The organism is Micromonospora sp. MGP-C2, assembly GCF_057766525.1.
Map to the genome: position 1 here is coordinate 1,588,272 of NZ_JBYMEN010000002.1, position 461,373 is coordinate 2,049,644.

Here is a 461,373-nt window from a genome sequence, read left to right on the forward strand (position 1 = left end):
CGGTGTGCGGCACGATCAACGTGACCGCATCGGGCTCGGGCGACCAGGCGCCGGTCTACTCGCGGGGAACCACGGATGTCGAGGTGCAGAACCTGACGCTGACCGGGTCGCCGTTGTACGGCATCTTCATGCGCAACGTGAACAACCTGACCCTCGGGCAGATCGACATGCGGCTCTCCGCCGGCCTGGGAGTGCGCATCGACAACCACGGCGGAGATCGGTCGGTCAAGGTACGCAACGTCCGCATCGACACCGTGTACGTGTCAGGCACCGGCACGCACGGGGTGGAGACGTACGGCGTGGACGGTCTGACCATCGGAACTGTCACGGCGCGGAACACCCGGGACTCCGGCCTGCTACTCAACGACACGATCAACGCCACTGTCGGCACGGTCGACGCCCAAGGCGCCGGTGCCGGCACCGGGTACGCGGCTTTCCGGATGGCCAACCGCAACGGCCGGGTGGGCAGCTCGTATCCGACCAACATCCGGGTCGGAAACGTGATCGCGTCCGGGGGTGGCCGCGGGATCTTCTGCGTCTCCGAGTCCGGTGGCGCGGTCATCGACCGGGTGACGATCTCGAACACGGGGAACAACTCGATCCTGGTGGAGAACTGCTACAACGTCGTGATCGCCGGGGTGTCCGGGACGGTGACGGGCGGCGGCGAGATCAGGATCGCGTCGCGGACGGAGTTCCCGATCTCCTCCGGCATCCGGTTGCAGAACCTGACCGTCAGCGGCACCAACATCACCCAGAGTCCCTGCGGTGGCGCGAACAACACCATCAGCAACGTCACCCGGATCAACTCGACGCTGACCTGGTGTTGAGAGGCTGGCCGTCGCGTACTCGATGAAGGGCGGTGGGTCCGCGCACGTTGCGGGCCCACCGCGGCGCTGCCTCCCGACTCCCCGCGCGGCGATGAGCAGGTATGGACGCACGACGCAGGATGATGAGCGGATTCCACAACTCGAAGCAGGAGGTCCGCGTGCGCGTCGTCCGCGTCCTGGCCAACCTTCCGGTGCCTGACATCAGCGCCGCCAAGGGCTTCTACAGCGACTACCTCGGGTTGAGCAACGAGGAGTTCAACCTGGGCTGGGTGGCCCGCTACACCTCGCCCGACAGCGGCGCGAGCGTGCAGCTCGTCTCCGGCGACGCGTCCGCACCCGAGGATTCGGTCATCTCGGTGCAGGTGGACGACGTGGACGGCGCCTACGCGGAGGCACAGCGCCTCGGTTACGCGATCGTGCACCCGCTGACCACTGAGCCCTGGGGAGTGCGGCGGTTCTTCGTCCGCGCTCCGGACGGCAACGTCATCAACGTGGCAGCCCACAGTTCCTGACCAGGGACCAGGGCGACGGCCGGGCCAGCCAGGTGCCGGCCGTCGCAGACCTCGTCAGCGGTTGAGGTAGGCGGCCAGGCCGCCGAGTTCCTCGCTGGCGATGAACACCGAGCGCACGTTGAGAAGGGCCTCCTCGACGTGCGCGGTACAGCCCCATGCCGAGTCACCCCACGAATCAGCGATCTTGATCTCGGCGGGTGCGGTGCAGCCGGGAGCATCGCCGAGCTGGCAGTGCTCCGGGTGTGGCAGGGCAGCCTGCGCGGCTGCGGCGGCACGCATCCGCGCGGCGAGTTCTGCGGAGGCAGCAGCACGCTGCTCGGCCTCGGCGCGCAGTTCCCGCTCCACGCGTAGCACCCTGGCCAGCTCGTCGTGAGCCGCCCTGGCGCGTGCTTCGGCGGCCGTCTTCGCCTGTTCGATGTGGTGGCGTTCGATGGCCAGGGCCGCGGTGCCGGCGAAGACCCGGGTGAGAGCGAGGTCCGAGTCCTGTGGGACGCGCGGGGTGCGGTGGTACATGGCGAACGTGCCCAGCAGGCCGCCGTCGCGAGCCAGGATGGGAGTGGACCAGCAGGCCGCCAGACCGGCCCGGTCGGCCAGATCCCGAAAGTCGTTCCAGAACGGGTCGGTGGTGATGTCGGTGACGATCACCGGCTCCCGGCGGTGGGCGGCGGTGCCGCAGGAGCCGACGCCTTCGCCGGTGGCGATGCCGTCGATGGCCTGGTTGTAGAAGGCGGGCAGGCTGGGGGCGGCGCCGTGGCGCAGGTGCCGGCCGTCGGCATCGGCGAGCAGCACCGAGACGAGCACCTCCTGCGGTGCCAGATTCTCGATACAGCGGGCCATCCCGTCAAGCACCTCGGTCAGGGGCGCCTGGCGGGCGATCTGCTCCAGCAGGGCGCGGTGTTCGGTCATCAACCGTTGGGCATGCTTGACCTGGGTGGTCTCCACGCCGAGCACACGGATCCCGGTCACCGCGCCGGCTGCGTCTCGACGCGGCTCGTAGGAGACATCGAAGAAGGCCTCCCGGGCCTGCGGGCCGACGCCCAGCACGACCCGGACGTCACGGCCGACGTACGCCTCGCCCGTGCGGTAGACCTGATCCAGCAGAGCGATGAAGCCCTGATCGGCCAGCTCGGGCATCACGTCCACGAGCGCGACCCCGGTGCGGACCCGTTCCTGACCGATGGTCTCGAAGAAGGCCCGGTTCGCCGTCTCCACCACATGCGCCGGGCCGGTCAACGACGCGAAGACGGCCGTGGACTGCCCGAACAACGCCCGCAGATCCTCCTCAGCCGATCCTCGCCCGGCAACCGCCGGATCCGCGGCAGGCACCGCCGTCATGTCGTGGTCCGCCTCTCCTCGAATGCGTGGATGGTCCATGACCCACTGGCCGGTGACGGAGGCCAACCACCGCCGTCGGTCACGTGTTCGCACCACCAACCTACGGGACACCGCTCAGGTGTCCACAGGACCGTGGCCGCCTACGCTGGCATCGACGTGAAGGCCGGGCTGACAACGGTTCCTGGTGGCCGCCGGGGGCGTGCAGCCGCAGGCAGGGGTGCACGCAGATGAGAGGTGTGTCCTGATGAGCTCGACGACGACGCTGCTGGAACGCCTGCTCCAGGCCGGGATGAGCGAGGTCGTCACAGTGGAGCCGGTGACGGGCGGGGTCGCGGCGCTCGCGGGCATCGCCACCCGTCGGGACGCCCCGTCGGTGTTCGTCAAGGGCTTCGCCGACGCGCCCGCCGAGGGGGTCTTCGTCGCGGAGGCCGAAGGGCTGGCCGCCCTACGCGAACTCGGCGGCATGGCCACACCCGAGGTGCTCCTGGTGGACCCGGAACTGCTCGTGTTGTCGGTGCTGCGCCCGAGGCCGCAGACCGAGAGCTTCTGGGAGCAGCTGGCGCACCTGCTCGCCCGCATGCACACGAGCACGACCCATCCTCGCTTCGGATGGCACCACGACAACTGGCTGGGCCGCCGCCGCCAGGTCAACACGTGGCATGACGACGGGTTTGCGTTCTTCGCAGAGCACCGGCTGCTCCGGTGGCTCGGGGAGCCCCGCGTCGAGGCGGCGCTCGACGCGGCGGACCGGGCGGCACTGGAGCGGCTGTGTCACCGACTGCCCGACCTGCTGCCGGACCGGCCGGCGTGCCTGACACACGGCGACCTGTGGACGCAGAACATCATGGCCACCCCGGACGGGCGGCCCGCGTTGATCGACCCGGCCGTGTCGTACATGTGGGCCGAGGTCGACCTCGCCCATGTGTGGTCCACCTCGCCCCCGCCCGAGGCGCAACGGTTCTTCCAGGTCTATGCGGACCTGACCTCTCTGGACGACGGCTGGCAGGCCCGCATGCCAGTCGTCCAGCTGCGACAACACCTCGCCGTGCTGGCCCAGTTCGACGACGACTGGGGTGCTGGCGAGCAGATCCGCGCCACCCTTGCCCCGTTCCGGACGCGATCCTGACCAGAGGCCCGGCAGTTGACCGCCGCAACCGCGCGAGCGGCCGCGTCGGAGCGGGTCTCACGGACGAGCGTCGTCATCATCGCCGCCCCGCCCGCGACCAGGGCGACGCCCACGGACGTTGACGGCGGCCACCAGGGTGACGACCGCAGCGGTCAACTGCAGCACACCACCGAGCAGATCGACCAGGCTGGAGATGGCGCCAGCGTCGGGAACAAGGTGCATCGCGGCCTCCGGGTTCGTGCCCACCGTCCGCTTCCTGCGGAAGGCCCTCCCCCGGGCCCAGCGGTAACCGCTTGGACGCCGCTGCCATTGTGGCACCCTCCCGCACCGCAGAGGAAGGGGCGAACCCGGTGGTCCTAGCGCAGCTCCGCGATCCTGGCTCGGGTGTTGGCCGGGGCTTCGGGGTGCCCACGCTCGACATCGGCCCTGACGTCAGCCACCGTCTTGCCGGCAAGCTCCCGTCGCCAGGCCAGTTCAGCGCCCCGCATCGTCTGGGCGAACGCGCAGGACTGTCGATAGTCGACGCCCGCGTGCTCGCCCGGCCCCTTGCTGAGAATCTCGTCGCACTGAAACAGCTCCTCCGAGCCCTCGATCGCGACCACGATGTCCAACAGGGAGACCGCCGCCGGGGCCCGGGCCAGCCGGAAGCCCCCGCGCGGCCCTGAGGTCGACGTCAGGATCCCGGCTCGGACCAGGGCTTGGAGCTGCTTGTTCAGGTAGGCCGGAGGCAGCTCATAAAACGCCGCGAGGATGCCGGTTGACACGGGCGCGTCCATCCAGCTCAGGTTGAGACACGTGTGGAGGGCCCACTCGACGCCCTGACTCATCCGCATAATCCTGGATTCTACATGTCCAGAACCTGTGACTCACGCCACGATCACTGGCCTGGAAGATTCTGGACACCTAATGTCTAGGAATCGACGGACGACGAAGGAGCCGACCATGACACTGGTACGCGCAGCCCAGGCCGAGGTTCTCGACAGCGACCCGGCCAGCGTCATCACACTGCTACTCGACCCCGAGCACACCGACGGCGCACTGACCAGCAATCGCACCCTGCTCAAGCACGGCACCGACGGCGCACCGCCACACCTGCACACCCATTCCGGCGAGCTGTTCTTCGTACTCGACGGCGCCCTCGAGATGCTCGTCGGCGAGGAACTGCACACCCTGCACCAGGGAGACATGCTCTTCGTCCCGCCGAGCACACCGCACGCCTTCGCCCCCGCCGACAGCCAGGACGCCGACTTCCTCGTCGTGATCACCCCTGGTAAGCCCCGCTTCGACTACTACCGACTGCTCGACAAGGTGCATCGGGGCGAAGCCACCTGGCAGGAGGTCGGCGAAACCCAGGATCGCTACGACAACCACTACGTGGACAGCCCCGTGTGGGCGGGCCGCGGGGCATCCACCTCAGCACCCTGAGGAGTCGGAGATGATCAAGGGTGTGACATCCAGCGCGACACACCCTTGATCATCTGCCGGGACGTGACGGTGCACCGCTGACGGTGCACCGCTCACGATCTCGACGGGTCAGCAGCCGATTCGGCTGGACCCGACCGCGACGTCGTCGTACCAGAGGGTGTCGGCCCCGCCGCCGTAGCTCTCCCAGCCCAGCTTCAGGTCGGTGAGTTGCGGTCGCCAGGTGCGGTTGTACCACTGGCCGTCGATGTCGTGCGTCGGGACGCCGTCCGCGGTCAGTCCGGTGACAGCGGTGCCGTCCAGCCACGTACGAAGCTGACCGGCCGAGCCGTCCACCATGAACTCCACACAGGCCCACCGGTTGACCGGTAGTGGCAGGCTCTGCGCCACCCCCGCCGGGCTCTGCTCGGGCAGGGTCGCGTCGTCGGAGGCGCGGTTCCACTGCAGGGCGCCGTTCTGTCCGCCCAACCGCAGGTCCTTGTTGCCGTCGGCGGCGTCGGCCATCGTCACCATCGTGGTGTGATCGGTGGGCTGGGCGGTGGTGTGCCGCACCCAGATCCGTCCGTACCGGACACTGCCGACGCTGCTGAGGTTCTTCGTCGACCTGATGAAGACGTGGTTGCAGTACCCGGCTGCGCCGTTGATCCGGACCGCCCGGCTGCCGCTGTGCGTGGTGGTCGTGTCGATGGTGGCCGTGCCGGCTCCGGAGCAGTCCGGGCTCACCACGGCCCAGTCACCGGACGGCGTCGAGCCGGTCTGGTTCTCGAAGCCGTCGCAGAGCACCGCCCCGGCGCATCCGACCGGCGGCTCGGTGGTCGGCGGGGGCGTCGTGGGTGGAGGTGTCGTGGGCGGGGGCGTCGTGGGTGGAGGCGTCGTGGGTGGAGGCGTCGTCGGCGCAGCGCCGTTGCACGGCACTCCGTTCAGGCTGAACCCGGTCGGCGCGCCACCGCTGGCGCCGAACGTGCCCTGCACGCCGAACTCGGTCGCGCCGCCGGCCGGGATGTTGCCGTTGTACGACGCGTTGCGGGCGGTCACCGTCGATCCGGACTGGCTGACCGTGGCGTTCCAGCCGTTCGTGACGCGCTCGTCGCCGGCGTACGTCCAGGTGACGGTCCAACTGGACACAGCGGTGTCGCCCGGGGCGACCTTGATGTTGGCGGTGAATCCGCCGGACCATTGGTTGGGCGTGTAGTCGACCCGGCAGCCCTGGGCGGCTGCGGCCGGGCCCGTGAGCAGGGCTGTGCCGGTCACGGTCACGGCGGCGGCCAGCGCGGCGACGACCACCAGGGTCGGAGCGGGGCGGGCACGGAAGATCGTCATGAAGGGTCCTTCTGCCATCGAGCTGAGCGGAGGCGACGCGGCGGCGCGCGTCCGGGACGGACGCGGCGCGACAACGCGCCCTGGGTGCGGCGCGGCGGTGCGCCACAGCGGCTGGTCGGCGCGTACGACCGAAGTGCCCGGCTCGGGGTGGACCTGTCAGCCGCCGACGGCCCGGTCGCCCGGACCACGGCGGTGCCCATCCTCAATCTATTTACCGCTCTCGATTTAATCAAGCGTCGGCAAGGCGGTGGTGGTGAGCGTCGTCCCGAATGTGCCCGGGAGGCGGCATCATCACGGCCTGCCCGGGTAGTTGGACGGGTAACAACAGGCCGGACGTCCGGCCCCTGGGAAGGAAGAACTTGTGCGTGGTGTCGTGATGCACGCTCCCGGCGACGTCCGGGTCGAGACGCGGGAGGATCCCAGGATCCTGCTCCCGACCGATGCGATCATCCGGGTCTCCGCGACCTGTGTCTGCGGTTCGGACCTGTGGCCGTACCGGGGGGTCGAGCCGGTCAAGGGACCGTCGCCGATGGGCCACGAGTACGTCGGCGTCGTCGAGGAGGTGGGCGGCGAGGTCCGCACCATCAGGCCGGGCCAGTTCGTCGTCGGCTCCTTCTTCGCCTCCGACAACACCTGCCCGATCTGCCGTGCCGGCTACCAGTCCTCATGCGTGCACCGTGAGCCGGTCGGCGGGCTCGGCGCCCAGGCCGAGTACCTGCGCGTACCCCTGGCCGACGGCACCCTGGTCGCGACGCCGGACGTTCCCTCGGACGACCTGATCCCGGGTTTCCTGGCGGCCTCCGACGTGCTCGGCACGGGATGGTTCGGTGCCGTGGCGGCCGAGGTCGGCCCCGGCAAGACCGTCGCGGTGGTCGGCGACGGTGCGGTCGGTCTGCTCGCCGTGCTGGCCGCGAAGCGGCTCGGCGCGGAACGGATCATCGCGATGAGCCGGCACGAGCCGCGCCAGAAGCTCGCCGCGGACTACGGGGCGACCCACATCGTCACCGAGCGCGGCGACGAGGGCGTGGCCCGCATCAAGGACCTCACCGACGGTCTCGGGGCGCACTCCGTCATCGAGGCGGTCGGCACCCAGGAGTCGATGATGCAGGCCATCCGGGCCACCCGGGCCGGTGGTCACGTCGGGTACGTCGGCGTGGCTCACGACGTCGAACTGCCCGGGGAGGAGCTGTTCTTCTCCCACGTACACCTGCACGGCGGGCCCGCCCCGGTGCGCCGGTTCCTGCCCGAGCTGATCGACCTGATCGCGACCCGGCAGATCGACCCCGGCAAGGTCTTCGACCTCACCCTCCCCCTCGACGAGGCCGCCGAAGGGTACCGGGCGATGGACGAGCGCCGCGCCATCAAGGTCCTTCTCAACCCCTGACCATCCCGTCGTCGCCCCGTCGGCGCGGTTGGACCACACCGACGGGGCAACGATCCTCGGAAAGGGGCGCTACTTCTTGGCGATGGTGATCGTCGCCGTGCGGTAGTTGTTGCGCTTGTCCGTCTTCGTCGGGTCGTAGTTCTTCTCGATGTTGCCGGCGCTGTCGACCGAGAACCAGCGGAACGTCGTCGTCTCGGTCACGTGGAACACCTGCCCCGGCTCGCGGAACTCGGTGGCCGCGTAACGGGGCGACTCAAGCGTGGGCCGGCTGCCGTCGGTCGTGTAGTAGATGGTGGCCGGCTCGCTGGTCTCGAAGCGCACGTCGACCGGCTCGGAGTAACGACCCCCGCCGGGGACCAGCTGCGACGTCGGATCCTTCTTGTCCTTGCCCCAGTCCGCCGCGACCCGGAACATCTCCATGATGCCGTTGGCGTACTCCATCGTTTCGGCGTGGCCACTGACCAGCTCCGGGTTTCCCGTCCACTCGGGTTGGAACGAACCGCCCTGCCAGTTGCCGGTGGCGGGGTTGTAGACGGAGCCGCCCACCTCCCAGCCGAACGCGTAGATCCCGTAGGTGTAGTACAGGTCCTCGCGCACGTTGCCAGCTGAGGAGTAGAGGACGTCCGACGAGCCGCCGACGTTCTCCGGCGTGACGACGGTTTCCCGGTGCGCCTTGACCTGCGACAGGATCCGGGCGGCCGACTGCCAGTAGAACGCCTCGTCACCCAGCGGCGGGCGCGGCGTGGTGATCCGTCCGTCCGCGATGTAGGCGCCGGGCTGCCAGAACAGCTGACCACCGTTGGAGTGCACCGACATCATGAACTTGATGTTCGAGTACTTCTCGACCAGCCAGATGATGTTCTTCGACTCGGGCTCGGACAGCTCCTCCGGCCCCTGGTAGGTGCCACTGACGCAGTTGGTCGACCCTCCCGCGTAGCCGTCGTGGCCCGACCCGACCCGGTAGTTCCGGTTCAGGTCGACACCCCAGGAGTTCCGCTGCGCCGGATCGGCGCTGGCGTCCGGGCAGTGGTTCGTCATGTTCTTACGCTGCGAGGCGAAGTTGTAGAAGCTGTAGTTCGCCCCGTCGGGGTTGTTGGACAGGATGAAGAAGATGTCGGTGTTCTCGACGATCTTCTTCGTCTCCCGGTCCGACCGGTAGTTGTGCACCAGGCGCTCGGCCGACTCCAGGCTGGTCGTCGCCGGCACCCACTCGCGGGCGTGGTCCTGCGCCTGGATCAGGACACCAGGCTTCTTGCCGTCACGGTGCTTGCCGATCCGCAGGACCGGGATCGTCGCGGGGCCTCGCGGCACCTCACCCTCCGGTGCTCCGACGCGCTTCTGGTCCAGGAAGTCGGTCAGCGCGACCGGGCCGGTCGTCGGCGCGACGATGCCGGTGCCCTCGTTGGTGCGGTACGGGTGCGCCCGGTCGATGAGGCCCGCGGACCGGCTCCGCAACGCGTCCGCCACCTGGGTGGCCGTACTCGCCGGCGCCCCGGCGGCGTCCGTGGCGAGCAGGACGCGAACCGCCTTGCCCGTGACCTCCACCGCGAGCGGGAGGTTCGCATCGGGCCGGTCCACGAACTCCACTGTGATGTCGTTGCCACCCTCGTGGCCCCACGCCGCGGAGGTGACGACGACCGCCGCCTGCCCGGTGCCGCCGAGCTGAGCCTGCGCCTTGCGCTGGTACCCGTTGGTCTGGTTCGGCAGGTAGACGATCTCGGCGATGTCCGGGTACTGGCGGGCGATCTCCTTGGCGCGGCTGTAGAGCTGCTGCGGGTGCTTGTAGCCGTCCACGAAGTCCGACTTGTAGGACGGGTTCGCCGTCAGCGGCGGCGGGGCGTTCTCCAACCAGTTCGAGACCACACCGGTGGTGACCCCACCAGTGGAGCTCGTCACCTGGATCCTGGTCGGGCGGGTGTCGAGCTTGAACAGGTTCCGGTGGAACATGTACTGCCCGGAGTCGACGAACCGGCTCATCGTCCGCGCGAAGCCGAACGGGGTGCCCTTGCCCGAGTCGTTCTCGACCTGCATCCCGACGATCGGGTCCGCCTGCTGACCCTCGGTGGTCCGCGCCTCGACGTACAGGAAGCCCTGGCCCTTGGTGGTGAACCAGTCGGCGCGGGCAATGCGTACCGTCGCCTGGTGGTTCGACGGCTGGACGGCCCGCGCGCCGGCGACGTCGACGCCGATGCCGCCGTCGGCCTGGTCGCTCCAGGCGAAGCCGGCATCGTCGGCGAGCACCTCGACGCCCATCGCCGTGAGTTCGGTGACCTGCTCGGCGGTCACCACCGCCTCGCCTTCGATGCCGGTCGGCACGCGTCGGAGGCCGTGCTCAAGGTCGAAGCCGGCAGCGGCCACCTTGTCCAGCATGTCGGCGCCGGTCAGCCTGATCTGTACGAGGCGTACCGACTCGCGATCCTCAGATTGGGATCGGCTGGTGGCGGCTGACGGCCCGGTGGGATCCGCGCCCGCAGGCCCGGTCGCCACGAGGATGCTACCCACCAGGGCGGGCAGCGCCAGAAGCGCGATGCGCCGTTGTATGTGCCGCATTCCCCCTCCTTCTACTTACGACGGATGGTTGAGGTGGTGGCAGGACTCCGTGCTCGTCGACGATCGTCGTTGCGAGAAGGACGGGAGGACGGGAGCCGGCTGGGTCCGGTGAGCGTATGTGCGTTTGCGGCCGCAGTGGATCGCCTCGATCGAATTTGAGCATTCCTTGAGGCGATCAACACCGTGGATGGCGCGACCGCGTCCACGGTGGGCGGCGCCTGCCACGAACGCGACTCGCCGTCGCGCGGTCCGCTCGGTGGCGGAGACCCGACACCGGAGCGCGAGGTAGCCGACTGTGACCAGTGCATCACTGCGCGCACACTCCTCACCGACATGTTCCCGTCGACTGGAGGAACACATGCGTCTCCGATCGTTCGTCACCGCAGCGCTGGCCGCCGTCCTGGCGGCCAGCGCGCTCGCGCCAGTGACCCCGGCAGCGGCGGCCACCGCCGACCGCTGGGGTTTCGCGTACGTCAAGGACCCCACAGTGCCGGTCTGGACCGTGCTGGACACCAGCCGGCAGTGGGGTAGCTGGAAGACTGCGTTCCCCGCAGCCTGGGCCGACGGTGTCAAGCTCGCGCCCGGCCGGTTCCAGGTCCGTTTCCCGCAGGTGGGGGCCAGCTCGCGCGGGGTGCCGCACGTGACCCCGGTGAACCGGACCGGGCACTACTGCGAGGTGGTCCGCTGGTTCCAGTCCGGCGCCGACGAGATCGTCGACGTGCAGTGCCACAAGCCCGGCGGCACGCGCGAGGACACCCCGTTCACAGTGCTCTGGACGACCAGCTCCGGCGTGCTGCCTGCCGGCACCTCCCACGCGTACGCGCAGTGGGGCGGCGGCGTGCTGGTGCAGTCGTACAACTCCGCCGGCGTGGTGAACACCGTCGGCCCGCTGGGCGTCGGCCAGTATCTGGTGCGGCTGCCCGGGGTGGGTCTGGCCGGGCTGCTCGCCGGCAACGTGCAGGTCACCGCGGTGCAGCCGAACGCCGGCCCTCGCCGGTGCAAGGTCTACTCCTGGAACGCGGTCGGCACCGACGTGCAGGTGTACGTCTTCTGCTACAACCAGGCCGGTGCGCTCACCAACACCGACTTCGCCCTCTCGTACCACCGCCGCCGGCCGGTGATCGGCTCCCTCGGCCCGCCGTCGTACTTCGGTTACCTGGGTACCGCCGTCGGTGGGCCCACCAACGACAACTCGGTGCTCGGCGTCGGAGCGAACGCGGTGGCACCGCTGGCCCCCGCCGGCCGCTACCTGGCGACCTTCCCGCAGATCGGCATCAAGGAGACCCACGCCCAGGTGGTCGCGCAGGGTGCGGGTAGCAACTACTGCCACCTCACCCAACCCTGGACGTACACCACCAACGCCGACGTCGACGTGATCTGCTTCGACAACGCCGGCGTGGTCACCCCGCACCGGTTCCTGGCCACCTTCACCTCGCGGCTCTGACGCCGCCGGCACCGGCGGTGGCAGCCCTCAGGCCACCGCCGGTGACCGCGTCCATCACCCCCGCGCGGAGGTGTACGCAGCTACAGGGCGGCCGTGGTCTCTTTGAGGATGCCGGCAAGCGCGTCGTAGTCGACGGTCTGCCCGTCCTTGATGTCGACGGCTTTGCGCTCACCCTTGCCCAGGGACCGGAGGAAACCCTTGACCTCCGGAACGTCCGTCGCGTTGAACACCATGAAGGAGATCTTGTCCTTGGCCACCGAGATGACGGCCGCGTAGTGCCCGTTCTTGAGGTAGTGCGGCTTGCCGTACTGCAGTCGCTCCTCGGCATCAGGAATGGTCTGGACGACCATCGCGCGCAGCTTCTCGCACACGTCGATCTGCCACGGCTGCGTCTTGTTGATGTACTGGGTGACGTCGTCACTCATGGCCATCTCCTTATTGTCGTTGCCAAAGGATGGTCGACCCGCGACGCTTCACCCGCAGCCCGACCCGACCTGATCCGGTCGCCGCCGGAGCCGCCCCTGCCCGGGCAGGATCGTACGACGAATCCGCACCTCGGAGGGGCCCCGTGACCCTGGGATGTCGGCCCCGCCGCACCGGTCCGAGTGCAGCGGCTTCGGAGCCCTGGATTACGGTGACCAGGAAAGGTGGGTGGATCATGGTGCCGCAGGTGTCACCGCGAAGGGCCTGGGCCGTGCTCGTCGCACTCTCCCTCGCGGCGTTCGCGTTCATCACGACCGAGCTGCTGCCCGTTGGGCTGCTGACCCACATCGCGCCCGACCTCGACCGGTCCCGCTCGCAGGTGGGTCTGCTCGTCAGCGGGTACGCCATCGTGGTCGTGCTGGCGTCCGTGCCTCTGGCCCGGCTGACCCAGCGGATACCCCGACGCCAACTGCTCGGCGTCACGATGCTCCTGTTCGCCGCCGCGAACGCCCTGGCCGCGCTCGCGTCGACGTACGCGGTGCTGGCCGGCTCCCGCGTCGTGACGGCGCTCGCCCAGGCGCTGTTCTGGTCCATCGCCACGGCAACCGTGACCGGCCCCTTCCCGGCCGCGGTGCGCGGCCGGGTGGTCGCGCTGTTCGCGACCGGAGCGACGCTCGCCCCCGTGCTCGGCGTACCCCTCGGCACCTGGCTCGGGCAACAGGCCGGCTGGCGTACGGCGTTCGGGGCGCTGGCCGGAGTTGGGCTGGCGATCGCCGTCGCGGTGTTCATCCTCCTTCCCTCCTATCCCCCGGCTGCTGGCGGCGCCGCCCGTGGCACCGCACCCGACGGGCGGCGCTTCGTCCTCCTGCTGGTCGCGACCGCCCTCGGCATCGGCGGCTTCATGACCCTGCAGACCTACGTCACACCGTTCCTGCTCGACGTCACCGGCTTCGCCGACTCGGTGCTGGCACCACTGCTGTTCGTCTCCGGCGCGGCCGGCGTCGTCGGCACCCTGGCCGCCGCCCGCACCCTGGACAGCCGGCCGACCGCCTCCCTGCTGGCGCCGCTGAGCATCGGCACGGCCTCCCTGTTCGGCCTGTACGCACTCGGCGCGCTCCGGCCCGGCGTGGTCGCACTCCTCGCCGGCGTCGGCCTCGCCTACGCGGGGTTCGGCTCCGCCGTGCAGAGCCGGATGCTGCAACTGGCCCCGGGCAGCACCGACATCGCGTCGGCCGGCGTCAGCACGGCCTTCAACGCCGGCATCGCCGGCGGTTCGCTGCTCGGCGGCGGCCTCCTGCCCACCCTCGGGCCACGCCCGCTGGCGCTCGCCGGCGGGCTGCTGACGCTGGCCGCCTTCGCGTTGCTCGCCGTGGACGCGTGGCGGAGCCGCACCGTCGGGTCAGCGTCGGCCTCCACCCCTGGCAGCCCAGCGACCGCGCGAGAGATCACGCCGGCCCGGACGGGAACGGCGTTGCACGACTGACAGAGCGCGTCACGGATCGCGCTGTGCTCTCGTCATCCGTTGGCGAGAGGGGTCAACGGCGGACACTGACGAGTCCCATCGACATGACGGAACATAGGTGAATGATCGGTGACCGGTGGGGCGTGACCGACAGCGAGACGCTGCGTACCTATCCCTGTGACGACCTCGTCGTCGCACCCGCCCTACAAGCCTGGCGCGGAGTGTCGATCGCGGCGCCCGCCGCAGCAGTGTGGCCGTGGGTGGCCCAGGTGAGGCTTGCGCCCTATTCGTACGACTGGATCGACAACCGCGGCCGCCGCTCGCCTCGACAGTTGCAGGGCCTACCCGAGCCCCAGGTCGGGGAAGCATTCACCACCGCCGGAGGACGAAAGTTGGGCCGGATCGTCTCGGTCGACCCCGGCAAACAGTTGACGAGCACCATCATGGGCGCCTTCATGTCCTACGTCCTCGTGCCCCAGGAGCACGACAGGACGCGCCTGCTGCTCAAGGTCGTCATGCAGACGACCCGCTGGGCCGCACTCGGCCTGTCCATCGGCGACCTGATCATGGCTCGACGACAGCTGCTGAACCTGAAGCAACTCGCCGAACACAACGGGCACCACGGACCCGCCACGCAATGAGATCAGGCGAACGGCGATCGACAGTCCTGGGCGGCTGCTGCGCGTCGTCCGCCCCGCATTCTGGGACACTCGGATCGCGGCAAATCAGGACGTCTGACCTGGGCGCCTCGACTGACAACTGCGGCGACGTCATGCGAATCCGAGGAGGTCCCACCGGTTGCCGGCGATGTCGAGGAAGACCGCGACCCGGCCATAGGGCTCGGCCCTTGGCTCCCGGACGAAGGTGACACCGGCCTCGGCCATCCGTCGGTAAGTGGCGTCGAAGTCGTCGACTCGGAGGAAGAACCCGACTCGGCCGGCTACCTGGTTACCAGTTGCGGCACGTTGGTGTTCTCCGTCGGCGCGAGCGAGGAGAATCCCGGTCTGGGAACCCGGCGGCCGGACGACGACCCACCGCTTGGGCCGCCCGTCAGTGGTCAGCGATGGGGAATCCTCGACGAGATCGAAGCCGAGTACATCGGTGAAGAACGCAATCGCGGGGTCGTACTCGTCGACGATCAGGGCAACCAAATCGATCTGCACCACGGCAGCGTACGCAGGGTCCATCGTGCTCGCCGCCCGCGTGCCGACAGCGGCAGAAGAGTGTGTCGGCGGCTCCAGGCTCTCGCGGCCGCTTGTGATCAGTGTGCAACGACGACGATGCGTACGACGCCACCAGCAGGTCTCGGATGCTCGGTCGAAAGCCTAACCAGATCACACCCGGTAGTACTGCACGACGCAGAACTCGTTGTCCTCCGGGTCGGTCATGACGAGGACTGCGCCCTCTTGGTAGTCATGCCGTTCACCTGTCCACCGCCCGCCCAACATCCCGATCCGATCGACCGCTTCGTCAACGTCGGTAACGGCGATGTCGAGGTGTAGTCGCGTCTTGCCGGCCTTGGGCTCCGGGACCGGCTGGAATGTCAGCACCGAGCCGCCCCCGGCGACAGTGACGCGCCGCCAGCCGGGAAGAGACTCCGTCACGCGTCCTCCAAGCACCACAGACCAGAAGTCAGCCAGTCGCTGCGGATCCCGGCAGTCGACCGTGACTCCGGCAAGTCGGCCCAGTGTCTCCACGACACCGACCATAGCGACGATGTGCAGCCCATTCCCACTGGGGCGCACTCATCTCGGCACGTCCGGACGGCAGTCAGGCCAGCTCGGCGGGACACTGGGTAGCGCGCGCCTCGCAGCAGAAGCGGATGATCGATCATGCCGCGTTGGCCGGTTACTGCGGGCGCGGGTGTACGTTGCTGATCATGCGAGCTGTGCAGTGCGCCCGTTTCGGCGGTCCCGAGGTTTTGAACCTTGTCGACGTGTCGGAGCCGGTGACGGTCGATGGTCAACTGCTCGTCAACGTGAGCGCGGCAGGGGTCAACTTCGCCGATACCAGCCGCATTGCCGGGTCGTATCGTCCGGTGCCGGAGCTGCCGTTCACCCCGGGCACTGAGGTGGTCGGGCGGGCGACTGACGGTCGCCGGGTGCTCGCACCGATTTTCGACGGTGGTGGCTTCGCTGAGCGGGCGGTCGTGGAAGTCGCGGACGCCGTTGCGGTGCCCGAGGGGGTGGGCGACGCCGAGGCGCTCGCGCTTCTCGTCCAGGGCCTGACCGCCTGGCACGTATTGAGAAGCTGTGCGCGGATGCGCGTCGGTGAGACCGTTGTCGTCAACGCCGCGGCCGGTGGTGTCGGCTCGCTTGCTGTGCAGCTCGCCAAGCACTTCGGTGCCGGGCGTGTGATCGCCACAGCCTCTACGGACGCTCGACGTAACCTGGCCCTCTCCTTGGGTGCGGACGTCGCCGTGTCCAGCGACCCGGACTGTTACGCCGAGCAGGTCCTGGAGGCCAACGATGGCACGCCGGTGGATGTTGTGCTCGAGTCGATCGGCGGCCGCGTGTTCAGCGCCGGCCTCGAAATCCTGGGGAACTTCGGACGTCTGGTCACCTTCGGGAATGCCTCCCGCGAGGGCTGTCCACCTGTCGATCCGAGCGCACTCGCGGACCGCAACACAGCCGTGATGGGCTTCTGGCTACGCCCGGCCCTCACCGTTCCCGGCGCCTACGCGGAGCCGTTAGCCGAGATGTTCGCGCTCACGGCTGCCGGAGTGCTGAAGCCGATGGTCCATGCGGCATATCCCCTTGAGGACGCCCGCCGCGCTTTCGAGGACCTCGTCGCCCGCAGAACCACCGGCAAGGTAACCCTGCGTCCCTGAGACTTGAGCCCGATCACCCGTCGCGATGCGGTGAAGCACCGCGAGCCTCGCCCGCCAACCGATGCACCACTTTCGGCAAAGCCGTGAGCGGTTGATCACGTTCCGGAGGCCATGTAGGCGGCGAGGATGTAGTTGGGGTGCCGGTCGAGGTTCTTGCGGGCCCGGTCATAGCGCATGGTGGTCCGTGGGTCGGCGTGGCGGGCGGCGATCTGCACGTCGCGGAGGCTGACGCCGGCGTCGAGCATGGTCGTCACGAACGTGTGCCGCAACATGTGGGGGTGCATCCTCGGCATCCGGATGCCCGCTGTGTGGGCGAGGTGCTTGAGTCGGCGGGTGGCGGCGTGCCGGTCCATCCTCCGACCATGGGCGTTGCGCAGGATCGGCCCGGCGGTGCGGTCGTCGACGGCCTGATCGATAGCCCGAGCGACCGCGGGTGGTAGCGGGACGAGGACCACCTTGCCGCCCTTGCCACGCACGCGTAGGACCCGGTGACCGTGTTCCTCACCGAGGTCGGCGATGTTCGATCCGCAGGCTTCGAAGGTCCGTAGTCCGAGCAGGCCCAGGAGCGCGACCAGGGCGAAGTCGTTCGGGTTCGAGGACTTCCGCGCGGTGGTGATCATGGCTTCGTACTGCAGGTGCCCCAGTCCGAGGGTCGGTGACTCGGCCGGCACCGTGGGCCGGCGGACGTAGTCGGCCGGCGAGTGCTCCAGGAGGGCGTCGATGACGCAGACCCGATAGAACCCAACCACGACCGACAGCCGGCGGGACACCGTCGAGGGCTGGTACCGGCGGACGTCTTGTAGCCAGCGCACGTACCGCTCGATGTCCACCCGCGCCGCCGCCAGCGGGTCCAGGTCGTGGTCGGCGCACCAGCGGAGGAAGACCCGTAGGTCGGAATCAGTGTGGACGCGAGTCTGGCCACGGTAACGGCCCAGGAAAGCGGACACCGCGGCGCGCACAACGAGTTGATCGGTCAGTACGACAGGGAAAGCGGAAGCAGGCGAGGTAGTCATACATCACCGTGCGTCACCATCGGCGATGAACACCAGCCCGCCTGGAGCGGCAGATGCGGATGCCCGATCTTGAATCACGTCGGCTAAGGCTCACCCTTGCGGCCTTCGGAAGGGTCTGTGCGGCGACCTTCGACGCACAGGACCGGCTTGGTACGGTCTGGCAGTGGAGGGGGCGGTGTTCTGGCGCATCGTCGAAGGCGCCCGGGCTGAGGTGGGCGCCGACACCGAACGCGTCGCCCAGGTGCTCCTCCGCAGCCTTCGCGCGTTGACTCCGGACGAAATCGAACAGTTTGAGGAACTCTGGTTCCAGGCACAGGACGAGCTCTACCGCTGGGCGATCCGGGACGCTGCGACACTCCTGCTGGGCCGCTTGGACGACGATGACTTCCTCTCGGTGCAGGACTGGATCCTGTCGCACGGGCGGCCAACCAGCCAGCGCGTCCAGGACGACCCTGACAGCCTTGTCGAGTTGGCACCCGACCGGCGCAACGCTCGGATCGACTGGTTCTGCGGCCTCCCGCTCGAAGCGCACATCGCGGCAACCGGGGCTCCGTTCGCTATAGACGGGCCTTCCGGATCAGACACACCCGTCGGAACTCCGGCCGACCTGACCGACGAGACCCGCACGAGGCAGCGATTTCCCAGACTCACGGCATACCTCGACAGCAATCCGTGGATCGAGCGCCCGTGGGAACGCGCCACCAGCTGACCACCGCACGCACTCGAGGCTTTCGATCGCCCGCCGGAAGTTACGGGATACTGCCTTAATGATCAGGTTCCGGTTCGAGCTGTATCCACTGGACGAGGTGTCACCGTGGGGCAGTGACCAGCCGAGGCTCCACTGGTTCGGGCTCACCGAGGGCTGGTACTGGCTTGAAGCAAGCGGGCAGGAGCTGCTGTGCCGCACCCGGGAAGTTCACCCGCATCCCTACATCGACTATTACCTGGCCCGGCTCTGGGAAGATGTCATTGTCCTTACACCTGAGGTGCTGGAGCCGGTGCCCGACGATCTGCAGCCATTCATTGCCTCCGACCCCGCGCAGTGGACGTGTGACCCGCTCGAGTTCGTGGCCGAACCGGGTGAGGAACGGACCGACGACGGGAACGCGGGCGTGCCCGACCATCCAGTCGTCACGGCCGCGATCTGGCAAGGCGAGCACCATCTGGACTTCGGTTACCTGCGTAATCCTCCCAAGCTCCGGTTCTGGCGTACCACCCGCGGCGATCGCGACGAGATCACCATGGATTGGCGGCACGAGGACGACGGCGAGATCGGTTTCACCGCCGACCCCGCAGTCCGGCTCAGCGTGCCGACCACCGCATACCTTGAGGCCGTGCACACCCTCAACCGCGAGCTGATGGACGCCATGGGGCAGCGGGTCGAGGAGCTGGAACGCCGCGGCGGGCTACCTGGCGTGGACCTTGACCTCGTCCATCTGCGGCCGGAACACGAAGACCGGCGGCATTGGCTTGCCAAGAACCTCGACCGCTGTCCGAAGACCGACTGGAACGTTGTCCGCCAAGGTGCCCGCCTGCTGCTCGGTGACGTTCAACAGGCCGACGCCCCAACCGGCTAAGCATTCCATCGAGCGCCTGACCGGGACAGCATCCGCTCATCGGCATGAGCGGTACGCGCCGGATCAGCGGCGCGCCCCCAACCGCCGGGCAATGGGGTTGAACCGTCTCTGCCTACGGCGCAGGTTCCAGTACGACGACCGGGATCTGACGGGTGGTCTTCCGCTCATAGTCGGCGAAGCCTGGATACGCGGCCTTCTGCGCGCTCCAGATCCGTTCCCGCTCGTCGCCGGCGGCAACTCTGGCGACCAACTCGACCTTGTCCGTACCGATCTCCGCTTGGGCCTGCGGGTGAGCGAGCAGGTTGTAGTACCAGTCGGGATTGGTGGGCGCACCGCCCTTGGACGCGAACACGGCGTAGCCGCCGTCCACCTTCTGGTACATCATCGGGTTCACGCGAGGCTGGCCGCTCTTGGCGCCGACCGTGTGCAACAGCAGCAGCGGCGCGCCAGCGAACTGACCGCCGACCTGCCCACCGTTGGCGCGAAACTCAACGATGATCTTGTCGTTCCAGTCGCTCATGCCCTCTCCTCGCCTCCAGGAACCGGCTCCTTGACCACGATTCTGACAGTCCCGGCCGGGGTGTGACACTGCGACCACGCACCAACGAACCCGGCGGCGACAATGCGTAGCACTCGGTTCGCGGGGGATGCGGGTGCCGCCGCAGGTTCATTTCGGCCTGGTGCTGGCCTGGGTGCGGGATCTCGGTGGCGCAGTCGAGTCCCGATCGGTGACGATCAAGCCGTGTCCATTCCCGCCCGTCAGATCCGCGCCCGCTACTCAGCCGACACCATCACCGTGTACCAGGCGTATCCCCCGCAAATCGCGCTGGCGGCGGTGGCAGCCGGCCGTTTCGTGGCCCCCTTCAAGCGGGATCGGATGACGTGGATCAAGCCGTCGTTCCTGTGGATGATGTACCGCTGCGGCTGGGCCATCAAGCCAGGGCAAGAGCGCGTGCTGTCCATCGACATCGCGCGGGAGGGATTTGAGTGGGCGCTGGCACGAGCCAGCCTGAGCCACTACGACCGAGACCTGCACGGCGACAAGGCGACCTGGACCCGGCAGCTGAAGGCCAGTCCCGTACGAGCGCAGTGGGATCCGGAACGATCACTGCGTTTGGAGGCGCTGCCGTACCGGTCGCTGCAGGTCGGGTTGTCCGGCGAGGCAGTCGATCGATACGTTGACGACTGGATCGTGGCCGTCACGGACATCACCCCCACCGTTCACCGCGTGAGGGACCTCCTGCGTTGCGGCGACGAACAGGCGGCAACAGCTCACCTGCCCGTCGAACGTGTCTACCCGCTGCCGGCACAGATCGCCGCCGGCCTCAACGCCAGCCCGGACGTCGCCGCCGAAGAGGTGGCCGAGCAACAGCATGCACACTGACGGTCGCTCGGCACGCCAGCGCGCCCCGCTCGGCGGCGTGTGCGGGCGCTCATCGACCAGGGGTGAAGAGGTCCTCGCCGCTGATCACGAAGCACCCGAACATGTCGCCGAGGACCGCTCGTTGGTGTTCCGTAAGCGGGTTTACGAACACGGCAACACCGACCTCTGCGGCCCGGCACGCTTGCGCGACTTCGCGCGCTTTGCCCGGGCTAAGCAGTGTCCGCCGCGACAACGGCAACGCCATCTTGGCCGCACCGCCGTGCGAGACACCCCGCCGCTGAATGTGCCGGCTCACTACCCGCCCGCCATGGACCTCCACCGAAGCCGCCAGCACATCAAGCTTTGCGCCGAAGTCTTTATCCTTCGCCGAGAACAGGCCCACGAGCGCCACGCCGGTGCCCGCCAGCACGGAGGTCAGTGACTCGGTCGGATATTGCCGCACGGGGGCATGGTGTCAGACGCCACACAGGCACCGCTCATCGGCAGATCCGGCGTCGACCCGTACGGTGAGTCGGTCACTGCCGTGAAGGCTTTCGACTCGGTGGCGTGCACGGTCAGCGACGGGATTCGCGGCCTGCACTGGCCGAGGAAACGGCATCCGATCGGTCAGCCTTTGCCTCATCGGTCGACGATCGGAAAGGCCCGCCGCACTTCCGCCAGGAACGCGGACCGCCGAGCGGCGTAGGTTGTGACCGCCGCCCACAGCGCCTCCAGCGCAGCCTGCAGCGGATCCGACTCGCCAGCGGCCAGGAGCGCCGGCAGTGCCATCGCGACCGGGTCCACCGGGGCGTCGAGAAACCCGCGGAGCGGATCAGTCAGGCCCCGACCCGCCGGCCGCAGCGAGACCACGGAGAACGTGACGGCCGGCTCGCCCACGATGCGCGTCCGCAGCGCTGACATGTCGGCAAATTCGGCGGGTAGTGGCACACCCCGATCCAGCGCCGTCCACGCCGGCGTCATCCAGTCGAGGTCCGCGATGCCGGCGACGGTGAACGCCTGCCGCGCCGCCCAGATCGCGATCTGTCGTTGAACGACGGCGTCGGCCTCGGCCACCCCGTCGACCAGGGCCCTGTCCAGCAGGGCGATGCCATAAACGTTGCCGCGCACGCGCCGGAGCCGCTCACTCGGCGGCCGGCCGCCCCAGCGCCGCAACTCGTCCCGCTTGCGGTACTCCTCGTCGCGACGTTCCTGCTCCACCCGCTTGAGCATCTCAGCCTCGACCTGCTCCGACAGGGACGGCGGGGGTGGCAACGCCCGCGCCCAGGCGTGCCAGTAGGCGGCGCCGCCGCTGGTCTGGCGCAGGATCGCGTCGGCGCGCGTCACGCCGTCACCCGGGTCGCCGCCCGTTGCGTCCTCCGGCCAGAAGCACAGCAGGTAGCGGTCCGGCCGCTGATCCATGTAGGTGTAGTCGTCCTCGGCAAGCTCGTCAGGGTCGTGACCGCCGAACGGGTCGTGCCCCTCATCCATGCCCATCGCGCAGTACCGCACGCGGTAGACCGGCAACCGGCTGGTGTCCTGCTCGTCGGAGGTCAGCGGCAGCTTGGCGAGTGAACCGTCACCCCACGGGACCAGGTCGAGCACTGCGGCCCTCGGCTCAAACGACACCTCCACCACCTCCTCCCATTCCTCCGCTGCCACTGGCGGCTCGACGTCGTGCAACTCGACAGTGAACTGGACCTGCCCGGAGTGCGTACCGGTCATCAGGAACAGCGTGCCCGGCTGACCGCCCCCGCAGAGGCCATTCGCCTGCCCGGCGAACGACCCGGCCATGTCGTCTGGCAGCTCACGACTCGTCACGTAGATCTGCCCGTAGGCGACCGGAGCCTTGCCGTCGAAGAGAACGCGCATCGACCGATCCTGTCATCGACCGACGGACGCCCGCTGTCCCCACGAACGGCTAACAGGTCGACGATCGCCTGTGCGGCGGCGTCGCGCTCCCGGATGTGGTGCTATTCGCGGGCGAGCCAGGTGGCGACGCACGCCTCGTTGCCTTCGGCGTCGGCCAGAACCCACCACCTCGGCGCATGTGCGTCGGAGACGAGGTGGCCGCCTGCGGCCAGGGCGGCGGCGATGCGCGCCTCAGCCTGGTCGTGGGGAACGGCGACGTCGAGGTGCATGCGGTTGCGCTCTGAGCGCACCGTGTCCATCTGCTGCAACCCGAGGTTCGGGCCTCGGCGTGACGGGTCAGCCAGGTAGTCGTCTCCGACGCGGTGGTAGCCGAGCAGTGCCTGCCAGAACGGCAGCACGTCCGCGCCGACGAGTGCGTCGAGGGTGACGTTGACGAGCTGGACGGCTGTCGGGTCGGCCGGGAAGTTCAGTGCCTTCGCGGCCGCCGAGATCCGGCGGGCCAGGGCGATGTCGCGCCGGGTCATGGACACCGTGACACCGGAGTGCCGCAGGTCGACGGTGAGATATTGCTGCTCTGGGCCGTCGACGAGCCGACCGATCTCATCCACGAGCGTGATGCCGTTGGCCAGCGAGCCGGTTCGGAAGTGCGCCGAGACCAGGTGATAGAGGCAGCGCCAGTCGTCGACACCATCGGCCGCGTGGAACTGCCCGGCGGTGATGTGCACGGTCATGCCGGCGAACGTTACATCGACACGGAGGCGTTCGTGGGAGCACGTCTGGCGTCGGCTGGAGGTGGTGCTTCGTTCGATGGGTGGTGCGGTTTACCACACCCCGCGGTTGTGGTCGGCCCACTGAGGTCGGCGGTCGACCTCATGGTTCGGGCCGCGGTGAGTTCATAGCGTCTTCGGCATGACTAGGTTGGGTGGGCGGCCCGGCCGCGGTGCCCGCCGCCGAGGCGAGGCGGCGTGGGTCCGAGACGACATGAGCGATGGAGGGACGCCCCGGTGGCGGAACGCGCGGTGCCCGCTGGGCGGTCGTGGATCGACAGCATGACCCGGTGGGGCCGGCCGTTGGCGGGCGTGGTGGTCGGTGTGATCACCGGTGCGTCCGAGGTGCTGTTCCTGCTGCTCGCCGCGCTCTTCGTGGTCGCGGTCTCGCCCGCGCCGGCGGCTCGGCGCCGCATCGGCGCCACCATCATCCGGTACGCCCACCGCGTCACCGAGTGGGAACGGCACCGCCTGGCCGTCATCGCCTCGGAACCACCACCACCCCCGGTTCGGGCGAACGGACCGCGGGTGCTCGGCTACCTCGCCGCCCGCCTCCTCCCGGCGGTGCTCGGTCTGCTCACCACCGGCCTGCTCGTGGTCGGTGCCGTCCTCGCCGTCATCGTGGTACGTGCCTTCGTCGGAGGCACCCTGAATGCGGCCGGTTTTCTGTTGCAGGGGCTCATCGGCGCGGCCCTGCTGCTGGTGAATGTGCAGGCGATAGTCAGCGTGGCCACGCTGGATCGATGGCTGGCCCGCAGCCTGCTCGAATCCCACACCCGTGAGGCCCTTCAGGCGCGGATCAGCGAGCTGGCCGTCAGCCGGACCGGTGTCATCGCCGCTGTCGACGCCGAGCGCCAGCGCATCGAACGCGATCTGCACGACGGGCTCCAGCAACACCTCGTGGCGCTCGGCATGCTGCTCGGCCGGGCGCGCCGCACCCGCGACCCCGACAAGGCCCGCGAGCTGCTCGCGCAGGCACACGAGGGCGTCCAACGCGCCGTCGATGACCTGCGGAACGTGGCCTGGCGGGTGTACCCCGCAGCCCTCGACCACACCACGCTGGACGAGGTGCTGAGCATGGTGGCGCAACGATCGTCGGTCCCGGTGAGGGTCAGCTACCACGTGCCGGTCCGGCCCGCCCGACCGCTCGAGACCGTGCTGTACTTCGTGGCCTGCGAAGCGATCACCAACGCCGCCAAACACGCCCGAGCTAGCCTGATCACCATCGAGATCATGGCGGGGGACGGAAACATCACGATGCGGGTCCGGGACGATGGCCTCGGCGGCGCTGACCCGCATGGCAGTGGCCTGCAGGGACTCGCCCGCCGGGTCAGCGCGCTCGACGGGCACTTCGAGGTGGACAGCCCGGCCGGTGGCCCGACGACCATCCGGGTGGCACTGCCGTGCGCATAGTCCTCGCCGAAGACTCCACCCTGCTGCGGGAAGGGCTGGCCCGCCTCCTCGCGGACGAGGGCCACGCGGTGGTCGCCGCAGTCGCGGACGCCGATCAGCTCGTCACGGCCGTCGAACAGCACCGCCCCGATGTCGTCGTCACCGACGTCCGCATGCCGCCCACCAACACCGACGACGGGCTGCGGGCCGCCCTGGAGATCCGCCGCCGCTGGCCCGACATCGCGGTGCTCGTGCTCTCCCAGTACGTCGAGAAGCGCTACGCCGCGAAGCTTCTCGCCGACCGGTCGGAAGGCATCGGCTACGTGCTGAAGGACCGAGTCGCCCAGGTCGAGGACTTCCTGGACGCGCTCGACCGCGTCGCCGCCGGTGCCACGGCGCTCGACCCCGAGGTCGTCCGGCAGCTCATGTCGGCCACGAGCCACAGTGACCCGCTGAACCGCCTCACCCCACGCGAACGTGAGGTGCTGCACCACATGGCGCAGGGGCACACCAACGCCACCATCGCCGAGCGCCTCCACGTGTCACAGAGCGCGGTCGAGAAGCATGTCAGCACCATCTTCGACAAGCTCGGGCTGTTACACGTGACCGGCTACAGCCGCCGGGTCCTGGCGATCCTGCGCTACCTCGGCTCCTGACCAGCCGTCCAGGAAGCGCTTCACGGGTCCATCGCATGCGGCACGGGCGTCGACAGCGCTGACATGGATGGCCCAGTCCATGAAAGAGTCGGTCGATGTTACGTGGACGACTCCTGACGGAGAGCCTGCGTGTTGGCGTCGATGTGCGCGTACCCTCGCTGCGCGTCGTCCGAGTGGGCCGACACGACGTATCGAGTTCAATATCGGCCGCCCAACCGAGTGTCTGGACGTTCCTGGATTTCGAGGCGCCCGACGACGTGGCCGACGAAGTGGCATCCGCGCTCGCTGGATCCCTGGTCAGCGATCAAGGCTGGTACGCGGACTTCGAAGTCGGCGATGATCACGTCATCGTGTTCCCCGGTCGTGTGTTCCGCTACACCAAAGGTGATCGCGCGGGGCGAGACGCCGCAGTGGAGTACGGCCGGAGTGTCGGCGTGCCCGGCCATCAGCTCGATTGGGGCGATTGAGAGTGCCATTCCGGTGGGGCGTGTGGACGCGGTCGCTCCATCATGCCCACACGCCCCACCGACGGTGAGAAGACGCCTCAGAGGGTGAACACGAGCGTGGAGATGCTGCGTGGACCGACGTTGATGGTGGCCTGACCTCCGTTCACGGTTATCGGCTGGCTGGCCGCGTTGGCGGTCTGCGAGGTGAGGAAGTGCTCGGCCTTGCTGACGTTCTGCGGGGCCTGGACCACGGCGTTGTTGACCGCGTTGTTCGACCGGTTGAGGATGACCAGGCTGATCTTCCCGTCACCCTGGTAGGCGGTCACCTCCAGCGGCGACGCCTTGGAGCTCTTCGCCAGGGCGATCCGCTGGTAGCCGGGACGGACGTACTTGGCGTACTGCGAGAATGCGTAGCCGCGCTTGAGCGGGGCTCCCGCGACGGTGCCGTACGCGGCTTCGCCGTCACCGATGAACGAGTAGTAACGCTTGCCGTACCACCAGATGTAGGCGTTCCAGTTGGCCTCCATCGACTTGTGCACAGTGCGCATGATGTCGTCGAGCGTCTCGTTCCAGACCGCCGCGTTGCCGGGGTTGCCCCAGATGTTGGAGCCGCCGCCGTCGGCGGCGTGCAGGTTCCACTCGGTCATCCACACCGGCTTGTTGTGCTGCTCGGCAAGGGTGTACGGCTTGAGCCGGCCGGCGTCCTCGGTGCCGTACAGGTGGCCACCGATGTAACCGATGTTGTTGCGGGCGGTCGCGTCGTTGAGGGTTGGATCGGTGTAGTTGTAGTTCAGGTTCACCGCCTCGGCGACCATCAGTTTGGTGTTCTGCACCTTCGTGCCCTGGTCGCGGACGAAGGTGCGCAGCTCCGTGCCGCTCCAGTCCATCGAGTCGTAGTCCGGGTGCCAGTCCGGTTCGTTCTGCACCGAGGTGACGTCGATCGACACGCCCTGGCCACGCATGTACTGGACGTAGCTGTTCAGGTGGTTGGCGTAGTCGTCGTAGTAGTCGGTCTTCAGTTTGCCGCCGTTGACCCGGCTGTTGTTGGTCTTCCACGCCGCCGGCGCGGTCCACGGTGAGGCGAGGATCTTCACGTTGGACCCGGCGGTCTTCGCCGTCTTCAGCGAGTTCACGTGTGTCGCCCACTCGCTGGACACCGGTGACAGACCGGTACGCACGATGGACAGACCCAACTGGTTGGCGCCCATCCCGACCAGTGTCTGCGTCTCGGTTGTGGACCATGCGCTGCCCCAGATGGACTGGGCGGCCCCGAACCCGTCGACGGTCTGGTATCTGGTCGCGCTGTTCACCGTGATGTCCGCCGGCCCGTTCGGGGGTGGGGTCGTCGGCGGCGGGGTGGTGGGCGTCGTGCCACCGGTGCAGGCCACCCCGTTCAACGCGAAGTTGGTCGGATCAGGGTTGCTGCCGGTCCACGAGCCGTTGAAGCCGAACGACACCGTCCCGTTGGTCGCGATACCCCCGTTGTAGCTGACGTTCTTGGCGGTGACTGTGGCGCCGCTCTGGGTCATTGTCGTGTTCCACGCCTGCGTGACGGTCTGTCCGGCGTCGTAGGACCAGGTCAGCGACCAACTCGACACCGCGTCACCGACGTTGGTGATCGTGACGTTGGCCCCGAAGCCACCCTGCCACTGCGACGACACGCCGTAGTTTACCGAACAGCCGGCGGCTGCTGCCCCTGCCGGCACCGCCAAGGCGACCGCTGTCGATGCCAGCAGCATGGCGCTGGCCGACATCAACGCGGTTCTGATCACTCTGGGTCTTCTCATCGATCATTCTCCTGGATCGGGGGGACACTGATCCGTCGCCGTCGGGCCACGCCGCCACCGCAGCCAGGTCAGCGGTGCAGAGCATCGTTAGCGTTAACAAGCGCCGCCCGCCGTGCCCACGGCTGAGTCATGTCGATGCACTGCTGGCGCCCGAGCTCCCGACGGCACGCCACCTACGCCCACATCGACTCTGGTAGATGAGCACCGCGCCCGTCAAGCTGCGCCGACGAGCTTTCGCGAAAGTTTCCGAACGTCCCTCGCCCCAAGGCGCTCCCCCGGCACAACCCGCGCGCCAAATGTTGTCGTGAACATTCGGGCCTGACCGAGGGTGACCGAGGTCACCGGCCAACGCCTTGAATCTGACACCAATGACAGGTTCTAGCGTTTCGGTGGCGGCGCATCTGGCGTCGCCCCCACCGAAGGAGTTCATCGTGCAGATCCAGGGTTCCATCGCTCTCGTGACCGGCTCGAACCGCGGCATCGGACAGGAGTACGTCGCGCAGCTCCTCGACAGGGGCGCGGCGAAGGTCTACGCGACGTCCCGCACCGGTCAGCCCGTGGACCTGCCGGGTGCCGTACCGCTGTCTCTTGAACTCACCGACCCCGCCGCCGTCCGCGCGGCGGCCGAGGTCGCGGCTGATGTGACGGTGCTGATCAACAACGCCGGCGTCGACTCCCATGTCGACCTGGTGGCCGGCGACCTCGACGCCGTCCGTCGCGACATGGAGGTCAACTATTTCGGCACCCTCTCCGTGGTGCGAGCGTTTGCCCCGGTCCTGGCCCGCAACGGCGGCGGCGCGATCGTCAACGTCCTCTCGGCGCTGTCCTGGTTCTCCTGGCCCGGGGAGGGGGCGTACGCGGCCGCGAAGGCGGCGGCCTGGTCGCTGACCAACAGCATCCGCCTGGAACTCGCGGCACAGGGCACGCACGTCACCGGCGTCCACGTGGGTGCGGTGGACACCGACTTCAGCGCGAACTACGACGGCGCGAAGATCGACCCAGCGGACGTCGCTCGGGCCACCCTCGACGGTCTGGCGTCAGACGCCCTGGAGGTGCTCGTCGACACGTGGAGCGTCGACATCAAGGCCGCGCTGGCTCGCAACCCACGCGACTTCTACTCCCAGCTCTCCGCAGCCTGACGGTCCGCGGGCGGGCGGGCGGCCCGGGTCAGGTGCGGGCGAGCACCGCGCGGTGGGCGCGGTTGGCAGCGATCAGCTCGTCGAGCATCCCGCGGGTGTGGACCAGGTCCTCGATGTGCCGATCGAGTCGGTCGCGCTCGTGGCGCATGCGCTCCACTGCGGCCTCGGAGGTGTCCTCGCTTGGGGAGTCGACACACGGCAGCAGGTCGACGATCGTCCGGCTGCTCAGCCCGGCGGCGAACAGACGCTGGATGAGGACGACGCGCTCGACCTGACTCTCGCTGTAGCGGCGGTGGCCTCTGGGGCTGCGAAGGCTGGTGAGCAACCCCTGCTCCTCGTAGTAGCGCAGCGATCGCACGCTCACCCCGGCACGGGCGGCGAGTTCGCCGATCCGGATGCTGGCCGTCATCGCTAACCCCCACAGCGCACCTGACATGGATGTCAGATTCAGTGTATCCATCGCCTCGCGGTTACCTGAGGGCCGGCGTGATCAGCGTTCGAAACGGTGTGGGTGCGGCCGTTCGAGTGGGTTTTCCCTGGCGCGCATCGTGTCGGAAATGGCAATGCCACCGAGGACGACTGCGGCGGTGACGGCCGCGGCCAGTGGCGGCAGGAGCACCATGGCCGGCGCGGCGCCGAGGAGCACCAGCGCGCCGATTGTCCGGGAGCGGGACACCCGGTCGAATACGGCGTGTTCGGCCAGGGCTCGCCCGACAAGGAACAGTATCGGTCCGCCGACAATGACGAAGATCCACGCCGTTTCGGTGTGTCCGAACGGGTGATCGATCACGATTTCGTACCCGACGGCGACGGCGACGATGCCAGCCACCATGAGTACGTGGGCGAGGAACGCCTCCCGGACGAGGCGGGCGGGCCCGACGGAGACTCTGATCGCCTCGGGTAACAACTGGCCCGCCTTGAAAAGGTAGACCCGAAACAGCAGCACCGTCGTGATGAATGAGACCGCGAAGGCTACCGCGGCCCCGCCCTGCCGAAAGGACGTGTCGCTGTAGGCCGATCCCGTCGTCAGAATCAACTCACCGAGGGCGATGATGAAGAACTGTCGGTAGCGCTCGGACAGATATTCGGCCAGGACGGGCCACTGTCGTTGGGCGGGGCGGGTCCATGGCGCAGGATAGAACAGCAGCAGTGCCGCGCAGTCGATGGCCAGCGCCAGCGTCCACAACAACCCACGCGCCGAACCCGACACGACGGCGCCAGCGAGCCACGGCACGGCGGAGATCGCGAACCAGAGGAACACCCCAGCCGCTCGACGCTGGGCCTCGTGGCCGCGCAGAGCCGGCACGATGACCAGCCCACGAACCATGTGGACCGCAACGTACGCGCCAGCGAAGGCCAGGCTCCGGTCGCCGAACGCCTGCGGCACCGCGACCGCCATTATCAGCGCGCCGAGCATGCCCGTGTAGACCAACAACTGAAGCTGCGGCCGCTGCGGATCGTAGAGATCGGTGACCCATGCCGTGACCAACCAGAGCACCAGGAAAGCCAGCAGCAACAGCAGCGTCTCCCCGGCTTCGACAAGGACCACTCGCCGCTCGGTGAGGTCCTCGACCAGCCGGTGGGAGACCCGGTTGAGGGCAAAGATGAACACCAGGTCGAAGAAGAGTTCCAGAAGACTCGGTCGCTGCGGTTGCCCCGGCTTACGCAGCAGCTCTGCTGCCCTTGTCGACATGGGCCGCCCGTTTCTGCCGGCTTCGCCTATCTGGGTATTGGTACCACGCCGGGCGGGGCGTCGAGTCGATACCGAACGATTGCCAACGTGACACTCGCCGATTCCCATGGGCGAGGGAGCAGCTACCCCCTCGCAGGGGATCGCTTCCGTTGCCCGATCGCCGACCGTGGAGGTAACACAGAGCCGCGGCACCGCGGCCGGATCGGGAGGACGACCATGCGTAAGACACTCGGATGGGGCATCGCGGCAGCGGCCATGCTGGTTACGGCGGCGGCGACGCCGGCCGGGGCCGCGAGCCACAGGCCGGCCCAGGTGACCGGATCGGCGGAGTTCGTGCTGCCGTACGGTCAGGACAGCGACGTGCGATCGTTCGCCTTCAACGCCCGGTCGGTGCCCTACAGCCGCCCGATCCCACTGCCGGGCGGGGAGAAGGGTTCTCCCGCGGACGCCACGGGCACGGTGCGGGTCGCGCACTGGCTGGCCACGGAGAACATCACCGTCCGCTTCGAGGCGGCGGTCGACTGCATGATCACCAGCCCGGGTCATGCGACAGTGACCGGCGTGGTCATCCGCGCTGACGAGAAGGCCAGCGACTTCCTCGGCCAGCGGGTCGGTTTCAGCGTGCAGGACGGCGGCCGTGGCCGCGACCGGGTCGGCTTCACCTGGTCGGCCAGCGCCGACCAGAACGAGGCAGGGCAGTGGGGTCCGGCCCGGGTCGGCACCTGCCTCGCGCCGGCGGCGTTCGCCACTGTGACTCGCGGAAACTACACGGTGCGGCACGCCGAGCTGACCGCGCCGCCCGAGGGCCACTGACCACCACAGCGCTGTGACAGAACCACGGCGGGGCGGAGATCGCCCCGCCGTGGCGCCGCACGCACCCCGCGACGGACGGGCTTCCGGCGATGCCGGTCAGCGACGAGCCGTGACGATCCAGGCGCGCGAGTCGAAGTACACACCGCCCTCGGTGTGGTGGGCGTCGAGGGTGGTGCGCAGCCGCGTACGGGCCCGCTCGGCGGCCGTGGCGTCCAGGTTGGCGAGCAGATCCTTGAATTCCCACAGACGGAACACCGCATCGAAGGCGGTGGCGCTGTCCGGACCGTAGTAGACGGGTACGTGCACGTCGGTGAAGTCGACGTCCGCGAAGCCGGCCTCCACCAGAAGGTCTTTGGTGACGGTCTGGTCGGCGAGGGAGAACGGGTTCGGACCGCCGGGCGTGGCTGGCTCGTCGGTGAAGGTCCGGCGGATCGCCGTGGCCCATTCGTTGCGGTCGCGGGCCTGCCACACCAGCAGCACCAGGCGCGCGCCGGGGCGCAGCGCGCTGCCGATGTTGGTGAACGCGGCGACCGGGTCGGCAAAGAACATCGTTCCGAACCTGCTGATGCAGAGGTCGAAATGCGTCGGTGGGAAGCGGTGCACCTGGGCGTCCGCCTGTTGGAAGGTGATGTTCGGCAGGCCCTCGTCGTCGCTGAGCTGACGGGCCCGTTCGAGCATCGGCCCGGAGATGTCGACGCCTGTCGCGCTTCCGTTCACCGCCGCGCGGGCGGCGTCGCGGGTGGACTGGCCGGTGCCACAGCCGATGTCGAGCACACGGTCGTGAGAGCCGACACGGGCAGCGGCGCGGAAGAGTTCGTTGTGCAGGCGCAGTTCAGCGTCGTAGTCGAACAGGTCGGACATCACCGTCACCGGGTCCTCTCGATGCCTGTCAGCTGGCCCGGGACGACCTTCGGTGCCCGAGGCGGCGTAAGGCGGCCAGAATGTGCTCTCGTTCGGCGGCGGTGGTGCGGGGATCGACCAGTCGGTCCCGGACGGCCACGAAGAGCGCCTCCGCCGCCGGCACCTCCGGCGCCGGTGTGTCGTACGACAGCGGGGTGAGAGCGCGCAGGGCGGCGCCGAGCGGGAGGTCCAGGGCCGCGCAGAACGCCCGCACCTTGGGAAGCTCCGGATGGTGCTGCCAGTCACCGGACAGCCATCGGAAGACGGTGGACCGACCGACGCCGCTACGAGCCGCCACTTCCGTGATGGACCAGCCACGGTCGTCGCTGGCGGCGTCGACAGCACCGCGCACGAACTGAGCGAACGCGTCCTGCGCGGCCCGTCGGGTGTCACCCATGTCCCGGCCGTCGCCTCCCCCGCAGTCGACACCCGGCGGGGCCGGTGCGTCGTGGTGCGTCCGCTTCCCTCCGCGGACGTGTCGCATCACAGTAATCGATGCCAATCGAGCTGACCGGGACCTCACACCGGTCGTCATCGCGGACCCCCTTTACGCGTTCCAGGCCTCGACCGGGGTGAGCGGCACCGGTTCGGGCCGCTGGGCCGCCGTCGTCAGCTCGATCCGCCGTCCCTCGGCGGCCGACCGGAGCAGGGTGGTCATCGTTTCGAGGACGTGCAGCGCGACGTCGCCGCCCGCCCGCGGCGGACGCTGACCGTCGGCCCTGACCAGGTCGATCAGACCGATGCCTCGGGAGGCCTGGGCGTAACCGGCGCGGGGTTCGAGGACGCGCCACCCGGTGCCGCCGAGCGCGAACAGGCGGACCTCACCATCGAAGTAGTTCGGATCCGGCACGGCGAGCGTGCCGGTCTCCCCGTGCACCTCGATCGGTGCGGCCGTCGTCGCGACGCCGTCGAAGCTCGTCGTGATGGTGGAGAGAGCGCCGTTGGCGTGCTCCAGCACGCCGCTGACGTGGGTGTCCACCTCCACCGGAACCCGCTGGCCGGTGCGCGGGCCCGAACCGATGACGCGCTCGGCGCGCAGGCGGCTGGCGGCTCCGACCACCGCGCGCACCGGGCCGAGCAGGTGGATGAGCGCCGAGATGTAGTACGGCCCCATGTCCAGCAACGGGCCGCCGCCCGGGGCGTAGTAGAAGTCGGGGTTGGGGTGCCAGCGCTCGTGCCCCGCCGTGACCATGACGGCCGACGCGGACAGCGGGCGCCCGATGAGCCCGCCGTCGATCGCCGCCCGCGCTGTCTGCGTACCCGTGCCCAGGACGGTGTCCGGCGCGCAGCCGACGCGGACGCCGGCCGACGCGGCCCGTTCGATGATCGAGCGGCCGTCCGGGAACGTCACGGCGAGCGGCTTCTCGACATACACGTTCTTGCCCGCCTCGATCGCGCCGAGCGAGATGTCGGCGTGTGCCGCGGGGATCGTGAGGTTGAGTACCGTCCGCACGTCCGGGCGGGCGAGCAGGTGCTCGACGCTCAACGCCTCGGCCCCCGGAATCGTGGCGGCGACCGCGGCCGACCGGGAGGCGTCGAGGTCGGCCAGTGCGGCGATGCTCACCGCGGGGTGGTTGGCGAGCGTGTCCAGGTAGGCACGGGAGATGACCCCGAGACCTACGACGCCGACGCGGTGCGGGTCGCCCACACCATCCCCCTCTCGATGACGGTACGGACGCCCGCGTGCTCCAGCACGTCGAGGCTGTGCCCCGGGGTCGTCACGACGATGCGTCCGGCACCCCAGAGCCGGGTCCAGATCGCCGGCGAGGTGACCGGGCGGTGCCACGGGTGCCACGCCTGCGTCGGGTGGGTGGTGACGGCGAGTACGTCGATCAGGTCGTCGTGCAGCACCCAGTACTGCTCGGTGACCAGGTCGAAGTCCTCGATGCCCGCGGTGATGGGATGCTCCCGGCCGAGGTCGGTGATGCGCACCGTGTGCGGCAGGAAGTTGTCCTCCGGGCCACCGTGGCGCTCACACGGTTCCTTGCCCGGATGGGTCGCGAACTGCCCCCCCACCAGTTGGAGATAGTCGGACGACGCGCGGAATGAGTCCACGATGCCGCCGTGCCAGCCGGTGAAGCCCGTGCCGGCGACGACCGCCGCGCTGAGACCCGCCAGCTGGTCCGAGGTTATCTGCGACATCGTCACGCACTGCACGACGAGGTCGGTGTCGGCCATCTCGGCGGCATCGGCGTAGATCTCCGTCGACTCCTCGACCCGTACGGCGTAGCCGCTGCGTTCGAGGAAGGGGAGGAACAACTCCGTCGCCTCGACCGGTTGGTGTCCCTCCCAGCCACCTCGGACCACCAGTGCTCTGCGCTGCGTCACAGTCGCTCCCTCCCCCGGCCCGTCGCCACCGGGCTGGCCGCTCCCGCCCCGGTGACGAGCCGCCGATTCGCGTGCCTTGCGGGCACCGAAACCGTACTCGGAGGACACCACTGAGGACAGTGGCCGGGTTTCGCCTGCCGCAGTGGCTCAGGCCGCTACGGCCGCCCGGACGTCGTCGTCGGCGGCGCGCAGCCGTGCGGCGGCCTCCTCGGCGGTGCAGTGCGCGAGCAGCAGCACGATGGCCGTCTTGGCGTGCCCGTGTGCCGCCGCGAGCGCCTGCGTGGCGGTGTCGAGATCGGTGTGGGCGGCTTCGGCGACGATCCGACGCGCCCGGTCGACGAGCTTCTCGTTGGTGGCGTTCATGTCCACCATCAGGTTGCCGTAGACCTTGCCGAGCCGGGCCATCGTGGCGGTCGAGAGCATGTTGCAGACCAGCTTCTCGGCGGTGCCGGCCTTGAGTCGGGTGGAGCCGGTGAGGACCTCGGGGCCGGTGGGCACCTCGATGGCGACGTCGGCGTGCCGGCTGATCACCGCGTCGGAGTTGCAGGCGACGGAGACGGTCGTCGCTCCGAGCGCGCGGGCGTGGGCCAAGCCGCCGACCACGTACGGGGTACGGCCGCTGGCGGCGAGCCCGACCACCGTGTCGCGGGCGGTCAGGCCGACCGCGTCGAGGTCGGCGACGGCACCGGCCGGGTCGTCCTCGGCGCCCTCGACGGCGACACCGAAGGCCCCGGCCCCGCCGGCGAGCAGGCCGAGAACCCGGTCGGGCGGCGTACCGAAGGTGGGTGGGCACTCGACGGCGTCGAGCATGCCGATCCGGCCGCTGGTGCCGGCACCGAGATAGATAGACGCCCGCCCTGTCGGAGCGACGCCACGACGACGTCGACGGCGGCCGCGATGTCCGGCACGGCCCGGCGGACGACCTCCGCGACCGAGCGGTCCTCGTCGCTCATCGCGAGGAGCAGCTCGGTGGGGGACATCTGGTCGAGGTCGCTGGTGCGGTCGTTGCGAGTCTCGGTGCCGAGGGTGCTGAGGTCCACGGGGTGGTCGTTCCTCTCGCTGGTGAACACATCGCCGTCCGACGGGAGGCGGCTCACCGGCGCGCGTTCCCCATATCAGCAGGCTGGAGGCTCAGCGTAGCCAGCCCGGGCCCGCTCTGGCAAAAAGTTTCGCGTTACTCTCGGCTAGCGTCGCTTATTGACAACCGCTGGTAGGGAGCGAGCCGTGCGTCAACTCGACCTTGTCGTGATCGTGCTGTACCTCGTGGTGATCGCCTTCGTCGGACTTCGCCTGTCCGGCAAACAGAAGTCCGCCAAGGACTACTTCGTGGGCGAAGGCCGACTGCCCTGGTGGACCGTTTCGTTCTCCGTGGTCGCCACCGAGACCAGCGTCCTGACCGTGATCAGCGTGCCCGGTGGTGCCTACAGCGGTCAGGGGTTCGGCAACGTCGAGCTGGCCCTCGGTTACGTCATCGGTCGCGTCGTCGTGGCCGCGGTGCTCATCCCGCTCTACAAGCGGGGTGGCTTCGTCAGTGCCTATCAGTACCTTGGCGAGCGGTTTGGCCTGAAACTCCAGGGTCTGGCGTCGGTCACGTTCGTCTTCACCCGGCTGCTCGCCGAGGGCGTACGACTGTTCGCCTCGGCCATCCCGATCAAGCTTCTCCTCGACGAGCTCGGCCTGAACGTCGGCTACCAGGCCATCATCGTCGTCCTCACCCTCATCACGGTGATCTACACCTACCTCGGTGGCATCAAGGCGGTCATCTGGACCGATGCCATCCAGATGGGGCTCTACCTGGGCGGGGCGATCCTCGCCATCGCGGTGCTCAGCCACGCCGTCGGCGGCGACGGCTACGCGCAGGCGCTCGACGCCGGCAAGTTCCACCTCTTCGACACCAACTTCGACCTCGCGCACGTGCTCACCAGCCCGTTCGCCCTGCCGACCGCGATCATCGGCGGTGCGATCTTCGCGATGGCCAGCCACGGCTCGGACCAGCTGATCGTCCAGCGCATCCTGTCCACCCGCACCCTGCGTGACGGCCAGAAGGCGATGATCTCCTCGGGCATCTTCGTCGTCATCCAGTTCGCGGCGTTCTCCCTGGTCGGTGCGCTGCTGTGGTCGTACAACAGGGGCCAGACCTTCAAGGAACTCGGCCTGGACAGCAGCGACAACCTCTACCCGAACTTCATCCTGCACGCCCTGCCGGTGGGCATCTCGGGTCTGCTGGTGGCGGGCATCCTCGGCGCGGCGATGGGTTCGCTGTCGTCGGCGCTGAACTCGATGTCGAACTCCACCGTCGCCGACTTCATCCACAGCTTCTTCCGCAAGGTCCCGTCGGACGACGCGATGCTCCGGCTCGCCCGGGTGATGACCCTGGTGTGGGCGGTGCTGATGGCGATCTTCGCCTGCGCGTTCAGCTCCAGCACCGGGAACGTCTACCTGACCGGCCTGACCATCGCCGGCTACACCTACGGGGCGCTGCTCGGGGCCTTCCTGCTCGGCCGTCTCGTCAAGCGGGCGAACCAGGTCGACGCGGTGATCGCCTTCCTCGTCACCGTGGTGGTGATGACCTACATCGTCCGCTACGTCAAGATCGACGTCACGACGGCCGGAACCACCACCGCCACCGCCATCGCCGCGCAGTGGCTGGTCCCGATCGGCGTTCTGATCACCCTGGTCGTCGGCGCGGTGTCGAGCCGGTTCCACCCGGCCCCGACGACGTTCTACGACCATGGACGCACCGACGAGGTCGACGACGACTCGGCGGCAGCCCCCGCCGGCCGGGCATGAAGGAGGACGTGATGCGCGTGATCGGCCTGATGTCCGGGACCTCCTACGACGGCATCGAAGCCGCCGCGGCCGAGTTCGACCTGAGCGGCGACACCCTGCGGATGCGAACGCTGGGCCGGCTCAGCCACCCGTACCCCGACCGGCTGCGCGCCCAGATCGCCGCCGCCCTGCCGCCCGCGGCCACCAGCACCGAGGCGATCTGCGTGCTGGACACCGGCGTCGGCCAGGCCTTCGCCGAGGCCGGCGTGCGGGCTCTCGCGGAGCTGTGCGACGGTCAGGCCGACCTGGTCGTCTCGCACGGCCAGACGATGCACCACTGGGTCGAGGCCGGAGTGGTCCGGGGCACGCTCCAACTGGGTCAGCCAGCCTGGATCGCCGAGGCCACCGGCCTTCCGGTCGTGGCCGACCTGCGCAGCCGCGACGTCGCCGCCGGCGGCCAGGGCGCTCCCCTGGTCGCCCTCTTCGACGCGCTGCTGCTGGGTGGCCTGCCCGGCGTCCCCGCCGCGCTGAACCTGGGCGGCATCGCCAACATCACCGTCGTCGCGCCCGACGCGGACCCCCTCGCGTTCGACACCGGGCCGGCGAACGCGCTCCTCGACGCCGCCGCCCGCCACTTCAGCGGGGGCACCGAGGAATACGACCGGGACGGGCGCGGGGCTGCCGCCGGGCAGGTGGACGCGGTCCTGCTGCGGCGGCTGCTCGACGAGCCGTACTACCGGCTGCCCGGCCCGAAGAGCACCGGCAAGGAGCTGTTCCACCTTCCCTACCTGCTCGCCGCCCTCGCCGACGCTCCCACGCCGGATCCGCAGGATGTGCTGGCCACGCTCACCCGGCTGACCGCTGTCACGGTGGCCGAGGCCTGCCGCGACCATCGCGTCACCCGGCTGATCGTCTCCGGCGGCGGCGCACGCAACCCGACGCTGATGCGCGAGATCGCCGAGGAGCTACCGGGCGTCGACCTGTCGTCCAGCGACGACATGGGTGTCGCGTCGGACGCCAAGGAGGCGCTGGCCTTCGCGCTACTGGGTTACCTGACCGTGCATGGGCTGCCCGGCGCCCTACCGTCGGGCACCGGCGCGCGGCACGCCTCCGTGCTCGGCAGCATCACCCCCGGCCGGCAGCCGCTGCGGTTGCCGGCGCCGGTCGACACCGCTCCCCGCCGCCTACTGATCGCCGGCCGTCCCGCCGTGCCACCGGTGGCCGGCTGACCACGTTCCCGGGAGGATCCGCCCATGCACCCCGTCGTAGGACCACCCGCGCCGACCGCCGCCCGCGCCCGCGAGGTCGCCGAACTGTTGCGCTCGCGCCTCGACGACCCGACCCGGGCCAGCGCCGAGCTGCCCCGGCGGCTGGCGGCGGCGCACGACGCCTCGCCGTACCTGTTCGAGCCGCAGGCCGTCGTCCGCGCCGCCTCGGCGGCCGAGGTGGGGGCGCTGATGGCCGGTGCCCGGGAGGCCGGCGTACCACTGACCCTGCGCGGCGGTGGCACCAGCCTCGCCGGGCAGGCCGGCGGCGCGGGGGTGCTGGTCGACGTCCGCACCGACTGGCGGCACGCCGAGGTGCTCGACGACGGCCGTCGCATCAGGCTCCAGCCCGGCCTGACGATCCGGCAGGCCAACGCCCGGCTGGCCCGCCACCGACGTCGGCTCGGCCCGGACCCGGCCAGCGAGGCCGCGTGCACTGTGGGCGGCATGGTGGCCAACAACTCCAGCGGGATGACCTGCGGCACCACCGACAACGCGTACCGCACCATGGAGTCGCTGCGCTTCGTCCTCCCGTCCGGCACCGTCGTCGACTCCGCCGCGCGCGACGCCGACGACCGGCTGCGCGCCGACGAGCCCGAGCTGCACGCCGGGCTGCTGCGCCTGCGCGACCGGGTGCGCTCGGCACCGGGCCCGCGCGCCACCATCGAGCGGCTGTTCGCCATGAAGAACACCATGGGGTACGGGCTGAACTCCCTGCTCGACCACAGCAGCCCGGTCGAGATGCTGGCCCACCTGATGATCGGCAGCGAGGGCACGCTCGGCTTCGTGGCCGAGGCCGTCTTCCGCACCGTCGAGATCCACGAGCACGCCGCCACCGGCCTGCTGATCCTGCCCGGGCTCACCGACGCCACCGACGCGCTGCCCGCCCTGCTCGCCGCCGGTGCCCGTACCGCCGAACTGCTCGACGCCGCCGCCCTGCGGGTCAGCCAGCGCGACCCGGGTGCGAGCCCGACCCTGCGCGGCCTGACGGTCGCCGGGCACGCCGCACTGCTGGTGGAGTTCGCCGAGGACAGCGCGGAGCGGTTGGCCGCGACACTGGCCGACGCCCGGGGAGTGCTCGACCGGCTGCCCGCCGTCACCGGCACCGAGCTGACCCGCGACCCGCGCGAGCGGGCCCGACTCTGGCACCTGCGCAAGGGCCTCTATACGGCGGTCGCCGGTGCCCGCCCGCCCGGCACCACCGCCCTGCTGGAGGACGTCGCGGTGCCGCTGCCGCGCCTGACCGGCACCTGCGACGGCCTGATCGGCCTGTTCGACAGGCACGGCTACTCCGACGCGGTGATCTTCGGGCACGCCCGGGACGGCAACCTGCACTTCATGCTGACGCAGTCCTTCGACACAGCGGCCGAGATCGACCGCTACGCCCGGTTCACCGACGACATGGTCGACCTCGTGCTGGCCGAGGGGGGAACACTCAAGGCGGAACACGGCACCGGTCGGGCCATGGCACCCTTCGTCCGCCGCCAGTACGGCGACGAGCTGTACGACGTGATGCGCGAACTCAAGCGGCTGTGCGACCCGAGTGGTCTGCTCAACCCCGGTGTGCTGCTCAACGACGACCCGACAGTGCACCTGCGCCAGCTCAAGGCCGTCCCGACGGTCGACCCCGAGCTGGACGCCTGCGTCGAGTGTGGCTACTGCGAGCCGGTGTGCCCCACCGCCGACGTGACCACCACGCCCCGGCAGCGCATCGTCCTGCAACGACAGATCGCCCTCGCCACCGCCGCCGGCGACGAGGAGCGCCGCCGGGAGCTGACCACCGACTACGAGTACGCGGCGGTGGACAGTTGCGCGGCGGACAGCCTCTGCGTCACCGCCTGCCCGGTCGGCATCGACACCGGAGCGGCGATGAAGCGACTGCGCGCCGAACGGCACGGCCCGCTCGCCCAGCGCACCGCCCGCGCCGCCGCGCGACACTGGAAGGGTGCCGTGGCCGGCGTCCGGGTGGGCCTGAGCGCCGCCCACGCTGTGCCGACGCCGGTGACCCGCGCCGCCACCGGGGTGATCCGAGGGCTCGGTGCGAGCGAACTCGTGCCGCTGTGGAGCGACGACATGCCACGCGCCGGCGCTCCCCGCCCCGCCCCCCGCAGCGCGCCGGACGCGCAGGCGGTGTTCTTCGCGGCCTGCGTCGGCAGCCTCTTCGCGCCGGAGGACGGCCCGGCCGGCGGCTCGGCGGCAGCGTTCCTGCGCCTGTGCGACCTGGCGGGCGTGCCGCTCGTCGTGCCCGCGACGGCAGGCCTGTGCTGCGGAACGCCCTGGCAGTCCAAGGGTTACCCCGCCGGTCACCGCGAGATGGCCGAACGGACCCTCGCGGCGCTCTGGACGGCCAGCGACAAGGGCCGCCTGCCCATCGTGTGTGACGCCTCGTCCTGCACCCACGGGCTGGCCCAGCTGACCGCCGCGCTGGCCGAGGAGGACCAGGCGCGTTACCCCGACCTGCGCTTCGTCGACAGCGTGACGTTCACCGCCGAGCACCTCCTGCCGGCGCTGCCGGAGCCCCGGCGTCTGGGCTCGCTGGCCCTGCACCCCACCTGCTCCACAGTGCACCTGGGCGGCATCGACGACCTGCGCGCCGTGGCCCGGGCGGTCGCCGACACCGTGACCGTGCCGGACAGTTGGGGGTGCTGCGCCTTTGCCGGCGACCGGGGGCTGCTGCATCCCGAGGTGACCGCCGGCGCCACCGCGGCTCAGGCCGCCGAGATCAACCAGCGCGGCTACGACGCGTACGCCTCCTGCAACCGCACCTGCGAGATGGGCATGAGCCGGGCCACCGGGCAGCCGTACCGGCATGTGCTCCAGGTGCTCGTCGAGGCGGTCGAGCCGCTGGCGTAGCCGGACGGGCTACTCCTCCGGAACGCGCGGGCCCACCTCACCGCGCCTCAGGTGCTCCTCGTTGCGGTCGGCCTCGCTGTCGGCGTTCGCGGCGCCGGCGCCCGGGTCCGTCGTGCGGCGCCCCTCGGCATCCTGATACACCTCACCGGTTTCGAGGGCTCTCTCCTGCTGACTCTGCTCAGGGGTGGTCATGAACGCCCAGATACCCTCCGGCCGCACCAACAAACGGTCAGTGGCGTGAATGCCGCAATTTAATGGCCGATCATCGGCGCAATCCGGTTCGCCATGAAATGGGAACGGGATGGCTGCGAAAGCCCTCCCGTACCGGAGTTCCACCATTCAGTCGAGAACCGGTCACGTGTTCGACCCGAGCGACCGACGGCAATGGACGAACGCGCACCGGCCCCGCACCGAAAGCATCGACGGCCGACACGATCTGTGGATCCCATCAAAGATCACGAGTGTGATGATGTGACAGGGAAGCGCATCGGAACAACGACAGCTGTCGCATGAACGACTGATCACCTTTACCGGCGTGGGTAGCTTCCGAGCCGTGGGGGCGACCGATCGTCGTGTCACAGCATCCCCGCGCCGCAGCCGCTTTACCGGTGCCGCCGACCCAGGTCGACAAACCGTCACAGCAGGCTGGGATGCGAAGTCAGGAGCCATTGCTGGACCGGGCCGCCGCGTGGGCGGATCCGGCCGTTGCTGGCATCACGAAGGAGACGGACGCGATGACCGACGTCATGCGGCCCCGGCAGGCGACGCCGGTCGTGCCGCGCCGCCGCGACAGTGCCGGCGCCCTGGTCGCGGCCACCCACGAGCAACGCCAGATGTGGTCGTTGAGCCGTCTCGACCCCGATCCGGCCAGCTACCTGGTGCCGTTGGCGTACCGGCTGGTCGGGCCACTGGACGTGGCGGCACTGGCCGGGGCGCTCGACGCCCTGGTGGCCCGGCACGCCGCGCTGCGCACCACGCTCGCACCCGGCGGGCCCGGCTCGGGGCCAGCGGAGGTCGACGACGCCGCGCCGCGCCTGGTCCAGGTGGTCGGCGAGCCGCAACCAGGACTGTTGCGGGTGCACGATCTGGGCGGACTGCCCGCGTGGCAACGCGACCAGGAGATGCAGGCCCGGATGCACGCGGAGGCGCGTGACCCGCTCGACCTGGAACGCGGACCGGTGCTGCGGGCCAGCCTGCTGCGCTTCGCTGCCGAGGAGCACGTGCTCCTGCTGACGTTCCACCACGTCGCCGTCGACGAATGGTCGCTCGGCATCCTGCACGACGAGTGGGAGCGGCTCTACGCCGCGCACCGCACCGGACGGCCGGCTGACCTCGGCCCGGTCGTCGTCGACCAACGCGATCATGCGGCGTGGCAACGCGACTGGCTCGCCGGGGCCGAGGCGGCGGTGCAACGCGACCACTGGCACGCGCAACTCGCCGACGCGCCCGCCGTCCTGGAGCTGCCCACCCGCGGACCCCGGCCCGCGGTGCCGTCCGGTGCGGGGGCCACAGTGTCGTTCCCGCTGGACGTGCCCACCGACGGGCTGCTGGCGCTGTGCCGACGACTCGGCGTCTCCCCGTACATGGTCATGCTCGCCACGCTGCACGTCCTGTTGGCACGCTGGACCGGGCAACGCGACATCGTGGTGGGAACGCCGGTGGCGAACCGCCGGCGCTCCGAGGCGCAGCAGCTCGTCGGGCTGCTGCTCAACACCGTCGCGGTCCGGACCCGGCTGGACGACGACCCGTCGTTCGAGACGCTGCTCGCACGGGTGCGCACCGCCGCCGGCGACGCCCTGGACAACGGCGAGCTTCCCTTCGGGACACTGCTGGAGTCGCTGCGCCCGGCCCGCAGGCCCGGCTTCGCCCCGCTGTTCCAGGTGATGTTCGTGTACGGCCGTGAGACGGCACCACCCAGCCTCGACGGCATCGAGGTCACCCCGATCGACGTGCCCGGGACCACCGCGAAGTTCGACCTGACCGTCTCGGTACGGGAGAACGCCGACGGTGTGCGGACCGTGCTGGAATACCGCACCGACCTGTTCGACGACGACGCGATGGCCCGCCTCGCCGGTCACTTCCAGACGTTGCTGCGCTCGCTGGTTGCCGAGCCCGGCGCACCGGTCGGCTCGGCCGCGATGCTCACCGCCGACGAGTACCGGCAGCTCGTCGTGGCTGCCAACGCCACCGCCACCCCCACCGAGCCGGACGACCTGGTCCACGTGCTGATCGAGCGACAGGCGCGCCGAAACCCCGACGGCGTGGCGGTGACCGACGGGGACACCGCGCTGAGCTACCACGAGCTGCACACCGCTGCCGAGGCGCTGGCGGAGACGCTACGCGGGCGGGGCGTGGGCATCGGCAGCCTGGTCGGAGTGCTGCTGCCGCGTGCGGTCCCGTTCGCGGTGGCGGTGCTCGCCGCACTGCGGGCCGGCGCGGCCTACGTACCCATGGATGCGGCGAACCCGCCCGCCCGGCTGCGGTATCTGATCGAGGACACGGCCGCGCCGGTCGTCCTCACCTGCGCGGAGCTGGCGCACCTGGTGCCCGACGGACTGGCGCTGCTGGTGCCCGACCAGCACATGCCGGTCGCTGCGGCGCAGCCCGGTGGCGCGGCGGCCGGTCCGCGGCGACGAGCGCGACGGCGGCCGGAGCCCTCGACGGACGACCTCGCGTACGTCATCCACACCTCCGGGTCCACCGGCCGCCCCAAGGGGGTCATGGTCACCCACCGGGGGGTCTGCAACTACGTGCGCTGGGCCGCCCAGGCCTACCGGCTGCGGCCCGGGGACACCGTTCCGCTGCACTCGTCGGTCGGGTTCGACCTGACCGTCACGAGCCTGCTCGTCCCGCTGGTCAGCGGGGCAACCGTGCTGATGCTCGGAGAACACCTCGGCCCGGAGGCACTCGGCGAGGCGCTGCGCAACCAGCGGCCGGCCTTCGGCCTGGTCAAGATCACCCCGGCTCAGCTCGACCTCGTCAACCATCAGCTCAGCCCCGCCGAGATGGCCGGCCGCACCCGGTGCTTCGTCATCGGCGGCGAGAATCTGCGCGCCGACCAGGTGGCGCCGTGGCGGGCGCACGCCCCCGACACCACGCTGGTCAACGAGTACGGGCCGACGGAGACGGTGGTCGGCTGCGCCGCGTACGAAGTCGACCCGTCCACCCCGATCGACGGGTCGGTCCCCATCGGTCGACCGATCGCCAACACCGAGCTGTACGTGCTGGACGACTGGGGCAACCCGGTCCCGGTGGGCGTTATCGGCGAGCTGTACGTCGGCGGAGCCGGCGTGGCACGCGGCTACCTGCACCAGCCCACGCTGACCGCGGCGCGGTTCGTTCCACACCCGTTCTCGTCTGCCCCCGGAGCCCGGCTGTACCGCACCGGCGATCTCGTGCGGCTGCGTCCCGACGGGAACCTGGAATACCTGGGCCGCACCGACAGTCAGGTCAAGCTGCACGGTTACCGGGTGGAGTGCGGCGAGATCGAGGCCGCCATCCGCCGATGCCGGCCGGACAGCGACGTGACGGTGCAGCTGCGCCGGGACGACCCGGACGACCCGCGCCTCGTCGCGTACGTGACGGGCGGAGCCGGCTTTGCCAGCGGAGCCGGCGGAGCCGGTGGGGCGGAGACCGACGCGGCGGCCCTGCGGGCGGCGCTCGCCGCCGAACTGCCGTCCTACCTGGTGCCCGCCGCCGTCGTCTTCCTCGACGCTTTGCCGCTGACCCGCAACGGCAAGGTGGACGTCGCCGCGCTGCCCGCCGCCGGTCGGGAGGTGCCCCGGCAGCGCGCCGAGGCGGACCCGGGTCGCCTGACGCCCGAACAGCCGGCGAGCGCACCCGGCGCGCCCGGACCGGCCAACTGGGATGCCGCCCGGATCGGGCTCGAACGACTGGTCGTCGACGTGTGGCGGGATGTGCTCGGCGTCGCGCAGGTCGGTACGCGGGACAACTTCTTCGACCTCGGCGGCCACTCGATGCGCCTGCTGGCTGTCCTCAAGCGACTGCGCGAGGGGCTCGGTGACGTCGTCACGGTCACCGACCTGTTCCGCAACCCCACTGTCGAGTCCCTGGCGGCGTTCCTGACCACGGCCACCACCGGCGCGCAGGCCCCGGTCGCCCCGGCCACGACGGCCCGCGCCACCCGGCCGCGGACGGGCACCACGGCCGAGCCCGGCGGCCTGATCGCCGTCGTCGGCATGGCCTGTCGCTTCCCCGGCGCGCGGACCATTGACGAGTACTGGCACAACATCCGCGCCGGCGTGGAGTCGGTGCGGGAGTTCAGCGTCGAGGAGATGCTGGCCGACGGGGCCGACCCGACCCGGCTCGACGATCCCGCGTACGTCCGCTCCGGCACCTGGCTGCCCGGGATCGACGAGTTCGACGCCGCCTTCTTCGGCGTCACGCCCCGGGAGGCCCAGACCCTCGACCCGCAGCACCGGATGCTGCTGGAGTGCGCCTGGCACGCGCTGGAGCACTCCGGCTACGACCCGGCGGGCCACGCCGGCCGGGTCGGCCTGTTCGCCGGGTCGGGCCGCAGCACGTACCTGCTGGACAACCTGAGCAGCCATCCGGAGCTGATGCACACCATCGGCGAACACCAGTTGTCCATCAACAACGACAAGGACTTCCTGCTCAGCCGTGTCGCGTACAAACTCGACCTGACCGGCCCCGCCGTCACCGTGGCAACGGCCTGCTCGACCTCCCTGGTCGCCGTGCACCTCGGCCGGCAGAGCCTGCTGACCGGTGAGTCCGACCTGGTCCTGGCCGGTGGGGTCAGCGTCTTCCCGGCGCAGCGGCGCGGCTACCTCTACCACGACGGCGGGGTCTACTCCCCCGACGGACACTGCCGGCCGTTCAGCGCCGACGCGCGGGGCAGCATCGCGTCCAGCGGGGTCGGCATCGTCGCGCTCAAGCGGCTGGAGGACGCGGTCGCGGACAACGACACCGTCTACGCCGTGATCCGCGGTTCCGCGATCAACAACGACGGCGCCCGCCGCACCGGCTACACCGCGCCCGGCGTCGACGGCCAGGTGGCGGTGATCAGCAGCGCCCTCGCGTCGGCCGGCGTGCAGCCCCGCTCGGTGAGCTATGTAGAGGCGCACGGCACCGGCACCAGCCTCGGTGACCCCATCGAGGTGACGGCCCTAACCGAGGCGTTCCGGCGGGGCACCGACGAACAGGGCTTCTGCGCCCTCGGCTCGGCCAAGGCCAACATCGGCCACACCGACGCCGCCGCCGGTGTGGCCGGGCTGCTCAAGACGATCATGGCGTTGCACAGCCGTACGCTGCCGCCCACCATCAACGTGAGTCGACCCAACCCGGCGATCGACTTCGAGAGCAGCCCGTTCTACCTGAACGACACCGCCCGACCGTGGCCCGGCGAGGACGGCCCGCGCCGGGCGGGCGTCAGCTCGTTCGGCATGGGCGGCACGAACGCCCACGTCGTGCTGGAGGAGCCGCCGGCCACAGCCGCCGCGCCGCCGGCCCCGCCGGCCACCGGGCCACACCTGCTGGTCCTGTCGGCGCGTACGGTCGAGTCGCTGGATCGGCAGACGCGTCAGCTCCGCGACTGGGTCGGCGCGCACCCCGACGTGGACCTCGCCGACGTGGCGGCGAACCTGGGCCGGCGCCAGCCGATGACCCACCGCCGTTTTCTCGTCGCGACGGACCACGCCGACGCGCTGGTCGCCCTCGACGCGCCACAACGGCAGTTCACCGGCGTTCATCCCGGTGGCCGTCGGACCCTGGTGTTCGCCTTCCCGGGGCACGGCGCGCAGCACGTGGCGATGGGCGCCGGCCTGTACCGCGCGGAGGGGACCTACCGGGCGGTGGTGGACGAGTGCGCCGAACTGCTCCGCGACGACCTCGGCCTCGATCTGCGTACGTTGTTGTGCCCAGAGCCCGACGGCCACCCGGAGGCGGAGCGGCTGCTCGCGCGGCCCGGGTTGATCCAACCCGCTCTGTTCGTCACCGGGTACGCCCTCGCCCGGTCGCTGCTCGCCCGCGGGGTGACCCCGGACCTGATGGTGGGACACAGCCTCGGCGAGTACGTCGCGGCGTGCCTCGCCGGCGTCTTCTCCCTGGCCGACGCGCTGCGGCTGGTGAGCGCCCGCGGTGAGTTGGTCGAACGGACCCCGGCCGGGGCGATGCTCGCGGTGAGTCTGCCGGAGACGGCGGCGGCGGGGCTGGCGGTGGGCGGTCTGTCGCTGGCCGCCGTCAACGCACCCGAGCTGTGCGTGCTGTCCGGCGCATCGGAGGCGATCGAGGAGCTGCGCCGGCGGCTGACCGCCGACGGGGTCGGGTGCCGGCCGCTGCGGGTCACCCGGGGCTACCACTCGGCTCTGCTCGACCCGGTGCTCGACGAATTCGCCTACCACGCGCGCCGGGTGACCTACCACGAGCCGCAACGCCCGTACCTGACCAACCTGACCGGCGGTCCGGTCGCCCCCGGGCAGGTCACCGACCCCGCGTACTGGGTGCGGCACATGCGGGAGCCGGTCCGGTTCGCCGAGTCGGCAGCGCTGCTCGCCGAGCAGGACGTCGTCCTCGCGGAGCTGGGCCCCGGGCACGCCCTCGGTGGCCTCACCCGGTTGGCCGGGGTGCGGCCCGGTCAGGTGGTCGCGGCGATGCGGCATCCGCGCAGCGACGCCGACGACCTCACCACGATGCTCGACGCGGTGGGCCGGCTGTGGCTGTCCGGCGGGCGGGTCGACTGGCAGGCGTTCCACGGTGGCCCCCGTCGCCGCCTGGCCCTGCCCGGCTATCCCTTCGAGCGGCGCCGCCACTGGCTGGACCCGATGTCGCGGCCCGACACCGCGCAGCCCGCACCCGTCCAGTCGAGCGCTACCGCTCCGGAGACACCCGGGCAGATCGAGGCCGGCAACCGCCCGCCGGTCAGCACCGCCTACGTCGCGCCGAGCACGCCCGGGCAGGAGATCGTGGCGGAGCTGTGGAGCGAGCTGCTCGGGATCCGGCCGATCGGGGCGCTCGACAACCTCTTCGAGCTGGGTGGGCACTCGCTGCTCGCCACCCAGTTCGTCGTGCGGCTGCGGGCCCGGCTCGGCGTCGCGCTGCCGCTGGAGACCATCTTCGCGACGCCGACCGTCGCCGGGATCGCGGCCACGCTGCCGCAGACCGGCCCCGCACCCACCACCACCGTCGCACCGCGGCCCAACGTCGCGCCGACCATCCCCCGCGCCGAGCCCGACGCCGGGCCGGCGCCGCTCTCCTCCGGGCAGCACCGGCTGTGGTTCCTCGACCAGGCGTACGAGCAGAGCGCCTACACCGTCGGCACGGCACTGCTGCTCGACGGCACCCTCGACGTCGACGCGCTGCGCCGGGCCCTCGCGGAGCTGACCCGGCGGCACGAGTCGCTGCGTACCGTCTTTCCGCTCGGACCCGACGGCGACCCGGTGCAGCAGGTGCTGCCGCCCGGCCCGGTCGACCTGCCGATCGTGTGCGCCCCGACCGGCGAGGACGACACGGCCCCGGCCACCCGCAGCATCGTGGAACCGGCGGTCGCCGACGCGGTGCCGCCATGGGCCCACGCCGCCCTCGCCGCCGACGTCGGACGCCCGTTCGACCTGGCCTGCGGGCCGCTGTTCCGGGCCGTGCTCCTGCGCATCGCCGACGACCGGCACGTGCTGTCGATGACCATGCACCACGCCGTCTCCGACGGCTGGTCACTCGGCATCGTCGCCGGCGAGGTGGCCACCCTGTACGGCGCCGCCCCGGACGGTAGCGCCGCACCGCTGCCCGAACTGGCCGTCCAGTACGGCGACTACGCCCGGTGGCAACGCGGCCGGCTGGCGGACGTCGACAGCGACGACATGCGGTACTGGCGCGAGCAACTCGACGGGGTGGCGAGCGTCCTGGAGGTGCCCACCGACCGGCCCCGACCACCCGTGCAGACCTTCCACGGCGCGGTGCACACCCGGGTCCTGTCCCCGCACGCCGCCGACGAGCTGCGCCGGTTCAGCCAGACCCGGGGCGTCACCCTGGCCATGACGGTGCTGTCCGCCCTGAAGGCGCTGCTGTGGCGCTACACCGGCCAGCGGGACATCTGCATCGGCACGCCGGTCGCCGGGCGGGTACGCGCCGAACTCGAGCCGATGGTCGGCTTCTTCGTCAACATGCTGCCGTTGCGGACCTCGATCGACGGCGAGTGGACGTTCGAGGAGCTGCTCCAGCAGGTCCGGCGCACCGCCCTGGGCGCGTACGACCACCAGGAGGTGCCGTTCGAGCGGCTGGTGGACCTCGTCGACGCGCCCCGCGACCTCAGCCGCAACCCGCTGTTCCAGGTGATGTTCAACCTGCTGAACCTGCCCGAGCGGCGGGACCTGGGAACCGCAGGGCTGCGGATGGTCCAGTTCGCCGTCGAGCCGGGGATCGCCCAGCAGGACCTCGCCCTGTACGCGTACGAGGTGACCGAGGGGCTGCGGTTCCGGTTGGAGTACAACACCGACCTGTTCGACGCGGCCACCGCCGAGCGGATGATGGGGCACCTGGAGAGGCTGCTCGCCGCTGCCGTCGCCGACCCCGACGTCCGGTTGGCGGATCTGGCCGTCCTAACCCCAGCCGAGCTGAGCCGCGTCGACGAGTGGAACGACACCGCCACCCCGCTCGGCTGGGCCACGCCCGGTCGGGACGGGGGAACGCCGACCCTGGTCGAGCTGATCGCACACCAGGTTGCCACGAACCCCGACCGGCCGGCCGTGACGTTCGGGACCACCACGCTCACCTACGCCCAGCTCAACGCCCGGGCCAACCGGCTCGCGCACCGGCTCCGCCGGGCCGGGGTCGGCCCCGACGGCACTGTCGCCGTCTGCCTGCACCGCTCCGAGGACCTGCCGGTCACGCTGCTCGGTGTGCTCAAGGCCGGCGGCGCGTACGTCCCGGTGGACCCCGACTATCCGATCGAGCGGCAGCGGTACGTGCTGACGCACAGCGATGCGAGCGTCCTGATCACCGAACCGGGCCTGGCGGACCGCTTCACCGGGTACGCGGGCGAGGTACTGCGCACCGACGCGAGTGCGGGCACCGGGCCGGAGACCGACCCCGAGCCGCTGGCCGGGCCGGACCATCTCGCCTACGTGATCTACACGTCCGGGTCCACGGGCCACCCCAAGGGCGTCCGGGTGACGCACGGCGCGATCGTCAACACCCTGGCGGCCATGCGGGAGCGGCCCGGTCTGACCAGCGACGGCACGATGCTCGCGATGGCCAGCTTCGCCTTCGACATGTCCGTACCGGAGCTGTTCCTGCCCCTGGTCGTCGGCGCGCGGATGCTGCTGGTGGGCCGCGACGTCGGTTACGACGCGCCGCGGCTGGCCGCGCTGCTCGCCGCGGAGGGGGTCACCCTGGCCCAGGGCACCCCGGCGACCTGGCGGCTGCTGATCGAGTCCGGCTGGGCCAGGCTGCCCGGCCTGACGGCGGTGTGCGGCGGCGAGGCGGTGTCCGCGCCGCTGGCCCGGCAGCTCGCCGAGCGGGTCGGCGCGTTGTGGAACCTCTACGGCCCGACCGAGGCCGCCGTGTGGTCCACCATGGAACGCCTCGAACCCGACGTCACCCACCTCAGCATCGGCCGCCCGATCGGCAACGTGCGCGCCTACGTGCTCGACCCGCGACTGCGTCCCGCTCCGGTGGGCGTGCTGGGTGAGCTGTACCTCGGCGGCGCGGGGCTGGCGCGTGACTACCACGGCGACCCCGACCTCACGGCGCAGCGGTTCGTGTCGGACCCGTTCTCCGCCGGCCGGCTCTACCGCACCGGGGACCTCGGCCGGTGGCTGGCCGACGGCCGGATCGAGTTCGTCGGCCGCAGCGACTCGCAGGTGAAGGTCCGCGGATTCCGCATCGAACTGGGCGAGATCGAGGCGGTGCTGCGCCGCCACCCGGAGGTCCGCGACACCGCAGTGGTGGTCCGCGAGGACGACGGCGAGAAGAGCGTCGTGGCCTACCTGACGCTGACCACCGGAACGGCGGCCGACGGGGACGGATCCGACGGCGTGGCGGCAGGGCAGCCCGTACCCGACTTCGACGCCGACCCCACGCCCTGGCGGGCGTTCGCGCGCACCTACCTGCCCGACTACATGGTCCCGTCCGCGTTCGTGGTGCTCGACCGGATGCCGCTGAGCGCCAACCGCAAGGTCGACCGGGCCGCCCTGCCAGCACCGGTACGCGGCGGGGCCGGCGTCGGCGCGGCACCGCCCGACACCCCGCTGCGGGCGGCGCTGGCGAAGCGGTGGGCGGCGGTGCTCGGCTACGACACCGTCGGCATCGACGACGACTTCTTCGACCTCGGCGGCGACTCCTTCAAGGCCATCAAGGCGTTGGCCGGCAACGACCCGGCGATCAGCGTCCTCGACCTGTTCCGCCACCCGACGATCCGCTCGTTGACCGAGCACCTGGACGCGACCGGGGGGTCCGCCGGGCGGCTGCTGCACGAGCTGACCCCGGCGCTACCGGCGACACCGACACGGCTGACGCTGGTCTGCGTACCCTTCGCCGCCGGTAGCGCGATCACCTTCCAGCCGCTGGCGGACGCCCTCCCGCCCGGCGTGCGGCTGTACGCCCTGGAGCGCCCCGGGCACGACGTGAACCGCCCGGACGAGCCCCTGCTGGGCATGGACGAGCTGGTGGACGGCTGCGTGGCCGAGGTCGTCGCGGGGATCAGCGGTCCGGTGGCGGTGTACGGGCACTGCATGGGCGGCGCCGAGGCGGTGGAGCTGGGCCGTCGGCTGGAGGCGGCCGGTGTGGAGCTGACCGGCGTGGTCATCGGCGCCCACTTCCCCGCCCCTCGGCTGCCCGGCCGGGTGTTCCGCTGGCTACGGCAGTGGTTTCCGGCGGAGCGGTGGACGTCGAAGCGCCGGACCCTGGAGTCGCTGCGGGCGATGGGCTTCTTCACCGAGGTCTTCGACGAGCGGGAGAAGGACTTCGTGATGCGCGTGGTCCTGGCCGACGCCGCCATGGGCGAGGACTACTACACCGACGTCTACGACAACGGTCTGCCCCGGAAACTGTCCGCCCCGATCGTCTGCGTGGTCGGTGGCGGCGACCGGGCCACCGAGCTGTACCAGGAGCGCTACCTGGAGTGGGGGTTCTTCTCCGACCGGGTGTCCCTGGAGGTCATCGAGGGCGCCGGCCACTACTTCGCCAAGCACCAACCCGCCGAGGTGGCGCGCATCATCCAGGCGACCTGCGATCCGTCGAACGCGACGCCCGCCAAGCCGCCGCCCGCCGCGGGTACTCCGCCAGCCGACGCCGCGCCCCCGCCGGCCGCCGTGGTCGTGCCGGCGACGGACGGCACCCCACCCTCCGTACGTCGGGCGATGCCCAGCCTCACCGTGTTCTACCTGATCGCCCTGGGTCAGCTCGTCTCTCTGATCGGCAGCGGACTGACCGGCTTCGGCATGGGCCTGTGGGTGTACCAGCAGACCGGGTCGGTCTCGTTGTTCGCCACGGCCACCGTCCTGGCGCTGCTGCCCGCCGTGGTGCTGTCCCCCATCGCGGGGGCGCTGGCCGACCGGTGGGACCGGCGACTCATCATGATCGTCGCGGACTGCGTGGCTGCCACCGGCACGGTGAGCCTCGCCCTACTGCTGTGGCTTGGCCAACTCCAGCTCTGGCACGTCTTCACCGCCATCACCGTCACCGCCGTGGCGACCGCCTTCCAGCTACCCGCCTACCTGGCGGCCGTCACGCAACTCGTACCGAAGCGGTACTACGGGCGCGCCAACGGCATCGTGTCCCTGGGCACCGCGACGAGCACAGTGCTGGCGCCGCTGCTCGGCGGTGCGCTGGTCATCGCGGTCGGGCTGCGCGGCGTCGTGATCATCGACCTGCTCACCTTCGCCGTCGCGGTCACCGTCACCCTGTCGGTCCGGTTCCCGAACACCCTGTTCGTCCGGCGCGAGGAGACCTTCCGGCGGGCGGTCCTGGGCGGTTGGCGGTTCATCGTGCGCCGGCACGGCCTGGTGGCCCTGGTCGTGCTGACCGCGTCGCTCAACTACTTCTTCGCCCTGGTCGAGGTCCTGGTCACCCCGCTGACCCTGTCGTTCGGTGACCCGGCGGTGCTCGGCCGGGTGCTCGCCGCCAGCGGCGTCGGCATGCTCGTCGGCTCGGTCCTCATGGGAGTGTGGGGCGGCACCGCCCGGCGGACCACCGGCATCCTGGCGAGCGTCGTGCTCCTCGGCGCGTCGCTGCTCACTGTCGGCCTGCGCCCGAGCCCACTGTTCCCGGCCCTCGGCCTGTTCGGCATGGGCCTGGCCACGGCCCTGGTGAACACGCACTGGTTGGCCATCGTGCAGGCCAAGGTCGGGCTGGAGCTGCAGGGCCGGGTGCTCTCGATGGGCCAGATGCTGTCCTGGCTGATGGTGCCGGCCGGTTTCCTCACTGCCGGTCCGCTCGCCGAGCACGTGTTCGCCCCGATGGTGTCGCCCGGCGGCGTGCTGGCCGCTGTCGTCGGCACCGGCCCGGGCCGCGGCATGGCCCTCGCGGCGATCGTCGCCGGTCTCTGCTCGCTCGCCCTGGCCGCCGTCGGCATCGCCTACCGACCGATCCGCCACGTCGAGGACGAACTGCCCGACAACGACCCCGGCACTGTCATCGTCGCCGACAAGGACCGCCTCCAGGCCGAGGCCGACCGACGGCTCGCGGCGCACCGTGCTGGGGGCGCGCCGCGGGCCGAGCCGGTCCCGGTGGGCGGGCGCGGTGGTCGTCGATGAGCGCCCCCGCCCGGCCCGCCGGCCCGACCCGCCGAACCGTCGACCGACGCGCCACCGGCGTACCAGCCGACGTCGACTGTCTGCACCGGATGGTGGCCGCGCAGGCCGCCCGAACCCCGGAGGCCGAGGCGGTACGGCACGCCGACCGCACGTGGTCGTACCGGGATCTCGACGAGGCGGCGAACCGGCTGGCCCGGGTCCTGCTCGCGCGCGGGGTGAGCCGGGAGGACCGCATCGGCGTCTGCCTGCCCCGGACACCCGAACTGGTGGTCGCCCTGCTCGCCGTACTCAAGGCCGGCGCCTGTTACGTCCCGCTGGACCCGGCGTACCCGCCGGCCCGGGTGGCCTTCATGGCCGCCGACTCCGGGGCCCGGCTGGTGCTCACCCGTGCCGACCTCGCCGACCGGTTCCCCGACCTGGCCGTCCCGATCGACCGACTGGACCTGCCCGGGGACGGCACCGACCCTGCGGTGCCGACGAGCCCGACGGACCTGGCGTACGTCATCTACACCTCCGGCTCCACCGGGCGGCCCAAGGGCGTAGCGATCGAGCACCGCTCGGCGTCGGTGCTCATGCACTGGATCCGGCAGACCTTCGACGACGCCGAACTGGGCGGCCTGCTCGCCGCCACCTCCGTCTGCTTCGACCTGTCCGTCTTCGAGATCTTCGGCCCGCTCTGCTGGGGCGGGCGGGTGCTGCTCGTCAACGACGTGCTGGCCCTCGCCGCCCCCGGCGCGGATCGGCTGCCCGTCACACTGGTCAACACCGTGCCCTCCGCGATGGGGGAACTGCTCACCGCCGACGCCCTGCCGGCGAGCGTGCGGACGGTCTGCCTCGCCGGTGAGCCGCTCACCGCCGCGCTGGCCGCCCGGGTGTGGGCGCGTCCGCACGTCCGCCGGCTCTGCAACCTCTACGGCCCGTCGGAGGACACCACCTACTCCACCTGGGCGGAGGTGCCGCCGGACAGCGGGGACCCGCCGATCGGCCGGCCCCTGCCGCAGACCCGGGCCTATGTCCTCGACCCCGAGGGGCGGCCGGTCCCGCCGGGCGATCCGGGCGAACTCCACCTGGCCGGGGCGGGCCTGGCTCGGGGCTACCTCGACCGCCCGGAAGAGACGCGGGCCCGGTTCCTGCCCGACCCGTTCCGCCCCGGCGAGCGGATGTACCGCACCGGCGACCGGGTCCGGCTGCGCCCGGACGGGCAACTGGCCTACCTGGGCCGACTCGACGACCAGGTGAAACTGCGCGGCTACCGGATCGAGCTGGGTGAGGTCTCCGCCCGCCTCGCGGCCCTGCCCGGCGTACGCGAGGCAACCGCCGCCGTCCGGAAAGGGCCGAGCGGGGATCCGCTGCTGGTCGGCTACCTGGTCGGCGAGCGGCGCGACGACGTCCGGGCCCGGCTGGCCGAGGCGCTGCCCGCGCCGCTGGTCCCCGCGACGGTGGTCTGGCTGGACCGGCTGCCCACCCTGCCCAACGGCAAGGTGGACCGCTCGGCACTGGCCTCCCCCGCCCTCGGCGGCGACGCCGGGCCCGACGCCGGACCGTTCGACGGCATGCTCGCCGAGGTGGCGGCCGTGTGGCGCGAGGTGCTCGGCATGCCGGTGACCACCGCCGACGACGACTTCCTCACCCTCGGCGGGGACTCCCTGCTCGCCGTCCGCTGCGCCACCCGGCTGGCCGCCGCGACCGGCCGGCCGGTCCACGCCGGCGACCTCTTCGCGCACCCGACCGTCGGCGCGTTGGCGGCCCACCTCGACGGGCTGGCCGTCGACCCGACGCCGCTCGGGGAACCCGTCCGCCCGGCACCGGCCGGCCCCGCGCCGCTGTCGGCCGCACAGACCCGGCTGTGGTTCCTGCACCGGCTCGACCCGGCGGACACCTCGTACCTGCTGGCCTTCGCGGTGCGGTTCGACACGCCGATGGACCCGGACCGGCTGGCCCGGGCGCTGGGTCGGGTGGTCGAGAAGCATCCGGCCCTGCGCACCGTGTTTCCGGTCGGGCCGGACGGGCCGGTGCAGCACGTCCTCCCCGGCGCCGGGCCGCCGCCGCTCGTCGCGCCGGCCGAACCGGGCGCCCCGCTCGACGAGCGGCTCACCCGGCTCACCGTCGAGGCCACCCGGGCCCCCATGGACCTGGCCACCGGACCGTTGCTCCGCGCCCACCTGGTGCCGGACACCACCGGCCGTGCGGCGGCGCTGCTGCTCGTCGTACACCACATCGTCTGCGACGACTGGTCGTTCGGCCTGATCGTGCGGGAGCTGGCCCACGCGTACGACAACGTCGCGGCAACGGCCCCGGAGCCCCCGGAGGCCGGCCCGGCGGCGTTCGCCCTGGCCCAGCGGGACTGGCTGGCCGGTCCGGCGGGACGGCGGGCGCTGGCCGACCAACTCGACGAGCTGCGCGGCGCACCGGACCTGCTCGACCTGCCCGCGACGGGCCGGCTCGACCGACGCGCGGCGCAGGCCCGACCGGACCGGTCGCCGTCCGGCGCCACCCTGCGGACCACAGTGGACCCCCCAACCGCCGACGCGGTACGCGAACTGGCCCGGGCCGAACGGGTCAGCCTGCACATGGTCGGGCTGACCGCCTTCGCGACAGTGCTCGGCGCCGCCACCGGCCGGCACGACCTGCTGATCGGCGTGGCCTTCGCCGGCCGGAACAGTGTCGCCGCAGAACGAAGCGTCGGCTGCTACGTCAACACAGTGCCGCTGCGGCTGCGCCCCGCGCCGGAACGTGGTTTCGCCGACCTGCTCGCCGAGGCCCGCCGGGTCACCCTGTTCGCCGCGGCCCACCAGGAGGTGCCCTTCGACCTGCTGGTGGAGCGGCTACGGCCCACCCGCCAGCCGCACCGCACCCCGCTGGTGCAGGTCGCCTTCGGCGTGCAGAACGCCCCACCGGCCCGACACCGCACCGCGGCCGGTGTCGAGTTCACCGGCGAGGAACTGACCCCGGACACCGCCCGCCTCGACCTGACCCTCTGGCTCGACGAGCGGCGGGACGGGCTGGCGGCGCTGTGGACGTACCGCACCGACCTGTTCGACCACGACGGGGTGGTCACCTGGCACCGCCGGTTCACGGCGTTGCTGCGGACCGCCGCCGCCGACCCCCGACGCAGTCTGGCCGACTGCGTCGACACCCTGGGAGCGAGAGATGACTGAGCAGACCCGGGTCGCGCGGAGCATTCCCCGTCGCGGCCGTGAACGGAACCTGGTGGACGTCCACCCCGACTGGCCCGGCGGCCCGCTGCCGGCGCTGATCCGGGCCAACACACCCGACGTGGATCTGGCCGGCTGGCTGGCCGGACGCCGCGACGAGGTCGACGAGCTGGCCCGCCGGCACGGGGCCGTGCTGTTCCGTGGCTTCGCCGTGGCCGGCGCCGAGGACTTCCGCACCGTGATGGCCGCGCTCTCCGACGAGGTCCTCAGCTACGGCGAACGGTCCTCGCCGCGCAGCCAGGTCACCGAGGGGGTGTACACCTCCACCGAGCACCCCGCCGACCAGCCGATCGTGCTGCACAACGAGCAGTCGTACACGGTGAACTGGCCCCTGCGGATCGTGTTCCACTGCGAGGTGGCGCCGGGCGCGGGTGGGCGTACCCCCCTTGCGGACAGCCGCCGGGTGCTCGCCCGGCTCCGCCCGGAGACCGTCGCCGAGTTCGAGCGGCGCGGGGTGCTCTACCGGCGCAACTACCTGCCCGGCATCAGCCTGACCTGGCAGACCGCGTTCCAGACCGAACGACGGGAGGACGTCGAGGCGTACTGCGCCCGCGCGCTGATCGACGTGGAGTGGGTCGGCGAGCGGCAGTTGCGCACCCGGCAGGTCCGCCCGGCGGTACGCCGCCACCCGGTCACCGGCGAGCGGACCTGGTTCAACCACGCGCTGTTCTTCCACGTCACCTCCCTGCCCGACGACGTCAGCGCAGGGCTGCGGGCCGCCCTGGGCGAGGAGGACCTGCCCTACCAGACCGCGTACGGCGACGGCACGCCCATCTCCGACGAGGTGCTGGCCGAGCTGCGGGCCGCGTACGCCGCCGAGACCCGCTCCTTCGACTGGCAGCGCGGGGACGTGCTGCTGGTGGAGAACATGTTGGCCGCGCACGCCCGGGATCCGTTCACCCCGCCTCGGCGGATCCTCACTGCCATGTCCGATCCGACCGCCGCGCCCGAACTGACCGAGGCGAGCCACCCGATGCCGGCTCCGACCGGGGACCGGGCATGAGCGGCCCGGCGCCGCGTCGACGCGGTACCGGTACGGTCAGCTCGCCGGTGTCCCGGCGGGTGCTCGTGGACGACCGGTTCGTGCTGCTCGTCGAGGCCGCCGTGCCCGACCTCGACCTTGCCGGTTGGCTCGCCGGCAGGCGCGAGGAGCTGCTCCGGGACCTGGACGAGTACGGGGCGGTGTTCTTCCGCGGCTTCGAGGTGCGCACCCCGGACGACTTCAGCCAGGCCGCCCGGGCGGTCAGCCCGGACCTGCTCGGCTACCTGGAACGGGCCGCGCCCCGGCACGAGGTCGCCGACCGGGTCTTCACCTCCACCGAGTTCAACGCCGAGCAGTGGATCCCGCTGCACCACGAGATGTCGTACTCGCACAACTGGCCCAGCTACCTCTACTTCTGGTGCGCGCAGCCGGCCACCGGCAGCGGCGGGGCCACCCCGCTGGCCAGCGAACGGGTCATCACCCCGCTGATCCCCGCCGACGTGCGGGAACTCTTCCTCCGCTCCGGGGTCAGCTACGTGCGCAACTACGGCCCGCACCTGGACCTGCCCTGGCAGGAGGCGTTCCAGACCACCGACCGGGCCGAGGTGGAGGCGTACTGCCACGCCTCGGCGACCGAGTTCACCTGGCTCGGCTCCGACGGCCTGCGAACCAGGGCCCGGCGGCAGGCGGTCGCCACGCATCCGCGTACCGGGGAGACGGTGTGGTTCAACCACGCCCACCTGTTCCACGTGTCGAACATGCCGGCCGAGGTGTCCGGCGCGCTGCTGCGCGAGTACGGCCCGGACGGGTTGCCCCGCAACGCGTATCTCGGTGACGGGCAGCCGATCCCCGACGAGGTGGTCGCCGGGCTGCGCGAGCTGTATCGGGAACACGCGGTGTCGGTTCCCTGGCAGCGCGGCGACGTGCTGGTGGTGGACAACTTCCTGGCGACCCACGGTCGCGAACCCTTCAGCGGCGACCGGCAGATCCTGGTCGCCATGTCCGACCTCTACGTCAACCGGAGCGTTCTGTGAACGGTTACCGTCTGTCCCCCGTCCAGCGGCTCGCCTGGTCGGCCAAGCAGGATCTGGTCCGGGCGCGGGTGCGGTTGGACCGCCCGCTGGACCGTGCCCGGTTGCAGAGCGCCCTGGACGCGGTGGTGGCCCGACACGAGGCGCTGCGTCTGACCCTGGTGCACCATCCGGGTCTGCGGGTGCCGATGCAGGACGTCGACGACGACCGCAGCGTCACCGTCGGCGCGCAGGGTGAGCTGTCGGTGACCCTCACCGACGATGCGCTGGAGCTGACCGCCACCCCGCTGATCGCCGATCCGGCCAGCCTGCGTCTGGTCCTCGCCGACCTGGCTCGGGCGTACGCCGGCGAGGCGTTGCCGCAGGATCCGGAGGCGTTGCAGTTCCTCGACGTCGCCGAGTGGCAGCTTGAGGAGCGCGAGCAGGCACCGGCCAGCGCCGCGCCGACCGCGCCGACCGCCCGACTGGTCACCCCGCACGGGGACGACCCGACCGCCGTGGTGTCCGCGACCCTTTCCGCCGCCGAGCTGACCGACGTGGCGCGGGCCGCCGGTGTCGAGCCGGAAACCGTGCTGCTGGCCGCATGGGCGCTCGCGGTGTCCCGCCGCGCCGAGGCGCCGGAGGGCGCCGACGAGGTGGACCTGGTGCTGGCCCGGTGGAGCGACGGCCGCCATGCCGCTGGCACCGGCGAGGTGGTGGGTCCGCTGGGTGGCTACTGCCCGCTCCGGTTGGCCCTGCCGCTGCCCACCGCGCCCGCCGACCTGCTGACCCTCGTCCGCGCCGCCGAGAGCACCGCCGACGACACGTTCCACCTGGTCGACCCGGTGGACGAGCAGTCCGGGGCGGTGGCGGGCTTCGCGGTGCCCCCGGCTGCCGCGCCGGCCACTGTGGCCGGGCTCGGTGGCATCACGGTGGAGATCGACACCCCACCGGCGGCGGCCGGCCCGCAGCTGACAGTGCTGGCCGAGGGCGACCGGGTCACCCTGGACGTGGTCGGCGGCCAGTGGCTGCTCGACGCGCTGCTGGCGGTCCTGCGAACCCTGCCCGCCGCGCTCTCCAGCGCCGACGCGCCGTCGGTGCTCGGCGACGCCGAGGGCCGCTGGCTGACCGACGCGGCGGGAACACCGTCGCAGGCGTCGGCGCGTACCCTCGTGGACCTTTTCGACGCGGGCCTGGCGGGGATGGACGAGCAGGCCGTGGCGGTGGTCGACGCGGACGGCGCGTACACGGTCGGTGAGCTGCGGGAACGGGCCGCGCGGGTGGCCGGGGCCCTGGCCGCGCGCGGCCTGTCCGGCGCCCCGGTCGGCGTGCTGGCCGACCGGTCCCGGGACACCGTCGTGGCGTTCCTCGGCGTGCTGCGCGCGGGGGCGGTCTTCGTGCCGTTGGACCCGGACGCCCCGCCCCGGCGGCTCGCCGCGCAGATCCGCGCGGTCGGCGCGGAGGTCGTCGTGGGCGACGGCGGTGCGGCGACCGTGACCGTCGGCGACCTCGTCGCGACCGGCGACCGCCCGCCCGCCGCGGTGCCGACCCCGACCGACCCGGCGTACGTGATCTTCACGTCCGGCTCCACCGGCACACCCCGGCCGGTGCAGGTGTCGCACGGCGCCGCCGCGCACCTTGCCGACGCCTTGGAGCAAGCGGTGTACGCGGACAGCCGCCCCGGTCTGCGGGTGGCGGTGAACGCCCCGCTCACCTTCGACGCCAGCGTTAAGCAGCTCGTGCAGCTCGGCCGCGGCCGCAGCCTCTACCTGGTGCCCGAGCAGGTCCGCCGGGACGGGGCGGCACTGGCCGCCACGCTGGCCGACCACGACGTCGACGTGCTCGACCTGACCCCCTCTCAGCTGCGCATCCTGCTCGCCGGGGCGGGCGACATCCGGCTTCCCGGCCTGCTGCTGCTCGGCGGTGAGGCGATCGCACCCGACCTGTGGGAGACAGTCGCCGCGCTGCCCGACGTCCGGGCGGTCAACCTGTACGGCCCGACCGAGTGCACGGTGGACACCACCGCGGCGCACGTGCGTGCCGGGGAGGCCCCGACGATCGGCCCGCCCCTGCCCGGCGTCGCGGTGTGGGTGCTCGACGAGCAGCTGTGCCCGGTGCCGCCAGGCGTGGCCGGTGAACTCTGCGTCAGCGGCCCGCAGCTCGCCGACGGTTACCGGGGCGACCCGGAGGCCACCGTCCGGCGGTTCGTGACCGTGGCGCTGCCGTCCGGGCGCACCGAGCGGGTGTACCGCACCGGCGACCGGGTCCGCTTCGACGCCGACCGGCGGCTGCGCTACCTGGGTCGGCTCGACGACCAGGTGAAGATCCACGGGTTCCGCGTGGAGCCGGGGGAGATCGCGGCCGCTCTGCGCGAGCACCCGGAGGTGGCCGACGCCGCCGTGGTGGCCCGCGACGACGACGGGCACGGCGAGCGGCTCGTCGCCTACGTCCGCCCGGGTGACGCACCGACCACTGTGGACGTCGACCGGATCGCCGGGGTCAACCCCCACGAGACCCGCTACCTGTACGACGAGATCTTCGTCCAGCAGGTCTACCTGCGCGACGGCATCGTGCTGCGGCCCGGGGCCACCGTCCTGGACGTGGGCGCGAACATCGGCATGTTCTCGCTGTTCGTGAACGCCGTCTGCCCGGACGCCACGATCCACGCGTTCGAACCGGTGCCGTCGGTTGCCGACCTGCTGCGCCGCAACGTCGCCGAGTTCGGCGTACCGGCCACCGTGCACGCGGTCGGGCTGTCCCGGGCGGCCGGGGAGGTGTCCTTCACCTACTACCCGGGCTACTCGATGATGTCCGGCCACGCCGCGTACGCCGACCCGGACGCAGAGGTGGCGGTGATCAAACGGTTCCTCGCCAACGAACGCGACGCCGGCGCCGACCGCGAGGTGCTGCTCGACCGGGTCGACGAACTCCTCGCGGAACGCTTCGCCGGCCGGGAAATCACAGTGCCGGTCCGGCCGCTGTCGGCGTTCCTCGACGAGCTCGCCCCGGAACGGATCGACCTGCTGAAGATCGACGTACAGCGGGCCGAGGCGGATGTGCTCGCCGGGCTGGAGGATCGACACTGGCCGCTGGTCGCGCAGGTCGCCATGGAGGTGCACGACGCGCCCGGCACCGACACCGAGGGCCGACTGGCCGAGCTGGTCGCCACCTTCGAGGCGCGTGGCTTCGACGTGGTGACCCGGCAGGACGACCTGCTGATCGGCACCGACCGGCACACCCTGCACGCCGTACGCCCCGAGTACGCCGCCGATCCACGCCCGGCCGTGGTCGTCCCGGCCGGGCCGACGGCAGAGCCCCTCGACGAGCGGCTCACCGGCTGGCTGGCCGACCGGCTCCCGGCCCACCTCGTCCCGGCGGCGGTGGTGCTCCTCGACGAGCTGCCGCTGACCCGCAACGGCAAACTCGACCGGGCGGCGCTGCCCGCGCCCCGCCTCGACCGGCCGCACGGCGGCACGGTGGTGGCGCCTGCCGACCGGGCCGAACAGATCCTCGTCGAGGCGTGGCGCGAGGTGCTCGGGGTGGCGACCGTCGGCGTGACGGACAGCTTCTTCGCGCTCGGCGGCGACTCCATCCGCAGCATCCAGATGCAGGTCGCCGCGAACAAGCGAGGGCTGTCCTTCCGACTCAGCGACATCTTCACGTACCAGACGATCCGCGAGCTGGTCACGCACGGCGAGATCACCGTCGCCGGGACCGACGCGGTGGCCGGCTCGGCGTCAGTCCCGGCGGCCGGACGCTTCACTCTGGTGGCCGCCGCCGACCGGGAGCTGCTGCCCGCCGGGCTGGCCGACGCGTACCCGATGACGACTCTCCAGCAGGGCATGGTCTACCACTGTGAGCTGACCGGCGACCCGGCGATGTACCACAACGTCACCGCGCACCGGATCGCCGCGCCGTTGGACGCGCCCGCGCTGCGGCGCGCGCTGGCCGGTCTGGTGGCCGCCCATCCGGTGCTGCGGACCGGGTTCGCGCTGGGCGCGTACTCCGAGCCGTTGCAGCTCGTGCACGCCGACGTGCCGGTCGAGGTGCCGGTGACGGATCTGACCGGTGTCGACGCACAGACCCGCCGCGCCCGGGTCGACGAACTCGTGGCGGCCGAGCGGGTACGCCCCTTCGACCTGGCCCGACCGCCGCTGCTGCGGTTGCACGCCGTCCGGGAGGACGCCGACGCGTTCACCCTGATCATCGCCGAGTACCACGCCATCCTCGACGGCTGGAGTCTGCACCTGTTCCGCACCGACCTGCTCGCCGCGTACGACCGGGAGCGGGCCGGCGCCTCTCATCCGGCCCGCCCCGGCCTGCCGTTCCGGGAGTACGTGGCCGCCGAGCGACGGGCCCGGACCGATGAGGCCAGCCGCCGGTTCTGGCTGGACGGTCCCGGTGCGGTGCCGCCGCTGCTGCTCGGCGGGGCAGCCCCACGGACCACCACCACCCAGCAGGTGCCACTGCGAGCCGGCACCACCGACGCGGTCACCGAGGCGGCCCGGGCGGCCGGCGTACCCGTCAAGTCCTGGCTGCTCGCCATCCACCTGCGGATGCTCGGCGAACTCACCGGTCGCGACGGCGTGGTCAGCGGACTGGTGGTCGGTGGGCGGCCGGAGGGCGAGGGCAGCGACGCCACCCTCGGGCTGTTCCTCAACACCCTGCCGGTCGGTGTGGAGCTGGGCACCCGTTCGCTGGCCGAGCTGGCGGCCGAGGTGTGGCGGGCCGAACGCGACATGATGGGGCACCACCGCTTTCCGCTGGCGGAGATCGTCCGGGCCGGAGGGGTCGGGCCCCGCTTCGACCACTTCTTCAACTGGACGCACTTTGCCAACGACCCGGTCGGTGGCGGGCCCCGCATCGTGGACAGTCGGGGCGTCACGGTGGACGTGGCGTTCAGCCTCGCCGTCGACGCCGAACTGGACGCGGACACCGGCCGCCTCGCCCTCACCCTCGAGTACGACCACCGCACCGTCGCCGGGGACCGGGTCGACGCGTTCGCCGACGGCTTCCGTCGCCTGCTGGCGGCCGACCCGCAGGCGCCGCTGCCCGCCGTTGCCAGCGGTGGGCAGGCGGCCGGCGATGCGTGGGCGACCCGGGTGGCGGCGGCCTGGCAGGAGGTGCTCGGGGTCGCGCCGGATGATCCGGCGACCGGCTGGTCGGCCGCCGGCGGTGACTCACTGCGCGCGCTGCGGCTGGTCACCATGCTGCGGCAGCGTCACGGCAGCGACCTCACGCTGCCCGAGTTCGTGACGCTGGGCAGTTACGGCGCACTGGTGGACCGGGTGGCCCGGTCATGACCGGTCTCAGCACCTCCGCCGTGCACGGCGACGACGGACTGGTCCCGGGCGGAGCCGTCGCGCCGCCGATCGTGCAGAGCGTCACCTTCAGCGCCGACTCCGACGAGCAGTTCACCGCGATCGCCACCGAGACGCGGGGCAGCGCCTTCTACACCCGCTACGGCAACCCGAACCACGCCCAGGTGGCCGCCGTCGTCGCCGAGCTGGAAGGCGCCGAGACGGGGCTGGTCACCGCCTCCGGGATGGGGGCGGTCAGCACCATCGCGCTGGCCCTGCTCTCCGCCGGCGACCACATGGTGGTGCAGCGCAGCACGTACGGCGGCACCACCTCGCTCGCCACCGGCCTGCTGTCCCGGTTCGGGGTGTCGTACACCCAGGTGGACCAGACCGACACCGAGGCGTTCGCACGGGCGATCCGGCCGCGGACGCGGCTCGTGCTGGTGGAGACGCCGAGCAATCCACTGCTGGAGCTGACCGACCTCACCGCAGTTGCGGAGCTCGCCCACGCGGCCAGCGCGCTGGTGGTGGTCGACAACACCTTCGCCACACCGGTCAACCAGCGCCCGATGGCTGTGGGGGCGGACCTGGTCTGGCACAGCGGCACCAAGTTCCTCGGCGGCCACTCCGATGTGTCGGCGGGGGTGGTCGTCGGCTCCGCCGAGCTGGTCGAGCGGGTGTGGCAGACGGCCATCGTCACCGGCGCCACCCTCGGCCCGGTGGACGCGTGGCTGCTGCTGCGCGGCATCCGTACGCTGCCGCTGCGGGTGGAGCGGCACAACGCCAACGCCCTGGCCCTGGCCCACGCGTTGGAGGAGCATCCGGCGGTGGCCCGGGTCCGTTACCCCGGGCTGCCCTCGCACCCGCAGCACGCGTTGGCGCGGCGGCAGATGACCGGCTTCGGCGGGGTGCTCAGCGTCGACCTGAGGGCCGGGCGGGCCGGAGCCGCCGCACTGCTGGACGGGCTGCGGCTGGCCAAACGAGCGGCCAGCCTCGGCAGCGTCAGCACGCTGGTGGTGCACCCCCGGTCGATGTGGGCGGGCATCGTGGACCCCGAGCAGTTGGCCGCGACCGGCATCGGGGACGGGCTGGTGCGCGTCTCCACCGGCATCGAGGACACCGCCGACCTGGTGGCCGACTTCCTCGCCGCGGCGGACAAGGCGACCGCGGCGAGGGATTCCGCTGCCGACTGAGCTCGAACCGGCGACCCGGGCCGCCAGCTCACCCACCACCGGGACAGAGACGTGCCGGCCCGACCGCAGGGTGAGCCGGCGGGTCAGGCAGCCAGTGCGGTGGCGAGTCTGCGGGCCTCGGTCACCAACCGGCTCGTGCCGCCGCGCGCCACCACGTCAGCCAGCCCCGGCACCTCGATGAGCACACCGGTCGCACCGGCCGCCTCGGCCGCCAGATTGAGTAGGTCGGGCGTGCCGCGAGGTGGGGTGGGTGCGGCCAGCAACGGTGGCAGCGCGGCGGCGAGCAACCGCCAGACGCTCAGGCGGGCACCGGCCGCCATCGCGTCGCGCAGCGGTGTCGCCACCCGGCTCAGCGTCAGCTGGCCGTCCGCCGCCAACACGCCCAACTGGCCGCCGACACCGGGAGAATCGAGGTCGCCGGCGGCTGCCAGCATCAGTAGGGCGTCGAGGGCGGCCACCCGGTCCACCTCGTGCCGGGCGCACAGCCCGTACGCCAGCGCAAGGTCGAGCGCCGGACCGCCCTCGCCGGTGCACTCGGCGAGCACCGGCAGGACCATGGCGAAATCCCGGGCGTCCTCCTGCGCGGCGCTGGCGATCTCAGGCAGCAGGTGGGCGGCGACCAGGCCCCGGTGCCCCGGCAGCAGCGCTGGCCACAGGTTGCTCCAGCGGCCCGGCCCTCGTCCGATCGGATGCGCCGGCACGGTGAGGAGTCCGAGCGGATCCGCTACGCCCTCGGGCGGGGCGCTCGTGACGACGGTGCGTCTGACCGGCAGCTGGTCGAAGCCGTAGTCCCAGTTGCGTCTGCGCTCACGCCGGCCGACGGTGACCACCTCGTGGACCGGTGCCGGCAGGGCGTCGCCGCGCAGCCAACCGGCCAGTTCGTCGCCGGCCGGGGTGCCGAGCGCGGCGGCCCGGGTCGCCAGCGCCTCGTCCACGCCGACGGGCAGCCGCAGCAGGGCCTGGGTGAGATCCCACCGCCACACCGGACGGTCCCCGAGTGCGGCCAGCCGTTCATAGAGCGCGGTCGCGTCGAGGGCCCCGGTGACGGACGTCGGGGCGGCCAGCAGCCCGGGGTCGTTCCGTCCGTCCAGGCGCTGCCCGATCTCCGCGATCCGGGCGCAGTAGACCAGCGTGAGCGCGGACCCGTGGGGTGGCTCGACCGCCGGCCGGTTCCGGAACGGCCGCATCGTCCGGGTCAGTGACTGGCTGAGAATTCTGGACCACTGGTCGCGTCGGGTGGCCGCCTCGCCGGGTGCGGCGGCGGCCAGCAGAACGCCGTTCAGTTGGACCAGGACGTTGAACTCCGCCCACTGGTGGTCCCAGGCACCCACCTCGGCCCGCCGCAGCACCGGCAGTAGGGCGGTGGCCAGCCGGTCCCGGTCGGTGGTGGTCAATCGGACCAGCCCGTCGAGGACCCGCTCCAGTGTCGACGAGGGCCAGCGCTGGGCGTGCAGCACGGCGACTTCCTCGACCAGTTCGTCCAACTCGGTGATCGGTGACGGAGCGGGTGCGGGCGACACCGGCGGGGGCAGCTCGTCGTCGGCCACTGCCACGGTGACCGTGGCGACCAGCCGATGGCCGTGCCGCTGCGCCAACGCCGCCGCGCGGTCGCGCAGGTCGGCGGCGGGATGTTCGGCACCCGACGCGAGTGCCTCGGCGATGTCGGCTGCCCGCTCGGGGTTCTGCCGGGCCAGTCTGTCCAACCAGGACAGCTGCGCCCGCACCAGCACCTTCTCCGGTCGGCCCAACACGACCCGCGAGGCGTCCAGCAGCGACTCGAACTCCACCTCGCGGCCCGAGTCGCGCAGCGCCCGCTGCGCGAGGCCGGCCACCGGTCCCGGTCCGTCGGCGAGCAGCCGCAGGTACGTGCTCGCCCGCGCCGCCACCTCGTCCGGGCTGGGTCCAAGCTGCTCGTGCAGGGCGAGGAACGGACGCAGCGCTCCCTGTCGGTCCCCGCGCAGGAGGCGGCCGAGAACCCCGTCCAGCAATGCCATCCGGTCGAGTCGACCCTCCATCGCGAGCGCCGCCAACGTCGGGGTCACCGCCTGCCCGGAGCCGGTGAAGGCCAGGTCCGCGCCGATCCCGTCGACCTCGAACAGGCGGGGCACCAGCGCGTCCAGGAATGGGTCGGCGCGCAGCCGGTCGAGCATCGGCACCTGCTGGCGCCCCTCGGCCGACCGCTCCCCCCACATCGAATGCGCCCAGCCGGCGACGAACGCGTCCCCGGTCGGCGGTGGCGCCTTCTCCGCCAGCAGCAGGTCTGCGATGAAGTGCCACCCGTCCCACGCTCGGCTGCGGGGCAGCCGCTCGGCCAGCCGGTACGCGAGGTCGGCCAGCCAGGGCACGCCCCGCTGCCGCGCCGCGGCGACCACCACCTCGGAGTCGACGTCCTCCAACGTGACCGACCGCCGACCGAGCAGAGCGGCGGCCTTGGTCGCGGTGCTCAGCGTGCCCACGGCGGCCACCGCCAGCGCGGTCGCCTCCTTTCCCCACCACCAGTTGTCCCGCCGACGTCGGACGTGGACGACCAGTTCGTCACCGAGCGCCCGCCGGGCCGGTTCGTCCAGCGTGTGCAGCGCTGCCTCGACGGCGCTCACGTCACCACGGTTCACTGCCCGGAGGAAGCCCGTCACGCCGGCACCTCCGCCACCATCGACACCGCGAGGGCATGCTTGCACGGGCCACGTTGCCCCTGGTGCTTCGCCCACCACCGGCAGGTGCACGTGAAGCCCTCGTCGGGCAGTCGGCGTACCCGGTAGTCCTCGTCGCCGCTGCGTACCGTGGCATGATCGCCCTCGCGGCGGACCGCGCCCTGCTCGACCAGCGTGCGCGCGCCGACCAGGCGGGGGTTGTCCCGCTCGGCCCGGCCGGCGTCGTGCGGCATCACCCGGTGGAAGTAGCCGGCGTCTGCGACGTCGTAGCCGACCCGCCCGGCGGTGCCGAGCTGGGCCAGGGCCGCGCGGACCCGGTCGTCGGGCAGGCCGGCCGCCTCGGCCAGCGCGACGACGTCGATCGTCGGATCCCAGGAGAGCAGGGCGCCGACCAGCTCCGCGTCGTCGATCACTTCGTCACCGGCAAGCGCGAGCAGTGCGGCCCCCTCGCCGGAGAACCCTCGGTACGGCTCGGGTGAGAGGGTCAGTGACAGCCGCAGCGACCCGGTGTCCAGCTCCCACGTGCTCGGCACGGCCGGTGAGCCGGTGCGCACCGTCGGCCCGTACACCCGCAGGGTGCGGGCGTGCCGGAGCAGCCCGCGCAGCGCCGCGAGCCGCCCCGCGCCGGCCAGACAGACCGCGCCCGGCGCCGGGCGCGAGGTCAGTCGGAGGGTGCGCCCGGCCGGGACCGCCCAGAGCACCGAACGATCGCTGCCCCCGGGCAGCCGGCGCAGGAACGCCGCTGCCTCGGCGGCGGGGACCTCGGCGCGCGGCTCGAACCCGGCGGTGAGAACGTGCACCTCGGCGAAGCCACGCATCCAACGCCCCGGCAGCGGGACCTTCCGCTCCACCACCGCTTTCTCCATTGTGGAGACAGTGAGGTCGTCCGGGCCCACAGCCAGGTGCAGCGGCTCGATCCCACCCACCCGGGCGAGGGCCTCGCGCAACGGCGGGTTGACGTCGACGTTGGTGGTGCCGTGCCCGACGACCTCGCCGTCGAAGCCGGCCGGCACCACGTCCATCCGGGCGTACACCCCGCAACAGCCGGAGAAGGACTCGAAACGCAGCCGGTTCCGGCTGCCGGTCACCACCGGATCGAGGCTCGCCGGGCTGACCGGCTGGTGGTAGCGGGTGCGGGCCACCTCGGCCACGGCAAGCAGCCCGGCGGCCGCCGCCGCCGGGGTGGTGAGAAACCCGGAGAAGAAGCGCGGGTTGGCCGCCGGGCCGCCGCTGGTCTGGAGGTCGAGGCCAGCGGTACGCAGGGCGGACGGCTGGAGATATCGGTACGTCTGAACGGCGTTCACGGCGCACACCGTAGAGCGACCGACCGACATCCGTTCCGGTGCTTGCCCGTCGCTGCCCTCCCGGCCCGCCCCGCCGCCTCAGGAACGGCGGGGCGGGCCGTTCGCACCTCGTCGGGTCACCTGTCGCCAGCGGCGCGCTCACGGTCGGCCTCGGCATCCGCGGCACCGGTCGGGACCCCGTCGCCGTCGCGGGCCGCGTGGGACAGGTCCACGTCGGCACCGGTCCGGGCGGCGTCGGCCGCCGCATCGTCCGCGCCGACGATCTCCCCGCCGCCGTCGGCGCCCACGCCGTCGTCGTCGATGAGCTGTTCAGAGCCGGCCAGTGCGATCGGTACGTACCTGGGATCGGTCATCTCGTCCTCCTCGGGGGATCCTGATTGCTTCCCCAAGCGCTACCCCGAGATCCGTTCCACACACCCGCCCATGCCACCGACGGGCTCACTGTCGGCTGGGTGACCGCGCCGGCCGGAGCGGGCTTGGCCGGGGTGAGGTTTCGGGCCGGGCACAGTGGGCACAAGGCCGCTCATGACCGACCAGCGCGGACCACACCTGGACGATTCACTCGGGTTCCTGCTCAACGGCTACGCCTGGCTACCCGCCCTGGCGCGACGCGACGGTCGGTCCACCGTGCGAACCCGCGTGATGGGCCAGCCGGCACTCACGCTGCGCGGGCCCGACGCGGTGCGGTTCTTCTACGACGAGCGGCATGTACGTCGGCACGGGGCCATCCCGGAACCGGTACAGGGGACGCTGTTCGGCCACCGGGCCGTGCACACCCTCGACGGCGCTGATCACCGTCACCGCAAGGCGATGTTCCTGTCCCTGCTCACCGACCCGAGAGGCGTCGCCGACCTGGTCGACCACGTCGGCGCGGCCTGGAACGAGGCGTTCGCGACCAGCGGCGACGGGCGACGCGTCGTGCTCTTCGACGAGGCGAGTCGCGTGATCACCAAGGGCGTCTGCGGCTGGGCCGGGATTCCGGTCGACGACGCGGAGATCGCGCCGGTGGCCCGCGACCTGACCGCCCTGGTCGACGGCTTCGCCACAGTGGGTCCGCGACACTGGCGGGCGCGGCGCGCCCGTGGCCGGCGGGAGGACTGGCTGGCCGGGCTCGTCGAGCAGGTCCGCGCACATGTCGTCACCGCACCCGCGGGCTCCGTCCTCGAAGCGGTCGCCGGGCACCACGACCGCGACGGCGAGCCCCTGGATCCCAAGCTCGCCGCAGTCGAGTTGCTCAACATCATCCGTCCCACCGTCGCGGTGTCCTGGTTCGTGGCGTTCACGGCCCACGCGCTGCACCGCTGGCCCGAGCACCGCGACCGGCTGCGCACCGGCGACGCCGCCTACGCGGTCGCGTTCGCCCACGAGGTACGCCGCTTCTACCCGTTCGCCCCGTTCGTGGGTGGCCGGGCCGTCACCGACCTGACCTGGCAGGGCCAGCACGTTCCCGCCGGATCTCTCGTACTGCTCGACATCTACGGTCAGAACCACGATCCGGCGCTGTGGCCGGACCCGTACCGCTTCGACCCCCAGCGGTTCGTCGGGCGTGCTCCCGACCCGTACGAGCTCATTCCCCAGGGCGGGGCTGATCGGAGCACCGGGCACCGCTGCCCCGGCGAGGATGTCACAGTGGCTCTGCTCGCTGCCTTCGCCGGCTGGTTGGCGCGCCTGGACTACACAGTGCCCGAGCAGGATCTGACCATCTCGCTGCGCCGCATCCCCGCGCTGCCCCGCAGCCGATTCGTCCTGGCCGACGTCCGTCGGCCAGGTCGGCCTGCCGAATTCGAACCGGTACGGCAGGCGACGCCGGACGCAGCAAGCTAGTCGGCGTGCGGCACTGCGGTCGCCGAGCACCGTTGGTCGGTCAGGCGGTGCCCAGTCGGACCATGAACTGGCAGCCGTCGGCGATGTTGCGCACCTCGACCCGACCTCCGTGCGCCTCCACGAGGCCACGAACGATGGCGAGACCGAGCCCTCCGGACGCCCCACCGTCGCCGGGCCCGGGGGTGCGGGCCGGTTCACCACGAAACGCGATGTCGAACAGCTGGGGAAGGTCGGCCGGTGGGATGCCGCCACAGGTGTCGGCAACGGACAGCCAGGCGTGCTCCCCCTCGCGGCCGGCCTCGATGCGGACGGTCCCGTCCTCCGGGGTGTAGCGGACGGCGTTCAGCAACAGGTTCGTCACCACCCGGGCCAGTTCCGGTTCGCTCGCGGCGACCATCGGCCACCCGGACTCGCTGGCGACCAGCTTGATCCGGCGAGCGTCGGCCAGCGGGGCGGTGCTTGCCAGCGCGTCCGAGACCACCTCGCCGAGCGGCACCGCAGTCAGCGACAACCGCAGCGCTCCCGCGTTGATCCGGGACAGCTCGAACAGGTCGTCGACGAGCCGGGTCATCCGGTCGGTCTCCAGCCGGATCCGCCGGTGGTACTCGTCGACCGTGTCCGGGTCACGCACCACCCGGTCCTCCAGCGCCTCGGCCATGGCCCGCAGCCCGGCGAGCGGCGTACGCAGGTCGTGCGAGACCCACGCGACCAGGTCACGCCGCCCCTTCTCCAGCTGTCGTTCCCGCTCGCGGGCCTGATCCCGCCAGACGGCGGCGAGTGCCAGTCGGCGGCCGAAGTGCCCGCCGACGGCGAGGCTGACCACGGCTGCGGCCGCGACGGTGATCAGCACCACCTCAAGATCATGTGGGGAGAGGAACATCGCCTCCGCGACCGCCATCACCCCGACGGTGACGGCGACGACCGTGGTGGTGAGCAGCACGCTGAGGTGCACGGTGATCGAGCTGCGCCGAAGCGCACGGAGCAGCACCGCACCGACGAACCCGATGGCAAGTGCCGCGCCGAGAGAGATCGCAAAGATCAGCAGGAGGTCACGCATGGGCGGGCTCGTACCGGTAGCCGACGCCCCAGACGGTCACGATCCGCCGTGGATCGGCCGGGTTGGCCTCGATCTTTTCCCGCAGCCGGCGTACGTGCACTGTCACTGTCGAGTGGTCGCCGAAGTTCCAGCCCCAGACCTGCTCCAGCAGTTCGGCCCGCCCGAACACCTGGGACGGGTGCCGCAGCAGGTGGACGAGCAGGTCGAATTCGCGCAGCGTCAGGGCCAGTTCGGTCCCGCCGAGGCGTGCGGTGCGGGACGCGGGGTGCACCACCAGCTCGCCGTCGGTCAGCGCCTCCGGTCGTTCGGGCGGCGGTTCACTGCCGGCACGACGGAGCACCGAACGGACCCGCAGCACCAACTCCCGGGGGGAGAAGGGCTTGGTAAGGTAGTCGTCGGCGCCGAGTTGCAGCCCGAGGATCCGGTCCGACTCGTCACCGCGCGCGGTCAGCATGATGATCGGTACGCCATCCGGACGGGCTCGCAGCTCCCGGCACACCTGTAGGCCGTTGACCCGGGGCAGCATCAGGTCGAGCACGACCAGGTGAGGTGCCTGCCGCTGCACCGCCGCCAGGGCCGCTTCCCCGTCCGCGGCGAGGCTCACCTGGAAGCCGTCGTTCTCGAGGTAACGACGAATGACGTCGCTCACGGTCTGATCGTCGTCGACCACCAGCACGCGCTGTGTCACGAACCTCCCCCGTTCCGGCCCGTCATTCCCCGCACGTCCATCGGCCCAGCGTAGCCACGCAGCGTGGTCCGCCCGCACCAGCAAAAGCTTGCGGGGTTCTTACGGCTGCGCGAGCAGGCCCGCGCGGGCTTCCGCGAGGTCATACGGTGACCGGAATGCGGATACTTGTCACCGGTGCAGCCGGATTCATCGGCTCACACGTCGCCGATCTGCTCACCGACCGCGGGGACGAGGTGGTGGCCGTGGACGCGCTCCTGCCGGAGGCGCACGGTGCGACATCACCACCCTGGGCCGAGCGGCACGATCTCGTCGTCGGCGACATCCGTGACCTGGGACTACTGACCGGGCTGCTCGCCGGAGTCGACGCGGTGTGCCACCAGGCGGCCATGGTCGGCCACGGCGTCGATCCCGCCGACGCCCCCCGGTACGCCGCGCACAACGACCTCGGCACGGCCACCCTGCTCGCGGCGATGCACGCCACCGGGGTACGCCGCCTCGTGCTGGCCAGTTCGATGGTGGTCTACGGCGAGGGCCGCTACCACTGCCCGACACACGACATCGTCCGGCCCGCCGGCCGCCGCGCCGTCGACCTGGCGGAGGGCCGGTACGAGCCGACCTGCCCCCGCTGTGACCGGGTGCTCTCCCCTGGTCTCGTGCCGGAGGACGCACCGCTGGAACCGCACAGCACGTACGCCGCCACCAAGCTGGCTCAGGAACACCTCGCCGGCGCGTGGGCCCGGCAGACCGGCGGGTCGGTCTGGGCACTGCGCTACCACAACGTCTACGGCCCGCGGATGCCCCGCGACACCCCGTACGCCGGGGTCGCGTCGATCTTCCGGTCGGCGCTGGCCGCCGGGCAACCGCCCCGGGTCCTGGAGGACGGGCGGCAACGGCGCGACTTCGTGCACGTCACCGACGTTGCCGAGGCGAACCTGCTGGCGCTGACGACACCGGCACCGGAGCCGCTGGTCCCGGTCAACGTCTGCTCGGGTGAGCCGCACACCGTCGGTGAGCTGGCCCACGAGTTGGCCAGCGCGATGGGCGGGCCGGCGCCTGTCACGGTCGGGGGCGGACGGGCGGCGGACGTGCGGCACGTGGTGGCCGATCCGGGGCGCGCGACCCGGCTGCTGGGTTTCACGGCCCGCACCGGTTTCGCCGCTGGCGTCGCTGATTTCACCACTGCGGTGATGCGGGCACCGGCGACGGTCAGGACACCGTCGACAGCAGGTGGTTGACGGCGAGCGCGGTCGCGGCCTGGGCCGCCAGCCACCACCGTCGGTGGCTGGCGGGCAGGTGCGCGGTGGCGACCAGCAGCCAGACGGTGAACGGTAACCAGATGCGCTCCACCTCGGCCTTGCTCAGAGCGGACAGGTCCGCCGCGAGCACGGCCACCGCCGCCGCGATGGGCAACCACACAGTGGGTCCGGCGCTGGCGAACCGCTGCCGGAGGGTCGCCGCGAGCGGACGGCCCGGCCCTCGGATCGCTAGGGCGGCCACCGCCCGCCGCACCGCTGGCCCGGCCACCGGGCCCGCCGAGAGCAGCAGAGCGGCCAGGTTCGCCCAGACCCAGTAACCGAAGGGACGTTCCGCCGCCCAGCCCTGGTAGTAACGACGTGCTACCAGGTGGTAGCCGTCCAGCCACCAGAAGCCGGCCAGGGTGAACACGGCGACAACCGCCGCGACGGCCGCCGCCGCGAGCAGGAACACGCCGAGGCGGTCCCGGGCCCGGAGCAGCACCACGGTCACGGCGAGCACCCCGACCAGGACGAACCCGTACGACAGGTAGAGCGCGAGACCGAGCAGCAGCCCGCCGGGTACGGCCCCGGCCCGACCACCCACCGCCAGCAGCGCCAGCCCGGCCGCGACCACCGCGGCGAAGATCCCGTCCGCGGACGCGCCCACCCAGACCGCCCCCGGGAAGAGAATCAGGAACGGCCACACCGCCCGAGCCGCGCCCTCGGCGCCAAGCGCCCGCAACGTCACCGGAACCGACACCGAGACCGTGGCTCCGAGCAGCACACAGGCGAGCCCCGCGGCAGCCCCGCCGCCCAGACCGATCCGCTCCAACCCCACGAAGAACAGCAACGCACCCGGTGGATGACCAGCGGTGTGCGTGGACCACGAATCGGGCTGGAAGTCGAGGATACGGGCGGCGAAGCCGGACAACATCGTGGCGACGTCCGTCACCCGGGGCACCTCATGCAGGTACTCGGCCTGCACGGTGAGCCGCTCGGTCAACCCGGCGGACCAGCCGTCCACCAGGGCCAGCGACAGTGTCCAGAGCACCGAGGCGAGGTATCCGACCGCCAGCAGCCACGGCCACCGCGTGTCGGTCGCCCAGCGCACGCCGTGCCAGACGCCCAGTGCCGCGACGAGAAGCGCGGCGGGGGTGCCCACACCCAGATGGGGCTGCCAACTGGCGTAGAGCGGAGCGGCGTCAGCGTGCAGCCGCACACCCCGATGGTTGAGCAGTGCCCCGACGGTGACGGCGGCGGCGAGCAGTGCCACCTCGGCACCGAGGACGATCAGGTCGGCGCGCCGGGATCGTCCCGGCCGGGTCATCGTGGTCATGGTGACGGCCGACGATACGACCTCCGACCAGCCACCCGACGGCTCGACGGTGAGACGTCAGGGACTCGTAAGACCCGTTGCCGCGTAAGCGATTCGTAAGGCGGCACGGCGGTCGGATCGGCGCGTGGCGGGCCTAGCGTCGCCGGTATGCACACAACGATCGACGTGGTGCTGCCGTGTCTGGACGAGGCGGCCGCACTGCCTGCCGTACTGAGCGGGCTACCGCCGGGCTACCGCGCCCTCGTGGTCGACAACGGCTCCACAGATGGTTCGCCGGTCATCGCCGCCGAGTACGGCGCCCGGGTCGTGCACGAGCCGAGGCGCGGGTACGGCGCGGCAGTGCACACCGGCCTGCTGGCGGCGGACGCGGATCTGGTCTGCGTCCTCGACGCGGACGGCTCGTTCGATCCAGCCGAGCTGCCCAGGCTCGTCGCGGCGGTGCTCGACGGTCGGGCGGATCTCGCCGTCGGGCGGCGGCGACCGGTCTCGGCGGACGCCTGGCCGTGGCATGCCCGTGCCGGCAACGCGCTGGTCGCGGCGCTGCTACGACGCCGTGGCGTGCCGGTGTACGACATCAGCCCGATCCGGGTGGCCCGTCAGGCAGCGTTGCTGCAACTCGGTGTCAACGACCGCGCGTTCGGCTATCCCCTGGAACTGCTGCTCCGCGCGGCCGGGGCGGGCTGGCGGATCGTCGAGCTGGACGTCGCGTACGCGCCCCGCGCCGCCGGCACCAGGTCGAAGGTCTCCGGGTCGGTCCGGGGCACCGTGCGGGCGGCCCGGGACTTCGCCGGAGTGCTGCACGCCGGCGTCGGAGGTGGGAGATGAATGTCCTGCTCCTGGTCGCGAAGGCGCCGGTCCCGGGGCTGGTCAAGACGCGGCTCTGCCCACCCGCTGATCCCACACAGGCCGCCCGGATCGCGGCGGCGGCGCTGCTGGACACCCTGGCGGCGGTGCGCGCCACCGCGTCGACCATTCCCGTGCTGGCCCACACCGGTCGGTTCGCCGACGCCGAGTTCAGCGCGGAGCTGACCGCCGCGTTGACGGGTTGGCACCTGCTCCCGCAGCGCGGCGACACGTTCGCCGACCGCCTCGCCAACGCCCACGCCGACACCGGTACGGCCTTCCCCGACCGGCCGGTGCTGCAGATCGGCATGGACACCCCGCAGGTCACGCCGGTCCTGCTCACCGCCGCGCTGGAGCGACTCGCCGAGCACGACGCGGTGTTCGGGCCAGCACTCGACGGTGGCTGGTGGGCACTCGGGTTACGCGATCCGGCCAACGGGAGCGTGTTGCGCGACGTACCCATGTCGACCGGCGACACCGGCCGACGCACCCTCGCCGCTCTTCGCGGGCGCGGCGTGCACCCGGCGATCCTGTCCGTCCAACGGGATGTCGACGACTGGCCGACAGCGTTGGCGGTCGCGGCCGACCTACCCGGCACCCGGTTCGCTGACGCCGTGGCGTCGGTAGGCGGCCAACTGGTGAGCGGACGCCTCCGGTGAGGTCGACGATCAGTCTCGGCGGTTTCGACGTGGTGCTGGGCAGGCTCGACGCGTGGCCGGCCGGTCCGGACGATTCCGGTACGCCGGCCGCCGCGTTGCCCCCGGCGCAACGCGAACACTGGCTGGTGCACGCCGACGGGCGACGTGACCTGCTGCCGGTACGCCGCTGGCACGGCCCACCCGAACCGGCCATCGAGTCTGTCGCCGCCCGGTGTACCGGCCCCACGATCGACCTCGGCTGCGGCCCCGGCCGGCTGACCATGGCACTCGCCCAACGAGGCCTCGTCGCACTGGGGGTGGACATCTCCGCCGAGGCGGTGCGCCTGACCCAGGACCGGGGTGTGGTCGCCCTGCGACGGGACGTCTTCGAACCACTTCCCGGCGAGGGGCGGTGGGCACACGCGCTGCTCGTCGATGGCAACATCGGCATCGGCGGGGACCCGGTCCGACTGCTGCGCCGGTGCGGCGACCTGATCGCGGCCGACGGGACGCTGGTGGTCGAGGTGGACCCTCCCGGCGCCGGCCTGTGGCAGGGACAGGCGTACGTCCTGTCCTGCTCGCGCCGGGGATCGGCGTTCAGCTGGGCACGTGTCGGGGTGGAGGCGATGGACCGCACCGCGGCCGCCGCCGGCATGCGGGTCGTCGACGGTTTCCGGTCCGGCCCGCGCTGGTTCACCGAGTTGGCGCGCCGATGAAGCACAAGCCACGTGTTCCCACCCCGGAGGACTTTCCGGCGCCGTCACACTCGCCACTGGTCGCCGCCCGTCTCGGCCTCTGGCTCGGGGTGGCGTTCGGGCTGTGCTTCGTCACCGGACTTCTGAGCCACTACATCCAGCACCCGCCGGGCTGGTTCACCTGGCCGACCCGACCGGTCAACCTCTACCGGGTCACCCAGGGCGTCCACGTGCTCTCCGGGATCGCGGCGATCCCGTTGCTGCTCGGCAAACTGTGGAGCGTCTACCCCCGGCTGTTCGTCCGCCCGCCCCTGCGCCAGCCGATCCGGTTGTCCGCGCACGCCCTCGAACGGATCTCCGTCCTGGTCCTGGTCTGCGCAGCGTTCTTCGAACTGGTCACGGGCCTGTTCAACGTGGCTCAGTCGTACCCCTGGGGATTCTTCTTTCCGACCGCGCACTACGCGGTCGCCTGGCTGCTGGTGGGCGCGTTACTGCTGCACATCGCAGTGAAGCTCCCGGTCGCCCGCGCGGCACTGCGAACGCCACTGCGGCGGGAGGAGGTGGGTGAGGCTGCGTCCACCGGGCGCGACGATCGAGACTCGTCCGGGCGGCGCGCGTTCCTGCGTACCTCGGCAGGCGTCGCTGGCGTCGCCGTGCTGGCCACCGCCGGGGTCACAGTGCCGTGGCTGCGCCGGGTGTCGCCGCTGGCCTGGCGGTCCGCGTCGGGACCGCAGGGCGTGCCGATCAACCGTACGGCGGCGGCCGCCCGCATCGTCGTTCCACCGGACTGGCAGCTGGAGATCGTCTGGCCGGGCGGGCGGGGCACCCTGTCCCTGGCCGAACTGACCGCCCTGCCACAACGCACAGCGGCACTGCCGATCGCCTGTGTCGAGGGCTGGAGCGTCTCCGCCAACTGGACCGGCGTGCCCGTCGTCGAGCTGCTCCGACGGGCCGGGGCGCCGACCGGCAGACCGGTTCGGTTCTCCTCGCTGGAGACCGACGGCCTCTACGCGGCAAGCACACTCCCGGCGGCCCATGCCGGCGACCCGCTGACCCTGCTCGCACTGCGGATCAACGGCGAAGAGCTGTCCGCCGACCACGGACACCCCTGCCGTCTCATCGCTCCGAGCCGGCCGGGCGTCCTCCAGACCAAGTGGGTGGTCCGACTGGAGGTGCTGCGGTGAGAGCCGTCCGCCTGTTCCTGGTCGCACTCGGTGCCGCGGCGGCGGCGTACGGCTGTTGGCTGCTCCTCCCCCAGCTCGGCACCACAGTGCCCTGGTTGATCGGCGGCCCGGTGCTGCACGACCTCCTGGTGGCACCGCTGGTCGGGCTGGTCGGGCTGGCGCTGGGCCGGCTGGTGACAGACCGGCTACGCCGGGCCTGGATCAGCGCGGGCCTGCTGGCCAGCGCCACATTGCTGCTGATCGCGGTGCCACTGCTGTGGCGACCGCCCTCGGCACCTCCGAACCCGGGCCTGCCGGACCGCGACTATCCGCTGGGCCTCGCTGCCGGGCTGGCCGCCATCTGGGCCGTCACCGCTGTCGCTCTGGTCGTCGGCACGGTCAGCCGCCGTGTCCGGGACCGACGAGCCGACCGTCAGTGAGTGGGTCCCACACGCGCTTCCTTCCACTCCGCTCCACTCCGCTCCGCTCCGCTCCGAGGAGGATTTCGCATGTCAGAAGGGCCAGTCCCCACTACCGACCGACCACCGATCGGCGTGATCGGCGGATCCGGTTTCTACGAGTTCCTCGACGACGTCACCGACCTCACCGTCGACACCCCGTACGGACCGCCAAGCGACGGCCTGTCCATCGGGAGACTCGCCGGACGTCCGGTGGCGTTCCTGCCCCGCCACGGGCGGCGTCACACCCTTGCGCCGCACCGCATCAACTACCGGGCCAACCTGTGGGCGCTGCGAGCGGTCGGTGTCCGTCAGGTGCTCGCAGCGGGCGCCGTGGGCGGCCTGCGACCGGATCTGGGCCCCGGGGCCCTCGTCGTACCGGACCAACTGGTCGACCGGACCAGCGGCCGCGAGCAGACCTACCACGACGGAACGCCCGGCGCCGACGGGCAGCTGCCTGGGGTGGTCCATGCTCCGTTCGCCGACCCCTACTGTCCGGTCGGACGCGCCACGGTCCTCGACGCCGCCCGCTCCGCCGACTGGCAGCCGGTCGACGGCGGCACCATGGTCGTCATCGAGGGGCCGCGGTTCTCCACCCGCGCCGAGTCACGCTGGTACGGCCGAGAGGGCTGGTCGGTCGTCGGCATGACCGGCCACCCCGAAGCGGTTCTGGCACGCGAACTGGCACTGTGTTACACCGCGCTGTCGCTGGTGACCGACCTCGACTCCGGCGTCGAGGTCGGTCACGGTGTGACCCAGCAGGAGGTGTTCGCGGTCTTCGCACGAAACGTCGATCGCCTGCGCGGGCTGCTCAGCGAGGCGGTGACGACGTTGCCGGAGGGTCAGGACGACTGCCCCTGCGACTGGAGCCCGGCGGGCACGGAGAACGGCACCACCGATGACGCTCGGCATGACTAGTGTTTCGGTATGGCACAACGACTCGTCAGCGTGTGGCAACCGTTCTTCCTCGTCAGCGAAAGTCGGGGTGCGGCCATCGATGCCGCGACGGAGCTGGAGGAGCTCGGCTATGAACGGCTCTGGTTCTCGGGCGGTTTCGGGGAGAACGTCGCCCCCCGCTTCCGGGAGATCCTGGACGGGACCACCCGCATCGGGGTCGCGTCGGGGATCGTGAGCATCTGGCACTCGTCGCCCCCCGAGGTGGCGGCATTCGCCCTGGACGCGGAGCGGGCCCATCCCGGCCGGTTCCTGCTCGGCCTCGGCGCCAGTCACGCTGTGCTGCTGGAAGGCAGTGGCACCGCCTACCGCAAGCCGTATTCGAAGATGGTGGATTACCTCGACGGTCTTGACGCTGCCGGGCTCCCTCCGGAGCGGCGGATCCTGGCCGCACTCGGCCCGCGGATGCTCGAGCTGTCCCGCGACCGTTCAGCCGGGGCGCACCCGTACTTCGTCCCTGCAGAACACACCGCCGAGGCCCGCGCGGCACTCGGGCCAGACCGGCTGCTCGCTCCCGAGGTCGCGGTGGTCCTCGACGCAGACCCCACCACCGCGCGCGCCACGGCCCGGCAGTACACGAGCGGATATCTCGCCCTGCCGAACTACACCAACAACCTGCGGCGGTTCGGCTGGACCGACGAGGACTTCGCCGGCGGCGGCAGCGACCGCCTCGTCGACACCCTGATCCCCTGGGGCACAGCCGAGCAGGTCGCGGCCGGGCTGGAAAAGCACTACCAGGCCGGCGCGGACGAGGTGGCGGTCCAGGTGCTCAACGGCGGTGACGCCACGGCGTTCCCCGCCGACGCGTTCCGCGATCTCGCCGCGATCCTGATCTGACCTTCCACAGAAGGCCCGCGTCCGGTGTGAGGTGATGGGGTGGTGACAGCAGAGGCAGCGGGAGCCTTCCGCCGGACGGCGCTCGAGCGAGCAGATCAGCAGGTCGCCTGGGCCCGGGCTGACCAGGCCTTCTTCGCTGCCGGAGCGTGTCACATCCTCACCTGGGCCTGTCGAGACGCGTACCCCGCCCGGTCGATCGACGTGGCGGCGGTGCGTCTGGCGGGCGACACGCAGATCTTCCACGCCTACGCGAGCTGGAATGGTTGGGCGTTCGACCATTCGGGGTGGAATCCGGAGCCGCAACTGTTGGCCGTCAACGCCGACTTCGAGGGCCATCCGCTGGAGCGCGTCGGGATCACTGTCGATCTCGCTGAATTCTGTGCGGAGCACCACCACCGGATGCCGGACCAGTTCTGGCGCGACCCTGTGCCCCGTGCTCGCCGGTATGTTGGCCGGTTCACCCCGCCCTGGGCGTAGCGCCAATCGGGCCCAGGCCGAACCACTCGGAGTGCTCGGAGAAGGTGAGTTCCTCCAGCGCCTGCCGCATGCGGCCATTCCAGGTAAGGACGGCCGGCCGCAGAGGCAAGATCACCACTTATTCGATAGGCACCCTAGGATCGGGCGGTATGACGTCAGCCCCTGCCGCCAAAGCCTTCGACTCGCTGCGCCTCGACGCCGTACCCGACCAGGAGGCGCTTCGCCGGGTCTACGAACTCCCCAGCGACGCGGCCGTGCGAAAGCAGATGACCGAACTCACCGAGCAGACCCGGCGGCTGATCGCCTGCTCGTCGCTGGTCCTGGTGGCCAGCGTGGACGCCGAGGGCAACTGCGACGTCACCCCGCGCGGCGGCCCCGCCGGGTTCGTCGCCGTCCTGGACGCACGGACGGTGGCGATACCGGACGCCACCGGCAACAAACGTCTGGACACCCTGCAGAACGTCATCGCCACCGGGCGGGCCGGGCTGATGTTCGTCATCCCCGGCCGCACCACGACGCTCAGGGTGAACGGCCGGGCCTGCGTCTCCACCCGCCCGGAGCTGCTGTCGCAGCTGACCGCCGTGGGCAAGCCACCGGCCAGCGCGCTGGTGCTGGGGATCGAGGAGGTCTACCCGCACTGTCCCAAGGCGCTGCTGCGCAGCGGGGCCTGGAAGCCGGAGCAGTGGCTGCCGGCGGACGCCCAGCCGACCTCGGCCGAGGTGACGCTGGCCCAACTGCGGATGCCGGAGCTGACCATCGCCGACATCGAAAGGACGGAGGCGGACTCGCTGAAGTACCGGTACGAGTGACGGGACAAGCGCCTCAGGCCGATTCTGTGTCACCGTTCGCAGACTTCTTCGCGTACCCGCTCATCGGTCAGCGGCGCACCCGGTAGCGCAGGTGGAGCACCCGGTTGCCCTGAATCACCGCGTCAGGTTCCTCCAACAGGTGCTGTGCGTCGACCGACCCGAAGTAGCGCTTGCCGGACCCGAACACGACGGGTACGACGTCCATGCGCACCTCGTCGACCAGGCCCGCGGCAAGCACCTGGCCACCGACGTCGCCGGCGGCGACCTCGACGATGCGGTCACCCGCGAGCTCCTGCGCCCTGGCCACGGCTGCCTCGACGCCGTCGACGAAGTGAAACGGCGCTGCGGGGTCCCAGCCCTCGGGCTGCGGCCGGTGCGTCACGACGACCACGTGGTCGATCCCGCTCGGAGGCTTCCCGTCCCAGCCGTCGGTCATGTCGAAGACGTGACGGCCCGCGATCGTCGCCCCGATCTGGTCCCAGTAGGACCGGGTGTAGTCGTAGGACGTCTGTGACACCTTCAACGCGCCGCTCTCGTCCAACGGCACGTCACCGCTGAGTAACCAGTCGAACAGCGGTCCGGGCTGGTCGTTGTCGTCGGCGATGTAGCCGTCCACCGACACCGAGCTGTACATGACCACTTTGCCCATGGGCGCTCCTCTGACTGGGGATGCCCTCAGGTTAGAGTCCCGTGAGCTGCCGTTCTTGTAAGAAATCAATCGGCCGGTAGCGGCCAGCCGTCCAGCACGTGGCCGGGATGTTCGCTCAGGAACCGTCGCCGGACTTCGACGTACCGTGTCGGTGTGAGCCCGGTGAACGCGCGGAACTCGTGGCCGAAATGGGCCTGGTCGAAGTAGCCCGCGCTACTGGCGAGGTCGGCCCAGTCGATCGGTTCGGTGGGGTTGATCGAGAGCACGGTGGCGGTGAAGCGGTAGGTGCGGGCCAGCCGCTTCGGCGTGACGCCGATGAGTTCCTTGAACCGCTGTGCCAGGTGAGTGCTGCTGACACCGGCTGAAACCCTCAGGTCGTCGATCGCCACCGCCCCGTTGATCGCCGCGATCACGCTGCTCGTGTGGCGGACCAGCCCCAGGCCGGCCGCATCGCCCAGCCGTCGCATCAGCTCCTGCTCCAACAGCGTCAGCATCTCGTGAGGTCCGTCCGCCGTGTTCAGCCGGTCTCGCAGCTCAGCAATGGCGGGCCGGCCCCACACCTGCTCCACCGTCACCGGCCGGTCACACAGCTCGGCCGCTGGCATCGGCAAAAACGGTGCCGGTCCCCACGGCTTGAAGTGCACGCCGACGGACCGGGTCACCGACGGATAGCTGAACTCGAAGGCGCGGGTGGGCATGGTGACCACGCAGCCGTCGGCGTACTCGGCCGTCTCGATGTCGGTGCCGGCACGGATACGGAACGGCGCCCCGAGGTTGACGATGAGGAACGCCGCCGGACTTGCCGGCAGCGTCAGCCGGGCGTACGGCGGCGCACCCTCCAGGTAGTAGAGGTCGTCGATCAGCCCGTCCAGCGGCGATCGCGGCACTCTGGACACATACTCCACGCCCACAGCATCGCCGACGCGGCGCCGGCCGCGACCTTCGACTGGCCGGTCAGCCCGGTCTACGAGTCGTCTCGGCCCTGCCAGGTCGTCACACAAGCCTCGTTACCCTCGATATCGGCGAGAACCCAGAAGGCGAGAGCATCGGACGCGGACACAAGTCGGCCACCGGCCGTCAGCGCGGCTTCGATCCGCCGTGGTGCCTCGTCGTGCGGGACACAGATGTCGAAGTGGATGCGATTCCGGTCCGGGCGTGGCTGATCCATCTGCTGAAACCAGATCGTCGGACTCTGCCCGACCGGGTCGACGATCGGATCCTTGGGACCGTCGGCTCCCGGCTCGTCCGTGTAACCCAGCACGGCCTTCCAGAACGGCCGGACCGCTGCGATGTCGAGCGCGTCGACAGCGATCTCCACGAGCTGAACCGACCGCGGCGCTCCCGTACCAATCTCAGGCTCCGTCCGTAGCCCGACGGTCCGCATGGCGGCGGAAATCCGATGCGCAAGGTCGATATCGCAAGCGGTGAGCGCCGCCTGATCCATCGACTGCAGGGTCAAGACGACCCGGTCTGGCCGGATGTCAGCGCGTAGGTGCCCATCGGCGTCGCTGCCGCACGCCGCCACCACGCGCGCCGCCACGTCGGCTGCCTGGACCATTGAGCCGACGGGGACCGACGTGCGCAACGCGCCCAGCAGATACCGCCATCCCTGGTCGCTGATCGCGTCCGAGGCCGCCCGCCGACTCAGTGTCTGTTCCATTCAGGCATCCTCACATCTGCCCGTCGTGACTTCCGCCCGCTGGCAGACGCGGCCCTGGTCGGCGAGGATCCGCACCATCGCCACGGTCCGCATCACCTCACGCCGAGTCGAACCTCAGACGGCCGTTCGCGACCACTGCTGGTTGGTGCCGGTGTTGCACGAATACTGCTTCAGGACCACGCCGTCAGCGGTCGACAACGCCGGTACGTCCACGCATTTGCCGCTGTGGCGGGCGCGGAGCTGGAAGTAGCCACCGTTGGTCACCATCTGGAACTGCTGGTTGGTGCCGGTGCCGCAGGTGTACTGGACGAGTTCCGCACCGTCGGCGGTGGAAGCGCTCACCACGTCGAGGCACTTTCCGCTGTGCCGGCTGACGATGCGCCAGTAGCCGCTGCCAGCGTCCTGGAACTGCCACTGCTGCCACGCATTGCCGCCGTAGGTGTACTGACCGACGCGCGCACCGTTGTCGGTGTTCGGTGACTGGACGTCCATGGCCTTGCCGCTGTGCCGCGCGGTGATCCGGTAGAACGTGCCCGTCGCCGGCGGAGGCGTCGTGGGGCCGCCCCCGATGGTGTCGCCCCACGCGTACCGGATCTGGTCAGCGCCGGAGGTGTTGCGGACCGTCAGGTTGAGGTCGGTGCCGCTGCCGCTGAGGGAGAACATCGAGTACCAGTCGTAACCGATGCTGCCCGGTTTGCCGCCGAGGGCGGGCCAGTAGGTGCCGCCCATCTGGTTGTCGCGCATGACCTGGGCCATGGCGCGGATGTGTCGCACGAAGTTGTCCGTGCTGCTGGCGTCGGCGTAGTTGCGGCCGTCGTTCATGGGCGCGCCGAACTCGGTCGCGACCGCCCGTGAGGCGCAGTTGCCGAGACGGGTCTGCATGTGGCTTCGGAAGGCGTCGTAGGTCATTGCGCCGTAGAAGAAGGCGTAGTGGTGGAAGGACAGCAGCGTCGCGTTGAAGCGGCTGTCGTTGCAGATGTCCCGCAGGTCCTGGCTGAAGCCGGTGCCGCCGATGAGCACCCGACCAGGCACGGCCGAGTAGTGGTAGCTGAGCCAGTTGGCCGCAACCGTGCGCCACTCCGCCGAACTGTAACCGTGCGGCTCGTTCATCGGCTCGAAGTAGACGTTGGTGTTCGAGCCGTACGTGTTGGTCACCGTCGACCACATCGCGTTCCAGGCCGCGAGGTTGGTGATCCTGCCGCCGGAGGCGGCGCCGTCCTCCCAGTAGGCCAGGATGACCTTGAATCCGCGGGCGGTGGCGGCGTCGATGGCGCCTCGGTAGGCGTCCCACCACGCCGTCCCCACCGTGTGGGTGTTGATGGGCAGCCGGACGGTGTTGACCCCCATGGTGGAGGCCATGTCGTCGTAGAGGGCATTGGCCTTGGCCCGCACTGTCGCGTTGCTGTCGGACGAGCTCAGGCCCTGCACGACGAGCGGACCGGTGCTGAAGTTGTCACCCAGCACGGCCCAGTTCATGCCGCGGAACTGGTTGGTGGCGGCAGTGGCCGGCGACGACGTGACAACGACGACGCCGACCATCGCTGTCATCGCGGCCGCCAGGGCGATCAGTATCCGGCGCATCGACCGGACGCCCCGCGATACGTGCTCCAGGGGCAAGCTGGTGTGTGTCATGACCTGTCCAATCGGTGTGGCCCGCAGTCGGGGTTCAGCTCGTCACGCGGAAGGTGGCGTCGGCGCGACTCTGCGCGTCGGAGACCGGGTCGAGCCGGAGCAGGTAGGCGTAGTGCCGGATGTAGCGGTCCGGGTGGCTGTAGGACTGGAACGACGTCCACGAGGAGTTGGCGAGGCCGGCGACCTGCCGGAAGGTGGAGTCGGCGGCGAAGGTGGCGGTGCCGTCGTTGGCTTCCAGCCGGAAGTCGAACCCGTAGTGGCGCAGGTAGTGGCCCGGGAAGTTGACCGACTGGATGGAGACAGTGCCGGAGCCGACCAGGCCGGGCACCACCCGCCACTGGCCGTCCTGCGCGGGGCTGACGTTCGGGTCGATGCGGACGTCGTAGTCGGCGTGGCGCACATACCGGTCCTGGAAGTTGTACGACTGGACCCGACTGATCGCGGTGGCGGGCCAGCGGGCGAGCACGCGGCTCTGTTCAGCGGCGGTCAGGTTGAGGATCGAACCGTGCCGCTTCTTGGTGCCACCCATGGCGTACGAGCCGGACGCCGGCAGCCGGTAGGCGCCCGGGCTCGACGGGTTGGTGGTCAGGACGGGCAGGTAGCCGCGTCCGGTGGCGTACTGGTCAAGGTAGAGAACCCACTCGTTGCGGGAGTTGACCTTCATCCACATCGGGCCCTCGACCTGTGCGCCGGTCAGCCCGATGCCGGACAGGTTCCCGAGGGCCGTCCAGGTGCCGAGCAGGGAGTTGCTGCCCTCGATGGTGATCTGGTCGTCCCGGGAGGCCCGGACGTAGCGGTAGGCGCCGACGCCGGTCGGCACCTCGACGATCTGGGTGTCGATGATCTCCTGGCTGCCCGGCCGGCTGAGGTAGACCTGCGGCGTGGTGATGCTGCGGAAGTCCGCCGTGCGCGAGTAGTAGATGCGGTGCTTGGCCGCCCCGTTGAGCGGTACGTTCGTCGCCCAGTAGAGGACGTAGTCGCCGGTGGCCGGGTTCCAGATCGCCTCCGGAGCCCAGGCGTTGCGTCCGTCCGGGATCGGGCCGGCGACGTTCAGCAGCCACGGCGCCGACCAGTTGACCAGGTCGGTGGACTCCCACACGACCAGGTTGCGGCTGCCGTTGTTGATCGCGGTCGACCAGTCCTGCCCGCAGCCGATGCACAGGTCCGTGGCGATGATCCAGTAGCGGTCACCGGCGGGCGAGCGGACCAGGGCGGGGTCGCGGACACCACGGGTGCCGACTGTGGAACGCAGTACGAGCCCGCCGTTGTTGAGGTCGGTCCAGCGTAGGCCGTCGGTGCTGTGGGCGAGGTAGATCTGCTGGTTGGTCGACGACTCGCCGGTGAAGTGCGCCATCAGGTAGCCGACGGTCGGATCCAGCGCGGCTGCCTCCTTCGGCGTCGCCGCCGACCAGGTGGTGAACAGCAGGCACGCGGTGACCGCCACCGCGCAGAGCCGGGCAGGGACTCTCGACATGGGTCTCTACTCCTTCGCGGAGGGGCATAAGAGCCAGCTAGAGGATCGGGACGACGGGGCGGATGGTGCCGTCGGCGTTGAACTCCATCCGGTCGATGGTGGTCTCCCGGTTGGTGCCGTTGCCGGCCGGCACGGCGAACCTGTGGTAGGCGATGGACCAGGTGTCGCTGCCGAACGCCCGGACAACGGAGTGATGGCCGGTGCCCCTGATGCCCACCTCGGCCCGCTTCTGCAGCACCACGCCACGCCCTGTCCACGGCCCGAGGGGCGATGGGCCGGTGGCGTACGCGACCCGGTAGTCCTCACTGCGCGTGTCGTTCTCCGACCACATGAAGTAGTACAGCCCGTTGCGCTTGAACACGAACGGCGCCTCGTTGTAGCCGGACGGCGTGATCACCCGCGCCTGCGCCGCGTCGAACGAGACCATGTCGCTGTTCAGCCGCACCGCCCGTGCGACGCCCTGCCCCCAGTACAGGTAGGACCGGCCGTCGTCGTCGGTGAAGACCATCGGGTCGATCGCCTGCCCGCCGGAGAACGCGTCGCTCCGGATGAGCGGCCGGCCCAGCGCGTCGCGGAACGGCCCGGTGGGGCTGTCGGCCACGGCCACGCCCAGTTGCTTCGCGGTGTTACCGCTGGCCGCGCCGCCGCTGAAGTACAGGTAGTAGCGGCCGTTGGCGCTCGCCACCGCCGGCGCCCAGGCCGAGTTGTCCGCCCAGGACACGTCCGGGCCGTGATCGAGGATCACCCCGTGGTCGGTCCAGTTGACCAGGTCGGTGGAGGAGAACGCCTTGTAGTAGGTGCCAGCCCAGCTCGCGTAGCCGTCGGTGGTCGGGTAAAGGTAGTAGCGGCCGTTGAATGCGGCGATGTGCGGGTCGGCAAAGAGGCCTGGGATCACCGGTCCCCTGGTCGTCCTGGGTGACCAGGGTGCGACGAGGCGGAAGGAGCTGTCCGCCCGGAACGCTGCCGTGTCCTGGTAGGTGTCGAGCCAGAGCGCGAAGTCACGGTGCCGGATACGCCGGTTCGGATAGTTGTACGAGGTGAGCGCCACCGATCCGGCGACTGAGCCGTCCGCCGCGCAGAATGTGGCGTCGGCCCGGAACGTCCCGTCGCCGCTGTTGGGGTCGACCCGGAGCCGATAGTCGCGGTGTCGCAGGAACATGCCCGCCCTGGTCTGGAACGAGTAGCAGGCCGGAGATGCGAGGCCGTTGACCACGGTGAAGGTGGCATCCAGCTTGGCCTGCTCGGGGCTGCTGGAGGTCACCGGGTCGAGCTGACCGAGATGGTCCACGTGCCGCACGTACCGTCCGGCCTGGTTGACGGCCTCCAGCGATCGGGCGCCGGTCGGCAGGCTGGCTGCCTGTGCCGGCCCGTCGGCGACCAGAACGAAGGCGGCGGCGGCCACGGCGGAAACCACGAGGAGTGAACGTAGCCGTGTGGGCGTACCGGCGGCCGAGGCCGCTGCTGCTCGCCGTGGGACCACTGTCACGATCCCCTCCGAGAGACGATATGTGTTAGCGCTAACAGCTACGACGTGGGTCGAGGCTCAGGATTTCGCGGTTCTCGGGTAGCCAGTGACCTTGCGGAACGGGCGAATCTGGCACTTCAGGGTGCGCCAGCGCCATGTGTCCACTTCGTTAACGTCGCGTTGCAGACAAGTGTTAGCGATCGCATCTGGGGTGTCAAGGCATCGAGCGTCTTCGTTCGACCGAGGTCCCACACCACAGTCAGCGGCGAAGCCCTCGGCGACTGCCGGCAGAGACGGTGACCTTCCGGACGTCGCTGACCAACTACCCAGAGCCCGCCGGCTCGGCCGGTAGCCGGTGCCGACGGATCAGCCGCTGCCCGATGAAGGTCCGCCAGACCCGGTCCGCGACGGTCGGTTCGACGATCCAGAGCCGACGCTGCGCCTCGGCGAGGGTGAGCGGCGCGCTGAAGAGATCCAGGAACAGCCGGCTGCTGCGGTTGAGCGCGAACACCTGACCGTCGACCCGGCGGAACAGGTGCCGGTCCGCCGGCAGGTCGCCCGGGACGCCCTCCTGCTCGTCGGACCGGATTCGCCGGTACGCCTCCCAGACCTGCTCGTCGTCACGGTCCACGAAGGAGCCGTTGGCGAGGAACTCGGTCTGGTCGTCGGCGTCGTGCCGAACCCGGTCGTGGGCGAGGACGCCACGCACCGCGGTGCCGTACCGATCGTGGTAGAAGAACGTGTGGGGGGTGTCGGTGCTGCCCAGCCACGGACGGTGGTAGTGCCCGGGGTTCAGACCGGCCTTGGCCTGGGCGACCTCGGCCTGCGCCGCCTCGGTCACCGGCTCGTCGTACTTGAGCATCCGGACGATGTCCGAACCCTCCACCGGCCGCACGTTGGTGATGCCGAACCGGTCCGGCTCCTTCGCGACGATGGCGCCCGGGGTCAGCATGAAGTCGCCGAGCCCGCCGAGGGTCCACAGGTCCGGGTTGTCACGCAGGAAGTTGACGCTGTCCAGCGCCTCTTCGCGGGTCTCGGTGGGAAAACCGGTGAAGCCCATCATCTGCACGCCGATGTTGGCCTTGGTCATCGCCGTCATGGTGCGTCGTGCCTGTTCCGGCTTCGTGCCCTTGTCGATCAGGTCGAGGATGCGCTGGTTACCGGACTCGAAGCCGACCGAGATGGCCACGCAGCCGCTGCGCCTCAGCAGCTCGCAGCGCTCGTCCGACCAGTACTTCTCCAGCCGGATCTCGGCACCCCAACGGAAGTCCAGCCCTCGCTCGACGACTCGCTCGGCGAAGCGCAGGATGGTCGCGGGAGCGAGCACGTCGACGGAGAAGTAGATGAACTTGGCGAACTTCGACAGCTCGGTGACGTCCGCGACCATCGTGTCCACCGTGTCCTGCCGCCACGGGCTGGTGGGACCGTCGGTGTTCAGGCCGTAATCGCAGAACGTGCACTTGTTCCAGTAGCAGCCTCGGGTCGGCGAGTAGTAGACGAACCGCTCCGGGCTGAGGTAGAGGTCCCAGGGCAGGCCGGAGAAGTCCGGCACCGGCACCTGCGCCAGGCGCTCGTAGCGCAGGGGCAGTTGACGTTGGCGGCCATACCTGGGGTGCAGTCGGACGTTGGGGTGCCCGGCCGGCAGCGTGCCGGTCTGCACCGCGTCCAGGATCTCCGTGTACGCGCTCTCCCCCTCCCCGACCACGATGGCGTCGAAGTCGGCCAGCACCTGGAAGACGTACTCGGGTTTGCTGGCGCACTTCCAGACGTCGGAGATCTCCGTGCCGCCCGCTATGAGGAAGACGTCCGGGCATGCCTTGCGGACGAGTCGGGCGATCCAGAGCGCGAACGGCAGCTGCCACTGGTAGGTGGCGCTGATGCCGATCACCTGGTGCCCGCCGGCGGCCAGCCGTGGGATCAACACGTCCTCGTAATAGGGCAGGAAGGGCCGGTTCAGCCGCGCGAGCAGCGCCTCGTCGGTCAGGGCGGCCACCGAGCCGATCGAGATCATCGGCGGCGGGTGCAGCCGAAAGCCGGCGTGGAACTGCCCGGGGAACCCGACCGTGCCGAGCGCGTCCATCCAGGAGATCACGCCCTCGACGGCATCCTGGTAGTGCCGGTAGTCGTAGAACAGGGTGGGGTCCTGGAGCACCCCGATCGACCGGCGCAGCCGCTCCGGATCAGGGTCGGGCAGGCCGAGCTGGTTCGCCCGGGCCATCAGCGCGTCCGGGCCGCTGAGGTCGGCGATCGAGAGTCGGGACAGCTCCCGCTGCAGCCACTCGTACGCCGACGGGGTGTACGAGTGGTGGAACGCCTCGATGTTCGCGTCGATGATCTCGGCCGGCCGGTGCCCCTGTGCCCGGGCGTACGAATCGAGGTAGTTCAGGGAGTGGTATCCCGAGGTGGGATCGGTCAGCGGGGGGTAGATCAGTGCCGCCTTCACGGTGCCGCTCATCGACTCCTCCTCAGCCGGCCCGGGCCGGTGAACCGGCCAGGGTGTCCTCGTGCGCGCGCGTGGCCACCGCAGGCAGGTGCGGGGTACCGAACGCCTTGACGTACGCGACCAGCGGTTCGGCGGCGTACCGGAACGACGCCAGGTCGACGAACCCCCGGTCCCACGCCGCCGCCTCCAGCCCGTCGACGGCACAGCCCCACAGCCTCGCGAAGCACGCGTCGACGACCTCGGTGCGGAAGTGCAGCCGACCACCCGGGCGGCGTTGCCCCGTCGTACGCGGAACGAGCGTCTCGTTCAGCGACGCGGCGGTCGCCGCGACCTGCCGCGCCGCGGTGAGCAACGCGGGGGTACGCAGGGGCGCCGCGACCATCCACAGCGAGAGGCTGCGGTGTGGCGTGGTGCCGAACGCCCGCACCAGCACCCGCAGCACCGCCTCGCGCTCGTCGAGTCCCCGTTCCCGGTCGGTCAGCCAGTCCCACCCGGTCGGTGGCGCCGTCGTCAGCCCTCGCCAGCGGGCGACCTCGCGGGCGCGCTCCTCGACCATCGGGTCGGCGATGTCGACCTCGGCCAGCCCGGCCAGCACCCCCCGCCGGTGCCAGGCCGCCGACTCGGGGTGCAGCAGCATCAGCACCGCGGCGGCCTCCCGGTCGCTGACCCAGTGCCCGCCGACCGACTCTCCGGCGAACCGCGACCGCCAGCTGTCGAGGAATCGGGTGTGCAGGTTGTCGATCGGCTGATCCTCGGCGTGCGCCGGACACAGCTCGGGATCGTTGTCCGCCGCCATCGACAGCAGCATCCGTGCGTCGGCGCCCTTGGCGTCGCAGGGGTCCTGCCGGTGCCACGTCAGGAACCGGTCCACCACCCCGGCCGCCTCGGGTGGCGCGCTGCGCTCCAGCGCCCGGTAGGACCGCCGCCGGAAGGGCAGCTCCCGGCCGATGTCCAGCAGCAGCACCGCCTCGGCGTCGCTGAGCACGCCGGCCGCGACGGCACGCCGCAGCGCGACCCGGATGTTCACCAGCGGCACGCTCAAGGCGCGGTGGCCTTCCTCGGCGGGCCCGTGCACGACCGCCACCTCGTCGTCGCCCGTGACGATCCCGTCGCGGTAGAGCTGGAACACCTCGCCCACACCACGCATCCCGAACGGCCACAGCTCGGCGGCGCGCAGCGCGCCCATGCTGGCGGCGCCGGCGACGGCCACGCCACGGTCGAGCAGGTCGAGGATCTCCCGGTGGCGGACCGGCGGGTGTTGCAGGAAGAACCCGTCGATGACGAGGACCCGGTCGCCGGGTGCGACGTCCAGGCGGAACAGGTCGCCGTGCGCGACGGGCGGCAGCACCACCGCGTCGGGCAGCAGCCGGACGACCTCGTCGGCCGGCAGGCTCGGACCGATGAAGACGACGTCAGTCACGGGGCACTCCCGGTCGGGTACTCAGGGCCCGCTCGTCGAACATCCGCAGGCCGGGGGCGAACACCTTGCTCACCGGGATGCCGATGTCGTCGTGCGTCAGGTCGACGCTGAACGGCTCGACGCCGGTGACGTGCTGCACCCGCGACGCCAGCTCGCGCAGCACCTGGGTCACGTTCCCCACCGGTGGGGAATCCCGGCGGACCGGCCGGACGGGCCGATCGACGGTGGGCGGTGGCACCGGCGGCGCGCCGACGTCGTGGTACGCGGTGGCGTCGATGTCGTCCCGGGCTCCGGAGACCATGACCAGCCGCGACTGCGCCGCCTCCGACATGGCCCGGCCGACGGCGATCTCAGGGTCCACGTGGCAGCCGAAGCCGCCGAAGGTGACCGGGAGGTCCTCCGACCAGATCGAGGCGGCGTAGCAGGGCACGCCGACCGCGTTGGTGATGTCGCAGACCTCCACCCAGCAACCGGCTCGCAGCAGCGCCTCGTGCACCGTGCGGGTCATCGCGTTGGTGGCGGTGCCCGGGTCGGCGTAGGTGCGCTCGGCCAACGGTGAGGTGCAGTACGGGGCGATGCAGTCGCGCTCGACGACCTCCAGCAGGGCGTGCAGGCTGGCCTCGGCGAAGGTGTTCCCGGTGGCCAGCCCGTTGCTGCTGGGGGTGAACAGGGCGCGGTCCCAGCCGCGCCGGACGGTGAAGTCGAGCTCGATGGTGGCGCGGGGCACCAGGCAACGCGTACCGGTCACCAGCCCACGGCCGGCCACCCAGTCGAGCTCGACGGCGGGGGTCAGGGGTGATCGTTCCGCCAGGTGCAGCCACCGGACGTCGTACGGCAGGTCGAGCGCCTCCGCCGGGGACCGGACGACGGTCCCCGGCCGGAGGTTCTCGGCATGCCAGGACTCGATGCTCTCCATGACCGCGCTGACCCGGGCCTGCGTCGCGGTGGCGCCGGTGCCGACGCTCACCGCCATGGTGGCTCCGACCGGCCGGTAGGCGACGTGCACCGGCAGCCCGATCTCGTCGAGCCGGGTGATGTCGGCGACCCGGGTGATCCGGAACCGGTCGAGCATGCCACCGACCCGCTCCCAGGTCTGCTCCACGGTGGCCGTCCGGTAGGTGCCGGATCGGAACGCGATGGTCTCGGTCGTGTCAGTCATCGAGGCTCCCGGCGTGGGGTGGGGAACTCAGAGGATGAGGACGGCGATGATGTTGACGTTGTTGTCGGCGATCGGGGCCACGCCACCGGCGACCGTCTCCAGCTCGGCCTCGGTCAGCTCGTTGAGATCGACCAGCGGCACCTCGGGCACGTGCAGCACGTGCAGGCCGGGCGTGCCGGCCCAGTCGGCGACGACCTGGTCCTTGGTGTAGAGCGTGGCGGGCTGGGCGCGGTCGACCTCGACCCGGGCGCCGGGGGCGACCGGCAGGCCGGCAGCCGTCGCGTAACCGGTCGGGTCGGCGAGCAGGCGCTGCAGTTCCTCGTCACTGCGCCACACCGCGGTGACCAGTTCCGAGTACTTGGTCACGAACCTCGCGCCATATTCCTGTTCGTCGTTGCTCATCGTTCGGTCCTTTCCTCGGGGGTCACTGCAAGACGGGGTGATCGCTGTGGCGAGAACGCTACGAAGATCGAGGTTCGACATTCAATGATTTCGTCTGAGTGCCATCAGAATCTGCCGCGCCGACCGGTGGGCGGCAGACTTCGGTGTCAGGTGCAGCAGCAGGGGCAGCAGCAGGCGCAGCTGGGATCCAGGCCGGCGACGACGCTGTCCAGCTCGTCCTCGGCCAGCTCCGCCTGAGCCACCGGCAACAGCGACGGCACGAAGAGCACGAAGGTGCCGGTGGTCCCCGCCTGCTGCCAGGACTCGACCTGCACCTCAAGGTCCGGATCGGTGTCGGCGACGTCCCGCACCACCCGGACCTGCACATCCTCCGACAGGTGAAGCCCGTAGCCGGCGAGGAACCCGCGTGGGTCCCGGTCGAGCGCCTGCTCCTTGACCGGGTCGGCCCAGACGTCGGCGACCAGCCGGCTGTACGCGGCCACGAAGACCGCTCGATCGACAGGTGTCACACCCTGCTCCCTTCGATGGTCGACCGCCGGTGGCGGCGACGGGCAGCGCGGGAGGTTCCGGGCCGCCGGTTTCGCTTCATCGTGGGTCACCGGTGGATCTGGCCCGTCCAGGGAGCGGGAATTTCATCGAATGTGGCCGCGAAAAGGTCGCGCTGCGGCGAAAGCCGGGTAATTGGGAATCAGCGACTTGCGGCGGATGGCGATCCTAATGATTGTCACCACTGTGGACAAGTAGTAATTCCTCGCCTGTCACCCGCCCGGTGCGCACACCTACGCTGCGATCGGCGGACCGCACAGCGCGACAGCGGTTCGACGGGGTTGCCGTGTTCCGTCACCGAGTGCTGCCGGAGGCCACCGTGACCATCGACGAGGCGACGACGACGCCCGGCGGCCCGGGCGGGTACAGCGTGGAGGAACTCGCCCGCAAGGTGGGCATGTCGCCCCGCAACATCCGTGCCCACCAGGCCCGGCGACTGCTTCCCCCGCCGGTGCGGCGTGGTCGGGCGGCGCTCTACGACGACTCCCACGTCCGCCGGCTGGATGCGATCCTCGCCCTGCAACGACAGGGCTTCAACCTGGTGTCCATCGAGGCGATGCTCGGGGTCCGGGCCAGTGACGAGGCGCCCGACGGGTTGACCGCGATGCTGCAACGTCTGACCGCCGACCGTCCCGCGCTGGCCCACGCGCTGACCCGGCACGGCGTGATCGGCCGGACCACCGACGGCACCGTCCGCACCGTCCGGCCACGCCCGCTGCGCGCCGCGCTGGACCTGCATCGCGTACGGGTGGGCACGGTGCCGGCACTGCAGACTCTCAGCGAGGTGCTGGACAGCCTCCGTCCGGTGGCCGACGAGCTGGTCGCCGCCGTCACCGCCCGGCTGCTGGCCCTCGCTCCGGAGCTGGTACGCGGCGGCGCCCGGTCGTCCTGGGCCGATCTCGACCGGGAGACCCTGCTGCTGACCCAGGGTGTGGTCAACGTGCTCACCGAGGCGTTCCGGCTCGCCGTGGAGAACCAGTCGGAGGCGCACGTCGCCGAGCTGTTGGAGAACCACCTCGACGCGGACGTGTGCCTGGAGGACAGCACGGACATCGACAACGGCTGACCGGTCCGTCAGCTCGTTGCGGGCTGCCCGTCCGCCTGCGGGCTCTCCGCCACGGTGTCGGACCGTTCCGGTTCGGTGAGCAGTTGCCGCCGCGCCAACCGGTGGAACAGCCCGTCAGGGAGGTCCATCAACTCGTCGAAGCTGCCCCGCTGGACGATCCGCCCCGCTTCGAGGACCACGATGGTGTCCGCCGCCCGGACCGTGGACAACCGGTGGGCGATGACCACCCGGGTCGCGGCCAGGGCGGCGGTGCTCCGACTGACCACCTCCTGGGTCCGGTTGTCCAGGGCGCTCGTCGCCTCGTCGAGGAAGATGATCCGGGGCAGCGGGGCCAGCGCGCGGGCGATCAGCACCCTCTGCCGCTGCCCGACGGAGAGCGTCCCGCCGCCGAACGGCACCATCGTGCTCATGCCCATCGGCAGGGCCTCCAGGTCGTCGGCGAGGCCGGCCATCCGCGCCGCCTCCCACACCTGGTCGAGCGGGAAGCTGCCGGCGCCGCAGATGTTGTCCCGTACCGAGCCGGCGAAGAGCTGACCATCCTGCAGGACCACGCCGCACTGCCGGCGGACCGCGTGCACGTCGAGTTCGGAGAGATCCTGGCCGTCGTAGAGAACCGCACCCTGCTGTTGGCGCTCGAAGCCGAGCAGCAACCGCAGCAGCGTGGACTTCCCGCAGCCACTCGGCCCGACGATGGCGACGAACTCACCCGGGCGGACGTGCAGGTCGATGTCGACGAGCACCGGCGGCTCGTCCGGCTGGTAGGCGAAGGTGAGCCGGTGCAGCGCGATCTCGCCCCGCAACTCCCCCGGGTCCACCCGGTCCGGGCGCGCCTCCGGGTCGGCGCGCAGGATCTCCCGCAGGCTGCCCAAACGTGGCACTGCTGCGATCACCTCGACCCCGGCCGACACCAGCACCAGCAGCGCGCCGAGCAGCATCGCGAAACCGACGTTGAGAATGAAGAAGTCAGCCGGCGCGACCCGGCCGGCGAGCGGCCCCATCAGCACGGCGAAAAGGACCAACTGACCGGCGACCGGCAGCACGGTGCCGAAGGCGACCAGGCCCGCCTGACTCTGCCGGACCCGTTGCAGCGCCGCCCGGGCCGTCGCGGCGACCTCCGACGAACGTGCGTGGGCACGGGTTTCGGCGGCCGCCAATTTGATTTTGACGATGCCGCCGAGGAGTTGGTTGGTCATCGCCGCCGCCCGGTGCTCGGCCGGCAACGCGGACCGTTGCTGACGGACGATCAGCACGGCGAACGCGCCGAACGTCAGCATCGTGACGGCGACGATCCCCGCTGCCCACAGCCCGAGCACGGGCTCGACCACCAGGAGCATGCCGAGGGTCACCGCGACGATCGCGGCCGCCGAGACGAGCTGCGGCAGCAGCGCGCTCAGCGCCTCACCGACGAACGAGATCCCCAACATCGAGTTGGCGATCTCACCGCTGCTGCGACCAGCGAAGAACCGGGCCGGTAGCCGCATGAGCCGGTCCCAGATCGCCAGCTGCGCGCCGGACTGCATCCGGCCGTCCAACCGCAGCAGACGCAGGTTCTGCACCACCCCCACCAGCCCCGCGACCACTGCGGCACTCAGCATCAGCGCGAGGAAGCCGCCGAGGCCGTTCACCTCGCCCTGCCGGGCCAGCTGGCCGAGCACCTCACCGGTGGCCAGCGGCACGCCCAGGCCCAGCAGTGCCACGCAGGTGGCGGCGAACAGCAGGCCCCGCACGTCCCGGGACGCACCGACCAGCCCGGCGCGCAGCAGGTGGCGCATCCGAGCGGTCGGCGGCAGCGGCGCCTGCACCTCGGTCGCCTCGGCGGCGAACGTAGCGGCCACCGCCGCGTCGATCGGCCCGTACACCCGGGTGTCCGGGTCGACGTGGTGGTAGCGGCCCCGGCGAAACAGCAGCGGCACCGCGACGGCGCGCTCCGGGTCGGCGCCGGCCCGCCACCCCACCAGTGGCCCCAGGTCCCGCCGCCACCACCGGTCCGGCAGCCGCACCTCACGCAGGAACAGGCTGGACGCGCGGGTCACCGCGTGCACCGCCGCCCGGTCGTCCAGTGGCGCGCGACTGCGGTCGGCCGGCTCGTTGATCGGGCTGCCCATCCCCTCGGTGACCACCCGGACCACCGAGGCCGCCCGCCCGTACCTGTCGAAGCCGGCCTCGTCGTCCGGAACCGGAGCCGCACCGCCCGCGCCGATCACCCCGATCGACCGGCGGGCCGCCGCGGCGAGCACCGCCGCGTCGGTCTCCCGGCGCCGCTGCACGGCGCTCAGCAACGCCGCGTCGGCCTCCTCGATCCGGGTCTCCACCATCCGCAGCAGCCGGGCCACGTGCTGGTCGACGGCCGATCGCAGTTGACCATTGACCAGCAGGTCCCAGCTGCCGTGGCTCTCCACAGCGCACGGCGACTCGGCCACCACCCAGTCCCGCTCGGCGACCAGCAGCAGCTCCCGCTCCCCGGACATCTCCGCCGGGCCACCGTCGTTGCGTCGCAGTTGTCCACCGGCGCTGCGCAGCCACCACGCGCCGCCGGTCGAGGTGAGGGCACTCCCCTCCGCCAGCGAGATGATCTCGCGCCCACAGAGCGTGGACGCCTCCCGGGGGGCCTGCCCGCGGCGCAGCGCGTCGGCGATGGTGACCAGCACCAGGTCCACCGCCGCGACCAGCTCCGTCGCGGCGGTCCGCGCGCGCAGCGACGCCCCCTCGTCCGCCACGCGGCCGAGCCGGACGTGTCGCTCCAGCAGGGACAGGTGACGCCGGGACAGCCCCCGCAGTTCCGTGCCGGGCAGCGGCACCAGGATCAACTGCCACGCGCCGATCGCGGTGGACGTCGGCACCAGGCCACCCGCAGGCAGCCGGGCCACATGGTGACGACGCGAAGGGCTCATCCCGGCCCGGCGCACCGCGAACAGGTCGGCCTCACCCCCGGTCACCAGCCAGCCGGCCGCCGGGCCGTCGAGGCGACAGACCTGGCGTACGCCGTCCGAGCAGAAGCCGATCAGGCCGCCGGCCGGGGGATCCTCCACCTCGCCACTCATCAGCGTCTCCTCGGATCGTCGTGGTCAGTGGTCCCGGACCAGGCGTGCGTACGCCCCGTCCTGGGCGACGAGCTGCTCGTGGGTGCCGCGCTCCACCTCCCGACCGCCGTCCAGCACGACGATCAGGTCGCAGTCGCGGACCGTGGACAGGCGGTGGGCCACGATCAGGCAGGTTGCCCCCCGCCGGCGCAGGTGCCTGTCGATCCGGCGTTCGGTCTCGGCGTCCAGCGCGCTGGTGGCTTCGTCCAGCACCAGCACCCGGGGGTTGCGCACGAGCGCTCGGGCGATCTCCAGCCGCTGCCGTTGCCCACCGGAGAAGTTGCGGGCGTTCTCCCGCACCGGACTGCCGAGGCCACCCGGACGGGCCGCGACCTCGTCGTAGAGGCACGCGTCGGTCAGCGCGGTGACGACGTCCTCGTCGGCGACAGTGAGGTCCCACATGGTGACGTTGTCCCGGACCGTCCCCTCGAACAGCCGTTGGTCCTGGTCCACCATGGCGACCGTCGCCGCCCAGAGCCCGTCGTCGGTCGCGGCTCGCTCCAGGCCGTCCACCGTGACCCGTCCGGCCCAGGGACGGTAGAGCCCGGCGACCAGCCGGCCGACAGTCGACTTGCCACTGCCCGACCTTCCGACGAGCGCCACCCGGGCACCCGGCGGCAGGTCCAGGCTGAAGTTCTCCAGCAGTGGACGGCCCAACGGGTTGTAGCCGAAGGTGACCTCCTCGATGCGCAGGTGCCCCTCCATGGGCGTCATCGGGCGGGCGGGTCGGTCCTGGGCCGACGGCAGTGGGTACCGCTCCACGTCACGCAACCGATTCAGGTCGGCGCTCATGTCCTGCAACCGCGAGCCCAGCGCGGTCAGATTGCCCAACGGGCGGTTCATCGCGGCGGCCAGGCTCTGCATACCGACCAGCACGCCCACGCTCATCGCCTCAGCCACGACCTGCCGGCTGCCCAACCCCAGCAGCACCGCTGTGGTCCCCGAGGCGAGGAGCGCCGGCAGGACGGAGAGCACCGCTGTGGGCACCCCGAGCCGCTGCTGACGGGTGGCGACGGTGGCGTGGCGCGCCGCGAACCGGGCCACGGCGCGTTCCTCCTCACCGCCGGCCTTCACCGTCTCGATCATCTGGACCGTGGTGTACACCGTGGTCACCAACTTGCTGCGGTCCGCCTGAAGACCGGCGACAGCGGTGGAACGGGTCGAGGCGACATAGCGGAGCACGCTGACGTTCAGCCCGGCGAGGACCACCGCGCACAGCCCGAGCAGCAGGTCGTAATGGCAGAGCAGAGCCCCGTACGCCAGCACCAGGCCGGTGTCCACCACAGTGGTGGCCGTCCGGCGGGTGAGCACCTCGGCGACCACCTCGTTGCCGCGGACCCGCTGGCTGAGATCAGCGGCCTGCCGCTGGTCGAAGAAGGCCGGCGGCAGCCGCAGCAGATGTCGGAAGAACCGGGCGGCGCTGGCGAGGGCGAGCGCCGTCTCCGCGCGTACGGTCAGGCGTTGCTGAAGCAGGCTGGCCAGGAAGGTCAGCACGGTGGCCACCGCCACCGCCGCCACCAGGCCGGCGAACGCCGCCCGGTCCTCCTGCAACAGCACCCGGTCGACGAAGACCTTGGCCATCACCGGGATGGTCAGACCGACCACGGCGATCAGCAGGCCGAGCAGCAGCATCTGCGCGATCGCCGAGCCCGGGCCGCGCCACCGCTCGGCCAGCGCCCGCACCAGCCGGTAGCGGGTGCCGCCGGGCCGGAACTCCGGGCCGGGCTCCATGGTGAGCACGATGCCGGTGAAGGCACCGTCGAACTCCTCCCAGCTCACCGCACGGGGACCGGTGGCCGGATCGTTGATGAAGACCTTACGGCCGAGCCCTTCCAGCACCACGAAGTGCTCGAACCGCCAGAACAGCACCGCCGGCAGCGCCACGGTGGCCAGGCCGGCCAGGTCCATCTGGAAGCCCTTGGCCACCATGCCGTACCGGCGGGCGCCCTTGAGCACGGTGGCCGCGGTGGAGCCGTCCCGGCTGACGCCGCACACCCGGCGCAACTCCTCCAGGGGCACGTGCCGACCGTGGTGTGCGAGCAGGATCCCCAGCGCGGCGGCACCGCACTCCACCGCCTCCATCTGGATCAGCGTGGGCGTACGGACCCGTCGACGCCGGATCCTGGGCAGCTCCGGCGTGCCGCTGACGGCGGTCGTCGGCGCGCTCATCGCCGCAGCAACCAGTCGATCGGGTGTTCCCGGTCCACGGTGAACCAGGCGGTGACCTCGCTGGCCGAGTTGAGCTGGAACGGCGGCGGGGACCTGGTCCAGCGCAGGCCACCCGGGGCGGCCGGGTCGGGTTCCAGGGCGACCGTCACCCGCACCACGCTGCCGCGGGCGAGCAGCCGCCGGACGTCCGGCCCGGTGCCCAGGAAGGCGCGCAGCGAGGCCTCGGTCTCCGGGAAGGCACCGACAGTGGTCACCTGGCCGGCCAGGGTGCCGAACACGTTGCGTGGCGCGGCCGCGGCGGCCACCTCGACGGACACGCCGGGTTGCAGCAGCGGGGCGGCGACGGCGGGGGCGTAGACGACTGCCTGCAACGCGTCCCCGGCGGTGTCGAGCCGTTCCAGGTCGGCCAGGTGCGTGCCCGGTGTGACGATCTCGCCCTCCGAGACCAGCCAGGCGACGACGTACGCGTCACCCGGCGCGGTCTCCACCCGCACCTTCCCGTCCGCCGTGCGCAGGCTGTAGAGGGGTGTGCCCTTCGGCACCCGCTGGTGCGGCGACGCCCACACCTTGGTGACCTGGCCGCTGTCGAGCGCGTCCAGGGCCGAGATCCCGTTCGAGTGGATCAGCACCCCGGCCGCCTCGACGGTCCGGGGCACCACAGTGCGTACCGACCAGACACCCGCGGCGACCACGACGATGACCAGCGCGGTGGTGGCCAGCCAGTTCGGCACCGTGGTCAGTCGGACCGCCCGGTCCAGTTGCTCGGGTGCCTCCAACTGGCGCAGAGCCTGCCGCCGGAACTTCATGGCCGGCCCTCCGTCGCGGCCGGGCCGGTGGCGCGGCGGGAGCCGAGCAGGAAGTCGGCCACGCTCGGCTCGACCAGCGGGTCGATCCCGGACAACTCGGCGAAGGCCTGGGAGTCTCCGGCCCCGAGGGCGCACGGTGCCAGCCCCATGGCGGTGGCGACGAGATACATCTGCTGGGTCAGCACACCCGCGTCCTTGAGAATCATGGCGTAGCTCATCCCTTCGTACTTCCACATGAGCCGCTGGACCCGGGCGGTGACCACCAGCACCGTCTGCGGCGGCCGAGGCAGGGCGCCGGACGCCCGGGCGTACGCCAGCAGCCGGTCCGCTGCCGGTCCCCAGGCGGCGACCGGCTCCAGCCGGTGCCCGACGGCGTCGTAGTGGTAGAGCCCGCGGTCGAGCCCGGCGCAGCGCGCTACCAGTGGATAGATCTCGAGCTCGTAGACTCCGCCGCCGCCCGGGTAGGGCCGGTGGCCGATCTCCTGCCCGCCGGCCTCACCGACGGCGCTGGTGTGCTGCGACCGGTGCAGGAATTCCGCCAGCCGCTCCAGGGGCAGTGGCGCCGTGTCGTCGTGTTCGCGCACGCTGCGCCGGTCCGTGACGACCTGACTGAACGCGGGATCCGCCTTGGCGATCGTCGCCAGGTCCGGCAGCGGCAGGTCGACCGCCCGGCCCCCGTCGTACGGGCGGCGCAGCGGTTGCGGGGCGAAGCTCCCCCGCAACCGGTAGGTGCCGCCCACCGGCAGCGCGTGTCGGCCAGCCCGGGATCGGTGATGCAGCCGCAACTCCTCCGGCGACCAGTAGGCAAGCGGCGCGTCGTCGCACTCCGCCTCGAACTCGGCGTCGGTGACCAGGATCCGGGCGGTGGCCAACTCGTCGAGCACCCGTCCGGCGACGTCCGGCGGCACGCCGAGCGTGCGGGCCACCGCCTCGGGTCCGACGCCCGGGGCGGCGGCGGCCAGGACCGCGCCGAGGGCGGCGTCGGCACAGCCGACGACGAGGGTGCTCAGCGGTGAAGCGGCCACCAGCACGCCCCGTTCGTGCTGGAGGGCGGCGAAGCGGGAGAGCCGGTAGCGGACCCCGGGGGTGTGCAGGCGACTCTCCGGCAGACTGCCCCGACCCAGGCCGGTGGGCACCAGGTCGAGCAGCGGCCGATCGTCGACCTGGACGCGGCGCTCCAGCCAGGAGTGGGCGAGCAGCCGGCGCAGCAGCAACTGCGCGGGCAACACGCGGTTCCCCCCCTCCAGGCCGCTGATCAGTCGGCCGACCTCGACGTCGTTGACCCAGTCGGCGGCGAGCCGCAGCAGCAGGGCCCGCCGGCCCATGCCCGGTTGCTCCAGGGTGAGCTGGAAGCGGGTCTGCCTCAGGGTCAGCGAGCCGTCCTCACCGAGCCGCAGCTCCGCGTCACGGCGCAGCCGGTACGACTCCTGAATCGGCGGACCGCCCACGGAGCCGCTCACGTCGACCGCCGACCGACCGGGTCCACCACGGTGGCCATCCCCACATCCTTCCCACGCTCCCGGTCGCCCGGGAACGCCGGCTAGAAGAACACGTTCAGCGGATTGGCCGACGTCTCGTCGACGGCCAACGGGCCCCGACCGAGACGGGCCGGCACGTCCCACAGTCGGCCGGGGCCGAGCCGGCGCCAGAAGTGCCGCAGTCCCGGCACGACGACCTTCACCACCGCCAGGTCGACATCCGGACGGGACTGGTCGACGACGATCACCTCCAGGCCGGCCCGCTCCGCCCGGCGTACGCAACGACGCACGTCATCCCCTACGTCGCCGGTGGTCAGCGCCGGGTGGTCCGCAGCGGTGCGCGGCGGTCGGGTGGGATCCGGGGCCAGCCAGGGCTGGTCGGCCACCCGCACGGTGCCGAACCAGCGCGCGGTGTCCGGGTCGTCGACGCCGTACCGGTTGCGGGCGGTGGCGGGTCCGGCGACGGCGGGCAGGAACTGGTTCACCTCGGTGAGCGCCCGGGTCAGCGCGACCCGCGCGTCCAGGTGCGCGCCGAAGCCGACCAGGACGTCCTCCGGCCCCCCGTCGACCCGCCGGGACACCGCGGCGAACGTGGGTACGCCGAGGTCGGCGGTCAGGTCGAGGGCCCACAGTTCGCGGCCGAGGGCGGTGGCGTGGTGGTCGACGCAGGCGGCGGTCCACGGGTCGCCGAACGAGGCGAGGTCCACCCCGGGCATCCGGGACCGGTGGTACCACCACAGGGCCACGCTGTCCCGCTCCACGAGTTCGCAGAAGCCCTGGAGGATCGCCTCGGACAGGTTGCCGCCAGCCGCGCAGCCGTTCGAGTCGGCCGAGCACACCCCCAGCCCGGTCAGCTCCGGATGCCCGTACCAGCAGTGCGCGGCGGGCAGCTCGCGCGGTGTGTGCCGGGTCAGCGACCAACCCGTGGTCCAGTCCAGCTCCACGTCGTCGGGCAGCGGGCGGGGAACGCGGTGCAGGTGGCCCAGGTCGCGGTTGAGCCGGTCCCGGTCGGCGTACTGGCGTTCCGAGAACAGCAGCAGATCCCTCAGGTGCACCGCCCGGTCCGGGCCGAGCTGCCGGTAGGTGGCCCGGTGCACCGGGCGGTCGCCGCGCCACACCCCGCAGTAGCGCTCCACCGCCTCCCCGACCGCGCTCATCCGGGCCTGCAGGTCGGTCCGGCCCTTGCCGCCGCTCTGTCCGCGCAGATTGCGACGCAACGCGGCGAGCTGGCGGGGCTGGGCGAAGTTGTGCCCGGCCGAGTAGGTGTGGGTGACGCCGTTGTCGGCCGCCTCCAGCGGGGTCAGCCGGCTCACCACGCCCAGATACCGGCTGACGTGGTGGACGAGCGAGGCGTACGCCTCGGCCGGTTCCCGGATGCGGGAGTCCCCGGCCCGACTGGGCTGGGTGCCGCTGGGTGGCAGGTCGATCCGTGGCTCGGCCTTGCGGACGAGGTCCGGGTCACCGCAGGCGGGGCACTGCGGCTGGCGTACCAGTTGGTGGCTCTCGGTGCTCAGGTCCCTGGTGTCCAGGGCGACCATCCGTCCGGTGAGGCGGGGAGACGCGCCCCGGACGGCGAGCACGGCGAGTTCGGCGGCGAGCAGCCCGGCGGCCATGGTGGCCAGGCCGGGCAGGACCGCGCGGCCGGGCTGCGGCAGCGGATCGGTCAGGTCCTGCCCGTCGAGGAAGGCGTTCACCTGTTCGTTCTCCTGCCAGCGTTGCCGCAGGCAGACCCAGCAGCCGGTGCGACCCGGCACGAGGTGCGGGCCGAGGAAGACGACGTTGCCGTGTGGCCGGGCCAGCGTCCACGCGCGACCGGCGGCCAGGTGCCGCTCGTTGAGCAACGCCAGCCGGGGGTCGAGCATCGACGACGGCAGCACCAGCACCTGGGCGGTGTCGGCGCCGGGGTCCGGTGCGTCCGGCCCGACCACCGTCGGGGCGAGCCCGAGGGCACGCAGCGCGTCGGCGGTCTCGGCCACCCTGGGCGCGCCGAGGTCCACGATGGTGACCGTTCCCCCGGCCATCCACCGCCGTCCGGCGTCGGGCGGGACACCCCGGGCGTCCCAGCCGGCGGCCTCGGCCGCCGAGGTGTGCGCCGGACCGGAAACCAGAAGGCCGTGGTCGCGCAGTCGGGCGAGGGCTGCGGCGACGGCGGCGACCGGGTGTCGGGTGGCCAACCGGGCCACCACGTCGGCCAGCGGCGCGGCACCGTCGAGCTGGTCGGCCAGGTCCGCGGCGACCGGGTCGTCGATGAGCAGGCTGCGGGTCTCCCCCAGCACCACGAGCGGGCCGTCGGGCAGCCGCACCGGCACGTAGTCCGATCGGAAGCGCGGACGCCACATGGGTTCCTCCCGAGCCTCGTGGCCGGGCCGCGGCACCACCGGCCCCGCCGGCGGTCACGGCTGCTGTCATCGTCGCGGTCCGGTGCGCCCCGATCCGAGTGATGCCACCGGTTTCTGCCGTCGCCGACGTGGTGGACCCTCGGCGGCAGGGTCAGCCGGCGGTGACGGTCAGCGCGGTGTCGTTGAGGCCCAGCACCGATGTGCCGACGGTCTGTGCCGGCACGAGCAGCACGAAGGTCTCCACCCGGGTGACCCGGATCGACTTTCCGCTGACCGCCTTGAGGTGACCGGTGGCGATCAGGTCCGGGCTCTGCGGCTCCAACCGGACGGTGGCCGGGCCGCCGGGCGCCGGGCGCAGCGTGTCGGTGGCGTGGATCGTCAGAAAGGTGAGCGTGCCGGTCGGCACCGCGACCGCGCAGTCGGACCATTCCGCCCGGTCCATCGTCCGCCGCACCGCGCCGCCGACACCGGCGAGCTGCTGCCCGTAGACCTCCCAACCGCCGGCGAACTGACCGTCGAGCAGCGGGCTCGACACGACGAGGGACCGGTTGCCCGTCGTGGACCCGATGCTGCGGGAGAACACCTCGGCGCCGAGGGCCCGACGGCTGGTCTCGTCCAGGGCGGCGCCGCCCGCGGTGGCCGGCCGGCCGTCGATGCTCCGGGCGACCACCAGCGAAGGTTGGGTGACCTGAACGTTGTGGCTGAGCTTCCACTGGCCGTCGGCACCCAGCACGAACTGGCTGACGTCGGTGGGCGCCAACTCCGAGCCGGTCAGTCGGAGAGTGGCCGTGGCGAGGAAACAGGACGGATCGCCGGGTGGCACCGCGAAGACCGGGTTGATGTGCTGGAAGGACGGTTGCGCTCGCTGGTTGTACGCGGCCCGACGGACTGCGGCGATGCTGAGGTCCAGCGAGGGCGAAACCTCCTGGGCCCGCAGCGCCTCGACGTCACCGGCCACCGAGGCGGCCGAGTCGGCCTGGTCGAAGGCGGTGAGCACGAGCGCCGCCCGGTCCCTACCGAAAGTGGCCGAGCCGTGGGGCGCCGGGGTGGCCGCGTCCACCGGTTCGCCGCCACAGCCGGTCAGCACGAGCAGCGCCACCGTGGCGGCGGCGAACGGCATAGCGGGCGCCGGCGCGGCGAGGGTACGCGGGCTCCTGACGGATCTTCTGCCCAGCATCTCGTCCTCCATCCACCACCGGTCCACGGGAATCGCGCCCGATGCAGTCGAGTATGTGAGCGGCTGTCGGGCCACGACGGTGGCGGCGCGGCCTCGTGCTGCCCGGCCTGTCGACGTTGCACCGAACGATGTCATCCGGCCTGGATCGCGGTCACCGATCCGTGTCATCGAGCCGAGCGACCCAGGCAGCCAGAGCCGACCGGGAAGCGACACCGGTCTTGCGGTAGAGGCGGGTCAGGTGCGCCTCCACCGTGCGGGGGCTGATGTTCAGCTGCCGCCCGATCAGTCGGCTGGTGGCCCCGGTCGCTGCCAGCCGGGCGATGTGCCACTCCCGGTCGGTCAGGGCGGCGACCTCACGCGGGCCGATCGGACGGGCCAGTCGCAGACCGACCCGTTCCGTCCCGCACCACAAGGCCAGTTCGAGCGCCCGGCGACGGGCCCGCGCCGCCAGGCCGCTCTGGTCCGCGGCTTCGGCCGCCCGGGCCAGGGAGGCCAGGGCGAGGCTGCGCCTCAGCACCATCCCGCCGGCACGGAACAGGTCGGCCGCGGTCTCCAGGTGCGGCAGCGCCGCCTGGACCTCGCCGCGGGCGAGCAGCACCTCGCCGTACGCCGACTCGGCGAAGCCCCGCTGCCCGGGCAGACCGACCTGATCCGCCTCGGCCAGTGCCAGTCGCGCCTGCCGCTCGGCGGCGGCCACCTCGCCCGCGGCGAGCGCGGCGGCGCAGAGCAGCTCGTACCACCTGGGCCGCAGCGACGTCTGGAGACGGCTCAGCCGGCTGTCGCCGCCGGCGGAGCACACCAGGTCGGCACAGGTCGCCGGATCACCCGACAGCAGCGCCGCGGTCGCCAGCGCCGTCGCGGCCGTACGACCGCACCAGGTGGCGAGGTCGGTGGCGATTCCGGCGGCGCTGCGGGCCAGCGCCAACGCCCGGTCGTCGTCCCGGAGGCCACCACGCCACGCCGTCGCCTCCGCCTCGAACGCCAGGGCGAAGCTCAGCAGGTGGTGACTGCCGATGCGCCGGGCGACGATGCCCGCCTCGGTGGCCAGTCCGATGGCGGTGTTCAGCTGCCCGCCGTGGTAGGCCACCTGACTGCGACCCAGCAGCAGTTGGCACAGGCCGTCGTCGCGGTGTGAGGCGCGGACGAGCGTCAGCCCTCGGTCGAGGTGCCGCACCGCGTCGGCCTGCCGTTCGAGGTAAAGCTCGCTCAGGCCGAGTGCGGTGAGGCAGTCGGGGTGGTCCCGTACGTCCCGGTCCGGCAGCGAGTCGACGATCCGGGCGCCGGCATCGAGCAGACCCCGGGCGTCGTCCAGTGCGCCGTCGTGTGCGGCGGCCAGACTGCGGACGGCCAGCAGGCTGGCCCGGTCCGCACCGGAGCCGCCGAGATCTCCGCCGAGGACGTCGGGCAGCCCGGTCACGGGGCGCCCGGCCAGGATGCCTGCAACGCCGATCTCGGTGGCGAGGCGGTAGCCGTCGCCGGGTCCGGCACCGGTTGGCAGGGCGGCCAGCTCCCGCCGGCTGATGGCCGCCGCCTCCGCGTAGTTGCCGAGCAGACGTTCCACGCGCGCCCAGAGTGCTACTGCTTGCGCCCGTCGTCCTTGCGGGTCGGCGGGGAACAGCGGCACGATCTCCTGGAGCAGGGCCCTGCTCTCGGCCAGGTCGCCCGCCTCCCCGGTGATCTCGGCCAGCGCGAGCAACACGTCCTGGCGACGTTGCGTCAGACCGGCCGTCGGGCGCAGCGCACGCAACGCCAGCCGCAGCCAGCGGATGGCCAGGTCCGGCGTCTCGCGCCGAACATCCTGCGCGGCTCGGCAGAGCACGTTGACGCAGCGGTCGGCCCAGCGGGCGTTCGGCAGGGCGAGCAGGTGCTCCGCGTAGCGGGCCCGATCCGCGGGTGGCGCGCCCAGATCGACCAGCGCGGTGAGCGCCCGCGCACACGCCTCCACCTGCCACTGCGGGTCGGTGTCCTGAGCGACCGCCATCCGCAGCACCGGGTGCCGGAAGGCGAACCGTCCGGTGCCGGGGACGCGGCGGATCAGGTCGAGCCGGGCCAGCCGCCAGCATGCCTCGACCGCCAGTGACGCCGGGACCTGCGCGACCTCGGCGAGCAGGTCCGCGCTGAAGGGCGCATCGACGATCGCCCCGGCCCGCAGACAGGCCAGCTCGACGGGGGGCAGGTCCGTCCACTCGCGGCGCAGCACGGCGACCGCCGCGTCGGACAGCCGGGCACCCTGTGCTTCACGGATCGGGTCCGTGCTGTCGGAGGTTGAGCCGCTCGGCAGCACCGCCAGGTAGCCGGGGTTGCCGCCGGTCAGGTCGTACCGGGCACGCAACTCCACCTCGTCGACCTGGGGATGCAGGAGTGCGACCTCGGCGACGCTGAGAGGGCGGAGCTCGATCCGGTCGTGTGCCGGCGGCTTCGCATCGGCGTGCTCGTCGGGATCTGGTGGACCGAACGGCATCGGGGTCGCCATCTGCCGCGGGCGGTAGACGAGCACGAGCAGCACCGGGGCGGGCACCGGATACCGCAGGAGGTGGGCGATCAGGCCGGTGGAGGATGCATCCGCCCAGTGCAGGTCGTCGAGGACCAGCACCAGACCGTCCCGGGCAGCCAGGCCGATCAGCCGGCGGGCCAACTGGTAGGTCCGGAACCGCCGGGCATCCGACGCGCGTCCCGGCGCCGCTGGCACCGCGATGGTGGACTCCGCCCAGCTCTCCCCAGTGGACCGCCCGGCACGCAGCCCATGTCGAAGTGACTGCCCCTCCGTGAAGGCGTGTCGAAACACGTGGAAAGGAACTCCTCGCTCATCCGGCGAGCAGGTCCCGACGGCCCAGGGGACGGTGGGGGCGCACCGCTCCAGTGCCTCGTGGACGAACCGGGTCTTGCCGATGCCCGGCTCGCCGACGACCTCGCAGACCATTTGCCAGCCACGACTCAGCACGGCGGCCTGGGCTCTCCCGATACGTGCCAACTGCGCTCGTCGCCCGACGAAGCGCGGGCTCGACGCGCTTTCCAGCCCAGGTGTCATCACGCAGACCAGACGCCTTCCGGCACACTCAATGGGAATTGATCGCACTATACCGGAGCATCGCCGAATGTCGAAACATGCCGACCCCTATTCAACAAGTGCGAGACGCAGGTTCTTTTCGACATCGCATCACAACCCGCAGAAAAGGACCGGTCACCAGAAGCGCGGAATGATGTCCCTGAAACCCAATAAATCGCCCGCATCCTCCGGTGCCTGGCAGCCGACAAGTCCCAGGCCACTGTGGGGCTACAGCCAGGACGCCTAACTGTTCATTGGAGGGCCCCACCCAATCTGATATCACCACGATCATGGCCGCCCATACCGAATCACCCGAAGCGGTCATATTTCTACCGTCACCTGCGACCTGGAAGTTCTGCGCCACCTGATGAACCATCGGCGACCGCGCCAATTGACTGGGTCCCACGTCCCCGGAATTCGTCACCTGCCGCCAATCGTCAACATGCGAACAGCAAGATGCATCCGCGACAGTGCCCGAGATGGAAAGACCATAGGCGTCCAGCTTGAACCACTGCTCGCTGTCAGAGTGCTCCGGGGCCATCCACGGAGAGGATTGTCGGCATGTGAAGCCGGGATCTCGACGTACTCGCACCGACGTGGCAGGGCGGACGACCTCCGGGTACGCGAGGGCGCGACCGACGGCTCAGGCATCGCGGCAGACGACAACGGGGGCGTCGTCATCTCCCCTCACCAGAACAACTTCGAGATGCCGTTCCGTCTGGAGGTGTGGGACGACCCGCCTCCTGGTGGTCGATGACGTGCTCCAGTATTTCAGCCCCACGGACACGGTCGCCACGTTCGAGGTGCCCAGCGGCCGGTACGCCGCACGAATATCGGGTCGGGGGTTCGTCAACCGAGGCTGGCCCGGCTCGACGACCCCGGCGACAGGTGGCGGGTGCAGCTCTGGTCGCCTGCCGGCGATATCCCCGCGCGTCGGCTCAAGCAGTGGCGTCAACCTGCCGTCTGAGCACTTCGTACGATCCTGGACATGTCTGATCTGCGGCGCTAGGTTGAAACGTCATTGATGACCATCTTTATGATGCACAGGTACGGGGGCCCGCATGTCCACGTCTGTCACTCGCCGCACCGTCCTGGCCGGTGGTGCCGGTGCCGCCATCGGCCTCGCGCTGCCCGGCGCCGCAGCCCACGCCGGTGGCCACCACCCCACCAGCGTGAGATTCACCCTCGACGCGAGGACCCTTGACGGCGGTGAGCAGGTCACCTCGGTCACCCTGGAGACCGGCCGGCTCGGGCCGATCGACCCCGCCGGGCTCACCCCCGGCACGTTCACCGTCCACGCCAAGGCCACCAGCCCGATCCCGATCGCTCCCGGTGACCTGATCTTCAGCGAGTACGACCTGGACCGCACGGTGACCGCGGCACGGCTCGACCGGCACGGAAACATCGTGCTGGAGCTGAGCCACGCCGAAGGTCAACCCGGCGGTGGCACCCTCGGCTACATCGTGAGCAGGGGCCGCAACGTCCGGCTGAACCTCGTCTACACCATCAGGCAGAACACCCCACTCGTCCGGCGCCACGGCTCGCCGGTCACCATCACGCGCTTCGTGCAGGGGCGGCTGTCGAACCCCGAGGTGGACGCGTTCAGCCACCACGTCTCCGGCTCGGGCCTGAAGTACCGGTTGTACTCCCCGGAGCGTTCGCCCCGCCACGGTCGGCGGCCGTTGATCCTCTGGCTGCACGGCGGCGGCGAGGGTGCCTCACTGCCCGACGACTACTACGACAACGAGACCACTCTGCGCGCCAACCGGGGCGCCCTGGGCTTCGCCACCCCGGAGGCTCAACGGATCTTCTCCGGCGCGTACGTCGTCGCTCCGCAGAGCACCTCCTACTGGCTGGAGGACGGCCCCCGGTTCGCCCCGCTGATCCGGGAAATCGTCCAGGACCTCGTCCGCCGCAAGCGCGTCGACCCGGACCGGATCTACGTGGCCGGTTGCAGCAACGGCGGCTACATGTCCCTGGAGATGACCGTCGCCTATCCCGACCTGTTCGCCGCGTCGGTGCCGATCTGCGGCGTCGTCGAGCCGCTCAGCGGGGAGGGCCCGCCGCTGATCACCGACGCGGAGCTGGCGAAGATCCAGACCCCGACCTGGCTGGTCACCTCGCTCGACGACGATACGGTGCCACCCGAGACCAACACGATCCACGCCCACGACCTCATCCCGGGGTCACTGATCACCCTGTACGACCACGTCGTCTGGAACGGCTATCAGTTCCCCGGTCACTGGAGCTGGATCTACGTGGCCCGCAACGACCCGAGCAGCAACGGCACCCACATCTGGCAGTGGATGGCCCGCCGCCGTCGGTGATCCGCCGTCCGGGGTCAAGCGGGCGGGCGCACCGTCGGCTGGAGCGAGCTTGTCCCATCCCTGTGCTCCAATCCCGTCATGCATGTCGTTGTCACAGGCGCACTCGTTGAGAACGGCGCGGTCCTGCTGGTCCACCGCAGCCCGACCCGCCGGGCATACCCGGATCTCTGGGATCTGCCCGGAGGGCATGTCGACACGGGCGAGTCCGAACTACAAGCGCTCGCGCGCGAGATGCGCGAGGAGCTCGGTGTTCAGATCGTGGCGGAGTCCGCTTCACGGTTGGGCGACTGGCATGCCGGCAGTGGCGAGGACGCCGTTCACGTGGGCGTCTGGAAAATTGGAGACTGGGTCGGTTCTCCCACCAACCGCGCACCCGAGGAGCATGACGACATCGCTTGGGTCGGGATCAACGAGCTGGGTGGCCTTCCCCTGGTGTTCGGCGACCTGGCGGCGCTGCTTCGTCGTCTGCCTGAGCCTGACCGGCTGCCGCGTGGGCTCCTATAGTCCCTTCCGTGGACGCCCGGACCGAAGAGTTGAGAGCCGCGCACGACGTCCTCGCCGAGTTCTACGCCGAACGCCTGGCCGACGCTCTGGATCGCCTGCCGGCGGAGCGAGCCGTCCTCGACCTGTTCTGCGACCTGACGCTTGCCGCAGGTCTGGGGACCAGCGTCGGTGACATCGGTTGCGGGACGGGACGCCTTGAGCCCTATCTGGCAACCAGGGGCCTGACACCCTGGGGAGTCGACCTCTCACCCGAGATGATCCGCGTGGCTCGGCGTGACCATGCGACCTTCCGGTTCGATGTTGCCGACCTGCGTGAGCTGCCCTTCGAGGACGCGTCGCTGGTAGGTGTGGTCTGCTGGTACTCCCTCATTTTCCTGGCCCCGGCCGATCGACCGGCGGCCTACGGCGAGCTGTGTCGCGTCGTCAAGCCGGGTGGGTATCTGGTGACCGCCTTCAAGGCCGGACCCAGTCAGGTCCGACGCGCGGGCGGCAGCACCAACCTTGGCGTCGAGTTCGACCTCTACTGGCAGACCCCGCAGGAGATGGAGCGAAGCGTCACGGACGCTGGCTTCACGACCGTGTTCTGGGGCGGCGTGCCCGCCGATGGGCCGGACAGCCCCGCCCAGGGATATCTGCTCGCCCAGAAAGCCTGATGCCGATCCCCCGCCGTGCCGCCGAACCCCTCAACTCGGCAGACCGCACCAGGCCTTGAAGGCAAGGCCCGAACGAACGCATCCCGTTGACAACATCACCCGCATCCCAATACGCTTAACGCACTGGTTAAGTGAAGGAGCTTACGATGGCTGGCACCGATCAGCTCAGCGCGGTGTTCTCGGCGCTCGCCGACCCGACTCGACGGGCAATCGTCGCCGAGTTGGCCGAACGCGACGCCACGGTCACCGAACTCACCGCTCCTCTGTCCATCTCGATGCCAGCGGTGTCACGGCACCTGAAGGTGCTCGAACGCGCCGCCCTCATCTCGCGGTCACGGTCGGGCAAGTGGCGTGCGAGTCACCTCGAGGCTGCCCCGCTGCGCGAGGCAGCCGACTGGATCGAGCGCTACCGGCGGTTCTGGGACTCGTCCCTCACTCGCCTCGATGCCCACCTCGCCGCGGTGCAGGCCGCCGGACCGGCAACGGACCGGGTGGCCGACGACCCCAGGGAGCCCGAATGACCACCGAAACTCCGCAGCTCGTCGTCTCTCGCGTGTTCGACGCGCCGCGGGAGCTCGTCTACCGAGCCTTCACCGATCCCGACCATCTGGCGGCGTGGTGGGGCCCGACCGGCAACTCACTGCCGCGCGACGAGATCGAGTTCGACGTACGCCCCGGCGGCTTCCAACGGTGGACGGAGGTCAGCGCAGCCCAACCCGAGCTTCGGGTGCACGTCCACGTCGACCTCACGGACGTCACCGACGGCGAACTGCTCCAAGGCGTCATGCACGTCGGTGGCCGGCTGCAGGAGGGCATCGAGCCGTTCGAGACGAGACTCCGGGTCGAGTTCCACGACGAGGCGGGCGGACGGACGCGACTGGAGATCCGCCAGTGGCTCCCCGAACATCTGGCGCGCCCCAGCGAAGAGGGCTGGCGCCAGGCGTTCACCAAGCTGGACGCCGCGCTGATGAATGCGCAGGCCGTTGCAACAAGTCAACGAGAGGCAGAGGCATGGCAAAGCTGATCTACGTGACGAACGTGTCGCTTGACGGGTACATCGAGGACGAACGCGGCGCGTTCGACTGGTTTCCACTCGGCGACGAGGTGTTCGCGTTCCACACCGACCTCCTGCGATCCGTGGGCACGTTTCTCTACGGGCGGAGCCTGTACGAGACGATGGCCGTCTGGGAGACCGACCCCGCTCTGGCGGCGCAGTCCGACCTCGCAGCAACCTTCGCGAACGCCTGGCAGGCGGCGAGCAAGGTCGTCTACTCCACGACCCTCGACGCGGCCTCAACTGCCGACACCCGAATCGAACGCCGTTTCGACCCCGCCGCCGTACGCGAACTGAAGGCCACGGCCAGCAGCGATCTCACCGTTGGAGGTGCCGACCTCGCGGCGCAGGCTTTCAAGGCCGGGCTGGTCGACGAGTGCCAGCTGATGATCCTGCCCGTTGTCGTCGGCGGCGGCAAGCCAGGGCTGCCGACCGGCATGCGCACCGACCTTGAGCTCCTCGACGAGCGCCGATTCCCAAACGGGGTCGTACACCTGCGCTACCGCCCTCGCGGGCAGTGAACGACAGCCCTGCCCGGTTCGAGGCTCGTCAACGATTGGTCGCTAGCCGACCGCGGGTGGCAGTGGGGGCACAACGCCGATCCCGGGCATGGGCATCCTCCGACCGCTGTGGACCTCGGCTGGCGCACGGCCGCGGGCGACCCCGGCCTGCTCGTGGCACGCCCAACCAGGCTCAGCGCAAGGCGATGTGGGCTTCGGTGAGGAAACGGTCACGGTCGTTACCGTGGGCGATTGCCGCGTTGTAGACGGCGTCGATCGCAGCGGCCAGCGGATCGTCATTCGCGAGGGCGATCAGGGCGGGAAACGCGGCGGCCTGCTGGAGCACCTCGGTGACGTCGAGTGTGCGGAAAACTCTTGGGTCCAAGCTGAGCGTCACGGTGGTGTGGGGCACCTCGGGATCGGACAGGAGCCGGTGAAACGCGGCGCTGCCGCCCTGCTCGGTGAAGGATCGCGGCAGCGGGCGGTCGGCCTCGGCGTCGGCGAGCGCTTCGGCGATCCACCCGATCTGCTCCAGTCCTGCCACCCGCATCGCGCGGCGAGCCGCCCAGCAGGCTGCCTCCCGCTGGCGGGCGGCGGGCAACGCGTCGATGCGGTCGAGCAGCCGGCGGTCGATGCGGGCCAGCGACTGCGCCTGGCCTAAGAGTTCGCGGACACGATCCGACGGTCGAGCACCTCCCCACCGCTCGGCGTCGCGCTCGGCCTGCAGGCGGCGGTACTTCTCGGCCAACGCGGTCGCCTCGGCCGCCTGCCCTCGCAACGTCGTCATCCACGGATGCGACCCGGCGGTGTCGAGCAGGTGGTCCCAGATCAGGCCGAGGGCGAAGGCGTGCCGGCCCAGCACTCCCTCGTGCCGCAAAGTGAAGCCGTCGGGGCCGGACGTCAGCCGTACCGTACTCGGCTCGTCGTCCGGCAGCGTTGCCAGCGGGCTAGGGAAGATCGGTTCGTCGGCGGTGGACCACGACCACAGCAGAGTCGCGTCGTCGACCCGCTTGAGCCGGACCTCGAGGTCGCCGGCGGGCAGCACTTCCGCCGGGACCTCGACCGGCGCGGGCCGGTGGCGGACCACCGCCACCCGGGACAGGCCCGCGTCGTCCTCGTACGGGTCAAGTGGCAGCGGCGGCAGGATCGCCGGACGACCAGACGGGCGCGGAACCAATGACAGCATCCCCCACTCGGCGGCCTTCGTCGGCTTCTGCTCCCAGTCGCGGCCCCCCGGGTCGGCCAGCACGGTGCGCCACGGCGTCTCCTCGGTGACCCCCCAGATGTGCAGCTCGTGCCGCTCGGGCGGGTCGTCGTCGGTGCGTACGGTCTCGTGCAGGCGGTTGCGCGCGTGCACCCGCACCCGGATCAGCCCGCGCGGGACAGCGATGTCAGTGAGGGCATCTGCAGTGCCGCCCATCAGCCCGATGACCGACAGCCTGCCGCTGGGGCTCCAAAGGGTTGCCTCACTGATCGCGTCCCAGCCGCTGTCGGCTTCACCCGGCGGCCCGGGCAGGACACGGACGTGTGCTTCGATCCAGCCGGTGTGTGTGCCGCAGAAGCCCGTGAACTGATATGGCCCGACGACGTGTACGAGGTCGTCGCCGAGCGTGTAGATCCCCATACCGGACGCTCCTGGCACGGCGGACACCTCGTACTGACAGTGGCTGACGAACAGCCTCGTCCAACTGGCTCCGGATGCCGGACTTCGATGATCTGAGTCAAACAAATCGGCCACTGCCAGATCCTAGGGCCGACCTCACCGGGCCATCACAGCTCGGGATCGCGTTCGTGTTCTGAACCGAGACCGAGGTTCTATCGTCCCTCAACGCGAGTCTGCCCCCGGTAGCGGCTCAGGAAGGCCGACACTGCGGCGCGCAATGGCCGACATCGGATGGCTTCCCGCTGCGGTGGAGCGACGTGCTTCCGTGCCGTTGGCTGCTCGGCGCGGGCAACCCTTTGAGGCGCTGGAGCTCCTGGAGTACGCCGGGGGCGACCTGGCGGACGGCACCATGGGCCTGCGATTCGCCGACGCCCGGCTGACGATCTACAACGAGCTGCCAACCGTTGCCACGAGACCGTGCGATTAGCGTCAGCGTATGGGGGATGACATCGTTCTGCGGCTCGATCCCGCAACCGCCGAAGGCCTGTATGTCACGCTGCACGAAGCCGGCGAGCACATCGCGGCCGGCGCAGCCATCACTCCGCCCACCGCGGAAGAGGTCAAGCGCCTGGGCACTCTTCTGCGGGACCTGGGTCACGCCCTTGGCCGTCGGTGCTCTCCGTACTGCGACCACCTCTAGGTCGTATGGGTTGCGTCTGCCCAGCGGCAGATCCGGACAATCGCGCTCGGTTGCTGCGGCCGGGACATCCTGTTGGCCGCCGGGCCGGACCCCTGATGCTGTCTGATGCTCGCCAGATCGTTACGCCGGTTCGATGGGCAGCCAGAGTTCACAGGTCGCGGTGCTGAGGTCGTTCGTAAGCTCATGCACCGCAACGATCTCCGGACCTGGCCGCAGACGCCACGGGTTGAACGGGAACCACGCGGCTGCGGCCGTGGCCCAGGCCTTCTGCAGGGTCTGCGGATGTGGGCCCGTGATCCGGATGACCACCCATCTGCCGGCCGGAACTTCGATGATGTCGAGGCCACCGGGGACCGGCGTACCCGGGGACACGGCGACCCCGTGAAGGTAGGTCAGCTCGCTACCCTCGGCGTAGTCGGGGTCAAGGTCGTCGCTGACCGCGAGCAGGCCGCTCGGCTCAGTGTTGCCGAGAGCCTTCAAGCGCAGGTGCTCCTCCGTCGGCAGTGCGGTGATGTGCTGCTGGATGTGCGGGTTGATGCCTTGATGGACCAGCCGGACGCGGGCCGCGTGCCCCACGAGCCGGAATTCGGGATGGTCGACGATGCGGGTGTCCACGTGTTCGCTCCCTTCGGCGTTCAGACGGAGTGCCGAGATCATCAAGCCTCCGTCCGACGTCAACCTTGGTCGCAGCGCACCGGGCAGCACCCGACAGAAGCGGCGCGGAGAATGTCGGGTGATCGAGATCTGCGCCGCCGCACGATGGGGGCATGGATGACACGACCTTGGTATCCCGCTTTCTTCGCGACGGCTTCGTGAAGCTGGAGGGCGCCGTCGCGCCGCGCGTGGCAGCGGACTGCGCGCGGCTGCTGTGGCGGGAGACGGGCTGCGACCCGGACGATCCAACAACGTGGACGCAGCCCGTGCACTGGGTGCCCGGCATGGCGCAGGGGCCGTTCGCCGCCGCCCCCAACTCCCCGTTCCTCCATCACGCGTACGACCTGCTCGTCGGCACGGGACGCTGGGAGCCGCGCTACTCGCTGGGCACGTTCCCGCTGCGCTTCCCGCACGAAGAGGAGACGGACGACGCGGGCTGGCACATCGAGGGCAGCTACCTGCCGGAGGGCGAGAGCTGGTACTTCACCAATGTGCGCTCCCGGGGCCGGGCACTGCTGATGCTGTTCCTGTTCAGTGAGGTCGGTGAGAAGGACGCCCCGACCCGGATCCGGGTCGGCTCCCACCTCGACGTGCCGAAGGTGCTGGAGAGGTACGGGGAGGACGGAGCGAGCGGACTGGCCCTTGCGCCCGATCTGGTGGCGGCGTCCGAGCACCGGCCGCTCGCCCTGGCCACCGGATCTCCGGGCGACGTCTTCCTGTGCCACCCATTCCTGGTGCACGCGGCGCAACCGCACCACGGAGCGCGGCCTCGCTTCATGGCCCAACCGCCACTGATGCCAGCCGCACCGTACGAACTGGAGCGGGCCGACTGCGCGTACTCGCCCGTAGAGATCGCGATCCGTCAGGGTCTCGGACAGGACGCCCTCGGTCCGGACGGAGCCGGCACCGACCGCGGCGCCGGAGCGACAAGCCCCGTCCGTTCCTGAGCGCCTGGCCGAAGGCCTTGGAAACCTCGGGGAGCCAGAGGCTGGCGAAGTGTGGCAGGCAGGGCATGGGCGGGCTACGTGCGACGGAGGCGGGGTTGGCAGTGGTTCTGCGAGTGAGTGGCCGCAATGCGCGGTTCCAGCAGTGGAAAGCTCTCCTCGGCAATCGGACCAAGCGGCAGCGACGCGGCGAGTTCCTCGTGCAAGGCGTGCGCCCGATCACCATGGCCGTCGAACATGGCTGGCAGATCCGGGAGCTGCTCTACGACACCAGCGCTCAGCTGTCCGGCTGGGCACGCGAGGCCCTTGACACAGTCCGGGCCGAGAAGTTCGCCGTCTCGCGTGAACTGATGCACGAACTGGGAGGTAAGGCAGACACGGTTCCAGAGCTGCTGGCCGTGGTCGCGCTGCCGGAGGACAACCTGCACCGTATCCCGGTCGGTCCGACCATGCTCGCCGTCGTATTCGATCGGCCCACCAGCCCCGGCAATATCGGGACCCTCATTCGGTCGGCAGACGCCTTCGGCGCCGGCGGCGTCATCGTCACCGGCCATGCCGCCGACGTGTACGACCCGAAGGCGGTCCGAGCGAGCACCGGCTCGCTGTTCGCCTTGCCCGTGGTCCGGGTGCCCTCCCACCAGGCCGTTCTATCCTGGGTCGCTGACGTCCGCGCCGACGGCATCGGCATGAGCATCATGGGAACCGATGAGCGCGGCATCCTGGACGCCGCCGAGTACGACTTCACACAACCCACCCTGACGTTGATCGGCAACGAGACCACCGGCCTCAGCTCCGGCTGGCGCGAGGCATGCGACCAGCTCGTCCGGATCCCCATGTTCGGGACCGCCAGTTCCCTGAACGCGGCGACCGCCGCGACTGTCGTACTGTACGAATCGGCACGCCAGCGGGCCGCCGTACGCGCAGACCGCCGATAGCAGCCGCTCCGCCAGGACCTCCGGCCGCAACGCAACGACTCCCAACCGACTCCGAGTCGGCTTCCGGCTACGCCGTCCCGCGTCGCCGTACGCACGGCGGTGGCTCAGTGGCCACGGAACGCCTCCTCCAGCCACCATGAGCCGCGCGCCGCGCTGACCTTGGCGTCGACCACCAGTGGCCGGGTGCGGGGACCAGCGAGCCAGTGGCGTACCGGTCCGAGATCGTCGACGGTCCGGACGGTCAACCCGTCGCAGCCGTAGCCACGGGCGATCGCGGCCAGATCGGTTTCGGGGAAGGTGACTGTCTCCAACGGGTGCCCGTCCGGGCCGAAGTGGTGCACCTCGGCGCCGTACGCCGCGTCGTTGTAGATCACCACGACGAGGGGTGCCGCCAGTCGGACGGCGCTGACCAGTTCGGTCGCGGACATGACGAAGCCACCGTCGCCGACCGCCGCAACGGTGAGCCGGTCCGGCCGGGCGACCGCCGCGCCGAGTGCACTGGCCAGGCCGAGCCCGACCGACTGGAAAGCCTGGGTGAAACAGAACCCGGCCACGTCCGGCACGTCGAGCCACATGGACGGGTAGCCCATGAAGTTGCCCGAGTCGACCACCACCGTCCGGTCGGGCGGCAGCAGGTCGTCCAGGGCTGCCGACAGCGTCCTCGGGTCGATCGTCGCCGGGGTGCCGAGCCGCGCCGGCCCACCCTCGTCTGAGTACGGGACGGTCCGCCACCGGCCGTGGTCGCGAATCCGTTGCGCCAGCTCCGGCGTACGCCAGCCGCCGGGCCCGGCGTCCACGGGCCCCGTGGAGCCCAGTCGACCGAGTGCCGCCTCGGCGACCGCCGACACCTCGCCCGCCACCGTCAGGTCGACCGGGCGGTTCACCCCGAACGCGGCCGGGTCGTGGTCCACCTGGACGACGACGGCGGAGGGCGGGATCAGTTCACCGTGCCGGGTGGTCCACATGTTCAGCGTGCTGCCCCACGCGACGACCAGGTCCGCCGCGCCGATCAGCTCGGCGGCGAGTGGGGTGGCGAAGCCGCCGGCCACGTCGATATACCACGGGTTCCCGGCGAACAGGCCCTTCGCCGCGGCGGAGACCGCGAGCAGTGCCCCGCACGCGTCGGCGAGCCGGGTCAGCGGTTCCCGGGCCGCCCGGGCGCCCCGACCCGCGATGAAGACCGGTCGACGTGCGGCCTGGAGCGCGGCCAGCAATGGCTCGACCTGCGGGACGGTGGCCGGGGTGGGCGCGACCGCACGGACCGGGCCGGACCACGGTTCGGTCACGGTGAGCTGCACCTCCAACGGGAGGCCCAGCACCACCGTCGCGCCCCGGGCGGCAGCCCGGTACGCCGCGCCCGCGTCCTCGGCCGCGTGTGTCGCGCGTACCCGATGGAAGTCGGCCCCGACCGCGGCGGCGAGCGCCGGCAGGTCGATGAAGAAGTTCGACCGCGGCGCGGTCGCCTCCGGGGCCAGGACCACCATCGGTGTACGGCTCTTCGCGGCCTCGGTGAGGCCGGTCAGCGCGTTGGTGACGCCCGGTCCCTGGTGTACCGAGAGCAGGCCCACCATCCCTGAGGTGCGGGCGTACCCGTCCGCCATGCTCGCCGCGCCGCCCTCGTGGGCCGCCGCCACGAACCGGGCACCGGCCGCCACCAGCGCGTTCGTGACATGGAAGTTGCCGCTGCCGACCACCCCGAAGACGTGCCGTGCGCCGTGTTCGTACAGAACCCGGCCGACCACCTCGGCGACCCGCATCTGTGGACCGGTCCTACCGTTCGACCAGTGCGAGGACCCGGCACGGGCTGCCGGATCCGGAGACGATCGGCAGCGGTCCGGCGATCACCACCGCGCCGGTGGCCGGCAACTGCGCCAGGTTGCGCAGCTGGGTCAGGCCGTACTTCTCCTGGCCGAGCAGGAACGAGTGGCACGGGAACGGCGGGTCGAACGAGTGTGCGGCGCCCGCGTCGGTGCCGACCGTCTCCACCCCGACGCCCTGGATCGGCGACTCCTCGGCCAGCCAGCGGGCGCACTCGACGGAGATGCCCGGGGTACGCCCGGCGTTGGCGTACCGCTCCGGGTCGTCGCCGTACGCGTCCCAACCGGTGCGGTAGAGCAGCCAGCCGCCGGTGGGCAGGGCACCATGTTCCGCCTCCCACGCCTTGATGTGCTCGACCTCGAGCAGGAAGTCACTGTTGTCGGCGGCGTCGGCCGCGTGGTCGATCACCACTGCCGGGGCGATCAACTGGCTCACCGGGACCTGGGAGACGTCCGCGCCCTGTTGACCGGAGACCCAGTGCACCGGCGCGTCGAAGTGGGTGCCGGTGTGCTCGCCGGTGGAGAAGTTGTTCCAGTACCAGGCCGGACCACGGTCGTCGTACCGGCTGATCTCGCTGAGCCGGAACGGCCAGGTCTGGCCGAACTGCTCGGGCAGACCCAGGATCGGGGTCTGGTCCGAGAGCGGGGCGGTGAGGTCGACAACCTGGATCCGGCCGCTGGAAAGAGCGGCGACAAACTCCTGCAGCACCGTCATGCGGCGACGGTACACCGCACTCACGATCCACGATGGATGCCCGGACGGGTCACGTGATCTGCTCGGCCAGCGCGACGATGATGCCTGCGGGGCCACGGAGGTAACAGAGCCGGTAGCTGTTCTCGTACCGCACCACTTCGCCGACGAGTTCCGCTCCGTGTGGCCGCAGGCGGTCGAGGATGTCGTCCATGTCCTCGACGGCGAACATGACGCGATGCGCGCCCAGCGTGTTCGCCGGCGCCCGCGGGTCACCGTCTGGGCTCGACGGCGTGTGGTACCTGGTCAGCTCGAGCCGTCCGTGGCCGTCCGGGGTGCGCATCACCACGATGTCTGAGCGGACTCCCTCGAGCCCGACGAGGCGGTCCACCGCGCTGCCCTCGACTGTCGCCTCACCTTCGAACTCCAGGCCGAGTGCGACGAAGAATGCCCTGGCAGCCGCGAGGTCGTCGACGACGATGGCGATGTTGTCCATCCGCTGGACCGTCCCCCGCCCAGGTTGGGGGTCCCGCTGGTCGGCGTCTTCCATGAGCCACAGATTACAATTCCGCCATGGAAGACCCCACCCGCGGCGTACGAATCAGACGCGGTGGCCCGGCCGACGCACCCGCAGTGCTGACCATGCTCGACTCCGCGGTGGCCTGGATGAACGATCGCGGCAACACCGAGCAGTGGGGCACGACCCCGTTCTCGGAAAAGCCCGAACGGGTCGAGCTGGTCGACCGGTATCTGACCGAGAGCCTTCCGTTCATCGCGGAAATGGACGGAACGCCGGCCGCGGCATTGGTGTTGGATTCCGGGCCCGATCCGAAAGCACCGATCGCGCCTGCGGCAGAACCGGAGCGCTACGTCCGTCTCCTGGTTTCCGACCGACGATTCGCCGGCCGGAGCCTGGGGTCTGCCCTGTTGGCACACGCCGTGAACGAGACCCGACGAGCGGGCGTGCGGTTGCTACGGGTCGATTGCTGGGCGGGCGGCGGTGGCGAGTTGGTGGCGTTCTACGAGCGCCACGGGTTCACCCCCACCCACACCTTCCTGTCTGGGTCCTGGCCGGGTCAGGTGCTGGCCCAGCGGGTCGACTGAACCGCACTTCTTCACCGGAACCTGGGCGCCGGCCGGTCCGGCCCTTACCGCAGGACGGGGACGGGCCCGGCGCAGAGAGTGCTCCTCCGCGCCGGGCCGCAGCTCCCTGATGGGTCAGCCGACGCAGACGGCGATCCTGCCCGGGCCGGTGCCGTTGCCCTGGAAGCCGAAGGTGGTCGACTGCCGGCCGGCGACGCGTCCGTTGTAGCTCACGTTTGTGAACTGGACGGTGCCGCTGGTGCCGCTGGCCTGCGCGTTCCAGGTGCCGGTGACCGCGGCGCCTGCGGGCAGTTCGACGGTCACCTTCCAGCCGTTGATTTCCGACTTGCCGGCCGTGACCGTCACGGTCGCAGTGAAGCCCTCGGCCCACTGGTTGACCGCCACATCCGCGTAGCAGCCGTCACCGGTCGGCGGCGAGCTGTTCGGCGGGGTGGTCGTCGGCGGGGTGGTCGTCGGCGGAGTGGTGGTCGGCGGAGTGGTCGTCGGAGGCGCGGTGGTGGGCGGGTTGGGCGCGCCGTTGGCCAGGCTGAAGGCCAGTTCGGGCTGGAACGAACCGGCCGTGTAGCGGCACCCGTCCGCCTCCCCCGGCGGCTTCACCCAGAGGTACGCGTCGATGTTGCTGTCGCCGGTGCTGGTCGTCGGGTACTGCCCGATGCGCCGGTCGGTGTTGTCGTCGCCGCACCAGTCCCCGCTGGCGCCTCCGTTACGGCTGGTGTCGATCACCTGGCGCTTGCCCGAGATGCCCATGCCGTTGAGGGCGGAGATGACGTTCCGGCCGAAGTTCGCCTCGCCGGAGGTGGAGTTGTAGTTCGACACGTTGGTGAAGAAGCCGTCGGCGTACTGCACGCCGGCCGCCCGGAGCCGGTTGGCCGTCTCCCCCGCGCTGTTCCAGGTGGAGTGACCGCCGTCGAGATACACCTTGGCGTTGGGGTTGGCCGACTTGATGGTCCGGGTGGCCGTCGAGATCGCCTCGTTGCGAGCGCTGATCTCGCCGCTGCTCAGGCACGTCAGCAGGGCGAGCGAGTCGGTTTCCAGGATGATGATGACGGTCTGGTTGCCCAGTCCCCTGGCGAAGTTGGACACCCACGTCTGGTACTGGTTGAGGTCCGGCGCCCCACCGGCGCTGGCTCCGCCGCAGTCCCGGTTGGTGATCTCGTACACCGCCAGCACCGGGATCTGCTGCGCCGCGTTGGCGGCGCCGATGTGCTCGGAGACCTCGGACTGCACTGTCGACGGGTTGAAGTTGGCGAACCAGCGGGCCTGCGGCTGGCTCGCGATCTTGTCGCGGATGACGGCGGTACGCGAGTCGCCGGGGTTCGCGGCGACCCAACGGACGACGGCCGAACTCGGGTCGCGGTAGAGCGAGCCGGACAGCGTGCCGGCGGAGGCACTGCCGACGGTCAGGCAGACGCCCACGACGGTGGCGGCCGCGACGGCCGCCATGCTGATGGCCGCCGATCTGCGGCGAAGCGAGGAGAGGGTAGGCACGACGTGTTGCCTCCTGATCACATAGATGTTTCCACGTTCATGGGAGCGTTCCCAGGACGGTATCGGAGGTGCGCGCCCCTGCCAAGACGTGGAGGCCCGTCGATGAGCAGGACCTCGTCATCCGTCAAGGCGGAACGAATGCACACTGATGCTTGTCGATTGCCAGAACGGGCTCAGGCGTGCTGGAATGACTCACATCGCCGCAGCGCGGGGGCAACCGCGCTGGGAACGGCCAGCGCGGGAGCATCGCAGTGCCGGCAGCGCGCCGCTTGGCGGACGCTCGCATGCCGCATCGCCGGGCCGTCTCCAGGACGACGGGCATCGTGCCGGGCAGGCATCCTCGCCCGCCGTACGCATTCCTCACTGCCCATCCCCCGACGGCCGACGCGCTCGACGTCTGACACGCCGCGCGTCCGATCCGGTCCGTCAGCGCACCAGAACCGGCGACGAGGTGAGAAGCAATCATGATTTCCCGAGAACGTTTCGCGGGTTGGCACCGAAACCGCTACGTGTGGGTGGCGGTGATACTGCTGGTGGTGTCGGCCGGCGCGGTCGTACTGCTCAACCGGCCCGACCCGGAGGCGGAGCCGGCCGATCTGCAGGGGCAGATCATGGCTCGGATGCGTACCACGCTCGAACAGGCGGACCCGGGGCAGCACAACCACGCCGGACACACTGCCCAGCAGGTGACCACCGAGAAGCCGGCAGTGATCTGCGGGGTCCGCGTCTACGGCTACGAGCCGGCCAAGGTCAGCGCGCTTGCCGACGTGCGGACGGTCTACGGCTTCCACCTCTGCGGGGTCGCCGAGCAGAAGCGCCCCTGGGACGTGGCGGTCAAGCTGGCCGGCCCCGTGATCATGGACATGTCCACCGAACCTCCGGGCATCCAGGTGGTCGAGGCGACTGCCGACGTCATGTTCACCGACCGGCTGCGCGAGATGTTCCCGGAGAAGTACGCGGAGTTGGCGCTCAAGGAGGCGCTGACCGACTCGGAAATGGCCGACCAGCGCCGCCGATACGACGCCGCAGCCGGGCTCTGAAGGCTATGCGAAAGTGCCGCTGGTGCGTGCCGCGATGCTAATGGTGGTCCCTGTGGGTCCGCTGACGACGAGGAGGTAGTCGGCCATCTGCCCGACCACCCACAGGCCCATACCTCCCGTTTCGGACAGGGGTGGTCGCTCGGTGCGCGGAAGGTAATGCGCGGTGTTGAAGCCCGGCCCGTGGTCGGTGACTTCACAGGTGAGCTGGCCATCCAGGAGCAGGCGTAGGCCACCTCTGCCGCCTCCGTGCCGAATCACGTTGATCATCAGTTCGTTGACCGCAGTGACCCAGTTCTCGATCTCGTCGTGGCCAAGGCCGCACCGGCGGCTGGCGGCCTCAACCTCGCGTCGGACGCGGGTCAGGTCGGCGAGGGCGAACGACGTCGAGAGCAGCGGCTTCCTGGCGGAGGGAGCATGGTGGCCGAGCGGTGGGTTCGTCACTGCTTCCCCTCCCCGTCGGACGTGGAGCCGGTGAGCTTGTCGATGGCACGAGGGAGGACAGCTCTCCGGAACGGGTTCGCCGGACGATCAACGCATCGATGTGACATGGGAAGATACCCCACCTCGGCGGCGCAACACTGTTGATCTCGCTGCTGGCATGCTGTCGGCGGCGTGCCGGCGTCTAGGCTGCCTGCGTGGCGGACGCCGAGCTGATGACCAATGACGAGCGGCTGCGTCGTATCGAGGCGATCACCGATGCCGCCCTTTCGGGGCTGCACGTCGCCGAGTTGCTCGACGAGCTGTTGGAACGCGTCCGGGACCTGCTCAAGGTCGACACCGCCACCATCCTGCTGCTGGACGAACACACCGGCGAGCTCGTCGCGACAGCGGCAAAAGGCCTGGAGGAGGAGGTACGTCGCGGTTTCCGCCTCCGGGTCGGACGTGGCTTCGCCGGGCGAGTGGCGGCGACACGTGCGCCGGTCACGATCCATGACGTCACGCCGGACGACGTGGTCAATCCCGTCCTGCTCGCCACGGGCGTACGTGCTCTGCTCGGCGTGCCCATGCTCGTCAACGGCGACCTCGTCGGCGTACTGCACGTCGGCTCCCTGGCCCTGCGGCGGTTCGGTCCCGACGACGTGCGGCTGTTGCAGCTGGTTGCCGATCGCGCCAGCCTCGCGGGTCGGGCCCGAGCGCAGGTCCTCGACCGGCAGGCAGCGCTGGCCCTGCAACGTAGCCTGCTGCCCGGCCGGCTACCCGACATCCCCGGCCTGGATCTGGCCGCCCGGTACGTGCCCGGCCACGACCTGGGCATTGGTGGCGACTGGTACGACGTGTTCACGTTGCCCTCGGGTTGGCTGGGCGCCGTCATCGGCGACGTCTCGGGCCACGGACTGCCGTCCGCCGTCGTCATGGGACGCATCCGCAGCGCGTTGCGCGCCTACGCCCTCGATTCCGACGACCCCGCCCAAGCGCTGACATCCCTCGACCGCAAGATCCACCATTTCGAAGCGGGCACCCTCACCACCGCCGTCTACGCCCTGATCACACCCGATCGCACGAGGGTGCACCTCTCCTCCGCCGGCCACCTGCCACCGCTGCTGGCTGTCCCCGGCCGTCCCACCGCGCTCGTCAACCTGACGGTGGACCGGCCACTCGGTGTGGGCCGACCATCAGCCACTCGCCGCAACACCGTGCTGGACCTACCGCCGGGCGCGGCGCTCATCTTCTACACCGACGGACTGATCGAACGCCGCACCGAACTGATCGACACCGGGATCGAGCGCCTCGCCGACGCCGTGCGGTCCGGGCCAGCCGAGGCGTTGTGCGACCACATCATGGCCACAACCGCGGAGGAGCACCCCAACGACGACATCGCCCTCCTGGTCATCCGCCGCCAACCACCATCGGATTGAGCCGCTCGGGCAACCGTCGGCCACCTCCGCAGGGTCACGATGCCCTGTTCAGGTGCGCTGCTGCGTAAGGGCTGCCGTCGGGCTACCGGGACAACTGGTGGCCGGTCCGATCAGCACGCAGCGAGCGCAGCGCCTCCACCACAGCGTCGGGTGCCCGCAACGGCACGAAATGGTCGGCGCCGGGTATCCGCACAAGGCGGCACCCGGGAATGCGTCGGGCGGCCTCGACGCAGGCCGGGACGAACGACTGGCGCTCGAGATCGCCGAGCAGCAGCACGCAGGGCGTGGCCACACTTTCCAGCCGGGACCACGCGTCGCCGTCATCGGTGAAGGCGTCGCCCCAGTTGAGCCAGAACCGAACCGCCGAGCGCAGCAGATCGACGACGAGCGGATCTCGGCCGGCGCGGGCCCATCGGGCGATGCCCTGTTCGAGGAAGATCTCCGGGTCGGAGCTGTCCGGCTCGTCGTCGGGATCGTGGGCGGGCGGGGCGCCAGAGATGCCGGGGCAGGCCAGCACCATCCCGCGGACCCGATCCGGCTCTGCGAGGGCGAGGTCGAGCGCGGTGCCGCCGCCCATGCTGCAACCGGCGAACAACGCCGGCCCGACCTCGAGCCGATCGAGCACCCGACGCAGGTCGTCCAGCCGGGAGAACCGCCCGGCCGGCGGTGCTGAGCGCGCGAAGCCCCGCACGTCGTACCGGATCAACCGGTGCTGCCCGGCGAGCCGCTCCCACACCGGGTCCCAGATGCGAGAGTCGCCAACGCCCGGATGCAGCAGCACGACGGGCGGAAGGCCACCCCCGGTGTCCTGGGCCCACACGGACCCGTCACCCACGTTGATGAACTGATCCACGGCTCCGAGCCTTCCACAGTCGAGTGACGCACAGGTCAGCAGGCGGTTCGAGCGTGGATGACCAAAATTCTGTGGTCGCGCCGGACTCCTACCGGGACGACCACCAGGTCGAGGCGGCGGTGACGGCGAACCCCAGGGACTCGTACAGCGGCTGGCCCAGCCGGGAGGCGGTCAGCGTGACCGGCAGGTCCGCCATCGGAGCCAGGGATCCCAGCATGACCGCCCGCCCGACACCACGGGACCGGAACGCCGGTGCGGTTCCGACCCAGTAGTGACTGCCGAGCCCACCGTGCACGACGGTGACGCACACCCCGGCGATCTCGCCATCCAGGCTGGCGACGAACACCTCCACGCCTGGTTGGTGGATCAACGCCGTCGGGAACATCTCGCCGGCCCGGTAGGGCACGAACCTGGCCAGCTCGAAAGCGGCGATCACGGTACGCTCCGCGGCTCGCAGGTCCTCCTCGCTTCGCAGCCGGATGACCGTCATCTCCGGCTCGGCCACGACGCCGGGCTGGCGCAGCATGACCGGCATCTGCCAGGAACGCATGTCGAGGTGGCGCAGATCCGTCGAGCTGAACGGGTCCTCGGCGTCCACCGGCCCGGTCGCCCGGGCTGCCAGTTCGGTGATCTCGGCCAGTTCCTCACGACGGAGGTCGGGCTCCTGGATCAGGATGCGCAGGCCAGCGCGCCCGTCGCCGACGACGGCGAGGAAGCCCCGCCGACGGAGCACCTCGTGGCCGCGGACCTGCCCGGTGGTGGCCCAGAAGGCAGCGGAGTTACGGGCTTGGCGCAGCGGCGCGTCGGAGGCGGACAGGGACCGGGCGCGTTCGTTCGCTTCTGTCGTCATGGCGGTAGGTGTCCCTTCGAAGGGGTCCACGTACGCCGTGACCGTCGACGCACGGCCAGAATTGTCTTCCATGGAAGGCAAGTTACCTTCCATGGAAGGAAAGGTGCAACGTGGATGACGACCGCATCACGCAGACCGTTGGTCAATGGCGACGCGAGCGACCAGACCTCGACCCCAGCCCGCTGCTGACCATCGGTCGGTCCAGCGGCTGGCCGTCGTACTCGACGCAGCCCTACGGCCGCCGTTCGCCGCGGCGGACCTCGGCAACGGTGAGTTCGACGTGCTCGCGGCGCTGCCTCACTCGTTCCAGGGTCGGTGGGCGACGGTGAGAATGTGGGTCGTCGGCCAGTCGAGGGGCTGGCCATCGAGGTCGACGAGAGAGGCGACCGGTGCGATCCGGTTGTCGATCACCCACTCGTTGCGGACGGCGGTGCAGGCAGGACCGATCTCGAAGCCCGCTTCGGTCAGCAGGGTCGTCCACTCGGCGAAACTGAGGCCACAGAACTGTTCCTTCGTCTCGGAGAGCCAGTTGTCGGTGTAGTCCTTGCGGGTCAGGTAGTCCATCGCGGAGCCGAGCTCAAGCCGCACCGAGCCGTCGGGCAGCGCCTCGTAGTCGAAGGGGAACGCGAAGTCGACAGCGAACTGATCCAGCCGTGCCCGCGTCGACAGTCCGCCGACATACCGCCTGACCTCGGCGGAGTCGAGGCTGGCGAGGTCCCGGTGCGGCGATGCCGGGTTGTCGCCGTCATCCGCCACGAGCCGCAGGATCACCGGACGATGGGGATCGTCCGGGCCACACACGTCGCTGTTGATCCAGACGCCACCGGGCACGGTGTGGTCGTGGATGCGGCGGGCGAACTGCAACAGTGACTCCCGCTGCCGCCCGTACGACCAGATCTCGTGGGTCAGCGCGAAGGTGAGGGTGGTGTCCACCGACCGGTCCTTGAAGACCGCGCCACCGAGGACGTTCCGATGGAAGAAGTACACGTTGGCGTTGCCGAACACGCCCTGCGCCTTCTTGTGCAGGCACTCCTGAAAGAGGTGTCGGGCGACCTCGACGCCGATGAGGTCACTCTCGTGCAGGCCGGTCTCCCGGTCGGCCAACTCCAGGACCGCCCCGGCGCCACAGCCGATATCCACGATCCGGCCGGGTTGCACGTACTGCCGGACGGCGTCCCACTTGCGCTCGGCGGCGCCAGCGAAGGCCTCCACGTAGGTCCGGTAGTCGCGGGTGACGGTAAGGCCACCCTCGTCGCCGACGAGGGGATCGTTGACCACCATCCGGATCTCGTCGACGAGACGGTAGCGCTCGAAGACGTCGATCGTCGCCGGGTGCGTCAGCTTGCGCCACGTGTCGTCGCCAGCGGCCAGGCGCAGCAGGACGTCCCAGGGCCGTTCGGGCGTGGTACGCAGCTCCGGGTCGGCCTCGACCTGCGCGATGGTGAAACCGAGCCGCTCGTACAGCTTGGCGACCTGCGGCGTCGAGCATGCCACCAGGGTGTCGGCAGGAGTGAGTTCGAGGCCGGTGGCTACCGCGATGTTCTTGAGGGTCACCTCGGCGAAGGCATCGGTGTACGCGGTGTCGAAGATCGGCACGACCACCGACCGCAGCCCGCTCAGCACGCTGAATCGCTCGATCGCGGCCTCCCGCCGGTGGTACGGGACCGGATTGCGCTTGGTGTTCTCGTGGTTGGCGGAGGTCACCGCCCAGACGATCGTGACAGCGCCGTCCTCGGCGAGCCGCCGCAGGTAGTCAGCCTGGAAGCAGGTCAGCAGGTGATGACGCCCCGGAAAGAGCACGAAGCGGGTGGACGGGCCAGCCATGGTCACCCCACGTTGTCCGGGCCGATGTGCGGCCCGCGATCATAACGGGAGGCTTGTTGCGGTCATCCGCCCGGGACGGCAACGATGCCCTTCCGCAGCTGTCACCGACGTGGCGCGGGGCGGCGCCTCAGCACGAGCCGTTGACCTGGCTAGCCGATCCGGTGTACAGGTACGCGTCGGGGACCCAGGTGCCGTCGGTGAGCTTGTTCCACAGGGTGCTGGCACCCCAGCGGCCGGTCAGACTGGTGCCGTTCGACGAGCAGGCGATGCTCGCTGTGGCACCGTCCGCGAGCGAGCCGACGACGCCGTACCCGGTGCCCGGTCCGGACCTCCGGCTGATCGACGTGCCGCCGTTGCTGTCGACGATTCCCTGGGTGAAGCCGAGTGCGCCGTAGTTGTAGAGCGCCCCGCCGACGTAGACGCGTTTCGAGCCGTGCAGCGCGGAGCCCTCGTAGGCCGTGCTGCCCTCTCTCGGCACCCACTTGCCCAGGTTGTGCGTCGCGATCGCCACGTACGCGCTGTTCTGCCGGAGCCCCAGGTGCACGTGCCGGCTGCTGGCACTCCCGCCGCAGGTGATGTCGGTGCCGGTGTCGCCGAGGTAGGTGCCCGCCGAGACGGACGCGCCGTCGACGTTGATGTTGTTCCAGAGGTGGTAGTAGTCCGTGGCGTACCCCCGGTCGTGGATCACCCGGATCCAGCCCTTGCACATCGTGTACGCGGTGCCGGCGCGCACGGCCAGCACCCGCTGGTCACCGCCTTGGAGATCGATCGAGCTGAACGGTCGCGGGGAGCCCGACCAGCCGTGCGGGCCACCTCGCAGGGTCCAGGACTGGCCGACGGTGAACGGCAGGCGCATGCCGGTGCGGAAGTCTCCGTTCGCGGCCAAGGTGCCGGGGGCTGTCAGAGCGGCCATTTCCTGTCGGGGGACGACGGAGGCGGGCGCGGCCGCGGTCAGTTCGGCGAAGGTGGCCTCCCCCTCGAAGGCGACCTGCCAGTCGCCGCGCTGGTGGCGGGCGACGAAGATCCAGCCGGACGGGTAGAGCCCTTCCTCCTGCGGCGCGACGAGCACCGCGGTGCCGAATGCCCAGGCCCGGCCGTCCCGGCGGGTGACGGTCACCCGGGTGTCCGCCAGACCGGCGGCGCGGGCACCCTGGCCCGCCGTGACCGAGGCCTCCTCGAGCAGTCTGTGCTCCACGGCGATCGTGACGTCACTGGCCGGCGCGGCGTGGGCGCCGCTCGGCACGGTGCTGATCATGGTGGCAACGAGCAGCATCGCCGTGGCGGTACCGAGCCAGCGTTGAGTAATGATCATGTCCTCTCCAGAGGGGGTTGAGAGGCTGATGTATACCGCAGGACGCTATACCGCAGATCGATCTTTGTCTATGAGCGGGAGGGCGCGCTAGCCGGCGGTTGCCTCACGTTGGATCTGCGCGAACTGGGCGGCCATCGCGGCGGCCAGGGCCTGCGCTGCGGACAGCGGGCGAACCATGACCGTGAACTCGTCGATCAGGCCGTTCTCGTCCAGGTGCAGGAAGTCGCAACCTTCGACGGCGACGTCGCCGATCCGCGCCTCGAACACCAGCGCGTGATCGCGATCGTCGTCACCGCTCAGCTCACGGACGTACCGGAAGTCCTCGAACACCCGCAGCACGCCGCGCAGGATCGCCGCGGTGATTGCCTTGCCCGGATACGGCTTGAACGCCACCGGGCTGCGAAAAACCACATCGTCGGCCAGGGCCGCCGTGATGGCATCGGGATCGCGTGCCTCAACCGCCGCGCGAAAGTCGATCATCACGCCAGCGTACGGGGTTTCCCTGGCCACCGGTCACCCCAGTTCTCGTCGAGCCGGCACCCGTTGGAGCGGCCACCGGTCCGTGGAGCCAGCAGGCACCTCGTCCAAGCCGGTCATATTTGGTGGACGACCTGGACCGGCTGTGCCAGCCTGACCGGAGGCCGCCACCACGGGGCCCGGTGCCAGGACGGATCGAACCGACCGACGGGAGCACGGCGATGCGAGGACTCGAAACCTTCCCGCCCATCCGGACGCGAGCTTTCGAGGACCCGTCAGCCCATGCAGACCATCAACCTTGGCATCGTCGCCCACGTCGACGCCGGTAAGACCAGTCTGACCGAACGCCTGCTGCACGCCACCGGTGTCACCGACCGGCTCGGCAGTGTCGACGCGGGCACCACGCAGACCGACACCGGCGAGATCGAGCGCCGCCGGGGCATCACCATCCGCAGCGCCGTCGCCGCGTTCGGATTACCCGACCGCCAGGTCAACCTGCTCGACACCCCCGGGCACAGCGACTTCGTGGCCGAGGTCGAACGCGCGCTCGGGGTGCTCGACGCGGCGATCCTGGTGCTGTCGGCCGTCGAGGGGGTGCAACCGCACAGCCGGCGGATCATGCGAATCCTCCGGTCACTCCGGCTACCCGCGCTGATCTTCGTCAACAAGATCGACCGGAGGGGTGCCCGCACCGACGAGCTGGTCGCGGACGTACGACGGCTGCTCACCCCGGCGGTCGCCGCGCTGGGCACGGTCCGCGGGCCCGGCACCCCCGAGGCCGCCTTCCGGATCGACGATCCGCGGTACGACCGCAGCGCCGCCCACCGGCTCGCCGAGGCCCTCGCCGAGCACGACGACGAGCTGCTGGCCACCCTCGTGGACGACCTGCCACCCGACCCCGATCGGATCGACAAGTCGCTTCGGGTCCAGGTAGCGGGCGGGCAGGTCCACCCCCTGCTGTTCGGCTCGGCGCTGTCCGGAGCCGGCGTACCGGAACTGCTGGACGCCATCGCGGCCCTGCTTCCGGCGTCGCCACCGGCTGAGCCCGAGCCGCGGGCCCGGGTCTTCGCCATCGAACGCGACCCCGCCGGCGAGCGGGTGGCGTACCTGCGGTCGTACGGCGGGGAGCTTCAGGCCCGCCAGCGGGTCATCGCGTACCGCCGGGAGCCGGACGGCCAGATAACCGCGACCCGCGCCCGGATCACCCGGCTCGACGTGATCGGCGCGCCCACCGACCAGGCCGAGCCGACCGGCCGGGACGACCTGCCGGCCGCGCTGACCGCCGGGTACATCGCCCGGGTCACCGGCCTGACCGGGGTACGCCTCGGCGACCAGCTCGGCAGCTCGGCCGGCCTGGACGGGCGGTCGTACTTTCCGGCACCGACCCTGGAGGCGGTGGTGCGACCCCGCGACCCCGCCCGGGCGCTGGCGCTGCACGCCGCGTTGCTGGACATCGCGGACACCGACCCGTTCATCCGGACCCGGGTGGCCCCGGATGGCGGCACGAGCGTGCTGCTCTACGGCGAGGTGCAGCGCGAGGTGCTGGCCGCCACGCTGGCCGAGGCGTACGGGATCGAGGCCGAGTTCGGGGCGGGCCGCCTCATGCACGTCGAGCGGCCAACCGGCATCGGCTCGGCGGTGGAGATCATCGGGCACGGTTTCTTCGGCACCGTCGGGTTCCGGGTCGAGCCCGGCTCCGCGGTGGACTACCGGCTGGAGGTCGAGCTCGGCTCGCTGCCGCTGTCGTTCCACAAGGCCATCGAGGAGGCCACCCGGGCCGCCCTCGACCAGGGTTGTCACGGCTGGCCGGTCACCGACATCCGGGTAACCCTCACGCACAGCGGCTACTGGTCGCCGATCACCACGGCCGGGCACTTCCGGGACCTGGCGCCGTACGTCCTCATGCAGGCGCTCGCCGAGGCCGGCACCCGGGTCTACGAGCCGTGCCGCCGGTTCGAGGCGGAGGTACCGGCCGACCGGCTCGGCGCCGTCACGTCGTACCTGGGCCGGCTCGGCGCCCGCATCGACGGCACCGACGAGATTGCCGCCGGCTGGCGGATCGGCGGGGTGCTACCGGCGCGGCTCGAACCGGAGGCGCAGCGGCGGCTGCCGGACCTGTCCAGCGGGGAAGGGCTGTGGTCGTCGGTGCCCGGCGGCGACCGCCTGGTGTCCGGTGACCCGCCGCACCGGCCCCGCACCGACGGCAACCCGTTTGACCGGGTGGAGTACCTGCGCTTCCTCGCCCAGCCGAGGAACCGAAACGGAAGTGGGTGTTGATGACGCGACCAACACTGTTCCTGACGGTCGGGCTTCCGTGCACCGGGAAGACCACTGCCGCTTGGCGTATCGAAATCGAGTGGAAAGCGCTTCGCCTGACGAAGGACGAATGGGTGAAGGCCCTCTACGGGCACGAGAATCCGCCATCGGCTCAGGACGTGATCGAAGGACGACTCATCGAGATCGGGTTGCGCGCCCTCGAACTCGGCAACAACGTTGTGATCGATTTCGGTCTCTGGGGTCGGGACGAACGCTCCGCCCTGCGGCAGGCAGCAGCAGACCTCGGCGCACTGGTGGAGATGCGCTACTTCGCGCTCGCCCCAGCCGAGCAGCGCAGACGACTCGACCGGCGGCAAGCCGAAGCGCCGCACACGACGTGGCCGATGTCCGACGAGGAACTCGCCGAGTGGGCCGCCAGCATCGACATCCCGACGCCAGGCGAACTCGACGGCAGCGAACCCGTCGATGAGCCACCGGCTGGTTTCGCGACATGGAACGAGTGGCGCGCACGCCGCTGGCCGCCTGCGGTCTCCTGACGCCGGGCCGCCAGGACAGGTCGCTGATCGGTTTCCCGGCCGGTCGTTCGGGTACCGCCGCTGGTCAAGACCGAGGAGGAACGCACATGACCGAGCGGGACGAGCGACGCGACGGGGAGCAGATCGGGGTGCCGCAGGACGAGGGGGCCCGCAGCACCCGGGCTGCGCAGGACGCCCACGGCGGCAGCATGGCGCCGGGACTGGTCGACGACACCGGCCACCCGGTGGCGCAGGCCCCGGCCGACCAGTTGGCCGACACCGAAAACGAGGCCTGAGGCACGAGCGGCGGGCTGGTCGGGAGCAGTCCGGGCCAGCCCGTCGGCCGCTTGAGCGCGGTGTGAGAGTTCGGCGATGGTGTCCCGTCTCACCCCGATCTCGTTCGCCAGGTCGCCACAGCCCGCCGGTACTCTTGATCGAGTACGGACTGTACCCATATGTCCACCAGCCGAGGGGTGACCATGCACGATCACGCGTCCGGCCACATCGACCTCGCTCGCCTGCGGGACGTGCTCGACGGACCGTGGGCAAAGGTGCGCAACGCGCACCGGGAGCACCTCGACGAGCGTTTCCTCCCGGTGTACGGCGAGACCGGTGACCAGGCACGTGAGCGGATCTCCCGGCTGCTCACCGAACTCCCCGTCGAACTGGGGATCGCGTCGGCCTTCCCCACCGAGTACGGCGGCAGCGCCGACGTCGGCGGCTCGATCATCGCCACCGAGATGCTGGCGCAGGTCGACCTGTCGCTGATGGTCAAGGCGGGCGTGCAGTGGGGCCTGTTCGGCGGGGCAGTCCAAGCCCTCGGCACCCAGCGCCACCACGACGCCTACCTGCGGGACATCATCTCGGGCACCATTTTCGGCTGTTTCGCGATGACCGAGACCGGCCACGGGTCCGACGTCCAGCAACTGCGCACCACCTGCACGTACGACCCGCAGACGCAGACCTTCGACCTGCACACCCCGCACGACGCGGCCCGTAAGGACTACATCGGCAACGCCGCTCGGGACGGACGCATGGCGGTCGTCTTCGCGCAGCTGATCACGAACGGTCAGCGGCACGGCGTACACGCGTGGTTGGTGCCGATCCGCGACGCACAGGGCAACCCGCTGCCCGGCGTGACCATCGGCGACGCCGGGCCCAAGGCCGGCCTGCTCGGCGTGGACAACGGGCGGCTCAGCTTCGACCACGTGCAGGTGCCCCGCGACATGCTGCTGGACCGTTACGGTCAGATCGCCGAGGACGGCACGTACTCCAGCCCGATCGAGAACGACTCCCGGCGCTTCTTCACCATGCTCGGCACCCTGGTCCGCGGTCGGGTGAGCGTGGGCGGCGCCGCGTCGGCGGCCACCAAGTCCGCGCTGACCATCGCAGTGCGCTACGGCGACATCCGGCGCCAGTTCGACACTCCCGGCGCCGACCGGGAGGTGCTGATCAACGACTACCTGGCCCACCAGCGCAAGCTGCTTCCGGCCCTGGCCACCACGTACGCGCTGCACTTCGCCCAGACCGAGCTGGTCTCCGCGCTGCACGAGGTGCAGGGCGGCGACGGACCCGTCGACGAACACCGGCAGCGGGAGCTGGAGTCCCGGGCCGCCGGTCTCAAGGCCGCGCAGACCTGGCACGCGACCCGCACCATCCAGATGTGCCGCGAGGCGTGCGGCGGCGCCGGCTACCTGGCGGAAAATCGGCTACCCAGTCTCAAGGCCGACACCGACGTCTTCACCACGTTCGAGGGCGACAACACGGTGCTGCTGCAGCTGGTGGCCAAAGGGCTGCTCACCGGCTACCGCGACGAGTTCGGCTCCTTGGACGGCTGGGGGCGCGCCTCCTTCGTCGCCGAGCAGGTCCGCGAGATGGTGCTCGAGCGCACCGCCGCCCGGTCGCTCATCGAACGGCTGATCGGTGCCGTGCCCGGCCGCGACGAGGAGGTCGCCGTCACCGACCGCGGCTGGCAGCTGAAGGCCTTCGAGGACCGTGAGCGGCACCTCCTCGACGGCGCTGTCCGTCGCCTTCGCGGCGGCGCCGCCACCAAGAAGGACCGCCCCTTCGACATCTTCAACGACGTCCAGGACCACGTCCTGGCCGTTGCCGCCGCGCACATCGACCGGGTCACCCTGGAGGCGTTCGTCGCCGGCATCGAGGACACCGCCGACCCGGCGGTCCAGGCGCTTCTCTCCCGCGTCTGTGACCTGTACGCGCTCAGCGTCATCGAGGCGAACAAGGGGTGGTTCCTGGAGCACGGCCGGCTCACGCCGGCCCGCTCGAAGGCGATCACCGGCGTGGTGAACGGATTGCTCAAAGAGCTGCGCCCGCACATGCGAACGCTCGTGGACGGTTTCGCCATCCCGGACACGTGGCTGCACTGCGCCATCCTGCGCGAGGAACCCCGCAGGCAGGAAACAATGTCCGCCCATGACGCCGCCAGCAGTGCGCAGGCAGTCCCGGTGTAGGCAGGCAGACTCGCTGACCGACAGGGCTCATTCAGAGGGAGCGGGTTTCCTCAAGGATGACCCGGCCACCGACCTCGACGGTGCCGTTCGGACCGGGTCGGGTCAGGATCTGAGATCCCTTGCCCTGGGTGATGTCCAGCGCCCGCTGCAGTTCCGCGGTGAGCACGATCGCGGACGCGCCGGTGGCTTCATCCTCGGCGATGGCGTCGCCCCGGCGGGGAAATCCTCTGGTACGCACCCGACCGGCGGCCCGGTCTTGCCACGCCCACGCGTACAGCCACCCGTCACCTGGCGGCGGGCACGGCAAGGCGTCGACCTCCTCGGCTGAGGCGTACTGCTGCATGCGCCTGTCGGGCACCCACTGCGAGCGACCACTGATCCAGGTGAACTCGCCGTCCTGCCAGGTTGGCACCGATCCCGCTGGCGGGTGCAGGAGTTCCGGCCTGGCTCCGAGCCGACTCAGCAACCAGGAGGTGCCCACCAACGGATGACCGGCAAACGGCAGCCGCACGCTCGGCGTGTGGATATCGACGGTTCCTGTGCCGGCATCATCGACGAAGACAGTTTCGCTGAAGCCCAGTCGCGCGGCCACGGCATGGCGGTCCTGTCCAGCGGCCACGGCATGGCCGTCAAGAACAACGCCGAGCTGGTTTCCGTACGTGCCGCCGGGACCGCAGAACACACGAAGTACATGCAGATCTGTCACGAGCGATGCTAACCACAACAAGCCTGCTGAGCGGACACCGTGCGCTCGTCGGCGCGTTCGGCATCCCCCGCCCCTGTTACTCCGCGTGCCACGCCGATCGCGGCTGCCGGTGATCTGAGTCGCCGCAACGCCAGTAGGGTCAGCCGGTGACCGCCTACGACATCGCCGTCAGACTGCCGGCCATCGGACGGCTGCGGCAGCGCTGCAAAGCATTGGCTGTGCTGGAACGCATCATCGATGGTGGAGCACCGTACTACGCCTATACCTCGGCGTGGGGTTCGGACGATGCGGCGCTGATGAGCAACGGAAGCGGTGATGAGTGGGCAGTCGTGTTCGCCGTCGACGGAGCGTTCATCCGGGTCTTTGACCATGAGTCGGCCATGTCGCCCTACGGCGACCCGGACCATGAGTTGTGGCCGGGTCTGCTTGACGGCATCCCCGCCTTGCTACGCCCGCAGGTGGATGAACCGGCCTTCTGCGATGAGAGCGGGCAGTTTATCGCGACCGCGGTGCTGTGGCGGCTATCCGATGACGACCGTTGGCACGCTGGCGACGGCATCACCTTCCCACCACTGCGCGGACCGTACGACGACACCGGGCCGGACGGTTCCGGCATGCTCGAAATCCTGCTCGACGACATCGTCGACCACTACATCGAGTTCGCCAGCGACTACTACGAGACCGAGCTGAACCGCGCCGCAGTCGAGCACATCGTCGCTCACCGGCCGCTCACCGACACCGTGATACGCACCCTGAACCCGCAACTCACCCTCGACGACCTGCGCAAGGACATCGCCGCCATCGGTTACCCGATCGCCGCCACGTAGCGACAGGCTCAGCAAGCGGCTCTCCCCTGCAAGCGGGGGCGTCCGGTTTGCAGTGGACTTCCGGGCGCGGCGCGCCCACCCAGCCGGTTGAGTTGGTCGTACTGGTAGGTGGTGGCGTCGTTGCGGGTGAGTAGGTTTCCGGAGCCGCCGCGCTCGTAGGTGACGATCGTGGTGGTGGCGCAACTGCTCCACAGACGCCCGTCAATCGGACGATCTCGCCGTGAAGACAACCGCAGTAGACTAGAGCCGATTTGCTGACAACGAAGGGACCTTGTCGTGCCCGACATCTTCCTGTCGTACTCGCGCCGCAATCGTCGCTTCATCGACCGGCTCGTTGCGGACCTTGAAGATCACGGCATCGAGGTGTGGCAGGACGTCCTCGAGTTGGGAGTCGGTGACCCGGTACACAAGAGCATTGAATCCGCGATCAGCGAGAGTCGCTTTTTTTGCCTCGCGCTCTCGCCGGCCGCCCTGCGCTCCTACTACGTCCGGGACGTTGAGTTTGAGCAAGCTTTCTCGCGGTCACTGAGGGAGCGTCGCGACCTGATACTGCCAATTGTCGTGCAGAAACTCGACGTCGATGGACCTGCCATTCCGGAGCGCATTCGTCACCTCCACCGCTTGGACTTCTCGCGGCGGAGGAATTATGCCGAGAATGTGCGGAAACTCGTGCAGAAGGTGCGCGGCGTCAACACGCACTTCTCTGGGGAGCGCTGGTACAAGGGTTTGAACATCTCCAACCTCGGAGAGCCGGTGGGCGTGGGGCCGACAGCTCAGATGGCGACCCTGGGCCCGAGCTACCGGATGGTGTGGCACGACGGCACGGTCACCCGGGTCGACGTCTTCATCAACGGCACCCTGGCACACTATAAGGAGTTCGAGTTCGATTCCGGCCGCCGCGTCGTGACCAACACGATGTACACGCCCGATGGATCGGGCGGCTGGGAGCTGCGGGATGACGTCTGGTATTACAGCTATGATCCCGTCACAGGCTCACGCGCCACTAAGGCCATGCGGTATCCAGGGGAAAATACTGCACGTGTCGTGGAGTACGGCAAAGATGGTCGCGCCCTACGCGAGTACATCACCACGGAAGATGGCGAGCGTCCAGACCGCCAATTCCCGTACTCCAGCAAGGTATTTCGATATGACCAGGACGGCAACGTGCTGGGTGAGGATTGGTTCGACGACGGCGGCGCCCCGATACCTTCGTCCGTGTAACGGCTGTGGTCAAATGACTTCAAGACCTATGCGCTTGTGGCTTGGACCTGTGGTGACACAGACCGGGGATCCGTGGCGGTTCCCGGAAAGCGTTCCGCGAACGTGCGATACACCGGTGTTTCCGGCAGGTTGTCGCGGATGGCAAACACCACGTGGTCGAAGCGATCGACCTCCCGCAGCGCATGGGCGAAGGCGTCGGCGACCGTAGCGGGATCGTTGCGGAACACGCCGCATCCCCACGCGCCCAACACCGACGTCCGATGTCCGTGCGCGGCCGCGACCTCCAGCACTCGGCGAGCACGCCGGGCCAGCACCGCCGGTACGTCCGCAACGTGTTCGGGCTGGTTGCGGAGGATCGCGCCCAGGTTCGGCGCCGCAGCGGTCAAGAACGACGTCGTGTGTGGCCGGTCGAGCAGATTGCCCCTGTCGTCCCGGAAGACCGGCACGTCCGGGGAGAAGATGACGCGGTCGCTGTAGCGCAGGTCCCGCTGTTCGCGGTGGAACGCATAGAACTCCCGGGCAGCAAGGAGACATGGGTACAGCGCCGAGGAGCGGGCGATGCTCTCCTCCTGCGCCTTCGCTCCACCCAGGAACCCACCGCCCGGATTCTTCGCAGAGGCGAACACCAGACAGGCCGCTCCGGGCGCCAACCGACGAGCTGCCTGCAACGTCGACTCGTACGTCACCTCCACCCTGCCTGCACCGGGCTCCGCGTTTCCCACCGCGGGCACCTCGTCCGGCAGGTAGAGACGAGTGCCGGCAACTGCAGCACGTACCACCTCGCCGATGCCGACCTCGTCACCGGCACCATTGCGATAGCGACCCGAATCAGCGATTGCAACCGTCTGCCGGGCAGTCTCGCGCAGACGACCGCTCACCCGGCGCACTCGTCTGCGCTACGACCCTTGTTCTCCACGATGAGCAAGCTAGGCAGTCCCGCCTTAACCGGCAACCGGGTTAGTGATGTCCGTCAGCTGAGAAGATTCCCGGACCTCTGTGACCGCGTCGGCGAGGGCTTCAACTCCGTCGGTGATGGCGCATTCGGTGAGGGTGGCGTAGCCGAAGAGAAGCCCGGCGGGTCCGGTGGGGCTCAGGCGGTACCGGGAGACGCCTTGCACCACCAGTCCGCGCCGGGCGGCGGCAGCGACGACCGGGGCCTCGTCGAGGTCGTGCGGGAGCCAGGTGACGACGTGTTGGCCCGCCGCGACGCCGACCGGTTCCAGTTCGGGCAGCCGTGCGCGCAGCGCGGCCAGGAGTGCGTCGCGGCGGCGGCGGTAGACCGGGCGCATGCGCCGTAGGTGCCGGTCGAATTCGCCGCGGGTGAGGAAGTCGGCGAAGGTCAGTTGGTCGATGACGGGAGAGCCGCGGTCGGCCCGTGCCTTGGCCGCCGTGATGTCGTCGACCAGGTGTGACGGCGCAAGCAGCCACCCCAGGCGCAGCCCCGGTGCCAGGGTTTTGCTCGCCGTGCCGCAGTAGACGACGGTGTCGGGTGCCAGCCCCTGCATGGCGCCGACGGGTGAGCGGTCGTAGCGGTACTCCGCGTCGTAGTCGTCCTCGATCACCACGGCGCCGCGACGCTGCGCCCAGCCGATCACCCGGGCCCGCGCTCTGGCCGACAGGACGCCGCCGGTGGGCCACTGGTGCGAGGGTGTCAGCACGACGGCGTCCGCGTCGGTCTGTTCGAGCTTCTCGACGAGAATGCCGTCTGGCCCGACCGGGACGCCGATCACGTCCAGGCCGACGGAGGCCGCGACGAGGCGGGCGCCGTCGTCAGCGGATGGGTCCTCGACGGCCACCCTGCGGGCGCCGCGCGCCGCGAGCACCTGGAGTATCAGCGCGATGCCTTGGCCGTAGCCGCTGCAGATCACGACGTTCTCCGGGCGGGCCGATGTGCCGCGGACACGGTTGAGGTAGTCGCTCAGGGCTGTGTGCAGTTCGGGTACGCCACGCCCGTCGAGGTAGGCGAAGCGTTCGTTCGGCGTGGTGGTGAGGATGGTTCGCACCGAACGCAGCCAGGCAGTCCGAGGAAACGACGACACGTCGGTGCGGCCGTACCCGAAGTCGATCCCGGCCGCCGGCCGATCCCCGCCGCGCCGACTCGCCGACGGTGCAACCGGATCGACGGCGACCTGGGTGTAGCCGCCCGCCCGACTGGTGAGGTAGCCCTCGGCGACGAGTTGCTGGTAGGCCTCGACCACGACGCCGCGTGAGACTCCCAGATCGGCCGCGATGGTGCGGGTGGGCGGCAGGGACGTCCCGAGACGCAACCGGCCAGCCCGGATGCTGCCCCGGATCGAGGCGGCGATCTGCCGGTGCAGCGGTTCGCCCGCAGACCGGTCGACATCGATGAGCAGGTCCTCCGCAGTGCTCGAATTGGTCCTGGTTCGACCCATGAAATCGGACCTTACCGGGTGTACCGATTTCCGTCAGGCTCGGACGTATGACGACAACGACCAGCCCTCGCTTCGACGGCCGCCTCCTCACCCCGGGCAACCCGGGTTACGACGCGGCCCGCACCGTCTGGAACGCCATGATTGACCGCCGCCCGCGGATGATCGTGCAGGCCGCGAGCGTCACCGACGTGGTGACCGCGGTGCGCCTGGCCCGCGAACTCGACCTGGAGATCGGGGTACGCTGCGGCGGGCACAACGTGGCCGGCCTCGCCGTCCCGGCGAACGGCCTGATGATCGATCTGACCCCGTTGAACGGCGTTCGGGTCAACCCGATCCGACGACGCGCCCGGGTCCAGGGCGGCGCGCTGCTCGGCGCACTCGACCGGGCGTCGCAGCCACACGGCCTCGCCACGACCGCCGGTAACGTCTCGCACACCGGGGTCGGCGGCCTGACCCTCGGCGGCGGCATGGGCTGGCTCGCCCGTCAACACGGGTTGGCCTGCGACAACGTCGTCTCCTACACGATGGTCACCGCGGACGGGGAGGTGGTGACCGCTAGCCGAACCGACAACCCCGACCTCTACTGGGGCCTGCGCGGCGGGGGCGGCAACTTCGGCATCGTCACCGACTTCGACTTCCAACTGCACCACATCGGAACGCAGACCCTGGTCGCCGAGTTCGACTTCCGCGCCGAGGACGCCGTACCGGTGCTCGAAGGCTGGCGGGACCTCAACGCCGTCGCGCCGCGGCAGGCGACCTTCACCGCCGATGTCCACAGCACGGCCAGGGGCCCTGTCGCCACCGTCGGCTTCGTGTGGATCGGCGAGCCTGCACAGGGTCACCGGTTGCTGCCGGCGATGCGCGCGCTCGGGCGACCGGTCGCGGAGCGGGTCACCACCCCGTCATACCTGGACCTCCAGCAGCGCGACGACACCGTCGGCGGCCACGCCTACCGCCGGTACTCCAGTGCGCACTACCTGCGGCAGTTTCCCACCGCCGCGATCGAGGCGTTCCTGCTGCGCGGCGCGGCGGACCTGCACACCGGCGCCCACCTGGCCGACGTTGGCCTGCAGGCGCACGGCGGCGCCATCGCCGACGTCGTGGACGTCGACGCCGCGTTCAGCCACCGTGGCACCACGTTCGAGTTCGGTGCCAGCTCCCGCTGGACCGAGCCATCCGAAGACGACATTCGGATGGCAGCGGCTCGCAGTGCCGGAGCCGCGCTCGACCCGTACGCCGACGGCGTCTACGTCAACTCGCTCGCCGCCGACGAGGGGCAACGCGGGGTACGCCGCGCGTACCCGGCCGCCAAGCTCGCCAGGCTCACCGCACTCAAGACGATCTGGGACCCGCACAACGTGTTCCACCTCAACCACAACATCCGGCCCCACAGCCAATAGCGCAGCCGGCTGCTGCCTTGGCGGTCAGTCCTCGTCGCTCTTCTTCTTGTCGCTCTTCTTCTTGTCGCGGTCCATGGCCAGGTCGAGCGCGAGGACGCTGCCGATGATGAGCAGCGGGTCGACGCCGGCAGTGACCTGCACGGCGTACGTGTCCCGGATCGTCAGCCACCTCTTGGAGACCACGGCCACCTCGGTGCCGTCACGTTCGATCACGTACTCGTGGTCGAGCAGGTCACCCTTCATCTCCAGGTCGTCGGGCCCTGGCACGTCGATGGTGAACTTGTCGCGGAACGGCGTGAGCAGATTCTTACGGACCTCCGCGGCCTTCTCGCCGCCGATCCTGATCTCGTACGTGGGACGCAGCGCCACCATGTGCCGGTGCAGCGTGGCGACCTCATGGCCGGAGGCATCCTCGATGATGACCTTGTTGCGGACGCTGAGCACCTTGCCGTCGACGTGGAAGACCTTGGTGCCGTGCTCGTCGAGCACGTCGAAGTCGTCGCCGATCGAGAAGAACCGCTCCCTGATGACAAACATGAAGCGATTCTCCCCCACCCCGCCCGAAAGTGCCGGCCGGCCGGGAGCGGCCGACCCTTCGGCTCCCCGATCGGGATCAGTGTCCCGCTCGCTCTCCACAGTGGATGGCAGTCGAGGCCGTGGCCGGGATCGAACCGGCGTACGCGGTTTTGCGGACCGCTCCCTCACCACTCGGGCACACGACCAGGCAGAAGCGCCCGCGGAGGGAATCGAACCCCCGACACCCAGCTCCGGAAGCTGGTGCTCTGTCCCCTGAGCTACGCGGGCATGCGTGGGAGTGGGGAGATTCGAACTCCCTGAGCGCGAACGCACCGGGGTTACAGCCCGGCCCACCTCGCCATCGGTGGCGCACTCCCTGGGGTGACTGGAGGGTGCTGACCCCTCGTCCTCCGGTGCCACAAACCGGCGCTCCACCGTTGAGCTACAGCCACAACTTCGGCCTGAGGGCCAGTGCCCGCGGAAGGTGTCGAACCTCCGACCCCCTGGGTGTGGACCAGGTGCTCTCCCGTTGAGCTACGCGGGCATGCGCGGAAGGATTGGGATTCGAACCCACGAGGAGACTTCCGCCCCCTGCACCGTTTCCAACGGTGTCCCCGTGACCGCCGGGACCCCTCCATTGCTCCGACGACTGGACTCGAACCAGTACCGGTAGGGATTAACAATCCGCTGCCCTACCAATTGGGCGACGTCGGAATGGTCGCGCGTGCGGGACTCGAACCCGCTTCACCAGCTTGAAAGGCCAGGGGCCTACCCATAACCGAACGCGCGTCTGTGTGCCCCGAGCTGGTGTCGAACCAGCGGCCTTCGGCTTGTCGAGCCGACGCTCTCCCGCTGAGCTACCGGGGCGGGAGCGGGGGCGGGATTCGAACCCGCGATGTCCGGCTTATGAGGCCGGCGAGGACGACCGAACTCCTCTACCCCGCAAGTGCCGCCGAAGGGAATCGAACCCCCGCAGTCCGGATTGGAAGTCCGGAGCCCTGCCATCAGGCGCCGGCGGCATCGTGCTGTGCTCCGCGCTGGACTGGAACCAGCGACACCCGCTTCAGGAGAGCGGTGCTCTGTCCCGCTGAGCTGGCGGGGCAAGTTGGTACGCCGCCGGAGGATCGAACTCCGCTCCCCGGATTAAGAGTCCGGTGCTAAGCCACTCAGCTAGCGGCGCATGGCGGTGAGGGAGGGAGTCGAACCCAGACCGGCGCGCTACCGACTGCGCCACCTCCCGATGCGTGCCCCCGGCGCGATTCGAACGCGCGACCCCCAGATCCGTAATCTGGTGCTCTATCCGCTGAGCCACGGGGGCATGGTGTCGTCGGAGGGAGTTGAACCCACGATCTCTGCGTTATCAGCGCAGTGCCTTAACCAGCTTGGCCACGACGACATGGCGGAGAGGGAGGGATTCGAACCCTCGGCGGTGTCACCCGCTCCGCGTTAGCAACGCGGTGCCATCGGCCGGACTAGGCGACCTCTCCATGGCGCTGACGGCGGGACTCGAACCCGCGACCGTCTCGCTGACAACGAGGTGCTCAAGCCGCTGAGCTACGCCAGCATGGGACCGGCCAGCAGCCGGTGAGTGGAATCGGGCGGAGTCGAACCGGTCCTTCCTGGGTGCCCCAGGGCAGCGGTTCCACTCCGCATTCGGCCTTGCGTGCGCTCGGGGGGAGTCGAACCCCCATGCCTTTCGGCACACGGACCTGAGCCGTGCGTGTCTACCTGAGTTCCACCACGAGCGCGTGGTGCCGACGCCCGGTGTCGATCCGGGGGCCTTCCGGTCATGAGCCGGATGCTCTGCCGTTGAGCTACGTCGGCTTGGTGCCCTCGACACGAGTCGAACGTGCAACTACGGCCGCCTCACGACCGCGCCTCTTCCATTGGGCTACGAGGGCATGTTCGCGACAGGGTCCCCCGGTTCGCCGGCGGGATGGATGCACCCTGCGCCGACCCGCTTACGCGCCCTGCCGTGGCTCCCAGGCCAGGATTCGAACCCAGCTCCCCGCATCCAGAGTGCGGTGTCTTACCGAATAGACGACCCGGGAATGGTGGTCGGCGAGTCGCGGACTCGCCGGCCGGTGATCAGCGCTGCACCAGTTGGGCTACCGGGGCAGGCTTCCGCAGGTTGCGGCATCATCCACTGGGGGCGGTCGAGTTCCGGATCTGCAACTCCGGCGGCGGCTTTCCCCCTGGTCAAGTATGGCTCCGGGAGCAGGAATCGAACCTGCGTTTGTACCGGGATCCAAAGTCCCGTCGCCCTTGCCAGCAGAGCACCCCGGAATGGTGGAGCGGTCGGCGGGCACCGACCCCGCTTCTTCGGTTTGGAAGACCGACGTGTCCGCCAAGTTCACCACGACCGCATGGCATTTCACTTGCGTAGGCCGTACGGGGCTCGAACCCGTAACCTCCTGGCTGAGAACCAGGTGAGCTGCCAGCTTGCTCCAACGGCCCATGGAGCTGGCGGGAATCGCGCTCGCGAGCCCACGATCGCCGTCAACGTGCCCTCCCCCGGAGCCCTCGGGGACTTCACTCCCGTGCGCTACCAGTTACGCCAGGAGGGCACGGATGCGTGGAGAAGAAGGGATTCGAACCCTCGACCTCCGGTCTGCCGAACCGGCGCTCTCCCAGCTGAGCTACAACCCCATGGTCCGGGACCGGGGTGTCGAACCCCGTGTCTCTCGCTCCCAAAGCGAGCGGGTCAGCCGTCTCCCTCGTCCCGGAGGTAATGCCCCCGACCGGCCCCACGCAGGCGCCGGCGGGGGTTTTGCTTATGCCATCCACTGTGAAGTTGAGAATCTGCAACGCCGCCGGCCGCAGCCGGGACGAAAAGCAGGGGCGGCAGGACTCGAACCTGCGACCTTCGGTTTTGGAGACCGGTGCTCTACCAGTTGAGCTACGCCCCTATGAAGTTGTTCAGTAACGAGAAAGCCGCCCTGTCCCTGTCGGGGTGGGCGGCTTCGCAGCTTGCGCTGGCGCTATTCGCGCCGCCACCCCGGCTTCCAGTTCTGCTCACTCGCGCACAGATCGTGGGCTCGCGCAATCGAGGGCAGCACGACACCGCCGCGCGGCATGAGCCGCGTGGTTTCGGTGTAGGCGTGCTGCAACACGGGGAACTCCTTGGGTTGGTCGGGACGGCCTTGCTCATTCAAGGTAAGCGTTGTGCCCATCGGATGGCAATGGATATTCCGACGGACCGGCTTCGAAGCCTGGCGGGCTGAGACGATCCCCGGTTTGATGTTGCCCCGCCGTGGCGGTCGGCACGCTGGAGGCCGGCCGCACCTCAGGATCAGGTTCTGTCGCGGTGACGGCGAGCTTCGATGTCGCGCAGCACATCCGGGTCCCATTGGCCGGCGTTCCAGTCGTCGCTGGTCGGAGTGGGCGACAGCGGCCACGCCGCGTCCTGCCTGGCGACCGGCGAGTAGTGTCCGGCGACAACTCTGTCGACGTGGGCGATCAGCCGCAGGACCCGCGTCCGGCTGTGCAGCACGCCCCCGATCAGTGCGGCGGCTCCAAGGGTGCGCAGGGCCGCCTGGCCGAACAGGACGGCAGGGGCGGTTCGGTCGGTGGCCAGCCAGGCGATGGCCGCGCTGCAGACGACGCAGGCGGGGAAGACGCGCGTGCCCCAGTGGCGGCTGTACGAGCGACCGGATGAGCCGTGCGCCTCGGCGAGCTGGCGCGTGCCGCGTCCCCAGATCAGCCCGCTGACAGCCAGGCCGATGATGGCGACGAACAGGGTCAGGTTGGCCAGGACGAAACCGACCGCTGCGCCGGTGCCGGACGGGGGCAGCGGCCGGGCCCGGGCGCTCGGGATGCTGCCGAGGACGGCCGCGGCAATCGCGGCAATCGCAAAGAGGATGGCGAACCCGACGACGAACCAGGTCGCGACGTCCCAACCTGCTGTCCGAGGCGCGGGTGGCGCTGTCGAGGACCGGCACGTGTGGCCTTGGCCGGGATGTTCGAGACTGGCGCCGCATTTCATGCAGTGCAAAGTGTTCTCCTGAGCGGCCAGGCCGAGCATTCGCCAGGCCAGTTGGGCTGGGTATCGCATATGTCGTCGCACGGGGGTGACGGACCCACCCGGACTCGGTGCGTGGAGAATCATGCCCGGTAGGTGCCGGTCCGGCGACCCCGAAATTCCCGAACTCCCGGCGACGGACAGCGGCCCGCGAATCGCGGTCGCCGCCGGGCGGGGCGAGAAGTGGTCGCTTCGCACCAGACATGCCGCCCAACACCCACTGGTTCAACTGGCTCAGGGGTAAAAGCCCGGCCGTACGGTGCGTGTCTGATGGCGAGGTTGTCGGCATCCGCAACTCGGCCACGTCCGGGCGGCACGGCGAGACGCTGCGGAGCGCGCCTCATGGCCAAGATCTGTGCCCTGCAATCCGACGACGACGGAGTCGAGCTCGGAGTCGTCGATGCGCTGCCAGTTCGCTTGCCGAGCGTCGCAGACTTCGACGTCGGCCCACCGGCGGACAGTGTTGCCGATCAGCGGGCCTGGGCAAGCAGGACCTCGATCATCGTGTGAGGTTCGATGGTGGTTGGTCGATCGCTGACCTGCCCGTCGCCGAGTTCGATGACCCGCCACACGCCGTCCGCGCGCAGAGCGAGGTCCACGGTGACGAAAGACAGGCCGAGCCCGCCGATCAACGGTGCGACCGGGGCCAGGTCGACCTCGACTGGCGCCGAGTCGTTCGGGCTGTCGGGATGCGCTCCGATCAGAACGCACGCGCCGTCGATCCACCACGTGCGCACCTCGGTCGAGGCGAACCGCTCGAAGCGCCGCAGCACGAGCCCGCCCACGAAGTCGTCGTCACGCAGTTCCAGAAACCGCGACGCCACGCCCCACGCGGCCGCGCCGTCCTCAAGGTCGGGGATGAACGCGGCCGCGTCCCAGTAGTGCTTCATCGACTTGCTGTAGTCACGCAGCACCGCTGGTCCCGCGCCAAGCCCGGCACGCGCGCGGTCGAAGTCCGCCCGCTCGGAGCCCGTGGTCCACACCGACGGCGGGGTCACGGGAGCCAGAGCTGCATACCAGCCAGGCAGCTCATGCGCCCGCTGGTACTGCTCAGCACCAGTCCGCAACACCACACCACGCTCAGCAAGAACCTCAGCGAAGACGGCGTACTGCTCGCTACGTAGCATCCAGCCGCGGTACACAGCCGGACCGCTGCGCGAGACCGAGGCGACCGCGCGGCGCACGTCTCCGCCCCGCGCCAACGCGTCGTGGTCGACCACCGCCACATCCATCCCGGCGGCACGTGCGGCCCGCGCCTCCGCGGCGAAGTGCTCGTCCGGGTGGCGCGGCCGAAGAGGGTCCGCGGGAACCAGCAAGATCACACCTGCATCCTGCCCCAAGCGTCCATGTCCCTACGACTCGCGCGTGCGGTTACGGCGGTGGTGGACGAGCAGCGTGACCGCGCAGAGCACCGCCACCAGGCCGAACGCCGAGCTGATCCACGGGTTGTCCGCCGCGGTCGACAGCACCACGTTGGCTGCGGCGCTGATGAAGAGCACCAGCCACAGCAGCGGGCGTAGCGGGCCGCCCGGCTTCTTCGGTGCGGCGATCGGGGCCTCGGTGATGCGGTACGGATCGGTCATGACTGCCTCCTTGAGCGAGCGTTCCTCGATGCCGTCAACGCTAGGCGCGGGGCGTGGCGGGGACGATCCCGCCAGCTCGACGACAGTGGTACAGCAGGCTGTACCTTCCGCGCCGAGCGTTGCCGGGCGCGGCCCGTGGTGGCCTATGTTGGCGGGGGAGGTGGGTCGATGGCGTACGTGCGAGGCCGGGTTCGCGCCTCGGTCGACGCTCTGGAGCACCTGGTCGGAGGGCTGGGCACCGCCACGCTGGCGCTGGGCGCGCTGCTCTGGGCGGCGATCGTGGCGGTGACCTGCGTCGTCGGGGTGGGGCTGCTGGCGGCGCCCGGTGCGTTGCGGGCGGTGCGCTGGGTGGCCGACCGCGAGCGGGCCCGGCTGTCCCGCTGGGGCGAGCCGATCCCCACGCCGGGGCCGGTGCCGGCCGGGTTGCGGACGGCGGCGCGCGATCCCTTCGTACGCCGGGAGCTGGGCTGGGTCGGGCTTTCCTCGCTCATCGGCCTGGCGACCGGGCTTGTCGGCCTCGCGCTGCCCCTCTCTGCCGTGCAGTACGTCACGTTCCCCCTGTGGTACCAGCTGATCCCTGCCGACGCCGGCGCGCCGGGGATCGTCTGGTGGCGCATCGACGGATTGTCCGAGGCACTCGCGGTCGGGTTGCTCGGGGTCGGCTCGCTGGCCGCCGCGATCTGGTTCAGCCCGGTCCTGGCCCGTCTCCAGGCGTGGCCGGGCCGGTTGCTGCTGCCGCCGCCGCCGGGTGTCGACCTGTCGCTGCGGGTGGCCGAGCTGACCGCCACCCGCGCTGCGGCGCTCGACGCCCACGCGGTCGAACTGCGCCGGATCGAGCGGTCGCTGCACGACGGCACCCAGAACCGGTTGGTCGCGGTCAACGTGTTGCTGGGTGCCGCGCGGCGGGCTTTGCGCCGCAATCCGGACCGCGCCGACGAGATCCTCGGGCAGGCGCAGGACGCCGCGGAACAGGCGCTCGGTGAGCTGCGTACGGTGGTGCGCGGGATCCTGCCGCCCGTGCTGGACGACCGGGGTCTCGCCGGCGCGCTGGCGGGCCTGGCCGGCAGCTGCGTGGTGCCCTGCCGACTTGAGGTGGACGTGGCTGTGCGGTGCGCGGCCTCGGTCGAGGCCACCGCGTACTTCGTGGTGGCCGAGGCGCTGACCAACGTCGTCCGGCACAGCGGTGCGAGCCGGGTGGACGTGGCCGTGCGCCGCGAGCGCGGTCGGCTGCTGGTGTGCATTGAGGACGACGGGCACGGCGACGCGGACGAGACGCGTGGCTCAGGGCTCACCGGTATCCGCCGGCGGGTCGAGGCGTACGACGGCCGGATGACGCTGACGAGCCCACCGGGAGGGCCGACGAGAATGGACGTGGAGCTGCCATGCGGATCGTGATCGCCGAGGACGACCCGCTGCTGCGTGAGGGGTTGGCTCTGCTGCTGCGGGCGGAGGATCTGGACGTGGTCGCCACGGCTGGCACTCCGGGCGAGTTCCTGGTCGCCGTCGACGAACATGCGCCGGACGTCGCGATCGTGGACGTACGGATGCCGCCGACCCACACCGACGAGGGCATCGTGGCCGCGGTAGAAGCCCGGCGGCGCCGCCCCGGCCTCGCGGTGCTGGTCCTGTCGGCGTACGTGGAGCAGGCGTTCGCCACCGACCTGTTCTCGGTCGGCGCCGCCGGGCTCGGTTACCTGTTGAAGGAGCGGGTGGGTCGGGTCGAGGAGTTCCTCGCCGCGCTGCACCGCGTCGCGGACGGCGGCAGCGTGATCGACCCGGAGGTGGTGGCGCAGTTGCTCGCCCGCAACCGCCGGACGGACACGGCGCTGAGCGAGCTGTCGCCGCGTGAGCGTGAGGTGCTGGGGCTGATGGCCGAAGGGCTCGGTAACAGCGCGATCGCCGAGCGGTTGTTCGTCACCGACGGCGCGGTGCACAAGCACATCCGCAGCATCTTCTCGAAGCTTCAGCTTCCACCGGACGACCAGGCCGACCGCCGGGTCACCGCGGTGCTGCGCTACCTGGACGGCGGTCGGCGGTAGCGCCTGCTGTACCCGGACCTGGCAGCCCGCGGGATGGTCGCCGTTCTCGCACGTCAATAGCGTTTCTGGTGCGCGCAGTTCTTGCCGATGACACGGAAAGAGGCCACCAGAATGCCGGACTATCCGGGACAGACAATCGAACCGGCGGTACGCGTCGAACAACTCACCCGCGTGTACGGCGCCGGCCGTAACCAGGTGACTGCGCTTGCGGGCATCGATGTCGGCTTCGACAGGGGCACCTTCACCGCGGTGATGGGGCCCTCGGGCTCCGGCAAGAGCACGCTGCTGCAGACGGCGGCCGGGCTCGACCGGCCCACCTCCGGTCGGGTGGTCATCGGCGGCACCGAGCTGTCCGGGCTGTCCGAGACCCGCCTGACCGAGCTGCGTCGTACCCGGATCGGGTTTGTCTTCCAGGCTTTCAACCTGATCGGCGCGCTCACCGTCGAGGAGAACATCGTGCTGCCCCTGCGCCTGGCCGGCGTCCGGCCGGACCGTGCCTGGCTGACCCAGGTGGTCGAGCGGGTCGGCCTCGCCGACCGACTGCACCACCGGCCGGCCGCGCTGTCCGGTGGCCAGCAGCAGCGGGTGGCGATCGCCCGGGCGCTGGCCACCCGCCCCGAGGTGATCTTCTGTGACGAGCCCACCGGCGCCCTCGACTCGCGGACCGCGGCGGAGGTGCTGACGCTGCTTCGCGCGGTCGTGGACGAACACGGGCTGACGGTGGTGATGGTGACCCACGATCCGATCGCCGCGTCGTACGCGGACCGCGTGCTCGTGTTGGCCGACGGTGCGATCGTCGCCGACCTTCCGCAGCTCGGAGCCGCCCGTATCGCCGAGCACCTGGCATCGCTGGATCGGCGGGTCCTCCGATGATCGGGCTCGCCGCCCGCCTGCTGCGGCACCGGGCGGGCCCCGCCGCCGCGACCCTGCTGGCCCTGATCGTCGGCGTGCTGATCCTGGTAGCGATGGGCACCCTCGTCGAGTCCGGGTTGCGTTTCCGCCCGGAGCCACGGCTCTGGGCCGCGGCCGACGTGGTCGTCGCCAACCGCACGGTCAGTCACACGTTCAGGGAGTTCGACGGCGAGACCACCACGAGCACCGTCATGCTGCCCGAGGGCGGCACTGTGGACGCGGCGCTGGTGGACCGGATCCGCCAGGTGCCGGGCGTCGCGGCCGTCACCGGCGACGAAGGGGTGCTGATCGGCTCACCCGCTGCGACGGGACACGGCTGGGACACGTACGCCTTCACCGGTCGTCCCATCGCCGCGGGTGCCGCGCCACGGGCCGACGACGAAGTGCTGGTCGACACCCGTCTCGGCGTGGCGCCGGGCGACCGCATCGACCTGGTCGTCGGCGGGGTCGGCCGGTCGTACCGGGTGAGCGGAACCGCCGAGACCGGTTCGGCGGCGGTGTTCTTCACCGACGCGCAGGCCGCCCGGTTGTCCGCCCACCCGGGCCGGGTGGATGCGATCGGCGTGCGGATGGTGCCCGGCGCCGACGTCGGCGCCGTACGCGAGATCGCATCGGCGGCCGGCGCCACGACGTACGGCGGGAAAGACCGTGGGAACGTCGAGCAGTCGGAGAACCAGGCCGCCCAGACGTTGCTGGTCAGCGCCGGATCGGCTTTCGGGGGGTACGTCGTCCTGCTGATCGTCTTCGTGGTGGCCGGCACCATCGGACTGTCCGTCCGGCACCGTCGACGTGACCTGGCGTTACTGCGCGCGGTCGCGGCCACGCCGGGGCAGGTGCGCCGCATGCTGATCGCCGAGGCCGCGCTGCTCGCCCTGATCGGCTCTGCGATCGGCGGCCCGGCCGGCCTGCTGGCGGCCCGCTGGGTGCACGGCGAGCTGGTCGGGCGGGGGTTCGTGCCGGAAAGCTTCCCGATGGTCGGCGGCCTGTTCGCGGTGCCGGCCGCGATCGGTACGGCGGTGCTCGTGGCGGTGCTCGCCGCTTTGGTCGCCGCACGCCGGGTGACCGGGATCAAGCCGATCGAGGCGCTCGGCGAGATCGCTGTCGAGCCTCGTCGTAGCGGCCGGGTGCGGCTGGTCGCCGGCGTGCTGACGCTGGTGGCGGCCGGCACCTCCGGGGCGTTCACGCTCGGTGCCGCCGGGTCGACAGGGGCACTGGCCGGCGCGGTCGGCATGCTGTACCTGTTCGTCATCGCGGTGGCGCTGCTCGCACCGAGGATCAACGCGTACGCGGCACGCCTGCTCACACCGTTGTTGCCGCGGATGTGGAGGGTCAGCGGCTATCTGGCTGCGGCCAATCTGCGGGCCAACGCGCAGGGCATGGCGACCGTCCTGACCGCCCTCGTGCTGTCCGTGGGGTTCGGCGGCTCGGTCTGGTTCCTGCAGACCAACCTGGAGCGGCAGACCGCCACGCAGAGCAGCGCGGGAACCCTCGCCGAGCGGGTGCTCGTCGCTCCGGGTGGGCTGCCGGCGGACGCGGCGCGGGAGATCCGCGAGTTGGCCGGGGTGCAGGCGGCCACCGGTGTGCACCGTACGCAGGTGGTGGTGCGGGCGCTCGACGGAATCGAGCCGGTCAGCGCGCAGTCGGTCGACCCGGCTGGCATCACGGCGACGATGGACCTCGCCGTGCGCGAGGGCAACCTGGCCGACCTGCGCGCGGGCACTGTCGCCCTGTCCGCGACGCAGGCGTCCTCCTCCGGCTGGGACGTCGGCGATCAGGCGAAACTCTGGCTGGGCGACGGCACCCCCGTCACGTTGGACGTCATCGCGGTCTACGACCGTGGCCTCGGATTCGGCGACGTCACGCTGGCCGCAGAGACGGTCGCCGGGCACACGGCCGGGAACACCAACGACGAGATCCTGGTCAGCGCCGGCCCCGAGGCCGACACCGCATTGGCCACCTGGTCAGCTGGGCGACCAGGCACCGAGGTTCTCGACGCCGCCACCCGTACGCGCCTGATCAGCACCGACCTGGCGCTCGGTGCCTGGCTGAACCGGCTGCTGATCGGCGTGATGGTGGGCTACGCGGCGCTGGCGGCGGCCACCACGATGGTGATGGCCGCGCTGGCCCGCCGTCGCGAGTTGGCGTTGCTGCAACTGGTCGGGGTCACCCGCCGTCAGATCCGACGGATGGTCCAGGCCGAACAGGCCGGGCTCCTCGGCAGCGCGGTGCTGATCGGCGCGACGATCGCGGCGCTGACCCTGAGCGCGATCGTCAACGGACTGACCGGCAGCCCGATCCCGTACGTCCCGCCGCTCGGTTGGGTGGCGGTGCTCGGCGGCACCACACTGCTGGCGTTGGCAACCACTGTGTGGCCCGTCCGCCGGCTGCTCAGCGCTCCTCCGATCGACAACATCGGTGTGAAGGAGTAGACGTATCCTGCACTTCCGCGCGGGCTCCACCTCCGTCGTGTTGACCAAGGCTCGAGACATCAACGACGACAGGAGAAGTCATGCCCACCAAGACGCTGCACATCCCCACTGCGGACGGCCAGGCCGACGCGTTCGCCGCGCTCCCCGACGCTGGCGGGCGACGCCCAGCAGTGCTGATGTACCCGGACGGCTTCGGCATCCGGCCCGTGCTTCGGCGGATGGCCTGTGAACTGGCCGAGCACGGATACTACGTGCTCGTCCCCAACGTCTTCTATCGGCACGGCCCGGCACCCGTGATCGAGCTTCCCGAACACATCGGAGACGAAGTCCGGCCGGCGATTTTCACTCAACTCATGCCCATGATTGAAACGCACACCGTCGAACGGACCCTGAGCGACGCCGACGCCTATCTCAGGTTCCTCACCACCCAACCCGAGGTCAGTGCCGGACCGGTCGCGGTGACCGGCTACTGCATAGGTGGCCTCATGGCGGTACGCACCGCTGCGGCCCACCCCGGCCAGGTGGCTGCTGTTGCCGGATTCCACGCCCCCGTAGGCGCCGACGGCCCGGACGTCCTCTCCGAGCTCACCGCCCAGCTCCACTTCGGTCACGCCGAGGGCGACATAACCCCTGGGGCCCTCAAGGAGCTCAACGAGATTCTGAATGCCTCGGGCGTCAGCTACACCTCCGAGATCTATCCCGGCACCATCCATGGCTTCACCATGTCCGACACCGACGCATTCAACCCGGCCGCGCTGCAACGCCACTGGGACCGCCTGCTGTTCCTGCTCGGCAACACCCTGCCCACCAGCTGATCGTTCGAGTTGTCCTCCGCGCTGCTGGTGCCGGTCGCCTCCACCAGTTGTGAAGTGCGCCCAGTCCGGGGACGTGGGGAATGCGTCGACGCGCAGACGCATCTACGCCGGCTCGCGCACACCGCCGTCGTCGCCGCCGTCATCCGGCATCGGTTCGACAGGGGCCTGCGGCAGTTCGTCGGGTGTGTCCGGCAGCAGCTCGCCGGCGTCGTCCGGTGCAGGTTCACGCGGGTCGATGGGCGGATACTGTTCGGGGTCGAGGTCCGGTGCAGTCATCCAGCGAGTATCCGTCACAGGCGGGGCTGCCGCTCGTCGGACCGAAGGGCCACGCCCCGCCGAACGTCGGACATGCGAGGCCGGACACACTCGTGTCAACCTGTGGGGCCGCGACCGGCGGTGCTGATGACCGCCATCATGATCAGGGTGCGCTGCCGCCGTCGGGTCAGCAGCGCGAAGCAGGCGGTGAGCGCCACCAGATCCAGCTCGGCCCACTCGCCGGTGACGTCGACGCGGATCGGCCCGCCCGCCCGGCCGGGGAGGCGCACCGCGAGCAGATGCCCGTCGCGGACCAGCTCACCGCCGCAGCGACCGGGCGCCCAGCGCGTCACCCCGCCCGGCCCCGGCACGTGCGACCGGCGCGGGTCGAGCCGCACCGCGGCGCCGTGCTCGGCCCGCGCTGTGACCCCGATGCGCCGGCGGTCGGTCGGCTCGACCGTCCAGAGGCCCGCGTCGGTTCGGATCTCGCCGCATCGCCAGGTCCAGCCGGTGGTACGCAACGAGGCGCGCGGCCCGGCACCGGAGTCGAGGACGAAGGCGCCGTGCTGCTTGCGTACGGTCAGCGCGGTCATCGGTTCAGCCCTTCCCGGCGCGGTCGGGGCAGGCCGAGGATGAGGACGACGCCGACGCTCAGGTGCAGCAGCGCGAGCGCCGCCTTCGCTCCCCCGCCGACGCCGCTCGGCGGCCCGACCAGCAGTGACAGCAGCAGGACCGCGACCGCGACCGAGGTCCACCACACGCGCGCCCGGTTGGTGAGGTGTTCCAGCACCGCGAGTATCGCCCAGCCGAGCAGTGCCGCGACGGCGGCGGCCACCACGACCGCGGCCAACGTGATCTGCCGGGTCGCGTCCGGGGTGCCGGCCGCCAGGTCGACGCCGGCCGCCGAGTGCAGGATCGCGAACTCCGCCGTCGCCACCAGGATCGCACCGGCCGCCACCGCGGCTCGGCGCAGGAAGAGGTTGTTCGTCATGCCCCGAGTCTGTGGACCGGCCCGGGTCGGGCACGTCGGTCCCGACGCCGCGGCGCGTACATCCGTCGGCGACGACGCGTACTACCAAAGGAGGTGGCCCCGCCCTCCGCGAGCCCATTAGCCTGCGCTGGTGGATGCGGCGACGTGCGACGTGGACCCGCCGCGGACGTGGCGATCCGTCCCGGTGGGAGCGGCGACCGTGGCGATGGGCGTGCTCATCGCGACCGTGCTGTGGTCCGCCACCCGCTCCGGGCCGACCGCCCTGGTCCGCGCCGATGTCGCGCTGGCGGTGGCCGCCCTGGCCCTCGTCCCGGTGGTCGTCCGCCGCCCGGAGGTCGCTGGCGTGCTGGCGGGCCTGCTGGTGGCACTGTCGCCGGTGGCCACCCCGGTGGCGAGCTTCGCGGTGCTGTTCACCGCCCGCAACCGGCCGTTCCGGCAGGCCGTGGTGGTGGCGGCGGTCGGTGTGGCGGGCGAGGCGGTGCAGGCGGTGTGGCGGCCGATACCCAGCCTGCCGTACGGGTGGCGGCTGGTGCTGATGACGGCCGCGTACGCTGCCCTGCTGGGTTGGGGCACCTGGGCGCGGGCTCGACATGCCCTGCTGGCGGCACTGCGGGACCGGGCCTGGCGGGCGGAGCAGGAGCAGGAACGCCGGGTCGTCGAGGCCCGGGCCGCCGAGCGCGGCCGGATCGCGCGGGAGATGCACGACGTGCTGGCCCACCGGCTGTCGCTGCTGGCAGCGGCCGCTGGCGCGATGGAGTACCGGCCGGACGCGCCACCCGAGCGGCTCAGCGCCGCCGCCGGGGTTATCCGCGCCAGCGCGCACCACGCCCTCGACGAGCTGCGCGAGGTCATCACGCTGCTGCGCAGTGACGACGCCGAGGCGCCGGGGGACACACCGCCCGGGCAGACCCTCGCCGATCTGCCGCGCCTGGTCGAGGAGGCCCGGGCAGCCGGGCAGCACATCGAGGTCGATGACCCCTTCGGCCCGCCGGTCGAGGTTCCCCCGACGGTCGGCCGCACCGCCTACCGGATCGCGCAGGAGGCGCTGACCAACGCCCGCAAGCACGCCGCCGGGCAGCCGGTCCGACTCGCCCTCGGCGGGGCGCCCGACTCCGGCCTGAGCATCACGGTGAGCAACCCGACCACACCCGACAGCGGTGCCACCGGGCACGACGGCGCGGGCCTCATCGGTCTCGCCGAACGGGCCGCCCTCACCGGTGGCCGCGTCACCCACCACATCGACGCCTCGGGTCGGTTCCACCTCACCGCATGGCTACCGTGGTCGAGGTGACGGGCCTGGTCCGGGTCGTCATCGTCGACGACGACCCTCTGGTACGGGGAATGCTGACGATGATGCTGGACGGCGCTGACGGGATCGTCGTCGTGGGCGAGGCCGCCGACGGCGCTGCGGCGATCACCGCGGTGGACCGGCACATGCCCGACGTGGTGCTGATGGACATCCGGATGCCCGGCGTCAACGGCATCACCGCCACCGAACGCCTGCGCCGCCGCGCCCGGCCGCCAGAGATCATCGTGCTCACCACGTTCGACACCGACGAGCATGTGGTGCGGGCGCTACGGGCCGGGGCCAGCGGCTTCCTACTCAAGGACACCCCGCCGGAGCAGATCAGCCAGGCTGTCCGCGCCGTCGCCGCCGGCAGTCCGATGCTGTCGCCGGGCGTCACGCGCCGTCTCATGCAGCGGGTCGCGGCCGGCGCCGAGTCCTACGAGCACGCGCGTGGCCGGCTGGCCCTGCTCACGCCCCGGGAACGTGACGTCGTACGGGCCATCGCGCAGGGACGCTCCAACGCCGAGATCGCCACCGAGCTGCTGATGAACGTGACCACAGTGAAGGCCCACGTCTCGCACATCCTGACCAAGCTGGACCTCGACAACCGCACCCAGATCGCCCTGCTCGCCCATGACGGCCGGCTCGCCTGAGCAGGAGGTCAGGCCATTGCGCGGACGCGGTCGGGCGCGATGGTGAGCAGAATCCGCGTCTGGTCCCGGCCCATTCGCGCGATCGCTGAACCGGACCCCATGATCAGAGTGGCGGTTGACCTGGGGTTGCGCTGACCTGGTCCGGCAGTTCCGGGCCAGACGCCCGGTCGCCGCCGTCTCGCAGCCGGATGGAATGCCATGCCGCGCGTACGTGGCTGCGCATGACCGACTCCGCCCAGTCGGGGTCGGGCGCGGCCAGGGCCGCCACCAGTTCGTGATGGTGAGCGAGGCTACGGCGCAGCGCGTCCGGGCTGTAGCGGGAGAAGGTACGCCAGACGAGCGGCATCTGGATCACCGATGAGACGACGCCGGCGAGTCTGCTGTTGTCGGACGCCTCAAGGATCATCCGGTGGAACCGGTTGTTCAGCTCGGTGAGCTCGTCCACATCGGTCGGTCGCCCGTCTGGCGCCACCTCGTCCATCCGGTGGGCCAGCGCGTCGAGCGCGTCCACGTCGATGGTGCCCGTGGTCGCCGCCAGTCGACAGCCCCACGGCTCAAGCACGGCCCGCAGGCTGAAGATTTCGTCGAGATCGTGGATGCTCCACGCCTGGACCTGCACGCCACGGTTGCGTTCGTGGCGGACCAGTCCCTCCGCGGTCAGCCGTCTGAGCGCCTCCCGGACAGGCGTGCGACTCACCCCGAACGACCCGGCCAACTCGCCCTCGCGGAGCCACGCGCCGGCCGACCGTTGCCCGGACAGGATCTGTTCCCGGATCAGCCGATAGGCGTCGTCGGCGGCGTGGCCGTTGTCGGCCTCCCGCGGTGGCGTGTGGTCACTCATGATGCTCGGCACCGTAGCAACACGGCAGGTTGTATGCAATCTTCGCGCAGGGCATTGACACCGGAGGAGCGCGGGCCTACTTTCCCAGCACAACCTGCTGTAACGACAGTCACAGACCTGTGAATTGCATGCAAAGAGACGTTGATTGAGGGGTTCATGAGCACTCCACTGCCGCTTGACGACATCCGGGTGATCGAGCTCGGGCAGCTGCTGGCGGGGCCGTTCTGCGGTCAACTCCTGGGTGACTTCGGCGCCGAGGTGATCAAGGTCGAGGACCCGGGTCAGGGCGATCCCATGCGGCAGTGGGGGCGCGAGAAGCCGTACGGCAAGTCGCTCTGGTGGCCGGTGGTGGCGCGGAACAAGAAGTCCGTGACCGCGAACCTGCGGGCCGAGGAGGGGCAGGATCTGGTACGCCAGCTCATCGCGCGGGCGGACGTGTTGATCGAGAACTTCCGGCCCGGCACGTTGGAGCGCTGGGGGTTGGCCCCGGAGCTGCTGTGGGAGATCAACCCCGGCCTGATCGTCACCCGCGTGACCGGCTTCGGGCAGACGGGCCCGTACTCGTCACGTGCCGGATACGGATCGATCGGCGAGGCGATGGGCGGAATTCGGTACGTGACCGGCGACCCCGATCGCCCTCCGGCCCGGGCCGGCGTCTCTCTGGGAGATTCGCTGGCGGCAACGTTCGCCTGCCTGGGCACCCTGGTGGCGCTGCACCAGCGCGGACGCACCGGTCGAGGCCAGGTGGTGGACTCGGCCATCTACGAGGCCGTGCTGGCGATGATGGAGTCGCTCATCCCCGAGTACCAGATCGCCGGCTACCAGCGGGAGCGGACCGGAACGACCCTTCCGAACGTGTCCCCGAGCAACGTCTACCCGACGGCCGACGGCGAGATGGTGCTGATCGCGGCGAACCAGGACACGGTCTTCCGCCGGCTCGCCGAGGCGATGGGGCGGGTGGAGCTGGCCACCGACGAGAAGTACGCCACCCACGGCGCCCGAGGCCGGTGGATGGAGCAGCTGGACGGCCTGGTCGCCGAATGGAGCTCGACGCTGGCGGCCGACGATCTGCTCGAACGGCTGCACGCCCAGGGCGTTCCGGCAGGCCGCATCTTCAGGGCCCGGGACATGCTCGAGGACCCGCACTTCGCCTCGCGGGAGGCGATCGTCCGGCTGACCCACCCCGGTCTCGGGGAGTTCGCCATGCACAACGTCGTGCCCAAGCTCTCTGACAGCCCGGGCCGGGTCCGGCACGTCGGCCCCGAGCTCGGTGAACACAACGAGGACATCTATCGCGGCCTGCTGGGGCTCGGCGACGACGCGATGGCGTCGCTGCGTTCTGCCGGCGTCATCTGAGGAGGAACCATGACCTACCGACTCGGTGTGGACGTGGGGGGAACGTTCACCGACATCCTGCTGATCGACGAGGCGACCGGAGAAACCTACCGGGCCAAGACCTCCTCCACGCCCGAGGACCAGTCCATCGGGGTGCTGCGTGGCATCGAGCGGGCCTGCGAGGCCGCCGGCGTGCCCATGTCGGACATCACTGAGGTGTTCCACGGCACCACGGTCGCCACGAACGCGATCCTCGAGGGCAAGGGCGCCCGGGTTGGGCTGGTCACCACCGACGGCTTCCGGCAGGTGCTCCAGATCGCCCGTTCCTTCGTGCCAGGTGGCCTGGCCGGCTGGATCATCTGGCCGAAGCCGGAGCCGCTGGCGGCGCTGGAGGACACCGTGGAGGTCGTCGGCAGGATCGGCGCCGACGGCGCGGTGGTGACCGAACTCGACGAGGCTGACGTCCGTACGAAGCTGCGCAAGCTCCGCGCGCAGGGCATCGAGGCGTTGAGCGTCAGCCTGATCAACTCTTACGCCAACCCGCAGCACGAGCGCCGGGTGGCCGAGCTGTCCGCAGAGGAGCTTCCGGGCGTACCTGTGTCGCTGTCGTCCTCGGTGTTGCCGGAGCTTCGCGAGTACGAGCGGACCATCACCACCGTCGCGAACGCGGCCGTGCAGCCGCAGGTGGCGCGCTACGTGGCCAACCTCGAGGCGCAGCTGCGCGAGTCCGGGGTGGACGGCCGGCTGTGCATCCTGCGCAGCGACGGTGGTCTGGTCTCCGCGGCCGTCGCCGCGGACAACCCGGTGAACCTGCTGCTGTCCGGCCCTGCCGGCGGGGTTACCGGTGCGACCTGGGTGGCGGAGCAGGCCGGCTACCCGGACTTCCTGACCTTCGACATGGGCGGCACCTCCACCGACGTCGCCCTGGTTCAGGGGCTCACGCCGCGGGTGGGTCGGGAGACCACGGTCGGGGACCTCAAGGTCCGCGCCACCTCCGTCGACGTACGAACCGTGGGTGCCGGCGGCGGTTCCATCGCCCACGTACCGCCGTTGACCCAGGCGCTCCGGGTAGGGCCGCAGTCGGCCGGCGCCGCACCCGGTCCTGCCGCGTACGCGGCGGGCGGTGAGCAACCGACGGTGACCGACGCGAACGTGGTGCTCGGCTACCTGCCCACCGAACTGGCCGGTGGCGAGATCACGCTGGACCGTGCGGCGGCACGAGCGGCGGTGAAGTCGATCGCCGACGCCACCGGGCTGGAGTCGGTCGAGGCCGCCGCCGCGGGCATCATCGACATCGTCAACGAGAACATGTTCGGGGCGTTGCGGCTGGTGTCGGTGCAGCAGGGCTTCGACCCGCGCGACTACGCACTGGTGGCCTTCGGTGGCGCCGGCCCGTTGCACGCCAACGCTCTCGGCAGACTGACCGGGGCCTGGCCGGTGATCATTCCGCCGTCGCCGGGAGTGCTGTGCGCCTACGGCGACGCGACGACCAATCTGCGCGACGAGTCAGTACGGACGTTGGTGCGCCGCTTCAACGAGATGACCGACGAGAGCCTTCGCGGGGTGCTCGCCGAGCTCGCGGACAAGGCGTGCTCCACGCTCAGCGATCAGGGCGTTCCCGAGGATGAGCAGCACGTCGTCTACTCCGCCGATCTGCGCTACCACGGACAGGGTTTCGAGATCCCGGTGGCGGTCGACATCGACGCCTTCGACGGGGCCGGCGGTGGGCTGGCCGCCCTGCGGTCGGCGTTCGACGCCGATCACCAACGACTGTTCTCCTTCGTTCTCGATGCCGAACACGAGCTGGTGACCGTCCGGGCCACCGCTCACGGTCCCCGGCCCCAGGTCGCCGCGCCCGAGCTGGAGCATGGTGACGCGGACCCGAGCCCCGCGATGCGGGCCCACCACCGCATCTGGGTCGAGGGCGCGGAAGTGGAAGCCGGCATCTACGACCGGGCCCTGCTGCGAGCGGGCAACGTCGTACCCGGTCCGGCGATCATCACCGAGATGGACTCCACCACCCTCGTGCTGCCCGGGCACACGGCTGCGGTGCACCCGAGCGGCAGCCTCCTCATCCGCCCCGCCGACACCCACCGGGAGAACTGACCATGGCACGCCTCATCGAGACCGCTACCGGACCGCTTCGCTCCGTGGATGTCGACCTGGTCACCATCGACCTGATCGAGAACGGGCTGCGCAACGCCCGCTACGAGATGGACGAGGTGCTCTTCCGGACCGCGCTGTCGCCGGGGATCCGTGAACAGCACGACGAGTTTCCGCTGATCGCCAACCCGGACGGCAAAATGATGGTGGGACAGTTCGGGCTGTCCATCCCCGACTTCCTGGAGAACTTCGACGGCGACATCGAGGAGGGCGACGTCCTGCTGACGTCGGACCCCTACTCCTGCGGTGCGGCGATCAGCCACGCCAACGACTGGCTCGTGGTGCTGCCCATCTTCTTCGAGGGCCGCATCGTGGGTTGGGCGGCGATGTTCGGGCACATGTCCGACGTCGGCGGCAAGACACCGGCGTCGATGCCAACCGATGCCCGCACCATCTTCGAGGAGGGCGTGGTCATCCCGCCCTTCAAGCTGTACCGCAAGGGCGTGCTCGCCGAGGACCCCCTGCGGATCATCCTCAACCAGGTGCGGAAGCCCGACTGGAACCGCGCCGACCTCAACGGCATCGTCGCGGCGTGCCGGACCGCTTCCCGTCGGGTCCAGGAGATGTGCGCCCGGTTCGGGGTGGACACCTACAACTCCGCGCTCGACCAGCTCCTGGACCGCAACTACCGGGCGATGAAGGTCCTGCTCGGAGCGGTCTTCAAGGAGGGCGAGACCCTGTCGTTCACCGACTACATCTGCGACGACGGCCTCGGCTACGGCCCCTACGAGCTCAAGCTCAGCCTGACCCGCACCGGCGACAAGGTGCTGCTGGACTTCACCGGCAGCAGCCCGCAGGCGCAGGGTCCGATCAACTACTACATCAACGAGAACCTCGTCCGGATGTTCTTCGGCATCTACATGATCACCGTCGCCGACCCGCAGATCCTCTGGAACGACGGCTTCTACCCGCTGGTCGACGTCACGATCCCCGACGACTCGTTCTGGAAGCCCAAGTATCCTGCCGCCCTCAACGCGCGTAACCACGGGATCGGTCGCGTCTTCGACCTGTTCGGCGGCCTGCTCGGTCAGACGAACCCCGGGCTGCTGAATGCGGCCGGCTTCTCGTCATCACCGCACTTCATGTATTCGGGCACCTACGGGCCGGGCGAGCGCAAGGGCGAGTGGTTCCAGCTGTACTCGATCGGATTCGGCGGGGTTCCCGGCCGGCCGGTGGGCGACGGCCCGGACGGCCACTCGCTGTGGCCGTCGTTCGTCAACATCCCGTGCGAGTACCTGGAGTCCTACTATCCGCTGCGGATCGAACGCTGGGAGACCATCGCGGACACCGGTGGTGCCGGGCTCCATCGCGGCGGGAACGGCGTCGACGTGGCCTACCGGTTCCTGGAGGCAGGCACGATAGCGATCCACGACGACCGCTGGCTCACCTATCCCTGGGGGGTCAACGGTGGCGAGCCCGGTGCGCGCGGTCGCAAGTGGCTCGAACGCGCCGACGGCGGCACCGAGATCCTGGGCAGCAAGGTGCACGACGTGCCAGTAGCTCCCGGGGATGTGCTGCACTTCGTCACCTGGGGTGGCGGCGGGTGGGGCGACCCGCTCGCCCGCGACCCGGAACTCGTCGGCCTCGAGGTCCGCCGGGGCCTGGTCAGCCCCACGGGGGCGCGCCGCTTCGGCGTGGTCTGCGACGACGCCGGCACCGTCGACGTGGCGGCCACCGAGGAGGTACGGGCCGAGCTGCGCCAGGGACGTCCGGACCCACTGCCCACGTTCGACATGGGACCGCCGATGGAAACCATCCTGGACCGGTGCCTGGAGGAGACCGGTCTTCCTGCTCCTCGGCCACCTGTCGCCCGATGAGCCCCGTGCCGGACAGCAGCGACAACGGATTCGGGGGCGCGCTCCTGCCCGGCGCCCGTCCCGCGGTGCTCGTCATCGACCTGATGCGGGCCTACTTCGATCCGGCCAGCCCACTGTGCCTGCCGTCCGCAGACTGCCTGCAGTCGGCTGGCCGGGTCATCGCCGCAGCCCGCGACCACCGGGTTCCCGTGCTGCACACCCGCGTCGCGTACGGGCCCGGCGGTGTCGACGGAGGCCTGTTCGTCCGGAAGGTCACCGCCCTTCAGCAGCTCTTCTCCGGCGGTGGCGCGATGGGTGAGCTGATGCCGCAGGTCTCCCCCGCCGAGGACGAACTGGTGCTGGTCAAGCAGTACGCCAGCGCCTTCTTCGGCACGTCGCTGGCCTCCACCCTGCGGGCGGAGCGCATCGACACCGTCGTGCTGGTCGGCGTGAGCACGAGCGGTTGTGTCCGTGCCACGGCGGTGGACGCGATTCAGCACGGCCTCGTCCCGCTGGTGGTCTCCGAAGCGGTGGCGGACCGCGCCCCCGGCCCGCACGAGGCGAGCCTGTACGACCTGCAAGCCAAGTACGCCGAGGTGATCAGTGAGGCCAGGGCCGTTGCGTACCTGTCGGAGGAGCGATGACAGTCATGGTCGACATCGTCGAGGTCTCGCCCCGTGACGGCCTGCAGAACGAGGCGACGCTACTCACCACCGCCGACAAGGTGGAGCTCACCGAGCGGGCGGTACGCGCGGGAGCCCGGCGAGTGGAGGTGACCAGCTTCGTCAACCCCGCCCGCGTTCCGCAGATGGCGGACGCGGACGAGCTGATGGCCGCGCTCCCCCGCCACGACGGCGTCCGATACGCGGGCCTGGTGATGAACCGCCGCGGCCTGGACCGAGCTCTGGCTGCGGGGGTCGACGAGATCAACGTCGTCGTCGTGGCCACGGACACCTTCTGCGGCCGCAACCAGGGCATGACCACCGCCCAAGCCTGTGACACGGCCGCGGTGCTGGTGCAGGCGGCTCGCGAGGCAGGGGTGTTCACGACGGTGACGGTGGGTGCCTCGTTCGGATGCCCGTTCGAAGGCGAGGTCCCGCCGAACCGGCTGCGGGAGGTGCTCGCCCGGGTGCGGGACGTGGGTCCGGACGAACTGGCCCTCGCCGACACCATCGGAGTGGCCGTACCCTCCGACGTCACCGAACGGCTGACGCTCGCCCGGGAGATCACGCAGTCCCGCACACCACTGCGGCTGCACCTGCACGACACTCGGCACACCGGCGTGGCCAACGCGGTCGCGGCAGTCCAGGCGGGCGTCACCACCCTCGACGCCAGCATCGGCGGAACAGGCGGTTGCCCGTTCGCACCTGCGGCGACCGGAAACGTCGCCACCGAGGATCTCGTCTACCTCTTCGACCGGATGGGGCGGCCCACCGGCCTGAATCTGGAGGAACTCACCTCGGCCGTCTCGTGGCTGGAACGGAGGCTCGGGAAGCAACTCCCCGGCGCTCTGCTCCGGGCGGGCGGTTTTCCCGCCTGAGCCCGGCCCGGACGCTGGACCAGCTGTCACACGCCCGCCAGTGCGCCCCACCAGGTGGTGGGGCGCACTGCCGGCGACGACCTACCGGTTGCCGCCCTGGTCGTGTGGGACGGTGACGGTGACGGTGCAGCCGACCGGCCGTCCGATCTCGTCATGGCCGGTGTACGTGAGGTTGTACACCCGGTCCCCCGCGTTGCCGGCTCGTTCGGCCCGTAGCTTGCCGCTCGTGTCCGGCGCGCCAATGGCGAATCCGCTGACGTCCGCGGCGTCACCCCCGCTCACGCTGGCCAGGGTGAACGCGTTCGGGCCGAGCACCCCGTCGTGCAGGTCCACGGTGACGTTGACGTCGACCAGCTTGTGGTTGGGCGGCCACAGGACCGGTCGGTCCGGCACACAATCGAGCTGCCGTACGGGTAGTGGGTTCGCCAGGGTTGCGGTGGCGTGTCCGATGGTCGCGGTGAGCCGGCTGCCTGCTTCGTAGTACATGTGCGCGGTACGCCCGTCGAAGTAGAACGTCGGCGCGGCCGAACGGCCGAGGTCGGGCGCGGCGGACATCGAGTCGTGCACGACGCCGAGGTGGATCTCCTGGTCGAAGTCCTGCCCGACGTCCACCGCGTGCATGTTGCCGTCGGCGGCGTGGTAGATCACCAGGTTGCGGCCATCCCAGCGCAGGAAGAACGGTCCAGAGGCGTTCGGGCCTTCGATGCCCTGCGGAGTCACGATCGGTTCCGGCTGCATGGCCCAGGTCCGCGCGTCGTTGGAGACCGCCCAGCGGATCCGCCGCGACACTGGCCCGGTCGGTCCCGGCAGCGCAGCGGTCGGGTTGTCCATGAAGAGCATCAGGTACCGGGTGCCCAGGCGGGGCACGGACTGCTCGAACACCCGGGCGTACGAGGTCTCGCCGCCGGTCGTGTCGTCCCGGCTGACCGCCGTGCCGCCGTAGCTGAAGTGGATGCCGTCGTCGGAGGTCGCGTACCGGGTGATGGAGTTCTCGCCGTGGAAGTAGAGGAAGAGCTTGCCCTCGCCCTCGATCCACACCGCGTGCGGCGAGGAGATGTGGCTGACCGTCGAGTAGTACGGCAGCCAGGTGTTGCCGATCAGGGGGTTGGCGACGTATTCGGTCCACGGACCGTTGATCGAGTCGGAGTACGCGAGGGCGATCCCGCCGGGACGCTCGTGCGGTGCGTAGTACAGGTAGTAGGTGCCGAGCGGGTTGGGAAAGTAGTCGGCAGCCCGGATGACGCTCGGGAAGATGAACTCGTTCGTCGGGTTGTAGGCGAGGGTGCCCTTGTCGAACGCGGTGCCCTGGTAGGTGAACTGGGGGAAGTCGAGCGCGGCGTCGGCGGCTGCTGGCCGGGCGCCGGCCACGGCGGCGACGAGCAGGCCGGCACTGGCGGCCGCCAGGACAGCACGTCGGGACGACGGGGCGGATGGTCTCGTCATGCGGCTTCCTCTTCGGTCGGTCAGCTCGTCGGCACGAGTGGTGCGGCGTGACGCTGAGTAAGAACACAGGGGACACCGCTCGGTGGACACCTCTGGCATCACCGAGCTAATACGTATTAGCATCTATGTTTCTCGAAATGTTGCGCGCTCGACCGCGTTTCTGTCAAGAGCCGGCTCGCCGCCCTCCCGGTCCGCCCGCCCCACCGCCAACCGATCGGGAACCCGATCGCTAATGCGCATTAGTCCAGGGGGTTCATCTCCACGAAATGTTGCGGACACCCCTTGACACGTGCCGTCCCACCCACCAAGCTCCTTCCCAACGCCGAGGCTAATACGCATTAGCCCCACCGGAAGGACCCGACGTGACCGCTCCCCCTCGACGCGTCACCCAGCGTGACATCGCGCGGATGGCCGGTGTCAGTCAGGCGACCGTGTCGCTGGTGCTCAACAATCGGACCGACGCCGAGGTCCGCATCGCACCGGAGACCCGGGACCGGGTGTTGCGGGTCATCGCCGAGACCGGGTATGCCGCCGACCCCGTGGCCCGCCGCCTCGCCTCGCGGTACAACCGGATCATCGGCGTCTTCACGTACGAGCCCGCGTTCCCCAGCGGCAGCCGGGACTTCTTCCACCCGTTCCTGCTCGGCATCGAGGACTACGCCGAACGGTTCGGCTGCGACCTGCTGCTGTTCACCAGCGCGCCGGTGGTGGACGGCCGGCGACGAATCTTCCACCAGGACAACCGGCTACGTCTGGCCGACGGGTGCATCCTGCTCGGACGCGAGATCGACGGCGCGGAACTGCACCGGCTCAACCGCGATGGATATCCGTACGTCGCCGTCGGGCGCCGGGACGACGCCGGCGGCCCGGTCCCCTACGTCGGCGCCGACTACGCCTCGGCGGTGTCCCAACTCGTCGAGATCGCGCTGCGGCACGGTCACCGCCGCCTGATGTACCTGAATATGGGCACCAACGCGGAATCCTCCGAAGACCGGCGCCGTGGGTTCCGCGCCGCCGCGACGACCGCGGAGAGCGCGGGGCAGATGTCGGCGCTGGCCAGCGAGGCCGACGCCACCATCGACACCCTGCTGGCCGACGGGACCACCGTCGTCTTCGTCGAGGACTTCGCCACGGCGGTCGCGCTGCAGTCGGCAGCCCGTCGGCGCGGCTTGACCGTGCCCGGCGACCTGTCGATCGTGACCCTCGGCGACCCGACGGTCGCGGTCCCCACCGACATCACGTTCACCGGATTCCGCATCCCCCGCGAGGAGATGGGCCGGCAGTCGGTCGAGGTGCTGACGGGCGTCATCGACGGCAGCGCGGACGGCGTCCAGCAGCGACTTCTCCCCTGCGAACTCGTCGAGGGCATCACCCTCGGCACCCCTGATCCGGCGGTTGACCGGCGCTGAGCGGTCGATCGCGCAACTGGAAGGAAAAACGTGGTACTCATGCGTACGGACGTCCTCGTCGTCGGGGGCGGACTGGGCGGCGTCGCCGCGGCGCTCGCCGCGGCCCGGGCCGGCCGGTCCGTCATCCTGACCGAGGAGTTCGACTGGCTCGGCGGGCAGCTCACCAGCCAGGCCGTCCCGGACGAGCACTCCTGGATCGAGCAGTTCGGCGCCACCGCCAGCTACCGGGAACTGCGTAACGGCATTCGCGACTACTACCGTCGTCACTACCCGTTGACCGAACGGTCCCGGGCCTGGACCGACCTCAATCCGGGTGCGGGTTGGGTGAGCCGGCTCTGCCACGAGCCGCGGGTGGCCGTCGCCGTCCTCGAACAGATGCTCGCGCCGCACCTCGGTTCGGGCCGTATTCGGGTGCTCCAGCCGTACCGGCCGGTGGCCGCGGAGACCGACGGGGACCGGGTGACCGGCGTTACCCTCGCGCACCGCGACCGGGACGAGCGGATCGACGTGGTCGCGCCGTACGTCCTGGACGCCACCGAGACCGGCGAGTTGCTGCCGCTGACGGGCACCGAGTACGTCACCGGGTTCGAGTCGCAGGCGGAAACCGGCGAGCCGAGCGCCCCGGCCGAGGCTCAGCCGTTGAACATGCAGGCGGTGTCCGTCTGCTTCGCCCTGGACCACGTCGACGGCGACCACACCATCGACCGTCCCGCGGGGTACGACTTCTGGCGCGACTACAAGCCCGACTTCTGGGGTGACCGGCTGCTGTCCTGGAAGTCACCGCACCCGCGCACGCTGGAGATCGTCGAACGCAGCTTCACCCCCAACCCGGACGACGACCCGTTGAGCGTCAACGCCGACCAACGCCTCAACCCCGGCGACGGCAACCTGTGGACGTTCCGCCGGATCGCCGCGCGGCGCAACTTCACCGACGGCGCGTACGGCAGCGACATCACGCTGGTCAACTGGCCGATGATCGATTACTTCGAGGGACCGGTCATCGACGTCCCGAACGCGTCGTGGCACCTGTCCAAGGCCCGCGAACTGTCGTACTCGGTGCTCTACTGGATGCAGACGGAGGCGCCCCGGCCCGACGGCGGCACCGGCTTCCCGGGCCTGCGGCTACGCGGCGACGTGACCGGCAGCGCGGACGGCCTGGCCCAGGCCCCGTACATCCGCGAGTCCCGCCGGATCCGCGCCGAGTACACAGTGGCCGAGCAGGACCTGTCCCTGGCGGTCCGGGGCGACCACGGCGCGGTCAGCTATCCCGACGCGGTGGGCGTGGGCATGTACCGGATCGACCTGCACCCGTCGACCGGCGGAGACAACTACATCGACGTCGGCTCGTGCCCGTTCGAGATCCCGCTCGGTGCGCTGATCCCGCAGCGGATGGAGAACCTGCTGCCGGCCGGCAAGAACATCGGCACCACGCACATCACCAACGGCAGCTATCGGCTGCACCCCGTCGAGTGGAACGTCGGCGAGGTCGCCGGCCTGCTCGCCGACTTCTGTCTGGCGCAGGGCGAGTCCCCGCGTGCGGTCCGCAACACCCCCCGTCTGCTGGCTGACTTCCAGGACCGCCTCACCGCGGCCGGCGTGGAACAGCGCTGGCCACAGATCGCGGGCTACTGAACACACCCCCGGTAAGGAGAACATTGTGAAAGCAGGAAAGGCCCTGCGCGGCGTCGCCGTCGCACTGGCCGGCACGCTCGCCCTGACCGCCTGCGGTGGCGGTGACGACGCCGACGACAGCGGCCCGGCGACACTGCGGATGACCGTCTGGTCGGCCAACGAGGCGCACCTCAAGTTGTTCAACGAGATCGCCGACGAATACCGCAAGAGCCACCCGGACGTGACCGAGATCAAGTTCGATCCGCTGCCGTTCGACACGTACACCACGACCCTGACCACGCAGATCGCGGGCGGGAACGCACCGGACCTCGCGTGGGTGTTCGAGAATTCGGCCCCCGACTTCGTCACCTCGGGCGCGCTGCTGCCCCTGGACGACACCCTCAAGAAGGCCGAGGGCTACGAGTACGAGGACATCTCCCCCGCCACGCTCAAGCTCTGGCAGGACGACGGCAAGCTGTACGCGTACCCCTTCTCCACCTCGCCGTTCGGGGTGTTCGTCAACAACGACATGGTCAAGAAGGCCGGGCAGAAGACCCCGGCCGAGCTGATCGCGGCCGGCCAGTGGAACTGGGACAACGCCCTGGCAACCGCCGCGGCGGCGGCGGCGGACTCCGGCAAGGCCGGCATGGTCATCCGGGACTTCGACTACAAGGGCTGGGACAACCTGTCCACCTTCTGGACCGGATGGGGCGCCCAGGCGTGGAGCGAGGACGGCAAGTCCTGCGGCTTCAACAGCCCGGAGATGGTCGACGCGATGACCACCCTGCACAAGGCCACCTTCACCCAGAAGGCGCTGCCCGGTCCGGGCACGACCGCCGACTTCTTCGCCGGTGACTCGGCCATGACGGTCACCCAGATCTCTCGCGCCTCGCTGCTGAAGGACGGTGGCTTCGGGTGGGACCTGGTGCCGCTGCCGGCCGGCCCGAAGGGGAACTACGCGGTGGTCGGCCAGGCGGGTGTCGGTGTCATGAAGAAGAGCCCGCACGCCAAGCAGGCGGCCGACTTCCTGGCCTTCTTCACCAACCCCACCAACTCGGCGAAGCTCGCCCAGTTCTTCCCAGCGCCCCGGCAGTCGCAGCTGACCGCCGAGACCCTCGCCAAGACGAACCCGAAGCTCAAGCCGGAGCAGCTGCAGAAGGTCGTCATCGACGGCATCACCAACGGCGTGGTCAAGCCCAGTCACTCCGGCCAGGCCGAGCTGAGCCAGCAGGTCCGCGCCGGGCTCGACCCGCTGTGGCAGCCGAACGCGGACGTCAAGGCCGTACTCGACGGCGTCTGCACCAAGATCCAGCCGCTGCTGGCGAAGTAAGGCAAACGATCATGACCCAGACGGACACCAGGGTGGGCTCGGCTGCTGCCGGGCCCGCCCCGGGCCCGGCCCGGCCGTTCTGGACCAGCCGCCGCCGGGACCAGCTCGCCGGTTACGTGTTCATCGCCCCGCAAATGCTCGGCAGCATCGTCTTCGTGATCCTGCCGCTGATCCTCGTGCTCTGGTACAGCCTGCACGAGTGGAACGTGCTCGCCGGAACCTTCGACTTCGTCGGCAGCGACAACTACAAGGCTCTCGCCGATGATCCCAACCTCGGCGAGGTGCTGCGCGCCACCGGGCTGTTCTCCGTCGGGCTGGTGGTGCTCAACCTCGGCCTGGCCCTGCTTCTGGCAGTCCTGCTGAACCAGAAGCTGCGGGGCACGATCGTGTTCCGCACGCTGTTCTTCTCCCCCGTGGTGGTCTCGCTGGTGGCCTGGACCATCGTCTGGGGCTTCCTGCTTCAGGACAACGGCGGGATCAACGGTCTGCTCGACACCATTGGCGTGGACGGGCCGAACTGGCTGCGCGGCGAGGGCACCGCGATGGTGTCCGTGATCGTCGTGCAGGTGTTCAAGAACGTCGGCCTGAACATGGTGCTGTTCCTGGCCGCCCTTCAGGGTGTGCCGGGCGAGCTGTACGAGGCCGCCGAGGTGGACGGGGCGAGCCGGATGCGCCAGTTCTGGCGGATCACCGTGCCGCTGATCAGCCCCACGATCCTGCTGACGTCGATCATCACCGTGGTCGGGTCGTTGCAGGTCTTCGCGCAGATCTCGGTGCTCACCCAGGGCGGCCCGGGCGCATCGACGACGGTCCTCGTCTACTACCTGTACCAGCAGGCCTTCCAATTCCATCACTTCGGCTACGGCGCCACGCTGTCGATCGTCCTGTTCGCCATCGTGCTCGCCCTCACCGTGCTGCAGTGGCAGATGCGCAAGAGGTGGGTCTTCCATGAGTCGTGACCTGTCCCGCCGGACCAAGCTGGTGCTCTACGGGGTGCTGCTGGTCCTGGCGATCCCGTTCGTCTTCCCGACCTGGTGGATGGTCACCTCGTCGCTGAAGCCGGTGGCGGACATCTTCGCCTTCCCGCCGAAGCTCCTGCCGACCAATCCCCGATTCGACGCCTATGAGCGGGTGTTCGAGTTGCAGCCCTTCGGGCAGCAGTACCTGAACAGCCTCTACATCGCGCTGGTCGTCACGGTTGGCACCATGGCCGTGGCGGCACTGGCCGGGTACGCCTTCGCGCGCATCCGGTTCCGGGGCCAGAACGTGTTGTTCCTGGTCGTCCTCGCGGGCCTGCTCATTCCGAGCGAGGTGACGATCGTGCCGCTGTTCCAGATGTTCTTCAAACTCGGCCTGGTCAACACCCACTGGCCGCTGATCCTGGTGCCGATCTTCGGCGCGCCGAGCGTCCTGGCGACGTTCATCATGCGGCAGTTCTTCATCAGCCTGCCTGGTGAGCTGGAGGAGGCGGCCCGGGTCGACGGGCTGGGCCGATTCGCCACCTTCTGGCGGATCGCCCTGCCGCTGTCGCGGCCGGCGCTGGGCGCGGTGGCCATCTTCACCTTCCTGCACAGCTGGAACCTCTATCTGGAACCGATCGTGTTCCTCTCCTCTCCGGAGAAGTTCACCCTGCCCCAGGCGCTCACCCAGTTCGTCGACGCCTACGGCGGCCCCATGTGGGACGTCCAGATGGCCGCGGCGTCGATGACCGCCCTGCCCGTCCTGGTGGTGTTCGTCATCGCGCAGAAGCAGTTCGTCGAGGGCCTCGCGCACACCGGCCTCAAGGGATGACGACACCGGTTGTCGGTATCGACATCGGTGGCACCAAAACGGCAGTCGCGCTCGTCGACCGGGCCGGACGGGTGCTGGAGCGCCGCGAGGCGCCCACGCCCGCCCGGTCCGGGCCCGAGGCGGTGCTGGACGTCGCCGCCCGGCTGGCCACCGAACTGCTCGGCGCGACCGCCGGACCGGTGGGCGTGGGCACCGCCGGCACTGTCGACCCGGCGACCGGCAGCATCCGGTACGCCACCGACAGCCTGCCGGGCTGGACGGGCACCCCGGTCGCCGACGCGCTGGCCACCCGGCTGGGTCGAGGAGTGCGGGTCGTCAACGACGTGCACGCCGCCGCGCTCGGCGAAAGCTGGGCCGGCGCCGGACGGGACCGCGCTCATGTGCTGCTGGTGGCCGTCGGCACCGGGCTGGGCGGGGCGATCGTCCGCAACGGCCGGGTCGAGGCCGGGGCCCGCGGGGCAGCCGGCGAGGTCGGGCACCTGCCCGCCCCGGGCGCCGAACGACTGCGGTGCGGGTGCGGCCGCCACGGGCACCTGGAGGCGATCGCCTCCGGCAGCGGGCTGGCCGCCGCGTACGCCATCGAGACCGGCACCCACGTCACCGGGCGGACAGTGGCCGAGCGCGCCGCGACCGGCGACGGGGCCGCCCAGCGGGTCGTGCAGCGCGCCGGAGCCGTCCTCGGCGCAACCCTCGCGGGGTTGGTGGCGCTGCTCGATCCGGACGCTGTCCTGGTCGCCGGCGGGGCCGCCGGCTCCCTGCTGCCCGCCGCGTCCGCCGCCTACTCGGCCGAGGTGCCCGCCGGCTGGGCCGACGTTCCACTGCTGCCCGCCACGCTGAGCGTCGACGCGGTCCTGGTCGGCGCCGCCCGACTGGCCATCGACTGACCCCACATCGAAAGGACCGAAGGGTGAACGTGCTCGACGACCTGGCCGGCGGGCTGGTGGTGTCCTGCCAACCGCTGCCCGACGACCCGGACGATCCGATGCGGGATCCGTACGTCCAGGCCAGGGTGGCAGCCGCGGTGGTACGCGGCGGCGCCGTGGCGGTCCGGGTCAACGGGCCGGACGACGTCAGAGCGGTACGCGCCGCCGTCGACGTTCCGGTGATCGGGCTGTACAAGCACGGCGCCGCTGACGTCTTCATCACCCCGACCGCTGCCCACGCGCTCGAGGTGGCGCTGGCCGGAGCGGAGATCGTCGCGATCGACGCCACCGACCGCCCGCGACCGGACGGCCGCGCCTTCGCCGACACGGTCCGCGTGCTCCGCGAACGGACCGACGCACTGATCCTGGCAGACGTCTCCACCGCCGCCGAGGGCGTCGCAGCCGTCGAGGCCGGCGCGGACGCCGTCGCCACCACGCTGTCCGGCTACACACCGACCAGCCCACCAACCGACGGGCCCGACCTCGGGCTCGTGGAGCGACTCGTCGCACTGCTGCCCGTGCCGGTGATCGCCGAAGGGCGGTACCGCAACACGGAACAGATCGGCCAGGCCTTCGAGGCAGGTGCCCACGCGGTGGTGATGGGCAACGCCGTCACCTCACCGCTCTGGATCACCCGCCGGCTCGTGCCGGCCACCCCCCGCGCGGCGAGCGCACCGAAATAGAGGAGTGAACATGAGAAGACGCACCCTTCTAGCCACCGGCATGGCCGGGCTGACCACCCTGACCGTGGGCCGGCCCGCATTCGCCGGGCCCGCCAAGCGGCAGCTGACCGTGGCGCTGGTCCCGTTGGACGACCGGCCCGTCAACACGTACGCGGCGCAGATGACCGCGGCCAGCGCCGGCGCCCAGGTGCAGCTGCCGCCACGGGAGTCGCTGGGCCGCTTCTTCACCCCCGGCGACGGCGCCGCCATCGCCCGCTGGCTCGGCACCACCAACGGCGTCGACGGGTACGTGATCTCGGTCAGCATGCTCGCGTACGGCGGCCTGATCGCCTCCCGCACCGCAGCCCCGACGCTGGCCGCCGCCCTGGCGAACCTGGCTGCGATTCGCACACTGCGCTCCACCCGGCCGGAGGCGGTGATCGAGGTGCACGACACCATCCAGCGCCTCGCCATCACCAGCACGGGCACCGAGCTGGATCGGTACCGCGACCTGCTCGTCTCCTGGGCGAAGCTCTACGACCAGGTGACGAACCTCGGGCAGGAGGAGCTGCGAGCGCAACTCGACGCCGTCCGGGCACAGATCCCCGACCAGGTCGTCGAGGACTATCTCGCCGCGCGGGCCCGCAACCACCAGGTCAACCGGCTCATGGTCGAGTGGGTCGCCGACGGCACCATCAACCACCTCGTGCTCTCCGAGGACGACACCGCGCCGGTCGGCCTGGCCCGAGCCGAGCGGGTCGAGCTGCAGTCGCTCGTCGACCAACTCGGCGTCGGCGACCGGGTGGAAATCTTCCCCGGTGCCGACGAGGTCAACGCGCTGCTGGTCGCGCGGGTGATCGCGGCCGGCACCGGCCCCACCTACCGCGTGGAGTACGCCGGCGTCTCCGGTGAGGCCTGGACCGCACAACTGGAGGGCATCCCGTTCGCGGAGAACATCCGGCGGCACGTCACCTCGGTCGGAGGACGGGTCGTCAGCGGCGACGCGGACATCGTGCTCGCCGTGAACACTCCCTCGACGGCACCCGGGCAACGGGCCGCTGACCTGGACGCCTTCGTCGGGCGGATCGGCAAGCTGCTGACCGCCGGCACTTCGGTCATCGTGGTGGACCCGCTCATCGTGAACAAGGCCGACCACGACCTGGTCGCGCGCATGGAGGACCACCTGGATCTCGCGGCGCTGCTGTCGTACTCGGGGTGGAACACCGGCGGCAACGCACTCGGCCTGGCGCTCAGCCACGGCACCGCCCGGTGGGCGTACCTCCGCGCCTCCGGAAGCGGGTTCGGCGTGCCCGACCTGCGCGCGCCGGGCCAGGCCCACGCCGAGTACCTGCTCTACCGGTTCGTCAAGGACGACCCGTGGAAGAACATCGTGCAGGTCGAGGCGTACGCGCACGCACGGGCGCGGGGCTGGGACCCGCTCGCGCTCACTCCCGAGCAGAAGACCTACTTCGACGGTTGGGTCAGGGAGCGGCTGGTACCCGTGACCGAGCGGTACTTCGCCGACCACTTCGCGGGGCACCGCATCGTGCTGGGACACCGAGGCGCGAAGACGTTCACGGCGACGCTGGCTCGCTTCGAGTCAGCGCGTGTCGAGCTGCCGTGGGACCGGCTCTTCGAGGTGGTCCTCGAACCTCGGCTGCGACTGTCCTGACCGGTGACCGTCTGATGCTCCGATAGGACCGTGGAGCATCAGACGGTCAGGTCGGCGCGTACGAGCGCCTTCGCGACAGCGGTTCGCAGGATGTCGTTCGTGCCCTCGCCGACCTGGACGCCGTCGCGGCGAGCCGGGTGGCGACACGATCGGGATCCCTGGTCATGAGGGCTCTCCGAGGATGCGGGCGTGCAGGTCGGCCAGGACCGCGGTGTTGGTGTTCGAGGGCGATTGCCCACCAGGCCGGAGTGCTCGACTGCGCCTTCCCACGACGACGAGTTCTCCGCCAAACCCTCGCCCAGTGGACGCCATCGACTACCGTGCCGGGAGTTGATCGCGCCCGCTCCGACCAGCCCACTAGGGAGTATTCGTGCGTCTGCGCACCACAGTCGCCGCTGGTTCGCTCGCACTGGTGATGGCCCTGGCCGTCGGCGGTTGCGACAGTCTCGGCGGGACCGACGACTCCGGCGGTGCCGCGAAGGGAACCACCGGCTTCGCGCCCGGTCAGCCCGACGAGATGGGCACGGTGATCGCGAGCCGGGACATCCAGATCAGCGAGAGCGGTAGTCTGTTCCGGGTGAAGGTGGAGCTGTACCAGCTGCGACGGGACAAGGGGTTCGTCAACCTCAACGTTCGGATGACCCGTACGGATCCGGCGGGCAGCCCGGGACGCTGGCAGATCGCCAGCGCCTTTCAAGGTGAGACCGTCTCGTTGGCCTTCTCCGGCGTGACGTTGGTCGACCGGAAGAACCGCAAGCGGCACCTGGTAGCCCGGGCCGGCGACTCGGATGCGAAACCCGGTCAGGTGACGTACCTCGCTTCGTCGGGCCTCGCCTCAGTCTTCGTCACTCCCGGTCAGTCAGTGGACCTGTACGCCATGTTCGGCGCCCCGCCGGACGACGTCACCGCCGTGGATGTCGTCATCCCTCGTGTCCCGGTGTTCGAGAATGTTCCGCTCGGTTAGCGGGCGTACGGCCCTGGCCGCGACCGCGTTGACCCTCCTGCTGGTCAGCGAACCGGTCGCCGCCTGGGCGGCGCCGACGCCGACACCCACCTCCGGGACCGCGGTCGTGCCCGGGCCCACGCTGGCGGCCGGCGCGCGGGTCGACGCCCCGATCATCGACATCCTGGCACCGACAGACGACATCTACCTGCGTACGGAAGATCTCGACGGCAACAGTCTGGAAGCCGAGTCCGGCGGACGAATCGAGCTGATCCTGGCGGCGGACGTGCTCTTCGCGTTCGGCAAGGCCGACCTCTCGCCGGCAGCCCGCACCCGGCTGGCCGAGATCGCGAGACGACTACGCACCGAGGCCACCGGCACGGTGCAGATCTTCGGGCACACCGACGCGGTGGGCGACGACGCGCAGAACCTGGCGTTGTCCCTCCGGCGAGCCGAGGCGGTCCGAGCGGTGCTGTCCGCGGAAGGTGGCAGCCAGGTCACCTATGAGATCAAGGGCTTCGGAGAGACCCGGCCCGTCGCGCCGAACACCCTCGGCGGCAAGGACAACCCCAAGGGCCGGGCCAGCAACCGGCGCGTCGAGATCCGGTTCGACAAGTAAGACCGACGGGACTTCTTATACAGATGTTGTCGACCGGTGGCGGCCCGCCGACACTGCGGGGGAGGCCGGCAGGGCCGCCACAGGCTCATTCCCGATTCAGCAGGTACGCCCGGTCCGCGTCGATGGCCACGTCCACGTTGGTTCCCTCGGCCACCGCATCCCGTGGGTCCTTGCCCGACTCCGTCACCGTGACGGTGCCGCCGGTCGTCTCCACCTCGTAGTCGATGCTCGGCCCGTGGAACGTCGACCGCAGCACCACGCCCAGGCCGGTCCCACCATCGGTGACCGGCGACAACGTCACCGTCTCGGGACGGACCATGAGGTACGCGTCCCCCGATCCGGCCACCACCGTCGAGTGGGCGGGCACAGTCAGCCGCCGGCCGAGCACCGTCACCGTCGCCTTACCGTCGGCGATGCTCTCCGGCACCGTCTCGATGAAGTTGGCCCGACCGATGAAGTCCGCCACGAAGACACTGGCCGGGCGGGCGTAGATCTCGCCGGGCGTCGCCACCTGCTCGACCTTGCCCTTGTTCATCACCACGACCCGGTCGGACATGCTCATCGCTTCGTCCTGGTCGTGGGTGACGTAGATGCTGGTGATCCCGAACATCTTCTGGATGCGACGGATCTCGGTCCGCATGGCGTCGCGCAGCTTCGCGTCCAGGTTTGACAGCGGCTCGTCGAACAGGAGCACCTTCGGCTGCACCACCAGTGCCCGGGCCAACGCGACCCGCTGCTGCTGGCCGCCGGAGAGCTCGTGCGGGCTACGGTCCTCCAGGCCGACGAGGTTCATGCTGGTCACCGCCATCCGCATGCCCTCGGCGATGTCGGCCTTGGTGCGCCGCTGCAGCTTCAGCCCGTACGCGATGTTCTGCGCGACGGTCATGTGCGGGAACAGGGCGTAGCTCTGGAACACCATCGCCATCGGTCGGCGCTGCGGTGGCATGTCGTCGATGGCCTTGCCGTCGAGCAGGATGCTGCCGCTCGTGGCGTCCTCGAAACCCGCCACCATGCGCAGCGTGGTGGTCTTGCCGCAGCCCGACGGACCCAGCAGGGTGATGAACTCCCCCGGCAGGACGTCGAGCGAGACGCTGTCGACTGCGGTGACGTCCTCGGGACGGCTCCGGAAACGCTTGGTCAGGGCCTCGAGTTGCAGGCGTCCGGTGCTGGCCTCACCACGTCCGGCGGGTGCGAGCGCAGCGGCCTCGGTGGGCGCGGCGACGGTCATCGTTTCGGCCTTTCAGACTTGGCGGTGCGGTGCAGTGCGGCGCCCCGCCGACGAGCAGTCGGATGATCGCGAAGGCGACCAGGACGAGCACGGTCAGCACCGTGCAGTAGGCGAATGCCACCCCGTACCGGCCGGTGCTCGCGGCGCTGAGCACCTGCGATGTGATGATCTTCGTCTCCGGCGTGACCAGCAGGACGATGGTCGACACGGAGGTCATGCTGCGGGCGAAGCTGTAGCTCAACCCGGTGAGCAGGGCCGGCTTGATCAACGGCAGGGTCACCCAACGGAACGTCTGCAGCGAGTTGGCCCCGAGGTCGGTCGACGCCTGCTCGATCTGCGGATGCAACTGGGTCAGCGCGCCGACCGCCGTCCGTTGCCCCGCCGGCACGCTACGGATCACGAACGCCACGACGATGGCCATCGCGCCGGCGAAGACCGCGCTACCACCCACCAGGCTGGGGAACACCAGGTAGTCGCCGATGTACCGTTCGGGTCGGTAGGCGAGGACGAAGCCGATGCCCAGCACGGTGCCCGGCACGGCGACACCCAGCGTGCCGCCCAGGTCGAGCAGCCAGGCCGTACGTCGCAGGTGGCGAACCACCAGCCAGGCGATGAGCAGGCCGAGGATGGCGGCGATCGGAGTGGCGATGACCGCGAACGTCAACGTGTCGAGGACGGCCTCCACTCCCACCCCGAGCAGTACCTCCTTGAGGTAATCGAGGGTGAAGGTGTTGTCCACGCCGAACACCTTGGTCACCGAGCCGAGGATGACAGTGCTGTAGATGCTCACGATGATCGCGGCGGCGAACAGCGCCAGGGCGTACACCGGCCACCGGCTCCAGCCGGTGATCAGGTGCACGGAGCCGGACGGTCGGCCGGTGATGGTGGTGCGCACCTTGCGGTTGAGCCACCACCGCTGGCCGAAGTACATCGCCAGGGACGGCACCAGCAGGATCACGCAGTAGACGGCGGCGCTGGTGGTGTCGTACTCACCGGTGACCGCCAGGTAGGCGCGGCTGGCCAGCACCGTGTAGTCGCCACCGAGCACCAGCGGGTTGGCCAGGTCGGCGATCGCCTCCACAAAGAGCAGCAGGAACGGGGCGACGAGCCCGGGGGCCAGCAGCGGCAGGATCACGCGGCGCATGATCTGCCAGCGGCTGGCGCCCATGTTCATCGCCGCCTCCTCCAGTGCCGGATCCAGGCCCCGCATCATGCCGAGCAGGCCCAGGTACGCCACCGGGAACAGCGACAGCGACAGCACGAACACCAGGCCGTCGAGGCCGTAGATGTCGTACTCCAGCCCGAACAAGCCGTTGCTGATCACGCCGCGCCGGCCGTAGAGCACCACCGTGGCGGTGGCCACCGCGAACGGCGGGCTGACGATCGGCATGAGGGCGATGAGGTGCAGGATCTTCTTACCCGGCACGTCCAGTCGGGCCTGGACGAACGCGAACAGGAACCCCAGGGCGGTGCCGCACAACCCGACCAGCGCCCCGAGCACCAACGTGTTCCGCAGGATGCCGAGATCGACGGAGGAGCTGAAGAACTCGACGTAGCGGGGCAGCGCGTCCGGAGCGAAGGCAGTGGCCAGCACCGCCACGAGCGGGATCGCCGCACCGATCACCACCACCGCCGCGCAGACCCCGACCAGGACCCGCAGCCCCGCGCCGAGGCGGCGGCGCCGCCGCGGCGCGACCGCCTCGGGTGGGGTTGGGGTGATCACCCCGGGATCGGACAACAACGTGGTCATGACTTCGGCGCCTGCGCGACCTCGGCGTCGAACCGCTTGTTGAGCGCCGACTTCGCCTTACCTGCCGCCACCGCGTCGTACTCCACCATCTTGATGCCGGAGAGCGGGACGACCTTGTCCGACACCTTCGCGTCCGGGTTCGTCGGGAACTGGTACGCCTTGACGCTCGGGCCGACCTCCTGCGCCTCGGTGGTGAGGGCCCAGTCGACGAACTTGCGGGCGCTGGTCGGGTTCTTGGCGTTCTTCACCAGGGCGACACCGCCGGTCTCGTAACCGGTGCCTTCCGCCGGGAAACTCAGCCTCAGGTCGGGGAAGCCGGCCTCCATGGTGGCCACGCAGTCGTGCGCGAAGATGACCCCCACCGCGACCTCGCCACGAGCGGTCATCTGGGCGGGCGCGGAGCCGGACTTGGTGTACTGCAGGACGTTCGGGTGCAGCTTGCGCATGTAGTCCAGCGCCTTGCCCTCGTCGCCGCCGGCCAGCTGCACCTGGGTCCAGAGCGTCGTGTACGCGGTGCCCGAGGTCGACGGGTGCGCGATGCCGATGTCCTTGGCGAGCTTCTGGTTGAGCAGGGCCGTCCACGAGTCGGGAAGCCCGATCCCCCGCTCCGTCAGCAGCTTGCTGTTGCTGCAGAAGCCCAGGGCGCCGACGTAGACGCCGGTCCAGGTGCCCTGCGGGTCCTTGTACTTGGCCGGGATGACACCCGCGTTCGGCGAGGTGTAGGCCTCCAGGAGCCCCTCGTCGCCGGCGGAGGCGTACCCGTCGGCGGGCCCCCCGTACCAGACGTCGAACTCCGCGTTGCCCTTGCCGGCCTTGATACGCGCCAGCGCCTCGCCGCTGGAGAGCCGCACGAAGTCGGCCTTCACCCCCGTGGACTCGGTGAACTTCTTCGTGGTCGCCGCGCACCAGTCCTCGGTGGCGCCGCACACCACGTGCACCACACCGCTGTCCTTGCTGGCCTCGGCGCCACCCTCGCGGGCGCAGCCGGCCGCACCGAGCAGCAGCGAGGCCGCCATCGCTGTCGCCAGCAGTGTGCGGTTGCCCCGTATCTTGTTCGTCGCCATGACGTGGTCTCCCCTACTAAGCCGCCCGAATCAATGCGAGTGGTGTGACGGCCACGTTAAAGGCGTGTGAACGGGGCCCCGGTGACGGCGGCGTAAGTAATGGTGACGCCGCCGTCACCTGGCCGCCGGGGAGGCGTCCCCGTCCTCGGCGGTCTCGGCAGCCATCTCGGGCATCAGGTAGCCGACCCCGCGCAGCGTGCGCACGTACGCCGATCCGTTCGGCGTCCCGGCGAGCCGGGAGCGCAGCCGGTACACCGCGGACTTCACCACGTCTCGTCCGCCGATCAGGTCCGTGGTGCCCCAGACCTCCCGCAGCAGGTCCTGCCACGACTGCGGCACGCCGCGGCGCACCGCCAGGTGGTGCAGCAGCTTGAACTCCGTGAACGGCAGGTCGAGCCGGTGCTGCGCCAACGTCGCGGTTTGCGTTGCCGGCTCGATGACCAGCTCACCGACCTGGACCGTGGTGCCCGACCCCCGGCGGCGACGCACCAGCGCCTGCGCCCGCAGCGCCACCTCCCGCGGGTGGAACGGCTTGGTGACGTAGTCGTCGGCACCGTGCTCCAGCCCAGCGATGATGTCGTCACGCTGGGCCAACGCGGTGAGGAACATGATGGGCGCCTCCGAGCGTGCGCGAATCCGCTGGCACAGGGCCAGCCCGTCCATCGTGGGCATCATGACGTCCAGCACCACGAGGTCCACCGAATGCGTCCGCAGCAGGTGCAGGGCGGTAGCCCCGTCGTGGGCGGTGAGGACGGTGAAGCCCTGGGTCTGCAGAGCGAACTCCACGATGATCGTCATCTGCGGCTCGTCGTCGACCACCAGCGCGGTAGGCCCACTCCCGGGCTGCTCGCCGGCGCGCGTCACGGCCGGTCCGGCAGGGTCAGGAGGATGGTGGTCCCCCGGGTCGACGCAGTGTGCACCATGATTTCGCCTCCGTGCAGCTCCACGATCGTCTTCGTGATCACCAAGCCGAGGCCGGTGCCGTCGGCCAGCGGCCGACCCGTGGCGAAGCGGTGGAACAGGCGTTGCCGCTCCGCCTGACTCATGCCCGCACCGTCGTCGGATACGTAGACCGCCACGCCAGTGTCGATCAGCATGACCCGCACGTCGAGATTCCCGCCGGTCGTGGTGAACCGGCTCGCGTTCGACAGCAGGTTGGTCAGCGCCTGGGTCAGCAGCATCGGGTCGGCCCGGATGCGCGGCATCACCTGGGGCATGTCGAGGCTGATGCGTTGCTGCCGCTGGGCACACAACGGTCGCATCGCGGTCACCACCTCGCGCACCACCACCGACACGTCCACCCTCTCCAGGTGTGGGGTGAACAACCCAGCCTCGATCTTGGCTTGGATCAGGAGGCTCTCGCACAGCCCGATGACCTGCGTACACTGCTGATCCAGGACCTGCAGGAAGCGAGCCTGCGCAGCGGTGAGCGGCCCCGGGGTGCCCTCCCGCAACAGATCGACCGCCCCCTTGATCATGCTCAGCGGGGTCCGCAGCTCATGGCTCAACGCGGTCACCTGCTCCGCCCGCCGCTCCACCAACTGTTCGAGGTGTGCCAGCTCGTTGCTCCTTGCGGCGGCCGTGCGACGCATGCTCAGCGCCATGATCGAAGCGCCGACGACACCGCCGACCACGGAGGCCACCGCCACCACCCAAGCGGTGTCCATGCTCGGCCCTCCTCCCATCGGTGGCCCGCCGAAACGGTCGCGGCCCGGCAGGGACGCGGCAGATGTCGGGACCGTGTTTACAGCCGAGTGAACAGTCGACGTTACCGCCGAGTGAACAGTGGACGTAGGTTAGCTTGCCCCAGGCAACGGCTTGCCGGGCGCGTGCCCCGGCACAGTTCACGCTGGTCAAATGCCGTCTCGGCCGTCTGCCAATCAACCGAACGCCCCGACATGTCGTCACGCTCCGTGAGTGACCGGCGGCTGACGCCGCACCACCGGACACCTCGCCGCGATCGATGAACAGCCCAGACAGCCACCGGCCAGAGTGTCACCGTCAGTGTCACTGAGTAGACAATCCGCAATCCCGGTGCAAGTCTTTGCCGCGTGCGACCCTCCCCAGAAGTCAGCGGTGCCAGCGGCACGGCAGCTGGCGCCCAGTCCCCTGCGGACGGTCCGGGTCAGGGCAGGGACAGCCCCGAAGATGTAGCAGCCCTGCGGCATCTGCAGCAGGTCCACGCGCCCGTGCTGCTGAGCTTCCTGACCCGCCTGACCAGGGGTGACGTTCACCGAGCCGAAGACATCGTGCAGGAGACGGTGCTGCGGGCCTGGCGGAATCCAGAGGCGCGTAACGCCGAGGGAAACTGGAACCGAGCCTGGCTGTTCACCGTGGCCAAACGCATCCTGATCGACCAGATGCGCTCCGCCGACGTCCGTCCGGCGGAGCTGCCGGTCGACTATATCGACGATCATGCGCAGCCGGACGACGCCATCGAGCGCCTCCTCGACGCGCGTGAGGTCCGGGCCGCGCTCGACTCCCTGCCCGAGCGGCTACGCATCACGCTGGTCGAGATCTTCTTCCGGGAACGGTCGGTGTCCGAGGCCGCCGACGCGCTCGACGTCCCGGCCGGCACCGTCAAGTCACGCACCTTCTATGCACTGCGGGCCATGCGGGAGGCCCTCGTCAGCCGGGGCTTCGATTTCGGAACCGCAGGCGAGAGACGGCCGACCGGCAACGGCGATGCGGGCGAGGCACGCCCAAGAAAATCCGATCAGCTGTGAACCGGGGTAGCTGCCCGGCCGTCATGTGCACGACACGTGCCCACACCAACTGAGCGTAAGAGTGAGTCGATGAAAGCAACCGCAAGTGGCCAGCGCCGCCCGTGGCGACGGCTCATCTCGTCGACGCGTAAGCGCGTCGAGATCGTCGCCCTGGTCGGCGTCATCCTGGCGTCCGGGGCCGTCGGTTTCGAACTGGCCGCCGCTGCGGACCCGGACAAGCTGGTCGGCGAGCCGGTTCCGGACGGTGACGTGCCCGCCATCGTGGAGGCGGCCCTGTCCTGCCCCGCCCTCAACCCGCCGAAGCTCGCCGCGCAGATCATGGCGGCGTCCGGCTTCAAGAGCAGCCCCGACATGATCGCCGGTCTCGACCAGGCGGCATGGGAGAAGTGGCGGCCCTCGTCCGATGCCAGTCGCGCAGACCGGCGGGCAAACATCATCGCGCTGGGTCACCGGACCTGCGAGAACGTGGGCCATCTGCGTTCCGCCGACATCGATGGAGACCTCTGGCCGGCCGCCATCGCCGCGGAGCAGACCGGAGTCAAGGCGGTGCTCGACGCCCGCGGCGTCCCGAAAGACGCCAAGCCCTACGTCGACAAGGTGAAGGCGTACGCGGCCTGGTACGCCGAGCAGCCGCAGTTCTCCGAGAAGGCGACCACCCAACCGGTCGTCGCCGCGGCGGACGGTGAACTCAAGGTGCCCGACGCTCTCGTCCAACCGATCCAGGTCGCCGGAAAGTTGTGCCCGCAGGTCACGCCGGCGAAGATCGCGGCACAGTTGCGGACGCTGTCCGGTTTCGACGTGAACAAGCGAACGTCGGACCGCCAGGGCGTCGCCCAGTTCACGCCCGCCCTGTGGGAGAAGTACCAGCCGGGCACGGACACATCCGTCTGGCGACCCGCAGACGCGATCCCGGCGCTCGGCGTCGCCATGTGCGACATGGCCCAGGAGCTGTCCGATCTCAACGGCGAGGACCCGTACCGGCTCGCGCTGAGCGCGTACCAATGGGGAATCGACCCGGTGCGGCGCGCGGCCGGCCTGCCCCGCGTCAACGTCACCCAGCTGGCCGACCAGGTTCCGGCGCACGTCACCGAGTATGAGAAGGACAGCCGGCTTTCCGTCCCCGCGACGAAGCCGAGCCCCGCCGTGAAGCCGAGCCCCACGCCGTCGGCGAGCCGGAGCGTCCAGGCCTCGCCGAGCACCAGCCCGTCCGCGAAGCCCACTGAGAAGCCCCAGGGCCCGAAGCTGTTCGCGTACGAGGCGGGTGCCACGTACCGCCTGGACAGCCCGTGGGCCCAGTCGATCGTGGAGCTCCCTGGCATCAACCAGAACACGCAGCCCGGTAGCCGGGTCCAGCTGTGGAAGGACGAAGGGTACAAGGACCAGCGCTGGAAGCTCTACCCGGCGCCGGACAGGCGGCACGTCATCATCACGAGCGCGTGGAACAACATGGCCCTGTCCGTGCAGGACCGTTCCCTGCAGAAGGGGTCGAAGATGGCGGTGTACGCGCGTGACGACAACGACGAGAATCAGCAGTGGCTGCTGGAGGACGTCGGCGCCGGGAACGTGGTCATGACCAACCGCCGCTCCGGCTTTGTGATGGAGCTGCTGGGCGTGGACATCGGGCCGACGAGGGACAACGGCACCACCTGGAACGGATACTGGATCCAACAGTTTGACCGTCAGGACACCCAGAGAGACCAGAAGTGGCGATTTGTAAAGCAGTGACGCCGGCCGGGCACGGCGGAACGGGAAGCTGAGCGGCGTGCCGGACCTACCCGCCCTGGGCGACCATGTGACGGACCTGCTGGGTCCGCACTACATGGGTGTCCTCGATCGCGCCGACAGCGACGCCGTCGACCGGCACCTGCGCGACTGCGCGCAGTGCCGGGTGACGGCCCACGAGGTGTGCGAAGTCGTCGCCGCCCTCGCGCTGCTCAGCGACGATGTGGCTGTCGAGGAGGCGTCGCCGGTCACCCGACCGGCGACGCCCGCTGCCCGCCGTGGCGGCTCGGGCTCGGTTCGTCCGGCCGGCGGGCGTCCGGTGTCCGCCGGGCCCGGGCGGCAGCCGCGCCCCCGGCGGCAGCGGCTCGCGCTGGTCCGGGCCGGTCTTGCGCTTGCGGTGGTGCTGTTCATCGGCTTCGGCGCCCTCTTCGTTCTGGATCAGGTGAGTGACGAGGCCGGGCCGGAGGTGGTGACGGTCGCGGCGAGCGGGAGTGAGCCCAGCACCGGCGCGACGGCCTCGGTGTTCGCGTCGGAGACCGACAGCGGAGTGCACGTGCGGGTCACGGTCACCGGCCTGCGAGCCGGCACCGGCTACCAGCTGTACGCCGTGACGCTCGACGGCCAGACGCGCGAGATCGCGTCGTGGACCAGCACCGACACGGTGCAGGAGGTCTCCGGTGACCTGCCGGTGGCGCTGGGCGACCTGGTCTTCGTGACGATCAGCGTGGCGAACGGCGCGCCGTCGGTCACTGTGCATCTTCCCCGAGCCACGTCCGCGACACCACGCTGAGGTACGCCGCCTTCGCATCTGTTGAGCGCCGGATGGCAGCGTGGCACGAAGGGATCGCGATGCCGCCGCAGATTGCGTCCGGCCGTGAACCACGATGCCGTCTCGGCCGTCGTGTGTGCAGATCCGCCCTGGGCGACGACAAAGGGAAGTAGAGAATGTTCTGGATCACCCGGTCGGCACGTGGTGCCTGCCTCGCGGTGTTCGTCATGGTGGCTCTGATCGTCGGAGCCGTGAGCCCGGCTTCGGCCGCCGACGAATACGTCAAGTTCTACGCCGTCACGTCGTCGTACCAGGGAGAACCGGAGAACCTCACCAGCATCGCCGCCCGGTTCCTCGGCGACGGGGCGCGGTCCGTCGAGATCCGCAACCTCAACACCGGCCGCCGGCAACCTGACGGCGCCACCCTCAAGGAACCGGGCCAGTTGCGAGCCGGGTGGCTGCTGGTGCTGCCCTGGGACGCCGTGGGCGAGGGCGTCAAGTACGGAGTGCTGCCCGACAAGGCGCCGGCCGCGCCGGTCAAACCGCTGCCCGGCAAGGCCAAGGCCACGCCCACCGCCAAGGCGCGGCCCACCATCCCGCCGGAGCGGGTCTCCGGCGCGGCAGCGGTCCCGAGCAAGGCACCGACGCAGCCCCGCGCGAAGGCGGGGCAGTGTGCGACCACGGCGGCGTCGAGCAGTCGCTCCGACTGGGCGAGCTTGCGCCTGGCCGCCGACCAGGCCTGGCCGCAGAGCCGCGGCAAGGGGCAGCTCGTGGCGATCGTCGACTCCGGTGTGGACGGCAGCCTGCCGACGCTCAGTGGTCACGTGGCCGTCGGCATGGACATCACCAGCGGCAGCGGCCGCGGCGACACGGACTGCCTCGGCTCGGGCACCGCGATGGCCGGTCTGGTGGTTGGGCAGTCCACCAACGGCAGTGACGTCAAGGGCGTCGCCCCCGACGCCACGGTGATGCCGGTCCGGGTCGTGGGCAACGACGCCAAGGCCCAGCCGGCCGACTCTGCTGCGGCCATCGAGGCCACCGTCGAGGCGGGCGCGACAGTCATCGCGCTGGGCAACTTCGTCGACACGAGCAAGCCCGAGGTGGCCAAGGCGATCATGGAGGCGGTGGCCCGGGACGTCGTCGTGGTGATCGGCGCTGCACGTGCTTCGGTACCGGTCAACCCGGGCGCGGAGATCGGCCCCGGTGTGCTGCGCGTGGGTGGTGTGGCAGTCGACGGCCAGCGAGCCGCCGACTATCGCGGTGGCGGCATCGACGTGGTCGCCCCGGGCGTCAACGTGAGCAGTGTCGGGATCACCGGGGTCGGCGCCGTCGCGGGTAGCGGCACCCAGTACGCGGTGGCCTTTGTCGCCGGCGCCGTCGCGCTGGTCCGGGCCGCGTACCCGGACCTGAGCCCGGAGCAGGTCGCCCATCGTCTCCAGGTGACGTCGGACAAGATGGGCGACGGCGCACAGCCCGACGGCCGATACGGCTGGGGCATGATCAATGCCGCCGCCGCGGTCACGAAGGTGCTGCCCGAGGAGGCCGAGGTGGCCTTACCGGGGCGGGAATCGGGCGGACGGCTCACCTCCGGCAGCTCCGGCGGACGGTCGGCGTTGCTGGCCATCGTGGCGCTGGTCGCGCTCGCGGCAGCGGTCCTGCTCGTGTTCCGGATCCGCCGGCTGCTGCGCGACGACACCGAGGACGACGGTGACGACGACGGCCCCGGGCCGGTGACCGCCGCGCCGCCGGTTCGCGGCGGCGCTCTTCCTCCGGCCTCCGCGCCACGGGCGCCGTCGGTCTCCCGGCGAACGGTCGGCGACCCACCGCCCTCGGACGGCGGGAAGCTGAACCCGGACGAAGAACAAGCCGACAGCACGGCGTCCGTGGCCAGCGACGGGCCGGGAACCCGGGCCGAGACCGTGGCACTGCCGAAGGCGTCGATCGGAGCCAGGTCGCCCCGGCAGCGTCCAGACGCGCCGTGACGACACCCGCTCGGGGCCGCCGGCGGGGTGATGCTGCCGCGCGACGCCCGGCGCCCCGTCCGCCAAGCTGACCCAGCGCAACGAGTGGTGCTGCTGGGTTTGTCGCGGCCGACGTGAACCGCGCGTCGGCAGGGCACGTTTCAAGCATTACTGGTGGAAAGTCGGTGAACCGAGGGTCTGATGCAGGTGGAAGAAGTCTCCGGTACGGAAGCCCATGTGGCGGACCTGCTGGCTCTCTACCACCTCGACGCGCTCGACCGGCGTAGTGCGGAGCAGGTCGGCCACCATCTCCAGTCGTGCCAGCAGTGCCGGGCTGCGGCGACCGAGGTGTGCGAGACGCTCGCCGCGCTGGCCCTGCTCAGCGACGACAGGGATCACCTGCTCAACCGCTACGGGGCGCTGGGGGCGGCGGTGCCGGCGGCCTTTCCGGCGCGGTTCGCGCCGCAGGAGCCGGCCGGCCAGCCGGGCAGAGAGGCCCAGGAGACCGACCGACGCCGGTTCCGACTGCGGCGCGGCGGTACGGGTGCCGAGACGGCCACCGGGGAGGCGTCTGCCCCCGCTGGGCCGGACCTCGGGCGCAGGGAGCCACCGCAGCAGCGGGTGGCACCGGCACCGGTCACACCCCCACCCGTCGCACCGCCACGGATCGCACCCCCAGCCGTCGCGCCCCCAGCCGTCGCGCTGCCACGGGTCGCACCCCCGGCCGCACCCCCGCCGGCCACGCTGGTTGAAAAGCCCTCGCCCGTTCAGGAGCAGACCACGCCGACGGCCGTACCCTTGCCGACGCGGACCGCCCGACGGCCCGTCACGCATCCCGCCCAACGCGGCTTCGACCGAGCGCCGGGCATCGCGCATCCGGACGACGGTCAGCGTGTCCGACGGAAGCGCCGCCTGTCCCGGCGTGCCGTTACTTTCGCGGGCCTGGGCGCCCTGCTCATGGCCGCCCTCACGGTGGCCGGAATCTCCGCGAGGGCGCTACTCGCCCCGCCGGCCCCGGGAGTGCAGACGAACATCGTCCGTACCGCCGTCGCCTCGGCGACGGACCGGGACTCTGGCGCTAACCTGTCCGTCTTCCTGACCGAAGAACGCGACCGGGTCACCGTGCGGGCCACCCTGAGCGGCCTGACCGAGGGCACCGGCTACCGGCTCTACGGCTACACCTTCGACGGCCGGCAGCGACCGCTGGTCAACTGGACCGGCCGCGCCGGCGTGCAGGAGCTTGACGGTGAACTACCCGTCGGCATCGCTGATCTCTCCCACTTCGCCGTCACCCGTGGCACCCGGATCGTCGTCACGGCATACCTGCCCCGCGACGCCGGTGCGCCGGCCACCCCCGGCGGATGAGCCGGGCCACGATCTGAACCGGTCACCGGCCCCGTTCGTCTGGGGGGTATGCAGATCGGTGTCTACAGTCTCGGCGACCGCACCCCCGACCCGGTGACGGGCCGAGCGCCAACGGTTCACGAGCGGCTACTCAGCACGGCACGGATCGCCGAACACGCCGAGGCAGCCGGGTTCGATGTCTTCGCCGTCGGCGAGCACCACACCCCGACGTACGCCGTGTCGGCGCCGGCTGTGCTGCTGGGCTACCTGGCCGCACGGACGAGCCGGATACTGCTGTCCACGGCAACGACTCTGATCACCACGAACGATCCGGTCCGGATCGCTGAGGATTACGCGACGGTGCAGCACCTGTGCGGCGGCCGGCTGGACCTCATGCTCGGCCGGGGCATCTTCGGTCCGGTGTATTCGTGGTTCGGCCGCGACCCCGACGACAGTCGCCGGCTGGCGACCGAGAACTACCGGCTGCTGCGCCGGCTGTGGGACGAGGACACCGTCGACTGGTCCGGCGAGTTCCGTACGCCGCTGCGGGGTTTCACAGCGGTGCCGCGGCCGCTCGCGGGCCATCCGCCGTTCGTCTGGCACGCGTCGGTGTCCAGCGAGGAGACCGCGGAGCTGGCAGCCGCCCACGGCGACGGCTTCTTCGCCAATCACATCATGTGGCCCTGGCAGCACACGGCCCGGCTGGTCCGGACCTTTCGCGAACGGTACGCCGCGCACGGCCACGGCACCGCCGAGCAGGCGGTCGTCGGACTCGGCGGGCATGTCTTCGTCCGGCCGAGGTCGCAGGACGCGGTCCGGGAGTTCCGGCCGTACTTCGACAACGCGCCCCTCTACGGCAACGGGCCCTCACTGGAGGAGCACATGAACACCACACCGATGACGGTGGGCAGCCCGCAGCAGGTCATCGACGCGGTTCTCGGCTACCGCGAGTACGTCGGTGACTATCACCGTCAGCTCTTCCTGATCGACCACGCCGGGTTGCCGGTGAGCACGGTGCTGGAGCAACTGGACCTCATCGGTGCGGAGGTGCTGCCCGTGCTGCGGCGCGAGCTCGCCAGCGGCCCCCCGCCCGCCTGATCCGCCGCCCGTGGGGCGCCCCGCTGCCGAGCCGACCGCGGGGCGCCCGCTCAGCACTCGTAGACCGCCGCCAGCACCTGCTCCAGGCGGCCGCGATCGGTGTCGTCGGCCATGACGCTCTTGAGCTCCTCGAGCGCGTCCACCCAGATGGTCTTCTGGGCCGCTTCGAGCCGTCCGCGGTTCTCGGCGATGAACGCCTCAGCGTCGTCGAACCTGCCGGCCTTGACCTGGCCGATGGCCTTGAGCAGAGAGACCGCGAAGTCGAAGCGGCTGTGCTCCGCCTCGTCCGCGCCCCGCCGGACCGCCTGGACCAGGTCGATGAAGTCGCCGGTGGCGCCGCCGGGCTCCCGCGGGTCCGTCAGCTTGCCCGCCTGGTCCAGCCGGCCGACCGCTTGCAGCAGCGTGCTCGGCTGCTGCCGCGCCGTGGACTCCGTGAACGTGACCACGATCTCGTCGTCCGTGCCGAAGCGCAGCAGGGGTTTGACCAGTGCGGCGTTCATGCTGGCCGGGACCCGCTCGGCCATCCCGGCGGCCTGTTCCAGGTGCGCCGCGTTCATCAGGTCCGCCGGACGCGACCGCAGCAGTTCGAACTGCTCGCGTACGCTCCGCGCGCCCCACACCAGCGCGCCGAACGCCTCGGACACCGGGCGAACGGTCGGTCGGGCCAGGCGGCGCGCGGCGTCCACCACCGCCGCGTCGATCCTCGACCAGGTGGCGTCCGCCTGCCGGTCGCTCGCTGCGGTGGGGGTGGATCCGCGGACCTTCCAGCTGTTGTCGAGGTTCAACCCACCGAGTCCGCCGGAACTCTGCGGCAGCTCGTGCACGACAGCGACGCCGTACCTGTTGAGCAGCACGGAAAGGCTGCGCTTGTCGGCCCTTGGCCCGCTCGTCGAGCTGCCGGAGACGTCGTCGAGGGTGGGCCGGCCGCGGGTCACCACGATGGGTGTCCTGCCGGCCTGGGCGAGTTGTTCCAACCGCTCGTTCAGCCACTCGAACACGGGTCGGTCCACCGCCACGTCGCGGGCCGTACTGAGCCACACGAAGTACTGGCCCGGCTGCTGGCGCGCGGTGGCCCGGAGGTCCTTCGGCGGTGGCGTCGCCCGGACACCAGGCACCGACATATCACTGAGCAGGTTCGGCGTGTCCTCGTACGGCCGCTCGATGCGGGCGAGGGACGTCCGTAGCCACTCCGGCTCCGGGCCGGGATCGCTGAGGCCAGGATCCGCGACCGGCCCGGCGGTAGCGGCCACCGCCGCGATGACCGCGAGATCGCTGTCGTCGAGGTACGGCGTCGACCCGGCCGAGAAACTGGTCGGCAGCGTGTGCACGTTCCTGCCCATCACGCCTGGCAGCTGCGGGGTATGGAACAGCCGATCGGCGGAGGAGTAACCCTCCTTCGCGCCCAGGTAGTGCATGATCTCGTGCACCCCGACTGCCGCGGTGTCGCTGAGTTTCCACAGGTGCTGGTCGGTGTCAGGGGACGCGTCGTCGGTGATCTCGACGGCCGGGCTGCGCCCCGGGTCGGACCTCCAGGCGTCGGCCAGCCCGCCCGCCCAGGTGGGGGTGTCGAAGGTGAAGTTGACGTGCAACCGGAAGCCGTCGTCGAACCGGTGCTGGCCGTTGACCATCTGGTTCAGGGTGTCCTGCACCGAGCGACCGTACGCGGCGCGGGCATCCGGTGTGACCCGGTCGTCGGGTGACACCAGATCCAGGTGCACGTCGAAGGCTCGCACCTTCGTACCGTCCGGAGCCTGGAATTCGCGGACCCGGAAGTCGATCGTCGTCAGCTCGCCGCGCAGCAGGTTGCTGTCCGTGTCGAGGGCGTTCCTCGCCGGGTTGTAGCGCTCGGTGCGCAGGCGATGGGGCCGAGCGGCGTCGTAGGCCGCCTGCCACTCGGCCGGAAGGTTCGGGAACTGGAACCTGTGCTGATCGTTCTGGAAACCCTCCATGCCGCTCGGGACCAACATCTGGTCGGGGTCCGGCCTCGGCGCACGCGACGGCCTTTGGACGCCCGCCCTCGGGTTTGACGGCCCGGCCGCTCCCCGTCCGGACGGCGACGCGGTAGAGCCCGAGGTCGATGGCGGGCGGGTGGTGATGGTGCGCAGACCTTTGACCGTCTTGTCGTACGCCGTGACGATTTGCCGCTGCTTGTCCGAGAGGGGCCCGGCTGGCGTCGCGGATGGACCTTCCGACGCCGACTGACCCGCTCCGTCGGGGCGCGGGAACTCCTTGTTCCGTTTGTCGGCCGGCACGACGGACCGGAGTGCCGCTTCGGGGATGCCCCAGTCGATGGCCTCCTCCTTCGTGACCACCATTCCGACGCTACCGTGCACCTTGTAGCTTTTCTTGGCGCCCGGCAACGTGACCTCGTACTCCAGCAGGGCGAAGACGAAGAAGACGGAGCTGTCCCTGCGGAGCCAGGCCCGGTGCTCGATCCACGCGGTGTGGTCGATGCCGCGGGCCCGGCTCCACTGGCGGCCGACGGCGACCTGACCCCCGACCGACTGACCGGGCGCTACCGGCCCGGTGGCGGTGACGGAGCCGGCCACGTTCTCCCGCCTGGTCGAGACGTCAGTGTCAGCGACGAGATCGGTGCCGTGATCGTACTTTTCCTTCTCGGCCTTCTCCATGTAGGAGAGCTGGAGGACGTCACTGAAGCGAGCCTTGACGCGGAGGCCGCCCCGGCCGGGATCCAACACCGCACCGTGGATCGACACCGCGGTGAACAAGGCCCCAGACTCGCTGAGCATGGTGCCCAGGCTCGTCTGCATTGTCTCGAAATTGAGATGGCCGTCGGCGGCCGGCGCCTCCGCCGCCTTCCCCACACCGGCGGATTCCACCGCCTCGAAAATATTCTTTACGCCATAGATCCCCTCGATCAGAATTCCGGGCGGCAACGCGCTGTTGAGGCCGAACGTGATCTCCTGCTTGGGCGCCCCTTGGGCATCGTGCCCTCCGTAGGCACGCTGACGACGTGCTCCTCATCGACTGTGAAGCTCACGCGGCGCGCCGGGCGCTGACCGCCGAACGCCTTCTTGACCAGTTCCGTCGGGGAGCGCCCGGTGGTTTCCTCGATCGTCACCTTGAATCGGACCATTTGGTTGAAGTCCGTCAGCTTGTTGGCTCGTAGCCCCGTCATGAAGAGCAGGTTGGAGCCGCGCGTGTCGCTCTGCTCCTCTCCACGGGCCGACCCGATGCCCAGTGACCCCGACACGAAACCGCCGTTCAGGTCGTCCGGTCGACCTGTGCCGATGCCACTGAGGCCCACAGAACGCGTCGCCTTGGAGCGACGGCTGGCGTCGCGATAGCGGTTGCCCCGTTCGTAGACCTTGATGCCGTTTCCGCCAGGGCGGCTGCCCCAGGCCGGCCCGACCAACTCAGCCCACATCGACACCACGAAGGACCGGCCGTCGGCTTTGAACCTCCAGAGCGCGCCCCCGTCGTGCATCTTCGCCATGTACGGACTCAGCCAGGACGGCAGTGCGGTGAGCAGGGCGACCAGCCCTGGCGACCGGAACGCGCCGGCCTCCTGAGCCAGCCTCTCGCTCAGCTTCCCGTAACCCGTCTGCTGACGGGAGGTCGCCTCCGGGGCTGTCGCGCCGTAGAGCATCGGCCACATCGCGGCCCAGGACAGACCATGCTCCAGACTGACCGGCGGCCGCAGTTCGGTGGTCAGCGCCAGGACCGGCGAAGGTTTCGGGGTCGTAGCCGCGCGCACCTCGGCGGGGTGCTCGTCCAGCAACTCGGCTCCGTCGAAGGCATCCCGGTTGGCGATGACATCCTTCAGAAGCACATTGAGGATAACCTCACCGAAGGTTTCGACGACGGCGTCGCCCACCTGGGCCCGGTTGATGACCACGGTACGCACGACCGCCATCTTCTGGTCCTGGTAGAGCCCTCGATAGCTGCCCACCGTCTGCACGCCCAGGGAAGCCGTTCCGCTCCCGGTCAATATGGTGGCGCTGCCGCCCCCGAGCACCAACTCGTTACCGGCGGTGGCCTCTGCGCCGCCATAGGCAGCGCCCAGGTAGCCCCGCTCACTCAGCGTCTCCTGGCCCTCCTCGCGGCCCACCTGGCTCTCGAGAATCTGTTGGGTATAGGGGAACCAGACCTTCACGATCTTCGGGCGACCGACCGGGCGGACGGAAAGGCCGACCAGTCGATTCCCGACCGGAATCATCGCCGCCGCGGCGAGCGCCCTCAGCAGCACGCTCCGGTAGACGGCACGGTTGAGTCCGTTCCAGACGGCGACCGCAGGCAGACCGGGCGGGTTCTCGATCAGCTTCTCCTGAAGCTTCCCGACTCCTCGAGCACCGAGCGTGTTGTAGATCGCGGTCCCGATGTCCGCCAACACCGAGCGCAGTTGTGGATTGTTGACGGAACCCGCCGGCGGGACGCTGTTGATTCGAATCTGCGCCGGCGATCCATCGGAAGTCGGGACGAACGTGAGCGGTGCCGGGGGCGATGCGGCGAGCGCGTCATTCAGGTCTTTCGGTTGCAGGATCGTCGCTTTCGCGTCAACCGTCGCGGACGGCGCCACCTGTTTTCCGTTGCGCAGGGCCACCCACGTCCACCGGATGTCCACGTCGAAGATCGGGCTGGGCATCTTCTGGCCGTCCGTGTCGGACGTCAGCGCGGTGGACTGGGTTTCGCCGACCTTGTTCTTCTTCGTCCGCGTGGCCTGGCGGCCCCCCTGCCCCTGCCAGAAGCTGCCCCCCTCGTTCCCACCGGCGCCGAGGTATCCGGAGAGGTCCCTGACCGTGCCCTTGGTGCGCTTGGTGGTCATGGTGTCGATGCTGGTGTGGCCGACCTGCACCTGCTTGTCACTGGCGCCGACGTAGGTGGTGCGACCGGTAGTCGCGGCCGACAGGCCGATGGTGAGCAAACGCTCGGGGGAAACCGGGTCCGAGGGGTGCGAGAAGACCCAGGCGACACCCGGTTGTGTTGGGTCGATGTTCAGCACGTAGTCGGCCCCCGCCCGCAGGGAGCGCTCGTTCAACTTGGTGAGGAGCAGTTCCCAGTTCGCATACTCCACGCCGGTCTTGTTGACGTCCGCGCCTGTCACCCCCAACTTCTGCAACCTGTCCCACGGCGTTGCGCCACCGACACCCGCCGCCTCCCTCGGCAGGTACCCCTTGGAGACCATGAGCCCGACGATCTGGTCGTAGAGCTTCGGCACGCCACCAAGCTTCTTGACGTAGTCCATCGTCGGTCCCCAGTCGGGGCCCGGGGTCCACCACCTGGCTGGGGGCTCCTCGGCGACAGGCTCCACGACGGGCCGCGACGCCGCTGTTCCACTCGCTTCGCCGGCTCGGCCGGAGGCACCCACCGGGTCAGCGGTCGCCAGCCCCGCCAGCGCATCCTTGTGCACCATGAAGTGCGCGAAGCCGTTGACGTCGACCCCGCGGGTGTGGGGTGTTGTCTCCCCGTCGCGCTCGTGGTGGACCTCCAACCGGACGGTGAAGTCGGCCAGCACGACCTGCAATTCACCGAGGACCCGCTCGGCCCGGGTCATCAGGGCCCGGTGATGGCGGATGAGCTGGTCGCCGCTCTGCCAGCCGAACTGGGACCGACCTCCGGACCGGAAGTACCGCTCGAGCGCCCGGAAACCCAGCGTCAGCGTTGCCCGGCGCGTCAGCGTCGTGTCCTCGCTGAGCAGGGTCTTGGCCACGACGGCCTGCACCCGGTCGAACCGGGTCTCCCCGTTCTGACTCACGTCGCTGATCTTCGTCACCGAGTTGACCGGCTGGTCACGGCGGCCGGCGGTGAGGCTCAGGCTCAACCGCTGGCCGTCAGCCTGCAACGTCAGGCGGAACACCTGCTGGTAGTGGCGGTCGATTTGGGGGCGCAGGATGTCGCCCAGACGGAGGGCGAGTTGGTCGTTGGACAGGTTCGCCTCGACGTACGGCTTCCAAAACGCGTACGTCTCGACGGGCAGCGCCTTCTGCACCTGGCTGAGCACCGCATCGGAGAGCTGTATGCGGGAGACCGCGTGATCCAGTTCCCACACCGGAAACTGCTCGGGCCCCGTGATGGCCACCGGTTTCAGATAGCCGGGGTCAGGCCTGCTCGCCGGCTTTTTACCGCTCTTCTCCGCGGGCCGTGGAACACCGCTCTCCTCCGCGGAGTAGGGCAGTTGAAATTGTGCCACCGCGTAGCGCACGTTGTCTTCGCGCAACGCGCCGTCCCCGGTCCGGAAGGTGAACTCCCGCCATTTCCCGGCCCCCTGCGCCTCCACCCGCAACGCCCAGTTGACCGGCAGGTTCACATAGCCCAGGGGCTCCTTGATCCGTAGCTGCTGGAACTCGGCGGGGGTGTAGGAACTGAGTTCCCGCTGGCCCTTGCCCGGCATCCGGCCCAGAGCGGCCACCAGGTCGATCCGAGCGCCGCTGAGCGCTTCGGCCTGCCCGAGCGCGGCACGGTAGACCAGCCCGGCGTCGTAGCTGTTCGCCTTCGCCCAGGTGTACCAGGACGCCAGCTCCCCGTAACCGTAGATCCGGTTTTCCTGCTTGCCATCGAACCGGTTGCTGCTCTTCGCGGCGGGAAGGCTGTCCGTGTCCACCGCCGGCCCTCGGGTCGGCACGGCCCACAACCGAATGTCGTAGGTGTTCCCGTCGACGGTGACCTCCAGCGCCGCTCCGTCGTCGAGCACCTGGCCGAACAGGGAGGCCAGCTTGCGCTGGACGACCTCCTCGGTGACCTGCCCTGCGCCGAACGGCACCGCCCGGTTGATCCAGGCGGTCAGATCCGCCACGAACGGCATCTCGCCGACGGCGTGGAAGGCGCTGACCATTCGGCTCCGGTCGGTTCTCGCATCCGGCGCGACCTGCGGATTCTGCGGGTCCGGCCGGTGTTGCGGCGGCCCCGAGTTCCACTTCGAGATCGCCTGCCTCGTGAGCCACTGCCGTGCGGCCCGGTCGTCGAACCTGTCCTTGCTGACGGGCGGGAGGCGTCGTGGTATGCGACGCATCATGATGGCCAGGTCGCGCAGCTCGGCCGCACCCACCACGCCCTCGGCACCCAGCAGTTCGGATGCCATCTGCTGGTAGTCGGCCAAGCCGGTGTACTGGGGATCCCGCTCATCGGCGTAGAACCGACGTCGGACTGCGACCAGTGCGGCGACTTCCTTTTCTCCGACCCCGGGCGCTACGGCGGTCGACGGCGGAGCGGCCTGCGCAGTCGACGACCCAGCCTGTCGGTCGAGAACCGCGAGCTCGACGGCGCCGACCAGATCCGCCGGCTGCGCGGGGGACGGCGACGCGGCCGGGTTCACCAGCGCCCACAGCGCGTCCCGCTCGGCGTTGCGCGCTGCGACCGAGTCAGCCTGGCCCGGTTCCTGTCGGATCTTCTTGCTGTGCCCGGCGTTGACCTTCTGAACCGTCGTGGCCAGCCCGGGAAGATCTGCCTCGACGAATGTCTTGGCCGTCAACGCCCGCACCGGGTGCCGGTCTCGCCAGGACTGGCGGGTGTCCGCCTCACCTGCGACCAGCTGCACGCTCGCCCAGGTCAGAGTCGCCCGATCACCGAGCTTGTGGTGGAACAGATCCTGCAGTGCCGCCGCCGGAATCGGCCCGTGCGGGCGGGCACCGTCATTCACCTTCGCGTATCGCCGGTAGGCCGACTCGATCACCCGGTTCAACGAGTCCAGGTTCGCGGGCGTCGGGTCGAAGGTCCCTTCCTCCTCCACGAGGGTTCTGCCGATGGCGCGCAACTCGAGCCGGCGATCGCGCTGCGCCAGCTCCTGGTCAGGCGACGGCGTCCGCCACTGCCTGACGGCGGCGTCGACCGCTGCGATCCCTCCGGCGACGGAACCGGAATCGAGTTCCAGGCGCAGCCGGTGGAAGCCGGCGCGTCGGGTCAGGGTCTCCATCGTGACTGGCTGATCGGCCTTGATCAGGTCGGCGACGAACCCGGTCAAACTCTGCATGTCCCCGTCGGTCACCGCCGACGCCGCCGGGTCGAACGCCGCCCTGACTATCGGCAGGAACTGCGCGTTGCCGGGATCCTCCGGCTTGAGACCCAGCGCACTGGTCTCGATCAGGAAGTCCCGGTACAGCACGCTTTGAAGCTGGCGCCGGGTCTGCGACGCACCCCGGCCACCCGACGTCCGATCGGCGAGGGCCTCCGCCTTGGCACGCGCGGTGTCCTGCCAACCCACGACATCCTTGAAGGAGGCCTTGAGCAGGGCCTGGCTGAGGGACTTGTCCGGCAGTTCGCCGGCCTTTCCGGCTTCGTCGACCAAGCTGTTGAGCTCTTGGAACGCCTCATTCGTCTGCTGCACTTCGGGATCGTCCGGTGAGAGCCGGCGCTCGGCCTGGTCGATTCGCATCCGGAGGACGGGAACCATGGCTTCGGCGTAGAGCAGGTCGGTGACCGTAACGACGTCCGGTACGGGCGAGGGGGTTCGCACCGGGTCGGGCATTCGCGGTGCTCTGGAGAGCCCGTTGTTCCAGGATTCGGCGACGTTGCTCGGACCCGCGGCGGCAGTGGCGGCGCCGTCGGGGCGGATGAGGGGACCATGGTCGCCGATGACGCCCGCGTAGATCGGGGCCAGGGTGTCCATGATTTGTTGCAGATCCTCGTCGAGGACCACCATCCGTTCGCCCGGGACGGGAGGGCTCATCAACGATGTCCGCAGGTCGGCCGGCAGGTCACTGTCGCGACGTCGTGACGGGGGCCGGTGATCGATGGCGCCGAGGAAGTGCAGCACTTCGTGGGCGTAGAACGCCGGCGGTTGGCCCTGCGCCCAGTGCGGCTGGTCCATCTGGGTGCCCGGCGCGGTGACCGCGACCGTGAGGTGCGCGCGTGCGGCGTCGACGAACTGCACCTCGACGCGCATGGGCAGGTTCACCATCGGCAGCACGTGTCGGGGATCGTTGAGGTATTCCTGCACGCCCCGGGTAGCCAACTGCCGCACCTCGGCGACCGCGTCCGCGCCGCCGGTCAGGTGCACCCGCACCACGAACAACATCTCGTCATCGCCGCGCACCAGCTCGTAGCGCACCGCGACCTGTTCACCCGCACCGGGCACCACGCGCAAGCGCCTGCCGTCAGGGGTGTCGACGAAGCGGAACGGCTCCGCATCCGTGGAACCCTGACGCCACCGCTCAGTAGCGATCTCCAGCCGTCGGACCGGCCTCGGCTGCAGCTCGCCCCCGGGAACACCGCGCCACGGCCACATCGGTTCCAGGACGTCCATGATCTGCTGGAGGTCCGCGTCACGGACCTCCATCGGTACGGTCGCCGGGGCCTTGCCGCGCGGGCGCTGATGGCCGGTCGCGCCGATGGCACGCAGCACCTCGTGCGCGTAGAACGCCGGGAACTGATCCCCTGCCCAGCCCTGGCCGGTCGGCGGCTCCCCCGACAGCACCGGAACTATGAGGTGCGCCTGCCCGGCATCGACGAACTGCACCTCGACCCGGAGTCGACGATCGGCCATCGGCAGCCGGTGTCCCGGCTTGTTGAGGTGGAGCTCCACCCCCGCCTTCGTCTGCGCCTTGACGTGCGAAACGGCGTCCGGGTCACCGGTCAGGTGGACCCGCAGGACGAACACCAACTCGTCGTCGCTGCGCACGAGCTCGTACCACACCACGGGGCGTTCAGATGCGGGTCTCTTGCCCTTCGGTTCGGCGTGCCCGCCGTCCGCGATCGAGTAGACGTTGGTGATCTCCATCCGGCTCACGCCGGCAGGAGGACGCATCGCGTGCAGCCCGGCGTCCGCCTGCCGGAGCAGCAGGTGGAACCGCTGGGCGGCCGAGACGGCGGCTGCGGACCCGGCATCCCGACTTGCGGCGGCCGGTCCCTGATAGCCGGGAAACACCTTGGCGCGGCTCTTCGCCGGTACCGCGGCGGCCAGCGCGTCGTCCGGAATTCCCAGCGCCTGGGCGTCCTCCTTGGACACGACGATATCCGTGTACCCGATCGCCTCGACCTTTTGCGCTTCGCGCTTCCCCGGCCACTCGACCTCGTACTGCAGCCTGACGTGCACGACGAACAGGGACGCGCTCCTGCGCAGCCACGCCCGGCGCTCGTCCGACAGCGACTGATCGGTGCCGAGGGTCGTGGCCCGCTGTTTGCCGACGGTACCGGTGGGCCCGACCCAGTTGAAGCCATCCGGCGTGGCGGCGACCGTTAGCGACACGCCCGCATGTGCTCGGAGGGTGTCGAGCGCGGTGTTGCCGACGAGATTGGTTCCGTGGTCGTACTTCTCGAGCTCGGACTTCTCCACCCAGTAAAAGTCTTGAACCTCGGCGACGCGGGCTCTCACCACGAAGCCCTTGCTGCCAGCGTGGAGGTCCCCCCTGCCCGTCGACAGCGATCGGAACCAGGCGCCCTCGTCCGTGAGCATCGCCCCCAGCTTCTTGGGCAGCGACTCGTAGTTGAGTTGGTCGCTGGTGTCCTTCAGCCTCCCGGAGCCGCCCAAGCCCTCCGACGAGAGTGCCGTGCGCATCGCTCCGAGCCCGCGTACGGAGACGAGCAGCGCGTTCTCCGGGAGCTCCTGGCTCAGACCAAAATCGAGGGGGCGCTCGTCTGCGCCCAGAGCGGTGGCGCCGTCCCTGGGTTCGAGGACGATGAGCTTCACGGTGGCATCGAAGCCCTCGCCCTTCCTACCCCCGCCGACGACGTTCCTCAGGGTTGTCTTCGTGCTGGCTGTGCTCTCCTCGACCGTGCCGTAGAACCTGACGTTCTGGAAGTAGCCGGTCAGGTTGTTGGCGCGCACACCTTCCATCGACAACAGATTCGAACCGTGCATGTCAGTGCGGCCGGTGTTCCGGCTGAAGCCGCCCGGTAGGGAAACGGCCACGAACCCGAGATCGAAGCCCTGGATCTTGAGCCCGTCGCGCTTGTCCGGCTGGCCCATCCCACTACTGGCGCCGGCCGCAACGTGCCCACTGTTCCAGCGGCGGCTTTCGTTGCGTGCGTCGTTCTGCCGGGTGTACGACTTGGCGCCGCTACCGCCGTCGTGACTTCCCGAGGCGGGGCCCACCTGTTCGGCGCTCATCGTTATCGTGAAATCTCGGTGATCGTCACTGCGGTAGGACCAGGACACGCCACCGTCGAGCAACTTCCCCATGAAGGGATTCAAGCTGGCGGGCAGCGACTTGACGTAGGTGACGAGCCCGGCGGAGTGGAATGGCGCTGCCCCCTCGGCCAACGCCGCGACCAGCGGAGCAACGCCTGTCTGCCCGTTGCCGCCACTGAGCAGCATCGGCCACACCGTCGCCCCGTGGGACGCGTGCGTTTGAGCGGTCGACGGCCTCACCGTTGTCGTCCGGGTGTCCGCAGTCGGCCGGACGGATTGTGCCGCCGCGATCTGGTCGGCAATCAGCTCCGGGTTACGGAAGAGACGGGCGTAGGGGATGGCATCTGTCACCTTGATGTTCAGCAGCACCTCGCCCGCGACCCGACGGACGGTGTTGCCCGCCTGGACCTGATGGACCACCGCGACACGGACGATCATATAATGAGCGTCCTGGAACAAGCCCGAATATTTGCCGAGCGTGGTTGATTCGGCGGCTACCTTTCCCCTCCCCTTCACCCGGGTGTAGCTGCCGGTCCCGAGCACCAGCTCGCTGTTTCCAGCGTCGCTCTTCGGGGCGTCCTCGATGACGGGTTTCAAGCCACTCTTGCCGAGGAACCCGCCGGCCCCTGCCCCCGCCTGCCACATGTTCTCCGCGCCGGTCTCCTTACCCGCCTGGGCTTCGGTGACCTGCTGCGTGTAGGGCTTCCACACTTTCACGATCTCTGGAACCCCCACCGGTACGGCGGTCAGACCCACGGTGCCGCCGCCCACCGATATCACCACGCTCGCCCCCGTGAACGCCCTGAGCAAGAAGCCCCTGTAGGCGTCCCGGCTCAGCGCGGTCGACAGGAACGACTCCAGCTGCTGCGCCCGGATCTCCGGATTCAGCCGCAGGTCCTCGAGAACCCGATCGACCCGCCCGCGCAGCCCGTTCGCCGATAGCCGCTTCTCCTCGCCCGCGATCGCCTCCGTCGCTGCGGCCTGCAACTTCTCCGCACCCCAGGTTCCGATCACGGTGTAGGCGACGGCATCCATCCTGGTTATCGGAGACTGCTCGTTCGGATCTTCCATGGCCCGCCGCATGAAGTCCTCTGGCAGGTTTTCGGCGGTCAGCTCCGGGTGGTCGCCAGTGGCGGGCACGACGACAAGCCTGCCCAAGGAGTCGGTAGAGCCGGTGTCATTGAGCGCGTCCGGTTGGAGAATGATGGCTCTTGCGTCAACTGTGCCGCTGCCGGTTGTGGCGGTGCGGGGCCCGGCGGTATCGCCAGAGCCGGTGACGGGTCCGGCGGTATCGCCAGCGGGCTTGACCGCCCAGTGCCAACGGATCTCCGCCGTGAAACTCCGACTTTTCATCTTTTGACCGTCGGTGTCGGACATCACCGAACTGGACTGCGTCCGTCCGCTGTTCTCGGACTCTCTGGAGCCGTACTGGCCGCTCAGCACGCCCTGCAGCGATGCGCCGCCCTCGCTTCCACCCGCGCCTGCGACAAGCCCACCTTCCCGGGCCGACACCTTGGCTTGCTTGATGGTGGTCGCCACGGTGTGCATGTGACCGTACTGCAACTCGTATGGGGTCTGTTCCTTGAACGAGGAGCTGAGTGTTTCCGCCGTCAGGGTGACGGTGCGGGCGTTCTCCATGCGGAGCGGTGAGGCGGGATGCCTGAAGAGCCAAACAATACCCCGGTCGTTCGATGTGGAATCCATGACGTCGGCCGCCCTGGACAGGAGATTGTCCTCCGACAGCTCGTGGATGAGCGCCTGCCAGTTGCGGTAGTCCAGGCCGGGATTATTCTCCAGTGCTCCGGTCAGCGGCATTTTCTGCAAGATGTCCCACGGCGACGTAGCGTCGCCCCTTGCGGTGTTCGCCGCCTTGGGAAGGTGCCCTCCCTCGACCAACAGCGGGACGATCTTGTTATAGAGCGTCTCAACGCCCTCCAGGTGATGGACGACGTCCATCGTCAGGCCCCAGCCGCTGCCCGGGTTCCACCAGCGGGGATCAGCGGAGTTCGTCTTTTCCGTCGCGCTCGTAGCAGTAGCGATCTTGTCGGACGTGAGCTTGCTGGAAGAGGGGGTGGGGTCGCCTGCGACGGTGCTCAACTTCTGGAGATCGTCCTTGTGCACCAGGACATGCGCGAAGCCCGACACATCCCTCGACTCCTCGTGGAGCGGGTCGCCCTTGTCGCCGGCGGCCGTCAGGTGCTTGTCGGGATAATGGTGAACCCTCAACTCCAGGTCGAACTCGACCAACGCCACCTGCAACTCACCGACCACCCGGACGGCGCGGGTCAGGAAGGTCCGGCTCTGCTGGATGAACTGGCCGGCACTATGGCCGACCGGCTTCACCAGGCGCCCCATGGCCCGAACGAGCCGTGAGTCCGGCACCCGGGCGGACTCGGTGACCGAGATCCGGCCCATGGAGTCGACGTACTCGATGTCCTGGGTCCTGAGCACCGAGGCCGTCACGTCGTCGATCCGGCTTTCCTTGCTGCGGCTCACCTGACTGATCTTGGTGACGTTCGTGATCGGGCTGTTGTCCTTGGCGCCGAGGCTCAGGCTGAGGCGACGACCGTCGCTCTCGAGTAGCACCCGGAACGTCTGCTGGTAGCCGCGTTCGCCCTTGGCACGCACGAGATTCGCGAAGTGCAGTCCAAGCTCGTCGTTCGACAGGTATCGCTCGAGATGGGTCTTCCAGAAGGCGTAGCCCTCGGGCGTGAGAATGGCCCGGACACCGGTGATCACCTGATCCGCGAGTTGGATCCGGGTGACGCCGTGATCCATGTTCCACACCCGGAAATCACCTGGATCAGTGACCGGCATCTTCGTCCCGTAATCGGGGTCGGTCTTATCCTTCAGCTCATCGCTTTGGCTTTGCTCTCTCGAGTAGGGCAGATTGAACTCCGGCACCGCGTATCTGATCGTGTGCGTGACCGGGTTCCCCTCGCCGTCGGTGAAGGTGCGCTCGAGCCAACGCCCACCATCGTTGTCGCTGCGGAGGGTGCCCTGCCGGATGGAATTGACCACGCTCAGCGCCGTCGGCAACTCGGACACGGCATCGCGCTTGCGATGGTATGTTCTGCGCTCCTGAACCCGCAGCGTCCAGTTCACCGGAAGGTTGACCCAGCCCAGATCCTCCTTGACCCGGGCCTGCCGATACCTGGCCATGGTGGTGCTGCTGAGAGCCCGCTTCCCCGAGCCGCTGACGTGGCCGTAGGTCAGCGCCGCATCGGACCGCACGCCGGCCAGGAATCGATGGCCCGCACCGATGTCGAAGAAGGTCGCATCCATCTGCGTCGCCCAGTTCGCCCGTTCGAAGAAGCTGTAGCTTCGAACCTCCTGCGCGCCCGAGAACAGGCCGCGCTGATTGGGCAGGCTTTCCGGATCGACCTCCGGGCCGGCGTTCGGAATCGCCCAGAGCCGGATGTCATAGATGGTGCCATCGACGGCGATCTCCAGCGGTGTGCCGTCGTCGAGCGTCTGGCCGAACAAAGACGTGATCTTACGGCTGACGACATCCTCGGCGATCTGATTACCGCCGAACGGTACCGACTGGTTGATCCAAGCGGTCAACTCGCGGACGACACCCGCGTCCAGGTCGATGGTGTGGAAACCAGTCACCATCCGGCTGTGATCTTGACTGCCGACCGCCGAGGGGGTGGGTCGAGTGGCGGGCCTGTCCGTGCCGGGCCGCCATTTCTCGAACGCCTTCTCGGCAAGCTGCTGCCGGATCTTGCGATGATTGAACCGGGTATGGGCGCCGCCGTAGCGCAGGGAGGACTCCGGGCGCGTCATCACGGCGAGGTCCCGCAACACGTCCGGGGTCACCTGGTCACGGCCAAGCAGTTCCCGCGCCATCTGCTGGTAGTGGGACAGGCCCATGGAGGTGTAGCGGCGATCCCACGATTTGGCGTAGAGCCGGCGCCGCGTCGCGACCAGTCGTGCGAGATCCTCGTCGGAGACACCCACCGAGGGGCCCGCCGCCGCCAGCCGAGCGCGAAGGTCCCTCACCTCCTGATTGCGGTCTCGCGTCGAGTCCCCGTTGTCCAATCGGCGCTCGATAAATCTCGTGTGCACCCTGGAGACAGGTTGCGTCACCATCCCGAGTCCCGGCTGACTGACGATCCGGGAGATTCTCTGTCTCGGCAAGCGGGACGTCACCCACCAGGCCTGCCGGACGCTGCTCGCCTGGGCGATGTGCGCCACGTCCCACGAGCTCAGGGAGGCTCCGGGACCCAGCTTGTCGCGAACCAGCTCCGCCAACATGCCCAACGGCACGGGACCGGGCGGCAGATGGCCGGAGTGCTTCTTCGAGTAACGACGTTGGGCCCAGTCGAGAAAAACGTCCGACGTGCGGATTACCGCGCGATAACGCTCCCTGTCGATGCGCGATTCGTTCGCGAGCAGATGCAGACCGAGTCTTAGCAGTTCGTGCTTTCGATCGTCGGCCGTCCGAGGGTTTTCCTCTTCGATATAGCGGTTTACGTTACGCTCCAGGCTGGCCCGCAGGCCCGTCCTGCTCCGACTCTCTTCGAGGTCCTTCCTGAGGGTGGCGTAGCCGTGCCGGCGTCGCAGCGAATCGGTTCCCACCGGCCCGCCCTCGATGCGATCGTCGTACGCCTCCGTGGCGTACGCGATCAGCGTCGCCATGTTCTCGTCGGTGACGTGTCGCACCGATGGCCCGAGGATCCTCCGGGCCAACGGGAGGAACTCGCGGCGCTCGGCATCCGTGGCCGGCATGGACGTCATCCGGGTCAGCGGTATGGCTTCGCCGTCGCCCGTTACGGCGGGGAAGGTGTCCTGATCGTCGCTCGACTCGCTGGTGCCTCTTTGCGGCACGCCAGCCGTCAGCGCGTGGGTCTCGAGCCAAAAATCACGGTGCAACGCGCTTCGGAGCACGTGCATGGCTCGTTCCTGCGGGTTGTCCGCGCGTCTCGCCCTGTCATCGAAGCGACCGGCCGTTTCTGCACCATCTTCCCGCCACTCCCGCAGCGTGCCGTCCTTCGCCTCGAAGATGACTTCACTGACCGGCTTGTCGGGCAGCCCGCCGGCCTTTCGCGCCTCCCCGAACTCCGTGCGGAGGCCTTCGATCTCGTCTGTCAGCCTTTGGCGGGCCTGGTCGTCGAGCGACAGGCTCGGGTCGTCGAGCTGCGCCTTGATGGCGAGGGCGATGCCGTCGAGCCAGGCCAGGTCCCGGGCCGACAGCGCAGTGGCTGAGGGGACCGGAAGTGACACGGCGATGGAGTCCGGATGCCGAGGTAGCGGTCCCGATACCGCCAAACCCCAGGGGTGCATCCTCGCGGACACCTCGTGGGTGCGTCCGGAGGCACGCGCGGTGACCGTTGCCTGCTGACCCGGTTTGAGATCGTCAAGACGCGACATCAAGCCGGCGTAGCCGTCGACGGCCACCGGATCGGCGAGCCCGGTCGTCGGCTCCTCGGCCCGCGCCGGCAGCGTCGCTGCCACCGCAGGTGGTACGCCGATCTCGACGTTGTCCGACACCAGCCGCAGTTGACCGCGCATCGCCGGATAGCGCTCGAGTTTCCGCAGATCCGCGGGCGTGGTGAGCGTCTGGACCAGGTGGTTCTCAGGTATCACCCGGACACCTGTCGCGGAGGCCGCGGTGGTGACGCCTCGCTCGCCGGTGATGGGTAGGAACCGGTCGTCGACATGGTCGAGCAGGTCGGCACGCCCCGGCAGGTCGAGGTATATGCCGAAATCGTCGGCGACGGACAGCGCCTCATCGCGGGTGATGGTTCTACTGCGCTCCGGGGAGAGGCTCACCGACATGCGCGCGACGGTGGTCGGCTCCTCGCGCTCCAGCACCGGTCGCGCGTCCTGCACGCCCTGCACATTGTGGTTCACGTGCACCTGCACCAAGCCGTCGATACGCGGTGCGTGCTGAACATGCGGGGGCGCGTGATCGCCGGAGCCGGAGGGCTGGAGGTAGATGCCGGAAGAAGTCGGCGTGTAGCCGTCGAGGCAGATCGGCGGAGCGGAGGCGCCGGGCATCACACACCAGCCTTGTCGTGACAGGTGACGAGGTATTCCTGCATGCGCTTGATCGCCGCTCTTTCCGACTCGGACGACGGCGTGATGACATGGCGGAAGATGAAGTGCCAGGCGAGACGGTCTGTGCCGGTCAGGCAGTCGGCAGCCTTGATCAGCTCGCGCCAGTTGGCGTCGACCCCCCCGACGGCCACGATCTTGGCGATCGCCTCCACGACGGCGGCGTGCGCGCGGAAGATCTCGGGCTGGTGCGGACGGCGGGCCGCCCGCTCCTCCTCCAGTTCGCCCTTGGCGCCCACCACGGCACGGGCGTCGGCGAGGCTGAACTTCGTCTTGTCGACATCTGTCGCGGCCCGCATGAGTTCCCGCAACCACAACAGGCCCACCATGTAGTCACCGACCTCTTCGCCGAGGTGCGCCGCGTCCAGGCCGCGCGCGGTCAGGTAGCCGAGGGACAAACTGGAGTCGGCCGTCCGGGTGTGTGGTTCGATCGGCTCCGTGATCCGGGCGTGCTGCGGTTCCAACGGAGGCCCACCGTCCGGTTTCGGATCCCCCTGCGCCCGCAGTTCCTGCTCGATCAAGACCCGGAAGGCCGGCAGGGTCCGATCCGGCCGGTAGAAGGGGCTGTCTTTGATCTTCCCGTTGCCGGACCGGGAGGGCCGCTCCCCGTTGGCCACGCTCGCCGATTCCAGACCGGTCAGCTCCCCCGCGACCTGCCGGTTGACCAACTCGGCCGAGAACTGTTTCAGGTATTCCTCCACGGCCACCCACGTCGGCTGGGTGATGAGGTTCGCCACCAGTTCCGAGGGAACAGCCTTCGGCGGATCGGCGAGTGCCAGGGCTCGCCCGAACGCAGGGGTGAGACTGGAGAATGTCTCCCCGTGGGGCGACCGGGCCCCCTGCACATCCCAGACCCGCTCGAAGCCCTTCATCGTTGGCTGCACGGATGACCGCCCATGCTGGTCGGCGACGATGAACTTCAGTTCGTCGTTGCTCTCGGTGGCCACCACCAGTGTGATCGCGGGGTTCTTCGCCAAGATGTGGTGCAGGCTCTCGGCGATCAGTTTGTCCAGCGTTGATCCGTGCCCGCTCCGTGCGCCGCGGCGCACGTTGACCAGGATGCTCGGGCCGTCGTAGCGTTCGAGAACCGCCATGATCTCCTCGCTCACGGCGGATGGCCCGTCCGGGCCGAGCAGAATCGTGTTGCCCCTTCGTCGGGCATTGGCCGACACCCGCGGCGTCCACGTCGGCTCGGCCGGCAGTTCCGGCCGGTACGGCGACCCATCCGGCGCGACGACCACGAACTCGCTGTACGGGTGCTCCAGGACGGCAGCTCTCGGGTCGACGGCCCCATCGAGGACCACCGGAGCGACCGGTTCGGTGCCGCTCGCCCACAGCAACTGCCCGGCGTCGTCCTTCACCACCCAGAACGACCCGGGCGTAGGCGAGTCGGAGGGAGCGTGAACCAGTGCGGCGGCCGCCCGGCCCGACTCGAATTCCCGCAGCACGTTCGCCAGGGGCATGGGCATCGAGTGCAGACCGAGGGCGTCCGTCAGGTGCGGGCGGGACAGCGGGCTCGTGGAGACGAGCAGTTGCGCGAGGGGAAGGTTGGGCAGGTCCCCGAAGCGCGCGTGGTACACGCCGGCCAACGGCGAAAGGTCGCCCGCGGCGAAGTCGTCACCGCCGGCTGTCCGGCTCCCACCGGTCGCGGAATAGCTGACGAGCTTGGCCACGGAGGGTTGTTGATCCGGCCTGGCCAGCTCGGCAAGCTTTCGCCGGTTCGCCGCCAGCGCCTCGGGCAGCAGGCGGTAGGCAGCAGCCGACCGGGCGGGCGTACCAAGCTCTGCTGTCGATTCGACAGGCACGAGACGGGCCCCCAGGCCCGTCGGGACACCGCCCTGGACGGCGCTTCCCGGCACGCCGATCACGATGCCCACCATGTCCTGCGCCCGAACCGCGCTCTCCAGAGGCAGGAGCCCGGAGTCTTCCTGCCCGAACGGGACCACCACGAGCCGGCCATCGCCGGCTACCACATCCCGCAGGTAGGCACGAAGGGTCGGGGACTTGAAGGCCGAATCGGGAACGAGCAATGCGACGCCATCCGCCACCATGGTGCGCGCGGCCAGGTCGTACACCTGAGCGTTGGGCTGCATGGAGTCCGAGCCGGCTCCTTGGTACAGAAACATGCCGGGCCCGGCCATGGTGAACAGCTCAAGGCAGTCCTCTAGCACTCCCACGTCGCGTCTCCTCAGCTCCGCCGCTCACTGGTCGACGGTCCGTCCTGCCACAGGGGCGCCGGCAAGTCCTCTCTTCACACGACGTTGGCAGCGCTGGCTCCCGGCCCCGAGGTCGTCGGCGCCATGAACAGATCATCACCCAACCGGGCGGGAGGGTTGAAGGTCCGCGTTCGGGGGACACGCCAGTGGTGACGGCCCGCCGGCAACGCGGAAGGCCGGCGGGCCCTCACCTGGGTCATTCCCGGTTGAGCAGGTACGCCCGGTCCGCGGCGATGGTCACCGTTCCGTGGGTTCCCTCGGCCAGCGCCTCGCGGGAGTCCTTGCCCGACTCGGTCACCGTGACGGTGCCGCCGGTCGTCTCCACCTCGTAGTCGATGCTCGGTCCGTGGAACGTCGACCGCAGCACCACACCCATGCCGGTCCCACCGTCGGTGACTGACGGCTCAACGAATTCTCCGGGGCTGCCGGAGCCTGGTTCCTCCCTGCCCGCGGCGGCCCCCTCCGCCCGGTCTCCGGAGGTGGACGAGGCCGCGCTGCGCCACCTCCAGCAGGTCCACGGCCCGGTGCTGCTCAGCTTCCTGACCCGGTTGACCGGCGGTGACGTGCACCGGGCCGAGGACATCGCCCAGGAGGCACTGCTGTGTGCCTGGCGTCATCCGGAGGCGCGCCACGCCGACGGCCGCTGGAGCCGGGCGTGGATCTTCACGGTCGCGAAGCAGATCCTCATCGACCAGGGCCGGGCGGTCGAGGCCCACCCCGGCGAGGCACTCGAGCACGTCGAACGGGCGCGGGACGCCGCCGAGGTGCGGGCGGCGCTGGCCTCCCTGCCCAAGCGGCTGCGGATCACGCTTATCGAGATCTATTTTCAGGAACGGTCGGTGGCCGAGGCCGCCGAAGTCCTGGACGTGCCACCGGGCACGATGAGATCACGCACCTTCTACGCGCTACGGGCCCTGCGCGAGGCACTGGCCGGACGCGAATCCGACATTCGTGAACCGCCAGCGGAACGGCGGCCGCCGCCGTAGGGCAGGACAATCCGCCCGGATCACTGACCGCGCGACCGGGCAACCGAGTGGCGGCGGCCGGTCAGGCCGCCGTCCGGGTCAGCCGGCGAGGGTGGCTGAAGTGGCCCAGTTCGATCGCCATCCGGGTCAGCTCCGCCTTGTTGCTGACGTTCAGTTTCGCGCGGATCCGCTTCGCGTACGTATTGACCGTCGCCTGCGAGAGGCCCATGCGGGTCGCGATCTGCGCGTGCGTGAAGCCGGAGGCGATGAGCCGCAGCGTCTCGACCTCCCGCGGCGCCAGGCCGTTCTGCTCCTCGCCCCCGCCGCGGGCGAGCTCGCCCTGAAACTGATCGACCAGCCGCGGGCAGATGTAGAAGCCACCGCGGATGATCACCCGCACCGCCTCCCGCACGTCACGCTGTTCGCTGAGGCTGCTAAAACAACCCCGCGCCCCGGCCCGGACGGCGGCCAGCAGGCTCGGTGACCGGTGCCACGCCGCGCTCACCAGCGGCCGGCCCACCGTTGCCGCTCTCGCGATGTTGCCCGTCCCGCCGGACGGCAGCTCCAGCACCACCGCGTCGAACGTCTGACCACCGGCCAGCAGTTCGTCCACGTTCGCCACGGTGGCCGCGACGCGCAGACCGCCGTCGTCGGATGCCAGCTTTTCCAGGCCAGCCCGGGAGATGGGCTGATCGGAGACGATGGCCACTGTCAACACCGGGGCTCCTCCAAGCTGTCGGGCCCGTGTTCCACGGGCGCCACTGAGACGGATCCCGGCCCCGTCCGGTTCACGAACCGCGGAAATCCGCCAGCGTCCCGGTCGGTTGCGGTGGCGATGCCCCCCGATGAGGGACTTTCCGTTTCCCGTACGGATCGAGCATGCTCGCCTGGTGTCTCGCGGCGCCCCGGCGTTCGGCGAGGATGGGCAGGGAGCCCGGCGAGGGCTCGGACCAGCGAAGCGGACCGGGGATTGATATCTGTGGCGGACGGCACCGAGCACGTCGAGGAGTTGCTCGGGCTCTACTACCTCGACGAGCTCGACGTGGCCTCGGCCCACCGGGTGCGCGCCCACCTCGACGCGTGCGGAACCTGCCGCGACGAGGCGGCGCAGGTGTGCGAGGCGCTCGCGGCGATGGCCCTGCTCCTCGACGACCGGGAGGGGCTGGCCAGCATGTACGGCGCGCTCGGCACGTCGGTGCCACCGGCGTTCCCGGCCCGGTTCGCCCCGATCGAGGAGCCCGAGGAGCCGCGGTCCCGAATCGGCTGGCCGCCTCGATCACGCCGGTCCGGCCGCAGCCGCCCCACGGAGTCCGCAGCCCTGACTGATGCGCCGGCGCCCGAACCGGCGCCGCCCGCTCCGACGACGCGCACCGCCGTCGCGCCGGCCAAGGAAACCTCCGCGCCCGCCGTGCCGACTGCCGCGCCCGCCGTGCCGCCCGCTGGGCCCACGGTGCCGCCCGCCGCCGCGCCCGCCGCGCCGCCCGCCAAGCCCGCCGCGCCCGCTTGGCGTGCTGTGCCGGCTGCTGCGCCCGCCGCGCCGGCTACCGCACCTGCCCTGCCGGCCGTATCGCTCACGGCGCCGACCGTCGCGCCTGTGGTGCCGGCCGTCGCGCCTGTGGTTGCCGCCGCCGATCCGGCTGCCACGCCGGTGCTACCGACGATCGCGCCGGGCGTACGCACCAAGCCCGTGAAGCGGCCGGCACCGTCGACCGTGCCTGCTCCGATGCCCCTGGCCACGCAACCGGCCGGGCAGACGCGACCGGTCCGGCATACCCGGTCGCTGATCGTTTCGATCGGGTTGCTGGCCGCGACCGTCACGCTCGGCGGAACCACCGCGACAATGCTCCTGCGCGAGCACGACGGCGAGCCCAGCACACAGACGGCCCGGGCCGCCGTGAGCGCGGCGGCCTCGGCGACCGACGTGGACAGCGGAGTGCGCATGACGGTGGCGCTGACCGCCAAGGACGGGTCGACCGAGGTGCGCGCGAAGCTGACCGGTCTGACCAGGGGGACCGGATACCGGCTGTACGGCTACGGCCCGGACGACAACCGATGGGCGGTCGTGAACTGGACCGGCGGGGCGGGCAAGGAGCAGGAGGTGTCCGGCACAGTGCCCGCCGCGATCGCCGGCATCTCGCACGTGACGGTGCTGCGCAGCGACCGCAAGACCGTGGTGACCGTGTACTTCTCGCACGACGCCGAAGCTGAGATCGGCCCCAACGGCGGCTGAGGCTCAGGCGGTGCTGGTGCCGTCCGGGACGGTGGAGTTGATGTCCGCACCGGCGTAGATCTGTGCGGCGTTGTTGAGCCTCCCAACAAACTGGCCGACCAGATCGAGCACGCCGGCGCAGCCCTGCAGCAGTTGGAACTGGCTGTACTGGATCTCCGCGGTCTGGTCCGGGTGGGGATCCTTGAACGGGGCGTACGAGCCGCTGCCGTCGTCGTAGGGGCCGATCCACTTGACGTTGTTGTTGAGCGGAACCCCCTCGTGGTAGACGGCGACCGTGTCCGACTCCTTTGTGGCCCAGAAGATCCAGCTCGACTTGGCGATCGCGGCGTCGCGGAAGCGCTCGAAGTCGGCGATCTGGCCCGTCGTCGCCTGGAGGATCGTTGTCTCGGCGTCGTACATCTGGCCGGGGCTGACGTCGTAGGTGCGCAGGTCCGGTTCGGCCGGGTCACCCGTGGGCGCGTTCGGGTCGGGCAGCAGGTTGCCGTGCTCATCGACGGGCTTACCCTCGGTGTTGGTGTAGCCTCCCTGGCCGTCCGAAGTGGGCGCCTCGAAGCCGATGAGGTCCTCGTTTTTCCCGCTGACGTGGCGGCCGGTCGGCCATTCCTGGGTCAGATCGGCCGGGACGACAGAGGTGTTGGGATCGCTCATACCTCAACCTTGCGCGCGCGTGGGGGTGGCGGCAACGTCCCTCTTGGTACGACCCACCGGCGCCGGGGACAGCCGGCAGCGAGTCGGTCGAACCGCGGGAGGCGCGCAAGCGGATCAGGCTGCTGGAGCAGGACAACGAGGTCCTGCGCCAAGCCGCCGAGGGGACCGGTCACCGCTGTAGGCTCAGGCGGTGCTGGTGCCGTCCGGGACGGTGGAGTTGATGTCCGCGCCGGCGTAGATCTGGGCGGCGTTGTTGAGCCTGCCGACGAACTCACCGACCAACGCGAGCACGCCGGCGCAGCCCTGCAGCAGTTGGAACTGGCTGTACTGAATCTCCGCGATCTGTTCCTGTTGCGGTTGCGGGTCCACGTACTCGGCGTACACGCCATGGTCGGTGGTGGTGCGGCCGCCCCCGTTGTAGAGATTGTTGTATTGGACCCCCCCCTGCAAGGCGGCGGCCGTGTTCGACTTCATGCCGGCCGAGAAGATCCAGCTCGACCTGGCGATCGCGGTGTCGCGGAAATGCTCGAACTCGGCGATCTGGCCCGTCATCGCCTGAAGGATCGTCGTTTCGGCGTCGTACATCTGGCCGGGGCTGACGTCGTAGCTGCGCAGGTCCGGTTCGGCCGGGTCGCCCATGGGCGCGTTCGGGTCGGGCAGCAGGTTACCGTGCTCGTCGACCGGCTTACCCTCGGTGTTGGTGTAGCCTCCCTGGCCGTCCGAAGTGGGCGCCTCGAAGCCGACGAGGTCCTCGTTCATCCCGCTGACGTGACGGCCGGTCGGCCATTCCTGGGTCAAATCGACCGGCACGACAGAGGTCTTGGGATCGCTCATACCTACACCATGCGCGCGCGTTGGGGTGACGACAACGTCCCTCTTGGTACGACCCGCCGACGCCGCAACGGGGTCTGGGACGCTGCCCTGCCACGTGGCTACGGTCGGGCTGGGAGGGTGAAGTCCAACCTACGGAGCGTGCATGGTGAGTGACGGTGCGACCAACTATGACGCCTCTGCCGTGCGAATCAACGTGGATATGTACTACATGCACCGGTCCGCGAGCGTCTACCTGGCTTCGCTGATCACGAGCCTGCAGGACGACTGGAGGGAAATCGGCAACACCTGGGACCAGCTCAAGATCGGTTGGGTCGGCGAGAGTTCCGAGGCGGCCGACGCGTTCAACGAACGCCTCCAGGACGTGCAGAACCGCCTGTTCGGCACCCCCGACCCGGCCGACACCACCAAGGTGGAGACCCCGGGCATCCTCGACCGGGTCCGCTACGGCGCCGTGGTGGCGGCGGCGAACTACAACGCCGCCGAGCACGCCGTGACAGACATGTTCGACGCTTTCGTCCACGCCATCGCCGGCGAGAGCGAGGGCGAGGGGGGACCGCAGGACAGCACGATGCCGCCGATCACCGTGGACTACAACACCAACCCGTACCCCACGCCGAAGACCGACGGCTGACGACGCGCCGTGGCGAAGCAGACGAACGGGCACGCGAGCCCTGCGGAGCTGCGCGCGCTCGCTGCCGACTGGCGTGCACAGGCCGATCGACTGGAATCGCTCGGTGGCACGGTGATGTCGGCCTACAACAGCATCAAGTGGTCTGGGTTCGCATACTTTTCGGCGACGGCCGCGGCGAACGCGGTGAACGTCAAACTGGGCAAGATGGCCGACGCGGCGCGCGAATTCGCGAACTTCCTCGACGAGTACGCCAGCAAGGTCGAGGAGCAGATCAAGCGGGAGAAGGCGGCCACGATCATCCAGATCGTGCTGGCCATCTTCGGTGTGCTCACGATGGGCCTCGCATTCGTGCTGGCACCCGCCCTCGCCGCCCTGTCGAGCCTGCTCGCCAGTCTGCTGCCGGCCATGAGCGCAGTGGCCGGCCGGATCGCCACCATGGTGCTCGACTTCGCGTTGGGCTTCCTGACATTCGGTTCCATGCAGGTCGCGATGGAGTTCGGCATCCGGGGAATCGTGTACGGGGCGATGGACCTGCCGGTGGAGCTGCACAGCTCGGAGCTGCTGCTGAACATCCTGCTCGCGGGCGGGCTGGGCGGTCTGTTCTCGATCCGGGCCGTCAACTCGGTGCCGCGGCTGGGTTCCCGCGGTGCCACTCCCCCGCCAGTCCCGAAGACGCAGGCGTCGCCGAAGGTGTCGCCGGCCACCGGGACGGACGGCAACACCGTGCAGCTCAACAGCCCGGCGCCGGTCAAGGGCGCGGACATCGCCAACACACCCCGCGTCAACGACACCACGCCCGCGGTGAGCGCCAGCGACATCACGGCCGCGCCGGTGGTGCCGACCGGCAGCCACGCCGCACCGACCGTGTCGGCCTCGTCCGCCGGCGACGTACGCCGTCTGGCGGTCGGCGCGCCGGGCGGCACCAAGTCGGTGAGCGCGTCCACCCAGCAGGGCACCGGTCACGTCAACCAGCCGCTCGGCGCACCGCGCACCACCACGACGACGACGGCCGCACCACAGGGCGGCACGCACGGCGACGGGCTGCGGATGGCGAACCTCGACCGCACCGTTTCCCCCACCGGCGCGCGCGGCGACTTTTCTCCGCAGGTCAACACCCCGGCGTCGAACATCGTCCGCCAGCCGCCCCAGCCCACCGTGACCGAGCGGGGCCTGGTCGGGATGGCCGAGGGTCGTGGCATCTCTCGCGAATCGTCGGCCACCGGCCCGACGATCCACGCCACCCCGCCGACCAGCCCGGCCACCGTGCCGCACGGGACGTCGCTGCCCCCCGCCATGCGCCCCGGCGGCCTGCCCGAGACGTCGGTGCTGAACAGCGGCAACCACCTCATGCCGCCGACCGGTCGGCCCGGCGTCACCGACTACGTGCCAGCCACCACCACCTCGCACACCGTCGCGCCGCACGCGCCCGGGCGCGGTTTCAACGAAACCGCCACCAGCGCCGCGCATCCGACCCCCCACCAACTGCGCGACCACAACGTCAAGTTCTCCGAAGAGATACGCGGCACCACCGCCGGCCCCGTCGCCCCTCGCCATACCCCCGACTTCTCGAAGTTCATCGCCGGGCGCGTACTCGACGAGACCGCCATCGGCACCACACACCCGACCCCCCAACAACTACGCGAAAACCACGTCAATGCCTTCGAAGGAATAGGCGGCACCAAAGCCGACCTCCCCCCGGACTGGTCGAAGCACGGCCCCGGGCGCGTACTCGACGAAACCGCCACCACCGCCGCGCATCCGACCTCCCAACAACTGCGCGACCAACACGTCAATGCCTTCGAAGGAAAACAACGCGCCACCACAGCCGACCTTCCCCCGACCGGTCGAAGCACGGCCCCGGGCGCGTACTCGACGAAACCGCCACCACCGCCACACACCCGACCCCCCAACAACTACGCGCCCACCACGAAACGTTCCTCGAAAAGGTGCGCGGCACCACCGGGGCCGACGCTCCGGGGCCTGCGAGCACCCCCACCCCCGGGCGTCAGCTGCTCCAGACCGGCCCCGACGGGCGTGCCGATCTTGTGCGGGTTTCGGCGGAGTCGCGGTTCACGGCCGAGGGGCGACAGCCCGGCGGCGATGCGCGCCCGACCCTCGAGGGACCCGCCACCGGCCCGGACAGGTCCTTGTCCTATGTCGAGCTGCGCGCCGACGGCACGATGGGCCCGACCACGCTGCGCCCGGGCGAGAACGTCCTGCACTCGCAGCCGTTGAACGGCAAGCCGCAGGAGCAGCTCCTCAGCTACTCCCCCGACGGCAGGTCGTGGGACGTCAACTCGGTCACACCGGCGGTTCGTACGGCCGGGGCTGCCCAGCCCCGGCCCACGCAGATGCTCCGGCAGAACCCGGATGGCACCGTGGACCTTCTGACGTTCCACAAGCCGCCGGCGCTCGCGTCGGGGCCGCCGGTGAAACCGCGGCCCGGCGAGCCGAGCTTCCACGACCTGAACGGGCCCGGGGTGCGCCAAGGCTGGCAGTCGCGCTCGTTCAGCCCGGATGAGGGATTCAAGGTCGACCAGATCAGCAGGCCGCAGTTGACCGGGCAAAGGGTCGACGGTAAGGAGCTGTTCTTCCAGCGTGAGCCCACGTCGATGCTGGTCAAGGACCCAGTGAGCCACCAGTGGAGGCCGCTGGGCACGACCGAGGGCGTGGCGACGCTCCCGAAGGGCTGGGGCCGGGCCCCCGACGCGCCGCCCGTCACAGTTGGCAAGCCGGCCGACAACCCGTCGTTCAGCAGGGGGGGCACTGGACAGGGCACGCCGCCGGACAGCGCCCACTACCGCTGGAGCATGGAGAACGGCAAGGTAGAGCCGGTGAAGGTGCGGGCCACGTCGCTCGAGGTGGTCGAAATCGGCACGCAGACCCGGTCGGTTTCCATCGGCCGGCAGATGGCCACCGGCGGCACGGGCGGCGGCAACGGGCTCGACTCGCTGCGCATGCTGCCGGACGGCACTCTCGCTCCGGCGAACCCTCGAGCGATCAGCGACCAGATCAGACTCGATCTCAAGTCCGGCGCGATCACCGTGGACGGTGTCCGGCTTACCGGTGGCCACTCGTTCGGCGGAGGCGGCGGCCTGTCCAGCCACGGCCCGTCTCACGGATCGGCGACGCAGCGGCCGGGCGAGGTGGACACGGCGGTGGCCGGGCATTCCGACCGATCGGCCGTGACGCGCGCCGACTCGCGCCTGCAGAACGCGTCGGCTCCACCCGCACCGGCACGGGCGGACGCGGGATCCACTCGGATCGAGCACGGCGCCGTGCCGGTGCGACCGGACCAGGCGGCCACCCGGGCCGACGCTCCGGGGCCTGCCACGCCCCGGGCCAGCACCCCCACCCCCGGGCGTCAGCTGCTGCAGACCGGCCCCGACGGGCGTGCCGATCTTGTGCGGGTTTCGGCGGAGTCGCGGTTCCCAGCCGAGGTGCGACGCCCCGGCGGCGATGCGCGCCCGACCCCCGAGGGACCCGCCGCCGGCCCGGACACGTCCTTGTCCTACATCGAGCTGCGCGCCGACGGCACGATGGGCCCGACCACGCTGCGCCGGGGCGAGAACGTCCTGGACTCGCAGCCGTTGAGCGGCAAGATCATCAGCTACTCCCCCGACGGCAGGTCGTGGGACGTCAACTCGGCCACACCGGCGGCTCGTCCGGCCGGGGCTGCCCAGCCCCAGCCCAAGAGGCTCACGCAGATGCTCCGGCAGAACCCGGATGGCACCGTGGACCTTTTGACGTTCCCAACGCCGCCGGCACTCGCGTCGGGGCCGTCGGTGAAACCGCGGCCCGGCGAGCCGAGCTTCCACGACCTGGACGGGCCGGGGGTGCAAAACGGCTGGCACTCACGCTCCATCGACCATTTGAGATACTGGGGCGAGCAGGTCAGCCGGCCGTCGGCCGGGCGACGGGTCGACGGCGGGGATCTGTTCTTCCATCGCGAGCCCAGGTCGTTGCTGGTCAAGGACCAAGCGAGCCACCAGTGGAGGCCGCTTGGCACGACCGAGGGCGTGGGCCCCGGCGCCCCGCCCGTCACCGTTGGCAAGCCGGCCGGCAACCCGTCGTTCGGCAGGGAGGGCACGCCGCCGGACGTCCACTACCGCTGGAGCATGGAGAACGGCAGGGTAGAGCCGGTGAAGGTGCGGGCCACGTCGCTCGAGGTGGTCGAGATCGGCACGCAAAGCCGGTCGGTTTCCATCGACCGGTGGATGGCCACCGGCGGCACGGGCGGCGGCAACGGGCTCGACTCGCTGCGCATGCTGCGGGACGGCACCTTCGTTCCGGCGAACCCACGAACGATCACTCCCGACCAGATCAGACTCGACCCCGAGTCCGGCGCGATCACCATGGACGGTGCCGGACCCACCGGTGGCCACTCGTTCGGCGGGGGCGGCGGCGCCCCGGGTTCGGGGGGAGGCGGTGCTCCGGGTTCGAGGGGCGGCGGCCTGTCCGGCCGCGGCCCGTCTCACGGATCGGCGACGCAGGCCGACGACGGCGCGCTGACCTTCGTCAAGCCGCGCAGCACCGCGGAGAGCAGTGCCGCCGCGATGGCACGGGATGCCCGCACCCACGCCGACGCGGCGGGCGAGCGGTCCGATCCGGGCCGCACGCTGGGCAGTGGCAAGCCCGCGACGCGTGCCGGTGCCGGGGTCGGCGGTCCAGAGGAGGCGAACGCCGCCCGCATCGTCACCAGGGGCGATGACGGTACGTACGTGCTTGGGGCTCCCGCCGAGGCGCCGCACAACGTGCTTCGCAAGCCACAGCCCGATCAGACGCCCGGCGCGGAGGCGAGAGCCGCCCGCATCATCACCAGGGGCCATGACGGTAAGTACGTGCTCGGGAACCCCGCCGAGGCGCCGCACAACTTGCTTCGCAAGCCACGGCCCGAACAACCGCCCGGCACCGAGGTGCGGACTCCCGACCCGGCGCCCGGTGAGCACCCGGCGGGAACCATGCCGGCTGCCCCGGCCACGCCGGCTACCCCGCCCCACGACGCGGCCCCCGCCACGCCGATGGACGCAGCGGTCACACCGCAGGTAGTGGCGAAACCGCAGGCACCGCCGGTCGTGCTGGACCCGACGCCGCCCCCGGCACCGACCGTACCGATGCGCCCACCGCTCGCCCACGAAGCGCCCTACGTCACCGCGATGCCCCATGGCCTCTCGTTGACCGGACAGGGCAACGTCGTACACCTTCACGCCGGGATGGAACCCACCCGACTGGTGCTACGCCCCGGCCCAGCCCTGACCATCGTCGTCGACAGCTCAGTGATCAACCTGCCGGACATCAGGGCAACGCTGACCAAGCTGCACCCGTCGCAGCCACCCGTATCAACCGTCGAATTCGTCGGCACCCGCCAGCCGATCACGCCGGAACGCGCCCAGCAGATCGCGGACCGACTGCTCACAGGCCTACCCGGCAACCCGCAGATCAGCCTGCTCGCGGCTGCCCTCACCGACGCCCCGACCGGGGCACCAGCCGCGAAGTCGTACCGGTTCGGCGCCAGCAACGGCGCTCCGACAAACCCGCCCGGAGAGTACGACCTCCCGGCCGCCCCGCCGCACGACCTGGCCCCCCGCACGCCGGCCGGCGCAGTGGCGAAACCGGAGGCGCCGCCGGTGATGGTGGAGCCGACGCCGGCACCCGCCGTGCCGATGCGCGCGCCGCTTACCCACGAGGCGCCGTACGGCACAGCGATGCCCTACGGCCTCTCGATGACCATGCAGGACAACGTGGTACACCTCCACGCCGGGGCGGGGCCCACCAGGCTGGTGCTGCGCCCCGGCCCGGGCCTGACCGTCGTCGTCGACGCCTCGGTGACCAGCCTGCCGGCCATCCGCGCGGCGCTGGCCGAGCTGCACCCGTCGCAGCCACCCGTGTCAACCGTCGAATTCGTCGGCACCCGCGAGCCAGTCACACCAGAGCGGGCACAGCAGATCGCGGACCGGCTACTCACCGGCCTACCCGGCAACCCGCAGATCAGCCTGCTCGCCTCTGCCCTCACCAGCGCCCCGACCGGGGCGCCGGCCGCAGAGTCGTACCGGTTCGGCGCCAGCAACGGCGCTCCGACAAACCCGACCGGAGACTCCACCCTGGACCAGGCAGCGCGGACGCAGCAGTGGACGGCGCGGCAGGACGCGCTGCGCACCGACTACGCTGCCCGGATCGGCACCGCCCGGCGCGTCGAGGAGTTCCGGCCCGACCTTGTCGACGCCTTCGGCAACGCGGTGGCCGACGCGGCCGCCCGGACCGAGCGGAGCCCGCAACCAGCGTCGCTCGACCGGCTGCCCGCCGAGGTGGCCGACCGGTTCCGGACGGAATTCGTCGCCGCCGGGCGTCACCTGTTCGACCAGGTGCGGGCGCCGGTGATCGCCGCGGGCACCCGCAGCGACGACTCGGCATTCCAGGCGACCGAGCACGAGTGGCAGGTGCGCTACGAGCAGCTGCTGACCGCCGTACGCGGCAGCACGTTCAGCTATCTGCAGGCGCACCGCCACGAGGCAGCCGTGCAGGCCGCCGTACTCGAGGCGCGCGACGCGGGCCGGCACGTGTCGGAGACGGCCGTGCAGGCCTTCTACGACGACGCCCGGACCAGGCTACGCACGGCTTTCGACGAGTCGGCGGATCCGGCGGGGGCGCAGCAGTGGGAGGCGCTCGCCACCACCATCGAGGCCAGCATCCCCGGGTACTTCACCGAGGAGGCGCTGCGCCGGCACGCGAACGCGAACACCCCCGCCGAGGGCGACGACACCACGCGGCTGCTGGAGGCGACGCCAACGGCGTACGAGAGCGCTGCGCGCCCGGTCGTCGACCAGGCCCGCGCGGAAATCCACGCGGCCCTGCACCGTCCCGACCGGGACATCGACGCCGCCACCCGGCAACGGATCACCCATCTACTCGACGGCAGTATCCGGGAGGCCACCACCGACGCCCAGACCTGGGTCGAACGTGGTGGCGACACTCCGGCGGTGGTAGCCGCCGCAGTGGACGGACTGCGGGACATACTCAGCGACCTGGTGCGTTCGATACCCCTCCTGCTGCTGCACCACGCCCTGCTCGGCGAGCAGGTGCGCGCCGCCGGTTCCGCCTTCGACGACCTGCCCACCATCGACCTGCCGGCACCGGTCAGCGAAGCGCTAAGCCAGTCGTTCACGCTGGACTGGCTGACCGCGTACGACGAGCTGTTCCGCGGCGACGCGGTGGCGACCACCGAGTTACACGAGCTCCCGGGGACCGTCCAGCTGGCCACAGCCGGACTGGAGCTGCTCGGCGGGGTACCCGGGGTGCCGGGTGAGCAGGTCCAGGCGCTCCCGATCAGCGACTCCGAGCTGACCGCTCCGGCGCCCGATACGCGGACGGCGGCGGACGAGGCGGCCGACACCCTGGCCGCGACCGGGCACGCTGATATCCGCGACGCCTTCCTCACCGAGGCCGACCCGGTCCGCCGGAACACGCTGCTCGCCGGGCTGCTCGGCGAGAGCGACGCGGTGCTGAGCGCCCTGCCCGCGCTGCACACCGGCCTGCCGGTTGTGACGGCCTCGGACGCGGCAATGGCGCGGTTGCTGGGATACGCCCACGGCGCCACCCGGGGTGAGCCGCTGCCGACAGCCGAGGTGCACGCCGCGGCCCGGGATCTACACCTTGAGACGAAGCTGACGCTGGTGGACGGTCTGAGGCTGCTGGCCGTCGCCAATCCGGCACGACGGCCGGTGCTGGACACCCTCGGTGCGCTGATCCTGGACTGTTGAGCGGGCGAGAGGAACCGGCCGGCCACCACTGCCGACTGCGCGCCCAGCACCCTGCTCTCCGCCACCGTCCATCACCGAGGGCCTGGCCCGGCTCACCACCTAAGTGCAGCGCAGCGCGGACGAGCAGGTGCTCTGGCTGGCGTCCGACGAGTACGGCACCCCTCGTATGCCACGACCCCAGGACCACCGGCACGCCCACGCTCAAGGTCGACGGCAGCCAGGATCTAGGCACCGCGGTGCTGGAGCGCGACGACGCGCGCGCTGCTGCTGGACGCGACGCGCCTCGGTCCGACGACGTCTGCCATGAGCTTGGAGACTCCAGGACGCCGGCTCCCGCGTCGAGATAGAGCAGCAGCGGCCTGCGTTCCGGTCCGTGCAGCCGGTCGTGGCCGGTGTCGAAAGCGGGTCCCGTCTCGGCGTCGCCCGAGTCGAACACGCGGACGGTTCGACACCGACGATCGCGTCACGCGCTCACAGCAGCGCCGCGTTCATCTTCGCCCGCTGGTAGGCGGGCGTCGCGGTACCCGGTACTTACATCTCGACCAGCGGGACCGGCAGGTCCGAGCCGGTCAGAGCGCGCATGAGCGTGGCGATACCGCCGGCCAGCTCGGTCACCGGTGCGTCGAGCCCCAGCACGTACGCCCAAACGCCGTCGGGCCGCCACGCCCGCCAGCGAACCGCGCAGGCCGGCGGTGACGCCCGGGGCGGCATCGTCGGCGGTCGCGGTGCGCAGCGGCTCGGGCGCGGCCGTCAGATCGAGCGCCGGTGGCAGGTACGCCGCCCACTCCGAGCGCAGGTCGCGCGCGTGAACCTCCGGCGAGGGGTCGGCTCGCGGGCCGTTCGGCAGGCCACCGGGTAGGTATGCCTGGAGCGGCCGCCGAGCGTTCGCGTCCCAGTCGAGCCCGGTGCCGGGGACAGCAGTCGCCGCCCGGCCGCGTCCCCGTCCGCCAGGGCAATCCGGGCTTGCGCGAGCATCGTCGGGCACGCCGCTGGCGGCACGCGGCAGCAGTCGGTGCAGCGACGTCTCCGGCGGGGCGGCGAATTACGACGGCGTGCTGTCGCCTTTCTCTTGTTACCCGGCTACTGCTGGATCGACTGGAAGATCTCGTTGAGCGAGCCCATCCGGCGCTCGGTCATGTCGCGCAACTGTGCACCGGCATCCTGAAGGGCGGCGAGCATCAGCTCCTCCATCTCCTCCGGGTCGATGTCGGTGAACAAGTTCGGATTCAGGTGTACGGCGGTGAAGGTGCCAGCCGCGGTCATCGAGACCCGCACCGCACCGTTGGCGGCCGTGCCGGTGACCTCGCTGGCCGACAGCCGGTCGCGCATGGCGGCCATCTGCTCCTGCACCGCCTGCGCCTGCTCCAACATCCGGTCCAAGTCCGACATGGGATCCTCCCTCAGCGCCCTGACCAGGTACGCACGTTGGCCCATTCGCCCTCGGCGTAGTTGTTCCAGGACAGGTTCATCGCCGACGCGATCCTGCCAAGTACACCGGTCGGGCCGAACAGGCCGTCTGCGGCGATGTTCCACTCCTGCTGCAGACCTTGGTAATAGGACTGGGCCGGGCCCTGCCACTGGTCCTGCAGGGGCATCAACTTGTTGATCAGCGCCGCGAGTTGCTCTTCGATTTCGGCGGCTTTGGCGTTGAGCGTCTGCCCGGCCATCTCCAGTTCCGCCGGGACGCGCAGGTTACTGGTGGTGGGATCTGGCATGGATCTGTCCTGTCTCGTGGCGGAGGGCTAGAGGTTCGCGCCGGGGATGTCCTGGTTGACGGCGACGAGGCTGTTGATGTTGGCCTGCTCGGCATCGACGTAGTTGTGGAAGTTGCCGCGCAGGCCACTGCCGATGTCGGTCAGCGCGTTGTGCAGCATCCGGCCGAACACGTCGAAGTCGTGCATGAGAATCTCGAACTGCCCGGCCGCGACGCCGTGCCAGATCGACTGCATCTGCACCACAGTCGACCGCAGGTTGGCCAGTTCACCGTCGATATCCGTCGCGGTTACGTCACAGCTGGCCGCCGCGTCCATGATCATTTCCGGTGTTACGAGAATGTGGTCCATCGCAACTTCTTCCTTCCGCTGTCGTCGACAGCTGTTATGCCGTCATCAGGATGGTGGTGCCCGCGCGGACAGCGCGAGTGACCTCTTTGCGGGACACCGCGACAGTCCCCGGTTCAGCGCTGCGTCATCCTGGTCTCGGCGGTCATGCTCTTGAGGTTCGCTCCCTCGGCCGCGACGTAGGTGTCGTACGACTTCTGCATCGCCGTGAGGGCGTCATCGAGCAGGCCGCGGGTGTCGGTGGTGAGCTTCTTCAGGTCGGTGGTGAGGGCCTCGTACTTGTCCCCCGCCGGGCTGTTCCACGATTCGCGGATCGACTGCAGGTGGATCGCCATCGCATTGAGGCTGCTCTCGACCGAGTCACGCTGCTTACGCAGACTGCCGATCGACTCCCCGAGCAGCGGGATCTGCACGGCGTACTCGTAACGTTTGCCGTCCACGATCACGGCGACCGGCTTGCCATTGCCGTCGGTGACCACCCCGTTCTTCGGGTCGTACATGAGGGTGGTGAGCCCGTCGGCCCCGTACGAGATGGTGATGCTCTTGCCGTCCTTGCTCCCGTGCAACGGGCGGCCCTGACCGTCGAACGAATCGTAGATCCACCCGTCGGCCTGCATCAGTACGACGTCCCCGTCGGGGTTACGGCTGACGACTGTCCCGTCCCGGTACGTCCACACACTCGAACCGTCGGCGGCGTACTTGATGTCCACGGCGTTGTTCTTGCCGTCCTCGGTGGCGTGTGTGGGCCGTCCCTGCCCGTCGAACGTGTCGAACGTCCACCCGCCGGCCTGCATCCCCGTCACGACTCCCGCCGGGTTCCGCTGGATCGTCGTGCCGTCGCCGTACTTCCAAGTGCTCGACCCGTCCGGGGCGTACGTGATGGTGATCTGCTGGGCCGGCTGCCCGTTCGTGCTCGGCGCGGTGCCGTGCGTGGGGTTGCCCTCCGCGTCGAACTGGTCGAAGGTCGTGCCGTCCTTCAGCACCTGCCGGGTGGTGTCGCCCTCGGCGTTGCGGTAGACCTTGGTGCCGTCGCCCTGGTAACTCCAGACACTCGACCCGTCGGCGCCGTACGTGATGTCGACCTGCTGCCCGGGTCCCCCGTCCTGCCCCGGCACAGTTCCGTGGGTGGGCCTGCCGTCGCCGTTGAACCGGTCGAAGACGCTGCCGTCCTTCAGCTCCTGCCGGGTCACCGTCCCGTCCGCGGCACTGAAGACCTTCGAGCCGTCGCCCTGGTAACTCCAGACACTCGACCCGTCGGCGCCGTACGTGATGTCGACCTGCTGCCCGGGTCCCCCGTCCTGCCCCGGCACAGTTCCGTGGGTGGGCTTACCGTCACCGTTGAACCGGTCGAAGACGGTGCCCTCGGAGGTGGTCTGCCGAACCACCACGCCGTCAGGGTTGCGCTCGACCTTCGCGCCGTCGGCATACGTCCAAGTGCTGCTGCCGTCACCGCCGTAAGCGATGTCCACCGCCTGCGCCGGCTGCCCATCCGACCCCGGCACCGTGCCATGCGTCGGCTTACCCTCGCCGTTGAACCGGTCGAAGACGGTGCCCTCGGAGGTGGTCTGCCGAACCACCACGCCGTCAGGGTTGCGCTCGACCTTCGCGCCGTCGGCATACGTCCACGTGCTGCTGCCGTCACCGCCGTAAGCGATGTCCACCGCCTGCGCCGGCTGCCCATCCGACCCCGGCACCGTGCCATGCGTCGGCTTACCCTCGCCGTCGAACCGGTCGAAGACGGTGCCCTCGGAGGTGGTCTGCCGAACCACCACGCCGTCAGGGTTGCGCTCGACCTTCGCGCCGTCGGCATACGTCCAAGTGCTGCTGCCGTCACCGCCGTAAGCGATGTCCACCGCCTGCGCCGGCTGCCCATCCGACCCCGGCACCGTGCCATGCGTCGGCTTACCGTCGCCGTCGAACCGGTCGAAGACGGTGCCCTCGGAGGTGGTCTGCCGAACCACCACGCCGTCAGGGTTGCGCTCGACCTTGGCGCCGTCGGCATACGTCCACGTGCTGCTGCCGTCACCGCCGTAAGCGATGTCCACCGCCTGCGCCGGCTGCCCATCCGACCCCGGCACCGTGCCATGCGTCGGCTTGCCCTCGGCGTTGAACCGGTCGAACGTCGCACCATCCGCGCTCACCTCACGCGTGACGTCACCAGCGGCACTACGGTCCACCGTCGTGCCGTCCGCATAGGTCCACGTACTCGACCCGTCAGCGCCATAAGCAATCGACACCTCCTGCGCCGGCTGCCCATCGGTCCCCGGCACCGTTCCGTGCGTCGGCTTGCCCTCGGGGGTGAACCGGTCGAACGTCGCACCATCCGCGCTCACCTCACGCGTGACGTCACCAGCGGCGTTACGGTCGACCTTGGTGCCGTCGGCATACGTCCACGTGCTGCTGCCGTCACCGCCGTAAGCAATCGAGACGTCCTGCGCCGGCTGCCCATCGACCCCCGGCACGGTGCCGTGCGTGGGCTTGCCCTCGGGGGTGAACCGGTCGAATGTCGCCCCATCCGCGCTCACCTCACGCGTGACGTCACCAGCGGCGTTGCGGTCGACCTTGGTGCCGTCCGCGTAGGTCCAGGTGCTGCTGCCGTCACCGCCGTAAGCGATGTCCACCGCCTGCGCCGGCTGCCCATCGGACCCTGGCACGGTGCCGTGCGTCGGCTTGCCATCGCCGTTGAACCGGTCGAACGTCGCCCCATCCGCGCTCACCTCACGCGTGACGTCACCAGCGGCGTTACGGTCGACCTTGGTGCCGTCCGCGTAGGTCCAGGTACTGCTGCCGTCACCGCCGTAAGCAATCGACACGTCCTGCGCCGGCTGCCCATCAGCCCCCGGCACCGTTCCATGCGTCGGCTTGCCATCGCCGTTGAACCGATCGAAGGACGCACCATCCGCGCTCACCTCACGCGTGACGTCACCAGCGGCACTACGGTCCACCGTCGTGCCGTCCGCGTAGGTCCACGTGCTGCTGCCGTCAGCTCCGTAAGCAATCGAGACGTCCTGCGCGGGCTGCCCATTGGCGCCTGGCACGGTGCCGTGCGTGGGCTTGCCATCAGGGGTGAACCGGTCGAAGGACGCACCATCCGCGCTCACCTCACGCGTGACGTCACCAGCGGCGTTACGGTCGACCGTCGTGCCGTCCGCGTAGGTCCAGGTGCTGCTGCCGTCACCGCCGTAAGCAATCGACACGTCCTGCGCCGGCTGCCCATCCGACCCTGGCACGGTGCCGTGCGTGGGCTTGCCGTCGGCCGTGAACCGGTCGAATGTCGCCCCATCCGCGCTCACCTCACGGGTGACGTCACCGGCCGCGTTGCGGTCGACCTTGGTGCCCTCGGCGTAGGTCCAGGTACTGCTGCCGTCACTGCCGTAGGCGATGTCCACGTCCTGCGCCGGCTGCCCATCCGACCCCGGCACCGTGCCGTGCGTGGGCTTGCCGTCGGCCGTGAACCGGTCGAACGTCGCCCCATCCGCGCTCACCTCACGCGTGACGTCACCAGCGGCGTTACGGTCGACCTTGGTGCCGTCCGCGTAGGTCCAGGTACTGCTGCCGTCACTGCCGTAGGCGATGTCCACGTCCTGCGCCGGCTGCCCATCCGACCCCGGCACCGTGCCGTGCGTGGGCTTGCCGTCGGCCGTGAACCGGTCGAACGTCGCCCCATCCGCGCTCACCTCACGCGTGACGTCACCAGCGGCGTTACGGTCGACCTTGGTGCCGTCCGCGTAGGTCCAGGTACTGCTGCCGTCACCGCCGTAAGCAATCGACACGTCCTGCGCCGGCTGCCCATCGACCCCCGGCACCGTGCCGTGCGTCGGCTTGCCCTCGGGGGTGAACCGGTCGAACGTCGCCCCATCCGCGCTCACCTCACGCGTGACGTCACCAGCGGCGTTACGGTCGACCTTGGTGCCGTCGGCGTAGGTCCAGGTACTGCTGCCGTCACCGCCGTAAGCAATCGACACGTCCTGCGCCGGCTGCCCATCCGACCCCGGCACCGTGCCGTGCGTCGGCTTGCCCTCGGGGGTGAACCGGTCGAACGTCGCCCCATCCGCGCTCACCTCACGCGTGACGTCACCAGCGGCGTTACGGTCGACCTTGGTGCCGTCGGCGTAGGTCCAGGTGCTCGACCCGTCAGCGCCGTATGCGATGTCCACGTCCTGCGCGGGCTGCCCATCCGACCCCGGCACCGTTCCATGCGTCGGCTTGCCATCGCCGTTGAACCGATCGAAGGACGCACCATCCGCGGTCACCTCACGGGTGACGTCACCAGCGGCACTACGGTCCACCGTCGTGCCGTCCGCGTAGGTCCAGGTGCTCGACCCGTCGGGGCCGTAGGTGATGTCCACCGCCTGCGCCGGCTGCCCATCGGTCCCCGGCACCGTGCCGTGCGTCGGCCTGCCATCAGCAGTGAACCGATCGAAGGACGCACCATCCGCGCTCACCTCACGCGTGACGTCACCAGCGGCACTACGGTCCACCGTCGTGCCGTCCGCGTAGGTCCAGGTGCTCGACCCGTCGGAGCCGTAAGCAATCGAGACGTCCTGCGCGGGCTGCCCATCGGCGCCTGGCACGGTGCCGTGCGTGGGCTTGCCATCAGGGGTGAACCGGTCGAACGTCGCGCCATCCGCGCTCACCTCACGCGTGACGTCACCAGCGGCGTTACGGTCGACCTTGGTGCCGTCCGCGTAGGTCCAGGTGCTGCTGCCGTCACCGCCGTAAGCGATGTCCACCTCCTGTGCCGGCTGCCCATCCGCCCCCGGCACCGTGCCATGCGTCGGCTTGCCCTCGGCGGTGAACCGGTCGAACGTCGCACCATCCGCGCTCACCTCACGCGTGACGCCACCAGCGGCACTACGGTCCACCGTCGTGCCGTCGGCATACGTCCACGTGCTGCTGCCGTCACCGCCGTAAGCGATGTCCACCTCCTGTGCCGGCTGCCCATCCGCCCCCGGCACCGTGCCGTGCGTCGGCCTGCCATCAGCAGTGAACCGATCGAACGACGCACCATCCGCGCTCACCTCACGGGTAACGTCACCAGCGGCATTACGATCGACGGTCGTGCCGTCCGCGTAGGTCCAGGTGCTCGACCCATCACCGCCATAAGCGATCGACACCTCCTGCGCCAGCTGCCCATCAGCCCCCGGCACCGTGCCATGCGTCGGCTTGCCCTCGGCGGTGAACCCGTCGAACGACGCACCATCCGCGCTCACCTCACGGGTAACGTCACCAGCGGCGTCGCGGTCGACCTTGGTGCCGTCGGCGTAGGTCCAGGTGCTCGACCCATCACCGCCGTAAGCGATGTCCACCTCCTGCGCCAGCTGCCCATCCGACCCCGGCACGGTGCCGTGCGTGGGCTTGCCATCGCCGGTGAACCGATCGAACGACGCACCATCCGCGCTCACCTCACGGGTGACGCCACCAACGGCGTCGCGGTCGACCTTGGTGCCGTCGGCGTAGGTCCAGGTGCTCGACCCATCACCGCCGTAAGCGATGTCCACCGCCTGCGCCAGCTGCCCATCCGACCCCGGCACCGTGCCGTGCGTCGGCCTGCCATCGGCGGTGAACCCGTCGAACGTTGCACCATCCGCGGTCACCTCACGCCTAATGCCACCAGCCGCATTACGGTCCACCGACGTGCCATCCGCATACGACCAGGTGCTCGATCCATCACCGCCGTAGGCGATGTCCACCGCCTGCGCCGGCTGGCCGTCCGACCCCGGCAGCGTGCCGTGCGTCGGCCGGCCATCGGCGGTGAACCCGTCGAACGACGCCCCATCCGCGGTCACCTCACGCGTAATGCCACCAGCCGCATTGCGATCGACCGTCGTACCGTCCGCGTACGTCCACGTACTCGACCCGTCGGGGCCGTAGGCGATCGACACGTCCTGCGCGGGCTGCCCATCGGCCCCCGGCACCGTGCCGTGCGTCGGCCGGCCATCGGCGGTGAACCCGTCGAACGTTGCACCATCCGCGCTCACCTCACGCGTAATGCCACCAGCCGCATTGCGATCGACAGTCGTGCCGTCCGCGTAGGTCCAGGTGCTGCTGCCGTCACCGCCGTAAGCAATCGACACCTCCTGCGCCGGCTGCCCATCCGACCCCGGCACCGTGCCATGCGTCGGCCTGCCATCAGAGGTGAACCGGTCGAACGACGCACCATCTGCGGTCACCTGACGCGTAACGTCACCAGCCGCATTACGGTCCACCGACGTGCCATCCGCATACGACCACGTACTCGACCCGTCACCGCCGTACGTGATGGAGACGTCCTGGTTTCCCGGAAGGGTCCCGTGGGTGGGCCTGCCATCAGCGGTAAACCCGTCGAACGACGCACCATCCGCGGTCACCTGACGCGTAACGTCACCAGCCGCATTACGGTCCACCGACGTGCCATCCGCATACGACCACGTACTCGACCCGTCACCGCCGTACGTGATGGAGACGTCCTGGTTTCCCGGAAGGGTCCCGTGGGTGGGCCTGCCATCAGCGGTAAACCCGTCGAACGACGCACCATCCGCGGTCACCTGACGCGTAACGTCACCAGCCGCATTCCGATCCACCGTCGTGCCATCCGCATAGGACCACGTACTCGATCCGTCACCGCCGTAAGCGATGTCGACCGCCTGCGTCAGCTGCCCATCGGCCCCCGGCAGCGTGCCGTGCGTGGGCCTGCCGTCGGCGGTGAACCGGTCGAACGACGCACCATCCGCCGTCAACTGACGCGTAACCTCACCAGCCGCATTCCGATCCACCGACGTGCCATCCGCATACGACCACGTACTCGACCCGTCACCGCCGTACGCGATGGAGACGTCCTGATTTCCCGGAAGGGTCCCGTGGGTGGGTTTGCCGTCGGCGGTGAACCCGTCGAAGACGGTTCCGTCGGGGAGTTGCTGGCGCACGGGATGGCCGTCGCTGTCGTAGTCGACGACTGTGCCGTCGGCGCTGGTCTCGGTGGGCACGTCGGTCTCCTCGACTGGCGGCGGGCATGCGCTTCGAGACTAGGAGCGACGACAGAGCAGACGGCAAGACACTTGTTCGGGGACGTCGGAGGCTGTTTCGGGAGGAACTTTGCGACGTCCTCGAACCGGCACGGGCTTCCAGCCGTTCTATGGCGGAACCTGGTGTGGGAGGTAGCAATGTTGGAAGTCGCTGTCGTGGCAGATCAACCGATCTGGCGAGCCGGCCTGGAAAAGCTGGCCGGCGACGATCCGGATCTGCGGATGGTCGCGGCGGTGGCTGCGCTGACGGACCTGCCGGCCGGTGCGACGTACGACCTGGTCGTTTTGGATGCGGCGGAGCCGGATGCGTCGACGCTGGGGCTGGTCCGCGGGGCCACGCCGTTCGGGCATCTGCTCGTCAGCGCGGACTGGACGGGCCGCCCGAATCTGATGGCGGCGATCCGGGCGGGGGCCCGCGGCTGCGTGAGCCGACTCGCGGAGCAGGAGGCGGTGCGGGAGGCCATGCGGGTGACCGCGCAGGGTGGCTTCTACCTGTGCCCGCGGCTGGCGGACCGGTTCCCGGCCGAGTTGCCGGGTTCTCCCGCCGACGAGCAGGGCGGGCTCGCACCGCGGGAGGTGGAGACGTTGCGGTGGATTGCGTCCGGCTTCACGCATTCGCAGATCGCTACGCGGATGGGCCTTTCCCAGGCGACGGTCAACACGTACGCGAAGCGGATCCGCGCGAAGCTGAACGCCAACAACAAGGCCGAGCTGACCCGCCGCGCGATCGAGCTCGGCCACTTGACGTCCGTGAAGAGCTAGAAGATCGTGCGTCCCATCATCATCAGGTGGCCGAAGACGCCGAAGACGCCCATGGTCAGCGGCGCGATGAGGATCGCCGCGAGGACGCCGAGCGCTTCGGCGCGGCTGCGGCGGATCGGCGGTTTGGGGCCGGGTCCGTGTGGCTTGGCTGGCGGCATGAACACGCTCATCGCGACTCCGGCCGCGATGACGAGCAGTCCCGCCCCGAGCAGGATGACCGCTGCCACGCCGCCGGAGGTGGCGTACGCGCGGGCTGCGGCGACCAGCAGCCCGAAGACGCCGATGGTTGCCGCCCCGCCGAGAAGGTAGAGCTCGGTGGTGAACGCCGCTCCGCGTGCCCTGACGGCGATGGCGATGCAGATGAAGAGGGCGAGGATCACGGCGAACCAACGTCCGGAGAGGGCCAGCACGGGCATGGCCACGGCGAGGGCGAGGACCGGACCGGCCAGCACGATGGGCAGGATCCGGGCCGAGGTGTGCACGAGCTCGGGGATGGGCCGCACGGGCGTCCAGGCTGTGATGAGTGCGGCGATGCGGCGGCCGAGGGCCAGCATTCCGGTGGCGACCGCAGCGGCGATCGCGGCGGATTCGACGGTGTCGGCTTCCAGGCCGGCGGTGAGTGCGACGGTCAGACCGCCTGCGAGCAGAGATACCTCGGCCGCGACGAAGATCGTTTCGGGCAGCATCGCGATCGCCATGAGCATCGCGGTGTTGGCGCCGATGGCGGCGCCGCCCCAGGCCCAGTCGCTGCCGCCGAGGCCACGGGCGATGAGCAGACCGGCGCCGGCGAGGCCGGGTACGGCGGTGAGCGCGACGGTCAGCACGAGGCCGACCGGCACCGCGGTGGGGCGTTGGCGCAACCCCCAAGCGGTGCCGAGCAGAGCCATGCTGGCGACGGTGAGCCCCACAGCCGCACCGGTGTCGGTGCCGTAACTCAGCGAGAGCAGGACGGCCGCCGCGATCAGCAGGATGAGGCCGAGGGCGAGCACGACAGGCCCGGGGTGGACGCTGTTGCGGCGTAGCTGTTCGGTTTCCTCGGCGACGGCCTCGTCGATGTCTTTGACGTCGAGGACGTCGACCGTGCCGCTTGCGAGGTCGTACAGGTAAAGCACCTCGCCGTCGACGACGCCGGCCTGCAGCAGTGCGATGTCGAGGGCGAACGGCCCGGTGTCGGCACGGGCCAGTGACCAGACGGGTGGCAGCTGGTCGGAGCCGCCCTGGCCGCACAGTTCGGCGAGGCGGGGGGTGTATTCCCCCAGCGGGCTGAGCGACGGCAGGGCGATGTCGACGCTGCGGTAGGTGCCCACCACTGTGACACGGGTGTGTTCGTTCGCCATGCGACGGCCTTTCAGTTGACGGGTTCGAGCGCCGGCACGGGAACGGCGGTCTGGATGAGCTGGTTGGGGTGGCCGCGCCGGACCAGGACGCCGCGACCGGGCGGGCGCTGGGCGGCGCGTTCGTCGCCGAGGATGACGCCTTCGCGGTGGTCGCCGGAGAGCACGATGCCGCCGCAGCCCATGTCGCGGATGCGGCTGGCGAGCTGGTCGGACATGCCGGAGCGGACCATGCCGGCGACCCGGCGGGCGAGGACGAGGTGCAGGCCGACCTCGCGGGCCTGCGGGACGAACGGTATGAGCGGGGCGAGCACCGCCTGCGGGCCGCCGGCGAGCAGGTCGTAGTCGTCGACGACGACGTAGATTTCCGTGCCTTCCCACCAGTCGCGGGCTTTGAGCTGGGCGGGGGTGATGCCGGGCGGCGGGATCCGTTCCTTGAGTTTGTCGACGACGCTCTGGACGTAGACCCGTGCGCTGTCGGCGTCACCGGCGTACGCGCCGAGGTGCTCGGGTGCCACGGCGTCCATGAGCGAGTGGCGGTAGTCGAAGAGGACCACCCGCATGTCGTACGGGGAAATGCGTTCGGTGAGCCCGGTCAGCCACGTACGCAAGAAGGTGCTCTTGCCGGATCCGGCGTCGCCGTAGATGAGGAAGTGCGGGTCGCCGGTGGTGAGGTCGAGCCCGACGGTGCGCAGGTCGTTCTCGGCGACGCCGATCGGCACGGTCTCGGGGGTGGCGGCGGCCAGGGAGGGAAGCTCGGTGACGGTGATGCGCTGTGGCAGCAGCCGGATCGGGGGTGCCGAAGGACCGGTCCAGTGCTCGGCGATCCGGGCGATGACGTCCTCCTGGGCTTCGCGCAGCCCGTCCGCGGAGTCGACGCCGTCGAGGCGGGGCAGCACGAGCTGGAAGTAGATGCCCGGTGCGCTGATGCCTCGGCCCGGCACCCCGGCGGGCACCCGAGCGGCGATGCGGCGGTTGACGTCGGATTCGCTGGGGTCGTTGAGGCGCAGCTCCATGCGGGTGCCGATGCTGTCGCGCAGGGCGGGACGGATGTCGTTCCAGCGCCCGGAGGTGAGCACCAGGTGCACTCCGGCGCCCAGGCCGCGCGCGGCGATCTCGTTGACCGCGGCTTCGGCGCCCTCGAACTCTGTGCGCAGTGCACCCCAGTTGTCGATCATCAGGAAGACGTGCGGGGCGTCGAGGTCAGCGAAGGTCTCGATGCCCTTGGCGCGCATCGTGCGTTCCCGTTCGACGATCAGTGCGCGCATCTCGGCGAAGGTGCGGCTCACCAGGTCGGGTTCGGCGCGACCGGCGACGGTGCCGACGTGCGGTGCCGCCGCGTACGGGTGAAGTGTCCCGCCGCCGAAGTCGATGCAGTAGAACCGCATCTCCTCGGGGGTGTGGGTGAGCATTCCGGCGAGCATGATCGTACGCAGGAGTGAGCTGCGCCCGGTCCGTGGCGCGCCGACGGCGGCGAGGTGCCCGTGAGTGCCGCCGAAGTCCATGACCAGCGTTTCCTGGTCCTGTTTGACTGGCAGGTCGAGCAGGCCGATCGGCACGGCGAGGCGCCCGGACAGCGGCCAGACGTGGGCGGAGTAGCCGCGTTCCTCCTGGACGGAGGGCCGGCCGATCAGGTGGTCGAGGGCGAGCGCGGCGGGCAGCGGCGGCAGCCACACCTGGTGCGCCGGGCTGGTGACCGAGGTCAGCCGGTCCACCAGGATCTTCAGCTCGGTCGGGCCGGGCCGGGCGGTGAGCTGCGACTCGTCGGGCTCCTGCACGTTCGAGGTGTAGGTGCGCAGGTCGAACGGCAGCAGCGCGCCGTCGCCGCGGCCGGCGCTGAACCGTTCCTCCGCGCTGACGTAGGGGGCGGAGACGTGGGCGACGCGGAATCGCTGGTAGATCGACTCGTCCACTTTCAGGTACGCCGAGCCGGGGATCGGGGGGAGTTTGTACGCGTCGGTGGTGCCGATGACCGTTCGGCTCTCGGCGGCGCTGAAGGTGCGCAGGCAGATCCGGTAGGACAGGTGTGAGTCCAGTCCGCGCAGCTTGCCCTCCTCGAGCCGTTGGGTGGCCATGAGCAGGTGCATGCCGAGGCTGCGTCCGACCCGGCCGATCTGGACGAACAGCTCGGCGAACTCGGGGCGCCCGGAGAGCAGCTCGCCGAACTCGTCGACCACGATGAGCAGCGTGGGCAGCGGTTCGAGCGGGGTGCCGTCGGGTGCGGCGGCGCCGGCTGCGCGGCGAATCTGGTATTCGCGGACGGTGTCGACGTTGCCGGCGTCACGCAGGATCCGCTGACGGCGCTGCTGTTCGCCCATCAGGGCGGCGAGCACCCGGTCAATCATGGCGGCGTCGTCGGCGAGGTTGGTGATCAGCCCGGAGACGTGGGGCAGGCCCTGCAGCGGCGCGAACGCCGCGCCGCCCTTGAAGTCGATGAGGACGAAGCTGAGAAGCTCCGGCGAGTGGGTCAGCGCGAGGCCGGTGACCAGCGTACGCAGCAACTCGCTCTTGCCGGAGCCGGTGGCGCCGACGATCAGACCGTGCGGCCCGGACCCGCCCTGCGCGGATTCCTTGATGTCAAGCACGACGGTCTGGCCGTCGCCGTCGACCCCGATCGGCGCGCGCAGCATCCGCGGGTCGCCGGCGGTGACCCATCGGCTGGTGACGTCGCCGCGACCGGGGTCGGTGCCGAGGATCATCTCGCTGAGCGAGCGGGTGCGGGTGAGGACCTGTTCGCGTTCGTCGCTGAGCCGCAGCGGCGCGAGGTTGCGCGCGATGAGCTCGGCCAGCAACGGCGACACGTCGTCGGGCCGACAGCGCAGCGCCGGGGTGACGACCAGATCGCGGCGTCCTTCGGTGACCACGTGTCCGGCGTCGTCGAAGCGGATCCGCAGGTCGACCCGGCTGGGTTCGTCCAACTCCCGTTCGCCGCAGAAGATCAGAGTGAGGCCGAGCTGGGGTCCGGCCCCGGCGAGCAGGGCGGCCATCAGGTCGGAGCGGCCCCATTCGGAGAACGGCGCGAATCCGGTGAAGAGCACGACCAACCGCCGCTGCTTGGCGGCGGGGCGATCGCCACTGAAACCATTACGCCGGGTGGTCTGCAGTTCGGTGCGCTGGGTGAGTTCGGCCTGCAGGAAGGTGGTCAGGACGTCGGGGCCCTCGGCGACCAGCGACACCGATCCGCTGTCACTGCGGGCGTCCGGCTCGAAGGTGTGCGGCAACCACTTGGTCCATTCCCAGTGTTCAGAGCTGGCGGTCTCGACCACCAGGGTGACGTCGTCGGGGGCGTGCAGGACGGCAATCTGGCACAGCAGGGCTCGGGTGAGCAGGTCGGTGCGGGCCGGGTCGCCGACGACGCTGATGACTCCGGCGTTGCCGACGTCGATGATCATCGGCTGGTTGTCGAGGTGGCCCATCCGGTCGATCAGGCGGTGCGCCGCCTGCATGGAGTCCCAGTCGTAGTCGCCCAGCGGATCCATCTTGGGGTCGAGCTCGATCGGGGTGGCCAGCCGTACGGCCCCGTGCCCGATCCGGACCCGCAGGAAGTCGGCGTCGTCCTGGCGTCGTTCCCACACGCGGTGCCGGTTGATGCTGATCGACCAGAGCCGCTGCGGGTCGGGGTTGGCGAGGGCGGCGACGGTCCGCTGGGCCTGGGCGACCTCGCGGGCCTGGTCGCGGGCCAGCGCGAGGTGCCGGCGGTAGCGGATGCGCTGCTTGCGGGCGGTGCGGCCGCTGGTGCTGCGCTGCTGCATCCGCATCGCGATGACCGCGCCTGCGGAGGTCACGAAGAACAGCACACCAATGATGATCAGCGCGGGTTTGCCAAACGTGATCATGTACGCGGACATGCCGACGCTGCTCAACAGCGGCAGAATCAGCGTCCACGCGGAGTTCGCCTGGTTGTCGGTGGGCGGTTCCGGCGGGCTGGGCAGGGTCACCGTCTGCTCCGGCAGCTGCGGCAACAGCATCCGGGCTGGGCGGTGGAAGGCCAGGCGGCTCATCAGGCTCCTCAGCCTCGGACGTCGAAGTCGACGTCGGTCAGGTCGGCGGCTTCCAGCGTGCTGAGCTGTTCGTCGGTGGGATCGTCAAGGGTGCTGATGCGCCCGGCGTGCTGCTCGGTCATCGCCTGGAAGACCTTGCGCGCGTACCGGCCGTTGCCGAAGCCTTCGCCGCGGTCGATGGTGGCGAAGAACTCGGCCAGTCGGTCCTGGGCGCCGTCGGAGAGCCGATAGTCGTGGTCCTTGGCCTGTTTCGCGACGATCCGCGCCATGTCGACCTCGGAGTAGTCGTCGAAGGTCAGGGTGCGCGAGAACCGGGACGACAGGCCCGGGTTGGCGGCGATGAAGTGACGCATCAGGTCGGGGTAGCCGGCCACGATGACGACGACCTCCTCGCGGTGGTCCTCCATGAGCTTGACCAGCGTGGAAATCGCCTCGCGGCCGAAGTCGCTGCCCTGTCCCTCGGGCACCAGCGCGTACGCCTCGTCGATGAACAGCACCCCGCCGAGCGCTCGCTCGAACGCGGCCTGGGTCTTGGGTGCGGTGTGCCCGACGTACTCGCCGACGAGCATGCCGCGGTCGACCTCGACGAGGTGGCCGCTGCTGAGCATGCCCAGCGCGGCGAGCAGTTGACCGTAGAGCCGGGCGACGGTCGTCTTGCCGGTGCCGGGGTTGCCGGCGAACACCAGGTGCCGGGACATCGGCGGGGGCGCCAGGCCGGCCTCGCGGCGCCGTTTCACCAGGTGCATCAGTTTGACCATCGTCCCGACGTCCTGCTTGACCCGGGTGAGCCCGATCAGCTCGTCGAGTTGGTCGAGCAGCGGCTGCAGCTCGACGGTGTCGGGCTGGAGCGCGGAGCCGGCCGCCGAGGTGGCGACCGTCGCCGGGGCAACGCCCACCGCCGGAACGGCGACCGAGGGCCAGCGCGCCGCGCCGACCCCCGAGCTGTGACATTCGGTGAATGTCGCCGACGCCCGGTCGCCCTGGCTGACGTCCTCGTCCGTTTCGCGTACGGCACACCGGTGGAACGCCGGGTCGGCGTCGTCGCCAATGTAAATGGCGGGATATCCGGTACGCGAGAACGTCGAGTCGGCGATGCTGCCGTGGGCGCCCGCTCCGAAATAGATGCCGTTCTTCTTCGTGTCGGTGACCGTCAGTCGCCGCACTGACGGGCGCGCGCCGGTCCAGACAGCTATCCCGCTGCCACCGATCTCGGCGACCTCGCAGTCGTCGAGCATCGGCTCGGCGTCGACATCGATGAAGATGCCGGCGGCGCCGCAGCCGCGTACGGCGGTGCGCGTGATCGCCGGCGCGGCACCGGCCGCGATCTCCACTCCGGTCTGGGCGATGTCGCGGATGACGCAGTCCTGCAGCAGCGGCCGGTGCGGGGTGTCGACCCGTACACCGGTGTGGCACCTGGCCACGGTCAGCCCGCGCAGCTGGGCGTCGGCGGTCTCGTCGATCTGGATGCCGCCCAGTTCGGCCCGCTCGACCCGGCCGCCGCGCACGTGCAGGATTGCCGCACCGGAGGCGCGCACGCCCAGCTCGGAGGTGCCCTCGACGGTGACGTCGAGCAGGGTGACCGCCGCCGCGCCGGTCAGGTGCACGGCGGTGAATCCGCAGTTGGTCACGGCGCTGTCGCGCATCAGCAGCCGGCTGGCGCCGACCGCGAAGACGCCGTTGGCGGCAGCGGTGCTCAGCGCGCCGCCGGTCCAGCGAACCTCGGCGTCGTCGAGAAGGGCGAGCCCGGTCTGCACGCTGTCGGTCACTGTGGAATTGCGTACGCCCAGCCGGCTGTGCTGGGTTGCCAGCACCCCGGAGGTGCCGGCCCGGTTGACGGTGGTGTCCACCAGCAGCGCGCCGGACGTGCCGCCGGTGACGAACCCGGCTCCGCCGGTGCGGCTGATCTCGCAGTTACGCACGACGACGCCGGTGCCCTCCGGCGGCTCGGCGATCTCGTGGTCGTCGGCTCGTCCGGGCCGCACGGACGCCCACCAGGCGCGGTCGCCAGGCAGGTTGCCGAGCACGCGGACGCCGTCGCCGCCGACGTCGTGCACCTGGCTGCCGGACAGGCGCAACACGCTGGCGTCGCGGACCTCGATGCCGGCGTCGGCGGCTCCGCCGATGTCGCAACCGGTGAGCACGGCCGAGGCGGTCCCAGCGAGGCGGACCGCGACCCCCGGGGTGTCGGTGAGCACGGCGTCGGTAAGGGTGAGCACGGCCGACCCGGTAGCGGCCACCGCCGCTCCCGTGACCCGCAGCCGTTCGGCGTCGAGCCTGGCCCCGTCGGCCACGCCCACCGCGACGCCCTCGGCGCCGTCCACCGAGCAGCCGGTCAGCCGGGCCGTGGCACGGCCGGTGAGCTGCACCGACCCGGCGGCGACACGGCTGTCCTCCAGGTTCAGGTGTCCGGAGGTGACTGTGACATCGCCGCGGATCGTCAGGCCGCGCGCGGTGACCGTGCCGGCGCGCACCATCAGGGCGGGTCCTTCGGCCGCGACCAGCTCGACCAGACCGTCCGCGTTCTCGGCTATGACGGTGACCGTGCCGTCCAGCACGAGGCACTCGCGGTAGGTGCCGGCCGCCACCGCCACGACAGTGCCCGGCTTGGCGGCGCGCACGGCGGCACCGATCGTGCGGTGCCGGCTCCACGCCCGGGTGGAGACCCGTTCGATCTTGGCCGCGGCCACCTCAGGACGCACAGTTCGCCCGCACCTGGGCCAGGACGATCCGCGCCTGCTTGGCCCCGGAGGCGTCCTTCGCGTCGAGCCGCACGGCGATCTGGTTGCGGTGCACCGGGAAGGTCCCGACGCCGACCCAGGTCCCGGCGGCCTTGCGCTGGTCGACGGTGAAGTTGGCGTACGGCGTGCCGGAGGTCCCGGTGGTGATCGTGTATTTGACGCCGTCGGCGAGTGTGGTTCCGGGCACCGCCGGCACGTAGACGCTGACCTTGCAGGAGGTGATGCGCTCGCCGGTGCTGAACGACCATGTCGCCGTCTGCGGCTGGGTCTGCTCCGCGGTGGGCAGGGGCAGCGTCTGGAACGTGCCGCGGCAGCCGTCCTGCTTCCAGCCGCCGGCGCCGATCGTCCGCCACTGCGCGGTGCGGCCCTGGGCGTCGAACCCGCGGTCGGCACGCGCCTCGCAGTCCCAGCCGGCAACCCCGGTGAAGCCCGCGACCGGCGGGGCCGAGCTGGCCGGTGCCTTGCCCTTGAAAGCCGCCTTCTGGGCGGGGCTCATCGGCTTGACCAGGTGCCAGAACACCCCGACGACGACGGCGCCCACAGCCACCAGCGCGGTCACGGTGATCAGCGTCGGCAGCCGGACGGTCCTCCGCTCACTCGCCGGGCGCTCGGCCGCGTGTTCGACGAAGGCCCGGACGAACTGGCCGCGCCGGCTGAGCTCCTCGGACGCCCGGTGCTCGACGTCCGGCCCGGCCGGATGTTCAGTTCTCGTTGCCCCAGTCATGCTGCTCCGCGCTCGGCTTGCCGGTGTGTAGCTGACCCGGATCATCGCGCACGCTGCGGGGACGCGGCCAAGCCCCGCGAACAGGGGACATGTGCCGGTCCACCCGCGTGGCAGGGTCAAGCAGCGAAGGCTCCAACGGCTGGCGTACCAGCCCGCGCAGTGACGCGCAACGGAGTGGAGCCATTACCGACGGTAATGGCTCCACTCCGTTGTCAATGCGCCTCGCACCCCGTTGGCACTTACCCCGAATCGAGGCGTCGTGCCACCGCGCGCGCCCTCTGGTGCGTGCTGAACTTCCGCGTCACAGGCGTCACACGATGGAGATCGACCGCACCTGGGTGTTGCCCTTGGTGTCGACGTACACCTTGTAATCGCCGACGGTGTAAGTGCCAGCAGCGTTGTTGTTGATGGTGAACGTGCCCGTCACAGCAGACTCGCTGCCGTCGATACGGGTCTGCTTCACCGTGATGGTCAACTCGTTGGTGTTGCCCTTCAGCTTCTTGACCACCGCCGACGGCTTCGCGTCGACGGCCGCGTTGGCGACCGTCACGTAGACGGCGTCGGGTGACGAGAACTCCGCGTTCTTCTGCCCATCACCGAACACGAAGAAGCCCCGCTGTTCGACGGCGCCGCGCCCCGGGAACGGATCCGGGTTGGAGGCCAGGTACGTCGGGTTGAGCTTGTACAGGTCCGTCTTGGAATCCGCGAGGACGGGCTTCACCCCGGCGTACGGCGCATCGGTGACCGCGAGGTTGACCGACAGGTAGATGGCGTTGGGGTTGGTGGCCGAGATGCGCGAGGAGAAGTACTTGTCCGCGCTCTGCCCTGCGGGAACGGCCAGCGGCACAACCTCGCCGCCGACGAGGATGTTGAACTGGAAGCCGCCGTAGCCCCCGGCGACGAACTTCGCCCAGGCCGCGTCCGACATGTGGTCGGGGCGCTCCACCTTGAACTCCAGACGCATCGGCGCCACGTACGAGTTGTTCAGGTACTCGGCGTCGTTCAGGGGCAGGTAGACCCCTCCCGGCTCGTGGCCCAGTGCGAAGGCCGCCTGCGTCGGGGCCGTGTTGCCGCGCCCGTTCCACATCGGGATGTTGAACGAGGTGGCGCCGAGCAGGGCCTGGTTGCCCAACTGGTTCGCGCCGACAGCCGGCGACGCGTCCTTGTAGGTTCCGATCGTGACGTCGAGCAGGTCGAGGTCCGCGCGGTCGGCGTTCAGCCCCGGCATGTCCGCCCACATGAACTTGGCGCCGGCGGGCCCGGAGTAGCGGGCCATCTCCACCATGCCGTCGGCCATGATCTTGGTCATCTGCACTGCCGAGTCGACCTTCATCCGCTCGTTGGCCGTGTGCCACCAGCGCTCGTTACCCGGGATGACGGCGCCGAAGGCAGTCATCTTGTTGCGGAAGTTGCTGGCCAGCGTGCCACCGGTCGTGCCCTGTGGGTACACCACGTCCCGGAGGGAATACGGATCCGCGAACTCCTGCGGGCTGTGGTCGATGGAGGCCTGGTAGCTCCCGAACTGAAGAGCCGTCAGCGGGTTGTCGTGAGTGACGTACAACCCGGCGCCGATGGGCGAGCCAAGGCTGCCGATGATGAACCCCTTCGACTGGAAGGCGTCCGTGACCGCCGTCGTCGCCTGGCCGGAGTCAGCCGCGTTGAGGTGCATGCTGCGCACGTACATCGGCATGCTGAGGCTGCCGGAGGCGTCCGTGTAGAAGCGCGTCGGGGTCTCCGAATTGATGTTTCCCATGAGGGCGAAGGTCAGGTTCGGCGTGCCGTTGCTCGCGTTGCGCAACAGGTTCGCCGGGATGCCCATGTACTTCCCGATGTAGGCCTCGCCTTCGACACCGTCGCGGAAGAACAGGTCGGCGATGCCGTCGGCGGCCTTCTTCAACTGCATGTCGGCGGCCGTGTCACCCAAGGAGCCGAGCCCCTTGGAGAGGAGGAACATCCCCCACACGACGGCGTTCTTGCCGTACTGCGGGGTCGGCATCTCCATCGCCACATCGGTGTTGATCTCCAGCGTCAGCGAGTCGCCGCTGATCGTGGTCTGAACCTTGGGCGTGGTGCCGGAAGCAGCCGGGAGCCAACCCTTCGTGGTCGCGGCGGCGACGATCGCCGACACGAACCGGTCGCGCTCAGCGGAGCCGGCCCCCGCCACGTCGAGGGTGAAGATCGCCCGCGAGGCGATCTGCGTGGTGCTGCCGTAGGCGATGTCCTTGAGCGTCGGGTCGCCTTCGCGCAGGGTGACGCCAGCTGTGGCATCCGTCAGCCGGAAGGCCTTGGCGCTGTCCGCGGACAAGCTCATCGACACCGCCGGGGTCACCGATCCGGAGTTGCCGACGATGACCGGGAACCGCGAGTCGGAGGTGTAGGCCGCGATCGGGGTTTCTTCCCGATTCAGGTTCTTGTAGGCCCAGTTGTCGTAGAAGCTCGGGTTCGAGTTGTACGGGATGGACTGGAAGTTGGCGGTGTTCGCCGCCGTGGGCGTGCCGGGACCGCCGTCTTCGTAGATTCCCATGACGATGCGGATGCGTCGGTCGAGGGGCAACCCCGCCTTGAGCAGAGCCTTGGCCGCGAGCAGCGTCGCCAGCGTCGGACCGCTGTCGTCCTGAATGCCCGCCCCGTAGACCCAGCCGTCCTGCACATAGGGCGAGTGGTAGGCACCAGGAGTGCCGAGGTTGCCGTCGGCGTCCCGCCAGCGCGCCAGCTGCGCCGGCGAAACGGAAGACGTCGGCGAGTCGAGGTGACTCAACGCCATGACCATTTCCGGGGCGTCCGGGTCACCGATCTCCGCGTAGACGTACTTGTCGGCTTGGCGTTGGACGACCACCGGGAAACCCAGGTCAGTGGCCAGCTTGACCACCCAGGCGAGCTTGGCGACCTTGCGGTCGTACTCGTTCTGGTTGGCTTCGGTGTTGCTGACCGGGAAGGGGTACTCCGTCGCGGCCGTGCCACCCGGGAGATGGAGTCGTAGCTCGACCCGTCGAGCATCGCCCCGACCAGACTGAGCGGGTTGTAGGTGCCGTCCCCCGCCCGCGCGCTGCTGACGCGTCCAGCCAACGCCTCGACTTCCGCGTGGATCACGTCGCGCTCGGCGTCGGTCACCGACAGGTCGTAGGTGACACTCGGCTGGAAGCGCTTTTCGCCGGAGCTGGTCGGGGACGCGCTTGCCGGGGGCGCAACGGTCGCCACGAGGGTCACGGCGAGCAGGACGGACAAGGTTAAAGTCGGTCTATCTCTCATGAAAACTCCAGAACAGGGGGAAGATCAGTAGCGACAGCACACACCAGCCGTGCCGCCAGTGGCCCTCCGGGTGGGATATCTTGAGGATCATCTGAGAATCCGCCGGTGCCGTCAGCACAGCCGCAGCCGGTGGCCCGCCTCGCGTACGGCCTCCATCAGGCCGGCATAGCCAGACCGCCGGCGCGAGGACGCCCCCACCGAGCCGCTTGACGAGTGTCCGGCCTCGTCGAGCTCACACTGGGTCTGGCAGGTCGATGAGCGCGAGCTTGGCCGGGTCGTTCACAGCGGTGATCTCGGTGATGTGGCCATCGGCGACGGTGAAGGCGAGCAGGGACAGCGGGGTGCCGTTCTCGTCCCAGGAGACAACGCCGGGGCGGCCGTTGACGGTCGCTGCGTGTCCTCGTGCAGCACCGCCCCCTACCTGGGCGCGGGTGGCGACATTGGTGGCTCCGAGCGTGACGAACTGGCCGTCCTGGGTGTGGACGGTGAACTTCACGTCGGGGTGGAGAACCTCCAGCAGCCGCTCGAACTGGCCCTCGCGGGCCGCTGCCAAGAACGCATCGACGACCTCGCGTTGCTGCTGTCGATCGCTCGCGGACTGCCTGGCGGCCTGCACCTTCTGGCGGGCGCGGCTGGTGAGGATCTTGGTCGCGTCGGTGGACCTGCCGAGGATGGTGCCGATCTCTCCGTGGGGAACGGCGAACACGTCGTGCAGCACGAACGCCAGGCGCTCGTCAGGGCGCAGCGAGTCCAGGACCGTCATCAGCGCCAGGCCCACCGAGTCACCCAACGCCACAAGCTCGTCCGCAGCCGGACCATCGTCGAGCGTCACGGCGAATTCGGGCAGATGGTCGTCGAGTGGGACTGTGGGGCGCGTGCGGCCCGAGCGTAGGAGATCAAGGCTGATGCGGCCGACCACGGTGGTCAGCCAGCCGCCGAGGTTGTGGATGGTGTCGGTGTCTTGGCGGGAGAGACGCAGCCACGCCTCCTGGACCGCGTCGTCGGCGTCGGCATGCGAGCCGAGTACGCGGTAGGCGACGGCTGTGAGCCGGCCGCGGTGCGCCTCGAAGGCCTCGGCGATCGGGTCGGCGGGATGGTTGCCGGACATGGTGTTACCTCCCTGGAAGCTGCTCCGTCATAGGGGTGACGGGCACCAGCCCCGCGAGGTAACCCCGAGCAAGGAGAGCATCCTGCCATGCAGAACCGACTGAAGAACAAGAACGCCATCAACCCCGACGTGTGGAAGGCGGTCGGGCACCTGCAGAAGGCGATCGCCGCCGGGGGCGTCGACCCGAAGCTGCTCGCGCTGGTCCATCTGCGCGCCAGCCAGATCAACAGCTGCTCGGCGTGCGTCTACGCCAGTGTCGCCAGTGGAAAGAAGGCCGGTGATACCGACGAGCGGCTGCACAACGTAGCGGCGTGGCGTGAGGCGCCGTTTTACACCGATGCGGAGCGCGCGGCACTGGCGCTGGCCGAGGCCGCCACCCGGCTGCAGGACGGCGCGGAGGGGGTCACCGACGAGATCTGGGAAGAGGTGAACACCCATTTCACTGAGGAGCAGATCGGTGCGATCAACCTGGAGATCGCACTGACCAACTTCTTCAACCGGATCAACCGCACCATCGAGGAACCGGCCGGCCAGACCTGGGGCTGAGCCTCGGCGACCGACCGCCGGGCGCAGAATCTTCGGCCTCGCCACCGCAGGCGTCCGTTTCGCTTCACCCTTTGCGCGTCAGCCCGGCAGCCAGTGCAGCTCGTGCGCCAGGGCTTTGGCGACGGCACGGATTCGGAGGTGTAGCGGCGACTGCTCGCGTGGGAGGACCAGGTGGATCGTCATGCTGGGCGCGCCGCGCAGTGGTCGCCAGGTGAGACCGGCCGGTTGTGCCGTGACCGCGGCTTCTCCGGCCGGGGCAAGGGTGACCCCGTCGCGCAGGTCGCGCTGCGACATGTCGAAATGAACTGCGGGCGTGTGGAATCGGGGATGTGGTCGGGTGTCCCGGAACAGTGCGGACAGCTGATCGTGGATCGCGGGGTTGGTCGAACGGTCCGGGAGTCGCAGCGGATACGCGGCCGCGTCGGCGATCTCGATCTCCGAGTGTTCGGCCAGCGGATGGTGCTGCGCCAGCTGGACCCCGACGCGCGCACGCCGCAGCAGGAACCGGCGCACGCCACGCCCCGGCTGTTCACCGCGGGTGATCCCGGCATCGATGCGGCCGTCGGCGACCGCGGGGGTGATCTCCGGTGTCGCCATCGGGACGGCGCCGACCTCGAGTCCGCTGTTGCCGCGAATCAGCCTGTCCACCAGGGCCGGTGCCGTCTCGGCCCCGGCGCTGAGGCTGTATCCGATGCGCAGCCTGCCCAGTTCACCGGCCGCCGCGCTCCGGGCGGTGTCCCATGCCCGGTCCAGTGCCGCCAGCGCGGGAGGCGCGGACTCGGCCAAAGCCGCGCCGGCCGTCGTCAATACGACGCTACGCGTGTTGCGAACCAGCAGGGCCGTACCGAGTTCCGCCTCCAATCGGCGCATCCGGGCGCTGAGTGCGGGCTGTGCGATACCGATCCGTGCGGCCGCACGGGTGAAGTTCAACTCCTCTGCCAGCACCAGGAAGTAACGCAGGCTCACCGTATCCGCCGCCACGCGCCCTCCCTGCCGATTGATAACGATCCGTTCTGAGTCTATCCCGTACCGGTCTTTCCCTCGATCGCACATCGAGCCCTAACCTGCGCACATGAGGATTCAATTGACCGCAGTACCCACCGCCCGAGTCGATCGATCTGAGTCCCAGTTCGAAGTCGGACGTGTCCGGTCGAACACAGAAGGCTTCCATGGCTAAGGGCTACTGGGTCAGTGTCTACCCCGCCATTTCCGACCCCGAGAGGCTGACTGCCTACACCAAGCTGGCCCGTCCGGCTGTCCAGGCTGGGGGCGGACGCACCCTGTCCCGTGGCGGTCGAGTCGTTGCCCACGAAGCCGGAATCACGCAACGCGTCGTTCTGATCGAGTTCGACAGCTTTGAACAGGCCGTCGCGGCATACCAGAGCGAGGCATACCAAAAGGCGCTGGTGGCCCTCCCCGACGGCGTCGAACGCGACTTCCGCATCATCGAAGGCATCGACTGACCGACAGGCCCAGCCATCGCTGAGCAGCCGTCACCTGCTCGCGGCACGAGAGCGTGTTGACCTGAAAACGGTCGTATCGCAGTCTGCGTGAGACGTTCGCCGAGATTGAGGGGGTACGGGATATCAACGGGTGACCGCAGGGACATCGGCGACCGGCTCAAGAGTCGGTGGAGGTCATCTCAGGAGCGTTGCTGCGATGGCGACCTACGGTGCATCTCCGGTTGCCGTGCCGTTGGGACTGGATCGGATCGTTGCCATTCCGCCGACCCTTGCGGAAATGCCTTCCGTGGTGGCGGTTGCGGTGACGAAGACCAACGAGGGGCGGCCGCGATGTGCCCTTACTCGACTTCGATGCCGCTGACCGTGGGTCGCGAACAGGTGGGCGGCGAGGCATCCTGTGCTGTTGGCGTTGACGGCGCCCTCGCCGGCTCCGATTGCCGGTGCGACCCTCCAAGCGGCCGCCACGGTGCGGGTCGGGAGCGCGTGTAGACGAAGCAGCCCAGATAGCCAAGACGACGGCATTCGGCGCGAGGTGAGGCCGTATCGCGAGCAGGGTCGGCACCGCGATCTCAGCGCGCTCCCGGGGGCTCTCAGAGCCAGGTTTCGGATGTCCGTCAAACCGCGTCAGGCTCAGGAGGTCGTCCACTCCCCCGGCGTTCCGGTGGCGATGATCCTCGAGGTACCGGCTGATCGGGCCGTCCGACGGGCGCACCATGAGCACCACGTCGCTGGGTGGCGTGAAGATCGGCTTGGTCTGCACCAGTCGCGGGCTGGCGCCCCGGGCGGCGTTCTCCAGGAGTTGTTGCGGGGGAACTGCACCCACAGGTGTCCCTGGGCAGCGCCGGCCACCAGCTTCAGGTCGTAACCGGTCGGTGGGCCGGGGCGCAGTTGCGGCTGCAGGTTGCTGACCGACACCTGCAACACGAGCTGGTCCTCGGCCCGGGTGAGGGCGAACGACGGCGAAAAGGCCATACGCCCACCCTGGCTTCCACCGCCCGCGACGACATCGGTAGCCGCTGCCCCATATCTCGCCGGATCCGCCGCCTGTTCGATCAGATGCGAATAGGCGACTGTTGGCGCGCGCTTCAAGCGGGGGCCCTACTGAGCGGACAACGTTTACGCTGATCGGTTGGTTGCGCAAGTTCGGCATCGAAGGGCATGGGTCCTCGCCTAGCGAGTCAGGCCGATGACCTGGAGGTTTCCGAGGCGACCGCATCTGGTGCGGGAAAGTCGCATCCAATGCGACCCTCGTCCGTTACACCGAGCGTGACGATCAAGGGCGCGGCCGGCATCCACGTGGTCTCCGGGGTGGCGCTGCTACGGCCAGAAGAGCAGGTGTTCGAGGCGATGCTCGACGGCTGGCAGGCCCAGCAGACGGCGCGGAACCTGTCGTTGGCCACGATCGCGGCGCGGCTGCGGGTGATCCGGGCGTTCGCCGAGCACGTCAACAGCTACCCGTGGCAGTGGCTGCCGCAAATGATCGACGAGTGGAGCACCGACCTGCGGGCGGTGCGCGGGCTGGCCCGCTCAACGCTGCGCGGCTACCAGGAGGCCGTGCGGCTGTTCTGCGAGTACCTCACCGACCCGGCCTATGGCTGGGCGGGCGAGTGCCAGCGACGGTTCGGCTCACACCCGGTGCAGGTCTGCCACGAGTGGAACACCGCGGTGCACGTGCAGAGCAACGAGTCCGATCCCCGCAAACGCGCGTTCACCGTCGACGAACTCCAGGCGCTGTTCGACCATGCCGACGAGCAGGTCATGCGGATCCGCGGCGCCGGCCGCAAGGGTTGGCTACCGGCGTTCCGGGACGCGACGCTGCTGAAGACCGCATACGCCTACGGGCTACGCCGCAACGAGGCCCGGATGCTCGACGTCGTCGACTTCAGCACCAACCCGCACGCCCCCGAGTTCGGTGATCTCGGCGTCTGCCACGTGCGGCACGGCAAGGCCATGGCCGGCTCCGCGCCGAAACGGCGCAGCGTCCTGACCATCTGGCCGTGGGGCGAGGACATCCTGCGGCAGTGGATCACCGAGGTGCGCCCGCTGCTGGCCCACGATGGCAACCCGGCCTTGTGGCCGTCCGAGCGCCGCGACCGCATCGGCCTGCAACGGATCAACAGCCAACTCACCACCTACCGCAACGCGCTCGGCCTCGGTCCAGGTCTGGACTTCCACTCGCTGCGCCGCTCCTACGTCACACATCTGATCGAGGCCGGCTGGGATCCGCTGTTCGTGCAGCAACAGGCCGGCCACGAACACGCCTCCACCACCTCGATCTACACCTGCGTCTCCTCCGACTTCCGCACCCGCACGCTGCGAGCCGCGTTGGACCAGACCATGGGCCAAGCCCTCCCTGGAGCGACCGGATGAAACGCCAAGTCACCTACCAGTGGCGACTGCGACAGGTCATGGCCGAGCACCACATGTTCGCCACCACCGAACTGGTGCCGCTGCTCTCCGAGCGCGGGATCACCCTGTCCGCGTCCCAGGTGCACCGCTTGGTATCCGGCACGCCCGAGCGGCTGTCGCTGGCGGTTCTCGCCGCGCTGTGCGACATCTTCGACACCACCCCTGCGTGCCTGATCACCACCAGCGCCGAGAACCTCGCACCCCGGCGCATCGCCGCGGTTGGCGAGCCCGCCACCGGGAACCCGCAGGCGATCCGCCCCAAGCGGGCGACACTGCGCTCCAGACCATGACCGGCACGGAGATCGTGTGCGGTGACTGCGGTACCGTGCCGCCGGGCCGCCCCGGCCGGCGACCGCTCTGTCCGGCCTGCAAGCTCAACCGGCGCATCACCCTGCTACTCGACGACGGCACCGGCCACATCCGTCCCGCACTGCGACCGCTGGCGACCGCGCTACGCAACGCCCCGAACCTGTCCACGTCAAGGCTGTGGCTCTACAAACCCCAGGCCGCCGAACTGCTGACCGCACTCGCAACGGGCCGCGTCCCGCTCAGCCACGACGGGCTCTCCACCTGGCCACGCCCGGGCGCCGCCCGCCACCTGCGCCACCGGCTGATCGCCTACGGCATCCTGCCCCCGGTCGACCCGAGCCTGGCCGACATCGAGTCCTGGCTGCGCCACCGTCTTGCCCAACTCAGCGAGCACCTCACGAGCAGGTACTTCGCCAATACGCGCTCTGGCATCAACTCCCCCGGCTGCGGGCCACGGCAGCCAGCCGGCCGCTGCGCTCTACCGCGAAGCCCTACGCCACCCAGCAGTTCACCCAGGCCCAACTCTTCCTGACCTGGCTACACGACAACGGCATCGAACCGGCCGCGCTCACCCAGTCCCAACTCGACACCTGGTACGCCGCCCACCGCGTCCACCAGCGCTACCGGGTACGCGGCTTCCTCACCTGGGCCACCTCGCATGGGCACCTCCCCTGCGGCTTGGTCGTCCACCAGGTCACGTTCAAACCCGGCACCACGATCACCCAGCAGCGCCGGCTCGAACTACTCCGCCACTACCTCACCGACGACGCCGTGGCGCTACCAGCGCGGGTCGCAGCCGTGCTGATACTGCTCTACGCCCAACCACTCAGCCGAATACACCGGCTCACCCGCGACGACCTGCTCACCATTGACGGCACCCCACACCTGCGCCTGGGCGACCCGCCGAGCCCTCTACCAAACCCGGCCGCGCACCTGCTTCACCGCCTGGTCGACGAAGGCGGCAGCGGGAGTCAGTGGCTGTTCCCCGGCCGCCTGCCCGACCAACCCGTCGCCTACGCCACCCTGCACCGCCGACTGCGCGGGTCGGGATTCCCGCTCGGTGAGGCCCGAATCTCAGCGCTCCGCCAACTCGTGCTGCAGGCGCCCGCACCGGTCATCGCCGACGCGCTCGGGTTCCACCAGACCACCACGACCCGCCAACACGCCAACGCCGGCGCGACCTGGAGCCGCTACCCCGCCAACCGCAACACTCAGTGACGGGGAAGATCAGCCACCTGCCCGTCACTACGCATGCGAGCGGCGAGTCGGACGATTCGTTGCGGCCAGCTGAAATATGACCCAAGTCACAAAATCGCCGCCCGTGGGGCTTACTGAGTTCCTAGCGTTCCTCGTCTGGGTTGCGTCCTTGACCGGGCTGACATCGCCCAGTAGGCCGGCACGGCGCCTCCTGGTAGCTGTCGAAGCACGTGGACTTTATGGAGCTGACTCGCCTCCTGGGGATGATCAATGCTGGTAAGACGCGGCTCGTTCAGCGGTCCGGCTTTGAATACCGTGACCGCATGCCCGAGTTGATTCTGCCGACTATCCGCCTGCACGCCGCGTTCTTGGATTGCCGCGACGACTGGGGCCCTGGCCTCCACGAGGACGGCTTCGGCCTGGGGGCCGACGACGATGTGGACTCGCCCGCAGGCTTCGCTGCTTGGGTGCGCGAGCGGGTCCGAATGGCCCATCCGGCCGGCGATCCGTGCCCGGACGAACAGCACGGCTCACCCCGGTGGATCGTCGAGAACGGCCACGTCCTCGGGGGAATCGCCCTCCGGCACAAGTTCGACGACGAAATCGGCCAGATCGGCTACGGCGTGCGGCCGTCCGCGCGCCGCCGAGGATTGGCGAGTTGGGCACTCGGCGAGATGCTCGCGGAGGCTCGCGTCGTCCTGGGCCTAGATCGCGTCCTCATCCCTTGTCTGGCCGACAACATCGCGTCGGCCCGGACGATCGAACACAACGGCGGCGTCCTCGAGGGCATCCGCGACACCGAGCACGGTCCAGTGAGGCGCTACTGGATCGCCTTAGATCGGTGATAGGTCACGCGTACCCCACGGCAACCCGGCCGAAGCCGAATCTAGGAACTACTCGTCTTAGGCCAGGGCGGTCCGGGAGGTGCGGACCGTGTTGGATGTGAAGCCGTACCGGGACGCGCTCGCGCTGCCGGGGTTGCGGCCTCTGCTGCTGGTCGCGATCCTGGCCCGGGTGCCGGTGGCGGCCACCGCCGTGGTGATGACGCTGCACGTCCTCGATCTAGGCCGCGGCTTTTTCGCCGCCGGGCTGGTGGGGGCTGCGATGACGGTCGGTTCGGCGCTCGGCGCGCCACTGCTCGGCCGGCTGGTCGACCGGCGTGGCCTGCGGCCGATGCTGCTGCTGACCACAGCGGTCTCGGCGCTGTTCTGGGCGACGGCGCCGGTCCTGCCGTACCCGGTGCTGCTCAGCGCCGCGTTCGTCGGCGGGTTGCTCACCCTCCCGGTCTTCTCCGTGGTCCGGCAGTCGATCGCCGCGCTGGTCCCGCCGACTGAGCGCCGTCAGGCGTACGCGCTGGACTCGATGTCGGTCGAACTCAGCTTCATGATCGGGCCTGCGGGGGCGGTGGCCCTGGCCACCAGTGTCTCGCCCACCCTGACCATGTACGGCGTCGGCGGCGGCATCGTGCTGGCCGGACTCACCCTGCTGGTGCTCAACCCGCCGACCCGGGCCCGGGACGAGGAGACGACGCCGGCACGGGCACTGCCCCGCCGGCAGTGGCTGACCCCACGGCTGATCGGGCTGCTCGCCGGTGGCGCGGCCAGCACACTGGTGATCGCCGGCATCGATGTGTCAGTGGTTGCGATGCTGCGTGACGCTGGCCAGGTCGACTGGACCGGCGTGGTGCTAGCGCTCTGGGCCTCGTGCTCCTTGATCGGCGGCTTCACCTACGGCGCGCTGTCCCGCTCGCTGCCGTCGCTGATCCTCACCCTGATCCTCGGTCTGGTCACCATTCCGATCGGCCTGGGCAGCGGCCAGTGGTGGCTGCTGGCCCTGATGCTGCTGCCGTCCGGAGCCTTCACCGCGCCAACCGTGGCGGCCACCGCCGACGCGGTGAGTCGGCTGGTGCCAGCGAGCGTGCGGGGTGAGGCGATGGGCCTGCACGGCTCGGCGATGGTGGTGGGAGTGGCGCTCGGCGCCCCGCTGGCCGGGGCAGTGATCGATGCCACCGCGCCAGCCTGGGGCTTCACCGCGACGGGCCTACTCGGCGCACTGATCGCGCTGGCGGTACTGCCGACCCAGTCGAGTCACCGACACTCCGAAGCCACGGCCGAACCCACCACAAACTCAACCGTCGCTCCCCGCTCGATTCCGCCCCCGCTCGATCATCGATCTAGGCGAGCCGAAGAACCGCCACCCGCAAACACACCTAAGCGAGCACCAGACCAGCCGTTCAATCACATGCTGTGACGGATCTTCCTTCGCAATCGGGCACTCGAACCAAACGAATACGCGATCTTGCCAGTTACCGCTACCTACGTTGCGCGTGCCGCCACCACCGCGTCTTAGCAAGGCAGGTCTCATCGGACACGTCGAGGATCAGGTACTCGTCGTGGCCGCAGGGTCGAATGGTTGCCGGTGGCGTGGCGTGTTGTGGCGAGTTCGTTGCCAGTTCGGTGGCTCCGGGTGGAGGGCGGTACACATCGTAGGCGAGCGGGTAGCCACCTGCTTTCGTGTCGTACCCTGGCGGGATGCTCGCCCGGCTGCCGCACCTGGGCTTGCGGGCTGCTGACGTCGAAGGAGTCGCACCTTCCTCGGCACTCGGGAGCCTCTTGGCAGGGCACGCCGCAGCCGCAGCGCAGGAGCGGGGTCTGCCGTTCGTGATCACGAACGCGACGGGCCACGTGCGGCGGGTCCTGGAGATGACCGGCCTGTACCCGTTCCTCAGCGCTTCGTAATACTCGCAGGTAGGTGCAGTCAACGACGGTGGGGCGGGCTCAGGTTGAATGCGGTCGTGAATGATCCGTTCGAGGCCGCCGGGGTGTTGCGGGACGCGTACCGGCAGGTCGACTGGGCTGCCACCCCGTTGGGTCCGGTGACGTCGTGGAGCCCTGCCCTGCGCGCTGCGGTGAATCTGGTGGTCCGCTCCCGGGCCGCCGCCACCCTGTTGTGGGGTCCGCAGTTCGTGTTGCTGTACAACGAGGCGTACGTGCCGATTCTGGCCGAGAAGCACCCAACGGCGCTGGGCCAGCCCGCGCAGGAGGTCTTCCCGGAGGTCTGGGAGGACATCGAAGAGCTCCTGGGGGCGGTGGCTGCCGGTCAGGGCACCGTGTGGATCGAGAACTTCCGACTTCTCATCCAGCGCCACAACGCGCTCGAAGAGACATACTTCACGTTCTCCTATTCCGCTGTCGCGGGTGAGGACAACCAGATCGAGGGTGTGCTCGACATCGTCTCCGAGACCACCGGGCAGGTTGTCGCGCATCGCAGGCTCTCCATGCTCAGGCGCCTCGTCAGCCAACTCGCGGATGTGGACAACTCGCAGACCCTGCTGGACCGGGCGTTGCCTGTGTTGCGGGAAGACATCGGGGACCTGACCTTCGTTGACATCTTTCTACCCGGCACACCGACCACCACCGCTGTGGGTACGGTCGGCGGGGCGGCCCGGCGAGACATCGACCTCACGGCGCTCGGCGACGAGCGGGCGGTGTCCATCTGGCTCAGCACCGGCGACCCCGCGCAGGATGGTGTCCTGACGGTGCACCTGAGCCCGTTCCTGCCGGTGAACACCGCGTTCCAGGAATTCCTCGAACTGATCAGCGCGACCCTTGAGCAGAGCCTGGCTCGCATCGCCGCTCGCCAGAACGAACGCCGCGCCGCTGCGCTGGAACGCGACATGTCCGAGGCACTGCAGCGCAGCCTGCTCACCACACCCGTCCAACCAGATCACCTACAGGTCGCGATGCGCTACCAGCCGGCCGCGGAGCAGGCTCAGGTCGGCGGCGACTGGTACGACGCCTTCCTCCTGCCCAACGGGTGCCTGACCGTTGTCGTGGGTGACGTCACCGGCCACGACCGGCACTCCGCGGCCGCGATGGCACAGGTCCGCAACCTGGCCCGCGGCATCGGGTACACGCTGCAGCAGCCCCCCGCCAAGGTCCTGAGCGCCCTGGACGCGGCGATGTCCGGTTTGGCCGTCAACGTCTACGCGACTGCGATCCTCGCCCAGGTGGAGCAGGACGCCTGTGACGCCGAGCAGGGTCTACGCACGCTGCGATGGTCCAACGCCGGTCACCCGCCGCCGGTTCTACTCCAGCCCGACGGCCGTGCGGAGGTCCTGAACGCCACACCAGAGCCGTTGCTCGGCACCCGCCTGAAGGTGGACCGTCACGACCACACGGCCATTCTGAAACCCGGCTCCACCGTCGTGTTCTACACCGACGGTCTGGTCGAGCGACGCGCCACGGGCATCGATGAGGGAATCGCCGATCTCGTCACCCTGCTGGGCAACCGGCAGAACTACACCGCCGAACAGGTGTGTGACCTCCTGCTCGATCACTTCGGCTACACCACCGAAGACGACATCGTTCTCGCAGTCGTCCACGCGTACCCCGAGAACGGTCCACGACCAACTGAAGCAGGCCCGGCAATCCTGCCGCGCGATCTCGCCCCCGACCACAGCGCGTGACGTTCAGTCGCCCGCCGCACCGCGACCGTGGTGCACATGGCCCCGCACGAGATGCGATCGCCCCGGTATCGACGAAGGCGAGGTTGGCGTCTGGGATCGCTGGTCCAGGCCATCCCCGCCGTCCCTTCCCGCCGTGGCCGCCGGCGCCCGGACTGACTGCACGCCGACAAGGGCTACGACTACTCCCACCTGGTCGCTGATCCGCGGAACTTCCGCGCCTGCCCAGCTCGTGGGAGCAGACGGGGGGCTCGATTTCCGGTCACTCCTGCGGCGCGATCAGCCGGTCGTCGGTGGCGTCGCGGACCGTGATCGCCTCCACCGGACACGAGTCGGCGGCATCGAGGACGACCTCGGCCGGGGCGACGACGTCGGCCAGCGGCGCGGACAGGCCGCCAACCAGGCGGAAGTGCTCGGGAGCGGTACCGGCGCAGACGCTCGTGCCGATGCAGCGGCGCGAGTCCACCCCGATCCGCCACGTCGTACTCACCAGGCCACCGGCATGCCGAGCAGGCCCCGCACCAACATGCCCCGCTTCCAGTCCAGCTCGGCTTCCGGTACGGCGAGCCGCAATCCGGGCAGGCGGGTCACGAGGGTGGCGACGGCGACCTGCAACTCCATGCGGGCAAGCTGCGCGCCGACGCAGTGGTGTACGCCGTGCCCGAAGCCCAGGTGCGGGTTCTGCTCGCGGTCGAGATCCAGCCGGTCCGGGTCGGCGAAGACGGTACCGTCCCGATTCGCCGATGACAGTGAGCCGAGAACCGGCTCACCTGCCGGACCAGCACCCCGCCGACCTCGACGTCCTCCTTGGCGTACCGGGCGAAGGAGGAGCCGACGCCGAGCGGCACGTACCGCAACAGTTCCTCGACCGCGGCCGGCACCAGCGACGGGTCGGCCCGCAGCCGAGCGAGCTGGTCCGGGTTGTGCAGCAGGACGTAGACGAAGTTGGGGATCTGAGTCACCGTGGTCTCGTGGCCTGCCGCGAGCAGCCCTCCGGCCAGCTCCACCAGCTCGGTCTCGCTGAGCCGATCCTGATTCTCGTCGCGGGCCCGCACCAACGCGCCGAGCAGGTCGTCGATCCCCGGCTCGCGGCGGCGCTCGGCGACCAGATCACCGATGTAGCCCCAGAGATTGTTCAGGTACTCCTGGATCGTTTCCAAGGGCAGGGAGGTGGTCGAGACGATCGCCTCGGACCAGACGTGGAAGCGGTCCCGGTCGGCGTACGGGACCCCGAGCAGCTCGCAGATCACCTGGATCGGCAGCGGCGTGGCGACGTGCTCCACCAGGTCGGCCGGAGGACCGAGCCGGACCATGTTGTCGACCAGCGCGTCGGCGATCTCCTGGGTTCGGGGTCGCAGCGCCTCTACCCGACGTGCCGTGAACGCCTTCGCCACCAGCCGGCGCAGCCGAGTGTGATCGGGCGGATCCATGGTCAGCATGCCGCTGTACTGCTGACGCGGGGTGAGCCTGGGCTCGTCGCGCTGGACGGCCGGGGCGCGGCCGAACCGCACGTCGCCGAGGACGGTACGGACGTCCTCGTACCGGGTGGCGAGCCATGCCTCCTCGCCGTAGGGGAGCTTCACCCGGGTCATCGGCTCGTTCTCGCGCAGCTCGCCATAGGTCGGATCCACGACGAGGCGGTCGGGCACACCGAACGGGTACGGCCGCGCGGGCGGAACGGTTCGGCCCTCGGTGGTCTGCGCGCTCTCCGTCATCCGGATTCCCTTCGTCGAGGCGGCGTGATCCTCAGGCCGGTGCCACGTGCACAGCGGCGCCGGGTGGCCAGCGGCCAAGCCTTGCGGACAGCACACACTGACGCTCAGTAATCTTTCGAAATCGGATCGTAGCGGGAAGACATCGATGATCGCCATGGGCGCCGGTCCGCGTCCGGACACGACAGCGTTCTCGTGACGGATACGCCTGATCGGCGGGTACGGCGTTCAGGCGGGCACCTCGGCAGGACGGCTGCCGTGGTTCGGTCGGTCACGATCTCGCGGTGCGGAACGCGAGCAGAACCGCGGGGTCCTGCTCGCGTTCTTGGCTGTTGAGCACCCCCGCGTCGGATTTTCGGCGCTGGGCGTCGATCGCTCCGCTACGGCAGCAGGGGCAGGATGGGGCAGTTGGAGACAGCCGGCCAGCCGGCCAGGCGGTGGGTAAGCCAGTCCACGGCCGTGGACTGGTCGGTGAGCAGAGGCCCAAAGTGGTTGAGCAGCGCGCTGCTGCCCTTGGGCAGGTTGATCGGGTCGTAGACGACCTTGCCGCCGAGGCCGCACCAGTCGACGGCCATCGTGCGTGCCTGTGCGTGCGGCACGAGATTGTCGTTGACACCGGTGGCGACGCGCACGATGCCGGTGGGCTTACGTGTGCCGAGGAGTTGGTCGTTGATGAACACACGCAGGACGGGTTCGGCTCCGATGATCTCGGCCACGGACTCGCCGTTGGTGGTCCAGGTCGAGGAGCGTGTTCCGGCGTACGTGATGATCGCGTCGCCGACGCACATGGTTGACATGTCGTGGAGCGCGGCGCGGCCGTTGTCGCTGAGGTACCGATCGAACAGTGGCCGAATTTCCGGCTTCGCCTGCAGGAAGCCGTTCACCGACCAACCGAGCGCACCCAGTAGTTCACTGCCGTCGATTGCGGCGGTCACGTCGACCAGGTTGGCCGGCGGGGCGCCCGCGTAGGTGGCCTTGAGTGCGACGTCGGGCGCGTAGGTCGCCTGGAGTTCGGCTGCTGAGGCGACTGCACCGCCGCCCTGGCTGTAGCCGTAGAGGCCTACGGGCGCCTGTGCGGTGATTTTGGTGTTCGGGAGCGCCTTGGCCGCCCGCGCGGCGTCGAGTACGGCGTGGCCGCTGTCGATCCGGTTGACGTAGGTATGCAGCCGGTCGGTCGTGCCGAGTCCGACGTAGTCGGTCTGCACGACCGCGATGCCCTTGGCGAGGAGCCGGTACATGGCGAGGATCTCGTAGCCGACCGAGACGGTGCTCTGTTCCTTGCCGATCCCCAGGATGAGACCCCGCTGCAGGGCCAGCGATGTGGAGCACTGGTCGCCCTGGCCCATCGTGCCCGGCGCGAGGACCACCAGCGGCCTCGGTCCCATCCCCAGCCAGGGTGCGGCGGGTTCGAGGTAGGCGCCAGTGACGGCGACCGGGCTGCCGGTGGAGTCGGTGGACTTGTACATGATCCGGGTGGCGCTGCCCGGCATGCTGGAGTTGATACCCGGCAGGTTCAGGGCCAGATTGAGCGGTTCGGTGCGGATCAGCCCTCCGTTGGCTGCCGGTAGGTTGGCCGGCGGCGTGTAGAAGGCGGGGATGGTGATGCCGCGCGAGGTATCGGCCTGAGCGGGGATCGCCCCGAGGCCGACGCTGGCGAGGGTTCCGGCGAGCAGCGTGGCGGAAACGCGGGTGCGTAACGACATGTACGCCCTTTCTCGTGTCGCCGCGGACTTGGCTGCATCAATGCGCGAGCGGCGGTTACCGGACGGTAACCGGGAGAACCGAGAACCTCCAGAGGGGCGTCTTATCACTACGGCGTCCACGATTCGAGCGACGGGCGCAACCAGCAGCGCAGAAACTGGTACCGACAAGCCAGATCGTGTGACATCATCATTACCGTTCGGTAACATGAGCCGCTTCGAGGAGCATGTTGGTGCTGTACGGGTCGCCGCCGTCACGTCGCCGAGATGCCCTGCGTAACCGTGCCGCCATCGTCCAGGCCGCCAGCGACCTGATGACCGGCGTCCGTTCGGGGCCGCCGATGCCCGAGATCGCCCGCCGGGCGGGCGTGGGACAGGCCACCATCTACCGGCACTTTCCTGACCGGCGCGCCCTCGCCGAGGCGGTGGTCACCTACCAGGTCGACCGGCTCGAGATCGTCGCAGCGACCGTCGATCATCCGGCGGCGTTCCGCGCGCTGCTGCTGGAGGCGCTGGGCACGCAGGTTGCGATGCGCTCGCTCGTGCCGCTCGCCCTCAAACTTGAACAGGGCAGCCGGGACCGCCTCCAGCACCGAGTCATCGCCGCGCTCACCGGGCCGCTGCGCCGCGCGCAGGCCGGCGGGCACGTACGCGCCGACCTCGCACCGGCCGACCTGGCGTTGTTGTTCGCGATGGTGCACGGCGCGGCCGAGGCCGGCGTTGCAGCCGAACGTTCGGTGGACCTGCTGCTGGACGGCGTGTTCTGCAGTCCGGCGTGAAGGTCGGGCGCTCGGACCGGCTGCGGCTGAGGCCGGCATGACCGGCCGCTCAGCCGGACCGAGATGGGGCTGTGATCTGCCACGACGTTGAGCGCGGGATCATCCGGGTCCGCGATCGCAGCCGGACACAGGTGATACGACGTCAGGCCAGACTGGTAGGACGCACCGACCACGACCCCTGGCGGGAGCGGCGTCTGTGCTGCGTCGTCGCGCAGTAGGACTGTGCCGATCAGTTGATCCGGGTTGCGCAGCCGGTCCCGGATCAACTGGGAGAGCACCGTGTCGGCGAGGTCAGCGCAGCGGTGAGCCGGCGGGTCGTGACCCTATCCTTCTGATCCGGAGGGGATCTCGACCACCACGACGTGGGGGTTGGGCCCGGCCGGAACCTGCACCGTGACGTCGTGCCCGTTCCCGGTGACACGCAGGGTGCTGGGGACCGCCACGCCGTCCGCGTACAGACCGATCGCATGCACCACCTCCGGCCTCCCCGACGGTGAGGTGAGGTGCCACTCCAGCGTGCCGGAGGCCGTCAGACCCGGATCGGCGGGCCGGGAACCGTAGATCGCGTGACCGGCCTCCCGCAGGACCTCGCCGAGCTCACGCATCCGCTCGATCACGTGGCGGGAGATCCGGCCGGTGGCGTCCGGGCCGACACCGATGAGGTAGTTGCCACCGCGAGCGACGATGCGCACCAGAGTGGCGGCGATCTCGCCGATCGGCTTCGCGGGATCGTCGGGGACCTCCGAGCACCAGGATCGGGTCATGGTGATGCAGGATTCCCACGGGTGGTCCAGCCGCTCGTCGGGCAGCTGCTGCTCGGGCGTGCGGTAGTTCTCGTTCGGGCCGTGGACCTCGCGGTCGACCACGAGGATGTCCGGCTGGAGTTCCCGGGCGCGCTCGGCGATCGCATCGATCCCGATCGGCTCGTCTGGCTCGCGCACCCATCCACGGAAAGCGTCGAAGGTCTCGGCGACGATGTCCCGCCGGAGACCGGAGTCCTCGGCGGTGGACTTGAAGTTCGACTGGTCGGTGTCGTACAGGGCAAATCCGTCGTGGTGTTTCGTCGTGAGAACCAGATAGCGCAGTCCCGCGTCGGCGCACATTCGCGCCCAGGCAGCGGGGTCGTAGTCCTCGCCTCGGAACGTCTCGGCCTGGCGGTTGTACCAGGTGTGGTACTCGGCGTCGGTTCCCGTCCAGTCGGTGGTCGGGTCGGTGAACTCGCCCAACCGCTCGCGGTGCAGCGACCAGGATCCACTCTGGCCGATCGCGCTGTAGATGCCCCAGTGGATGATCACGCCGACCTTGATGTCGCGCCAGTGTTCCAAGGCAGCGCGGGTACGCGGGTCGGACGGCCACTGGTAGCCGGGGTCCGGGACGGCCGTCAACGCGCCCGCTGCCTCCAGCGCGTCCGGCGTGAAGTCGGCCGGGCCGTCGGCGGTGCCGTTCGTCGGGTGCGTCATCAGAATTTCAGTCCTCCCTCTTCGATGCCCCGGAAGAAGTACTTCTGGGCCAGGAAGAAGATGAGCAGCAATGGCAGGAAGGCCACGATGGCGCCGGCGAGCACCACCCGGTAGTCGAAGCCGAAGGCACTCTCCAGCTGCGTGATGGCGAGCATGACCGTGAACTTGCTGTCGTCACGCAGCACGATGACCGGCCACAGGTAGTCCTCCCAGGCGAAGATGAAGGAGGTCAGCCCGACGATGACCAACGCGCCCTTGACCTGCGGAAGGAAGATGTGCCAGAAGCGCTGCCACTCGCTCGCGCCGTCGAGCAGTGCCGCGTTCTCGAGTTCGTCGGGGACACCGAGGAACGCCGCGCGCATCAGCAGGATGTGGAACGCCTCCAGCATGAGCGGCAGCCACACACCGATCAGGCTGTTGTAGTACCCGAGATCGCGTACCTGCGCGAACAGCGAGACCATGATCGCCTCGAACGGGAAGATCAGGGCCGACAGCACGATGACCGTCACGAGGTTGCGGCCCTTCCAACCTCGGCGCGACAGGATGTAGCCGCCCATGGTCGACAAGATGATCCGGCTGACGACGATGAGGGAGCAGACGACGAGGGAGTTCCCGAAGGCCCGCAGAACGTCGGTTTGCTGCATCAGGTCGCGGAAGGCGTCGAGGCTCCACTGCTGCGGCCACACCGTGGCGTCCGGACCGAACATGGCCTCGTCCGGACCCTTGAACGCTCCGAGCAGCGGCACGACGAGCGGACCCACGAGCACCACGAGGACGACGACCAGGCCGACGTAGCGCCCCACTGCCGGACGGGCGGGCTTGCGGTTGCGGGCCGGACGGGGTACGGACGCCGCCCCCTGCGCGGTCGTCGAGCGTACGGTCGTGCTCACTGCTCCTCCGCCTTCCGGTTGATGCGCTGGCTCAGCAGCACCAGGCCCACGGTGAGGAGGAACAGCACCACAGAGGCGGCGCTGCCGAGGCCGAGGGAGCCGTAGGTGCTGTCGGCGATACCGACGTCGCGGATGTACATGGTCAGCGTCGACGAGTCGCCGCCGATGCCACCGGTGCCGTTGGTCAGCAGGAAGACCTCACTGAACACCTTCATCGAGCCGATCATCACGAGGACGGCGACGAGGTTCAGCATGAGCCGTACGCCGGGCAGGGGTGACGTGGAAGAACTTGCGCACCGCGCCGGCTCCGTCCATCTCCGCGGCCTCGTACAGCGAACGGTCCACGTACCCGTCGTCTGGATGTCGCTCGACTCACCGCCGGAGCAGCGGGCCGGGATCGCGCACGTGCACGCGGACGAGAAGCCCGGCGTACGGGACGTGCTGTCCCGGCTGCGGATCGCCGGCGACAGGCGTCTGGGCGTACTCGTGGGGCCGGTCTACCGCACCGAACGCCTCGACGTGGCCGAGGAACTCTTTCCGGGCCGGATCGAGTTGATCGAGGCGGAGTCGTGGCTGCCGCATGCGGGGATGGCCGCCACCCGCAGCGCCCTGGCCCGTCATCGGGATCTCGGCGCGTTCTTCTGTGCCGACGACCTGCTCGCCATCGGCGCCCTTCAGGCTTGCGCCGAGAAGGGCCTCGCCGTGCCCGACGACATCTCGGTGATCGGCTTCGGCGGCTACCAGCTCGGCGAGTACGGGATCGGCGAGCTCACCACCGTGCACTGGCCGCTGCGGGAGCTGGCCGCTGCGGCGGTCGACACGCTGGTCGACCATCTCGCGTCAGGTGACAGGCGTTCACGGGTTCCGGCCGCCACAGCGCCGGTCACCCGGGTGTTGCCGTCGGAAGCCGTGGTGCGCAGCTCGGCACTGCTGGCACCGCACCCGCTCCGCTAGGCGGCCGGCCCGTTGACCCAACGTCGCCGATCCGGTCACCAGTCCTCCGGCCACAGCGCCGAGCAGGCACAAGCGGGTCGGGCGGTTGATGCGTACCGCCGGCCCGCAAGGCGTGTTCCTGCGCAAGAAGTGGCGTATCCCGTCCACCCGGTCGAACCCGAAGGCGACACCCGCACTGTCCCGACCCTGCGGCCGTGCGTTACGGGTCAAGCGGTTCGATGACCTGCTTTCGGGCGTGTTGATAGGTGACGGAGCTGCGGAACCCGACGATCTCGCGGCGTCCGCTGAACCTGTCCATGAGGAAGGAATGCAGGCCGTCGACGTCGCCTGGGCCTTGCCTACCGCGCAGGACCTCGATGCCACCACGGTGGTGCGTGCGCTGGGCACCTGGGTCGGCCAACCGGCCTGAGCGCCGTTCTAACAGTCGTCTCAGATTCGCTCGGTAGGAAGTCGGCATCAGATAAGCGATGTGACCCGTCCGTAGGAGGCTAGTGATGGCAGTCAACGCAGCGCCGTCCGGGGAAGCACCGGCCGGTCGGTTGGCAGGCCGGTGGGTGCCGTGGTTGGTGATCGGCCTGTGGGTGGCGCTGGCGGCGGTGATGGTGCCGTTGAGCGCAAAGCTGAGCTCGGTCACTACCGACAGAGCCGTGGACACCCTGCCGGCCGGTGCCGAGTCCACCAAGGTGGCGGTGCTGGAGGACAGTCTCCCCGGCGTTAACCAGCAAAACTGACGGTTTCCATTCGGCCGCTGCGGGCGGCCTCGCCACCATCGACGCCTCGACCGTGCCCAGGACTGTCGCCGAGGCGGCCCGGCTTGTCGGCCTGTCGACGCACGCCCTCCGCTACTACGAGCAGGAACGACTCCTGCGGCCCGCCCGCAACGCCCAGGTACCGCGAGTACTCCGTCCGCATCCGACCTGCGCCGCCTCGTCTTCCTCACCCGGATGCGCCTGTCCGGCATGACCACGACCGACCTCAAGCGCTACATCTCGCTCGTCGAGCAGGGCCCGAGCACCGTCACGGAACGCCGACGCATCATGCGCGACCAGCACGACCGGATCACGCGGCAGATCCGTGAGCTCAGGCTGGCGCTGGAGACCACCGAGCACAAGATCTGCGTCTACGACGGGCACCCGGAAGGCTGACCCACTCCAGCCGTGACGGTCCCCCGAGCGTCCGCACGCCTCGGCGATTCACTCGGTCACTGACTCCGTTGCTGTACACAAGCAGAAAGGCCACCAGCCTGCCCATTCGGGCGGCTGCCGAGTGACTCCTTGCGATGGAATCATGATCGGGTGACGCCCTTCCACATCGATGTGCCCGAAGCCGTCCTGGACGACCTGCGAGCTCGGCTTTCGCGGACAAGGCTCGCGCCAGCCGCCCCAGGAGAGCCGTGGGCCGCCGGCACCGACCCTGGGTACCTGGCAGGTCTGGTGCGGTACTGGCTCGATGGATTCGACTGGCGCACGGTCGAGCGTGCCCTCAATCGGTACCCTCAGTTCGTCACCACGGTCCGAGGCACGCCGGTCCACTTCGTTCATGTTCGCTCGGCATCGCCCGACGCCACGGCGCTGATCCTGACCCATGGCTGGCCCAGCACGTACGCGGAGATGCTGCCCCTGGTGTCCCGGCTCGCAGACTTCGACCTTGTCATACCGAGCCTGCCCGGTTTCGTCTTCTCCGGTCCACTCGCCGAGGGCCCGACGACCGAGGCGGCTGTCGCGGACGTGTGGGCTGAGCTGATGACCCGTTTGGGCTACGACCGCTTCGGCGCCTACGGTGGCGATATCGGGTCCGGCGTGTCGACGTGGCTCGGCGCCCGCCACCCAGATCGGGTCATCGGGGTCTTCTCGCAGCACATCAAGTTCCCGCCAGCGGACCGCAGGGGCGACCTCAGCCCAGCCGAGGAGGCGTTCATCGCCATGCTCGACGCGAAGGCCCAGGATGACTGGGGCTACGGAATCCTCCAGGAAACACGGCCCGACACCCTTGCGGCCGCGCTGAGCGACTCGCCGTCCGGACTGGCCGCATGGATCATCGAGAAGTACCAGCGCTGGAGCGACTGTGGCGGCGACATCTCCCGCCGGTTCGGCTTCGACGAGCTGCTGACCACCGTGATGCTGTACTGGGTCACCAACTGCATCGGCACGTCCTTCCGGCCCTACCGTGACGACCGCCTGGCCCCACATCTGCCAATGGTCGCCGTACCCGCCGGTATCACGGTCAGCGTGGAGGACGCCGGCCTGCCCCGGTCGTTCGCCGAACGCACCTACGCCAACCTCACCCACTGGCACGAGCCCAGGGTCGGCGGCCACTTCTTCGCCCAGGAAGAGCCCGACCTGCTCGCTGCCGACCTGCGCGCCTTCTTCAGCGCGCTGCGGTAATCCAGGAGCGGCCTGTCGTTGGGACCTGCTGGGCGAGGCGGCGGCGGTGCTCGGCCGGTTCGTGTGAGCACGGCCGCGGTCGTCGGGTTCGGCTGGGTCGGCGCGAGCTGGCTGTTCGGTCGCAAGCCCGGCGAACGACCGATCTGGGGCATGGCCGCCGGGTACGTAAACTCGGCGAACCTCGGCATCCCCATCGCAACGCAGGTTCTCGGCAACGTGTCGTTCCTGGCGGAGGTGGTGCTGCTAGCCTGAAGGGCCTGCTCAGGACGTTGCCCGTGGGATCGGTGTCTCAGATGACGGGCCTGCGGCGGACCTCAGTCCGCTGACTCACGACGCTGGCTGGAAGCCATGCAGTCGGGTGCGCACCACCAGGTCGTGCAGGGCGTCCACGACTGCCGGGTCTACGTGCTCGGGCAGCGCCGAGCTGTCCCGGGCCGTCTCCAACTCGGCGCGCAGCCGCGACACGTCGGTGGCGAGCCACCCTGCAACGCCCGCGGGGAGCGGGCCATGCTCGGCCTCCCGTTTGGCGGCAATGAGATCCGGTACGTACGACAACCTCGTTCCGAGCACGGCAAGGTTCGTCTCTACGCGGCCGGTCCGCATCAGGTGGATCCCGGTGAGCAGGACCCGCAGCGTGTACAGCGCAGGCTTGAGCTGCCCGGTTTTGGCGTACAACTTTTCCTGGGTGGCCGCGAATCCGAGGTAGTGGTGCGCATGGTGACGGGTGACCAGCCGCGGGGCCAAGGTAATGAGTTCGGCGTGCACCGCGGTGGTCACAACCACCAGCGGTGACAACAGCTGCTCCAGGACGTACCCGTTGCGGCTGTTCAACAGCTTGACGAACTTCAGCAGATCGTGGCTGACCACGTCCAACTCGACACCGTCGCGCACGCTCATGTGCTGCAACGTCTGCGGACCGGTGCGCAACCCGACGACCTCCTCAGCCGGGAGCAAGTGCACGGCCCGCAGATCCAGATCGGAGTCGATGGATGCGAATCCGTACAGATGCGCACCGCTGACGGTGGCGAACAGCAGCGGACGAGGCAGGGTGCAGGCTGCCTCGGCGGCCCACGGCGGCACCTCGGTGGTCACTACAGGTTCCTTTCCCGTACGGCCGTGAGCAGCCGATCCACGTCAGCCCGCTCGGGCTGATCAGGCAACACGGTGCTTGCGGTCGCGTCGGCGAGCTCGACCAGTAGATCCGCCGTCCAAGCGGCGACCTCATCCCAGGGCAGCTCGCCGCGCCGCACCGCGAGCAGCCGGTCGCGCAGGTGACGAACGTCGACCAGCACCTCCCCGGTCCGAAGCACATGCGCCCCGGCGACCAGCAGCCGGATCATATGCATGGCCTGCTTGTGATTCGTCTCGCCGGTGCGCTCGCGGCGGGCCGCCACTCGGTTGAGCTGATCCCGGGCGTAGTTGCCGTAGGTCTCCGCCACCCGCCTCGACAGGAACGCCTGCCGTGCCGCCAGCAACCACTCCCCGTCGACGGTGATCGTCTCGACCAGCGGAGACCAGAGCACCTCCAGGACTGTCGGGTTGCCCTGCAGGGCCAGGACGCAGAAGCGTTCGAACTCCCAGGAGAACTGCTCCACCGCCGGACCGTCGAGGTGCGTGGGCGGCTTGTCGAGGTGCCAGAACGCCCGTGTGGGCGCCACATACACACCACGCCGGTCGTAGTCGGAGGCCAGGCCATGCAGCCCGTACGCCCGCGACCCGACCACAACGGCGAGAACCGTATGCCGCTCGACAAGCTCGATCACGCCCGGGACGCTACCCAATCACCGCCCTGCACACGTCACCCTTTTCGAGCACTCCGCGTCCGTGAGGTTCGGCTCTTCGACGACGCCACCACGGTGATGCGTGAGCTGGGCACCTGGTTCGGCCAACCGGCCTGAGCGCCGTTCTAACAGTCGCCTCAGATTCGCTCGGTATGAAGTCGGCATCAGATAAGCGATGTGACCCGTCCGTAGGAGGCTAGTGATGGCAGTCAACGCAGCGCCGTCCGGGGAAGCGCCGGCCGGTCGGTTAGCAGGCCGGTGGGTGCCGTGGTTGGTGATCGGCCTGTGGGTGGCGCTGGCGGCGGTGATGGTGCCGTTGAGCGGAAAGCTGAGCTCGGTCACTACCGACAGAGCCGTGGACACCCTGCCGGCCGGTGCCGAGTCCACCAAGGTGGCGGTGCTGGAGGACAGTCTCCCCGGCGGTGAGGACAACGCGTTCGTGTTCGTGTACCACCGCGCCGGCGGCATGACCGACGCCGACCGAGCGACGGCCGAGCGCCACTACAACACCCTTGCCAAGCGGTACCCGCCGAAGGTGGCGGCCCCGGCCGGCGAGGACGACGAGGGCCCACCGACAAGACTCTCCACCAACGGCAAGGCGATGATGTTCACCCTCGACGTGAGCACGACCTACGGCGCACCGGAGGCCCTCGTCGGGCCTTTGCGTGACGCCGCGAAGGACCGCCCCGCCGGCCTGAAACTCGACGTGACCGGCCCGGCCGCGGTCGACGGCGACATGGACGCCGTCTTCGACGGCATCGACCTGCAGGTTTTCCTCACCACCGTCGTCGTCGTAACGCTCCTACTCATCCTCACCTACCGCAGCCCGGTGTTGTGGTTCATCCCGCTGGTGGTCGTGAGCGCGGCCGCACTGACCGCGATGGCGACCGTCTACCTGCTGGTCAAGGGCTTCGGCATCGTGGTCAACGACCAGAACTCGGCGCTGCTGACGATCCTGGTATTCGGCGTCGGCACGGACTACGCGCTGTTGCTCATCGCTCGATATCGGGAGGCACTGCACCACCACGAGAACGTCCGGGTTGCGATGGTCCACGCGTTGCGCGGCGCGGCGCCGGCGACCGTCGCGTCCGCGGCCACCGTGGTCGCTGGCCTGCTCTGCCTGCTCGTCGCGGACCTGAACAGCACCAGCGGGTTGGGCCCGATCGGTGCGGCCGGCATTCTGTGCGCGCTGGTGGCCATGCTGACGCTGTTCCCGGCGGTGCTCGTGGTGCTCGGCAGGCGAATCTTCTGGCCGGCCATCCCGCGGTTCAGCACGACCGTGGAGCAGAAGCAGGGGCTGTGGGGACGGCTTGGCACCGCCATCAGCCGCCGCCGGTGGGTGGCGACGCTCGGCTCGCTCGGAGTCCTCGGCGTGCTCGCCCTCGGGCTGGCGGGCAATACCGGCGCACTGCGGGAGCAGGACCAGTTCCTGTCCGCGCCGGAGTCGGTGACCGGCTTCACCGTTCTCCGCCAGCACTTCCCGGAGCTCGGCGGCCAGCCGATGACGATCTTCACGCGGCCGGCGTACCAGGATCGGGTGCTCGACATCGTCAAGGGCACCCGAGGTGTGGCCATGGCCATCCCGGATCAGACCAAGGGTGGCTGGGCCGACATCTCCGTGTTCCCGACGGACGCGCCGGACACCGTCGCGGAGTACGACACGATCAAGCGGGTGCGCACCGCCGTACACGCGGTGAGCGGGGCGGAGGCGATCGTCGGCGGGCCGAGTGCGGAGAACCTCGACACCGAGGTGACCACCAGCCGCGACGAGAAGCTGGTGATCCCGCTGGTGCTCGCCGTCGTCCTGATCGTGCTCGGGCTGCTGCTGCGCGCGGTCGTGGCCCCGTTGGTCCTGATGGCCACCGTGGTCGTCTCATTCGCCGCAGCCTTCGGCGGCAGCGTGTTCGTCTTCGACACGATCCTCGGGTTCAAGGGCATCGACTATTCGGTGCCGCTGCTGGCGTTCCTGTTCCTGGTGGCGCTCGGCGTCGACTACAACATCTTCCTGGCCAGCCGTGCCCGGGAGGAGGCCGGGCGTCTCGGCACCAGAGAGGGCATGCTCAAAGCCCTCTCCGCCACCGGTGGCGTCATCACCTCGGCAGGCCTGGTCCTGGCGGCCACGTTCGCGGTCCTCGTCTCACTTCCGCTGGTGATGCTGATCGAGGTCGGGTTCCTGGTCGCCTTCGGCGTGCTGCTCGACGCCCTGCTGGTGCGATCGGTCCTGGTGCCCGCCCTCACCCTGCTGATCGGCCGGCGGATGTGGTGGCCGAGCCGGCTGTCCCGACCGGTGGAGCCGCCGGACGGGCAACAGCCGCTCGCCGACGACGAGGAGCCCGCGCTGCGACGGTGAGCGCGGCGGCACGGGCGAGATCCGGGACGGAGCCTCAGGCCCGTCCCGGATCTTTTTCATGATCCGACGGTGGACCGCGTGATTCGACCGGGCGGGGCCGCGGCCGGAAGGTCGACCCGAAGCAGCGCGCCACCGCGTGCGGAGCGGGCGACGGTGGCCCGGCCGCCGTGGGCGTCGACGACCCGCTGAACGATCGACAGCCCCAGACCGGATCCTGGCAACGCCCGGGCGCTTTCGGCACGGTAGAACCGGTCGAACACCCGCGGTACGTCGACGGCGTCGATGCCCGGCCCGGCGTCATCGACCTCGAGCACCGCCGACGCGCCCTCGGCACGGAGCCGGACCTGGACCGGCTCTTCCGCGGGGGACCACTTGCCGGCGTTGTCGATGAGGTTGAGCACCGCCCGTTGGAGCGCAGCGGGACGCCCGCTCACCCACATCGAGGTGACGTCGAGCGCGACCTCAATGTCGGGCACGCGGGAACGCGCCCGGGTCGCGGCGGCCACCACCACGTCGGCGAGGTCGAGCAGGTCGGTGCTCTCGTCGGTGACGTCACCGCGCGCCAGGTCGGTCAGTTCGGCGGCGAGGGTGCTCAACTCGGCTACCTGGGCGCCGAGGTCGTTGAGCAGCCGGGTCCGGCTCTCCGCCGGCAGCGCGCTGTCCAGGGTGCCGCGGCGATCGAGCCGGATCAGCAGTTCGGCGTTGAGGCGCAGGCTGGTGAGCGGGGTCTTGAGCTCGTGGGCGGCGTCTTCGGCGAGCAGCCGCTGGGCCCGCCGGGAGTCCCGGAGCGCGGCGAGCATGTCGTTGATCGACTGGATCAGCCGCCGGATCTCCCCGCCGCCTTCATCCGGGATGTCGGCGTCGAGATCCTGGGTGTGCGCGACGCGTACCGCGGCGGCGGTCAGCCGGTCGATCGGTGCCAGCCCGGTCCGCGCCACGGTCCGCCCGACAAGGGCGCCGCCGACCACGCAGAGCAGCCCGATCAGCAGCATGCCGAACCCGAACCGGTTGATCGGGCTGTCGTTGGCGACGCGGGCCACCTGGACCGCGCCGTCGCCCGCCCGCAGCGTGTAGATGAGGTAGCCGTCCTCGTCGATGTCGTTCGACTCCATCAGGTCGGCCGACGCGCCCTGCGCCACGCGCCCAGCGCGCTCGCTGACCGGGGGCAGCGCGGGTTGGCCGGCCGGCGTCCGGGTCGAGCCGTCGGGCAGGATGACCCGCACCAGTCGAACGGATCCGGGATACGGCGGTAGCTGGACCTGCGCCAGACCGGCGCGCTCCGCGTCCGTCGCCAGGACGCGGGAGTCGGCGCGCAGCTGATCCTCGGCGGTGTCCCGCAGCTCCCAGTCCAGCAGCTCGCTGGCCACCTGGAAGGCCATGAACACGCTGACCGCGATGGCCGTCGCCGCGATCACCGTCAGCCTGGTCCGCAGTGACCGCCGGCGCCACCATCGGCTCAGCCGGCGCGGTTTCCGGCCGGTGGGCCTGCTCACGGAGGACTCTCCCGCAACGTGTATCCCAGGCCGCGCAGCGTGTAGATCAATCGCGGCTCACCCTCGGCCTCCATCTTGCGGCGCAGGTAGCTCACGTACACCTGGAGGTTGTTGGCGGTGGCGCTCATGTCGAAGCCCCAGATCGCCTCGAACAGCGCGTCGCGGGTCAACACCCGGGTCGCGTTACGCACGAGGACCTCCAGGAGGGAGAACTCGGTCCGGGTCAGGCGGAGCGGCCGCCCGCCTCGCCACGCCTCGAACCTGTCGGGATCGAGCCGGACGTCGGCGAACAACAGGACCTGCGACTCCCCGTCGCCCGGCGTGCGCCGGCGCAGCAAGGCCCGCACCCGGGCCAGCAACTCCTCGGTGGCGAACGGCTTGGGCAGGTAGTCGTCGGCGCCCGCGTCCAGCCCTGCGACCCGGTCCGAGACCTGGTCACGAGCGGTCAGCATCAGCACCGGCAGATCCCGACCCGCCGCGCGCAACCGCCGGCAGGTCTCCAACCCGCCGAGGCGGGGCATCATCACGTCAAGGATCAGCAGATCCGGCGTGTCACTGCCGGCCCCACCGACCCCGTCGAGCACGGCGAGACCGTTGGCGACGGTGCTGGTGTCGTAACCCTCGACCTGGAGAACCCGCTCCAGCGACTCACGGATGGCCGCGTCGTCATCCGCGATCATGATCCGCACGCCGACGCGCCCCCTTCCAATCGATGCTTTTGCCGCTCAGTTTCCCCGATCAACCTGAGGCCAGGATTAAAAGGTCGGGCGCACGATGGACCGCAGCATCCCATCGCCATGATCAGGTGGACCGTTCTCGGCATGAGCGAGCGTGCCTCCCCGGGGGGGGGGGGGGGGGGGATGACCTGAACGTTCGAAGGTCGATGCCTTCGGGTGTGCCGAAGAGGTCGCCACGAAGGATGCGCTGCTCCGGGCCGGTCATGTGCTTTGACTAGAGCTCACCGCGTTGCCTGACTGCGGCAGGCGCTGGCCGCGGAGGCTGGATTGGGATACTGCAGCGATGACGGTCAAGGCGCTCATCTTCGACTTCGACGGCCTGCTGATGGACACGGAGACGACGCTGCTGGAGAGCTGGCGTTGGGAGTGGCGACGGCATGGCCTCGAACTCGATCCGGCCGGCTTCTTCGCCGACCATGGCGGCGACGCGAACGAGCCGCGTTACGCCGCGCTCGCCGCAACGGTCGGACCGGCCTACGACCGCGAGTCCAGTCACGCGCTGCGGATGGCGTATCGGGCGCAACTGAACGCGGCGCTGGAGCCGGCACCGGGCATCGTCGGCTGGCTGGACCGGGCTGCGGAGCTGGGGCTGCGGCTCGCTGTGGCGAGCAGTTCACCGGTCACCCACGTGAGGGCAATGCTCGATCGGGCCGGGCTGCGGGCGCGGTTCGAGGTGCTGGCGACCGGGGAGGAGGTGGACGCGCACAAGCCGGATCCGGCCGTGTATCTGCTGGCCCTGGACCGGCTCGGGCTGCCGGCGGAGGAGGCGGTCGCATTCGAGGACACCGCGCACGGCATGGCGGCGGCGCACGCGGCCGGGCTGCGGTGCGTGGCAGTGCCGAACCCACATGCGGACGGCGCCCACTTCACGGCCGCGGACCTGCTGCTGCCCAGTGCCGCGGAGCTGTCCCTGGACGCGGTCTTGGCGGGACTGGCCCGGCGCGTCGGCAGTTTCCGGTGAGCGGGAACCGGCGCAGACGCCCGTTCAGTGTGTCGGTGGTTGCCGGGTCGCCGGACTCAACTCGACATGTGCGGCCGCCGTTCTACTGCCTCATCACCGCCGTGCTCCGCGATGCCGACCCGGCCGAGGTCTATCGGCAACTCGGTCTCCGGCTGAGCTACCAGCCTGGAACGCAAACGGTGCGCGCTGCAGTCGATCTCAGCACGCACCGTGGAGCAAATATCTGGTGTCCGAGGGGCGACACGATCCTTTGCCCCACCGCCGTTGACGCTCGGCGCAACTCTGAAGCTCACGCAAACCTAGCTGCGGTGGTGACCTCTTCGGGTCCGGCAAAGAGGTCATCACAGAGGATGCGCTGTCACGGCGCCTCGCCCACGGCGACCACCTGCACCGGTACGGCGCGCTCCCCGGCGTGCACCGCGTCGAAACCGAGATCGTCGCGCAGAGGATCAAGCGGGCGGGACCGCTCGTCGCCTCTGGAGCCTGAGCGCGGCTTGCTTTCATCTACGTCTATGACGGGCACCCGGAAGGCTGACCCACTCCAGCCGTGACGGTCCCCCGAGCGTCCTCACGCCTCGGCGATTCACTCGGTCACTGGCTCCGTTGCTGTACACAAGCAAAAAGGCCACCAGCCTGCCCATTCGGGCGGCTGCCGAGCGACTCCTTGCGATGGAATCATGATCGGGTGACGCCCTTCCACATCGATGTGCCCGAAGCCGTCCTGGACGACCTGCGAGCTCGGCTTTCCCGGACAAGGCTCGCGCCAGCCGCCCCAGGAGAGCCGTGGGCCGCCGGCACCGACCCTGGGTACCTGGCAGGTCTGGTGCGGTACTGGCTCGATGGATTCGACTGGCGTGCGGTCGAGCGTGCCCTCAATCAGTACCCTCAGTTCGTCACCACGGTCCGAGGCACACCGGTCCACTTCGTTCATGTTCGCTCGGCATCGCCCGACGCCACGGCGCTGACCCTGACCCACGGCTGGCCCAGCACGTACACGGAGATGCTGCCCCTGGTGTCCCGGCTCGCAGACTTCGACCTCGTCATACCGAGCCTGCCCGGTTTCGTCTTCTCCGGTCCACTCGCCGAGGGCCCGACGACCGAGGCGGCTGTCGCGGACGTGTGGGCTGAGCTGATGACCCGTTTGGGCTACGACCGCTTCGGCGCCTACGGTGGCGATATCGGGTCCGGCGTGTCGACGTGGCTCGGCGCCCGCCACCCAGATCGGGTCATCGGGGTCTTCTCGCAGCACATCAAGTTCCCGCCAGCGGACCGCAGGGGCGACCTCAGCCCAGCCGAGGAGGCGTTCATCGCCATGCTCGACGCGAAGGCCCAAGATGACTGGGGCTACGGAATCCTCCAGGAAACACGGCCCGACACCCTTGCGGCCGCGCTGAGCGACTCGCCGTCCGGACTGGCCGCATGGATCATCGAGAAGTACCAGCGCTGGAGCGACTGTGGCGGCGACATCTCCCGCCGGTTCGGCTTCGACGAGCTGCTGACCACCGTGATGCTGTACTGGGTCACCAACTGCATCGGCACGTCCTTCCGGCCCTACCGTGACGACCACCTGGCCCCACATCTGCCAATGGTCGCCGTACCCGCCGGTATCACGGTCAGCGTGGAGGACGCCGGCCTGCCCCGGTCGTTCGCCGAACGCACCTACGCCAACCTCACCCACTGGCACGAGCCCAGGATCGGCGGCCACTTCTTCGCCCAGGAAGAGCCCGACCTGCTCGCAGCCGACCTGCGCGCCTTCTTCAGCGCGCTGCGGTAATCCAGGAGCGGCCTGTCGTTGGGGCCTGCTGGGCGAGGCGGTGGCGTCGGTGCTCGGCCGGTTCGTGTTCCAACTTGCGATGCTTGCCGAGGGTCACCGTCGGCTCGATGCACTTCAGGTCAACCGCATCCACAGCTATGCCGCCGCGGCTGGCAGCGAACGGTCCGCCCTCGTAATCCTTCATCAACCTGACAGCCGCAGCGTCGTCGTTGGCCCGGAAGTAGTCGTACAGCACACCCATGGCACGCACTCCACCACAGGGACACGACAGCGGATGCCCCCACATCCGGGGGTCCGTCAGGCTGCAGGTCCAGCGCTTCAATGGCGGCGCTGCCGTGATGCATGACAGGCGACGATGTCCCATAATCCCAAGGCGACCGCCGGCCAAACGGCGCAGTTGTCGTGTCCGGCGTGAACGTCGCGGATCTTGTGATCGACGGGGCCAGCAAAGATTCGTCGGCCTGAACGCGCGGGTGGATGTCCACACCTGATCGGGCGGGTGGATGGGTTCCGGGTGGGAAGGGCTGGACCGTGGGTGTCACGTGGCGCGAGTCGCCGGAAGAGCTGGTCGGGCTGCTACGCCTACACGGCCTGACTCCGGACCGGGTGAACAACGTCGAGACGGCGTGGAAGGCGTTCCGCGAGTTCCTTGCCCAGCCGGTCGACGGCCTGGCGCCAGGGCCGGACAGCGACGCCGACGGCTTCATTGTTCAGTGGGGCCGGTACAGCTGGCACGATTGGCTTCCCAGCCTGAGCTTCACCCGACAGTTCGCCGTCGACGTGCGGGGAACTTGGACCGAGACCGACTGGTACCAGCCCGAAATCTGGCAGGTGAGCCTGGATCTGATATTCCCGGACGCACCCGCGCTCGCCGACCTCACAAGCTCGACGTTCAGGACACCGGCTTCGACTTCAGTCCGCCCGGCCCGGAGCGAGACCATGCGATTGGTGAAGCAGAGTCGGAGGTGCAGCGCTACCCCACCTTGCAAGCACTGTGGGCGAGCACCCCCGCGCACAGCGCCGTCACGCTGGACCGCGCCGACTAACCATCCGAACGCGCCAGCCGCACCCGGCTACGGATGCCGGTGGGTCAGTTCCGGCTGACGAGTGCGGCGCCGACCGCGCGTGGCCGGCGGAGCCAGACGAGCGCGGCCGTCGGAGGTATCGTCGCCGGCATGCCGCTACCTGATCTAGTTCCGATAGCGCGTGAACCGGACTACCGCACCGACAGGGTAGGGCGATACGCCGACGGTCAGTTCTACGCGGGTATACACGGCGCGCATCGCGACAACGACCCGGATCCGGACCGGGAACGGAGCCGCTGGTACGCCTACCTGCACCTGTTCGACGCGGACGGCCGCCACCGCAGGTCTGACATCTCGCTGGTGGCCACCGCTCCGCACCTACGAGGTGGGCTTGCTGACCAAGCCGAGGCCCGCTTGGCTGGCCTGCTCGATCAGCTACCTGAACGGCAGTACGGCGACATCGCCATCCAACTGTTTCGCGTGGTCCACGACGGTGTCACGTTCGGCTTGATCGACGAGTCTGACCCTGAGCGAGGCAACTGGGTCGAGTTGCACCCAGACCGCCTCGGATTCACCGAACCGTGGGACGGGCTCTACAGCACCTGATCGCCGAGCACCGCCAGCATCGCGTCGAAGGTCAAGACCAATCGTTCGACGCACGCTCGCTCAGGCATCTTTGGGCGTCCAAAAGAGCCTGACGCATGCCCGTGGCATCGGGTTGAATGCCGTGGTGATCACGATGGAAGCGGCCATCGAGGTTCCCCTGGTCACCGACGGCTCGCCGTGGCCGGTGGCAGCGATGGTGCCCGGTTCGTGGTTAGTGCTCTACGCCAACTGCGCCGACGACCAGGTCGTGCCCGCGCCCGCCGATCGGATCGAGGTGCAGCCTCCAGGCGGTCGCGATGAGGTCATGAACGCGCTGCTGGCTGAAGACTTCTCATTGCTGCCGGCGGCCTGCAGGTGCGCGACAGCACCGTCGGGACGGTGGTGACGCCGGGCTGCTGTGCCGGGCCGGAGGACTAGCGCGACTGGGCGCAGGTGTTGATCGGCGACTCGCCGTGGCTGGGACATGACCCGGGTCCCGAGGTCGAGATCGTCGGCGACGGTCTGCGGGTGTGGCAGGACGGCGGCCCGAACCGCAATCGCGGCCGATGGGCCGGCGTCCACGTCGATCTGCCACACCGTGCGCTACCCGGGCTGCTCAACGGCCTGCAACGGGACCTAGTCGGATTCTTCGACACCCTCACCGAATGGGCCACGCGAGTCGGACTGCAGCAGCGAGGGACCGCTCTAGTTGAAGCGACAGACAGGACTTCGCGATCACGGCGCCAATGGAGGTACAACACCTCCGCTAGCGCTGTCATCGGCAAAACCACTCGGCCCGCGGCCGATCAGGATCCGTGACCTTGGCGCCTCAGTTGGCAGGTGCGACGTCAGCTGACCCCAAGCAGGTCCCACCGGTTGGCGGCGATGTCGAGGAAGACCGGGACCCGGCCGTAGGGCGCGGTCCGCGGCTCCCCGACGAAGGTGACATCGGCCTCGGCCTCGGCCATCTGCCGGTAAGCGGCACATACGACGCGATCTCCGGTGTAGAACCAGGCAGAGCCCGTTAGACAGTGTCGGCGTTCACCTTGTCAGCAACCCGCGCCGAGATGCTGATCCGACAGCCGGGTCGGCACGACCGCAGGTGCCAAGGCGGCCCGGCCGAAGCCGGGCCGCGCGCTAACGGCATACGTGCCCGAGCGCAGCCCACCAACGTCAATCCCTCTTCACTCGCAGCGGCCAATGCGGCAAGCCTCGGACGATGCCAACTTTGAACTCACCTGAGAAGAACCGCAACGAATGACCCCGATCTTCGAGTCACAGCAGCCACTGCCTAGATTAGGCATGGATGGGCTCGCCAGCGACGCCGCTAAATCCGACGAGAGCGTTTTGCTTCGCCATAGATAGAACCTCTGGCAGATAGTCGAGCTGGCGAATAGACAGAGTCAGGAGCACATATTTCAGCGCGTCGTCAGGACTATCTTCCAAGTCGAAATTCGAGGGCTCTAATACCTCCTCCATGTCCGGCCAGCGAGCAAGCAGCCCTTCCCGAAACCGTTTTACGTCCAAGCTTGAAGTCAGGTCGCTAGTGTCACCCTCAGCAAGCTTGTCGAAGATCTCTTCAGGGTCACCCGCGCCGTGCTTCCAGAAGCCAAAGTCGCTACTCACGACACCATCCTAGGGGAATTTCGGCGAACAAACTGGGCATTTTGTACCGCGGCGGACGACTTCCGTCTCGAAGCCATAAGTCTTCTTTAGCCATTCGTCCTTCCTTCGCTGCCCTCTCGTGTAATTCGATTTATTAACCTTCACCTCGTATAGATCAAGTCCGCCTCTGTCGTTCTTGATGGCGATGTCAACTTGCCGCCGACCATAAGGCGTCCAGAATTCAAAACCATTGCCGTGCGTCTCGCTATATATGTCCGTTCGATTATGGAACCGCTCAAACGTGGCCGTCATTTCGTCGACACCTTCAGCGCCCCGAGCCTTGTCGTGAGTTCGGTTGCCGCAGTTGTGCACGAGTACTGGCGTTGTGCCAGCGATCACATAGTACGTGTGGATGGTGGCGACGGTGAGATCGCGCATCGTCGCAGCGCCGGTGAAGTTGTGGACTCCTGCGACGGCTGCGACTTCACCCGAGGCCGTTCGGAGTCTTTCGGTTGCTTGAAGGTCCTCAGCGTTGACCCATTCTTGGCGGGTTTCGCTCCATATGGGGTGATGTTGAGTCGTTTCGATGGTTGCGAAGGTGCCGTCCGCGGTTCGGATGCTGAGGGTGGTCAGCTCCGTGTCCTTGTTGACGTGGACTGCCTCGACGGGTTGGGCGGTGGTTGTGCCTGTCTCCGGGTCGTAGGCGAGGACCTTGTCGCCTGTGGTGATGGTGCTGATCGGGCGGGAGGTGCCGTCGGCGGTAAGGACGGGGGTTGTCGGTGCGAAGCTGTGAGTTTCGCACTTCGTCTTCGGCGGGGCTTGTTTCTTGCTGGCGGGTCTGGGCTTTGGTTTTGCGGCGGGTCTGGGCTTGCTGCGGTTGCCCTTGGGTTTGGTGGTGGGCTTGGGGCGGGGCTTTGGGGCGGTCTTGGGCTTGGCCTTAGGTTTGGTGGCCCTGTTCTTGTTTGGGTTGTTGCGGATGGCTTTCTTGACGTCGGCCATCTCATTGCGGTCGTTCATGCGCTTAGCGCCGGTTTGTTTCGTCTGCTTTGCCCATGGCGCCTTTTTTGGGGGCTTCTTCTTAGAGCCCTTACCAAACAACTTCGCCAGCACTTTCCCGAGGGAGGACCCGCCACTGCCGAGAGCCGCCCCGCCGCCGCGGATGCCGCCTCCGTTGTGAGAAATATGCGCGAGTCCGTCGGGGTCGGAGTAGGTGATGGGGCTGTTGTTGGCGTAGGCGTAGCCGTGCAGTGTTTGTGGGTCGCCGAAGTCGATGAGGGGGTCGGGGGAGAGGAAGCGTCCGGTGGTGGGGTCGTATTCGCGGGCGCCGAGGTGGGTGTATCCGGTGGGGTCGTTGGTGCCGCCGACGATGCCTTTGTTGTCGGGCCAGGACGGTGGTGTCGCGCTGCGGTCTTCGCCGAAGGGGGTGAGTCGGCGGCGGGTGGCGGTGAGCGTGGTGGCGTTGATGGCGAGTTCGGTGGTGCCGTGGTGGTTCGCGGCCATCCAGGTCAGGCCGCCGGTGGTGGTGCGCACGGCGTTGGGGTAGTAGCGGGTGGCGGTGACTTGGCCGGTGCTGCTTTGGTGGTATTCGGTGTCGCCCAGGTAGAGCGTTTTTTGTGTGCCGGGGTTGTCGGCGATGAGGCGGTTGCCTTCGGGGTCGTAGACGTAGCTGTGGGTGGTGGCGCCGTTGGTGAGGGTGGCGAGGTGCCCTTCGGCGTCGTAGTTGAGGGTTTGGTTGGGTTTGCCGGTGCTGGTGCGGGTTTTGAGGTATCCACCGTTGTCGTATGTGGAGGTGGTGGTGGGCCCACCGCCGTTGGTGGTGATGCCGGTGAGGGCGTGTGGGATGTACTGAGTGGCGCTGCCGTAGGTGTAGCTGCGGGTGGTGTCGCCAGATGCGCTGTGTCGGGTGTCGCTGAGCCGGTTGCCGGTCTGGTCGTAGGTGTAGGAGCGCCAGTAGGCATCCGCACCGCCGACGATGGTCTGGCTGGGTGTGCTTTGGCAGGTCGCGGCGGCGGTGGTCCAGGCTTCGGTGAGTCGCTGCAGGTAGTCGTAGCCGAAGCATTGGTTGGCGGCGGTTGTGGCGCCGCTGGTCTCGGCGATGCCGGTGATGTTGCTGTTGTCGTCGTAGGTGTATCGCTCGGTGAGTTTCTCGTTCCAGGTGTCAGGGGTGGTGGGGTTCTCGGTTTCGACGCCGTACTTGGTGAGTCGCCCGGTGGAGTCTTCGATGGTGGTGGTGAGGCGGGCGCGCTTCGTTCCCGAGCCGAGGATCTGTTGCTTGACGCCGCCGTGCCAGTAGTACTGGGCGCTGGCGAGGTAGGTGTCGAGGCCGGTGACGCCGGCGAGGTAGCCGTGGTCGGTGTAGGTGGAGGTGACGGTTTCGGCGGGGAGTCCGCCCTTCGCGGGCAGGGTCGTGGTGGCGGGGGTGCCGTCGGGGTGGTAGCCGAAGCCGGTGGCGTAGGTGCCGCCGAGTAGTCCTTGGCTGGCGGGGATGGTGTTGGTGCGGCCGGTGGGCTGGTACAGGTCGGTGTAGCCGGTGACCTGTTGGGTGTAGTCGCCGGTGCTGTGATGGCGCGTGGATGAGGTGGGGAAGCCCTTGGCGAGGGTGTCGTAGGTCCAGGACGCGCGCAGCGGGCCGGTTTCGGTGTCGTCGCGGAGTTCGGTGATCCTTCCGAGAGCGTCGAAGTCGCGGTACAGGACCTCACCGCGGCCGTCGGTGGTGGTGGTGAGCTGGTCGCGGTCGTCGTAGCCGTAGGTGCTCTGACCGGTGTCAGGGTCGTTGGTGTGGATGAGGCGACCACGGAGGTCGTAGGTGTAAAGCCAGCCGTTGAAGACCGGGTCGATGACGAAATCGAGTCGGCCGAGTGGGTCGTAGTAGTACTTTGTTTCGTCCGCTGCACCACTCGGTGCCTGACCTAGGTGCTGTAGCAGGCGCGTGGTGTTCCCGTTGGCGTCTTCGAAGCGGGTGGTGGGGATACCGCCGGCCGGTGGATCGATGGTGACGCGGTCACCGTCATGGGCGATGGTGGTGTTCCACTTTTCCGCGTTCATCGACCAGAGGGCGTCTCGGGTGAGTTCCCCGGCTCCGTTGAAGGTGTAGCGACGCTGGGTGGGCACGTTGGCGTCAGCGAAGGTCACCAGGGTGCCAGTGGGCGCGCTGGCATCGTTGTAGAAGGCCGATTCCTGCACGAGTAGGCCGCGGGAGTCATAGCGAACGTCAGCGATGACGCGTTTCCCGTCCGGCGCTGTGGTCTGAGTTTGCCGCTGGCGGAGGAAGCCGTCGTAGATCTCGACGGAGCTGATCTGTTTATCGGTGGGGCCGAGGGCCTTGGTCTGCACTGTCGATGGCGCGGCCTTGGTCACGGTGTAGATATATTCGCTGTTGGGATTAGCGGTGGTGGAGCGGCCGGGCAGCCAGGTCTTGGTGAGTCTGCCGAGCAGGTCGTACTGGGCTGTGGTGATCTTGTTGTTCGGGTCGGTCGAGGTGACGGGGAGCCCGCGCAGGTTGAGGGTGTCGGTGGTCGAGTGTTCGGCGGCGTTGGTCTCCGTGACTGCCGTCACCGGGCTCCCGGCCGCCGGAGTGTAAGTCGTGGTGGTGGTGTAGCCGAGTGCGTCGGTGGCGGTGCGGATGCGGCCGTGCGCGTCGTAGGTGCTGGTCTCGGTGGTGAGCCAGTTAGGTGTGGACGACGTGTAGGACGCCAGTTCGTCGACGCGGGTTTCCAAACCCAGGCTCGGAGGTGCCCCTGGGTTGGTTGATCCGTCGTAGAAGGTGCGGGTGCCGCCGAGGATGTTGGCGGGCCCCGGCGATGCGGTGCAGTCGCTGACGAGTTCCTCGGCCGGGTAGTCGACCATAAACGTCGTCGGCGTGACGTTGCGGGCGTAGGTGTAGGTGGTGCAGGTTTCGTCGCCGTAGCGGTTCGTGTCGCCGTTGTCGGTGGTCGTCGTGACGCTGCCGTAGGTCGTGTCGTAGTTGTGGTACAGCTCTGATTGGCGCCAGATGCCGGTCGCGGCGATCCACTCGTAGGTGTGCAGGACACGGGACTCGGCAAACCATGCCTCGAAGGTTGAGGGTTGCGCGTACCCCGGCGGTTCCACCCGAAGGGCGGTGCGGTGCCGCCACGGACCATGAATCTTGCGGACAAGGGCCTGCCCACCCGGGGAGGCGTAGTGGATCTCCTCGCGGAGCATGCCCGCGTAGCTGTCGTAGTCGGCCACCGGGTAGCCGTCCGACGCCGTGATCGACACGGAGCGGGTGTTCTCGCCCGCGTCCGTGCGGTCACCGTGCATGCCGGTGAAGTAGACGTAGCGGGTTTGCGACTGGGTGCCACCCGCGGCGCCCTCGGTGACGGTGACTACTGGCCAGCCGCGGAAGTCGGACCAGGACCGGTGTGGCAACTGTGCGGTCCAGGCATTGTCGTTGTGGTGCCACAGGACCGCGCTCGATGAGCCGCCGGTCGGTGTGGAGGTGGCATAGGCGTAGGAGGTGACCATGTCCGGTGACCCGCCGACAAGGTCCTTCTCAACCACCTGAGTCACCCGGTACTTGTTCCACCACGCCCAGCCAGCGACGTTGTCCGGCGGGGTGTAGTACTGGGGAAAGCACCGCTTGGTATTCGTCGCCGGATCGGCTGGCAGGCTGGTCGCCGTGCAGTCCGACCCCTCATACGTGACGTCGATCTGACCGCCCGTCTCGGTCGCGACCCTGGTGACTCGGTACTTGTTTGTCAGTGGCACACCCGCAGCAACGTTGTGGTCGGTGCGGTTGGCGTATCGGGAACCGCCGAACGTCACCGACGGCAGTGACTGTGTGGCCGTGCCGTGGCCGCCCGTTCGCGTGATTGACGCCAACCACAGGCTCGGCGAGGTGAGCGCCGTGCTCTCGTTGGTGGAGGGGAACTGGTGCGTCAGAGACCACGTGTCGACCGTGGTGTACGAGCTACCAGTGCGGACTTGAGTCACGATCGACTCGAGCCGGCGCTCGCTCCAGAACGTCGGTGAGGCGATGCTGCAGGGCGCGCCTGAGCACTTGAGGTCCCAGGGGGTGTCGGGCCAGTTGGCCGTCACCGGGTTGGTGCCCGACCAGCAGGACGACAAGCAGCGTTCCTTGGTGTTGAACAGGACCTGCATCGCCGCGGTGGCCGGTTGCGGGAACCCACGTGAGCCGTACTCGATTCGAGCCAATGTGGCTGACCGGTCGTACTGGGTCACCGTGCTGGCGTTGCCGGCGCGCGCGGTGGTGTTGAATTCCTTGCTGTAGAAGAACGACATGACGTCCCCGGTGGGTTCCTCGACCAGGTCGAGGTACCAGCGGTAGGCCATGGGGCACCACGATGCGGTGAACCCGGTCGCCTTGTAGCACGGCTCGTTCGCGTGGTTGGAGAAGACCGGCACGCCCTGCACGGAGTGGGTCTCTCGGCTGTCGATCCAGTTCAAGCCGAAGGTGTAGCGGGTTCCGTCTGGCGTGGTCAGCCGCCACCGTTCGTCATTCCAGTTACGGGTGTCCAGTCCGCCGGTCAGGAGTTCGACCCTGGTGCCGTCGTCGTCGGACTTGCGCCAAGTGCCGCTAGCGTCGTCGAGGACCAGTTCCGTCGATTCACCATCAAGCACCAGGGTGGCGTTATGGTCGCGGTAACACAGGTCAGAGGTGGCGTTGGAGTAAGTCGGCGAGGTCTCTAGATCGTCTTTGCAGGGGCGATAGAACCGCTCGATGTAACCCGCCTGGTAGTCCCAGCCCTCCCCCACCCACGACGTCTGCGTGTTCTCGCCGTTGGTCTGTCCATCCACTCGCCCGGATGAGTAGTTCAGCCCGATCTCGGGATCCAGGTCGCCGGCGGACGGCGGAACCTCCATGTCGTAGGACCATGAGAAGTCGCCCGACTGCGAGCCTGCCGCCCACGAAGACGACGACGCCAGCGGTGTCCTGGTGAACGTGCCCGTCTGACTCGACGTCCCCGCGACCAGCGCCACGACAGCGCCCGCGGCGGAGCTGCCCTCAACCGCCGCGGTACGCAACGCCGCATCGGTCGGCGCATTCTGGTCCAGCTTCACGCTGCCAGACACCACAGCACGTTCTACATCGTTGTCACCAGCAAGAACGGTCGTCGACGTACAGGGCTCTTCGTTGCTTTCCCCCTCACAGTCGGTGAACTGCACCAACTGCAGTCGTGAAGCCCAAGCGGCGCCGAAAGCACCGCGAAGTCCCGAGTAGTCGACCTCCACCCGCACGCGAGCGTCGGCGTTCTGCCCGTCCGCACGGCCGATCCTCATCAGCACCGGCACATCCGCCCGCTCGGCTCTCGCCTTGTCGAACACCTCGACCCGGACACTCCCGGGCGAGGATGACCCGCCTCGCGAGTCAGGTGAGGCAGACGCGTCGCCCGCTACACGAACCGGTAGCCCACCCACCCGGGGCATCGCGGACGTACGCGCCGCTGCCTGCCCCAGGACCTCCACCACTGCCGAGCCGCCAGCCGGCAACGAACCCGATCCCGGCTTCCACAGCTCCTTCGCCGACTGCGCCACATCAGGCTTACGCTTGCCGAGCGGCTTGACCGGCACCGACCGGTCCTTCGGTGCACCGGGCGAAGCTGGCGCAGCGTAGGCAGGCACGAATGGCAACAACGTCAGCACCAACAGCATCACCGCCGCCAGCGAGCCACGCCGCAATACCCGCACCCAGAAGGGGAAAACGCTAGAAGCCCCGAACGTACCGTCCACAGTGTCCTCCAACGCCAACCCCGAAGCAGAGTGATCGAAAACTAGGGGCCAACCAACAGAAGGTCAATAGATGATCACAACCTGCAACCACAAAGCAGGCGTGTCAGGACAGAGCTCCGCTCGACGGCACCCACGGTGATCACGATCCCCAGCCGAGTCACCACTTCGGCGACGCCGAAGAGGTTAGGCAGCAAGAAGACCTGACCAGAAGGTTGCCGGTGGGATTTGAGTCTCAGGTTTCGGGATCCATACCGACAGCAGCACGGACGGCCCAGAGCGGTACGTCGATGGGACCGACTGTGTTCAACGGGCGCCTGAGGCCTCCACGACGACAGCCGGCACCGGCCAGATGAGGAGCAGCGAGGGTTGACCTCTTCGATCTTCTCCCGGAGCTCGCGCCGGACCGCTCGACCGCATCACCGCAGGTCAACACCCGCCACCCTGCCCAGCATCGGTGAGCACTTCGGGCGCGCTGACCACTTCGCCAACCTGCACCCAATCTGCTCCCAGGTGCAAGGCCAGGCCAACCAACGGCTCCTTACCGCCTTGACCTGCGCACACTCCCTGCCAGGCGACATAGAAAGTTGTCGACCGCTGCGCATAGTCGCGGAGCACTCCGCGGTGAAACAGGACGCCTCACCGACTCTGACCTGCGAAAACGTGGAGCCGCAGGCAGGGGTGGGTGCAGTTGCGGGCCGTCGGGTGCAGTTCGGTGCAGTTGAAGGCCGTTCAGTGCACCCTGATGCTCCCCACCTGCTCCCCCGATCCCCGGCTCGTAATTGGGCTGCGCGGCCGACCGGCGGTGGATAGTCCCGCAGGTCGTTTCCTCGCCAGATCGCGGACGCTGGCCCGAGGTACGGCCATCGGAGGCCCCCCGGCAGCTACGGCAATGGCTGACGGCCGGCTGACCGGAATGGGGAGCAGGAACATACGGCTACGTATACGAACTTCCCCTACCAGGGCTTGACGCACTAACCTCGCAGGCCGGCCTGCCCAACGTGCGGTGCCGGTACCGCACGTCACTGACCCAGGGATGGCAGCACCGTTCGAGCCGGGCCAGGCTCCGGGGAGCCCGCTCATCGTGAGCGGGCTCCCGAAACGGCTCAACCGAGGCCCAACAGCTCAGCTACAGTCGCGCGGATCGCGGCAGGTCAATGCGTCTCGCCGGCGCCGTCGAGGTGGAGCGGCAGGACTGCGGCAGTTGTCACGGCCAGGTCGCGGTCAAGAAGCTCGTCCCGCGGGACGAACACCATTGCGCGGCCCTCGCCGACCACCACATCCTGTTGCCGAGCATCGGTCCGGCCGCGGAAGACGTGAACAGTCACCGTGTGCGGGAAGCCGGCCTCGTACGGGCGTGGGCCGCTCCACAACGCACGCAACTCACCCGCCGTCAGGGCCGTCTCCTCCAATAACTCCCGGCGCGCCGCCTGTTCAGGCGTCTCGCCCGGCTCGACATGACCACCCGGCAGGCTCCACTGGTTCGGAGAAGCCGACGTGTGGTCATCGCGATGCTGCAGGAGTACCGCCTCCGAGGAATTGACGAGAAGCACCAGCGCAACGTCATAGGTCGCCATGGCGAGATCGTCCCAGACCCGCTGCCACCTATCGGTGCGGCAGACCCACCCGGTGTCGGCTAGCTGCTGCTAGAACCGCGCGGGTCGCCAGGAAGGCCCCGCGATCTTCGGCGGTTTGGTCAGCGTGGGGATGATGGCGTGCCAGGTGGCGTGCCAGGCGCTGGGAGGAAGTGCCAAGGTGGCGCACACCTCACCCGCCAGCTCCTCGGGGCTGCGACCGCGCCACGGGGTGCCGACGAAGATCTGGTAGTCACCGTCGATCTGAAGGGCGACCTGAAACAGCTCCTGATCGCGGTAATCGTTGGCGACCCAACTGGGTCTGAGGCCGTAGGTAAGCAGCCGATCGCGGTCCACGTCGGTAAGGACGCGCCGTCCGGCGGCACGCTCGGACGTCTCCCACGAATGATCCGCAGCCACCCGTGCGACTTCCACGTCGTACTCCGCAGCTACGAACGACACGCCCCGCATCATGGGCACCTCCAGCGACCAGTCCCAGTGCACCAGATCGCCATCCCGCGCGATGGTGACGTCTGTGGACCCACAGCCGTAGACACCGCACTCGCATCGGGCGATCGCAACGGTGCACGGCTCGGAGGCGGCCACGAGACGATTGGTGGGAACAAGGACGTCGTACGGGTCCATCCCGAGACCCGCTCCGGCAGAGGTCATCTCCGTACCGTTGACGTAGACCCGGACCTGGAATTCGCCGCCCGCGTCGCCGGGCACCGGCGATACCTCCAGACGGAGAGAGTCGACTCCTGGCCGGCGGGCGACTCCTCCACCTGCTGCAAGGGCGAAGCCTGGAGGGACAGTGCCCGGATAGGGAATCCCTATTTCCCCAAGTGACTTGCCCACGAGATCGCCGATATCCCAGGACGAGTCATGCACCGAAGCACCAGCTAGCTCACGCAACGTCGGCGAGTCCAGCCCGTCAATCAACGCCTGACAAGCGGCATGGATCAGGTCCGCCAATCCGTACCCGGTGTCGGTGTTCCAATGCGCCACAGCGTCGTACAGGCGCTGCTCCGCGGACCCGCCGCCCTTCTCAGTCACGCCAACCATCATCCACAGGCCCTGCGAGGACCGCACCACCGTTTCACTCCGCCCCCGGTCAGCCGCACGTCGGCCAGTCGCTCATCGCCCGATTGACAACCTGGGCCCCCAGTGCTGACGCCTTCGGATCCGCCGAAGAGGTCACTGTTCAGGAAGCCCTACTCAAAGGCTCGCCGGTGGGATCTGGGTCTCAGCTCGCGGGATTCGTACCGACGCCACCGCGACGACAGCCAGAGCCGTGCATCGATGCGGGCTGGCCTCGTGATTGGCGCCGGTAGGCCTCAGTTCGACAGCCGGCACCAGCCAGTCGGGAGGCTGGAGGCTTGACCTCTTCGGTATCCACTGGGAGGTCACGGCGCACCAATTGACCGCATCACCACAGGTCAAAGCCCTCCTCTGCGTCCTGCGTCGGAGAGCACTTCGGGCGCGGTGACCACTTCGCCAACCTGCACCCAATCTGCTCCCATCTGCAAGGCCAGGCCAACCAACGACTCCTTACCGCCTTGACCTGCGCACACTCCCCTACCAGGCGACATAGAGCGCTGTCGACTGCTGCGCAGAACCGCAGAGCACTCCGCGGGAAACAGGACGCCGCACCGACTCTGACCTGCGGAAACGTGGAGCCGCAGGCAAGGGTGGGTGCAGTTGAGCGCCGTTCGATGCCGTTGGACGCAGTTCAAGGCCGTTCAGGGCACCCCGCTGCTCCCAACCTGCTCCCCCAAACCGGGCTCGCAGTAGCCGGCGGCGTATGCGGATCCGCTGGGCGGCGCCCCGACGTCTTGAGCGCCGGCATCGGCGGTCGGGCTGGTGTCGCGCTCGATCGCCGACGGATCTATGCCGGCTCGCGCACGCCGCCGGCGTTGCCACCGTCGTCTGGCGTCGGTTCGGCCGGGGCTTCGGGCAGTTCGTCCGGCGCGCCAGGCAGAAGGACGCCCGCGTCGTCGGGCACCGGTTCACGCGGGTCGATGGGCGGATACTGTTCGGGGTCGAGATCCGGTCCAGTCATCAGGCGAGTATCCGTCGTCTTCCGGACTGCCGCTCGTCGGGCCCGCGAGCCGGGGGGCCTTCCCCTCGCCTTAGGCGATTGGCGGCACTGATCAATCCGGCGCGGGGTTGCTGGTCGGCTGAAGTGCCTGGCATGATCCGGACATGATCGAAAGAATCGAGTCCTCTGTCCGCCGGTGAGCGTGACACCCGAGCCTGGGCTGCTCGGACCTCAGCTGTCGTTATTTGATCATGCGTTGCGGATGCATCGTGAGGATCCCGACGCGCCTCTTCTCCGTGACGGTGAGCCGTATCCGGATGATGGACAGCACCGAGGTCGGAAGTCCCGTCCTCGAGAGCCGGAGGATCGGCGCCGCAGCGGTGCTGACGTCGCCGCCGTCTTGGATACGCATTTCGCCGATCCGTCCGCCGTTCCAGGCGATCTTGCCGGGGCGTTCCATGACCTTTATGTTTCGATCCATCCCAATGAACACATCGCGGCTGCTGCCTGTCGCGTGGACGCCGAACGTGTCCGAGCGACCGGTCGCTGGCTTGTCCAGCATGCGACCGATCGGTGCGCTGCGACTGTTGGTCTGGCGTTGCTGACCACCGTGTGGGATGAGGACGACATCGAGTTGATCAAAACGATCGGGTTGCTGTCGGGCCACTTCGGCCCACTGGCCGCCCGTGCGCTGGAACGGCGGTCGTGGTGTGGCGGCTCGGCCGCATTGCTGTGGCTAGCCGAGCGGGTCACGGGCTGGGGACGGGTCTATGTCGTGGAGTCCCTGTGCACGATCGGCAGCACCGCAGCGCGGCCGTGGATGCTGCGACGCGCCTGTGATGGCGACTACCTCAACCGCTACTTCGCCGGAGAGGTCGCCGCTTCGGCGCACCTACATGAGGCGATCACCGCAGCGAATCCTGACAGCGAGTTGGTCGATCACACCGGTCTGCTGCTGACCATCATGGCTGACAGCGGCGGCACGGGCATCACGCTCGAGCACTACCCGCCCGCCTCCGCCGTTCTAGAGGCCCACTGCGAACACGCCGGCCGCCTAGAGCCATCGGTAGAGCGTTTCGTCATCGCCGCGCAACTGGCTGAGCATTTACATCATCCAGCGGCGGAACGAATAGCTTGGCCCGAGGGCGGACGAGAGCGCGTTCTGAGCGGCTATCTTTCCCTGCTCGATCGCGACGAGTGGTGCACGGTCGCTCGCGCTGGGCTGGCCGCCGGCGATCACCGTGTTACCTGGCTTGCGGGAGCGCTGGCACCAGGCCTTGGGCTTCGAGCGTTCAGCGTGAACGACGAGTAGCGCCCGGAGGGGAGGCCGGCGGGGAAAGGTTTGCGGTCTCCCGTCGGCCTGCCGCCGGTTGTCCTCGTGTCAGATACCTCCAGAGGTTCGCCTCTTTTGCGCTTGCGGCATGCTGGTGCGGTGCTTGCCAACGACGTAGTCGCCGCTCTTGCAAAGTGGTCGCCGTGGCTACCCTTCCACGATGCGGCTGTCTCGGCGCCGCGTCTCCCAGGCGTGTACCTCGCTCGGCAAGGGGCAGCAGGCGGTCTCGTCTACGTGGGCATGGCCGGCGAGCGACGTGGCCAAGGACTTCGAGGACGGCTCACGGTGTACCGCCGTGGGAAGGCAGCGGTCAGTGGGCTGGGAGAAGCCGTCCTGGATCGGGCCCTTGCCGATGCCACCTTCGTGCAGGAGCACCTTGAGCAACTCATCGGAGGCCAGCCCAAGCGCGCGGCGACTTGGGCGCAAGACGCCTTGCACTGGGCCGACCTGCATATCAGATGGGCTGTGACGGAGGACCGGCAAGCTGCAGTGACACTCGAGCGAGCAGTCCTAGACGCATCTGCCGCGTCACCGCTTTGGAACCGAGCACGATAGCGATTCGTCATCGCGGCATCCCAAGCCTATCCCGAGCGGGCAGCGGCAGAAGAGGACGCATGCATTATTCAGCTAAACCGCTTGCCACCTGATCGGCAATATTGAACGTGGTACGGCACTCGGGACAGGTGAAACGGCCGAACAATTTTGTGAGGGAGGTAGCCACGAATTCGCGACCCGCCTGCACGGCCTCGGCATGCAAGCGTTCGGCCAACTCCGAGGAGAGGCCCGGTTCGATGGTGGATTCCCCAGGCTCCAGGCAGAGGAGTAGTTCGCTCTTGCACGCTGGGCATTCCAGTTCGGCCTCACCGCCGTTGATATGACTCAGTTCTGAGCTCCAGACTTTCTCACCGTCCAAACCGAGAACTGCCTGTTGTAGACCCACGAAGGTGAAGTCGTGAAAGGCCTCGTCCGCCAGACCATCACAGGCGAGCGCCCGTAAGGTGGCGATCTCCTGGGCGTACAACGTGCGGCTCGCGGCGTCGGCCGCCCGTGCGACCACCCCCGCGAGTGCCAGGACCTCGACCCGTTCGCGCCGGGAGAATGTCGAGCAGGTCCGGGCCAGCCAGGGCAGGACGGCAGGCTCTGGGAGATCCCAAGTGCCATCAGGCGACGGTCCATTCCAGATTCGTCCCCACGCTGGAGAATTCGAATTCGCCGCCGCAGCGTCCAGTGTCTCTTGATCAACCTTCACCCGACGAAGCCTCCCACAGACGCAGATCGCCGCCGCCATCTGCAGGAGCTTGGGTTACAAAATGCGGGTCAGCCCGTGCATCGCGGCGAACTGCGTGTCCGGACGCGGTGCGGGCAGCCGCAGAAGGTCATCGGCGTCGCGGTCGCGCTGTTGGCTGCCCAGCACGATCCCGGCGCGTTCGAGTGTCGGGTGACCAACGAAGGGAACGAGCGCGTCGACTGGCAGATGCGGCGCTGCCACCAGGAGTTCCCGCAACTGTGGTGCCGCGGCGAGGCCCTGGAGGGCTGCCGGATGGCGGAGATGACGCATCCCGAGGCATTCGGCGCGCGTCAGCATGATGCTGGAGCTGAAGTCCGGAAGCCGGTCGACGGTAAGCGTTTCCAGCCACAGCCACTGCAATGCCGGCAGGTCTGTCACCGGGGTGAGGTCGTTGAGCTTTCGAACCTGGCGCAGTGCCAGGTAGCGGAGTGTGGGGAGCTGGGTGAGCCATTCGCTGTTTGTCAACGAGCCGAGGGTCAGCGCCAGGGCCTGAAGGTGTGGCAGGGCGATGACGGGCAGGACGTGGTCGACGGGAAGCCGCCACAGCGACAGGTCCCGCAGACCCGGGTTGGCGTGCAGCAGTTCGAGAAGCCCACGCCGGTGCTCGGCGACCCTCAGCCGGCGAAGCCGACGAAATTGGGCAACAGGAGCGAGGTCGAGAGGCTTCCGGGTCTCGCCGATGTCAAGGAACTCCACCTCAGCGCTCAACTGATCCAACGGGGTCAGATCGGTCAGGTGCCACAGGTCCGCGACGCTGAACCGGCGAACGTGTGGAAACCAGCGCAGGAACCGCAGCGTCGCGAGGTCGTCATCGAACCCGTAGACCCGCAGCGGGACCATCGGATGATCCCCCAGGAGCGCGGCCACCGAACGATACTCCGCCTCGGCGAGCGGCTCCTGGAACTGGACAACACCCGCATCCCCCAGCCGGGCGCGGAGCTGCGCAACATCGACCGGACTCCGCACCTCCACGACACTGCCCATCCCCAACATGATCCTCCACCGCCTACCGACTACCGCCTGCGGCAGCCGGATCATGCTGGTGATGTGTGCCGCCGCGGTGCCAGTAGGGTCAGCCGGTGACCGCGGACGACATAGCCGCCAGATTGCCGACCATCGGACGGCTGCGGCAACGCTGTAAAGCGTTGGCCGTGCTGGAACGCATCATCGATGGTGGAGAACCGTACTACGCCTATACCTCAGCATGGGGTCCAGACGAGGCGGCGCTGATGAGCAACGGCAGTGGTGATGAGTGGGCGGTCGTGTTCACCGTCGACGGAGCGTTCATCCGGGTCTTTGACCATGAGTCGGCCATGTCGCCCTACGGCGACCCGGACCACGAGTTGTGGTCCAGTCTGCTTGACGGCATCCCCGCCGCGCTACGCCCGCAGGTGGGTGAACCCGCCTTCTGCGATGAGAACGGGCAGTTCATCGCGACCGCAGTGCTGTGGCGACTATCCGATGACGACCGTTGGCACGTTGGCGACGGCATCAGCTTTCCACCACTGCGCGGGCCGTACGACGACACCGGGCCGGACGGTTCCGGCATGCTCGAAATCCTGCTCGACGGCATCGTCGACCAATACATCGAGTTCGCCAGCGGCTACTACGAGATTGAGCTGAACCGCCCCGCCGTCGAACACATCGTCGCTCACCGGCCGCTCACCGACACCGTGATACGCACCCTGAACCCGCAACTCACCCTCGCTGACCTGAGCAAGGACATCGCCGCGATCGGTTACCCGACCACCACGTAGCGGCAGGCGGACCAGGCCGCTTGCCCTGCTAGCGGATGTGTCCATGACGACCAGGCACATCCGCCAACGCAGGCCCGAAAGCCGCCGCGCCGAACTCGGTCCGGGCACATCAACGGTCCCTGGCCTGAAACGCCGGGACCGTTCGAGGGGCTTCGGGCATCCGTGACGCCCTCGGTATCCACTGGGAGGTCACGCCGCACCGCTCGATCTCCATCACCGCAGGTCAAGGCCCCTCGTCTCTGTCCGGCGTCGGTGAGCACTTCGGGCGTGGAGACCTCTTCGCCAACCTGCACCCAATCTGCTCCCAGTTGCAAGGCCAGGCCAACCAACGGCTCCTTACCGCCTTGACCTGTGCACACTCCCCTGCCAGGCGACATAGAGCGTTGGCGACCGCTACGCAGAACCGCGGAGCACTCCGCGGTGAAGCAGGACGCCGCACCGCCCTTAAGCTGCGAAAACGAAAGCTGCAGCTAGGGTGGGCGCAGTTGCACGCCGTTGGTTGCCGTTCGGTGCAGTTGACGGCCGTTCATCGCACCCTGTTGCTCCCAACCTGCTCCCCCGAGCCCAGGCTCGTGCCGGGCTGCTGTCGGCAGGCCGAGATGAGCGGTCCCGAAGATTGTCCAGCAAACGCATCGTGGCTGCTGGCTGAGCGGCCATCGGCTGACGCAGGCGCCCGGCCAGCGATCGCTCGCCTCGGGCGTTCCCGACATGCTCCCACTGCCTGGCCGTCACAGGCCGCATCTGCGGATGCCGCGCCTTCTTGCGGCGGCAGATGCGGTAAGCCCGCCCGTAGTCAGCGGTTCCGACAACGCCTTGCTGCTTCGGGGCTGCGGTGCTTGACGGCACATTTGCCGTGTCGATACACCGGTGCGGGTGAGATCGACCGGTTCGTCGAACCGCTGCGAAGCGCGGTCGTGAGGGGCCGCTCGACCGCGTGGTACTTCAACGCGCCCAGTGGGTTGGCGATCTGCGAAGCAGCGTAGCTGGCCCTACGCACGCTCTTCGGCACGACAGCCTTGCGGACCACCCGCTTCGCCGATCGGACCGGATGGACAGCGCGTCGGACTCCGCGCGGAATGAAGAGACGGGACAGGAAGCCCATGTGGCAACGCTAGCGTTCGTCGACGCGTCGCGGAGTCGGCCATACGTATGGCCGAACGAGGTCAGATCGGGCGGCAGGCCTCGGAAGACGGACCCGTCCGACTTCGGGCCTCTCGCCGGGGCGTGTAGCAGCGGCAGACACGGCGACTGACACCAGCTCATGAGGAGCGACAGAACCACGCATGCCCTATCGCTTCGCGGGCGCGCCACCACCGGTACTCCTCAAGCCTCAAACTACCGGCACCCTGCCATTGCCCTTGGCCGCGTACAGGGCTCGGTCGACATCCCGAAGCGGCTCGCCGGTCCGGGTCTGCACATCTAGACAGGCACGCAGATAGGGAAGCCAGGTCCGCCGATCCTGGGAGTCTGGCGCCACCTCGGCGTAGCCAATGGCGTTGATCGACTTCACTGCGCGCTCGTCAAGGACGGTCCATCGCTGTGGATCCATCGTCATAAGCAGTGCGCTGCCGAGAGCAGGGCCGACGCCCTGAAGTACGCGTATCACGCGCATCGCAGCACCGTCATCCTGACAGCCGCGGGCTGCAGCGGTGATATCCCGAACGGTTTGATCCGATTCTTGGGCCAAACCCCTCCCAGCGTTAGCCCGGCGGTGAGCCATGGCATTGAACTTCCAGCCGATTACCGTTAGCACAGCGGAGCGATTGAGGACCTTCGCTCCAAGCAGCGGAGCCAGGACCTGGTCGTGCTCGACGGGGTAGCGCCGCGCCCACGTCTGTACCCAACGAGTCAACTCGCCGTCGTCAATCACGGGCGGAAGCCTAGCTACCGGCGCTTGCGGCACGACCGGGTGGTTGATCACATCGTGAGCACCAACGCCGCATGGGCGCCCGTCGGCTCAGCCGGCTGAGGAGCTATTGCTTCCGGTCATGGTGACGATGCGAGCGGTCACGGTGTCTGGGTCGACGAGTTGGTGCAGATGCCGGCCGAGGACCTGGTCAACTTCCGGGTACGCCGATGACGAACACAGTATCGAAGCCGCAATCATCTGCTTCTCAGCGAGGCTGGGTGGAAATTACCTAGGCCGCGCGCAGTCACTCGGGCCGTGGTGAGGATTCCACGCCATCCCGGGCACGGGACACCGCGAAGGGGTCCTCCGGAAGGAAACAGCCGTAGTCCTGCAGGGGCTGAGCGTCGTCGAGTACCACCTCTTGCAGCCAACCGGCCGGCGACAGGCCGTCCGGCCGTCCGCTCAGCCGCGCCCCAGGCCGACGTCCATCCACACCAACCATCTCGCCGTCCACGGCGTCGGCGGCGAGGGTTCCGTCCCGGTCGAGCAGGGCGTGTACGGCGTCGTAGGCGTCAGTAACCGCCTCGGCCGCCTCCGCATCGGTCAGACCCGGGTTGCGGTCGCACAGCGCCTGCCGTGCTGCGGCCATGAACCGGTCCGGGTCCACTACGACGACGTCGCGTCGTGTCCGGATGCTGATCACCATTCCCTCCCTCGGTGCCACGGCGTCCGTCATACCGGGAGGGTAAACCCGCTTGGCCTGGCCGGCAGCCGTCGGCCGCTTGGGGCTCGTCGGCCGCAGCATGCACGTTCTTCAACGTGTGCGGACGTCACCCGCTTCTGAGGCGTGAGCCACTCGTGCTGACGCCTTCGCATTCGCCGAAGAAGTCTCCAGCCTGATGGGTCTACTCAGGACGTTGCCCGTGGGATCGGTTTCGCAGATGACGGGGTCGCGGCCAACTCCACCGCGGCGCTTCTAGGTCGGCCTGCACGTCGTCGGCCAAGGCACTGGGCAACAGCGCCACGCTGCCGTTGCTATCCGAATCATCGCAAGCGGCAAGTGAAGGTCGGCGTACGCGTCATGACTCCGAGGACGAACGACTGTGACAGTGATGGACGCCTACCCCCAGCGGCGGCGCCGATAGACCGGGACTTCACGCACCGGCATCTCGGACCAGTGCAGCGGCCTGTCGACGACGGGTCGGGCGAGGTAAGGGGTGATCCGGTCGCGTTCGTGTTCTTCGGCGAATCGTTCAGCTTGCATGGTGTCACCGGCGACGTCGAGGGCTTTGATGAGTTGCACGACGAGGAGGTCGAGGCGGTGGTTCTCGGCTTCAGCGGCCGCGAGGCGTTCGTGGGCTACGACGGCGCGGTGGCCGCACCATTGCCGCAGAAGTTCGTGCTCGGGCCGGACATGCTTGCGATACCACCGATACTCCCATTCCGGACTGGACTTTTCGCCCTTGTGGATAGGATGCGGGCCGCCGTGTTTGCACTTGTGCCGGGCTTCGGCCTCCTCCTCGATCACGTGCTCCAGGATGGTGTGCGATTGGGCTCGGCAGGCGGCCTCCGCGATGATGACAGCGCCGGCGGGCGAGACGATCGTGGCGTCATCGGTGGTGAACCACTGAACCGTCTCGAGGATCTCCTCCACGGGCACATGAAGGATGTCGGTCAGCTTCGCGCGATCCTTTAAGATCGTTGCGTTTTCGACCGGACGCCAGTCCAGCTCTGCCACATCCTCAGGGATGAGGGCGGAGTAGACGGTGAGAACCGCGCTCCGCTCGACGGAGTCGAGCTCGAAGTCGTCGATGCGCTGCCAGTCCGCTTGCCGGGCGTCGTAGGCTTCAACGTCGGCCCACCGGGCTTTCAGCCGGGCTGACGACACGGTTTGCAGACGGCGGCCGGCGTCGTCGTCATCGAGGAACTCCACCTCGATGATCGCACTGGCCTTCTTCGGTGTGACAGCTCTGATGCGCACGCGTTCCGACGGCGCCGTGTCCCGAGACCGGTAGGCCCAATCGTCTCCGAGGACGTACTGCGATGCATCGAACGCCACTTCAACCGCCTTTCGGATGCTGCCCCTGCCATCTCACAGTGTGACCCGCTCGCGCACCGCTCTGACATCAACTGATGGCCGACGATGACCAGTTGGTGAGGGTCTCTGCCGAGGACGAAGCTCGGGGTGTAACCAACCGATGGATGACCGTGCGTTGAGTGGTTGGTGCTCAACGCCGGCTGCGGCGATGAACGGAGCTGTAGTGGCCGCGCTCGCCGGTCGGCTTGAGATTCAGCCTCCTGGCGGCCGCGATGAGGTTGTGAACGCGCTGCTGGCTGAGGACTTCCTCATTGCAGCCGGGGGCCTACGGGTTCGCGGCAGCGCTATCGGGACGGTGGTGACGCCGGGCTGCTGTGCCGGGCTGGAGGACTGGCGCAACTGGGCCCAGGTATTAACCGGCAAGTCGCCGTGGCTGGGACACGACCCGAGGCGACCGGGCATCAGCCACAGTCGCGCCGTCCGCCTCGGCGGGATACTCCGGCAGGAGGTCGTCCCAGACGACCAGCCAGGATCCGTAGAGCTGCGTGCCTGGCCCCTCCGGCCGGGCGAAGAACCAGACGTGCAGGTGAGCGCTGCCGTCGCCGATGCGGTAGACGTGGCGCGGATGCCCTGCTCCCGGCTGTCCGGCGTCGAGCCCTTCTCGTGCCTGTCTTACGCAGTTTCGGTCTGTGCACGTGGTCCCGGGTGGTCGTCGACGGCACCGCCGACGTCCGCGCCGACGGGCTCCGGTTGGGTCGGTATGGGAAGGCCGGTTTCGTCGTGAAAGCCATTCGGTTCCTGCCGGCGAGCCGCAGGCGGTGGCATTGGCGGTGCGGCGAGGACGAGCGCGACGAGCAGCAGCGTGGCGAATACCAGCTCGACGAGGACCGCTGGCACCACGATCTGCGGACCGGGTTCTTGCCACCAGTGATCGCCCACGCTCGCGATGACGCCGGCCAGTACCGGGGTCAGCAGGCCGTAGGCGAGCATCCCGTACACCACGAACGTCAGCGACCGGACGCGCGAGGTCCGGGTCTTGTTCTCTGCCGCGTGCTGGCGCCGGGCGCGTCGCCGCCACCGGGCGAGGACGAGGACAGTGAGGCCCAACAGGACCGCCGCTGGCACGGCCCATACGACCCACAGCCAGAGCATTCGAGGCGCGTCATCTGAGACAAGTCGCAGGTACCGGTCTGCCGTCATCGCTAGCAGCAGGCAGATCCCGACTGTCACGCCGTAGATCATCCCGGCCGCGATGCGCGGCAGGTTGACGATCGCCGGGTCCGGCTGGGCCAGTTCGGGCCGCTGGTCCGTGGTCGTCTGGCCTGTGCTGGCGTCTGCCGGCGGTGGTTGTTTGGTATGGGTGTCGAGATGGGCTGCCAACAGCCAGCAGATGCTGGATACGACGCCGGCGGCGCCGACGCCGAGCATGCCGCTGGCGAACATTCCGTCGGTCCAGACCCGGGCGCATTCGCCGTCGTTTCCGCTGCCAGTGACGTGGCTGAAGAGGTAGCTGTCGAAGCCGAGCACGATGAAGGTCGGGCTCAGCACCGCCAGTGCCTGGGTGTATCGGCCACCCCGCATGGCGAACAGCATCACGATGCCAGTGAACACGAAACCGGCGAGGACGCCTGCGAACTGGGAGTTGGTGGAGGCCGAGGTGATGATGCTCCACCCATGGCTTGCGCACGCTTGGGCCGGATCCATATGGACAGGATCGGGAACAACCGCGATGGGGAGTAGGTGCCTGACCGCTACCTGACACCCCAACCAGTCGCGGGCACAAGGTGGTGCTGGGGTACACCACCGTCGGAATGGCCACCGGTGTGGTGATCACCGGTGCGGTCGGGGCGACATTCACCGGGGTCGTCGCGGCGCTGGAGGTGTACCGCCGGACTGCGGGGTGGGTGCTGTAGTTGACCTGGATGTAGCTGAGCAGTCGGCTGGCGGTGGCTCCGGCCGAGAGTTTCCGGTTGATCTCGGCGTAGAGGTTCGCGGTGCCGATGCTGCTGACCAACGTCCGGACCTGGCCGAGTTAGGGGACATGTACGGGTCGTCCGTGCTGCCCCCGCCGAGGTTGGGCAGGTGTGGATCCCAGCTAGCCAGCTGCGACCCTCTGGTCGTTGCGGCCTGTGGGAGACACCTCGACGATAAGATCGTCTGAATCCGCCGTCTTTTCCAGCTCGATTCGCTGGCCGAGCTGGTACGCAGACGCGACGATTCGGCAGTTTTAGCTACCCGTGAGAGCAGCCGGGCTGGTCGCGAGGGTGGCGATGCCTTCGTCGAGCTGGTCGCCCTCGTGGCTGTCGCCGAGTACCTGCCGGGGTGCTCTGACCCGCTCCTGCGCCGTGCCGTACCAGTCGGCCTGGCGGCGCTACGTGGCGCCCGGTCAGCTCCCGAGGTGCTCCAGATTGCTGCCCGCCTCGGCGAGGTAGAACGCTGCTTCGCCCAGCGACCTTCTGGCGCTGACAATCCGGGAGAGGGGTGATTGCGTCCCGCTGTGCTGGCGAGGCAGCTGCTCGCCTTCAAGACGGTGCACGATCGTCTCGACGGTGCGGGCGGTGCTGTGAAGTATCCACACCCGCCCGCTGATGGTCGGCGTGGGCATGGGCGCGGCGTTGCGCCCGTCGAGCCAGGTGTGGACGGTTGGTTGGGCGACGCCGAGCTTCGCGGCGGTGGCGCGTTCGGACATGCCGGCGGCGGTTGCGGCGATGGCGGCGGCGCGTGCCTCTTCGTCGGCTTCGGTGATGAGCCGGGCGAGGGGGGCGAGTGCGTCGCGGAGGGCGCGGGCGCGATCGAGCCGGGTGAGCGCCTCGGCTAGTGCGGTGGTGCTGTCGGTGGTGTTGGTCATGAGGTCTCCGGTCGCTGGGCGGCTAATGCCGATAGTCAGCCTATCGGTGTACCGCAACTAGCGATAGTGAGCCGTTCGCTATCTGGTGATCGGACATGACGTCAGGACAGACGTCGTGACGTCATGAACCCCGTCCAGATGGCCGCACCTGCTGACTGATCGGCGGAAAGGCCCTACATGCAAGGCCATTGCGGGGTGCACCGGCAGAGAAAGATGCCACTACCGGTTCAGCTTCCACGTGAGGCCGATTAGAGTCGGGGCCGTCCGCGCGGATGGCTTCTATCGGTCCGCGTAGTGAGGGGACGGCCGCCGCCCCCGTAGCCAAACGGTCGACGGCCGTCCAACCGGTGCTCCCCATCTGGCCAACGGTCAGGTGGGGAAGCATCCGGCAAGAGCGCTCACAAGGGCCGCCAGCGCACCGAGCACGGCCGCCCAGGCGTAAAGCCTGGCGGTCGTCCGGTCGGGGGCCTGGCCGTCCTGATCAGCTCCCACCTCTCACCTCCCTCCATCTGCGACAAAGCGGCGTACGCAGTGGTGGGTGGTGCGAGAGAAGACGGTATCGCCTTCCTGCACGCTCTGTTGACTAGACCCCTGAGCGGTGAGTCCGCATCGCACAAGCTGTCTGATATGTGGAAGTCTCGATATACGCAGGTCAGGGGGTTCAGCTATGCCCCGGCCTGGATGTGATGGGAGTGCGGGCGCCACACACCCCTGGTGCGTTTGTGCGACATCCGGGGTCGATTTCACTCCTGACGGGAATCGATCTCCTGTGGCGTGACTCGGACAGCCCTCGATCGTTCTGACCTGAATTCGCCCGACGGGATTCCCACAACGAGCGTAAACTCTGCTACACGTTGAGGTGTGCGGGAGAGCGACCCTCGCGGAGCAGAACTGAGGGCAAGGCGCGTGCCCAGCGCCGCCTGGACGACGCCGGCGCCCGGCGGACGCCCGCGAGCAGCTGGGCCTCGCCGCGTGACCGACCCAACCGTCAGGGCCATCCTCGACACGTCCGCGATCATCGGTTCTGCCGCGAGTCGGTCGGCGTGGGTGAGGTCATCACCGAAGTCGCCGACGAAGGCGGCTATGTGTTCGGCCCGCCGGTGCTGTGTCTCGCTGGGCTGCCCGCGTCGTCGCCGACCAGGCCCGCCGCCTGGCGCTGCTTGCCAATCACCGGCGCTGCTGAGGTGCTCAGCCCTGATCCGGACACCTGGCAGGCACTCGCGGTCATCCTCGACACGGTGAGTCGGGTTGCCTCGGCCCCGGCCGTACTCGCTGCCATCGGCCTGGGGTGCCACGTTCTCGGTGGCCAGCCTGGACTGTGCAGCGGCCTCGCTGGCGGCGGCCCGGTCATCGGGGTCTGACTACGAACGCCGCACTGCCTGGCGGTCGTAGGCGACAACGGCATGGGCAGGCCGGCTCTTCACCAACTCGACGAAGTTCGAGTTGTGGCTGCCGATCGTGAAGTTGTCCCGTCCGACTGGTTCCAAGTCGACGGACGAGACGTCGTCTGATTCCCACGACGCTGATCGCAGCCCGACCGGTTCCGACCAGGAGCGACCCAGTGTGCCGTCGCCGGGCAGCAGCACCGGCGGCTTCCTGACCGGATCACGGTCGGCCCGGTCAGCTCCGCTGGCCCGATCGTGGATGCCAATGATGTCGACCACGACCCAGCAGCGGTGGCGGTTCACCACGGCGTACCGGCGGCCTTCCGGGTCTCGGTACGGCGGCATGAGCATGATCCTCCGCTGCTCGACGCGCACGAAGGCGCCGTTCTGACGTTCTGGCCGTTCAGCCGCCGGCGGTGACGTGCTCGCACACCCGGTGGGGCCGGTAGCCGCCCGGGACGTCGGCGCCGATGATGTCCCAGAACGCTGGCGAGCCGTCGATGTGCCCGCCGAGCGTGTGCCAGGCGTAGCCGGGGTTCTCCCTGCGCAGGGCCGCGAGGCCGGCGGCGGCCAAGCCGCGGCGGCGGTAGGCCGGCAGGGTGTGCGGCTGTTCGACCCAGCCGATCCGGCACCGAGGACATATCTGGTAGTCGACCTCGAACACGAACTCGTCCCGTACGGACGCGTCATCGGGGTCGTGGGCGCGTAGGTTCGCCGCGCGCATCCGCCAGCCGATCCGCTCGTTCGAGACGGTGTCCTGCCACGGCGTGGCCAGCCGGGGCACGACCGGCCAGCCGGACCGGCGCGGCCACCGGCCTCCGGTCAACCGCAGGAGCAGCTCGCGCCACGGCTCACGCCCGGACACCCGACCGAGCATCGTCGCTGTACTGGCGACCAGGTCCCGGATCTCGGCATCACGCGAGCCGGTATCGGTCATCGGCGGCTCAGTCCTCGCTGGCGTCGGCCTGGGCCTGCCCGGCCTGCTCGACCAGCGCGTTGGTCAGGTCCCGCAGCCCGGCCACGACGTTCCAGTCCGGCCGGACTGCTGGGTCCAGGCCGCGGGCCTTGGCGTCCTCCCAGATCCGGTCGACGTAGTCATACAGCGCCTGCCGCGCCTGGATCTGCTCTGCCCGGCCGGCGGCGTCGAGCGCGGCCAGGCCTGCCGCGTCGCGTTCGACGAAGGCATCGATCAGCTCGATTGCCATGCCCTGGTGGTCCAGTTCGTTGTCCACATCGACCATGCCGGTAACCCTAGGGCATCGGATCATCACGCGAGTGTGCGCGATTGTGAGAGCCGCATGGTCGGTAGCCGTCGGTGTCGAGCTGGCACCGGGTCGCCGACCGCGACCGATCGAGAGCTGCCGGCCCAGTGCGGTGGCAACAGCGCGGGCTCCCGCAGCCGCATCGGTCGATCGGGAAGCACGCCCGCGATCACCGCGCCTTGTCAGCAGCAGATCCGTGCGCCGGTGGGAGCCGTTGCGCTGATGCTGCGGAGACGTTAAATAATCCGCGCGTGGATGTTGCCGATCTGCTTGGTCGAGCTGCGGCCATGGTCCCGGCTGATGTCGTCGACGAGGCCGGCGTGACGGTGGTGGACGTGCGCGAGTACCTCGACCACGACGAGTGGGAGGTCGCGCTCGACCTGCTTGCAGGCCTCGACACGGGTTGGCGACCGCCGACCGCGTGGTGGGATCTGCTGATCGACAGCGCCGAGCTGATGTGGCTTCCCGATGCCGCCGCGTGGTGCCGCTGGGGTCGGTGGGAAAGCATCCACGGAATCGTCCGCGCCGAGTTACGGCTCCTATCGGCCACCGAGGGTGGCCGGCGAACACCGATCCCGGGCAAGGGCGTCCTCCGACCGCTGTGGGACCTCGGCCGGCTTACTGCTGCGGGCAACCCTGATCTGCTCGTGGCACGCGTCTGGGTGGAGTCCGCGCCAGCGTTGCCACCAAGCGCCACCGGTTCGGTCCGCCTGGGCCCACTGTCCCCAGAGCTTTGGCGTCACCTGCAGCCGGGCATGACGATCACCATGCACGAGGGCCGGCCCACGGTAGGAACGGCCACCATTATCGAGGCATCGAATGCGCGCTGACATTGAGAAGTGAGGACACCACCGGCTGACAGACTGACCCACGGACGCTGACGCCTTCGTAACCACTGAGAGGTCACGCCGCACCGCTCAGCCGAATTACCGCAGGTCAGATCCCTCGTCTCAGTCCGGCGTCGGTGAGCACTTCGGGCGCGGCGTATCGGCGCTCGCTCGTACTCACGGCAGCCTGAAGGGCCTGCTCAGGACGTTGCCCGTGGGATCGGTGTCTGAGATGACGGACCTGCGGCGGACCTCAGCCCGCTGACTCACGACGCTGGCTGGAAGCCATGCAGTCGGGTGCGCACCACCAGGTCGTGCAGGGCGTCCACGACTGCCGGGTCTACGTGCTCGGGCAGCGCCGAGATGTCCCGGGCCGTCTCCAACTTGGCGCGCAGCCGCGACACGTCGGTGGCGAGCCACCCTGCAAAGCCCGCGGGGAGCGGGCCATGCTCGGCCTCCCGTTTGGCGGCAATGAGATCCGGTACGTACGACAACCTCGTTCCGAGCACGGCAAGGTTCGTCTCTACGCGGCCGGTTCGCATCAGGTGGATCCCGGTGAGCAGGACCCGCAGCGTGTACAGCGCAGGCTTGAGCTGCCCGGTTTTGGCGTACACTTTCTCCTGGGTGGCCGCGAATCCGAGGTAGTGGTGCGCATGGTGACGGGTGACCAGCCGCGGGGCCGAGGAAATGAGTTCGGCGTGCACCGCAGTGGTCACAACCACCAGCGGTGACAACAGCTGCTCCAGGACGTACCCGTTGCGGCTGTTCAACAGCTTGACGAACTTCAGCAGATCGTGGCTGACCACGTCCAACTCGACACCGTCGCGCACGCTCATGTGCTGCAACGTCTGCGGACCGGTGCGCAACCCGACGACCTCCTCAGCCGGGAGCAAGTGCACGGCCCGCAAATCCAGATCGGAGTCGATGGATGCGAATCCGTACAGATGCGCACCGCTGACGGTGGCGAACAGCAGCGGACGAGGCAGGGCGCAGGCTGCCTCGGCGGCCCACGGCGGCACCTCGGTGGTCACTACAGGTTCCTTTCCCGTACGGCCGTGAGCAGCCGATCCACGTCAGCCCGCTCGGGCTGATCAGGCAACACGGTGCTTGCGGTCGCGTCGGCGAGCTCAACCAGTAGATCCGCCGTCCAAGCGGCGACCTCATCCCAGGGCAGCTCGCCGCGCCGCACCGCGAGCAGCCGGTCGCGCAGGTGACGAACGTCGACCAGCACCTCCCCGGTCCGAAGCACATGCGCCCCGGCGACCAGCAGCCGGATCATATGCATGGCCTGCTTGTGATTCGTCTCGCCGGTGCGCTCGCGGCGGGCCGCCACTCGTTTGAGCTGATCCCGGGCGTAGTTGCCGTAGGTCTCCGCCACCCGCCTGGACAGGAACGCCTGCCGTGCCGCCAGCAACCACTCCCCGTCGACGGTGATCGTCTCGACCAGCGGAGACCAGAGCACCTCCAGGACTGTCGGGTTGCCCTGCAGGGCCAGGACGCAGAAGCGTTCGAACTCCCAGGAGAACTGCTCCGCCGCTGGGCCGTCGAGGTGAGTGGGCGGCTTGTCGAGGTGCCAGAACGCCCGTGTGGGCGCTACATACACACCACGCCGGTCGTAGTCGGAGGCCAGGTCATGCAGCCCGTACGCCCGCGACCCGACCACAACGGCGAGAACCGTATGCCGCTCGACAAGCTCGATCACGCCCGGGACGCTACCCAATCACCGCCCGGCACGCGCCATCCTTTTCGAGCACTCCGCGTCCGTGAGGTTCGGCTCTTCGACGAAGAAGTGCTCATGGTGGTCCGGCCAGACTGCGACCCAGGCCCGTACTCGTCGCCGTAGAGCACAGATCTCGACATGGGCGGACGTCGCCGGAGTGACAACCGGGACCGCCAGTGCTGACGCCTTCGGGTCCATCGAAGAGGTCTCACAGCAGGAAGCCCTGGACAGAAGGTTGCTGGTGGGATTGAAAGGTCAGGACGTCTCGAAAAGCACGGCTGGCACTCCTCCGCCGCTCGAGCGGGCCTCAGCCGCCTCCGGATGGTCGTGTTCCGCCCATCCCGCGCGACGCCAGAAGCCGTCCGAGGTTTCGTCCAGGGAGAGCGCCACATACGGGCCCGGGATCGCCTTCTTTATCAGCCCTAGGACGCTGCGGCCCAGTCCTCTGCCACGAAGGTCAGCACGGACCTCAATGAGATCGACCTCGGTTGCTCCACCGCGTGGGACGCGGCGGGTGGGGTATGCCGCGCCCACGAGTGATCGGAGCTTGATCTGCGCACGGGCGATCTCACCCAGATCAGGGACTCTGAAGCTGCACCAGATGAGAGGTCCCCGCACAAGGGTCGAAGTCCACCACGCTGGGTTGAAGCCTGCCACCGCCGCAAACGGCTTCTGGGCCAGCGTCGTGGAGTCATGGTGTGTCAATTCAAGTCGCACGGGAATGATCCTCGCATTCCGCCATGGCGGAGGGCTGGTCAGAGCTGGCGCGATTAGTCATGTGATTCCCGGCCGGCTATAGCGAGTTACTGTCGACGGACAGCCGCTTGAGCATCCCGGCGGTCGCGACGATCAGCATCTCGGCGTCCTCCCGTGTGTACTCGAAGTCCTGCGTCACCTCGTCCTTGTGGCCCGCGCCGCTCATGGTCGAGAACAGGTCCTCGACCATGAACGCCCACCGCTCGTGGTACGTCCGCTGACGAGGGGCCTTCTTTACCGCCGCGGCGAACAGCTTCTGCGTGCCGCACGCGTCACGGACCTGCTCCACGGCCTTGCGGGCCTCCACGATCGCGGGTTCGATGTTGCCCTGCCGGAGCAGCTCACGCGCCTCCCGCAGCGCCGCCACCGCGCTTGTGTAGTCCGCGCCCCTGGCCAGCGGCACTAGCAGCTCGACGAACGCCCCCGCGTCCACTGCGGCCATCTGCGACGCCCACTCGCCGGCGTTGATGTCGAACCTCAAGTCCCCCGTCCGCTGAGTCTGCAGCGGGCGCTCGAAGTCCACCTTGGCCCGTAGCAATATGTGGCCGTACTTCGGCGTCAGAAACTCCTTGATCCACGTCGTGCTGGCCGCCTTGCCATCGCGCAACGCCGCCACGTCCTCTAAGGAAATCTGCGGGGGGTGCTGGTCCGGATTGACCGAGTCAGCATGCCGCTCCACGGACGAGACCGACAGTCTCAGGTTCACCCACAGGTCCCCGCCTGCGCGCAACTGCTCGACGGCGCGCAACTGCTCGTCGGTGACGAAGCCCGACATCTGCACCTCGCCTGCCCGAACGAGCGGCGTGACCAGGTTCGCTGCGTTGAGGGCGCACAGCATCCGCTGCCGGCGCACGGCGTCCTCGACGTACATCTGGGCGTTCACCCGGTACGCGACGCCGGGAGCCAGGTCCTGCGCCTTGCTGATCCTCAGCGTCACCTCGACCTGGGCACCACCGGCGCCGGGATAGAGACGAAGGACGCGCCGGGCCGGCTCCAGCTGGAGGGAGTCTCCGTTGCCCAGATCGATGACTGCGTTCATGGCTCACCTTTTCTCTGGTGCTGGTGCTGGTGCTGCGGTGGCGCTACGCGGCGAAACCCTAGGTGACACGGACAGCGCGAGGCGAGGGCGTTATCGGCAGCGCGGGCCCGGCTCCGACGGTGCGCGCGGTGGTCTACCGGCAATCCAGCAGGGTCGTGAGACGTCGGATCCGTCAGTGCACGAGACTCGCACACCGGGGTGTCTCTTTCCATCGGCGGGGACACAGTACGTCGCTACGTCCTTGGCGTCCGGGTGGGTCGCGCTGGCCACGACGGCGGCGATGGCTTCGGCCCATTCGGCCGCGGACTCCGGCGGCTGCGGCACGGCAACCCGCGCGACCTCAGCTTCACTCCCTGGCCAGGTCTCGGGCGCGTCTGCCCCGGCCGATCCCGCGCTCGCCCCACTACGAACCATCTGCACCAGGACCGACAGGCCACTCGGCCTCGGGTCCATGCCCAGGCCGACCAGCTTCGGACCAACTCGGTGAACCGGGCAACCATGCTGACCCAATGCTGGCCGGGCAAGCAGGTGGGCGAGCCACCCCTCGAAGTACCGAACCCGCATGGACTACGGCCAGGCCGCTGCCGGTTGACGATCGGGCGACGTCGACGCGCCGGTTCTGCCGGTGCAGCGGGCACCAAGCGCCGTCGGCCCGGTGCAGCTTGGTTACCAGCTAATCGTGCCCGTACCGGCCCGGCGACAGCTCGTACACACATTGAATGTTCTGGGCGCGAAGGAGGGCTAGCAGGTCGTTCCCGGGTCGAGCCGGCAGGAGGACGGCCCGCTGAGGCGGACCGGGAATGTGGCGGCTGTAGTCCAGCAGTTGCCCGATCCCCATGCGAACAGCTTCGCGGGTGGCGACTCCCTTCGCCTCGTAGAGCACGCCGGCTGTCTGGTCGAACAGGTCGGTGTAGAGGTCGTACGGTTCGCCGGGCGGCTTGATGCGGTACCGCGTGCAGGTGTGCCCCATCGCCTCGAGGTGCGCCTGGTAGCGGGCCATGAGGTCGGCCTCGCGCTTGACGGCCACCGCACTCACCGAGCTGGAAAGCGAGTATGCACTCTTGCCGATCTTCTCGATCGGCACCGCTTCGGCGTTTCCGGCGGGTGTGACCGCTGCGGAGACGGGGACGGGTTCGGCAGTTGAGCCGGCTGGTGAAGCCCGCAAAGTGGCGAGGTGAGACCACCAGAGCCGCTCGAGCTGCTCATCGGACGGCGGGTACAGACGCTGCCCTGATCCGAGAACGTGATTCCAGTGATGTGCTGGTATCCCTGCCAGCAACTCCTCAACCGACAGGCGGTCCTCCACCGGCAGCACGGTGTCCCAGCGCAGGGCGATGTACCAGGCCTGGCGGGTCGACTCCTCCCAATGGGAGTCGGCGAAGACACTGCTCCCGGTCACGGTTCCGCTTGCGACGATGCCGCGCTCACTGTTTTGACGAAACAGGAAGACTCGGTCCCCTCGACCAAGCCCACCCCGGCGTGATCCGACACTCCACCGGCAGGAAACGGCCTTACCAGCCGCTGTACGTTTCACGTCCCGCGCATAGTGATTAGACGGATAGCCAGATTCCCCAGCGTCCCAGGTCAGGATGACGGTGATCATGATGTAAGCATCACCCGACGCGGACGGCGGTGGTATCAGACAATCGGACGCCGGCGGATGCGGATTCCGGTGCTGTAGGACATCAGCCCACGCGTCGACCTCGGATCTGATGCCGACCTTGAGTTGTTGCCGCTACATGACATGACACCCGTGAGCCGATGGACGCTTTCGTCTCACAGCTACCGGCACTACTGGGCGTCGTCGTTGGTGCCCTTGGTACAGGTCTGACGACCTTCCTGTCCACCAGAAGCCAGTGGAAACGCAGTCAGGCCGTGCGATGGGACGATCGACGAATGGAGGCTCCTGGTGGTTGTGCTCGACCGCGGCGGCGGCGATGGTGCCGGCCACAAAGGATGGTCGCCTTACGCTTCAGTCGGTATGCGGGACATCGAGGTAGCCCCTCCTAGCCCCGTCCCCCCTCATCCTTTGCCTGGGTGAGACTCTGCCGGTACTCGAGGGCCTCGGGGCTCTCGTCGTACTGCAGCAGGTTGCCGGCCAACGCCAACAGGTGCTCCTTGGCCTCCTGCGGGGTCGCGTAGAAAAACTCGCGGCGCTGGTTGATGAGGTTGACTCTCCGATCAGCCAGGCGTGCGTGCCTCTTGGCCTCGATGCCGACGGCATCCTGAGAGAAGAACAGGGCGTGTACGTCGAAGTTGAAGGGCACGGAGGCGTCGCTGAGCTCCCGTACGCGGTCGAGCGGGTCGAGGCGTCGGGTCATGCCGATCTTCACCATCTTCTCGCCGAACGCTCCGAGGTTGGAGATGACATACACATAGCCGGCCCGTACGTTAGCCGCGCGGTAGTCGACGTCCTCGATCGCGGAGTCGATCTGGGTAAGCCGCTCCTGCATCTGGGCAGCCCCATCGATATCGCCCTTGGCCTTCAGCGCGGCGAGCGCGTTGGCATAGTGCTGGCGTTCTTTGTCGAGGCGGGCCCGCTCACGATCGATCTCCTGCTGAACCCGACGCTCCTCGCGCAGCCTGGCCTTCTCCTCCCGCTCACGTTCCTTGTCCTCGGCGACCTTCGCTTGGTAGTCAGCCGTGAGTTCTAACTCCTGCAGCCGAAGGCGGTGGTAGTCCTCGGAGATGCGAATCTGCATCGTCTTACCCAGCTTGGCGATGGTGCCGGCCACCTTGGCCAAGCGCTCGGCGGCCGAGTCGAGCTTGTAGGGCTTCAGACCACGTACCAAGTTGTCCGCCTCGGCGTTGTAGGCCCGCAGCATGAGCTTGGAGAAGTCGCGAATCATCACCCGACCCTCGGTTGCGGACCCATTCACGGTCCAACTGTTCGCCGCGAGGACCGCGCCTCCTTCCCGCTTGGCCATACTCTTGATCTTGTCCTGCAGCCCAGCGAGAGCGGCTTGGTAAGCGACCGCATCCGACAGGGGGTGCTTGTACTGGTAAACGCCAGCTTCTTGGAGCAGCGCCGTCTCCTCGGTCACCACAACCTGCCGGCGAAGCTCGAGTAGCTGACAGTCGAGGTCCGCCTTCTGCGCTTGCGCGGTCGCGGCTTGGTCAGCGATCTCGCGACCCAGTCTCTCGCGGTACTGCTCTAGCTCGACCGCCGGCAACACCCCGAGGCGGTTCATCTCCGTCCGGAGATTTTGCACCTCTGCGCGAAGATGGCTCACCTCCGCAGCCAGCTCACGCGCTTTGCCACGTGCCCCGAACAAGGGAATTTCGGGACCGTCGGCACGCTGCCCAGGGGCAGGCTGCGGTGTTTGGGAAACCGTGGGAACAGGGTGTGCCGGTTGTGGCGCTGCCGCTGGCGTAGCCGAGGCTTCGGGGATCCACAGTTGCCATCCCGGCGGCGGCGATCCCCATGCCGGGTCAGGCTTCCATCCAGGGCCTGGTATCCAGCCCGTCGGCGGCGCCGGCCAGTTCGGCGGCGCATTGAAGCGATAACCCACAGCTCAACCCCCATTTGCCACCTTTGAACCGCAGACGCTAGCGCTAGAGCGTGGGGTGGGCATCAATCGCACGGACACCAAATTCCTCCTCCCAGCCGCTCGAGAGTGGCCGACTGAACAGAGGGTCAAGTCCGTGTCCGGCAGCCGGATCATGGCCATGGTCAGCATCACTCGCGTTGTCCTGCGCGCCCATCACGCCCGGCGCGCTCAGTGGAGACACGCCGCAGGTCACACCTGGCCTGACGGGCAGGTAGGGGTACTGCGAGTTGACAAGGTTTTACGTACGGTGGTCCTGCTCTCTGGAGATCAGTCCGATCGCCACCCGCAGATTGACGTGAGGAACCGAGGCACGGATGAACGACAGACGCGACCCACGCCTGTCGCTAGCAAGCCTCGATTTCCTCGGTGACGAGGCCACGCTTCAGCGACACGTCGAACAGATACGGCGGGAGAGGGGACACCTCTCACGGACGGGCGGTTTCCGCGGATCCGACGCCACCGGATCGGTCTCCGTGGTCATCGACCCGTGACGCCGCGTGGAAACCGTCACGGTCGGCCGTGAGTGGCGCAGCGAGGTTGGCGCGGCTCGGTTCCCAGCCGTGCTCTTCGAGGCCTACACCGCTGCCGTCGGCGCCGCACTGGAGCAGGCCGCCTTGACGGAACTTCAGCAGGGGCAGGCTCCGCCAACATCGCCACGCCGAACGGTGCAGGCGGCCCGGGAGCTCGACGAGGATGTGTGGTCGCGGGCGACCCGGCGCACGCTGCAGGGCCTCGACGCGGAGCTGGATCGGGTGGCACAGCTGCGCGTTTCCCCGGTCGAGCAGGTCATGACCAGCCCCAACGGTTGTCTGACGTTGCGGATTCGCGCGAACAGCATTGTCGGTATCACCGGCGACACGGGACGGATCGCCCGTGCCGACGCCGGTCAGCTGCAGTTCGAAGCACAGTCCGTCCTTCGCGCCGTCGACCTAGCAGGGGCAGATCAACACGACCTTGAGGAGTGGCCAGGTGGATGAGCTAAACGTCATCACCGACGCGTTGCGTACCGAGGGCGGCAAGTGGTTGCAGCTGTCCGACAGCGCAGCCGCCATCAAGGGCGCCGCTGAGCGGCTGAGCTTGGACGCCTCCGCTTTCTACATCGGCGACGCCAACGCCGGCGTCCATTCAGCCGCGTACCGCGACTTCCACGCCTTCATGGTCGGCATCCTCACGGGTGCGGCGACGGAGTTTGAGCAGGTCGGTGAAGCCCTTCGTCGCGTCGCCGACGCCTACGACCAGGCCGACGAGGTGATCTCGCTCGACCTCAACACGATCTACGAAGCCTAAGCACGGACGTTACGACCCGGAAGGATCCAAGCCGATGCAGCCCGCACCGCCGGACCTGGAATACGGCGAGCCGTTCAACAAGGCCTTCGACCAGATCCGCGTCGGCGTGGACCTTGCGGTCGAGGGGTTCAACGACGTCGTCTCGCAGGTCAACGAATGGGCGTGGCTCATCGGCCCGGCGGCGCTGCTGTGGATCAAGTACAACATCGACGCCGCGCGCCGCGGGCTGCGGGAGGTCATGGATCGAGTTGATCACGCCCTAGAACACCAGCTGCCGGTGCTGTCGCTCATTTCGATGAGCTTCCGGTGGGTCACCGAGGTGAAGACACCCGTCTCCCAGCTGTCGTTCGCGATCAGCGAGCCAGTCGACCAGAACCTGGTTAAGTGGACCGGCGACGCGGCACGTGCCTACGCCGACAAGGCTGTCAAACAGCGGGCGGCGGTTGACGAGTCCGTTCTCAAGGCGGAGTTCATCAGTCAGTGGCTGTTCAAGATCGCTAGGGCCAACGTCGACTACGCGGTCGAGCTAGCGTCGATCGTCACCAAGCTGGCGGGTAAGTTCGCCCAGGCCGCCGTCGACGCGACGACGGTCATCAACATTCCCTGGGCCATCGACACGTTGGCGGAGTCTGTCGGCGATATCGTCACCGCGGGGTTGGACACCCTCCTGCAGGTCGGTGAGCGTTTCGTTGACGCGTTGGGTAACGTCCGGGACATCGCGACGCAGGTCGGTGACTACTCCAAGCTTCCCGGCGGCCGTTGGCCCGAGGCCGTCCGCGGGTAGAGCCTGTCGTCAGGCGTGCGGCACGGCGGTGAAGGTCGCCTTGAGGATCGCCAGTGCTTTCGCGGCGAGTACCTCTTTAGGCAGGTAGGAATCGCCGCCGACCGCGAGCCAGACCTTCACCACCAGGTTGGCGCCGCGGGCGTGGACCATGTACTCGGTGTACTTGAAGCCAGGGTCCGATCGCTTGACGAATGCCTCGGCCTGCTCGCCGAGGCCGGCGACGGGGCCGTCCGCCGTCATGCCTGTCACCTGCTGGGTCGCCGTGTAGAGGCGTCCGGCCTCCTCGGCGCTCGTCAACGAGCTGGCTTCGACCAGTAGGTTCGCCTGGTGGTCGTCCGCGGTGCGCATCTCGAACAGGCACGACGACCCCGGCCGCCCCAGCGGCGGCTTCGGATCAGTACGAGCGACCTTCACCGATAGGTCCGCCAGGGGTGCCAGGTCGGTGCGCCGGCACAGGTCGAGGTTGGTGGCGTCGTACAAGGGCTCAACAGCGGGCGCCGGACTACTCGTGGCGGGAACACCAACGAGCGGCGAGGTGGTGACGGCACGCGGCCTCGCTGATCCGCCGTCGCCACACCCTCCGGTAACCGCGAGCGTTACCAGAAGGCCGACAACCAGCGCCCGATTCCGGGACCGAGCTTCCACACCGTTGACCATACCGCCAGCTGCGCCAGGCAATCGCCCGTGCGGGTTGCCCTTATCGTCGAGGCATGCCCCACGAGACCATTGAATCTGTCGCTCACTCCCGCGCCATCACCGCGGCGGCGGTTCTGCAGCAACTGGTCGATTTACGCGCCTACCCTCACCGGCATCTTGCCGTGGTCGCCTACGCCGCTGGCGGAGACAACATCAGCCAGGCCCTCGCCGCCGCCGACCACCTCAGCCACACAGGATGGGAACTCATCACCCTGACGCAGGTTGGGGGCAGCAGAACGCTGCACGCGATCATGCGACGCAGGTGAGCCAGCAGGGCCAGGACAGCGCACCCGACTGTTCGGCCGTCACGAGCAGCTCGACACCCAGGGCGGATCCAGAACTTATAAGGCTGTCATCTCGGATTGTCGACCTGGACCAACGCAGCCCGCAACCGGACTGTGAATCTTAGAGGGCTAAAGATCGTCGGGCCACCAGTGTGGGTCGAGGCTTTTGCCGTGGCCTTCAGGACATCGCCCGTAGCCGGTGCTGGAGACGTTCCAGTGGTGGTAGCAGTACGGGGCGTCGCACTGGCCGCAGAATCCCGCGTCGTCGTAGAAGCCCGCGGAGGTCACGGCGGCGTACCGGTACGGCCGGGCGAAGGCGTCAACTATCCGTTGCGCCTCTGCCAGATCCACCGGCCGGCCGGAGCCGTTGCCCGCCACGATCCCGGAAAACAGCAACCACCATTGCTGGTCGCTGTAACGCTGTCGTGCGGCGGTGTAGGCGTCGCGCTGCGGCGCTGACCAGCCCTGCCAGTCCACCGGTTCGGAGGCGGGCGCGACGAGTTCGACGTGGGCTGCCGGTCGCCCACACACCGCGCACGATGGTTCCGCGACGAAGGCCTGAAGCATGGCTCTCATCCTCCCCTGCTCGTTAGGCGACCACGCGCAGTCGTCGGACGGTATCGCTGGCACCGTTCGGCTGGGTGGTTTCCCACCGCCGTTGAAGGGCGTCGACGACGGTGTCGATCATTGGCTCGGTGACGTGGCTGTAGATGCCCCGTACACCGGCGAGGCGGTGACCGAGGCGGCGGGCTTGGGCGATCTCGGGGATGCCGTCCTCGATGAGCCAGGTCTTGTGGGTGTGGCGCAGGTCGTGGAAGTGCATGCCGGGCAGGACCGGCGGTATGCCCCGTTCGGGTTTGCCGGCGACGGCGGGGGCCCAGGCGCGACGGTTGAAGTTAGAGCGCCGCTGGTGATGTCCGCGAGCTCCGGGGAAGACGATGTCGTGGGGTCGTTTGGCGAGGTGGACGGCGAGGAGGGTGGTCAGGAAGCGGGGCAGCCGGATGTGGCGGACGGAGTCGTTGGTCTTGGGTGGGCCGAGGAACAGCTTGCCTTCGACCTCGTGTAGCGCGCCGACGTCGGGGTGCACGTGGATGCTGCCGGTGGTGAGGTCGACGTTGTCTCGGGTGAGGCCGGTGAGATCTCCCCACCGCATGCCGGTGTAGGCGGCGGTGAGGATGAGCAGCCCGTCGCTGGGGCGCGCTTGGCGGGCGACGATCGCGGCGACCTGCTCGGCGGTGGCATGCGGCCGCTCCGCGCGGATGCCTTTGGGAATGCGGACTCCCCGACAGGGGTTGAAGGGAACGCGTCTGTCTTCGACGGGCCTCTTGCAAAACCATCGACAGGACCATGATCACGTCAGCGACCGATCGTGGTGACAGGCGTTTGCCCAAGGCGACGGCGAGGGTCTTGACGTGTTGGCGGCGGATGTCGACCAGGGGCAGCGGGCCGAGGGCGGGCAGGATGTGCAGCCGTAGGTGGCTGCGGTAGGCGGCCCACGTGGCGGGGCCCGCTTGGTGGGTCGTTTCCCAGATCGGGACCCAGTCGGCGAGGGGGATGCGTCCGCCGCGGGGGTCGATGTAGGTGTCGCGGGCCGCCTCGACGTCGATTTCTTTGGCGCGGATGACGGCGTCGGCGCGCAGGTCGTGCGATGAGTCGGTGGTGACGGTGCCGTCGGGCATGCGCAGGCGTACACGGAATCGGGTACCGCGCTTTTCCACCCAGGCCATGGGTTTACTCCGATCAGTTCCGGTCCGGTGTGGTGGTGATGGACGCGTGACTTCCCGGCGTTGGCAAGTCGCTGGCGCGGCCCGATGGTCGAGGTGTGCGCCTGCGTGTGGTGGCGGGTTGCGCGGCGGCGGCGATGATCGCGGTGAGGTCGTCGGCGGAGAAGCGCAGGTGTTTGCCGAGGAAGGTGCGCGGGATTTGGCGGCGGGCGGCGCGGCGGCGGAGCCAGGACTCCGGGACGCGCAGCAGGGCGGCGGCTTCGGCCGGTGTGTAGAGGTGCGGCTCGTCCTTCTCGCGGGGACCGGCGCGGTGTGCGGATGAGGGCGTGGCCGGCGCAGGCCGGCGTCGGGTGCGGTTCGGATCGGGATGCATATCGAGGTCTCTTTCGGGCTTGCGGCGGTGCGGGGTCACCGTGGTGGCTCCTCGCGGGGCGAAGAAGGCTGTGGTCGCGAGGAGCCACCACGGTGTGGTGGGTCAGTGGTGTCGGCAGAGCAGGAGCCGTAGGGCGGTCGCTGCTTGGGCGGGGACGACGCCGTTTCCCAGGACACGCAGCGCGCCGGTGCGGGGCAGCCCGAGGGTCGGGTGGGTGACCCATTGCGTGGGCAGGCCCATGAGCCACTCGACGAATGGTGGGGCGAGCACGGGTTTTCCGTGCTGACCGGGTTGGGTGGGGGCCGGAGCGGGCCGGCCGATCAGGAGTTCCCAACGGGCGATGGCGTCGGCGTAGACGCCCCACTGGGTGTCATCGGGGTGCCCGAGGATGGCGCGGTTCAGGTGGTTAACGGTGGTGCGCAGGTCGGCCCCGCCGTCGCCGTGACGGCCCGGCCCTCGGGAGTCGGATGCGGTGGGGGTGGGCAGGCGCACCGTCGCGGACGGCAGGGTGAGGTCACCGCGGGAGCCGCGTTGTGCGGGGCAGCCTTTGTGTCCGTCGGTGGCGCGGGGCGTGGGGAGGAGTACTTGTGACAGTGGTGGTCGGAATCCCTGCCCGGCGCGGCGGCCTGGGGTGCCGGTGTCGCTGGCGCGGGGTGTGGGCAGCAGGAGGCGGTGTTGGGTGCCGCCGGGTTCGATGACGTCGGGGAGCCCGTGCTGGTGGCCGGGTCCTTTCCCGTCACGGGCGCAGGGGGTGGGCAGTGTCCGCGGCGTCTTCCCCGCCTGGGGTGGGGGTGGCAAGCAGGAACAGGCGGTCGCGTCGGTGGGCGGCGCCGATGTCGGATGCGCGTAGGCATAGCCAGCTCGTGTCGTACCCGAGCGCGGCCAGGTCGGCGTGGACGACGTCGAGGCCGCGCCGGAGCAGGGCGGCGACGTTTTCCACGAAGACGAGCGGTGGTCGAAGGACGCGAATGGCGTCGGCGACGCTGGTCCAGAGGCTGGAGTGTTCGCCGCTGATTCCGGCGCGGACTGGTGCAACGCACGTATTCGTGACCGGTCGTATTCGTCCGCGTCCCGGGCCAGCAGTGTCGGCCTACGGCTTCGAGTGCAGAGCCGGGTACGCCACCGAGTACACGGCAGCTATCGGCATCTGCGAGTGTGGCTGCGGCTCGCTGCCGAGCTTGCTCTGCAACGATCAACTACCGTCAGTCATGCTGGTCGACCCGGCGGCGTCCGGATCTAGCCGATGTGAGTGCAAAATTCCCTTGCTCAACTTGCCCGATCCGCAACGATCTGGACTGTGTTCTCGTTGCCGGGATACTCGGCCTGAAGGTCGCCGTCAAACAAGCGCCAGCAGAAGTCGTTCATCCGGGCGGCGGCGGGGGCATGTCTGGCGATGATTTCCCCTATGGGCGGCGGCAGGTCCGGTGGGATATCGCCGGCCGCGCATCGGCGCACGAACTGGTTGCGTGCGACGGGACCGCTGCCGACCGGCACGGGCACCCCGCATACTGAGGTGACAAGCCAGTTCACCAACCGCATTGAGGCATAGTCGGCATCGTGACCAGCATTGCGGGCAGCGAAGTGGCGCTCGGCGTCCGACAGGTCGAAGCGCGGCGAGGTGGCGAGCCCGAAGTCGACGAGGTAGAGCCGCTTCTTGTCGGCCCGGATGTTGCCGAAGTGTCCGTCCAAGTGCAGCATCTCGCGGTGACGCAGGAACGCCACTATCTCAAACAGTTGCCGCTCGACCGCCGCGGCTCTGCCGACCGGGTCGCTCAGCCAGCGAGGCAGTTCGTCGGGGAGATGTTCGAGGAACAGTACGAGGCTCGCGGTGGCGCCCGCCAGCGCTTCGAACCGCGCACGCACGGCCTGGTGACCGCCGAACTGGGCGACGACGGCGTCGATGTCGAGGTGCTCAGCCGCGACCGGCGGGCGACCGGGCAGCACCCGCCAGTGGTGCAGTAACGGGAACGATTCCGCCTCGCCAGCGAGTACGCCCTCAGTGACGCTCTGGTTCGCGGCTAGCTCGCGCCACGCGCCGAAGCCCGGGCCAGCAAGGCGGTACATGCCGTATTGCCAATGGACTGGCATCCCGAACAGGTTCGCGGTGCTGTGCTGATGAGCCAGCTCTCGGTCGGTGATCGGGACCCGCTTGACGAACACGGGCACACCGTCGATGTCGGCGATCGAAGAGCTGCCGCCCACGCCCACACCCTTGAGTGACGCGTCCCGCACCAACGCTGCCAGTTCACCATCAGTGCGGCCGGCCAGCAGCGCCGCGACGTCGTCATGGCGGGAACGTCGCGTGAGGAACATCGCTGCATCATGCCATCGAGCGACAGCCCTTTGACACGGTGCGAAGCGGTCTCCTTCAGGCAAGTTGATGGGCCCGATTGGACAGTGACGATTCTGGACGGGTTCGGAAGAACGCTGGCAGGGCGCTATGACAACTCCCTGTAATGCCGCGATTCGGGCGACGGCCCACGTCCACCGGTTACTCATCGTAAGCAACGGACGTGCGTCGCTGGGGCGACCGGCGCCGCAAGGTCCCCAGCGCCACTCGCCCAGGCATCTGCACATTTGGCGTACCTGGCTCCGCACCGGCACCCGTACGCCGACAAGCAGGGGCTATGTCGTGTCGGCTCGGGCTTGGAGGTAGTGGGTCCAGTCGCGGCTGGTGAGGCGGTTCCACTTGTGGGTGGTGCTGGCGCTCATGCCGAGGAGGTCGGCGAGCACGGCGGCGTTGCGGCCGAGGTGGGCTGTGATCCCGTTGCGGGTGAGAGTTCGGCTCAGTGCTTGCAGGGTGATTGGGGTGGTGGCTGGCCGGCCGGGGAAGAGCAGGTGCGCCTCGTGGTTGGAGAGAACTGGGATCGAGGCAGGCCGGCCGCGGTCGTTGATGAGCTTGGCGACGATCGCCGCGACCTTCGGTGGCAGCGGGATTGGTTGCTTGCCGAGCGTGATGCCGGTTGGTACGTCCTTGCTGAAGGTGACGTCGGTCGTGGTCAGGTTGAGCACGCGTGCGAGTGCGACGCCGAAGAGCAGGATCAGGGCGCCGGCGACGCGGGCTTTGATGGGCATGCTGGTGTCGTCGAGGCATCGGCGCAGCTGCGCCCAACGCTGCTCGTCGGTGAGAAAGCGGCTGGGCAGGCTGGAGGGTCGGTTGGGAACGTCGAGCGCGGTGGTCAGGCGACGCTGGTTGGTCCACTTGATGAATGGTCGTAGGTGCCGGGCAGCTGGTCCGGTGTCGATCCATTGGTCGATGTGCTGCTGGTTGATCGTTGTCAGGCTGAGGCCGTGCGTGTCGAGCCAGGCGAGGAACGCGACGGCGGTGTGGATGTAGCGGCGGTCTTTGGCCGCGGCCTGGACGGTGCGCGGGCCGAACTGGTGTGAGCGGCGCCGGGCGCGGTGCAGCACGTGCCAGAGGCCGAACGGCTGCACGAACTGACGGTGCTCGGGCGGTAGCCCGATAAGGGTCTGGTTAAGCCAGGTCCGGGTGCGCTCGAGATGCTCATCGCGGGCCGGGAGCACGTCGGCGAGGACGAGCAGTTTGCGGAGATAGTGCAGGTGCTGGACGGCGGGGAGCTCATCGAGGAGTTCGTGGCTGAGGTCGTCGGGGTGAGCGGCGAGGAAGGCGAAGAGCGTGCGGGTGCGGGACCGGCGAATCCAGGTGAGGACGGATTCGGGGCGGTCGGTGTTGGTGAGTGCGGCGCGCAGCGGTCGCAGCCGGGCCGCGATCGTGCCATGATCATCGGTGAGGAGGTCGCTGACGCGTTCGTCGAGCACGCACCAGGCGCAGCGCTGGTCGGCGTAGGTGTGGCCGGCGCGCCCGCATCCGGTGCAGGTGTAATCGCCTGCTCCGGCGCACGGGCCGCAGATCCGAGCGCCGCCAGCGTCGGTGCCGGTGAGGACGCGGGTCTCGGCGCAGTTCGGGCAGCGCGCTGGGTGGTTGCGGATGATGTTGTAGCAGGACGAGCAGACCGGGCCGATCGGCCAGACGGCTTGGACGGTGCGTCGTCGTTGGCAGCCGGCGCACTGACGCAGTGGACGTGGAAGGCAGCCCTCGCAACGGAACCCGCTATGAGGCGTCTTGCGGCCGGGGCGGAATCGCCCGCATCGGCTGCAGGTGCCTTCAGCGCCGCGGTAGCAGCCGTTGCACAGATCTAGTTGGTCCGTGGTCGCGCGCCGGTCGATGAGGCGTGAGCGCCCGCACCGGCCGCAGACACGTCGTGGTCGATGCCGTTCCCGGTAGCAGGCCGGACACACCGGTCCGGCATCGGTGATCTTCTGGGTCCATGCGAGAGCGCCGCAGTCGGCGCAGGCGCGCAATGGCCTGCCCTGAGCCTGGCAGCGTTGACAGCGCAGTGAATCGTCGTCTTTGCATATGATCAGGCGCTGGACCCGGCCGCAGCGCGTGCACGGGCCGACGCGCTCCGGGTCAGGATTGCGGCGCCGGCAGTTGCCGCAGATCCCGGTCTGCGTGCCAGCGTGCGTGATCCGCTTGATCTCCTTGCAGATCTCGCACCGGCGAACGTAACGCCGGTGCGCGCACGGCGTGCAGATCCGTCCGTCGTCCTGCCGATGCGACAACACGCGCGTTCGCCGGCCGCACGCGGCGCAGGCAGTTGCTGGAAGGTCGTAGCCCTCGACGTCGAGGATCGCGAACAGCTTCAGCAGCTGCAGCGGGCCGCTGCGGGCGGGAGTGATCCCGTGCGCGCTGAGGTGATCCTCCAGGGCCCAGAGCGACACCGGGGCCGTGACTCGCGCGGCCTCCATCGCCGCGTGAGCCGTGCTCGCGGTCAGCCCGGGGACCAGGGCGGTCAGCCGGGCGACGACCCGGTCAGCGAGGAAAGGGTCAGGCTCCCGGCGTTGGCGGATGCGGGTCACGGCGCCGGCTCTGGGCGGCGGATGGTGCTGCGCCGCGCGGTCGGCGCCGGCCCGCCTGCCGTCGCTGTCTTCCGGGTGCGTTCCTCGGTCGCCTCGACCTCGATGAGGTCGTTGGGCTGGCAGCCCAGGATGTCGCACAACGCGGCGAGCGTCTCCATGCTCAACCGTTGTGGCGGCTGGGTCACCAGCCGGAACACCTGCTCACGTGACAGATGAACGCCTCGTTCGACCAGCAGTGGCACCAACTCGGTGGTCGCGAACATGCCCCGTTCGGCCATGCGCAGCCGCAGCTGCCAACGGATCCCCATCGTCTTCACGCGCGTTCCCGCCCCCAGAGATCATCCTTGTGCTGCTCCAACTTGCGGTTGATCAAGCGGGTCCGATACTCGTCGGAAACGCCGCTGTAGATGGCGGTGGTCGAGGCGTAGGCATGCCCGACCTGGTCCTGCACGAACTTCTCCGGATAGCCGAACTCGATCAAGTGCGTGACGTAGCTGTGCCGCAGGCAGTGCAGGTCCAGCTCCTGCGGCAAGCCGGCGAGGTCGCGCACCTCGGCGAAGGCGAAGTTCAGGCGGCGCAACGACATCCGGCCGCTCCGCTCGGTCACCCACAGCGCTGGATGGGCCTGGCCAATGATCCGCGGCCGGACCTCGCTGGAATACTGGTCCAGCACCGGCACGATCCAGTCCATCTCCGGGACGGTCAGCACGGTGCGCCGCTTGGGTGGACTGCCTCGCGACGACTTGCCCCACCGCACGAACACCCCACCGAACTGCCCCATCTGCTTGGCCTTCGGGTTGTGGCGGAAGTCCGACTCGTCCAGCCCGCACGCCTCAGCCCGGCACAGCCCGAAGGCATACACCGTCTTGAGCATCGCCGTGTCGCGCAACGCCGCGAAGACGCCCTTGCGCTGATGCGTACGGATCTGTTCGACAGGGCCGTCGGCCGCGTCGAACAGCGCCTGCACCTCGTCGTAGGTGAGCGGCCGCCGACCCGGCTGACCGTCGAACTCCGTCACGTGCACGATCGAGTTCCACTCGTGCAGGATCTGCGTCGGCGCACGACCGAACCGCTGCAAGCACTCGCCCGCCCAGCCGTAGCGGGCGTCGGTGACGAAGTCGCAGAACATCCGCAACGTTGTCTGGTAGCTCCTCGCCGTCGACACGGTGATAGGCCGCGGACCAGCCGACCGCAGGTGATCGAAGAACGCCTCGACCTCGGCCGACTCCCACTCCCACGGATACTGGTTCGTGTACCGGTGAAACCGACGCACCATCAACACCCGCCCCGCGATCGTCGACGCCTTCAGAAACCGCGTGCGCTGCTGACGCTGCCAGCCCTCCAACATCGCGTCGAAGACCGCGGTCGCCGGATCGAGATACGCCACCCCGGACGCCAACGTCAGGTGCACTGCTCCAGTCAGATCCACCGCCCGCTCCACGTTGCGCTTAACGCAACATCGATGCGCCGGTTACGCAGCCCGCGCGGCGGACCCGAACGAGCATGCAACCCTGCCAGAATGTCCGCACCGCCGCGCTGAGACCGAAAGGTCGAATGGTTGCATCAGAAGCAACTCGGCCTATTCTTTGCCGGCGTTGGAGATGTCTTGGCAGGGCAAACCTGCGGTGAGGACGTCGACGGGCTCGACGCGCGTCCAGTCGACGGTGCGAATGTCGCCGAGGTTGGGCACTTCGGACCAGTGGTGTTCGCAGACGGCGCGGGCATGTCGGTCGGTCTCGGCGTACCAGGTGAGGTGGCCGCCGAGCACCAGCTCGGCGGCCATGTCGAGCCCGCCGTAGCCGGTGCACAGCGACCCGATCCGGGGTCCGGTTCGGTGGTCACTCACGCCACCTCCCGGGAGTGCGGGGGCGGTTGGGATTGTTCCGAGAGGGGCTCGGCCGGTTTTTGGGGCCGGGCTGATCTACGGTTCGGCGGTGACGAGATATCGCCGCACCTACCGCGACGTCGACGGCCAACGGATCGAAGGCACCTGGCGGCACGTCTTCACCCGCAACATGGACACGTACTTCCTGACCGACCTGATCATTTACGCCGACGGCGCCATCGACTGCGGCACCGGCGGTCTCACCGACCTCGACGGGTTGGCCGAGCACCTGCGCTGTGGCCGGGTCGCCACGATCCTCGAAGACGGCGCGCGGGCATCGGCGCACCACCTGGCGGGGTGGCAGTTCAGCGAGCCCAGCTCCGCCATCGACGCTGAGATGCTCCTTGGCGAGGTCGCCGACGACGTCGATCGGCTCAACGGCCGGCCCGACTCCACCGGCCGATGCCTGCAAGCGGTGGAGGCCTACCTGGCCGATCCCACCGAAGACAACCGATGCACCCTCCGCGAGCGGTATCTGGCGATCCCTGAACACCTGCGCACATACGCCCTCGGCGATATGGACCGTAAGGACGCTCCATTGCGGATCCTGATCACCGATCTGGGTCAACAGTTGCGTGGCTGGCCGGATGGCCTGGTCGTCACGGAGCAGAAGCGTGCCGAGGCAGTCGCGTACTTCCGCGAGCGGGAGATCGCCGTCGAAGCGTGGGAGGCACGGATTCCGGCCGACGGCCCGGAGCACCCTCAGCAGCCCACGCTGACCGTCCCGAAGACGGTTTACCCGCGCGGCTGGCCGGATCCACCCGGCGTTGAGGTCTTGCAGAACGACTATCCGGCCGTCATCACCGTCGGTGTCAACAGCTACCCCAGCGTCACGCACGCCTATTGGGCGCTGTCGACACCTGACCCCGACTGGCACAACCAGATCTCCACAGCACCGAGCGGCTATGACGCCCGTAAACTCGGTGAGCAGGCACCTCGCCGCACCGACTGGGCTTCGGCGCGTCTGGCGGTCATGACCGCTTTGCTGCGCGCCAAGTACACCGAGCACCCGCGGATGGCACAGACCCTGCGTGCTAGTGGTGACGCCCGCATCGTCTACGTCGACTTCGACTCTGCCTACTGGTCCGAGACCGGCAGACCAGGCACCAACTGGGTCGGCCGGCTGCTGGAAGTGATCCGCTCCGAACTCGCAGCCGCCGAGGCCGGGATCCCCCTTTCGACGATTCACGGCGCCGACTCCTCGGCTTCGCCAGGAACACAAGGGCCGACATGCGAGGAACGAGCTTCACAGCCCTCCGGTTCTCCGTGAAAACCCTTACGTTCGTCCGACCTTCCAAAACTCCGCGTCTTGGTGAAGATCAGAACGTCCTCGTGTGCGATGAGGTGCATCGGCACCCCGGACGAGCGGGCCTTGCGGACCTGTTGGAGTTGGAAGAACGACGGGCGGGCGACGAGCTGCCCGTCGCGAACGGCGGCGAGGAGGGCGACGCACCGCTCGGTCGGCACGAGTCCGGCGCGCAGGCCGGCGGCGATGACGGCGCTGGGCAGGTCGACCAACTCGCCGCGCTTGCGCCACGGCCTGGCGGTGACCACGACGGCGCCGCCGGGGCGTAGCAGGGTGGCGCAGCCGGCCAGGATCTGGGCGAACCCGTCGGCGAGGCCGGTCAGGTCGCGGTAGGCGAGGTTGCCCTTGTCCTCGCCGTACCGGTCGTCGTACTTGACGACGCCGTGCTCGCCCGGGCGGACGAGGCCGTGGACGGTGGGCCCGTACGGCGGTGAGGTGACCACGAGCGCCACCTGTCCGGTGAGGGCCTTCGGCACCAGCGACATCAGCCGGGTCGCGTCGCCGCGGATGACCGATGCGCGTCCGCTGGCGCCCTGGTCGTGGGCGTGGCGGATGTTGGCGTCGGCGATGTTCGACCATTGCGGCTCGTATTCGATGCCGAAGGCGTCGCGGCCGGCGTGGACGGCCTCGACCAGGGTGGTGCCGATGCCGCACATCGGGTCCAGGACCAGATCGCCGGGCTGGGTGTAGGCGGCGATCGCGTGGGCGGCGATCGCGGGCAGCATCCGGGCGGGATGCTTGCCCGATTCCGGCACGTACCGGCCGCGTCGCTGTACAGGGCCGGTCGACTGGGCGGTGGCCCAGACGGACAGACCCCCAGGGTCGGCGCGGTGGCGGCCTTCGTAGTCGCGGTGCCCCGGGTGATCCTTGCCGACGGCGGAGCTGTTGGTGTCTGGCTCGTTCGCTCCGGAGGATCCCGCGGTGGTGTGCTCAGCCACGGCGCTCACCGCCGTCGCGGCCACGGCGCCGTCCCGCTCCGGCGGCAGGAGTCGAGTGCGGGGTGAAGACCATCAGGTCGGCGTGCACCCGCAAGTGGGCGACCGACCACTGCTCGGGGTTGGCGTGAGCAAGGGTGAGCAGTTCCTCGTCCGTGCCGTGGTAGTAGATGAATTGGTCGCCGTCGGTGTCGGCCTCGACGGCGACGATGTGCTGCAGGTAGCCCAGTCCCGCTGCGGAGGCGGCGGCCACGAGCGGCCCGAAGTCCTCCGGCGTGGGCTGCGTGCCGGCGGGGACGCCGACGATGAGGACGAGGCAGCCGCCGGGGCGCAGCAGCCGCGCGCAGGCAGCGAGGAGCCAGGCGAGGCGGACCCGGCCGATCGTGCCGGCCTCGTGCAGCGGCCAAGAGGCGACCACCAGGCTGATGGCCGCGTCCAGCGGGCCGTCGTCGGGCGGCCGGACGACTGCGGCGTCGGCGCCGGGCAGGTCGGGGTCGGTGAGGTCGTCGCCGAACCAATCGATCAGCTCGGGTGGGTCGTGCGCGTCGTCGGCCTCCGGCTCGCCGGGCGCGGTGAGCGGGTTGGTTGCGGTCGTGGGCGCCGGCGGGCCGGCGGTGGCGGGTCCGATGATCAGGCTGGAGCTGTCGGTGAACCAGGCGCGGTGGTGCTGGCGCCCGCCCTGGGCGCAGATCGGTGCGAGGACGTGGTCGGTGGTGAGGTCGGCCACGGCCTCCCCGGGCCGGCTGTACGCGGCGACGAGGCGGTAGGCCAAACGGGTGGGCAGGCTGGTGCGCGGATCGGCGTCGGTACGGGCCGTGCGCCAGACCGTGATCGGAACCGGCGGGTCGCCGGCGATCACGTCGATGAGCGTGGAGTCGGCCGGCTCGGTGTGATCGGCCTGCGGGTGCGGCGTGTGCTCGCTCATGTGCTGTCGGCTCCGCGCCGCGCCGTGAAGCGCTGACACCCCCAAACCGCGCTGTGTGAGCCCTGGCGAACACTTGCCGAACCCACAAGCGCTCACAGCGCTTGACCCGGCAACGGGCTTGTCCTGCTTTGCATCTGCCCTCTCGCAGTTGGCCTGCGCCGTTCTCAGTTCTTCTGCTCCGACCGCCGGGCTTTCTCAACCAACCTGCTCCACTACGGATCAACTGCTCGACGCCGTCCGTACCTAATAACCTCTTGCACCAAAGACCGGCTGGTGGTTCTATAGTCTTTAAGTCGAGCACGCACGAACCACTTGGAGGTCCACCTTGTTGCGTATCAAGCTGAGTCAGCGCACGTACGTTGGGGACGAGCAGGGTTCGCACCCGTTCCTGCCCCGCCAACACGCTGGATGGGATCCGACCATGTCGGAGAAGGAGGTCTACGACGCCGCCCGCGGCTGGTGGCGGCTCAATCAGCGCGCCGAGCAGGAGCGCTACGCCGTCGTCGTAGCCGGCGGGCAGAGCGTGATGGCCATCCGGATCGCGGAGTGGCGGCAGGAGGGTGACCGGCGCGCGTTCGCTGGCGACATCCTGCAGTCTGGCGACCTTGTGCATGACAAGTTCGTCGGCAAGCCGGACCCAGCGGAGTCCACCAGCCGGTTCCCGGTGCTGTACCTGGCCGACCCAGTTGACATGGCCACCTGCCGCTGCGGTTGCGGCTCGGCCGTCGCCCGCGGCGAGTGGCTGCAGGGCCACGACCAGCGGGCGATCCATGACCGCATCCGCGCCGACTTCGGCGGGTCGGTTAGCAAGTTCATTGACTGGTACGACGCCAACGGCCCTTTCACGGCCGACGAGTGACCATCTGAGGCCCGGCCGCACTGGGTCGGGCCCATCCTCGGTCCCGGAATCGGAGCAACTCCTGCTCAACTTCCGATTCCGTGGGTGAGGATACGGAACTGAAAGATTGAGGTGCTCGTTCGTCAATTTCCTGGGGGTGCTGTCAGTGTCTCGTGCTTACGACGTCAGGACAGCCATCGGCAGCCGCCCATACAACGGAACCGGCCTTCATCCCCGCCCCCTTCTGTCATGACGCTGTGTCATCGACAAAAGGCGCTGGCGGTTGCCGGCGTCGGCGCGGAGGACGCTTCGGGCGTCGACGTGGACAAGGGCGTTGACCAGCGCTGCGAGACGTCATCGAGCGCCGCGCCTTGGTCCGATGCCATCGGGCGCGGCAGTGCCTATCACACGGCGCAGGATGTCCAGCGGTGACAGCCTGCCCGCGATTGTCACGGGGTACCTCGGCAGTCCGCACGGGCCACCCGCACCGGGCGGTGACAGTAGCGCTGTGAGCCGACCCGGTTGTCACAGCGGGCCGGGCACGTCCTCTGTGAGGTCGTCCACGCCGTCTCACGGGCCACTACGGCCTGTGCCACCACCTCCGAACCGCGCGGTCAAAGGCCTGTCAGGGGGTGTCACAGGCCAGGTCAACCGACCTTGGTCAGAGTCAATGACAACGATCAGCGGCGATGGCGCGCCGTGTGGGCGAGCCACTGACAGAGGCCCGGTTGAGGGAGACGAACAGCGCCGTGAGCAGCTCTGTCAGTACCGTGTGAGCCCTCTGTGGCGCAATCGATGCCACCGATTGCCGTGACAACTCCGGCGACGGCATTCGAATCCCTTCGGTGTCACAGGAGTGTTGACATGAGCGCGTCCGACCCTACGAACTGGCCGACTTCCGCCCTCGACGCGGCGGCGACCGCCTTCGCCGCGCTGACCTGCGAGCCCGCGCCGTTGGCTCTCGACTGCGCGGCGTTCTTCTCCGCCGCGGGTCTGCCGCGGCCGGTGATGCCGCTGCCCGCGCTGCGGGACTGGCTGTTGCGCCACCCCCGCGCCTACACGGCGCGTGACGAGGTGTGGCGGGAGCTGATCCGACGCGCCCGGCTCGACGGGCCGCACTGGGTCATCGCCGCGGTCGGCATGGCGATGCCGGCGCTACAGCATTACGCGGCCCACCTGTGCGAGGGCTACACCGGCGACCCTGCGGATATCGACGCCGAGCTCCTGACCGGTTTCCTGACCGCGCTACGCGACCGGGCGGACCTGACCAAACCTGCGCCGTACGCGAGCCTGTGCAGGGCGGCGTGGCGAGCCGGGCGGGACCTGCGGCTGCAGCAGCGTGAGTACTTGCCGGTGCAGGACATCGAGCATCTCGTTTCCGGTTCCCGCACTCCGCCGGTGCCGTACGGGCATCCGGATCTCCTGGTCCGCCGCGCGGTGACTCTCGGGATCCTCGATCCCGAGGACGAGCAGCCCTACATCGACGTGCGGCTCGGTCGTCGGGCGATTGAGCCCATCGCCGCGAGGAATGGTGTCAGCGTCGACGCCCTGCGCATGCGGCTGTCCCGCATCGATAGCCGCGTCGCGGAGGCCCTCAGCGACGGGCTGCTGACCGGGGTCGCGTCGCCGCAGACTATGGCGCGGCTGCGGCAGCAGGCCGAGAAGCGCGGCTGGCGTCGCGCAGGACGTGCCGCGGCCGCTCGCCGCGAAGCCGCCCGGCAGCATGCTGCGGCAGCCGCCTGACAGCCAGTCGGCACGGCTGTGGCCCGACGTACCACGTCGGGCCACAGCCGTTTCCGCGTGCCGAGCGCCCGTCCCAGTAGAGCAGCGCGCTGCGCTGGCAGCAGAGAACCAGCGCAGGATTGCCAGCCGACTTGCCCCGCTGGCACGTTTGCGGCGCAGGCGCCGCTCGGCCGTCCCCTCCGCTCCGAGGATCAGAACCTCTCCGCCATCCTCCTAAGCATCCCGGAAGGGGCGAACCGATGCGGCCGTGTCAAGAGCTGAGTCCCGGCGGCACTCACACCGCCCGCGGACACCCCGTTCCGATCCGGCTGTGGGTCCTCGCTCGCGGGCAACGCTGTCGACGGTGAAAGGCCTTGACCTGGCCTGTGAGCCCTGCCTGGAGCTGGGTGAGCGTGGCAAGTGTTCGCCAGGGCTCACAAATCCCGGTTTGGGGGTGCGGGACTTCAGCGGGCCGTACCGCTCGCCGGTCCCGTCCGCCGCCGGGCGACACGAGCAGCCGCGATCCGCGCGCCTCGGGTGCCGCGCCAATTGATGCGCTGACACCACATTGATGACCGCAACCCACCCATGAGGGAGGACGAGCTCCTCCCGGGGCTCACGCGGTTCGCGCCTTGTTCACCTGCGCCCGGCGGCGGTCCCATCGGACCGCTTCGAGTAGTCGCCGCCCCCGGTCACACGTCTTCGTGATCGGGGGCGGCGGGAGGTGAACCGCAATGTCCCGCACCCCACAGCACACTCTCCGATTCCCGCGAGTCGTTCGTCTCGCACTCCGTGCGGCCGTTCCGCTGGTCGGTGTCGGCCTGTCACTCGCCCTCCCGGCCGCCGCGTCTGCCGATCCGGGCGGCGCCGTCTACCTGGCGGCGAACTCGCTGCCGGTGGTGATCGCCAATCTGCAGGCCTGGGTCATGGGCATCCTGGCCGCTATCGCCACCCTCTTCCTCGTCCTGGCCGGCGTGTACTGGGCCACCGCCGGTGGTGACCCGTCGCAGGTCGAGAAAGGCAAGCTCGCCCTGCGCAACGCGTTGATCGGCTACGGCCTGGCCGTCCTCGCGCCGATCTTGCTGCAGGTCGTCCAGGGCATCGTCGGGGTCTGATCGTCGTGGGATGGGTCCTCGACCAGGTTCTTGATTGGCTCACCACGGCGATCCTGGCCTGCCTCAACGCGATCTTCGACCTCATTACCGGCATTCTGCTCACCACACCGAAGGTCACCGTGCTGCCGCAGGTGCAGGCGCTCACCGGCCGGTCGGTCTGGATCGTGGACACCGTCTTCGTGTTGGCGTTCGTCGCCGCCGGCGTGCTCGTCATGGTCGCCGGTGGCGACGAACAGTCCCGGTACACGGTCAAGGACCTCCTACCGCGGCTGGTCGTCGGGTTCACTGCCGCGCACTTTTCTCAGTTGTCCTGCGACCAGCTCATCGATGTGGCCAACGCCCTGACCGCGGCGGTCAGCGAGGGCGGCTACGACGGCGACGGCGCGTTCACCGCGATCCGTACCCACCTCGCTGCGGCACAGGACCACACCGTCCCGCTGCTGTTCCTGATCCTGATCCTGCTCATCACCGTTCTGGTCGTGACGGCGGCGTTTCAGCTGATTGGCCGGTTCGTGGCGCTGCTGGTGATGACGAGCATCGCGCCGTTGGCGCTGGCCTGCCACGCGCTGCCGCAGACCGACGGTCTCGCCCGGCTGTGGTGGCGCGCCTACGCCGGATGCCTGGCGATACCCGTGGCGCAGGCGTTCTTCCTCACCGCGGGGCAGCAGACACTGCTCGACCCGGCGACGATGCTGCCCGTGTTCGGGCTACCCGTAGACCCGGGCGGCACGCTGAATCTCCTGGTCGTGGTGGTGCTGCTGTGGACCACCGTCAAGATCCCCACATTGTTGGCCAGCTGGGCGGGCCAGACCGGACGTAGCACGAGCAGCATGCTCGGCGCGGTGGTCCGCGTCGTCGTGGTGCAGCAGCTCGCCCGCACCGTCCCCGGCCTGAACACCCTTCGGAGGACCATCAAATGACCCGACCTGATCCCGAAGCGCCGGTGAGGGCACGGATGCCGGCCGACGTCGACGCCCCCGACAAGGTGGCCTACGGCCTGACGTTCCACCAGCTGGCGATCGTCGCCGCCGGTGCGCTGCTGTTCTACACCGCGTGGCGCACGCTGCACGATGTCGTGCCGGCGCCGGTGTTGATCGGTGCTGGTGTGGTCCTCGGCGGGCTGGTCATCGGCCTGGCGCTGGGCCGCCGCGACGGCCTGTCCATGGATGTGTGGCTGCTGCACGCGATCCGCCACACGCGCACCCCCCGGTCACTGTCCACCGCCACCGTCGCGGCGGACACCGGGACGCCGGATTGGGTCGAGACCCCCGCCCGCGGCCGGATGCCGCTGCCAGCGCCGTTGCGGCTGCCCGCCGACGCCATCGACGACGACGGGGAGATCAGCCTCGGTGACGCGCGGGCGGCGATCGTCGGCACCACCACGGTGAACCTCGCGCTTCGCACACCCGCCGAGCAGGCGGCCCTGATCGAGGGGTGGGGGCGGTGGCTCAACAGCCTGTCGACGCCGACGCAGATCGTCGTGTCCGCGCAACCGGTTGACCTGGACTCCCATAGCCGGGCTCTCGCCGCCGTTGCGGACGTCCAGCCGCATCCGCGGCTGGGCGCGGCGTGCGCCGATCACGCCGAGTTCCTCGGCGACCTGGCCGCCCGGCGGGACCCGCTGCGTCGGCAGGTCCTGGTCGTCACCCGCGCGGCGGCCGGCGAGCGCGCGCATGCCGCGCGGCGGCGAGCCGATGACACGGTGCGGGCGTTGGCTGGCCTCGGCGTTTGTCCGCGGGTGCTGGACGGCTCGGCGGTCACCGTCGCCCTGGCCGGCGCCGCCGACCCGTACCGCCCGCCGCAGCCGGGCCGCCTGGCCGCACCCGACGCCGTCATCACCGCCGCCACGCCCACCAGCAGGACAAGGAGAAGCCCATGATCAGGAAGAGACGGTCCGGCGACGACAAGGCGCAGCCGCGGCCGGGCTCGCTGGCGTCGGCGGTCGCGCCGGCCGCCGTCGAGGTCACGCCCCGGTGGCTGCGCGTGGGCGACGGTTTCGCCGCCACGCTCGTCGTAACGGGCTACCCGGCTGAGGTCGGTCCGGCGTGGCTGGAGCCGCTGCTGTCCTGGCCGGGCCGGCTCGACCTCGCGTTGCACATCGAGCCGCTGCCGGCGCCGATCGCCGCGTCGCGGCTGCGCACACAGCGGGCGCGGCTGGAGTCGTCGCGGCGGGCCGACTCCGAGCGCGGCAAGCTCGCCGACCCCTACGTCGATGCCGCCGCAGATGACGCCGGCGACCTGGCCGAGCGGCTGGCACGCGGCGCGGCGAAGCTGTTCCGCGTCGGCCTGTACCTGACCGTGCACGCCCGCACCGAAGACGACCTCCTGCAGGCGTGCGCGCAGGTCCGGGCCGCCGCCGCGTCCACCCTTCTGGAGGTGCAGCCCGCGACGTGGCGGCAGCTTGCCGGCTGGACCACCACCCTGCCCCTCGCCTCGGATGGGCTGCGGATGCTGCGCACCATGGACACCCAGGCACTCGCCGCCGCGTTTCCGCTGTCGAGCCCGGACCTGCCCGCACCGCTGCCCGGCGACCCGCCGGCCACCGGCGGTGTCCTTTACGGCATCAACCCGGCCAGCGCCGGCATCGTCTGGTGGGACCGCTGGACGCAGGAGAACCACAACTCGATCGTCCTGGCCCGCTCCGGGGCTGGGAAGTCGTACTTCGTGAAGCTGGAGATCCTGCGCAACCTCTACCAGGGTGTGCACGTCGCGGTGGTGGACCCCGAGGACGAGTACCTGCGACTGGCCGACGCGGTCGGCGGCAGCATCGTCCGGTTGGGCCTGCCCGGCGTGAAGATCAACCCCCTGGACCTGCCGGTCGGCGACCGGCGTCCCGACACCCTGACCCGCCGCGCTCTGTTCCTGCACACGCTCATCAGCGTGCTGCTCGGCCACCAGCCGCCACCGGCGGAGCGAGCCGCGCTGGACCGGGCCATTCTCGCCGTCTACCGGGCCGCCGGGATCACCTCCGACCCGGCCACGCACCACCGGCCGGCGCCGCTGCTGCGCGACCTGGCCGCCACGCTACGCGCCGACGACGATCCGGCCGCCGCGACGCTGGCCGCGCGGCTCGCGCCGTGGGTGCAGGGCAGCTTCGCCGACCTGTTCGACGCACCCACCACCCAGGCACCGGTCGGACACCTGGTCGTGTGGTCGCTGCGGCACCTGCCCGACGAACTGCGCACCGTCGGCACCCTGCTCGCGCTGGACTCGATCTGGCGCACCGTCGACGCCCCACAACGCCCCTCGCGGCGGCGGCTCGTGGTGGTCGACGAGGCGTGGCTGCTGATGCGCGACGGCGAAGGCGCCCGCTTCCTGTTCCGCATGTCGAAGGCGGCACGCAAGCGCAACGCCGGGCTGACCGTCATCACCCAGGACGCCGCCGACGTGCTGGGCACCGACCTCGGCAAGGCGGTGGTGTCCAACGCCTCCACCCAGGTGCTGCTGCGGCAGGCGCCGCAGGCCATCGACGCCGTCGGCGAGGCGTTCGGGCTCACCGACGGTGAACGGCGGCTGCTGCTCTCGACCCGCCGCGGCCAAGGGCTGCTGATCTCCGGGACGAGCAGGACCAGCTTCGAGTCGATCGCCTCCGACGCGGAACACGCCCTGTGCACCACTGACCCGGCCGAACTGGCCGACCTCGACGAGGAAGACGACGACCTGTGACACCACCGACCGAAGCCCTCAGCTCAGCGCTCGCGTCACCGCCACCGGCGCCCAGCCCCACCATCGGGCCGGGCGCCGGCCCCATCCCACCCCCTACCGGACCAGCGGGCGCGCTGCTCGACGCCGCCGTGTGGGCCACACAGCGGCCGTGGCTGGCGGCGGTCGCCGCTGGCGGGCTGATCGTGTGGATCGCGGCCCGCAACCTCGTCGAGATCGGGCGGCACCGCCACCACGCCCTCGGCGCGCGCCTCGTGACGATCGCGCCGCCGCCGGAAGTCGACCCGCACAGCGCACCAGCGTTGTGGGCGAACCTGGCCGGCGTGCTGACCCCCTCACGGCGGCGGCGCCTGCTGCACGGCGCCCCACACGTTGTGTGGCAGTACACGTGGTCCGGCCGGCAACTGCTCATCTCGATCTGGGTACCCGGCACCGTCCCTGCGGGGGCGGTCGAGGCCGCGGTGCGGGCGGCGTGGCCCAGCTCGGCCACCACCACCGACGACAACCCCCCGCCGCCCATCCCCCTGGACGCCCATCCCGCGGCTGGTGGGCACCTGCTGCCCGTGTACGCGGAGTGGCTGCCGCTGACCACCGACCACGACACCGACCCGCTGCGCCCGCTGATGGCCGCCGGCGCGCAGCTCAACCCTCGCGAGTACGCCTGCGTGCAGATCCTCGCCCGCCCGGCCACACCCCGACGGGCGGCGCGGGCCCGCCGCGCGGCCGGGCGGCTACGGGCCGGCACGACCGCCGTCCCGGCGATCAACCCGGCCGCGCCGGTGCGGTGGCTGCTGGACGCGTTCCTGCCCGGCAGCGGCGGCACCGGCCGCGCTGCGGCGCCCGCGTCCCGTCGGGATCCCACCGTCGAGCGCGACGTCCGGGCGATCCTGGACAAGACAGCGCACCCGCTGTGGCAGACCGGCATCCGCTACGCCGTCGCCACCACCAACCGGCGCCCCAGCACAGACCCGACCGGCCGGCTGCGGGGCATCGCCGACACCCTCGCCTCGGCGTTCGCCATCCACACCGGCCGCAACCGGCTCGCCCACCGCGCCCGGATGCCCGCCCCGGTGGCCGTTCTCGCCGCACGCCGCCTCGGACCCGGATTCCTCACCTCCGCCCCGGAACTCGCCGCCCTCGCCGCGTTGCCGCGCGACCTCGCCGTGCCCGGCCTCGACCGGGCGCGGGCCGCGTCCATGCCGGCGCCGGTCGCCGTCCCCGGCGGCGGGCGTGGGGTGAAGATGCTCGGCGACGCCGAAATCGGTGGCCACAGCGTGGGGCTGTCGGTGGCGGACGCGAGGTATCACCTGCATGTGATCGGTTCCACGGGCTCCGGCAAGACCACCCTGCTGGTCAACATGGCCCTCGACGACATCAAAGCCGGCCGCGGCACGGTCGTCATCGACCCGCACGGCGACCTCGTCCTGGACATCCTCGACCGGCTCCCCGCAGGCGTCGCCGACCGCGTCGTGCTCTTCGACCCCGACCAGGACAACCCGCCGACGCTGAATCCCCTCGAAGGCGACGACCCCGACCTGGTCGTCGACAACCTCGTGTCGATCTTCGGGAACATCTTCGCCAAGGCGTGGGGGCCGCGGATGGACGACGTCATGCGGGTGGCCTGCCTGACCCTGCTGCGCCACAACAACGTCACCCTGCAGCACATCCCCCCGCTGCTCAACAGCCCTCAGTTCCGCTCGGCGATGACGGTGGACCTGGACGACCCGGCCGGGCTCAGCGGCTTCTGGCAGTGGTACGACAGCCTCAACGACAGCCTCCGCTCGCAGGTCATCGGACCGGTCCTCGCCCGGCTGCGCGCGTTCCTGCTGCGCGACTTCGTCAAACGCACCATGCGCTACCCCCGCTCGAGCTTCGACATGGGCCGCGTCCTCGACGGCGGCGTGCTGCTCGTCCGCATCCCCAAGGGCGTGCTCGGCGAGGACACCAGCCGCCTGCTCGGCTCCCTGATCCTCGCGCAGGTGTGGCAAGCCACCACCGCCCGCGCCGGCGTCGAACCCGACCGGCGCCGCGACGCGACCCTGATCATCGACGAGGCCCAGAACTTCCTGACCCTGGCCAACTCCCTGGACACGATGCTCGCCGAGGCCCGCAAGTACCGGCTGTCACTCGTGCTCGCCCACCAGGACCTCGCCCAGTTCCCCCGCGACCTACTCGCGGCGGCGTCGGCCAACGCCCGCAACAAGATCTACTTCACGGTGGCGCCGGAAGACGCGAAGGTCCTGTCCCGGCACACCCTGCCGGAACTGGGCGAGCACGACCTCGCCCACCTCGACGCGTACACCGCCGCGGCACGGCTGGTCGTCAACGGCCGCCAGACCCCGGCGTTCACGATGAAGACCCGGCCGCCGAAGCCGATCGTCGGGGAGGCGACCGCCATCCGCCAGGCCGCCGCCGCGGCGGTACCGAGCCAGGACACCAGCGCCGTCGACGACCTCGTCGAACGGCTCAGCCGCAGACCCGACGACCGTCGATCCCGCCCGAAGAGCGACCGGAGCTAACTGTCTCTGTCAGACGGTGGCGTCGCCCGGGTCGCGCACCGGCTCGCCATCGGGATCATCACCGGTGACCGTCGGACATCCGCAGCACAGTGCTGACCTGGGCTGTCAGTGCCGCACACACCCCGTGACAGGCCCTCCGCACCGACCTCCCTCGTCCCAGACACCCCTCCCGATCGGGAGGGGAACCCCATCCTGCCCAGGAGCAACTGTCGTGTACTCCCGCGTTCCCCCCGCTTCCCGCAACCCGGATCCGCTCGCCGTCTTCGGTCGCATCGTCCCTCGCGACCATGCCCTCCTGGCTCTGCTCGCCGAGCACTACCTGCTGTCCACCGACCAAATCACCAGCGCCCTCTTCGACACCCGGCGCACCGCCCAACGACGGCTGACGATCCTGCACCGCCTCGACGTACTGCACCGCTTCGGCCGCAGCGGCGCCCACGGCCGGTACGGCTCGCTGCTCTACGCCCTCGGCCCCGTCGGACTGCAGCTACACCCGACCGTCTACCACGACCCCGCCGGCACCGGCGGCAGAGCGCCGCGCAGCTCCCTGGAGCGGGCCAAGCGGATCGCCGCCAGCGGCCAGGTCAACCACCTGCTCGGCGTCAACCAGTTCTTCACCGACCTCATCGCCACCGCCCGCCACACAACCGGCGCCCGGCTGTCGCGCTGGTGGTCCGAGCAGCACGCCACCACCGTCTACGCCCAGGCCGGCATCCGCCCCGACGGGCACGGCGTGTGGACCGTCGATGACACCTCGACCGGCTTCTTCCTCGAGCACGACAACGACACCGAGAACCTCGCCCGGGTCGTGGCCAAGCTGCGCGGCTACGAACGCCTCACCACCTTCGGCCCCCGCTACCCCGTGCTGTTCTGGGTCCCCAGCCGGCGCCGCGAGGCCAGCCTCCTCGCAGTGCTCGCCGGACTGCGCACCGCCAGCCCGATCGCCACCGCCATCCACGGCCCCGACCCGGCCGGTCGGGTGTGGACTTTCGTCTCGGACCCCACCCACCGCCGGTACCTGCACGAACTGCCCTGCGACCACGGCCCCGACACGGTCACCAACCCACGGCGCTTCGACCACCCGTAGAACTCACACCGCAGGCCAGCTGTGACTCCCAGCGATAGTTGACACTTCCCAGCTATGGTTGGCATCGCTCGAATTCGATCTTTTCGGGGCCGGTCGGCGGCCGGTAGGCGTCTCGCCGAGGAAGTTGATGTTCGCACGCCCGTAGCGGTGCCAGGGATTTAAGCTGATCGCATTCCTGTCAGGCTGGAGGTGCCCGCCGTGGTCGGTTCTGGTGCTTCGGCAGGAGGCGTCACTGCTCGACGCGCAGGGCCCATCTCACGTCTGCTGAAGTCTCGACCACGATCTTCATCTGACGCTCCGCAAGAAGGTTGATCTGATTCTTGCTGACGAAGATTTCCTTACCGCACTCGAAGGTGAATTTGTCGAGTGGCTCGAACTTGACAACGAGTGAGCCGTCGCCCTGGCAGTTAAGATTGATCCACAGTTCGCCTCGATCGGCGCTGATGCGTCCGGCTATGGCAGGCCCGGATTGTGGCCCAGCGGCCATTAGCGTGGTCAGGCCCCGCTCGACGGGGGGTAGGCCAACTTGACTGGCGGCGGAAGGAGAGGCTGATGTTGTTGATGCAGGCGAATTTATGGTTGCAGCGGGCTCCACGGTCGAGCTTGCAGCGGGACCGGGGCTAGTATCCGATCCATCTGTGCAACCGGCCAGAGCAATTGCGCAGAAGATAAGCGCGAGCCCTCGAGTCACGGGCGGCGGCATATGCACTCCATCGTTTAAACAGATATTGATTCTGTCTAGTTTGCTGGGCTCGCCGGGAACGCCGCTGTGAGGAGCGACGTTCCCGGCTACATCGTTACGAAGAAGTTTCCCAGTAGCGCCAGCCGACGGCGTTGTTGGGGATCTTCCCGCCAGAACCCGACGACAGGCGCGTGACGCTGCAGCTGGGATTGACGCGGGAGTAGGTCCAGGACACGGTGTGACCCCAGGAGCCGTACTGCATGTTGCCGTACTTGCCGCTGGCGATGTCCCGGCTGTACTGGTGCCCGACGGTGATCTGCTTGCTCGCGGTCGCACTGGCACTGACCTCGACCTGGGCCTGTGCGACAAGTCCCGAGATGGTAGCTCCGGCGCTGACCGAAGCCGTGGCGCTGATAGTCGTTGCGCTCTGTACCGACACGGTCATGTTTCCGCCAGGGCCGTCTTTGTAGTAGGTGCTGCTCGCCGGTAGGTGCGTCGACGATGACGAGGTGATGTCGTAGAGGAATTCTTGGGGACAAGCGAATGGCGCCATGGGTGGCGGAGAAGGCTTACTCGCCGCCGCTGCCGGTCCAGCGGCAGCATTCAGTGCCACCGCGCCGGACGCGACAACGGTCGCGACGATAATTGCCGACCTTCTGGCTGAGCTGACGAGCCGAGCGGAAGTTCCCAACACAATCCTCCATTACTGTGATCGAATGGCCGAAGCCAAAGTGATTCGGGCCCTGGCCAGGCGCGCGACCGAATCTGTGCTGCAGACGCTAACGGTCCGACATGTGCCACACAAGCCCTTCAATCCCGGCTAGCCCGCGGCAGATACTGCGCTAATCACCAAACGTGTTCTTACGACGGCCGCAAATCGGTCATCCCTTACGCATCGAGCAGTAACCTGACCTGTCAGCCTCGGGTTCGTGACCTAAAGAAGTCGACCTGCGATCCGACGAAATTCTGCGCCAGGCCCCAGGCCCACCAGCACGCCTGTCCGGGACGGACGCCCGGATCGGCCCTCCTGGCACAAGGTGCCTTGCCCGCGAATCGGAGCACATCTCGGCGGGGTGTGCGTCGCCGCGAGGCGGCCGTCGGCACGAGGATCGGCGCAGCCCGTGGCGAGGACGTCGTGGTGGTCCTCACCCCCCGGCGGCAACCCCTGATGTTGAGCGTGCCGAGTTGCTGCACGAACACTGCTGGCTGTCTGGCCGGGTTCCGGCTGTCGTTGGTGTCCGACACGTCGGTGAAGCAGCGATGCTGCTGCGCGAGGTGATGACCCCGACGCCGCTGCGCGAGGAGTGGAGCGAGGACACGCGGTGGTGCTCTCCGCGGATCCCCGCGCGGGTCGTGGTGACGTGGCTGCGAAAGAACTGGCGGGTATGCAGTACCTGTTGGCACGAGACCCGGGCCTCGGCCCTCGATCCTCGACGGGCAAGGCCCGCAGCGGTCGGACGAATAGGCCGGAGAGCAATGACCTTCGTGATGCGTGAGGGATGCTGCCTCCGGCCGTTCAGGGTCGGCGTGGCCTTCCGATGTCAGATCCGGGTCATGGTGGAGGCGTATCCGCCTCCACCGGGGTGGGTCCATGCGCCGGTAACCGTGGTGTCGTCGGCGCTGAACGTGCCCTCGTAGTGGGCGGGACCGCCCTTCGCGCCGGCCCAGATGGTCAGCTTGTCGCAGACGAGTTCGTAGACGTAGTCGAAGGTGTTGCCGGCCGCGTCGTAGAACCGCGACACCACGTCCGCGCCGACCGGCTCGCCGAACGGGTGTAGGTGTCCGATGACCTCCAAGCCAGTGACCGGCTGCCCGAACTGGCTGAGTTCCACGTGCTGGAGCAGGAAGAACCGGCCTGCCATCCACTCGTACCGCACGGTTCCCTCGGCGCCGCCGGTCACCGACCAGGTGCCGACCAGACGGTCCAGGGCCTGCAGTTCGACGCTCGGCTCGGTGTTCTCACACATCGTGTCCTCCTTGATGAATGCTTGCCGATACCTCGAAGGCGGCACCCGCGCTTTGACACCCACTGGGCGTAACTCAGGTCACATCGTGGTCGTGTCGGAATCCCCGGATCGGCCACGAGGTAGCGGCAGGAACTCACCAAGGAGGAAGTCATGGCCACCGTCGTCGCCACCGTTCCCGCCATCCGCCGCTCGTCCGACCGGCTGCTCCTCGCCGGCGCCCTTGCCGGGCCGGTCTTCTTCGCCTCGGCCGTGACGCAGATGCTCACTCGTGAGGGCTACAACATCACGCGGCACCCGATCAGCCAGCTCGCCACCGGTAGCCTCGGCTGGATCCAGATCACCACGTTCGTGCTCGCCGGTCTCGGCGGCCTGACGCTCGCCGCCGGTATCCGGCGCACGCTCACCGAGGGAACCGGCCGGCGTGTGCTGCCGATCTTCGTCGGGATCTTCGGTGCCGGTCTCGTCGCGGCCGGCGTGTTCACCATGGATCCGGAGCACGGCTTCCCGGTTGGGACCCCCGACGGGCCGGTCGATCAGATGTCCTGGCACAGCATCGCGCATTCGGCCGCAGCCGCCATCGCCTTCACCGCACTGGCCATCGCCGCCATCGTGCTGACCGTCCGCCACGTCCGTCGTCGGGCCGCGCTGCCGGCGGTGCTGAACGGCGTCGCCGCGCTCATCCTGCTGCTGCCCATGTCGCCGAGCCACATGAGCATCCAGATCGCCGTGAACGGCCTGGTCGCCTTCACCTGGACGACGGTCCTCGCCCTCTCCCTGCACCGTTCGTCCTGACCGGCGTAGCGTGATCTCCCGCGCAACAACAAGGATGACCATGAGGTATCTGCTGCTCAGCTACACGCCGGCCGCCGCCTGGGACGCCGCGACAGCCGACACCCCGTCCGCGGAGGCGCTGGCCGCGTTCGCCGCGTACCAGCAGTTCGAACAGGAACTGATCAAGACCGGCGAGTTCGTCAGCAGCGAGGGTCTTGGCCACCCGGCCATCAGCACCACGGTCCGCAAGAGCCCGGCCGGCGTGGTGGCGACCGACGGGCCATTCATCGAGCTCAAGGAGGTCCTGGCCAGCTTCGCGGTGATCGACGTGGCCAGCCAGGAACGCGCCGTCGAGATCGTCTCGCGGATGGTCGAGGTGCTGGGAGAACCAGTGGAGATCCGGCCGATCATGGGCGCGGACTTCGCGGCATGACCGATTCCGCTGAACGCTGCCATCCGGAAGCGGCGAACCGGGAGGGCACAAGAACGGCAGACCCGGCGTGACGCCGGACGTCGAGCACCTGCTGCGCACGGAGGCGCCGCAGGTGCTCGGCGCGTTGGTGCGGCGCTTCGGCCACTTCGACATCGCCGAGGATGCGGTACAGGAAGCACTGCTCGTCGCGAGCCGGGCGTGGCCGACCAACGGCGTGCCGGAGAACCCGCGCAGCTGGCTGATCCGGATCGGCTACCGGCGAATGGTCGATCTGCTCCGCACCGACCAGGCCCGACGCCGGCGCGAGCAGCACGCGGGCATGACCGAGCTGGCGATGCAGGACCCGGCCCGCCAGGCGCACCCTCCGCTGGAGACCGACGACAGTCTCACGCTCCTGCTGCTGTGCTGCCATCCTGCGCTGAGCCCCAGCTCCCAGGTGGCGCTCACTCTGCGCGCGGTCGGCGGCCTGACGACCGCGGAGATCGCACACGCCCACGGGACGACCGAGAGCACCATGGGTGCGCGGATCAGCCGCGCCAAGCAGCAACTGGCCCGCGCCGGCGCCCGCTTCACCCCGCCCACTGACGCCGATCGGGACAGTCGGATGAACGCCGTGATGCAGGTGCTGTACCTGATCTTCAACGAGGGCTACACGGCCTCCACCGGCGACGAGCTCGCCCGCATCGACCTGACCCGCGAAGCGATCCGGCTGACCCGCATGCTCCGCGACTCTCTGCCGGACGACCCCGAGGTGACCGGCCTGCTCGCACTGATGCTGCTCACCGAGTCGCGGCGCACTGCCCGTACCGACGGCGACGAGCTGGTGCGGCTCGACGAGCAGGATCGGACACAGTGGAATACCGCCCTGATCCGCGAGGGCACGGAACTGATCGACAGCGTCTGGCACCGACGCGAGATCGGCACGTACCAGTTACAGGCGGCGATCGCCGCCGTGCATGCCGCGACCACGTCGCCGGAACAGACGGACTGGCCACAGATCGCGGCACTGTACCTGTGGCTCGAAAGGCTCAACCCGACCGCGCCGGTACGTCTGAGCCGGGTAGTCGCGGTCGCCCACGCCTACGGGCCGGCCCGAGGACTGGCGCTGCTCGACGACCTCAACCGGCGCTACCAGCTCGATCAGGAACCCCTGACCCGACAACGGGAACGCGCCGTGCGCGCCCACCTGCTCGAGATGACCGGCAACCCGAGCAGCGCGGCGGAATGGTACCGCGAAGCAGCGGCCCTGACGGAGAACCAGGTCGAACGGCGATACCTCCTCGGCCGGGCCCACCGCCTCGGCTGACCGGTCATCGGCCCCGGGCGGCGACGGTGGGAAACATCGGCAACCCTCTCCCCGCCACCTCCGCAACGGCCGCCGGAAATGCTGGCGTCCGGGAAGCGACGTTCACCGACACAGTGTCTGCAACGTCCATGCCACCGGCAGACAATCGCAGGCAAAAAGTTGAAAGCTGATCTTTGGTGGAATCTGAGGCGACTCTGACCCCCCTGCCGCCCGAAGGGCGGCTGACGTTCGCACGTCGGAGATTAGGATGGCCGATCACCTCGCGGCTCCCTCCTCCATGGCCGTCTTTTGCGCTCAACTGGGCCATCTATCGCGCTCAGTCACAGCCAGCGCGCCGACACCCTGCCAGAGCGAGCACCGCCAGCAAGCCGACTACCGTCGCCGACGTCTGTCAGCAAACGAGATCATCTGTGATAGTCGTGAAGGCTCACAGCGTCCGCGGCGACGAGGGCTCCGCTACGAGCCGGAATGTCTCACAGCGCAGGTCAGCCCCACTTCCTGGCGATCAACTCGTCGGATCGGCCTGACAGAACAGGCCGCTACCGTTCACGGCACTAACACCACCTCATAAATCTCCACCCCGGTCCGGTCCCACCTCGGAACCACCGCCGCACCTACCAGGTGCGCCTCGCCCACCCGCCCCTCCCGGGGCCGGTCGGCGCCGCGCCGCGCGGCGACCCCAGGTCGCACCGCACCAACCCGCACCGCATCTCTCCCGCAACCGACCCATGCGCCCAGTGGGCCGGTCATCTCCGCGCGCCCTCACGCGCCCACCCGCAAGGAGGACCATTCATGGCCAAGAACTCGACCCGGAAGGCAACCTCGCCGGCTGTCACACCGACGGCGACGATCCGCACGATGATCGTCTGTGTGCCGGGCGACCTGCCCCGCGAGTCCCTGACCGCACATCAGCTCGACCGCAACTTCGGTGTGCAGGGCACGCTGTCGCCCCGCTTCTGGGCCAGCCCCGCGGTGCGCCTGTGGCAGCGCAGCCAGATGTTCGGACTGCGTAAGGGCCGCCCGGCCTACTGCGCCGGCGGACCGGTACGACTGCTTGACCTGACCGGTATGCGCCAAGCCGCCGGTGTCGGGGCGGGCATCCGCCATCAGGTGTTCAGCCGCGCCGTGCACGGCACCCGCAACGCCACTGCATGGCATGTCTACGAGGCCCGCCACCTGGCGGACCCGCAGCAGTACCCGTGGGACACGGCGGTCGCGGACTTCACTCATCAACCCCGGGTCAACGCCATCCGGATGCACAACGCCGCCACCTACGGCGCCGGGCAGATCCGCCTCAGCGAACTGGAGATGTACCAGGCCGGCTGCATGGCCTACCAGCACCACAGCGCCCTGACCGCCCTGGCGGGCGACGCGCTGATCACCGCCGAAGGGGCGAAGCTGGCCCCGGCCAGCGACGCCATGGCCGACCGGGTGACCTACCTCGAACAGGCCAACCGGCTGCTCGACGCCATCGACCCCGACCAGCGACTGCTCGCGGTCGCGCTCTGACAGAGCCGGCCAAGAAGGAGACACGCCCGACGGGCCCGTCATCGGTCCTGCTCCACCAGGTCAGCGCCTGCGTCCGCGCCCCGCGCCCCCGCCGCAGTGCCGCGAACCGCTAGCCATCCACGCGCACCTCATCGCGCAGCTTCGGTTCCCCGCACGCACTGGCGCACCGCCCCGCTCACCATCCCGGCAACCGGCACACGGCGTCGGCAGAAACCCCGCGATCCGCCGCATCTCGCCCGGCGTGCCGGCCGCCCCTGGCAGGGGCGCTGACAGCGCTGCCGGCCAGCGAGACGGCCGCCCTTTCCCTCTTGCGCATAAGCCGGCGAGCGCCGGCACCAACCCCCTCGCACCTCACCGAGCCGTCGGCGACCAAGCCCTGGTCGTCGTCATCACCCTGCCTGAAGGGACACCGCTCCATGATCCAACTTCCGATCTGCCCCGTCTGCAACGAGCCGGTGGCAGACCAACCCGCCACGCACTGGACCAACGCCTACCGCGGCGGAACCCCGTGGTGGCATCTGACGGACAACAGCCCCATCTGCGCGGCTGCCGACGGCCAACACTCCCAGCCGACCCTCGTCGCCGACCCGCTTCCGGTCGATAGCCAGACCAACACCTGGCTCGACGACATGAGCCGCCTGTTCGCCGTCGACGGTCCCTACGACCCCGCCCGACTGGGCAGCGCCATCACCGCCGCCGAGCACCTCACCCGCTGGCTGCACACGGCCACCGGACCGTTCAGCGCGCTGCTCACCCTGCCGACGCCCTCCGAGGTCACATCCCTGATCGGGCACCTACACCGCAGCACCCGGCTGCTCGCCCGGGTGCACGCACAGACCGGCTCTTACCTCCTCGACCAGGCCCGCCAGGCACACCTCGCCAGCGTCGATGACAGCGAAGGGCGCAGCGAGGTCATCGACGCCGCCGACGACATCCGCGCATGGTTGCAGGACGCGGCCGACTGGCTCGCCCAGTCGGCGCAGGCATCAGGGGTCGCGTGGTCCAGCGCCCGCACGGTCACGGCCGCGAGTCACCTCGGCGCCTCCTCCACCCCCGGCGGCACCGACGGCCAGGAGGGCCAGCAGTGACGACGCCTGACTACACGCCGCGTCAGGGCAGTACAGCCGTCTTCTCCGGTCGGTGGCTGCGCTACGAACCGGTCCCTGGCTTCCACCGCTACCACGAGGGCTACCTCGCCACGGTGGCCGGTTGGTGGAACGGCAGCTTCGAACTCGCCCTCGACCACGAGGCCGTGACCGCCCTTACCCAGACGTTCGCCGCGATGGCCAGCTACGTCGGTGGTGACTGGCGCACGGTCGGCTTCGACGGACACACCCTCACCATCGCCCGTCCGGTGTCCCTCGGCGGCGGCGTCCACCTCGTGAAGCCCACCGGTGGGCGGTATCGGATCGGCTGGGGCCTGCCGTGGTTACCGGTCGACTCGAGCCGCTGCGACCACGTCTTCGGCCAGCCATAGCCGCACCGCCTACCCAGCACGGGGCCTGGCAGGTTCCGCCCCGAGCGTCGACGGCATTCAGCACCGACCCCCGGATCACGGACCTGCTCCCCCCAAGATCCGTCACCGCACTTGATCACAAGGCGCTGTCGAAGCGTGGATCAGTGCACGCCACATCCCGGCAGACGCAACAGCAGCCACAGGGAGGACTCATGGACAACACGACCGACCAGACTGGAGTGCAAAGCGCGCTCGACAAGGTCGCCGCCGCTCTGGCAGCACTTGGCCAGGACACGGCCGCCGCGATCGCGCAGCGCGCCGGCGTCGGCTACTCGACGGCCACCAAACGACTTCGCACGCTGGCGGAGGCAGGCCAGGCTGAACCGTTGCGCGCCGACGACGGCCGCACGCTCTGGCGGCACCTGGCGAACGCGGCGACCAGCACCGACAGCGACGACCCGCCAGCGACCACGACCGACGCCAGGCACGACCCGCCCCCCGCATTGACAGACGACAACGCTGACGAGGCTTACGGGCCGGGCGAGGCCCTCGGCCCGGCAGAGGCGGCGAGCGCCGCCATGCCGGCGGGACCGGACGACGAGTCGACCAGCCCCCAGCCGGACGACGAACGCGGACCAACGCCGGACAGCGACGCGGGCCAGCCAGCCCAACAGGATCCACCCGCCAAGCCGGACAACGTCCCCGACGCACCGACCACAACGCACGCGGAGGCCGGCGAGGCTTCCCCGGCTGACGCCGAGAATCCGGCCGCAGCCGACGCGTCCGGTCAGGCAGACCCCGGGCCCAGTCTGGACCCGGCGGGCAGCGACGACACCGTTGCGTCCAGCAGCCCATCCGAGGCTCCGAGCGCGTCAGGTGCCGGGATGCCGCGCCGGTCCAAGGGCAGCCTGCGCGGGGCCATCCTCGACGTGCTCGAAGCCCATCCCGGGCAGCCGTTCAAGACCAGCCAGCTGTGCAGGGCCATCGACCAGGCGAACGAGGGCACCGACTCGGCCAAGGCCAGCGCGGGCGCCGTCGTCAACGCCGCGCACAAGCTCGTCACCGATGGAGTCGCCGTTCAGGTCGCCGAGAAGCCGGCGACCTTCCAACTCGCCCCGACAACCACCTAACCAACCCCTTACCGCTGGTAGCCCGGGGCGGGCGTCGAACTTGGCGGAACCACGCCCACCCCGGTGCTCCTTAACCCACAAGGAGCGACGTCAAGTGTGTCACCTGAGCTCGTACCTCACCGCGGCCGGCGGAGTCCTCGCCGGTCTCGCCGTCGCCGCGGCACTGCTCGCCCGGCAGCGGCACATCATCGACCATCAGCGTCAGGCGTTGGCCGCTCGCGACCGTGACCGGTCCCACTGGCATCGGCTGGCCACGCACAACGACACGACCGACCTGCCGAACCGGCGGGCCCTGTGGACCCACCTCGAGGCCACGTTCTCGCTCGGTGAACCGCTCGGGCTCGTCCTGATCGACCTGGATCGGTTCAAGCTGGTCAATGACACCTACGGCCATGAGCACGGCAACGACCTGCTGCGCGAGGTCGGTCGCCGCCTGAGGGCTCTCGGGCAGTCGGTGGCCCTGGCCGCGCACCTGGCCGGCGACGAGTTCGCCCTTGTCGTGCACGGCGACGACGGCGAGATCGAGACTGCCGCCGAGGCCGCCCACGGGCGCATCTCGACGCTCCCGTACGAGATCGCCGGCCGGCAGGTGATCGTCACCGCCAGCGTCGGTTACGCGCTCGCCGAGCCGGACATGCTGCCCCGCGACCTCCTGCACGCGGCCGACCAGGCCATGTACCTGGCCAAACGCAAGCGCTGCGGCATCCGCGCCCACGACCCGGACCACGCCACGCCGCCGGGAATCGTCATCCGCTACCGCGACCTGCGGTAACACGCCCCGGCACCAAACCGCACCACGTCCCCGCACGCACCAGAAGCCCCGCAGGCCATTTGGCCTGCGGGGCTACGCGTATGCCAAGGAGCCCGACCCCCGTGATGTCCTTCCACGCCGTCCACACCCTGACCGGGTGCCTGCTGCGCATCGAGGCCAGCGCCGACCTTGTCGGCTGGGGCCGCCCGCCGCTCCTGTTGCTCGTCCAGGACCGGCCTGCCCCAACCGCACCACACGGCACGAGACGCCAGATGCGCGCCGTGCACCTACCGCTCAACGACACCCGCATGGGCCGCTACCGCGCCGGACTCGCCGACCTCCTACCGGACCTCGCCACCGCGCTCGACATCAACCAGCCGGTCGCCCGGCCCACCCTCGCGGCCTGCGTCGACATCGGCCTGATCACGAACCTCCTCGCCGATCCCACCCCCGGACTCCGCCTGCTGGCCTGGGCCATCTGCTACGAGGACGTCCTCGTCGAGTCCGACGCCCTACACGAGATCCGCCGCGTTGACGCGGTCGACGCCGACCGCCGCGGCTACCGGATCACGAGGCTGCGGGGCGAACCGCACCCCGTGGTCCGCGTCGACGACCACGTCAACCACGACGACGCACCGGCCACTCGCTCCGCACTGACGCGTCTCGTCCAGACCGCCAGCAGGCCCGGCCGCATCACACCGACGGCCTCCTGACGGCCGCCGACGCCACGCCGGCAGCGCGGGTCCCAACCTCAACCGCGCGCCACACACCCGTGCCCTACGGCACCACCCAGGCAGACGACTTGACCTTCATCGAGAGAAAGGCGTCGATCAAACAGGTCATCGTCCGGGGCTGCCATCAGGCACAACACAACCGCCCCGACCGGACGGTGACCCCTACCCACAAATCCGACGGAAGGTCACCCGCCATGTCTGACCGCAGCCGAACCCGCCCGTCCCACCGCGCCCTTGTCCCCCGCGACGTCACCGACCCCCTGCTGTGGCGGCTGGCCGTGGACGTCCTCACCGCCCACCAACCCGGACCCGGCAACCGGTGCGCCAACCTGCAGTGCGCCGACCAGAGCGGCCCGTGTTCGGCCGCCAGGCACGCACAACGGGCGATGCGCGCCGCGCGCGCCACACAACCGCCACAGCCGGCACCCACCCGCGAACCCACACCACAACGGCCGGCCCGCGACTCCCTCGGATTCGTCGGCTGGTTCGCCAACGGTCTCGCCGCCGCTGCCACGCAACTACTGCCGCGGGTCACGCAACGGCTGCCCCGCCGCGTCCCCGGCGCGACCCTGACCGCCGCCTCCGCCGCGTAGCCGCAGCCCAGACGCAACGACCAACGCCCTCCGGCCCGGACCAAGAGACCTCACGACCTTCGACCGCGTGGCCGACCACGGCCGCGCGGTCGTCGCCGTACCCGAACACACCACCACGACGAGGAGACACGACCCGTGGGAATCACCTGCTACGTCAGCGCCATCGATCCCGCCCAGCCGAGCACCGTCCACGCCCGCTACGTCCACTTCGACGGCTACTCCTTGGCACTCATCGCGCAACTGCGCGGCATCTGGGCCACCACCGCCCGCCGCGACACGCAAGCCCTTATCGACGCGGTCCTCGCTCACGACTGGTTCTACCTCGGATCCGACGTCACCCCAGCCACCCGGTCGTTCCCCCACCAGCACCCCGTCGGCGGTGTCGGTGTGACGTTGGACGACACCGAGGCGGAGCCCGCCACCGTCTTCCCGCTCAGCCGCGCCGTCGACCTCGACGCCTCGTGGATCTACGTGATCAACCCGGCCGACGACACCGTCACCGTGCACACCGGCGACGGCGAACCGGTCGATGTCCACAGCCTCGGCTAGCCGGCACCCAGGAGGACCAGTCATGCCCGGCCACGCCTCTCACCTCGTCCAGCGCCACTTGACGCCCTACCGCGCTCCCTACCTCACCTATCCCCTCGTCCGCTGGGGGCCGACGTGAAGCTCCGATCTCTGGTGTCAGTCGCGGTGGCGCTCGTCGCCGTGTTCATCCTCTGCGCCGGTGGGCTCGGCGGATTCCTCGCCGGCGGCTCGGCCACCGCCGGATGTGACCCCATGGTCACCACTGCCGGGTCCACGTCAGACAGCACGGCGTCGCCATCCGGGCCGCCGCTCCTGTGGCCGGCGATCGGTGACTGGGACAGCGACCAGGTCGGCAACGCCGCTGCGATCGTCACCACCGGCGCTCGCCTCGGCCTACCAGCGCGCGGTTGGGTGATCGCGGTCGCCACCGCCATGCAGGAGAGCAGCCTGCGGAACCTTGCCGGCGGCGACCGGGACTCGGTCGGGCTGTTCCAGCAGCGCCCCAGCCAAGGGTGGGGCACCCCCGCCCGGCTTCAGGACCCCGTTTACGCGTCGGAGAAGTTCTTCGACGAGTTGGCCGCGATCCGCGGCTGGCAGGCGATGCCGCTCACCGAGGCCGCCCAGGCCGTACAGGTCAGCGCCTTCCCCGACGCCTACGCGACATGGGAGGGACCGGCCACCCAGCTGGTCACCGCGATCGCCGACACCACGGGCCTTCCCACCGACGGCCTGGCCGGGTGCGGGGCTGCCGGCCCGTGGACGCAGCCGGTCCTCGCCCCTGTCGGGTCGGGCTTTCGTAGCTCGGACCGGCCCGGTCACGACGGCGTCGACCTCAGCGCCTCGCGCGGCGCCATCATCCGCGCCGCGTCCGCCGGGACCGTCCGCACCGTCCGCTGCAACGCCGTCCACGCCGACACCGGCGCCGATTGGGGCTGCGACCGCGACGGCGACCCCGCTCGCACGCGCGGGTGCGGCTGGTACGTCGACATCGACCACCCCGGCGGCCTGCTCACCCGCTACTGCCACATGGACCAACCCCCGATGGTGACGGTCGGGCAGCCGATCGCCGTCGGCCAGCCCATCGGCATCGTCGGCTCCACCGGCCACAGCTCCGGCCCGCACCTGCACTACGAGGTGCACCGCAACGGCGATGCCAGCCCGAACGGCGCGATCGATCCAGTGCCCTTCATGGCGGCTCAGAACGCCTCGCTCCGCACAAGGCCCTAGAGGCGATGCCGGCGGATCCATGGCGCCCACGCTCGGCTGCCGTCCCGCCCGGGGCGACCGCCGCAACCCCCATCCGCACATTCCTGAGGAGGAAAGGCACGTGAGCACACCCACGCTGATTGGCGTTGCCGCGTCTCGCGGCAGCTATACCGCCCGCTTGATCCAGTTCGGCGACGATCCGGAGGTTCTGGTGCCGCTGCTGCGCCGGATCTGGACCGACACGTTCGGCCGTAAAACCGACGCCATGGCCGCCGCGCTGCTAGCCAGCGACTGGTGGTCCCTCGCTGTCAACCCCAAGCCTCGGCGATGGCACCGGCAGCCGCCTGTACCAGGCCTGGGCTACCCCGCCGACAACGACACCATCCGGCGGGGCGCGCTGCGCGAGGACGTCGGCGGGGCCCTCGAATGGCTGTACCTGCTGCACCTTGACCAGCGGCGGCTGGTGGCCTACGAGGCGACGGTCCACGGCCGCTGGCTGCGGCACAGCGCCCACCAGCTCGACCCCGTCGAGGAACTGTTCATCACCGAAATCGCCGACGACGACGGCCCGGAGATGACGGTGTGCACCGTCTGCGGCGCAGTCGACGAGATCGACCACGTCGAGGTGCCGTCCATGGCCGGCTACGGCTACGACACCGCCACCAGCTGCACTCGCTGCGGCTCCTCGGTGGCCACCGACCCAATGTTCGGCGACCACGTCACCCGCAAGCCCTGGCCCCCGAACGCCCCCACGACGGGCGACGCGACGGGCGACGCAACGGGCGACGCAACGGGCGGAACCCGATGAACACCGACCGCATGTTGTCCGCGGCCGCCGATGACGGCGGTCCTTCTACCGGCCCCAATGACCGATCGGAGATCACCATGGCCAGCTACGAGCCCGGCCAGCGCGTCGCCCTGGTCCACACCAGCGACCCGCACACCCAGTTGCGGCCCGGCGACACCGGCACCGTCCGCCGTCACGACCAGCAGCAGAACATCGTCGAGGTCACCTGGGACAGCGGCTCGGCCCTGTCGATGTGCCTCGACGCCGGCGACCGCATCCAACTGGTCACCACCACCCCGCCGCCCACCGGTGGGCTGGTCGGCGAGGCCGCCGGATGGGCCGCCGCGCTACAGCGGATGCGCGCCGCCGGCACCGAGGCCGGTCGCACCGCCGCCGAGTGGTGGGCCCAGGATGCCATCGGCGCCCGGGCCAGCGGCGACACCCGCCTGACCGCACGCCGGGTCCTCGCCGGCATCGACGACGGCGATCCGGCCGTCCTCGACGCCCTGCCCCGCTTCACCTCGGCCGCAGAGGCGGTCGACACCGCCGGGTGGGAGCTGTTCGCCGACGCCACCGGCGACGTCAGCGGCTGGTTCGGGCTGCGCATCCAGCAGCGCGACGAGGCGATGACCGTCTACCGCGACGCCTTCGACACCGCCGCCACCGACCGCGTCGCCGACCTGTGTCACCTCGCTGCCAGCCCCACCAGCCGCGACGTGTCCCACCTGCACCCCGACCGGGTCCGTATCGGCGACGTCGGCGTGTTCGCAGGCGACTGGGCGCGCACCGTCGACCTGGACGGCAATGACCGCATTGAGGTGGGGTTCGTCGGCACCTTGATCGCGCACTGGAACGGGTGGGCGGTGTTCTCCTGCACCCGCCAGGTGGCCGAGGCGATCGTCGCCGACCAGCAGCGGCACCGCGACCAGTACCGCGACAGCCTCCGGGACGAGGGCGTGCCGGAGGAGGAACTGGACTGTCGGGTCGACGCCGCGCTGGTCGACCTGTCCTTCGACGGCGACGTCATCGTCGCCGACCAGCGCGCCCTGTCCGACGACCCGGACGCCATCGACCGCATCGCCCCCGACGGCGACGGCCGGTACGTGGTGATGGGCCGCAGCTGGTGCTGGGAGGCCGTCGACCCGTACGCCTGCGAGCGGATCGTCGGCGGCCTGCCCGACCCCGATCAGGCATAGGCCGGCGACCCCGACCAAGCCCCACCCGAAGCCGAGCCGGCTTCGGCGGCGGCCACCCGGCCACAACCACCACGACAGGTAGGACCAAGAGGAAGGAATGCCAGTGACCATGCGCACCCAAGAGGAAATCGTCACCCGGGTCTGGGCTCTCCGAGCCAACCGCTGGGACATCTTCGGCTTTCGCGAGGAGGTGCTCGTGGAGGCGCTCGATGTCGACCACGCCCGCCAGGTTCTCACCCCCCGCCACCCGGGTGAGTGGACCCAGCGGGTCGACCACGAGTCCTACGCCCGGAACTACCTGCGATTCGCCATCGGGAAGATCATCGACCACCGGGGCAACTCGGCGAGCCGGTCGGTGGACAAGCTCGGGGAACTCGCCTGGCTCCTCGTCCGCGATGACATCGCGGCGGCGATGGACGACGCCAGATATCCGATGTACGGAGCGCCCAAGGTGAAGGCGTTCGCCGACGGGTTCGACTGGCCGTTCCTTGACGGCCTGGACAGCGACGACGAGCGGGCCCTGGCCCGGATGGCTGACGGACAACAGTGCGACCCACAAGGGTGCGAACGGGGCTGCGCCGACTGACCACGACCCGGCCACCGGCATCGGTCCCGACTCTCACGTGCACCCACGGTGAGCGGGCGCCCCCGCCATCCCGCACCGATCATCAATTCGACTTGATCGATTGAGCTGCGGGGCGTTGCATCGTCGGCGCGGGCACCGCCCGCGCGACGTCGACACCGACCAGCACGCACCAGCGGCGAACCTGCGCGTCGCCGTAGCCCTTCAGCACTACCGGGGTGTGGTCGCCCACCTGCCCGGCCCGACCAGGCCGGCAGGGGTTGGCCCACCCGTCTCCGCTGTGCGGTACCCACCGCCCGCGCACCCGGGGACGGGCGCGGGCACGACCCTTGGAATCGAGGCACCCACATGACCACACCACATACGCCGGTCCCGCCGGCCGGTTCGCCGCAGAACGACCCGGCCCCGTCCGGCACCGGCGAGACGCCCGCCATCGAAGCCGCCTCCGGCCGGTCCGGCTACCTCTACCGCAAGGTCGCCCTGCACCTGGCCGACCACCCCGACCAGATTCTCAAGGTCGGCGAGATCACTCGGGCGATCGGCGCACCGTCGTCCGGGGCGGTGTTCGAGGCATTGAAGAAGATGGCCGCCGCCGGGCACGCCACCCACCACCGCGACCCGCACCACCGCTTCCAGATCACCCAGCCCGGCGTCGACGCCGCCGGCGCCCTCCCACCCGCCGCGCCCCGCACCCGCTCCGGCGGCAGTGCTGGTGGTGGCCGTCAGTCCCGGCCCGCGCCGGTACCGCGCCCGAACGGGACGCTGTACCACCCGCGTCGGCTCGGCAAGGGCTGGGACGTCGAGGAACTGCGACGTCTCCGCGCCCAGCAGGTACCGGTGCTGCTGTACGGGCCGCCCGGCACCGGCAAGACCGCCATGGTCGAGGCCGCGTTCCCCGACCTGCTCACCGTCGCCGGCACCGGCGACACCGTCGTCGACGACTTCCTCGGCTCCTACAACCCGATCCCCGGCGGCGGCTACGAATTCGTCCACGGGCCCCTCGTCACCGCCATGCGCGACGGGCGGGTGCTGCTGGTCGACGACGCCACCCTCATCCCGCCCCGCGTCCTAGCCGTGCTGTACCCGGCCATGGACGGCCGCGGTGTCATCACCATCCCCGCCTACGGCAACGAGACCGTGCAGGCCGTCGACGGGTTCTACATCGTCGCCGGGCACAACCCGGGCGTGCACGGTGCGGTGCTCACCGAGGCCCTGGCCTCCCGGTTCACCGTCCACCTGCACGTCACCACCGACTGGGACCTCGCCCGCCAACTTGGCGTCCCCAAGCCGGTCGTCAACGCGGCGATCGACCTCAATGCCGACCTCGCCGCGGGCAAGACCGTGTGGGCGCCGCAGCTGCGTGAACTGCTCGGCTTCGTCACCGTTCGCGACCACCTGGGCATGACCGCCGCCCTGGCCAACCTGGCCGGCATCGCCCCCGACGACGCCCGCGACGACGTGACCGCCGCGCTGTCGCGGCACACCGGCACGCCCATCACCGCGTTCGCCCTCGGCAAGCGCTGACCCGTCCACCCCTTCTGGAAGGAGCCATTCCGTGTCACACTCGCACACCCACCTGCGCACCGGCACACCACCGGCACCGGCCGGCGGTGCCGACTGGCGGGTCTGGTCGACGGCGTGGACCCAGCATGTCCCGCTGCTGACCGGCCGCACCGACCTCACCGTCCTCGTCGCCCCCGGCGCCGCCGGAGGCGCGCCCGAGTGCTTCTACCCCGACCTCAACCGCATCGAGGTCGACGCCACCTACATCGCCGAGCGCCCCGACATCACCGACCCGGCCAAGGCCCGGCACAAGCGCCTCGTGCCCACCGGCTACGGGCTGCTCGTGCACGGCGCCGCGCACGCCGCGCACAGCCACTGGACCACCCCGCCCGGCACCCCGCCGATCCTCGCCCACGTCGCCCACATGCTGGAGGAATCTCGGGCCGAAGGACGCCACCGTGGTCGCCGCCGCGGCGACCGCCGCTGGCTGCGCCACGTCGTGACAACCCTCGTCGCACCCAACGATGCGGCCGTCGACGACCCGTGGCACGCCGGGCAACTCGCCGCCCTGCTGCTGGCCCGCGTCGACGCCCGCATCGTCACCAGCAAAGACGTCCGCACCGTCCGGGCCGCGGTCACCGGCGTCCTCGGACGCACACGCCTGCGGCAGCTCCGTGACATCTGGCGCGAGGCCCACATCTGCGACGACACCGACGCCGACACGATGATCGCCCTGGCCCGGCGGTGGTGCCAGGTCCTCGGCATCGACCCCGACCAGCAGTACGACACCCCCGTACCGGACGCCGGACAGTTCGCCGGCCGCCTCGCCGCGGCCCTCGTCGACTACCTCGCCGTCGCAGCCGGCGTCACCCCAGCCGAGTACGCCGCATCGATGCTGGCCCGCCGCCACAGCCCACCCTCGCAGTGGGACCGTCGGGACCCGACCGAACAGGAACACCGCGCCGCCCGCGACCTCGCCAACCGGCTGCGGCAGGCCCGCACCAGCCACCCCGAACCCGGCCGGCGGCCCTCCGCGATCCCACCCGGCCGGCTGCGCACCCGCCACGCCATCACCGCCGACGCACAAACCGCCGCCGGGCAACTGCCGACGGCCGCCCCGTGGCAGCAACGCGCGCAACTACCGCCCGAGAAACCCCGTCTGCACCTGGCGATCCTGGTCGACCTGTCCGGCTCGATGGGCCGCTACACCGAGGCAATGTCCTCCGCGGCGTGGATCTTCGCCCACGCCGCACGCCGCGCCGACGCGACGACCACCACCATCGGCTTCGGTGACCGCACCACCGTCCTGGTACCCCCACGCACCTTCCCGAAGCAGGTGCTGCACATGCGCACCGACTTCGCCACCGCCACCTTCCCCGAAGCGGTCAAGGTCGCCGACCACCTCCTCGACCTGCGTCACGGCCGCACCCTACGGATGCTCGCCGTCGTCTCCGACGGCTACCTCGACGACATCCCCGCCGGACAACGCCTCGTCACCAACCTGCACCGCGCCGGCTGCGCCGTGCTGTGGCTACACCCCGCCGACCCGCCCATTGCGGGCGAGCCACCCGACCCGGACCAGATCTGGGGAAACACCTTCACGCACACCACCACTTTGACCGTCACCGACCCGGTCGACGCCATCGCCGTGATCGCCGATGCCGCCGTCGCGGCGCTCGCCCAGGCCTGAACCCCGGCCAGACCCGACCCGGCCGGGCGGCCAACCAGTCCCGCCCCGCGCGCGGCGCGACGACGGCTGCGACCGGGCAGCGCCGCGCGGCGTCTCACGACGTACCCCAGCCCCGAGAGCGCGCGGCCCTCCGCCGGTTTCCCGCCGCCGGGTCCGCGACTTGACGAGTTCGGCGGCATGGACCCCTTCACCGCCGACCAGCGCACCGCCGGCGGCGCGCCTACCCTGCTGCGCCCGGCCATCCCGTGCCACGGGCTACGCCGCGTCGACATCGACGCGGTGCTGACCTGGCTGAGGCAGCTCTGACAACCGCACCGGAGCCCACCCAGCGTGAGGCCATCCCGTTCACCCGGACTCGCGGGGCCCGCATCCATGGATGCGGGCCCCGCCACGTAACGACAAGGAGTTGACGATGGACAGCTTGCCCCAGCCCGCTGACGAACCGGCCGCCGGTCGTCCCGCCGGGCTCAACGTCGGCGACCCGGACCTGCGAAAAACCCGCCTACTCGCCCGCGAGTGCGCCACCTGCATCTTCAAGCCCGGCAACCCGATGCACCTCGACCCCGGCCGGCTCAAGCAGATGGTGACCGAGGCGCGCGGTGACGCCGGCTACATCATCTGCCACTCGACCCTGCCGTACGCCGGCAGCCCGGTCCCGCCCGCGGTCTGCCGCGGCTTCGCCGACCGCTACCGCACCTGGCAACTCCAGGTCATGGAACGACTCTGGGGCTTCGTCGAAGTCGAGCCACCCGACCCGGACCCCACCCGTACTCCCGAGTGACGAGGAAACACCCACCATGCCGAACATCGACGACGTCCTCCGACGCCAACAACAGATCATCGACACCATCGGCTGGGCCGTCACGCACGTCCTGCCCACCGACGAGGACCCCGACACCACCGCCCCGTTCGCCTACACCGTAGGACTCACCGCCCACCACCACCCCGAACTACTCACCGCCGGGCTACCCCTCGAGGTCGCCCACTGCCTGCTCAACGACCTCGCCCGCCGGGCCTACGACAGGGCCGAACGGTTCAGCCACGGCCAGCGCATCAGCGACCTCATCGCCGGCTACGACGCGATCATCATCGACGGGCCACCCACCCATGACCTGCTGCCCGGGATGGCGATCGCCCGCTACGGCCATCACCAGATCCGCCTCCAGCAGCTCGTCTGGCCCGACCAGCAGGGCCGGTTCCCCTGGGACAGCGGGTACAGCCTCGAACCGCAGGCACAGCCACTGATCGCCCAGATGTAGCGCGACCAAGCGGCGCCCGGGATAGGCGCGGTCCGTGCGCGCCGTCCAAGAGGTGCGGACGGCGCGCACGGTGCGGGATCGAGGGTCAGAACCTGCCGGCCTTGATGTCGGCCACCGTCACGCGGGCGACCTTGAAGGTTCCCGCAAAGGAGTCTCCCGTCTCCGGGGAGTTCACCTCGGAACTGATCGGTACCCCGTTCTGGGCGTTGATGGTCAGCACCTGTTCGGTGTCGTCCGTCCACACCCCGGCGGTGATGGTCAGGGTGGGCTGCCCGCCAGTCGTCGAATCCACGACGGTGACACCGGGAATGGTGGAGATCAGGCGAAGCACGCCCGCCCGTACCTTCGGGTCGCCTCCCCCTGCGGAGAGCACGTCAACGCTGTTAACCCAGAGGTGGCTGGCGGCGATGCTCTCCCGGTCCTCATCGGTAAGCGGAGACGGGTTTGCGACCCCCTTCTGCCGAAGGATCCTCATTCGATCCTGCTCGGCGCCGGCAGGGGGCTTTCCCTCGTCGTACACCGAGTTGATCATTCGCTCCCGGGCTTCGGCGAGGTCACCGGTTGCCGCGTACCGCGCCGCCGCCACCCCACGGGTGTGGAAGCCGTTGCCGAGGTTCTCGCCACGAGCGATCACCCGTGGGAGTTCGTTCCTGACCTCTGTGTAGTAGTACTCGCCGCTGTCGGTGTACAGGTGGTACCGGGTACGAGATGGCACGTTGCCCCGACGGACATCGACCTTCTCGATGATCAGCGACGCGTCGCCCGGCAGCGAGGCGTTGTCTGCGGTGAGGTTGGCTGCCAGGGACACGAGCTTGGTGTTGCCTGCCGGCGCCGGGGAGGCGGCCCCGGCGTGATTGTCCGGGCCGGTCGGAGCCGGGGCCGTGCCGGATCCCGTGGCCATCGGCAGGGCAAGCGCGAGAGCGGCCACGGCCGCGACGCCACCGCCAGCGGCCAGGCCGAGCACATGGCGCTTGCGTCGCCGGGCCCGGCCGCGCTGCTCGATCGCCTCGACCGGGCGATCCATCTGTACCTCGGAAAGGGTCTGTCTCACCGCGTCCCACACCTCATCGTCATTCATCATCGAATCTCCTAACGGACTGCGGGCGCGAGCTGCGCCCGCAGGGTTGCGGTGGCACGGGACAGATGGACGGCTACGGTTTGGGCGGAGATACCCAACACTGCAGCCACGGACCTGGTGTCCAGGTCGAGCCAGATACGTAACACGACCACCTCACGCTGCCGCTGCGGCAGCCGGCGAACGGCAGCCAGCAGGACGTCATTCGTATCGAGGTCGTCCTCGACGAGAGACGCTCGCTCGTGGCCGTCGAGGGCCACCTCCCGCCGGCGTCGCCGCCACCAGGACACCCGAATGTTGAGGGCGGTGCGCACCACCCACGCCGCCGGTGCCGGATGCCGGCTCAGCTGCGGCCAGGAGGCCCAGGCTCGCGCGTACGCCTCAGCGACCAGATCCTCGGCCAGCGCGCGATCGCCCGTACCAGCTAGTACGGCGCGCAGGCAGTTGTCTCGGGACCGCTGATAGAAGTCCGCGAAGTCCGTCCGTTCTCGTTCCACACCGGGTTTACGCATCAGCGCCCCGATCCATTTACCCGAACGGAAAAATTCCCCGTTGATCATGGGGCTGGCGGCGACAAATGTGTCGAACCCTACGCGAACCTCATGACCGACGGGGGTAACAGTCAGTTGGTTTCGGGCGGAGCAGGAGCAGGTGTTGGGAGACCGAAGTTCTGCGGCCTGAGCCGCGAGGTGCCGGAGGTGATCAGGGCAACCGCCGGCGGCCCACCGGTCCGCCAACTGGTGTCTCACGTCCGCTATACAGCCAGCGTCGTGCATGGGCAGGGCTCAGCTGTGCTGGATCTGCCCGATGAGTGTGATGCCGAAGGTCACCGCCAACGTGGCCGCGCCGAGCGCCTGCGCGACAGCGGAGTGAATCTCAACGTGCGCATCCCGGACACGCCCACACGTCGATGAACCAGGGCCTCACGGTCGAGATGTATCCACTCCCAGTACGCCGATCCCGGAGCCGTCGTGTGCCGCGATGCCACGGGACCCTCACCCGGCGGGCGGTTCGAGGGTGACAACGCGACTCTCGGGTGCGGCGAGGATAGTCAATCGACAGCAACGTGACGAGTCCTCAGAATCCTTGGTCATGACCATCGCCGCCCCGGTCGCTGACTTCCTGGTGCTGCCGCCGCGCCTCGACAGCACCGCCGAACTGCTTGCTGAATCGGCCCGGCGACGAGGCCTGGCAGTGGAGCACCTGCCCAGCCCGTCGGTACCAGCCCAACTGCGGCAGGCCCGAGGCGGGCACCTCTACGGCGGACCGAACTTCGCTGCTGCCGTCGCCTCGGACCTCGACCTGGCACTGCTCGAACCGGCCGACGACTGGCTGGTGCAGCTGCCGTACGAGTACACCCGCCGGGACATCACCCTCACCACACTCGCCGAAGCCCGATGGCTCCGTACGCCGACGTTCGTCAAACCGCCCCGAGACAAGACCCTGACAGCCGGCGTCTACGCCGACGGCTCCCGCCTGCCCCGTGCCGAGCGCTACCACCCGGACACTCCAGTGCTGGTCAGCGAAATCGTGACATTCCTGGTGGAGTACCGGCTGTTCGTCCTCGACGCCACCGTGCACGCCGCCAGCCGTTACGCCACCAACGGACGGCTCGACCCGGCCCCCCTCGACGCCGGCCCGCATCGCGCCGCGGTGCTCGACTTCGCCGCCAGCCTGCTCGGCGCCTGCGCCGCCAGCCTCCCCAGCGCCGTCGTCGTCGATGTCGGCCTGGCCAGCAACGCCGACCGCGGCGACGAACACTGGGCCGTGGTAGAGGCGAACATGGCCTGGTTCAGCGCAAGCTACGCCGCCAACCCCGACCAGGTCCTCGACGTGGTGCTTCGCGCAGCTGGACCACGCGACCGCCTGACTCCCCGCGACCACGCCTTCACTGGCCCGCCCACCCTCTTCGGATAGCAGCCCCACGACGACCAACATCGCCACCGACGTCTGCCTTGACGCCACCCGAACGTCACCGCCGAGGAGGCATCCGGGCAGCGTCAGGCCAGGGGCGAACCTCCGGCAGGGCGCGCCCGCTCGGCGGCAGATGCGTGCACCCGATCACCATCGGAAGTTGCGAATGGATAGTGGTGGCCTTGGTCTCGCTGCCTCAGGGGACACCTTGACCTCAACCGGGCTTCAGCTTGAACACTGGCCAGGACACTGTTTCACGTTAGGGATGCTGCACATGCGCGCAATCCAGGTGGCCGTGTTCGGCGGCCCGGAGGTGCTGTCCCCCGCGGAACTGCCCGACCCGGTGCCCGGACCCGGCCAGGTCGTCGTCGGCATGGATGCGGCGGACGTCATTCTCCTCGACACCCTGCTACGCAGCGGCTGGGGCCAGGACTTCTTCCCGCGGACATTGCCGTACGTGCCAGGTGGCGGAGGGGCGGGCGCGGTCGTGGAGACCGGCGAAGGGGTGGACCCGGCATGGATCGGTCGGCGTGTGGTCGTACGGACCAGCACCGGTTACGCCGAACGGGTCGCCGCGGACGTCGAGGAGATCATGCCGGTGCCCGACGGGCTGGCCATCGAGGCGGCGGCCGCGCTGGTGCACGACGGCGTGACCGCGCTCAGCCTGGACCGGCTGGGCGCACCGGAGAAGGGAGAATGGGTGCTTGTCTCAGCGGCTGCCGGCGGAGCCGGATCGCTGCTGGTGCAGCTGGCCGCCGAAGCCGGCGCCCGGGTGGTCGCCGCCGCATCCAGCGACGTCAAACTGGCACTGGCCCGCGAGCTGGGCGCCGAGGTTGGCGTCGACTACACCCGGTCGAACTGGATCCGCCAGGTGCGGGAGGTGACCGGTGGCGGCGCCGCGCTGGTCTACGACGGGGCGGGTGGCCCGCTCGGCACGGCCACCTTGGACGCGGTGGCCGACGGCGGCCGCTTCGTCACCTACGGCACCGCCGACGGCTTCGCCGCACCGGACCCCGAGTCGGCCGCGCGCCGCGACATTTCGGTGCTCGCTCCGCTACTGGACGGCCCACCGAACCAGGAGACCGTGCGCGAACTGCTAGGCCTGGCACTGCAACGCGCCGCGGAGGGACGGCTGCGGCCGGCGATCGGCGCCACCTACCCGCTGGAGCAGGCAACTGACGCCCACCGTGCACTTGCCGCGCGCACGACGGTGGGCAAGTCACTGTTGCTGGTCGGTGACCGAACGGCCAGCTGACTGCCGTCGATGCCGATGGCGCTGGAACCGATTCGCCGCTGCTTCAGTGCTGGCTATTTACTCCGGCTACGGGCGCGACACCGTCTGGCGTCTGCGCGATATCCGCACATCGGCCAGAAGCGGATGCCGCGTGGAGATCTCGGCTGGACACCCGCCACGCAACGTCATCGACCGGGCATGCCGGTCAGTCGCACAACCGTCAAGGCAGCCGACCATCAAAAAGCCGCCTGCCCCGGTGCAGCCTTGTACGTCAAGCCGTACCTGTCTCTGCACGGGAGCCGGTACGCCGACAGCAGCCTGATACCGCTGAACAGCAACGAAATCCGCCGCCTGTTCGCCTACCTGGTTTCGGCCATCCCTCACAGAGGGCCACATCCTGCACTGGTCTCACTTCCGCAGTGTTAGCCCACCTGCGGGCTCTCGAGTAAGAAGGGCGGCTCTTTCCTCGTTTGTCGGGCGGACGGGGTGCCTGCTGACGTCACTCGCTGTGGCTCGCCCGTCAGGCGGGGCCAGGCTGGCGGCGGGTCCGTCGCCTGGCGATCCCCGGTCGGCGAGGGTAGTCCGGCGGCAGGTATCGGTAGACCGATCGCAGTGACTTGCCGATCCTCTCGGCGAGCAGTTCAGGGTCCAGGTTCGGCTCCTTGCGCAGCCAATAGGCCACTGCCTGCGCGGTTCCCCGGGGCACCTCCGAGTCCTCGTCGTCGTTGGCATCGTCGGCGGCAGCATCCTGATCGCCGTTGTCCGTCTCCTCGTCGGCGTTCGCGCCAAGGACGTCCTTGTCGTCCTCGCTCCTGTCTGCCGGATCCGCGGCGGCCGGATCGTCCGACGACAGAACTTCAGGCGGGCCAGCGTCGCGGCTCTCGGCACTCTGCTGGTGGCCGCTCAGGGCCGGTTGAGGGTTCTCCTCTGGCTCTGGTTTCGGCTCCTGCCGGTCATCGCGAGGCGTGTCCGCCACCGACGCACCGGGCGCTTGCGGCGCGGAGAGGGCGAGCTCGGGTGCCGGTGGCGCGTCGGCGAGGCGCTCTCGCCTGAACCAGCGACGGCGGTGACGGGAACTGTGGGTCGTCATGATCCGCTCCGGGGCGAGATCAGCGGCCAGGAGCGTGGTCAGCCCGTTGTAGTCGGCGGTAGCCGCGAGGCGTACGGCGATCTCATCTAGGTCGTACACCTGCACGGCGATGTCGGCGGTGGTGGGGTCCACCGCAGCTCTGATCTTGCGATGGAGCACCTTGGCGATCGCGGCGTCGCGCTGTCGGCGAGCGATCGCGGTGCGGGCCGCTGTCAGGGACTCGTACAGGTCGAGGCCATCAGCTTTGGCGATGGACCGCGCCCGGGAGGTGATGACAGGGTGGCAGATCCAATGCCCGAACACCTCGTAGGCGGGTGGTGTGGGGGGCAGGCCCCCGGTGACGCGCAACCGGTCGCGGCGCTGGTTGCCGGCGTGCATCAGCCAGACGAGGTATCCGAGGGCGGACATGCCCGCGTAGAAGCGGCCAACTATGTGATCGGGGTGGGCGGCCCAGTTGAAGGTGACGGCTCCGGCGGCGATCGCGGCGGACAGCAGGCGTGATCCGATTGCCCGCTCGCCGAGGCGGCGTCGCACGTCGGCGTTGGCCATCACGACCACGCCGCCCAGTTCGAGCGCCGCGACGGCCGGGACCGCGACGACCAGTGGGACGCCGAGCGTTTGGACGGCGCCGGTGACTTGCCCGACGAGGGCGACCAGCAGCACCAGGGCGTAGAACACCTGGCGTATCCAGGCGGCGTGCCGGACTGCTGTGGCCAGGTCGGTGTCCACCGCGTCGAGGGTCGTCGGGCATGGAGCTTGTTGATGCGTCGACCCGCCTTGAGGGCTGCGGGCGGGCCCAGGGTGGCCGGCGAGGACGGCTGCTCGCAGGGGCCATTCGGTGCCGTTGCGGTCCCAGTTCGTCGCCTGCGGGCCGTCGCCGACGCTGTGGAGTTGATCGTGGAGGCTGCCACGACAGGCGTCGGGTGCCGCCGAAGGGTCCGGTGTCATGGGTGAAGTCCGTTGTGGTGTGGGTCGGTCTTCCCGGTGGGCTTCTGCTGGCGCAGGTCGGCGATGAGCCGGTCGGCGAGTCTGAGGGTGTCCTCGCTGGGTTCGGCGTCGATCTCGTCGAGCCGGCGGGTGAGGGCTCGGCGTAGGGAGCGGATCTGCTCGAGGTGTCCGAGTGCGGCGTGGGCGCGCATCGCTTGCTGGTAGGTGGCTTCGGCGTACGGGTCGTGGCGCATGGCGGCGTCCAGGACGGCGAGGGCGTGTGTCGGGTCAGGGGTAGCGGCGGCGAGGGCGAGGTGGGCGTCGAGGGCTTGGCGGCGGATGCCCTCGCGGTATGCCTCGATCCATTCGTAGTCGAAGCCGTTGGCGAGTGTGCCGTCGTAGGCGTTGACGGCGCGCTGCAGTGCGGCGGTGCGGTCGGCGTCGGTGGTGGCGAGCGCGGCGTCGCGCAGTGCGGCGCGCATGCGCCACAGGTCGGTGTCGAGGGCGTCGCGGTTGAGGGCGTAGCGGCGCGACGGGTGAGTGAGGTAGGTGGAGGGTCCTCCGGTGCGGACGAGGGTTTTGCGTAGTGCGGATACGTAGGTGTGCAGGCGGTGCGGTGCCTTCGACGCTGGGGCGTCGGGCAGCAAGTCGTCGAGGATGTTGTCCTGTGCGGCGTCGCCGTCCTGAACGACGAGGTAGACCAGCAGTTCGAGGGCTTTCGCCCGCAGCGGCGTGGTCGTGTTCATGTCCACGATGCGGGCCCCACCGAGCACTCGAACGTCGACGCGGCTGCCGGTGCTGCAAGCCCGGTCGTCGCCCGCCGGGTGCGGTTGATTCCCGGCGTGATCGCGGCGCTCCGGCAGGTGTGCGGCGGCAGAATTCTCGGGTGTGGGGTTCGGCGCGTGGGCGGCGTTGACCAGCCTGTCGAGTGGTATGCGCTGCGCGGGTGCTGGCGGTTGAGGCTCGCCGGTATGGGACTCGGCGAGGAGCCGCAGCAGGTCGGTGGTCTCGCCGCGGTTGATGACGCTCAGGCGGCCGACGGCGGACGGACAGCCGTGCTGTTTCGCGTCGTGCTTAATGATGCTGGTGGAGCCGTCTTCGGCGACGAGGATGGTGTCGCCATCGGGCCAGGCGCCGAGCAGGACGCCGTGGATGTCGAGTCGGTGCCCCTGAGTGAGCAGCGAGGCGATGCGGGTGCGCTCATGAGCAGCGGTGGGGGCGGCGATCAGCACCGTCGGCGGCACGGGCTCCACGATCGGGTCCAGGTCGCGCAGGTCGGCGATCGTATCGACCTCGTCGTCGCCGCATATGCGCGCGCGGTGCAGGGTCTGCTCCTCGATCAGCGTCAGAGCGTCGCTGAGTCCGCTGGTGACGCTCATCCGCGGGGTGTCCGCTGTGGTTGTGGTGGTGCCTAACAGCATGGCGAGGGTGTCCGAGGCGATGACGACGTGGTGGCGGCTATCGGGGTCATCCGGTCCGCCGGCGGCGAGGGCGGACACCAGCACGCCTCGGGCCGCTGCCTCGGCTCCAGGCCCGATCAGGCCGAGTCCCGCATGGGGCCACACCTCGATCAGCGGGCGGGCCGGCGCGGGTATAGGCGGCTGCGTCTCGTGCGCCGTGAGTTTGGAGGTCTCGTCGTCGGCCGCGTCTGCCGGGTCTGATTCAGCGTCCACGACGGCTTCGTCGGGCGGAGGGTCGAGGTCGGGGCCGGGGCCGGGGCCGGGAATCGTCTTGGCGCTCGGTGTCAGGGCCCGTAGGTCGCGACGGATCCGGGTGATCACCGCCGGCATCGGTTCGGCGCTCGGGTCGTCGAGGCGTGGGCGCGCGGTGGGTTGCTGGGGGATGTAGCGGCGACGGCGGTGTGCCCAAACGAGGGCCACCGCGGCGAGGACTGCGGCGGCGAGTCCCATGTCGAGCCAGCTACCCGTACCGAGCGACACACCCGGCTGAGGTCGCGGCGTTGGGGCGGTTCGGTCGTCGGCGGTGCGAGTGGTGGGCGTGGCAGCCGGTCCCGACGCCGAAGCGTGGTCGGCTGGCGCAGACGTGGGCGCTGGGGCGGACTCCACGAGGCCGTCGTCGGTGTCCGTTCCGGTCGGGCTGCTGGGAGATCCGGGCGGAGCTGGTGTTGTCGGTGTTGGGGCAGGCGTCGGTCGGGGCGACGGGCGTGGTGCTTCGGCCGTGGGAGGTAGTCGCAGTGTCCAGCCCGGGTAGATGAGGTCAGGGTCGCGAAGTGACCCACCGGTGTGGGGGAAGCGGGTGCCACGGTTGGCGGTGAAGATCTCGGGCCAGCGATCCGCGTCGCCGAGGCAGTCCTGGGCGATGCGGGACAGCGTGTCGCCGCGCCGCACCGTGTAGGTGTGCTTGGCCTGGTCCCTGCCGTTGGCTGGTGAGGTGGCCTGGTCGTCGGCGTGGACGCGCGCGGTGGCTACTGGGCCCTGCGGTGCATGGGTCGTCTCCGCGGTGGCGGCGGCGGTGGTCGCGCTGGCGTGGGCGGGCGTCGCGGTGGCCGCCGTGCTGACGGCGGTCGCTCCCAGGACAGCCGCCGTGATGCCCTGCAGCGGCCCGGGCATGTGCAGCCGTGGCAGTCGCCGTGACATCCGGGCGGCCTGGGCGTACAGGCGGGCCGTGATGGCGGCGGCGAGCATCACCCACAGCAGCCACGCCCCGAGGTAGGCGATGCCAGCGAGGAAGCCGCCGCTGAGGGGCTCCTCGACCCAGCCGCGCAGCAGGGTCGTCCACGAGCCCTGCGGGCGTGGCCACCTGCCGACGCGGACGAGCGTGACCGGCACAGCGACGACCAGCAGCACGGCCGCCGACGTGTGAGCGGCCGAAGCGACCCTGGACTTCATCGCCCCTCCCTTGCTGCCGTTTGCGGGACCCGGACGCCGACCGGCACCGACTCCGTGTGGCGGCGCCGTAGGCCGTTGGCCACGAATCGACCGTAGGGCGAGCGGCAGAAGACGGGGCGGTTCCGCTGGCTGACAGGACCTCACACGACCTCACACGACCTCACAACCCCAGCTCACAGGCAGTCGAAAAGGAGTCGAGACGGTGCGACCGGCGGCATCTGCTGAGGCCCAGTGGCGCCTTCTATTAGCAGGACGAGCTGGCTGTCTGGGCCCGAGCACGGGGGCCGCCGCAAGCGGAACCGGAGCCGCAAGCGAGCACGGGTAGCACAGTTCGGGCTTTCCCGAACTGTGCTACCCGTGCTCGGAGCCGGCGGCGTTACCGGGTGGGGATGGCGGGCCGGTCTTCGAGGGTGGCTGTCGTGAGGTCGGTGTCGTTGGGGAGGATGCCCGCTGCGGCGAGGCGCCGGGTGTAGCCCTCCCGTAGGTGGTCGGCCGCGTCGTGGTCGCCGAGGGCGATGAGTGCGGTGACCGCGCGGGTGTGCAGGTCGGCGTTGTACGGGTCGATGCGGATGCCGGCCTGCAGCCATGCCAGGGCCTGACGGTCGCCAGGGCTGGTGCTGGCGAGAGCCGCATGTGCGTCGATGACGTGCCGGCGGGTGGCCTCGCGGATCGGGTTGAGCCAGGGCCAGGTCCGTCGGGCGGCGAGGTCACCGGGGTAGGCGTCGATGACGGCCTTCCAGGTCCTGACGTCGATGGTGACGGCGGTGACGGCGGCGCGGACCGCGTGGTGGAAGTGCCACAGGTCGACGGTGACGGCGGTGGGGTCGAGGCGGTACCGGTCGTCGCTGTGCTCGATGAGGGTCACCCCGGCGGTGGATCGGATGGTGGCGCGGAGGTCGCTGAGGGTGGTGTAGAGGCGGCCGGTGAGAGAGCGGCGGGGCAGGCCCGGCCAGATGGCGTCGGTCAGCTGTCGGGTGTCGGCTCCGTCGGGGTGGGCGGCGAGGAACACGAGGACCTGGAGCGCGGCGGTACGCCGGATCTCCACAGGGTGGCCGTCCAGCAGCAGTGTTGGTTCGCCCAGCACGCGCAGTTGAAGGCGTCGTTTGTCGTTGCCGGAGCGGACGGGGTGGTCCTGGGCGGTGGCCTCCCACTGCGGGGACCGGTCTGCCAGGGTGGGGTTGCGCGACGGGCCAAAGTTGCCGGGCTCTGGCGGTGCGGTGTCGGGGTGGGCGATGACGGTGAGCAGGTCGGTAGCCGTGACCTGGGTAAGGACGCACATCCGTGGCCCGGCTGACCCGCTGCCGTTTTGGTGGTGGGTGCGCCCCGACGGGTCGACCTGCCATGTCTGGCCGGCCGGCCACGGTCCAAGCACGGCCACCACGGCGGAGGCGACGGCCAGAGTCGCCAGGGCATCGGCGTTGTCAGTCGCGGACCCAACATCGACGATGAGGGTTGGTCCGGGTGGGCCGGTGCCCTCCTGTGTGTCTCGGTGTGCCTGGTCTCGTCCGCCCCGGCCGCGACCAGGGTGGTCTCCGGGAAAGAACCCTGCTGCCTGCGCGAGGTTGTCGATGACGGCCAGCCCCGGCAGGCGCGGGCCCAGCGTTTTTTCGGCGGTGGGGCCGAGCAACCCGGCCAGGACGGGTCGGGTGACGACCACGGACACTGTCGGGTGATGACGCCCAGCTAGGAGGCTGGTGACGAGCAGGCCTCGCGCCGCGTCCTGCGCCCCCAGCCCGGTGAGACCGACCGCAGCTCGGGGGAAAGCCCCGCCGACGGTTGGCCGGTCGAGCAGCGACGAGCCCGCCGAGGCGGTGCCAGGTTCGCTAGGCGGTGGCGTCGAGTCGGCGAGGGCGGCTTGCACGGCCGCCACTGTCGGAGGCAGCGGAGCCAGGTCCGTGTCCTCGCGGCTCGGTGGACCGGGCGGGTGGGGCCGGTAGGAGCGACGGCGACGTAGCCATACCAGCGCCGCCGCGGCGCTGACCTGCTCCGCTGTCTCACGCGGCAGCCAGCCACCGGCGACGCTGATCCCCGCGTCGGCCAAGACGTCGCCGTCTAATGGCGTGGGGTTATCTGCATCGCCGAAGGTTCCTGCCGCTACCGACTGCATGGGCGGCGATGACGGTGCGGCAATCGCGTGAGAGCTGACGCCGAGGACGGCTGCGCCGGCGATGCCACCGGCGGTGGCTTGCCAGGGTGTCGGCAGCGGCATGCGCCGCAGCCACGACACGGTCGCGATCAGGCGGGTCAGCACCCGGATCGTGACCGTGTAGGCGAGCAGGAGCCACACCAGCCAGGCCGCGATGGTCAGCGCGGCGGTAAGGGTCTGTTCGGTCAGCGGGTTCTGCACCCACTGCCGGGCCTGCGCGGCGGTCGGCCAACCTTGTATGGGTGCTCCGATCAGTGGCAGCAGCACTATCGGGGGGCCGGCCAAGAGCGCGAGGACGAACAGTAGCGACATCAGCTGCCGCGGCCACCGCATGTCACCCGCCTCCACCCGGTGACATGTCCGCCCGAACCCGGCCCGGGGGCGGTGCGGTGCGGGTGGGTGGGGCGGGGCGCAGGACGCGGCTCCAGAGCCGAGTAGCCCACCAGGTCGCGACGGCGATGGCGTAGATGACGCCGAGCATGCCGGCGGCCCGTCTACTGACGATCGCCGCGAAGATCACCGCCAGCGGGGCGGCGAGGATGAGGCGGAACATCAGGGGCGTCACCACGGCCATGACCACGGCGACGCCGAGGAGGAGACCGCCGACGCGGCCGGCGGTGTCGATCCACAGGATCCGGTCCGGCCACCGGTCGGCGGTCAGGGAGTACTGGATCAACCCCATGCCGAGCGTGGCGGCGACGATGGATCCGGTCGGCGCGGCCAGCAACGCCGACCAGCCGCCGTGCGGGGAACGCCACTGCCGGGCGGCGACGACCGCCATCGCCACGGCCATCACCGACACCGGCGCGATCGGCCACAGCGCCCACTTCAGGTACGAGCCGACGGGCATACCGAAGTACTGGCTGGTGACCACCGCGTACAGGCCAGCGATCGCCGCGCCGAGGGACACCGCGGCGAGGATCCCGACGCTGACCCGTCCCCCTTCGGTTCGGGTGCCGGGGGTGGGACTGCGGGCGGCGATCAGCGAGCCGAGGACCGTGCCCGCGGCCAGGCACGCCAGCAGGGCCATCACCGCCGCCATCGTGAACTCGCCCCAGTTCACACTCACCGAGTAGTACACACCGAGCGTCCCGTGCCGCTCCGCGGTCAGCAGGCATTGCCAGATCAGGGCCAGCGACGCGAAGCCGGGCACCGCGATAGCCGCCGCCCGCCGCACGGGGGGCACCGGCACCTCCACCCGCTCGACCGTCGCGGTATCGACGGCGCCGACGTCAGCGGCGCCCCGAGCCGCGACCAGCGCCGGCTCGGGCACGACTATGGGTGCGGCGCCTGTGTGCTCGGCGATCGCCGCCGCCAGGTGCGGTAACTGGGCGCTGCCGCCCACACAGTAGATACCGGCGAGGTCGCCAACCGTGAGCTCAGCGGCGGCGACCGTCTCCTGCGTCAACTGCGCCACGCGCCACGCCACCGGCCGGACGGCCTCGTCGAGCATCGCACTGCTCGCCACTACCGGGGGCCGGTCCGGGAGCGGAACCGTGACAGCCGGATGGCTCACCAACGCTTCCTTGGCCACCCGAACGCTGTGCGCCACCGCCTCGCGCGACGCGCCCTGGCCCTCTCCCATCGACGCGCCGATGAGGGCGTCGGCGAGCGCGTGATCGACTGCCGTGCCGCCAGCCGCCGCGTCGGCGAGGGTCGCGAGGACCTCGAATCCGGCCGGGCCGCGGCGGAGCACCGTCACCTCGGCGCCAGCGCCGAGATCACAGACGACAAGGAACGCGCCGACCGGCACCCGCACACCAGTGGTGAGTAGATACTCGGCGACCGCCACCGGGGCTTCCACCAGACGCGGTTGCGGCAGCCCCGCTCGGTGCGCGACCTGCCGCATCCAGGTCCGCCGCCGTGGCCCCCATCCCGCCGGGACTACCACCCGCACATCCCGCACCGGCTGACCGACGACCCGCTCGGCTTCGGCGGCGACCCTGCGCAGCGGCGACGCCGCCTCCAGCGCGTCGCCGCGAGCGTCACCTGCCGTCGCGTCCTCCACCGGATGGCGCGGCCCCGGAATGAACGCTTCGGGCTGCCTCGCCGCCTGTCCGTTTGCGGGCATAGACGACGTGCTGTGTAGGGATGGATTCCCGTCGAATGACAGTACGTACGCGCTGCCGTCGGCCCACGCCAGGACGGCTTGGGTGCCGGCGCTGCCGCAATCGATCGACAACCGCGCTTCCCCCGCCCCCATGTCCATAGTCAAACATGAGGATCACATTCACGTCACCTGTCAATCACTCACGGCCAGCAGAGGCCAGCCGAAACCGCACCAGCGTCACCGTCCGCCGAACCGCCGACGAATCACCTCCAGGAAGCCTCGTGGTGAGGCCGTCTCCCGCCTGCGTGCCTCTTGCCAACGACACCAACACGCATTGGATGAAACCGTGAAGCCCTCGAACACACCCGCCAACCCCACCGACAGCATCGCCCGCACCTGGACCCGCGCAGTCCTGACAACCGAACCCGCCGACCACGACGCCGCCGAAGCCGCAGCCCGCGCCGCCTACCGCACCGCAGGCAGGCCCGAACCCACAGAGTTCATCTGGTGCCCGTCTCCCCGGGCCGCTCTCGAGCTCATCAGGAGTTTCCTCGACGAGGGGCAGGCTCCACTCGTCAAATCCGTGCGTCGCGCGGTGTTGAACCAGGCGTTGTCCGCAGCCCGCGCCCCACTCATCGATCGGGTCAGCGACATTGAGCGGTTGAGCGCCTTCGGTCAGTTCCACTCCTACTTCGAACGCAAGGGGTTCTACGGCGAGCAACGCTACGACTGCATGGACGAGCGGTACGACCTGATGGAGCGGCCCTACCTGTGCCCGCCTATCCTGCCGTCGGAGCGATCGGCGCTGCGGCCCGTGCTTCACGCCGTGCATCAGACCTACCGGCACGTCCTGAGCCCTGCGTGGTCGGCGATTGGCCGCGCGATCAGCGCCGATTACACGCTCCAACCGGCCTGGTACTGGTCCGACGAGCACGGGGGCGTCGACCAGAACGATGAGGCTCGTGCCGTCGTCCGCTACAGCACACCTGACCTCAACGACCGATTCTTCGACCCGGCCTGGTGCTTCTACCCCGACCTCATGGTCTTGGCGGCCATCGACACCTACCGCAGAGTTTTCGATACGGACCCCGGCACCGCCTGGCAGGGCTGCCGCGACGTCGCCCTCACCAGCGGACCCTGGTGGCCCTTCCCCCACACCGTGGTTATGAGCGAGCGACCCACCCTGCTCACACTCAACGAGCAGGACCGTCTCCATGCCGAGGACGGGCCAGCTATTCAATGGCGAGACGGTCACCACGCGTGGGTCCATGACGGCGTTCTCATCGACCCGCCACGCTCGGGATCGGCGCCCAGCGGCGCATGATCTCAGACGATCGCAGTGATCATCCGGCTATCCACAGGCACCTGAGTTGTCCACAACTTTGCGCATCAGGCATTGATCGGCCGGACTACCCCTGCTGAAGTACCTGCGCAGGGACGACGCCACGTCCCATCCAACGACGAAGGAGCGCAGCCATGACCCGGGGTGCACGCAGCCGATCACGGCGCACGGACAGGCCGACACCGCTGGAGCACCTCGCCGGGGTCAGCGGCCTCATCGGCGCGACGGCCGCCCTCATCGCCGCCGTCGCCGGGCTGCTGACAGCCGCCGCCGCACTGACAGTGAGTCGCTGATGCCCGCCGTCGAGGTTTGGCTGCTCGGCGGACCCGCCGACGGCCGCTTCACCCACATTGAGGTTGACGACGACGGGTCCCTTCCGCAGGCCATCGTCCTGGCGCAGAGCGGCGCCTACCTCGGTGCCCGCGATCATCCCGGCCCGCCGGTGCAGCACCGCTACCTCCGTTGCGCCGGCGAGGTCGACCCGCCAACCTTCCGGTACGACGGCCCTGTCCCCCAGGACCAGTGACCTCGGAATGGGCTGCCAAACCGACCAACGCCGGAGCGGCCCGTGTTCCGACCAGGGACGACAGCGTCCGAGAGCGGCTGCATCGCTACCCAACATCATCCACTGATCGAACACTTGTACGATTCGCTGGTGGAGGATGTGGCGGCGCGCTGGTGGAACGGGATCTGGGGTCGCCTGGGCCGCCGAGATGTGTGGCTCGTCCGCGAGGTCCGATGGAAGGTCACCGCCCGAGCCGGCGACAGCGAGACCGGCCGAGTGCTCCGGTGGGAGTTCGACACCGAAGACGAGGCGCTCGCCATGGTCAAGCGTCTGCTCGCCGCCGACGCGGGCGGCCAATGGCGCAAGCAGTCCGGCGACAGCCAGCCGCCACAGCAGACCTAGCACCCGGCTGACGGTTCGCGCCTCGGGGCGCCAGACCGTCAGCCGGATCGCGCTCAGGAGCTACAGGTGTTGAGCATGCTCTGCAGGGCGGACTTCTCCGACGACTGCAGTTTCAGGCTCCAGTTGTACTTCACAGTGATCCACATCTTGCTGTAGGTGCACCGGTACGACGACAGCGGCGGCTGCCAAGTGGAGGGGTCCTGGTCGCCCTTGGACTGGTTGACGTTGTCCGTCACCGCGATCAGCTGAGGACGGGTGAGGTCGTTAGCGAAGCTCTGCCGGCGGCTGGTCGTCCACGAGTTGGCCCCGGAGCGCCACGCCTCCGCGAGGGGGACGACGTGGTCGATGTCGACGTCGGAGGCCGCCGTCCAGGTCGCCCCGTCGAACGGGCTGTACCAGCGACCGGAGGTGGCCGCGCAGGAGCTGTTGACGACGACGGATGTGCCGTCGCGTTTGAGGACCTGCTCGCGGGTGTTGCAGCTACCGCTGATCGTGATCCAGTGCGGGAACAGGTCACGGGAGTAGCCGCTGGTCGAGCCTTGCGTCGCCACGGTCAGGGCGTTGAGCTGTGATTGCGCTGTTGCCTTCGACGGGATTCCGGGAGGCGTCGCCGACGCGGGAGTGGCGTTCGTGACCGCGAGAGTGCCGCTTACGAGGGCGGCGATCGCGATAGCTACGGCGCGCGGACGGCGGCGGGCGAGCGGCAGGGTGTCGAGTGTCAGTCGCGGCATGTGGGGCCTCCATCGTGATTGGGCGGGCAGGCAGTCACGCTCATCGATGATGGTGACGGTAGTGCGGCGGTGTTGTGAAGTACCAGAGACCCGTTCACGACGCCTAGCCGACGTTTGGCAGCCTGCGCGTCTCACGCACGTCCGGCGGGGCGGGCACGGCAACCGGCCCTGCTGGGCCTTCGGCTCGGTGCCCGCGTCTTGCAGGTGAGTCCGCCGCCGTCTTCGCTGCGACATCACCCGTCCGGATCATTGGAGCTCGTTCAGCGTGCCCGGCAGGCGGTACGGCACGCCGCCCTGAGCGGCTGATGCATAAGCGGCTGTGATCGTCTGCGCGACGACGAGTGCGGATCGTGCGAGCTCTGCTCCCGTAGCGGCGGCGATCACCTGGCGGAGTACCTCGTCGGCGAGTGCGGGTAGCCAGTCATCGTGGGCATGGCGACTCCCTGGAGTCTCGGCCTGTCGCCAGGTGTGTCGCCCGGCGGGGCTGTCCTCGACGAGGATGTCGTCGTTCAGAGTGACCGTGCCGCGTGCGCCGGTGAGGCTGTAGGTGGTCCTCCGGTGCGGCGCTCTCCACGAAAGCAGGATGTGTGCTTTGATCTTGCCGCTCATGTCGAGCCGCAACTCGGCGTGATCCTCTACGCCCATGGTGCTGTATGTCATCGTGCAGCCGACCAGGTGGACATGCATCCCGGTCAGCCATTCGGCAAGGTATATGCAGTGTGGGCCGTGATCGACAAGGACGCCTCCCCCCGAGACTGCGGGGTCGCGGCGCCACGACGGGTTCCAGTCCGAGGATCCGCTTGCTGACGTGGGGCGTTCGACTGTCATGGTGAGGCGCTGCAGGGCTCCGATTCGTCCGGGGCGCCGAGTTCGCGGAGGCGCTGCAGCAGGGGCGAGTGCACGTAGTTGTGGCCGGGGTAGATGATCCTGCGGCGTTGCCGGGCAAGCGCGATGAGCTTCGCTCCGTTGCCGGGGTCGAGGAATGTGGGCTTTTCGCAGAACACGTGCGCGTCGCGCATGAGCGCCTGCTCGGTGTATGCCTCGTGGCTGTTTGGCGGCGTGCAGATCAGCGCCAGGTCGATACTGACGTCGAGGTCGTCGAGAGTGGCCGCTACGGCGGCGTGCGGGAAGCGGGCACGTGCGGCGTCGCGCCGTGATGGCGTGGGGTCGACGATGGCTACGAGTTGGGCCTGCGGCTTGGTGTCGTAGCACCGGGCGTGAGCTTCGCCTGCCCGCCCGTATCCGATGACGCCAACGTTGATCATTGTGGGGTCTGGTAGTGCCGGAGTACCGAGACCAGGATGTCGATGGCTGCGGTGAGTTCGGCTTCGTCCGTGGTGAGGGGCGGGTAGAGCCGCAGCGTGTGCCCGCCGGTCATGACCAGCACTCCGGCGGCCACGAGCTGCTGGAACAGCTCGCGTAGCTGATGCTTGCCAGTGACGTTCACGCTGATCCCGATCGCCATGCCGATACCGTGAACGCTGCTGACCAGCGCCAGGCCGGCGAGGTCCTGGCGCAGCCGGGTGAGCAGCCGAGCCCCTATCTCGCCCGCCCTGTCTGCCAGCTGCTCGCTGTGCACGGTCCGGGCCACGACGGCGACGGCACGGCATGCGAGCGGAAAGCCGCCGTAGCTGGAGGAGCTGGCGCTGGGGGCTCCGAAGGGGCCCCGCTGCATGAGGTCCGTCGGGGCGCAGATGGCGGAGACGGGGTATCCGTTGCCGAGGCCCTTGCCGAGTACGACGATATCGGGGCGTACGTCTGGTTGGTCGCTGGCGAGGATGGTGCCGGTGCGGCCCATGCCGGTCATGGACTCGTCGGCGATGAGTAGGGCGCCGTGTTCGTCGGCGAGGCCGCGCAGGGCGCGGAGGTAGCCCGTCGGCGGTGCCACGTTGCCTGCCCGGCCTTGGACGGGTTCGACCAGGATCGCCGCGAGGGATCCGGTGGACTGCTCACGCAGGATGTCGCGGGCTAGGTCGACGCAGGCGAACTCGCAGGCTGGAGAGGTTAGGCGCAGGGGGCAGCGTGAGCAGTTCGCGTACGGGGCGCTGATGCTGCCGGGTGCGGCGGGTCCGAGGCCCGTGCGTGCCCCGCTGGTGTGGGCGAGGCTGCCCAGTGTGCGGCCGTGGAAGGCTTGCCAGAAGGAGAGGATCTCGAAGCGGCCGGTCGCGGACTTTGCCAGCCGGATGGCCGATTCGACGGCCTCGCTGCCGCTGCTGTAGAGCTGTATGCGGTCAAGGTGAGCCGGCAGCAGTTGCCGGAGCAGGCGGGTCATCTCCAGCCGGGCGTCGCTGGCGTGCGCTCCGATCATCCATTCGCTGATCTGTCGGGTCAGGGCCTCGACGTATGCCGGATGCGAGTGGCCGAGGAGGTTGACGCCGGCGGCGCCCATGAGGTCGGCGATCCTGCGCCCGCTGGTGTCTGTGAGGTGCATTCCTGCCGCTTCGGTGACGGCGAGACCTGCCCACTGGACCGCCTCGGAGATGCCCGGTCCGAGGACGGTCATCTCTTCATCCCAATGCGTCTGGCTGCTCACGACGTCGTCTCCGTAGCGTTGGTTGACGTCACCCTGAACCCACCCGCTGGGTGGCGATCGGTGGCAAGCATGCGATTGCGGGTGAACGAGTTCGCGCATTCGGTGGCGTAATAGAAGGCTCCGCCGCGGATGACGTATCGCGCTCCCGGTCGGGTGCTGGCCATGTCGCGTCCGTCGTCGTGGCGATAGGGATAGCCGAATGTTGGCTGGTGTCCGCTGCGCCCCCAGAGGCTGCGGGTCCATTCCCAGACGTTGCCGATCAGATCCTGGCAGCCGGCGTCGTTGTCGCCGTCAGGGGAAAAGCGGCCAGGGGCGACGACCGCGCCGATGCCGGTGGCGCGGATGTTGGCCCGGCGTGGGTCGGGTGCGTCTCCCCAGGGGTATGGCCGGCCACGGCCGTTGCCTGCGGCTGCTTCCCATTGCGCTTCGCTGGGCAGGACGATGCGCTGGTTGTGAGCCAGTGCCCTGGTGTGGTGCAGGTGGCGGGTCAGCCATGCGCAGTAGCGCGAGGCGTCGAGCCAGGACACCATGACCACGGGAAGGTCGTCGAGCCAGAGTGAGTCGTCGGCCTGCCAGTGGTCGGGGCAGGGGCCGCCCTCGGCTGAAAGGAAGGCAAGGTATTGGCGGTTGGTCACTACGGTGCGGGCCAGCCGGTACGGCTGTAGCCGAACTGTGTGTCGGGGGCGGCAGTCGTCCTGTCCGTTCGGTGCGTCGACGCCGAGGATCACGTCGCCGCCGGGGTGCGGCAGCAGGTCGGGCGTCGCCGGTTGCTTCAGCGCCGCCTCGTGGGCCTCGCGTGGGATGAGGCCGTCAGCCAGTAACTGACGCAGTGACGGCTGCCGGTCCTGCCGTGACATCGTGTCCGCATAGCTGCGGACGGCCTCGGCGCGGTCGCTGGCCGCCAGCCTCATGAGGCTGTCGCGCGCGAACGGGGTGGATGGGGCCAGCGCGGCGAGTTCGGTGACCGCGTCGAGGCGGGAGCCGGGGTCCGGCGATGAGAGATCCTCGCGGACGTAAGCGGGTAGTTGCTCGGTGACGTACTTGGACGTGATCGCCGCCGCGCTTGCGCCGATGGTGAGGTGTGGCCTCCCGCCTGCGGTGACGAGGCGTTGCCGGGCGGCGCTCAGTAGTTGTGGTGCCAGTTGATCGGTTCCCGAGGCTGCGAGGTCGCCGAGGACCGCCGCGAGGGCCCCGTGGCAGGTGTTGTCCGGCTCTGCGTCGGCGGCGGATTGCGATGCGAGTACGGAGGCGCCCGCGAACGCGGAGGCGATGGTGCCCGTCGTGTCCCGAGGTGAGATGAGGTCGGCGCAGACGATGACCGGCTTGCCGTCTCCTGGACGGACGCCTGCCGATAACTCATCGACCTGGAGCATGCTGGTGGGCCGGCCAGGGACAGAGCCGGGCAGTGCCAACGCGGTGATGTCGCCGTCGCGGCGGGTGAATTCGGCGGCGTGGCCTGCCAGGCAGACCAGGAGCAGATCCTGCCCGGCGAGCGTCTTCAGGGCATCGTCGATGGCGCGGCGGGCGGCGGCGGGGCTGCCGAGGCGTCGGTCGCCAATCACGACGGTCTTGGTGTGGAAGTGGTGATCGAGCTGCCAGCGCAGCTCGGCGTGTATGTCGCCGTGCGTCGCCCAGCCGATCGTAGGCAGGTGCCGGTAGGCGGTCGGCGCGAGAAATAGCGCGCCAATCCTTATAAGTACTCGCGGAGCCATGTCACCGTCTCGCGGTACACGATGTCCCGTTCCTGCGGTTCTTCGAGGCAGTGATCGCCGTCGGGCACCCCGACTACCTTGTGCGGTCCTGAGACCAGGTCGGCCGCGCGTACGCTCTGCCCGAATGGCACCTCGCCGTCGGCTTCTCCGTGAACGAACAACACCGGCGTGGGCAAGCCGCGCAGCGGAGCACTGACGTCCTGCACGTCCTGCAGCTCGTCGAGGAACGCCACGCCGATCTGCTCGCCGTCGAGATCCACATAACCATCGCGCCGCGCCGCGCTGAGGTTGTCCTCGCTCACGTAGGACTCGAACGCGCCGTCGAGCAGCCAGATAGCCGGCCACAGCAGCACGACCGCCCGGTATGCCGGGTCGAAGCCAGCTAGGCCGACGGTGGCGCCGAAGCTCTCCCCTACCAGCGCCCAGGCAGTCGGCTGATACCTGCCATCGACGAAACTGCGGACCGCTCGCAGGTCCTCGACCTGCCGGGCGATGGTCATATCTCGGTAGCTGCCGGTGCTTTCGCCGCAGCCACGAAAGTCGAAGCGCACGGAAGCGATCCCGGCAGCGCCGAGATGCGCGGCAAGGTCGACGTAAAGGTCGGCCGGCCCGTCCTTCTGCCCACCCGGGCCGCCGTGCAGCATCATGACCATGCGCTGCGGTGAGCCGGTGGTCGGTGTCGCGACGACGGCAGCGAGCTCGTCTTTGCCCACACCGATTCTGTGATGTGTCTGCTGGATCATCGACAACCTGCTCCTCATCTCTGCGGCGCGCGCGATCAATCGCCGCCGACCGTCTGGCTGGTGAACCTGATTCTCGGACGCCCATATGTGGCCAAGAACCTCCACGGCATGAACAGCGCTCGGGTCGCATAGCGCGAGGTCGCCTCCGCTTCGGACTGCTCACCTGAGAGCGACAGCTGCCGTGCGTCCGCAGCGGCCTTGCGCGCCTGCCCGCGTGCTTTGAGCAGGCGACCCCTAAAGAGGCTCAGCCGAGCACCGGTCAGGTCAATACGGACAAGCTGGCGGACGTCGCGGTACTCCTCAGCGATCTGCCGCGCCTGACGAAGCAGCAGACCTGAGTCCGTGAACGCCCGCCGCATGAGACTCACCTCCGCCAGATCCCTGATGGCGTACGCCTTGCCCCGCTCCCAGGGCAGCTGCTCACAAGCGTCGAGGAACCGACGTACCGTCTGCTCACACGAATCCAGCTCGCCCAAATGCCAGTAGGCGGCTCCGACGAGCGACTGTATGTCGATCATGTTGTTCGGGTCGCCAGCCGCCCGGGCCATCTCCTCGGCATCCTCCTGAGGGTTCTTGACTACTGCGAGAGCTTCGGCCGCTTGGCCGGCCCGGAACAGCGCGAAGCCGACGCACCGCAGCTGTCGCGCGATCTCCCGTGCCGAGCCGGCGTCCCGGGCGATACCGAGCCCCAACTGGGCCGTCCGAGCGGCTTCCGCGGCCTCACCGCGCACGGCATGCGTGGACGAGATCACCGACAAGGCCAGCGAACGCTGCTCGTCGTGGCCCAGCGCCGTCGCTGCCTCGTACGCGACCCAACCGAGTTCGATTCGATCGTCGAACAGCCCCAAGGTGAAGAAGATGTCGAGCGTGACATCGAACAGGCGCACGCACTGCTCGTACGCCTCGTGTCGGTGAAGGTCGCGGATGAGCAGCCGTATCGCCTCGATATGCGCGCCAGCGCCGGCCGCGTCCTCCCAGTCCTGGCTGAAGCGGGCGATGAAGTGCTCCGCCAGCCTTCCCGCGAATAACACGGTGTCGCCCGGCGCTGTTCGATTCAACACGAACAGTCGCAGCGCAGCCGAGCACGTGTACACCGTCACGCCGTGCTGTTGGCGCGACGAGAGCAGCCCATCGGACCACAGCCGCTCAACGAGAGCGTCTACCTCGGTCGCAGGGACCGCCAGCGCCACTCGCAACTGCTCAACGTCGGCGCCGCCACCCAGGTACGCACACACACGAAGCAGGCTGCGCCCCGTCTCGTTCACGTCTTGCCACACAACACTAAATAACGCATCAGCCAACCGCGTTGACCCGCCCTCAAGCTGACCGAGCCGGTCGGCAAGGCTCCGGCCGTCTCGTGAACAGGCCAGCACGAACAGCTCAATCGCCCTCGGATTGCCGCCCAGCAACCGATGGATGCGCTCGAACGTAGATGCGTCAGCGCTGATGATCTCCGGCACGCTGCGGCGCCGGGCCTCCCGAAGCAGCAGCTCCTGCATGTACCGCAACTGCAACTCCTGCAGCAGCACCCGCGGTGCCGGCAGCCGCCCAGGAGTGTTGGCACTAACGATTGCCAGCGAGCCGCTTGGCAGGGTCTTGAGAAAGTCGATGAGATGCTGCGCGTCGACGGCGGTCAATCGCAAGTTGTCGACAACCAGAACAGCCGGGTGGTCAGCCAGGTGGGCGCGCAGCACCTCGGCCTTGTGTTCGGCAGGAGCTGCTGACAACGCCGGACTTCCGGTGGCGAGCCCCAGCGTGCGCGCGAGGTCCGCGAGACTGAGCATGCTGTTGTGAGCGTCGAACCAAACCAGGGATGTGAACCCGCGGCCCGGCTTCTTTGCCGGCCGGCGCGCGGCGAGCCGATGCGCGACCTCCGTGGCCAGCGCGCTCTTGCCGACGCCAATGCTGCCCTCGATGGAGATCAGGTACTCGCCGCGGTCGAGATGCTGCAGAGCCTGAGCCACCTCATTGCCGCGGTCGACGAGCTGGGTACGAGACGGCAGCAGCACCCGTGGTTTGTCCGCCCGCCTACTGCCAGCCTCGCGGAAACGCCCGATCAGGGGCGGCAACCCCAGGACAGCGGCGACCACCGCCAGCAGCCCGGAGATCAGGCCGAGCCATTCGTTCACACCGGAGGTGAAGCCACCCACAGAACAGACCCCACTCGCACGCCATCACGGTCAGTCACCTACCGGCCACAAAACGACGGGCATCCCTTGCCAGTCTTACCGAGGTCCACGATGGACGCAATGCCGCTCTCAACTGGGTCAGCGAAACGTGAGTGATTGAGGCGCCATCCACGTCTCGACTCTGCCCTCGCTATAGGCCATTCAACCTCATGGCTTGTCCTGACCTGGGAGCTTTTGACGGCCGACAGCTCCGCAAGGCCGAGGACCGAGTGGTGTGGACCACCATCCGCGGCGCCGACAAACATCGCGTTCCTGCACTCGGTGCCAGACCTGTCCATATCGGCCCTTTGACGATCACCGCGTGTACGTATCCGAGGCCCGCTGTAAATCGGCGCGGGCGCCATCACGTTCGAGACGCAACAGTGCGGCTGGGCGGAATTCTGGACCAGCACCAGCCGGTGCCCGGTCACCGTAAGGCCGTGCCGTGCGGCCGGCTACACCTTTACCCAACGCTCGACCTACGCAGCTATAGCCGGCAGAAGGCCGCAACAACTGCCATGTTCCCCTGTGGTCCACACCCTCACCTGGACCACCTGCTGGAAGGCATCCTGCACGGTACGTGGCTGCCCTTCCGGCACTGCGAACGTGTTAGCTGGATCCCCGCGCCGACGCACACACCACGGTCACCACCGAACGGTCGGGACCATCGAGCTGGCCGAGACCGCAAACGACGCCCGCCGCTAGGTGACGGCTGACCGTGCCTGCGAGCGGCGATACGGCCCGGGTGTCGCGCGGGCCGAAGCGCCCGAGGTGGAGAGCGTGCCCTTGTGCTGCGGTAAGACGCCACCCGGGTGGGCCGGTCAGCCGCTGGTTCTCGCCGGCCAGCTCTGCAGCAACTTACCTACCTACTGGCGCCGAGGCGAGATCGACGGGAAGCGGTCCAGCGCCCACCTGTGATCGGGGTCGCCCAAACCCGGAAGGCTGGGAAGAGTGGCCTGGGCTGCGATCCCGCACCCCTGCAGGCCTCTCAATCGCTGGCTTGATTAGGGCCTTGTCCTTGAGTGAGAAGTAAGTCAAACCCGTAAACGGCGTGCGCGCCGGCGCAGTAGACGGCACGGCTGTCTGTCGTTAGGGGGAAGACTGGAGGTGTCCCGCCTATTCGGGTTGTCGCGAGATGTCCCCCATCTCGTGTCTGGCAGATCCGGATCGTTCCGTCGCGTCCGGCGCTGGCGAGCCAGGATCCGTCCGGTGCCTTCATCAGGGCCATCACGGGGGACCTGTGACCGGTGAGGGTCTGCCGGAGGGTACCGGTGGTCGGATCCCAGATCCGCACCGTCCTGTCGTATGAGCTGCTGGCCAGCCAGGACCCGTCCGGCGCCGTCACCAAGGCCGAGACGCCGTCGGTGTGGTTGGTGAGGACGTGGCGGACGGTGGCGGTGGTCGGGTCCCAGATCCGCACCGTGCCGTCGTGAGCGCCGCTGGCCAGCCACGACCCGTCCGGCGCTGCCACCAACGCCCCTACCTGGCTGGGGCCGTCCGTGAGGGTTCGGCGAAGGGTCCCTGTGACGGGATCCCAGATCCGCACCGTGTCGTCAAATCCGTCGCTGGCCAGCCAAGATCCGTCCGGTGCTGTCACCAGCGCCAACACGGCGTTGGTGTGACCGGCGAGGGTGTGGCGGAGGGTGCCGGTAATGGGGTCCCAGATCCGCACCGTGCCGTCCTCAGCGCCGCTGGCCAGCCAGGACCCGTCCGGCGCTGTCACCAACGCCCCTACCTGGCTGGGGCCGTCCGTGAGGGTTCGTTGGAGGATCCCTGTGACCGGATCCCAGATCCGCACCGTGCCGTCGTGAGCGCCGCTGGCCAGCCAGGACCCGTCCGGCGCTGCCACCAACGCCCCCACCCAGCCGGTGTGGTCGGTAAGGGTGTGCCTGACAGCGCCGACGGCAGGGTCCCAGATCCGCACTGTCCGGTCGTACGAGCTGCTCGCCAGCCAGGACCGGTCCGGCGCCAACACCAACGCCATCACCGACCTGGTGTGGCCGCTCGAGGATCGTCCGAGGGTGCCAGTGATCGCCGGGTTCCATACTCGCACCGTTGCATCGAAACCGTCGCTGGCTAACCAACTTCCGTCTGGTGCCGTCATCAGCGCCGATACGCGTCCGGTGTGGCCGGTGAGGGCTTGCCGGAGGCCGCCGGTGACCGAGTCCCAGATCCGCACTGAGTGACCGCGTCCCGCGCTGGCCAACCAAGAGCCATCCGGTGCCACCGCCAACACCAGCACTGAGCTGCTGTGGCCGGCGAGAGCATGGCGCAGAGTGCCGGTGGTGGGATCCCAGACCCGCAGCGAGCCATCGTGGCCGCCACTGGCGAGCCATGAGCCGTCTGGCGCAACCGCCAACGCCAACACCGGACTGTTCTGGGCGGCGAGTATATGGCGGAGAGTGCCGCCGGCGGGGTCCCATACGCGCATCGAGCCATCGAGTCCGCCGCTGGCCAGCCAGGTCCCGTCCGGTGCCACCGCCATTGCCAGCAGCCAGCCGGTGTGGCCGGTGAGAGATTGCCGACGGGTGCCGGTCGTCGGGTCCCAGATCTGCACCGTGCCATCGGGTCCGCCGCTAGCCAGCCAGGACCCGTCCGGCGCCGTCGCGAGTGCCATCACCGAGCCGGTATGGCCGACGAGGGTGTGCCGGAGGGCACCGGTGGTCAGGTCCCAGACCCTAACCGAGCCATCGGGGCCGCCGCTGGCCACCCAGGATCCATCTGGCGCTGCCACCAAAGCCTCAACCCGCCCGCTGTGGTCGGTGAAGACGCTGCGCAAGGCACCGGTGGTCGGATCCCAGACCCGGACAGTGCCATCGTGACCGCCGCTGGCCACCCAGGCCCCGTCCGGCGCCGACACCAGCGCCGACACCGGACCGCTGTGGTCGGTGAAGACGCTGCGCAAGGCACCGGTGGTCGGATCCCAGACCCGGACAGTGCCATCGTGACCGCCGCTGGCCACCCAGGCCCCGTCCAGCGGTGATACCAGCACTGACAGTGAGCCGGTGTGACCGGTGAGAGTGCGTAAGAGGGCGGGGTGAGCAACGTCTGGGGGTGGCCACCGGTTGGCTAGTCGCGGCAGCGGAAGGGCAGGCGCATAAGCGGCCACCAGCGGTGCCAGGTCAGGTTCGTTGTCGAGGCGGCTGACCAGCACGTCGCCGAGAGCGTCGGGCGGGTCGGTAGGGGTAAGCAGGTGGCTGTTCTGCCTGATGGTCTTGGCCAGCGTGGTGGCGGTGGCGGTGGTGACGTAGGCGAGGTCTGCCTCGATGGCGGCGGGCCCGTGGCGTTGTAGGCGTGTGGTGATCCATCGCAGGTCGGTGACAGTAGCGGCGAGATCATCGTGTCGGTCGGCACCGTGGAGGTGTTCGGCGAGGTGTGCTGCGAGGTACTCCTCGGCGGCGGGAAGCGTCCACCAGGCCACAGTCGGCGAGGCTGCGGATGTCGTCGCTGAGGCTGCCGGCATGGTCAGTGCGACAGCAGCGTCCAGGAGCAGAGCGTGCAGTCGGGTGCGTTGACTGTTGTCGGTGGCGTTGCGGATTAGATAGGAGCGGATGATGTCGTGGAGCCGGATGGTGCCTGCTTCGGATTGGTACTGCAGCAGCAGCGACATCCCGGCCAGGATCGCGCAAACTCGCCGGGTGCCGCGTGGTGTCAGACCGCCGGTCTTTGCCCACAGAAGCGTGAGTACTGAAAGCGGTATGTCAACGTCCTCGCCGAAGATCGCTAGTTCGGTGAACCGGTCGCTGATCGCCGGGTCGAGGAGGTCCAGGCCGGCGCGGACGGTGGCGTCAATCGCACGGCCACTTCGGGCGGGGTCTTCGAAGTCGAAGCTGGTGGGGCCTTCTTCGGCGAGTCGGTCCGCGATGTCCCGCAACGCCCACGCCGCGGTGGCACCGTAGTTCTCGACGTGGCGGACCACGGTCCGGTTCGCGATGCTGAGCAGCACCGGCCAGCGTCCGGTCGCCGACAGGATCCGGGCGACCAGGTCGGTCGGCGGATCGGCTAGGTCGCGGGTCAACAGCGCCGCCGCCTGCCTTGTGGACATCTGGTCGACCCACACGCTGGATCTCGCCGGCACCAGGCCGCGGTGACGGGTCGTGACCAGTCGCCGGCACCGTATCCCGCCCTGGCAGAACGGGTCCAACTGGTCTACCCGCCAAACATCGTCGACCACCAGCAATACCGGGTCGGGCTGGTTATCCAATAACGCGCCCAGCCGATGTCCCGCCTGAATCGGGTCGGTGAATCCGCTGCGGGCGCCGGTGAGATGCTCGATCAGGTTGTTGATCCGCCCGGCCAGCTCCGCGCCGGCGGCGTGCTCACCGACGGTCACCCACAAGAGACCACCAGAGAATCTGTCGCGCACCTGGGGCTGATGACATATCCAGGCAGCCAAGGTGGTCTTACCGAATCCGCCGGTGCCGTGGACACCGCTCACCGCTACCTGCTCGCCGGCCTCCGCAGTCACCAGCTCCAACAGCGGTTCCGCCAGCTCTGGCCGCGCCACCATGCCCGCCGCGTGCGGCGGCGCCATCCACAGCCGGTGCATCGGTCGGGGACCGTGGCCGTCCTGGTAGACGTTGATCGTCCCGTCCGGCGCATTGAACATGGTCGAGCGCTCGCGTGCCTCGAACCGATCGCCACCGGCACGCCCCACAGTCGTGCTCACGACGCGAATCGCTCACCCGGATGAATCGTCACGGCTATCGATCCCCCCGGCGCGTTGTACTGCGTCGCGTTACCGCTCGCGATGAACGTGTTCACCCAATCCCTTTGTGCCTCTGGCAGCTGCTGCCGAAGGCCAGTGGCCCACATCCGCAGCTCATCGCCGAGTTCCGGCTGCTCCTCCACCAGATCCGTCAACCGCTGCTGCCACAACAGCGCCAGCCGCTGCCGAACCTCGATCTGCTGCTCCGTGGGTGCGCCAGTGATCTCCGCAGCGGTCTGATCCGCCCACCCCTGCGCCACGTCACCCCGCCGCTGTCCCGCTCGGCCGAACAAGCGGCATACCCCAGCTCGCGCTGACTGCCACACATCTGTGGCGACAGCACCGATCAGTGCCGACCCGCCCGCTGTCGCCGCCGACAGCAACCAGCCCTCAATCACAGCCTGACCTCCAACGCACACGGCAGATCCTTGACACACCGTAGTCTCCCCGGACACGCACCGAAATTGCCGACCATATTGCCAGGGGTGCGGTGGCGTAGCAGGGCACCCTGATGAAACCCTCGCGGCGAGGCGCAGGCAGTGAGCGTCGATGATCGAGGGCTTGGCCAGACCCCACGCCACCCTCTGCTGCGTGGTCACCAGAGCAACGAAGCGCGTTCCATTGATTGTCGTTCTCGACATACGCCGATAGTGTGGAGGCATGGCTTCCTCGCGCCTTCGCCTGACCAAACCGACGCTCGCGGTGCTGGAAACACTGGCGGACGCCTCGCCGGATGATCCGCCGTGGGGGCTACGCATCTGCGAACTCGCCGACCTGGGGTCCGGCACGGTCTATCCGATCCTCGAACGGCTCAGCGAGTTGGGGTGGATCGAATCGTGGCAGGAGACGGATCAGCCGTCGGGGCGGCCACGCCGCCGCTACTACCGCTTCACCGATCTTGGTATGCGCAGCATGGTGCAAGCGGTCGCCGAACGTAGAGCCCGGCGGACCCGGCCAGCCTCCGTGGCCGAACGGGCCGAGCACTTCCTGTCCCAGGTCGCCGATGGGAAGGCCCAATGACAGCGGCCCCGCAGAACACCGTTGAAGTTAGCGCCTCCCTACGCCTGATAGCGCCGGACGCGACTGCGCTGCCGGTGGCCGCCACCCTCATCTACCGGCTCGACGACCCGATCGCCCTGGAGATCATTTTCAATCCGTCTGATCCTGGCGGTGAGCCGGTGACGTGGTGGTTCGCGCGCGACCTGCTCGTGGACGGACTGGACCACCCGAGCGGGGAAGGAGACGTTTGCGTCTGGCCGTGGGCCACCCCGCGCGGCGACTACGTCGCGCTGGCCTTCTCCTCACCGGATGGCAACGCCCTGTTTGAGGTACCCCGCGCGGTGCTGGTGCGGTTCCTGCGGCGCACCTACCGGCTTTTCCCTCGACGGTACGAGGACAACTACCGGTACTTCGGTCACATTACAGGGGCTACGGATTTCGGTGATATGACTAGACCCGCGTACATCGCAGCGGTCAGCCCGCTCGCCTACATGCTGACCCGTGCCGCGAGCCTGCTGGGCGGATCCCGACGCGCGGATTTGGAGACCTGGCTGGCCGACCTGCAAGGCGATCCCGAACTCGAGCTCGGGCTTACCCCACGGCGGCAGGTCCACCTGGCGGCGGGCTTCTTGCTGGCGTCCGTGCGATTCCGGCTCCGCGATCTTGGCCGATTACTCACTCGGGCTCTGGATCAGCTTGTAGCTTTCGAGAGTCGGATTTTACTCGTCGCCGCTATCGTGACGCTTCTCGCCGCTGGCCAGTTGTGGGTCCAAGGTGGCCTGACGCGGGTATGGGAGAACGGCGAGAACCTTGCTGCGATCGGTGGGCTGGTCTGGGGCGCGGGGGCGATTCTCCGGCGTCGCCGCGCCGTACTGCCCGGCGATGAGCAGACGCACGAGTGACGTTCCGGATGAGCCGGCTCCCCGATGCGGCCCGATCCGGACAATCCCGCTGGCCTCAGGTGGGCGAATTAGGCTCTAAGCACACCCGCTACTTCACGAATACTCGGTGAGCAGGCTCCTCGCGTCGATTACCGATTGCTCTCGCGAGTCGTGTCCGAACGCCAGGACACCCAACCGTGGCGTGTCCGCTAAGTCGAGTCGGCCGCCCGTAGCCGGCGTGAAGTCGCAGGCGCGCGGTGCCAGCGCACCGTGTACGGGTCCAAAGTGAACGGCCTGAAGATTCCGCTCGACGTGTCGACCTCGCCGATCGGGGGGGGAAGGTGACATCGGAGAAGGTGCCGATGACGCAGTCGCCGGGGTGGGCCCACTCGACCTCGTTCTGGTAACGATGACCGCAGCACCGGCCGTCTCCGTACCGTTGGACTCCAGCCAGCGTCCGCCCGTTCTTGGTGGCAGTGGCGTCATAGAGGTTGCCGAGGCGCACGTCCTGAACGGTCCAGCCGTCCTTGTGGAAGTGCTCCATGAGCATCCCCGGCTCGGCGTTCTCGACCTTCTTGCGGCGCACTGGTTCGATCGGTGCCGGTTCGGCGACAAACCTGGGGCCGCCACCGCCCGTGCGCATCACCAGGTTGACCAGCATTCCCGGACAGCGCACCTAGGCATCCAACTAAGGCATGTGACGAAGTGGCGCAGCAGCTTCGCGCACGGACAGGCCGGCTGTCCCCCACCAACTGAACGCCGATCTGGCAACGGCCTAGCGGGCCGCTTGCCGTGGTGCCGATTCGCCGCGCGCCTGGACCACCTACTTCGGCGGCGAGCAGGGTGAGGCGAACCAGCCCGCCCCGTAGCTTCCATAAGGGTCACTATGGTGTTCCCTCCCCGAGAGACTCCCCTGCTCATCTATCTCGATTGACATGCCCTGACCAACGCGCACGCCAGGCGCCTTGCGTCATTGCAACAGCACCGCCGCATGGCCGGCGGAAGGCGGGCTGATCACGCCAACTTTGCGAGCAGGCCTTCTGCAACCATCGCCGTGGAGCCGACGACCCCGACCGGCCCCGGCTGCGGGAGCGGGTGATTGAGGGCAGCAGCCGCTGGCCAACCAGATCGCCGCCCGTCAGAACGGCCGCGGTGAGCCCACCGGCGGACCTGAGCGGCACTCGGCCTTCAAGCCGTCGACCGGTTCGACGCCTCCCACGGCGTCGACTCTCCTGGCTTCGCCATCCTAGCCATCCTGGCGAACTCAAACATCCTTTCCGCGACCGCACCTGGAACGTCCCTGGCAAGGGATCAATTAGCGCCCGCAGTCGATGCATCCGGGTCGCGTTTGCCGGTTTGTCGAGTCCCGATCTGCATGCCGGATTGTTCCGTGTTACCTAGTAGGTCCATGTCGAGCCAGGAGGCGGGTTAGCGTGCGCCGGTGAGCCAGGCGATGAGTTCAAAGCGAGGGCGGCGTTGACGGCGGGTCCGTTGAGGTAGACGACTGAGGCTTCGGGTGTGCTGGTTCCGTAGCCATGCCGACGGGTACACGCCGGTTGGCAACACGCAGCCCTGGCGGATGCGTCAGATGGGGTCCATCGCGTTGAAAGCTCATGCCCCACGCCGCCCAGTCGTTGACGCCGTACCCCTAAACCTGCATCGGGCGCACCGAGCACTTTGCTGGTGGCGCCACGCCAGTGGGCAAGGTGACATAAATTTTACGACCGAAAGAGGGCAGCACTCTACAACAGAGTCCGTTGCCGGCCCCACAACTGCTCACGCTGCTTGGCCCGAGACTACGAAATCCGCTACGGCGCGTCGGAGATCATGATCCGCTGGGCCGCCCTCGGCGGCATGCTCTGCCGTCTCATCGGGAACCCGAGCCGCCAACAGCGCCACACCCGATTGACGCAGATGCGAGTCCCCCTCTGTCGCGGCATTCGATGGCTTGGCGCCGGTTCACATGGCCGGCGCCAAACCATAAGCGGTAGATGACTACCTCTGGGCATCGAGGTCATCAATGGTGAACGGACGCAGGGTGATCACGCAGTGATCAGTCCAGTCGCGGAGTCAGGCTTGCGCCGAGCTGCTGATAGCGGGTTCCTGCTCATCGTCGTCCTCTTCGACGTCAACTTCGACATCATCTGCGGCCAGGGGGGCAGGATCGGGAGCCGGCTTAGGGATGAAGACCGGGGCCGTGATCGTAACGATGCCCTTCGCGAGCTCCTCCACGGAGATGGGGTACCGAATACCCCGGAGAGTCTTGTAGCTCTTCAATGCGCGCTCGATCTGCGCCTTGTTCGCCGGAGCAATATGGACAGTGAGGAGATCTTGAAGGAGACTAACGTGCTCTCGTCCCGTAATCATTTTACCCTTCCTGCCTGGCTCCCCGGCTTGCCACACGGTGGCGAAAGGTGTGGCAACGAGTCGCCAATCAAGAGATGAGAGGCGATTGATGGCCGATTCCCAGTCGAGCAGCCCTTGACCAACCACGTGACGAAGGGCGCGTGCCACGGCTAGCTGCACAACAGGTCGCATGAAGGGGTGTCCGTCTCCCTCGTGACCCTTGGGTGCCCGAAGTTCCCGTGGAGAACCTGTCTTCTCGTACCTGGTACGAAGGTCGCCGCAGGCCACGAAGAGGTGATTCAAACGTTCAACGAGAATCTCATAGCTTTCATCCAAAACCTCATCGGTCGCGCGCTTCGATAGCTTCTGGATGCTGCCGTCGAGGTCGAACCCTAGTTCCTTAAGTAGATCGTAAAGGATGCCGATCGTCGTCCACGCGGACTGGCTGACATTGACGTTTCGGTTCGCCAGCTTCACCTCACCATCGTTGCCCTGCTTGCTGAAAACCTGGACTACATTGTGCTGCGAGAGGAACGCATGATCATCTAGGAATCGGCGGGTAAGAATGGCAAAGCTATCGTCCTCGTCGAGAGCAATGTTCTCCTGCGCGCTGGTCTTGACCGCGTTCCGGTTGATGTTCGTGAACAAGCGGCGCGTCCGCCGACGGCCCTCTTCCGAGTTGAAGTGAGGGACAACGATTACACCGATGTCCTCGCTACCAAGCTCGGGATCGCGCTTCACCGCGTCTTTGATCGCCTTGAGTCGGTGTTGCCCATCAAGCGCAAAAAACTGATGAGTGCCGTCGAAGGTCAGAACGCCGAACTCCCGATCAACTCCGGCAAGCATGTTTTGCTCTGCATTATCATCCATAGTTAGCGCAATGTATTCTGGGTGCCCTCCCCAGGCGGCGACAATCAGGGAGCCGAGGAACCGATGCTCGTTGGTGACTAGGTACTGAGTGATCGCTTCTGTACGGTCACCCACCCCACGCTGGATCATGGTCGCTAGATCTTTATTGCCGCCAAGCTCGTAAGCAAAATTGATCTCCCGGGCCACCTGCGCATAGCTCATTAGACACAGGTAGTATTCCCAATTTCCTACGTGGGCCTTGAACGCGGGCACGAAAGTCTTGGACGGCATATTCATTTCCCCTTACGATTTCACTGTCGAAGCGCCGGTTGTGGTGTCCGAGGCCGCAGTATCGGTCCGCGGTTCAAGTTGCCGGGCGGGTTCAGTAGCTTGATAAGCCTGTCTTCCAGGCCAGCGATTTCAGCCCGGTTCCTGACGGTGGTCCACCAGTACTCTAGTGGCCGGAGCGCCAAATAACGCGCCAACACCTCTTTCCGCGTGTTGCCGGCAGGCTCGGCCCATACCTTCGCAGGCTCTGATGCCAAGTACTGCTGATACTCTCGGTAGCGTCCACGCAAGGTGTTTCCGCTGCTGGCGCCGCCGCCCGCCTGGCCGATGTAAAGGATTTGGGAGACTGTTCCCGGCTGAGATAGTTCAGTTGCAACATGAAATTGAAACGGCGGACGCCAAACGAACATATAGAGTCCGGGCATGTCAGGGATACTTTGGTAAAGTTCGGGCACCGCCCGCATTACTTCCCAGCGATCCGCCGACCCGGCAAGGTCATCCTCGAGGGTTTGACAATAGCGTTCGTCAAGGAGGCGGAGCAGGCCCCACTCAACGTGAAGTGCTGGGCTGGGGTCGTCCCGATACCGGGCGACGAGGCGGTCGAAGCGCTCATCTGCCATCCGCAATCCGGTTCGCCTGTTGATCAACATCACCCCACTGCTTGGCGACAGGTCCTCAACCCGCAGTGAACGATGCGGGCTGATGCTGATGGAGGCAGCCTAGAGCAGGCAGCCGACGCTTTCAGCCCTCAAATATCGGGCCGGGTTTTTACGCTAATTTTGTCCGATTTAGATGTTCCACGCTATATTGCGGTGATGTGCAGTTGGGACGTTAGCCGAGCTTTCGAGGAGGGCTCGTGCGGCGATCGAGCCCCTGAAGTGGCAGAGGTGGCCCGGGAGGACGCGAGCGGCCCTTCCGTAGCAGGGGCGCACGACCTGTTCGGAGCCGCGCTGGCAGGCCGGCAGCGTCAACTCAAGGATCGCAACCATCAGTTCATCCCCAACCACGGAGCGAGCCGATCCCACGCTAGCTCCAGGAGCCGATGGGAACGGGCTTCGATGTAGTCGGGGTTCCATTGGTGGACACGCGAACCTACCGACCTCAGATGGGGCATGTAGCTCGACATTTCGATCAATGATTCGGTCGACTGCGCAAACTTTATGCTGTCGAGGGAAGCGGCTTCGAGAATACTTCGGGCCTCCTCCTTGGACCGGGCGCCTAGAGCGGAGTACAGTATCCGCTTCTCATGCCATGGTCGGGTTCCCAGCGAACTGTTGACCGCCGACGGAACCAACACAAGATTTCCTAGCCTGTGAATTACATCTTTATCTTTGTACAGGCTCTCCGGCCAGTTGGTGGTTGCCTCCTGCGGCACAATGTGTTCCAGACTCAGGTGGACCTCGTCACGCCAGCCTTCGAAGGTCAAGCAGGGTTGCGCCTGATTCTTTCCTGACCGGACCAGGCCGGGCTCGGACAGATCTTCAACTGTGTCGTGATAGGCGCTAAGAAGAACGAAGCGAGCCAACGCTTTGTTCGTCTGATAAATCGGTAGGGGCCACGACAGCTGGAGCCAGCTGTCCTTATCGGCGACGTCCCCACGGTTAGCATCGGCCAAGCGAGTAACAAGTTCTTGCTTAAGCCCTTGTAGGTCGACCTGCGGCGCGGGGCCGTCTTCATGACTCCGACGCCGCAGGCGAGCTAGTGGACCGATGTGAGCAGACTCGACACCGGTCATAATTTCTCGATATTCGCGATCGATGTTGCCGGTATTTCGCCGCGAGGTGCGCCACAGGACGGAGAACGCAGTCATCGCTTTCACCGCGCCCTCGACGTCTCGGAGATGCTCGTCCGCCGGAGCTTGGAGCGCTGTTGAGTAGAACCTGACCAATGGGCCAATTACGATGCTGTGGTTGAGTGACTTGAGAAACGATATACAAAGCCGGACGACGTCGGTGGTAGCTTCAGGCGGTAATCCATGGAGCGCCGGCGTCCCGTCACGCCCCGGCTCCCAGGCATGTTGAATGAATCGGGCGGTGTCACGTAGATGCCGCACGAATGCCTCTCGGGAGCCACGCGAGTTGCTGTGACGCTCGAATTCATCTTTGAGATACGTCCGCTGATCAGCGAGCCTTTTAGAGAGCTTATACCCCGTCTCCGCAATCGCAAACGACGTGAGCAGGTCTTGGGTGGCGGTCTGCAGGCTGCTCCCTACGCGGTACTTGGACAAGTGATCGCCGACATCGTCGATCAATTTCCGACATAGGGAGCTTTCATAGCTGGAAAGCCCTTCGGCACTTACCACTCGCGGCTTAAAGGTCTCGAACGCGGTCAGAGGTTCACCGGTCGTGTTTAGCGATTCGAAAATAGTAAAGGCGTAGTCTTCGTTTTTGCCTTTGACAACCGTGACGGCAATTCGGTTCAGTACATAAGCACCAACAAAGAGCAGCCTAATTAGTTCGGCATATTGAGCCGGGCAATCCTTGAGCTGCTCGACGACCTCGTCCGGAAACTCGTGATTGAGTAGCGCACGCTGGAAAGATTTATTGTGAGCCAGGTCAGTGAGGTTCGGTATCTCGTCGCGCCCCTCATCCGAACTGCCTCTTGCAAGGATATTTAGCGCAGTTCGAATCTCGTGATACCGCTTAACGAGGTCATCCTCGCCCTCCCCTCCGTCGACTCGCGGTTTCGGGCGGAACTCGGAAGGCGGATCCGATTCAGCGACAGACGAGTACGTCGCAAGAAGGTTGGCTATCGGCGAGTCGTATTGGGCATGCTGCTTCTTTCTAGACCATTGGTCCTTGAACGCCCTAATCATGCGAGGATAGATGGGCGAATCTCCATAAGCCTGCACTTCGTAGATCGTAGTGGCTAGGTTCTTCAATACATGGAGCGACTGACCGCTCAGCCACTCAAGAGCGGGCTCCTCCGCCTTGCGGGCGCCCTTAAACATCCTCCAGTGACGGACACGCATTTGACTATGAAGGCATACCGCCATGAGGAGGAGGCTGCACAGGCGCTGCTGCCCATCGATTACTGTGAGGACCTTGCCCGGTACCTCGTCCTTCACTTTCGGGTGAATTGTCGTGTGGTTGATGTCGTGGATTGTGATGATAGTGCCAAGAAATGTAAAGCTATCGTCACTTTGCGCCAGATAGGCGAGCCCATGCAGGGTGTCGTCGATCAGTCGGGAGACCTTACCGCCATCCCAGCCGTAGGGCCGCTGATAGGCGGGCACGTAGAAACCCAAGCCGTTCTCGCTCATCAGCTCCCTGAAGCTACGGGAGGTAGCCTCGAAGATTTCTTTGGCTTCGGTGGGCATCCTGGATCCTCCGGGTCAGAGCGTCAAGGGGGCGAAGGGCTTGCTGCAGGGAGTGGCTGTTGCGCTCTCCACATAGGGAAAAAGGGACAGTCAAGATGTATCGGTGTCGTACATAAGACAGTCGACTGTCGAGCAACAGCGAGGCTTACGGATGCGGGTTTGGCGGTCGCGGCTTCGCGTCCGAAACATTCGCATGGCTCCTATCTCGGGCCCGCGCTGAGCGTGGTCAGCCGGTCCGACCACATGCGAGGGAGCATGTGCCCGATTCCGTGGCGTGATTGTACGAAGCGGAGCTCTTCATGTCTTGCCTGCCACACGCAGAGCAGCAGGCGAACACCCTCGCGCCGGCACTGTACGTTACTGTCGGTAACGAACCTCTGCCGTCGGACCGCTTCCTGCGAATCGCGGCACGCTACTGGCCAGGTGGTTCTTGAGCGTCTCTAGTGGGCGCAGGACAGCCACAGGAGCGGAGCACAGGTCACGGATGCAGCGACCTCAGTAGAGGCGTGCCCTATCACGATGTCGACAGTGATGCGTGCCGAGGTGCTGACCGGGCCAGTGCTTGACAATCCGTACCGTCCGTTGTTGCGACGTCTTGACACGCATTCAAGCCAACCTGCAAGACAAAACGGCTGATCTAACGTCTATGCGCAGATCTCATCTCCTGTCTGGGTCGGGGCGACCGTTCCTGGGTGCAGCACGGCCCGTGGCCTACTCGACCACCAGCCGCGGCGGGAGTAGGGTTTCCGCGTGGCGAGTGAAGGTCGGCTAGCAGGCAGCGGTGGTAAGGCCGAGCCAGCGGTCGCCTACATGGACTACAACGCCTCCGCTCCTATCCGGCCGGAGGCAGCGGAGGCCGTGCTCGAGGCGATGCGGTCACCCGGTAACGCCTCGAGCAGTCATTTGCTCGGCCGCCAAGCCTCTGACGTGGTCAAGAGAGCCCGTGCACAGCTTGCTGATCTTCTTGGCTGCACACCACAAGAACTCATCTTCACCTCTGGCGCGACGGAGGCGAACAACCTCGCTCTCCAAACGGCTACGCCGTCTCATGGTCTGCTGATCGTTAGTGCCGTGGAGCATCCGGCAGTCCTCACGACCGCGCGAGCGCTGGCCGACGACGGCTCCTGCCATCTTGTGATCCTCGGCGTAGACGGCGATGGCCGGGTACAGCTTCACGACCTGCAGGCAGCGTTGAAAAACGGCCCGCCCGCGTTGGTCTCGGTCATGGCGGCTAACAACGAGACTGGGGTCATCAATGACTTGAACGCTATCGGCACGATGGTTCATGGCACCGGCGCACTGTTGCATACGGACGCCACCCAGCTCGTAGGCCGACTTCCCCTCCAACTATCTGCTGCTCCGATCGACCTACTCTCTCTGTCGGCGCACAAATTCGGAGGCCCGCAGGGGGTCGGTGCACTGTTCATGCGACGAGGACTCCCCGTTGCACACCGCCCGCTGCTGCAGGGCGGAGGCCAGGAGTGGGGGTGGCGTGCTGGAACGCTCAACGTGGCGGGCATCGCTGGTGCGGGAGCTGCAGCAGCAGCAGCTCAACAACATCTGGCGGACGAAAAGCGTCGAGTCAGCCGCTTACGTGATCGCCTAGAAGCCGGCGTGCTTGCCGCCGTACCCGGCGCGCGAGTTAACGGGGCGTCTGCGCCTCGCCTCCCCGGCGTCACTAGCCTCACCGTCACTGGCGCCCCGGCCGACGCGGTCTTGTCTGCCATGCCTCACGTCGCGGCTTCCGATGGCAGCGCCTGCTCCTCAGGAGCACTGACACGCAGTCATGTGCTGCTCGCCATGGGCCACACGGATGACGAGGCGGACTGCACTATCCGGCTGTCCCTGGGTCATGCCACCACTGATACCGAAATCAACTTCGCCATCGCGGAACTGACGTCAGCGGTACGACGCGTCCGGGCAGCGATGTACGTGCCCTGACACTGGCCTCCTAGCACGCCGCTAACCCAAGAACCGTGAACCTTTCCGAGGAGCCCGTCCAGCAATGCTCGAAATGAAGCTCAGAGACGCCGCGATGTCGTCCTTCTCCCGGCACGAAACCTTCGCGCCGCGGTTTGGCTGGTTGCACAAGGCCTACAGCGCGTTGCGGGATGCGAGCATGGGTAGCGAGGTGTTCTTACAGCATGATGCGCCAGTACGTCTCGGTGTCGGCAAGAACATGGTGAACGCCATCCGCTTCTGGTCTTACGCGTTCAAAATCACAGTCGAGTATCCGCGGAGTAAGAACTCGCGCGCGAACGCCGCTGGCCCGACCTGGGAAGCCCGGTGGCTACTCGACGTGAACGGCGCCGATCCGTACCTGGAGGACCCCGGCAGCTTGTGGTTGCTGCACTGGTGGCTGCTCAGTGAACGGTCGTTCGTGCCGACCTGGTGGGTAGCCTTCAACGCCCTGCCCTCGTCCCGTTTCACCGAGGAGACGCTCACCGAGACGGTGATCCGACAGGTACGCAGCTCGGAGTGGGAGATGCCTGTGCGGACGTCCATCGCCAAGGATGCCGACTGTCTGACCAAGATGTACGCGCGGAGGAAGGCTCCGACCGGCTCACCGGGCAGCTTCGAGGACTTGCTGGACTGCCCATTCCGGGAGCTGGGTCTGCTGGAGTTCGGGGGCAGCGAACGCAGCGGTGACCGCGAGGTGCGGTTCTGGCAGTTCACCAACACCGCTCGCGTTTCGTTGCCCGCCCGTGTGATCGCCTACGCCTGCCTTGACTACGCCGACCGAAACCCTGCGCTCCGGCAGGGCGGATCGATCGCCCTGGCGCGGCTGGCAAACGAGCCGGGCGGCCCGGGACGGGCTTTCCGCCTGCGTGAGCCCGAAATCGTCGGTGCGCTCGAAGAGGTGAGTGCTCACCATGGTGCGCTGGCCCTGACTGAGGGTGTGGGACAGCGCAGCCTGGCGTTCGCCGCTCCTCCCCGCGGCCTTGCCTGGGACGTCCTTGACGCTCACTACGGCAACGTGCGTCGCCGACCGGGATTCCCGGACGAGGCGACGTGGTATCGGGAGTACCCCGAAGTCGGCCGCGTCGTCAACGAACGGCGGCAGGGCGGTTGGACCGGGCAGCTGGCGACGACGGAGGCGGCAGCGGGATGAGCACTAAGGTCAGGGAAGCCTCTGCATATGTCGAAACGCCACGCGGCATTCAGGTAGTTAGTAACCGATTGCGGTCGACCAACCTCGAGCGGGACGTCGCCGACGCGCGCCTCGAATCGATTCATATTGGCGTGCGCGCGCAAGACATGCTCGAACGTGTCACGGCCGCGTTGGAAGATCCCGCTCGTACTCGCGCTTGGTCTTTGACCGGCCCGTATGGCAGCGGCAAGTCAACGTTGGCGATGCTCATCGCCGCGCTACTCGGGCGGAACAGCAAACGTCGCGCCGAGGCGGATCAGCACCTTGCTGCAGCGAGTTTGACCCTAGCCGAGCGGTTCACCGCTGCGCGGAACAGCTGTGCGCCAAAGGGCGTGATTACCGCGGTAGCGACCGCCCGCCGCGAGCCGCTTTTCGACACCATTGCCCGTGCGGTGCGTCATGGGGCCTCGACGGCGTGGTCAGCACGGCAGACACCGATGCCGGTGTCGGCTGCGCTGGCGGCCTTAGACGCTCCTGGTGCTGGCAGCGCAGAGGTGATCGCCGCGGTGCGGGCACTGTGCGCGCAAAGCCCCGTCGTGCTGGTGATCGACGAGTTCGGCAAGAGTCTGGAGCACCTCGCCTCACGCGGTGAGTTCCCCGACGCACAGGCGGACGTTTTCCTGCTGCAGGAACTCGCCGAAGCCGGCGCCGGCGCCCGAGGGCTGCGACTTCACATCCTGACGCTGCAGCACCTGTCCTTTGGTGACTACGCCTCACGAACTACCAATCTGCAGAGCCGCGAGTGGGCCAAGATTCAGGGCCGCTTCGAGGACATCACGATGAGCACGCACCTCGGCGACGCTGTGCACCTCATCCAGCAGACCCTTGATCACAGCGCCGTCACCACGGCCGGTCAAGCCCTCATTCGTCACCACGCCGAGGCCGCGAGCGAAGCCTGGACTGCCCGGGGACTCGACGGTGTCCTCGTGGCAGACGCCGACCTGTTCGCCGCCGTCTATCCGCTTCATCCACTGACGGTGGCGGTGGCGCCGCTGCTCGCCGGGCAGATCGGCCAACACGACCGCAGCTTGACCGGCTTCATCGCCAGCGACGAGCCCCACACGGTCGCACGGTTCCTCGCCTTACACGGTCGCAAGGACGCCCGGCGGGCGAGCACCCTCCGGCTCTCTGACGTCTTTGACTACTTCCTTGGAGCGGGACGCACCACCCTCCTGGCGTCGTCCAACGCGAGCCGGTGGATCGAGATCGACACCCGGATCAGCGAAGCGAACGGCCTGCCCGAAGCCGATCAAGAAGTCCTGAAGACAATTGGGTTGCTCAACCTGGTCGATGCCTCTGGAGCGCTGCGGGCAAGTCTGGACACTGTCCTGTTTGCTCTCACCGACCCCACGGACACCGTCGACCCACAGGCCCGGCAAGCGCTGTGGGAACGCATCAATAGCCTGATCGACCGCAACTTCCTCGTCCATCGAGAGTTCAGCGACGAGTACCGGGTCTGGCAGGGCAGCGACGCCGACCTCAGCGGTGAAATCACCGCCCTGATGGACCGATGCGACGACCACGCCGCCGTGGCCGTGGTGAACCGCTACCTACCCGTGGCGGTGGTAGCGGGACGACACAGCCAACGCACCGGCATGCTTCGCCACTTCATCACGAAGGCCACCGACGCCGAAACCGGTACCATCGAGGGCTGCCAAGTCGGCCACCCATCCGACGGCATGCTGATCTTCCACTTCGGCGACGACACCAACCTTCCCCAGGTGACGTCTCCGCTGCCGGCCGTCGTCGGCGTCAGCGGAGACGCAAAGACAGTGCTCGCCGCCGCACGCTACCTGCATGCGCTCGAAGAGCTATCGCTCAGCAACGACTACGACGCCGTCGCCCGCCGAGAGCTCAGCGAGCGCATCGCCCAGGCCAACGCTGAACTCGCCACCCGCCTCGCCGGTGCATTCGCCCCGAACGGACTTGCTGCCAAATGGCATCTGCTCCGGCCCGGCGACGACGGGCTAACGATCCGCCAAGACGAGCCGCTAGAGGCACGCAGTCTCGCCGGCATCGTGTCGTCCGCCTGCGAAACGGTGTATCCGCACACGCCGGAGATTCGCAACGAGATGCTTGGCCGCCACCAGCTCACCAGTCAAGGCGCGAAGGCTAGGCGCGAGCTGATGGAAGCGATGCTCACTCACCCAGCCGAACCTAACCTGGGCATCGAGGGCTACGGACCCGAGCGAGCAATGTACGGCGGTGTGCTGCAGTACCTAGACCTACACCGGCCAACCGACAAGGCACACGCCTCCCACGGCGCTCTCCTGCCCTACGCCTTCGCCTCTCCGCCGGATAGCTCAACCCTGCATCCGGCGTGGGCGGCGCTTGAGCAGCTGCTACACGACGCAGACAACCCTGTGACCGTGAATCGCCTGCTGGCGTTCCTCATGGCTCCGCCCTACGGAATTAAGGCCGGGATCGCCCCCCTGATCATCCTGTCCACGCTCATCATCGGCGACCAGGATCTGGCGGTCTTCGAAGAAGGCACCTACCAGCCTCGCTTGACTCCCGCTTTGATCGAGCGACTGGTGAAGACGCCCGAGGCTTTCGCGGTCAAGTCCATCGTCGCCGAGTCCGGGCCGCGCAAGCAAGTCATCAGTGAACTCGCCGATGCGCTTAGCGCCAATGTTCCGCACAAGCCTCGTCCTGGTGCGCGCAACGCTGCATTGCTCGCCGTCGCGCGTGAGCTACTCGATCGCGTGCGCGTCCTAACCGAATACGCCAAGCGGACCGGCGACGTGAGCCCAGAAGCTCGCGCCGTCCGAGCCGCGCTACGGGATGCACGCGAACCGGACGTCCTCATCTTCGAGACACTGCCGAAGGAACTCGGACTCGCACCGATCCCGCGGCATGGCAAGGTCGACAAGCAACACACGCAGCAGTACGCCGCCTCGCTCGCCAGTGCCCTAGCGGAAATCGCCGACACCGACCGCAATCTGCGGCACCGGGTCATCGCGGACCTCGCCGGTGCGTTCTCCCAGCCGGCGACGCTGGCCGATCTCCGGCAGGGCCTGGCCGAACACACCCGCGCTCTCGTGGGCGCACCACTTGCAGAGGCACGTCTACGAGGACTCATCGCTATCACGCACGACGACGAGATCAGCGATGGACAGTGGCTGGACATGGCCGTCGTTCGCATTGCCGGACGCGGGATGGCCGACTGGCGCGACAGCGACGCCGCCGCCTTCCCGCAACAGGCGGCGACGATGGCAAGAAACCTTGACCGTGTCAACCATCTACATCCCATCGAACACCTCCAAGATTATTCGCAGCCCTACAGCGTCCGGCTGCTCACCCTGACTGGCCTGGACGGACGCGAGGACCATGCCCGCGTTCACATTCCTGACGTTCTTCGGGACAAAGCCCACGAGCTCGCCCGCACCGTTTTGTCGGAAGCCCGCGATAGCCTCGGTCCCCAGGGAGAACGCGTCCTGCTCGCGATGCTTGCCGAAGCCCTCATCGGCGACGCTGGCTCAGACACCGTCGCCACAGCTCCCACTAGCTCCGGAAAGGAGGCCGCCTCATGACCACTGTGCGGCAGCGCACCCCCACCGAGGTTCGCCATGTACTCGGTATCTCCGGCGGCAAGGACTCCTCGGCGCTGGCGGTCTTCATGCGGGGCAAGGTGCCCGATATGGAGTACTTCTTCTGCGACACCGGCGCAGAGCTACCCGAGACGTACGACTACCTCAACAGGCTCGAAGCTGCCCTCGGCAAGCCGATCGCGCGGCTCAACGCCTCCCGCGACTTCGACCACTGGCTGCAGGTCTATCAGGGCACACTGCCGAGCGCGAGCATGCGCTGGTGCACGAAGAACCTCAAGATCAAACCGTTGGAGGACTGGCTCGGCAACGACCAGGCCATCTCCTACGTCGCCATCCGCGCCGACGAAAACCGCCTCGGTTACGTCAGCACCAAGCCCAACATCAAGGCGGTGTTCCCCTTCCGCGAGGAGGGCATCGACCGCGACGGCGTCAACGCCATTCTCGACGAGTCCGGCATCGGCCTGCCCGCCTACTACGAATGGCGCACCCGCTCCGGCTGCTACTTCTGCTTCTTCCAACGCAAGCACGAATGGGTCGGTCTCGCCGACCGGCACCCCGACCTGTTCGAGCGAGCAATCGAGTACGAGGACAAGGTCAAGTACGCCTCGACCGCCATGCAGGGCCGTCAGTACACCTGGTCGCAAGGTGAGTCGCTACGCGACCTGCTCGCCCGGCGTGACGAGATCGAGCAACGGCACCAGGCGGCGCTATCTCGTGCTGCCAACCGGCCAGGGCGCAACTTACCACTCATCGACGTCCTCGCTGACGCCCACGACGACGAGAGTGATGAGGCTGGCTGCGCTGTTTGTCACCTCTAACGGGGGATGGGCTTTCGACAACGGTCTTGGTTCTACGGTTCGCCCTCCTCGGCGGTCAACGCGACGCCGAGGAGGGGAACGACAACCATCGACATCGCCGGGTTACCAGACAGGCGACTACGGGGAGCCCTCCACCATCGGCGAGCCGCAGCCGCATCGACGAATGGACCAACCGCCACCGCACGTCGGCTCGCCCTGTGAGCGAGCACCGCTGCCACCGGGCGCACTTGGCTGATCCCGGACTGCACCGATGCAAGGAGTTGACTCAGCGCCCCCTCGTCAAGTTCAACGAACGCCCCGACGTCTCCCACCGCCCCCGTGCTCCGATCAATCAGAGTGGGATCGACCAGCCGCACCGCCACCCGAATCGCGGCACCTTCCAGAGGCGGAGCTGCAGAACCAGTGGCAAGGACGGCCTGCTCGCCGATGACAAGATAAGCGTGCACGTCAACCCTCCGAGGGAGTCGAATCGGACTGCCGCCCTGAGCCCCTGACCTAAGTGACGCTGGCCGGCGGACCGATCACCGCTCTACTCCCCGAATCTGGTCAAGTCACGCCTCACCGCGACACTTGCTTGATTTCGGCAACATCAACTGGGAAAGCTGCTAAATTCCCAAGCGTGGAGCTGCTGAACGTTGCGATCGCCACGCTCGACGAGCGTGGCGTGCTGAACCCGCTGGCTGACTTGATTCGCGGGGTGTATAGGCGGGCGGCGGACCGTCACGAGCCAGCACTGGGCGACGATCCGATGAGCTTCGGCACCACGGTGTGGCGCAACCTCACGAACCTGGGTGCCGCCCAGTTCGCCGGTCAGCCCGGCGTAGACGCCCGGATCGAGGACAACTCACTGGAGATTCTCACCGCTGGTTACATCCTGAGGCTGTACTCGCTGCACAGCCCCGCGACCAGCGTGGGATCGATCCGGTGGGAAGGCAGCGATGCCCGCCTCGGCGGGGCGGTAGAGAACAGCAGCGACGGACAACTCGCCCTCGACGATGAGGAGCAGTTCCCGGAGGCGTTCGCGAGTGTCATTCCGCGCAAACGGCACATCCGCATCGCCCACGCTGGCGACGTCGACACCGGTAGGGCTGTCGCCTACATCGGCTTCCCGCGCGATAACCGCGCCGGCGGCTCACCCTGGTTTGAGGTGACGTTGTGGTTCGGTGAGCCCGCGCGACCGATCGGTAAGCCCAGTGACGGCCAGGTGCCCAACAAACGGACGCCGCACCACGACGAGCTGCCGCTGCCGGGCCTGGACCTGCGGCTGCGCCGCGACCACCGTCAGGGCCTTCGGGCCGTACCGACGTCTGCATGAGCTCAGCCCGCAGTCGTAGCGGCACGCCTTCGCTGGCCGCGGCGGCCTTCCAGGCAAGCGCCCTGACGTTGGCCCGGCGGTGGCGGCGCATGTCCAAGAAGCAGCTGGCCCAGCACGCCGGAGTGACCGCGGCCGCGGTAAGCCAGTACGAACTGGGACAGACACGTCCATCGGCCAGTGTCCTAGGCCGACTAGCGCTCGCTCTGGCAATGCCGGTCGACTTCTTCGCGGCAGGCTTTCCCACTCCAGTTACGCCTGGCCACGCCCACTTCCGGAGTCTGCGCGTGACGACGCAGGCCGAACGAGACCAAGCCTTAGCCTTCGGCGAAATTGCCTGGCGGGTCATCGACGTCATCGAACGGCATGTGCTCCTCCCCGAACTCCGGTTGCCTCAACTCGACCTGCCCGAGTCTGCGACGGCCGCGGAGGTGGAAGCCGCCGCGCTCGAGGCCCGAGCGGGGTTTGGGCTCGGCGACGAGCCAATACCCCACGTCGTGCGGCTCCTAGAGGCGCACGGCGTCATCGTGCTCACCCTGCCCCACGTCTCCGACCGGGTTGATGCCTTCTCCCACTGGTACGGGCAGCGGCCCTTCATTTTCAGCAACCCCGCGAAGAACGACAAAGCCCGCTCCCGTATGGATGCCGCCCATGAACTCGGGCACCTGCTGCTGCACCACGACGCTGAACCGGGAAGCCAGCTGCTGGAACGCCAAGCAACGGCCTTCGCCTCCCGGTTCCTGGCACCCACCGCGCGCCTACGTGAGGAGCTGCCAGGCCGACTCAACTTCGACCGGCTCCACGAACTCAAGCGCCGCTGGGGCATGTCACTGAAAGCCCTCGTCTACCGCGGCCACGAAATGGGCATCTACCGCGACCACACCTATCGACGGGCCATGAGCATGCTCAGCGAATGGGGCTACCCTGAACCCGGAGACCTCGGGCCCCGTGAAGCTCCGTCGATCATCGGTAGCTCGATCGACCTACTCGCGTCACGGGACACCACCCTTGGGCAGCTCACGCTTCCAACGGCCATGCCTCTAGAGCTTCTCGAGACCATCGTCGCAGCCGGGAGCAATCACATGATGGTGGCCATCAAGCCGACTTCATGCGGCACTGAGGGGCAGAGCTAGTCGGAAGGCATGCGCGACCGCTGACCGGCGGTGCTCCCGACCGAACGGCTCGATTCGCGCGGCAACATCGACCTACGTGGCTTGTGGCGTGGTGAGCGCTTGGCGGCTTGAAAACGAGAGCGCCTGCACGATGGCGTGCTCGGCGGTGTTGCTGCCGGAGCGGTAGGCGGGGCTAGCAGACCCTAGTTCTTCCGAATTACCCGGTGACCGTTCAGGCGGTAGCCGAGTTCGTCGAGGCGGCTCTGCCAACGCTCACGCGTACCGATGCTCGCGCTGTCGCTCAATAATCCTGCATGTTCCTCCTGTTGGGTAAGTCGGGCAAATTTCTCGCGGTCCGGGTGATCCGTTGGGACGAACGTTTCCTTCCGGTGGAGAATGGGCGGATTGCTAGACGACTTGAAGTCTACGTATCGAACACGTAGAAGGTTAAGGTCGACATGCAAAGATGTGGCGAGTGCAGGATGAGGGTTCCGGTCGAAGTCGGGATAGGCTAGGTAGGAAACCTTCGGGGCGACTCGCGATAGTTTAACGATGTTGGCCTCGGTGACTGTTCCAGTAAGCACCCTCGCGCACGCTTCGTATATTCGCAAGAGCGGACTAAGTAGGTTGAGGCCACTGGCGTGCACATACAGCGCTTCAGCTGTCAGCTTCCCAACACGGGATTCTCGGCATGCGAGGTTCAGGGCCCGCTGGTCGGCGACGCAATGCAGTAGCTGATCTGCCTGATCGCATGCCGCTCGGTACGATCCGAAAAATGCCTTCACATCAAGGGCAATGTCCCTTGGCAGGTTCGACGCCCTCGGCCGCCGGCTGAATGCGGCAAGAGCGAGGTAGACCAGGAGGTCTTGCCGGGCGCGGTGCCGTGCGGATTCAATGCCTTGGTCCCAGTCCTTCGTGCCGATCACTTGACGGAGGACAGCAGCCGCGTGCTTAAGGGACGGAAACGTACCGATCAGTTGAGCAGCCTGGCTGGTCAGCTCCCAGAGTTCAGGCAATCGACCGCGGGTCGCAACAAAGCTGTGGAGCTCATCCATCTCCTCCCGGTGAGTCTCATAGAGGGCGCGCCGGACGCTGGGGCCATGTATCGGCGCAGGTCGCCGGCTGACGCGCGACGCCAGGAGGGATTGGGCGCGGCTTTCGTTACGAAACACATAGAAGATGCCCGGCGCGGCCGCAACACAACTAGCCTGTAGTTCACCCTTGATCCACGACTGCAGTTCCTCTTGCGTAAAAAACTTTTGGAAGGTCCCCCGCTTCGTTAGTATGCCGTCACCATGTCGCTTCCCGGCAAGGGCGCGAGCCTCCCAATCGGGACGAGCGGCGACCACGAGGACCTGGCGGGCAAGAGACCAAGCCGTTCGAAGCACTCGTGCCCGTTCGGCAGGATCCTCGATGACGTTTACGACGTAGCCGAGATTGACGACATCCGCGCTCCGGATCTCCGCGTCCGGACGGTGCCCCGGATCCCAGCCACTTGCTTCGTAGCCGAGCGCCTCTAGCCGCGTCACATCGTCTCCCCGACCACACCCGTAGTCGAATAGAGTTGAGCCCGGCGCGAGGATGCCGTCGGCGAGGGCGAGTGTGACCGGCTTCGACAGGTCTGGCCGCGCGATCGCTGTGCGGTGACGTGGGATCCCCTGAGTAGCGTCCATCGCCTTCATACTCTGCCTGGTCGAAGGAACCGTTCGCTGCCGTCACGTGAAAACGGCTGTCGCGACTGCTCCCGCCATAGCCCGAGTTCAGGGCCGGGCATCGATGCCGGAGCGGCCAGTGGAGGGTGTGGTCGGCGGACTGCGTCCACCAATTCAGTTCGGCGGGGTAAGCATCTCGATGTGGTTGTCGCTGCTAAGCACGTGGCCCTACGACGCAGCCGACTCCTCGTGCCTCCATGGCACGTTCGCGGGTCGTCGATCAATGACCACGTAATCCACGACTGCCTCCCGGGCTGTCGCCATGGCCCCGCGTGCAAGGTCGGCGGGCATGTCCAGCAGACCTGTGTCGGGAGACTCGTAGGCGGTGATGGCCGTGTCGGGCTCTAGGTCGGCGTAGGCGCCGTCGGGCAGCCAGCGCATCGATGCCCGATTGGGCGTCGATGTCGATGTCGATCCGCAGGACAGGCTAGTCGGCGCGACCGATCGTCATGGTCGGTCCGCAGCCTCCATGGGCATGATCGTCTCGATCTGCTCGTCGAAGCGACGGCCGGCACCCTGCCCGACGTGGTGGGGGCGCTGCCGCTGGCAGCGGTTGCGCAGATGGCGACCGGGGAGCTGCTCGACACCGGCGCGGCGAGGGCGGTAGTCGACCAGCTCGTCGCCGGCACCTTCTGGGCCCGGACTATCGAGCTGACCGGATCCGACGACGACCAGCGCCGTACGTCGAAATTGTCGGCAGATGCCGACATCAAACTCCGACAAAACTTCGACATTGTGGTCCTGCCACGGTCTGCCGCCGCGCTCGACAATGGGAACCTGACGATGCTGCCCGATCTCGCAGCGGCCATCGGCCGCGCTGGTGCTTGGCCAGATGGTCGGCGCTGCTCGGCCGGCCCGGAAGATTTCCACAGGCGGAAGCTATCGTCTGCACACATCGTGACTGCACGTCTGCAGTAGACCGGGGGTTAGCGATGGCTGACAGCGACGAAACCAAAGACGCCCGCCGCGAGCTCGGCCGCCGGCTCGCGCAGTTGCGCAAGGCTGGCGGTCACACCCAGCACGACTTGGCGCGGCTCGTGCAGTACGGCCGCAGCTCCGTGGCGAACACGGAGACCGGTCATCAGCACCCGGACCGTGCCTTCTGGGCGCGCTGCGACACCGTGTTGCAGACCGGTGGCATGCTCGTAAGTGAGTATGACCGCATCGCCGAGCTGAACCGTCAACGACGACGCTCATCGGCGATCCAGGTGGCCAGGAGCACGTCGGGGCCGGCGACGCCGACCGATGCTGGCCACGACGCCTTTGGAGCGAATAGAGGTGCTGTTCTGTGGGAACGCGAGGACAGCATCGATGCCCGCCGGCTGGCGCTGAAATCTTCCGTCGATGACAACATTCGTCTCGCGTATCTGGAAAACGAGGTTCGGCAGGCGATCGCCGACAATGAGCGCCTCACCCCGGTAATCCTCATAGCACGTATGCGACCGCTGCGTTCCTACGTCGACCAGCTCATGGCAGGCCGGCAGCACCCACCGCAACGCGGGCGGCTCTACGCCGTCGCCGCTCACCTGTCCGGACTTCTCGGCGCACTCGCCCTTGACCTCGGCGCATTCGGTGCGGCGCACGCCTACGCCGCCGAAGCGTTCGACCTCGCCGAGGCTGCCGAGCAGTCCGACGCGCAAGCCTGGGCACGGGCCACGCAAAGCCTGATCGCCTTCTACGCCGGCGATTACCATGACGCGCTGGCCTACGCCCAGGACGGCCTGCGCCGTGGCGGCACCAGCGGGCACCGCATCCGCCTCACGATCAACGGTCAGGCGCGGGCCCTCGCCCGTCTCGGCGACCGGTACGGCGTCGACCGCGCCGTCGACCACGCCTTCACCATGCTGTCCGACTACCCGGCCGACTCGTCGGTCAGCGCTAGTCTCGCCCTCGGCCCGTACTGCCCGGCCAGGACTGCGGCCAACGCGGCGACCGCCTACCTGGCGCTCGGCCTTACCGCGGGCGTCACCAACCATCTCACCACCGCGATCACCGCGTTCGACACCGCAGGGTTGGCTGGCCCGCGTGCACTCTGCCGCCTCGACCTGGCCATCTCTCACCTGCACGCCAACAACCCCGACCCCGAGGAAGCAGGCGCACTTGCGGTGGAGGCGCTAACTCTCACCGCGGACCAGCGTTTCGAATCGGTCAACCAACGCGCCCGTCAGTTCCTCGCCGCCGCCCACCCCTTCGCTTGCCACCCGCGGCTACGGCACGTCGCCGACCTGCTCTTCGACCGCACACAGGTCGCTGCCACCGGACAGGCCGCTCTACCATCGCTGTCATGAGCAGCCGGGAACTGGCCAGCCAGCACCAGCGCTGGACCGCCTACCAGGACCTGCCCAAACTCACCAACCACTGGTACTGGCGCCCGGGCTGGCGGGCCGACCGCCAGTTCTACACCTGGCACCTCACCTTCGAACATCAACCTGAACTCCATCACCTCGTCACCGACGTGCAGCGTCAACTCGCTCTGCCGGGACTGGACTTGGTACCGCTCGACGGGCTCCACCTGACCATGCAAGGTCTCGGCTTCACCGACGAGGTCACCAACACCGACGTCGCAGCGGTAGTTGCCGAAACTCGCCGGCGCTGCGCCGGCCTGCCGCCGCTGGAGTTGTCGCTCGGGCCGGTCGACCCCGACGCCGAAGGAATCGGCTTGCTCGTCCGTCCCTGGGACCGCGTCGAACACCTCCGCGCCACCATCCGAGCTGCCATCGGCGCGGTATGGCAGATCGTGCCGGAGTCCTCAGATGGATTCCGGCCACATGTGACGATCGCCTACAGCGGCGGTCAGGCACCGACCGGACCAATCCGCACCCGCCTTGACGCCCTCCGCCACCAGCCACCCGCCCGGGTGACCGTCCGACAAGCAAAGTTGATCGCGTTACGTCGAGAACACCGCAGTTACCGGTGGACCACGGTGGCGACTACGCCCCTTGGCGCCTGAGGCGTTCGACGCGGACGGCGAGAAGCCCTGGCAGCACGGGGTGGTGAAGTCGACGCGGGACAGTTCGGACCCGGCGGCATTCGAGGAGGCGAAGCAGTGGGCGCAGTGCAGGTTGTACCGTTCGATGACCTACATCAATGCCTTGCGCCTGTCGCCTCCGACGGAGGTGCGGAAGTAGCAGGACGAATCGTGGGTGTCGACGACGAGGCGCTTCACGAGCATCTTCCTGCAGTAGGTGATGGGCGGCTGGCGCTGATAGGCGAGGGCGTCCCGAGCAGATCCAGCGCGCCCTGGAGTTGCCGGAGAACGACTTGGGTATGGCGCCGATCGGCGGAGGCAGGGTGGTGTCCAGCGACGGCGGTAGTGAGCAACCACCAGGCTGCCCAAACCCGGTGCCAGCCCAGCGCCCATCGGGCAGCGGGAAGCCCGCCCCGGTCGGCTTCGGCAGCGGGGTGGCCGCCTGCGGCGACATAGGCGTGGATGAGTTTGGTGAGGAGTCGGGGTTCGGTTGGTGTGCGGGTGCCGAACCAGGTGGCCAGGTCGAGTAGGCCCGGTCCGGTGAAGGCCTTGGCCCAGTCGACCAGGCGACACCCGGTGCGGCTTACGTGCAGCGAGGTGCGGTGGAATTCGCCGTGGCACAGCCCGAACGGTGGTCGCTCGGCACCGTCGGCTCTGTGTTGTGCGGTGGCAGCGAGTCGCTGCAGCACCGCCTCGATCCCTTCCGCGTCTTGGGTGAAGCGCCCTTGTCGACGGAGCGCGACTAACGCGTCGAGTCCTTGCTCTGGTAGCCGTGCCAGGCCCGCTTCGTCGAAGGTCGGGAGGTTGGGGATGCCGGCAGTGGCGTGAATCCATCGGGCCGTGGCGGCAGCCTCCGCGAACGTCGCGGTCCGGCTCGGCTCGCCAAGGTCTTCCATCAGCATGCCCACCCCGTCGGGGCGTATCGCGTGGCCGTCCAGCAGCGGGACTGGGGCCTGCTGGTTGTTGAGCGCGCGAAGGACGGTCGCTTCGCCGGTGAACGGTGCGGTAGCGATCTTGCAGATCAGGCTGCTGTCATCGGGGAAGAACCAGCGTTCGACGGAGGACAGTTCCCACGTCTGGATGATGTGTCGCCGCGTCGGTACTCGTCGTGATGCGGCGAGCAGGTCGCCTCGTAGCCGCGTGCTGAGCTGCTCGTCGACCATCGTGCTGTTCACCGCGCACCCGCGCCCTGCGGACGAGCGGTGGCGCGCTCGAGCGGCGTGAGGGCGGCGTCGAGGTGCGCCGACATGCTGGCAGGAACGCGAGGATGTGCGGCGCGTTGGAAGGCCCGGAAGTACGGCAGTAGTCCGCGTAACACCGGGCGTTGGTCGAAGAAGTCTGGTGCATTGCCGGTGCTCTGGGCCCGGCGTAGCAGCGAGGCCAGGGCGACGATCTTGTCGGCGGTCGAGGCGAGCAGGACGGGCTGGTCGTCGACGTGGATGAGCGGGTTGGGTTCGTCAAGGGCGCGGTGTTCGGCCTGAAGGGCGGCGATGATCCGGGCGACCTCGGTCCCGTAGTTGGCGGTGAGGGCCTGGTAGATGTCTGCTTCTGTCGGGGCGAATTCCGGTGCGTCGTGCAGGAGCGCGGCGACGATGACGTCCTGTGCTGGGGCGGGGACGTGTTGCCCGATGGTCACTGCGACGCGCAGCGCGTGGACCAAGGCTGGTTGGCCGTCGATGGTGTGCCCCGCGCACCACGTTCGAGTGTCACGGAGGGCACGTTCGATGGCGGCGGGGCGGGGAGGCGATAAGACCGTCATACCCTAGTACCTCCTGATTGCCGTACGATCGGCGGCATGTCGGGGCCCCTTCCGCAGTGGTGTGAACAGACCTGCGTGGTGTGTCCGGCTCAGCAGCTCGGGCTGGGCCAGTTCGATGTCATTGACCGGCCGGGACCCGAATTCGCGTACCGACCTGACCTCGGGTGGCGGGCAACCGCGGACGGCGTCGCCGTCTGCGTTCACCCGTTCCGGGTGGGCCTTCCCGCCGGCCGGTACGCCTCGGCCGGGGAAGTGGTCCCCGTTCAGGCGCCCCGACCGGCGCCGACGGCGGCGGCGCTGGAGTTGCCCGCCGACGTGGTGGACCTGGAAGGTTGGCTCGTAGCTGTCTTGCGGGAGGCATCCGCCGAAGGGATCTTCGCCGCTGTTGCCCGCGCCGAGCGGCTGGCGGCCGAACGGTTCGGAGCGAAGGAAGCGGTGACGGCCCTGCGGCGGGTGCTCTCGGTGGAGTTGGCTAACCGCTGACCCCGGCGGCAACCGGCGCGTTCCGGTCGAAGTCGAAGTCGTGGCTGCGTCCGTCCCGGCCGAGGCCGGCCGCCTGGTAGCGCTCGTTGAGCAGGCCGAGACGCCGATTCACCTCGGCCGAGTCCAGCCAGTACCGCAGTGGTTGCTCTCTCCACCCGGCGGCGGCGTAGTAGGCGTCGGTGATGCCGCCACGGGTGTAGGTGAACTCCTCCAACTCGGTGGCATGGGGGAAGGTAACGCCCAAGTCGCTCTGCAGGCGCGTCATCAGCGTGAACTGGGCCAGCACGGCGTGGATCATCTCGTCCACCGGCGCCGGCACCAGCAGCTCAGCGGCGTGCTCGTCGCCGCCGGAGAGCTCGAACACGGCAGCTTTGAGCGCCAGCACGCGCAGCGCTTCGTTCAGCAGCGGAGCGGCATCGCGCTCCAGCGACCAACGGCTGATAGCCGGGTAGCCGGTGAACGTGGCCCAGCAGGTGGAGTACTTCATCGACGAGCTTTGCAGCCGGCCGTAGGCCGGGTGCGCCTGCATCTTGTCGAGGATCTCGGCGGCCCGACGGCCAACCTCTCCAGCCTCCGGCATGAATGAACTGGTCATGGTGCATGCCCTCCCAAGGGGTCCGTGGACACGGCAGACCGACGCGCCGCATCGCGGCCGCGGTCCCTCATCGCCAGCGACGTCGACGCGGACGCTGACCCAAACATCAAAGGTCGCCGCTGGCTGTGTCGATAAGGGCTGCCGTCCATCTCCGACATTCCTCTGACATTCATCTACGGCAGATGTTGGCGTTGCCGGGAATGTCAACGGAATGTCAGAACTGCTTGGCGCGACTAGCCGACATTGATCGATCTCGTCTTAGGTCTTTCTATGCCGGCGTCATCGCCGCCGCTGAGCTGTACTCACCAGCCAGCGAAACCAACTCACCGAGGGAAGGTTCGCCGTGCCTGTTGCCAGGGGGCTCATGCCCCTGCGGATCACGCCACTGGTGACGCATCCAGTCATCGCACCGCAGCTGCTGGCGTCGACCGACCGGCAACTCTCCGCCAACGGGCCAATCCACGAGCAGGTGCTTGTTACGGCAAACCTGTCGGCAACGAATCGGCGTTCGCCGCGCGAGACGGCGTCGAGCGGACGTGGCGGCAGAGCCGTACCCACCGGCCCAGGCGGCGATGTGAGCGCGTGCCGTGGCGGCGCGATCCGAATTTCGCGAGTGAGAGTGGGCCGCCGGTGGCAGCTATGTCGGTGCGCGGAAAAGCCGCGCTGATTGTGCTGCCGACGGTGGCGGTCGCGGCGGTATCAAAACAGCCAAAGCGGTGCTTCTTCCGAACGAGCGATGCCAGATGGATGAATCGACGGTCTGCTTCGCCCCTTTGGCGAACTTAGCAAGCGCAAGTTTTCCATCCCACTGATGCCTGAAACCGCGGAGGATGTTGTGCACGAGCAGGATTTGGCCCGCTACGGATACCGCCAGGAGCTGAGCCGGCAACTGAGATTTCGGGATCTGGTCGCGTACGGCTTGGTGTACATGGTGCCGATCGCACCGATGGCGATCTTCGGCAGCGTGTACGCCGGCTCGGGCGGGATGGTCGCTCTGGCATACGTGATCGGTGTGGTGGCGTTGGTGTTCACCGCCTTCTCGTACGCGCAGATGGTGAAGGCGTTCCCGATGTCGGGCAGCGTCTACAACTACGCGGGCCGCGGCATCAGCGCGCCGGTGGGGTTCCTGGCCGGCTGGGTGATCCTCCTGGACTACGTCCTCGTACCGGGGCTGTTGTATCTGGTGGCGTCGGTGGCGATGCACACCACGGTCCCGGCGGTGCCGGTGTGGCTGTGGCTCTTCGGGTTCGTCGCGGTCAACACCGTCGTCAACTCGGTCGGCATCCGCATGACCGCATTGGTCACGCGGGTGATGTTGATCGGCGAGCTGATCGTGCTGGCGGTGTTCCTGGCCGTCGCCGGCTGGGCCATCGCGTCGGGTAGGGGCCGGTTCGGTTGGGAAGCGTTCTACAGCGCGGACACGTTCACCTGGTCGGTGGTGGCGGGTGCGGTGTCGATCGCGGTGCTGTCCTTCCTCGGTTTCGACGGCATCTCGATGTTGGCCGAGGAGAGCAGGGGCGGCTCCCGGCAGATCGGCCGCGCGATGGCCACCGTTTTGGTCTTGGCGGGGGTGTTGTTCGTCGCGCAGACGTGGCTCGCGGCGATGCTCGTCCCTGATCCGGGCAGGCTTCTCGCCGAGGGTGATCCGAACGGGACCGCGTTCTACAACGCCGCCGCAGTGGCTGGTGGGGGTTGGCTGGCGACGCTGTGTGCAGTCGCGACAGCCATCGCGTGGGGATTGCCAAACTCGATGGTCGCGCAGGTCGCCACGTCTCGGCTGCTGTACGCGATGGCCCGGGACCGGCAGTTGCCGGCGTTTCTGGCGAAGGTGTCGATCCGGCGCAACGTGCCGATCAACGCGACGCTGCTCACCGGCGCGGTGTCCCTGGCACTGGGCCTGTACATGGCGACCCGTGCGGATGGGATCACTCTGCTGTCGTCGCTGATCAACTTCGGGGCGATGGTCGCGTTCCTGGTCCTGCACGTCTCGGTCGTGGTGCACCACCTCGTCCGGCGGCGCAGCGGGAACTGGTGGGCGCACCTGGTCATGCCCGCCTTCGGCTTCGCCATCTTGGTCTGGGTGGTCGTCAACGCCAACATTGCCGCCCAGCGCCTTGGCCTGGCCTGGCTCACCCTCGGCGTCATCGTCCTGGCTGGCCTGTACCTGTCCGGCCGCCGACCTGCCCTGTCGGGGTTGGCGCCGGCGCAGCCGCAGGCGCGTCACGTGGAGCGGGTGTGACCGGGATGGACAGGTTCACCTACCGACCGGCTCGGGACGAGCTGGCGTACACCTTCGGCGGTCGGATGCCGGTGGCGCACGTGCGCGGCGGTGACGTGTTCACCGTGGTGACGGAGGACTGCTTCGGTGGTCTCGTCAGGGGGCCGGCGGACCTGCCGTCGCAGGTGTGCCGCATGCCGTACCTCAACCCGGTGTCCGGGCCGTTCTTCGTCGAGGACGCCGAGCCCGGCGACACCCTCGCCGTCCACCTCGCCGCCATCACCCCGACGCGGGACTGGGGTGTGTCCTCGACGTTCCCGCACTTCGGGGCGCTGACGTCCACCTCCCATACCGCCACCCTGCAGCCGCCGCTTCAGGAGCGGGTGTGGGTGTACGGCATCGACCGGCAGGCTGGGACCGTACGGTTCGAGGCCACGCGCAGCGACCACAGCGTGGACCTGCCGCTGGACCCGATGATCGGCACGATCGGTGTCGCCCCCGGCGGGTTCGAAGCCCGATCCACCCTCGTGCCCGACACCCACGGCGGGAACCTCGACACCCCGCACCTGCGCGCCGGCACCACCCTCTACCTCGGGGTGAACGTCCACGGAGCGATGCTGGCCCTCGGCGACGGGCACGCCCGCCAGGGCGAGGGCGAGGCCTGCGGCGTCGGCGTAGAGATCGCCACGACCACCACCCTCGCCATCGACGTCATCAAAGGCGTCACCACACTCTGGCCGCGGTTGGAGACCGACCGGGACATCCTGATCCTCGGGTGCGCCCGCCCGTTGGAGGACGCCTACCGCATCGCCCAGCACGACCTCGTCGGCTGGGCCAGCGCCCTGACCGGCCTGGAAACCCTGGACGCCTACCAACTCGTGTCGCAAGCGGGGCGGGCACCGATCGGCAACGTGTGCGACCCCAACTACACCGTCCTCGCCGCCATCGACAAAACAATGCTCCCCGCCCCCGGACCCGCGTACGGCGGGGCACACGAGCGGCTGCGGCGACTCACCGCCGGGCTGCGGTAGGAGCCCCGCCGATGACCGCGTCGATACCGCGCCTGCCCTTGCGCGATGAGCTGTTCCTCCTCGGCCACGACGACGACACCGGACACCCCCACGTGCACCGGCAGACCCTCGCCCTCGGGCTCGCGGGCGCGGTCCTGATCGACCTGTACCTGGCCGGGCGGGTGACCCTCGACCCGAACGACGACACCCGCCCGGCCAACCACCAACGGATACACCCACACATCGACCGCCCAGTCGGAGACCTGATCGCCGACGCCGCGACCGCCACCATCCGCCACACCCACCCACCCCTGCGGGCATGGCTGCGCGGCTTCTCCGACGACCTCTACGACCGCACCCGCGCCGGCCTCGTCGCCGGCGGAATCCTGCGACACCACACCCGACGGCGCCTCGGCGGCCTCATACGCGCCGACACCTACCTCGCGACCGACAGCAAATGGGCCGTCGTGGCCCGTTCCCGCCTGCGCTACCTCGCCGCTGGCCGCGAACAACCCGACAACCACACCGCCGCCCTCGCCGGCCTCCTCGCTGACCTCGGCCTCACCCAGCACCTCTACCTCGACGACGACACCGCCACCCTGACCAGCCGCCTGAAGTCCGTCGCCGCGCAGCACTACCAGCCGGTACGCGAAATCACCGCCGCCGTCGACGCTGCCGTCGGTGACCTCGCCACCGCCGCCTACCGCTAAGGACCGGCCCCCTGGTCGACGGCTACCAACTGTCCTTCGTCCACAGCCCTGCCGCCAGCAGCCGCAACTCCTGACCCAACCAAGAGCCTTCGAAGGAAACCCCCGCCATGGACACTGTCCCGCGTATCCGCGCCGCCCGTTGGGCAGACAAAGACCACGTCGCCGCACTCATCGCCGACGCCCTCTATCCCAGCCCTCTCGCAACCTGGCTGATCCCCGACCCGGGCCCACGACGTCGAATCCTCACCGACGTCCTCGCCATCTGGGTCGAGCACGCCCTGTTCTACGGCGACGCCCACCTCACCGACGACGCCACCGCCGCCACCGTCGGCTTCCACCGATACCGGCCCATCCCGCCACCAGCGAACTACCCCACCCGCCTAGGCGATGCCGCAGGCCCCCACAGCGATCGCTTCGATCTACTCGATCAGCTACTTGCCAAAGATCGACCCATTGAACCCCACTACCACCTCGCGTTCCTCGCCGTGTCGCCCAGCGCCAGGCGGTCAGGACACGGCACGTCCCTGCTCAGCCACCATCGCAGTCGACTCGACCATGTGAACCTACTGTCCTGGACTAGCACCACCCCCGATGCCCAGAGCCTGTACGTCCGGCATGGCTACATCCCAGGATCGGCGATTCAATTGCCCGAAGGTCCGGTCATCTGTTCCATGCGCCGCAGCCCTCTTCACGGCGACATCTAGCCAACCAGGACGACCGCGACCGAGGGCCAGACCAGTCACCCAAGTCTGCAACCATGACCCATCCGCCACTCGCGGGGACGAGACCTGAGACCGGCTACCGGGTGGACACCGGATTTGGGGTGGCGAGGCTGGGTCCTGCTGTCCGCCAACCCCGCCTCGGCCGAGCAAGTAGCAGGGAAGAGAACCGATGCGTAGGGATTGGACCGCTCTGCCGGAGAGTGTCACGGCCGGGATCGCCGAACGGGTCGGCGGAACCTTTGACGTCGCCCAGGCTTCCAGTGGCGACCACGCTGAGATCGCCTCGACAGTCACCGGACCAGCCGGACAGATATTCGTCAAGGCGGCCTCCGGCGAGTTGAGTGTTCGGCCGCTGCGCTACGAACTGGCGGTAACCCGGGCCACCGACCGGCACCCGCCCGCGGTCCTGTGGCAGTTCGAATCCGATGGCTGGCTGGTGGTGGGGACCGAGCAGCTTCCCGGTCCCCACCCCGACCTGTCTCCCGGCAGCACCGACCTCGATCTACTCCTAGCCACCCTGACAGCACTTCAGGAGACGCCTGCGCCCGGCGAGACGTGGTTCACCCCGGCAGCCCGGCTCGGGTTCGCGCACCCGGCGATGGACGGCGGGACACTCATCCATTCGGACCTCAACCCGGCCAACCTGATCGTGACACCACTCGGCCTACGAATCGTCGACTGGGCGTGGGCAACCAAGGCCGCCGCATGGGTCGAACTCGCGTTGCTCGTCCCATGGCTGATCGGCAGCGGCCACACCGCCGAGCAGGCAGAACAGTGGCTCACCCAGCTTCCCGCATGGACCGCGACCGACCGACAGGTCTTGGACGACTTCGCCTCAAAGAACGCAACGAAGTGGGCGGCCAAGTCCCGGCAGAACACCGAGACCTGGGTACACGACCTCGCAATGTGGACCGGCGAGTGGGCGGACCACCGGACCGACGGCCACCAGTCATCCCGTGAGCCAAAGCGCGGGGGCACCCTCTCGTGATGTGGGCGCCGGTGCTCCTCAACCAGCCAACAGGCCCGCCCGGGACCGCAAATCAGCTCACTCAGCCGGGCGGTCCATGGCGGCCCGAACCGACAACCAGCCGCGCTGCTCCCAATCTGCTCCCAATGTAAGCCGCACATACCGCAAAGCCCGTTACCGATGACTCCGGTAACGGGCTTCTGACCTGCAAAAACTAAGGGTGGGCGATGCTGGTATCGAACCAGCGACCTCTTCGGTGTGAACAGAGTGGTCTCCGAGCGCCCGAGTCCACGCGATACCCACAACCAAGCCGCGCCCCCCAGCAGCGCTAGCCGGTCTCAAGGCCCCTGAGGGACATGACCGACGCATAGATGTAACGCCTGCCCCTGCTCAACAAGCGGCCGATGCCTGACGGCGTCGGCCGCTTCTTCATGCCCGCCGGAGCAACCGGCACACGAATCAACTTCGGAGGACCCCTCCATGACAACCCACCCATCCAACACAGCGCGCGCCTCTAACACGATGCCCTGCCACCGACGGATGTCGCCGCCGGGTCAGCCACCGGACGGAGGCGCATGACTCTGCCGTCCGATCACCAAAATCGGCAACGCAAGGAGTCCGACCCTGGGACGGAAACACGACTTGACCGACCCAGTGGAGGCGACGCTTCATGGACGGTCAACGACGCGAACGGGCGAGCGACGACCGCGTTCATCAAGGTGGAAGCTCCCCAGAGGCCACCGGAGCTGCACCCTGGTGCCGCTGCCGCTCTGCTGAAGCTGCTCAGACGGGTCAACGACCGCCGCACAGACAACTCGATCGAGGAGAACAGATGACCACCCCTCAACCGAAAACCTTCGCCTTTTACGGCCGCGTCTCGACCGAGGACAACCAGGACCCCGAATCGTCCCGGAGCTGGCAACTGACTCGGGCGAACACACTCATCCAGCCACACAACGGTCGAATTGTCGCGGAATACTTCGATATCGGCCAGAGCCGTTCCCTCCCGTGGCAGCGCCGAACCCAAGCCAATCTCATTCTCGCGGCTCTGCGTAACCCCGGGCGAGGGTTCTCCGCCGTCGTCGTCGGCGAACCGCACCGCGCCTTCTACGGCAACCAGTTCGGCCTCACAGCGCCGCTGTTCGTCCACTACGGCGTCGAACTCTGGGTCCCCGAGATTGGCGGCCCCATCGACCCCGACAACGAGGCACACGAACTCGTCATGTCCGTCTTCGGGGGCATGAGCAAGGGTGAGCGCAACCGGATCAAACTGCGCGTTCGCACCGCCATGGCCGCCCAGACCCTCCTTGAGGGCCGCTACCTGGGTGGGCGCCCACCTTACGGCTACACACTCCGCGATCTTGGACCCCACCCCAACCCCGCCAAGGCCGCCGACGGCAAACACCTCAAGGGCCTTACTCCGGACGAACAGACCGCTCCAATCGTCCGGCAGATCTTCGCCGAGTTCCTCGCCGGTATCGGCCTCTTCGCCATCGCCGAGGGACTTACCGCCAACCACGTGCCTTGCCCATCGGCACACGACCGGGCCCGCAACCGGCACCGTAGCGGCATCGCCTGGTCCAAGAGCGCCGTCCGCGTCATCCTCACCAACCCCCGCTACACAGGGCGGCAGGTGTGGAACAAGCAACGCACCGACGAAGTACTGCTCGACGTCGACGACGTGGCAATGGGTCACACCGGCGTCATGCGCTGGAACGCCCGCGACAAATGGGTGGTCTCCAAGGACATCACCCATGAGCCACTCATCGACGACGCGACCTTCGAGCAGGCCCAAGCGATACTGCAACGACGCGGACGAGGAACCGGCGGACAGCACGTCCGGCAGCGCACCCGCAACCCGTACGTCTTCCGGGGCATGATCTACTGCGCCGCCTGCGACCGACGCATGCAGGGCCAGTACAACCACGGCGACGCCTACTACCGCTGCCGCTTCCCGCAGGAATACGCCCTCGCCAACCAGGTTGAGCATCCCAGCAACGTGTACCTGCGCGAGGATGCCCTCACCGACCCGATCGACACCTGGCTGGCCGCCGCCTTCGCACCCCACCGCATCGAACACACGATCACCGCGATGGCCGACGCTCAGCCCTTGGAACATCCGCCCGCAACCGCCCCAGCAGCACAGACGACTATCACCGAGTGCGACGCCAAGTTGGAGCGCTACCGGGCCGCCCTCGACGCTGGAGCCGACCCAGCGGTGGTCACCGGCTGGATCGCGCAGACCCAGGCCGAACGTGCGCGGGCTGAAGCGGATCTCCACGCGAGTGTGGGCACCGCCCCGCGCAGGATGAGCCGAGCAGAAATCACGACCCTGGTGAACGCGCTCGGCGACATCACCGCCGTGCTCCGCGACGCCGACCCGGCCGACAAGGCCGAGGTCTACCGGCAACTCGGTCTCCGGCTGAACTACCAGCCTGAAACGCAAACGGTGCGCGCTGCAGTCGATCTCAGCGCGCACCGTGGGGTAATGGTTTGTGTCCGAGGGGGGACTTGAACCCCCACGCCCTATACGGGCACTAGCACCTCAAGCTAGCGCGTCTGCCATTCCGCCACCCGGACCTACACGTTGAGCCTACCTCGCCGACCAGATGATCTTTCCATCGGTAGTCGGCACGGCGGGCCGCACGGGGAGTTACTGTACACGCCGCTCGTGGATCATGCACATCGCCTTCCGGCACCTCCGTTCCGACGCTTCCGCCCCTGTTCAGGCCGCCTCAAACGCCTCACGGACACGGCGCCCAGGCGTGTCCGGGTAGCGTCCGGTGGCCCTCTGACGGCAGCATTGCCGTGTGTCCCATCCCTCCCCTCTGGCAGCCGCCCAGCACCGGGCCCTCGCCCTGCGCGCTGCCGGCGACCTCAGCGCCGCCCGGCAGCTGCTCGCGGAGGCTGTCGGCTCCCCTCCCCCTCCGTACACCGATGATCACCCGGAGGTGCTGCACACCGCGCACCTGCTGGCACGGCTGCACCGCGAGGCGGACGATCCGCTCGCTTCCCGCCGGGTGTTGGAGGAGGCGTTCGCCGCGGGCGAGCGGCGGTGGGAGCACTCCGACCCGGTGCTGCTCGCGCTCGCTTTCGAGCTCGCCGAGGTAGCCGAAGAGCTGGGCAACCGGCACGAGGCCCGCCGCAACTACACCCGCGTCGCCACCGCTGGGCCCGCCGTGCTCGGGGAGCACCACCCGGTGGTACGCGCCGCCCGGGCCTACCTCGGCCCACCCGCCTCGGCGCCGACCGAGCAGCCCGGCCCACCGCCGACGCCCACCGCGGAGCCGGTCGGTGCGGCGGCCGACGCCGGCGCCCGGTCGGCGCTGTCCGGGCCGACGCTGTCGCTGGCGACCCTGGCCGCGATGCGACCCTCCGCTGGTGGCCAGGCCGCCACCACCTCACCCTGGGCTTCGCCGGCCGCAACCCCTTCAGGGGTACGAGCACCCGCCGCACCCACCCCGCCCAGTAACGCCGCCACAGCGTCGCCTCAGGTTTCTCGGGTGCAGTCCGCACCCTCCTCGATCGCGCGGGCGCAGCCCGGTCCACCCACCGCCCCGACGGCGCCTGCCGCGCCAGGGCCGGCGCTTCGGCCCGCCGGCCAGCAACCGTCCGAAACCGCGGTCCCCACGGTGGCGCCCCGCCGAGTCCTCGACCAGCAGCCGCCGGGGCCGTCCCTGCCAGCGGTCGACACCCAGCCAGGGCCGAGGGCGGTAAGCCAGCCAGCCGGGCAAAGGGTCGACAGCCAGCCACCGCGGCCGAGGGCCGAGAGCCATCCGGTCCCGTCGTCCGGTCAGCGGCCACCACACCGATCACCGTCCGGGCCCGCCACAGCGCCCCGTCAACGGGTCGGCGACGACCCGGCGGTCGACGCTTCCCATCGGCCATCGAGCGCAACCGCCCCGACCGCGACCTCCCCGACGCCAGCATCCGGGCTGCCGGCGCCCCGCTGGGACGACCCGACGATCCAGGTACGGCAGATCGAACCGCTACTCGCCGAGGAGGCTGCCCGAACGGGAGTGAGGGCCCCCGGGGCGAGCGCACCGGCCGACGCGGTCGCTGCCGAGCTGGCCTCTCCGAGCAGCCAATCCCCGAGCAGGAGTCACCCAGGGCCAGCGCAGCCGGTCAGCGGAACACCAGCCCACCCGGTCTCCGCACCACCGAGCCACCCCGTCTCGGCGCCACCGGCCCACCCGGTCTCCGGACCCCCGGCGCACCCGGTATCCGGGCCACCCGGGCACACCTACCCCGTGTCCGCACCACCCGCGTTCGGCCAGCAGATCTCCGCGCCGCCGATGAGCGCGCCCCCCTTCCTCGCGCGCCCGATGAGCGCGCCACCCGTCTCCGCGCCGCCGGTCAGCGCACCACCCGCACCGCCGTGGGGGTTGACCGCGCCACCGTGGAGCCGCACCGGCCCACCGCCAACTGCCGGTGCCGGCGACGCTGGGCCGCTCCAAACGGACGCGGAGCGCACCGGCGCGGACGGCGGTGAGTTCGGGCTGGACATCCTCGACGCCGCGGTGGTGCCGACGCAGCGGGCCCGGGCCGCAGCGTCCGAGCAGACCGAGGTGCTCCCGGCCGTCGCGCCCGGCAGTGGTCCGGCCAGGGACTTCGCCGGTTCGGCCCAGCCCGTCACGTCCCAGCCGACACCGGGCGCCCTTCAGCCGCGCTCCGTCGAGCCGTCTCCGGCGGCCTGGTCACCGGGTGGGGGCAGCGCGCCGCCGCCGACCGCGCCGCGACCGGCCCCGCAGTACCACCAGGGCCAGCAGCCGACCCAGGCCGAGCAGGACCAGTACCCGACGCAGGAGCACCGCCCGATCCAGGATCACCGGCCGTTCCAGGCGCCCTACCCGGGTCAGCAGTACCACCACCCCGGACCGGACGCGTACCGGCCGGCGTACGCCGACGAGAGCGACTCGGCGGGCCGCAACCGTGCGACGCTGATCGGCGCGGTGGTCGCGGCCGGGGTGGCTGTCGTGGCGGTGGCCGGGCTGGGTGCGGTCGTGCTGACCCGCGACGACCCGCCGCCCGGGGGCAGCGCACCGACGGCGGTGGCACCGACGGGGGCGGCACCGACGGCGGCCGGTCCTCCTCCGGGGGACCTGAAGCTTCGGGACAACTCGACCGCCATCACGCTGACCTGGACGGATCCGTCCGGTGGCGCGGTGCCGTTCATGGTCGCCGCCGGACGTGCCGGGCAGGCGTTGGGCGTGGTGGCCACCGTGGACCCGGGGAAGACCAGCTACACGGTCAACGGGTTGAACTCGCGAGTGGACCACTGCTTCACCGTGTTGGCGGTCTACTCCACTGACAGCTTTGCGACTTCGGGGCAGGTCTGCACGGCGCGGGAGCGCAGCACCCCGCCGAGCGGAAAGCCCTCAGGACGGCCGTCGCCGAGCTGAACTGGGCGTCCACAACGCACACGCTCGGTATCCACAGGGGTGACCGTGCGGGTTCCCCCGCCACCAGCAGCGCCATATGATGGCACCCGGCTCAGGGGAGGGGTCGCCGCGAGGCGCGCCACCTGCCACGACTCAGGGAAGGCAGCCGGCTGTGGCCAGCATGGACGACGCCGTACGGACCGACGCCCCCCGCTTCCGGTCCCGGTTTCGCGGCGGGCTGGTGACCATCGGCACGGTGACCGCGCTGCTGGCCGCCATGGGGCTGACCGTCCTCGGGTTGGGCGCGGCGGACAACGCGGTGGCCAACTACGACGCGAGTTCCTGGCTGTGGAGCGCGGCGCGCAGTGAGCTGGCCCGGGTCAACGGGGTCACCGCCCGGGTGGACACCCGCACCGAGATCCCCGCCGCCCGCCAGCACCCGATGCAGGTGACCCAGACCGATCGGCTGCTGATCCTGCGTGACCTCCAGACCGGGCAGGTCAGCTCTCTGGACCTGGCGACCCTGCAACTGACCGCGACCACCCGCACGACCCCTGGCCTGGGCGTGAGCGTGGCCCTGCACGAAGACGCGGCGTTCATCGTCGACGCCGTGCAGGGCATCGTTCGGCAGCTCGACCCGCGGTCGCTGTCTCCGGTCGGTGAGCCGGTGCGCTACCCGCCGGGCATCACCGGCGGCACCTTCGACGGTAAGGGCCGGCTGTGGATCGCTGTCCCCAGCCAGGGCACTGTCTCGGCGATCACCGCCGCCAAACTGCCGTCCGCTCCGGCCTCGGCGGCCTCACCCGGTGCCGGGCTCCGGCCGGAGCGTGTCGACTCCTACGACGTCGCCGAGGCCAGCCACGAGTTGCAGGTTTCCACCCTGGACGACGGGGTGGCGGTGCTCGACCGTACGGCCGGCAAGCTGGTGCGGGTGCAGAGCGGCAAGGTCCACCCGACGCCGTTGACGCTGTCCGGTCCGGCGGCACTGCCCTCGCGCACCAGTGGCTCCCGGGTCCCGGTCACCGTGCCCGCCGACCGGCGGGTGCTGGTGGTGGGTGACGGTGGTGAGGAGAGGGCGTTCACCGTGCCGGGCGAGGGCGACCGACTCAGCCCGGCGGTGGCCTGGGCGGACCGGTTCTACTGCGCCGACGAGGCCACCGGCACCATCTACGCCTTCGACGGGGGCGGTCAACTGGTCGAGACCATCGGCGGGCGGGCGAACGGCCCGCTGGAGCTGGAGGTCCGGGAGAATCACCTGTTCATCAACTCCCCCGACTCGGCGACCGCCCGGGTGGTGGACGACAAGCACCAGGTGCGCGAGGTCAACAAGTACGCCAACGACGTGCTCGGCGGTGATCCGCCTCCGGTTGCCCCGCCGCCGCCCCCGCCGAAGAAGCCCCGGGTGGGCAAGCCGAGCGCGCCGCGCAGCGTCACCGCCGCCGCCGGTAACGCGCAGGCGCGGGTGAGCTGGCGGCCGGCAGCCGCCAACGGCGCCGAGATCATCAAGTACGTGGTGGAGGGCGCCGGCCAGCGCCTTCAGGTGGGCGCCAACCAGCGTGCGGTGGAGGTCAAGGGCCTCACCAACGGTGAGACGTACCGGTTCGCGGTGCACGCCGTCAACGCCAAGGGCGACGGTCCACCGCGCAACAGCAATCCGGTGACCCCGACCGCCGCGGTGCCTGATCCGCCGGCGAGCGTCACCGCCCAGGAGCGACCGGACGGCACGGTCCTGGTGAAGTGGCCGGCCGCGAACGGGCAGGGCAACAAGATCGCGAGGTACGCGGTGACGGCCAGTTCGGCGGGGACGAACGCCCCGGCTGGCGAGTCGACGAAGACGGAGCTGGTGGTGCCGGCCGGTGAGCTGGAGTTCGGCACCCAGTACGCGTTCACCGTGGTGGCGGTCAACGACAAGGGCGCGGGGTCGGCGGCGTCGCCGGTCAGCAACACGGTGGTGCCTTTCGCGGCACCCGGTCGGCCACTCGACCTGCGCGCCGGCACGGTTGCCAACCAGCCGGGTGCGGTCACGGTGCAGTGGGCGCCAGCCGAGGCCAATGGTCGGCCGGTGACGAGATACCTGGTGGATGTCGGCGGGCGCGCCAGCGAGGTGACCGACACCCGCACGACCGTCACCGGGCTGGGCAACGGCCAGAACGTGACGGTGAAGGTGAAGGCGGTCAACGAGGCGGGGCCCGGCCCAGAGGCCACCGCCACCGCGCGTACGGTCGCCGAACCACGTGTCACGGTGACCGGCTCGTCGTCGACCGCCACGTCGGCGACTGTGACGTTCACAGTGGACGCCGGTGGCGGTCAGACCACCTGCTCGGTGAGCACGCCGGGTGAGCCGGCGAAGGCCGGCGCGTGTTCCAGCATCACGGTGCCGGGGCTGACGCCGGGCACCAACTACACGTTCACGGTGACGGCGAGCAACGCCGCCGGTAAGGGCACGGCGACGAGGGCGCAGGCCACCCCGTCGCTGTACGGGATCGCGACCTGCAACAACGGGTCCGACGGCGATCAGCGCACCTACTGCGACAGGGAAGTCGACGGCCGCAACGGCAACGAGGTCTTCAAGGTGACCCGGCAGGACAACGACCAGCAGGCCGGTTGGGCGAAGCCCGGCACCCGGCTGAAGGCGTACTGCAAGAAGTCCGGCGAGGACGTCGACTCCTACGTCTACAACAACCACAAGCGCAGCACCTGGTGGGTGCAGGTCGACTTCAACGGGAAGAAGAACTACATCCCGTGGGCCTGGCTCAACCTGGAGGGCGGCGACAACATCAATGTCCTGCCCACCTGCTGAACCACCAGGCAAGGAGCACCACCGACCGTGAACACCCACGAGCCGCTCACCCAACCGGAGGTCCAGGGCTTCGCGGCCCTGGCCGCCCGGCTGGCCGAGAACGTCAACGCGGTGGTGCTCGGCAAACCGCAGGTGGTTCGGCTGGCGCTGACCGCGCTCTTCGCGCAGGGTCACGTGCTTCTGGAGGACGTGCCCGGGGTCGGTAAGACGACCCTGGCGCGGGCCATCGCCGCCACGGTGAAGGGTGAGTGGCGGCGCATCCAGTTCACCCCCGACCTGCTCCCCTCGGACGTGTCGGGGGTGACGATCTTCAACCAGGCGACCCGGGACTTCGAGTTCCATCCGGGGCCGGTCTTCGCCAACATCGTCATCGCCGACGAGATCAACCGGGCTTCACCGAAGACCCAGTCGGCTCTGCTGGAGGTGATGGAGGAACGCACCGTCACCGTGGACGGGGTCCGGCACCCGGTGCCGTCGCCGTTCCTGGTGGTGGCCACCCAGAACCCGGTGGAGATGGACGGCACCTACCGGCTTCCCGAGGCGCAGTTGGACCGTTTCCTGGTGAAACTGTCCGTGGGCTACCCGGACGAGGCGGTGGAGGTCGAGGTGCTGCGCGGCGCGACGGTGCGCTCCCCCGAGGCGCTCGCCCCGGTCACCGACACCGCCACCGTCGGGGAGATGGTCCGGATGGCCCGACGGGTGCACATCGCCGAGCCGCTCTACGCGTACGCGGTCCGGCTGGCCGCCGCGACCCGCACCCACCCGCAGGTGCGGGTCGGGGTCAGTCCCCGGGGTGTGATCGCGTTGACCCGCGCGGCGTGCTCGTACGCGCTGATCGACGGGCGGGGCTGGATCATGCCGGAGGACCTGAAGGCGCTCGTCGAGGCGGTGTTCGCGCATCGGCTGCTGCTCACCCCCGACGCCCAGGTGCGCGGTGTGACCGCCGGGGAGGTGCTGCGCCAGGCCGTCGCCTCGGTGCCGGTGCCTCTGCCGTCGGGGCAGCCGGCTCCGGTGCAGGGCTGACCGGCAGCAGCGGCATGGGGATCACCGCCCGCGGGGTCGGGCTGCTCGTCGCCGCCGTCGTCCTGCTGGGGGTGGGTTTCCGGTTCGCGTACCCCGAGTTGACGTTGCTCGGCGCGGCGGCCGGCGCGGCCGTCGGCTACGCCGCACTGGTCGCGGCCTGGCGGCCCCGGTTGACGGTGACCCGCCTGGCCGACCCGGATCGGGTGGCGCGCGGAGAGCCGGCAAGCATGACGTTGACAGTGCGCAACTCCGGCCGGTTGCGGTCGGCGAACCTGCTGGCCGAGGACCGGTGCGGGGACCGCACCGTGCCGGTGCCGGTGCTGCGCCTGCGTCCGGGCCGGGACACCGACGTCCGCTACGACGTGCCGACACACCGACGTGGGGTGGTGCCGGTCGGGCCGCTGCGGGTGACCCGACGCGACCCGCTGGGGTTGGTGGCGCTGGCCCGCCCGTACGGCGCGACGGTGCCGGTCTGGGTGTACCCCCGGGTCCACCCGCTGACGGCGGTGCCCACCGGCGCGGGGCGCAGCCTCGACGGCCGGGTGGACGGGGTCCCCCACGGGTCGATCACGTTCGACTCGCTGCGGGAGTACGTGGTGGGTGACGAGTTGCGCCGGGTGCACTGGCGGACCAGCGCCCGGGTGGGTGAGCTGATGGTGCGGGAGAACGTGGACACCAGCCTGCCCCGCCTGGTCGTCCTGCTGGACAATCGCGCCACCGCCCATCCGGAGCGGGTGGGTGGGGTGGTGGAGTCGTTCGAGTCGGCCTGCGAGGCGGCAGCGTCGATCGTCACCGCCGCGCACCGCGCGGACCTGCCAGTGGTGTTGCTGTTCGCCGCCGCGGAGCCGGCCGCGCCGGTGACACCCGGCGGGGAGGTGGATGGGGGTGGCGCGCTCGGGCCGTTGGATCGACTCGCCGCCGCCGAGTTGTCGAGCGACGACGACGCGGTCCGCGCGGCCACCACCCGGCTGCGTCAGGACCGGCTCGGCGACACGCTGATCTTCCTGACCGGCCCGGGTGGCCGGGGCGAGTTGGGGCACGTGGGGGCGCTTCGGGGGGCGTACCCCTCGGTGGTGGTCGGGGTGTTCGGCGCGGCCGAGCCGACGCCGCCGGGCGCGGCCGGCCTGGTGGTGGTCGACGCGGCAGACGGCGCGCAGTTCGCCGCCGAGTGGGACGGGGTACGCCGGTGGTGACGCGCGTCGTGCGGGTGCTGCGGGCGGCCGCCGTCCCGGTGGCGCTGATCGGGTTGACCGCGCTCGCCGGGGTAGTGCTGGGTCGGGTATACGCGGGCGACCTGCTGACCCGGCTGGTCATCGGCGCGGCGGTCGGTTCGGTGCTGGTCAGTGTCGCCACCCGGCGGCTGCCGTCCTGGCTGGTGGCGCCGCTGTCGGTGGCCGCGATGGCCGGTTGGACGCTCTGGTCGCTGCGGCTGGCCGCCAACCACGCCGAGCTTCCTGGTGGCCTGTTGGAGGTCACCGCGGACGCCGCTCGCAACGGCATCCCCCGGCTGCTCACCGCGATGATTCCGGTGGAGCCCGCACCGGACACCGTGCTCGTGCCCGTCGTCGCCGCCTGGCTGGCCGGGCTGGCCGGAGCGGAGGTGGCGCTGCGCGCCGGCCGGGTGCTGCTGGGTTACCTGCCGCCGGCCGGGCTCTACGCCGCCGCCCTCTACGCGGTCGGCCCGAACGCCGAACCGGCGGTCGGGGCGACGGTGGCGTTCGTCGCGGTCGCGGCGCTCGGCCTGGCGAGCCCGCCCAGCACGGCAACGGCCGGCGACGATCCCGCCGCCAGCCTGACTCCCCGGGTACGCGCGGCGGTGCGGCTTCGGCTGGCCACCAGCGCGGCGCTCGGGGTGGCCCTGGTGGTCGGGTTGGTCGCGGTGCTCGGCCCGGTCGTCGCCGGTCAGGTCGACGGCCGACCGGTGGATCCGCGCCGGTACGTGGAGCCGCCGCAGGTGCAGACGCTCGACGAGAACCCGCTGATCCGGATCTCCGGCTGGGCACTGCACCCGGAGCAGAAGCTCCTCGACGTGAGCACGGAACGCTCCGGCGCGCCGGTTCCGCCGTCCGACGACGCCTCGCCGGAGCCGGAGCCGGGCGCCTCCTCGGGGCCGGCGGACACCGGTGGCGGTGTGCGGATCCGGTTGGCGGTGCTCAGCGACTACGACGGGGTGACCTGGCGGGTCGGCGCGACGTACCGCAACGCTGGCCGAATCCTGCCGGCGGCCACGCCACCCCGGGACAGCACTGTGGGGACGGTCCGTCAGCAGATCACCGTGGCGGAGCTGAGCGGTCGGCTGCTGCCCGCCGTGGCGACGCCTCAGGAGGTCAGTGGCGCACGGGTGGCGTACGACCCGGCGAGCGGGACGCTGATCCGGCCGGAGGGGCTGACGCCGGGGCTGCGGTACGCGGTGACCTCTGCCGAGGAACACCCCGACTCGAACCTGTTGGCCACCGCCAACGTGCCCGCCGGCGATGAGGTGGCCCGTGTGCTGCGGGTCGCCGACGGGGTGCCCGACCCGATGCGCAGGCTGGCCGCGCAACTCGCCGAGGAGAACGGCGCGCCGTTCGCGCGGGCTTTGGCGATCGAGCAGTTCCTGGCCGAGCACTACCGGGTGGCGGCGGACGCGCCGAGCGGGCACGCGTACCCGAATCTGAGTTTCTTCCTCTTCGGGCCGCGTAACGGCGGCGGGCAGGAGGGCACCTCGGAGCAGTTCGCGGCGGCGTTCGCGGTGCTCGGTCGGCTCTCCGGGCTGCCGACCCGGGTGGTGGTGGGCTTCCGCGCCGTTGGGCAGGGGCCGGTGCTGGCCGGTGACGCGTACGCGTGGCCCGAGGTGCTCTTCGACGGGTTGGGGTGGGTGTCGTTCGACCCGCTGCCGCGTCCGAAGAGCGAACCTCGGCCGGTCGAGGAGGATTTCCGGCCGACACCGGAGGATCCGCCACCGTCGGAGGCGCCGGCGCCCACTGTGGAGCCGAGCGCCTCGCCGGAGCCGGTAGCCGCCCCGAACGGGCCACCCAACTCTGGCCGGCCGTCCACAGTGGTGCTCGTCGGCGCCGGCAGCGGTGGCCTACTGCTGCTGGTGGGGGCGCTGCTGCTCACCCTGCTGGCGATGCGCCGCTCGCTCACCCGTACCCGCCTCGTCCAGGGTGACCCCGGTCAACGCATCGCCGGTGCCTGGCGGGAGGTCACCGACGCGCTCCGGCTGGCCGGTCGACCGGTCGGCGACGACCTGGCCGCCACCGAGGTGGCCCGGCACGCCCGCCAGGCCCTCGCCGAAGCCCGAGCAAGAGCGAGCGGAGGCAACGCGACCGACAGCACCGCCACCGGCGAAGGCCCAACCGGGGGCAGTGCACCCGGCGACGGCGCAACCGGCAGCGGCGACGAGCCGGCCGTCGACGAGCTGGCGGCGCTGCTCAATCGGGTGGGCTTCGCCCCCGACGCCGCGGCGGCCGACCAGGCGGCCCGCGCCGCCGACCTGGCCACCGTCTACGTCGCCAACCTGCGCTCCGCCCGCCCCTGGTGGCGCCGCCTGCTCTGGTCCGTCCACCCGTCCCCCCTCCACCGAGCCCGCCAGTCCCGCCACCCCAACTAGTCCCCCACCCCACCCCTCCCCCGGCCGGCCCCGGCCCCGGCCTCCCACGGTGATCAAGAGGTTTGCGTCATTTCAGGGCCCGTTCCTGACGCGAACCTCTTGATCGTCGGTGGCGGGTTGGGGGATCGGCGCAGGGCGCGGCGGCCGTAGTCGGCGGCCACGGCCATGACGAGGGGACCCCAGGCGACCAGCGGGGCGTAGTACCGCAGCACCTCCCAGCCCGGAGCCGGATGTGCCGGTTCGTCGCGCCCTATTCCCACCCAGCCGCGGTCCACGACATGGAACATGCTGTTCAGCAACAGATACAGGCAGATGGCAACGAGCAGCGAGCCGCCGATCAGCGCGACGAGCACGACAGGGCGGGCCGGGATCGAACGCCCGCCGAGCAGCGGCACCCAGTGCGGCACCCGTTGCCCCCAGCGGTACACCAGCCCGAGTGTCGACAGGGCCAACCCCATCGACAGGACGGACAGGAAGACCATGTACCAGGTGGTGGCCGAATCGTCGGTGAACACGAGGGACAGTCGCCAGATCGCCGACGGCAGGACGCAGAGCGGGACGGCGTAGGCGGCAAGGACCGCCCAGGGTGAGGGGGCGGCAGCCCATTCAGGGCCAGGGTCACCGTGTTTCATGAGCGCTCCGTTCGTCGAAGGTCGAGGTCGTCGAGGCGTGGCCATGGTTGGTCCGGCCGGCGACTCACGCCGAACGGCGGGCCATCGCACCGACGACGCAGGCCGCCGCCCACCGTCTGGCCGGGTCGGCCGCCCCGGCGGTCGGCACTCCGTGCTCGTGGCCGTACCGGTCCCCGCGAACACCGGAACCTGACGACCCGCCACTGACGTTCATGAACCGATGATCTGCGGCGATGGACGCACTCCTCTTCCCCGGCGGAGGTGAATGCGCTCCCGCAGCCGGGGGATGAACCATGGCGCTGGAGCCGAAACCCGCTGGCGGTTCGTCCGCGCAACGATGAGCATCAGGGGGTGGACCAGCACACGAGCGAGATCGTCGACTACTACACCCTGCGCTACCGCGAGGACCAGCGGCTGTCCGCCCGTCCCCAGGCACGACTGGAGTGGATCCGCACGACGCAGCTCCTGCGGGATCTCCTGCCCGGCCCGGGTGCCCGTGTCCTCGACATCGGTGGGGGCACCGGCGAGTACGCGAGGGCCCTCGCCGTCGACGGCTACGAGGTCCGCCTCGTCGACCTGGTGCCGAGCCACGTGGAGCAGGCGCGCAGTGGGCAGCCTCCCGTCGAGGCGCGGGTCGCGGACGCGCGTGCGCTCCCCGACGCCGACGGCGGGTACGACGTGGCGCTGCTCCTGGGGCCCCTCTACCACCTGGTGCGCCGCGCCGACCGGCTACGGGCGCTGCGGGAGGCCGTCCGGGTCACGCGTCCCGGTGGTCACGTCGTGGCCGCTGTCATCTCCCGTTTCGCCGGCCCGCTGGACTTCGCCGCCACCGGACGCCTGAACGAGCGGCTGCTCGACGAGGCCAGGACCCTGCTGACCGACGGCACCAACGATCCACGGATCGGCTTCACCCATGCCTACTTCCACCGGGTCGAGGAGATCACCGACGAGTGCGCGGCGGCGGGGCTGACCGATGTCGTCGTACACGGGGTGGAAGGCCCGGCGTGGCCGGCGGCGGAGGCGGCGGCCGGTGGGCCGGCACAGGACGCGGTCTTCGCCGCGGCGTTGGATCTGGCCCGGCTCTACAGCACCGAGCCGACGCTGCTCGGATCGAGCGCGCACCTCCTGGCCGCCGGACGCGTCCCACCGCGCTGACGGCGGCCAAGCCGTCAGGCGGCCAAGCCCTCAGGCGGCCAAGCCCTCAAGCCTTCAGGCCGTCAGGCGGCGGATGAGTTTGCGCATGCCGGCCTGCCAACCGTCCGGGTCCTCGGCGCGGCGGCGGGCATAGTCGGCGACCTCCGGGTGCGGCAGGATCAGGAAACGTTCCTCGGCCAACCCGGCGATGGCCGCGTCGGCGACCTGGTCCGGGGTGAGCACCGCACCGGACGCGGCGATCACCCGGGCGCCGAGGTGGCCCTCGACGATCCCTCCGGCGAGCATCGGGGTGTCCACGCCCTGCGGGCAGAGCGCGCTGACCCGGATGCCGCGGTCCCGGTAGGTGATGGCCAGCCACTCCGCGAACCCCACCGAGGCGTGCTTCGTCGCGGTGTACGCGGCGTCGCCCACCGCCGTCAGCACGCCCGCCGCCGAGCAGGTGTGCATCAGATGCCCACCGCCCCGGGCGAGCATCCCGGGCAGCACCGCACGGGCCGAGTAGACGTGGGCGAGCACGTTGACCCGCCACGCCCGGTCCCAGCCTGCGTCGTCGACCTCCACTCCCCCGCCGGTGGTCACCCCCGCGTTGGCGCAGAACAGGTCGATCCGGCCGTAGCGCTCCTCGGTGTCGGCGACCAGCTCGCGTACCTGCTCCTCGTCGGTGACGTCGAGGGCGATCGGATGCGCGATCGGGCCGATGGCCTCGGCCACCGCGTCCGCCGCGTCGGCGTCCAGGTCGGCGACCACCACGGCGGCGGCCCCCTCCGCGGCGAAGCGGCGCGACAGCGCGGCCCCGATGCCGCCGGCGCCGCCGGTGACCACCACGATCCGGTCGGTGAGGTTCACGCGGACGCTCCTACGGGGTCGGTGCCCAGCTGGGCAATGAGGGTGGTCAGCGCGCTCGCGCCGCCGGCGGTCACCTCGGGGGTGGGCAGCAGCGCGAAGATCGGTACGTCCACGCCCGCGTCGGCGTAGCGGCGCACCTGGGCGCGGCAGCGCTCCGGCGAGCCGTGCAGCACCAGGGCGTCGACCACGTCGTCCGGCACCGCCGCGCTGGCGCCACGCCGGTCACCGGCGGCCCAGGCCTCCCACATCGGCGCGAGCGCCTCGTCGCGGCCGAGCCAGCGGTGGAACTCGGCGTACGCGGGAACGGTGAGATAGCTGGTGATCAGCCGGCGGCCCAGCGCGCGGGCGTACGTGGCGTCCTCGGTGGGGCAGACGAAGATCCGGGCGGCGACCTCGAAGCCGGGCGCCGCTCGCCCAGCTCGGCGAGGGCACGCGGCACGTCGTCGGCGCTGAGCCAGTTGAGGATGACCCCGTCGGCCTCCGCGCCGGCCAGCCGCAGCATCCCCGGGCGCAGCGCGGCGAGCAGGATCGGCGGCGGCACGGCAGGCGGTCGTTCCAGCGTGAACCGGCGCACGGTGAACGTCTCGTAGACCTCGTCGACGGTCTCGCCGCGCAGCGCGGCGCGCAGGAAACGCAGGACGTCGCGGGTGCGCCGGAACGGCTCGTCGAACCGCACCGCGTTCCAGTCCCGTACGAGCACCGGCGAGGACGCGCCGATGCCGAGCGAGAACCGACCCGGCGCGGCCTCGGCCAACGCCGCCGCGCTCATCGCCAGCAGCCCGGGGCCCCGGGTGAAGACCGGCGTGATGGCGGTGCCGAGCCGCAGCCGAGGTTGCCAGGCGGCGGCGAGGGCAAGCGGGGTGAACGCGTCGGCCCCGGCGACCTCGGACGACCAGACGTCGGTGAACCCGGCCCGGTCGAGCGTCGCGTAGACCGCAGCGTGGTCGGCCAGCGGGATGCCGCCCAGCGGCACCGTCATGCCCCATCGATTCGTCACCGGTCGATCGTGCCCGTTGACGGGGCACGCGAGCAAGATCCCCGTACTGGGCAGAATCACCGGTTTCCGGCCGTGCCCACCGCCGATGGTGCTACGACTTCGAGGTGGACCGAACCAACGGCGCAGGCCGCTGACCATGGGTTCCAGGGCAGCGGGACGCCTGGAGCCGGTCCCTGCGGCGACCAATCCCGGCCGGGCCACCTTCCTGGAACTCTTCTTCGATTTGGTGTACGTCTTCGCACTCACCCGGATCTCGGCACGCGCGTTCGAGGACCTGACCCAGGACCCGGGTCGGGAGCACGGCTGGGGCGCGGTCACCGGCGGCGGCAAGACATTGCTGTTGCTTCTCGCGCTCTGGGCGGTCTGGCAGGGCACCGCGTGGACGACCAGCCGCTACGACCCGTACAAGGTGCCCCTGCAGACCGTGGTGATCACCGCGTTGGTGTGCAGCATGGTGATGGGGGTGGCGATTCCCCGGGCGTTCAGCGAGACGGCGCTGATGTTCGCGGTGGCGTACGTGATCGCGCAGGTGACCCGGCCGTTGATCCTGTCGATCGCGCTGGGAGCGCACCCGTACCGCCGCTTGAAGGTGCGCATGGCGGTCGTGTTCGCGTTCAGCGGGGTGTTCTGGATCGGTGGTGCGATGTTGACCACCAACGCGCAGGTGGTGCTCTGGTCGGCGGCGCTCGTCGTCGAGTACGTGGCCGCCCGCTGTGGCTGGCCGGTGCCGGGGCTGGGCCGCTCGACGGTCTCCAAGTGGGAGATCGCCGGGGAGCACCTGGCCGAGCGGTACCAGCAGTTCTTCCTCGTCGCGTTGGGCGAGACCATCCTGGTGGCGGGTTTCGCGTACAGCGCGGGGTCGTACGAGGCGGGACACGTGTGGGCGTTCGCACTGGCGCTGGCGACCTCGATCCTGCTGTGGCGGATCTACGTCCAGCGGGCGGGGCGGATCCTGGGCGAGGCGGTGGTGAAGTCCCGGCACCCCGCCAACATCGGCCGCTCGGCGGCCGACACCCACCTGCTGATGGTGATCGGTCTGGCCGCCACCGCGATCGGCTACGAGCTGATCATCGAGCATCCGTTGGAGCGGATCCCGGGAGCGTGGCTGGCCATGGTGCTCGGTGGGCCGGCGCTGTTCCTGGCCGGCCGGGCCCGCCTGGAGTACGAGGTGTTCGGGCGGGTCTCCCCGTCCCGGTGGATCGCCCTCACCGTGCTGGTGGCGGCGTCGGTGCCTCTGCTGCACCTGCCCGGTGTGATCGCCACGGCGGTCGGGGTGGTGGTGTTGACGACGGTTGCGGTGATCGACGCCCGCCGGGCACGAGGCGCCCCGCTGGAGGCCGCCGCACCACCGTTCTGACCCATCGACACACGGGGATGTCAAGCCGCCGAGGCCGGATAGTCTCGGCGGGTGACCTTCTCGCTCGTCGCCCGTTCCGCCGACGGCCGCCTGCACGGCGTCGCCGTCGCCAGCAAGTTCCTCGCCGCCGGGGCGCTGGTGCCGGCCGCCGCCGCCGAGGTGGGCGCACTGGCCACCCAGGCGCACGTCAACCTGGCGTACCGCCCGCAGGGCCTCACCCTTCTGCGTACCGGTGTGGCCGCCGCCGACGTGGTGGCCGGGCTGGTCGCCGCCGACCCGGAGCGGGAGCACCGCCAGCTCGGCGTCGTGGGGGCCAGCGGTGCGGGCGCGAGTTGGACCGGGCCGGCCTGCCATCCGTGGGCTGGCGGGCGCACCGGCGACGGCTGGGCCGCGCAGGGCAACGTGCTCACCGGCCCGGAGGTCGTCGACGCGCTCGGCGACGCCTGGCTGGCCGGGTCGACGCTGCCGTTCGCCGAGCGGTTGGTGGCCGCGTTGCGGGCCGGCGACCAGGCCGGCGGCGACCGGCGGGGCAGGCAGAGCGCCGGTCTGCTGGTGGTCGAGCGAGGCGGCGGGTACGGCGGCACCAGCGACGTGGTGGTCGACCTTCGCGTGGACGACCACCCTGATCCGGTCGCCGAGTTGGGTCGACTGCTCGCCGTGCACACCATGCTGTTCAGCCGTCCGGACCCGGCCACCCTGCTCGACCTCAGCGGCGCGGTGGCCGAGGAGGTGGCGGCGTTGCTCACGGCGCTGGGCCACCCGGTGACCGACGACGGGACGGAGGCGGCGTTGATCTCCTGGGCGGGGCTGGAGAACCTGGAGGAGCGGCTGGTGCCGGGGCGGATCGACCCGGTCGTCCTGACGCACCTGCGCGGCGTCGCCCCGCACGTCCCCGCGCCCCGCTCCGCGAGCTGACCGGGTCAGCGACCGAAGGCGAGCCAGCGGAAGCCCGCCGCGTCGACCGCGGCCCGTTCCGGTGCGGTCAGCGCCACCCGACCGGTGGTCTTACGGATCAGGGTCAACCGGTCCCAACCCAGTTCGGCCGGCACCGGGCGTCCGCCGGTGAGCAGGTCGGCGATCACCGCGGCTGCCGGCGGGGTGAGCCACGGTGGCCGGCCCAGCGCCGCGGCCAGGTCCAGACCGTGCACGCCCACCTCGACGACCCGGCTCCGTAGGAACTCGGTGAGACGCATCGCGTCGTCGTGGCGGGTTCGCACCACCCGGTCGGGCGGTGCGGCGGCGACCGCCGCGTCGGTGGCCCGCCAGGCTCGGTCGAACGCGCTCGCCAGCCCCGCGCGGTCCACCCGTGCGGCGTCGCGTCGCCCGCCGTCGATCCGGTCGGCGTCCACCTGCGGGGTGAACTTCGCCCCACCGAAGTAGCCGGCGGCGTCCACCTCGGCGCGCGGCGGGCCCGGTGCGGCGAGCATGCCGGTCAGCCGGCCGACACCGGTGTGTACGTGCGCGATCAGTTCCCGGACGGTCCACGGCGGGCAGTCGGTGGGACGGTCGAGGTCGGCGTCGACCAGCTCGGCCAGGATCTCGGTGAGCCGCGCGCACTCGGCGGAGAACGCCGCGCGAACCGGGTCCACCGGCCGGCTCAGCCCTTGACCCGAGGCACCAGCCGGTGCACGACGGTGAGCGCCAGCGCCATCACCACCGCCATCGTGCCGGCGATCCCGGCCGCGCTGCCCGCGTACCCGATGAACAGTGGGCGCCGGGTCAGCTCGTCCGGTCCGGTGTCCCGCAGCTCGATCAGCCAGGCCAGGGCCAGCCCACAGGCGACCAGGGCGAGCACACCGCCCACCCCGAGCACCAGCGCGGCGACCCGGTGCGCGTCGCCGGGCGCGACCTCGGCCTGCTCCCGCTGGAAGACCAGCAGGACCAGCCCGGCCAGCGCCGCCCAGACACCCACCACGAGGTACGCGGCGACGGCGTCGCTGGGCCGGTGCCAACCGGCGGAGAGGGTGGCGACCCCGGCGATGGCGGCGTAGCCGGCACCGATGATGGTGCCGACCGCTCGCACCTTGCGGGGCAGGACGAGCATCAGCGCGATCGCTACCGAGGCGGCCACCGTGGTGTGCCCGCTGGGCAGGCTGTTGCCCACCGCGGCGCGCTCCGGGTCGAGGCCGAAGTCGGGCCGGCTCAGCCCGTGCTTCAGCAGTTGGGTCGAGACGTTCGCCCCGGCGATCAGCAGGGTCGCGGTGATGGCGAGGGCGATCCGCCCCCGGATCAGCGCGATGAACCCGATCATCGCGGTGGCGGCCACCAGGGAGACCACCGACATCGCGTTGAGGATCCGGTTGACGGGTCCGTCGATGGTGTCCTGCCCGATCCGGTTGCCGGTCAGCGCGACAGTGTCCACCCACTGACCGATCTCGGTATGCAAGGCCACCCGCCAGACGGCGAGGAAGGCGGCCGCCTGGACGAGGGCCAGTACGACCAACCAGACCGCGGTCCAACCCCGTGCCGTCGCGCGCATCCGCACACCGTAGCGGCCGGTCGTGGCCGACCGACCGGGGGCCCGCCGGCCGCCGCCGGTTAGGTTGTGCCTGAGACGAGGAGGCGGCGGTGGGCGGTGCACCGGAGGGCGACAGCGGGCGGGCCGTACCCGGCCCGGACCAGCGGACGGGTGCCGACCCGGGGCCGGCCCGGCCGGAGTCGCTGACGGATCTGCTGGGCGGGCGACGCGGCGCCATCGACGCCACGCTCCCGCCGCTGGCGTTCGCGGTGGGCTGGCTGCTGGGTGGCGAGTCGCTGTGGGGTGGGGTCGGCGCGGCGCTCGCCGTGGGCGCGGTGGTGGCCGGCGTACGGCTGCGTCGCGGTGACCGCCCGCGCTCGGTGCTGATCGGGTTGCTGGCGGTCTGTGTCGCGGCGTTGATCGCGGTGCGCACCGGCCGGGCCGAGAACTTCTTCCTTCTCCAGGTGCTCTCCAACGCCGCCAGCGCGTTGGCGTGGGCGGTCAGCATCGTGGTGCGCTGGCCGCTGCTCGGTGTGCTGGTCGGGGCGGTGCTGGGCCAGCGCGCCCGGTGGCGGCGGGACCCGGCGCTGCTGCGCGGGTACGGCCGGGCCAGTTGGGTGTGGACGGCGACCTACGTGTTGCGGGTCGCGGTGTTCGTGCCGCTCTACCTGGGCGGGCAGGTGCTCGCGCTGGTGGTGGCCCGGGTGGCCCTGACCTGGCCGCTGGTCGCCGCGGCGCTGGCGTTGAGCTGGGTGGTGCTGCAGCGGTCGTTGCCGGCCAGGCACCCGGGTCTGCGTCATCCGGTCACCGTGGACCCGGTCGCACCGCCCCGCTGACCCGAAGGGGATCGGTTGGCGACGGTCCGGAGTGGGCGGTGGCGGGGCAAAAAAGTGGAGAGGCCGCCACGGGGGGAGCGGCCTCTCCGGTGACGTACGTTACTCCGTCGTGTGCTTCGGCGTGATCCCGTGACGGCCCGAATTTCTGGGCTTTTTCGCGGCTGGCTCCAGTCCGGGCGGTGGGGTGGGCCAGCCGATCCGCTGCGTCGGCCAGATGGCTGGCCCACCCCGGCCTGACCGTGGGTGTCAGGCCGTCCGCCGGCCCGGGTCCGGCGTTCCCCGGACCCGGGCGGATCCCGGGGTGGGCGGTCCACGCCACCCACCCCGGGTCGCCTCAGCCGTTCGGGAACAGGCTGCCGTAGTCGGCGTACGCCATGGCGACGTCAGCCTGTGCCCAGAACCGGTGGTAGTTGAAGCTCGGCTCCGGGCCACCGTCCAGGTACGCCTGCACCTTGGGCCAGTCCGGGTCGTTCTTGTAGAAGGACCGGATGTCGAGGAAGCTCTTGCCGGCGGCGATGGTGTCGCCGTTCGGCATCTTCCCGGTCCAGCCCGGCGGGACGTAGAGGCCCTGCCCGGTGGACGCGTTGTAGACGTCGTCGAAGCGCCGGTAGTCGCCACGCTTCTCGGTGGTGGAGACACCCTTGGCGTCGCTGGCGGCCGACAGTGCGTCGAGCAGCCCCTTGGCGGTGTCCTTCGCCGCCACGTTGCCGGACTTGGCCGCGTACGCGATCAGGATCCGGGCGTAGGCGGCGGTGACACCGACGTCCTGACCCTTGCTGATGACCTCGACGTGCAGGCCGGTGTTGGGCTGCGGGTTGGACGGGTTCCAGGTGGTCGGCTGACCGGTCCACGCCATGTCCGACGGGATCGACCAGTTGGTGCCGAGGGTGGTGTTGGCGATCGCCCAGGGCACCCACTTGTCCAGCAGCGCCTTGGCCTTCGCGTTGCCGGTCTGCTGGTACAGCTCGGCGATGCGCTGCATCGACCAGGCCTGCATACCGAACCACTGGTTCGACGGCGGGTCGTTGTAGACCGGGTCGACGTCGTAGAACATGCCGTAGAAGGTGCTGGTGCCGGCCGGCGGCTGGGCGTAGCTGCCGTCCCAGCTGTTGGTGGCGCCACCGGCGATGCCGCCCTCGGCGGACTGCAACCAGGTGTAGAACTCCAGCTGCCGTTCGAAGCTCTTGGTCCAGTCGGCGACCGCGGTCGCGGACTGCGGCTTGAGCTCCGGGGTGTTGGTCAGCGCCCAGGCCGCGAACGGGTTCTGGTAGCCGAAGTGGTTGTGGCTGGAGCCGATCCGCCAGGACCAGTTCTGGCTGGCGTCGTACGCGCCGCCCCAGGCGTAGTACCAGGACAGCAGGTAGTGCGCCGAGTCCTTGCCGCTGCCGGCGGGGCAGGTGCTGGCCCCGACGCAGTTGCCGATTTTCTTGAAGTACTTGTCGAACATCGCGTACCGCAGGTAGTCACCCATCTTGGCGGCCTTCGCGATGGTGGCCGCAACGTCGGCCTGCTTGTTCTGCTCCTTGGCCCAGGTCAGCGCCCAGTACGCGGCCTGCACGGCGCGGGCGTCGGCGTCCGGGGCGTTGGTGTACTTCCACTGCTTGGCGGGGGCGCCGGTGTCCTTGACGAACAGGTCGAGGTAGCCGTACTGACCGCCGTGCTTGAAGGTGTCGCAGGAGGGCTGCGGGACGGTTTCCCACACCGACTCCTGGGTGCCGCGCTGGAAGGTGTTGATGTAGGCCGGCTTGGTGGTGCCGTCACCGCAGCGGCCGAAGCCGTAGGTGTTGTCGACGTCCATCAGCCAGTGCATGCCGTAGATGTCGCCGGTGCCGTAGGTGGACTGCAACTCCGAGCGCAGCGGGTCCTGTCCGACCGGGACGTTCGGGTTCAGCGCCGACGGGTACTGACTGGGCAGGTTGTACTCCGCGGCGTACTGCGGCGTACCGGCGGAGCCGGCGGTCGGCTGGTCGGCGTGCGTGGGGATGATGTACTTTTCCATTACCGTCCAGGCATTGTTGAACGGTGCCCAGTTCTGGGTGACCTTGCCGTAGTAGGCCTCCAGCCAGAGCCAGAAGCTGAACGCCTCCGAGGTGGTCTCGTGCCCGTGGTCGGGCGCCTCGACGATCAGCGTCTCCACCGAGTGGTACGGCACGCCCTCGGGGCTGAAGTAACCCGAGTTCTTGATCTTGCCGTACTGGTCGAGGAACTTCGCGATGTAGGTGTTGTCGCCGCCGGGGGTGTCGTTGTCGATCTCGGTGGCGGTGACCGCCAGCGAGGCGAGCCCGGTGGCGGAGGCGGTGATGGTGGCGGCACCGCCGGCGGTGTCGGCGTCCTCCGCCGCGGCGACCGTGACGGTGACTCCGGTGCTCCAGTTGCTCGGGGTCAGCGTGGCGGTGGCCGGCGAGACCGTGACATCGGTGTCGCCGGTGCGGGTGAGGGTGACCGGCACGTTGGCCGTCGGCGCGGCGCTGAGCTTCAGGTTGAAGGTGGCGGTGCCACCCTCGGCGACGCTCACCGCGGACGGCGTGGCGACCAGCGTCGGGCCGGTGGCGGCACCGACGGTGAACGCCTTCTCGTCGACCCCGATGCCGTTGGCGTTGTCGTAGGCCTTGGCCTGGACGGTGTAGCTGCCGGCCGGCAGGTCCTCCTGGGTGTACGCGTACGGGGCGGAGGTGTCGGTGTTGATCAGCAGGCCGTTGCGGTAGAACTCGACCTTGCTGATCGTCCCGTCCGGGTCGCTGGCGGTGGCGGTCAGCGGCACGTCGGCCGGAGCGGTGAACGGCCCGGTCGGCAGGCCGAGCGAGACCGTCGGCGGCTGGTTGGCCGGGGTGCCGTTGCAGGGGGTCCCGTTCAGGGTGAACGAGGTGGGCTTCGGGTTGCTGCCCGAGTGGGAGCCGTTGAAGCCGATGGTGGTGGAGGCCCCGGTGGCGAGGTTGCCGTTGTACGACTCGTTGGTCGCGGTGACCTCGCTGCCGGTCTGGCTGAACTTGGCCGACCAGCCCTGGGTGACCCGCTGACCGCTGGTCGGGAAGGTCCACTTGAGCGTCCAGTTGCTCACCGGGTCACCCAGGTTCTTGATGGTGACGTTCGCGGTGAAGCCGGTGTTCCAGTCGTTGGTCGCGTAGACCACGTCGCAGGCGGGTGCGGCCTGTGCGGCGCCGGCAGGCAGGGTCACCCCGCCGATGGCGAGCAGCGCGGCGGCGGCGAGCGCCACGCGCCGGCGTATTGCCAGTTGTCTCATGTGCGCGGTGTCTCCTCGGACCAGGCCGGGATGGTCCCCGGCGAGGCGCCTGCCCGCGAGGGTGGTGGTCCGCGGGGGATTCGAGGCGCCGGGAAGGTGGTCTTCCCCGGCCCGGCCGGGGTAGGGCGGTGCGGCCCGCACGGGAGGGGGCCCCGCCGGCTGCGCTCGGGTGACCGTGACCGGAGGTGGTGCTGCCGGCTGCCCTCGGTGGACCCGCACTCACGCGATGTGGCTCCTGTCGCGTCGAATCGACAGTGTGCCATGGAAGCGCTCCCACAACAAGCGCACGCGGCGGCGGATCAGCTCCTTGTTTCGATCTCGTTTTGGGTCTTTCACAAAGGCGTGACGGGCGTTACAGTCGCAACATCGGTCGATGGGAGCGCTTCCATCGACAAGGTTCCAAGTAGAAGATCACCGGAGCCGTCTCTGACGGGCCCGGTGAACCAGAACCGAGGGCCGACGACGGGCCAGCCCGGACGCCGTCGTCAGCCATCGTCCCGCCACATGGAGGGAGGTGGAACCAGAGCCACTCGCGTGGCCCGGCTCCCGCGCGACACGCACGGCAGGACCCAAATCTCGCCCGTGTGTGTGCAGTTACGGTGGGGACGGGGGTTGCCCTCCCCCGTCCCCACACTAAACCCCCGTACACGATAGGAAAAGAGGCCGACGGGACAGGCGCGTTGCGCCGCCCGGACGGCCTCGTTCGCTGCTCGGGGCCAGACCCGCCTCCACCACGCCAGCACCGGCCGCCTCGACGGCCGGATGACCGGCCGGCCGCGCCTGCCCTATCATGGGAGCGCTCCCGAACCTTCGGCGGTGGCCCCGTATCCATGAGGAGAATCCATGTCGATACCTACTGGGCCCGCCGGCCCGCTGCGCTTCCCGGACAACTTCGGCTGGGGCGCGGCCACCTCCGCGTACCAGATCGAGGGCGCTGCCAAGGAGGATGGGCGCGGCGAGTCGGTCTGGGACACCTTCAGCCGCGTCCCAGGGCGCACCCGTAACGGCGACACCGGCGACGTGGCCGCCGACCACTACCACCGGTACGCCGAGGACCTCGACCTCATGCGCGACCTCGGGCTGCGCAGCTACCGCTTCTCCATCTCCTGGCCACGGATCCAGCCCGACGGCACCGGCGCACCCAACCAGCGCGGGCTCGACTTCTACCGCCGCCTCGTCGACGGCCTCCACGAGCGCGGCATCACCCCGATGGCCACCCTGTTCCACTGGGACCTCCCGCAGGCCCTGCAGGACGCCGACGGGTGGGAGTCGCGCGAGACCGCCCTCCGCTTCGCCGACTACGCCGACGCGGTCTTCGAGGCCCTCGGCGACCGGGTGCCGGCCTGGCTCACCATCAACGAGCCCAAGACCGTCGTGCAGAACGGCTACCTCGTCGGCCACCACGCCCCCGGCCGGCAGGACCCGGACGCGGCCTACCTGGTCGCCCACCACCTGCAGCTCGCGCACGGGCTCGCGGTCAGCGCGCTGCGCGCCACCGGCAGCGCCAGCCGGATCGGCCCCGCGCTCAACCTGCACCCCTGCTACCCCGCTGACGACTCGCCGCAGGCCGCAGCGGCCTCCCGCCTCTACGACGGCTACGAGAACCGCCTCTACCTCGACTCCCTGTTCAAGGGCAGCTACCCGGAGGACGTGCTGGCCGACCTGGGCCCGCAGAGCCGGATGGTCAAAGGCATCCGCGACGGCGACCTGGCGATCATCTCCGCACCGATCGACCTGCTGGCAGTGCAGTACTACACGCCCATCTACGTCACCGCCGACGGCGGCACCGAGCACCGCTGGGCGACCTCCGAAGCCGAGTGGCAGCAGATCTACCCCGACGGCATGTACGACATCCTGACCCGGGTCACCCGCGACTACGGCCCGATCCCGCTCACCGTCACGGAGAACGGGCTGCCCACACCGGACACGCTGGCCGTGGACGGCACCGTCCACGACGCCGGTCGGATCAACTTCCTCCGGGACCACCTCGCCGCCGCACACCGGGCCATCGCCGCCGGCGTGCCGCTGGAGAGCTTCCACGTCTGGTCACTGCTGGACAACTTCGAGTGGAACGAGGGGTACGACCAGCGGTGGGGACTGGTCTACGTGGACTACCCGACCCAGCGGCGGGTGCTCAAGAGCAGCGCCACCTGGTACCGCTCCGTGATCGCTGACGGCGGCTTCTGAGCGGCCGCCTCCCGGACAGCCGGGCCCGGACGGCTCGGCTCCGGTGAGCCGGTGACCGTCCGGGACCCAGCGCCGGGGTCGGTCAGCGGGGCAGCGCCTGCTGCAACTCCGCCCGCAGCGCCGGGGTGAGCATCTCCCCCGCCTGCTTGGCCAGCCGGGCCATCTCGTAACCCACCACACCGATGTCCGCGTCACCGGCGGCCAGCGTGGCCAGGATCGAACCGTCGCGTACCTGCATCACCAGGAAGTAGCCGCGGCCCATCTCGACCACCGTCTGCTTGACGATGTCGCCGTCGAACATCTGGGCCGCGCCCGCGGTGATGCTCATCAGCCCGGAGGTCACCGCGGCCAGCTTGTCCGCGTTGTCGCGGGGCAGGTGGTCGGAGAGCGCCACGAGCAGCCCGTCGGAGGAGACCACCACCGCGTGCGCCACGCCCGGCACCCGCTCCGCGAACGCGCTCACCAGCCAGCTCAGGTCACGCGCCTCCTGGCTCAACGTCGTCACTGTCGTCGTCCCCCTTCGTCGTGCCCCCCGGACGGTGGCACGGGTATCTCGGTGGTGTCCTCGGCCTCGGCGCGCCGCACTCCGCTGTAGAGCCGGGAGAGCATGCCGCCGACCGCCTCCGGGTCCGGGTCGGTGCGGGTCGGTGCCGACGTCGGTTGTGCCGAGCGGGTGACCGCGCTCAACTGTGCCATCGGCACCCGCATCGGCAGCCCTCGCTCATTCGTGCCGGCGGTGACCGGGATCGCCGGTGGCACCGGCTGCGCGGGCACGACCGGCGCGGACGGATCCTGCCGCGACCACCAGCCCCCGCCGTTGTCGCGAGCGCCGGCCGGGGTCAACACGTCCTCGGCGCGCACCGGCACCGGACGGCCCTGGCGCGGCACGGCGACACCCGGTGGCCGACCTGCCACCGGGAGGTCCCGTGCCTCGACGCGCGGCCCGGAGGCGACGGCCTCCCGCACAGCCCCGGGCTGCCGGGCCACTCCCCGGGCGGCGCTCGTCGCCAGCATCCGGGCCGGCGCCGGCGGATCCAGCTCCACCGAGCCTGCCGGGGCCAGCAACACCGCGGGCAACGCGAGCCGGGCGACCAGGCCGCCCTGGTGGTCGTCCAACCGCACCCGTACGCCCAGCCGGGACGCCAGGTGGCTGACGACGAAGAGACCCATCCGCTCCACCGCCGCGACGTCCGCGGCCGGCGGGGTGGCCAGCACGGCGTTCGCCTCGGCCAACGCCGTCGGGCTCATGCCCAGGCCACGGTCGGCGATCTCGATCAGCGCACCCCCGGAGTCGACCCGGGCGGTCACCACCACGCTGGTGTCCGGGCGCGAGAAGGCGGTGGCATTCTCCAGCAGCTCGGCCAGCAGGTGCACCAGCTCGCCGACGGCGTGCCCGACCATGTGCACGTCGGCCACCGCCTCGATCCGAACCCGCTGGTACTGCTCGATCTCCGCCGCGGCGGCCAGCAGCACCGCACCGAGACCGACCGGCCGGTTCCACCGACGGGTGGAGTCCGTGCCTGCGAGCACCAGCAGGCTCTCGTCGTTACGACGCATACGAGCGGCCAGGTGATCGAGCTTGAACAGGTTCTCCAGCTGGTCCGGGTCGCTCTCCTCGCGTTCCAGGTCGTCCAGCAGCTCCAGTTGGCGCTCCACCAGGACCTGGCTCCGGCGGGCCAGGTTGACGAACATCGCGTTGACGTTGCGTCGCATGAGCGCCTGCTCGACGGCGACAGTGACGGCACTGCGGTGCACCGCCACGAACGCCTCGGCCAGCTCGCCGATCTCGTCGAGCGAGCGGACCACCGCCGGCGCGACATCGATGTCCGGCACCCCGCCTCGGACGGTCTTCAGACGGTCCAGCGCCTCCGGCAGCTCGACCTGGGCGATCTGGAGCGCCTGGCTCCGCAGCAACCGCATCGACCGGGCGACCGAACGACCGACCAGCAACGAGATCAGCAAAGCGACCAGCAGGACCGCGACGATCCCGCCGACGACCAGCAGGGTGGCCCGCAACTGCCCGTCGCTGGCGTCGTCGGCCTGCCGCACGGCGTCGTCGAGCACACCCGCCTCAAACTGGCGCAGCAGCTCCTGCCGCTGCTGGCTGGCCCCCCACCACTGCTCCGACGGCAGCACCTCCGGCGCCTTGTCGCCGGCTGGCAGGCTGCGCTCCTCCAGCCGGGTGGCGACCACGAACATCGGGGCCACCGACGTCTCGTCGTACCGGCGGATCTGGTCGGACGTCGCGGCCACCCGGAACGCGCCGAGCGCGGTCAGCTGCTGGGCGCGCAGATCGGTGAGGAGCACCCGGTCCTCGGTGCCGTACCCGCCGGCGCGGGCGGCGGCGTAGAGCTGGGCCCGCACCCGGGAGGAGAGCTCCTTGACCCGGGCCAGTTGGACGTAGCGCAGCACCGCGTCGTTCAACGCCGGCTGGTCCTGACCAGGGGTCGGCTCGGCGAGCAGGTCGATCAGCGCGCCGATGGCCCGGTGGTAGTTGCTCAGGATGGTCTCGCTGCTGAGCACCGCCGGTGGGATGGCCGGACGGATGTCGACCACCTGGTCGTACGCCTCGAGCGCCTCGGAGAAGGCCACCCGCCAGGACGCGTCGGCGTCGGCCAGCGGCTCGGCGGCCCGGCGCAGGTCCGCGACAGCCCGGTCGGTGGCGGTCTGCAACGGCTTCAGGTCGGTCGCCGTGGTCTCCCGCTCGCCGCCCCTGCGCAGCTCGCCCAACTCACCCGCCGAGCGGTCGCGCTCCTGCTGGAGCTGGTGCACGGCGGCGGTGATCTGCCGGCCGATGCCGACCTGGCTGGAGAAGTCGTTCAACACCGTCGTCCGCCCCACCAGCGCGCTGGTCTGCACACCGGCGAGCAGCAGGAACGCCATCGAGGGCACCACCAGCACGGTGGCGAGCTTGGTGCTCATCCGCCAGTCCCGCAGGCGGAACGGCGAGCGCCGCCGGTGCGGCACCACTCGGACGTCGAAGCGTCGCCGGCGATGGTTCGACACCGCGCCGTTCGCCGGCTCGGGACCTACCGCCACCCTGCCTCCTCCGTCCTACCGCGTCCACCGCGGTCCGGGGAGCGCCGTCCATCCAACCAGGCTCGGGGGCGCTGTCAACGGCCCGGGCAACGCGGAGGTTCAGGAAGGATACTGCGGGTGGGACCGTCCTGCCGTGGTCGGCAGGACCAGCTCGTCCGTCCGGCCGATGTCGGCGAGGCCGATCGCGTCACCGAACCGGCCAAGTGCCACCAGTGCCGCGCCGGTGGCGCCGATCTCCGGGTTGCGTTGGTGCGACACCGGCCGCGGTGCGAGCGCGGCGGCGAAGGCCTGCCGCCACCACACCGACGCTGCCACGGCACCCCCGCCCAGCACCACACCGACCGGTTTGTCGATGGTGGACTCCAGCACTGCGAGATCCTCTGTGACCAGGTCACACAGCCCCTGCATCAGCCCGGCCAGGATGTCCACCGAGGTGGTGCTGAAGCTGAGGCCGCGCAACTCGCCGCTGCCCGCCGGCGCCAGGCCGGGCGCCCGGTCGCCACCGAAGCGGGGGTCGGCCGGTCGGCCACCGCCCGTCGGCACCAGCGCCAACGCCGCGTCCAGCTCCGCGCCCCGGGGCAACCGCAGCTCCCGGTCCGCCCAGGCGAACAGGTTGCCTCCGCAGGCGTACGCCGCGCCGGTCACCACGTGGTCGTGGTCGACCCGGTAACGCCACAGCCGTTCGGGGAGCCGGGGCATCGGCTCGCCGGCCGGGATCCGCTGCATCAGCCGTACGGCCGCGGAGGTGCCCACTGTGACGGCGGCCCGGCTCGGGTCGACGCAGCCCGAACCGACGTTCGACGCGCCGCCGTCGCCGACCGGCGGTGACCACCGGGCCTGCGCCAGCTGCGGCCAACGGCCGGCCAGGTCGGCCCGCAGCCGGCCGTGCCAGTTCAGCTCCCCGAGGGGCGGCAGGTCCTGCGGTCGCGCCCCGGCCAGCGTCAGCGCCTCCTCGTCCCAGCGCAGGGTGCGCAGGTCCAGCAGGCCGGTCCCGGAGGCCTGGGAGATCGACATGGGCGCCGAGTCGAGCAGTTCACCCAGCACGTACTCGGGCAGACCGACGAACCGGGCGATCGGGCTGCCGGACTGCTCCCGCAACCAGGGCAACCGCATCGACCAGTACGAGCGGTGCCACCAGCAGCCGGTGCGTTGGTGGAAGCCGTCCGGGTCGGCCGGCCCCGCCGTGCCGCCGACCGGCGCGGGCCGGGTGTCCAGCCAGGTGACCACCGGGCCCATCGGGGCACCGGCGCGGTCCAGCGGGAGCACCGAGTGCCACTGCGCGGAGACCGCCACCAGACCGACGTCGTGCAGGTGCCCCGCGTCGGCCAACTCGTCCAGGCACTCGACCAGGGAGGCGAGATAGTCGGGACCGGACAGCGTGCCGGTGCCGTCGTCGCCGATGGCGAGGTCGACCTTGCGCCGGGCCAGGGCACCGGGCAGCGGCTGGGTGTCCCCGTCCAGCACCAACCCCCGGACGGAGGAGGTACCCAGATCGAGCGCGAGAATGTTCATCGCCGGTCAAGTTACCCGGTGCGAACAGGGCAACGGGCGCGTAGGGTGGATCACATGCTCGCGCATCTGACCAGTTGGTGGCACGCCGATCCGGCGGCCACCCTCCGCGCGTAGCTTCATCCACGCGGCCGCCCTCCAGGCGGCCGCCGGATCTCCCGGCCGGATGGCCGCCTCAACGGCGGCGCCCAGCCCGACGGAGACCCCGATGACCCACCTGACCGACCTGATCGCCGCCATCGCCAGCGGTGTCGACCCTGGTCCCTTCGCCCTGCTACGCCGTGAGGGCGCGGACGAGCTGGAGCTCTTCACCGGCCCGGTCGACACTGTCGAACGGCTCGCGGACATCCCGCTGACGCCGGGCGCACCCGGTGCGCAGACGCTGGCCCTGGTGCCGTTCCGGCAGATCTCGGAACGCGGCTTCGCCTGCGTCGACGACGGCGCCCCGCTGGAATGCCTGCAGGTCCGCGACCATCGACGGATCGCCCTGGCCGACGCCCTGGCCATCCTGCCCGACGAGCAGGTCCGCACGATCGACGCGGCCTTCGACATCACCGACGAGGAGTACGCACGGACCGTGCACCGGGTGCTCGCCGAGGAGATCGGCCGCGGCGAGGGCGCCAACTTCGTCATCCACCGCACCATGCACGCCACCGTTCAGGGCCCACCGCTGATGGCGGCGCTGGCCGCGCTGCGCCGGTTGCTGGTCGCCGAGCGCGGCGCGTACTGGACGTTCGTGGTGCACACCGGCACCCGGACGATGGTCGGCGCGAGCCCGGAACGACACGTCAGCGTCGACGACGGCCTGGTCATGATGAACCCGATCAGCGGCACCTTCCGCCGCGCGGGTGACACCCCGGACCGGGAGGCGCTGCTGCGGTTCCTCGACGACCCGAAGGAGGTCGAGGAGCTGTACATGGTGCTCGACGAGGAGCTGAAGATGATGGCCACCGTCGCCGAGCACGGCGGCCAGGTGATCGGCCCGTACCTGAAGGAGATGTCGCACCTGGCGCACACCGAGTACCTGCTCGCCGGGCGGGGCACCCGGGACGTGCGGGAGGTGCTGCGCGAGACGATGTTCGCCCCCACCGTGACGGGCAGCCCGATGGAGAACGCCTGCCGGGTGATCGCCCGACACGAGCGCCGGGGCCGCGGCTACTACTCCGGCGTGCTGGCCCTGCTCGGCCACGACGAGGCCGGCCGACAGACGCTCGACGCCCCGATCCTGATCCGCACCGCGGAGATCTCCCCCACCGGCCGGCTGCGGGTCCCGGTGGGTGCCACCCTGGTCCGGCACTCGACGGCGGCCGGCGAGGTGGCCGAGACGCACGCCAAGGCCGCCGGTGTGCTGGCCGCCCTCGGCCTCGGGCCAGCGGCGCCCGACCGTGGGAGCGAGCCGGTCGCGCGGCTGGCCGACGACCCCGCGGTACGCGACGCGCTGGCCATGCGCAACGCACCGCTGGCGCGGTTCTGGTTGGACCAGCGGGCACCGGACGCACCCGGGCTGCCCGGGTTGGTGGGCCGTCAGGCGTTGATCGTGGACGCCGAGGACACCTTCACCGGCATGCTGGCCCACCAGCTGGGCGCGTTGGGTCTCGCGGTGACCACCCGACCGTGGCACGCGAGCGGCTCGGTCGACGGGTACGACCTGGTGGTGGCCGGTCCCGGGCCGGGTGACCCGGGCAGCGCCGACGAGCCGAAGATGGTGGCGCTGCGGGAGCTGCTGGGCGGGCTGCTGGCGACCGGCCGACCCACCCTCGCCGTCTGCCTCGGCCACCAGGTGCTGGCCGGTCAGTTGGGGCTGCCGCTGCACCGCAGGGACGCGCCCTACCAGGGGTTGCAGCGGGAGGTGCCGCTGTTCGGCACAACCCGGCGGGTGGGGTTCTACTCGACGTTCACCGCCCGCGCGGAGGCGGACCGGCTGGACACGGCGTACGGGCCGGTGGAGTTGGCCCGGGATCCGGGTGACGGGGCCGTGCACGCCCTCCGGGGACGCGGCTTCGCCGGGGTGCAGTTTCACCCCGAGTCGGTGCTCAGCCCGGACGGGCTCGCCGTGCTGACCGAGTTGCTGACCGACCTGCTGCCGGCACCGCGCGCCGACGAGCTGTCCACCACCGGCGGGCGCGCATAGTCGCTCCGCCGGAGGGTAGGGCTGGAACGACCGGTGGCACGGACGGGCCGAGAGCCCCCGCCCGCGCCACCGGTCGTTTCCGCCGTCAGCCGGCCATGCCCGCCTTCAGCGCGGTGCCCAGCAGCACCGCACGCCGCGCGGTCAGCGCACAGGCGCCGAGTGCCACAGCGTCCGGGGCGATCTCCCCGTTGTTGCTCGTGTGCGAAGCGCCGTAAGGGTTGCCGGCGATGAACTGGCTGGTGTCGGTGTAGCCGGGGGTGACCACCACACCGCCCCAGTGGTAGAAGACGTTGAAGAGCGAGGTCAGCGTGGTCTCCTGCCCGCCGTGCGAGGTCGCCGTGGAGGTGAAGGCGGAGTAGACCTTGTTGGCCAGCGCGCCCTGCGCCCACAGCGGGCCAGTGGTGTCGATGAACTGCTTGAGCTGGGCCGCGACCATGCCGTACCGGGTCGGCGCGCCCATGATCACCACGTCGGCCCAGGACAGGTCGTCGACCATCGCCTCGGGCACGTCCTGGGTCTCCAGACGGTGCGCCTGCCAGCCGGAGTTGGAGCGGATCGCCTCGTCCGGCGCCAACTCACGCACCTTGCGCAGGCGCACCTCGGCGCCGGCCTCCCCGGCGGCCTCGCAGGCCGCCTGAGCCATCTGGTACGTGATGCCGGTGGCGCTGTAGTAGATCACCGCTACCTTGGTCTGGGCAGCCATCAGATGTTCCCCTATCTCGTCTCGGGTCAGCTCTCGCGACTACCCGTCGCGCGCGATCTCTAACGGCGGCGCCCGGGACGATCCCACCCACCGGTCGACAGGGCTCAATTTTTCCGCAACTTCCCGGTGGTTTTCGCCCTGCGCCCCGCATCGACGACGATCCTGATGCCATCGGTGCCGGCGGGAACCAGCCGCCGCCCCGCACCGGGCACCTGAACGGGGGATCGCGCTCCGCCACCAACGACGCTGGCGTAGCGCGATCAGGGGCCGTCCAGCGTGCTCACACCGGATGGCGGACGCGCTCAGTGGACCAGGGCCGCCATCAGCCGGTCCAGCTCGGCCGCCGGGTCAGCGGTGAGCCCGGTGTGCACCGGCCCGGTCTGGATCATCGTGCTGCGCGGAGCCGCCAGCCAGTGGAACCGCTCGCCGAGTCGCATCCGGGTCGCCGGCCCGTCGCCGGCGCACGTCCGGTTCAGAGAGTCGAGCACCGCGGCCACCGCCGGCAGGTCCACGTCGGGTGCCAGTGCGCGGACCCGGTCGGCGTCGAGGTGCGTGCGCGCCGCCAGGAAGTCACGTTGCTGGCAGTAGAGCAACACCCCGACGTTGATCTGCTCGCCGCGCTCGATGCGGGGCACCAGCCGGATCAGCGCGTACTCGAAGGGATGCCTCATGCCGCGCTCCCCTGCGGCAGCCAGTCGGCAGTGCGGGCGACCCGGCGGGACAGGTGCTCCAGGTACGCGGCCCGCGCGGCGTCGGCCGTCTCGAAATCGGCAGCGGTCAGCCAGTCCGCCGGCACCAGGGCGAGCACTTCGGTGAGCAGCTCCGGGGTGACCCGGGGGGCCAGCTCGGCGTCGGCCTCGGCCAGCAGTGACGCGTACGGGGCGAGCACGTGGTCCTCAGCTCGGTAGGCCCGGTGCACTGCCGCCTGGGCCCGGGGCCAGTTGTGGTGGAAGTACAGCGAGGCCCCGTGGTCGATCAACCACAGCTCCCGGTGCCAGACCAGCAGGTTCGGGTTACGCCAACTCCGGTCGACGTTCTCCACGTACGCGTCGAACCAGAGCACCCGGGAGGCCAGCGCCGCGTCGACGGGATGCGCCATCGGGTCGAAGCCGAGCGCCCCGGGCAGGAAGTCCATCCCCAGGTTGGCGCCGCCGCTGTTGCGCAGCAGCTCCTGCACCTCCTGGTCGGGCTCGGCCCGCCCGATGACCGGGTCGATGTCGAGCACCACCAGCGGGGGCACCCGCAGCTCCAGGCGGCGGGCCAGCTCACCGCAGATCACCTCGGCGATCAGCGCCTTGGGCCCCTGGCCGGCGCCTCGGAACTTCGCCACGTACGTGCCCAGGTCGTCGGCCTCCACGACGCCAGGCAGCGACCCACCCTCGCGCAGCGGGGTGACGTAGCGGATCGCGGTGACCTGGCGGAGCACGACGCCCACCCTACTGGGACCGGCTGCCCGGCCCGCACCGGTGAGCGCGATACCTCTGAGTCATAAAAATGCCTCACAGTCATCACGCTCACCGGTGCGTGCCCGCCGAAGCGGGTGGGTCAGTCGAGCTTGTCGCGTAGGTCGTCGACCTGCTGTTGGAGGCGGTCCACCGCGCTGTCGTTGTTGACGAAGGTGGTGATGCCCGCGGCGAGGCCCAGGCCGATCAGGACGGCCAGGATGCTCAACACGAGGCCGCCGATGGCTACGCCCCGGCCGGTCACCCCGGGCCGGCGGGCCATCTTCAGCCCGACGATGCCGAGGATGATACCGATGATGCCGAGCACCAGCCCGATCCAGGCGAGGATGGCGGTCAGCACGCTGAGCAGGCCGGCCACCCCGAAGACCAGCGCGAAGGTGGCGGCCGCGCTGGTCTTGGCGGCGGTGGTGGACGCCCGGTGGGTCCGCGACCCGGCCGGTTCACTTGCGGCAGTCATGGGACTCCCTTCCGTACGCGCGGCGCGCGCACTTCCGGATGACCGCCTTCCCACTGCCTGGGCCGTTATGCCAGCCCAGCTGGGCCATCGCCGCAGGCCCACTGTCGGTCGGGTGCCCTAACCTGGCGCAACCACCTGCGGGGAAGGGAGTCCGATGACGAGGGAGCTGACGGCGTCCGAGGCGCTCGATCTGCGGATGACGAGTCTGCTGCTACGCCCGCACCCGAGCATCCGGCCCGGTGACGTCGCCGGGGTGGTCCAGTGGTTCGGCGCGATGCAGGCGCAGGATTTGGCGAGCGGCCTGTGGTCGTTGGGCGCGCGGCTGCCCGGGCAGAACGTCGTCGACGTGCAGGCGGCGCTGGAGCGACGCGAGGCACTGCGCACCTGGCCGATGCGGGGCACCGTTCACCTCGTCCCTCCCGCCGACGCCCGCTGGATGCTGGAGCTGACCGGCGTACGCTCGCTGGCTGGCGCGGCGACCCGGCGCGCGCAGCTCGGGCTCACCGAGACCGACGCGGACCGGGCGGTGGACGTCCTCGGCAGCGCCCTGGCCGGTGGCGGCCGGCTCACCCGCGCGCAGTGCCTCGCCGCCCTGCGCGCCGCCGGCATCGGGACCGACGGCCAGCGCGGCTACCACCTGCTGTGGTATGCGAGTGTCCGCGGGGTGACCTGCGTGGCACCGAACCTGGGCACCGAACAGACCTTCGCGCTGCTGGACGAGTGGGCGCCCGAGTCACGCCACCTGGAACGGGACGAGGCCCTGGCCCTGCTCGCCCACCGCTACGTCCGCGGGCACGGGCCGGTCACCGCCCGCGAGTTCGCCGGCTGGACGGGCCTCACCCTGACCGACGCGCGGCGCGGCCTGGCCGCCGCCGATGACCTGCTGAGCACGGTACGGGTCGACGGCGAGCCGATGCACGTCGACGCGGCGCTGGCCGACACCGCGCCTCCCCCGCTGGACGACATGATCGTGCTGCCGGGCTTCGACGAATACCTGCTCGGCTACCGGGACCGCTCGTTGATGCTCGACCCCGCGCACCAGGCGGCCGTGGTGCCCGGCAACAACGGCATCTTCCAGGCCACAGTGGTCCGCTCCGGGCGGGTGGTGGGCGTGTGGAAGCGCAAGGTCGGCCGCACCGCGGTCACCGTGACGGTCCAGCCGCTGACGACGCTCGACGCCGCGGCGCGGGCTCGGGTGGAGCAGGCGCTCGGACGGTACGCGGACTTCCTCGGGCTGCCTCCCCGCTTCGACTGGCTGACCTGACCGCGCCGCGTCAATCCTCGGTCGGAGCCCTGTTGGCCCGTCGCGGGCGGGCGGTGCTGAGCAGGTCGACGATCCGGGTCACCCGAGGATCCGAGCGGATCTCCGCAACGGTTATCGGCAGTGGCAGCCGCCAGTTCGGATACTCGTCCACAGTGCCCGGCATGTTGGGTTGGCGCACCTCGCCAAGCACGTCGTAGAGGGAGACGCCGAGCAACCGGGTCGGGCTGGCCGCGAGCGCGGCGTGCATCGCCACCACCACCTCGCCGTCGTCGGGTGTCGGAGCCGCACCGGGCGATGCTGGCTCGGCGGTCGGCGCCGGGTCGGGCAGCAGGCTCTCGGCACGCAGCATGTCCAGCAGCCGCTCCCGGTCGGTGGCGGCCCGGGCCCGCTCCACCGCCACGTCGGTGCCGAGCAGCTTCAACTCGTCGCGCACCCGGACGTGCTCGCCGGTCAGGAAACCCGGCGCGGTGGGCAGGTCGTGTGTGGAGATCGTGGCGAGGGCGTTGCGCGGCCAACGGGCCGGCGGGACGAACCCGCCGTCGTCGTCGCGAGCGAACCACAGCACTGTCGAGCCGAGCATGTTGCGCCCGCGCAGCCCACGGGTCACCGCGGGTTGGACGGTGCCGAGATCCTCCCCGACCACCACCGCGCCGGCCCGGTGCGCCTCCAGCGCGAGGATGCCGAGCATCGCCTCGGCGTCGTAGCGCACGTAGGTGCCCTCGGCCGCGCCGGCGCCCGGCGGCACCCACCACAGCCGCCACAGGCCGGCGACGTGGTCGACCCGCAGCCCACCCGCGTGTCGCAGGGTCCGGCGCAGCATGTCCCGGTAGGCCGCGTACCCGGTGGCGGCGAGCCGGTCGGGACGCCAGGCGGCGAGCCCCCAGTCCTGGCCGAGCTGGTTGAAGTCGTCCGGCGGCGCGCCGACCCGCACACCCTGGGCCAGCACGTCGGCGAGCTGCCAGCCGTCCGCGCCTCCGGGATCGATGCCGACGGCCAGGTCGTGCACCACGCCGACCGGCATTCCGGCCGCCCGGGCCGCCGCCGTCACGGCATCCAGTTGCTCGTCACACAGGTGCTGCAACCAGGCGTGGAAGGCCACCCGGTCGGCGAGCTGCCGACGCTGCTCGGCGACCGCCGGGGCGTCCGGGTGGTGCAGGCCCTCCGGCCAGGCACGCCAGTCGTTGCCGTGCCGCTCGGCGAGCGCGCACCAGGTGGCGAAGCTGGCCAGCGCCGGGTCCGCGGCAAGGTCGACCGGCTGGGCGTACGGGTGCAGCAGCTCCAGGGCGTGCCGCTTGGCGGCCCACACCTGGTCGTAGTCGATCAGATCCCCACGGTCGGGGCGCAGGGCGTCGACCACCGCCCGGGTGGCCGGGTCCGCCGCACGGTACGCGGCCGTGTCGCCGACCCGCAGGTACAGCGGGTTGACGAAGCGTCGACTGGCGGGCGAGTAGGGCGAGGCGGCGACCGGGTGCGCCGGCCCGACCGCGTGCAGCGGGTTGAGCAGCACCAGCCCCGCGCCCGTGTCACCGGCCCAACCGGTGAACTCGGCGAGATCGCCGAGGTCACCCATGCCCCACGAGTGTTCCGAGGTGAGCGCGTAGAGCTGGAGCATCCAACCCCAGGTGTGTGGCGGCACCGGCAGCCGACGGGGCACCACCACCAGCGTCGCCTCGCGGCCGGCGCAGGCCAACCGGTGCCAGCCCAACGGCAGGTCCCCCGGCAGCTCGCTGTCGACCGCGCGGCGGCCGCCGTCCTCCAGGGTGACGACACCCGGGCCGGGCAGTGCCCGGGTGGTGCCGTGGGCGACCACCACCGTCTCCGGCAGTGCGCCCCGGTCGACGGCACGGGCGGCGGTGAGCGCGTCGGCGATGGCGGCCGGGCTGGTGGCGTCCACACCGAGCAGCCCGAGCACGCCCACCACGGTCTCCGGTGCGACCTCGACACGGCGGTGCCGCCAGTCCTCGTACCAGGTGGACACGCCGTGCGCGTTCGCCAGCGCGGCCAGTCGTCGGTTCATCCCGCCCCCCGCCTCACGACTCGACCTCCGACCACCTTGCCACGACCGGACGCGCGGCGCAGGACACGGCGAGGGCCGGCGGGCGAACCCGCCGGCCCCACCACGCTGGACGCTGTCAGTCGTCGAGCGCCCCCGCCGCCCGACCGTCGCGCAGGGTCAGGTTGCGCCCGGTGGCCGGATCGAACAGGTGAATCTTCTCCAGGTTGAACCAGACCCGTCGCGACTGCCCCTCGGCGACCGCCGACTCCGCGGACAGCCGGGTCACCAGGTTGCCACCACCTCCGGCGAAGTCGGCGGCACCGGCGTCGGCGGCCAACTCCTCCAACTCGGCGGCGCTGGCCTTCTCGCCCTCCACGGTGAAGTAGACGTACTTGTCCGAGCCCATCGACTCGACGATGTCCACCGGCGCCTCGAACTCCATGCCCCGGCGACGGGTGTCGTCGTCGACCAGCTCGGCGTCCTCGAAGTGCTCGGGGCGGATGCCGAGGATCAGCTCCCGGGGCGCGTCGGCCGACTCCAGTTCCCGACGGATCCGGTCGCCGATCGGCACGTCACCCAGGGCGGTGTGCAGGCTGCCGTCCTGCACGGCGGCGTGCAGGAAATTCATCGACGGCGAGCCGATGAACCCGGCGACGAACAGGTTGCGCGGGTGGTCATACAGCTCCTGCGGTGGCCCGACCTGCTGCACCGCGCCACCGCGCATGATCACCACGCGGTCGCCGAGGGTCATCGCCTCGGTCTGGTCGTGGGTGACGTAGACGGTGGTGGTGCCGAGCTGCTTCTGCAACCGGGACACCACAGTGCGCATCTGCACCCGCAGCTTGGCGTCGAGGTTGGACAGCGGCTCGTCCATCAGGAACGCCTTGGGCTGCCGGACGATCGCGCGACCCATCGCGACCCGCTGGCGCTGACCGCCGGAGAGGTTGGCCGGCTTGCGGTCCAGCAGGGAGGTCAGCTCCAGCACCTTCGCCGCCTCGTCGACCTTCCGGTTGATGGTCTCCTTGTCCATCTTCGCCAGCCGCAGCGGGAACGCCATGTTCTCCCGCACTGTCATGTTCGGGTACAGCGCGTACGACTGGAACACCATGGCGATGTCCCGGTCCCGGGGCGCCTTGTCGTTGACCCGCTGCCCGGCGATGCGCAGCTCACCGGAGCTGATGTCCTCCAACCCGGCGATCATGTTGAGGGTGGTGGACTTTCCGCAGCCCGAGGGGCCGACCAGGATCACGAACTCGCCGTCGGCGATCTCCAGGTCGACGTCCTGCACGGCGACGGTCCCGTCCGGGAAACTCTTGCTCACCTTGTCCAGCACGATGTCAGCCATGACTACTCACCTATCCCTTGACTGCGCCGGAGGTCAGACCGGACACGATGCGGCGCTGGAAGAAGAGAACGAACAGGATGATCGGAACGGTGATCACCACGGCGGCGGCGCAGATCGCCCCGGTGGGGTCCTCGAACTGCGACT

The 461,373-nt window shown here is 69.5% G+C and carries 369 protein-coding genes, 28 tRNA genes and 4 pseudogenes (2 of these 401 running past the window's edge); 186 read left to right on the plus strand and 215 right to left on the minus strand.

Going from position 1 to position 461,373, the window contains the following annotated elements:
* Both AC3CF1_RS06980 and AC3CF1_RS06985 read left to right on the plus strand, forming a co-directional pair.
* A protein-coding gene (locus tag AC3CF1_RS06980; RefSeq protein WP_435794734.1) for an RICIN domain-containing protein crosses the window boundary here: on the plus strand, positions 1–827 show its 3' portion. The gene continues 823 nt to the left of window position 1, outside the view; the window shows 827 of its 1,650 coding nt (coding positions 824–1,650); the start codon falls outside the window, past its left edge; its stop codon occupies positions 825–827.
* Between the two features lie 158 nt (positions 828–985).
* The gene (locus AC3CF1_RS06985; protein ID WP_185755333.1) at positions 986–1,339 is read left to right on the plus strand and encodes a VOC family protein; all 354 of its coding nucleotides are present in this window, start codon (positions 986–988) and stop codon (positions 1,337–1,339) included.
* A 54-nt stretch (positions 1,340–1,393) separates the two neighbouring features.
* Here the strand turns inward: AC3CF1_RS06985 and AC3CF1_RS06990 are convergent, their stop codons facing one another.
* Positions 1,394–2,674, minus strand: coding sequence for a GAF domain-containing protein (locus tag AC3CF1_RS06990; protein ID WP_354980893.1), 1,281 nt, complete (start codon positions 2,672–2,674; stop codon positions 1,394–1,396).
* A 244-nt stretch (positions 2,675–2,918) separates the two neighbouring features.
* On the opposite strand from AC3CF1_RS06990, the gene AC3CF1_RS06995 reads away from it, so the two are divergent.
* Positions 2,919–3,800: a fructosamine kinase family protein gene (locus AC3CF1_RS06995; protein WP_354980894.1), complete on the plus strand. Its 882-nt coding sequence runs from the start codon at positions 2,919–2,921 to the stop codon at positions 3,798–3,800.
* 57 nt (positions 3,801–3,857) lie between these two features.
* Here the strand turns inward: AC3CF1_RS06995 and AC3CF1_RS07000 are convergent, their stop codons facing one another.
* Together AC3CF1_RS07000 and AC3CF1_RS07005 are read right to left on the minus strand one after the other, a co-directional pair.
* Complete coding sequence (locus AC3CF1_RS07000) at positions 3,858–4,046, minus strand: hypothetical protein (RefSeq protein ID WP_088948915.1); 189 nt, start codon at positions 4,044–4,046, stop codon at positions 3,858–3,860.
* Positions 4,047–4,156: 110 nt separating this feature from the next.
* Positions 4,157–4,633: an RrF2 family transcriptional regulator gene (locus AC3CF1_RS07005; RefSeq protein WP_354980895.1), complete on the minus strand. Its 477-nt coding sequence runs from the start codon at positions 4,631–4,633 to the stop codon at positions 4,157–4,159.
* Positions 4,634–4,742: 109 nt separating this feature from the next.
* Between AC3CF1_RS07005 and AC3CF1_RS07010 the strand changes: the two genes are divergently transcribed.
* A complete protein-coding gene (locus AC3CF1_RS07010; protein ID WP_088948916.1) occupies positions 4,743–5,225 on the plus strand; it encodes a cupin domain-containing protein in 483 nt (160 codons plus the stop codon).
* 108 nt (positions 5,226–5,333) lie between these two features.
* On the opposite strand, the gene AC3CF1_RS07015 is transcribed toward AC3CF1_RS07010, so the two are convergent.
* Positions 5,334–6,542, minus strand: coding sequence for a cellulose-binding domain-containing protein (locus AC3CF1_RS07015; RefSeq protein ID WP_488449868.1), 1,209 nt, complete (start codon positions 6,540–6,542; stop codon positions 5,334–5,336).
* 361 nt (positions 6,543–6,903) lie between these two features.
* Between AC3CF1_RS07015 and AC3CF1_RS07020 the strand changes: the two genes are divergently transcribed.
* Entirely contained in the window at positions 6,904–7,926 is a 1,023-nt protein-coding gene (locus AC3CF1_RS07020) for a zinc-dependent alcohol dehydrogenase family protein (protein ID WP_488449869.1), read from the plus strand.
* Positions 7,927–7,995: 69 nt separating this feature from the next.
* Here the strand turns inward: AC3CF1_RS07020 and AC3CF1_RS07025 are convergent, their stop codons facing one another.
* A complete protein-coding gene (locus tag AC3CF1_RS07025) occupies positions 7,996–10,476 on the minus strand; it encodes a M14 family metallopeptidase (protein ID WP_354980899.1) in 2,481 nt (826 codons plus the stop codon).
* Between the two features lie 358 nt (positions 10,477–10,834).
* Between AC3CF1_RS07025 and AC3CF1_RS07030 the strand changes: the two genes are divergently transcribed.
* Positions 10,835–11,920, plus strand: coding sequence for a hypothetical protein (locus tag AC3CF1_RS07030; protein ID WP_488449870.1), 1,086 nt, complete (start codon positions 10,835–10,837; stop codon positions 11,918–11,920).
* Positions 11,921–12,000: 80 nt separating this feature from the next.
* Here the strand turns inward: AC3CF1_RS07030 and AC3CF1_RS07035 are convergent, their stop codons facing one another.
* Positions 12,001–12,345 (minus strand): DUF1801 domain-containing protein, encoded by a 345-nt coding sequence (locus AC3CF1_RS07035; RefSeq protein ID WP_355160625.1) that lies wholly within the window; start codon positions 12,343–12,345, stop codon positions 12,001–12,003.
* 245 nt (positions 12,346–12,590) lie between these two features.
* Here AC3CF1_RS07035 and AC3CF1_RS07040 point away from each other — a divergent pair, with 245 nt between their 5' ends.
* Both AC3CF1_RS07040 and AC3CF1_RS07045 read left to right on the plus strand, forming a co-directional pair.
* A complete protein-coding gene (locus AC3CF1_RS07040) occupies positions 12,591–13,826 on the plus strand; it encodes an MFS transporter (protein ID WP_354980901.1) in 1,236 nt (411 codons plus the stop codon).
* A 101-nt stretch (positions 13,827–13,927) separates the two neighbouring features.
* Positions 13,928–14,446, plus strand: coding sequence for a polyketide cyclase (locus AC3CF1_RS07045; RefSeq protein ID WP_328373519.1), 519 nt, complete (start codon positions 13,928–13,930; stop codon positions 14,444–14,446).
* Between the two features lie 129 nt (positions 14,447–14,575).
* On the opposite strand, the gene AC3CF1_RS07050 is transcribed toward AC3CF1_RS07045, so the two are convergent.
* Both AC3CF1_RS07050 and AC3CF1_RS07055 read right to left on the minus strand, forming a co-directional pair.
* On the minus strand, positions 14,576–14,992 hold the full coding sequence (locus tag AC3CF1_RS07050) for a VOC family protein (RefSeq protein ID WP_354980902.1): 417 nt from the start codon (positions 14,990–14,992) through the stop codon (positions 14,576–14,578).
* Between the two features lie 147 nt (positions 14,993–15,139).
* The gene (locus AC3CF1_RS07055) at positions 15,140–15,502 is read right to left on the minus strand and encodes a VOC family protein (RefSeq protein WP_231927066.1); all 363 of its coding nucleotides are present in this window, start codon (positions 15,500–15,502) and stop codon (positions 15,140–15,142) included.
* 125 nt (positions 15,503–15,627) lie between these two features.
* Between AC3CF1_RS07055 and AC3CF1_RS07060 the strand changes: the two genes are divergently transcribed.
* On the plus strand, positions 15,628–16,635 hold the full coding sequence (locus AC3CF1_RS07060) for a quinone oxidoreductase family protein (RefSeq protein WP_231927067.1): 1,008 nt from the start codon (positions 15,628–15,630) through the stop codon (positions 16,633–16,635).
* 95 nt (positions 16,636–16,730) lie between these two features.
* On the opposite strand, the gene AC3CF1_RS07065 is transcribed toward AC3CF1_RS07060, so the two are convergent.
* On the minus strand, positions 16,731–17,582 hold the full coding sequence (locus AC3CF1_RS07065) for a tyrosine-type recombinase/integrase (RefSeq protein WP_354980903.1): 852 nt from the start codon (positions 17,580–17,582) through the stop codon (positions 16,731–16,733).
* Between the two features lie 229 nt (positions 17,583–17,811).
* Here AC3CF1_RS07065 and AC3CF1_RS07070 point away from each other — a divergent pair, with 229 nt between their 5' ends.
* Together AC3CF1_RS07070 and AC3CF1_RS07075 are read left to right on the plus strand one after the other, a co-directional pair.
* The gene (locus AC3CF1_RS07070; protein WP_088948927.1) at positions 17,812–18,357 is read left to right on the plus strand and encodes a DUF4240 domain-containing protein; all 546 of its coding nucleotides are present in this window, start codon (positions 17,812–17,814) and stop codon (positions 18,355–18,357) included.
* A gap of 58 nt (positions 18,358–18,415) precedes the next feature.
* A complete protein-coding gene (locus AC3CF1_RS07075; protein ID WP_141910012.1) occupies positions 18,416–19,225 on the plus strand; it encodes a DUF5984 family protein in 810 nt (269 codons plus the stop codon).
* A 112-nt stretch (positions 19,226–19,337) separates the two neighbouring features.
* Here the strand turns inward: AC3CF1_RS07075 and AC3CF1_RS07080 are convergent, their stop codons facing one another.
* On the minus strand, positions 19,338–19,745 hold the full coding sequence (locus AC3CF1_RS07080; protein ID WP_088948929.1) for a nitroreductase family deazaflavin-dependent oxidoreductase: 408 nt from the start codon (positions 19,743–19,745) through the stop codon (positions 19,338–19,340).
* Between the two features lie 222 nt (positions 19,746–19,967).
* Between AC3CF1_RS07080 and AC3CF1_RS07085 the strand changes: the two genes are divergently transcribed.
* Complete coding sequence (locus tag AC3CF1_RS07085) at positions 19,968–20,609, plus strand: DUF4291 domain-containing protein (RefSeq protein WP_354980905.1); 642 nt, start codon at positions 19,968–19,970, stop codon at positions 20,607–20,609.
* A gap of 49 nt (positions 20,610–20,658) precedes the next feature.
* Here the strand turns inward: AC3CF1_RS07085 and AC3CF1_RS07090 are convergent, their stop codons facing one another.
* From AC3CF1_RS07090 to AC3CF1_RS07100, 3 genes are all read right to left on the minus strand, one after another.
* Positions 20,659–21,051 (minus strand): hypothetical protein, encoded by a 393-nt coding sequence (locus tag AC3CF1_RS07090; protein ID WP_197699544.1) that lies wholly within the window; start codon positions 21,049–21,051, stop codon positions 20,659–20,661.
* Positions 21,052–21,227: 176 nt separating this feature from the next.
* The gene (locus tag AC3CF1_RS07095) at positions 21,228–22,457 is read right to left on the minus strand and encodes a hypothetical protein (RefSeq protein WP_354980906.1); all 1,230 of its coding nucleotides are present in this window, start codon (positions 22,455–22,457) and stop codon (positions 21,228–21,230) included.
* Between the two features lie 101 nt (positions 22,458–22,558).
* Positions 22,559–23,188 (minus strand): VOC family protein, encoded by a 630-nt coding sequence (locus AC3CF1_RS07100; RefSeq protein ID WP_354980907.1) that lies wholly within the window; start codon positions 23,186–23,188, stop codon positions 22,559–22,561.
* A 318-nt stretch (positions 23,189–23,506) separates the two neighbouring features.
* Here AC3CF1_RS07100 and AC3CF1_RS07105 point away from each other — a divergent pair, with 318 nt between their 5' ends.
* From AC3CF1_RS07105 to AC3CF1_RS07115, 3 genes are all read left to right on the plus strand, one after another.
* A complete protein-coding gene (locus AC3CF1_RS07105) occupies positions 23,507–24,637 on the plus strand; it encodes a sensor histidine kinase (RefSeq protein ID WP_354980908.1) in 1,131 nt (376 codons plus the stop codon).
* Positions 24,628–25,272 (plus strand): response regulator, encoded by a 645-nt coding sequence (locus AC3CF1_RS07110; RefSeq protein ID WP_488449871.1) that lies wholly within the window; start codon positions 24,628–24,630, stop codon positions 25,270–25,272. Before AC3CF1_RS07105 ends, AC3CF1_RS07110 begins: the two co-directional genes overlap by 10 nt.
* Positions 25,273–25,367: 95 nt before the next feature.
* Positions 25,368–25,739, plus strand: a complete 372-nt coding sequence (locus tag AC3CF1_RS07115) for a hypothetical protein (protein ID WP_488449872.1) — start codon at positions 25,368–25,370, stop codon at positions 25,737–25,739.
* Positions 25,740–25,816: 77 nt separating this feature from the next.
* On the opposite strand, the gene AC3CF1_RS07120 is transcribed toward AC3CF1_RS07115, so the two are convergent.
* Positions 25,817–27,505, minus strand: coding sequence for a cellulose binding domain-containing protein (locus tag AC3CF1_RS07120; RefSeq protein ID WP_488449873.1), 1,689 nt, complete (start codon positions 27,503–27,505; stop codon positions 25,817–25,819).
* Between the two features lie 389 nt (positions 27,506–27,894).
* Here AC3CF1_RS07120 and AC3CF1_RS07125 point away from each other — a divergent pair, with 389 nt between their 5' ends.
* Positions 27,895–28,644 carry an SDR family oxidoreductase gene (locus AC3CF1_RS07125; RefSeq protein ID WP_488449874.1) on the plus strand — a complete coding sequence of 250 codons (750 nt, stop codon included), beginning with the start codon at positions 27,895–27,897 and terminating at the stop codon, positions 28,642–28,644.
* A gap of 28 nt (positions 28,645–28,672) precedes the next feature.
* Here the strand turns inward: AC3CF1_RS07125 and AC3CF1_RS07130 are convergent, their stop codons facing one another.
* The gene (locus tag AC3CF1_RS07130; RefSeq protein WP_330468366.1) at positions 28,673–29,041 is read right to left on the minus strand and encodes a MerR family transcriptional regulator; all 369 of its coding nucleotides are present in this window, start codon (positions 29,039–29,041) and stop codon (positions 28,673–28,675) included.
* Between the two features lie 93 nt (positions 29,042–29,134).
* Positions 29,135–30,337: a low temperature requirement protein A gene (locus AC3CF1_RS07135; protein WP_488449875.1), complete on the minus strand. Its 1,203-nt coding sequence runs from the start codon at positions 30,335–30,337 to the stop codon at positions 29,135–29,137.
* Positions 30,338–30,553: 216 nt separating this feature from the next.
* Here AC3CF1_RS07135 and AC3CF1_RS07140 point away from each other — a divergent pair, with 216 nt between their 5' ends.
* Positions 30,554–31,150, plus strand: coding sequence for a hypothetical protein (locus AC3CF1_RS07140; RefSeq protein ID WP_488449876.1), 597 nt, complete (start codon positions 30,554–30,556; stop codon positions 31,148–31,150).
* A gap of 96 nt (positions 31,151–31,246) precedes the next feature.
* Here the strand turns inward: AC3CF1_RS07140 and AC3CF1_RS07145 are convergent, their stop codons facing one another.
* The 5 genes from AC3CF1_RS07145 to AC3CF1_RS07165 all read right to left on the minus strand — a co-directional run bounded on the left by AC3CF1_RS07145 (position 31,247) and on the right by AC3CF1_RS07165 (position 35,188).
* Positions 31,247–32,011, minus strand: a complete 765-nt coding sequence (locus AC3CF1_RS07145; RefSeq protein WP_488449877.1) for a class I SAM-dependent methyltransferase — start codon at positions 32,009–32,011, stop codon at positions 31,247–31,249.
* Between the two features lie 28 nt (positions 32,012–32,039).
* Entirely contained in the window at positions 32,040–32,447 is a 408-nt protein-coding gene (locus tag AC3CF1_RS07150) for a helix-turn-helix domain-containing protein (RefSeq protein WP_328848472.1), read from the minus strand.
* A gap of 150 nt (positions 32,448–32,597) precedes the next feature.
* A complete protein-coding gene (locus AC3CF1_RS07155) occupies positions 32,598–33,698 on the minus strand; it encodes a Gfo/Idh/MocA family protein (protein ID WP_488449878.1) in 1,101 nt (366 codons plus the stop codon).
* Positions 33,668–34,378 carry a ThuA domain-containing protein gene (locus AC3CF1_RS07160; RefSeq protein ID WP_354980913.1) on the minus strand — a complete coding sequence of 237 codons (711 nt, stop codon included), beginning with the start codon at positions 34,376–34,378 and terminating at the stop codon, positions 33,668–33,670. Before AC3CF1_RS07160 ends, AC3CF1_RS07155 begins: the two co-directional genes overlap by 31 nt.
* Positions 34,379–34,525: 147 nt before the next feature.
* Positions 34,526–35,188 (minus strand): N-acetylmuramic acid 6-phosphate etherase, encoded by a 663-nt coding sequence (locus AC3CF1_RS07165; RefSeq protein ID WP_488449879.1) that lies wholly within the window; start codon positions 35,186–35,188, stop codon positions 34,526–34,528.
* Positions 35,189–35,602: 414 nt separating this feature from the next.
* On the opposite strand from AC3CF1_RS07165, the gene AC3CF1_RS07170 reads away from it, so the two are divergent.
* The 3 genes from AC3CF1_RS07170 to AC3CF1_RS07180 are packed head-to-tail and all read left to right on the plus strand — an operon-like array spanning position 35,603 to position 41,265.
* Complete coding sequence (locus tag AC3CF1_RS07170) at positions 35,603–37,168, plus strand: sodium:solute symporter (protein WP_488449880.1); 1,566 nt, start codon at positions 35,603–35,605, stop codon at positions 37,166–37,168.
* An 11-nt stretch (positions 37,169–37,179) separates the two neighbouring features.
* Positions 37,180–38,376: an anhydro-N-acetylmuramic acid kinase gene (locus AC3CF1_RS07175; protein ID WP_354980914.1), complete on the plus strand. Its 1,197-nt coding sequence runs from the start codon at positions 37,180–37,182 to the stop codon at positions 38,374–38,376.
* Between the two features lie 24 nt (positions 38,377–38,400).
* Positions 38,401–41,265, plus strand: a complete 2,865-nt coding sequence (locus AC3CF1_RS07180; protein ID WP_488449881.1) for an FAD-binding and (Fe-S)-binding domain-containing protein — start codon at positions 38,401–38,403, stop codon at positions 41,263–41,265.
* A 9-nt stretch (positions 41,266–41,274) separates the two neighbouring features.
* Here the strand turns inward: AC3CF1_RS07180 and AC3CF1_RS07185 are convergent, their stop codons facing one another.
* Positions 41,275–41,457, minus strand: a complete 183-nt coding sequence (locus AC3CF1_RS07185; RefSeq protein ID WP_099857667.1) for a ribonuclease — start codon at positions 41,455–41,457, stop codon at positions 41,275–41,277.
* Positions 41,458–41,915: 458 nt separating this feature from the next.
* Here AC3CF1_RS07185 and AC3CF1_RS07190 point away from each other — a divergent pair, with 458 nt between their 5' ends.
* The 6 genes from AC3CF1_RS07190 to AC3CF1_RS07215 are packed head-to-tail and all read left to right on the plus strand — an operon-like array spanning position 41,916 to position 65,690.
* A complete protein-coding gene (locus AC3CF1_RS07190) occupies positions 41,916–53,990 on the plus strand; it encodes an amino acid adenylation domain-containing protein (protein WP_488449882.1) in 12,075 nt (4,024 codons plus the stop codon).
* On the plus strand, positions 53,987–57,148 hold the full coding sequence (locus AC3CF1_RS07195) for an amino acid adenylation domain-containing protein (RefSeq protein WP_488449883.1): 3,162 nt from the start codon (positions 53,987–53,989) through the stop codon (positions 57,146–57,148). Before AC3CF1_RS07190 ends, AC3CF1_RS07195 begins: the two co-directional genes overlap by 4 nt.
* The gene (locus AC3CF1_RS07200; protein ID WP_088948944.1) at positions 57,141–58,208 is read left to right on the plus strand and encodes a TauD/TfdA family dioxygenase; all 1,068 of its coding nucleotides are present in this window, start codon (positions 57,141–57,143) and stop codon (positions 58,206–58,208) included. Before AC3CF1_RS07195 ends, AC3CF1_RS07200 begins: the two co-directional genes overlap by 8 nt.
* Complete coding sequence (locus AC3CF1_RS07205) at positions 58,205–59,221, plus strand: TauD/TfdA family dioxygenase (RefSeq protein ID WP_355163162.1); 1,017 nt, start codon at positions 58,205–58,207, stop codon at positions 59,219–59,221. Before AC3CF1_RS07200 ends, AC3CF1_RS07205 begins: the two co-directional genes overlap by 4 nt.
* Positions 59,218–64,500 carry an amino acid adenylation domain-containing protein gene (locus AC3CF1_RS07210; RefSeq protein WP_488449884.1) on the plus strand — a complete coding sequence of 1,761 codons (5,283 nt, stop codon included), beginning with the start codon at positions 59,218–59,220 and terminating at the stop codon, positions 64,498–64,500. The genes AC3CF1_RS07205 and AC3CF1_RS07210 overlap by 4 nt, the downstream gene beginning before the upstream one ends.
* Positions 64,497–65,690: a trans-sulfuration enzyme family protein gene (locus AC3CF1_RS07215; RefSeq protein ID WP_488449885.1), complete on the plus strand. Its 1,194-nt coding sequence runs from the start codon at positions 64,497–64,499 to the stop codon at positions 65,688–65,690. Before AC3CF1_RS07210 ends, AC3CF1_RS07215 begins: the two co-directional genes overlap by 4 nt.
* An 83-nt stretch (positions 65,691–65,773) precedes the next feature.
* On the opposite strand, the gene AC3CF1_RS07220 is transcribed toward AC3CF1_RS07215, so the two are convergent.
* The 3 genes from AC3CF1_RS07220 to AC3CF1_RS07230 form a co-directional block, all read right to left on the minus strand.
* The gene (locus tag AC3CF1_RS07220) at positions 65,774–68,287 is read right to left on the minus strand and encodes a hypothetical protein (protein ID WP_488449886.1); all 2,514 of its coding nucleotides are present in this window, start codon (positions 68,285–68,287) and stop codon (positions 65,774–65,776) included.
* A gap of 32 nt (positions 68,288–68,319) precedes the next feature.
* Positions 68,320–69,645, minus strand: a complete 1,326-nt coding sequence (locus AC3CF1_RS07225; protein ID WP_488449887.1) for an SWIM zinc finger family protein — start codon at positions 69,643–69,645, stop codon at positions 68,320–68,322.
* A 116-nt stretch (positions 69,646–69,761) separates the two neighbouring features.
* Positions 69,762–69,998: a hypothetical protein gene (locus tag AC3CF1_RS07230; RefSeq protein WP_099854988.1), complete on the minus strand. Its 237-nt coding sequence runs from the start codon at positions 69,996–69,998 to the stop codon at positions 69,762–69,764.
* Between the two features lie 172 nt (positions 69,999–70,170).
* On the opposite strand from AC3CF1_RS07230, the gene AC3CF1_RS07235 reads away from it, so the two are divergent.
* Positions 70,171–71,469 (plus strand): cytochrome P450, encoded by a 1,299-nt coding sequence (locus tag AC3CF1_RS07235; RefSeq protein WP_488449888.1) that lies wholly within the window; start codon positions 70,171–70,173, stop codon positions 71,467–71,469.
* Between the two features lie 40 nt (positions 71,470–71,509).
* On the opposite strand, the gene AC3CF1_RS07240 is transcribed toward AC3CF1_RS07235, so the two are convergent.
* Complete coding sequence (locus tag AC3CF1_RS07240) at positions 71,510–72,526, minus strand: sensor histidine kinase (protein ID WP_210793812.1); 1,017 nt, start codon at positions 72,524–72,526, stop codon at positions 71,510–71,512.
* Positions 72,519–73,214 carry a response regulator transcription factor gene (locus AC3CF1_RS07245; protein ID WP_088948951.1) on the minus strand — a complete coding sequence of 232 codons (696 nt, stop codon included), beginning with the start codon at positions 73,212–73,214 and terminating at the stop codon, positions 72,519–72,521. The genes AC3CF1_RS07240 and AC3CF1_RS07245 overlap by 8 nt, the downstream gene beginning before the upstream one ends.
* A 155-nt stretch (positions 73,215–73,369) precedes the next feature.
* Between AC3CF1_RS07245 and AC3CF1_RS07250 the strand changes: the two genes are divergently transcribed.
* Complete coding sequence (locus tag AC3CF1_RS07250) at positions 73,370–74,449, plus strand: NAD-dependent epimerase/dehydratase family protein (RefSeq protein ID WP_488449889.1); 1,080 nt, start codon at positions 73,370–73,372, stop codon at positions 74,447–74,449.
* On the opposite strand, the gene AC3CF1_RS07255 is transcribed toward AC3CF1_RS07250, so the two are convergent.
* Positions 74,421–75,785 carry a hypothetical protein gene (locus tag AC3CF1_RS07255; protein ID WP_488449890.1) on the minus strand — a complete coding sequence of 455 codons (1,365 nt, stop codon included), beginning with the start codon at positions 75,783–75,785 and terminating at the stop codon, positions 74,421–74,423. The two genes, AC3CF1_RS07250 and AC3CF1_RS07255, sit on opposite strands and share 29 nt — an antisense overlap.
* A gap of 147 nt (positions 75,786–75,932) precedes the next feature.
* Here AC3CF1_RS07255 and AC3CF1_RS07260 point away from each other — a divergent pair, with 147 nt between their 5' ends.
* The 9 genes from AC3CF1_RS07260 to AC3CF1_RS07300 all read left to right on the plus strand — a co-directional run bounded on the left by AC3CF1_RS07260 (position 75,933) and on the right by AC3CF1_RS07300 (position 82,659).
* A complete protein-coding gene (locus tag AC3CF1_RS07260; RefSeq protein ID WP_488449891.1) occupies positions 75,933–76,610 on the plus strand; it encodes a glycosyltransferase family 2 protein in 678 nt (225 codons plus the stop codon).
* A complete protein-coding gene (locus tag AC3CF1_RS07265; protein WP_488449892.1) occupies positions 76,607–77,287 on the plus strand; it encodes a TIGR04282 family arsenosugar biosynthesis glycosyltransferase in 681 nt (226 codons plus the stop codon). Before AC3CF1_RS07260 ends, AC3CF1_RS07265 begins: the two co-directional genes overlap by 4 nt.
* The gene (locus AC3CF1_RS07270) at positions 77,284–77,982 is read left to right on the plus strand and encodes a class I SAM-dependent methyltransferase (protein ID WP_488449893.1); all 699 of its coding nucleotides are present in this window, start codon (positions 77,284–77,286) and stop codon (positions 77,980–77,982) included. The genes AC3CF1_RS07265 and AC3CF1_RS07270 overlap by 4 nt, the downstream gene beginning before the upstream one ends.
* Positions 77,979–79,145 (plus strand): molybdopterin-dependent oxidoreductase, encoded by a 1,167-nt coding sequence (locus AC3CF1_RS07275; RefSeq protein ID WP_488449894.1) that lies wholly within the window; start codon positions 77,979–77,981, stop codon positions 79,143–79,145. The genes AC3CF1_RS07270 and AC3CF1_RS07275 overlap by 4 nt, the downstream gene beginning before the upstream one ends.
* A complete protein-coding gene (locus AC3CF1_RS07280) occupies positions 79,142–79,564 on the plus strand; it encodes a hypothetical protein (RefSeq protein WP_488449895.1) in 423 nt (140 codons plus the stop codon). The genes AC3CF1_RS07275 and AC3CF1_RS07280 overlap by 4 nt, the downstream gene beginning before the upstream one ends.
* A 69-nt stretch (positions 79,565–79,633) precedes the next feature.
* Positions 79,634–80,500: an S-methyl-5'-thioadenosine phosphorylase gene (locus tag AC3CF1_RS07285; protein ID WP_488449896.1), complete on the plus strand. Its 867-nt coding sequence runs from the start codon at positions 79,634–79,636 to the stop codon at positions 80,498–80,500.
* A gap of 9 nt (positions 80,501–80,509) precedes the next feature.
* Positions 80,510–81,373 (plus strand): LLM class F420-dependent oxidoreductase, encoded by an 864-nt coding sequence (locus tag AC3CF1_RS07290; RefSeq protein WP_488449897.1) that lies wholly within the window; start codon positions 80,510–80,512, stop codon positions 81,371–81,373.
* Between the two features lie 42 nt (positions 81,374–81,415).
* Complete coding sequence (locus AC3CF1_RS07295) at positions 81,416–81,850, plus strand: hypothetical protein (RefSeq protein WP_488449898.1); 435 nt, start codon at positions 81,416–81,418, stop codon at positions 81,848–81,850.
* A 149-nt stretch (positions 81,851–81,999) separates the two neighbouring features.
* Positions 82,000–82,659 carry an MSMEG_1061 family FMN-dependent PPOX-type flavoprotein gene (locus AC3CF1_RS07300; RefSeq protein WP_488449899.1) on the plus strand — a complete coding sequence of 220 codons (660 nt, stop codon included), beginning with the start codon at positions 82,000–82,002 and terminating at the stop codon, positions 82,657–82,659.
* Positions 82,660–82,726: 67 nt separating this feature from the next.
* Here the strand turns inward: AC3CF1_RS07300 and AC3CF1_RS07305 are convergent, their stop codons facing one another.
* The 11 genes from AC3CF1_RS07305 to AC3CF1_RS07355 all read right to left on the minus strand — a co-directional run bounded on the left by AC3CF1_RS07305 (position 82,727) and on the right by AC3CF1_RS07355 (position 95,472).
* Positions 82,727–83,308 carry a dihydrofolate reductase family protein gene (locus AC3CF1_RS07305; protein ID WP_488449900.1) on the minus strand — a complete coding sequence of 194 codons (582 nt, stop codon included), beginning with the start codon at positions 83,306–83,308 and terminating at the stop codon, positions 82,727–82,729.
* 65 nt (positions 83,309–83,373) lie between these two features.
* Positions 83,374–84,213 carry a helix-turn-helix domain-containing protein gene (locus AC3CF1_RS07310; protein WP_488449901.1) on the minus strand — a complete coding sequence of 280 codons (840 nt, stop codon included), beginning with the start codon at positions 84,211–84,213 and terminating at the stop codon, positions 83,374–83,376.
* A 59-nt stretch (positions 84,214–84,272) separates the two neighbouring features.
* Positions 84,273–84,968, minus strand: coding sequence for a VOC family protein (locus tag AC3CF1_RS07315; RefSeq protein ID WP_488449902.1), 696 nt, complete (start codon positions 84,966–84,968; stop codon positions 84,273–84,275).
* A 114-nt stretch (positions 84,969–85,082) separates the two neighbouring features.
* Positions 85,083–86,600 carry an RICIN domain-containing protein gene (locus AC3CF1_RS07320; RefSeq protein ID WP_488449903.1) on the minus strand — a complete coding sequence of 506 codons (1,518 nt, stop codon included), beginning with the start codon at positions 86,598–86,600 and terminating at the stop codon, positions 85,083–85,085.
* Positions 86,601–86,634: 34 nt separating this feature from the next.
* Positions 86,635–88,074 (minus strand): glycoside hydrolase family 43 protein, encoded by a 1,440-nt coding sequence (locus tag AC3CF1_RS07325; protein ID WP_488449904.1) that lies wholly within the window; start codon positions 88,072–88,074, stop codon positions 86,635–86,637.
* 37 nt (positions 88,075–88,111) lie between these two features.
* Positions 88,112–89,488, minus strand: coding sequence for a family 43 glycosylhydrolase (locus AC3CF1_RS07330; protein WP_488449905.1), 1,377 nt, complete (start codon positions 89,486–89,488; stop codon positions 88,112–88,114).
* A gap of 373 nt (positions 89,489–89,861) precedes the next feature.
* Positions 89,862–91,994, minus strand: a complete 2,133-nt coding sequence (locus tag AC3CF1_RS07335) for a B12-binding domain-containing radical SAM protein (protein ID WP_488449906.1) — start codon at positions 91,992–91,994, stop codon at positions 89,862–89,864.
* 10 nt (positions 91,995–92,004) lie between these two features.
* Complete coding sequence (locus tag AC3CF1_RS07340) at positions 92,005–93,402, minus strand: TfuA-like protein (protein WP_488449907.1); 1,398 nt, start codon at positions 93,400–93,402, stop codon at positions 92,005–92,007.
* Complete coding sequence (locus AC3CF1_RS07345) at positions 93,395–94,561, minus strand: YcaO-like family protein (protein WP_488449908.1); 1,167 nt, start codon at positions 94,559–94,561, stop codon at positions 93,395–93,397. Before AC3CF1_RS07345 ends, AC3CF1_RS07340 begins: the two co-directional genes overlap by 8 nt.
* A 27-nt stretch (positions 94,562–94,588) precedes the next feature.
* Positions 94,589–94,963, minus strand: coding sequence for a class IIb bacteriocin, lactobin A/cerein 7B family (locus AC3CF1_RS07350; protein ID WP_088948968.1), 375 nt, complete (start codon positions 94,961–94,963; stop codon positions 94,589–94,591).
* A gap of 146 nt (positions 94,964–95,109) precedes the next feature.
* Positions 95,110–95,472, minus strand: a complete 363-nt coding sequence (locus AC3CF1_RS07355; RefSeq protein WP_088948969.1) for a hypothetical protein — start codon at positions 95,470–95,472, stop codon at positions 95,110–95,112.
* 323 nt (positions 95,473–95,795) lie between these two features.
* Here AC3CF1_RS07355 and AC3CF1_RS07360 point away from each other — a divergent pair, with 323 nt between their 5' ends.
* Positions 95,796–96,575, plus strand: coding sequence for a MerR family transcriptional regulator (locus AC3CF1_RS07360; protein WP_210924808.1), 780 nt, complete (start codon positions 95,796–95,798; stop codon positions 96,573–96,575).
* Positions 96,576–96,583: 8 nt separating this feature from the next.
* Here the strand turns inward: AC3CF1_RS07360 and AC3CF1_RS07365 are convergent, their stop codons facing one another.
* The 7 genes from AC3CF1_RS07365 to AC3CF1_RS07395 form a co-directional block, all read right to left on the minus strand.
* Positions 96,584–99,616 (minus strand): ATP-binding cassette domain-containing protein, encoded by a 3,033-nt coding sequence (locus AC3CF1_RS07365; RefSeq protein ID WP_488449909.1) that lies wholly within the window; start codon positions 99,614–99,616, stop codon positions 96,584–96,586.
* Positions 99,617–99,640: 24 nt separating this feature from the next.
* On the minus strand, positions 99,641–101,824 hold the full coding sequence (locus AC3CF1_RS07370; protein WP_354980943.1) for an NHLP family bacteriocin export ABC transporter peptidase/permease/ATPase subunit: 2,184 nt from the start codon (positions 101,822–101,824) through the stop codon (positions 99,641–99,643).
* Entirely contained in the window at positions 101,821–102,630 is an 810-nt protein-coding gene (locus AC3CF1_RS07375) for an HlyD family efflux transporter periplasmic adaptor subunit (RefSeq protein WP_088948972.1), read from the minus strand. Before AC3CF1_RS07375 ends, AC3CF1_RS07370 begins: the two co-directional genes overlap by 4 nt.
* Entirely contained in the window at positions 102,627–104,090 is a 1,464-nt protein-coding gene (locus AC3CF1_RS07380; protein WP_488449910.1) for a SagB/ThcOx family dehydrogenase, read from the minus strand. Before AC3CF1_RS07380 ends, AC3CF1_RS07375 begins: the two co-directional genes overlap by 4 nt.
* A gap of 80 nt (positions 104,091–104,170) precedes the next feature.
* Positions 104,171–106,447, minus strand: coding sequence for a TOMM precursor leader peptide-binding protein (locus AC3CF1_RS07385; RefSeq protein ID WP_488449911.1), 2,277 nt, complete (start codon positions 106,445–106,447; stop codon positions 104,171–104,173).
* Positions 106,448–106,598: 151 nt separating this feature from the next.
* Positions 106,599–107,624: a hypothetical protein gene (locus AC3CF1_RS07390; RefSeq protein ID WP_488449912.1), complete on the minus strand. Its 1,026-nt coding sequence runs from the start codon at positions 107,622–107,624 to the stop codon at positions 106,599–106,601.
* 151 nt (positions 107,625–107,775) lie between these two features.
* Complete coding sequence (locus tag AC3CF1_RS07395) at positions 107,776–110,652, minus strand: ATP-binding protein (protein ID WP_488449913.1); 2,877 nt, start codon at positions 110,650–110,652, stop codon at positions 107,776–107,778.
* Between the two features lie 1,079 nt (positions 110,653–111,731).
* Here AC3CF1_RS07395 and AC3CF1_RS07400 point away from each other — a divergent pair.
* The 6 genes from AC3CF1_RS07400 to AC3CF1_RS07425 all read left to right on the plus strand — a co-directional run bounded on the left by AC3CF1_RS07400 (position 111,732) and on the right by AC3CF1_RS07425 (position 115,729).
* Positions 111,732–112,997: a prolyl oligopeptidase family serine peptidase gene (locus AC3CF1_RS07400; RefSeq protein ID WP_488449914.1), complete on the plus strand. Its 1,266-nt coding sequence runs from the start codon at positions 111,732–111,734 to the stop codon at positions 112,995–112,997.
* 78 nt (positions 112,998–113,075) lie between these two features.
* On the plus strand, positions 113,076–113,501 hold the full coding sequence (locus AC3CF1_RS07405) for an NUDIX domain-containing protein (protein WP_354980950.1): 426 nt from the start codon (positions 113,076–113,078) through the stop codon (positions 113,499–113,501).
* Positions 113,502–113,509: 8 nt separating this feature from the next.
* On the plus strand, positions 113,510–114,154 hold the full coding sequence (locus AC3CF1_RS07410) for a class I SAM-dependent methyltransferase (RefSeq protein ID WP_354980951.1): 645 nt from the start codon (positions 113,510–113,512) through the stop codon (positions 114,152–114,154).
* A gap of 146 nt (positions 114,155–114,300) precedes the next feature.
* Positions 114,301–114,675, plus strand: coding sequence for an ArsR/SmtB family transcription factor (locus AC3CF1_RS07415; protein ID WP_210793791.1), 375 nt, complete (start codon positions 114,301–114,303; stop codon positions 114,673–114,675).
* Entirely contained in the window at positions 114,672–115,178 is a 507-nt protein-coding gene (locus AC3CF1_RS07420; protein ID WP_354980952.1) for an SRPBCC family protein, read from the plus strand. Before AC3CF1_RS07415 ends, AC3CF1_RS07420 begins: the two co-directional genes overlap by 4 nt.
* Positions 115,166–115,729 (plus strand): dihydrofolate reductase family protein, encoded by a 564-nt coding sequence (locus AC3CF1_RS07425; RefSeq protein WP_354980953.1) that lies wholly within the window; start codon positions 115,166–115,168, stop codon positions 115,727–115,729. Before AC3CF1_RS07420 ends, AC3CF1_RS07425 begins: the two co-directional genes overlap by 13 nt.
* A gap of 172 nt (positions 115,730–115,901) precedes the next feature.
* Here the strand turns inward: AC3CF1_RS07425 and AC3CF1_RS07430 are convergent, their stop codons facing one another.
* The gene (locus AC3CF1_RS07430) at positions 115,902–117,332 is read right to left on the minus strand and encodes a hypothetical protein (RefSeq protein ID WP_354980954.1); all 1,431 of its coding nucleotides are present in this window, start codon (positions 117,330–117,332) and stop codon (positions 115,902–115,904) included.
* A gap of 475 nt (positions 117,333–117,807) precedes the next feature.
* Here AC3CF1_RS07430 and AC3CF1_RS07435 point away from each other — a divergent pair, with 475 nt between their 5' ends.
* Positions 117,808–118,011 carry a hypothetical protein gene (locus tag AC3CF1_RS07435; RefSeq protein WP_354980956.1) on the plus strand — a complete coding sequence of 68 codons (204 nt, stop codon included), beginning with the start codon at positions 117,808–117,810 and terminating at the stop codon, positions 118,009–118,011.
* A 120-nt stretch (positions 118,012–118,131) separates the two neighbouring features.
* Here the strand turns inward: AC3CF1_RS07435 and AC3CF1_RS07440 are convergent, their stop codons facing one another.
* Positions 118,132–118,668: a GyrI-like domain-containing protein gene (locus AC3CF1_RS07440; protein ID WP_488449915.1), complete on the minus strand. Its 537-nt coding sequence runs from the start codon at positions 118,666–118,668 to the stop codon at positions 118,132–118,134.
* A gap of 110 nt (positions 118,669–118,778) precedes the next feature.
* Between AC3CF1_RS07440 and AC3CF1_RS07445 the strand changes: the two genes are divergently transcribed.
* Complete coding sequence (locus AC3CF1_RS07445; protein WP_354980958.1) at positions 118,779–119,612, plus strand: phytanoyl-CoA dioxygenase family protein; 834 nt, start codon at positions 118,779–118,781, stop codon at positions 119,610–119,612.
* Between the two features lie 95 nt (positions 119,613–119,707).
* Positions 119,708–120,544, plus strand: a complete 837-nt coding sequence (locus AC3CF1_RS07450; protein WP_488449916.1) for a TrmH family RNA methyltransferase — start codon at positions 119,708–119,710, stop codon at positions 120,542–120,544.
* 104 nt (positions 120,545–120,648) lie between these two features.
* Here the strand turns inward: AC3CF1_RS07450 and AC3CF1_RS07455 are convergent, their stop codons facing one another.
* Genes AC3CF1_RS07455 through AC3CF1_RS07465 form a run of 3 tightly spaced genes read right to left on the minus strand, consistent with a single transcriptional unit; the run spans position 120,649 to position 123,602 of the window.
* A complete protein-coding gene (locus AC3CF1_RS07455; RefSeq protein ID WP_488449917.1) occupies positions 120,649–122,301 on the minus strand; it encodes a thiamine pyrophosphate-binding protein in 1,653 nt (550 codons plus the stop codon).
* Between the two features lie 13 nt (positions 122,302–122,314).
* Positions 122,315–123,076 carry a cyclase family protein gene (locus AC3CF1_RS07460; RefSeq protein ID WP_354980961.1) on the minus strand — a complete coding sequence of 254 codons (762 nt, stop codon included), beginning with the start codon at positions 123,074–123,076 and terminating at the stop codon, positions 122,315–122,317.
* 49 nt (positions 123,077–123,125) lie between these two features.
* The gene (locus tag AC3CF1_RS07465; protein ID WP_355161681.1) at positions 123,126–123,602 is read right to left on the minus strand and encodes a VOC family protein; all 477 of its coding nucleotides are present in this window, start codon (positions 123,600–123,602) and stop codon (positions 123,126–123,128) included.
* A gap of 92 nt (positions 123,603–123,694) precedes the next feature.
* Between AC3CF1_RS07465 and AC3CF1_RS07470 the strand changes: the two genes are divergently transcribed.
* Positions 123,695–124,156, plus strand: coding sequence for a GNAT family N-acetyltransferase (locus AC3CF1_RS07470; RefSeq protein WP_355161685.1), 462 nt, complete (start codon positions 123,695–123,697; stop codon positions 124,154–124,156).
* A gap of 114 nt (positions 124,157–124,270) precedes the next feature.
* Here AC3CF1_RS07470 and AC3CF1_RS07475 read toward each other — a convergent pair whose 3' ends face one another.
* Entirely contained in the window at positions 124,271–125,599 is a 1,329-nt protein-coding gene (locus tag AC3CF1_RS07475) for a glycoside hydrolase family 6 protein (RefSeq protein ID WP_488449918.1), read from the minus strand.
* A gap of 509 nt (positions 125,600–126,108) precedes the next feature.
* Here AC3CF1_RS07475 and AC3CF1_RS07480 point away from each other — a divergent pair.
* A complete protein-coding gene (locus AC3CF1_RS07480) occupies positions 126,109–126,684 on the plus strand; it encodes a hypothetical protein (protein ID WP_354980965.1) in 576 nt (191 codons plus the stop codon).
* A gap of 3 nt (positions 126,685–126,687) precedes the next feature.
* Here the strand turns inward: AC3CF1_RS07480 and AC3CF1_RS07485 are convergent, their stop codons facing one another.
* A complete protein-coding gene (locus AC3CF1_RS07485; RefSeq protein WP_354980966.1) occupies positions 126,688–127,125 on the minus strand; it encodes an ATP-binding protein in 438 nt (145 codons plus the stop codon).
* A gap of 194 nt (positions 127,126–127,319) precedes the next feature.
* On the opposite strand from AC3CF1_RS07485, the gene AC3CF1_RS07490 reads away from it, so the two are divergent.
* Complete coding sequence (locus AC3CF1_RS07490) at positions 127,320–128,540, plus strand: PP2C family protein-serine/threonine phosphatase (protein WP_354980967.1); 1,221 nt, start codon at positions 127,320–127,322, stop codon at positions 128,538–128,540.
* Between the two features lie 82 nt (positions 128,541–128,622).
* Here AC3CF1_RS07490 and AC3CF1_RS07495 read toward each other — a convergent pair whose 3' ends face one another.
* The 5 genes from AC3CF1_RS07495 to AC3CF1_RS07515 form a co-directional block, all read right to left on the minus strand.
* On the minus strand, positions 128,623–129,393 hold the full coding sequence (locus AC3CF1_RS07495) for an alpha/beta fold hydrolase (protein WP_354980968.1): 771 nt from the start codon (positions 129,391–129,393) through the stop codon (positions 128,623–128,625).
* Positions 129,394–129,481: 88 nt separating this feature from the next.
* On the minus strand, positions 129,482–130,243 hold the full coding sequence (locus AC3CF1_RS07500; RefSeq protein WP_355161679.1) for a GNAT family N-acetyltransferase: 762 nt from the start codon (positions 130,241–130,243) through the stop codon (positions 129,482–129,484).
* 297 nt (positions 130,244–130,540) lie between these two features.
* Positions 130,541–132,067, minus strand: a complete 1,527-nt coding sequence (locus AC3CF1_RS07505) for a class I SAM-dependent methyltransferase (RefSeq protein WP_354980970.1) — start codon at positions 132,065–132,067, stop codon at positions 130,541–130,543.
* Between the two features lie 127 nt (positions 132,068–132,194).
* Positions 132,195–133,379: a peptidase M23 gene (locus AC3CF1_RS07510; RefSeq protein ID WP_355161677.1), complete on the minus strand. Its 1,185-nt coding sequence runs from the start codon at positions 133,377–133,379 to the stop codon at positions 132,195–132,197.
* An 87-nt stretch (positions 133,380–133,466) separates the two neighbouring features.
* Complete coding sequence (locus tag AC3CF1_RS07515; RefSeq protein WP_210793778.1) at positions 133,467–133,859, minus strand: nuclear transport factor 2 family protein; 393 nt, start codon at positions 133,857–133,859, stop codon at positions 133,467–133,469.
* 279 nt (positions 133,860–134,138) lie between these two features.
* Here AC3CF1_RS07515 and AC3CF1_RS07520 point away from each other — a divergent pair, with 279 nt between their 5' ends.
* The 4 genes from AC3CF1_RS07520 (at position 134,139) to AC3CF1_RS07535 (ending at position 139,119) form a co-directional block, all read left to right on the plus strand.
* Positions 134,139–136,133 (plus strand): GTP-binding protein, encoded by a 1,995-nt coding sequence (locus AC3CF1_RS07520; protein WP_488449919.1) that lies wholly within the window; start codon positions 134,139–134,141, stop codon positions 136,131–136,133.
* Positions 136,133–136,669 carry an ATP-binding protein gene (locus tag AC3CF1_RS07525; protein WP_354980973.1) on the plus strand — a complete coding sequence of 179 codons (537 nt, stop codon included), beginning with the start codon at positions 136,133–136,135 and terminating at the stop codon, positions 136,667–136,669. Before AC3CF1_RS07520 ends, AC3CF1_RS07525 begins: the two co-directional genes overlap by 1 nt.
* An 86-nt stretch (positions 136,670–136,755) precedes the next feature.
* Complete coding sequence (locus AC3CF1_RS07530) at positions 136,756–136,944, plus strand: hypothetical protein (protein ID WP_354980974.1); 189 nt, start codon at positions 136,756–136,758, stop codon at positions 136,942–136,944.
* Positions 136,945–137,127: 183 nt separating this feature from the next.
* Complete coding sequence (locus tag AC3CF1_RS07535) at positions 137,128–139,119, plus strand: acyl-CoA dehydrogenase family protein (RefSeq protein WP_488452048.1); 1,992 nt, start codon at positions 137,128–137,130, stop codon at positions 139,117–139,119.
* 31 nt (positions 139,120–139,150) lie between these two features.
* On the opposite strand, the gene AC3CF1_RS07540 is transcribed toward AC3CF1_RS07535, so the two are convergent.
* Positions 139,151–139,825 (minus strand): PhzF family phenazine biosynthesis protein, encoded by a 675-nt coding sequence (locus AC3CF1_RS07540; protein WP_488449920.1) that lies wholly within the window; start codon positions 139,823–139,825, stop codon positions 139,151–139,153.
* A 146-nt stretch (positions 139,826–139,971) separates the two neighbouring features.
* Here AC3CF1_RS07540 and AC3CF1_RS07545 point away from each other — a divergent pair, with 146 nt between their 5' ends.
* Both AC3CF1_RS07545 and AC3CF1_RS07550 read left to right on the plus strand, forming a co-directional pair.
* Positions 139,972–140,652 carry a hypothetical protein gene (locus AC3CF1_RS07545; protein WP_488449921.1) on the plus strand — a complete coding sequence of 227 codons (681 nt, stop codon included), beginning with the start codon at positions 139,972–139,974 and terminating at the stop codon, positions 140,650–140,652.
* Positions 140,653–140,928: 276 nt separating this feature from the next.
* Entirely contained in the window at positions 140,929–141,873 is a 945-nt protein-coding gene (locus AC3CF1_RS07550; protein WP_355161344.1) for a toll/interleukin-1 receptor domain-containing protein, read from the plus strand.
* 26 nt (positions 141,874–141,899) lie between these two features.
* Here AC3CF1_RS07550 and AC3CF1_RS07555 read toward each other — a convergent pair whose 3' ends face one another.
* Positions 141,900–142,751 (minus strand): TIGR02452 family protein, encoded by an 852-nt coding sequence (locus AC3CF1_RS07555; protein WP_488449922.1) that lies wholly within the window; start codon positions 142,749–142,751, stop codon positions 141,900–141,902.
* Between the two features lie 63 nt (positions 142,752–142,814).
* Positions 142,815–144,266, minus strand: a complete 1,452-nt coding sequence (gene pdxR, locus AC3CF1_RS07560; RefSeq protein ID WP_488449923.1) for a MocR-like pyridoxine biosynthesis transcription factor PdxR — start codon at positions 144,264–144,266, stop codon at positions 142,815–142,817.
* A 47-nt stretch (positions 144,267–144,313) separates the two neighbouring features.
* Here pdxR and AC3CF1_RS07565 point away from each other — a divergent pair, with 47 nt between their 5' ends.
* Positions 144,314–145,666: an FAD-binding oxidoreductase gene (locus AC3CF1_RS07565; protein WP_488449924.1), complete on the plus strand. Its 1,353-nt coding sequence runs from the start codon at positions 144,314–144,316 to the stop codon at positions 145,664–145,666.
* 24 nt (positions 145,667–145,690) lie between these two features.
* Here AC3CF1_RS07565 and AC3CF1_RS07570 read toward each other — a convergent pair whose 3' ends face one another.
* The 32 genes from AC3CF1_RS07570 to AC3CF1_RS07725 all read right to left on the minus strand — a co-directional run bounded on the left by AC3CF1_RS07570 (position 145,691) and on the right by AC3CF1_RS07725 (position 151,786).
* On the minus strand, positions 145,691–146,203 hold the full coding sequence (locus AC3CF1_RS07570) for an LURP-one-related/scramblase family protein (protein WP_488449925.1): 513 nt from the start codon (positions 146,201–146,203) through the stop codon (positions 145,691–145,693).
* A gap of 114 nt (positions 146,204–146,317) precedes the next feature.
* A tRNA-Cys gene (locus tag AC3CF1_RS07575) sits at positions 146,318–146,388 on the minus strand.
* Between the two features lie 9 nt (positions 146,389–146,397).
* Positions 146,398–146,470 (minus strand) — tRNA-Arg (locus tag AC3CF1_RS07580).
* Between the two features lie 5 nt (positions 146,471–146,475).
* A tRNA-Tyr gene (locus AC3CF1_RS07585) sits at positions 146,476–146,559 on the minus strand.
* Positions 146,560–146,634 (minus strand) — tRNA-His (locus AC3CF1_RS07590).
* 20 nt (positions 146,635–146,654) lie between these two features.
* Positions 146,655–146,726, minus strand: a tRNA-Val gene (locus AC3CF1_RS07595).
* A gap of 5 nt (positions 146,727–146,731) precedes the next feature.
* Positions 146,732–146,818: transfer RNA gene (locus AC3CF1_RS07600), tRNA-Ser, on the minus strand.
* 4 nt (positions 146,819–146,822) lie between these two features.
* Positions 146,823–146,896, minus strand: a tRNA-Asn gene (locus AC3CF1_RS07605).
* Position 146,897: 1 nt separating this feature from the next.
* Positions 146,898–146,971, minus strand: a tRNA-Glu gene (locus AC3CF1_RS07610).
* Between the two features lie 6 nt (positions 146,972–146,977).
* A tRNA-Val gene (locus tag AC3CF1_RS07615) sits at positions 146,978–147,049 on the minus strand.
* Positions 147,050–147,051: 2 nt separating this feature from the next.
* Positions 147,052–147,127, minus strand: a tRNA-Met gene (locus AC3CF1_RS07620).
* Between the two features lie 2 nt (positions 147,128–147,129).
* A tRNA-Gly gene (locus AC3CF1_RS07625) sits at positions 147,130–147,201 on the minus strand.
* 9 nt (positions 147,202–147,210) lie between these two features.
* Positions 147,211–147,284 (minus strand) — tRNA-Arg (locus tag AC3CF1_RS07630).
* 4 nt (positions 147,285–147,288) lie between these two features.
* Positions 147,289–147,362, minus strand: a tRNA-Lys gene (locus AC3CF1_RS07635).
* A gap of 65 nt (positions 147,363–147,427) precedes the next feature.
* A tRNA-Arg gene (locus AC3CF1_RS07640) sits at positions 147,428–147,500 on the minus strand.
* A gap of 1 nt (position 147,501) precedes the next feature.
* A tRNA-Ile gene (locus AC3CF1_RS07645) sits at positions 147,502–147,578 on the minus strand.
* 1 nt (position 147,579) lies between these two features.
* Positions 147,580–147,669: transfer RNA gene (locus tag AC3CF1_RS07650), tRNA-Ser, on the minus strand.
* A 1-nt stretch (position 147,670) separates the two neighbouring features.
* A tRNA-Asp gene (locus AC3CF1_RS07655) sits at positions 147,671–147,746 on the minus strand.
* 100 nt (positions 147,747–147,846) lie between these two features.
* Positions 147,847–147,930: transfer RNA gene (locus AC3CF1_RS07660), tRNA-Leu, on the minus strand.
* Position 147,931: 1 nt separating this feature from the next.
* Positions 147,932–148,006 (minus strand) — tRNA-Met (locus AC3CF1_RS07665).
* A gap of 1 nt (position 148,007) precedes the next feature.
* Positions 148,008–148,083, minus strand: a tRNA-Leu gene (locus AC3CF1_RS07670).
* Positions 148,084–148,158: 75 nt separating this feature from the next.
* Positions 148,159–148,233, minus strand: a tRNA-Gln gene (locus tag AC3CF1_RS07675).
* A 155-nt stretch (positions 148,234–148,388) separates the two neighbouring features.
* Positions 148,389–148,468 (minus strand) — tRNA-Gln (locus AC3CF1_RS07680).
* Positions 148,469–148,472: 4 nt separating this feature from the next.
* Positions 148,473–148,548: transfer RNA gene (locus AC3CF1_RS07685), tRNA-Gly, on the minus strand.
* Between the two features lie 17 nt (positions 148,549–148,565).
* Positions 148,566–148,639, minus strand: a tRNA-Glu gene (locus AC3CF1_RS07690).
* A gap of 119 nt (positions 148,640–148,758) precedes the next feature.
* Positions 148,759–148,831 (minus strand) — tRNA-Ala (locus tag AC3CF1_RS07695).
* A gap of 1 nt (position 148,832) precedes the next feature.
* Positions 148,833–148,908 (minus strand) — tRNA-Pro (locus AC3CF1_RS07700).
* Positions 148,909–149,018: 110 nt separating this feature from the next.
* A tRNA-Trp gene (locus tag AC3CF1_RS07705) sits at positions 149,019–149,091 on the minus strand.
* Positions 149,092–149,163: 72 nt separating this feature from the next.
* Positions 149,164–149,295 carry a hypothetical protein gene (locus tag AC3CF1_RS07710; RefSeq protein ID WP_354980980.1) on the minus strand — a complete coding sequence of 44 codons (132 nt, stop codon included), beginning with the start codon at positions 149,293–149,295 and terminating at the stop codon, positions 149,164–149,166.
* Between the two features lie 179 nt (positions 149,296–149,474).
* Positions 149,475–150,206 (minus strand): hypothetical protein, encoded by a 732-nt coding sequence (locus AC3CF1_RS07715; protein WP_354980981.1) that lies wholly within the window; start codon positions 150,204–150,206, stop codon positions 149,475–149,477.
* Between the two features lie 467 nt (positions 150,207–150,673).
* On the minus strand, positions 150,674–151,543 hold the full coding sequence (locus tag AC3CF1_RS07720; RefSeq protein WP_488449926.1) for an ATP-grasp domain-containing protein: 870 nt from the start codon (positions 151,541–151,543) through the stop codon (positions 150,674–150,676).
* A gap of 12 nt (positions 151,544–151,555) precedes the next feature.
* Positions 151,556–151,786: a hypothetical protein gene (locus tag AC3CF1_RS07725; protein ID WP_355161354.1), complete on the minus strand. Its 231-nt coding sequence runs from the start codon at positions 151,784–151,786 to the stop codon at positions 151,556–151,558.
* A gap of 168 nt (positions 151,787–151,954) precedes the next feature.
* Between AC3CF1_RS07725 and AC3CF1_RS07730 the strand changes: the two genes are divergently transcribed.
* The 5 genes from AC3CF1_RS07730 (at position 151,955) to AC3CF1_RS07750 (ending at position 157,981) form a co-directional block, all read left to right on the plus strand.
* The gene (locus AC3CF1_RS07730) at positions 151,955–153,181 is read left to right on the plus strand and encodes a sensor histidine kinase (RefSeq protein ID WP_488449927.1); all 1,227 of its coding nucleotides are present in this window, start codon (positions 151,955–151,957) and stop codon (positions 153,179–153,181) included.
* The gene (locus AC3CF1_RS07735; RefSeq protein ID WP_088949027.1) at positions 153,169–153,825 is read left to right on the plus strand and encodes a response regulator transcription factor; all 657 of its coding nucleotides are present in this window, start codon (positions 153,169–153,171) and stop codon (positions 153,823–153,825) included. The genes AC3CF1_RS07730 and AC3CF1_RS07735 overlap by 13 nt, the downstream gene beginning before the upstream one ends.
* Positions 153,826–153,936: 111 nt before the next feature.
* Positions 153,937–154,698 carry an ABC transporter ATP-binding protein gene (locus tag AC3CF1_RS07740; protein ID WP_099855126.1) on the plus strand — a complete coding sequence of 254 codons (762 nt, stop codon included), beginning with the start codon at positions 153,937–153,939 and terminating at the stop codon, positions 154,696–154,698.
* Entirely contained in the window at positions 154,695–157,166 is a 2,472-nt protein-coding gene (locus AC3CF1_RS07745) for an ABC transporter permease (RefSeq protein ID WP_488449928.1), read from the plus strand. The genes AC3CF1_RS07740 and AC3CF1_RS07745 overlap by 4 nt, the downstream gene beginning before the upstream one ends.
* Positions 157,167–157,246: 80 nt before the next feature.
* Positions 157,247–157,981, plus strand: coding sequence for a dienelactone hydrolase family protein (locus tag AC3CF1_RS07750; protein ID WP_354980985.1), 735 nt, complete (start codon positions 157,247–157,249; stop codon positions 157,979–157,981).
* Positions 157,982–158,083: 102 nt separating this feature from the next.
* Here the strand turns inward: AC3CF1_RS07750 and AC3CF1_RS07755 are convergent, their stop codons facing one another.
* From AC3CF1_RS07755 to AC3CF1_RS07765, 3 genes are all read right to left on the minus strand, one after another.
* Positions 158,084–158,257 carry a hypothetical protein gene (locus AC3CF1_RS07755; protein ID WP_354980986.1) on the minus strand — a complete coding sequence of 58 codons (174 nt, stop codon included), beginning with the start codon at positions 158,255–158,257 and terminating at the stop codon, positions 158,084–158,086.
* Positions 158,258–158,352: 95 nt separating this feature from the next.
* Positions 158,353–158,829: a hypothetical protein gene (locus AC3CF1_RS07760; RefSeq protein WP_354980987.1), complete on the minus strand. Its 477-nt coding sequence runs from the start codon at positions 158,827–158,829 to the stop codon at positions 158,353–158,355.
* Entirely contained in the window at positions 158,826–159,227 is a 402-nt protein-coding gene (locus tag AC3CF1_RS07765) for a DUF6069 family protein (RefSeq protein WP_099855141.1), read from the minus strand. The genes AC3CF1_RS07760 and AC3CF1_RS07765 overlap by 4 nt, the downstream gene beginning before the upstream one ends.
* A gap of 130 nt (positions 159,228–159,357) precedes the next feature.
* On the opposite strand from AC3CF1_RS07765, the gene AC3CF1_RS07770 reads away from it, so the two are divergent.
* Both AC3CF1_RS07770 and AC3CF1_RS07775 read left to right on the plus strand, forming a co-directional pair.
* Positions 159,358–160,518: a sensor histidine kinase gene (locus tag AC3CF1_RS07770; RefSeq protein WP_488449929.1), complete on the plus strand. Its 1,161-nt coding sequence runs from the start codon at positions 159,358–159,360 to the stop codon at positions 160,516–160,518.
* Positions 160,497–161,168 carry a response regulator gene (locus AC3CF1_RS07775; protein WP_435794533.1) on the plus strand — a complete coding sequence of 224 codons (672 nt, stop codon included), beginning with the start codon at positions 160,497–160,499 and terminating at the stop codon, positions 161,166–161,168. The genes AC3CF1_RS07770 and AC3CF1_RS07775 overlap by 22 nt, the downstream gene beginning before the upstream one ends.
* A 103-nt stretch (positions 161,169–161,271) precedes the next feature.
* Here AC3CF1_RS07775 and AC3CF1_RS07780 read toward each other — a convergent pair whose 3' ends face one another.
* Positions 161,272–162,009 (minus strand): GntR family transcriptional regulator, encoded by a 738-nt coding sequence (locus AC3CF1_RS07780; RefSeq protein ID WP_488449930.1) that lies wholly within the window; start codon positions 162,007–162,009, stop codon positions 161,272–161,274.
* A gap of 156 nt (positions 162,010–162,165) precedes the next feature.
* Between AC3CF1_RS07780 and AC3CF1_RS07785 the strand changes: the two genes are divergently transcribed.
* The 5 genes from AC3CF1_RS07785 to AC3CF1_RS07805 are packed head-to-tail and all read left to right on the plus strand — an operon-like array spanning position 162,166 to position 168,843.
* A complete protein-coding gene (locus AC3CF1_RS07785) occupies positions 162,166–163,365 on the plus strand; it encodes a CaiB/BaiF CoA transferase family protein (RefSeq protein ID WP_328373264.1) in 1,200 nt (399 codons plus the stop codon).
* 9 nt (positions 163,366–163,374) lie between these two features.
* On the plus strand, positions 163,375–165,450 hold the full coding sequence (locus tag AC3CF1_RS07790; protein WP_327644749.1) for a hydantoinase/oxoprolinase family protein: 2,076 nt from the start codon (positions 163,375–163,377) through the stop codon (positions 165,448–165,450).
* A gap of 2 nt (positions 165,451–165,452) precedes the next feature.
* Entirely contained in the window at positions 165,453–167,324 is a 1,872-nt protein-coding gene (locus tag AC3CF1_RS07795; RefSeq protein WP_488449931.1) for a hydantoinase B/oxoprolinase family protein, read from the plus strand.
* The gene (locus tag AC3CF1_RS07800; RefSeq protein WP_088949054.1) at positions 167,321–167,947 is read left to right on the plus strand and encodes an isochorismatase family protein; all 627 of its coding nucleotides are present in this window, start codon (positions 167,321–167,323) and stop codon (positions 167,945–167,947) included. Before AC3CF1_RS07795 ends, AC3CF1_RS07800 begins: the two co-directional genes overlap by 4 nt.
* Positions 167,944–168,843: a hydroxymethylglutaryl-CoA lyase gene (locus AC3CF1_RS07805; protein WP_210924897.1), complete on the plus strand. Its 900-nt coding sequence runs from the start codon at positions 167,944–167,946 to the stop codon at positions 168,841–168,843. Before AC3CF1_RS07800 ends, AC3CF1_RS07805 begins: the two co-directional genes overlap by 4 nt.
* An 81-nt stretch (positions 168,844–168,924) precedes the next feature.
* Here the strand turns inward: AC3CF1_RS07805 and AC3CF1_RS07810 are convergent, their stop codons facing one another.
* Positions 168,925–170,286, minus strand: a complete 1,362-nt coding sequence (locus tag AC3CF1_RS07810; RefSeq protein WP_488449932.1) for a glycoside hydrolase family protein — start codon at positions 170,284–170,286, stop codon at positions 168,925–168,927.
* Between the two features lie 362 nt (positions 170,287–170,648).
* Between AC3CF1_RS07810 and AC3CF1_RS07815 the strand changes: the two genes are divergently transcribed.
* The 10 genes from AC3CF1_RS07815 to AC3CF1_RS07860 all read left to right on the plus strand — a co-directional run bounded on the left by AC3CF1_RS07815 (position 170,649) and on the right by AC3CF1_RS07860 (position 181,246).
* Positions 170,649–171,695: a LacI family DNA-binding transcriptional regulator gene (locus tag AC3CF1_RS07815; RefSeq protein ID WP_488449933.1), complete on the plus strand. Its 1,047-nt coding sequence runs from the start codon at positions 170,649–170,651 to the stop codon at positions 171,693–171,695.
* 39 nt (positions 171,696–171,734) lie between these two features.
* Positions 171,735–173,327: an FAD-dependent oxidoreductase gene (locus AC3CF1_RS07820; RefSeq protein ID WP_488449934.1), complete on the plus strand. Its 1,593-nt coding sequence runs from the start codon at positions 171,735–171,737 to the stop codon at positions 173,325–173,327.
* Between the two features lie 25 nt (positions 173,328–173,352).
* On the plus strand, positions 173,353–174,636 hold the full coding sequence (locus AC3CF1_RS07825; protein WP_308159643.1) for an ABC transporter substrate-binding protein: 1,284 nt from the start codon (positions 173,353–173,355) through the stop codon (positions 174,634–174,636).
* An 11-nt stretch (positions 174,637–174,647) separates the two neighbouring features.
* Complete coding sequence (locus AC3CF1_RS07830) at positions 174,648–175,595, plus strand: carbohydrate ABC transporter permease (RefSeq protein ID WP_488449935.1); 948 nt, start codon at positions 174,648–174,650, stop codon at positions 175,593–175,595.
* Positions 175,585–176,427, plus strand: a complete 843-nt coding sequence (locus tag AC3CF1_RS07835; RefSeq protein WP_088949060.1) for a carbohydrate ABC transporter permease — start codon at positions 175,585–175,587, stop codon at positions 176,425–176,427. Before AC3CF1_RS07830 ends, AC3CF1_RS07835 begins: the two co-directional genes overlap by 11 nt.
* Entirely contained in the window at positions 176,424–177,311 is an 888-nt protein-coding gene (locus AC3CF1_RS07840) for an ROK family protein (protein ID WP_488449936.1), read from the plus strand. The genes AC3CF1_RS07835 and AC3CF1_RS07840 overlap by 4 nt, the downstream gene beginning before the upstream one ends.
* Before the next feature lie 23 nt (positions 177,312–177,334).
* Positions 177,335–178,033 carry an N-acetylmannosamine-6-phosphate 2-epimerase gene (locus AC3CF1_RS07845; RefSeq protein ID WP_354980996.1) on the plus strand — a complete coding sequence of 233 codons (699 nt, stop codon included), beginning with the start codon at positions 177,335–177,337 and terminating at the stop codon, positions 178,031–178,033.
* Between the two features lie 10 nt (positions 178,034–178,043).
* Entirely contained in the window at positions 178,044–179,684 is a 1,641-nt protein-coding gene (locus tag AC3CF1_RS07850) for a DUF4127 family protein (protein ID WP_488449937.1), read from the plus strand.
* Between the two features lie 370 nt (positions 179,685–180,054).
* Positions 180,055–180,648, plus strand: a complete 594-nt coding sequence (locus AC3CF1_RS07855) for a hypothetical protein (protein WP_488449938.1) — start codon at positions 180,055–180,057, stop codon at positions 180,646–180,648.
* The gene (locus AC3CF1_RS07860) at positions 180,632–181,246 is read left to right on the plus strand and encodes an OmpA family protein (RefSeq protein WP_328373222.1); all 615 of its coding nucleotides are present in this window, start codon (positions 180,632–180,634) and stop codon (positions 181,244–181,246) included. The genes AC3CF1_RS07855 and AC3CF1_RS07860 overlap by 17 nt, the downstream gene beginning before the upstream one ends.
* Positions 181,247–181,331: 85 nt before the next feature.
* On the opposite strand, the gene AC3CF1_RS07865 is transcribed toward AC3CF1_RS07860, so the two are convergent.
* The 5 genes from AC3CF1_RS07865 to AC3CF1_RS07885 all read right to left on the minus strand — a co-directional run bounded on the left by AC3CF1_RS07865 (position 181,332) and on the right by AC3CF1_RS07885 (position 186,955).
* Entirely contained in the window at positions 181,332–182,474 is a 1,143-nt protein-coding gene (locus AC3CF1_RS07865) for an ABC transporter ATP-binding protein (protein ID WP_099855170.1), read from the minus strand.
* The gene (locus tag AC3CF1_RS07870) at positions 182,419–184,224 is read right to left on the minus strand and encodes an ABC transporter permease (RefSeq protein ID WP_488449939.1); all 1,806 of its coding nucleotides are present in this window, start codon (positions 184,222–184,224) and stop codon (positions 182,419–182,421) included. Before AC3CF1_RS07870 ends, AC3CF1_RS07865 begins: the two co-directional genes overlap by 56 nt.
* Positions 184,221–185,288: an ABC transporter substrate-binding protein gene (locus tag AC3CF1_RS07875; protein ID WP_210928906.1), complete on the minus strand. Its 1,068-nt coding sequence runs from the start codon at positions 185,286–185,288 to the stop codon at positions 184,221–184,223. Before AC3CF1_RS07875 ends, AC3CF1_RS07870 begins: the two co-directional genes overlap by 4 nt.
* Before the next feature lie 114 nt (positions 185,289–185,402).
* Complete coding sequence (locus AC3CF1_RS07880) at positions 185,403–186,152, minus strand: response regulator transcription factor (protein ID WP_327644755.1); 750 nt, start codon at positions 186,150–186,152, stop codon at positions 185,403–185,405.
* Positions 186,149–186,955, minus strand: coding sequence for a sensor histidine kinase (locus AC3CF1_RS07885; RefSeq protein WP_185755338.1), 807 nt, complete (start codon positions 186,953–186,955; stop codon positions 186,149–186,151). The genes AC3CF1_RS07880 and AC3CF1_RS07885 overlap by 4 nt, the downstream gene beginning before the upstream one ends.
* 501 nt (positions 186,956–187,456) lie before the next feature.
* Between AC3CF1_RS07885 and AC3CF1_RS07890 the strand changes: the two genes are divergently transcribed.
* The 6 genes from AC3CF1_RS07890 (at position 187,457) to AC3CF1_RS07915 (ending at position 194,908) form a co-directional block, all read left to right on the plus strand.
* Positions 187,457–188,014, plus strand: a complete 558-nt coding sequence (locus AC3CF1_RS07890) for a sigma-70 family RNA polymerase sigma factor (RefSeq protein ID WP_327650580.1) — start codon at positions 187,457–187,459, stop codon at positions 188,012–188,014.
* Between the two features lie 69 nt (positions 188,015–188,083).
* Positions 188,084–189,739, plus strand: coding sequence for an RICIN domain-containing protein (locus AC3CF1_RS07895; RefSeq protein ID WP_488449940.1), 1,656 nt, complete (start codon positions 188,084–188,086; stop codon positions 189,737–189,739).
* A gap of 37 nt (positions 189,740–189,776) precedes the next feature.
* Positions 189,777–190,526, plus strand: a complete 750-nt coding sequence (locus tag AC3CF1_RS07900; RefSeq protein ID WP_488449941.1) for a zf-HC2 domain-containing protein — start codon at positions 189,777–189,779, stop codon at positions 190,524–190,526.
* Positions 190,527–190,681: 155 nt separating this feature from the next.
* Positions 190,682–192,487 (plus strand): S8 family serine peptidase, encoded by a 1,806-nt coding sequence (locus AC3CF1_RS07905; protein WP_488449942.1) that lies wholly within the window; start codon positions 190,682–190,684, stop codon positions 192,485–192,487.
* Between the two features lie 180 nt (positions 192,488–192,667).
* Positions 192,668–193,831 carry a zf-HC2 domain-containing protein gene (locus tag AC3CF1_RS07910; protein WP_488449943.1) on the plus strand — a complete coding sequence of 388 codons (1,164 nt, stop codon included), beginning with the start codon at positions 192,668–192,670 and terminating at the stop codon, positions 193,829–193,831.
* A gap of 48 nt (positions 193,832–193,879) precedes the next feature.
* Positions 193,880–194,908: a CE1758 family FMN-dependent luciferase-like monooxygenase gene (locus AC3CF1_RS07915; RefSeq protein WP_488449944.1), complete on the plus strand. Its 1,029-nt coding sequence runs from the start codon at positions 193,880–193,882 to the stop codon at positions 194,906–194,908.
* A 50-nt stretch (positions 194,909–194,958) separates the two neighbouring features.
* On the opposite strand, the gene AC3CF1_RS07920 is transcribed toward AC3CF1_RS07915, so the two are convergent.
* The 4 genes from AC3CF1_RS07920 to AC3CF1_RS07935 form a co-directional block, all read right to left on the minus strand.
* Positions 194,959–197,748, minus strand: a complete 2,790-nt coding sequence (locus AC3CF1_RS07920) for a hypothetical protein (RefSeq protein WP_488449945.1) — start codon at positions 197,746–197,748, stop codon at positions 194,959–194,961.
* Between the two features lie 38 nt (positions 197,749–197,786).
* Complete coding sequence (locus tag AC3CF1_RS07925; RefSeq protein ID WP_488449946.1) at positions 197,787–211,937, minus strand: hypothetical protein; 14,151 nt, start codon at positions 211,935–211,937, stop codon at positions 197,787–197,789.
* The gene (locus tag AC3CF1_RS07930; protein ID WP_488449947.1) at positions 211,937–214,135 is read right to left on the minus strand and encodes a hypothetical protein; all 2,199 of its coding nucleotides are present in this window, start codon (positions 214,133–214,135) and stop codon (positions 211,937–211,939) included. The genes AC3CF1_RS07925 and AC3CF1_RS07930 overlap by 1 nt, the downstream gene beginning before the upstream one ends.
* A gap of 271 nt (positions 214,136–214,406) precedes the next feature.
* Positions 214,407–214,586, minus strand: coding sequence for a hypothetical protein (locus tag AC3CF1_RS07935; RefSeq protein WP_488449948.1), 180 nt, complete (start codon positions 214,584–214,586; stop codon positions 214,407–214,409).
* A gap of 103 nt (positions 214,587–214,689) precedes the next feature.
* On the opposite strand from AC3CF1_RS07935, the gene AC3CF1_RS07940 reads away from it, so the two are divergent.
* On the plus strand, positions 214,690–215,196 hold the full coding sequence (locus AC3CF1_RS07940) for a sigma-70 family RNA polymerase sigma factor (RefSeq protein ID WP_488449949.1): 507 nt from the start codon (positions 214,690–214,692) through the stop codon (positions 215,194–215,196).
* A 61-nt stretch (positions 215,197–215,257) separates the two neighbouring features.
* On the opposite strand, the gene AC3CF1_RS07945 is transcribed toward AC3CF1_RS07940, so the two are convergent.
* Positions 215,258–215,893, minus strand: a complete 636-nt coding sequence (locus AC3CF1_RS07945; RefSeq protein ID WP_488449950.1) for a response regulator transcription factor — start codon at positions 215,891–215,893, stop codon at positions 215,258–215,260.
* 261 nt (positions 215,894–216,154) lie between these two features.
* Between AC3CF1_RS07945 and AC3CF1_RS07950 the strand changes: the two genes are divergently transcribed.
* On the plus strand, positions 216,155–217,405 hold the full coding sequence (locus AC3CF1_RS07950; protein WP_488449951.1) for a zf-HC2 domain-containing protein: 1,251 nt from the start codon (positions 216,155–216,157) through the stop codon (positions 217,403–217,405).
* A 3-nt stretch (positions 217,406–217,408) separates the two neighbouring features.
* Here the strand turns inward: AC3CF1_RS07950 and AC3CF1_RS07955 are convergent, their stop codons facing one another.
* Both AC3CF1_RS07955 and AC3CF1_RS07960 read right to left on the minus strand, forming a co-directional pair.
* Complete coding sequence (locus AC3CF1_RS07955) at positions 217,409–218,053, minus strand: hypothetical protein (RefSeq protein ID WP_488449952.1); 645 nt, start codon at positions 218,051–218,053, stop codon at positions 217,409–217,411.
* 183 nt (positions 218,054–218,236) lie between these two features.
* Entirely contained in the window at positions 218,237–218,887 is a 651-nt protein-coding gene (locus tag AC3CF1_RS07960) for a hypothetical protein (RefSeq protein ID WP_488449953.1), read from the minus strand.
* Positions 218,888–219,029: 142 nt separating this feature from the next.
* Between AC3CF1_RS07960 and AC3CF1_RS07965 the strand changes: the two genes are divergently transcribed.
* From AC3CF1_RS07965 to AC3CF1_RS07975, 3 genes are read left to right on the plus strand one after another with little or no spacing between them, the layout of a single operon-like run.
* Positions 219,030–219,518 carry a hypothetical protein gene (locus tag AC3CF1_RS07965; RefSeq protein WP_488449954.1) on the plus strand — a complete coding sequence of 163 codons (489 nt, stop codon included), beginning with the start codon at positions 219,030–219,032 and terminating at the stop codon, positions 219,516–219,518.
* Positions 219,519–219,527: 9 nt separating this feature from the next.
* Positions 219,528–221,753, plus strand: coding sequence for a WXG100 family type VII secretion target (locus tag AC3CF1_RS07970; protein WP_488449955.1), 2,226 nt, complete (start codon positions 219,528–219,530; stop codon positions 221,751–221,753).
* Entirely contained in the window at positions 221,666–227,275 is a 5,610-nt protein-coding gene (locus AC3CF1_RS07975) for a hypothetical protein (RefSeq protein ID WP_488449956.1), read from the plus strand. Before AC3CF1_RS07970 ends, AC3CF1_RS07975 begins: the two co-directional genes overlap by 88 nt.
* Positions 227,276–227,806: 531 nt before the next feature.
* On the opposite strand, the gene AC3CF1_RS07980 is transcribed toward AC3CF1_RS07975, so the two are convergent.
* From AC3CF1_RS07980 to AC3CF1_RS08000, 5 genes are all read right to left on the minus strand, one after another.
* Positions 227,807–227,986 (minus strand): hypothetical protein, encoded by a 180-nt coding sequence (locus tag AC3CF1_RS07980; RefSeq protein WP_328533894.1) that lies wholly within the window; start codon positions 227,984–227,986, stop codon positions 227,807–227,809.
* A 369-nt stretch (positions 227,987–228,355) separates the two neighbouring features.
* Positions 228,356–228,664 (minus strand): YbaB/EbfC family nucleoid-associated protein, encoded by a 309-nt coding sequence (locus AC3CF1_RS07985; protein WP_185755342.1) that lies wholly within the window; start codon positions 228,662–228,664, stop codon positions 228,356–228,358.
* Positions 228,665–228,675: 11 nt separating this feature from the next.
* Positions 228,676–228,990 carry a WXG100 family type VII secretion target gene (locus tag AC3CF1_RS07990; RefSeq protein ID WP_099855205.1) on the minus strand — a complete coding sequence of 105 codons (315 nt, stop codon included), beginning with the start codon at positions 228,988–228,990 and terminating at the stop codon, positions 228,676–228,678.
* Positions 228,991–229,017: 27 nt separating this feature from the next.
* Positions 229,018–229,338, minus strand: coding sequence for a WXG100 family type VII secretion target (locus AC3CF1_RS07995; RefSeq protein ID WP_328533893.1), 321 nt, complete (start codon positions 229,336–229,338; stop codon positions 229,018–229,020).
* A 113-nt stretch (positions 229,339–229,451) separates the two neighbouring features.
* Positions 229,452–236,300: a hypothetical protein gene (locus AC3CF1_RS08000; protein WP_488449957.1), complete on the minus strand. Its 6,849-nt coding sequence runs from the start codon at positions 236,298–236,300 to the stop codon at positions 229,452–229,454.
* Positions 236,301–236,495: 195 nt separating this feature from the next.
* Between AC3CF1_RS08000 and AC3CF1_RS08005 the strand changes: the two genes are divergently transcribed.
* Entirely contained in the window at positions 236,496–237,101 is a 606-nt protein-coding gene (locus tag AC3CF1_RS08005; RefSeq protein WP_328373190.1) for a response regulator transcription factor, read from the plus strand.
* On the opposite strand, the gene AC3CF1_RS08010 is transcribed toward AC3CF1_RS08005, so the two are convergent.
* From AC3CF1_RS08010 to AC3CF1_RS08035, 6 genes are all read right to left on the minus strand, one after another.
* On the minus strand, positions 237,098–238,438 hold the full coding sequence (locus AC3CF1_RS08010; protein WP_488449958.1) for an EsaB/YukD family protein: 1,341 nt from the start codon (positions 238,436–238,438) through the stop codon (positions 237,098–237,100). The genes AC3CF1_RS08005 and AC3CF1_RS08010 overlap by 4 nt on opposite strands.
* Before the next feature lie 11 nt (positions 238,439–238,449).
* Positions 238,450–242,436 carry a type VII secretion protein EccCb gene (gene eccCb / locus AC3CF1_RS08015; RefSeq protein ID WP_488449959.1) on the minus strand — a complete coding sequence of 1,329 codons (3,987 nt, stop codon included), beginning with the start codon at positions 242,434–242,436 and terminating at the stop codon, positions 238,450–238,452.
* A gap of 8 nt (positions 242,437–242,444) precedes the next feature.
* Positions 242,445–245,135 (minus strand): right-handed parallel beta-helix repeat-containing protein, encoded by a 2,691-nt coding sequence (locus tag AC3CF1_RS08020; RefSeq protein WP_488449960.1) that lies wholly within the window; start codon positions 245,133–245,135, stop codon positions 242,445–242,447.
* The gene (locus AC3CF1_RS08025; RefSeq protein ID WP_328373178.1) at positions 245,125–245,898 is read right to left on the minus strand and encodes a golvesin C-terminal-like domain-containing protein; all 774 of its coding nucleotides are present in this window, start codon (positions 245,896–245,898) and stop codon (positions 245,125–245,127) included. Before AC3CF1_RS08025 ends, AC3CF1_RS08020 begins: the two co-directional genes overlap by 11 nt.
* A 310-nt stretch (positions 245,899–246,208) precedes the next feature.
* On the minus strand, positions 246,209–248,767 hold the full coding sequence (locus AC3CF1_RS08030; protein ID WP_488449961.1) for a M20/M25/M40 family metallo-hydrolase: 2,559 nt from the start codon (positions 248,765–248,767) through the stop codon (positions 246,209–246,211).
* A 612-nt stretch (positions 248,768–249,379) separates the two neighbouring features.
* On the minus strand, positions 249,380–250,255 hold the full coding sequence (locus AC3CF1_RS08035; protein WP_488449962.1) for a sigma-70 family RNA polymerase sigma factor: 876 nt from the start codon (positions 250,253–250,255) through the stop codon (positions 249,380–249,382).
* Between the two features lie 87 nt (positions 250,256–250,342).
* On the opposite strand from AC3CF1_RS08035, the gene AC3CF1_RS08040 reads away from it, so the two are divergent.
* The gene (locus tag AC3CF1_RS08040; protein WP_488449963.1) at positions 250,343–250,801 is read left to right on the plus strand and encodes a carboxymuconolactone decarboxylase family protein; all 459 of its coding nucleotides are present in this window, start codon (positions 250,343–250,345) and stop codon (positions 250,799–250,801) included.
* A gap of 78 nt (positions 250,802–250,879) precedes the next feature.
* Here AC3CF1_RS08040 and AC3CF1_RS08045 read toward each other — a convergent pair whose 3' ends face one another.
* A complete protein-coding gene (locus AC3CF1_RS08045) occupies positions 250,880–251,854 on the minus strand; it encodes a LysR family transcriptional regulator (RefSeq protein WP_488449964.1) in 975 nt (324 codons plus the stop codon).
* A 116-nt stretch (positions 251,855–251,970) separates the two neighbouring features.
* Between AC3CF1_RS08045 and AC3CF1_RS08050 the strand changes: the two genes are divergently transcribed.
* The 4 genes from AC3CF1_RS08050 (at position 251,971) to AC3CF1_RS08065 (ending at position 255,514) form a co-directional block, all read left to right on the plus strand.
* Positions 251,971–252,264: a DUF1330 domain-containing protein gene (locus AC3CF1_RS08050; RefSeq protein WP_488449965.1), complete on the plus strand. Its 294-nt coding sequence runs from the start codon at positions 251,971–251,973 to the stop codon at positions 252,262–252,264.
* 1,335 nt (positions 252,265–253,599) lie between these two features.
* The gene (locus AC3CF1_RS08055; protein ID WP_406085352.1) at positions 253,600–254,634 is read left to right on the plus strand and encodes a tyrosine-type recombinase/integrase; all 1,035 of its coding nucleotides are present in this window, start codon (positions 253,600–253,602) and stop codon (positions 254,632–254,634) included.
* Positions 254,631–254,963: a helix-turn-helix domain-containing protein gene (locus tag AC3CF1_RS08060; protein WP_088947546.1), complete on the plus strand. Its 333-nt coding sequence runs from the start codon at positions 254,631–254,633 to the stop codon at positions 254,961–254,963. The genes AC3CF1_RS08055 and AC3CF1_RS08060 overlap by 4 nt, the downstream gene beginning before the upstream one ends.
* A complete protein-coding gene (locus AC3CF1_RS08065) occupies positions 254,960–255,514 on the plus strand; it encodes a hypothetical protein (protein WP_124861729.1) in 555 nt (184 codons plus the stop codon). Before AC3CF1_RS08060 ends, AC3CF1_RS08065 begins: the two co-directional genes overlap by 4 nt.
* A gap of 5 nt (positions 255,515–255,519) precedes the next feature.
* On the opposite strand, the gene AC3CF1_RS08070 is transcribed toward AC3CF1_RS08065, so the two are convergent.
* On the minus strand, positions 255,520–255,642 hold the full coding sequence (locus tag AC3CF1_RS08070) for a hypothetical protein (RefSeq protein ID WP_328533882.1): 123 nt from the start codon (positions 255,640–255,642) through the stop codon (positions 255,520–255,522).
* A gap of 18 nt (positions 255,643–255,660) precedes the next feature.
* On the opposite strand from AC3CF1_RS08070, the gene AC3CF1_RS08075 reads away from it, so the two are divergent.
* From AC3CF1_RS08075 to AC3CF1_RS08090, 4 genes are all read left to right on the plus strand, one after another.
* Complete coding sequence (locus tag AC3CF1_RS08075; protein ID WP_197699663.1) at positions 255,661–256,200, plus strand: hypothetical protein; 540 nt, start codon at positions 255,661–255,663, stop codon at positions 256,198–256,200.
* Positions 256,201–256,502: 302 nt separating this feature from the next.
* Complete coding sequence (locus AC3CF1_RS08080) at positions 256,503–257,024, plus strand: GNAT family N-acetyltransferase (protein WP_088951644.1); 522 nt, start codon at positions 256,503–256,505, stop codon at positions 257,022–257,024.
* A gap of 97 nt (positions 257,025–257,121) precedes the next feature.
* Complete coding sequence (locus AC3CF1_RS08085) at positions 257,122–258,429, plus strand: MFS transporter (protein WP_167493757.1); 1,308 nt, start codon at positions 257,122–257,124, stop codon at positions 258,427–258,429.
* Between the two features lie 544 nt (positions 258,430–258,973).
* The gene (locus tag AC3CF1_RS08090) at positions 258,974–260,647 is read left to right on the plus strand and encodes a PP2C family protein-serine/threonine phosphatase (protein WP_354981013.1); all 1,674 of its coding nucleotides are present in this window, start codon (positions 258,974–258,976) and stop codon (positions 260,645–260,647) included.
* Between the two features lie 259 nt (positions 260,648–260,906).
* Here AC3CF1_RS08090 and AC3CF1_RS08095 read toward each other — a convergent pair whose 3' ends face one another.
* The 4 genes and pseudogenes from AC3CF1_RS08095 to AC3CF1_RS08110 all read right to left on the minus strand — a co-directional run bounded on the left by AC3CF1_RS08095 (position 260,907) and on the right by AC3CF1_RS08110 (position 264,179).
* Positions 260,907–261,134, minus strand: coding sequence for a ferredoxin (locus tag AC3CF1_RS08095; protein WP_141910165.1), 228 nt, complete (start codon positions 261,132–261,134; stop codon positions 260,907–260,909).
* Positions 261,131–261,265 (minus strand): hypothetical protein, encoded by a 135-nt coding sequence (locus AC3CF1_RS08100; RefSeq protein ID WP_488452158.1) that lies wholly within the window; start codon positions 261,263–261,265, stop codon positions 261,131–261,133. The genes AC3CF1_RS08095 and AC3CF1_RS08100 overlap by 4 nt, the downstream gene beginning before the upstream one ends.
* 21 nt (positions 261,266–261,286) lie before the next feature.
* Positions 261,287–262,515, minus strand: a pseudogene (locus tag AC3CF1_RS08105) (cytochrome P450); the annotation flags it as partial.
* A 221-nt stretch (positions 262,516–262,736) separates the two neighbouring features.
* Positions 262,737–264,179 (minus strand): lipase family protein, encoded by a 1,443-nt coding sequence (locus AC3CF1_RS08110; protein ID WP_328533879.1) that lies wholly within the window; start codon positions 264,177–264,179, stop codon positions 262,737–262,739.
* 110 nt (positions 264,180–264,289) lie between these two features.
* Here AC3CF1_RS08110 and AC3CF1_RS08115 point away from each other — a divergent pair, with 110 nt between their 5' ends.
* The gene (locus AC3CF1_RS08115; RefSeq protein ID WP_328533878.1) at positions 264,290–264,835 is read left to right on the plus strand and encodes a TetR/AcrR family transcriptional regulator; all 546 of its coding nucleotides are present in this window, start codon (positions 264,290–264,292) and stop codon (positions 264,833–264,835) included.
* 323 nt (positions 264,836–265,158) lie between these two features.
* Here the strand turns inward: AC3CF1_RS08115 and AC3CF1_RS08120 are convergent, their stop codons facing one another.
* The 3 genes from AC3CF1_RS08120 to AC3CF1_RS08130 are packed head-to-tail and all read right to left on the minus strand — an operon-like array spanning position 265,159 to position 267,439.
* Complete coding sequence (locus AC3CF1_RS08120; protein ID WP_328533877.1) at positions 265,159–266,295, minus strand: alpha-L-fucosidase; 1,137 nt, start codon at positions 266,293–266,295, stop codon at positions 265,159–265,161.
* On the minus strand, positions 266,295–267,185 hold the full coding sequence (locus tag AC3CF1_RS08125; protein ID WP_328533876.1) for a carbohydrate ABC transporter permease: 891 nt from the start codon (positions 267,183–267,185) through the stop codon (positions 266,295–266,297). The genes AC3CF1_RS08120 and AC3CF1_RS08125 overlap by 1 nt, the downstream gene beginning before the upstream one ends.
* A complete protein-coding gene (locus AC3CF1_RS08130; protein ID WP_488449966.1) occupies positions 267,182–267,439 on the minus strand; it encodes a hypothetical protein in 258 nt (85 codons plus the stop codon). The genes AC3CF1_RS08125 and AC3CF1_RS08130 overlap by 4 nt, the downstream gene beginning before the upstream one ends.
* A 106-nt stretch (positions 267,440–267,545) precedes the next feature.
* Between AC3CF1_RS08130 and AC3CF1_RS08135 the strand changes: the two genes are divergently transcribed.
* From AC3CF1_RS08135 to AC3CF1_RS08165, 7 genes are all read left to right on the plus strand, one after another.
* Complete coding sequence (locus tag AC3CF1_RS08135; RefSeq protein ID WP_328533874.1) at positions 267,546–268,139, plus strand: substrate-binding domain-containing protein; 594 nt, start codon at positions 267,546–267,548, stop codon at positions 268,137–268,139.
* Positions 268,140–268,227: 88 nt separating this feature from the next.
* A complete protein-coding gene (locus tag AC3CF1_RS08140) occupies positions 268,228–268,548 on the plus strand; it encodes a hypothetical protein (protein WP_328533873.1) in 321 nt (106 codons plus the stop codon).
* A gap of 154 nt (positions 268,549–268,702) precedes the next feature.
* On the plus strand, positions 268,703–268,870 hold the full coding sequence (locus AC3CF1_RS08145) for a hypothetical protein (protein WP_355159682.1): 168 nt from the start codon (positions 268,703–268,705) through the stop codon (positions 268,868–268,870).
* A 52-nt stretch (positions 268,871–268,922) separates the two neighbouring features.
* Positions 268,923–269,102, plus strand: a complete 180-nt coding sequence (locus tag AC3CF1_RS08150; protein ID WP_354981017.1) for a MerR family transcriptional regulator — start codon at positions 268,923–268,925, stop codon at positions 269,100–269,102.
* On the plus strand, positions 269,099–269,284 hold the full coding sequence (locus tag AC3CF1_RS08155; RefSeq protein WP_328533871.1) for a MerR family transcriptional regulator: 186 nt from the start codon (positions 269,099–269,101) through the stop codon (positions 269,282–269,284). Before AC3CF1_RS08150 ends, AC3CF1_RS08155 begins: the two co-directional genes overlap by 4 nt.
* A 150-nt stretch (positions 269,285–269,434) precedes the next feature.
* Positions 269,435–270,523, plus strand: coding sequence for an epoxide hydrolase family protein (locus AC3CF1_RS08160; RefSeq protein WP_328533870.1), 1,089 nt, complete (start codon positions 269,435–269,437; stop codon positions 270,521–270,523).
* Between the two features lie 63 nt (positions 270,524–270,586).
* Positions 270,587–270,775: a hypothetical protein gene (locus AC3CF1_RS08165; RefSeq protein ID WP_354981018.1), complete on the plus strand. Its 189-nt coding sequence runs from the start codon at positions 270,587–270,589 to the stop codon at positions 270,773–270,775.
* A 75-nt stretch (positions 270,776–270,850) separates the two neighbouring features.
* On the opposite strand, the gene AC3CF1_RS08170 is transcribed toward AC3CF1_RS08165, so the two are convergent.
* Both AC3CF1_RS08170 and AC3CF1_RS08175 read right to left on the minus strand, forming a co-directional pair.
* Entirely contained in the window at positions 270,851–271,615 is a 765-nt protein-coding gene (locus AC3CF1_RS08170; protein ID WP_328533868.1) for a nucleotidyltransferase domain-containing protein, read from the minus strand.
* Positions 271,615–272,286 carry a nucleotidyltransferase domain-containing protein gene (locus AC3CF1_RS08175; protein WP_488449967.1) on the minus strand — a complete coding sequence of 224 codons (672 nt, stop codon included), beginning with the start codon at positions 272,284–272,286 and terminating at the stop codon, positions 271,615–271,617. Before AC3CF1_RS08175 ends, AC3CF1_RS08170 begins: the two co-directional genes overlap by 1 nt.
* Before the next feature lie 220 nt (positions 272,287–272,506).
* Between AC3CF1_RS08175 and AC3CF1_RS08180 the strand changes: the two genes are divergently transcribed.
* The gene (locus AC3CF1_RS08180) at positions 272,507–274,654 is read left to right on the plus strand and encodes an MMPL family transporter (RefSeq protein WP_488449968.1); all 2,148 of its coding nucleotides are present in this window, start codon (positions 272,507–272,509) and stop codon (positions 274,652–274,654) included.
* A 56-nt stretch (positions 274,655–274,710) separates the two neighbouring features.
* Here AC3CF1_RS08180 and AC3CF1_RS08185 read toward each other — a convergent pair whose 3' ends face one another.
* Both AC3CF1_RS08185 and AC3CF1_RS08190 read right to left on the minus strand, forming a co-directional pair.
* Positions 274,711–276,069 (minus strand): HAMP domain-containing sensor histidine kinase, encoded by a 1,359-nt coding sequence (locus AC3CF1_RS08185; protein WP_488449969.1) that lies wholly within the window; start codon positions 276,067–276,069, stop codon positions 274,711–274,713.
* Between the two features lie 74 nt (positions 276,070–276,143).
* Positions 276,144–276,827, minus strand: a complete 684-nt coding sequence (locus AC3CF1_RS08190) for a response regulator transcription factor (protein ID WP_488449970.1) — start codon at positions 276,825–276,827, stop codon at positions 276,144–276,146.
* Between the two features lie 340 nt (positions 276,828–277,167).
* Between AC3CF1_RS08190 and AC3CF1_RS08195 the strand changes: the two genes are divergently transcribed.
* Together AC3CF1_RS08195 and AC3CF1_RS08200 are read left to right on the plus strand one after the other, a co-directional pair.
* Positions 277,168–277,845 carry an HAD family hydrolase gene (locus AC3CF1_RS08195; RefSeq protein ID WP_355159687.1) on the plus strand — a complete coding sequence of 226 codons (678 nt, stop codon included), beginning with the start codon at positions 277,168–277,170 and terminating at the stop codon, positions 277,843–277,845.
* A gap of 685 nt (positions 277,846–278,530) precedes the next feature.
* A complete protein-coding gene (locus AC3CF1_RS08200; RefSeq protein ID WP_488449971.1) occupies positions 278,531–279,619 on the plus strand; it encodes an epoxide hydrolase family protein in 1,089 nt (362 codons plus the stop codon).
* Here the strand turns inward: AC3CF1_RS08200 and AC3CF1_RS08205 are convergent.
* A complete protein-coding gene (locus AC3CF1_RS08205; protein WP_488449972.1) occupies positions 279,603–279,860 on the minus strand; it encodes a hypothetical protein in 258 nt (85 codons plus the stop codon). The genes AC3CF1_RS08200 and AC3CF1_RS08205 overlap by 17 nt on opposite strands.
* An 844-nt stretch (positions 279,861–280,704) precedes the next feature.
* Here AC3CF1_RS08205 and AC3CF1_RS08210 point away from each other — a divergent pair.
* Both AC3CF1_RS08210 and AC3CF1_RS08215 read left to right on the plus strand, forming a co-directional pair.
* Complete coding sequence (locus tag AC3CF1_RS08210; protein ID WP_488449973.1) at positions 280,705–281,250, plus strand: hypothetical protein; 546 nt, start codon at positions 280,705–280,707, stop codon at positions 281,248–281,250.
* A gap of 133 nt (positions 281,251–281,383) precedes the next feature.
* The gene (locus tag AC3CF1_RS08215; RefSeq protein WP_488449974.1) at positions 281,384–281,635 is read left to right on the plus strand and encodes a hypothetical protein; all 252 of its coding nucleotides are present in this window, start codon (positions 281,384–281,386) and stop codon (positions 281,633–281,635) included.
* Between the two features lie 890 nt (positions 281,636–282,525).
* Here the strand turns inward: AC3CF1_RS08215 and AC3CF1_RS08220 are convergent.
* From AC3CF1_RS08220 to AC3CF1_RS08245, 6 genes are all read right to left on the minus strand, one after another.
* The gene (locus AC3CF1_RS08220; protein ID WP_488449975.1) at positions 282,526–282,855 is read right to left on the minus strand and encodes a hypothetical protein; all 330 of its coding nucleotides are present in this window, start codon (positions 282,853–282,855) and stop codon (positions 282,526–282,528) included.
* Positions 282,856–282,864: 9 nt separating this feature from the next.
* The gene (locus tag AC3CF1_RS08225) at positions 282,865–289,557 is read right to left on the minus strand and encodes a polymorphic toxin-type HINT domain-containing protein (protein WP_488449976.1); all 6,693 of its coding nucleotides are present in this window, start codon (positions 289,555–289,557) and stop codon (positions 282,865–282,867) included.
* 1,139 nt (positions 289,558–290,696) lie between these two features.
* Complete coding sequence (locus AC3CF1_RS08230; protein WP_488449977.1) at positions 290,697–291,119, minus strand: NUDIX hydrolase; 423 nt, start codon at positions 291,117–291,119, stop codon at positions 290,697–290,699.
* A gap of 69 nt (positions 291,120–291,188) precedes the next feature.
* The gene (locus tag AC3CF1_RS08235; protein WP_486482463.1) at positions 291,189–292,181 is read right to left on the minus strand and encodes a hypothetical protein; all 993 of its coding nucleotides are present in this window, start codon (positions 292,179–292,181) and stop codon (positions 291,189–291,191) included.
* An 823-nt stretch (positions 292,182–293,004) separates the two neighbouring features.
* Positions 293,005–293,178, minus strand: coding sequence for a hypothetical protein (locus AC3CF1_RS08240; RefSeq protein ID WP_203148682.1), 174 nt, complete (start codon positions 293,176–293,178; stop codon positions 293,005–293,007).
* 220 nt (positions 293,179–293,398) lie between these two features.
* Positions 293,399–293,719 (minus strand): hypothetical protein, encoded by a 321-nt coding sequence (locus AC3CF1_RS08245; protein WP_328532609.1) that lies wholly within the window; start codon positions 293,717–293,719, stop codon positions 293,399–293,401.
* A 36-nt stretch (positions 293,720–293,755) separates the two neighbouring features.
* Here AC3CF1_RS08245 and AC3CF1_RS08250 point away from each other — a divergent pair, with 36 nt between their 5' ends.
* Positions 293,756–294,469 (plus strand): hypothetical protein, encoded by a 714-nt coding sequence (locus AC3CF1_RS08250; protein ID WP_488449978.1) that lies wholly within the window; start codon positions 293,756–293,758, stop codon positions 294,467–294,469.
* Positions 294,470–295,109: 640 nt separating this feature from the next.
* Here AC3CF1_RS08250 and AC3CF1_RS08255 read toward each other — a convergent pair.
* The gene (locus AC3CF1_RS08255) at positions 295,110–295,778 is read right to left on the minus strand and encodes a hypothetical protein (protein ID WP_488449979.1); all 669 of its coding nucleotides are present in this window, start codon (positions 295,776–295,778) and stop codon (positions 295,110–295,112) included.
* A 15-nt stretch (positions 295,779–295,793) separates the two neighbouring features.
* Positions 295,794–296,762: a hypothetical protein gene (locus tag AC3CF1_RS08260; protein ID WP_488449980.1), complete on the minus strand. Its 969-nt coding sequence runs from the start codon at positions 296,760–296,762 to the stop codon at positions 295,794–295,796.
* A 95-nt stretch (positions 296,763–296,857) separates the two neighbouring features.
* Between AC3CF1_RS08260 and AC3CF1_RS08265 the strand changes: the two genes are divergently transcribed.
* Positions 296,858–297,535 (plus strand): hypothetical protein, encoded by a 678-nt coding sequence (locus AC3CF1_RS08265; RefSeq protein WP_488449981.1) that lies wholly within the window; start codon positions 296,858–296,860, stop codon positions 297,533–297,535.
* A gap of 1,330 nt (positions 297,536–298,865) precedes the next feature.
* Here AC3CF1_RS08265 and AC3CF1_RS08270 read toward each other — a convergent pair.
* The 4 genes from AC3CF1_RS08270 to AC3CF1_RS08285 all read right to left on the minus strand — a co-directional run bounded on the left by AC3CF1_RS08270 (position 298,866) and on the right by AC3CF1_RS08285 (position 303,126).
* On the minus strand, positions 298,866–299,405 hold the full coding sequence (locus AC3CF1_RS08270; RefSeq protein WP_488449982.1) for a hypothetical protein: 540 nt from the start codon (positions 299,403–299,405) through the stop codon (positions 298,866–298,868).
* Positions 299,406–299,688: 283 nt separating this feature from the next.
* A complete protein-coding gene (locus AC3CF1_RS08275; protein ID WP_488449983.1) occupies positions 299,689–300,120 on the minus strand; it encodes a hypothetical protein in 432 nt (143 codons plus the stop codon).
* 384 nt (positions 300,121–300,504) lie between these two features.
* Entirely contained in the window at positions 300,505–301,443 is a 939-nt protein-coding gene (locus AC3CF1_RS08280; RefSeq protein ID WP_488449984.1) for a hypothetical protein, read from the minus strand.
* A 651-nt stretch (positions 301,444–302,094) separates the two neighbouring features.
* Positions 302,095–303,126: a hypothetical protein gene (locus AC3CF1_RS08285; RefSeq protein ID WP_488449985.1), complete on the minus strand. Its 1,032-nt coding sequence runs from the start codon at positions 303,124–303,126 to the stop codon at positions 302,095–302,097.
* Positions 303,127–303,209: 83 nt separating this feature from the next.
* Here AC3CF1_RS08285 and AC3CF1_RS08290 point away from each other — a divergent pair, with 83 nt between their 5' ends.
* A complete protein-coding gene (locus AC3CF1_RS08290; protein ID WP_488449986.1) occupies positions 303,210–303,335 on the plus strand; it encodes a hypothetical protein in 126 nt (41 codons plus the stop codon).
* A gap of 473 nt (positions 303,336–303,808) precedes the next feature.
* Here the strand turns inward: AC3CF1_RS08290 and AC3CF1_RS08295 are convergent, their stop codons facing one another.
* From AC3CF1_RS08295 to AC3CF1_RS08310, 4 genes are all read right to left on the minus strand, one after another.
* Positions 303,809–304,270 (minus strand): helix-turn-helix domain-containing protein, encoded by a 462-nt coding sequence (locus tag AC3CF1_RS08295; protein ID WP_488449987.1) that lies wholly within the window; start codon positions 304,268–304,270, stop codon positions 303,809–303,811.
* Positions 304,271–305,631: 1,361 nt separating this feature from the next.
* Positions 305,632–306,000 carry a hypothetical protein gene (locus tag AC3CF1_RS08300; RefSeq protein ID WP_488449988.1) on the minus strand — a complete coding sequence of 123 codons (369 nt, stop codon included), beginning with the start codon at positions 305,998–306,000 and terminating at the stop codon, positions 305,632–305,634.
* 58 nt (positions 306,001–306,058) lie between these two features.
* Positions 306,059–306,592 carry a hypothetical protein gene (locus tag AC3CF1_RS08305; protein ID WP_488449989.1) on the minus strand — a complete coding sequence of 178 codons (534 nt, stop codon included), beginning with the start codon at positions 306,590–306,592 and terminating at the stop codon, positions 306,059–306,061.
* Positions 306,593–306,599: 7 nt separating this feature from the next.
* Positions 306,600–306,896: a hypothetical protein gene (locus tag AC3CF1_RS08310; RefSeq protein ID WP_488449990.1), complete on the minus strand. Its 297-nt coding sequence runs from the start codon at positions 306,894–306,896 to the stop codon at positions 306,600–306,602.
* A 272-nt stretch (positions 306,897–307,168) separates the two neighbouring features.
* Here AC3CF1_RS08310 and AC3CF1_RS08315 point away from each other — a divergent pair, with 272 nt between their 5' ends.
* Complete coding sequence (locus tag AC3CF1_RS08315; RefSeq protein WP_488449991.1) at positions 307,169–307,747, plus strand: hypothetical protein; 579 nt, start codon at positions 307,169–307,171, stop codon at positions 307,745–307,747.
* A 263-nt stretch (positions 307,748–308,010) separates the two neighbouring features.
* Here AC3CF1_RS08315 and AC3CF1_RS08320 read toward each other — a convergent pair whose 3' ends face one another.
* From AC3CF1_RS08320 to AC3CF1_RS08340, 5 genes are all read right to left on the minus strand, one after another.
* Positions 308,011–308,775: a nucleotidyltransferase domain-containing protein gene (locus AC3CF1_RS08320; protein ID WP_488449992.1), complete on the minus strand. Its 765-nt coding sequence runs from the start codon at positions 308,773–308,775 to the stop codon at positions 308,011–308,013.
* The gene (locus AC3CF1_RS08325; protein WP_488449993.1) at positions 308,775–309,446 is read right to left on the minus strand and encodes a nucleotidyltransferase domain-containing protein; all 672 of its coding nucleotides are present in this window, start codon (positions 309,444–309,446) and stop codon (positions 308,775–308,777) included. The genes AC3CF1_RS08320 and AC3CF1_RS08325 overlap by 1 nt, the downstream gene beginning before the upstream one ends.
* 811 nt (positions 309,447–310,257) lie before the next feature.
* On the minus strand, positions 310,258–311,259 hold the full coding sequence (locus tag AC3CF1_RS08330) for a hypothetical protein (protein WP_488449994.1): 1,002 nt from the start codon (positions 311,257–311,259) through the stop codon (positions 310,258–310,260).
* Between the two features lie 673 nt (positions 311,260–311,932).
* On the minus strand, positions 311,933–312,862 hold the full coding sequence (locus tag AC3CF1_RS08335) for a hypothetical protein (protein ID WP_488449995.1): 930 nt from the start codon (positions 312,860–312,862) through the stop codon (positions 311,933–311,935).
* 403 nt (positions 312,863–313,265) lie between these two features.
* Positions 313,266–314,492 (minus strand): SNIPE associated domain-containing protein, encoded by a 1,227-nt coding sequence (locus tag AC3CF1_RS08340; RefSeq protein WP_488449996.1) that lies wholly within the window; start codon positions 314,490–314,492, stop codon positions 313,266–313,268.
* 815 nt (positions 314,493–315,307) lie between these two features.
* Between AC3CF1_RS08340 and AC3CF1_RS08345 the strand changes: the two genes are divergently transcribed.
* Genes AC3CF1_RS08345 through AC3CF1_RS08355 form a run of 3 tightly spaced genes read left to right on the plus strand, consistent with a single transcriptional unit; the run spans position 315,308 to position 316,881 of the window.
* Positions 315,308–315,787, plus strand: a complete 480-nt coding sequence (locus AC3CF1_RS08345; RefSeq protein ID WP_488449997.1) for a hypothetical protein — start codon at positions 315,308–315,310, stop codon at positions 315,785–315,787.
* Complete coding sequence (locus AC3CF1_RS08350; RefSeq protein ID WP_488449998.1) at positions 315,780–316,097, plus strand: hypothetical protein; 318 nt, start codon at positions 315,780–315,782, stop codon at positions 316,095–316,097. The genes AC3CF1_RS08345 and AC3CF1_RS08350 overlap by 8 nt, the downstream gene beginning before the upstream one ends.
* A gap of 34 nt (positions 316,098–316,131) precedes the next feature.
* Positions 316,132–316,881, plus strand: coding sequence for a hypothetical protein (locus AC3CF1_RS08355; protein ID WP_488449999.1), 750 nt, complete (start codon positions 316,132–316,134; stop codon positions 316,879–316,881).
* 9 nt (positions 316,882–316,890) lie between these two features.
* Here AC3CF1_RS08355 and AC3CF1_RS08360 read toward each other — a convergent pair whose 3' ends face one another.
* Positions 316,891–317,361 carry a hypothetical protein gene (locus tag AC3CF1_RS08360; protein ID WP_488450000.1) on the minus strand — a complete coding sequence of 157 codons (471 nt, stop codon included), beginning with the start codon at positions 317,359–317,361 and terminating at the stop codon, positions 316,891–316,893.
* A 230-nt stretch (positions 317,362–317,591) separates the two neighbouring features.
* On the opposite strand from AC3CF1_RS08360, the gene AC3CF1_RS08365 reads away from it, so the two are divergent.
* Entirely contained in the window at positions 317,592–317,843 is a 252-nt protein-coding gene (locus tag AC3CF1_RS08365) for a transcriptional regulator (protein ID WP_488450001.1), read from the plus strand.
* A gap of 147 nt (positions 317,844–317,990) precedes the next feature.
* Here the strand turns inward: AC3CF1_RS08365 and AC3CF1_RS08370 are convergent, their stop codons facing one another.
* The 11 genes and pseudogenes from AC3CF1_RS08370 to AC3CF1_RS08420 all read right to left on the minus strand — a co-directional run bounded on the left by AC3CF1_RS08370 (position 317,991) and on the right by AC3CF1_RS08420 (position 326,685).
* A complete protein-coding gene (locus tag AC3CF1_RS08370) occupies positions 317,991–318,437 on the minus strand; it encodes a hypothetical protein (protein ID WP_488450002.1) in 447 nt (148 codons plus the stop codon).
* 13 nt (positions 318,438–318,450) lie between these two features.
* Entirely contained in the window at positions 318,451–319,134 is a 684-nt protein-coding gene (locus AC3CF1_RS08375; RefSeq protein ID WP_488452049.1) for a tyrosine-type recombinase/integrase, read from the minus strand.
* Positions 319,135–319,324: 190 nt separating this feature from the next.
* Positions 319,325–319,588: pseudogene (locus AC3CF1_RS08380) on the minus strand (site-specific integrase); the annotation flags it as partial.
* Between the two features lie 13 nt (positions 319,589–319,601).
* Positions 319,602–319,997: a helix-turn-helix domain-containing protein gene (locus tag AC3CF1_RS08385; RefSeq protein ID WP_488450003.1), complete on the minus strand. Its 396-nt coding sequence runs from the start codon at positions 319,995–319,997 to the stop codon at positions 319,602–319,604.
* Positions 319,998–320,060: 63 nt separating this feature from the next.
* Positions 320,061–320,450, minus strand: a complete 390-nt coding sequence (locus AC3CF1_RS08390; RefSeq protein ID WP_488450004.1) for a hypothetical protein — start codon at positions 320,448–320,450, stop codon at positions 320,061–320,063.
* Positions 320,451–320,694: 244 nt separating this feature from the next.
* Positions 320,695–321,018 carry a DNA cytosine methyltransferase gene (locus AC3CF1_RS08395; RefSeq protein WP_488452050.1) on the minus strand — a complete coding sequence of 108 codons (324 nt, stop codon included), beginning with the start codon at positions 321,016–321,018 and terminating at the stop codon, positions 320,695–320,697.
* A 206-nt stretch (positions 321,019–321,224) separates the two neighbouring features.
* Positions 321,225–322,271 carry a serine/threonine protein phosphatase gene (locus AC3CF1_RS08400; RefSeq protein WP_488450005.1) on the minus strand — a complete coding sequence of 349 codons (1,047 nt, stop codon included), beginning with the start codon at positions 322,269–322,271 and terminating at the stop codon, positions 321,225–321,227.
* A 312-nt stretch (positions 322,272–322,583) separates the two neighbouring features.
* Positions 322,584–324,839 carry a hypothetical protein gene (locus tag AC3CF1_RS08405; RefSeq protein WP_488450006.1) on the minus strand — a complete coding sequence of 752 codons (2,256 nt, stop codon included), beginning with the start codon at positions 324,837–324,839 and terminating at the stop codon, positions 322,584–322,586.
* On the minus strand, positions 324,836–325,147 hold the full coding sequence (locus AC3CF1_RS08410; protein ID WP_167493858.1) for a helix-turn-helix domain-containing protein: 312 nt from the start codon (positions 325,145–325,147) through the stop codon (positions 324,836–324,838). Before AC3CF1_RS08410 ends, AC3CF1_RS08405 begins: the two co-directional genes overlap by 4 nt.
* Positions 325,148–325,152: 5 nt before the next feature.
* Positions 325,153–326,268 carry a tyrosine-type recombinase/integrase gene (locus AC3CF1_RS08415; RefSeq protein WP_488450007.1) on the minus strand — a complete coding sequence of 372 codons (1,116 nt, stop codon included), beginning with the start codon at positions 326,266–326,268 and terminating at the stop codon, positions 325,153–325,155.
* A 150-nt stretch (positions 326,269–326,418) separates the two neighbouring features.
* The gene (locus tag AC3CF1_RS08420) at positions 326,419–326,685 is read right to left on the minus strand and encodes a DNA cytosine methyltransferase (RefSeq protein WP_488450008.1); all 267 of its coding nucleotides are present in this window, start codon (positions 326,683–326,685) and stop codon (positions 326,419–326,421) included.
* 88 nt (positions 326,686–326,773) lie between these two features.
* Between AC3CF1_RS08420 and AC3CF1_RS08425 the strand changes: the two genes are divergently transcribed.
* Positions 326,774–327,994 (plus strand): NADAR family protein, encoded by a 1,221-nt coding sequence (locus tag AC3CF1_RS08425; RefSeq protein ID WP_488450009.1) that lies wholly within the window; start codon positions 326,774–326,776, stop codon positions 327,992–327,994.
* On the opposite strand, the gene AC3CF1_RS08430 is transcribed toward AC3CF1_RS08425, so the two are convergent.
* Together AC3CF1_RS08430 and AC3CF1_RS08435 are read right to left on the minus strand one after the other, a co-directional pair.
* Positions 327,910–328,977, minus strand: coding sequence for a DNA methyltransferase (locus AC3CF1_RS08430; protein WP_488452051.1), 1,068 nt, complete (start codon positions 328,975–328,977; stop codon positions 327,910–327,912). The genes AC3CF1_RS08425 and AC3CF1_RS08430 overlap by 85 nt on opposite strands.
* On the minus strand, positions 328,961–329,890 hold the full coding sequence (locus tag AC3CF1_RS08435; RefSeq protein WP_488450010.1) for a hypothetical protein: 930 nt from the start codon (positions 329,888–329,890) through the stop codon (positions 328,961–328,963). Before AC3CF1_RS08435 ends, AC3CF1_RS08430 begins: the two co-directional genes overlap by 17 nt.
* A gap of 421 nt (positions 329,891–330,311) precedes the next feature.
* Between AC3CF1_RS08435 and AC3CF1_RS08440 the strand changes: the two genes are divergently transcribed.
* The 9 genes from AC3CF1_RS08440 to AC3CF1_RS08480 all read left to right on the plus strand — a co-directional run bounded on the left by AC3CF1_RS08440 (position 330,312) and on the right by AC3CF1_RS08480 (position 340,834).
* Positions 330,312–330,749: a hypothetical protein gene (locus AC3CF1_RS08440; RefSeq protein ID WP_328372811.1), complete on the plus strand. Its 438-nt coding sequence runs from the start codon at positions 330,312–330,314 to the stop codon at positions 330,747–330,749.
* Between the two features lie 228 nt (positions 330,750–330,977).
* Positions 330,978–331,160, plus strand: coding sequence for a hypothetical protein (locus AC3CF1_RS08445; protein ID WP_328372809.1), 183 nt, complete (start codon positions 330,978–330,980; stop codon positions 331,158–331,160).
* Between the two features lie 432 nt (positions 331,161–331,592).
* Complete coding sequence (locus AC3CF1_RS08450) at positions 331,593–332,471, plus strand: hypothetical protein (protein ID WP_488450011.1); 879 nt, start codon at positions 331,593–331,595, stop codon at positions 332,469–332,471.
* A gap of 713 nt (positions 332,472–333,184) precedes the next feature.
* Positions 333,185–333,565 (plus strand): pilin, encoded by a 381-nt coding sequence (locus AC3CF1_RS08455; protein ID WP_488450012.1) that lies wholly within the window; start codon positions 333,185–333,187, stop codon positions 333,563–333,565.
* Positions 333,566–333,570: 5 nt separating this feature from the next.
* Positions 333,571–334,485: a hypothetical protein gene (locus tag AC3CF1_RS08460; protein ID WP_488450013.1), complete on the plus strand. Its 915-nt coding sequence runs from the start codon at positions 333,571–333,573 to the stop codon at positions 334,483–334,485.
* Positions 334,486–334,520: 35 nt separating this feature from the next.
* Entirely contained in the window at positions 334,521–335,444 is a 924-nt protein-coding gene (locus tag AC3CF1_RS08465; protein ID WP_488452052.1) for a PrgI family protein, read from the plus strand.
* Positions 335,441–337,231, plus strand: a complete 1,791-nt coding sequence (locus AC3CF1_RS08470) for a VirB4 family type IV secretion system protein (RefSeq protein WP_488450014.1) — start codon at positions 335,441–335,443, stop codon at positions 337,229–337,231. The genes AC3CF1_RS08465 and AC3CF1_RS08470 overlap by 4 nt, the downstream gene beginning before the upstream one ends.
* Positions 337,228–339,747 carry a type IV secretory system conjugative DNA transfer family protein gene (locus tag AC3CF1_RS08475; RefSeq protein WP_488450015.1) on the plus strand — a complete coding sequence of 840 codons (2,520 nt, stop codon included), beginning with the start codon at positions 337,228–337,230 and terminating at the stop codon, positions 339,745–339,747. The genes AC3CF1_RS08470 and AC3CF1_RS08475 overlap by 4 nt, the downstream gene beginning before the upstream one ends.
* 211 nt (positions 339,748–339,958) lie before the next feature.
* Positions 339,959–340,834, plus strand: coding sequence for a replication-relaxation family protein (locus AC3CF1_RS08480; RefSeq protein ID WP_488450016.1), 876 nt, complete (start codon positions 339,959–339,961; stop codon positions 340,832–340,834).
* Between the two features lie 229 nt (positions 340,835–341,063).
* Here AC3CF1_RS08480 and AC3CF1_RS08485 read toward each other — a convergent pair whose 3' ends face one another.
* The 3 genes from AC3CF1_RS08485 to AC3CF1_RS08495 form a co-directional block, all read right to left on the minus strand.
* On the minus strand, positions 341,064–341,429 hold the full coding sequence (locus tag AC3CF1_RS08485; RefSeq protein ID WP_358007867.1) for a hypothetical protein: 366 nt from the start codon (positions 341,427–341,429) through the stop codon (positions 341,064–341,066).
* A 202-nt stretch (positions 341,430–341,631) separates the two neighbouring features.
* Positions 341,632–342,069, minus strand: coding sequence for a hypothetical protein (locus tag AC3CF1_RS08490; protein ID WP_141910267.1), 438 nt, complete (start codon positions 342,067–342,069; stop codon positions 341,632–341,634).
* A 988-nt stretch (positions 342,070–343,057) separates the two neighbouring features.
* Positions 343,058–343,483 (minus strand): hypothetical protein, encoded by a 426-nt coding sequence (locus AC3CF1_RS08495; RefSeq protein WP_488450017.1) that lies wholly within the window; start codon positions 343,481–343,483, stop codon positions 343,058–343,060.
* Positions 343,484–343,633: 150 nt separating this feature from the next.
* Between AC3CF1_RS08495 and AC3CF1_RS08500 the strand changes: the two genes are divergently transcribed.
* The 15 genes from AC3CF1_RS08500 to AC3CF1_RS08570 all read left to right on the plus strand — a co-directional run bounded on the left by AC3CF1_RS08500 (position 343,634) and on the right by AC3CF1_RS08570 (position 356,469).
* A complete protein-coding gene (locus AC3CF1_RS08500) occupies positions 343,634–344,275 on the plus strand; it encodes a DUF998 domain-containing protein (protein ID WP_141910269.1) in 642 nt (213 codons plus the stop codon).
* Between the two features lie 40 nt (positions 344,276–344,315).
* Positions 344,316–344,687 (plus strand): YciI family protein, encoded by a 372-nt coding sequence (locus AC3CF1_RS08505; RefSeq protein WP_396686437.1) that lies wholly within the window; start codon positions 344,316–344,318, stop codon positions 344,685–344,687.
* A 67-nt stretch (positions 344,688–344,754) separates the two neighbouring features.
* Positions 344,755–345,993, plus strand: a complete 1,239-nt coding sequence (locus tag AC3CF1_RS08510; RefSeq protein WP_488450018.1) for an RNA polymerase sigma factor — start codon at positions 344,755–344,757, stop codon at positions 345,991–345,993.
* Between the two features lie 792 nt (positions 345,994–346,785).
* Positions 346,786–347,502 carry a hypothetical protein gene (locus AC3CF1_RS08515; protein ID WP_358048562.1) on the plus strand — a complete coding sequence of 239 codons (717 nt, stop codon included), beginning with the start codon at positions 346,786–346,788 and terminating at the stop codon, positions 347,500–347,502.
* Between the two features lie 416 nt (positions 347,503–347,918).
* Complete coding sequence (locus tag AC3CF1_RS08520; protein ID WP_141910273.1) at positions 347,919–348,590, plus strand: hypothetical protein; 672 nt, start codon at positions 347,919–347,921, stop codon at positions 348,588–348,590.
* The gene (locus AC3CF1_RS08525) at positions 348,587–348,979 is read left to right on the plus strand and encodes a hypothetical protein (protein ID WP_488450019.1); all 393 of its coding nucleotides are present in this window, start codon (positions 348,587–348,589) and stop codon (positions 348,977–348,979) included. The genes AC3CF1_RS08520 and AC3CF1_RS08525 overlap by 4 nt, the downstream gene beginning before the upstream one ends.
* Before the next feature lie 191 nt (positions 348,980–349,170).
* Positions 349,171–350,088: a MarR family transcriptional regulator gene (locus AC3CF1_RS08530; protein ID WP_488450020.1), complete on the plus strand. Its 918-nt coding sequence runs from the start codon at positions 349,171–349,173 to the stop codon at positions 350,086–350,088.
* 94 nt (positions 350,089–350,182) lie between these two features.
* Entirely contained in the window at positions 350,183–350,860 is a 678-nt protein-coding gene (locus AC3CF1_RS08535; protein WP_488450021.1) for a diguanylate cyclase domain-containing protein, read from the plus strand.
* Between the two features lie 104 nt (positions 350,861–350,964).
* Positions 350,965–351,552, plus strand: a complete 588-nt coding sequence (locus AC3CF1_RS08540) for a hypothetical protein (RefSeq protein WP_488450022.1) — start codon at positions 350,965–350,967, stop codon at positions 351,550–351,552.
* Positions 351,553–351,767: 215 nt separating this feature from the next.
* Positions 351,768–352,166 (plus strand): hypothetical protein, encoded by a 399-nt coding sequence (locus AC3CF1_RS08545; protein WP_488450023.1) that lies wholly within the window; start codon positions 351,768–351,770, stop codon positions 352,164–352,166.
* Positions 352,167–352,301: 135 nt separating this feature from the next.
* Positions 352,302–352,715, plus strand: coding sequence for a hypothetical protein (locus AC3CF1_RS08550; RefSeq protein ID WP_488450024.1), 414 nt, complete (start codon positions 352,302–352,304; stop codon positions 352,713–352,715).
* A gap of 114 nt (positions 352,716–352,829) precedes the next feature.
* Positions 352,830–353,921 (plus strand): M23 family metallopeptidase, encoded by a 1,092-nt coding sequence (locus AC3CF1_RS08555; RefSeq protein WP_488450025.1) that lies wholly within the window; start codon positions 352,830–352,832, stop codon positions 353,919–353,921.
* A gap of 19 nt (positions 353,922–353,940) precedes the next feature.
* Positions 353,941–354,708, plus strand: a complete 768-nt coding sequence (locus tag AC3CF1_RS08560) for a hypothetical protein (protein ID WP_488450026.1) — start codon at positions 353,941–353,943, stop codon at positions 354,706–354,708.
* Positions 354,709–354,785: 77 nt separating this feature from the next.
* The gene (locus AC3CF1_RS08565; protein WP_488450027.1) at positions 354,786–355,883 is read left to right on the plus strand and encodes a DUF4314 domain-containing protein; all 1,098 of its coding nucleotides are present in this window, start codon (positions 354,786–354,788) and stop codon (positions 355,881–355,883) included.
* 109 nt (positions 355,884–355,992) lie between these two features.
* A complete protein-coding gene (locus tag AC3CF1_RS08570) occupies positions 355,993–356,469 on the plus strand; it encodes a hypothetical protein (RefSeq protein WP_488450028.1) in 477 nt (158 codons plus the stop codon).
* A gap of 82 nt (positions 356,470–356,551) precedes the next feature.
* Here the strand turns inward: AC3CF1_RS08570 and AC3CF1_RS08575 are convergent, their stop codons facing one another.
* Positions 356,552–356,677, minus strand: a complete 126-nt coding sequence (locus AC3CF1_RS08575; protein WP_488450029.1) for a hypothetical protein — start codon at positions 356,675–356,677, stop codon at positions 356,552–356,554.
* 137 nt (positions 356,678–356,814) lie between these two features.
* Here AC3CF1_RS08575 and AC3CF1_RS08580 point away from each other — a divergent pair, with 137 nt between their 5' ends.
* The 5 genes from AC3CF1_RS08580 (at position 356,815) to AC3CF1_RS08600 (ending at position 360,918) form a co-directional block, all read left to right on the plus strand.
* The gene (locus AC3CF1_RS08580; RefSeq protein WP_488450030.1) at positions 356,815–357,990 is read left to right on the plus strand and encodes an AAA family ATPase; all 1,176 of its coding nucleotides are present in this window, start codon (positions 356,815–356,817) and stop codon (positions 357,988–357,990) included.
* A 31-nt stretch (positions 357,991–358,021) separates the two neighbouring features.
* Positions 358,022–359,659, plus strand: a complete 1,638-nt coding sequence (locus tag AC3CF1_RS08585) for a VWA domain-containing protein (RefSeq protein ID WP_488450031.1) — start codon at positions 358,022–358,024, stop codon at positions 359,657–359,659.
* Between the two features lie 177 nt (positions 359,660–359,836).
* Positions 359,837–359,965, plus strand: a complete 129-nt coding sequence (locus tag AC3CF1_RS08590) for a hypothetical protein (protein ID WP_358048585.1) — start codon at positions 359,837–359,839, stop codon at positions 359,963–359,965.
* 106 nt (positions 359,966–360,071) lie between these two features.
* Positions 360,072–360,440 (plus strand): hypothetical protein, encoded by a 369-nt coding sequence (locus AC3CF1_RS08595; protein WP_099855447.1) that lies wholly within the window; start codon positions 360,072–360,074, stop codon positions 360,438–360,440.
* A 16-nt stretch (positions 360,441–360,456) separates the two neighbouring features.
* Positions 360,457–360,918: a DUF4262 domain-containing protein gene (locus tag AC3CF1_RS08600; RefSeq protein WP_488450032.1), complete on the plus strand. Its 462-nt coding sequence runs from the start codon at positions 360,457–360,459 to the stop codon at positions 360,916–360,918.
* An 85-nt stretch (positions 360,919–361,003) separates the two neighbouring features.
* Here the strand turns inward: AC3CF1_RS08600 and AC3CF1_RS08605 are convergent, their stop codons facing one another.
* Together AC3CF1_RS08605 and AC3CF1_RS08610 are read right to left on the minus strand one after the other, a co-directional pair.
* Entirely contained in the window at positions 361,004–361,999 is a 996-nt protein-coding gene (locus tag AC3CF1_RS08605; protein WP_488450033.1) for a hypothetical protein, read from the minus strand.
* 8 nt (positions 362,000–362,007) lie between these two features.
* Positions 362,008–362,505 carry a sigma-70 family RNA polymerase sigma factor gene (locus tag AC3CF1_RS08610; protein ID WP_488450034.1) on the minus strand — a complete coding sequence of 166 codons (498 nt, stop codon included), beginning with the start codon at positions 362,503–362,505 and terminating at the stop codon, positions 362,008–362,010.
* A 580-nt stretch (positions 362,506–363,085) separates the two neighbouring features.
* On the opposite strand from AC3CF1_RS08610, the gene AC3CF1_RS08615 reads away from it, so the two are divergent.
* Positions 363,086–363,910, plus strand: a complete 825-nt coding sequence (locus AC3CF1_RS08615; RefSeq protein WP_488450035.1) for an ATP-grasp domain-containing protein — start codon at positions 363,086–363,088, stop codon at positions 363,908–363,910.
* 271 nt (positions 363,911–364,181) lie between these two features.
* A complete protein-coding gene (locus tag AC3CF1_RS08620; RefSeq protein WP_488450036.1) occupies positions 364,182–365,162 on the plus strand; it encodes a zinc-binding dehydrogenase in 981 nt (326 codons plus the stop codon).
* Positions 365,163–365,661: 499 nt separating this feature from the next.
* On the opposite strand, the gene AC3CF1_RS08625 is transcribed toward AC3CF1_RS08620, so the two are convergent.
* From AC3CF1_RS08625 to AC3CF1_RS08640, 4 genes are all read right to left on the minus strand, one after another.
* On the minus strand, positions 365,662–366,960 hold the full coding sequence (locus tag AC3CF1_RS08625) for a hypothetical protein (RefSeq protein WP_488450037.1): 1,299 nt from the start codon (positions 366,958–366,960) through the stop codon (positions 365,662–365,664).
* Between the two features lie 215 nt (positions 366,961–367,175).
* Entirely contained in the window at positions 367,176–370,007 is a 2,832-nt protein-coding gene (locus AC3CF1_RS08630) for an AfsR/SARP family transcriptional regulator (RefSeq protein ID WP_488450038.1), read from the minus strand.
* Between the two features lie 376 nt (positions 370,008–370,383).
* A complete protein-coding gene (locus tag AC3CF1_RS08635) occupies positions 370,384–372,465 on the minus strand; it encodes an AfsR/SARP family transcriptional regulator (protein ID WP_488450039.1) in 2,082 nt (693 codons plus the stop codon).
* Between the two features lie 22 nt (positions 372,466–372,487).
* A complete protein-coding gene (locus AC3CF1_RS08640) occupies positions 372,488–374,362 on the minus strand; it encodes an Hsp70 family protein (RefSeq protein ID WP_488450040.1) in 1,875 nt (624 codons plus the stop codon).
* 175 nt (positions 374,363–374,537) lie between these two features.
* Here AC3CF1_RS08640 and AC3CF1_RS08645 point away from each other — a divergent pair, with 175 nt between their 5' ends.
* The 4 genes from AC3CF1_RS08645 (at position 374,538) to AC3CF1_RS08660 (ending at position 376,452) form a co-directional block, all read left to right on the plus strand.
* Positions 374,538–375,527, plus strand: coding sequence for a DUF6745 domain-containing protein (locus tag AC3CF1_RS08645; protein ID WP_488450041.1), 990 nt, complete (start codon positions 374,538–374,540; stop codon positions 375,525–375,527).
* A gap of 152 nt (positions 375,528–375,679) precedes the next feature.
* A complete protein-coding gene (locus AC3CF1_RS08650) occupies positions 375,680–375,838 on the plus strand; it encodes a hypothetical protein (RefSeq protein WP_158240957.1) in 159 nt (52 codons plus the stop codon).
* Entirely contained in the window at positions 375,838–376,071 is a 234-nt protein-coding gene (locus tag AC3CF1_RS08655; RefSeq protein WP_488450042.1) for a hypothetical protein, read from the plus strand. The genes AC3CF1_RS08650 and AC3CF1_RS08655 overlap by 1 nt, the downstream gene beginning before the upstream one ends.
* A gap of 129 nt (positions 376,072–376,200) precedes the next feature.
* Positions 376,201–376,452 carry a hypothetical protein gene (locus AC3CF1_RS08660; RefSeq protein WP_210923877.1) on the plus strand — a complete coding sequence of 84 codons (252 nt, stop codon included), beginning with the start codon at positions 376,201–376,203 and terminating at the stop codon, positions 376,450–376,452.
* A gap of 53 nt (positions 376,453–376,505) precedes the next feature.
* Here the strand turns inward: AC3CF1_RS08660 and AC3CF1_RS08665 are convergent, their stop codons facing one another.
* The 9 genes from AC3CF1_RS08665 to AC3CF1_RS08705 all read right to left on the minus strand — a co-directional run bounded on the left by AC3CF1_RS08665 (position 376,506) and on the right by AC3CF1_RS08705 (position 389,307).
* Positions 376,506–377,183, minus strand: coding sequence for an HNH endonuclease family protein (locus tag AC3CF1_RS08665; protein ID WP_488450043.1), 678 nt, complete (start codon positions 377,181–377,183; stop codon positions 376,506–376,508).
* A gap of 246 nt (positions 377,184–377,429) precedes the next feature.
* The gene (locus AC3CF1_RS08670; RefSeq protein ID WP_488450044.1) at positions 377,430–378,011 is read right to left on the minus strand and encodes a Gfo/Idh/MocA family protein; all 582 of its coding nucleotides are present in this window, start codon (positions 378,009–378,011) and stop codon (positions 377,430–377,432) included.
* Positions 378,008–378,448, minus strand: coding sequence for a Gfo/Idh/MocA family protein (locus AC3CF1_RS08675; protein ID WP_488450045.1), 441 nt, complete (start codon positions 378,446–378,448; stop codon positions 378,008–378,010). Before AC3CF1_RS08675 ends, AC3CF1_RS08670 begins: the two co-directional genes overlap by 4 nt.
* A complete protein-coding gene (locus tag AC3CF1_RS08680) occupies positions 378,445–379,815 on the minus strand; it encodes an aspartate aminotransferase family protein (protein ID WP_488450046.1) in 1,371 nt (456 codons plus the stop codon). Before AC3CF1_RS08680 ends, AC3CF1_RS08675 begins: the two co-directional genes overlap by 4 nt.
* Positions 379,713–381,428 carry a formylglycine-generating enzyme family protein gene (locus AC3CF1_RS08685; RefSeq protein ID WP_488450047.1) on the minus strand — a complete coding sequence of 572 codons (1,716 nt, stop codon included), beginning with the start codon at positions 381,426–381,428 and terminating at the stop codon, positions 379,713–379,715. The genes AC3CF1_RS08680 and AC3CF1_RS08685 overlap by 103 nt, the downstream gene beginning before the upstream one ends.
* Positions 381,407–382,171: an alpha/beta hydrolase family protein gene (locus AC3CF1_RS08690; RefSeq protein WP_488450048.1), complete on the minus strand. Its 765-nt coding sequence runs from the start codon at positions 382,169–382,171 to the stop codon at positions 381,407–381,409. The genes AC3CF1_RS08685 and AC3CF1_RS08690 overlap by 22 nt, the downstream gene beginning before the upstream one ends.
* A gap of 35 nt (positions 382,172–382,206) precedes the next feature.
* Positions 382,207–384,321 (minus strand): hypothetical protein, encoded by a 2,115-nt coding sequence (locus AC3CF1_RS08695; RefSeq protein ID WP_488450049.1) that lies wholly within the window; start codon positions 384,319–384,321, stop codon positions 382,207–382,209.
* Between the two features lie 1,006 nt (positions 384,322–385,327).
* Positions 385,328–389,008 carry an NB-ARC domain-containing protein gene (locus AC3CF1_RS08700; protein ID WP_488450050.1) on the minus strand — a complete coding sequence of 1,227 codons (3,681 nt, stop codon included), beginning with the start codon at positions 389,006–389,008 and terminating at the stop codon, positions 385,328–385,330.
* Positions 389,005–389,307 carry a hypothetical protein gene (locus AC3CF1_RS08705; protein WP_371409343.1) on the minus strand — a complete coding sequence of 101 codons (303 nt, stop codon included), beginning with the start codon at positions 389,305–389,307 and terminating at the stop codon, positions 389,005–389,007. The genes AC3CF1_RS08700 and AC3CF1_RS08705 overlap by 4 nt, the downstream gene beginning before the upstream one ends.
* 400 nt (positions 389,308–389,707) lie before the next feature.
* Here AC3CF1_RS08705 and AC3CF1_RS08710 point away from each other — a divergent pair, with 400 nt between their 5' ends.
* Both AC3CF1_RS08710 and AC3CF1_RS08715 read left to right on the plus strand, forming a co-directional pair.
* Entirely contained in the window at positions 389,708–390,067 is a 360-nt protein-coding gene (locus AC3CF1_RS08710; protein WP_371409344.1) for a PadR family transcriptional regulator, read from the plus strand.
* A pseudogene (locus AC3CF1_RS08715) lies at positions 390,064–390,450 on the plus strand (SsgA family sporulation/cell division regulator); the annotation flags it as partial. The gene AC3CF1_RS08710 and the pseudogene AC3CF1_RS08715, both read left to right, overlap by 4 nt.
* 2,547 nt (positions 390,451–392,997) lie before the next feature.
* Here the strand turns inward: AC3CF1_RS08715 and AC3CF1_RS08720 are convergent.
* The 3 genes from AC3CF1_RS08720 to AC3CF1_RS08730 form a co-directional block, all read right to left on the minus strand.
* The gene (locus AC3CF1_RS08720; RefSeq protein WP_488450051.1) at positions 392,998–394,419 is read right to left on the minus strand and encodes a DGQHR domain-containing protein; all 1,422 of its coding nucleotides are present in this window, start codon (positions 394,417–394,419) and stop codon (positions 392,998–393,000) included.
* Positions 394,420–394,433: 14 nt separating this feature from the next.
* The gene (locus AC3CF1_RS08725) at positions 394,434–395,060 is read right to left on the minus strand and encodes a hypothetical protein (protein ID WP_488450052.1); all 627 of its coding nucleotides are present in this window, start codon (positions 395,058–395,060) and stop codon (positions 394,434–394,436) included.
* 338 nt (positions 395,061–395,398) lie between these two features.
* Positions 395,399–397,729, minus strand: a complete 2,331-nt coding sequence (locus tag AC3CF1_RS08730; protein WP_488450053.1) for a DUF262 domain-containing protein — start codon at positions 397,727–397,729, stop codon at positions 395,399–395,401.
* An 810-nt stretch (positions 397,730–398,539) separates the two neighbouring features.
* Between AC3CF1_RS08730 and AC3CF1_RS08735 the strand changes: the two genes are divergently transcribed.
* The 6 genes from AC3CF1_RS08735 to AC3CF1_RS08760 all read left to right on the plus strand — a co-directional run bounded on the left by AC3CF1_RS08735 (position 398,540) and on the right by AC3CF1_RS08760 (position 407,694).
* Positions 398,540–399,670, plus strand: coding sequence for a cysteine desulfurase family protein (locus AC3CF1_RS08735; RefSeq protein WP_488450054.1), 1,131 nt, complete (start codon positions 398,540–398,542; stop codon positions 399,668–399,670).
* 64 nt (positions 399,671–399,734) lie between these two features.
* Positions 399,735–400,841 carry a DUF4007 family protein gene (locus AC3CF1_RS08740; RefSeq protein WP_488450055.1) on the plus strand — a complete coding sequence of 369 codons (1,107 nt, stop codon included), beginning with the start codon at positions 399,735–399,737 and terminating at the stop codon, positions 400,839–400,841.
* Positions 400,838–404,413, plus strand: a complete 3,576-nt coding sequence (locus AC3CF1_RS08745; protein WP_488450056.1) for an ATP-binding protein — start codon at positions 400,838–400,840, stop codon at positions 404,411–404,413. Before AC3CF1_RS08740 ends, AC3CF1_RS08745 begins: the two co-directional genes overlap by 4 nt.
* The gene (locus AC3CF1_RS08750; RefSeq protein WP_488450057.1) at positions 404,410–405,249 is read left to right on the plus strand and encodes a phosphoadenosine phosphosulfate reductase domain-containing protein; all 840 of its coding nucleotides are present in this window, start codon (positions 404,410–404,412) and stop codon (positions 405,247–405,249) included. The genes AC3CF1_RS08745 and AC3CF1_RS08750 overlap by 4 nt, the downstream gene beginning before the upstream one ends.
* A gap of 619 nt (positions 405,250–405,868) precedes the next feature.
* The gene (locus AC3CF1_RS08755) at positions 405,869–406,564 is read left to right on the plus strand and encodes a hypothetical protein (protein WP_488450058.1); all 696 of its coding nucleotides are present in this window, start codon (positions 405,869–405,871) and stop codon (positions 406,562–406,564) included.
* Positions 406,561–407,694, plus strand: coding sequence for a helix-turn-helix domain-containing protein (locus AC3CF1_RS08760; protein WP_488450059.1), 1,134 nt, complete (start codon positions 406,561–406,563; stop codon positions 407,692–407,694). The genes AC3CF1_RS08755 and AC3CF1_RS08760 overlap by 4 nt, the downstream gene beginning before the upstream one ends.
* Positions 407,695–407,876: 182 nt before the next feature.
* On the opposite strand, the gene AC3CF1_RS08765 is transcribed toward AC3CF1_RS08760, so the two are convergent.
* Both AC3CF1_RS08765 and AC3CF1_RS08770 read right to left on the minus strand, forming a co-directional pair.
* The gene (locus tag AC3CF1_RS08765) at positions 407,877–409,355 is read right to left on the minus strand and encodes a DNA phosphorothioation-associated putative methyltransferase (RefSeq protein WP_488450060.1); all 1,479 of its coding nucleotides are present in this window, start codon (positions 409,353–409,355) and stop codon (positions 407,877–407,879) included.
* A gap of 477 nt (positions 409,356–409,832) precedes the next feature.
* Positions 409,833–410,255 carry a hypothetical protein gene (locus AC3CF1_RS08770; RefSeq protein WP_488450061.1) on the minus strand — a complete coding sequence of 141 codons (423 nt, stop codon included), beginning with the start codon at positions 410,253–410,255 and terminating at the stop codon, positions 409,833–409,835.
* Positions 410,256–410,317: 62 nt separating this feature from the next.
* Here AC3CF1_RS08770 and AC3CF1_RS08775 point away from each other — a divergent pair, with 62 nt between their 5' ends.
* A complete protein-coding gene (locus tag AC3CF1_RS08775) occupies positions 410,318–411,673 on the plus strand; it encodes a helix-turn-helix domain-containing protein (protein ID WP_488450062.1) in 1,356 nt (451 codons plus the stop codon).
* Positions 411,670–412,335, plus strand: a complete 666-nt coding sequence (locus AC3CF1_RS08780; RefSeq protein ID WP_488450063.1) for a 2'-5' RNA ligase family protein — start codon at positions 411,670–411,672, stop codon at positions 412,333–412,335. Before AC3CF1_RS08775 ends, AC3CF1_RS08780 begins: the two co-directional genes overlap by 4 nt.
* A 212-nt stretch (positions 412,336–412,547) precedes the next feature.
* On the opposite strand, the gene AC3CF1_RS08785 is transcribed toward AC3CF1_RS08780, so the two are convergent.
* Together AC3CF1_RS08785 and AC3CF1_RS08790 are read right to left on the minus strand one after the other, a co-directional pair.
* Positions 412,548–413,528: an aminoglycoside phosphotransferase family protein gene (locus tag AC3CF1_RS08785; RefSeq protein WP_488450064.1), complete on the minus strand. Its 981-nt coding sequence runs from the start codon at positions 413,526–413,528 to the stop codon at positions 412,548–412,550.
* Positions 413,525–414,112: an HD domain-containing protein gene (locus AC3CF1_RS08790; RefSeq protein ID WP_488450065.1), complete on the minus strand. Its 588-nt coding sequence runs from the start codon at positions 414,110–414,112 to the stop codon at positions 413,525–413,527. The genes AC3CF1_RS08785 and AC3CF1_RS08790 overlap by 4 nt, the downstream gene beginning before the upstream one ends.
* A gap of 36 nt (positions 414,113–414,148) precedes the next feature.
* Here AC3CF1_RS08790 and AC3CF1_RS08795 point away from each other — a divergent pair, with 36 nt between their 5' ends.
* Positions 414,149–414,595 carry a hypothetical protein gene (locus AC3CF1_RS08795; protein ID WP_488450066.1) on the plus strand — a complete coding sequence of 149 codons (447 nt, stop codon included), beginning with the start codon at positions 414,149–414,151 and terminating at the stop codon, positions 414,593–414,595.
* On the opposite strand, the gene AC3CF1_RS08800 is transcribed toward AC3CF1_RS08795, so the two are convergent.
* The gene (locus tag AC3CF1_RS08800) at positions 414,585–415,190 is read right to left on the minus strand and encodes a hypothetical protein (RefSeq protein ID WP_488450067.1); all 606 of its coding nucleotides are present in this window, start codon (positions 415,188–415,190) and stop codon (positions 414,585–414,587) included. The genes AC3CF1_RS08795 and AC3CF1_RS08800 overlap by 11 nt on opposite strands.
* A gap of 811 nt (positions 415,191–416,001) precedes the next feature.
* On the opposite strand from AC3CF1_RS08800, the gene AC3CF1_RS08805 reads away from it, so the two are divergent.
* From AC3CF1_RS08805 to AC3CF1_RS08830, 6 genes are all read left to right on the plus strand, one after another.
* Entirely contained in the window at positions 416,002–417,429 is a 1,428-nt protein-coding gene (locus AC3CF1_RS08805; protein WP_488450068.1) for an APC family permease, read from the plus strand.
* Positions 417,430–417,434: 5 nt separating this feature from the next.
* The gene (locus tag AC3CF1_RS08810; protein ID WP_488452053.1) at positions 417,435–418,439 is read left to right on the plus strand and encodes an acetamidase/formamidase family protein; all 1,005 of its coding nucleotides are present in this window, start codon (positions 417,435–417,437) and stop codon (positions 418,437–418,439) included.
* Positions 418,440–418,450: 11 nt separating this feature from the next.
* Positions 418,451–419,128 carry a GOLPH3/VPS74 family protein gene (locus AC3CF1_RS08815; RefSeq protein ID WP_488450069.1) on the plus strand — a complete coding sequence of 226 codons (678 nt, stop codon included), beginning with the start codon at positions 418,451–418,453 and terminating at the stop codon, positions 419,126–419,128.
* Positions 419,129–419,235: 107 nt separating this feature from the next.
* Positions 419,236–419,832 (plus strand): GNAT family N-acetyltransferase, encoded by a 597-nt coding sequence (locus AC3CF1_RS08820; protein ID WP_488450070.1) that lies wholly within the window; start codon positions 419,236–419,238, stop codon positions 419,830–419,832.
* A 187-nt stretch (positions 419,833–420,019) separates the two neighbouring features.
* Complete coding sequence (locus AC3CF1_RS08825; protein WP_488450071.1) at positions 420,020–420,838, plus strand: aminoglycoside phosphotransferase; 819 nt, start codon at positions 420,020–420,022, stop codon at positions 420,836–420,838.
* A gap of 811 nt (positions 420,839–421,649) precedes the next feature.
* The gene (locus tag AC3CF1_RS08830; RefSeq protein WP_099855544.1) at positions 421,650–423,332 is read left to right on the plus strand and encodes a recombinase family protein; all 1,683 of its coding nucleotides are present in this window, start codon (positions 421,650–421,652) and stop codon (positions 423,330–423,332) included.
* Here AC3CF1_RS08830 and AC3CF1_RS08835 read toward each other — a convergent pair.
* A tRNA-Leu gene (locus AC3CF1_RS08835) sits at positions 423,314–423,397 on the minus strand. The genes AC3CF1_RS08830 and AC3CF1_RS08835 overlap by 19 nt on opposite strands.
* A gap of 230 nt (positions 423,398–423,627) precedes the next feature.
* Here AC3CF1_RS08835 and AC3CF1_RS08840 point away from each other — a divergent pair.
* The 5 genes from AC3CF1_RS08840 to AC3CF1_RS08860 all read left to right on the plus strand — a co-directional run bounded on the left by AC3CF1_RS08840 (position 423,628) and on the right by AC3CF1_RS08860 (position 433,613).
* On the plus strand, positions 423,628–426,219 hold the full coding sequence (locus tag AC3CF1_RS08840; protein ID WP_488450072.1) for a hypothetical protein: 2,592 nt from the start codon (positions 423,628–423,630) through the stop codon (positions 426,217–426,219).
* 151 nt (positions 426,220–426,370) lie between these two features.
* A complete protein-coding gene (locus AC3CF1_RS08845; protein ID WP_488450073.1) occupies positions 426,371–428,998 on the plus strand; it encodes a fibronectin type III domain-containing protein in 2,628 nt (875 codons plus the stop codon).
* 27 nt (positions 428,999–429,025) lie between these two features.
* Positions 429,026–430,021: an AAA family ATPase gene (locus tag AC3CF1_RS08850; protein ID WP_088949100.1), complete on the plus strand. Its 996-nt coding sequence runs from the start codon at positions 429,026–429,028 to the stop codon at positions 430,019–430,021.
* A gap of 14 nt (positions 430,022–430,035) precedes the next feature.
* Positions 430,036–431,214: a DUF58 domain-containing protein gene (locus AC3CF1_RS08855; RefSeq protein WP_354981023.1), complete on the plus strand. Its 1,179-nt coding sequence runs from the start codon at positions 430,036–430,038 to the stop codon at positions 431,212–431,214.
* Positions 431,190–433,613, plus strand: a complete 2,424-nt coding sequence (locus AC3CF1_RS08860) for a transglutaminase TgpA family protein (RefSeq protein ID WP_488450074.1) — start codon at positions 431,190–431,192, stop codon at positions 433,611–433,613. The genes AC3CF1_RS08855 and AC3CF1_RS08860 overlap by 25 nt, the downstream gene beginning before the upstream one ends.
* Before the next feature lie 53 nt (positions 433,614–433,666).
* Here AC3CF1_RS08860 and AC3CF1_RS08865 read toward each other — a convergent pair whose 3' ends face one another.
* Positions 433,667–434,245 (minus strand): hypothetical protein, encoded by a 579-nt coding sequence (locus tag AC3CF1_RS08865; RefSeq protein WP_488450075.1) that lies wholly within the window; start codon positions 434,243–434,245, stop codon positions 433,667–433,669.
* A 64-nt stretch (positions 434,246–434,309) separates the two neighbouring features.
* On the minus strand, positions 434,310–434,459 hold the full coding sequence (locus AC3CF1_RS08870) for a hypothetical protein (protein ID WP_354981026.1): 150 nt from the start codon (positions 434,457–434,459) through the stop codon (positions 434,310–434,312).
* 137 nt (positions 434,460–434,596) lie between these two features.
* On the opposite strand from AC3CF1_RS08870, the gene AC3CF1_RS08875 reads away from it, so the two are divergent.
* Positions 434,597–435,400 carry a class I SAM-dependent methyltransferase gene (locus AC3CF1_RS08875; RefSeq protein ID WP_488450076.1) on the plus strand — a complete coding sequence of 268 codons (804 nt, stop codon included), beginning with the start codon at positions 434,597–434,599 and terminating at the stop codon, positions 435,398–435,400.
* A 54-nt stretch (positions 435,401–435,454) separates the two neighbouring features.
* Here AC3CF1_RS08875 and AC3CF1_RS08880 read toward each other — a convergent pair whose 3' ends face one another.
* Positions 435,455–436,246, minus strand: coding sequence for an SDR family oxidoreductase (locus AC3CF1_RS08880; RefSeq protein WP_099855557.1), 792 nt, complete (start codon positions 436,244–436,246; stop codon positions 435,455–435,457).
* Positions 436,243–437,225, minus strand: a pseudogene (locus AC3CF1_RS08885) (LLM class F420-dependent oxidoreductase). The gene AC3CF1_RS08880 and the pseudogene AC3CF1_RS08885 overlap by 4 nt, the downstream one beginning before the upstream one ends.
* Positions 437,226–437,379: 154 nt before the next feature.
* Between AC3CF1_RS08885 and AC3CF1_RS08890 the strand changes: the two are divergent.
* Both AC3CF1_RS08890 and AC3CF1_RS08895 read left to right on the plus strand, forming a co-directional pair.
* Positions 437,380–438,600, plus strand: coding sequence for a low temperature requirement protein A (locus AC3CF1_RS08890; RefSeq protein WP_488450077.1), 1,221 nt, complete (start codon positions 437,380–437,382; stop codon positions 438,598–438,600).
* A gap of 51 nt (positions 438,601–438,651) precedes the next feature.
* Positions 438,652–439,515, plus strand: coding sequence for a DUF1028 domain-containing protein (locus tag AC3CF1_RS08895; protein ID WP_210795647.1), 864 nt, complete (start codon positions 438,652–438,654; stop codon positions 439,513–439,515).
* A 5-nt stretch (positions 439,516–439,520) separates the two neighbouring features.
* Here the strand turns inward: AC3CF1_RS08895 and AC3CF1_RS08900 are convergent, their stop codons facing one another.
* Positions 439,521–440,189, minus strand: a complete 669-nt coding sequence (locus AC3CF1_RS08900) for a maleylpyruvate isomerase N-terminal domain-containing protein (protein ID WP_488450078.1) — start codon at positions 440,187–440,189, stop codon at positions 439,521–439,523.
* A gap of 8 nt (positions 440,190–440,197) precedes the next feature.
* Entirely contained in the window at positions 440,198–441,085 is an 888-nt protein-coding gene (locus tag AC3CF1_RS08905; RefSeq protein ID WP_488450079.1) for a phosphatase PAP2 family protein, read from the minus strand.
* Between the two features lie 185 nt (positions 441,086–441,270).
* On the opposite strand from AC3CF1_RS08905, the gene AC3CF1_RS08910 reads away from it, so the two are divergent.
* Positions 441,271–441,894, plus strand: a complete 624-nt coding sequence (locus AC3CF1_RS08910; protein ID WP_488452054.1) for a DUF3159 domain-containing protein — start codon at positions 441,271–441,273, stop codon at positions 441,892–441,894.
* 334 nt (positions 441,895–442,228) lie between these two features.
* Here AC3CF1_RS08910 and AC3CF1_RS08915 read toward each other — a convergent pair whose 3' ends face one another.
* Positions 442,229–445,135: a glycoside hydrolase family 48 protein gene (locus tag AC3CF1_RS08915; RefSeq protein WP_488450080.1), complete on the minus strand. Its 2,907-nt coding sequence runs from the start codon at positions 445,133–445,135 to the stop codon at positions 442,229–442,231.
* An 843-nt stretch (positions 445,136–445,978) separates the two neighbouring features.
* Between AC3CF1_RS08915 and AC3CF1_RS08920 the strand changes: the two genes are divergently transcribed.
* Complete coding sequence (locus tag AC3CF1_RS08920; protein WP_387381751.1) at positions 445,979–447,322, plus strand: GH1 family beta-glucosidase; 1,344 nt, start codon at positions 445,979–445,981, stop codon at positions 447,320–447,322.
* 82 nt (positions 447,323–447,404) lie between these two features.
* On the opposite strand, the gene AC3CF1_RS08925 is transcribed toward AC3CF1_RS08920, so the two are convergent.
* The 3 genes from AC3CF1_RS08925 to AC3CF1_RS08935 all read right to left on the minus strand — a co-directional run bounded on the left by AC3CF1_RS08925 (position 447,405) and on the right by AC3CF1_RS08935 (position 451,873).
* Complete coding sequence (locus tag AC3CF1_RS08925) at positions 447,405–447,827, minus strand: roadblock/LC7 domain-containing protein (RefSeq protein WP_088949111.1); 423 nt, start codon at positions 447,825–447,827, stop codon at positions 447,405–447,407.
* Positions 447,824–450,361, minus strand: a complete 2,538-nt coding sequence (locus tag AC3CF1_RS08930) for a sensor histidine kinase (RefSeq protein WP_488450081.1) — start codon at positions 450,359–450,361, stop codon at positions 447,824–447,826. Before AC3CF1_RS08930 ends, AC3CF1_RS08925 begins: the two co-directional genes overlap by 4 nt.
* Before the next feature lie 99 nt (positions 450,362–450,460).
* Complete coding sequence (locus AC3CF1_RS08935; RefSeq protein WP_088949112.1) at positions 450,461–451,873, minus strand: FGGY family carbohydrate kinase; 1,413 nt, start codon at positions 451,871–451,873, stop codon at positions 450,461–450,463.
* A 205-nt stretch (positions 451,874–452,078) separates the two neighbouring features.
* Between AC3CF1_RS08935 and AC3CF1_RS08940 the strand changes: the two genes are divergently transcribed.
* On the plus strand, positions 452,079–454,001 hold the full coding sequence (locus AC3CF1_RS08940; RefSeq protein WP_354981032.1) for an anthranilate synthase family protein: 1,923 nt from the start codon (positions 452,079–452,081) through the stop codon (positions 453,999–454,001).
* An 85-nt stretch (positions 454,002–454,086) separates the two neighbouring features.
* On the opposite strand, the gene wrbA is transcribed toward AC3CF1_RS08940, so the two are convergent.
* The 4 genes from wrbA to AC3CF1_RS08960 form a co-directional block, all read right to left on the minus strand.
* Positions 454,087–454,704 (minus strand): NAD(P)H:quinone oxidoreductase, encoded by a 618-nt coding sequence (gene wrbA / locus AC3CF1_RS08945; protein WP_088949114.1) that lies wholly within the window; start codon positions 454,702–454,704, stop codon positions 454,087–454,089.
* Between the two features lie 302 nt (positions 454,705–455,006).
* Positions 455,007–455,375, minus strand: a complete 369-nt coding sequence (locus AC3CF1_RS08950; protein ID WP_088949115.1) for a DUF3037 domain-containing protein — start codon at positions 455,373–455,375, stop codon at positions 455,007–455,009.
* The gene (locus AC3CF1_RS08955) at positions 455,372–456,130 is read right to left on the minus strand and encodes a HipA family kinase (RefSeq protein ID WP_141910337.1); all 759 of its coding nucleotides are present in this window, start codon (positions 456,128–456,130) and stop codon (positions 455,372–455,374) included. Before AC3CF1_RS08955 ends, AC3CF1_RS08950 begins: the two co-directional genes overlap by 4 nt.
* A 119-nt stretch (positions 456,131–456,249) precedes the next feature.
* Positions 456,250–456,624: a hypothetical protein gene (locus AC3CF1_RS08960; protein ID WP_088949116.1), complete on the minus strand. Its 375-nt coding sequence runs from the start codon at positions 456,622–456,624 to the stop codon at positions 456,250–456,252.
* A 154-nt stretch (positions 456,625–456,778) separates the two neighbouring features.
* Here AC3CF1_RS08960 and AC3CF1_RS08965 point away from each other — a divergent pair, with 154 nt between their 5' ends.
* Positions 456,779–457,888: a winged helix DNA-binding domain-containing protein gene (locus tag AC3CF1_RS08965; RefSeq protein ID WP_354981033.1), complete on the plus strand. Its 1,110-nt coding sequence runs from the start codon at positions 456,779–456,781 to the stop codon at positions 457,886–457,888.
* 10 nt (positions 457,889–457,898) lie between these two features.
* Here the strand turns inward: AC3CF1_RS08965 and malQ are convergent, their stop codons facing one another.
* From malQ to AC3CF1_RS08980, 3 genes are all read right to left on the minus strand, one after another.
* Positions 457,899–459,905 (minus strand): 4-alpha-glucanotransferase, encoded by a 2,007-nt coding sequence (malQ, locus tag AC3CF1_RS08970; protein WP_488450082.1) that lies wholly within the window; start codon positions 459,903–459,905, stop codon positions 457,899–457,901.
* Positions 459,906–460,020: 115 nt separating this feature from the next.
* On the minus strand, positions 460,021–461,229 hold the full coding sequence (locus tag AC3CF1_RS08975) for an ABC transporter ATP-binding protein (RefSeq protein WP_088949121.1): 1,209 nt from the start codon (positions 461,227–461,229) through the stop codon (positions 460,021–460,023).
* 10 nt (positions 461,230–461,239) lie between these two features.
* Positions 461,240–461,373: the 3' portion of a carbohydrate ABC transporter permease gene (locus AC3CF1_RS08980; RefSeq protein WP_354981035.1), read on the minus strand. 709 nt of this gene lie beyond the right edge of the window; the window shows 134 of its 843 coding nt (coding positions 710–843); its start codon lies beyond the right edge, outside the window; it ends in the stop codon at positions 461,240–461,242.

Coding starts and splice junctions, on each gene's coding strand:
- AC3CF1_RS08400 (WP_488450005.1), bottom strand. CDS start 322,271: ATGTTCCTCACGCGACGTTCCCGCCATGACGACGTCGCGGCGCTGCTG.
- AC3CF1_RS07455 (WP_488449917.1), bottom strand. CDS start 122,301: ATGCGGGTCGCCGAGGTGGTCGGCCGGGTTCTGTACGAACACGGCGCA.
- AC3CF1_RS07120 (WP_488449873.1), bottom strand. CDS start 27,505: ATGAGAAGACCCAGAGTGATCAGAACCGCGTTGATGTCGGCCAGCGCC.
- AC3CF1_RS08760 (WP_488450059.1), top strand. CDS start 406,561: ATGAGCTCAGCCCGCAGTCGTAGCGGCACGCCTTCGCTGGCCGCGGCG.
- AC3CF1_RS07910 (WP_488449943.1), top strand. CDS start 192,668: ATGCAGGTGGAAGAAGTCTCCGGTACGGAAGCCCATGTGGCGGACCTG.
- AC3CF1_RS08240 (WP_203148682.1), bottom strand. CDS start 293,178: ATGACTGGACCGGATCTCGACCCCGAACAGTATCCGCCCATCGACCCG.
- wrbA (WP_088949114.1), bottom strand. CDS start 454,704: ATGGCTGCCCAGACCAAGGTAGCGGTGATCTACTACAGCGCCACCGGC.
- AC3CF1_RS08330 (WP_488449994.1), bottom strand. CDS start 311,259: ATGAACGCAGTCATCGATCTGGGCAACGGAGACTCCCTCCAGCTGGAG.
- AC3CF1_RS07915 (WP_488449944.1), top strand. CDS start 193,880: ATGCAGATCGGTGTCTACAGTCTCGGCGACCGCACCCCCGACCCGGTG.
- AC3CF1_RS08050 (WP_488449965.1), top strand. CDS start 251,971: ATGGCTAAGGGCTACTGGGTCAGTGTCTACCCCGCCATTTCCGACCCC.
- AC3CF1_RS07780 (WP_488449930.1), bottom strand. CDS start 162,009: ATGAGTGACCACACGCCACCGCGGGAGGCCGACAACGGCCACGCCGCC.
- AC3CF1_RS07135 (WP_488449875.1), bottom strand. CDS start 30,337: ATGTCGACAAGGGCAGCAGAGCTGCTGCGTAAGCCGGGGCAACCGCAG.
- AC3CF1_RS07005 (WP_354980895.1), bottom strand. CDS start 4,633: ATGCGGATGAGTCAGGGCGTCGAGTGGGCCCTCCACACGTGTCTCAAC.
- AC3CF1_RS07265 (WP_488449892.1), top strand. CDS start 76,607: ATGAATGTCCTGCTCCTGGTCGCGAAGGCGCCGGTCCCGGGGCTGGTC.
- AC3CF1_RS08155 (WP_328533871.1), top strand. CDS start 269,099: ATGACCACGACCGACCTCAAGCGCTACATCTCGCTCGTCGAGCAGGGC.
- AC3CF1_RS08630 (WP_488450038.1), bottom strand. CDS start 370,007: ATGAAGTCCAGGGTCGCTTCGGCCGCTCACACGTCGGCGGCCGTGCTG.
- AC3CF1_RS08490 (WP_141910267.1), bottom strand. CDS start 342,069: ATGGCGCCATTCGCTTGTCCCCAAGAATTCCTCTACGACATCACCTCG.
- AC3CF1_RS07470 (WP_355161685.1), top strand. CDS start 123,695: ATGCTCGACTCCGCGGTGGCCTGGATGAACGATCGCGGCAACACCGAG.
- AC3CF1_RS08025 (WP_328373178.1), bottom strand. CDS start 245,898: ATGACTGGGGCAACGAGAACTGAACATCCGGCCGGGCCGGACGTCGAG.
- AC3CF1_RS07145 (WP_488449877.1), bottom strand. CDS start 32,011: ATGTCCGACCTGTTCGACTACGACGCTGAACTGCGCCTGCACAACGAA.
- AC3CF1_RS07255 (WP_488449890.1), bottom strand. CDS start 75,785: ATGACCACGATGACCCGGCCGGGACGATCCCGGCGCGCCGACCTGATC.
- AC3CF1_RS07075 (WP_141910012.1), top strand. CDS start 18,416: ATGATCAGGTTCCGGTTCGAGCTGTATCCACTGGACGAGGTGTCACCG.
- AC3CF1_RS08685 (WP_488450047.1), bottom strand. CDS start 381,428: ATGGCTCCGCGAGTACTTATAAGGATTGGCGCGCTATTTCTCGCGCCG.
- AC3CF1_RS08745 (WP_488450056.1), top strand. CDS start 400,838: ATGAGCACTAAGGTCAGGGAAGCCTCTGCATATGTCGAAACGCCACGC.
- AC3CF1_RS07775 (WP_435794533.1), top strand. CDS start 160,497: ATGGCTACCGTGGTCGAGGTGACGGGCCTGGTCCGGGTCGTCATCGTC.
- AC3CF1_RS08365 (WP_488450001.1), top strand. CDS start 317,592: ATGCCCCACGAGACCATTGAATCTGTCGCTCACTCCCGCGCCATCACC.
- AC3CF1_RS08530 (WP_488450020.1), top strand. CDS start 349,171: ATGGACAACACGACCGACCAGACTGGAGTGCAAAGCGCGCTCGACAAG.
- AC3CF1_RS08465 (WP_488452052.1), top strand. CDS start 334,521: ATGCCGGCCGACGTCGACGCCCCCGACAAGGTGGCCTACGGCCTGACG.
- AC3CF1_RS08565 (WP_488450027.1), top strand. CDS start 354,786: ATGGCCAGCTACGAGCCCGGCCAGCGCGTCGCCCTGGTCCACACCAGC.
- AC3CF1_RS08470 (WP_488450014.1), top strand. CDS start 335,441: ATGATCAGGAAGAGACGGTCCGGCGACGACAAGGCGCAGCCGCGGCCG.
- AC3CF1_RS07760 (WP_354980987.1), bottom strand. CDS start 158,829: ATGACCGCGCTGACCGTACGCAAGCAGCACGGCGCCTTCGTCCTCGAC.
- AC3CF1_RS07400 (WP_488449914.1), top strand. CDS start 111,732: ATGTCCACGTCTGTCACTCGCCGCACCGTCCTGGCCGGTGGTGCCGGT.
- AC3CF1_RS08890 (WP_488450077.1), top strand. CDS start 437,380: ATGGGTTCCAGGGCAGCGGGACGCCTGGAGCCGGTCCCTGCGGCGACC.
- AC3CF1_RS08810 (WP_488452053.1), top strand. CDS start 417,435: ATGGACAGGTTCACCTACCGACCGGCTCGGGACGAGCTGGCGTACACC.
- AC3CF1_RS08780 (WP_488450063.1), top strand. CDS start 411,670: ATGAGCAGCCGGGAACTGGCCAGCCAGCACCAGCGCTGGACCGCCTAC.
- AC3CF1_RS08505 (WP_396686437.1), top strand. CDS start 344,316: ATGAGGTATCTGCTGCTCAGCTACACGCCGGCCGCCGCCTGGGACGCC.
- AC3CF1_RS08205 (WP_488449972.1), bottom strand. CDS start 279,860: ATGGGTGTGCTGTACGACTACTTCCGGGCCAACGACGACGCTGCGGCT.
- AC3CF1_RS07510 (WP_355161677.1), bottom strand. CDS start 133,379: ATGATCATTACTCAACGCTGGCTCGGTACCGCCACGGCGATGCTGCTC.
- AC3CF1_RS07050 (WP_354980902.1), bottom strand. CDS start 14,992: ATGGACCCTGCGTACGCTGCCGTGGTGCAGATCGATTTGGTTGCCCTG.
- AC3CF1_RS07390 (WP_488449912.1), bottom strand. CDS start 107,624: ATGCTGGGCAGAAGATCCGTCAGGAGCCCGCGTACCCTCGCCGCGCCG.
- AC3CF1_RS08730 (WP_488450053.1), bottom strand. CDS start 397,729: ATGCCCACCGAAGCCAAAGAAATCTTCGAGGCTACCTCCCGTAGCTTC.
- AC3CF1_RS07960 (WP_488449953.1), bottom strand. CDS start 218,887: ATGAGCGATCCCAAGACCTCTGTCGTGCCGGTCGATTTGACCCAGGAA.
- AC3CF1_RS07955 (WP_488449952.1), bottom strand. CDS start 218,053: ATGAGCGATCCCAACACCTCTGTCGTCCCGGCCGATCTGACCCAGGAA.
- AC3CF1_RS07015 (WP_488449868.1), bottom strand. CDS start 6,542: ATGACGATCTTCCGTGCCCGCCCCGCTCCGACCCTGGTGGTCGTCGCC.
- AC3CF1_RS08230 (WP_488449977.1), bottom strand. CDS start 291,119: ATGGCGACCTATGACGTTGCGCTGGTGCTTCTCGTCAATTCCTCGGAG.
- AC3CF1_RS07810 (WP_488449932.1), bottom strand. CDS start 170,286: ATGACGAGACCATCCGCCCCGTCGTCCCGACGTGCTGTCCTGGCGGCC.
- AC3CF1_RS07365 (WP_488449909.1), bottom strand. CDS start 99,616: ATGAGTGGCGAGGTGGAGGATCCCCCGGCCGGCGGCCTGATCGGCTTC.
- AC3CF1_RS07985 (WP_185755342.1), bottom strand. CDS start 228,664: ATGTCGGACTTGGACCGGATGTTGGAGCAGGCGCAGGCGGTGCAGGAG.
- AC3CF1_RS07405 (WP_354980950.1), top strand. CDS start 113,076: ATGCATGTCGTTGTCACAGGCGCACTCGTTGAGAACGGCGCGGTCCTG.
- AC3CF1_RS07105 (WP_354980908.1), top strand. CDS start 23,507: ATGACCCGGTGGGGCCGGCCGTTGGCGGGCGTGGTGGTCGGTGTGATC.
- AC3CF1_RS07740 (WP_099855126.1), top strand. CDS start 153,937: ATGCCGGACTATCCGGGACAGACAATCGAACCGGCGGTACGCGTCGAA.
- AC3CF1_RS08870 (WP_354981026.1), bottom strand. CDS start 434,459: ATGAACGTCAGTGGCGGGTCGTCAGGTTCCGGTGTTCGCGGGGACCGG.
- malQ (WP_488450082.1), bottom strand. CDS start 459,905: ATGAACCGACGACTGGCCGCGCTGGCGAACGCGCACGGCGTGTCCACC.
- AC3CF1_RS08655 (WP_488450042.1), top strand. CDS start 375,838: ATGCCCGCCGTCGAGGTTTGGCTGCTCGGCGGACCCGCCGACGGCCGC.
- AC3CF1_RS08495 (WP_488450017.1), bottom strand. CDS start 343,483: ATGTGTGAGAACACCGAGCCGAGCGTCGAACTGCAGGCCCTGGACCGT.
- AC3CF1_RS07285 (WP_488449896.1), top strand. CDS start 79,634: ATGTCAGAAGGGCCAGTCCCCACTACCGACCGACCACCGATCGGCGTG.
- AC3CF1_RS07460 (WP_354980961.1), bottom strand. CDS start 123,076: ATGACGGTGCTGCAGGAGTTTGTCGCCGCTCTTTCCAGCGGCCGGATC.
- AC3CF1_RS07215 (WP_488449885.1), top strand. CDS start 64,497: ATGACCGGTCTCAGCACCTCCGCCGTGCACGGCGACGACGGACTGGTC.
- AC3CF1_RS07535 (WP_488452048.1), top strand. CDS start 137,128: ATGCACGATCACGCGTCCGGCCACATCGACCTCGCTCGCCTGCGGGAC.
- AC3CF1_RS07505 (WP_354980970.1), bottom strand. CDS start 132,067: ATGGCTGGCCCGTCCACCCGCTTCGTGCTCTTTCCGGGGCGTCATCAC.
- AC3CF1_RS07200 (WP_088948944.1), top strand. CDS start 57,141: ATGACTGAGCAGACCCGGGTCGCGCGGAGCATTCCCCGTCGCGGCCGT.
- AC3CF1_RS08640 (WP_488450040.1), bottom strand. CDS start 374,362: ATGGACATGGGGGCGGGGGAAGCGCGGTTGTCGATCGATTGCGGCAGC.
- AC3CF1_RS08765 (WP_488450060.1), bottom strand. CDS start 409,355: ATGAAGGCGATGGACGCTACTCAGGGGATCCCACGTCACCGCACAGCG.
- AC3CF1_RS08355 (WP_488449999.1), top strand. CDS start 316,132: ATGCAGCCCGCACCGCCGGACCTGGAATACGGCGAGCCGTTCAACAAG.
- AC3CF1_RS08750 (WP_488450057.1), top strand. CDS start 404,410: ATGACCACTGTGCGGCAGCGCACCCCCACCGAGGTTCGCCATGTACTC.
- AC3CF1_RS08675 (WP_488450045.1), bottom strand. CDS start 378,448: ATGATCAACGTTGGCGTCATCGGATACGGGCGGGCAGGCGAAGCTCAC.
- AC3CF1_RS08795 (WP_488450066.1), top strand. CDS start 414,149: ATGTCGGGGCCCCTTCCGCAGTGGTGTGAACAGACCTGCGTGGTGTGT.
- AC3CF1_RS07800 (WP_088949054.1), top strand. CDS start 167,321: ATGAGCCCCGTGCCGGACAGCAGCGACAACGGATTCGGGGGCGCGCTC.
- AC3CF1_RS07240 (WP_210793812.1), bottom strand. CDS start 72,526: ATGCGTGACCTCCTGCTGATCTTTGCGATCTCTCTCGGCGCGGCACTT.
- AC3CF1_RS08450 (WP_488450011.1), top strand. CDS start 331,593: ATGAGCGCGTCCGACCCTACGAACTGGCCGACTTCCGCCCTCGACGCG.
- AC3CF1_RS08070 (WP_328533882.1), bottom strand. CDS start 255,642: ATGCGAGGTGGCCCAGGTGAGGAAGCCGCGTACCCGGTAGCGCTGGTG.
- AC3CF1_RS07830 (WP_488449935.1), top strand. CDS start 174,648: ATGACCCAGACGGACACCAGGGTGGGCTCGGCTGCTGCCGGGCCCGCC.
- AC3CF1_RS07150 (WP_328848472.1), bottom strand. CDS start 32,447: ATGGGTGACACCCGACGGGCCGCGCAGGACGCGTTCGCTCAGTTCGTG.
- AC3CF1_RS07325 (WP_488449904.1), bottom strand. CDS start 88,074: ATGTCGAGAGTCCCTGCCCGGCTCTGCGCGGTGGCGGTCACCGCGTGC.
- AC3CF1_RS08635 (WP_488450039.1), bottom strand. CDS start 372,465: ATGTCGCTACTGTTCGTCCTCGCGCTCTTGGCCGGCCCCCCGATAGTG.
- AC3CF1_RS08195 (WP_355159687.1), top strand. CDS start 277,168: ATGACGGTCAAGGCGCTCATCTTCGACTTCGACGGCCTGCTGATGGAC.
- AC3CF1_RS08915 (WP_488450080.1), bottom strand. CDS start 445,135: ATGAGACAACTGGCAATACGCCGGCGCGTGGCGCTCGCCGCCGCCGCG.
- AC3CF1_RS08670 (WP_488450044.1), bottom strand. CDS start 378,011: ATGACAGTCGAACGCCCCACGTCAGCAAGCGGATCCTCGGACTGGAAC.
- eccCb (WP_488449959.1), bottom strand. CDS start 242,436: ATGAGCCGCCTGGCCTTCCACCGCCCAGCCCGGATGCTGTTGCCGCAG.
- AC3CF1_RS08710 (WP_371409344.1), top strand. CDS start 389,708: ATGGCTTCCTCGCGCCTTCGCCTGACCAAACCGACGCTCGCGGTGCTG.
- AC3CF1_RS08740 (WP_488450055.1), top strand. CDS start 399,735: ATGCTCGAAATGAAGCTCAGAGACGCCGCGATGTCGTCCTTCTCCCGG.
- AC3CF1_RS08820 (WP_488450070.1), top strand. CDS start 419,236: ATGGACACTGTCCCGCGTATCCGCGCCGCCCGTTGGGCAGACAAAGAC.
- AC3CF1_RS07205 (WP_355163162.1), top strand. CDS start 58,205: ATGAGCGGCCCGGCGCCGCGTCGACGCGGTACCGGTACGGTCAGCTCG.
- AC3CF1_RS08775 (WP_488450062.1), top strand. CDS start 410,318: ATGGCTGACAGCGACGAAACCAAAGACGCCCGCCGCGAGCTCGGCCGC.
- AC3CF1_RS08690 (WP_488450048.1), bottom strand. CDS start 382,171: ATGATCCAGCAGACACATCACAGAATCGGTGTGGGCAAAGACGAGCTC.
- AC3CF1_RS07925 (WP_488449946.1), bottom strand. CDS start 211,937: ATGCCCGGCGCCTCCGCTCCGCCGATCTGCCTCGACGGCTACACGCCG.
- AC3CF1_RS07095 (WP_354980906.1), bottom strand. CDS start 22,457: ATGCGCGTTCTCTTCGACGGCAAGGCTCCGGTCGCCTACGGGCAGATC.
- AC3CF1_RS08295 (WP_488449987.1), bottom strand. CDS start 304,270: ATGACCAACACCACCGACAGCACCACCGCACTAGCCGAGGCGCTCACC.
- AC3CF1_RS07715 (WP_354980981.1), bottom strand. CDS start 150,206: ATGCTCGGCCTGGCCGCTCAGGAGAACACTTTGCACTGCATGAAATGC.
- AC3CF1_RS08335 (WP_488449995.1), bottom strand. CDS start 312,862: ATGATCACCGTCATCCTGACCTGGGACGCTGGGGAATCTGGCTATCCG.
- AC3CF1_RS08600 (WP_488450032.1), top strand. CDS start 360,457: ATGCCGAACATCGACGACGTCCTCCGACGCCAACAACAGATCATCGAC.
- AC3CF1_RS08235 (WP_486482463.1), bottom strand. CDS start 292,181: ATGGTTGGCGTGACTGAGAAGGGCGGCGGGTCCGCGGAGCAGCGCCTG.
- AC3CF1_RS07195 (WP_488449883.1), top strand. CDS start 53,987: ATGAGCGCCCCCGCCCGGCCCGCCGGCCCGACCCGCCGAACCGTCGAC.
- AC3CF1_RS07520 (WP_488449919.1), top strand. CDS start 134,139: ATGCAGACCATCAACCTTGGCATCGTCGCCCACGTCGACGCCGGTAAG.
- AC3CF1_RS08920 (WP_387381751.1), top strand. CDS start 445,979: ATGTCGATACCTACTGGGCCCGCCGGCCCGCTGCGCTTCCCGGACAAC.
- AC3CF1_RS08725 (WP_488450052.1), bottom strand. CDS start 395,060: ATGTTGATCAACAGGCGAACCGGATTGCGGATGGCAGATGAGCGCTTC.
- AC3CF1_RS07480 (WP_354980965.1), top strand. CDS start 126,109: ATGATTTCCCGAGAACGTTTCGCGGGTTGGCACCGAAACCGCTACGTG.
- AC3CF1_RS08800 (WP_488450067.1), bottom strand. CDS start 415,190: ATGACCAGTTCATTCATGCCGGAGGCTGGAGAGGTTGGCCGTCGGGCC.
- AC3CF1_RS07525 (WP_354980973.1), top strand. CDS start 136,133: ATGACGCGACCAACACTGTTCCTGACGGTCGGGCTTCCGTGCACCGGG.
- AC3CF1_RS07860 (WP_328373222.1), top strand. CDS start 180,632: ATGTTCCGCTCGGTTAGCGGGCGTACGGCCCTGGCCGCGACCGCGTTG.
- AC3CF1_RS07025 (WP_354980899.1), bottom strand. CDS start 10,476: ATGCGGCACATACAACGGCGCATCGCGCTTCTGGCGCTGCCCGCCCTG.
- AC3CF1_RS07930 (WP_488449947.1), bottom strand. CDS start 214,135: ATGGCCGGGCCCGGCATGTTTCTGTACCAAGGAGCCGGCTCGGACTCC.
- AC3CF1_RS08515 (WP_358048562.1), top strand. CDS start 346,786: ATGGCCAAGAACTCGACCCGGAAGGCAACCTCGCCGGCTGTCACACCG.
- AC3CF1_RS08065 (WP_124861729.1), top strand. CDS start 254,960: ATGACCGGCACGGAGATCGTGTGCGGTGACTGCGGTACCGTGCCGCCG.
- AC3CF1_RS07735 (WP_088949027.1), top strand. CDS start 153,169: ATGCGGATCGTGATCGCCGAGGACGACCCGCTGCTGCGTGAGGGGTTG.
- AC3CF1_RS08300 (WP_488449988.1), bottom strand. CDS start 306,000: ATGCCGCCGTACCGAGACCCGGAAGGCCGCCGGTACGCCGTGGTGAAC.
- AC3CF1_RS08540 (WP_488450022.1), top strand. CDS start 350,965: ATGTCCTTCCACGCCGTCCACACCCTGACCGGGTGCCTGCTGCGCATC.
- AC3CF1_RS08180 (WP_488449968.1), top strand. CDS start 272,507: ATGGCAGTCAACGCAGCGCCGTCCGGGGAAGCGCCGGCCGGTCGGTTA.
- AC3CF1_RS07415 (WP_210793791.1), top strand. CDS start 114,301: ATGGCTGGCACCGATCAGCTCAGCGCGGTGTTCTCGGCGCTCGCCGAC.
- AC3CF1_RS08940 (WP_354981032.1), top strand. CDS start 452,079: ATGACCCACCTGACCGACCTGATCGCCGCCATCGCCAGCGGTGTCGAC.
- AC3CF1_RS08950 (WP_088949115.1), bottom strand. CDS start 455,375: ATGAGGCATCCCTTCGAGTACGCGCTGATCCGGCTGGTGCCCCGCATC.
- AC3CF1_RS07465 (WP_355161681.1), bottom strand. CDS start 123,602: ATGGAAGACGCCGACCAGCGGGACCCCCAACCTGGGCGGGGGACGGTC.
- AC3CF1_RS07370 (WP_354980943.1), bottom strand. CDS start 101,824: ATGAGCGCGCCGACGACCGCCGTCAGCGGCACGCCGGAGCTGCCCAGG.
- AC3CF1_RS07180 (WP_488449881.1), top strand. CDS start 38,401: ATGCACCCCGTCGTAGGACCACCCGCGCCGACCGCCGCCCGCGCCCGC.
- AC3CF1_RS07190 (WP_488449882.1), top strand. CDS start 41,916: ATGCGAAGTCAGGAGCCATTGCTGGACCGGGCCGCCGCGTGGGCGGAT.
- AC3CF1_RS07840 (WP_488449936.1), top strand. CDS start 176,424: ATGACGACACCGGTTGTCGGTATCGACATCGGTGGCACCAAAACGGCA.
- AC3CF1_RS07990 (WP_099855205.1), bottom strand. CDS start 228,990: ATGCCAGATCCCACCACCAGTAACCTGCGCGTCCCGGCGGAACTGGAG.
- AC3CF1_RS08435 (WP_488450010.1), bottom strand. CDS start 329,890: ATGAGCGAGCACACGCCGCACCCGCAGGCCGATCACACCGAGCCGGCC.
- AC3CF1_RS07870 (WP_488449939.1), bottom strand. CDS start 184,224: ATGACCACGTTGTTGTCCGATCCCGGGGTGATCACCCCAACCCCACCC.
- AC3CF1_RS08720 (WP_488450051.1), bottom strand. CDS start 394,419: ATGAATATGCCGTCCAAGACTTTCGTGCCCGCGTTCAAGGCCCACGTA.
- AC3CF1_RS08310 (WP_488449990.1), bottom strand. CDS start 306,896: ATGGTCGATGTGGACAACGAACTGGACCACCAGGGCATGGCAATCGAG.
- AC3CF1_RS07905 (WP_488449942.1), top strand. CDS start 190,682: ATGTTCTGGATCACCCGGTCGGCACGTGGTGCCTGCCTCGCGGTGTTC.
- AC3CF1_RS07445 (WP_354980958.1), top strand. CDS start 118,779: ATGGATGACACGACCTTGGTATCCCGCTTTCTTCGCGACGGCTTCGTG.
- AC3CF1_RS08825 (WP_488450071.1), top strand. CDS start 420,020: ATGCGTAGGGATTGGACCGCTCTGCCGGAGAGTGTCACGGCCGGGATC.
- AC3CF1_RS07435 (WP_354980956.1), top strand. CDS start 117,808: ATGGGGGATGACATCGTTCTGCGGCTCGATCCCGCAACCGCCGAAGGC.
- AC3CF1_RS08120 (WP_328533877.1), bottom strand. CDS start 266,295: ATGACGCACCCGACGAACGGCACCGCCGACGGCCCGGCCGACTTCACG.
- AC3CF1_RS08960 (WP_088949116.1), bottom strand. CDS start 456,624: ATGACTGCCGCAAGTGAACCGGCCGGGTCGCGGACCCACCGGGCGTCC.
- AC3CF1_RS07320 (WP_488449903.1), bottom strand. CDS start 86,600: ATGACACACACCAGCTTGCCCCTGGAGCACGTATCGCGGGGCGTCCGG.
- AC3CF1_RS07235 (WP_488449888.1), top strand. CDS start 70,171: ATGACCGACCAGCGCGGACCACACCTGGACGATTCACTCGGGTTCCTG.
- AC3CF1_RS08455 (WP_488450012.1), top strand. CDS start 333,185: ATGTCCCGCACCCCACAGCACACTCTCCGATTCCCGCGAGTCGTTCGT.
- AC3CF1_RS07035 (WP_355160625.1), bottom strand. CDS start 12,345: ATGAGTGACGACGTCACCCAGTACATCAACAAGACGCAGCCGTGGCAG.
- AC3CF1_RS07275 (WP_488449894.1), top strand. CDS start 77,979: ATGAAGCACAAGCCACGTGTTCCCACCCCGGAGGACTTTCCGGCGCCG.
- AC3CF1_RS08865 (WP_488450075.1), bottom strand. CDS start 434,245: ATGAAACACGGTGACCCTGGCCCTGAATGGGCTGCCGCCCCCTCACCC.
- AC3CF1_RS08570 (WP_488450028.1), top strand. CDS start 355,993: ATGCGCACCCAAGAGGAAATCGTCACCCGGGTCTGGGCTCTCCGAGCC.
- AC3CF1_RS07530 (WP_354980974.1), top strand. CDS start 136,756: ATGACCGAGCGGGACGAGCGACGCGACGGGGAGCAGATCGGGGTGCCG.
- AC3CF1_RS07420 (WP_354980952.1), top strand. CDS start 114,672: ATGACCACCGAAACTCCGCAGCTCGTCGTCTCTCGCGTGTTCGACGCG.
- AC3CF1_RS08045 (WP_488449964.1), bottom strand. CDS start 251,854: ATGTGCGATCGAGGGAAAGACCGGTACGGGATAGACTCAGAACGGATC.
- AC3CF1_RS07045 (WP_328373519.1), top strand. CDS start 13,928: ATGATCGGTGACCGGTGGGGCGTGACCGACAGCGAGACGCTGCGTACC.
- AC3CF1_RS08135 (WP_328533874.1), top strand. CDS start 267,546: ATGTCGCTCGACTCACCGCCGGAGCAGCGGGCCGGGATCGCGCACGTG.
- AC3CF1_RS07500 (WP_355161679.1), bottom strand. CDS start 130,243: ATGACGACAGAAGCGAACGAACGCGCCCGGTCCCTGTCCGCCTCCGAC.
- AC3CF1_RS07850 (WP_488449937.1), top strand. CDS start 178,044: ATGAGAAGACGCACCCTTCTAGCCACCGGCATGGCCGGGCTGACCACC.
- pdxR (WP_488449923.1), bottom strand. CDS start 144,266: ATGGGTCGAACCAGGACCAATTCGAGCACTGCGGAGGACCTGCTCATC.
- AC3CF1_RS07425 (WP_354980953.1), top strand. CDS start 115,166: ATGGCAAAGCTGATCTACGTGACGAACGTGTCGCTTGACGGGTACATC.
- AC3CF1_RS07790 (WP_327644749.1), top strand. CDS start 163,375: ATGACCTACCGACTCGGTGTGGACGTGGGGGGAACGTTCACCGACATC.
- AC3CF1_RS07440 (WP_488449915.1), bottom strand. CDS start 118,668: ATGATCTCGGCACTCCGTCTGAACGCCGAAGGGAGCGAACACGTGGAC.
- AC3CF1_RS08035 (WP_488449962.1), bottom strand. CDS start 250,255: ATGTCCGGCAACCATCCCGCCGACCCGATCGCCGAGGCCTTCGAGGCG.
- AC3CF1_RS07260 (WP_488449891.1), top strand. CDS start 75,933: ATGCACACAACGATCGACGTGGTGCTGCCGTGTCTGGACGAGGCGGCC.
- AC3CF1_RS08935 (WP_088949112.1), bottom strand. CDS start 451,873: ATGAACATTCTCGCGCTCGATCTGGGTACCTCCTCCGTCCGGGGGTTG.
- AC3CF1_RS07345 (WP_488449908.1), bottom strand. CDS start 94,561: ATGACTGACACGACCGAGACCATCGCGTTCCGATCCGGCACCTACCGG.
- AC3CF1_RS07430 (WP_354980954.1), bottom strand. CDS start 117,332: ATGGGGATCTACACGCTCGGCGACGACCTCGTACACGTCGTCGGGCCA.
- AC3CF1_RS06995 (WP_354980894.1), top strand. CDS start 2,919: ATGAGCTCGACGACGACGCTGCTGGAACGCCTGCTCCAGGCCGGGATG.
- AC3CF1_RS07570 (WP_488449925.1), bottom strand. CDS start 146,203: ATGTTTGTCATCAGGGAGCGGTTCTTCTCGATCGGCGACGACTTCGAC.
- AC3CF1_RS07980 (WP_328533894.1), bottom strand. CDS start 227,986: ATGCCGCCCCGGGCGTCACCGCCGGCCTGCGCGGTTCGCTGGCGGGCG.
- AC3CF1_RS07795 (WP_488449931.1), top strand. CDS start 165,453: ATGGCACGCCTCATCGAGACCGCTACCGGACCGCTTCGCTCCGTGGAT.
- AC3CF1_RS08060 (WP_088947546.1), top strand. CDS start 254,631: ATGAAACGCCAAGTCACCTACCAGTGGCGACTGCGACAGGTCATGGCC.
- AC3CF1_RS07185 (WP_099857667.1), bottom strand. CDS start 41,457: ATGACCACCCCTGAGCAGAGTCAGCAGGAGAGAGCCCTCGAAACCGGT.
- AC3CF1_RS08790 (WP_488450065.1), bottom strand. CDS start 414,112: ATGACGGTCTTATCGCCTCCCCGCCCCGCCGCCATCGAACGTGCCCTC.
- AC3CF1_RS07805 (WP_210924897.1), top strand. CDS start 167,944: ATGACAGTCATGGTCGACATCGTCGAGGTCTCGCCCCGTGACGGCCTG.
- AC3CF1_RS07350 (WP_088948968.1), bottom strand. CDS start 94,963: ATGAGCAACGACGAACAGGAATATGGCGCGAGGTTCGTGACCAAGTAC.
- AC3CF1_RS08370 (WP_488450002.1), bottom strand. CDS start 318,437: ATGAGAGCCATGCTTCAGGCCTTCGTCGCGGAACCATCGTGCGCGGTG.
- AC3CF1_RS07395 (WP_488449913.1), bottom strand. CDS start 110,652: ATGACACCTGGGCTGGAAAGCGCGTCGAGCCCGCGCTTCGTCGGGCGA.
- AC3CF1_RS08010 (WP_488449958.1), bottom strand. CDS start 238,438: ATGGCGAACGAACACACCCGTGTCACAGTGGTGGGCACCTACCGCAGC.
- AC3CF1_RS07080 (WP_088948929.1), bottom strand. CDS start 19,745: ATGAGCGACTGGAACGACAAGATCATCGTTGAGTTTCGCGCCAACGGT.
- AC3CF1_RS08615 (WP_488450035.1), top strand. CDS start 363,086: ATGACCATCGCCGCCCCGGTCGCTGACTTCCTGGTGCTGCCGCCGCGC.
- AC3CF1_RS08445 (WP_328372809.1), top strand. CDS start 330,978: ATGACGCTGTGTCATCGACAAAAGGCGCTGGCGGTTGCCGGCGTCGGC.
- AC3CF1_RS08140 (WP_328533873.1), top strand. CDS start 268,228: ATGCGTACCGCCGGCCCGCAAGGCGTGTTCCTGCGCAAGAAGTGGCGT.
- AC3CF1_RS08815 (WP_488450069.1), top strand. CDS start 418,451: ATGACCGCGTCGATACCGCGCCTGCCCTTGCGCGATGAGCTGTTCCTC.
- AC3CF1_RS07875 (WP_210928906.1), bottom strand. CDS start 185,288: ATGGCGACGAACAAGATACGGGGCAACCGCACACTGCTGGCGACAGCG.
- AC3CF1_RS07115 (WP_488449872.1), top strand. CDS start 25,368: ATGTTACGTGGACGACTCCTGACGGAGAGCCTGCGTGTTGGCGTCGAT.
- AC3CF1_RS07335 (WP_488449906.1), bottom strand. CDS start 91,994: ATGAGCGGCACCGTGAAGGCGGCACTGATCTACCCCCCGCTGACCGAT.
- AC3CF1_RS07820 (WP_488449934.1), top strand. CDS start 171,735: ATGCGTACGGACGTCCTCGTCGTCGGGGGCGGACTGGGCGGCGTCGCC.
- AC3CF1_RS08595 (WP_099855447.1), top strand. CDS start 360,072: ATGGACAGCTTGCCCCAGCCCGCTGACGAACCGGCCGCCGGTCGTCCC.
- AC3CF1_RS08255 (WP_488449979.1), bottom strand. CDS start 295,778: ATGGCGGCGGCGATCTGCGTCTGTGGGAGGCTTCGTCGGGTGAAGGTT.
- AC3CF1_RS07965 (WP_488449954.1), top strand. CDS start 219,030: ATGGTGAGTGACGGTGCGACCAACTATGACGCCTCTGCCGTGCGAATC.
- AC3CF1_RS07230 (WP_099854988.1), bottom strand. CDS start 69,998: ATGACCGATCCCAGGTACGTACCGATCGCACTGGCCGGCTCTGAACAG.
- AC3CF1_RS08410 (WP_167493858.1), bottom strand. CDS start 325,147: ATGGGGATCCGTTGGCAGCTGCGGCTGCGCATGGCCGAACGGGGCATG.
- AC3CF1_RS07745 (WP_488449928.1), top strand. CDS start 154,695: ATGATCGGGCTCGCCGCCCGCCTGCTGCGGCACCGGGCGGGCCCCGCC.
- AC3CF1_RS08100 (WP_488452158.1), bottom strand. CDS start 261,265: ATGGAGTTGCAGGTCGCCGTCGCCACCCTCGTGACCCGCCTGCCCGGA.
- AC3CF1_RS07755 (WP_354980986.1), bottom strand. CDS start 158,257: ATGACTGCACCGGACCTCGACCCCGAACAGTATCCGCCCATCGACCCG.
- AC3CF1_RS08215 (WP_488449974.1), top strand. CDS start 281,384: ATGGAAGCGGCCATCGAGGTTCCCCTGGTCACCGACGGCTCGCCGTGG.
- AC3CF1_RS08305 (WP_488449989.1), bottom strand. CDS start 306,592: ATGACCGATACCGGCTCGCGTGATGCCGAGATCCGGGACCTGGTCGCC.
- AC3CF1_RS07725 (WP_355161354.1), bottom strand. CDS start 151,786: ATGACCGATCCGTACCGCATCACCGAGGCCCCGATCGCCGCACCGAAG.
- AC3CF1_RS08650 (WP_158240957.1), top strand. CDS start 375,680: ATGACCCGGGGTGCACGCAGCCGATCACGGCGCACGGACAGGCCGACA.
- AC3CF1_RS08275 (WP_488449983.1), bottom strand. CDS start 300,120: ATGACGGACGCCGTGGCACCGAGGGAGGGAATGGTGATCAGCATCCGG.
- AC3CF1_RS08830 (WP_099855544.1), top strand. CDS start 421,650: ATGACCACCCCTCAACCGAAAACCTTCGCCTTTTACGGCCGCGTCTCG.
- AC3CF1_RS08590 (WP_358048585.1), top strand. CDS start 359,837: ATGGACCCCTTCACCGCCGACCAGCGCACCGCCGGCGGCGCGCCTACC.
- AC3CF1_RS08965 (WP_354981033.1), top strand. CDS start 456,779: ATGACGAGGGAGCTGACGGCGTCCGAGGCGCTCGATCTGCGGATGACG.
- AC3CF1_RS07835 (WP_088949060.1), top strand. CDS start 175,585: ATGAGTCGTGACCTGTCCCGCCGGACCAAGCTGGTGCTCTACGGGGTG.
- AC3CF1_RS07865 (WP_099855170.1), bottom strand. CDS start 182,474: ATGACCGTCGCCGCGCCCACCGAGGCCGCTGCGCTCGCACCCGCCGGA.
- AC3CF1_RS08975 (WP_088949121.1), bottom strand. CDS start 461,229: ATGGCTGACATCGTGCTGGACAAGGTGAGCAAGAGTTTCCCGGACGGG.
- AC3CF1_RS08735 (WP_488450054.1), top strand. CDS start 398,540: ATGGACTACAACGCCTCCGCTCCTATCCGGCCGGAGGCAGCGGAGGCC.
- AC3CF1_RS08285 (WP_488449985.1), bottom strand. CDS start 303,126: ATGGATCCGGCCCAAGCGTGCGCAAGCCATGGGTGGAGCATCATCACC.
- AC3CF1_RS07300 (WP_488449899.1), top strand. CDS start 82,000: ATGACGTCAGCCCCTGCCGCCAAAGCCTTCGACTCGCTGCGCCTCGAC.
- AC3CF1_RS07315 (WP_488449902.1), bottom strand. CDS start 84,968: ATGGAACAGACACTGAGTCGGCGGGCGGCCTCGGACGCGATCAGCGAC.
- AC3CF1_RS08260 (WP_488449980.1), bottom strand. CDS start 296,762: ATGGGCAGTGTCGTGGAGGTGCGGAGTCCGGTCGATGTTGCGCAGCTC.
- AC3CF1_RS07030 (WP_488449870.1), top strand. CDS start 10,835: ATGCGTCTCCGATCGTTCGTCACCGCAGCGCTGGCCGCCGTCCTGGCG.
- AC3CF1_RS08545 (WP_488450023.1), top strand. CDS start 351,768: ATGTCTGACCGCAGCCGAACCCGCCCGTCCCACCGCGCCCTTGTCCCC.
- AC3CF1_RS07885 (WP_185755338.1), bottom strand. CDS start 186,955: ATGGACACCGCTTGGGTGGTGGCGGTGGCCTCCGTGGTCGGCGGTGTC.
- AC3CF1_RS07375 (WP_088948972.1), bottom strand. CDS start 102,630: ATGAAGTTCCGGCGGCAGGCTCTGCGCCAGTTGGAGGCACCCGAGCAA.
- AC3CF1_RS08855 (WP_354981023.1), top strand. CDS start 430,036: ATGGGGATCACCGCCCGCGGGGTCGGGCTGCTCGTCGCCGCCGTCGTC.
- AC3CF1_RS07730 (WP_488449927.1), top strand. CDS start 151,955: ATGGCGTACGTGCGAGGCCGGGTTCGCGCCTCGGTCGACGCTCTGGAG.
- AC3CF1_RS08080 (WP_088951644.1), top strand. CDS start 256,503: ATGCCCGAGTTGATTCTGCCGACTATCCGCCTGCACGCCGCGTTCTTG.
- AC3CF1_RS07895 (WP_488449940.1), top strand. CDS start 188,084: ATGAAAGCAACCGCAAGTGGCCAGCGCCGCCCGTGGCGACGGCTCATC.
- AC3CF1_RS07765 (WP_099855141.1), bottom strand. CDS start 159,227: ATGACGAACAACCTCTTCCTGCGCCGAGCCGCGGTGGCGGCCGGTGCG.
- AC3CF1_RS07475 (WP_488449918.1), bottom strand. CDS start 125,599: ATGGCGGCCGTCGCGGCCGCCACCGTCGTGGGCGTCTGCCTGACCGTC.
- AC3CF1_RS07565 (WP_488449924.1), top strand. CDS start 144,314: ATGACGACAACGACCAGCCCTCGCTTCGACGGCCGCCTCCTCACCCCG.
- AC3CF1_RS07175 (WP_354980914.1), top strand. CDS start 37,180: ATGCGCGTGATCGGCCTGATGTCCGGGACCTCCTACGACGGCATCGAA.
- AC3CF1_RS08520 (WP_141910273.1), top strand. CDS start 347,919: ATGATCCAACTTCCGATCTGCCCCGTCTGCAACGAGCCGGTGGCAGAC.
- AC3CF1_RS08245 (WP_328532609.1), bottom strand. CDS start 293,719: ATGCTGGACAAGCCAGCGACCGGTCGCTCGGACACGTTCGGCGTCCAC.
- AC3CF1_RS08610 (WP_488450034.1), bottom strand. CDS start 362,505: ATGCGTAAACCCGGTGTGGAACGAGAACGGACGGACTTCGCGGACTTC.
- AC3CF1_RS08190 (WP_488449970.1), bottom strand. CDS start 276,827: ATGATCGCGGATGACGACGCGGCCATCCGTGAGTCGCTGGAGCGGGTT.
- AC3CF1_RS08680 (WP_488450046.1), bottom strand. CDS start 379,815: ATGCGCGAACTCGTTCACCCGCAATCGCATGCTTGCCACCGATCGCCA.
- AC3CF1_RS08440 (WP_328372811.1), top strand. CDS start 330,312: ATGTCGGAGAAGGAGGTCTACGACGCCGCCCGCGGCTGGTGGCGGCTC.
- AC3CF1_RS07750 (WP_354980985.1), top strand. CDS start 157,247: ATGCCCACCAAGACGCTGCACATCCCCACTGCGGACGGCCAGGCCGAC.
- AC3CF1_RS08805 (WP_488450068.1), top strand. CDS start 416,002: ATGCCTGAAACCGCGGAGGATGTTGTGCACGAGCAGGATTTGGCCCGC.
- AC3CF1_RS08620 (WP_488450036.1), top strand. CDS start 364,182: ATGCGCGCAATCCAGGTGGCCGTGTTCGGCGGCCCGGAGGTGCTGTCC.
- AC3CF1_RS07515 (WP_210793778.1), bottom strand. CDS start 133,859: ATGATCGACTTTCGCGCGGCGGTTGAGGCACGCGATCCCGATGCCATC.
- AC3CF1_RS08560 (WP_488450026.1), top strand. CDS start 353,941: ATGGCGCCCACGCTCGGCTGCCGTCCCGCCCGGGGCGACCGCCGCAAC.
- AC3CF1_RS08605 (WP_488450033.1), bottom strand. CDS start 361,999: ATGATGAATGACGATGAGGTGTGGGACGCGGTGAGACAGACCCTTTCC.
- AC3CF1_RS07140 (WP_488449876.1), top strand. CDS start 30,554: ATGCGTAAGACACTCGGATGGGGCATCGCGGCAGCGGCCATGCTGGTT.
- AC3CF1_RS08665 (WP_488450043.1), bottom strand. CDS start 377,183: ATGCCGCGACTGACACTCGACACCCTGCCGCTCGCCCGCCGCCGTCCG.
- AC3CF1_RS08130 (WP_488449966.1), bottom strand. CDS start 267,439: ATGCTGAACCTCGTCGCCGTCCTCGTGATGATCGGCTCGATGAAGGTG.
- AC3CF1_RS07995 (WP_328533893.1), bottom strand. CDS start 229,338: ATGGACCACATTCTCGTAACACCGGAAATGATCATGGACGCGGCGGCC.
- AC3CF1_RS08500 (WP_141910269.1), top strand. CDS start 343,634: ATGGCCACCGTCGTCGCCACCGTTCCCGCCATCCGCCGCTCGTCCGAC.
- AC3CF1_RS07010 (WP_088948916.1), top strand. CDS start 4,743: ATGACACTGGTACGCGCAGCCCAGGCCGAGGTTCTCGACAGCGACCCG.
- AC3CF1_RS07250 (WP_488449889.1), top strand. CDS start 73,370: ATGCGGATACTTGTCACCGGTGCAGCCGGATTCATCGGCTCACACGTC.
- AC3CF1_RS07305 (WP_488449900.1), bottom strand. CDS start 83,308: ATGGGCAAAGTGGTCATGTACAGCTCGGTGTCGGTGGACGGCTACATC.
- AC3CF1_RS07100 (WP_354980907.1), bottom strand. CDS start 23,188: ATGACCGTGCACATCACCGCCGGGCAGTTCCACGCGGCCGATGGTGTC.
- AC3CF1_RS07785 (WP_328373264.1), top strand. CDS start 162,166: ATGAGCACTCCACTGCCGCTTGACGACATCCGGGTGATCGAGCTCGGG.
- AC3CF1_RS07060 (WP_231927067.1), top strand. CDS start 15,628: ATGATCGATCATGCCGCGTTGGCCGGTTACTGCGGGCGCGGGTGTACG.
- AC3CF1_RS07290 (WP_488449897.1), top strand. CDS start 80,510: ATGGCACAACGACTCGTCAGCGTGTGGCAACCGTTCTTCCTCGTCAGC.
- AC3CF1_RS08040 (WP_488449963.1), top strand. CDS start 250,343: ATGCAGAACCGACTGAAGAACAAGAACGCCATCAACCCCGACGTGTGG.
- AC3CF1_RS07935 (WP_488449948.1), bottom strand. CDS start 214,586: ATGGGTGTGGTGCTGCGGTCGACGTTCCACGGACCGAGCATCGACTAC.
- AC3CF1_RS06990 (WP_354980893.1), bottom strand. CDS start 2,674: ATGACGGCGGTGCCTGCCGCGGATCCGGCGGTTGCCGGGCGAGGATCG.
- AC3CF1_RS07165 (WP_488449879.1), bottom strand. CDS start 35,188: ATGCTCGACGCCGTCGAGTGCCCACCCACCTTCGGTACGCCGCCCGAC.
- AC3CF1_RS08580 (WP_488450030.1), top strand. CDS start 356,815: ATGACCACACCACATACGCCGGTCCCGCCGGCCGGTTCGCCGCAGAAC.
- AC3CF1_RS07385 (WP_488449911.1), bottom strand. CDS start 106,447: ATGTGGCGTCCGCGCTTCCGATCGGACTACGTGCCGGTGCGGCTGCCC.